This is a genomic window from Pseudomonas sp. McL0111 (assembly GCF_052567255.1).
In genome coordinates, this window is record NZ_CP199585.1 from 2,562,501 (window position 1) to 3,020,038 (window position 457,538).

Annotated in this window: 399 protein-coding genes, 3 tRNA genes, 2 rRNA genes, 1 other RNA gene, 8 pseudogenes and 1 riboswitch (2 of these 414 cut by a window edge); of the genes and pseudogenes, 222 read left to right on the forward strand and 191 right to left on the reverse strand. The window is 58.7% G+C overall.

Features of this window, described 5'->3' with window-relative positions; translation table 11 throughout:
- The 5 genes from ACTWLJ_RS11705 to ACTWLJ_RS11725 form a co-directional block, all read left to right on the forward strand.
- Positions 1-1,710, forward strand: a 23S ribosomal RNA gene (locus tag ACTWLJ_RS11705); it begins 1,184 nt to the left of the window's first position.
- Between the two features lie 150 nt (positions 1,711-1,860).
- Positions 1,861-1,976: ribosomal RNA gene (rrf, locus tag ACTWLJ_RS11710) — 5S ribosomal RNA — on the forward strand.
- A gap of 148 nt (positions 1,977-2,124) precedes the next feature.
- The gene (locus ACTWLJ_RS11715) at positions 2,125-2,784 is read left to right on the forward strand and encodes a paraquat-inducible protein A (RefSeq protein ID WP_401218782.1); all 660 of its coding nucleotides are present in this window, start codon (positions 2,125-2,127) and stop codon (positions 2,782-2,784) included.
- A complete protein-coding gene (locus ACTWLJ_RS11720; protein ID WP_445180922.1) occupies positions 2,771-3,394 on the forward strand; it encodes a paraquat-inducible protein A in 624 nt (207 codons plus the stop codon). The genes ACTWLJ_RS11715 and ACTWLJ_RS11720 overlap by 14 nt, the downstream gene beginning before the upstream one ends.
- Positions 3,387-5,690, forward strand: a complete 2,304-nt coding sequence (locus ACTWLJ_RS11725) for an MlaD family protein (protein WP_445180923.1) — start codon at positions 3,387-3,389, stop codon at positions 5,688-5,690. Before ACTWLJ_RS11720 ends, ACTWLJ_RS11725 begins: the two co-directional genes overlap by 8 nt.
- Before the next feature lie 211 nt (positions 5,691-5,901).
- Here the strand turns inward: ACTWLJ_RS11725 and mksF are convergent, their stop codons facing one another.
- Genes mksF through mksB form a run of 3 tightly spaced genes read right to left on the reverse strand, consistent with a single transcriptional unit; the run spans position 5,902 to position 10,713 of the window.
- Complete coding sequence (mksF, locus tag ACTWLJ_RS11730) at positions 5,902-8,742, reverse strand: Mks condensin complex protein MksF (protein WP_445180924.1); 2,841 nt, start codon at positions 8,740-8,742, stop codon at positions 5,902-5,904.
- On the reverse strand, positions 8,739-9,440 hold the full coding sequence (mksE, locus tag ACTWLJ_RS11735) for an Mks condensin complex protein MksE (RefSeq protein ID WP_401218793.1): 702 nt from the start codon (positions 9,438-9,440) through the stop codon (positions 8,739-8,741). The genes mksF and mksE overlap by 4 nt, the downstream gene beginning before the upstream one ends.
- A complete protein-coding gene (gene mksB, locus ACTWLJ_RS11740) occupies positions 9,430-10,713 on the reverse strand; it encodes an Mks condensin complex protein MksB (protein WP_401218796.1) in 1,284 nt (427 codons plus the stop codon). Before mksB ends, mksE begins: the two co-directional genes overlap by 11 nt.
- Before the next feature lie 244 nt (positions 10,714-10,957).
- Between mksB and ACTWLJ_RS11745 the strand changes: the two genes are divergently transcribed.
- On the forward strand, positions 10,958-11,704 hold the full coding sequence (locus ACTWLJ_RS11745) for an energy transducer TonB (protein ID WP_445181347.1): 747 nt from the start codon (positions 10,958-10,960) through the stop codon (positions 11,702-11,704).
- Entirely contained in the window at positions 11,697-12,149 is a 453-nt protein-coding gene (gene rimI / locus ACTWLJ_RS11750; RefSeq protein ID WP_445180925.1) for a ribosomal protein S18-alanine N-acetyltransferase, read from the forward strand. Before ACTWLJ_RS11745 ends, rimI begins: the two co-directional genes overlap by 8 nt.
- A 101-nt stretch (positions 12,150-12,250) precedes the next feature.
- Here rimI and ACTWLJ_RS11755 read toward each other — a convergent pair whose 3' ends face one another.
- Positions 12,251-12,655: a serine kinase/phosphatase gene (locus ACTWLJ_RS11755; protein ID WP_445180926.1), complete on the reverse strand. Its 405-nt coding sequence runs from the start codon at positions 12,653-12,655 to the stop codon at positions 12,251-12,253.
- Between the two features lie 142 nt (positions 12,656-12,797).
- On the opposite strand from ACTWLJ_RS11755, the gene can reads away from it, so the two are divergent.
- Positions 12,798-13,442 carry a carbonate dehydratase gene (gene can, locus ACTWLJ_RS11760; RefSeq protein ID WP_401218803.1) on the forward strand — a complete coding sequence of 215 codons (645 nt, stop codon included), beginning with the start codon at positions 12,798-12,800 and terminating at the stop codon, positions 13,440-13,442.
- A gap of 18 nt (positions 13,443-13,460) precedes the next feature.
- On the opposite strand, the gene ACTWLJ_RS11765 is transcribed toward can, so the two are convergent.
- The 4 genes from ACTWLJ_RS11765 to ACTWLJ_RS11780 all read right to left on the reverse strand — a co-directional run bounded on the left by ACTWLJ_RS11765 (position 13,461) and on the right by ACTWLJ_RS11780 (position 18,714).
- Positions 13,461-13,979 (reverse strand): SET domain-containing protein-lysine N-methyltransferase, encoded by a 519-nt coding sequence (locus tag ACTWLJ_RS11765; RefSeq protein WP_445180927.1) that lies wholly within the window; start codon positions 13,977-13,979, stop codon positions 13,461-13,463.
- Positions 13,980-14,161: 182 nt separating this feature from the next.
- Positions 14,162-15,349, reverse strand: a complete 1,188-nt coding sequence (locus ACTWLJ_RS11770) for a hypothetical protein (protein WP_445180928.1) — start codon at positions 15,347-15,349, stop codon at positions 14,162-14,164.
- A 118-nt stretch (positions 15,350-15,467) separates the two neighbouring features.
- Positions 15,468-17,168, reverse strand: a complete 1,701-nt coding sequence (gene acpA, locus ACTWLJ_RS11775; RefSeq protein WP_445180929.1) for an acid phosphatase — start codon at positions 17,166-17,168, stop codon at positions 15,468-15,470.
- A gap of 127 nt (positions 17,169-17,295) precedes the next feature.
- A complete protein-coding gene (locus ACTWLJ_RS11780; RefSeq protein WP_445180930.1) occupies positions 17,296-18,714 on the reverse strand; it encodes a short-chain fatty acid transporter in 1,419 nt (472 codons plus the stop codon).
- Between the two features lie 345 nt (positions 18,715-19,059).
- Between ACTWLJ_RS11780 and ACTWLJ_RS11785 the strand changes: the two genes are divergently transcribed.
- Positions 19,060-20,373 (forward strand): MFS transporter, encoded by a 1,314-nt coding sequence (locus ACTWLJ_RS11785; RefSeq protein ID WP_445180931.1) that lies wholly within the window; start codon positions 19,060-19,062, stop codon positions 20,371-20,373.
- 39 nt (positions 20,374-20,412) lie between these two features.
- On the opposite strand, the gene ACTWLJ_RS11790 is transcribed toward ACTWLJ_RS11785, so the two are convergent.
- A complete protein-coding gene (locus ACTWLJ_RS11790) occupies positions 20,413-21,783 on the reverse strand; it encodes a GntT/GntP/DsdX family permease (protein WP_401218818.1) in 1,371 nt (456 codons plus the stop codon).
- Positions 21,784-22,112: 329 nt separating this feature from the next.
- Between ACTWLJ_RS11790 and ACTWLJ_RS11795 the strand changes: the two are divergent.
- The 4 genes and pseudogenes from ACTWLJ_RS11795 to ACTWLJ_RS11810 form a co-directional block, all read left to right on the forward strand.
- A pseudogene (locus ACTWLJ_RS11795) lies at positions 22,113-22,799 on the forward strand (PAS domain-containing protein); the annotation flags it as partial.
- Positions 22,800-22,901: 102 nt separating this feature from the next.
- Positions 22,902-23,339 (forward strand): annotated as a pseudogene (locus ACTWLJ_RS11800) (methyl-accepting chemotaxis protein); the annotation flags it as partial.
- A 181-nt stretch (positions 23,340-23,520) separates the two neighbouring features.
- Positions 23,521-24,120: a flavin reductase family protein gene (locus tag ACTWLJ_RS11805; protein ID WP_445180932.1), complete on the forward strand. Its 600-nt coding sequence runs from the start codon at positions 23,521-23,523 to the stop codon at positions 24,118-24,120.
- Positions 24,121-24,194: 74 nt separating this feature from the next.
- A complete protein-coding gene (locus tag ACTWLJ_RS11810; RefSeq protein WP_445180933.1) occupies positions 24,195-24,827 on the forward strand; it encodes a LysE family translocator in 633 nt (210 codons plus the stop codon).
- An 83-nt stretch (positions 24,828-24,910) separates the two neighbouring features.
- Here the strand turns inward: ACTWLJ_RS11810 and ggt are convergent, their stop codons facing one another.
- Complete coding sequence (gene ggt, locus ACTWLJ_RS11815; protein WP_445180934.1) at positions 24,911-26,743, reverse strand: gamma-glutamyltransferase; 1,833 nt, start codon at positions 26,741-26,743, stop codon at positions 24,911-24,913.
- A 261-nt stretch (positions 26,744-27,004) separates the two neighbouring features.
- Here ggt and ACTWLJ_RS11820 point away from each other — a divergent pair, with 261 nt between their 5' ends.
- The 3 genes from ACTWLJ_RS11820 to ACTWLJ_RS11830 all read left to right on the forward strand — a co-directional run bounded on the left by ACTWLJ_RS11820 (position 27,005) and on the right by ACTWLJ_RS11830 (position 29,153).
- Positions 27,005-28,105: a DUF2817 domain-containing protein gene (locus tag ACTWLJ_RS11820; protein WP_445180935.1), complete on the forward strand. Its 1,101-nt coding sequence runs from the start codon at positions 27,005-27,007 to the stop codon at positions 28,103-28,105.
- A 341-nt stretch (positions 28,106-28,446) separates the two neighbouring features.
- Entirely contained in the window at positions 28,447-28,647 is a 201-nt protein-coding gene (locus ACTWLJ_RS11825; RefSeq protein WP_445180936.1) for a hypothetical protein, read from the forward strand.
- A gap of 2 nt (positions 28,648-28,649) precedes the next feature.
- Entirely contained in the window at positions 28,650-29,153 is a 504-nt protein-coding gene (locus ACTWLJ_RS11830) for a type II toxin-antitoxin system YhaV family toxin (protein WP_445180937.1), read from the forward strand.
- Positions 29,154-29,228: 75 nt separating this feature from the next.
- Here ACTWLJ_RS11830 and ACTWLJ_RS11835 read toward each other — a convergent pair whose 3' ends face one another.
- The 7 genes from ACTWLJ_RS11835 to ACTWLJ_RS11865 form a co-directional block, all read right to left on the reverse strand.
- A complete protein-coding gene (locus ACTWLJ_RS11835; protein ID WP_445180938.1) occupies positions 29,229-29,363 on the reverse strand; it encodes an AlpA family phage regulatory protein in 135 nt (44 codons plus the stop codon).
- A gap of 216 nt (positions 29,364-29,579) precedes the next feature.
- Positions 29,580-29,656: transfer RNA gene (locus tag ACTWLJ_RS11840), tRNA-Met, on the reverse strand.
- A gap of 80 nt (positions 29,657-29,736) precedes the next feature.
- Positions 29,737-31,209: an amidase gene (locus ACTWLJ_RS11845; RefSeq protein WP_445180939.1), complete on the reverse strand. Its 1,473-nt coding sequence runs from the start codon at positions 31,207-31,209 to the stop codon at positions 29,737-29,739.
- Positions 31,210-31,269: 60 nt separating this feature from the next.
- The gene (locus ACTWLJ_RS11850) at positions 31,270-32,316 is read right to left on the reverse strand and encodes an ABC transporter substrate-binding protein (RefSeq protein WP_445180940.1); all 1,047 of its coding nucleotides are present in this window, start codon (positions 32,314-32,316) and stop codon (positions 31,270-31,272) included.
- Positions 32,317-32,343: 27 nt separating this feature from the next.
- The gene (locus ACTWLJ_RS11855; protein WP_445180941.1) at positions 32,344-33,150 is read right to left on the reverse strand and encodes an ABC transporter permease; all 807 of its coding nucleotides are present in this window, start codon (positions 33,148-33,150) and stop codon (positions 32,344-32,346) included.
- Positions 33,150-34,070 (reverse strand): ABC transporter permease, encoded by a 921-nt coding sequence (locus ACTWLJ_RS11860; RefSeq protein WP_445180942.1) that lies wholly within the window; start codon positions 34,068-34,070, stop codon positions 33,150-33,152. Before ACTWLJ_RS11860 ends, ACTWLJ_RS11855 begins: the two co-directional genes overlap by 1 nt.
- A gap of 15 nt (positions 34,071-34,085) precedes the next feature.
- Positions 34,086-35,204, reverse strand: a complete 1,119-nt coding sequence (locus ACTWLJ_RS11865) for an ABC transporter ATP-binding protein (RefSeq protein ID WP_445180943.1) — start codon at positions 35,202-35,204, stop codon at positions 34,086-34,088.
- A gap of 226 nt (positions 35,205-35,430) precedes the next feature.
- Between ACTWLJ_RS11865 and ACTWLJ_RS11870 the strand changes: the two genes are divergently transcribed.
- The gene (locus tag ACTWLJ_RS11870; RefSeq protein WP_401218858.1) at positions 35,431-36,333 is read left to right on the forward strand and encodes a LysR substrate-binding domain-containing protein; all 903 of its coding nucleotides are present in this window, start codon (positions 35,431-35,433) and stop codon (positions 36,331-36,333) included.
- 8 nt (positions 36,334-36,341) lie between these two features.
- On the opposite strand, the gene ACTWLJ_RS11875 is transcribed toward ACTWLJ_RS11870, so the two are convergent.
- Complete coding sequence (locus ACTWLJ_RS11875) at positions 36,342-38,399, reverse strand: methyl-accepting chemotaxis protein (protein WP_445180944.1); 2,058 nt, start codon at positions 38,397-38,399, stop codon at positions 36,342-36,344.
- 354 nt (positions 38,400-38,753) lie between these two features.
- On the opposite strand from ACTWLJ_RS11875, the gene ACTWLJ_RS11880 reads away from it, so the two are divergent.
- A complete protein-coding gene (locus tag ACTWLJ_RS11880; protein ID WP_445180945.1) occupies positions 38,754-39,971 on the forward strand; it encodes an MFS transporter in 1,218 nt (405 codons plus the stop codon).
- Between the two features lie 185 nt (positions 39,972-40,156).
- Here the strand turns inward: ACTWLJ_RS11880 and ychF are convergent, their stop codons facing one another.
- The 8 genes from ychF to ACTWLJ_RS11920 all read right to left on the reverse strand — a co-directional run bounded on the left by ychF (position 40,157) and on the right by ACTWLJ_RS11920 (position 47,079).
- Positions 40,157-41,257, reverse strand: a complete 1,101-nt coding sequence (gene ychF, locus ACTWLJ_RS11885; RefSeq protein ID WP_445180946.1) for a redox-regulated ATPase YchF — start codon at positions 41,255-41,257, stop codon at positions 40,157-40,159.
- 22 nt (positions 41,258-41,279) lie between these two features.
- The gene (pth, locus tag ACTWLJ_RS11890) at positions 41,280-41,864 is read right to left on the reverse strand and encodes an aminoacyl-tRNA hydrolase (RefSeq protein WP_008079560.1); all 585 of its coding nucleotides are present in this window, start codon (positions 41,862-41,864) and stop codon (positions 41,280-41,282) included.
- A 171-nt stretch (positions 41,865-42,035) separates the two neighbouring features.
- Positions 42,036-42,638 carry a 50S ribosomal protein L25/general stress protein Ctc gene (locus ACTWLJ_RS11895; RefSeq protein WP_025109353.1) on the reverse strand — a complete coding sequence of 201 codons (603 nt, stop codon included), beginning with the start codon at positions 42,636-42,638 and terminating at the stop codon, positions 42,036-42,038.
- A gap of 141 nt (positions 42,639-42,779) precedes the next feature.
- A complete protein-coding gene (locus ACTWLJ_RS11900; protein WP_003171603.1) occupies positions 42,780-43,721 on the reverse strand; it encodes a ribose-phosphate pyrophosphokinase in 942 nt (313 codons plus the stop codon).
- A gap of 45 nt (positions 43,722-43,766) precedes the next feature.
- Positions 43,767-43,841, reverse strand: a tRNA-Gln gene (locus tag ACTWLJ_RS11905).
- A 36-nt stretch (positions 43,842-43,877) separates the two neighbouring features.
- Positions 43,878-44,729 (reverse strand): 4-(cytidine 5'-diphospho)-2-C-methyl-D-erythritol kinase, encoded by an 852-nt coding sequence (ispE, locus tag ACTWLJ_RS11910; protein WP_445180947.1) that lies wholly within the window; start codon positions 44,727-44,729, stop codon positions 43,878-43,880.
- Between the two features lie 4 nt (positions 44,730-44,733).
- Positions 44,734-45,351, reverse strand: a complete 618-nt coding sequence (gene lolB, locus ACTWLJ_RS11915; protein ID WP_401218870.1) for a lipoprotein insertase outer membrane protein LolB — start codon at positions 45,349-45,351, stop codon at positions 44,734-44,736.
- Between the two features lie 3 nt (positions 45,352-45,354).
- A complete protein-coding gene (locus ACTWLJ_RS11920; protein ID WP_445180948.1) occupies positions 45,355-47,079 on the reverse strand; it encodes a tetratricopeptide repeat protein in 1,725 nt (574 codons plus the stop codon).
- Between the two features lie 182 nt (positions 47,080-47,261).
- On the opposite strand from ACTWLJ_RS11920, the gene hemA reads away from it, so the two are divergent.
- The 6 genes from hemA to ACTWLJ_RS11950 all read left to right on the forward strand — a co-directional run bounded on the left by hemA (position 47,262) and on the right by ACTWLJ_RS11950 (position 52,621).
- On the forward strand, positions 47,262-48,548 hold the full coding sequence (hemA, locus tag ACTWLJ_RS11925; RefSeq protein ID WP_445180949.1) for a glutamyl-tRNA reductase: 1,287 nt from the start codon (positions 47,262-47,264) through the stop codon (positions 48,546-48,548).
- Complete coding sequence (gene prfA, locus ACTWLJ_RS11930) at positions 48,545-49,627, forward strand: peptide chain release factor 1 (protein ID WP_401218877.1); 1,083 nt, start codon at positions 48,545-48,547, stop codon at positions 49,625-49,627. Before hemA ends, prfA begins: the two co-directional genes overlap by 4 nt.
- The gene (prmC, locus tag ACTWLJ_RS11935; protein ID WP_445180950.1) at positions 49,628-50,458 is read left to right on the forward strand and encodes a peptide chain release factor N(5)-glutamine methyltransferase; all 831 of its coding nucleotides are present in this window, start codon (positions 49,628-49,630) and stop codon (positions 50,456-50,458) included.
- A complete protein-coding gene (locus tag ACTWLJ_RS11940) occupies positions 50,452-51,207 on the forward strand; it encodes a molybdopterin-synthase adenylyltransferase MoeB (protein WP_445180951.1) in 756 nt (251 codons plus the stop codon). The genes prmC and ACTWLJ_RS11940 overlap by 7 nt, the downstream gene beginning before the upstream one ends.
- Positions 51,200-51,991 (forward strand): glutamate racemase, encoded by a 792-nt coding sequence (gene murI, locus ACTWLJ_RS11945; protein ID WP_445180952.1) that lies wholly within the window; start codon positions 51,200-51,202, stop codon positions 51,989-51,991. The genes ACTWLJ_RS11940 and murI overlap by 8 nt, the downstream gene beginning before the upstream one ends.
- 111 nt (positions 51,992-52,102) lie before the next feature.
- Entirely contained in the window at positions 52,103-52,621 is a 519-nt protein-coding gene (locus ACTWLJ_RS11950) for an acyloxyacyl hydrolase (protein WP_401218887.1), read from the forward strand.
- Positions 52,622-52,745: 124 nt separating this feature from the next.
- Here the strand turns inward: ACTWLJ_RS11950 and ACTWLJ_RS11955 are convergent, their stop codons facing one another.
- From ACTWLJ_RS11955 to ACTWLJ_RS12010, 12 genes are all read right to left on the reverse strand, one after another.
- Complete coding sequence (locus tag ACTWLJ_RS11955; protein WP_445180953.1) at positions 52,746-53,051, reverse strand: YkgJ family cysteine cluster protein; 306 nt, start codon at positions 53,049-53,051, stop codon at positions 52,746-52,748.
- 53 nt (positions 53,052-53,104) lie between these two features.
- Positions 53,105-53,596, reverse strand: coding sequence for a DUF2878 domain-containing protein (locus tag ACTWLJ_RS11960; protein WP_445180954.1), 492 nt, complete (start codon positions 53,594-53,596; stop codon positions 53,105-53,107).
- On the reverse strand, positions 53,589-54,854 hold the full coding sequence (locus tag ACTWLJ_RS11965) for a class I SAM-dependent methyltransferase (protein ID WP_445180955.1): 1,266 nt from the start codon (positions 54,852-54,854) through the stop codon (positions 53,589-53,591). Before ACTWLJ_RS11965 ends, ACTWLJ_RS11960 begins: the two co-directional genes overlap by 8 nt.
- Positions 54,841-55,656, reverse strand: a complete 816-nt coding sequence (locus ACTWLJ_RS11970) for a DUF1365 domain-containing protein (RefSeq protein ID WP_445180956.1) — start codon at positions 55,654-55,656, stop codon at positions 54,841-54,843. The genes ACTWLJ_RS11965 and ACTWLJ_RS11970 overlap by 14 nt, the downstream gene beginning before the upstream one ends.
- Positions 55,653-56,900, reverse strand: a complete 1,248-nt coding sequence (locus tag ACTWLJ_RS11975) for an NAD(P)/FAD-dependent oxidoreductase (RefSeq protein WP_445180957.1) — start codon at positions 56,898-56,900, stop codon at positions 55,653-55,655. Before ACTWLJ_RS11975 ends, ACTWLJ_RS11970 begins: the two co-directional genes overlap by 4 nt.
- Entirely contained in the window at positions 56,897-57,682 is a 786-nt protein-coding gene (locus ACTWLJ_RS11980; protein WP_445180958.1) for an SDR family NAD(P)-dependent oxidoreductase, read from the reverse strand. The genes ACTWLJ_RS11975 and ACTWLJ_RS11980 overlap by 4 nt, the downstream gene beginning before the upstream one ends.
- Positions 57,679-58,101: a nuclear transport factor 2 family protein gene (locus ACTWLJ_RS11985; RefSeq protein WP_401218905.1), complete on the reverse strand. Its 423-nt coding sequence runs from the start codon at positions 58,099-58,101 to the stop codon at positions 57,679-57,681. Before ACTWLJ_RS11985 ends, ACTWLJ_RS11980 begins: the two co-directional genes overlap by 4 nt.
- Positions 58,094-59,539, reverse strand: coding sequence for a deoxyribodipyrimidine photo-lyase (phrB, locus tag ACTWLJ_RS11990; protein WP_445180959.1), 1,446 nt, complete (start codon positions 59,537-59,539; stop codon positions 58,094-58,096). The genes ACTWLJ_RS11985 and phrB overlap by 8 nt, the downstream gene beginning before the upstream one ends.
- Positions 59,540-59,559: 20 nt before the next feature.
- Positions 59,560-60,501, reverse strand: a complete 942-nt coding sequence (locus ACTWLJ_RS11995; protein ID WP_445180960.1) for a MerR family transcriptional regulator — start codon at positions 60,499-60,501, stop codon at positions 59,560-59,562.
- Complete coding sequence (locus ACTWLJ_RS12000; protein WP_445180961.1) at positions 60,501-61,463, reverse strand: YbgA family protein; 963 nt, start codon at positions 61,461-61,463, stop codon at positions 60,501-60,503. The genes ACTWLJ_RS11995 and ACTWLJ_RS12000 overlap by 1 nt, the downstream gene beginning before the upstream one ends.
- Positions 61,464-61,682: 219 nt before the next feature.
- Positions 61,683-61,898, reverse strand: coding sequence for a TIGR02450 family Trp-rich protein (locus ACTWLJ_RS12005; RefSeq protein WP_445180962.1), 216 nt, complete (start codon positions 61,896-61,898; stop codon positions 61,683-61,685).
- Positions 61,895-62,881 carry an NAD(P)/FAD-dependent oxidoreductase gene (locus ACTWLJ_RS12010; protein ID WP_401218919.1) on the reverse strand — a complete coding sequence of 329 codons (987 nt, stop codon included), beginning with the start codon at positions 62,879-62,881 and terminating at the stop codon, positions 61,895-61,897. Before ACTWLJ_RS12010 ends, ACTWLJ_RS12005 begins: the two co-directional genes overlap by 4 nt.
- Before the next feature lie 197 nt (positions 62,882-63,078).
- Between ACTWLJ_RS12010 and ACTWLJ_RS12015 the strand changes: the two genes are divergently transcribed.
- Both ACTWLJ_RS12015 and hemH read left to right on the forward strand, forming a co-directional pair.
- Positions 63,079-63,981 (forward strand): TIGR01777 family oxidoreductase, encoded by a 903-nt coding sequence (locus tag ACTWLJ_RS12015; protein WP_445180963.1) that lies wholly within the window; start codon positions 63,079-63,081, stop codon positions 63,979-63,981.
- Between the two features lie 13 nt (positions 63,982-63,994).
- A complete protein-coding gene (gene hemH, locus ACTWLJ_RS12020) occupies positions 63,995-65,020 on the forward strand; it encodes a ferrochelatase (RefSeq protein WP_445180964.1) in 1,026 nt (341 codons plus the stop codon).
- 128 nt (positions 65,021-65,148) lie between these two features.
- Here hemH and ACTWLJ_RS12025 read toward each other — a convergent pair whose 3' ends face one another.
- The gene (locus tag ACTWLJ_RS12025) at positions 65,149-66,423 is read right to left on the reverse strand and encodes a uracil-xanthine permease family protein (RefSeq protein ID WP_401218927.1); all 1,275 of its coding nucleotides are present in this window, start codon (positions 66,421-66,423) and stop codon (positions 65,149-65,151) included.
- 2 nt (positions 66,424-66,425) lie between these two features.
- Positions 66,426-67,064, reverse strand: a complete 639-nt coding sequence (upp, locus tag ACTWLJ_RS12030) for a uracil phosphoribosyltransferase (RefSeq protein WP_401218930.1) — start codon at positions 67,062-67,064, stop codon at positions 66,426-66,428.
- 165 nt (positions 67,065-67,229) lie between these two features.
- On the opposite strand from upp, the gene ACTWLJ_RS12035 reads away from it, so the two are divergent.
- From ACTWLJ_RS12035 to ACTWLJ_RS12045, 3 genes are all read left to right on the forward strand, one after another.
- Positions 67,230-67,787, forward strand: a complete 558-nt coding sequence (locus tag ACTWLJ_RS12035; RefSeq protein WP_016987197.1) for a hypoxanthine-guanine phosphoribosyltransferase — start codon at positions 67,230-67,232, stop codon at positions 67,785-67,787.
- A gap of 177 nt (positions 67,788-67,964) precedes the next feature.
- Positions 67,965-68,450, forward strand: a complete 486-nt coding sequence (locus tag ACTWLJ_RS12040) for a hypothetical protein (RefSeq protein ID WP_445180965.1) — start codon at positions 67,965-67,967, stop codon at positions 68,448-68,450.
- A gap of 63 nt (positions 68,451-68,513) precedes the next feature.
- Positions 68,514-68,801: a PA4642 family protein gene (locus tag ACTWLJ_RS12045; protein WP_445180966.1), complete on the forward strand. Its 288-nt coding sequence runs from the start codon at positions 68,514-68,516 to the stop codon at positions 68,799-68,801.
- 112 nt (positions 68,802-68,913) lie between these two features.
- On the opposite strand, the gene mqo is transcribed toward ACTWLJ_RS12045, so the two are convergent.
- The gene (mqo, locus tag ACTWLJ_RS12050) at positions 68,914-70,422 is read right to left on the reverse strand and encodes a malate dehydrogenase (quinone) (protein WP_401218939.1); all 1,509 of its coding nucleotides are present in this window, start codon (positions 70,420-70,422) and stop codon (positions 68,914-68,916) included.
- A gap of 676 nt (positions 70,423-71,098) precedes the next feature.
- Positions 71,099-71,332, reverse strand: a complete 234-nt coding sequence (locus tag ACTWLJ_RS12055) for a hypothetical protein (protein ID WP_401218940.1) — start codon at positions 71,330-71,332, stop codon at positions 71,099-71,101.
- A 205-nt stretch (positions 71,333-71,537) separates the two neighbouring features.
- On the opposite strand from ACTWLJ_RS12055, the gene ACTWLJ_RS12060 reads away from it, so the two are divergent.
- Positions 71,538-72,122 (forward strand): YajG family lipoprotein, encoded by a 585-nt coding sequence (locus ACTWLJ_RS12060; RefSeq protein WP_401218943.1) that lies wholly within the window; start codon positions 71,538-71,540, stop codon positions 72,120-72,122.
- A gap of 58 nt (positions 72,123-72,180) precedes the next feature.
- Here the strand turns inward: ACTWLJ_RS12060 and ACTWLJ_RS12065 are convergent, their stop codons facing one another.
- Positions 72,181-72,387, reverse strand: a complete 207-nt coding sequence (locus ACTWLJ_RS12065; RefSeq protein ID WP_401218965.1) for a hypothetical protein — start codon at positions 72,385-72,387, stop codon at positions 72,181-72,183.
- A 193-nt stretch (positions 72,388-72,580) separates the two neighbouring features.
- Here ACTWLJ_RS12065 and ACTWLJ_RS12070 point away from each other — a divergent pair, with 193 nt between their 5' ends.
- Complete coding sequence (locus ACTWLJ_RS12070) at positions 72,581-72,859, forward strand: hypothetical protein (protein WP_401218945.1); 279 nt, start codon at positions 72,581-72,583, stop codon at positions 72,857-72,859.
- 64 nt (positions 72,860-72,923) lie between these two features.
- Here ACTWLJ_RS12070 and ACTWLJ_RS12075 read toward each other — a convergent pair whose 3' ends face one another.
- From ACTWLJ_RS12075 to ACTWLJ_RS12085, 3 genes are all read right to left on the reverse strand, one after another.
- On the reverse strand, positions 72,924-73,940 hold the full coding sequence (locus ACTWLJ_RS12075; protein ID WP_445180967.1) for a DNA cytosine methyltransferase: 1,017 nt from the start codon (positions 73,938-73,940) through the stop codon (positions 72,924-72,926).
- A 4-nt stretch (positions 73,941-73,944) separates the two neighbouring features.
- Positions 73,945-75,732 (reverse strand): ATP-dependent nuclease, encoded by a 1,788-nt coding sequence (locus ACTWLJ_RS12080; protein ID WP_445180968.1) that lies wholly within the window; start codon positions 75,730-75,732, stop codon positions 73,945-73,947.
- Positions 75,733-75,936: 204 nt separating this feature from the next.
- On the reverse strand, positions 75,937-77,100 hold the full coding sequence (locus ACTWLJ_RS12085) for a 1-acyl-sn-glycerol-3-phosphate acyltransferase (RefSeq protein WP_401218948.1): 1,164 nt from the start codon (positions 77,098-77,100) through the stop codon (positions 75,937-75,939).
- Positions 77,101-77,242: 142 nt separating this feature from the next.
- Between ACTWLJ_RS12085 and ACTWLJ_RS12090 the strand changes: the two genes are divergently transcribed.
- From ACTWLJ_RS12090 to ACTWLJ_RS12100, 3 genes are read left to right on the forward strand one after another with little or no spacing between them, the layout of a single operon-like run.
- Positions 77,243-77,425 carry a CPXCG motif-containing cysteine-rich protein gene (locus ACTWLJ_RS12090; RefSeq protein ID WP_445180969.1) on the forward strand — a complete coding sequence of 61 codons (183 nt, stop codon included), beginning with the start codon at positions 77,243-77,245 and terminating at the stop codon, positions 77,423-77,425.
- 9 nt (positions 77,426-77,434) lie between these two features.
- On the forward strand, positions 77,435-77,695 hold the full coding sequence (locus tag ACTWLJ_RS12095) for a putative signal transducing protein (protein ID WP_445180970.1): 261 nt from the start codon (positions 77,435-77,437) through the stop codon (positions 77,693-77,695).
- A 35-nt stretch (positions 77,696-77,730) separates the two neighbouring features.
- Positions 77,731-78,354: an SOS response-associated peptidase gene (locus tag ACTWLJ_RS12100; RefSeq protein ID WP_445180971.1), complete on the forward strand. Its 624-nt coding sequence runs from the start codon at positions 77,731-77,733 to the stop codon at positions 78,352-78,354.
- A gap of 112 nt (positions 78,355-78,466) precedes the next feature.
- Here ACTWLJ_RS12100 and ACTWLJ_RS12105 read toward each other — a convergent pair whose 3' ends face one another.
- Positions 78,467-79,309: a methyl-accepting chemotaxis protein gene (locus ACTWLJ_RS12105; protein WP_401218968.1), complete on the reverse strand. Its 843-nt coding sequence runs from the start codon at positions 79,307-79,309 to the stop codon at positions 78,467-78,469.
- A 12-nt stretch (positions 79,310-79,321) separates the two neighbouring features.
- A pseudogene (locus ACTWLJ_RS12110) lies at positions 79,322-80,719 on the reverse strand (HAMP domain-containing protein); the annotation flags it as partial.
- A gap of 152 nt (positions 80,720-80,871) precedes the next feature.
- Here ACTWLJ_RS12110 and ACTWLJ_RS12115 point away from each other — a divergent pair.
- A complete protein-coding gene (locus ACTWLJ_RS12115; RefSeq protein WP_401218959.1) occupies positions 80,872-81,690 on the forward strand; it encodes a M48 family metallopeptidase in 819 nt (272 codons plus the stop codon).
- A gap of 176 nt (positions 81,691-81,866) precedes the next feature.
- Here ACTWLJ_RS12115 and ACTWLJ_RS12120 read toward each other — a convergent pair whose 3' ends face one another.
- From ACTWLJ_RS12120 to ACTWLJ_RS12130, 3 genes are all read right to left on the reverse strand, one after another.
- Positions 81,867-82,451 carry a TMEM165/GDT1 family protein gene (locus ACTWLJ_RS12120; protein ID WP_445180972.1) on the reverse strand — a complete coding sequence of 195 codons (585 nt, stop codon included), beginning with the start codon at positions 82,449-82,451 and terminating at the stop codon, positions 81,867-81,869.
- Positions 82,452-82,538: 87 nt separating this feature from the next.
- A riboswitch (yybP-ykoY riboswitch) is annotated at positions 82,539-82,663 on the reverse strand.
- Positions 82,664-82,702: 39 nt separating this feature from the next.
- Positions 82,703-83,701 carry a methyltransferase gene (locus ACTWLJ_RS12125; RefSeq protein ID WP_445180973.1) on the reverse strand — a complete coding sequence of 333 codons (999 nt, stop codon included), beginning with the start codon at positions 83,699-83,701 and terminating at the stop codon, positions 82,703-82,705.
- A gap of 32 nt (positions 83,702-83,733) precedes the next feature.
- On the reverse strand, positions 83,734-84,699 hold the full coding sequence (locus ACTWLJ_RS12130; RefSeq protein ID WP_445180974.1) for a 2-hydroxyacid dehydrogenase: 966 nt from the start codon (positions 84,697-84,699) through the stop codon (positions 83,734-83,736).
- Between the two features lie 181 nt (positions 84,700-84,880).
- Between ACTWLJ_RS12130 and ACTWLJ_RS12135 the strand changes: the two genes are divergently transcribed.
- Complete coding sequence (locus ACTWLJ_RS12135) at positions 84,881-85,510, forward strand: LysE family translocator (protein ID WP_401220031.1); 630 nt, start codon at positions 84,881-84,883, stop codon at positions 85,508-85,510.
- On the opposite strand, the gene ACTWLJ_RS12140 is transcribed toward ACTWLJ_RS12135, so the two are convergent.
- Positions 85,494-86,267 (reverse strand): AraC family transcriptional regulator, encoded by a 774-nt coding sequence (locus ACTWLJ_RS12140; RefSeq protein WP_445180975.1) that lies wholly within the window; start codon positions 86,265-86,267, stop codon positions 85,494-85,496. The two genes, ACTWLJ_RS12135 and ACTWLJ_RS12140, sit on opposite strands and share 17 nt — an antisense overlap.
- A 98-nt stretch (positions 86,268-86,365) precedes the next feature.
- Here ACTWLJ_RS12140 and ACTWLJ_RS12145 point away from each other — a divergent pair, with 98 nt between their 5' ends.
- From ACTWLJ_RS12145 to ACTWLJ_RS12175, 7 genes are all read left to right on the forward strand, one after another.
- Positions 86,366-87,550, forward strand: a complete 1,185-nt coding sequence (locus ACTWLJ_RS12145) for an MFS transporter (RefSeq protein ID WP_445180976.1) — start codon at positions 86,366-86,368, stop codon at positions 87,548-87,550.
- Between the two features lie 146 nt (positions 87,551-87,696).
- The gene (locus ACTWLJ_RS12150; protein WP_445180977.1) at positions 87,697-89,379 is read left to right on the forward strand and encodes a fatty acid--CoA ligase; all 1,683 of its coding nucleotides are present in this window, start codon (positions 87,697-87,699) and stop codon (positions 89,377-89,379) included.
- Positions 89,380-89,716: 337 nt separating this feature from the next.
- Positions 89,717-91,606 (forward strand): DUF1302 domain-containing protein, encoded by a 1,890-nt coding sequence (locus ACTWLJ_RS12155; RefSeq protein ID WP_445180978.1) that lies wholly within the window; start codon positions 89,717-89,719, stop codon positions 91,604-91,606.
- Positions 91,607-91,634: 28 nt separating this feature from the next.
- Positions 91,635-92,999: a DUF1329 domain-containing protein gene (locus ACTWLJ_RS12160; protein ID WP_445180979.1), complete on the forward strand. Its 1,365-nt coding sequence runs from the start codon at positions 91,635-91,637 to the stop codon at positions 92,997-92,999.
- A gap of 171 nt (positions 93,000-93,170) precedes the next feature.
- Positions 93,171-95,903: a LuxR C-terminal-related transcriptional regulator gene (locus tag ACTWLJ_RS12165; RefSeq protein WP_445180980.1), complete on the forward strand. Its 2,733-nt coding sequence runs from the start codon at positions 93,171-93,173 to the stop codon at positions 95,901-95,903.
- 85 nt (positions 95,904-95,988) lie between these two features.
- A complete protein-coding gene (locus tag ACTWLJ_RS12170; RefSeq protein WP_401220051.1) occupies positions 95,989-96,633 on the forward strand; it encodes an MBL fold metallo-hydrolase in 645 nt (214 codons plus the stop codon).
- Between the two features lie 116 nt (positions 96,634-96,749).
- Positions 96,750-97,493: an OmpA family protein gene (locus tag ACTWLJ_RS12175; RefSeq protein WP_445180981.1), complete on the forward strand. Its 744-nt coding sequence runs from the start codon at positions 96,750-96,752 to the stop codon at positions 97,491-97,493.
- 252 nt (positions 97,494-97,745) lie between these two features.
- On the opposite strand, the gene ACTWLJ_RS12180 is transcribed toward ACTWLJ_RS12175, so the two are convergent.
- Positions 97,746-98,180: a YhcB family protein gene (locus ACTWLJ_RS12180; RefSeq protein ID WP_445180982.1), complete on the reverse strand. Its 435-nt coding sequence runs from the start codon at positions 98,178-98,180 to the stop codon at positions 97,746-97,748.
- 144 nt (positions 98,181-98,324) lie between these two features.
- Here ACTWLJ_RS12180 and ACTWLJ_RS12185 point away from each other — a divergent pair, with 144 nt between their 5' ends.
- From ACTWLJ_RS12185 to zapE, 3 genes are all read left to right on the forward strand, one after another.
- Positions 98,325-98,954, forward strand: a complete 630-nt coding sequence (locus ACTWLJ_RS12185; RefSeq protein ID WP_445180983.1) for an alpha/beta hydrolase — start codon at positions 98,325-98,327, stop codon at positions 98,952-98,954.
- Between the two features lie 24 nt (positions 98,955-98,978).
- Positions 98,979-100,334, forward strand: coding sequence for a tryptophan--tRNA ligase (locus ACTWLJ_RS12190; protein WP_445180984.1), 1,356 nt, complete (start codon positions 98,979-98,981; stop codon positions 100,332-100,334).
- A gap of 90 nt (positions 100,335-100,424) precedes the next feature.
- On the forward strand, positions 100,425-101,519 hold the full coding sequence (zapE, locus tag ACTWLJ_RS12195; protein ID WP_401220062.1) for a cell division protein ZapE: 1,095 nt from the start codon (positions 100,425-100,427) through the stop codon (positions 101,517-101,519).
- A 189-nt stretch (positions 101,520-101,708) separates the two neighbouring features.
- On the opposite strand, the gene ACTWLJ_RS12200 is transcribed toward zapE, so the two are convergent.
- Positions 101,709-102,605: a GlxA family transcriptional regulator gene (locus ACTWLJ_RS12200; protein WP_445181348.1), complete on the reverse strand. Its 897-nt coding sequence runs from the start codon at positions 102,603-102,605 to the stop codon at positions 101,709-101,711.
- Positions 102,606-102,855: 250 nt separating this feature from the next.
- Between ACTWLJ_RS12200 and ACTWLJ_RS12205 the strand changes: the two genes are divergently transcribed.
- The gene (locus tag ACTWLJ_RS12205) at positions 102,856-103,992 is read left to right on the forward strand and encodes an acyl-CoA dehydrogenase family protein (protein ID WP_445180985.1); all 1,137 of its coding nucleotides are present in this window, start codon (positions 102,856-102,858) and stop codon (positions 103,990-103,992) included.
- 103 nt (positions 103,993-104,095) lie between these two features.
- Here the strand turns inward: ACTWLJ_RS12205 and ACTWLJ_RS12210 are convergent, their stop codons facing one another.
- The gene (locus tag ACTWLJ_RS12210; protein ID WP_445180986.1) at positions 104,096-105,136 is read right to left on the reverse strand and encodes an NADP(H)-dependent aldo-keto reductase; all 1,041 of its coding nucleotides are present in this window, start codon (positions 105,134-105,136) and stop codon (positions 104,096-104,098) included.
- 245 nt (positions 105,137-105,381) lie between these two features.
- Here ACTWLJ_RS12210 and rplM point away from each other — a divergent pair, with 245 nt between their 5' ends.
- From rplM to ACTWLJ_RS12245, 7 genes are all read left to right on the forward strand, one after another.
- Entirely contained in the window at positions 105,382-105,810 is a 429-nt protein-coding gene (gene rplM / locus ACTWLJ_RS12215) for a 50S ribosomal protein L13 (RefSeq protein ID WP_007917032.1), read from the forward strand.
- Positions 105,811-105,824: 14 nt separating this feature from the next.
- Positions 105,825-106,217 carry a 30S ribosomal protein S9 gene (gene rpsI / locus ACTWLJ_RS12220; RefSeq protein ID WP_008080273.1) on the forward strand — a complete coding sequence of 131 codons (393 nt, stop codon included), beginning with the start codon at positions 105,825-105,827 and terminating at the stop codon, positions 106,215-106,217.
- Between the two features lie 268 nt (positions 106,218-106,485).
- On the forward strand, positions 106,486-107,079 hold the full coding sequence (gene petA, locus ACTWLJ_RS12225) for a ubiquinol-cytochrome c reductase iron-sulfur subunit (protein ID WP_445180987.1): 594 nt from the start codon (positions 106,486-106,488) through the stop codon (positions 107,077-107,079).
- Complete coding sequence (locus ACTWLJ_RS12230; RefSeq protein WP_016985147.1) at positions 107,079-108,290, forward strand: cytochrome b; 1,212 nt, start codon at positions 107,079-107,081, stop codon at positions 108,288-108,290. The genes petA and ACTWLJ_RS12230 overlap by 1 nt, the downstream gene beginning before the upstream one ends.
- Positions 108,290-109,072, forward strand: coding sequence for a cytochrome c1 (locus ACTWLJ_RS12235; protein ID WP_401220195.1), 783 nt, complete (start codon positions 108,290-108,292; stop codon positions 109,070-109,072). Before ACTWLJ_RS12230 ends, ACTWLJ_RS12235 begins: the two co-directional genes overlap by 1 nt.
- A 147-nt stretch (positions 109,073-109,219) precedes the next feature.
- Positions 109,220-109,837 (forward strand): glutathione S-transferase N-terminal domain-containing protein, encoded by a 618-nt coding sequence (locus tag ACTWLJ_RS12240; RefSeq protein ID WP_445180988.1) that lies wholly within the window; start codon positions 109,220-109,222, stop codon positions 109,835-109,837.
- A 16-nt stretch (positions 109,838-109,853) separates the two neighbouring features.
- Positions 109,854-110,267 carry a ClpXP protease specificity-enhancing factor gene (locus tag ACTWLJ_RS12245; protein ID WP_445180989.1) on the forward strand — a complete coding sequence of 138 codons (414 nt, stop codon included), beginning with the start codon at positions 109,854-109,856 and terminating at the stop codon, positions 110,265-110,267.
- Between the two features lie 53 nt (positions 110,268-110,320).
- On the opposite strand, the gene ACTWLJ_RS12250 is transcribed toward ACTWLJ_RS12245, so the two are convergent.
- The 4 genes from ACTWLJ_RS12250 to ACTWLJ_RS12265 all read right to left on the reverse strand — a co-directional run bounded on the left by ACTWLJ_RS12250 (position 110,321) and on the right by ACTWLJ_RS12265 (position 113,767).
- Positions 110,321-110,899: a BON domain-containing protein gene (locus ACTWLJ_RS12250; protein WP_401220191.1), complete on the reverse strand. Its 579-nt coding sequence runs from the start codon at positions 110,897-110,899 to the stop codon at positions 110,321-110,323.
- The gene (locus ACTWLJ_RS12255) at positions 110,896-111,489 is read right to left on the reverse strand and encodes a phosphoheptose isomerase (RefSeq protein ID WP_166221264.1); all 594 of its coding nucleotides are present in this window, start codon (positions 111,487-111,489) and stop codon (positions 110,896-110,898) included. The genes ACTWLJ_RS12250 and ACTWLJ_RS12255 overlap by 4 nt, the downstream gene beginning before the upstream one ends.
- Before the next feature lie 104 nt (positions 111,490-111,593).
- Positions 111,594-111,956, reverse strand: a complete 363-nt coding sequence (locus tag ACTWLJ_RS12260) for a YraN family protein (RefSeq protein WP_401220189.1) — start codon at positions 111,954-111,956, stop codon at positions 111,594-111,596.
- On the reverse strand, positions 111,956-113,767 hold the full coding sequence (locus ACTWLJ_RS12265) for a penicillin-binding protein activator (RefSeq protein ID WP_445180990.1): 1,812 nt from the start codon (positions 113,765-113,767) through the stop codon (positions 111,956-111,958). Before ACTWLJ_RS12265 ends, ACTWLJ_RS12260 begins: the two co-directional genes overlap by 1 nt.
- A 177-nt stretch (positions 113,768-113,944) precedes the next feature.
- On the opposite strand from ACTWLJ_RS12265, the gene rsmI reads away from it, so the two are divergent.
- From rsmI to lpxC, 18 genes are all read left to right on the forward strand, one after another.
- Positions 113,945-114,850: a 16S rRNA (cytidine(1402)-2'-O)-methyltransferase gene (gene rsmI, locus ACTWLJ_RS12270; RefSeq protein ID WP_401220185.1), complete on the forward strand. Its 906-nt coding sequence runs from the start codon at positions 113,945-113,947 to the stop codon at positions 114,848-114,850.
- Between the two features lie 73 nt (positions 114,851-114,923).
- Positions 114,924-115,277, forward strand: an RNA gene (gene rnpB / locus ACTWLJ_RS12275) — RNase P RNA component class A.
- A gap of 402 nt (positions 115,278-115,679) precedes the next feature.
- Entirely contained in the window at positions 115,680-116,135 is a 456-nt protein-coding gene (gene mraZ, locus ACTWLJ_RS12280; RefSeq protein ID WP_053154948.1) for a division/cell wall cluster transcriptional repressor MraZ, read from the forward strand.
- Positions 116,132-117,079: a 16S rRNA (cytosine(1402)-N(4))-methyltransferase RsmH gene (gene rsmH / locus ACTWLJ_RS12285; RefSeq protein WP_401220182.1), complete on the forward strand. Its 948-nt coding sequence runs from the start codon at positions 116,132-116,134 to the stop codon at positions 117,077-117,079. The genes mraZ and rsmH overlap by 4 nt, the downstream gene beginning before the upstream one ends.
- Positions 117,076-117,369, forward strand: coding sequence for a cell division protein FtsL (gene ftsL / locus ACTWLJ_RS12290; protein WP_007956777.1), 294 nt, complete (start codon positions 117,076-117,078; stop codon positions 117,367-117,369). The genes rsmH and ftsL overlap by 4 nt, the downstream gene beginning before the upstream one ends.
- On the forward strand, positions 117,369-119,108 hold the full coding sequence (locus ACTWLJ_RS12295; protein WP_401220198.1) for a peptidoglycan D,D-transpeptidase FtsI family protein: 1,740 nt from the start codon (positions 117,369-117,371) through the stop codon (positions 119,106-119,108). Before ftsL ends, ACTWLJ_RS12295 begins: the two co-directional genes overlap by 1 nt.
- Positions 119,108-120,571 carry a UDP-N-acetylmuramoyl-L-alanyl-D-glutamate--2,6-diaminopimelate ligase gene (locus ACTWLJ_RS12300; protein ID WP_445180991.1) on the forward strand — a complete coding sequence of 488 codons (1,464 nt, stop codon included), beginning with the start codon at positions 119,108-119,110 and terminating at the stop codon, positions 120,569-120,571. The genes ACTWLJ_RS12295 and ACTWLJ_RS12300 overlap by 1 nt, the downstream gene beginning before the upstream one ends.
- Positions 120,564-121,931: a UDP-N-acetylmuramoyl-tripeptide--D-alanyl-D-alanine ligase gene (locus ACTWLJ_RS12305; RefSeq protein ID WP_445180992.1), complete on the forward strand. Its 1,368-nt coding sequence runs from the start codon at positions 120,564-120,566 to the stop codon at positions 121,929-121,931. Before ACTWLJ_RS12300 ends, ACTWLJ_RS12305 begins: the two co-directional genes overlap by 8 nt.
- A complete protein-coding gene (gene mraY / locus ACTWLJ_RS12310) occupies positions 121,931-123,013 on the forward strand; it encodes a phospho-N-acetylmuramoyl-pentapeptide-transferase (protein WP_401220173.1) in 1,083 nt (360 codons plus the stop codon). The genes ACTWLJ_RS12305 and mraY overlap by 1 nt, the downstream gene beginning before the upstream one ends.
- A 5-nt stretch (positions 123,014-123,018) precedes the next feature.
- Entirely contained in the window at positions 123,019-124,365 is a 1,347-nt protein-coding gene (gene murD, locus ACTWLJ_RS12315) for a UDP-N-acetylmuramoyl-L-alanine--D-glutamate ligase (protein ID WP_445180993.1), read from the forward strand.
- Positions 124,362-125,579: a putative lipid II flippase FtsW gene (gene ftsW / locus ACTWLJ_RS12320; protein ID WP_445180994.1), complete on the forward strand. Its 1,218-nt coding sequence runs from the start codon at positions 124,362-124,364 to the stop codon at positions 125,577-125,579. Before murD ends, ftsW begins: the two co-directional genes overlap by 4 nt.
- Entirely contained in the window at positions 125,569-126,639 is a 1,071-nt protein-coding gene (gene murG / locus ACTWLJ_RS12325; RefSeq protein ID WP_445180995.1) for an undecaprenyldiphospho-muramoylpentapeptide beta-N-acetylglucosaminyltransferase, read from the forward strand. The genes ftsW and murG overlap by 11 nt, the downstream gene beginning before the upstream one ends.
- Entirely contained in the window at positions 126,632-128,092 is a 1,461-nt protein-coding gene (murC, locus tag ACTWLJ_RS12330; RefSeq protein WP_445180996.1) for a UDP-N-acetylmuramate--L-alanine ligase, read from the forward strand. Before murG ends, murC begins: the two co-directional genes overlap by 8 nt.
- Positions 128,089-129,048: a D-alanine--D-alanine ligase gene (locus ACTWLJ_RS12335; RefSeq protein ID WP_401221353.1), complete on the forward strand. Its 960-nt coding sequence runs from the start codon at positions 128,089-128,091 to the stop codon at positions 129,046-129,048. The genes murC and ACTWLJ_RS12335 overlap by 4 nt, the downstream gene beginning before the upstream one ends.
- 4 nt (positions 129,049-129,052) lie before the next feature.
- On the forward strand, positions 129,053-129,919 hold the full coding sequence (locus ACTWLJ_RS12340) for a cell division protein FtsQ/DivIB (RefSeq protein WP_401221350.1): 867 nt from the start codon (positions 129,053-129,055) through the stop codon (positions 129,917-129,919).
- Positions 129,920-129,934: 15 nt separating this feature from the next.
- A complete protein-coding gene (gene ftsA, locus ACTWLJ_RS12345) occupies positions 129,935-131,194 on the forward strand; it encodes a cell division protein FtsA (protein ID WP_123463152.1) in 1,260 nt (419 codons plus the stop codon).
- 67 nt (positions 131,195-131,261) lie between these two features.
- Positions 131,262-132,455: a cell division protein FtsZ gene (gene ftsZ, locus ACTWLJ_RS12350; protein ID WP_445180997.1), complete on the forward strand. Its 1,194-nt coding sequence runs from the start codon at positions 131,262-131,264 to the stop codon at positions 132,453-132,455.
- Positions 132,456-132,567: 112 nt separating this feature from the next.
- The gene (gene lpxC, locus ACTWLJ_RS12355) at positions 132,568-133,479 is read left to right on the forward strand and encodes a UDP-3-O-acyl-N-acetylglucosamine deacetylase (RefSeq protein ID WP_093424909.1); all 912 of its coding nucleotides are present in this window, start codon (positions 132,568-132,570) and stop codon (positions 133,477-133,479) included.
- Between the two features lie 200 nt (positions 133,480-133,679).
- Here lpxC and ACTWLJ_RS12360 read toward each other — a convergent pair whose 3' ends face one another.
- The 7 genes from ACTWLJ_RS12360 to ACTWLJ_RS12390 form a co-directional block, all read right to left on the reverse strand.
- Positions 133,680-135,185, reverse strand: coding sequence for a sensor domain-containing diguanylate cyclase (locus ACTWLJ_RS12360; protein WP_401220319.1), 1,506 nt, complete (start codon positions 135,183-135,185; stop codon positions 133,680-133,682).
- A 205-nt stretch (positions 135,186-135,390) separates the two neighbouring features.
- Positions 135,391-136,707 (reverse strand): OprD family porin, encoded by a 1,317-nt coding sequence (locus ACTWLJ_RS12365; RefSeq protein WP_445180998.1) that lies wholly within the window; start codon positions 136,705-136,707, stop codon positions 135,391-135,393.
- A 196-nt stretch (positions 136,708-136,903) separates the two neighbouring features.
- Positions 136,904-137,125: a hypothetical protein gene (locus ACTWLJ_RS12370; protein WP_445180999.1), complete on the reverse strand. Its 222-nt coding sequence runs from the start codon at positions 137,123-137,125 to the stop codon at positions 136,904-136,906.
- A gap of 319 nt (positions 137,126-137,444) precedes the next feature.
- Positions 137,445-138,809 (reverse strand): heavy metal sensor histidine kinase, encoded by a 1,365-nt coding sequence (locus ACTWLJ_RS12375; protein ID WP_445181000.1) that lies wholly within the window; start codon positions 138,807-138,809, stop codon positions 137,445-137,447.
- Complete coding sequence (locus ACTWLJ_RS12380; protein ID WP_401220330.1) at positions 138,799-139,476, reverse strand: heavy metal response regulator transcription factor; 678 nt, start codon at positions 139,474-139,476, stop codon at positions 138,799-138,801. The genes ACTWLJ_RS12375 and ACTWLJ_RS12380 overlap by 11 nt, the downstream gene beginning before the upstream one ends.
- A 9-nt stretch (positions 139,477-139,485) precedes the next feature.
- Positions 139,486-142,587: a multidrug efflux RND transporter permease subunit gene (locus tag ACTWLJ_RS12385; protein ID WP_445181001.1), complete on the reverse strand. Its 3,102-nt coding sequence runs from the start codon at positions 142,585-142,587 to the stop codon at positions 139,486-139,488.
- Positions 142,584-143,744, reverse strand: coding sequence for an efflux RND transporter periplasmic adaptor subunit (locus tag ACTWLJ_RS12390; protein WP_445181002.1), 1,161 nt, complete (start codon positions 143,742-143,744; stop codon positions 142,584-142,586). Before ACTWLJ_RS12390 ends, ACTWLJ_RS12385 begins: the two co-directional genes overlap by 4 nt.
- A gap of 879 nt (positions 143,745-144,623) precedes the next feature.
- Between ACTWLJ_RS12390 and ACTWLJ_RS12395 the strand changes: the two genes are divergently transcribed.
- The 3 genes from ACTWLJ_RS12395 to ACTWLJ_RS12405 all read left to right on the forward strand — a co-directional run bounded on the left by ACTWLJ_RS12395 (position 144,624) and on the right by ACTWLJ_RS12405 (position 145,892).
- Positions 144,624-144,986, forward strand: a complete 363-nt coding sequence (locus ACTWLJ_RS12395) for a DUF6124 family protein (RefSeq protein WP_401220338.1) — start codon at positions 144,624-144,626, stop codon at positions 144,984-144,986.
- 247 nt (positions 144,987-145,233) lie between these two features.
- Entirely contained in the window at positions 145,234-145,539 is a 306-nt protein-coding gene (locus tag ACTWLJ_RS12400) for a type 1 fimbrial protein (protein ID WP_445181003.1), read from the forward strand.
- Positions 145,540-145,652: 113 nt separating this feature from the next.
- Positions 145,653-145,892: a hypothetical protein gene (locus ACTWLJ_RS12405; RefSeq protein ID WP_445181004.1), complete on the forward strand. Its 240-nt coding sequence runs from the start codon at positions 145,653-145,655 to the stop codon at positions 145,890-145,892.
- 186 nt (positions 145,893-146,078) lie between these two features.
- On the opposite strand, the gene ACTWLJ_RS12410 is transcribed toward ACTWLJ_RS12405, so the two are convergent.
- The 5 genes from ACTWLJ_RS12410 to norR form a co-directional block, all read right to left on the reverse strand.
- On the reverse strand, positions 146,079-146,828 hold the full coding sequence (locus tag ACTWLJ_RS12410; protein ID WP_445181005.1) for a YkgJ family cysteine cluster protein: 750 nt from the start codon (positions 146,826-146,828) through the stop codon (positions 146,079-146,081).
- Between the two features lie 83 nt (positions 146,829-146,911).
- Positions 146,912-147,238, reverse strand: a complete 327-nt coding sequence (locus ACTWLJ_RS12415; protein WP_445181006.1) for a hypothetical protein — start codon at positions 147,236-147,238, stop codon at positions 146,912-146,914.
- 123 nt (positions 147,239-147,361) lie between these two features.
- Entirely contained in the window at positions 147,362-147,820 is a 459-nt protein-coding gene (locus tag ACTWLJ_RS12420; protein ID WP_401220351.1) for a GNAT family N-acetyltransferase, read from the reverse strand.
- Positions 147,821-147,847: 27 nt separating this feature from the next.
- Positions 147,848-148,750 carry a chemotaxis protein CheV gene (locus ACTWLJ_RS12425; protein ID WP_401220353.1) on the reverse strand — a complete coding sequence of 301 codons (903 nt, stop codon included), beginning with the start codon at positions 148,748-148,750 and terminating at the stop codon, positions 147,848-147,850.
- Between the two features lie 253 nt (positions 148,751-149,003).
- Positions 149,004-150,563, reverse strand: a complete 1,560-nt coding sequence (gene norR, locus ACTWLJ_RS12430; protein ID WP_445181007.1) for a nitric oxide reductase transcriptional regulator NorR — start codon at positions 150,561-150,563, stop codon at positions 149,004-149,006.
- A gap of 163 nt (positions 150,564-150,726) precedes the next feature.
- Here norR and hmpA point away from each other — a divergent pair, with 163 nt between their 5' ends.
- From hmpA to cyoE, 7 genes are all read left to right on the forward strand, one after another.
- Complete coding sequence (hmpA, locus tag ACTWLJ_RS12435) at positions 150,727-151,908, forward strand: NO-inducible flavohemoprotein (protein ID WP_445181008.1); 1,182 nt, start codon at positions 150,727-150,729, stop codon at positions 151,906-151,908.
- Positions 151,909-152,157: 249 nt separating this feature from the next.
- A complete protein-coding gene (locus tag ACTWLJ_RS12440; protein WP_401220359.1) occupies positions 152,158-152,667 on the forward strand; it encodes a disulfide bond formation protein B in 510 nt (169 codons plus the stop codon).
- Between the two features lie 825 nt (positions 152,668-153,492).
- Positions 153,493-154,434: a ubiquinol oxidase subunit II gene (cyoA, locus tag ACTWLJ_RS12445; RefSeq protein ID WP_445181009.1), complete on the forward strand. Its 942-nt coding sequence runs from the start codon at positions 153,493-153,495 to the stop codon at positions 154,432-154,434.
- Positions 154,435-154,437: 3 nt separating this feature from the next.
- Entirely contained in the window at positions 154,438-156,468 is a 2,031-nt protein-coding gene (cyoB, locus tag ACTWLJ_RS12450; RefSeq protein ID WP_445181010.1) for a cytochrome o ubiquinol oxidase subunit I, read from the forward strand.
- Between the two features lie 3 nt (positions 156,469-156,471).
- Complete coding sequence (gene cyoC / locus ACTWLJ_RS12455; RefSeq protein WP_401216997.1) at positions 156,472-157,095, forward strand: cytochrome o ubiquinol oxidase subunit III; 624 nt, start codon at positions 156,472-156,474, stop codon at positions 157,093-157,095.
- Positions 157,095-157,430, forward strand: coding sequence for a cytochrome o ubiquinol oxidase subunit IV (gene cyoD / locus ACTWLJ_RS12460; RefSeq protein WP_221731491.1), 336 nt, complete (start codon positions 157,095-157,097; stop codon positions 157,428-157,430). Before cyoC ends, cyoD begins: the two co-directional genes overlap by 1 nt.
- A gap of 11 nt (positions 157,431-157,441) precedes the next feature.
- Entirely contained in the window at positions 157,442-158,329 is an 888-nt protein-coding gene (gene cyoE / locus ACTWLJ_RS12465; RefSeq protein ID WP_401216999.1) for a heme o synthase, read from the forward strand.
- Positions 158,330-158,410: 81 nt separating this feature from the next.
- Here the strand turns inward: cyoE and ACTWLJ_RS12470 are convergent, their stop codons facing one another.
- Entirely contained in the window at positions 158,411-159,829 is a 1,419-nt protein-coding gene (locus ACTWLJ_RS12470; RefSeq protein WP_445181011.1) for an aminotransferase-like domain-containing protein, read from the reverse strand.
- Positions 159,830-159,952: 123 nt separating this feature from the next.
- Between ACTWLJ_RS12470 and ACTWLJ_RS12475 the strand changes: the two genes are divergently transcribed.
- The 10 genes from ACTWLJ_RS12475 to ACTWLJ_RS12520 all read left to right on the forward strand — a co-directional run bounded on the left by ACTWLJ_RS12475 (position 159,953) and on the right by ACTWLJ_RS12520 (position 169,211).
- Positions 159,953-161,053 carry a hypothetical protein gene (locus ACTWLJ_RS12475; RefSeq protein WP_445181012.1) on the forward strand — a complete coding sequence of 367 codons (1,101 nt, stop codon included), beginning with the start codon at positions 159,953-159,955 and terminating at the stop codon, positions 161,051-161,053.
- Positions 161,054-161,088: 35 nt separating this feature from the next.
- Positions 161,089-162,357, forward strand: coding sequence for an ATP-grasp domain-containing protein (locus tag ACTWLJ_RS12480; RefSeq protein ID WP_445181013.1), 1,269 nt, complete (start codon positions 161,089-161,091; stop codon positions 162,355-162,357).
- Positions 162,358-162,396: 39 nt separating this feature from the next.
- On the forward strand, positions 162,397-162,894 hold the full coding sequence (locus ACTWLJ_RS12485; protein ID WP_401217014.1) for a RidA family protein: 498 nt from the start codon (positions 162,397-162,399) through the stop codon (positions 162,892-162,894).
- Between the two features lie 80 nt (positions 162,895-162,974).
- Positions 162,975-163,460, forward strand: coding sequence for a cupin domain-containing protein (locus ACTWLJ_RS12490; RefSeq protein WP_445181014.1), 486 nt, complete (start codon positions 162,975-162,977; stop codon positions 163,458-163,460).
- 215 nt (positions 163,461-163,675) lie between these two features.
- Positions 163,676-164,320, forward strand: coding sequence for a glutathione transferase (yfcF, locus tag ACTWLJ_RS12495; RefSeq protein WP_445181015.1), 645 nt, complete (start codon positions 163,676-163,678; stop codon positions 164,318-164,320).
- Positions 164,321-164,344: 24 nt separating this feature from the next.
- A complete protein-coding gene (locus ACTWLJ_RS12500) occupies positions 164,345-165,679 on the forward strand; it encodes a KamA family radical SAM protein (protein ID WP_445181016.1) in 1,335 nt (444 codons plus the stop codon).
- 31 nt (positions 165,680-165,710) lie between these two features.
- A complete protein-coding gene (locus tag ACTWLJ_RS12505; protein WP_445181017.1) occupies positions 165,711-166,583 on the forward strand; it encodes a branched-chain amino acid aminotransferase in 873 nt (290 codons plus the stop codon).
- Positions 166,584-166,604: 21 nt separating this feature from the next.
- Positions 166,605-167,363, forward strand: coding sequence for a TauD/TfdA family dioxygenase (locus ACTWLJ_RS12510; RefSeq protein WP_445181018.1), 759 nt, complete (start codon positions 166,605-166,607; stop codon positions 167,361-167,363).
- 67 nt (positions 167,364-167,430) lie between these two features.
- Positions 167,431-168,387: a diiron oxygenase gene (locus ACTWLJ_RS12515; RefSeq protein WP_445181019.1), complete on the forward strand. Its 957-nt coding sequence runs from the start codon at positions 167,431-167,433 to the stop codon at positions 168,385-168,387.
- Between the two features lie 14 nt (positions 168,388-168,401).
- On the forward strand, positions 168,402-169,211 hold the full coding sequence (locus ACTWLJ_RS12520) for an N-acyl homoserine lactonase family protein (RefSeq protein ID WP_445181020.1): 810 nt from the start codon (positions 168,402-168,404) through the stop codon (positions 169,209-169,211).
- Here the strand turns inward: ACTWLJ_RS12520 and ACTWLJ_RS12525 are convergent.
- From ACTWLJ_RS12525 to ACTWLJ_RS12540, 4 genes are all read right to left on the reverse strand, one after another.
- Positions 169,208-170,638 carry an aminotransferase-like domain-containing protein gene (locus ACTWLJ_RS12525; RefSeq protein ID WP_445181021.1) on the reverse strand — a complete coding sequence of 477 codons (1,431 nt, stop codon included), beginning with the start codon at positions 170,636-170,638 and terminating at the stop codon, positions 169,208-169,210. The two genes, ACTWLJ_RS12520 and ACTWLJ_RS12525, sit on opposite strands and share 4 nt — an antisense overlap.
- Positions 170,639-171,061: 423 nt before the next feature.
- On the reverse strand, positions 171,062-171,766 hold the full coding sequence (locus ACTWLJ_RS12530; protein WP_445181022.1) for a hypothetical protein: 705 nt from the start codon (positions 171,764-171,766) through the stop codon (positions 171,062-171,064).
- 134 nt (positions 171,767-171,900) lie between these two features.
- Entirely contained in the window at positions 171,901-173,421 is a 1,521-nt protein-coding gene (locus ACTWLJ_RS12535; RefSeq protein WP_445181023.1) for an ATP-binding protein, read from the reverse strand.
- Positions 173,418-174,134: a response regulator transcription factor gene (locus ACTWLJ_RS12540; RefSeq protein WP_445181024.1), complete on the reverse strand. Its 717-nt coding sequence runs from the start codon at positions 174,132-174,134 to the stop codon at positions 173,418-173,420. Before ACTWLJ_RS12540 ends, ACTWLJ_RS12535 begins: the two co-directional genes overlap by 4 nt.
- A gap of 150 nt (positions 174,135-174,284) precedes the next feature.
- On the opposite strand from ACTWLJ_RS12540, the gene msrB reads away from it, so the two are divergent.
- The 3 genes from msrB to msrA are packed head-to-tail and all read left to right on the forward strand — an operon-like array spanning position 174,285 to position 177,375.
- Positions 174,285-174,803 carry a peptide-methionine (R)-S-oxide reductase MsrB gene (gene msrB, locus ACTWLJ_RS12545; protein ID WP_445181025.1) on the forward strand — a complete coding sequence of 173 codons (519 nt, stop codon included), beginning with the start codon at positions 174,285-174,287 and terminating at the stop codon, positions 174,801-174,803.
- A 43-nt stretch (positions 174,804-174,846) separates the two neighbouring features.
- Positions 174,847-176,655 carry a cytochrome c biogenesis protein DipZ gene (locus ACTWLJ_RS12550; RefSeq protein WP_445181026.1) on the forward strand — a complete coding sequence of 603 codons (1,809 nt, stop codon included), beginning with the start codon at positions 174,847-174,849 and terminating at the stop codon, positions 176,653-176,655.
- Between the two features lie 15 nt (positions 176,656-176,670).
- Positions 176,671-177,375, forward strand: a complete 705-nt coding sequence (gene msrA, locus ACTWLJ_RS12555; protein ID WP_445181027.1) for a peptide-methionine (S)-S-oxide reductase MsrA — start codon at positions 176,671-176,673, stop codon at positions 177,373-177,375.
- A 22-nt stretch (positions 177,376-177,397) separates the two neighbouring features.
- Here the strand turns inward: msrA and ACTWLJ_RS12560 are convergent, their stop codons facing one another.
- Both ACTWLJ_RS12560 and ACTWLJ_RS12565 read right to left on the reverse strand, forming a co-directional pair.
- Positions 177,398-177,802 (reverse strand): GNAT family N-acetyltransferase, encoded by a 405-nt coding sequence (locus tag ACTWLJ_RS12560; protein WP_445181028.1) that lies wholly within the window; start codon positions 177,800-177,802, stop codon positions 177,398-177,400.
- A 44-nt stretch (positions 177,803-177,846) separates the two neighbouring features.
- Positions 177,847-178,749, reverse strand: coding sequence for a LysR family transcriptional regulator (locus ACTWLJ_RS12565; protein ID WP_445181029.1), 903 nt, complete (start codon positions 178,747-178,749; stop codon positions 177,847-177,849).
- A 102-nt stretch (positions 178,750-178,851) separates the two neighbouring features.
- Here ACTWLJ_RS12565 and ACTWLJ_RS12570 point away from each other — a divergent pair, with 102 nt between their 5' ends.
- Positions 178,852-180,024, forward strand: coding sequence for an aspartate aminotransferase family protein (locus ACTWLJ_RS12570; RefSeq protein ID WP_445181030.1), 1,173 nt, complete (start codon positions 178,852-178,854; stop codon positions 180,022-180,024).
- A gap of 125 nt (positions 180,025-180,149) precedes the next feature.
- Here ACTWLJ_RS12570 and ACTWLJ_RS12575 read toward each other — a convergent pair whose 3' ends face one another.
- The 3 genes from ACTWLJ_RS12575 to ACTWLJ_RS12585 all read right to left on the reverse strand — a co-directional run bounded on the left by ACTWLJ_RS12575 (position 180,150) and on the right by ACTWLJ_RS12585 (position 183,342).
- The gene (locus ACTWLJ_RS12575; RefSeq protein WP_445181349.1) at positions 180,150-182,069 is read right to left on the reverse strand and encodes an alkaline phosphatase D family protein; all 1,920 of its coding nucleotides are present in this window, start codon (positions 182,067-182,069) and stop codon (positions 180,150-180,152) included.
- Positions 182,070-182,141: 72 nt separating this feature from the next.
- Entirely contained in the window at positions 182,142-182,897 is a 756-nt protein-coding gene (locus ACTWLJ_RS12580) for a hypothetical protein (protein WP_445181031.1), read from the reverse strand.
- A gap of 88 nt (positions 182,898-182,985) precedes the next feature.
- Entirely contained in the window at positions 182,986-183,342 is a 357-nt protein-coding gene (locus ACTWLJ_RS12585; protein ID WP_445181032.1) for a hypothetical protein, read from the reverse strand.
- 124 nt (positions 183,343-183,466) lie between these two features.
- Between ACTWLJ_RS12585 and ACTWLJ_RS12590 the strand changes: the two genes are divergently transcribed.
- The 3 genes and pseudogenes from ACTWLJ_RS12590 (at position 183,467) to ACTWLJ_RS12600 (ending at position 184,161) form a co-directional block, all read left to right on the forward strand.
- Positions 183,467-183,610 carry a hypothetical protein gene (locus ACTWLJ_RS12590; protein WP_445181033.1) on the forward strand — a complete coding sequence of 48 codons (144 nt, stop codon included), beginning with the start codon at positions 183,467-183,469 and terminating at the stop codon, positions 183,608-183,610.
- A 92-nt stretch (positions 183,611-183,702) separates the two neighbouring features.
- A pseudogene (locus ACTWLJ_RS12595) lies at positions 183,703-183,771 on the forward strand (PH domain-containing protein); the annotation flags it as partial.
- Positions 183,772-183,900: 129 nt separating this feature from the next.
- On the forward strand, positions 183,901-184,161 hold the full coding sequence (locus ACTWLJ_RS12600; protein ID WP_401217091.1) for a DUF6429 family protein: 261 nt from the start codon (positions 183,901-183,903) through the stop codon (positions 184,159-184,161).
- 23 nt (positions 184,162-184,184) lie between these two features.
- On the opposite strand, the gene ACTWLJ_RS12605 is transcribed toward ACTWLJ_RS12600, so the two are convergent.
- Both ACTWLJ_RS12605 and ACTWLJ_RS12610 read right to left on the reverse strand, forming a co-directional pair.
- Positions 184,185-184,514, reverse strand: a complete 330-nt coding sequence (locus ACTWLJ_RS12605) for a hypothetical protein (RefSeq protein WP_445181034.1) — start codon at positions 184,512-184,514, stop codon at positions 184,185-184,187.
- A gap of 137 nt (positions 184,515-184,651) precedes the next feature.
- Positions 184,652-184,736 (reverse strand) — tRNA-Leu (locus ACTWLJ_RS12610).
- Positions 184,737-184,844: 108 nt separating this feature from the next.
- Here ACTWLJ_RS12610 and queA point away from each other — a divergent pair.
- The 6 genes from queA (at position 184,845) to ACTWLJ_RS12640 (ending at position 190,944) form a co-directional block, all read left to right on the forward strand.
- The gene (queA, locus tag ACTWLJ_RS12615; RefSeq protein WP_445181035.1) at positions 184,845-185,909 is read left to right on the forward strand and encodes a tRNA preQ1(34) S-adenosylmethionine ribosyltransferase-isomerase QueA; all 1,065 of its coding nucleotides are present in this window, start codon (positions 184,845-184,847) and stop codon (positions 185,907-185,909) included.
- Positions 185,910-185,923: 14 nt separating this feature from the next.
- Entirely contained in the window at positions 185,924-187,039 is a 1,116-nt protein-coding gene (gene tgt, locus ACTWLJ_RS12620; RefSeq protein ID WP_445181350.1) for a tRNA guanosine(34) transglycosylase Tgt, read from the forward strand.
- 43 nt (positions 187,040-187,082) lie between these two features.
- Positions 187,083-187,418: a preprotein translocase subunit YajC gene (yajC, locus tag ACTWLJ_RS12625; protein ID WP_053214538.1), complete on the forward strand. Its 336-nt coding sequence runs from the start codon at positions 187,083-187,085 to the stop codon at positions 187,416-187,418.
- Positions 187,419-187,481: 63 nt separating this feature from the next.
- Positions 187,482-189,350: a protein translocase subunit SecD gene (gene secD / locus ACTWLJ_RS12630; protein ID WP_445181036.1), complete on the forward strand. Its 1,869-nt coding sequence runs from the start codon at positions 187,482-187,484 to the stop codon at positions 189,348-189,350.
- A gap of 9 nt (positions 189,351-189,359) precedes the next feature.
- Positions 189,360-190,274: a protein translocase subunit SecF gene (secF, locus tag ACTWLJ_RS12635; RefSeq protein ID WP_445181037.1), complete on the forward strand. Its 915-nt coding sequence runs from the start codon at positions 189,360-189,362 to the stop codon at positions 190,272-190,274.
- A 121-nt stretch (positions 190,275-190,395) separates the two neighbouring features.
- Complete coding sequence (locus ACTWLJ_RS12640; protein ID WP_401220781.1) at positions 190,396-190,944, forward strand: glycine zipper 2TM domain-containing protein; 549 nt, start codon at positions 190,396-190,398, stop codon at positions 190,942-190,944.
- Between the two features lie 241 nt (positions 190,945-191,185).
- Here the strand turns inward: ACTWLJ_RS12640 and suhB are convergent, their stop codons facing one another.
- A complete protein-coding gene (gene suhB, locus ACTWLJ_RS12645; protein ID WP_034156254.1) occupies positions 191,186-192,004 on the reverse strand; it encodes a type III secretion system regulator SuhB in 819 nt (272 codons plus the stop codon).
- A gap of 145 nt (positions 192,005-192,149) precedes the next feature.
- On the opposite strand from suhB, the gene trmJ reads away from it, so the two are divergent.
- The 21 genes from trmJ to ACTWLJ_RS12750 all read left to right on the forward strand — a co-directional run bounded on the left by trmJ (position 192,150) and on the right by ACTWLJ_RS12750 (position 211,085).
- On the forward strand, positions 192,150-192,920 hold the full coding sequence (gene trmJ, locus ACTWLJ_RS12650) for a tRNA (cytosine(32)/uridine(32)-2'-O)-methyltransferase TrmJ (protein WP_401220786.1): 771 nt from the start codon (positions 192,150-192,152) through the stop codon (positions 192,918-192,920).
- 2 nt (positions 192,921-192,922) lie between these two features.
- Positions 192,923-193,699, forward strand: a complete 777-nt coding sequence (gene cysE, locus ACTWLJ_RS12655) for a serine O-acetyltransferase (protein ID WP_445181038.1) — start codon at positions 192,923-192,925, stop codon at positions 193,697-193,699.
- A gap of 250 nt (positions 193,700-193,949) precedes the next feature.
- The gene (gene iscR, locus ACTWLJ_RS12660) at positions 193,950-194,441 is read left to right on the forward strand and encodes a Fe-S cluster assembly transcriptional regulator IscR (RefSeq protein ID WP_003227911.1); all 492 of its coding nucleotides are present in this window, start codon (positions 193,950-193,952) and stop codon (positions 194,439-194,441) included.
- A gap of 50 nt (positions 194,442-194,491) precedes the next feature.
- Positions 194,492-195,706, forward strand: a complete 1,215-nt coding sequence (locus ACTWLJ_RS12665) for an IscS subfamily cysteine desulfurase (RefSeq protein WP_401220794.1) — start codon at positions 194,492-194,494, stop codon at positions 195,704-195,706.
- Between the two features lie 83 nt (positions 195,707-195,789).
- Positions 195,790-196,176 (forward strand): Fe-S cluster assembly scaffold IscU, encoded by a 387-nt coding sequence (iscU, locus tag ACTWLJ_RS12670; protein ID WP_007929523.1) that lies wholly within the window; start codon positions 195,790-195,792, stop codon positions 196,174-196,176.
- A 28-nt stretch (positions 196,177-196,204) separates the two neighbouring features.
- The gene (gene iscA / locus ACTWLJ_RS12675) at positions 196,205-196,528 is read left to right on the forward strand and encodes an iron-sulfur cluster assembly protein IscA (protein WP_028620147.1); all 324 of its coding nucleotides are present in this window, start codon (positions 196,205-196,207) and stop codon (positions 196,526-196,528) included.
- An 8-nt stretch (positions 196,529-196,536) separates the two neighbouring features.
- The gene (gene hscB / locus ACTWLJ_RS12680) at positions 196,537-197,058 is read left to right on the forward strand and encodes a co-chaperone HscB (RefSeq protein WP_445181039.1); all 522 of its coding nucleotides are present in this window, start codon (positions 196,537-196,539) and stop codon (positions 197,056-197,058) included.
- 51 nt (positions 197,059-197,109) lie between these two features.
- On the forward strand, positions 197,110-198,975 hold the full coding sequence (gene hscA / locus ACTWLJ_RS12685; RefSeq protein ID WP_445181040.1) for a Fe-S protein assembly chaperone HscA: 1,866 nt from the start codon (positions 197,110-197,112) through the stop codon (positions 198,973-198,975).
- The gene (gene fdx, locus ACTWLJ_RS12690) at positions 198,975-199,316 is read left to right on the forward strand and encodes an ISC system 2Fe-2S type ferredoxin (protein ID WP_401220800.1); all 342 of its coding nucleotides are present in this window, start codon (positions 198,975-198,977) and stop codon (positions 199,314-199,316) included. The genes hscA and fdx overlap by 1 nt, the downstream gene beginning before the upstream one ends.
- Positions 199,317-199,330: 14 nt before the next feature.
- Positions 199,331-199,531: a Fe-S cluster assembly protein IscX gene (iscX, locus tag ACTWLJ_RS12695; RefSeq protein ID WP_445181041.1), complete on the forward strand. Its 201-nt coding sequence runs from the start codon at positions 199,331-199,333 to the stop codon at positions 199,529-199,531.
- Between the two features lie 88 nt (positions 199,532-199,619).
- Positions 199,620-200,045 (forward strand): nucleoside-diphosphate kinase, encoded by a 426-nt coding sequence (gene ndk / locus ACTWLJ_RS12700; RefSeq protein WP_007916882.1) that lies wholly within the window; start codon positions 199,620-199,622, stop codon positions 200,043-200,045.
- Positions 200,046-200,073: 28 nt separating this feature from the next.
- Positions 200,074-201,222 (forward strand): 23S rRNA (adenine(2503)-C(2))-methyltransferase RlmN, encoded by a 1,149-nt coding sequence (rlmN, locus tag ACTWLJ_RS12705; protein ID WP_445181042.1) that lies wholly within the window; start codon positions 200,074-200,076, stop codon positions 201,220-201,222.
- 12 nt (positions 201,223-201,234) lie between these two features.
- Entirely contained in the window at positions 201,235-201,993 is a 759-nt protein-coding gene (gene pilW, locus ACTWLJ_RS12710; protein WP_445181043.1) for a type IV pilus biogenesis/stability protein PilW, read from the forward strand.
- The gene (locus tag ACTWLJ_RS12715) at positions 201,993-203,015 is read left to right on the forward strand and encodes a RodZ domain-containing protein (protein WP_445181044.1); all 1,023 of its coding nucleotides are present in this window, start codon (positions 201,993-201,995) and stop codon (positions 203,013-203,015) included. The genes pilW and ACTWLJ_RS12715 overlap by 1 nt, the downstream gene beginning before the upstream one ends.
- A gap of 3 nt (positions 203,016-203,018) precedes the next feature.
- Positions 203,019-204,128: a flavodoxin-dependent (E)-4-hydroxy-3-methylbut-2-enyl-diphosphate synthase gene (ispG, locus tag ACTWLJ_RS12720; RefSeq protein ID WP_420650571.1), complete on the forward strand. Its 1,110-nt coding sequence runs from the start codon at positions 203,019-203,021 to the stop codon at positions 204,126-204,128.
- A gap of 37 nt (positions 204,129-204,165) precedes the next feature.
- The gene (gene hisS, locus ACTWLJ_RS12725) at positions 204,166-205,455 is read left to right on the forward strand and encodes a histidine--tRNA ligase (RefSeq protein WP_445181045.1); all 1,290 of its coding nucleotides are present in this window, start codon (positions 204,166-204,168) and stop codon (positions 205,453-205,455) included.
- 40 nt (positions 205,456-205,495) lie between these two features.
- Positions 205,496-206,137, forward strand: coding sequence for a tetratricopeptide repeat protein (locus tag ACTWLJ_RS12730; protein WP_445181046.1), 642 nt, complete (start codon positions 205,496-205,498; stop codon positions 206,135-206,137).
- Positions 206,130-207,281 (forward strand): outer membrane protein assembly factor BamB, encoded by a 1,152-nt coding sequence (gene bamB, locus ACTWLJ_RS12735; RefSeq protein WP_445181047.1) that lies wholly within the window; start codon positions 206,130-206,132, stop codon positions 207,279-207,281. Before ACTWLJ_RS12730 ends, bamB begins: the two co-directional genes overlap by 8 nt.
- A 136-nt stretch (positions 207,282-207,417) precedes the next feature.
- On the forward strand, positions 207,418-208,887 hold the full coding sequence (der, locus tag ACTWLJ_RS12740) for a ribosome biogenesis GTPase Der (protein WP_445181048.1): 1,470 nt from the start codon (positions 207,418-207,420) through the stop codon (positions 208,885-208,887).
- Positions 208,888-209,157: 270 nt separating this feature from the next.
- Positions 209,158-210,306: a pyridoxal phosphate-dependent aminotransferase gene (locus ACTWLJ_RS12745; protein ID WP_445181049.1), complete on the forward strand. Its 1,149-nt coding sequence runs from the start codon at positions 209,158-209,160 to the stop codon at positions 210,304-210,306.
- Positions 210,294-211,085 carry an amidohydrolase gene (locus ACTWLJ_RS12750; RefSeq protein ID WP_445181050.1) on the forward strand — a complete coding sequence of 264 codons (792 nt, stop codon included), beginning with the start codon at positions 210,294-210,296 and terminating at the stop codon, positions 211,083-211,085. Before ACTWLJ_RS12745 ends, ACTWLJ_RS12750 begins: the two co-directional genes overlap by 13 nt.
- Positions 211,086-211,261: 176 nt before the next feature.
- Here ACTWLJ_RS12750 and leuA read toward each other — a convergent pair whose 3' ends face one another.
- From leuA to ACTWLJ_RS12770, 4 genes are all read right to left on the reverse strand, one after another.
- A complete protein-coding gene (gene leuA, locus ACTWLJ_RS12755; RefSeq protein ID WP_445181051.1) occupies positions 211,262-212,941 on the reverse strand; it encodes a 2-isopropylmalate synthase in 1,680 nt (559 codons plus the stop codon).
- A 452-nt stretch (positions 212,942-213,393) separates the two neighbouring features.
- On the reverse strand, positions 213,394-214,215 hold the full coding sequence (locus tag ACTWLJ_RS12760; protein WP_401220736.1) for a peptidoglycan DD-metalloendopeptidase family protein: 822 nt from the start codon (positions 214,213-214,215) through the stop codon (positions 213,394-213,396).
- A gap of 3 nt (positions 214,216-214,218) precedes the next feature.
- Positions 214,219-215,598, reverse strand: coding sequence for an exodeoxyribonuclease VII large subunit (xseA, locus tag ACTWLJ_RS12765; protein ID WP_401220738.1), 1,380 nt, complete (start codon positions 215,596-215,598; stop codon positions 214,219-214,221).
- Positions 215,599-215,731: 133 nt separating this feature from the next.
- Positions 215,732-216,619 carry a LysR family transcriptional regulator gene (locus tag ACTWLJ_RS12770; RefSeq protein ID WP_445181052.1) on the reverse strand — a complete coding sequence of 296 codons (888 nt, stop codon included), beginning with the start codon at positions 216,617-216,619 and terminating at the stop codon, positions 215,732-215,734.
- Between the two features lie 100 nt (positions 216,620-216,719).
- Between ACTWLJ_RS12770 and ACTWLJ_RS12775 the strand changes: the two genes are divergently transcribed.
- The 4 genes from ACTWLJ_RS12775 (at position 216,720) to guaA (ending at position 221,433) form a co-directional block, all read left to right on the forward strand.
- Positions 216,720-217,487 carry a sulfite exporter TauE/SafE family protein gene (locus ACTWLJ_RS12775; protein WP_445181053.1) on the forward strand — a complete coding sequence of 256 codons (768 nt, stop codon included), beginning with the start codon at positions 216,720-216,722 and terminating at the stop codon, positions 217,485-217,487.
- Positions 217,488-217,621: 134 nt separating this feature from the next.
- Complete coding sequence (locus tag ACTWLJ_RS12780; RefSeq protein WP_401220746.1) at positions 217,622-218,170, forward strand: sugar ABC transporter ATPase; 549 nt, start codon at positions 217,622-217,624, stop codon at positions 218,168-218,170.
- A 116-nt stretch (positions 218,171-218,286) separates the two neighbouring features.
- Positions 218,287-219,756 carry an IMP dehydrogenase gene (guaB, locus tag ACTWLJ_RS12785; protein ID WP_445181054.1) on the forward strand — a complete coding sequence of 490 codons (1,470 nt, stop codon included), beginning with the start codon at positions 218,287-218,289 and terminating at the stop codon, positions 219,754-219,756.
- A 99-nt stretch (positions 219,757-219,855) separates the two neighbouring features.
- Positions 219,856-221,433, forward strand: a complete 1,578-nt coding sequence (guaA, locus tag ACTWLJ_RS12790) for a glutamine-hydrolyzing GMP synthase (RefSeq protein WP_445181055.1) — start codon at positions 219,856-219,858, stop codon at positions 221,431-221,433.
- 161 nt (positions 221,434-221,594) lie between these two features.
- Here guaA and ACTWLJ_RS12795 read toward each other — a convergent pair whose 3' ends face one another.
- Both ACTWLJ_RS12795 and ACTWLJ_RS12800 read right to left on the reverse strand, forming a co-directional pair.
- Entirely contained in the window at positions 221,595-223,667 is a 2,073-nt protein-coding gene (locus tag ACTWLJ_RS12795) for a TerD family protein (RefSeq protein ID WP_445181056.1), read from the reverse strand.
- 252 nt (positions 223,668-223,919) lie between these two features.
- Positions 223,920-226,928: a membrane-targeted effector domain-containing toxin gene (locus ACTWLJ_RS12800; protein ID WP_445181057.1), complete on the reverse strand. Its 3,009-nt coding sequence runs from the start codon at positions 226,926-226,928 to the stop codon at positions 223,920-223,922.
- 218 nt (positions 226,929-227,146) lie between these two features.
- Here ACTWLJ_RS12800 and ACTWLJ_RS12805 point away from each other — a divergent pair, with 218 nt between their 5' ends.
- Both ACTWLJ_RS12805 and tadA read left to right on the forward strand, forming a co-directional pair.
- The gene (locus ACTWLJ_RS12805; RefSeq protein ID WP_445181058.1) at positions 227,147-228,523 is read left to right on the forward strand and encodes a multicopper oxidase family protein; all 1,377 of its coding nucleotides are present in this window, start codon (positions 227,147-227,149) and stop codon (positions 228,521-228,523) included.
- The gene (gene tadA / locus ACTWLJ_RS12810; RefSeq protein ID WP_401214910.1) at positions 228,523-229,020 is read left to right on the forward strand and encodes a tRNA adenosine(34) deaminase TadA; all 498 of its coding nucleotides are present in this window, start codon (positions 228,523-228,525) and stop codon (positions 229,018-229,020) included. The genes ACTWLJ_RS12805 and tadA overlap by 1 nt, the downstream gene beginning before the upstream one ends.
- Before the next feature lie 134 nt (positions 229,021-229,154).
- Here the strand turns inward: tadA and cmoB are convergent, their stop codons facing one another.
- The 8 genes from cmoB to ACTWLJ_RS12850 form a co-directional block, all read right to left on the reverse strand.
- Entirely contained in the window at positions 229,155-230,111 is a 957-nt protein-coding gene (gene cmoB / locus ACTWLJ_RS12815) for a tRNA 5-methoxyuridine(34)/uridine 5-oxyacetic acid(34) synthase CmoB (RefSeq protein ID WP_445181059.1), read from the reverse strand.
- Complete coding sequence (cmoA, locus tag ACTWLJ_RS12820; RefSeq protein WP_445181060.1) at positions 230,108-230,851, reverse strand: carboxy-S-adenosyl-L-methionine synthase CmoA; 744 nt, start codon at positions 230,849-230,851, stop codon at positions 230,108-230,110. The genes cmoB and cmoA overlap by 4 nt, the downstream gene beginning before the upstream one ends.
- Positions 230,852-230,958: 107 nt before the next feature.
- Positions 230,959-231,594: a lysoplasmalogenase gene (locus ACTWLJ_RS12825; RefSeq protein WP_445181061.1), complete on the reverse strand. Its 636-nt coding sequence runs from the start codon at positions 231,592-231,594 to the stop codon at positions 230,959-230,961.
- A gap of 2 nt (positions 231,595-231,596) precedes the next feature.
- Positions 231,597-231,989, reverse strand: a complete 393-nt coding sequence (locus tag ACTWLJ_RS12830) for a protease inhibitor I42 family protein (protein WP_401214925.1) — start codon at positions 231,987-231,989, stop codon at positions 231,597-231,599.
- A gap of 218 nt (positions 231,990-232,207) precedes the next feature.
- Positions 232,208-234,625: an endopeptidase La gene (gene lon / locus ACTWLJ_RS12835; RefSeq protein WP_401214927.1), complete on the reverse strand. Its 2,418-nt coding sequence runs from the start codon at positions 234,623-234,625 to the stop codon at positions 232,208-232,210.
- A 675-nt stretch (positions 234,626-235,300) separates the two neighbouring features.
- The gene (locus ACTWLJ_RS12840; RefSeq protein ID WP_445181062.1) at positions 235,301-235,666 is read right to left on the reverse strand and encodes a DUF6124 family protein; all 366 of its coding nucleotides are present in this window, start codon (positions 235,664-235,666) and stop codon (positions 235,301-235,303) included.
- Positions 235,667-236,204: 538 nt separating this feature from the next.
- Entirely contained in the window at positions 236,205-238,616 is a 2,412-nt protein-coding gene (locus ACTWLJ_RS12845; protein ID WP_445181063.1) for a glucose/quinate/shikimate family membrane-bound PQQ-dependent dehydrogenase, read from the reverse strand.
- A gap of 216 nt (positions 238,617-238,832) precedes the next feature.
- Positions 238,833-240,194, reverse strand: a complete 1,362-nt coding sequence (locus ACTWLJ_RS12850) for a carbohydrate porin (RefSeq protein WP_445181064.1) — start codon at positions 240,192-240,194, stop codon at positions 238,833-238,835.
- A 254-nt stretch (positions 240,195-240,448) separates the two neighbouring features.
- Here ACTWLJ_RS12850 and ACTWLJ_RS12855 point away from each other — a divergent pair, with 254 nt between their 5' ends.
- Together ACTWLJ_RS12855 and ACTWLJ_RS12860 are read left to right on the forward strand one after the other, a co-directional pair.
- Positions 240,449-240,679, forward strand: coding sequence for a VF530 family protein (locus tag ACTWLJ_RS12855; RefSeq protein ID WP_016987543.1), 231 nt, complete (start codon positions 240,449-240,451; stop codon positions 240,677-240,679).
- A 1-nt stretch (position 240,680) separates the two neighbouring features.
- Positions 240,681-241,325, forward strand: a complete 645-nt coding sequence (locus ACTWLJ_RS12860) for a Pr6Pr family membrane protein (protein WP_445181065.1) — start codon at positions 240,681-240,683, stop codon at positions 241,323-241,325.
- 184 nt (positions 241,326-241,509) lie between these two features.
- Here the strand turns inward: ACTWLJ_RS12860 and ACTWLJ_RS12865 are convergent, their stop codons facing one another.
- Complete coding sequence (locus tag ACTWLJ_RS12865; protein ID WP_445181066.1) at positions 241,510-242,298, reverse strand: siderophore-interacting protein; 789 nt, start codon at positions 242,296-242,298, stop codon at positions 241,510-241,512.
- Positions 242,295-242,870, reverse strand: a complete 576-nt coding sequence (locus ACTWLJ_RS12870; RefSeq protein WP_445181067.1) for a PadR family transcriptional regulator — start codon at positions 242,868-242,870, stop codon at positions 242,295-242,297. Before ACTWLJ_RS12870 ends, ACTWLJ_RS12865 begins: the two co-directional genes overlap by 4 nt.
- 515 nt (positions 242,871-243,385) lie before the next feature.
- On the opposite strand from ACTWLJ_RS12870, the gene ACTWLJ_RS12875 reads away from it, so the two are divergent.
- From ACTWLJ_RS12875 to ACTWLJ_RS12900, 6 genes are all read left to right on the forward strand, one after another.
- Complete coding sequence (locus tag ACTWLJ_RS12875) at positions 243,386-243,862, forward strand: CS1 type fimbrial major subunit (RefSeq protein ID WP_445181068.1); 477 nt, start codon at positions 243,386-243,388, stop codon at positions 243,860-243,862.
- A gap of 108 nt (positions 243,863-243,970) precedes the next feature.
- Positions 243,971-246,493: a CS1-pili formation C-terminal domain-containing protein gene (locus tag ACTWLJ_RS12880; RefSeq protein WP_445181069.1), complete on the forward strand. Its 2,523-nt coding sequence runs from the start codon at positions 243,971-243,973 to the stop codon at positions 246,491-246,493.
- A gap of 70 nt (positions 246,494-246,563) precedes the next feature.
- Entirely contained in the window at positions 246,564-247,784 is a 1,221-nt protein-coding gene (locus ACTWLJ_RS12885; RefSeq protein ID WP_445181070.1) for a hypothetical protein, read from the forward strand.
- 59 nt (positions 247,785-247,843) lie between these two features.
- Entirely contained in the window at positions 247,844-248,587 is a 744-nt protein-coding gene (locus ACTWLJ_RS12890) for a molecular chaperone (protein WP_445181071.1), read from the forward strand.
- A gap of 32 nt (positions 248,588-248,619) precedes the next feature.
- Positions 248,620-249,114 (forward strand): CS1 type fimbrial major subunit, encoded by a 495-nt coding sequence (locus ACTWLJ_RS12895; RefSeq protein ID WP_445181072.1) that lies wholly within the window; start codon positions 248,620-248,622, stop codon positions 249,112-249,114.
- 92 nt (positions 249,115-249,206) lie between these two features.
- Positions 249,207-250,469 (forward strand): hypothetical protein, encoded by a 1,263-nt coding sequence (locus ACTWLJ_RS12900; protein ID WP_445181073.1) that lies wholly within the window; start codon positions 249,207-249,209, stop codon positions 250,467-250,469.
- Between the two features lie 56 nt (positions 250,470-250,525).
- Here ACTWLJ_RS12900 and ACTWLJ_RS12905 read toward each other — a convergent pair whose 3' ends face one another.
- The 3 genes from ACTWLJ_RS12905 to ACTWLJ_RS12915 all read right to left on the reverse strand — a co-directional run bounded on the left by ACTWLJ_RS12905 (position 250,526) and on the right by ACTWLJ_RS12915 (position 259,091).
- Positions 250,526-255,208, reverse strand: coding sequence for a dermonecrotic toxin domain-containing protein (locus tag ACTWLJ_RS12905; protein WP_445181074.1), 4,683 nt, complete (start codon positions 255,206-255,208; stop codon positions 250,526-250,528).
- Between the two features lie 171 nt (positions 255,209-255,379).
- Complete coding sequence (locus ACTWLJ_RS12910; RefSeq protein ID WP_445181075.1) at positions 255,380-258,493, reverse strand: transglycosylase domain-containing protein; 3,114 nt, start codon at positions 258,491-258,493, stop codon at positions 255,380-255,382.
- 139 nt (positions 258,494-258,632) lie between these two features.
- Positions 258,633-259,091, reverse strand: a complete 459-nt coding sequence (locus tag ACTWLJ_RS12915) for an REP-associated tyrosine transposase (protein WP_445181351.1) — start codon at positions 259,089-259,091, stop codon at positions 258,633-258,635.
- Between the two features lie 624 nt (positions 259,092-259,715).
- Here ACTWLJ_RS12915 and ACTWLJ_RS12920 point away from each other — a divergent pair.
- The 3 genes from ACTWLJ_RS12920 (at position 259,716) to ACTWLJ_RS12930 (ending at position 263,290) form a co-directional block, all read left to right on the forward strand.
- The gene (locus ACTWLJ_RS12920; protein WP_445181076.1) at positions 259,716-261,137 is read left to right on the forward strand and encodes an amino acid permease; all 1,422 of its coding nucleotides are present in this window, start codon (positions 259,716-259,718) and stop codon (positions 261,135-261,137) included.
- Between the two features lie 157 nt (positions 261,138-261,294).
- Positions 261,295-262,800, forward strand: a complete 1,506-nt coding sequence (locus tag ACTWLJ_RS12925) for a glucosyltransferase domain-containing protein (protein WP_445181077.1) — start codon at positions 261,295-261,297, stop codon at positions 262,798-262,800.
- A gap of 127 nt (positions 262,801-262,927) precedes the next feature.
- Positions 262,928-263,290: a GtrA family protein gene (locus ACTWLJ_RS12930; protein ID WP_445181078.1), complete on the forward strand. Its 363-nt coding sequence runs from the start codon at positions 262,928-262,930 to the stop codon at positions 263,288-263,290.
- A 36-nt stretch (positions 263,291-263,326) separates the two neighbouring features.
- On the opposite strand, the gene ACTWLJ_RS12935 is transcribed toward ACTWLJ_RS12930, so the two are convergent.
- The gene (locus tag ACTWLJ_RS12935) at positions 263,327-264,946 is read right to left on the reverse strand and encodes an FMN-binding glutamate synthase family protein (RefSeq protein ID WP_445181079.1); all 1,620 of its coding nucleotides are present in this window, start codon (positions 264,944-264,946) and stop codon (positions 263,327-263,329) included.
- 221 nt (positions 264,947-265,167) lie between these two features.
- Positions 265,168-265,968 (reverse strand): response regulator transcription factor, encoded by an 801-nt coding sequence (locus tag ACTWLJ_RS12940; protein ID WP_445181080.1) that lies wholly within the window; start codon positions 265,966-265,968, stop codon positions 265,168-265,170.
- Between the two features lie 124 nt (positions 265,969-266,092).
- On the opposite strand from ACTWLJ_RS12940, the gene ACTWLJ_RS12945 reads away from it, so the two are divergent.
- The 5 genes from ACTWLJ_RS12945 to ACTWLJ_RS12965 all read left to right on the forward strand — a co-directional run bounded on the left by ACTWLJ_RS12945 (position 266,093) and on the right by ACTWLJ_RS12965 (position 270,093).
- The gene (locus tag ACTWLJ_RS12945) at positions 266,093-266,914 is read left to right on the forward strand and encodes a carbon-nitrogen hydrolase family protein (RefSeq protein ID WP_445181081.1); all 822 of its coding nucleotides are present in this window, start codon (positions 266,093-266,095) and stop codon (positions 266,912-266,914) included.
- Positions 266,915-267,131: 217 nt separating this feature from the next.
- Positions 267,132-268,457, forward strand: coding sequence for an APC family permease (locus tag ACTWLJ_RS12950; RefSeq protein WP_445181082.1), 1,326 nt, complete (start codon positions 267,132-267,134; stop codon positions 268,455-268,457).
- 41 nt (positions 268,458-268,498) lie between these two features.
- Complete coding sequence (locus ACTWLJ_RS12955; RefSeq protein WP_445181083.1) at positions 268,499-268,918, forward strand: NUDIX hydrolase; 420 nt, start codon at positions 268,499-268,501, stop codon at positions 268,916-268,918.
- Positions 268,919-268,943: 25 nt separating this feature from the next.
- Positions 268,944-269,582: a LysE family translocator gene (locus ACTWLJ_RS12960; protein ID WP_445181084.1), complete on the forward strand. Its 639-nt coding sequence runs from the start codon at positions 268,944-268,946 to the stop codon at positions 269,580-269,582.
- 1 nt (position 269,583) lies between these two features.
- Positions 269,584-270,093, forward strand: coding sequence for a GNAT family N-acetyltransferase (locus ACTWLJ_RS12965; protein WP_445181085.1), 510 nt, complete (start codon positions 269,584-269,586; stop codon positions 270,091-270,093).
- 74 nt (positions 270,094-270,167) lie between these two features.
- On the opposite strand, the gene metR is transcribed toward ACTWLJ_RS12965, so the two are convergent.
- Positions 270,168-271,085, reverse strand: coding sequence for a transcriptional regulator MetR (gene metR, locus ACTWLJ_RS12970; RefSeq protein WP_445181086.1), 918 nt, complete (start codon positions 271,083-271,085; stop codon positions 270,168-270,170).
- A gap of 119 nt (positions 271,086-271,204) precedes the next feature.
- The gene (locus ACTWLJ_RS12975) at positions 271,205-276,061 is read right to left on the reverse strand and encodes a dermonecrotic toxin domain-containing protein (protein WP_445181087.1); all 4,857 of its coding nucleotides are present in this window, start codon (positions 276,059-276,061) and stop codon (positions 271,205-271,207) included.
- A gap of 12 nt (positions 276,062-276,073) precedes the next feature.
- Here ACTWLJ_RS12975 and ACTWLJ_RS12980 point away from each other — a divergent pair, with 12 nt between their 5' ends.
- Positions 276,074-276,442: a hypothetical protein gene (locus ACTWLJ_RS12980; protein WP_445181088.1), complete on the forward strand. Its 369-nt coding sequence runs from the start codon at positions 276,074-276,076 to the stop codon at positions 276,440-276,442.
- A gap of 242 nt (positions 276,443-276,684) precedes the next feature.
- A complete protein-coding gene (locus tag ACTWLJ_RS12985) occupies positions 276,685-277,704 on the forward strand; it encodes an alpha/beta fold hydrolase (protein WP_445181089.1) in 1,020 nt (339 codons plus the stop codon).
- Positions 277,705-277,782: 78 nt separating this feature from the next.
- Here ACTWLJ_RS12985 and ACTWLJ_RS12990 read toward each other — a convergent pair whose 3' ends face one another.
- On the reverse strand, positions 277,783-281,355 hold the full coding sequence (locus ACTWLJ_RS12990; RefSeq protein ID WP_445181090.1) for a hypothetical protein: 3,573 nt from the start codon (positions 281,353-281,355) through the stop codon (positions 277,783-277,785).
- A 23-nt stretch (positions 281,356-281,378) separates the two neighbouring features.
- Here ACTWLJ_RS12990 and ACTWLJ_RS12995 point away from each other — a divergent pair, with 23 nt between their 5' ends.
- Positions 281,379-282,047: a DsbA family oxidoreductase gene (locus ACTWLJ_RS12995; RefSeq protein ID WP_445181091.1), complete on the forward strand. Its 669-nt coding sequence runs from the start codon at positions 281,379-281,381 to the stop codon at positions 282,045-282,047.
- 10 nt (positions 282,048-282,057) lie between these two features.
- Here the strand turns inward: ACTWLJ_RS12995 and ACTWLJ_RS13000 are convergent, their stop codons facing one another.
- The 6 genes from ACTWLJ_RS13000 to ACTWLJ_RS13025 form a co-directional block, all read right to left on the reverse strand.
- Positions 282,058-283,449 carry a sigma-54-dependent transcriptional regulator gene (locus tag ACTWLJ_RS13000; RefSeq protein WP_445181092.1) on the reverse strand — a complete coding sequence of 464 codons (1,392 nt, stop codon included), beginning with the start codon at positions 283,447-283,449 and terminating at the stop codon, positions 282,058-282,060.
- Positions 283,439-285,211: an ATP-binding protein gene (locus tag ACTWLJ_RS13005; RefSeq protein WP_445181093.1), complete on the reverse strand. Its 1,773-nt coding sequence runs from the start codon at positions 285,209-285,211 to the stop codon at positions 283,439-283,441. The genes ACTWLJ_RS13000 and ACTWLJ_RS13005 overlap by 11 nt, the downstream gene beginning before the upstream one ends.
- A complete protein-coding gene (locus ACTWLJ_RS13010; RefSeq protein WP_445181094.1) occupies positions 285,208-286,335 on the reverse strand; it encodes a GNAT family N-acetyltransferase in 1,128 nt (375 codons plus the stop codon). Before ACTWLJ_RS13010 ends, ACTWLJ_RS13005 begins: the two co-directional genes overlap by 4 nt.
- A 66-nt stretch (positions 286,336-286,401) precedes the next feature.
- On the reverse strand, positions 286,402-287,280 hold the full coding sequence (locus tag ACTWLJ_RS13015; RefSeq protein ID WP_445181095.1) for an alpha/beta hydrolase: 879 nt from the start codon (positions 287,278-287,280) through the stop codon (positions 286,402-286,404).
- Positions 287,277-288,671 (reverse strand): aspartate aminotransferase family protein, encoded by a 1,395-nt coding sequence (locus ACTWLJ_RS13020; RefSeq protein ID WP_401215023.1) that lies wholly within the window; start codon positions 288,669-288,671, stop codon positions 287,277-287,279. Before ACTWLJ_RS13020 ends, ACTWLJ_RS13015 begins: the two co-directional genes overlap by 4 nt.
- Positions 288,664-289,374 carry an HAD-IB family phosphatase gene (locus ACTWLJ_RS13025; protein ID WP_401215025.1) on the reverse strand — a complete coding sequence of 237 codons (711 nt, stop codon included), beginning with the start codon at positions 289,372-289,374 and terminating at the stop codon, positions 288,664-288,666. Before ACTWLJ_RS13025 ends, ACTWLJ_RS13020 begins: the two co-directional genes overlap by 8 nt.
- Before the next feature lie 230 nt (positions 289,375-289,604).
- On the opposite strand from ACTWLJ_RS13025, the gene ACTWLJ_RS13030 reads away from it, so the two are divergent.
- Complete coding sequence (locus tag ACTWLJ_RS13030; RefSeq protein ID WP_445181096.1) at positions 289,605-290,366, forward strand: MipA/OmpV family protein; 762 nt, start codon at positions 289,605-289,607, stop codon at positions 290,364-290,366.
- 25 nt (positions 290,367-290,391) lie between these two features.
- Here the strand turns inward: ACTWLJ_RS13030 and ACTWLJ_RS13035 are convergent, their stop codons facing one another.
- The 13 genes from ACTWLJ_RS13035 to ACTWLJ_RS13095 all read right to left on the reverse strand — a co-directional run bounded on the left by ACTWLJ_RS13035 (position 290,392) and on the right by ACTWLJ_RS13095 (position 304,006).
- Positions 290,392-290,775 carry a transporter gene (locus tag ACTWLJ_RS13035; RefSeq protein WP_445181097.1) on the reverse strand — a complete coding sequence of 128 codons (384 nt, stop codon included), beginning with the start codon at positions 290,773-290,775 and terminating at the stop codon, positions 290,392-290,394.
- A 31-nt stretch (positions 290,776-290,806) separates the two neighbouring features.
- Complete coding sequence (locus ACTWLJ_RS13040) at positions 290,807-291,181, reverse strand: transporter (protein WP_445181098.1); 375 nt, start codon at positions 291,179-291,181, stop codon at positions 290,807-290,809.
- A 204-nt stretch (positions 291,182-291,385) separates the two neighbouring features.
- Positions 291,386-291,715, reverse strand: coding sequence for a GlpM family protein (locus ACTWLJ_RS13045; RefSeq protein WP_401215081.1), 330 nt, complete (start codon positions 291,713-291,715; stop codon positions 291,386-291,388).
- A gap of 20 nt (positions 291,716-291,735) precedes the next feature.
- Entirely contained in the window at positions 291,736-293,064 is a 1,329-nt protein-coding gene (locus ACTWLJ_RS13050; RefSeq protein ID WP_445181099.1) for a sigma-54-dependent transcriptional regulator, read from the reverse strand.
- A complete protein-coding gene (locus tag ACTWLJ_RS13055; protein WP_445181100.1) occupies positions 293,061-294,962 on the reverse strand; it encodes a sensor histidine kinase in 1,902 nt (633 codons plus the stop codon). Before ACTWLJ_RS13055 ends, ACTWLJ_RS13050 begins: the two co-directional genes overlap by 4 nt.
- A 202-nt stretch (positions 294,963-295,164) precedes the next feature.
- Positions 295,165-295,899 (reverse strand): amino acid ABC transporter ATP-binding protein, encoded by a 735-nt coding sequence (locus tag ACTWLJ_RS13060; RefSeq protein ID WP_049709764.1) that lies wholly within the window; start codon positions 295,897-295,899, stop codon positions 295,165-295,167.
- Positions 295,896-296,567, reverse strand: coding sequence for an amino acid ABC transporter permease (locus ACTWLJ_RS13065; protein ID WP_445181101.1), 672 nt, complete (start codon positions 296,565-296,567; stop codon positions 295,896-295,898). Before ACTWLJ_RS13065 ends, ACTWLJ_RS13060 begins: the two co-directional genes overlap by 4 nt.
- Positions 296,567-297,313, reverse strand: coding sequence for an amino acid ABC transporter permease (locus ACTWLJ_RS13070; protein WP_445181102.1), 747 nt, complete (start codon positions 297,311-297,313; stop codon positions 296,567-296,569). Before ACTWLJ_RS13070 ends, ACTWLJ_RS13065 begins: the two co-directional genes overlap by 1 nt.
- 195 nt (positions 297,314-297,508) lie before the next feature.
- Positions 297,509-298,435 carry a glutamate/aspartate ABC transporter substrate-binding protein gene (locus ACTWLJ_RS13075; RefSeq protein WP_401215042.1) on the reverse strand — a complete coding sequence of 309 codons (927 nt, stop codon included), beginning with the start codon at positions 298,433-298,435 and terminating at the stop codon, positions 297,509-297,511.
- Positions 298,436-298,865: 430 nt separating this feature from the next.
- Positions 298,866-300,404 carry a glycerol-3-phosphate dehydrogenase gene (gene glpD / locus ACTWLJ_RS13080; protein WP_445181103.1) on the reverse strand — a complete coding sequence of 513 codons (1,539 nt, stop codon included), beginning with the start codon at positions 300,402-300,404 and terminating at the stop codon, positions 298,866-298,868.
- Between the two features lie 318 nt (positions 300,405-300,722).
- Positions 300,723-301,478, reverse strand: a complete 756-nt coding sequence (locus ACTWLJ_RS13085) for a DeoR/GlpR family transcriptional regulator (RefSeq protein WP_007916700.1) — start codon at positions 301,476-301,478, stop codon at positions 300,723-300,725.
- A 95-nt stretch (positions 301,479-301,573) separates the two neighbouring features.
- The gene (gene glpK, locus ACTWLJ_RS13090; protein ID WP_401215047.1) at positions 301,574-303,076 is read right to left on the reverse strand and encodes a glycerol kinase GlpK; all 1,503 of its coding nucleotides are present in this window, start codon (positions 303,074-303,076) and stop codon (positions 301,574-301,576) included.
- 78 nt (positions 303,077-303,154) lie between these two features.
- Positions 303,155-304,006: an MIP/aquaporin family protein gene (locus ACTWLJ_RS13095; RefSeq protein ID WP_445181104.1), complete on the reverse strand. Its 852-nt coding sequence runs from the start codon at positions 304,004-304,006 to the stop codon at positions 303,155-303,157.
- 361 nt (positions 304,007-304,367) lie between these two features.
- Between ACTWLJ_RS13095 and ybaK the strand changes: the two genes are divergently transcribed.
- Positions 304,368-304,838 (forward strand): Cys-tRNA(Pro) deacylase, encoded by a 471-nt coding sequence (gene ybaK / locus ACTWLJ_RS13100; protein ID WP_445181105.1) that lies wholly within the window; start codon positions 304,368-304,370, stop codon positions 304,836-304,838.
- A 95-nt stretch (positions 304,839-304,933) separates the two neighbouring features.
- Complete coding sequence (locus ACTWLJ_RS13105) at positions 304,934-305,719, forward strand: PhzF family phenazine biosynthesis protein (RefSeq protein WP_445181106.1); 786 nt, start codon at positions 304,934-304,936, stop codon at positions 305,717-305,719.
- A gap of 116 nt (positions 305,720-305,835) precedes the next feature.
- Here ACTWLJ_RS13105 and ACTWLJ_RS13110 read toward each other — a convergent pair whose 3' ends face one another.
- Complete coding sequence (locus tag ACTWLJ_RS13110; RefSeq protein ID WP_445181107.1) at positions 305,836-306,945, reverse strand: ABC transporter ATP-binding protein; 1,110 nt, start codon at positions 306,943-306,945, stop codon at positions 305,836-305,838.
- Positions 306,942-307,862 carry an ornithine carbamoyltransferase gene (argF, locus tag ACTWLJ_RS13115; protein WP_445181108.1) on the reverse strand — a complete coding sequence of 307 codons (921 nt, stop codon included), beginning with the start codon at positions 307,860-307,862 and terminating at the stop codon, positions 306,942-306,944. The genes ACTWLJ_RS13110 and argF overlap by 4 nt, the downstream gene beginning before the upstream one ends.
- Positions 307,863-308,264: 402 nt before the next feature.
- Between argF and ACTWLJ_RS13120 the strand changes: the two genes are divergently transcribed.
- The 3 genes from ACTWLJ_RS13120 to grxD all read left to right on the forward strand — a co-directional run bounded on the left by ACTWLJ_RS13120 (position 308,265) and on the right by grxD (position 311,237).
- Positions 308,265-308,555 (forward strand): hypothetical protein, encoded by a 291-nt coding sequence (locus tag ACTWLJ_RS13120; RefSeq protein WP_445181109.1) that lies wholly within the window; start codon positions 308,265-308,267, stop codon positions 308,553-308,555.
- A gap of 137 nt (positions 308,556-308,692) precedes the next feature.
- Positions 308,693-310,798, forward strand: a complete 2,106-nt coding sequence (locus ACTWLJ_RS13125) for a molybdopterin oxidoreductase family protein (RefSeq protein WP_445181110.1) — start codon at positions 308,693-308,695, stop codon at positions 310,796-310,798.
- 97 nt (positions 310,799-310,895) lie between these two features.
- Entirely contained in the window at positions 310,896-311,237 is a 342-nt protein-coding gene (gene grxD / locus ACTWLJ_RS13130; protein ID WP_218439709.1) for a Grx4 family monothiol glutaredoxin, read from the forward strand.
- 131 nt (positions 311,238-311,368) lie between these two features.
- Here the strand turns inward: grxD and bfr are convergent, their stop codons facing one another.
- Together bfr and ACTWLJ_RS13140 are read right to left on the reverse strand one after the other, a co-directional pair.
- Positions 311,369-311,845: a bacterioferritin gene (gene bfr / locus ACTWLJ_RS13135; protein WP_401215067.1), complete on the reverse strand. Its 477-nt coding sequence runs from the start codon at positions 311,843-311,845 to the stop codon at positions 311,369-311,371.
- A gap of 201 nt (positions 311,846-312,046) precedes the next feature.
- Positions 312,047-312,265: a bacterioferritin-associated ferredoxin gene (locus ACTWLJ_RS13140; protein ID WP_003227725.1), complete on the reverse strand. Its 219-nt coding sequence runs from the start codon at positions 312,263-312,265 to the stop codon at positions 312,047-312,049.
- 313 nt (positions 312,266-312,578) lie between these two features.
- Here ACTWLJ_RS13140 and ACTWLJ_RS13145 point away from each other — a divergent pair, with 313 nt between their 5' ends.
- On the forward strand, positions 312,579-313,181 hold the full coding sequence (locus tag ACTWLJ_RS13145) for a peroxiredoxin (RefSeq protein ID WP_007963972.1): 603 nt from the start codon (positions 312,579-312,581) through the stop codon (positions 313,179-313,181).
- Positions 313,182-313,258: 77 nt separating this feature from the next.
- Here ACTWLJ_RS13145 and rnt read toward each other — a convergent pair whose 3' ends face one another.
- A complete protein-coding gene (rnt, locus tag ACTWLJ_RS13150) occupies positions 313,259-313,936 on the reverse strand; it encodes a ribonuclease T (RefSeq protein WP_253482063.1) in 678 nt (225 codons plus the stop codon).
- A complete protein-coding gene (pyrC, locus tag ACTWLJ_RS13155; RefSeq protein ID WP_445181111.1) occupies positions 313,933-314,979 on the reverse strand; it encodes a dihydroorotase in 1,047 nt (348 codons plus the stop codon). The genes rnt and pyrC overlap by 4 nt, the downstream gene beginning before the upstream one ends.
- Before the next feature lie 160 nt (positions 314,980-315,139).
- Between pyrC and ACTWLJ_RS13160 the strand changes: the two genes are divergently transcribed.
- Complete coding sequence (locus ACTWLJ_RS13160) at positions 315,140-316,048, forward strand: flagellar protein MotY (protein ID WP_445181112.1); 909 nt, start codon at positions 315,140-315,142, stop codon at positions 316,046-316,048.
- A 129-nt stretch (positions 316,049-316,177) separates the two neighbouring features.
- Positions 316,178-317,395: an argininosuccinate synthase gene (locus tag ACTWLJ_RS13165; protein ID WP_445181113.1), complete on the forward strand. Its 1,218-nt coding sequence runs from the start codon at positions 316,178-316,180 to the stop codon at positions 317,393-317,395.
- Between the two features lie 148 nt (positions 317,396-317,543).
- On the opposite strand, the gene ACTWLJ_RS13170 is transcribed toward ACTWLJ_RS13165, so the two are convergent.
- Positions 317,544-318,170: a hypothetical protein gene (locus ACTWLJ_RS13170; protein ID WP_445181114.1), complete on the reverse strand. Its 627-nt coding sequence runs from the start codon at positions 318,168-318,170 to the stop codon at positions 317,544-317,546.
- 502 nt (positions 318,171-318,672) lie between these two features.
- On the opposite strand from ACTWLJ_RS13170, the gene ACTWLJ_RS13175 reads away from it, so the two are divergent.
- Positions 318,673-319,299, forward strand: a complete 627-nt coding sequence (locus ACTWLJ_RS13175; RefSeq protein WP_401218608.1) for a response regulator — start codon at positions 318,673-318,675, stop codon at positions 319,297-319,299.
- An 89-nt stretch (positions 319,300-319,388) separates the two neighbouring features.
- On the opposite strand, the gene ACTWLJ_RS13180 is transcribed toward ACTWLJ_RS13175, so the two are convergent.
- From ACTWLJ_RS13180 to metG, 8 genes are all read right to left on the reverse strand, one after another.
- Positions 319,389-319,568, reverse strand: a complete 180-nt coding sequence (locus tag ACTWLJ_RS13180; protein WP_401218605.1) for a PA3496 family putative envelope integrity protein — start codon at positions 319,566-319,568, stop codon at positions 319,389-319,391.
- Positions 319,569-319,675: 107 nt separating this feature from the next.
- A complete protein-coding gene (gene nth, locus ACTWLJ_RS13185; RefSeq protein ID WP_445181115.1) occupies positions 319,676-320,314 on the reverse strand; it encodes an endonuclease III in 639 nt (212 codons plus the stop codon).
- Positions 320,311-320,892 (reverse strand): Rnf-Nqr domain containing protein, encoded by a 582-nt coding sequence (locus ACTWLJ_RS13190; protein ID WP_445181116.1) that lies wholly within the window; start codon positions 320,890-320,892, stop codon positions 320,311-320,313. Before ACTWLJ_RS13190 ends, nth begins: the two co-directional genes overlap by 4 nt.
- Entirely contained in the window at positions 320,889-321,494 is a 606-nt protein-coding gene (locus ACTWLJ_RS13195) for an RnfABCDGE type electron transport complex subunit G (protein ID WP_445181117.1), read from the reverse strand. The genes ACTWLJ_RS13190 and ACTWLJ_RS13195 overlap by 4 nt, the downstream gene beginning before the upstream one ends.
- Positions 321,491-322,474, reverse strand: a complete 984-nt coding sequence (locus ACTWLJ_RS13200; protein ID WP_445181118.1) for an RnfABCDGE type electron transport complex subunit D — start codon at positions 322,472-322,474, stop codon at positions 321,491-321,493. Before ACTWLJ_RS13200 ends, ACTWLJ_RS13195 begins: the two co-directional genes overlap by 4 nt.
- Entirely contained in the window at positions 322,461-323,483 is a 1,023-nt protein-coding gene (gene rsxB, locus ACTWLJ_RS13205; RefSeq protein WP_445181119.1) for an electron transport complex subunit RsxB, read from the reverse strand. The genes ACTWLJ_RS13200 and rsxB overlap by 14 nt, the downstream gene beginning before the upstream one ends.
- A complete protein-coding gene (locus ACTWLJ_RS13210; RefSeq protein ID WP_445181120.1) occupies positions 323,480-324,049 on the reverse strand; it encodes an Rnf-Nqr domain containing protein in 570 nt (189 codons plus the stop codon). The genes rsxB and ACTWLJ_RS13210 overlap by 4 nt, the downstream gene beginning before the upstream one ends.
- A 114-nt stretch (positions 324,050-324,163) precedes the next feature.
- On the reverse strand, positions 324,164-326,215 hold the full coding sequence (gene metG / locus ACTWLJ_RS13215) for a methionine--tRNA ligase (protein ID WP_445181121.1): 2,052 nt from the start codon (positions 326,213-326,215) through the stop codon (positions 324,164-324,166).
- Between the two features lie 255 nt (positions 326,216-326,470).
- Between metG and apbC the strand changes: the two genes are divergently transcribed.
- The gene (gene apbC / locus ACTWLJ_RS13220) at positions 326,471-327,565 is read left to right on the forward strand and encodes an iron-sulfur cluster carrier protein ApbC (RefSeq protein WP_445181122.1); all 1,095 of its coding nucleotides are present in this window, start codon (positions 326,471-326,473) and stop codon (positions 327,563-327,565) included.
- 128 nt (positions 327,566-327,693) lie between these two features.
- On the opposite strand, the gene ACTWLJ_RS13225 is transcribed toward apbC, so the two are convergent.
- Positions 327,694-328,452, reverse strand: a complete 759-nt coding sequence (locus ACTWLJ_RS13225) for an SDR family oxidoreductase (protein ID WP_445181123.1) — start codon at positions 328,450-328,452, stop codon at positions 327,694-327,696.
- A gap of 165 nt (positions 328,453-328,617) precedes the next feature.
- Between ACTWLJ_RS13225 and ACTWLJ_RS13230 the strand changes: the two genes are divergently transcribed.
- The 4 genes from ACTWLJ_RS13230 (at position 328,618) to groL (ending at position 332,128) form a co-directional block, all read left to right on the forward strand.
- Positions 328,618-329,349: a HugZ family pyridoxamine 5'-phosphate oxidase gene (locus tag ACTWLJ_RS13230; protein ID WP_445181124.1), complete on the forward strand. Its 732-nt coding sequence runs from the start codon at positions 328,618-328,620 to the stop codon at positions 329,347-329,349.
- A 65-nt stretch (positions 329,350-329,414) separates the two neighbouring features.
- Positions 329,415-329,891: an FxsA family protein gene (locus ACTWLJ_RS13235; protein ID WP_401218577.1), complete on the forward strand. Its 477-nt coding sequence runs from the start codon at positions 329,415-329,417 to the stop codon at positions 329,889-329,891.
- A 247-nt stretch (positions 329,892-330,138) separates the two neighbouring features.
- Positions 330,139-330,432 (forward strand): co-chaperone GroES, encoded by a 294-nt coding sequence (locus tag ACTWLJ_RS13240; RefSeq protein ID WP_003193940.1) that lies wholly within the window; start codon positions 330,139-330,141, stop codon positions 330,430-330,432.
- A gap of 49 nt (positions 330,433-330,481) precedes the next feature.
- Entirely contained in the window at positions 330,482-332,128 is a 1,647-nt protein-coding gene (gene groL / locus ACTWLJ_RS13245) for a chaperonin GroEL (protein WP_445181125.1), read from the forward strand.
- Between the two features lie 171 nt (positions 332,129-332,299).
- On the opposite strand, the gene ACTWLJ_RS13250 is transcribed toward groL, so the two are convergent.
- The gene (locus ACTWLJ_RS13250) at positions 332,300-333,043 is read right to left on the reverse strand and encodes a phosphatase PAP2 family protein (protein ID WP_445181126.1); all 744 of its coding nucleotides are present in this window, start codon (positions 333,041-333,043) and stop codon (positions 332,300-332,302) included.
- A 52-nt stretch (positions 333,044-333,095) separates the two neighbouring features.
- Positions 333,096-335,045, reverse strand: coding sequence for an LTA synthase family protein (locus tag ACTWLJ_RS13255; RefSeq protein ID WP_445181127.1), 1,950 nt, complete (start codon positions 335,043-335,045; stop codon positions 333,096-333,098).
- A gap of 200 nt (positions 335,046-335,245) precedes the next feature.
- Here ACTWLJ_RS13255 and ACTWLJ_RS13260 point away from each other — a divergent pair, with 200 nt between their 5' ends.
- The 5 genes from ACTWLJ_RS13260 (at position 335,246) to ACTWLJ_RS13280 (ending at position 338,961) form a co-directional block, all read left to right on the forward strand.
- Positions 335,246-335,929, forward strand: a complete 684-nt coding sequence (locus ACTWLJ_RS13260; RefSeq protein ID WP_401218566.1) for a response regulator transcription factor — start codon at positions 335,246-335,248, stop codon at positions 335,927-335,929.
- Entirely contained in the window at positions 335,919-337,193 is a 1,275-nt protein-coding gene (locus ACTWLJ_RS13265) for a sensor histidine kinase (RefSeq protein WP_445181128.1), read from the forward strand. Before ACTWLJ_RS13260 ends, ACTWLJ_RS13265 begins: the two co-directional genes overlap by 11 nt.
- 151 nt (positions 337,194-337,344) lie before the next feature.
- Complete coding sequence (locus ACTWLJ_RS13270) at positions 337,345-338,013, forward strand: class I SAM-dependent methyltransferase (protein WP_401218560.1); 669 nt, start codon at positions 337,345-337,347, stop codon at positions 338,011-338,013.
- Positions 338,014-338,017: 4 nt separating this feature from the next.
- On the forward strand, positions 338,018-338,731 hold the full coding sequence (locus ACTWLJ_RS13275; protein ID WP_445181129.1) for a lipopolysaccharide kinase InaA family protein: 714 nt from the start codon (positions 338,018-338,020) through the stop codon (positions 338,729-338,731).
- A 2-nt stretch (positions 338,732-338,733) separates the two neighbouring features.
- Entirely contained in the window at positions 338,734-338,961 is a 228-nt protein-coding gene (locus ACTWLJ_RS13280; RefSeq protein ID WP_401218555.1) for a hypothetical protein, read from the forward strand.
- 173 nt (positions 338,962-339,134) lie between these two features.
- Here ACTWLJ_RS13280 and ACTWLJ_RS13285 read toward each other — a convergent pair whose 3' ends face one another.
- The 5 genes from ACTWLJ_RS13285 to ACTWLJ_RS13305 all read right to left on the reverse strand — a co-directional run bounded on the left by ACTWLJ_RS13285 (position 339,135) and on the right by ACTWLJ_RS13305 (position 347,234).
- Complete coding sequence (locus tag ACTWLJ_RS13285; RefSeq protein WP_445181130.1) at positions 339,135-342,170, reverse strand: multidrug efflux RND transporter permease subunit; 3,036 nt, start codon at positions 342,168-342,170, stop codon at positions 339,135-339,137.
- Positions 342,171-342,183: 13 nt separating this feature from the next.
- Complete coding sequence (locus ACTWLJ_RS13290) at positions 342,184-343,332, reverse strand: efflux RND transporter periplasmic adaptor subunit (RefSeq protein WP_445181131.1); 1,149 nt, start codon at positions 343,330-343,332, stop codon at positions 342,184-342,186.
- Between the two features lie 267 nt (positions 343,333-343,599).
- Positions 343,600-344,700 carry a DUF1513 domain-containing protein gene (locus ACTWLJ_RS13295; RefSeq protein ID WP_445181132.1) on the reverse strand — a complete coding sequence of 367 codons (1,101 nt, stop codon included), beginning with the start codon at positions 344,698-344,700 and terminating at the stop codon, positions 343,600-343,602.
- Between the two features lie 14 nt (positions 344,701-344,714).
- Complete coding sequence (locus ACTWLJ_RS13300) at positions 344,715-345,779, reverse strand: imelysin family protein (protein ID WP_445181133.1); 1,065 nt, start codon at positions 345,777-345,779, stop codon at positions 344,715-344,717.
- A 27-nt stretch (positions 345,780-345,806) separates the two neighbouring features.
- Positions 345,807-347,234, reverse strand: a complete 1,428-nt coding sequence (locus ACTWLJ_RS13305; protein ID WP_445181134.1) for a di-heme oxidoreductase family protein — start codon at positions 347,232-347,234, stop codon at positions 345,807-345,809.
- Positions 347,235-347,351: 117 nt separating this feature from the next.
- Between ACTWLJ_RS13305 and ACTWLJ_RS13310 the strand changes: the two genes are divergently transcribed.
- Positions 347,352-347,531 (forward strand): hypothetical protein, encoded by a 180-nt coding sequence (locus ACTWLJ_RS13310; RefSeq protein ID WP_445181135.1) that lies wholly within the window; start codon positions 347,352-347,354, stop codon positions 347,529-347,531.
- On the opposite strand, the gene ACTWLJ_RS13315 is transcribed toward ACTWLJ_RS13310, so the two are convergent.
- The 5 genes from ACTWLJ_RS13315 to ACTWLJ_RS13335 form a co-directional block, all read right to left on the reverse strand.
- Positions 347,519-348,865, reverse strand: a complete 1,347-nt coding sequence (locus ACTWLJ_RS13315) for an imelysin family protein (RefSeq protein ID WP_445181136.1) — start codon at positions 348,863-348,865, stop codon at positions 347,519-347,521. The genes ACTWLJ_RS13310 and ACTWLJ_RS13315 overlap by 13 nt on opposite strands.
- Positions 348,866-349,166: 301 nt before the next feature.
- Positions 349,167-351,218: a putative bifunctional diguanylate cyclase/phosphodiesterase gene (locus ACTWLJ_RS13320; RefSeq protein ID WP_445181137.1), complete on the reverse strand. Its 2,052-nt coding sequence runs from the start codon at positions 351,216-351,218 to the stop codon at positions 349,167-349,169.
- Between the two features lie 335 nt (positions 351,219-351,553).
- Positions 351,554-352,150, reverse strand: coding sequence for a superoxide dismutase (locus tag ACTWLJ_RS13325; protein ID WP_042560704.1), 597 nt, complete (start codon positions 352,148-352,150; stop codon positions 351,554-351,556).
- Positions 352,151-352,326: 176 nt separating this feature from the next.
- Positions 352,327-352,929, reverse strand: coding sequence for a LysE/ArgO family amino acid transporter (locus ACTWLJ_RS13330; RefSeq protein ID WP_401214238.1), 603 nt, complete (start codon positions 352,927-352,929; stop codon positions 352,327-352,329).
- A gap of 5 nt (positions 352,930-352,934) precedes the next feature.
- Entirely contained in the window at positions 352,935-353,336 is a 402-nt protein-coding gene (locus tag ACTWLJ_RS13335; protein ID WP_445181138.1) for an ACT domain-containing protein, read from the reverse strand.
- Positions 353,337-353,433: 97 nt separating this feature from the next.
- Here ACTWLJ_RS13335 and ACTWLJ_RS13340 point away from each other — a divergent pair, with 97 nt between their 5' ends.
- From ACTWLJ_RS13340 to ACTWLJ_RS13355, 4 genes are all read left to right on the forward strand, one after another.
- Entirely contained in the window at positions 353,434-354,327 is an 894-nt protein-coding gene (locus ACTWLJ_RS13340; RefSeq protein ID WP_445181139.1) for a LysR family transcriptional regulator ArgP, read from the forward strand.
- 54 nt (positions 354,328-354,381) lie between these two features.
- A complete protein-coding gene (locus ACTWLJ_RS13345) occupies positions 354,382-355,374 on the forward strand; it encodes an NAD-dependent epimerase/dehydratase family protein (protein ID WP_445181140.1) in 993 nt (330 codons plus the stop codon).
- 116 nt (positions 355,375-355,490) lie between these two features.
- On the forward strand, positions 355,491-356,348 hold the full coding sequence (locus ACTWLJ_RS13350; protein ID WP_445181141.1) for an ATPase: 858 nt from the start codon (positions 355,491-355,493) through the stop codon (positions 356,346-356,348).
- A 269-nt stretch (positions 356,349-356,617) separates the two neighbouring features.
- The gene (locus ACTWLJ_RS13355; RefSeq protein WP_445181142.1) at positions 356,618-357,466 is read left to right on the forward strand and encodes a cache domain-containing protein; all 849 of its coding nucleotides are present in this window, start codon (positions 356,618-356,620) and stop codon (positions 357,464-357,466) included.
- A gap of 123 nt (positions 357,467-357,589) precedes the next feature.
- Here ACTWLJ_RS13355 and ACTWLJ_RS13360 read toward each other — a convergent pair whose 3' ends face one another.
- Both ACTWLJ_RS13360 and pobA read right to left on the reverse strand, forming a co-directional pair.
- Entirely contained in the window at positions 357,590-359,107 is a 1,518-nt protein-coding gene (locus ACTWLJ_RS13360; RefSeq protein ID WP_445181143.1) for an MDR family MFS transporter, read from the reverse strand.
- Positions 359,108-359,185: 78 nt separating this feature from the next.
- Positions 359,186-360,379 (reverse strand): 4-hydroxybenzoate 3-monooxygenase, encoded by a 1,194-nt coding sequence (pobA, locus tag ACTWLJ_RS13365; RefSeq protein ID WP_445181144.1) that lies wholly within the window; start codon positions 360,377-360,379, stop codon positions 359,186-359,188.
- Positions 360,380-360,557: 178 nt separating this feature from the next.
- Between pobA and ACTWLJ_RS13370 the strand changes: the two genes are divergently transcribed.
- The gene (locus ACTWLJ_RS13370; RefSeq protein WP_401214219.1) at positions 360,558-361,442 is read left to right on the forward strand and encodes a helix-turn-helix domain-containing protein; all 885 of its coding nucleotides are present in this window, start codon (positions 360,558-360,560) and stop codon (positions 361,440-361,442) included.
- A gap of 133 nt (positions 361,443-361,575) precedes the next feature.
- Here ACTWLJ_RS13370 and ACTWLJ_RS13375 read toward each other — a convergent pair whose 3' ends face one another.
- Entirely contained in the window at positions 361,576-361,752 is a 177-nt protein-coding gene (locus ACTWLJ_RS13375; protein WP_008085463.1) for a hypothetical protein, read from the reverse strand.
- Positions 361,753-361,883: 131 nt separating this feature from the next.
- Positions 361,884-362,789, reverse strand: coding sequence for a LysR family transcriptional regulator (locus ACTWLJ_RS13380; RefSeq protein ID WP_445181145.1), 906 nt, complete (start codon positions 362,787-362,789; stop codon positions 361,884-361,886).
- Between the two features lie 118 nt (positions 362,790-362,907).
- Here ACTWLJ_RS13380 and ACTWLJ_RS13385 point away from each other — a divergent pair, with 118 nt between their 5' ends.
- Positions 362,908-363,786 carry an MBL fold metallo-hydrolase gene (locus ACTWLJ_RS13385; RefSeq protein ID WP_445181146.1) on the forward strand — a complete coding sequence of 293 codons (879 nt, stop codon included), beginning with the start codon at positions 362,908-362,910 and terminating at the stop codon, positions 363,784-363,786.
- 75 nt (positions 363,787-363,861) lie between these two features.
- Positions 363,862-364,476 (forward strand): NAD(P)-dependent oxidoreductase, encoded by a 615-nt coding sequence (locus tag ACTWLJ_RS13390; protein WP_445181147.1) that lies wholly within the window; start codon positions 363,862-363,864, stop codon positions 364,474-364,476.
- Between the two features lie 122 nt (positions 364,477-364,598).
- On the opposite strand, the gene ACTWLJ_RS13395 is transcribed toward ACTWLJ_RS13390, so the two are convergent.
- Positions 364,599-365,480: a LysR substrate-binding domain-containing protein gene (locus tag ACTWLJ_RS13395; protein WP_445181148.1), complete on the reverse strand. Its 882-nt coding sequence runs from the start codon at positions 365,478-365,480 to the stop codon at positions 364,599-364,601.
- 159 nt (positions 365,481-365,639) lie between these two features.
- Between ACTWLJ_RS13395 and ACTWLJ_RS13400 the strand changes: the two genes are divergently transcribed.
- From ACTWLJ_RS13400 to ACTWLJ_RS13425, 6 genes are all read left to right on the forward strand, one after another.
- Positions 365,640-367,277 carry a 5-guanidino-2-oxopentanoate decarboxylase gene (locus ACTWLJ_RS13400; RefSeq protein ID WP_445181149.1) on the forward strand — a complete coding sequence of 546 codons (1,638 nt, stop codon included), beginning with the start codon at positions 365,640-365,642 and terminating at the stop codon, positions 367,275-367,277.
- A complete protein-coding gene (locus ACTWLJ_RS13405; protein ID WP_445181150.1) occupies positions 367,274-368,725 on the forward strand; it encodes an aldehyde dehydrogenase family protein in 1,452 nt (483 codons plus the stop codon). The genes ACTWLJ_RS13400 and ACTWLJ_RS13405 overlap by 4 nt, the downstream gene beginning before the upstream one ends.
- A 217-nt stretch (positions 368,726-368,942) precedes the next feature.
- Positions 368,943-370,046, forward strand: a complete 1,104-nt coding sequence (locus ACTWLJ_RS13410; RefSeq protein ID WP_445181151.1) for an ABC transporter substrate-binding protein — start codon at positions 368,943-368,945, stop codon at positions 370,044-370,046.
- Between the two features lie 191 nt (positions 370,047-370,237).
- Positions 370,238-371,146: an ABC transporter permease gene (locus ACTWLJ_RS13415; protein ID WP_401214201.1), complete on the forward strand. Its 909-nt coding sequence runs from the start codon at positions 370,238-370,240 to the stop codon at positions 371,144-371,146.
- Positions 371,143-371,991 carry an ABC transporter permease gene (locus ACTWLJ_RS13420; protein ID WP_445181152.1) on the forward strand — a complete coding sequence of 283 codons (849 nt, stop codon included), beginning with the start codon at positions 371,143-371,145 and terminating at the stop codon, positions 371,989-371,991. Before ACTWLJ_RS13415 ends, ACTWLJ_RS13420 begins: the two co-directional genes overlap by 4 nt.
- Positions 371,992-372,006: 15 nt before the next feature.
- Positions 372,007-373,062: an ABC transporter ATP-binding protein gene (locus ACTWLJ_RS13425; protein ID WP_445181153.1), complete on the forward strand. Its 1,056-nt coding sequence runs from the start codon at positions 372,007-372,009 to the stop codon at positions 373,060-373,062.
- A gap of 149 nt (positions 373,063-373,211) precedes the next feature.
- Here the strand turns inward: ACTWLJ_RS13425 and cmrA (ACTWLJ_RS13430) are convergent.
- The 4 genes and pseudogenes from cmrA (ACTWLJ_RS13430) to ACTWLJ_RS13445 form a co-directional block, all read right to left on the reverse strand.
- Positions 373,212-373,457, reverse strand: a pseudogene (gene cmrA, locus ACTWLJ_RS13430) (AraC family transcriptional regulator CmrA); the annotation flags it as partial.
- A 233-nt stretch (positions 373,458-373,690) separates the two neighbouring features.
- A pseudogene (gene cmrA / locus ACTWLJ_RS13435) lies at positions 373,691-373,936 on the reverse strand (AraC family transcriptional regulator CmrA); the annotation flags it as partial.
- Positions 373,937-374,169: 233 nt separating this feature from the next.
- Positions 374,170-374,415, reverse strand: a pseudogene (gene cmrA / locus ACTWLJ_RS13440) (AraC family transcriptional regulator CmrA); the annotation flags it as partial.
- A 233-nt stretch (positions 374,416-374,648) separates the two neighbouring features.
- Positions 374,649-375,578 (reverse strand): AraC family transcriptional regulator, encoded by a 930-nt coding sequence (locus ACTWLJ_RS13445; protein ID WP_445181154.1) that lies wholly within the window; start codon positions 375,576-375,578, stop codon positions 374,649-374,651.
- Between the two features lie 380 nt (positions 375,579-375,958).
- On the opposite strand from ACTWLJ_RS13445, the gene ACTWLJ_RS13450 reads away from it, so the two are divergent.
- Positions 375,959-376,312 (forward strand): antibiotic biosynthesis monooxygenase family protein, encoded by a 354-nt coding sequence (locus ACTWLJ_RS13450; protein WP_445181155.1) that lies wholly within the window; start codon positions 375,959-375,961, stop codon positions 376,310-376,312.
- A 43-nt stretch (positions 376,313-376,355) separates the two neighbouring features.
- A complete protein-coding gene (locus ACTWLJ_RS13455; protein WP_445181156.1) occupies positions 376,356-376,598 on the forward strand; it encodes a hypothetical protein in 243 nt (80 codons plus the stop codon).
- On the opposite strand, the gene ACTWLJ_RS13460 is transcribed toward ACTWLJ_RS13455, so the two are convergent.
- Positions 376,599-377,228, reverse strand: coding sequence for a flavin reductase family protein (locus ACTWLJ_RS13460; protein ID WP_445181157.1), 630 nt, complete (start codon positions 377,226-377,228; stop codon positions 376,599-376,601). It abuts the gene before it with no gap.
- 242 nt (positions 377,229-377,470) lie between these two features.
- Positions 377,471-377,704: a hypothetical protein gene (locus ACTWLJ_RS13465; RefSeq protein ID WP_445181158.1), complete on the reverse strand. Its 234-nt coding sequence runs from the start codon at positions 377,702-377,704 to the stop codon at positions 377,471-377,473.
- Between the two features lie 341 nt (positions 377,705-378,045).
- Here ACTWLJ_RS13465 and ACTWLJ_RS13470 point away from each other — a divergent pair, with 341 nt between their 5' ends.
- A complete protein-coding gene (locus ACTWLJ_RS13470) occupies positions 378,046-378,801 on the forward strand; it encodes a COG4705 family protein (protein ID WP_445181159.1) in 756 nt (251 codons plus the stop codon).
- A 148-nt stretch (positions 378,802-378,949) separates the two neighbouring features.
- Here the strand turns inward: ACTWLJ_RS13470 and ACTWLJ_RS13475 are convergent, their stop codons facing one another.
- From ACTWLJ_RS13475 to ACTWLJ_RS13500, 6 genes are all read right to left on the reverse strand, one after another.
- Positions 378,950-380,269, reverse strand: a complete 1,320-nt coding sequence (locus ACTWLJ_RS13475) for an MFS transporter (RefSeq protein WP_445181160.1) — start codon at positions 380,267-380,269, stop codon at positions 378,950-378,952.
- Positions 380,270-380,590: 321 nt separating this feature from the next.
- Positions 380,591-381,922: a sigma-54-dependent transcriptional regulator gene (locus ACTWLJ_RS13480; protein ID WP_445181161.1), complete on the reverse strand. Its 1,332-nt coding sequence runs from the start codon at positions 381,920-381,922 to the stop codon at positions 380,591-380,593.
- Complete coding sequence (locus ACTWLJ_RS13485) at positions 381,922-383,682, reverse strand: ATP-binding protein (protein ID WP_445181162.1); 1,761 nt, start codon at positions 383,680-383,682, stop codon at positions 381,922-381,924. Before ACTWLJ_RS13485 ends, ACTWLJ_RS13480 begins: the two co-directional genes overlap by 1 nt.
- 93 nt (positions 383,683-383,775) lie before the next feature.
- Positions 383,776-386,460: an RHS repeat domain-containing protein gene (locus ACTWLJ_RS13490; protein ID WP_445181163.1), complete on the reverse strand. Its 2,685-nt coding sequence runs from the start codon at positions 386,458-386,460 to the stop codon at positions 383,776-383,778.
- Positions 386,457-390,953 (reverse strand): SpvB/TcaC N-terminal domain-containing protein, encoded by a 4,497-nt coding sequence (locus tag ACTWLJ_RS13495; protein ID WP_445181164.1) that lies wholly within the window; start codon positions 390,951-390,953, stop codon positions 386,457-386,459. The genes ACTWLJ_RS13490 and ACTWLJ_RS13495 overlap by 4 nt, the downstream gene beginning before the upstream one ends.
- 203 nt (positions 390,954-391,156) lie before the next feature.
- Complete coding sequence (locus tag ACTWLJ_RS13500) at positions 391,157-392,680, reverse strand: fumarate hydratase (RefSeq protein WP_426206915.1); 1,524 nt, start codon at positions 392,678-392,680, stop codon at positions 391,157-391,159.
- 493 nt (positions 392,681-393,173) lie between these two features.
- On the opposite strand from ACTWLJ_RS13500, the gene ACTWLJ_RS13505 reads away from it, so the two are divergent.
- From ACTWLJ_RS13505 to ACTWLJ_RS13515, 3 genes are read left to right on the forward strand one after another with little or no spacing between them, the layout of a single operon-like run.
- Entirely contained in the window at positions 393,174-394,280 is a 1,107-nt protein-coding gene (locus ACTWLJ_RS13505) for a diguanylate cyclase domain-containing protein (RefSeq protein ID WP_445181165.1), read from the forward strand.
- Positions 394,273-395,208: an iron-sulfur-binding ferredoxin reductase gene (locus tag ACTWLJ_RS13510; protein ID WP_445181166.1), complete on the forward strand. Its 936-nt coding sequence runs from the start codon at positions 394,273-394,275 to the stop codon at positions 395,206-395,208. Before ACTWLJ_RS13505 ends, ACTWLJ_RS13510 begins: the two co-directional genes overlap by 8 nt.
- 27 nt (positions 395,209-395,235) lie before the next feature.
- Positions 395,236-395,985 carry an enoyl-CoA hydratase-related protein gene (locus tag ACTWLJ_RS13515; protein ID WP_445181167.1) on the forward strand — a complete coding sequence of 250 codons (750 nt, stop codon included), beginning with the start codon at positions 395,236-395,238 and terminating at the stop codon, positions 395,983-395,985.
- 205 nt (positions 395,986-396,190) lie between these two features.
- On the opposite strand, the gene pyk is transcribed toward ACTWLJ_RS13515, so the two are convergent.
- Positions 396,191-397,642 carry a pyruvate kinase gene (gene pyk / locus ACTWLJ_RS13520; protein WP_445181168.1) on the reverse strand — a complete coding sequence of 484 codons (1,452 nt, stop codon included), beginning with the start codon at positions 397,640-397,642 and terminating at the stop codon, positions 396,191-396,193.
- Between the two features lie 172 nt (positions 397,643-397,814).
- Here pyk and ACTWLJ_RS13525 point away from each other — a divergent pair, with 172 nt between their 5' ends.
- From ACTWLJ_RS13525 to ACTWLJ_RS13555, 7 genes are all read left to right on the forward strand, one after another.
- Positions 397,815-398,201, forward strand: a complete 387-nt coding sequence (locus ACTWLJ_RS13525; RefSeq protein WP_401214154.1) for a tetratricopeptide repeat protein — start codon at positions 397,815-397,817, stop codon at positions 398,199-398,201.
- Between the two features lie 229 nt (positions 398,202-398,430).
- Positions 398,431-398,790: a PilZ domain-containing protein gene (locus ACTWLJ_RS13530; protein ID WP_445181169.1), complete on the forward strand. Its 360-nt coding sequence runs from the start codon at positions 398,431-398,433 to the stop codon at positions 398,788-398,790.
- Between the two features lie 240 nt (positions 398,791-399,030).
- On the forward strand, positions 399,031-402,534 hold the full coding sequence (locus tag ACTWLJ_RS13535) for a hypothetical protein (protein WP_445181170.1): 3,504 nt from the start codon (positions 399,031-399,033) through the stop codon (positions 402,532-402,534).
- A 145-nt stretch (positions 402,535-402,679) separates the two neighbouring features.
- On the forward strand, positions 402,680-406,294 hold the full coding sequence (locus ACTWLJ_RS13540; protein ID WP_445181171.1) for a Tc toxin subunit A: 3,615 nt from the start codon (positions 402,680-402,682) through the stop codon (positions 406,292-406,294).
- A gap of 18 nt (positions 406,295-406,312) precedes the next feature.
- A complete protein-coding gene (locus tag ACTWLJ_RS13545) occupies positions 406,313-410,407 on the forward strand; it encodes a Tc toxin subunit A-related protein (protein WP_445181172.1) in 4,095 nt (1,364 codons plus the stop codon).
- A complete protein-coding gene (locus tag ACTWLJ_RS13550) occupies positions 410,400-414,155 on the forward strand; it encodes a hypothetical protein (RefSeq protein ID WP_445181173.1) in 3,756 nt (1,251 codons plus the stop codon). The genes ACTWLJ_RS13545 and ACTWLJ_RS13550 overlap by 8 nt, the downstream gene beginning before the upstream one ends.
- Before the next feature lie 173 nt (positions 414,156-414,328).
- Positions 414,329-415,303, forward strand: a complete 975-nt coding sequence (locus ACTWLJ_RS13555) for a hypothetical protein (protein WP_445181174.1) — start codon at positions 414,329-414,331, stop codon at positions 415,301-415,303.
- Positions 415,304-415,356: 53 nt separating this feature from the next.
- On the opposite strand, the gene ACTWLJ_RS13560 is transcribed toward ACTWLJ_RS13555, so the two are convergent.
- Genes ACTWLJ_RS13560 through ACTWLJ_RS13585 form a run of 6 tightly spaced genes read right to left on the reverse strand, consistent with a single transcriptional unit; the run spans position 415,357 to position 422,079 of the window.
- Positions 415,357-416,691, reverse strand: coding sequence for a DUF58 domain-containing protein (locus tag ACTWLJ_RS13560; RefSeq protein ID WP_445181175.1), 1,335 nt, complete (start codon positions 416,689-416,691; stop codon positions 415,357-415,359).
- Positions 416,688-417,689 carry an AAA family ATPase gene (locus ACTWLJ_RS13565; protein WP_445181176.1) on the reverse strand — a complete coding sequence of 334 codons (1,002 nt, stop codon included), beginning with the start codon at positions 417,687-417,689 and terminating at the stop codon, positions 416,688-416,690. The genes ACTWLJ_RS13560 and ACTWLJ_RS13565 overlap by 4 nt, the downstream gene beginning before the upstream one ends.
- Positions 417,686-418,849: a DUF4350 domain-containing protein gene (locus tag ACTWLJ_RS13570; protein ID WP_445181177.1), complete on the reverse strand. Its 1,164-nt coding sequence runs from the start codon at positions 418,847-418,849 to the stop codon at positions 417,686-417,688. Before ACTWLJ_RS13570 ends, ACTWLJ_RS13565 begins: the two co-directional genes overlap by 4 nt.
- Entirely contained in the window at positions 418,846-420,393 is a 1,548-nt protein-coding gene (locus ACTWLJ_RS13575) for a DUF4129 domain-containing protein (protein ID WP_445181178.1), read from the reverse strand. The genes ACTWLJ_RS13570 and ACTWLJ_RS13575 overlap by 4 nt, the downstream gene beginning before the upstream one ends.
- Entirely contained in the window at positions 420,380-421,357 is a 978-nt protein-coding gene (locus ACTWLJ_RS13580) for a stage II sporulation protein M (protein WP_445181179.1), read from the reverse strand. The genes ACTWLJ_RS13575 and ACTWLJ_RS13580 overlap by 14 nt, the downstream gene beginning before the upstream one ends.
- Positions 421,354-422,079 carry an RDD family protein gene (locus tag ACTWLJ_RS13585; RefSeq protein WP_445181180.1) on the reverse strand — a complete coding sequence of 242 codons (726 nt, stop codon included), beginning with the start codon at positions 422,077-422,079 and terminating at the stop codon, positions 421,354-421,356. Before ACTWLJ_RS13585 ends, ACTWLJ_RS13580 begins: the two co-directional genes overlap by 4 nt.
- Positions 422,080-422,276: 197 nt before the next feature.
- On the opposite strand from ACTWLJ_RS13585, the gene sbcB reads away from it, so the two are divergent.
- Positions 422,277-423,707, forward strand: a complete 1,431-nt coding sequence (gene sbcB, locus ACTWLJ_RS13590) for an exodeoxyribonuclease I (protein WP_445181181.1) — start codon at positions 422,277-422,279, stop codon at positions 423,705-423,707.
- 100 nt (positions 423,708-423,807) lie between these two features.
- On the opposite strand, the gene mvaT is transcribed toward sbcB, so the two are convergent.
- Complete coding sequence (gene mvaT, locus ACTWLJ_RS13595) at positions 423,808-424,185, reverse strand: histone-like nucleoid-structuring protein MvaT (RefSeq protein ID WP_401214120.1); 378 nt, start codon at positions 424,183-424,185, stop codon at positions 423,808-423,810.
- Between the two features lie 339 nt (positions 424,186-424,524).
- Here mvaT and purU point away from each other — a divergent pair, with 339 nt between their 5' ends.
- Both purU and ACTWLJ_RS13605 read left to right on the forward strand, forming a co-directional pair.
- On the forward strand, positions 424,525-425,373 hold the full coding sequence (purU, locus tag ACTWLJ_RS13600) for a formyltetrahydrofolate deformylase (protein WP_401214117.1): 849 nt from the start codon (positions 424,525-424,527) through the stop codon (positions 425,371-425,373).
- A gap of 96 nt (positions 425,374-425,469) precedes the next feature.
- Entirely contained in the window at positions 425,470-425,646 is a 177-nt protein-coding gene (locus ACTWLJ_RS13605) for a hypothetical protein (RefSeq protein WP_445181182.1), read from the forward strand.
- 52 nt (positions 425,647-425,698) lie between these two features.
- On the opposite strand, the gene ACTWLJ_RS13610 is transcribed toward ACTWLJ_RS13605, so the two are convergent.
- The 5 genes and pseudogenes from ACTWLJ_RS13610 to ACTWLJ_RS13630 form a co-directional block, all read right to left on the reverse strand.
- On the reverse strand, positions 425,699-426,694 hold the full coding sequence (locus ACTWLJ_RS13610) for a lysylphosphatidylglycerol synthase transmembrane domain-containing protein (protein ID WP_445181183.1): 996 nt from the start codon (positions 426,692-426,694) through the stop codon (positions 425,699-425,701).
- A complete protein-coding gene (locus ACTWLJ_RS13615) occupies positions 426,691-427,467 on the reverse strand; it encodes a DUF2334 domain-containing protein (protein WP_445181184.1) in 777 nt (258 codons plus the stop codon). The genes ACTWLJ_RS13610 and ACTWLJ_RS13615 overlap by 4 nt, the downstream gene beginning before the upstream one ends.
- On the reverse strand, positions 427,460-428,581 hold the full coding sequence (locus ACTWLJ_RS13620) for a glycosyltransferase family 4 protein (protein ID WP_445181185.1): 1,122 nt from the start codon (positions 428,579-428,581) through the stop codon (positions 427,460-427,462). Before ACTWLJ_RS13620 ends, ACTWLJ_RS13615 begins: the two co-directional genes overlap by 8 nt.
- Before the next feature lie 178 nt (positions 428,582-428,759).
- The gene (locus tag ACTWLJ_RS13625) at positions 428,760-429,524 is read right to left on the reverse strand and encodes a methyl-accepting chemotaxis protein (RefSeq protein ID WP_401214249.1); all 765 of its coding nucleotides are present in this window, start codon (positions 429,522-429,524) and stop codon (positions 428,760-428,762) included.
- A gap of 93 nt (positions 429,525-429,617) precedes the next feature.
- Positions 429,618-430,649 (reverse strand): annotated as a pseudogene (locus tag ACTWLJ_RS13630) (HAMP domain-containing protein); the annotation flags it as partial.
- Positions 430,650-430,836: 187 nt separating this feature from the next.
- Here ACTWLJ_RS13630 and ACTWLJ_RS13635 point away from each other — a divergent pair.
- Entirely contained in the window at positions 430,837-432,315 is a 1,479-nt protein-coding gene (locus tag ACTWLJ_RS13635) for a helicase HerA-like domain-containing protein (RefSeq protein ID WP_445181186.1), read from the forward strand.
- Between the two features lie 110 nt (positions 432,316-432,425).
- On the opposite strand, the gene ACTWLJ_RS13640 is transcribed toward ACTWLJ_RS13635, so the two are convergent.
- Positions 432,426-432,881, reverse strand: a complete 456-nt coding sequence (locus ACTWLJ_RS13640) for a DUF721 domain-containing protein (RefSeq protein ID WP_401214101.1) — start codon at positions 432,879-432,881, stop codon at positions 432,426-432,428.
- 307 nt (positions 432,882-433,188) lie between these two features.
- On the opposite strand from ACTWLJ_RS13640, the gene secA reads away from it, so the two are divergent.
- From secA to ACTWLJ_RS13660, 4 genes are all read left to right on the forward strand, one after another.
- Positions 433,189-435,924: a preprotein translocase subunit SecA gene (secA, locus tag ACTWLJ_RS13645; protein WP_445181187.1), complete on the forward strand. Its 2,736-nt coding sequence runs from the start codon at positions 433,189-433,191 to the stop codon at positions 435,922-435,924.
- A 122-nt stretch (positions 435,925-436,046) separates the two neighbouring features.
- A complete protein-coding gene (argJ, locus tag ACTWLJ_RS13650; RefSeq protein ID WP_445181188.1) occupies positions 436,047-437,264 on the forward strand; it encodes a bifunctional glutamate N-acetyltransferase/amino-acid acetyltransferase ArgJ in 1,218 nt (405 codons plus the stop codon).
- A 221-nt stretch (positions 437,265-437,485) separates the two neighbouring features.
- Complete coding sequence (locus ACTWLJ_RS13655) at positions 437,486-438,118, forward strand: glutathione S-transferase family protein (RefSeq protein ID WP_445181189.1); 633 nt, start codon at positions 437,486-437,488, stop codon at positions 438,116-438,118.
- Entirely contained in the window at positions 438,115-439,059 is a 945-nt protein-coding gene (locus ACTWLJ_RS13660) for a Nudix family hydrolase (protein WP_445181190.1), read from the forward strand. The genes ACTWLJ_RS13655 and ACTWLJ_RS13660 overlap by 4 nt, the downstream gene beginning before the upstream one ends.
- Positions 439,060-439,286: 227 nt before the next feature.
- On the opposite strand, the gene ACTWLJ_RS13665 is transcribed toward ACTWLJ_RS13660, so the two are convergent.
- Genes ACTWLJ_RS13665 through ACTWLJ_RS13675 form a run of 3 tightly spaced genes read right to left on the reverse strand, consistent with a single transcriptional unit; the run spans position 439,287 to position 442,874 of the window.
- Entirely contained in the window at positions 439,287-439,871 is a 585-nt protein-coding gene (locus ACTWLJ_RS13665) for a cob(I)yrinic acid a,c-diamide adenosyltransferase (protein ID WP_445181191.1), read from the reverse strand.
- A gap of 3 nt (positions 439,872-439,874) precedes the next feature.
- Positions 439,875-441,911: a sensor histidine kinase gene (locus tag ACTWLJ_RS13670; RefSeq protein WP_445181192.1), complete on the reverse strand. Its 2,037-nt coding sequence runs from the start codon at positions 441,909-441,911 to the stop codon at positions 439,875-439,877.
- Positions 441,912-441,956: 45 nt separating this feature from the next.
- Complete coding sequence (locus tag ACTWLJ_RS13675; RefSeq protein WP_445181193.1) at positions 441,957-442,874, reverse strand: putative 2-dehydropantoate 2-reductase; 918 nt, start codon at positions 442,872-442,874, stop codon at positions 441,957-441,959.
- Positions 442,875-443,014: 140 nt separating this feature from the next.
- Between ACTWLJ_RS13675 and ACTWLJ_RS13680 the strand changes: the two genes are divergently transcribed.
- Together ACTWLJ_RS13680 and ACTWLJ_RS13685 are read left to right on the forward strand one after the other, a co-directional pair.
- Positions 443,015-443,500 carry a YajQ family cyclic di-GMP-binding protein gene (locus ACTWLJ_RS13680; protein WP_007912755.1) on the forward strand — a complete coding sequence of 162 codons (486 nt, stop codon included), beginning with the start codon at positions 443,015-443,017 and terminating at the stop codon, positions 443,498-443,500.
- A 99-nt stretch (positions 443,501-443,599) separates the two neighbouring features.
- On the forward strand, positions 443,600-444,439 hold the full coding sequence (locus tag ACTWLJ_RS13685) for a mechanosensitive ion channel family protein (protein ID WP_445181194.1): 840 nt from the start codon (positions 443,600-443,602) through the stop codon (positions 444,437-444,439).
- A 119-nt stretch (positions 444,440-444,558) separates the two neighbouring features.
- On the opposite strand, the gene ACTWLJ_RS13690 is transcribed toward ACTWLJ_RS13685, so the two are convergent.
- A complete protein-coding gene (locus ACTWLJ_RS13690; RefSeq protein ID WP_445181195.1) occupies positions 444,559-445,923 on the reverse strand; it encodes an OprD family porin in 1,365 nt (454 codons plus the stop codon).
- 893 nt (positions 445,924-446,816) lie between these two features.
- On the opposite strand from ACTWLJ_RS13690, the gene ACTWLJ_RS13695 reads away from it, so the two are divergent.
- Together ACTWLJ_RS13695 and ACTWLJ_RS13700 are read left to right on the forward strand one after the other, a co-directional pair.
- Positions 446,817-447,242, forward strand: a complete 426-nt coding sequence (locus ACTWLJ_RS13695; protein ID WP_445181196.1) for an HIT family protein — start codon at positions 446,817-446,819, stop codon at positions 447,240-447,242.
- Positions 447,243-447,245: 3 nt separating this feature from the next.
- Positions 447,246-447,458 carry a SlyX family protein gene (locus tag ACTWLJ_RS13700; RefSeq protein WP_401214072.1) on the forward strand — a complete coding sequence of 71 codons (213 nt, stop codon included), beginning with the start codon at positions 447,246-447,248 and terminating at the stop codon, positions 447,456-447,458.
- A 76-nt stretch (positions 447,459-447,534) separates the two neighbouring features.
- Here the strand turns inward: ACTWLJ_RS13700 and ACTWLJ_RS13705 are convergent, their stop codons facing one another.
- The gene (locus tag ACTWLJ_RS13705) at positions 447,535-448,137 is read right to left on the reverse strand and encodes a cold shock domain-containing protein membrane protein (RefSeq protein ID WP_445181197.1); all 603 of its coding nucleotides are present in this window, start codon (positions 448,135-448,137) and stop codon (positions 447,535-447,537) included.
- A 314-nt stretch (positions 448,138-448,451) separates the two neighbouring features.
- On the opposite strand from ACTWLJ_RS13705, the gene ACTWLJ_RS13710 reads away from it, so the two are divergent.
- From ACTWLJ_RS13710 to tolA, 12 genes are all read left to right on the forward strand, one after another.
- Positions 448,452-448,922, forward strand: coding sequence for a Dps family protein (locus tag ACTWLJ_RS13710; protein WP_053123088.1), 471 nt, complete (start codon positions 448,452-448,454; stop codon positions 448,920-448,922).
- Positions 448,923-449,113: 191 nt separating this feature from the next.
- Complete coding sequence (locus tag ACTWLJ_RS13715) at positions 449,114-449,449, forward strand: ribbon-helix-helix domain-containing protein (RefSeq protein WP_445181198.1); 336 nt, start codon at positions 449,114-449,116, stop codon at positions 449,447-449,449.
- 133 nt (positions 449,450-449,582) lie between these two features.
- The gene (locus ACTWLJ_RS13720; RefSeq protein WP_401214060.1) at positions 449,583-449,804 is read left to right on the forward strand and encodes an FmdB family zinc ribbon protein; all 222 of its coding nucleotides are present in this window, start codon (positions 449,583-449,585) and stop codon (positions 449,802-449,804) included.
- A 101-nt stretch (positions 449,805-449,905) separates the two neighbouring features.
- Entirely contained in the window at positions 449,906-451,681 is a 1,776-nt protein-coding gene (gene aspS / locus ACTWLJ_RS13725; RefSeq protein WP_445181199.1) for an aspartate--tRNA ligase, read from the forward strand.
- 134 nt (positions 451,682-451,815) lie between these two features.
- On the forward strand, positions 451,816-452,562 hold the full coding sequence (locus tag ACTWLJ_RS13730; RefSeq protein ID WP_445181200.1) for a YebC/PmpR family DNA-binding transcriptional regulator: 747 nt from the start codon (positions 451,816-451,818) through the stop codon (positions 452,560-452,562).
- A 140-nt stretch (positions 452,563-452,702) separates the two neighbouring features.
- Complete coding sequence (gene ruvC, locus ACTWLJ_RS13735; RefSeq protein WP_007951206.1) at positions 452,703-453,230, forward strand: crossover junction endodeoxyribonuclease RuvC; 528 nt, start codon at positions 452,703-452,705, stop codon at positions 453,228-453,230.
- A 112-nt stretch (positions 453,231-453,342) separates the two neighbouring features.
- Positions 453,343-453,951, forward strand: coding sequence for a Holliday junction branch migration protein RuvA (gene ruvA, locus ACTWLJ_RS13740; RefSeq protein ID WP_123467207.1), 609 nt, complete (start codon positions 453,343-453,345; stop codon positions 453,949-453,951).
- The gene (gene ruvB, locus ACTWLJ_RS13745) at positions 453,952-455,013 is read left to right on the forward strand and encodes a Holliday junction branch migration DNA helicase RuvB (protein ID WP_445181201.1); all 1,062 of its coding nucleotides are present in this window, start codon (positions 453,952-453,954) and stop codon (positions 455,011-455,013) included.
- A 128-nt stretch (positions 455,014-455,141) separates the two neighbouring features.
- Positions 455,142-455,609: a tol-pal system-associated acyl-CoA thioesterase gene (gene ybgC, locus ACTWLJ_RS13750; RefSeq protein ID WP_186530005.1), complete on the forward strand. Its 468-nt coding sequence runs from the start codon at positions 455,142-455,144 to the stop codon at positions 455,607-455,609.
- A complete protein-coding gene (gene tolQ / locus ACTWLJ_RS13755) occupies positions 455,599-456,294 on the forward strand; it encodes a protein TolQ (protein ID WP_445181202.1) in 696 nt (231 codons plus the stop codon). Before ybgC ends, tolQ begins: the two co-directional genes overlap by 11 nt.
- 23 nt (positions 456,295-456,317) lie before the next feature.
- On the forward strand, positions 456,318-456,770 hold the full coding sequence (tolR, locus tag ACTWLJ_RS13760; protein WP_161806672.1) for a protein TolR: 453 nt from the start codon (positions 456,318-456,320) through the stop codon (positions 456,768-456,770).
- Positions 456,770-457,538 carry the 5' portion of a cell envelope integrity protein TolA gene (gene tolA, locus ACTWLJ_RS13765; RefSeq protein WP_445181203.1) on the forward strand. Its footprint extends 296 nt past the window's final position, so the window shows 769 of its 1,065 coding nt (coding positions 1-769); its start codon is at positions 456,770-456,772; the stop codon falls past the right edge of the window. The genes tolR and tolA overlap by 1 nt, the downstream gene beginning before the upstream one ends.

The window sequence follows — 457,538 nt, forward strand, 5'->3', positions numbered from 1 at the left end:
GCGTTCTGTAAGCCTGTGAAGGTGAGTTGAGAAGCTTGCTGGAGGTATCAGAAGTGCGAATGCTGACATGAGTAACGACAATGGGTGTGAAAAACACCCACGCCGAAAGACCAAGGTTTCCTGCGCAACGTTAATCGACGCAGGGTTAGTCGGTCCCTAAGGCGAGGCTGAAAAGCGTAGTCGATGGAAAACAGGTTAATATTCCTGTACTTCTGGTTATTGCGATGGAGGGACGGAGAAGGCTAGGCCAGCTTGGCGTTGGTTGTCCAAGTTTAAGGTGGTAGGCTGGAATCTTAGGTAAATCCGGGATTCTAAGGCCGAGAGCTGATGACGAGTCATCTTTTAGATGACGAAGTGGTTGATGCCATGCTTCCAAGAAAAGCTTCTAAGCTTCAGGTAACCAGGAACCGTACCCCAAACCGACACAGGTGGTTGGGTAGAGAATACCAAGGCGCTTGAGAGAACTCGGGTGAAGGAACTAGGCAAAATGGCACCGTAACTTCGGGAGAAGGTGCGCCGGTGAGGGTGAAGGACTTGCTCCGTAAGCTCATGCCGGTCGAAGATACCAGGCCGCTGCGACTGTTTATTAAAAACACAGCACTCTGCAAACACGAAAGTGGACGTATAGGGTGTGACGCCTGCCCGGTGCCGGAAGGTTAATTGATGGGGTTAGCTAACGCGAAGCTCTTGATCGAAGCCCCGGTAAACGGCGGCCGTAACTATAACGGTCCTAAGGTAGCGAAATTCCTTGTCGGGTAAGTTCCGACCTGCACGAATGGCGTAACGATGGCGGCGCTGTCTCCACCCGAGACTCAGTGAAATTGAAATCGCTGTGAAGATGCAGTGTATCCGCGGCTAGACGGAAAGACCCCGTGAACCTTTACTATAGCTTTGCACTGGACTTTGAATTTGCTTGTGTAGGATAGGTGGGAGGCTTTGAAGCGTGGACGCCAGTCTGCGTGGAGCCAACCTTGAAATACCACCCTGGCAACTTTGAGGTTCTAACTCAGGTCCGTTATCCGGATCGAGGACAGTGTATGGTGGGTAGTTTGACTGGGGCGGTCTCCTCCTAAAGAGTAACGGAGGAGTACGAAGGTGCGCTCAGACCGGTCGGAAATCGGTCGTAGAGTATAAAGGCAAAAGCGCGCTTGACTGCGAGACAGACACGTCGAGCAGGTACGAAAGTAGGTCTTAGTGATCCGGTGGTTCTGTATGGAAGGGCCATCGCTCAACGGATAAAAGGTACTCCGGGGATAACAGGCTGATACCGCCCAAGAGTTCATATCGACGGCGGTGTTTGGCACCTCGATGTCGGCTCATCACATCCTGGGGCTGAAGCCGGTCCCAAGGGTATGGCTGTTCGCCATTTAAAGTGGTACGCGAGCTGGGTTTAGAACGTCGTGAGACAGTTCGGTCCCTATCTGCCGTGGACGTTTGAGATTTGAGAGGGGCTGCTCCTAGTACGAGAGGACCGGAGTGGACGAACCTCTGGTGTTCCGGTTGTCACGCCAGTGGCATTGCCGGGTAGCTATGTTCGGGAAAGATAACCGCTGAAAGCATCTAAGCGGGAAACTTGCCTCAAGATGAGATCTCACTGGAACCTTGAGTTCCCTGAAGGGCCGTCGAAGACTACGACGTTGATAGGTTGGGTGTGTAAGCGCTGTGAGGCGTTGAGCTAACCAATACTAATTGCCCGTGAGGCTTGACCATATAACACCCAAGCAATTTGCGTCGAAAGGCCAGATTGCGGTGTGTGAAGACGAAATGAACCGAAAGTTCGATCTTGCAAAACACCGAAAGCTATCACATACCCAATTTGCTGAAGCGAGGCCATCTGGTCCCGAGTCAGTACCCGAATTTCTTGACGACCATAGAGCGTTGGAACCACCTGATCCCATCCCGAACTCAGTAGTGAAACGATGCATCGCCGATGGTAGTGTGGGGTTTCCCCATGTGAGAGTAGGTCATCGTCAAGATTAAATTCCGAAACCCCAATTGCGAAAGCAGTTGGGGTTTTGTTTTGCCTGCGAGAAAGTTTTTACTCGTTAAACCGAACAAATTTGCACAGTTATTTTCGAATCAGAACACTAGAATAGCCCCATCTTTTTCGGAGCCAGAGCCTTTATGTCAGATACGGTTGACGCCCCCGGGCTGTCAGATTTACCGCTGGAAGACTTGGTGGCCTGCCACGAGTGCGACCTGCTGATGCGCAAGCCCGAGCTTGCCCACGGCGAGAAAGCCCTGTGCCCGCGTTGCGGTTACGAGCTGTACGCCCATCGACACAACGTCGTGCAGCGTAGTCTCGCCCTAGTCATCGCCGCGCTGTTGCTCTACGTGCCAGCGAACTTTTTACCCATCATGCAGCTCAATGTACTCGGGCAATCGTCGCAGGACACGGTCTGGACCGGCGTTGTCGGGCTATTCAATACCGACATGCAGGGTGTTTCGATCGTTGTATTCCTCTGCAGCATGGCGATTCCCCTGCTCAAACTGCTGTGCCAATTGTTCGTGTTGCTGACGATCCGTTTTGACATCGGCCGCAGTTACGGCCTGCTGCTCTATCGCATTTACCATCACCTCAAGGACTGGGGAATGCTCGAGGTCTACCTCATGGGCGTACTGGTGGCGATCGTCAAACTGGCAGATATGGCAGCGATCACCGTCGGCCTCGGCCTGGTGTGTTTCATCGGCTTGTTGTTGATTCAGGTCTGGCTGGAAGTGGTGATGTCACCGCATCAGATCTGGCAGGCGTTATCTGGAGAGGATGCTCATGCGGGCGATTGATGCGGGCATTCTGATTTGTACCGAATGCCACGAATTGAACAAGCAAGACGCGGACACCGATGAGCAGACCTGCACTCGATGCGGCGCACTGGTGCATGCCCGGCGCCCGAACAGTCTGGCCCGAACCTGGGCGCTGTTGATCACGGCGGCGATTATCTACATTCCCGCCAATGTGTTGCCCATCATGACCGTCAGCTCGTTGGGGCAGGGTGATCCCAGTACCATCATGTCCGGCGTGATTCAGTTGGTCCAGCACGGCATGATTCCAATCGCAGCCGTGGTGTTCATCGCCAGTATTCTGGTGCCGACCTTCAAGTTGGTCGGCATCGCCTTACTGCTGTTTTCGGTGCAAAGGCGTCAGCCATTGTCGGCCCGGCAGCGAATCTGGATGTACCGCTTCATCGAGTTCATTGGCCGTTGGTCGATGCTCGATATATTTGTGATCGCCATTCTGGTGGCGGTCGTCAACTTCGGTCGCTTAGCCAGTGTCGAAGCCAATCTTGGCGCCGTCGCCTTCGCCAGTGTGGTGATTCTGACGATGCTCGCCGCAGTAACTTTTGATCCCCGACTGATTTGGGATAACACGGAGTCGGACGACGACCATGACTGATTTGCCTGTAGCGAAAACCCGACCGGCCTCAAACTGGTCTGCCATCTGGGTACTGCCGCTGATCGCTCTGATCATTGGCGGCTGGCTCGGCTGGCGTGCCTATAACGAAACCGGCATCGAGATTCAGGTGCGCTTTGAAAGCGGTGAAGGCATTCAGGCCAACAAGACCGAGGTCATGTACAAAGGCATGTCGGTCGGTAAGGTGAAGGCGCTGAAACTCGACGACGAAGGCAACTCCAAAGGAGTGATCGCCACGGTCGAGATGAACAAGGACGTCGAGCAATACCTCAAGACCAGTACTCGCTTCTGGCTGGTCAAACCGAGCGTGACGCTGGCCGGTATCACCGGTCTTGAGACTCTGGTTTCGGGTAACTACGTGGCGATCAGTCCCGGCGAAGGCGAGCCGACGCGCAAGTTTAAGGCGCTCGCCGAAGAGCCGCCGCTGTCGGACTCCAAACCCGGTCTGCACCTGACGATCAAGGCCGATCGCCTCGGTTCGCTCAACCGTGGCAGCCCGGTTTTCTATAAGCAGATCAAAGTCGGCCAAGTCAAAAGCTACCTGCTCTCGGAAGACCAGAGCACCGTCGAGCTCAAGGTTTTCATCGAACCGACCTACGCCAAACTGGTGCGCAAACACACACGTTTCTGGAACGCCAGCGGCATCAGCATCGACGCCAATCTGTCCGGTGTGAAAGTGCGTAGCGAGTCCCTCGCCAGCATCGTTGCCGGTGGTATCGCTTTCGCCACGCCGGAGAATCGTAAGGACAGCCCGCCTACCGATCCAAGCCTGCCATTCCGTCTGTATGAGGATTTTGATGCTGCTGCGGCCGGGATTCGGGTGAAGGTCAAACTCAGCGACTTCGAAGGCCTGCAGGCCGGCCGTACGCCGGTGATGTACAAAGGCATTCAGGTCGGCAACATGAAAGCGCTGAAGATCGACCCGGATCTGTCCAGTGCTACCGCAGAATTGACCCTTGATCCGTTGGCCGAAGATTACCTGGTGGACGGCACGCAGTTCTGGGTGGTCAAACCGTCGATTTCCCTGGCCGGTATCACCGGGCTCGAGGCCTTGGTGAAAGGTAACTACATCGCTGTACGTCCGGGTGATAAAGGCGCAGCTCCGAAACGCGAGTTCGAGGCGCGGCCAAAAGCTCCGCCGCTTGATCTGCGTTCGCCGGGTCTGCACCTGGTGCTGTTCACCGATAGCCTCGGCTCGATCGATGTCGGCAGCCCGATTCTGTACAAGCAGGTCAAGGTCGGTTCGGTGCAGAGCTACCAGTTCTCCAAGACCAAAAAACAATTGGTCATCGGTGTGCACATCGAGAAGGAATACGAAAACCTGGTCAATGCTTCAACCCGCTTCTGGAACGTCAGTGGCATCACGCTGACCGGTGGTTTGACCGGCGGCATTCAGGTGAAGAGCGAGTCGTTGCAGACCCTGATGGCCGGCGGCATCGCCTTCGAAACGCCGCAAGCCAAGGCACCTTTGCAGAAACGCATTCCACGCTTCCGCCTGTTCGCCAGCCATGACGACGCCAATCAAAAGGGCGCGGTGGTGACGATCAAGGTTGATCGTGCCGACGGTTTGCGCAGCGGTACGCCGGTACGCTTCAAGGGCCTGGATGTCGGCAAGATCGAAAGCGTTGATCTGACGGACGACCTGCAATCGGTGCTGCTCACTGCGCGTATCACTGAAGTGCCAGAGAAAATCGCCCGGGTCGGCAGTCAGTTCTGGGTGGTCAAACCGGAATTGGGCCTGATCAAGACGTCGAATCTGGAGACGCTGGTAACCGGGCAGTACCTCGAAGTACAACCGGCGGCGAAGAACCTTGGCCCACAGAAGAACTTTGTGGCCCTGGCCAATCCGCCGGAAGTCAGCAAGCAGGAAGCCGGTTTGAGTCTGGTGCTGAGCGCTGCTCGTCGTGGTTCGCTGAAGCCGGGTACGCCAGTCACTTACCGTGAAATCACCGTGGGTAAAGTCACCGGTTATGAACTGGGCCAGACTGCGGATCGGGTATTGGTGCGTATTCTGATTGAGCCGAAATACGCGCCGCTGGTACGCGGTGGTACCCGGTTCTGGAATACCAGCGGTGTCGGTTTCGATATCGGTTTGTTCAAAGGTGTGACGGTGCGTACCGAGTCGCTGGAGACGGTGATTCAGGGCGGCATTGCCTTCGCTACGCCGGATGGCGAGCGCATGGGCAACCCGGCGCGACCGGAGCAGACCTTTGCGCTGTTCGACAAGTTTGAAGACGAATGGCTGACCTGGGCGCCGAAGATTTCACTCGGTAAGTAGTCTGGGAAACAGGTGGCGTCTGTGAGGACGCCTTCGCGGGCAAGCCCGCTCCCACAGTTTTTGTGTTGAATACAAATTTGTGTACGACATCAATCCTTGTGGGAGCGGGCTTGCCCGCGAAGAGTCCCTGTCATTCAGCACAAAATCCCAAGACATAAAAAAGGCCGCGATCCAAACAGATCGCGGCCTTTTTATTTGCATTTAAAACAGATTAAACCGCATCCAGCTCCGGCTCATCGGCTGCAACATTAACCGTAGTCTTCACCTCATCATGACGACGGATGTACTTCCAGTCCGCCTCGTCGATGTAGATGCCGGCCGGGCCGCTGCCGCCTTCCAGGTCGATGGCGACACTGGCGCAGACCTGCGGCTTCACACTCGCCAGAATCGGCACGAAGCCCAGTTGCAGACTGGTTTCCAGCAGGGCTGCCTGGTTTTTCTCGTCGATGTCCGCTGCCTCGTCGAGGTAGTACGGCAAGCGCACGCGGCCAGCGAGGTCGCGATCCATCAAGTGCAGCAACAAGTACATGTTGGTCAGCGCTTTGATGGTCATCGTGGTGCCGTTGGACGCGGCGCCGTCGATGTCGGTGTGAATCACCGGCTGACCGTTGACCTTGGTGATCTCGAACGCCAGTTCGAACAAGTCCTTGAGACCGAGCTGGTTGTGGTTTGCCGCCACCAGCCGTGCCAGATATTCCTTGGCCTCTTCGTTCTTGTTGTCCTGCTCGGCGCTTTGGCTCAGATCGAATACCGACAGGGTTTCGCCTTCTTCGTACTGACCGGCGCTGTGGATAATCTGATCGATGTGCTTGAGCGCTTCCTTGTTCGGCGCGAGGACGATACGGAAGCTTTGCAGGTTGGACACCTGACGCTTGTTGATCTCGCGGTTGAACAGCGCCAACTGGTGCTCGAGGCTGTCGTAGTCGCTGCGGATGTTGCGCAGGGTACGGGCGATGTCGGTCACTGCTGCGCGACGCGCCTTGCCCAGTGTCAGGGCTTCGTCGGTACGGTGCGCGTAAGCGTTGATCAGCAATGATAGACGGCGCTCCATGTCGTCTTCGCTGTCGAACTTGGCCACGCCTTTGAGGCGCACTTGCGCATACAGCGCTTCGATCTGGCCATCGGCACGCAACAGGCCTTGCCAGCTGTCCTGATAGTCGTTGAGCAACGGCAGCAGGTTGTCCATCGAGTCGTCGACCGGGTCCATGAACGGTGTGCCGAACGGCAGGTCTGCCGGCAGCAACTGACGGCGGCGCAAGGCGTCGTCGAGGGTGCGTTGCTTGGCTTCCATGTCGGCGATCTGCCGGCCGACCAGCTGCAGCTTGGCCGACAGTTGCTGGACGCGTTCGGTGAAGGCGTCGCTGGAACATTTGAGTTCGTCCTGTGCGCCTTCCATCTGCGCCAGTTGCTCGAGTTTGTCGCCTTCTTCGGCGCTCAGCGTCTGGGTGCGACGGAAGTCTTCCAGGGCTTTCTGCGCGTCCAGCACTTGCTGATAGAGCGCTTCGGTTTGGGTCTTGCTCGCGGCGCGGTCGGCAGCAACGGCCTGTTGGGTCTTGAGCTGTTTCAGCTCTTTGTCCAGACGCTCTTTCTGATCGCGCAACGCGGCGCGGTCGGCCAGAGCTTGCAGCGCCGGCGGCTCGATGTGCGAGATGTCGATGGACAGGCCCGGCACTTCGAAACGTTCGCCCTTGAAGCCGTCGAGGATCAGCTCAACCGATTTGACCCATTCGCCACCCTCGTCGAGGGTGATGCCGTGTTCGCCCAGCGGCAGGCTGAACAGGGCGCTGTTGAACAGACGCATCAGGCGCTCGACGTCCGGTTGCGAGAACTCTTCGCGCAGTCGGGCGTAGCTGTTGTTGTCGGCGTGATCGAGTTGCAGCTTGACCGACTTCAGGCGTTTTTCCAGATCGCGCAGACGTTCTTCGAGATCTTCGGCGCTGAACTGACGAGATTGCGCCAAGGCACCGGCCAGTTCGTCGTGCGCGTCCTTGGCGGCCAGCAATTGCTGCTCCAGCACTTTGACGTCATCGACCAGCGCGAAGCGATTCTTCAGTACCGACAGCTCACCGAGCCAGCGCTGAATGCCGGAGATTTCCCGCTCCAGACGCATCAGTTCCTGGGTGCCACCGCGCTGATCGTTTTGCAGGCTGTCCTGCTCGCCACGGTAGTGGTCGGCCTGAACGGTCAGCTCTTCCTTGCGCGCACCGGCGTAGTCCGACCAAGTGCCGAGCAACGAGTCGAGCAGTGGCGACAGACGATGCAATTTGCCGCGCAACGCGTCGCGCTGTCGCACGCCGTTGGCCAAGGCTTCAACCAATGGCCCGGCGGCTACCAGCGAGTTGTAGTCCTGTTCCATGCGGCGTACGTCGCGGAACGCTTCTTCGCACGCTGCGATGTAATCGACGCTGCCGGAACGCAGGCTGTGTTCGAAGGCATCGAGGAACAGTTGCTTGAGCTTGGCGGCAGTGATTTCGCGCATGTGCAGCAAGTTGATGAACAGTGCGCGGAAAGTCTTCAGGCTCTGCTCGCTGGTGGAGCGCAGCGGGATCAGCGTCAGGTCCAGCGGGATCGACGTGTGACCGCCAACCAGCAAACGGCGCAGTTCGTCCGGCTTCAGTTCGTAGGCTTTCAGGCCCTCGCGCTCAAGATTGCTGAACAGTTCTTTCTGACGCAGGCAGGTGTCGTTCTTCTGGTAATGCGCCAGATCGAGTTTGCCGGCGTAGGCAAAGAACTGGTGACCGAAACCGCCGCCCGGGCCGCGACCGACCACGCCGATCACATGCGGGCCGTGGGGCAGGTTCACTTCGACGAGGATGTAACTGGTGTCGGAAGCAAAGTAGAAGCGCCGCGATTGTTCGAGGCTGTACTTGCCGAAACTCATGTCCGACATGCGCGCCAGAATCGGGAATTGCAAGGCGTTGATCGAGGCGGATTTACCGAGGTTGTTCGCGCCGTAAACCGATAGCGGTTCTTCCAGCGGGAACAGGCCGAGGCTGTAACCGGCGGTGTTCAAAAGGGCAAAGCGGCGGATGCCGTAGCGTTCCTGGCTCATGCGTCGGACTCCTGTTCTTCGGCAATGGCGCGGGCCAGTGCGTCTTCTTCGCTTTCCTCGTCAAACTCGGTCAAATCGAGCGGATCGTCGGTTTCGAGGAATTTGGCTTCGGCGGCTTCGTCGATCAGCACTGGAGCCGGCAGCGGCAGAACACTGTGTACGCTGGCTGCCAGATCGCGGTCTTGTTGCACCGACAGGCAGACGTCGAGGAAACGGTGCATCGGTGGCAGGAAGCGATACACGCCATTCTCTTCGCCAGCGAAACCGAGCTGGGTCATGCGGCGCATGATTTTTTCTTCGAGCTCTTCAACGGTCTGCACTTCGGCCTGAATAAACAAGTCGCGGTACTTTTCCAGCAGCGATGGCAACTCTTCACGACCGAGGCTACCGCCGTCGAGCACGGCGATCGGATCGCGGCCCTGATCGGCCAGATGCTCGACGAGGATGAAGGTGAACAGCGCCAGACGCTGCGCCGTCTTGTTCACCGCCGCAGCGGCCAGATCCGGTACGAAGTAGTAGAAACCACGGGTGTCGCAGACCAGTTCAAAGCCCAGTGCCTTGAACAGCGTGCGGTACTGATCCTGGAAATTCGACAGTTGCGCGTACAGCTCCGGGTCGCGGCGGCTGACGTGGTAACCCTTGAACAACTCGCGGAAGATCGGCGCGAGTTGGGACAGTTCGGAGAGATCAAGATGCATTGGGAATGCTCGCAGAATTCTCGCTGGTGGTGTCGTCACCAGCCGAGAGCAGGGCGAAGGAGCGCAGGCTGACCTGGTGCTCGTGAGTGTGGTATTCGCGGCGTTCCAGACGCTCGCGCTTGAAGCGTTTTTCCCGCGACAGGCGCGAGAACCAGTAGAGCAATTCGTCGGTGGCGCCGTCCGGTTCCTGCTCCAGCAGCCAGGTCATCAAGTCGGGCATCGGCAGGGCGTCTTCGCAACGCTCGAGCATTTCGCGCACGGTGCGTGGCGCACGCGGGGCCTCGCCAGCCTTTTGCGTCTTGTGCGCCTTGGGGAAACGCGCCGGTTTCGGCTCGAAACGGGCGAGGGCGTAAACGTAGGCCTCGACCTGACTGGCGCTGCCAAGGAAGGTGCTTTGCGGACGGGTGAATAGCGGCATCGCCGCTTGTGGCACCGCATCGATACCTTTACGGCGAATCGCCGACAGCGCCAGCGCGGCGCCACGGGTCACAGCGTTGTGTCGACGCGCTTCTTCACGCAGCGGCAGCAGCAGTTCGCGGGCATGCCGCAGGGTCAGTTGCGCGCTGGTCTGCATTTCGAGGATGCGCGCGTGGGTGCGCAGCAACATGTCGTCATCGACCAGATGGCCAAGGCGCTGCTGTTCGCTGAGCATTTTCAACAATACGGTTTCGACCTTGCGCACGCCTTGTTCGAAGGCGCCGTCGGCGTTCACCAGATCAATCATCGGCTCGACGTATTCGTCCCAGGTCGCCAACACTTCGGCGTAACGCTGGCGCAGCGGAATCTGCCGGTCGCTGGTTTTCGCCCGTTCAGCGACAGCCACCAGTGCCTGTTCGTCGTTATCGAGTTTTTTCAGCACGTCGCGCACGCGCATGTCGAGCAAGCGCAACTGGCGGGCGAGGTCGTGACCGTCGCGGATGTCGAAAGCGTCCTGGATATAACCGGCCAGACGCTCGAGGTGACGCAGATAGGCTTCGATCTCCAGGCACAGGCCCAGACGGTGCTCGCGACGCAGGTAGGCGAGGAAGTCGTGGATCTGCGCATTCAGCTCGAACCGGTTCGGGCTTTTCGCCACGGGAACCAGAATATCGAGGCGAATCCACACATCGAGCAGGCTGGTGATGTCCTGCGGCGTGCTGTCGAGTTGTTGGGCGGCCAGTTGCGTGCGCAGTTCGTTGAGGCTCAGGGTGCCTTGGTCGAAGTGCTCGCACAGTGGCTCCAGAAGTGCCCAGTGTTCAGCGAGGGCGCGCAAGACGCGCTTGGGTTCGATCATCGGAATGGCCGGCTGGTTGGCGATTAAAAGCCGCGATTGTACTGCATCGAAGCCGATGCGATTCACTCTCGGGACGGGCTGTCGCATTCTTTCGATAAAGAGCGAAGGTCAAGGGCATCGATCAAGGCTATCGATCAACAGCAAGCGATCTTGAGCGAAGGGCGGTAGAATCAGCGCACTTTAGTTATCCACAAGTGGCCGACCTTTGCTTATCGAGTCCCGCCGCCGCGCCTATTTGAACGCCATGCAGGTGGTCAACTGGCTGCCGCGCACCGAATTGCCCTTCGCCGCCCCGTCGCGGCCCGAGCTGCTGGAAATGCTCGAGCCCGAGGAACCGGTGCCGGTCGTGCTCGCGCCACGGGCCGAAGCCCCGGTGCAGGCTGCCCCGCGCCCGGTCGAGCGGCCGAAGATCGAAGTGCCACGGCCATCGCTGGCAAGCTCCCGTACTGGCGCCAAACCGGTGGAGGAGGTCGACAACACGCCAGTCGTCGCCAAACCTGCGCCTGTGCCTCCGCCGCGTTTCGCATTGCAATTGCTGCGCGCCGGTCGCTGCCTGCTGCTGGTGGAGTTACCCACAGGTGAATCCTTCCAGACTCGCGACCCGGCTTATCTATTGCTCAAGGACATGCTGCGCGCCGCCGGTCTGCCGGACGCGCCGCAGATTGTCGGCGAGCCAGTACGCTGGCCGTGGCTGAACCGCGGCACCATGGATCAAGGCCCCGAAGCGGCCCGCGACTTTGTGCAGGGTTTCCTCTCGGTACAAATGGAAACCGCACCGTGCGCCTGCCTGTGGCTGATCGGCCTGCCGGCCGTGCGTTTTGCCGGTGAGGCGGACGCCGAGGCATTCAATCGTGAGTTGCAGATCGAAGGTCTGGGCTCGGCCTGGGCCGTCCCCGGTCTGGAATTGTTAATGGAAGAGCCACAGCGCAAAGCCGCTGTGTGGCAAGCCATGCGTCGGCTGATGGCGCGCTGGAAAGAATCGAATGAGTGACGCTGTATCGTTCCGCCCGATGACCGAGGCGGATCTTGACGCTGTGCTGAAGATTGAATTCGCCGCGTATAGCCATCCGTGGACTCGCGGGATTTTTCTCGACGGGCTGGGTAAATACCAAATCTGGTTGATGTTCGACGGTGAGCAGCAGGTTGGTCACGGGGTGGTGCAGATCATTCTCGATGAGGCGCATCTGCTGAACATCACGGTCAAACCGGAGAATCAGGGGCGTGGGCTGGGGCTGGCGTTGCTGGAGCACCTGATGTCCCGAGCTTATGCGGCGCAAGCGCGGGAGTGTTTCCTCGAAGTACGTGACAGCAATACGGCAGCGTTCCGCTTGTATGAGCGCTATGGTTTCAACGAGATTGGCCGGCGCCGCGATTACTACCCGGCGGTGGGTGGGCGTGAAGATGCGGTGGTCATGGCCTGCACTCTGGTTGACTGATCACATTTCAAAAGCATCGCCAGCAGGCTGGCTCCCACATTGGAATGCGTTCCCTGTGGGAGCCAGCCTGCTGGCGATAGCGATCTGATAGGCAATAAAGATCAGCGTTTACCGTCCAGCGGATCACGCCGCGCCATCTCCGCTTCATCCAGGCCATTGCCCCCGCCGATGTCATCTTCATCGACAATGCTCAAATCCCAATCATCCGGTTTGCCTTCGCCGAGTTCATCGGCATCCCGCGCACCGTCTTCATGAATCAGGGTTTCCGGGCTCATGTCGTCGTCGGTTGGCTCATGGTCAGCAACAGAGGCGCCGGTCATGCCCGCTTCACGTACTCGCTCACGGGGCATCAAATGCTCGCGTTCACGCTGCGGCAATTCATCGCCGATTTTCGCGTCAGGCGTTTCGTCGTCGAAATCCAGCTCATGCACCGAACCCATGCGGTCTTCGTTATCATCGATGGGCTCCGGTTGCACCGCATCGTACGGACGTCGTGAATCAGTCATGGCAATTCCTCATACTGTGGGCCTTACTGAAGTGGACTCACTGGGTGCACGAGAAATTCCAACGAAAACATCTGCCGTTTATTCGTGACCCCGACGGGCGGTCGTCTGTCATACCAGCGCATCTTTCTTGAGGCCTTACACCATGCACGACTTACAAGACCTGATTGATAACAACGAGCGCTGGGCTGACGCGATCACCAAGGAAGATCCGGACTTCTTCGCCAAACTGGCGCGCCAGCAGACGCCTGAGTATTTGTGGATTGGCTGCTCCGACGCACGAGTACCGGCCAACGAGATCGTCGGCATGCTGCCGGGCGATCTGTTCGTTCACCGCAACGTTGCCAACGTGGTGCTGCACACCGACCTTAATTGCCTGTCGGTGATCCAGTACGCGGTCGACGTACTCAAGGTCAAACACATTCTGGTTACCGGTCACTATGGCTGCGGCGGTGTACGCGCATCGATGCAGGACCGCCAGCTCGGTCTGATCGATGGCTGGCTGCGTTCGATCCGCGATCTGTATTACGACAAGCGTGATGAACTGGCGAAACTGCCGACCGAAGAAGAGCGCGTCGATCGCCTGTGTGAGCTGAACGTGATCCAGCAAGTGGCCAACGTCGGCCATACCAGCATCGTGCAGAACGCCTGGCATCGCGGGCAGAGCCTGTCGATCCACGGTTGCATCTATGGCATCAAGGACGGTCGCTGGAAAAGTCTGAACGCGACCATCAGCGGATTCGAGCAACTGCCGCCGCAGTACCGTCTGCGCCCGGTCGGTGCGGTGTAACACTGCTTCCAGGGTAGTTCAGCGCCCGCCGCGCCAGCGGTGCAGAAAGCGCTGGCCTTCGGTGCTGGGTGGTTCATCGTAACCGGTGATCCATCCACGACAGCGCGAAGACCCGCAGCCACAGGCAAATTGCTGCGACAGTTTGTCTTCGGTGGCGGCCAGATCCATGGTCAGCCGTTCACCTTTGTGAATATCCCTCAGTGCCCATAACCACAGCTCGCTCATGTCGAGAAACACGTTCGGGTCGCAGGAGTGCTCGAGCAGTCCGCAAAAACGCGGGTCGTAGATATGAATGCCGGCCAGCAATTGCCGGGTATGGCGACAGCGATACGGCAATAATTGCCCGGAGATGCGGCACATCCGCGTGACACGCAAAAACGCTCGACGGGCCACCACACCCGCCGCCGCGTTGGGGCTTTGCTGAACAATCTCGAAATCGATGCTCGATGGAAAACCCAGGCGCACGGGTAGGCCGGCGAAGGGGTAAATCCCGGGCGCGTCTCGTGCGGGATGAGGTTGAAAGGCGTGCTGGTTCATAACGATCCCTGTCGATCGGGCGTTGCGACTTCCAAAGGCTGACGTCCTGTCAGTCCTGCAACACATGTGTTTGGATCCAATGCTCCCCCATAAGAAATACCAGATCTACTGTCATATCTGACAGGCGATATAGACGCTTTCCTGCGTCAGCAAAGACTGACGCAGGAAAGACATGTCACGAATTACAGATGCGGCGCAGGTACATCAGTGTCGGGCAATGGCGCTTGCAGTTGTTTCAACTGCGCCTTGATCGGCGTAGTGGCGCATTTGGCTGCGGCTTGCTCCGGGGTCAGACTGCGAATCGAGGTGTAGAACAGCTCGCAGGTCTTGACCTTCTGCGTCACTTGCCAGGTCTGGGTGCAGCTATTGAGCAGGGTTTTCGGGTCGGTACCCGGTTTGCTGCCCATCCCGGCCTGCCAGCAGGCGGCACTCAAATCCTGGCCCATTACTTTCAAACCGGCGGCATCAGCCTTGGCCTGTGCATCGTCGCCGGTGTAACTCTTCGGATCGGCGGCGTACCAGATGTAGCTCGGGTGGTTGGAGCCCAGCACCGGCACATTCACGCCAGCGCTCGGCGTGATGGTTGCGAGGCCCAGCACGCCCACGGTCGGGCCGTATTGCTGTTTGATCCAGTTACGTACTGGCGCGCCGAACGCCACCATCGGCAAAGTCGTGCCGCTGCTGGTCTGACTGAACTGTTTGACCAGCGTGGTCTGGTAATCCTTGAAGTAGTCGTAGACGCCTTCCAGGTCGCTGCCGGCATTGGATGGCGCGGCAATCGGCGCGATATCGATGATGGTCTGATAGGCCGGCGTTTGATCGGCGGGGATGCCGTTGTCGGTCAGCAGCGTTGCCCAGCGGTCGGTGGTATTGGAGCGCAGGTAATCCTGGGCCTGGGTCAGCGAGTAATCCGGCGGGAAGTGCAATAACTCGACGCTTTTGCGGTTTTCCAGGGCCATGCCCAGCGGCAGGAACAGATACCAGCTGTACGCCCATTTGCCATCGGCATTGAGCTTGCTGGCGCCGGTATAGGCCAGGTCGCCGGCATCCAGCAGCGCTGTCAGCGGTTTGTCGTAGTCTTTCGGAACGCCGCTGATTTCGGCGTAAATCTGGCCGTTATCGTTTTTCACCAACACTTTGGCATTGGTGTAGCCATCGCGCTGCACGCTTTGGCTCAAGTAGTGCGCGACGGTCTGCTCCAGCGTCCAGTTGCGGAAGCAGATCACGCTGCAATTGTTGGGGTAAGCGAAGAGCCGGGTGACGCGTTCGGTGCTGCCCAGTTTCAGATCGACATCGGCGTGGGCGGCCGCGCTCAGTGTGAGCGCGGCGAGGGTAAGTGCTATCGGGGTAAGTCCTGTGAATTTGAACATGCTCAGATCCTTTTCAGCGTGGGGTCCCGTTGGTCGGGGGCGCCTCATAGTGGATCAGCCGTGTGGCGCAGAGAAGCCGTCAAACACAGTTTTTTCAGCAATGCCGCAGGACTTGTCTTCAGGCAGGAAAATGCAGGGCGTTGGTCAAGTCACCCATCGGCATCTGGCCACGGGCGGTCATCGCGTCATCACGCTGCTTGATGCCATCGAGGGTCTCCAGTCGAAATACTCGGGTAATCAGCCGCAGGATCGAAGCGGTGTCATACACCGTGTGATCCACTGTGCCTTTGCGGGCAAACGGTGACACCACCAGCGCCGGCACGCGCGACCCCGGCCCCCAACGATCTCCCTTGGGCGGCGCGACGTGATCCCACCAGCCGCCGTTCTCATCAACGGTCACAATGACCACCATGTTTTTCCACTGCGGGCTTTCGCGCAGCACTTTCAGAGCGCGGACGATGTGCCGATCCCCGGATGCCACGTCGGCATAACCGGCGTGCATGTTCAGGTTGCCCTGTGGCTTGTAGAAACTCACTGCCGGCAGCTTTCCGGTCTCGGCATCGGCGAAGAACTTGTTGGTGCCCGACTCATCGCCGAGGCCGGCATCACGCAGGCGCTTGTTGCGCTCTTCGAGATGTTCCGGGCCTAGCTGTTTGAAGTAGTTGAACGGCTGGTGGTGATACTGAAAATTGGGGATTTTTGGAATTCCGCCGGAGTCCTTGAACTGATCCAGCGTCGCCTGCCAGGCTCCGGCGTACCAGGCCCAATCGATATTCTTCTTCGAAAGCTTGTCGCCGATGTGCTCGTGAGTCTGCGGCACCATCACGTTTGGCAGATCGGGTTTGGAATACTCCGGGCGCTCAGGGTCGCGAATCCAGGTCGGCCAGTAAGGCGGGGCGAGGGTGTTGACCCCGTAACCATCCGGCGTCAGTGCGCTCGGACCGAATTGCGGTGGTCCGGTCATGGCGCTGGCTGGCGATTGTTCCAGTGGTTTGAGGCGCGGGTCTGCCGGATCATCACTTTGCAGGGCGGCGATCTGGCTTTTGGCGACAGAGTTGCTCACGTCCGGATAAAACGGAGCGGCGGCGCTGATCAGATATTGATGGTTGAGAAACGAGCCGCCGAAGGCACCCTGGAAAAAGTTGTCGCAAAGTACGAACTCTTGGGCCACATCCCAAAGACGCAGGGAATATCGGCTCTGGGCGTAGTGGCCCATGGTCAAGCCACCGGAGTCAGCCCAGGCGACGAAACCATCGTTCTTGCCGCCGTTGATCTGCATCTGGTTCTGGTAGAACACGTGCCACAAGTCGCGAGTAACCAGGCCGAAGGGCAGGTCTTCACCGTTTGGCCCCTTCAGGGCGAATGGAGCGTTGGGCAGGTTCTCCTGAAACTGGGTGGCACTAGGGTAAGTCACGCCATCAAGGGTTTGGGGACCGATCTGCAGTGTGCCGCCCCAGACCTGAGGCAGGGTTTGCAGCAGACTGCCGTCGCGGTCGCGCTGTTGATAATCGGTGGGCTTGAGCGCCGACAAGGGCTTTTCGACACCGGGGAAGTCGCCGAACAGATTATTGAAGCTGCGGTTTTCGGCGTAGATCACCACTACGGTTTTCACCTGATCACGCAGGGCCTTCTCCAGCTCGGCCGGAGATAGCGGGCGCTCAGCCGGATTGCCGGATGGATCGCCCGGATTGCCGCAGGCCGCCAGCGTCGCGCCGGCACCTAGTACCGCGACGCCACCGAGAAAACGTCGGCGACTGGTGTCGGTAGGGGTGTCGGATTCAGGTAAAGATGCGTCAGTACCGTCTGTTTCGTCGTTCATGTCAGTGCCCGTATTGGCTTAATTGTTTCAGTTTGTTTCGGCCGGACGCTAACAAGGGAATATGACGGTTGGGTGACAACCCATCCAAGGCTCCCGATATTCTGATTCGGAAGCCTTTGGACATTTCCTACGGCATCACTGGAGGCGTATACGCCAATGTTGTCCCCAACACCCAAAGCAGAAACAACACCAGCGGCGTGTGCACCAGCAACTGCACGAACGAGAAGCCGATCAGATCCCGCGCTTTCAAACCAAGCACGCCCAGCAGCGGCAACATGTAGAACGGATTGATCAGGTTCGGCAGCGCTTCGGCGGCGTTGTAGATCTGCACCGCCCAGCCGAGGTGGTAGTTGAGGTCGTTGGCGACCTGCATCACATACGGCGCCTCGATGATCCACTTGCCGCCACCGGACGGAATGAAGAAACCGAGAATCGCCGAGTACACACCCATCAGCAGCGCATAGGTGTCGTGTGAAGCGATGCTGACGAAGAACGTCGAGATGTGATGGGCCAGCGTCTGCGCGTCGGCGCCTTTGACCGTGGTCATCAACGCGGCAATCGAACCGTACAACGGGAACTGGATCAGCACGCCAGTGGTGGTCGGCACCGCCCGCGCCACGGCATCGAGAAAGCTGCGCGGGCGCCAGTGCAGCAGCGCACCGAGCATGATGAACAGGAAGTTATAGGTGTTCAGCCCGGAAATTGCGGTGATCGCCGGTTTGGTCGAGAATTCGTGAAACAACCACCCGGCCGCCAGCAGCACCAATACGATAATCAGCAGCGGACTGTGTTCCAGCCATTCGCCGGGGCGGGTGCGCGGTTGCAGTGGCGGCAGGTTGAAGGCCGGGTCGATGCCGCAGGCCTTGGCGTCACGCGCCGAGTTCGGCCCGGGAGCGGTGGCGTAGGCGATGATGATCGAGATCACGATCAGTGCCAGCAGCATCACGCCGGACTGCCAGAGGAAAATCGTCTCGGTGAACGGAATCACCCCGGTGATCGACAGAATCGACGGCGGCAGGCTGGCGGGATTCGCCTGCAACTGCGCAGCAGAGGACGACAAGCCCAGAGCCCACACTGCGCCGAGGCCCAGATAGGCGGCGGCACCGGCGGCACGATAATCCATTTTCAGATCGGTACGGCGGGCGAGGGCACGCACCAGCAAACCGCCGAACACCAGCGACAGGCCCCAGTTCAGCAACGAGGCGACCATCGAGATCAGTGCGACCCAGGCCACGGCCGAGCGGCCGTTTTTTGGAATGCGTGCCAGACGATCAATAAGTTTGACTGCGGGCGGTGAGCTGGCGACCACATAACCGCCGATCACCACGAAGGCCATTTGCATGGTGAACGGGATCAGGCTCCAGAACCCGTCACCAAACGCCATCGCGGCATCGGTCGGTTTGGCGCCCATGGCCAATGTGGCCAGCGTGACAATAATCACTGCCAGCGCGGCGAATACCCAAGAGTCGGGAAACCAGCGTTCGGCAAAACTTGAGCACTTGAGAGCAAAGCGGGCGGAGCGGCTATCTTCGATATCAACGGCCACGGGAGTACCTCTGATTTTTATGTTTATTGTGGTCCTGAGGGCGAACCGCCCATGCCGGCAAGCAGGTTGCTCTTGTAGGAGTGAGCCTGCTCGCGATAGCGTCATTACATTCAAACATTGCGTTGGCTGACACAACGCTATCGCGAGCAGGCTCACTCCTACAGGGGGCTATCTGGCTTGTCGGCAGATGACTAACCCTCTGGACAAGCGCCAACAGTAAATCAACCGCTGCTGTTTTGTGAGCAGGTTTTGCAAAACCGGGACTATGGTCTAACGGGTTGTCCCCAGGCAGATTTGCGTAGACCATGTGCGCCTTGGTTTTTGCCTGTGCCAGAGTTCTTTGCCATGACTGCCCAATCGACTGCCAGACCGGCGCCATTCAGCCGTTCCGACTACAAAACCCTAGGCCTGGCGGCCCTCGGCGGGGCGCTGGAGATCTACGATTTCATCATTTTCGTGTTCTTCGCCCTGACCCTCAGCCAACTGTTTTTCCCGCCGGAAATGCCCGAGTGGCTGCGCTTGCTACAAAGCTTCGGGATCTTTGTCACCGGTTACCTGGCGCGGCCGCTGGGCGGGATTCTGATGGCGCATTTCGCCGATCGCATGGGCCGCAAAAAGGTCTTCAGCCTGAGCATCCTGATGATGGCGCTGCCGTGCCTGCTGATCGGGATCATGCCGACTTATGCACAGATCGGATATTTCGCCCCGCTGTTGCTGCTGGCGTTGCGCATCCTGCAAGGCGCGGCGGTTGGCGGTGAAGTGCCGAGCGCCTGGGTGTTTGTCGCCGAACACGCGCCGACCGGTCATCGCGGGTACGCACTGGGCTTTTTGCAGGCCGGGCTGACATTTGGTTATCTGATCGGCGCATTGACCGCGACCTTCCTCGCCCAAGTATTCAGCCCCGCCGAGATTCTCGATTACGCCTGGCGTTATCCGTTCCTGCTCGGCGGTGTGTTTGGTGTGATCGGTGTCTACCTGCGACGCTGGCTGAGCGAAACCCCGGTGTTCATGGCGATGGAAGCGCAACGCGAGGCGCGGGTCGAACTGCCGCTGCGCACGGTGTTGCGCGAGCATCGTCTGGCGATGCTGCCGGCCATGTTGCTGACCTGCGTGCTGACCTCGGCGGTGGTGGTGTTTGTGGTCATCACCCCGACGATGATGCAGAAAACCTTCGGCATGACCGCCAGCCATACCTTTGGCCTCAGTGCCTTGGGCATTGTGTTCCTCAACATCGGCTGTGTGCTCGCCGGTTTGCTGGTCGACCGGATCGGCGCCTGGCGCACGGTGATGCTCTATAGCCTGCTGCTGCCGCTGGGCATCGGCGTGCTCTACACCTGTCTGATTGCTGGCGGCGACTGGATCGGACTGGCGTATGCGGTGGCAGGGCTTTCTTGCGGTGTTGTCGGCGCGGTGCCGTCGGTGATGGTCGGGTTGTTCCCGGCGCGCATTCGCGTGTCAGGCATTTCCTTCACCTACAACATTGCTTACGCCGCATGGGCAAGTATCACACCGCTGCTGTTGATCGGTCTGATGCCGTGGAGTCCATGGATCTGCGTGATCTTCTGCGCGGTGATGGGTGTGGTAGGGATCTTGAGTGCAGCGTATTTCGGCGCGCGGATGCCCAATGTCGGGCGCCACTCTGTAGCGCCCTGTTCATAACGATTTTCCGATGGCCTCAGTGCAAGTTCGCAGGGGCCATTACGTCAACCAATGCCACCACAACAACGTCCCCACCAGCCCCACCACCGAGACAATGGTTTGCAGGATCGACCAGACCCAGATTGTCTGTTTGAGCTGCAAGCCAAAGTACTCGCGCACCATCCAGAAACCGGCATCGTTCACATGGCAGAAAAACACTGAGCCGGCGCCAATCGCCAATGCCACCAACGAACTTTGCGTCGCCGCGAGTCCCGCCATCATCGGCGCCAGAATCCCCGCCGTCGTGGTAGTGGCGACCGTCGCTGAACCCGTGGCCTGACGCAATGCCACCGCAATCAACCATGCCAACAGCAAGTACGGCATGTGCGCGCCTTCAGCGACTTTGCTGATGGTCTGGCTGACACCGGCATCCAGCAGGGTTTGCTTCAAGCCTCCACCGGCACCGATAGTCAGCAGTAACACGGCAATCGGTGCGAGGCTTTTGCGCAGAGTGCCGCCGACTTGTTCGCGGGGCATGCCGTTGGCCCAGCCGAGGCAGATCACCGCCGCCATCACGGCAATCCCCAATGCGACCAATGGCTCACCGAGAAACTTCAGGGTCAGGGCGACGCTGCTTTCAGGGCTCATCGCGACTTTCGCCAGGGTGCTGCCGAGCATCAGCAATACCGGCAGCAGGATAATCAGAATCGACACACCGAAACTCGGCTGGCGCGGCGCCTTGGGCGGAGCGCTGAACAGCGCGCCGAGTTCTGCCGGTTCATCGACATGCATGCGCTTCGACAGCCAGTTGCCGTAGATCGGCCCGGCGAGAATCACCGCTGGAACCGCGATGCTGAAACCCAGCAACATGGTCAGGCCAAGGTCGGCATGCAAAGCGCTGACGGCAATCAGCGGCCCGGGGTGCGGCGGCATCAAGGCGTGCAATGTGGTCATCCCGGCCAGCGCCGGAATCGCGATCTTCAACAGTGGCTGACCGGAGCGCCGGGCCATGACGAAGATGATCGGCACCATCATCACCAACCCGACTTCAAAGAACAGCGGCAGGCCAATCACCATCGCCACCAGCGCCATGACCCACGGCAGCGACTTGCCTTTGCCTAGCCCGAGCAAAGTCGAGGCAATGCGGTCGGCAGCCCCGGACTCGGCCATCAACGCGCCAAGCATCGAGCCCAGGGCAATGATGATCCCCGCCTCACCAAGAATCGCCCCGGCGCCTTTGCTGAACGCTTTGGCCACGTCTTCAGGCGGCAAGCCTGCACCGACACCGGCAATGAAAGTGCCGATCAGGATCGAGAGAAAAGGCGGAAGTTTGGTGGCGCTGATCAACACGATAATCGTGGCAATCGCCAGCAGGCAGCAGAGGATCAAGCGGGTGTCGTGAACCATCCAGGCAGCGGTCGATAAATCCAAAACGGAACTCCTTATCGGGCGAATACCGTGCAACATGTTGTTGCAATTTGGCTTGAGAATACCTGATATGGCCGACCCAGAGCGCTCGGTTTTGTAACCGCTCTATAGGGCATAGGTAAGACAAACGGCCAATTGAGATTATTTTTGACTGGCCGGTCTCAATCGCTCTTCAGAAAAGTTTTCCAAGGCCGATGGTTAGGCTGCATACCGCTTTCTACCCTGCCTATCGGTGCTTTCCCATGTTCAATAAACGCCTGAAGCAAGAGCTGGCTGCTCTTCGTGAAGAACTCTCCAGCCTCGTGCAAGTCAAGGAAAGCCTGGAAAGCGAGATGCTGGTGCTGACGCTTGAGCCCGATGGCCGGATTCAATCGGTCAATCAGAACTTCCTCAACGAGATGTTCTACAAGAGCCACGACCTGATCGGTCGGGCGATTGAAGACATCGTGCCGACCCACGTGAAGTCCGATGAATTTCATCGCCGCTTCAAGACTGCCATGAGCCGTGGCGAACACTTTGCTGGCGCGGTGCGCCTATTGCGTGGCAATGGTGAGGAGGCGTGGCTGCGTTCGATCGTGCAACCGGTGCGTTCTTCGGACGGGCGGGTCAGGCACATCTCGATCTACGCCAGCGATCTGACCCGCACCATCGAAGCCTCCCGCGAACACGAAAACCTGATCGGCGCGCTGGTGCGTTCGACGGCAGTGATCGAGTTCGACCTCAACGGCAATGTACTGAACGCCAACGAGCGCTTCCTCGGCGGCATGGGTTACAGCCTGGCGCAGATCAAGGGCAAACATCACCGCATGTTCTGCGTACCGGAGGAATACAACAGCGCCGAGTACCAGAACTTCTGGCGTCGTCTGAACAATGGCGAATTCGTCGCGGACCGTTTCAAGCGTGTCGACAGTCATGGTCGTACAGTGTGGCTGGAGGCGTCCTACAACCCGGTAGTCGATGCCAACGACAAACTGTACAAAGTGGTGAAGTTCGCCACGGTGATCACCGATCAGGTCAACCGCGAGCAAGCCGTCGCCGAAGCCGCCAACATTGCTTACAGCACCTCGCAGCAAACCGACAGCACCGCCCAGCGTGGCACCGCAGTGGTGACCGAGGCAGTGAATGTGATGCGCGATCTTTCGCGCCACATGCAAACCGCCGGTGAAGGTATCGAAGCACTGAACGAGCAATCGCTGGTGATCGGCACCATCGTCAAAACCATCAGCGGCATCGCCGAACAGACCAACCTGCTGGCGCTCAACGCGGCCATTGAAGCGGCGCGTGCCGGCGAGCAGGGTCGAGGTTTTGCGGTGGTGGCCGATGAAGTGCGGCAACTGGCATCACGCACCAGTCAGGCGACTGACGAAATCGTCGGCGTGGTCCGACAAAACCAGGAGATGGCGCGCAACGCCGTGGCCCTGATGACCGACGGCAAACTCCAGGCCGAACAAGGGCTGGCGCTGGCGGCGGAGGCGGGCACGGTGATCGTCGAGATTCAGGACGGTGCACAGAAAGTGGTGAATGCGGTCGGCCAGTTCGCCAATCAACTCTCCAACTGATCGGAAACAACCCCGGCCCCCTGTGGGAGCGAGCTTGCTCGCGAAGGTGTCTGTCCATTCAACACTTTCGTCGACTCACACTCCGCTTTCGCGAGCAAGCTCGCTCCCACAGGATTTTCACCAGCCTTCTTGCTGTGGTCTGGCGCTACAATCTGTTCCTTTTACCCCGGAGCAGTCCCCCATGAGCGAATCCCACCGCCGTCCGGTTCCCCTGAACAAAGCCTACCGCCTGCTCAATCACGGACCGACCGTATTGGTCAGCGCCGCCCATGACGGCCAGCGCAACATCATGGCAGCCGCCTGGGCCATGCCTCTGGATTTCGAACCGCCGAAAGTCGCGGTGGTACTCGACAAATCCACCTGGACCCGCCAACTGCTCGAAGCGTCCGGCACCTTTGTGCTCAATGTGCCTTGCGCCAATCAGGCGGACATCGTGCAAACCGTCGGCTCCACTTCGGGTCTGGAAATCACCCAAAACCAAGGCCGGGACAAATTCCAGACCTATGGTTTGCAGACCTTCGCAGGCGAACAAATCGACGCGCCGTTGCTCGAAGGCTGCGTTGCCTGGCTCGAATGCCGGTTGCTGCCGGAACCGCGCAATCATGACCAGTACGACCTGTTCCTCGCCGAAGTCATCGCCGCCCAGGCCGATGAGCGCGTGTTCAGCGATGGCCGTTGGCATTTCGAGGGGCATGATGCTTTGCGCACGTTGCACCACGTTGCGGGCGGACATTTCCTGACGATTGGCGATTCGGTGGACGGCAAAACCCTGCCGGTCTGAAATTCATCTGTTGGAAAACGCTGCGCTGATGCTGCACTGTGTGGAGCATCTTCGAACCAATCAGGCACGCGCCCATGGATCTCTCTGCTTCGAGTTATCTCGCTCCGTTGCTGTCGCTGGCGTTGTTGTGGGCAGTGGCCGTGATCACCCCCGGCCCGAACTTCTTCAACATCGCGCAACTGGCGGTCAGCCGTTCGCGCCGCCACGGCGTGATGGCCGCGCTCGGTGTCGCCAGTGGTACGGTGCTGTGGGGACTGGCTGGCGGGTTGGGCATCCAGTCGCTGTTCAGCGCGGCGCCGACGCTGTATCTGGGTTTCAAGATCGCTGGTGGCTGCTACCTGATCTACCTCGGGCTCAAGCAGTTCAAGCGCAAAGCAGCCATTGCACCGGGTGCGCTGGATGGCCCGGAGCAAACCTTGCTCGGCGCCTATGGTCGGGGCTTTCTGGGCAACATGACCAACCCCAAGTCCGCCCTGTTCGTCGCCACGATCTTCGCCACCGCGATGCCCGCGCACATACCGCCGTTGCTATTGGCGCTGGCGGTAATAACCATGGCGACGTTGTCGTTCAGTTGGTATTGCAGCGTCGCGCTGTTCTTTGCCAGCCGCCGGATTGCAGGCGTTTACGAGCGGTCACGCAAATGGCTGGATCGACTGGCGGGTGGTTGTTATTTGCTGTTTGGGGCGCATTTGGTGGCTAGTCGTTGAGAGTGGTGCGTTAGCCAATCCTGCTCGTATTGCATAAAAAAGGCCTACCGCGAGGTAGGCCTTTTCCATTTTCGTCGTAAGTCTCAATCCCCCAGCGCTTCCCCCTCACGCCGTGGGTCTGCGCCACCGCTCAGTGTGGCTTTCCCTTGCGCATCCTTGACCCGCACGATGGCCTGGGTGCCGCTGGTCATGTCGATTTCGTTCACGGTGTGGCCCTTGTCCTTTAGCGCCTGAATCAGCGTCGGGCTGAATTGGCCTTGTTCCAGTTCGGTCGGGCCGTTGCGGCTGCCGAAGTTGGGCAGGCTGATGGCGCGTTGTGGGTCGAGGTTCCAGTCGAGCAGGCCGATGGTGGTTTTGGCCACATATTCGATGATCTGCGAACCGCCCGGTGAACCGACGGCAGCGAGGAATTCGCCGTTGTTGCGATCAAAGATCAGGGTGGGTGCCATTGATGAGCGAGGGCGTTTGCCGGGTTCGACGCGGTTGGCGACTTTCTGCCCGTTCTCTTCGGCGATGAACGAGAAGTCGGTCATCTGGTTGTTCAGCAGAAAGCCCTGAACCATCAGGTGCGAGCCGAACGCCGCTTCGATGGTGGTGGTCATCGATACAGCTCCGCCCAAGTCATCGACCGCCACCACTTGTGAGGTGGAGATGCGCAGCGGCGAACGATCCGGCGCGTACGCCACTTGAATGCCCGGCGGCGTCCCCGGTTTGGCGCTGCCCATGCTGCGGTCGCCGATCAGGCTGGCGCGGCTGGCGAGATATCCCGGGTCGACGAGGCCTTTGACCGGCACCGCTACGAAATCGGTATCGGCCACGTATTGCGCACGGTCGGCGTAGGCCAGGCGTTCCGCCTCGGCGATCAGGTGTACCGCTTGCGGATCAGGTTCGATGCCGGCCGGTTTATCGGTTTTGAGTGGTTTGAGCGGCGTCAGCGACAGACGCGGATCGCGGGTTTCCAGTGCCTGCAAGGTGCCGAGAATCTGCGCCACGGCGATCCCGCCCGAGGACGGTGGTGGCATGCCACAGACTTGCCAGCGTTTGTAGTCGGTGCACAAAGGTGCGCGTTCTTTCGCCTGGTAGTTCTGCAAATCGCTCAACGACAGGCTGCCGGGATTGGCGTGGCGCTGCACCTTGGCGACGATTTCTTCAGCAATCGGGCCTTTATAGAGTGCGTCCGGGCCTTCTTTGGCGATGCGTTTGAGCACGGCGGCCAATGCCGGGTTTTGCAGGCGGGTGCCAACGGCTTTGACGCTGCCATCGCTGTTGAGGAAGTATGCGGCCATGTCCGGCGAATTGCGGATCACCGGATCGGATGCCAGCAGCGAATGCAGGCGAGGGGAGATCGCAAAACCTTGCTCGGCGAGTTTGATCGCCGGCTCGAACAGCGTGGCCCATGGCAGACGACCGTGTTGTTTGTGCGCCATTTCCAATGCACGCAACACGCCGGGCGTGCCGACCGAGCGGCCACCGATCTGCGCCTGCGGGAACGGCATCGGTTTGCCGTCGGCTTGCAGGAACAGCTTCTCGGTCGCGCCGGCCGGAGCGGTTTCGCGTCCGTCATAGGTGCGCACCTGTTTGCCATCCCACAGCACAATCATCGCGCCGCCGCCGATCCCGGAGGATTGCGGCTCGACCAGAGTCAGCACGGCTTGCATCGCAATCGCCGCATCAATCGCCGAACCGCCCTGACGCAGAATCTCCCGCCCGGCCTCGGTTGCCAACGGGTTGGCAGCGGCGGCCATGTGTCGATTGGCGTGGCTGGCCTGCAGATCGGTGCGGTAACCGGAAGCGGCTTCCGGCGCCAACGGCAATGTCGAAGACGGTGGGGCGTTGCATGCGCTGAGGGTCAGGGCGCTGATGATCAGCGTCAGGGCAGGCAGGCGAAAGCGGCTCAAGGGCAGGGCTGAAAACACGCGGGGCTCTCCGTCCGTGGGGTGAAAGATCTGACGGACTTTATCGGCCGCTCGGTCGCGACGCAAACCGGTGGGCATTTTTGTCTTTCTTTTCAGCGCAGATATTCGCTAGGGTCAGCGTCAAATCCAGTGAACTGAAATATGCCCCTGTGGGAGCGAGCCTGCTCGCGATATGGATAGATCAGTCACATAAGTGTTGACGGTCAATCCGCTATCGCTAGCAGCTAGCTCCCACAGTTAGAAAACCAACTAGAGGCAACCATGCACAGCGAGTTTCCGATTCAGTACAGTTACCGTGATCAACGCGAGCGCTTTCTTGCCGCCGCGACCGCCGCCGGTGCCACGCTCACCTCGTACGCGCATCCGCGTTGCGGCCCTTTTGGCGAGCCGCTGAGCACCGATGTCGCGGTGCTCGGTAATCCGCAGGCCAAGCGGTGGCTGGTGGCGCTCAGCGGCACGCACGGGGTGGAAGGCTATTACGGCTCGGAATGCCAGATCGACTGGCTGAAAGCATTCACACCGGGCTCACTGGCGGCGGACGTCGCGGTGGTGATGGTTCATCTGATCAATCCCTGGGGCACCGCGTGGCTGCGGCGGGTCAACGAAGACAACATCGACCTCAATCGCAATCATCTGGACTTCACCCGAGCGCTGCCGGATAACCGCGCTTACGCCGCATTACATGAAATCTACGCCTGCACAGACTTGAGCGGCCCCGAGCGGGAGCGTGCCGACGCTTTGCTCGATGCGCAAATCGCCGAACACGGCTGGCCGGCGGTGATGTCGATTGTCGAAGGCGGACAACACAGTCATCCGGATGGACTGTTTTACGGTGGGCGGGCGCCGAGCTGGTCGAACCAAACGTTGCATCAGATCATCGATGAGCATCTGGCGGGCGCTGAAACCGTGATGTGTTTTGACTTGCACACCGGGGCAGGCGAGTACGGTCATCCGATGCTGCTGACCATCACCGAATCCGCTTACCCGGCACTGGCGCAGGCACAGTCAATCTACGGCCCATGGCTGTACACCTTGCACACCGGCGCCGAGACCGTGAGCGAAACCGGTATTGCGGCGACGGCCACCGGCTACACCTCGCAAGCATTGCTCAACGCATTGCCGGGCGTGCAATTGATGCCGTTCGTGATCGAGTGCGGAACCTATCCGGGGCCTGATGTGCATCGGTATTTGCGCGATGATCAGTGGCTGCATCTGCACGGCGATCCACTGGATGCGACGGGCTGTGAGATCAAGTTGAATCTGCTGGAGCAGTTCTATCCGGCTGATCCGGACTGGCGGGCGATGGTGGGTCTGCGGACTCGGCAGATTTGGGCGAAGGGGTTGGTGGCGTTGGCGGGATGAGGTGCCAGCTCTGTGGTGAGGGGGAGGTAGCGACACGTCGTGCTTCTCGGTTGAAAGGGAAGGGTGCGTGATGCAGCCGTTATCAACTCGGGTGTCGTCATGTGCCAAAATATTTAACTGTCTCAGAAATGTTACTGTCAATCTTCGCGAGTGGGGTGACTGTTACATTATCAGGCTATGAATATTCGCTTTTGATGGTGTTAAATGCCTTCCTCGTGAACGATAGTGATCTAGAGTGATCATACGAAGGGCACGGACCTGGGTAGCACCGGTTGGCGTTCAACCGACGTTCATGCCGATATCCTGCTGAAATAACAGGAAAATCAAACTGGAGAGAAGTCATGGCTAAAGGCAATGTCGTCTCGTTTACCGAAAGAAAGGCTGAGATTCAAGCGGGTGTCGAGTTCCTTGATCTGCTGGACCGAGATGTAAAGGATAACCCCGAGACCATCCAGCCAATCCCTCGCGGGCTGTTGCAGCGAATTCACACCATTCGCAACCAGGCGGACGAAAATCGTCGTCGCGAGCTCCAAGAAGGCTAAACGTGGCTGAAAGCACTGTGCATTTTGAGAACGGGTGGGCACTTTATGCTCACCCGTTGTTCGTTTCTCGCCTTGAGGAATTGACGGTAGTCGTGGAAAAGCTGATGTCTAGCGACCCTAATGGGTTTCATCATCATCCGCTTTACAAGCTTTTCGATGCGGTATCTACAAATATTCTCATTAATGTACCAGCTGACCCTGCTCATAATTGCTACCGTCAAGGGAATACCCTTGGTCGCGAATACAAGCACTGGTTCAGGGTCAAAAAGCAGGGAATGCTGCCGCGTTACAGGCTTTTCTTCCAATTCAGATCGGAAGCGCCCAAAACCATCATTTATGCATGGCTGAATGATGAAGACTCCATCAGGAAAGATGGTGACAAGCACGACGTCTATGCCGTGTTCACGGCGATGCTGAAGAGTGGAAAGATGCCCAACTCCTATGCCGAGTTAATCGCGGCCTGCGATGATCTTGAATATGGGACACCTACTACCGGCACGGAATAAGAGTGATAGCGCTAAGAGCCCAGCCAGATGCTGGGCTTTTTTATTTTTGGCCTACTCGTCACGTTGTCCAGCCCCTCAACTGCACGGGTCGAGATCGAACATCCATTTTGCGATTACTGACTGACGCCAAGCCACCGAGTTGGGGCCGATCCTGACCTGTTTAGAGAAGGATGTGTGAAGTCTTTCAAAGCACGCGGAACTAGGGCGCAAAAAAAACGCCGCTATCCCATGTTGGGGGTAAGCGGCGTTTTTTATTGATCTGCAATGCTGGTTGCGCGTCTGGAATAGTATCCAGTGGCCGGTATCAGTTGGCGGATCTGGTCGAAAGAGCAGGGTACTGCTGTGCGGTCCATCGGGGACAAATCCCCTCGCTACAATCGAGACATAAAAAAACGGCCTACCTTTCGGTAAGCCGTTTTTAGTACTTGGTGGCTACACAGGGACTTGAACCCCGGACCCCAGCATTATGAATGCTATGCTCTAACCAACTGAGCTATGTAGCCAAGTGGCGCGCATTATTCCCCTGAAATGGAAAAGCGTCAAGCGTAAATTTAAAATATTTCTCTACGCTTTCAACCGTTTATCAATCTTTGCTCAAAAATGCCCCGCCAAGCAGCGGTGAAGGGCAGCGTTCGAACCAGCGGCTGGCCTGTTCATACGCGTGGGCCAGTTGCAGAACGGCGAAGTCGGCCTGGTGTTTGCCGATGATTTGCAGGCCCATCGGCAAGCCATCGCGATTGAACCCGGCCTGCACGCTGGCCACCGGGCAACCGGACAAGGTGCCGGGGATCACCACTTCCATCCAGCGGTGATAGGTGTCCATCGCGACGCCTTCGATAGATGCAGGCCACGGCTGGTTTTTGTCGAACGGGAAGACCTGCGCGCTCGGCAGCAGCAGGAAGTCGAATTTTTCGAACAGTCGCGAAATCGCCCGATACCAGTCGCTGCGCACCACCGAAGCGGCAAATACTTCGCTGGCGGAAAGCTTCAGGCCGTTCTCGACTTCCCAGCAGGCTTCCGGTTTCAGCAGGGCACGTTTCTGCGGATCGGCATACGCCGCGCCCAGCGAGCCGGCGACCATCCAGTGACGCAAGGTACGCCAACTGCTCCACAAACGCTCCGGGGCGAATTCCGGTTGTACCGACTCGATATGGCAACCGAGGCTTTCAAAGTCGGCAAAGGTCTTTTCGCACAACGACAGTACGCCGTTCTCCATCGGCAAGTAGCCATTGAAATCGCCGAGCCAGCCGATGCGTGTGCCCTTGAAGTCGCGTTCCAGCGGTGCGGCAAATGCCTCACCGGATTCGCTGATCGACAGCGGCGCCCGGGCATCGCCACCGGCCTGCACCGACAGCAGTAATGCGGCATCGCGAACGCTGCGGGCCATCGGCCCTTCATAACCGAGTTGATCGAAAAACAGATCGGCGCTGTCATCGAACGGCACCCGACCCTGAGAGGGCCGGAAACCGAAAATATTGTTGAACGCTGCCGGGTTGCGCAGCGAGCCCATCATGTCGCTGCCATCGGCCACCGGCACCAGATGCATGGCCAGTGCAGCAGCGGCACCACCGCTACTGCCGCCTGCGGTTTTGCTCGGGTCGTAGGCGCAACCCGTCGCGCCGAACAGCGGGTTATAGCTCTGCGAACCGAGGCCGAATTCCGGGGTGTTGGTCTTGCCGATGATGATCGCGCCGGCAACCTTGATCCGCTCGACCATGATGCCGTCGCGCTCGGGGATGTAATCCTTGAACAGCGGCGAGCCGAGCGTGGTGCGGATGCCACGGGTCAGCGACAGATCCTTGATCGCATGGGGCAGGCCATGCATCCAGCCATGGTATTCGCCACGCGCCAGTTCGGCGTCGCGCTCGTCGGCCTGGGCCAGCAGGTCTTGCGGCGCCTGCAGGCTGATCAGTGCGTTGACCAGCGGGTTGACGCGTTCGATATGGGCCAGATAAGTCTGCATCACTTCCCGGCAGGACACCTGGCGCAGACGAATGCGCTCGGCGAGTTCGTGGGCCTGCAACAGGACCAGTTCGCTGATGTTGTTAGAGTTCATTGCAAGCGGCCTTCAAGACGGCTGGAGAAACGCCCCGACATCGTGTCGGGGCGGTAGAGATCAACGCATCAGATTGGTCCAGAGACGGTCGGCAAGACGGATCGCACCTTCGCCGCAGGTCTTGCTGAACACCACTTGCGTGCCTTCGGGAATGTGCAACTCGGGTGCGTCTTTCAGACTGGCGTCGAGGAACGGTTCGACGCCTTTGATCGGGCTCTGGTGCTTGAGGAAGTTCTGGGTCATCGCCGAGTTTTCCGGCTGGCTGAGGAACGCGATAAACGCCTTGGCATTTGCCGGATTCTTGCTGCCGGTCGGGATGACCATATTGTCGACCCACGCCAGCACACCTTCTTTCGGGTACAGGTATTTCAGGGTCGGTTTCATTTCCCGGGCGCGCATCGACGAGCCGCCCCAGAACATCGACATGTCGATTTCACCCGAGGCGAGGTTCTCGCGGATCGAGCCGGCCTTGGAGCTGTAGGTTTTGACGAAAGGCTTCTGCGCCTTGAGCAGCGTCAGCACCTGCTGCATCTGTTTCGGGTCTTCGCTGCACAGCGGAATGTTTAGGTACAGGCTGGCCATATCGACCATGTCGCTGACCGAGTCGAACATGTTGATTCGTCCCTGCAACTCGGCTGGCGGCTCGTAAAGCACCTTGTAGCTGTCGGCGGGGCCCTTGTAGCGCGCGGAGTCGAGCACCACGCTGGTGGTGCCCCAGATGAACGGCACGGAGTACGCGCCTTCCGGATCCCAGGTCGGTTTTTTCAGGTTGTCGACGACGCCGGCATAGTAGGGCTCGTTGACCGGGTCGAAGCGCTCCAGCAGCTTTTCCTTGATCAGGATCGGGATGAACTGGTGCGAAGGAATCGCCACGTCATAACCGGCGCCGCCCTGTTTCAGTTTGGCCAGCAGCGTCTCGTTGGAGTCATAGGAATCGACGGTGACTTCGATGCCGGTCTGCTTCTGGAACTTGGCGAGAATCTCCGGTGAAAAGTAGCCGCTCCAGCTCACCACGTTGAGTTTTTCTGCGGCCTGAACCCCGCCGGCCAAGGTCAGCGGCAAAGTCAGGAACAACGAAGTGCCAATGCTTTTTATCCACTTGCTCATGCTATTTCCCCACAGTACGTAGAAGGTTCAGGCGTTCTTTTTGCCCAACAGGTAGGAGAGACTGACGAACAGCACCGAGACGCCCAGGATCAGGGTCGAGACGGCGTTGACGTCGGGCGTCACGCCCATGCGCAATAGACCGAAAATGAAGATCGGCAGGGTGGTGGTGCCGGCCTGGGAAACCATCATCGAGATCACGAAGTTATCCAGCGAGACGATGAAGGCCAGCATCAGTCCGGAGAAAATTCCCGGCATCAGCAGCGGCAGAGTGACCTTGCGAAACGTGCGCCACGCGCCGGCATACAGGTCGGCCGAAGCTTGCTCCAGCGACAGGTCCATGTCGTTCAGGCGAGCCCGAATCGGCAGGTAGGCAAACGGGATGCAGAACACCGTGTGAGCGATGATCAGATTGCCGTAACCCAGCGACAGGCCGATGGTCGAGAACAGCGCGAGTGTGGCCACGCCGACCACGATTTCCGGCAGCACCAGCGGCAGCATGATTGCGCCCATCGACAACTGCATGCCCTTGAACCTGGCCCCGCGTGAGGTGCCCAGTGCAGCAAGGGTGGCAATCGCGGTGGCGATCATGCTCGCGCAAACCGCGATCAACAGACTGTTACCGGCCGCCTGACGCAAGGCCTGATTGGCGAACGCGGCGCGATACCAGTCGAAGCTGAAACCGGTCCACACCGTGGCCGACTGGTTGGCGTTGAACGAGAACACCACCAGCACCACGATCGGCGCGTAGAGGTACAGATAGAACAGGAAACTGAATCCGCCGAAACCGGGGAAGTCCTGCACGCTGAGACCTTTGCGTTTGAATAATCCGATCATCACGCATCTCCCTTGGCGACGCGCTGGCGCTCGGCACGCAGCGCATACACGGTCAGCACCAGCATCACTGCCGCCATCAGCACCAGCGACAGTGCTGCGCCAAACGGCCAGTTACGCGCATCGCTGAATTGCCGGAAAATCAGGTTGCCGAGCATCATTCGCGTGCCACCACCCAACAGTTCAGGGGCAATCATTGCGCCCAGGCACGGCACAAAGGTCAGAATCGCGCCGGCAAGAATTCCCGGTTTGGCAATCGGTAGCACCACTTTGCGCAAGGTGCGCACACGACCGGCGTACAGATCCTGAGCCGCTTCGAGCAGGCGAATATCCATCTTTTCCAGCGTCGCGTAGATCGGCAAAACCACGAAGGGTGCGTAGGTATAAACCAGCCCCAGCAGCACCGCGCCGTCGGTGTACAGCAACTGCAATGGCTCATGAATGACGCCGAGCCCCATCAGGCTGTTGTTGATCACCCCGGTGTTGCGCAGCAGCAAAATCCACGCATAGGTGCGGATCAGCAGGTTGGCCCAGAACGGCACGGTGATCAGAAAGATCAGCAAGCCGCGCCGATGCGCCGGTTGCATCGCCAGCCACACTGCGACCGGGAAACCGATCAATAGCGTGATGATCGTGGTCAGCCCGGCGATGCCAATCGAGCGCAGGGCGATGATCAGGTAGGAGTCGGCAAAGGCCAGGCTGTCGTCCAGTTGGCGCTCGAACAGCAGCGAGGTGTAGGCGTCACTGCTGAAGACTTTGTTGACTCCACCGTAGGGGTTGGCTTCCATCAGCGAATAGCAGATGACGATCAGGATCGGCACGATCAGAAACAGGCCGATGGCGATCAACGCCGGGCTGACCCCGAGGAAGCTCTGAAACGCGCGCCGGCGTTCCAGGGTATTGGTTATCGGTAAGGCGTGCATGGCAACTCCTCGGGCTCAATCGTGCAGTACGCTGGCGCTTCCACGGTCGAACAACAGACCGGCCTGACTGCCGACGGCAAAACGCAGGCTCTGGTCGACGCAGTTGGGCGTACGCACGGTGAGGCGCGAACCGTCGTTGAGGCTGACTTGATATTGCAGGTCGGTGCCGAGGTAGATCTGCGCTTCGATCCGGCACGGCAATGCGCCGTCGCTGCTGGCGGGCACCAGATGCAGGCGCTCGGGGCGTACCGACAACGTCACGCTGGCGCCGACCGGCACGTCGCTGCACGCTTGCGCCGGCAACGGATGCCCGGCCGGACCGGCGAACCACGCCATACCGTCCTCGATCTGCGTGACCGTGGCTTCGATGAAGTTGGTTTCGCCGATGAAGTCCGCGACGAAGCGATTGCGCGGCCGCTCGTAGATATCCTCCGGACGACCGACCTGCTGGATCTCGCCCTCGGACAACACCGCAATGCGGTCGGACATGGTCAGGGCTTCTTCCTGATCATGGGTGACGAAAATAAACGTGATGCCAGTGCGCGCCTGAATGCTTTTCAGCTCTTCGCGCATGGCTTGGCGCAGCTTCAGGTCGAGTGCCGACAGCGGCTCGTCGAGCAATAAAACCTTTGGGTGCGGGGCCAATGCCCGAGCCAGTGCGACACGCTGTTGCTGGCCGCCGGACAGCTGCGCCGGTTTACGGTTGGCGAAGCGTTCCATCTGCACCAGCGCAAGCATTTCACCCACGCGCTCGGCGATCTGCGCCTTTTTCAGGACTTTGCCCATCGGGTGCGATTCGAGGCCGAAGGCCAGGTTTTCGGCGATGGTCATGTGCGGGAACAGTGCGTAATGCTGGAACACCGTGTTGACCGGACGCTGGAACGGCGGGCGGTCGGCGATGTTTTCGCCGTAGAGCAGAATCTCGCCTTCGGTGGGAAACTCGAAGCCGGCGATCATTCGCAGAAGGGTGGTTTTGCCGCAGCCGGAAGGGCCGAGCAGGGTGAAGAATTCGTTGTCGCGGATGTCCAGGTCGATGTTTTTCAACGCCACCGGACCGGTGAGTGGATCACCGTAAACCTTGCGCACCGAGCGGATCGACACCGCCAGCGTTTGCAGCGAATGCAGGGCATTCATGCGTTACCTCCGATTCCCCCATCGCCTGCGATTGCGCTGTCATCAGCGAAGCCGTCGGGCCATGGATATTATTTTTTTGGGCAGGATCGAGATTGCGTTCGGGGTGAAACCAGCTGTTTTTTTATTTTGCTGTGGCTCGATTATCAGCGAGGGGTTGCGTTGGGTGAAACTTCAATTTAAACATGGCAGGTGTTAGTTAATTTAATAGCCAAAGGTGCCAGGAATCATGCCCGACCACCGCTTGCCGCCGCTGAACGCGGTACGTGCGTTTGATGCCGCCGCCCGCCTGGGCAGCTATGTCGAAGCCTCGAAAGCCTTGCACGTGACCCAGCCTGCGATTGGCCGGCATGTGAAGTTGCTGGAGGAGTGGCTGGGCATTCAGTTGTTCGAGCGCACTTCGCGCGGGGTCAACCTGACGCTGGCAGGCGAGAAGTACCACCGCAAGATCGCCGCAGCCTTGCAGTTGATCATCGAGGCCGGCAAAGAAGCGCAGCCTAAAGAGGCCGAGCGCTGGTTGCGGATCATGGTGGTGCCGGGTTTCGCCAAACGCTGGTTGATGCCGCGCATCGAGACCATGCGTCATCTGCGTCCGGGGTTGAAGTTCGCCATTGAGCCAAACTCGACCTTCACCGAGGTGGATGGCAAGAGCACCGATCTGGGCATCGTCTACGGCCTCGACGGGCAATATGCTGACTCCCGTGAAACGCTGATCTGCCCACGGGTATTTCCGATCTGCACCCCGGCGTATCTGGCCAGCGTCGAAACTATTCACAGCCCTGCGGATCTGGTGACGCACAACCTGATCCACGTCGATGACGGTGAATGGTGGAACCTGTGGTTCGCCGCCCATGACCTCGATATTCATCTCAATTCCGACATGCTCTACGTCAATAACGACCACGCGTTGTCAGTCGCGGAAAGCGGGCAGGGCATTGCGCTGGCCAACGAGGTGCTGGTGCGCCAGGAACTCGCCAGCGGCAAACTGGTGCGGGCGGTCGAGGCGCAGGTGCAACTGGAGAGTTACCGGGTGCTGACGCCGTCCGCCGATCTCTCGGCGGACGTGGCGTGGTTTATCCAGTGGCTCAAGGCCGAGCTGGAAGCGGATTTTCCAGAGGCCGTAATCAACTGAGTCGGTAATCAGTTAAGACGGAAGCGCCCGGTGTTGTCGCTCAAGGCCTTGCTGCCCTGGCTCAAAGTATCCGCCGCGAGATTCACCGCGCGTGCGCCTTCAAGCAAACGCACAGCCGCCTGATCGACCTGCTGAATATTGCCGCTGACCTCATCGGCGGTGCAGGCCTGCTCCTCAACGGCGGTGGCGATCTGCGCCAGCGTGTCGGTGACGCTCTGCACGGCGCTGGCGATCTCGCCCAGCCGTTCGCCGAGACCGGTGACCGCTTCGGCATCCGATTGCGCCTGGCCACAAGCAGCTTCCATCAGACTCACCGCCTCGTTGACCGTGTTGCGCAAACTGTCGACCGTGCCGGCAATCTGCGCGGTGGACGATTGCGTGCGTTGCGACAGGCTGCGCACTTCATCCGCCACCACGGCAAAACCGCGTCCCTGTTCACCGGCGCGTGCGGCTTCAATCGCCGCGTTGAGCGCCAGCAGATTAGTTTGCTCGGCAACGCCGCGAATGGTGTCGACCACCAGTTGAATCTGCTGACCTTGTTCGCTGACCCGGCCCAATGCGGCGGCGGTGTCGTTGAGGCGTTGATTGAGTTGTTGAATGCTCGCGGTTGTGCGCTGGCTGTCGCGACTGCTGTCGGCGGCAATGCGCTGAGTGTGCTGGGCGCTGCCGGAAGCCTGTTCGCAACTCTGCGCGACACCTTGAGAGGTGGCGGCCAGTTGCGTGGCGGCAGCGGCGATCTGGCTGATCTGCAACTGCTGCGCCTCAACTTCGCTGAGGGCGCCGCTGGAGTGATCGTTGAGGCTGCGCACGGCGTTGCTCAGTTGCGAGGTTTCGTGATCGACCCCCAGCAGACTGGTGCGCAGTTGCACCACGGCCACATTCAGCGCTGTGCTGATCGCCGCCAGTTCATCGCGGCCCACCACCGGCACTTGCAGGCTCAGATTGCCATCGCGCAGCGCTTCGGCGAGCACGGTAATGCCGCTGGCGCTGCGGCGAATCGAAGCTTGCAGGCAGACGAACAGGTACAGCGCCGCCAGCAGCAAACAGCCAAATATCGCCGCGACGATGATGAACTGGCGAATCGCCGATCCGTGGTAAGCGTCCAGCCGCTGATCCAGCGTTGTCAGCGATTGCTGGCGCAAGGACGCGAGATCACTCAGCAGGGCATCGAGGCTGCGTTCGAAGTCGTCCGGTTTGAGATTGATGCTGCCGCCAAACACGCCGTCATCCAGCACCTTCAGCCCCGCATCCAGATGCTTCAGGCTGTCGTGGTACTGACTGGCCCAGGCTTGCTGATTACTCGGCAAACGCGCTTCGAGCAGATTGGCGGTTTTCACCAGTTGCTCGCGAGCATCGCCGATACGGCTGCGCAGATCGCGCAGCTGCAAGCGGCTTTGCAGGGTGAATTGGCCCGACACTACGGAGGCCTGGCCGACGGCGGCAAGACGGCCGACGCGCTCGATCAGGTCCGGTGCGTGCTGGGTGGAAATCTGCGTCAGCAAGTAGGTTTCCAGCCATGGCGCGAGGGTCAGGCGATTGTCCATGACGATCTGCTCGCGCAACGCTTGCAGGGCGCTCAGTGCATTGGTGAAACGGTCATAACCGTCCGGCCACCAGCCGACGCTGCTGAGGCTTTTCGAGTCGAGGCCATTGAGCGCGGTTTGCAGGGCTTGATAGCGGGCGAGGGTTTCACCTTCGGCGCCTTCCTTTTGCAGCGCATTGCCCAGATCGCTGATGGCTTGGATGACGGCTGGCTGCACTGCGTCGAACGCGGCCATGGCGGCGAGTGTCGCCGGGGTCGGCTGACGGTTGGTTTCGGTGGCGCGCCAACGGGCGGCGCGGTCACGCTGGGCAGCGAGCAGATTGTCCAGCGCATCGAGACTGAGCAATTGACGCACGCCGGCGCGCTCGCCGGAAATCAGGTTGAGCTTGTCGCGATAGTCCTGACCGATCATCAACAGGCTGCCGGCCAAGGGCAGGATAAACAGCAGAAACAACAGCTGGAATTTACGCGCAAAACCAAACCGCCCCAGCAGCTTGATCCCCGGTGACAAGAAAGACTGCATGCCCCATGACTCCTCTGGACACCACGCACCATCGGCGTGCATCGCGGTCGTGCGACCTTGATGTCGTGCCCTGCTAAAAGGCCTCGAAAGTTCACTCTGACCCGCTCTGTAGGCAGGTTCTGTAGCGAAACTTCCCATTGTCGATCCCCTTTGTAAGGAGGCCGCGTTCAAGGGGAGAAGCAAGGCAAGATTCAGACCATGGCGTTGCGCTATCACCTTTTGTGGCGAATCCATGTCCCTACATGGGTTGATTTATCGGTTAGTTAGCTGGCTAAGGGGATGGCGCTGGCGCACCGAAAAATGGCACATTGACGCACCTGCCTGCGTGCACCCATCTGTTGTCCGGAAACTCCCATGGCTATCAGCAACGCTCAGAACGCCGCTGCCTCGGCGCCCGCCACTCCACAAAGCAGCCCGTTGGTGATGCGCATCATCGGCGCGGTGGCGCTGGCGCATTTGATCAACGACCTGATTCAGTCGGTGCTGCCGTCGATCTATCCGATGCTCAAGGCCAACTACGGCTTGAGCTTCACCCAGGTCGGCCTGATCACGCTAACCTTCCAGCTCACCGCTTCGCTGCTGCAACCGTGGGTCGGTTATCACACTGACCGCCATCCGAAACCGTGGCTGTTGCCGGCCGGCTCCATTTGCACGCTGATTGGCATCGTGATGATGTCGATGGTCGGCAGTTTCCCGCTGATCCTGCTGGCGGCGGCGCTGATTGGTATCGGTTCTTCAACCTTTCACCCTGAGGCGTCACGCATTGCGCGGCTGGCCTCGGGCGGACGCTATGGTCTGGCGCAATCGACGTTCCAGGTCGGCGGTAACGCGGGCTCGGCGTTCGGCCCGTTGCTGGCGGCGGCGATCATCATTCCGTTCGGTCAGGGCAATGTGGCGTGGTTCGGTTTGTTCGCAGTGTTTGCGCTGTTCGTGCTGTTCCGCATCAGTCGCTGGTACGCCCATCACTTGAACCTGTTCAAGCTCAAGGCTGGCCAGGCGGCGACTCACGGGTTGTCGAAGGGCAGGGTGACCAGTGCGCTGGTGGTGCTCGGTCTGCTGGTGTTCTCCAAGTATTTCTACATGGCCAGTTTCACCAGCTACTTCACCTTCTACCTGATCGAGAAATTCGACCTGTCGGTCGCCAGTTCGCAACTGCACCTGTTCCTGTTCCTCGGTGCGGTGGCGGCGGGGACGTTCTTCGGTGGACCGATTGGCGACAAGATCGGGCGTAAGGCGGTGATCTGGTTCTCGATCCTCGGGGTCGCGCCGTTCACCTTGATCCTGCCGCACGTTGATCTGTTCTGGACCAGCATTCTCAGCGTGGTGATCGGTTTCATCCTAGCCTCGGCGTTCTCGGCGATTGTGGTGTACGCGCAGGAACTGGTGCCGGGCAATGTCGGGATGATTGCCGGGATCTTCTTCGGTCTGATGTTCGGTTTTGGCGGGATTGGCGCGGCGTTGCTCGGGCATCTGGCGGATGTTCACGGGATTGAGTATGTGTACTTCCTGTGCTCGTTCCTGCCGTTGTTCGGGGTGTTGGCGATCTTCCTGCCACGCACGAAAAAGGCCTGATCCCACACAATTTAAACTGTAGGAGTGAGCCTGCTCGCGATAGCGGAGTGTCAGTTAAGGTTGAATCGACTGACACAACGCTATCGCGAGCAGGCTCACTCCTACAGGGATTGGTGGTGTGGGGAGATTATTTCAGGCACAAAAAAGCCGCGTATTGACGCGGCTTTTTTATTCGGCGGTATTGCTTACACGTTGAAACGGAAGTGCATCACGTCGCCGTCTTTAACGATGTAGTCCTTGCCTTCCAGACGCCATTTACCGGCTTCTTTGGTGCCGGCTTCGCCCTTGTACTGGATGAAGTCGTTGTAGGCGATGACTTCGGCGCGGATGAAGCCTTTCTCGAAGTCGGTGTGGATCACGCCGGCCGCCTGAGGTGCGGTGGCACCGACTTTGACGGTCCAGGCGCGGACTTCTTCGACACCAGCGGTGAAGTAGGTCTGCAGGTGCAGCATTTCGTAGCCGGCGCGGATTACGCGATTCAGGCCAGGCTCTTCCAGGCCCAGGGCCTCGAGGAACATGTCTTTCTCTTCGCCGTCATCAAGCTCGGCGATTTCCGCTTCGATCTTGTTGCAGACCGGAACCACCACAGCGCCTTCTTCTTCGGCGATGGCGCGAACCACGTCCAGGTGCGGGTTGTTCTCGAAACCGTCTTCAGCGACGTTGGCGATGTACATGACCGGTTTGGTGGTCAGCAGGTGGAAGCCCTTGATCACTGCTTTTTCATCAGTGTTCATGTTCTTCATCAGGCTGCGCGCAGGCTTGCCTTCGGTGAAGTGAGCGATCAACTGCTCCAGCAGGCCTTTCTGGACCACTGCGTCCTTGTCACCACCCTTGGCGTTACGCGCGACTTTCTGCAGTTGCTTCTCGCAGCTGTCGAGGTCGGCGAAGATCAGTTCCAGGTCGATGATCTCGATGTCGCGCTTCGGGTCGACGCTGTTGGAAACGTGGATTACGTTCTCGTCTTCGAAGCAGCGCACGACGTGAGCGATCGCGTCGGTTTCGCGGATGTTGGCGAGGAACTTGTTGCCCAGGCCTTCACCTTTCGAGGCGCCGGCAACCAGGCCAGCGATGTCGACGAATTCCATGGTGGTCGGCAGGATGCGTTTCGGATTGACGATGGCCGCCAATGCCTCAAGACGCGGGTCCGGCATCGGCACGATGCCGCTGTTCGGCTCGATGGTGCAGAAGGGGAAGTTCTCGGCCGCGATACCGGATTTGGTCAGGGCGTTGAACAGGGTGGACTTGCCGACGTTAGGCAGGCCGACGATGCCGCAATTGAATCCCATGGTGTTTCCCCTCGGATAAGAGTCAGGCCTTCTGGCTGTGCAGGTTTTTCATCGCACGGTTCCATTCACCGGCGAGGATATCCGGCAGCACGCCGAGGGCAAAGTCGATGCTGGCATCGAGTTTTTCCTGTTCGGCGCGTGGCGCACGACCCAGGACGAAATTTGAAACCATACTGGCGACGCCCGGGTGGCCGATGCCAAGCCGCAGACGGTAGAAAGTATTCTGATTACCCAGTTGCGCAATGATGTCGCGCAACCCGTTGTGACCGCCATGGCCGCCGCCCTGCTTGAGCTTGGCGACGCCCGGAGGCAGATCGAGTTCATCATGTGCCACCAGGATTTCTTCAGGCTTGATGCGGAAGAAACCGGCAAGTGCCGCGACGGCCTGGCCGCTACGGTTCATGTAGGTGGTGGGAATCAGCAGACGAACATCCTGACCCTGATGCGAGTAGCGCCCGGTCAGGCCGAAATATTTGCGATCGGCCACGAGATTCACATTCTGTGCGTGGGCAATGCGCTCAACAAAAAGGGCCCCTGCGTTATGCCGGGTCTGGTCGTATTCGGCGCCTGGATTACCCAGGCCAACGATCAGTTTGATGGCGGTCACGATAGGGGCCCTTCCTTGGAGTGGTGGATAACATCGCCGCGATAAGAAGAAGCGGCGAAAGTGGACGAAAAATGCTCATTTACCATGGATGTAAACTCCGCGTTCTCGCCCGCTTTCTCGCTACGTTCCAGTCCGCGATGTTACTTGCTCACTCCGGCTTCACAGAGTGAATTACTCTGCTGCGCCTTCTTCGGTAGCTTCTGGAGCAACACGTGGAGCGTGGACGTTGGCAACAGCCTTGTCATCGCCGTGTGCCAGAGCAACGAACTCAACGCCTTTAGGAGCTTTGAGGTCCGACAGGTGAATGATCGAACCGATTTCAGCGTTAGCCAGATCGACTTCGATGAACTCAGGCAGATCTTTCGGCAGGCAAGTTACTTCGATTTCAGCAACAACGTGCGAAATCTCGCCGCCTTTCTTCACTGGAGCAGCTTCGTTGATGAAGTGCACAGGAACGATAGCGGTCAGTTTCTGGCCAGCTACAACGCGTACGAAGTCAGCGTGCATCACGTGGCCTTTGGCCGGGTGACGCTGCAGAGCTTTGATGATTACGTTTTGCTTGGTGCCGCCAACGTTCAGCTCGATGATGTGGCTGTAAGCCGCTTCGTTTTCGAGCAGTTTGGCAACTTCTTTGGCCAGCATGCTGATGGATTCAGGGGCTTTTTCGCCACCGTAAACAACAGCTGGAACCAGAGCGGCGAGACGACGCAGGCGGCGGCTCGCACCTTTCCCCAGGTCGGAACGCACTTCAGCATTCAGAGTAAAATCGTTCATTTTGTATCTCCAAAATAGCCATTCCCGAGGGGCGTTTGCGACCAGCGCCTGACTCGGTATGGGCAAAAAAGCCCCGCCCCGACATGAATGCCGGGGCGGGGCGCTTTTCGTCAACGAAACATTTCGAGAAGGGCAGGGCCCTTAACGGAACATCGCGCTGATCGATTCTTCATTGCTGATGCGGCGAACCGCTTCGGCAACAACCGGTGCGATATCCAGTTGACGGATACGCGCACAGGCTTGTGCTGCAGCGGACAGCGGGATGGTGTTAGTCACCACCAGCTCGTCCAGCACGGAATTTTCGATATTCTCGATGGCCCGACCCGACAGCACAGGGTGTGTGCAGTAGGCAAAGACCTTGGCTGCGCCATGCTCTTTCAGGGCCTTGGCCGCGTGGCACAGAGTGCCGGCGGTATCGACCATGTCATCGACCAGAATACAGGTACGCCCTTCGACATCACCGATGATATGCATCACTTCAGAGTGATTGGCTTTCTCACGGCGTTTGTCGATGATCCCGAGATCCACGCCCAGGGATTTGGCAACAGCACGTGCACGCACGACGCCACCAATGTCCGGGGATACGATCATCAGGTTTTCGAAGCGCTGATCTTCAATGTCATCCACCAGAACCGGGGAGCCGTAGATGTTATCTACCGGAATATCGAAGAAACCCTGAATCTGGTCAGCATGCAGATCAACCGTGAGAACACGGTCGATGCCGACTACGGTAAGCATGTCAGCGACGACTTTCGCGCTGATAGCCACACGTGCGGAACGCGGACGGCGATCCTGACGGGCATAACCAAAATAAGGAATAACAGCAGTAATACGAGTAGCCGAGGAGCGGCGGAAGGCATCAGCCATCACTACCAGTTCCATCAGGTTATCGTTAGTCGGAGCGCAAGTCGGCTGAATAATGAAGACATCTTTACCGCGGACGTTTTCATTGATCTCGGCTGTAATTTCGCCGTCGGAGAATTTACCGACAGAAATGTCACCGAGAGGGATATGCAGCTGACGTACGACACGCCGAGCTAGATCGGGGTTAGCGTTCCCCGTAAAGACCATCATCTTGGACACGCGCAGTACCTAGAGGCTGAGGGTAACCTGGATGAGTATAGAAAATGGCAGGGGCGGCTGGATTCGAACCAACGCATGGCAGGATCAAAACCTGCTGCCTTACCGCTTGGCGACGCCCCTGTATCTGTTGCAACGATTACCCAGTAATCGATTCCTTTAGAGCAGACTTTGCAGCTTGCGATGCAACATCGAAACGTTGCTTCCTTTCGCTACAAACCCTGTAAGGGTCTCTGTCAGAAGGGCCGAGACTTTATCAGCTTCAGCTTTGCTTGGGAAGCCCCCAAACACACAACTTCCAGTTCCGGTGAGCTTTGCTTCGGTAAATTTACCTAACAAATCCAATGCGTTACGTACTTCTGGATAACGCCTTGCAACCACCGGCAAGCAGTCATTTCGACTGTTTCCCTCGGGAACGGGGCGCACTTTAATGGGCGGCGTGTTACGTGTCAACAATGGATCGGAAAAAATTTCTGCCGTACTAACAGAGACTTGCGGTACGAGCACCAGATACCACGGTTCTTCCGGCTCCACGGGGGTGAGTTTCTCGCCCACGCCCTCGGCAAATGCCGCATGACCACGGACGAAAACCGGGACGTCGGCACCCAGCGAAAGGCCCAGCGTGGCCAGTCGATCCAGATCCCAGCCCAGCTGCCAGAGATGGTTGAGGCCGAGCAGGGTGGTCGCCGCATTCGAACTGCCGCCACCGATTCCGCCGCCCATGGGCAGAACCTTGTCGATCCAGATGTCGATACCGAATGTGCTGCCGGCCTGTTCCTGAAGTTTTTTTGCGGCGCGCACGATCAGATTGCTGTCGTGCGGCACGCCTTCGAATTCGGTGTGCAGGCAAATCACGCCATCGTCGCGGACGGCGAAAGTGATTTCGTCACCGTAATCGACGAACTGAAAAATCGTCTGCAATTCGTGATAGCCGTCTTCACGGCGCCCAAGAATATGCAGCATCAAGTTGAGTTTGGCGGGTGAAGGCAGCGTCAGACGTGGAGCGGTCATGCGATTACTGCCCCAATTTACGCGGTTGCCAGTTCTTGATCACCAGCGTCACGTCCAGATCGGTGCCGTGCAACTTGATCCGTTCTGGCAGCCAATAGCCGTTTTGTTCGGCATAGCTGAGGTACTCGACCTGCCAGCCATCCTGTTCCAGGTTGGCCAGACGGCTGTCGGCATCGAGCGTCAGACGGCTTTTGCTTTCTGGTGCCGGCAGGCCACGGACCCACCAGGCCAGGTTCGAAACCGGCAATTTCCAGCCCATTTGCTCTTCAAGCAAAGCTTCCGGGGATTGCGATTCGTAGCGACCCTGATTGGCCACTTCCAGCGAAACCTTGCCCGGACGCCCGGTCAGGCGTGCCGCGCCGCGACCCAGCGGGCCCGACAGACGAATGTCGTAATAGTCCTGGCGTTGCAGCCAGAACAAGGTGCCGCTGCCGGAATCTTTCGGTGCGCGGATGCCGATCTTGCCGTCGATCTGCCAGCCATCAAGGCTGGTCAGCTGTTGTTTGTGCGCGGCCCATTGAGCCGGGCTGCCGTGGCCTTCGACCGATTCGCGAGCGCCGAAGCCCGCGCAACCGGCGAGCAGGGCGATGAAACTGAAAACAATTACGTGGCGCAAAAACATGAGTTAAAGAGTCTCTGATCCGGTCAGGCGCTTGATGGTGCTGCGCAGGATGGTGCTGTCAGGCTGATCCTTGAGGAACTTGCCCCAGATTTGTTTGGCTTCGCGTTGATTGCCCTTGATCCACAGCACTTCGCCGAGGTGTGCGGCGACTTCGTGATCAGGGAAACGCTCCAGTGCCTGACGCAGATATTTCTCGGCGTCATCCAGATTGCCCATGCGGAAATTCACCCAGCCGAGGCTGTCGAGTACCGCCGGGTCTTCCGGATTGATCTGGTGCGCCTGTTCGATCAGCGCTTTGGCTTCTGCGTAACGGGTGGTGCGGTCGGACAAGGTGTAGCCGAGCGCGTTGAGCGCCATGGCGTTGTCCGGATCGCGCTTGATGATCAGGCGCAGGTCTTTTTCCATTTGCGCCAGATCATTGCGTTTCTCGGCCTGCATCGCTCGGGTGTAGAGCAGATTCAGATCGTCCGGATATTGCTGCAAAGCGGTTTGCAGGGTTTTCCAGGCTTTGTCGTCCTGCTTGTTGGCGGACAGTGTTTCCGCTTCGATCAGGTACAACTGAATCGCGTAATCCGGCTGCGCATCGCGCTCGGCGGCCAGTTTGGTCTGGGCCTCGGCGGTCTTGCCGTTGTTCATCAGGATGTCGGCCTGACGCAATTGTGCCGGCAGGTAGTCATTGCCGGGGCCGACCTGGGCGTACTCGATCAGCGCGCCTTGCGGGTCGTTGCGTTCTTCGGCGATGCGCCCCAGGTTCAGGTGCGCGGAATCGACGTGGCTCTCCCGGGCGATCAGGTCTTCCAGATAACCCTTGGCCTCGTCCCAGGCCTTGGCTTCCAGGCACACTAGCGCCAGCGAGTAACGCAGTTCGTCGTCTTCCGGGTATTGCTGAACGAGGGTGGAGAACTCGACCTTGGCGTCGTCCATCCGGTCCTGTTCAACCAGCATCCGTGCGTACGTCAGGCGCAGGCGCTTGTCGTCCGGATACTTCTTGATGCTTTTTTGCAGCAGTGGCAGGGCTTCGTCGCCACGTTGCAGCGATTGCAGCAGACGCGCGCGCAGCAGGATCGGGGCGATTTCGCCGTCTTCAGGCGGGTTGTCTTCGAGCAACGCCAGCGCACCTTTCGAGTCGCCGTCCTGTTGCATCAGCAAGGCCTTGCCGAAAATCAGCTGATTGTTCTTTGGATGACGCTGCAACAGGCGGTCAAAACTTTTCATCAGGCCGTTGCGGGTTTCCTGATCGGTGTCGGCAGCCGACAGCGCGAGGAAGTCGAAATGCGTGTCGCCCTTGCCCTGCAGGACTTTCTCCATATAGACCATGGAGTCGTCGTAACGCCCGGCGCGAGCCAGTTGCACGGCGGCGGCGCGTTGCGCTTCGAGATCGTCCGGGGCGTTTTTCGCCCAGATCAACGCGGTGTCCAGAGCCGGCTGGTCGGCGCCAAGGTACTCGGCGATGCGGAACGCACGCTCCGAGACACCCGGGTCCTGGGTATTGATGGCCTGGGTCACGTAGTTATCCAGCGCAATGTCGAAACGATTACGTTGGCCGGCGAGCTCGGCGCTCAACAGGCTGTAAACCGTTTCTTCGCTGAACGAGCTGTAAACCTTGGGCTTTTCAGGCACGGGCGTGGTGTCTTCGACCGGTGGGGTACCGTCCGGCGAAACGGGGGCCAAGGCCTGGCAGCCGCTTAGGAAGACAAAAGCAAGGAGCAACGCGGAAGATCTATTCATATAGGAAGAGGACGACTAACCTGCGGTCGGATCATCATGACACAAGCCTTCGGCCAAACATAACCGAGTCTCGATTGTGTCCTTTATAGGGGCTGACAATTGGGACAATAGTCAGCGGTAGTTGTTCTGAATCTGGCGAAGTAGGACAATTGCCGGCTTCACGTCACTATCAGCGACCTTGAATGGCCTTCCTCGCACTCGGTATCAACCACAAGACTGCTTCAGTAGACGTCCGCGAGCGCGTGGCTTTTACCCCTGAGCAGCTGGTTGAGGCGTTGCAGCAACTCTGCCGGCTCACCGACAGCCGCGAAGCAGCGATCCTCTCCACCTGCAATCGCAGTGAGCTTTATATAGAGCAGGATCACATTTCGGCCGATGCCGTGCTGCGCTGGCTGGCCGAATATCACAAATTGAGCATAGAAGAGCTGCGCGCCAGCGCTTATGTGCATGAAGATGATGCGGCAGTTCGTCACATGATGCGCGTCGCCTCCGGGCTCGACTCGCTGGTGCTGGGCGAACCGCAGATTCTCGGTCAGATGAAATCGGCTTACGCCGTGGCCCGCGAAGCCGGCACCATCGGCCCGTTGCTCGGCCGACTGTTTCAGGCGACGTTCAATGCCGCGAAACAGGTGCGTACCGACACTGCTATCGGTGAAAACCCGGTTTCGGTGGCGTTTGCTGCTGTCAGCCTGGCCAAACAGATTTTCAGCGACCTGCAACGCAGCCAGGCTTTGTTGATCGGCGCTGGCGAGACCATCACGCTGGTCGCCCGTCATCTGCATGAGCTGGGGGTCAAGCGCATCGTCGTTGCCAACCGGACGCTGGAACGCGCCAGTCTGCTCGCTGAGCAGTTCGGTGCCCACGCCGTGTTGCTGTCGGACATCCCGGCAGAACTGGTGCGCAGCGATATCGTCATCAGTTCGACCGCCAGTCAGTTGCCGATTCTTGGCAAAGGCGCGGTCGAGAGCGCGCTGAAGCTGCGTCGGCACAAACCGATTTTCATGGTGGATATCGCCGTTCCCCGGGATATCGAGCCGGAAGTCGGCGAGTTGGACGACGTTTACCTTTACAGCGTCGACGATCTGCACGAAGTGGTCGCGGAAAACCTCAAGAGCCGCCAGGGCGCAGCACAAGCTGCCGAAGAGATGGTTTCCCTCGGTGCCGACGACTTCATGGTGCGCCTGCGTGAACTGGCAGCGGTCGATGTTCTAAAGGCCTATCGTCAACAGAGCGAACGCCTGCGCGACGAAGAGCTGCAAAAGGCCCTGCGTCTGCTGGCCAACGGCGGCAACGCCGAAGATGTGCTCGGGCAACTCGCTCGTGGCCTGACCAATAAACTCCTGCATGCGCCAAGCGTGCAGTTGAAAAAGCTTTCTGCCGAAGGCCGCCTCGATGCGCTGGCCATGGCCCAGGAACTCTTTGCCCTAGAGGGCTCACCGGATAGCTTTTCGGATAAAAAACCGCAATGAAAGCGTCACTGCACAATAAGCTGGACATCCTCCAGGACCGTTTCGAGGAACTGACCGCGTTGCTCGGCGACGGCGAAGTCATTTCCGATCAGACCAAATTTCGCGCCTATTCCAAGGAATACGCCGAACTCGAGCCGGTCGTACAAGCCTATACAAAGCTGCTCAGCGTACAAAGCGACCTTGAAGGCGCGCAGGCACTGCTCAAGGACAACGACCCGGACATGCGTGAAATGGCCGTGGAAGAAGTCCGCGAAACCAAAGAGCTTCTGATCACGCTCGAAGCCGATCTGCAACGCATGCTGCTGCCCAAAGACCCGAACGACGGTCGCAACGTGTTCCTCGAAATCCGCGCCGGTACCGGTGGCGACGAGGCGGCGATTTTCTCCGGCGATCTGTTCCGCATGTACTCGCGCTACGCCGAGCGACGTGGCTGGCGTGTGGAGATCCTTTCGGAAAACGAAGGCGAACACGGTGGCTATAAAGAAGTCATCGCCCGCATTGAAGGCGACAACGTTTACGGCAAGCTGAAATTTGAATCTGGCGCGCACCGCGTACAGCGTGTACCCGCCACCGAGTCTCAGGGCCGCATCCACACCTCGGCCTGCACCGTAGCGGTGTTGCCCGAGCCGGACGAGCGGGAAGCCATCGAGATCAACCCGGCGGATTTGCGCGTCGACACTTACCGTTCCTCCGGGGCCGGTGGTCAGCACGTCAACACCACCGACTCGGCGATCCGCATCACGCACATACCGACCGGCACCGTCGTCGAGTGTCAGGAAGAACGATCCCAGCACAAGAACCGCGCCCGGGCGATGTCCTGGCTGGCGGCCAAGCTCAACGATCAGCAAACCGCCGCCGCCGCGAACGCGATCGCCAGCGAGCGCAAGTTGCTGGTGGGTTCCGGTGACCGCTCCGAGCGCATTCGCACCTACAACTTTGCTCAGGGCCGAGTCACTGACCATCGCGTCAACCTGACCCTGTACTCCCTCGACGATATTCTTGCCGGTGGCGTTGACGCGGTAATCGAGCCTTTGCTGGCCGAATACCAGGCCGACCAGCTCGCAGCGATAGGTGAATAAATGACCATCATTGCCAGCCTGTTGCGCGCCGCCGAACTGCCGGACTCGCCTACTGCGCGTCTGGATGCCGAATTACTGCTGGCCGCCGCGCTGGGCAAGTCGCGCAGCTTTCTGCACACCTGGCCCGAGCGCATCGTGCCGAGCGAATCCGCGCTGCTGTTTTCCGAGTACCTGCAACGCCGCCGTGGCGGTGAGCCGGTGGCCTACATTCTCGGTCAGCAAGGATTCTGGAAGCTCGATCTGGAAGTCGCGCCGCACACGCTGATCCCGCGCCCGGACACCGAATTGCTGGTGGAAGCCGCGCTGGAATTACTGCCGGCGACCCCGGCCAAAGTGCTCGATCTGGGCACCGGCAGCGGGGCGATTGCCCTGGCCCTGGCCAGCGAGCGTGGCGGCTGGAAAGTCACCGCGGTGGATCGTGTGCTGGAAGCCGTGGCCCTGGCCGAGCGCAATCGTCAGCGTCTGCACCTGAACAACGCCACGGTGCTGAGCAGTCATTGGTTCAGCTCGCTGGCAGGCCAGCGCTTTGATTTGATTATCAGCAATCCACCTTACATTGCCGCTGCCGATCCGCATCTGGTCGAAGGCGACGTGCGCTTCGAACCCGCCAGTGCGCTGGTCGCCGGTGTCGACGGGCTCGATGATCTGCGGCTGATCATCGACCAGGCCCCGGAGCATCTGGAGGCCGGTGGCTGGCTGATGCTCGAACACGGCTATGATCAAGCCGAGGCCGTGCGCGATCTGCTGCTGACTCGCGGCTTTGAGGAAGTCCACAGCCGCACCGATCTGGGCGGTCATCAACGGATCAGCCTGGGGCGCCTGCCGTGCTGAATGATCAGGAATTGCTGCGCTACAGCCGGCAGATTCTGCTGCAACACATCGATATCGACGGCCAGTTGCGACTCAAGGACAGCCGGGTATTGATCGTTGGCCTCGGCGGTCTCGGTGCTCCGGTGGCCTTGTATCTGGCGGCGGCGGGCGTTGGTGAGCTGCATCTGGCGGATTTCGACACGGTCGATCTGACCAACCTGCAACGCCAGATCATCCACGACACCGACAGCGTCGGCATGAGCAAGGTCGACTCGGCGCTCAAGCGTCTGAGTGCGATCAACCCCGAGATTCAACTGATCGCCCATCGTCAGGCGCTCGACGAAGATTCCCTCGCGGCCGCCGTGGCAGCGGTGGATCTGGTGCTCGACTGCTCGGACAATTTCTCCACCCGTGAAGCGGTCAACGCCGCTTGCGTGGCCGCACGCAAACCTCTGGTCAGCGGCGCGGCGATTCGTCTTGAAGGACAGCTGTCGGTGTTCGACCCGCGTCGTGCCGACAGCCCTTGCTATCACTGTTTATACGGGCACGGCAGCGAGGCCGAACTCACTTGCAGCGAAACCGGTGTGGTCGGGCCGCTGGTGGGCCTGGTCGGCAGTCTGCAAGCGTTGGAAGCGTTGAAAGTGTTGGTCGGTTTCGGTGAGCCACTGGTGGGTCGTTTGCTGCTGATCGATGCCTTGGGCTCGCGTTTCCGTGAGCTGCGGGTCAAGCGTGACCCGGGTTGCAGCGTCTGTGGTTCGCACCATGCGTGAAGCGCCCATCGGCGTGTTCGACTCCGGTGTCGGCGGCTTGTCGGTATTGGCAGAAATCCAGCGTTTGCTGCCCAATGAGTCGCTGCTGTACGTCGCCGACTGTGGGCATGTTCCCTACGGCGAGAAAACCCCGGAATTCATTCGTCAGCGCTGCAGCGTGATGGCCGGTTTTTTTCGCGAGCAGGGCGCCAAGGCCCTGGTCTTGGCCTGCAACACCGCCACCGTGGCCGGCGTAGCCGATCTGCGGCGGGACTTTCCCGAATGGCCGATTGTCGGCATGGAGCCTGCGGTCAAACCGGCGGCTGCTGCGACCCGCAGCGGTGTGGTCGGTGTGCTTGCCACTACCGGCACTTTGCAGAGCGCCAAGTTCGCCGCTTTGCTCGATCGCTTTGCCACTGATGTGCGAGTGATTACCCAGCCATGCCCCGGTCTGGTCGAGCTGATTGAGAGCGGCGATCTGCACAGCGCCGAGTTGCGTCAGTTGCTGCAAGGCTATGTTGAGCCACTGCTGGCCAGCGGTTGCGACACGATCATTCTTGGCTGCACCCACTATCCTTTTCTCAAGCCGATGCTCAGATCGATGATCCCCGACGACATCAGTCTGATCGATACCGGTGCCGCCGTGGCGCGTCAATTGCAGCGTCTTTTGGCTGAGCGCGATCTGCTCGCTGAAGGCCCGAACCGGCCGGTCAGATTCTGGACCAGTGCCGATCCTCAGTACTTCAAAAATATCCTGCCATTGCTGGGGCAAGCGGCTGGAGATGTGCAAGACTTCGGCTTGTAAAAAAACTGTGAAATAACTTAAAAATCAGCTGAACTTCTGATCAAGCGCCGACTTCTATAGCGTTGAGCACCACCCAAAAACCATACGATCGTTCGGAAAAGGATGTTTCAAGTGAAGCGACTATTCTGCTTGGCCGCGATTGCGGCCGCACTGATGGGGCAAAGTTTTACCGCGCAGGCAGCAGGCGTGGAATTCGCGGTCGGGGCGACCAGCGATTCAACGATGACTTACCGCCTGGGCATGAACTTCGACTGGGACAAGAGCTGGTTGCAAAGCGATGTCGGTCGCCTGACCGGTTACTGGAGCGGCGCCTATACCTACTGGGACGGCGACAAGGGCTCGAGCAACAACAGCCTGTCGTTCTCGCCGGTACTGGTTTACGAGTTTGCCGGGCAATCGGTCAAACCGTACGTCGAAGCAGGGATCGGCGCGGCGGTGTTCTCCAACACCGAGTATGAAGGCAACAAGATTGGCCAGGCTTTCCAGTTCGAAGACCGTATCGGTTTCGGCCTGCGTTTCAATGGCGGGCATGAGGTGGGGATTCGAGCGACGCACTATTCCAATGCCGGTATGTCGAGCAACAACGAAGGTGTAGAAAGCTACTCGCTGCATTACACGATGCCGTTGTAACTACACCGTCCCTGTGGGAGCGGGCTTGCCCGCGATTGCGGTCTGACATTCAACATTGATGTTGACTGACCTGACGCCATCGCGGGCAAGCCCGGCTCCCCCAGGGAACAAAGTGTTTTCAGAATCAGCGATACGCCGTGGTAATCCCACGGCGTTCTTCGATGCACTCCGGTGCGCCCATTTCGAATTCCCGGCAGATCAGCGGGCGTTTTTCGTAGATCGTGCACATCATGCTGTCGCGATCCAGCGCCGCGCACCAGCCGTCGTCCAGACGCAGCATCACTTCACCGCCCCAGTCATCGGTATCGATAAAGCGATCAGGCACGCCGGTGTCGGTGATCAGCATCACTTCGAGCTGACAGCAGCAGGCTGCGCAGGTCGAACAGGTGACCGCAGGTTCGGCGATTTGCTGGAGGGGAATGGTCTTCATGGGCGGCAGTGTAAGGCAGTGGCCGGCAGGTGTGTGAAAGGTCTGACGGACGCTCAGTGGGCCAAGCGTCGAGCCATGCCGTGCAGCAGTGGAAACAGCAGCGCCCAGAGCAGGCCGATGCCGATCAGGGTCGGGATTTCGCCGTAGGGAAATTGCACGCCGGCCAGCCGTCCGCCGCCGTAGTAAGACATCGCGCCGCCGACCGCACCGAGCGCACTGGCCAGCCACCAAGGCCGGGCACTCCATTGCAGACAATGGCGCAGAGTGGTCGCAAGGAGTGCCCAGAGCAACATCAGCCACAGCGGAATCAACGGCGACAGATCTTCAAACGCGAATACGCCCAGCGCGCGCAATGCGCTGTCGACCGCCGTGCCGACAATCACCACGCTGAGAATTAACCGGCCTTCCGCCGCCCAACTGCTGATCCAGCTCAGATGAATCACCAGCACTGCCAGCGCCAGCAGCAACCACAAACTGTTGCCGCCGAGCACACAGGCCAGCCAGCCGATCTGGAACAACAGCGCGTTGGCCAGTCGCTCAAGCATCGAAGCGGCCGAGCAATGGCGCCGGCATCGCCCCGGGTTTGGCCAGCAGCAATTGCGCGGTGCCAATAGTGCGTTCGAGGAAGCCGCCCTCGCAGTAGCACAGGTAAAACTCCCACAGCCGCAGGAAGTAATCGTCGTAACCCAATTCACTCAAGCGACCGTGGGCGCGGCGAAAATTCTCATGCCACAAGCGCAGGGTCTTGGCGTAGTGCAAGCCAAAATCTTCCATGTGCAGCAGGTTCATGTCGGTGTCGCGGCTGACCACTTCGAGCATCTTCTGTACGCAGGGCAGGGCGCCGCCGGGGAAGATGTAACGCTGGATGAAGTCGACGCCACGCTTGGCTTGCTCGTAACGTTGTTCGCGGATGGTGATCGCCTGCAACAGCATCAAGCCATTGCTCTTGAGCAGGTGCGCGCATTGTTTGAAATAGGTCGGCAGAAAGCGGTGGCCGACAGCTTCGATCATCTCGATCGACACCAGTTTGTCGTACTGGCCGGTGAGGTCGCGGTAGTCCTGGAGCAGCAAGGTCACCTGATCCTGCAAGCCGAGTTGTTCGATGCGCTTGGCGGTGAATGCGTACTGCTCTTTCGACAATGTGGTGGTGGTTACATGGCAACCGTAATTCTGCGCCGCGTAAAGCGCCATGCTGCCCCACCCGGTACCGATTTCCAGCAAGTGATCTTCGGGCTTGAGCGCGAGCTTCTGGCAGATCCGCTCCAGTTTGTTCAGTTGCGCCTGTTCCAGGCTGTCTTCGGGGGTGAGGAACTGCGCCGCCGAATACATCATGGTCGGGTCGAGAAACTGTTCGAACAGGTCGTTGCCGAGGTCGTAATGCGCGGCGATGTTCTTCTGCGAGCCTTTGCGCGTATTGCGATTGAGCCAGTGCAGGCCTTGCACCAGCGGCCGGCCGAGGCGCGCCATGCCACCTTCCATGGCATCGAGTACGTCGAGGTTGGCGACAAACACGCGCACCACGGTGGTCAGGTCCGGCGAACTCCAGTAGCCGTGAATAAAGGCTTCGCCAGCACCAATCGAACCATTGCCGGCGATCATTCCCCAGGCGGCAGGGTCCTGCACATGAATCTCACCGTGCAACGTGCTGCCGGGAGTGCCGAACAACATGCGTTCGCCATCCTCGACCACCAGCAGTTGTCCGTGTTTGAGTTGACCCAGCAGGCGCAGCACGCCACGGCGCAGCAGCGATCCGGTCAAACCGTTGGTGCTGAACAGGCTGGCCGTCAGGCTAGAGGATTTCATGGCGGTGCTCCTTGGGAGTCGCAGTGGCGGTTTGCAAGCTGCCATTGGCAGACTGATGAGCGAAGATCGGTGCACGTTTGAGCAGCAGTCGCACGGCTTGCCAATAAATCGCCAGACAGGTTTTTGCGGTCATCCACGGAAAGCGCCGCAGGTAACGGTGCAGACTTTGCCGATCAAGCGCCTCGCGTTGCAGGTTGAGCGTGGCGTCGAACAGTTTGTGTTCGCCCTGCCAGTCGGCCATGTGTACGCCGAGGTTTTGCGCGGCGGGGCTGAAGCTCATGCGGTATTCGAGATCTCGCGGCAGAAACGGTGAAACATGAAACGCCTTGGCCACGGCGAAGTGCTGATGAACATCCTGCAGATCGACCGGTGTCCGCGCCGGCAGCACGTAGTGAAAACGCTCGCGCCACGGCGTGTTGGTGACTTCACAGAGAATCGCCGCCAGTTGCCCATCGGCCTCGTGGCAATAAAAGAAACTCACCGGGTTGAACGCCAGCCCCCAACTGCGCGGCTGGGTCAACAGGCAGATCGAGCCTTGTGGCGCGTGACCGATGGCGGCTTCGACTTGCTGGCGCACCGCATCGATCAGGCGCATGCCATGGCCGGTGAAGTCTTTTAGATAGTCAGTCTCACGAAAAGAAAACGGTGCAAAACGACTGCGACTGGCCAGCGGCGACAGGCCGAACACACTGTCCTGCTCGTCGAGGTCGAGGTACAGCAGACCGATCCGGTAACGGAATTCATGGCGTTTGGGGGCGAAGCGCCGATGACCGATCCAGCCGCTGTAAAGGGCGCTGTTCATAGGGTTTCCCCGAACGCGGCGGCCACGCGCAAGGCACTGACCACGCCGTCTTCATGGAAGCCGCTGGCCCAGTAGGCGCCGCAGTAATGGGTGTGCTGCTGGCCATCGATTTCTGCCCAGCGATTTTGCGCCGCGACCGCCGCGAGGCTGTATTGCGGATGGGCGTAGGTGTATTTGGCGAGCACCTTGAACGGACTGATGCCGGCGCTCTGGTTGAGGCTGACGCAGAACGTGGTGTCGCTCTGAATGCCTTGCAGAATGTTCATGTCGTAAGTGACGGCAGCTTGCGTATGGCCGGCGCCGCCGAGGCGATAATTCCAACTGGCCCAGGCCAGTTTGCGCGACGGCAGCAGGCGGGTGTCGGTGTGCAACACCACTTCGTTATCGGCGTAGGGCAGGGCGCCCAGCACCGAGCGTTCGGCGCTGCTTGGACTGGCCAGCAGGTTTAATGCCTGATCGCTGTGGCAGGCAAAGATCACTTTGTCGAAACGTTCGATGCCTTTCGGGCTGTGGATAACTACGCCGTGCTCATCGCGATCAACCCGGGTTACCGGGCAGTTCAGGCGAATCCTGTCCTGGAATGATGCGGTCAACGGCGCGACGTAGGCGCTGGAACCGCCCTCGATCACCCGCCATTTCGGGCGGTTATTCACCGACAACAAGCCGTGGTTCTTGAAAAACCGCACAAAGAACTGCAACGGAAAATTGAGCATCTCGGCCATCGGCATCGACCAGATCGCCGCGCCCATTGGCACGATGTAATGCAGGATGAAGCGCTCGCCGTAACCGTTGGCTTTGAGGTAATCATCCAGCGTGGTGTCGGTGGCGATTCGTTGCTCGTCGAGGTCGCGCAGCGCTTCCTTATTGAAGCGCAGGATGTCGCGCAACATGCCCCAGAACCCTGGCGAAAACAGGTTGCTGCGCTGGGCGAACAGGCTGTTGAGGTTGTTGCCGTTGTATTCCAGGCCGGTGTCCGGATCATTCACCGAGAAGCTCATCTCGGTTGGTTTGAAGGCCACGCCGAGCTGACCGAGCAAGCGAATGAAGTTCGGATAGGTCCAGTCGTTGAACACGATGAATCCGGTGTCGATGGCATAGGCCTGACCGTCCACCGTGACTTGCACGGTGTGGGTGTGTCCGCCGACCCAATCGCCGGCCTCGAACACGGTGACATCATGGCGGCGATTGAGCAGGTAGGCGCAGGTCAGCCCTGCGATCCCGCTGCCGACGATGGCGATGTTCACGTTGCATCGTCCATGAGTGGCGGCTGCGCACGCACCATGCGTTTGCCAATCGCCAGTTGCAGTCGCGCCGGCAACTTGGACAGCGGCCACAACGCGGCCATGAACAACGCCGGGAAAGCGATCTCCAGCGGGCGCTCGCGCAGTTTTGCAAAAATGTGCCGGGCGGCTTTGTCCGCCGGCCAGCTCAGAGGCATCGGGAAATCATTCTTGGCGGTCAATGGCGTTTCGACGAATCCGGGGCTCACCACCGTCACTTCAATGCCTTCCGGTGCCAGATCGATACGCAAGGACTCAAGCAGATAACGCATGCCGGCCTTCGAGGCGCCATAGGCTTCGGCGCGGGGCAGCGGCAGGTAGGTCACCGAGCTGGCGACGCCGACCAGATGCGGCGCGGTGCCCGCCCGCAGCAGTGGCAGGGCGGCTTCGATGCAGTAGCTGCTGGCAAGCAGATTGGTGCGCACCACGTGTTCGATGATCGACGAATCGAATTGCCGCGCATCGACATATTCACAGGTACCGGCGTTGAGGATCACAGTGTCCAGCGAGCCCCAGTCTGCAGTGATCTGCTCGCCGATTTCGCGCACCGTCTGGCTGTTGGTCAAATCCCCCGCGACCACCAGCACTTGCCCCGGATAGCGTTGCGACAACACTTTCAATGGCGCGACCTGACGTGAACTGACCGCCAGATGCGCGCCGGTTTTCAGAATCTCTTCGGCCAGGGCTGCGCCGATGCCACTGCTGGCACCGGTCAACCAATAACGCCGTGGAGTTGTACGACTCATCCCATTCTCCTTTTCAGCCAGGCAATCACCCGACCCAATACGGGTAAATGTTCATACAGCAGCGCCCCGGCATCGAAGTAGTCCCGGTGGCGATAAACCTTGTCGCGCCAAAGCAGATGCGAACAGCCGCTGACCCGAATCCATTGGCCACCCGCCAGGCGCGGATGGCGGTAAGTCATGACCCAACGCAAGTAACCTTCGCCATCGCTGATCTGGTCGTAACCGTGAAAATCAAACCGCAGTTCGCTGACGTTGGCGTACAACTCGCGCATGTAGCTGTGCAGATGCTTGAGCCCCTGCACTTCGTGCAGCGGGTCAGTGAAGTGAATGTCCTCGCTGTAGAGCGTGCCCAAACGATCCAGGTTGTTTTTGTTCAACTCGGAAAAACGTCGGGCGAAGCTGCGCAGGAATTCACTCATCTGCACCTCCGATAGACGCACGCGAAGGCAGGTTCTTGAAGGCGCTCAAGGCGCGCTCCCGTGAAGCACTCAGGTTGACGATTGGCGGCGGATAGTCGGCGACGCCGAACAGCCCGCCGGCACTGGCCGGGTTGTGCACTTCTTTTTTGTTCAAACCGGCGAGCTCAGGCAGCCAGTGCTTGATGAACAAACCTTCGCTGTCGAACTTTTCCGACTGACTGATCGGGTTGAAAATGCGGAAGTACGGGGCCGAATCGGTGCCGGTGGATGCGCTCCACTGCCAGCCGCCGTTGTTTGCCGCCAGATCGCCGTCGATCAGATGGCGCATGAAGAAACGCTCGCCTTCTCGCCAGTCAATCAATAGGTTCTTGGTCAGGAACATCGCCACCACCATCCGCAGACGGTTGTGCATCCAGCCGGTTTCGAGCAGTTGACGCATGGCCGCATCGATAATCGGTAAACCGGTGCGCGCCTCTTGCCACGCGGCCAGTTCATCCGGAGCATCGCGCCAGGCCAAGGCTTCGGTTTCCGGACGGAAAGCGCGATTACGCGAGACCCGTGGGTAGCCGACCAGAATGTGTTTGTAGAACTCGCGCCACAGTATTTCGTTGATCCAGGTAACTGCGCCGACCTTGCCGCTTTCGAACTCACCCTGATTGCTTTGCAGGGCAGCGTGCAGGCATTGGCGCGGCGAGATCACCCCGGAGGCGAGGTATGCGGAGAGTTGGCTGGTGCCGGGTTTGGCCGGGAAGTCGCGCTCGCTCTTGTAGTAATCGATCTGCGCGTCGGCGAAGGTGTCGAGACGGCGCCGGGCTTCTTTCTCACCGGCGGGCCACAGGACGCGCAGCGATTCGCTCGGGATCGCAAAGCCCTTGACCGCTGCTGGCACAGGATCGCTTTCGATGCCGGTGGCGGCTTGTCTGGAAGGTGCGTTGACCAGCGCGGGCAGTGAGCGATGCAGGCGCTCGTAGCAGACTTTGCGGAACTGACTGAATACCTGAAAGTAGGTGCCGGTCTTGGTCAATACACTGCCGGGCTTGAACAGCAACTGATCCAGATAACTGTAGAAACCGATGCCATCGGCGTGCAGCATTTCGGCCACCGCTGCATCACGACGGCTTTCATGCACGCCGTATTCTTCGTTGACATGAACAGCCTCAATCTTCAGTTCATGGCAGAGTTTGCGCAGCACCTGCGGCGCCTGATCCCAGTGCGTGGCGCTGCGGATCAACAGCGGAATATTCAGCTTGCCGAGGCTTTTGCTCAACTCATCGAGGTTGCGCAGCCAGAAGTCGATTTTGCACGGGGCGTCATCATGTTCCTGCCATTGCTGCGGGCTCAACAGGTACACCGCCACGGTCGGGCCACGTTCAGCGGCAGCCGTGAGGGCGGTGTTGTCATGTAGGCGCAAGTCGCTGCGCAGCCAGATCAATTGCATGGTGGTGTCCGCATTTGTCATCAAATCAGCCCACGCTGAATGAGCGCCTGATGTGCCGACAAAGGATCTTCGGCCAGGTGCAAATCAGCGATCTCGGAAGTTCTTACGGACAACTCGGCGTGGTGGATGCATACCGTTGGTCCGACAATCAGTTTTGTGCAGTTCACGCCACTCAACAGTTTTGGCAACTGCGCAAGGTTCATGGCTTTGCTGGAATACAGCAGTACGCCACGGGCTTGCAGGTGATCGACCGCCAGCGCCAGCTCTCCGGCGGGTAGCGGCCAGTCGAACACTTGCACCGGGCAATCGGCACTGCTGATCAGCCATGCGCAAAGCCACAGGTGCGGCTCCAGTGGCAGGTCGGAATGATTGATCAACAGCAGCGGCGCGGCGCGCAACTGACGATTGTTATGGTAGATGCGTGCACCGAATTTGCTGCGCAACCACGAATAAAAAAACACCCGCTCCATCTGCGCGCCGAACTGGCCCTGCCAGCGCTGCTCCAGTTCAGCCAGTAGCGGCATCAGCAATTGCTCGCACAAGGTGCGTGGCGGATACAGCGACATGGCCTGATTGATGCTGTCGTCGAGGCTGCGTTCATTGAGTTGGGTAACGGCTTGCAGCAAGGTCTGACGCAACAGTTGCCAGTCGTTTTCCACCGACTCGGTGAACGCCTGCGGCGTGTCGAGCAACGGCTTGACCTGACTGACCGCGACGCCACGGTTGATCCAGGTGAGGATCGCGAGAATCCGCTGCACATGTTCGGTCGAGTACAGCCGATGGCCTTTGGGCGTGCGTTGCGGCACTACCAGCCCATAACGACGCTCCCAGGCGCGCAAGGTGATCGCGTTGACGCCGGTCTGCCGGGCGACTTCGCGGATCGGCAGCCAGCCTTCGTCGAGGGCTTTCTTGAAGTCGGCGCCGAGGTCTTCGCTGGCGCTGGTGTCGAGTTCTTCGTTCATCAAATGGCATTTCGCAAGCTGAGGTTTTCCGGATGCGGTTGCAGGTAAACCTGCTGCGCAATGTACGGGTCCGGGTGTAGGCGGAAGTGATGTTTGAGCAGCGTCAGCGGCACCACCAGCGGCACGATGCCGTGGCGGTACTGGCCGATGACGTGCAGCACTTCCTGTTTGTCTTCGGCAGTGATCGCCTGTTTCAGGTAACCGCTGATGTGTTGCAGAACGTTGCTGTGGGTGCGGCGTGTCGCGCATTTTTTCAATGCAGCCATCAGCTCGCTGAAGTAGCGCGGGCCGAGTTCGGCCGGGTCGGTCTGGCCCATGTTGCCGAGCAGATTGCCCAGGGTTTTGTATTGCACCGGGTTGTGGGCCATCAGTAGATATTTGTAGCGGGAGTGGAATTCGGTCAGCGCGCGGCGGCTCAGGCCTTGTTCCAAGACCTTTTTCCAGGCGCTGTAGGCGAACACGCGGGTGATGAAGTTTTCCCGCAGCACCGGGTCGTTGAGGCGTCCGGCTTCTTCTACCGGCAAGTCCGGGTGACGGGCGCAGAACGCCTGAGCATAAATCCCCCGACCGCCGCCGTTCACCGGGGCACCGTTGGCGTGATAGACCTTGACCCGCTCCAGCCCGCACGACGGCGATTGCTGCATGAAGATGTAGCCGCAGATGTCATCGAGTTCGGCAGCCATTTTCTGGCCGTAATCGGCTAACGGCTGGGTGACGTTGATCTCGGGGTGGACGGTGCCGATGGCTTCGGGGCTGTCGGGATTGCCGACCAGACGGATCGGCTCACGGGGAATACCCAGGCCGATTGCCACTTCCGGGCATACCGGGACAAATTCGAAATGTTCAGAAAGTGTGCGGCTGCACAGGCGTGATTCCTTGTGTCCACCGTTGTAGCGCACCTCGGCGCCCATCAGGCAGGCGCTGATGGCGATTTTTGGCGGGGACGCGGATTGGTCTGACATGGAGGCACCTCGAATCTAAACCTGTACAGAAAGATATCTCTGTACAACATTCCCTCAGCATAGATTCAAAGGTGTACAAGTCAAATGGTTTGTATAGGTTTTCGTGCGATGACTACTGCCCCCTGTGGGAGCCAGCCTGCTGGCGATGACGGCGTGTCAGCGCCATCGATGTTGGCGGTACGAATGCAATCGCCAGCAGGCTGGCTCCCACAGGGATTTCTATTTCCAGCCTGATAACCACTGATCGCTGTTTTTGAGGCTCTGCCAGTCGAGTCGTTCACAACGTTTGGTCAACACCGCCTGCAACTCAACCTCCAGCACCGTACCGTCCTCATCCTCGAACAATTCGGTCACCAGAAAATGCTTCTCGCGGTTTTGCGGGTGGGCTGCTGTCCATTTCGACAGCAGCAATTTACGCGGGTTGATGCGGTTCATTGCAGGTGTTCGTGCAGGCGTCGGGCGGCGTCCTGACCACTGAGCCACGCACCTTCGACACGTCCGGACAGGCACCAGTCGCCGCAGGCGTACAAGCCCAGATCAGCATCGGCCAGGCAGCCCCATTCGTGGCCGGTGGCCGGGCGGGCGTAGAGCCAGCGGTGGGCGAGGCTGAAGGTCGGGGCGGGCATGGCGCTGTGTAGCAATTCGGCGAAAGCGCCGTGCAATTGCTCGATCACTTCCTCCTTGGACAGGTCGATGTGTTGCCGGCTCCAGGCACTGGTGGCGTGCAGCACCCACGTGTCGAGGGTGTGATCGCGCCCGGGTTTGCTGCGGTTGCGGGCCAGCCAGTCGAGGGGGCTGTCCTGCACGAAGCAACCTTCGATGGGCGTGTCCAGCGGCGTTTCGAAAGCCAGAGCGACGGCCCAGGTCGGGTCCATTTTCACCCCGGCTGCGGCGCCCGCGAGTTTCGGTGCGGCCGCCAGCAACGCTGTGGCTTGCGGCGCTGGTGTGGCGATCACCACGTGGCTGAAAGGACCATGGGTGAAGCCTTCGGCGTCTTGCAGATGCCAGTGCTCTTCACCGCGAAAGACCTCGGTGATGCGGCAGGCGAAATGCACTTCCAGGCCTTCGAGCAAACCCCGGGTGATGGCGCTCATGCGCGGCGTGCCGACCCAACGGGTCTGCTCGTCCGGCGACAGATTGAGTTGGCCGGCCTGATAGGTGTAGAGCTGTGGCGTCCACTCGGCGACCCAGCCGTTGGTTTGCCAGCGCTGGACCTCAGTGACAAAGCGCCGGTCGCGGGCAGTGAAGTACTGCGCGCCCAGATCCAGCGAACCGGCGTCGCTGCGTTTGCTCGACATGCGTCCGCCGCTGCCGCGACTTTTATCGAACAGTTGGACGGTATGCCCGGTCTCTGTCAGAGCCTGGGCTGCCGAGAGTCCGGCGATGCCGGTGCCGATGATTGCGATAGGTACAGTCATAGGGGCCTCGTTTACCTTTCTGTACAGACTACGCCGTCGTTGAAACCTGTACAATTTTGTTTTTTGGTATAACTTCTAGCGTTCTCGTTCTGACAGCTTGGCCTATGGTTAAACAATAGAGCCTGCTCGATAGAAAAGATCCCTGCTTATAAAAATAGACTAGTGATCCGGGTTAAACGCCACGCGAGGAAGATGTCATGCACATATTGCTGACCGGCGGTACTGGTTTGATCGGGCAACAGCTCTGTCGACATTGGTTGAGCCAGGGGCATCGCCTGACGGTGTGGAGTCGTCGTCCGGAAAAAGTCGCGAAAATCTGCGGCGCGCAAGTGCGTGCCATCGCCCGTCTGGAAGAGTTGGGCGAAGAGCCGCTGGACACCATCATCAACCTTGCCGGTGCACCGATTGCCGACCGGCCGTGGACGCATCGGCGCAAGGCGTTGTTGTGGAGCAGCCGCATCAACCTCACCGAGCAATTGCTGACCTGGCTGGAAAGCCGTCAGCAGAAACCGTCGCTGCTGATTTCCGGTTCGGCGATCGGTTGGTATGGCGATGGCGGCGAGCGTGAGCTGACCGAAGAGTCGCCACCGGGGATCGATGATTTCGCCAGTCAGCTGTGCATCGCCTGGGAAGAAACTGCGATGCGCGCCGAAGCACAGGGTATTCGCGTGGTGCTGGTGCGAACCGGTCTGGTGTTGTCCGCCGAGGGCGGCTTTTTGTCGCGGCTGTTGCTGCCGTTTAAACTGGGGTTGGGCGGGCCTTTGGGCAATGGTCGGCAGTGGATGCCGTGGATTCACATCAACGACCAAATCGCCCTGATTGATTTTCTTCTGCACCGCAATCTGGCGAGCGGTCCTTATAATGCCTGCGCGCCCAAACCGGTGCGTAATCGCGAATTTGCCAAGACGCTGGGCAGCGTGTTGCACCGCCCGGCGTTCATGCCGATGCCGGCGCTTGCCTTGAAGGTCGGGCTCGGCGAGTTGTCATTGTTGTTGCTGGGCGGCCAACGGGCCATGCCGGCACGCTTGCTGGAAGCGGGCTTCACTTTCCAGTTCACAGATTTGCGCGCGGCCCTGGACGATCTCTCCGGCCGCCTTTGAAATAGGACGATGCATGACCGATCACGCCTTGCTTCTGGTCAACCTGGGTTCCCCGGCCTCCACCTCGGTGGCCGATGTACGCAGCTACCTCAATCAATTTCTGATGGACCCGTACGTGATCGACCTGCCATGGCCGGTGCGGCGTCTGCTGGTGTCGCTGATCCTGATCAAGCGCCCGGAACAATCGGCGCATGCCTATGCCTCGATCTGGTGGGACGAGGGTTCGCCGCTGGTGGTGCTCAGTCGTCGTCTGCAACAGCAGGTGACCGCGCAATGGACCCATGGCCCGGTCGAACTGGCGATGCGTTATGGCGAGCCGTCGATTGAAACGAAGCTGCTGCAACTGGCAGCGGCGGGGCACAAGCGCATCACGCTGGCGCCGTTGTATCCACAGTTCGCCGACAGCACCACCACCACGGTGATCGAAGAGGCGAAGCGGGTCATTCGCAGCAAGAATCTCGATGTGCAGTTGTCGATCCTGCAACCGTTCTACGATCAGCCGGAATACCTCGATGCGCTGGTTGAAAGCGCCAAGCCGCATTTGCAGCAGGATTACGATCATCTGTTGCTGAGTTTTCATGGTTTGCCGGAGCGGCATCTGACCAAGCTTGATCCGACGGGGCAGCATTGCTTCAAGAATGAGGATTGCTGCAAGAATGCATCGCCAGCGGTATTGGCCACCTGTTACCGCGCCCAATGTCTGCGCACGGCCGCGCTGTTTGCTCAGCGTATGGGCTTGCCGGACGGCAAGTGGTCGGTGTCGTTTCAGTCGCGGCTAGGGCGGGCTAAGTGGATCGAGCCCTACACCGAAGCTCGGCTGGATGAGCTGGCGAAAAGCGGTGTGAAGAAGATTCTGGTGATGTGTCCGGCGTTTGTCGCCGATTGCATCGAGACGCTGGAAGAGATTGGTGATCGCGGCAAGGAACAGTTCCGCGAAGCTGGGGGCGAGGAGTTGGTGCTGGTGCCGTGCCTGAATGACGACGTGCAATGGGCGAAGGCGTTGGCCACTCTCTGCGAACGAGCACCGCTGGCCCTCTAAAAGCATCGCCAGCAGGCTGGCTCCCACAGGTTTCGAGTTGAACACAAATGTTGTGTCCACTGAAAAACCACTGTGGGAGCCAGCCTGCTGGCGATAGCTATCTTTCTGGAACTGTAAATCTAAAGGCGTTAGAGCAGCGGGTCATCCGCTTTCTTGTTCTTCCAGCCATCGTTGCCCGGCAGAATCAGGTTCAGCGCAATAGCCACCACCGCGCACAGCGCGATGCCTTTCAGGCCAAAGTCGTCCGGACCCGTGCCGGTACCGACCAGCACACCGCCAATCCCGAACACCAACGTCACCGAAACGATCACCAGATTGCGTGCCTCGCCGAGGTCGATCTTGTGACGGATCAGGGTGTTCATCCCCACCGCCGCAATCGAACCGAACAGCAGGCAGAGAATCCCGCCCATCACCGGTACCGGAATGCTTTGCAGCAGCGCGCCGAACTTGCCGATAAACGCCAGGGTGATGGCGAACACCGCCGCCCAGGTCATGATTTTCGGGTTGTAGTTCTTGGTCAGCATCACTGCGCCAGTCACTTCGGCGTAGGTGGTATTTGGCGGGCCGCCGAACATGCCGGCAGCGGTGGTGGCAATGCCGTCACCGAGCAGGGTGCGATGCAGGCCCGGCTTCTTCAGATAGTCACGACCGGTCACGCTGCCCACGGCAATCACGCCGCCGATGTGCTCGATGGCCGGAGCCAGTGCCACCGGAACGATGAACAGGATCGCCTGCCAGTTGAATTCCGGCGCAGTGAAGTGCGGAATCGCGAACCACGGCGCCGCAGCGATCTTGGCGGTATCGACGACACCGAAATAGAACGCCATGGCGAAACCGACCAGCACACCGGAAATGATCGGCACCAGACGGAAGATGCCTTTACCGAACACCGCCACGATCAACGTGGTCAGCAGTGCCGGCATCGAGATCATCATTGCGGTCTGGTAGTGGATCAGTTCCGAACCGTCACCAGCCTTGCCCATCGCCATGTTGGCGGCAATCGGCGCCATGGCCAGACCGATGGAAATGATCACCGGACCAATCACTACCGGTGGCAGCAAACGGTCGATGAAGCCAGTGCCTTTGATCTTCACGGCGAGGCCGAGGAAGGTGTAGACAAAACCGGCCGCCATCACGCCGCCCATGGTCGCCGCGAGGCCGAACTGGCCCTTGGCGAGAATGATCGGGGTGATGAAAGCGAAGCTCGACGCAAGGAACACCGGCACCTGACGCCCGGTGACGATCTGGAACAGAATCGTCCCAAGACCTGCGGTAAACAGTGCCACGTTCGGGTCCAGGCCCGTGATCAGCGGCATCAGCACCAGAGCGCCGAAAGCCACGAACAGCATCTGTGCGCCAGACAGCACCGTGCGCCAGAGCGGATCGTTGAACTCTTGCTGCATGGTCACGCGTCCTTCTGCTTGGTGCCGAAGATCTTGTCACCGGCGTCGCCAAGCCCAGGGATGATGTAGCCGTGTTCGTTCAAACGTTCGTCGATGGACGCGGTGTAGATTTTCACGTCCGGGTGAGCCTTCTCGACAGCGGCGATGCCTTCCGGCGCGGCAACCAGCACCATCGCGCGGATTTCTTTGCAGCCAGCCTTTTTCAGCAGGTCGATGGTTGCAACCATGGAACTGCCGGTGGCGAGCATCGGGTCGATGATCATGGCCAACCGTTCGTCGATTTCCGGAACCAGTTTTTCCAGATAGGTGTGCGCTTGCAGGGTTTCTTCGTTGCGGGCAACACCGACGGCGCTGACCTTGGCACCCGGGATCAGACTGAGCACGCCTTCAAGCATGCCGATGCCGGCGCGCAGGATCGGCACGACGGTGATCTTCTTGCCGGCGATTTTCTCGACCGACACGGTGCCGCACCAACCCTGGATATCGTAGGTTTCCAGCGGTAAATCTTTTGTAGCTTCATAAGTCAGAAGGGCGCCGACTTCCTGAGCGAGCTCGCGGAAATTCTTGGTGCTGATATCTGCGCGGCGCATCAGGCCGAGTTTATGGCGGATCAGCGGATGGCGGATCTCGAGGATGGACATGGGGAAAGGCTCCGGCGGCGGGCAAAAAAACCGGCCTAGATTAATCTATCCGAGGGTGATGTCCTATAGGACATACAGTACGTTAGTCCATAAAGGCTTGATTCGACCTCGCGGGATGCGTACCTTTGCCCGCTTTTCCAATTCCGCTAACCCCTGGAGAGCGCCATGTCCGCTGATCTCGAGCATATCCGTCAAATCATGCGAGAGGCTGACTGCCTGTACACCGAGTCTGAAGTCGAGGCGGCCATCGCCCGCGTCGGTGCGCAAATCAACGAGCAACTGGCTGACAGCAACCCGGTGGTGTTCTGCGTGATGAACGGCGGGCTGATCTTCTCCGGCAAACTGCTGACGCATCTGCAGTTCCCGCTGGAAGCGTCTTACCTGCACGCCACTCGCTATCGCAATGAAACCAGCGGCGGCGACTTGTTCTGGAAAGCCAAGCCGGAAGTTTCGTTCATCGACCGCGACGTGCTGATCATCGACGACATCCTCGACGAAGGTCACACCCTGGGCGCGATCATCGACTTCTGCAAACACGCCGGCGCCCGCAAAGTGCACACTGCCGTGCTGATCGACAAGGATCACGACCGCAAAGCGCGTCCTGATCTGAAAGCCGACTTCGTTGGCCTGCCATGCATCGACCGTTACATCTTCGGTTACGGCATGGACTACAAAGGCTACTGGCGTAACGCCAACGGGATCTTTGCCGTTAAAGGCATGTAAGAAACCAGCATTACCCCTGTGGGAGCTAGCCTGCTAGCGATGGCGTCGTATCAGCCAACATCAATGTTGCTGACAGTTCGTCATCGCTAGCAGGCTAGCTCCCACAGTTGTTTTGTGTGTTCTGATCAACCCGCAATACCCATGCTAGAGTGCTCGGCCCCGCCTCCGGAGCCTGTCATGAGCCTTTTGATCCGCAGCTGCGCAGCCTTGTTGCTGACCCTCAGCATGCCCCTGGCCGCCGCCCCGGCGCCGATGCACAGCCAATTCCTGCCGCCTGACGATCTGACCCTGCGCGACGCCGAACCCGAACAGCAACAACTGCTGCAGGTCACCGATTATTCGGTGGTGGTCGGTGCGCAACGCCAGTCCAATCAGCAGCCGATCCCGGTCACTTCATCGTTGATGATCCGCCTCAAGGGCAAGTCCCTGAACAAGGGCGCGTCGATCACGCAGGTGCTGGTCAACTTTGATGGCGAAAGTAAAAGCCTGAAAAAACCGGTTTACGACGAAAAGAACAAAACCCTGACCCTCTATTACCCACTGGCCCAGTACCGGGTGGTGATCGATTTGCTGCGTAACGACACGGTGTATGTGCAATTCCTCAGCTATGCCAACGGCCATATCTGGGCGGATTTACACACCGGCAGCACTCGCTCGCGTTGAGCCCGGCGCCCGCGCAGGGGTAAACTGCCTGCCCCGTGAAATGTCTGCGAGCTGGAGTCGGCAATGCGTAAAGATAAGAAGCAACTGATTGGTGACGAGATCGGCGATGAGCAGATCAAGCTGTTCCTCGATTTTGAACCGGTCGACGCCACCTCGCCGTCGCTGCACAAACTGATCAAGGCCTACCGTGGCCTGCGGATCGACGATTTCGAGCGGTTCCTGGTGTTCTTCGTCGAAGCTGGTTATGACGTCGACGGCAAGGACGAGCAGGGCCAGACCTTCGTTGATCAGATCCGCGACCAGCGCAATGCGCCGGAGTACATCGCGCTGATCGACAAGACCCGCGCCTGATACCTTCCTGGGTTTACACAAAACCTGTGGTGAGCCAGCAATATTGGTTTCACCCAGGCATAAAAAAACGCCCCGCACTCACTGAGTACGGGGCGTTTTTTATGGCGCGGGATCAAGCGTAGCTTGGGGTCTCGCTGCTTTCTTCAACCAGTTCCAGAGCGATGTTGTTCTGCGTGTTGATCTTGCGATACAGCGCAGCATCGGTTTCCAGAACCTTTTCACGGGCCGGGAAGATTTCTGCCAGTTTGCCAGCCCACTCACCCTTGGTCTGGCTCGGGAAGCACTTCTCGATCAGTTCCAGCATGATCGAAACGGTTACCGAGGCACCTGGCGAAGCACCGAGCAGGGCAGCAAGAGAGCCGTCTTTTGCAGCAACCAGTTCGGTACCGAACTGCAGAATGCCGCCCTTTTTCGGGTCTTTCTTGATGATCTGTACCCGTTGGCCGGCCACTTCCAGGCGCCAGTCTTCGGCTTTCGCCTCGGGGTAGAAGCGACGCAGGGATTCCAGACGCTGCTCCATCGATTGCATCACTTCGCTGACCAGATATTTGGTCAGGTCCATGTTGTTTTTCGCCACTGCCAGCATCGGGCCGATGTTGCCGGCGCGAACCGACATCGGCAGGTCCATGAAGGAGCCGTGCTTGAGGAACTTGGTGGTGAAACCGGCGTATGGCCCGAACAGCAGGGATTTCTTGCCGTCGACGACGCGGGTGTCGAGGTGCGGCACCGACATCGGTGGCGAACCTACTGCAGCCTGGCTGTAAACCTTGGCCTGGTGATGCTTGACCACTTCCGGGTTGTCGCAACGCAGCCACTGGCCGCTGATCGGGAAGCCGCCGAAGCCTTTGCTCTCTTCGATGCCCGAAGCCTGCAACAACGGCAGCGCCGCGCCGCCAGCACCGAGGAAAACGAATTTGGCATCGACTTCACGGGTATTGCCGCTGTTGACGTCCTTGATGCTGACGGTCCAGCCGCTGCCGTTACGCTTGAGGCCGGTCACGCGCTTGCAGTATTTGACCTGAGCATCCGGAGCGCTGGTCAAGTGCTTGAGCAACTGATTGGTCAGGGCGCCGAAGTTGACGTCGGTGCCGTTCATCACGCGAGTGGCAGCGAGCACTTCATCGGCCGGACGCCCCGGCATCATCAGTGGCATCCAGTCGGCCATTTTGGCCTTGTCTTCGGTGTATTCCATGTCGGAGAAAGCGTGATGCTTGCTCAGGACATCGAAGCGATCCTTGAGGAACGACACACCTTTGTCGCCCTGCACGAAGCTCAGGTGCGGCACTGGACTGATGAAGGATTTGCACGAACCGAAGGTGCCTTTTTTGGTCAGGTACGACCAGAACTGCTTGGACACTTCGAACTGGGTGTTGATGTGCACGGCTTTCTTGATGTCGACGCTGCCGTCGGCCGCTTGCGGCGTGTAATTCAGCTCGCACAGGCCGGCGTGGCCGGTACCGGCGTTGTTCCACGGGTTGGAACTCTCCGCAGCACCGGAATCCATCAACTCGACGACTTCCAGCTTGATCGCCGGGTCGAGCTCTTTGAGCAGTACTGCAAGGGTGGCACTCATGATGCCGGCCCCAACCAGAACTACGTCGACTGCTTCGTTATGCGCCATTTAACGCGTCTCCAAAATCTGCAGCACCAAATTGTCGGCATGGCTGCCAGGCGATCCGGGGCAGGTCAGTTGTGCCCCAGCTACCGATGGTCAGGTTCGCCATGTCCGAATCTTCGCAATTTTTTGCAACTTCGACGGATGCATGCGGCCTGGCTTCAAGAGCTCCATGAACTCATTTCAGCACGCGGCTGGCAATTCGACTTATGGTCGAGACATCCGTTTGTGCAACCAAATCCGTAGCGGACAGGCTTCAGGCTCCGGTATTCGAGACGTACCCGGTCCTGTGTCGTTGGGCTGTTTCAGACGCTAATGGTGCATGTTCAGACGCAAAACTATTCATTTGCTCGCCACACTCTTGTGAAGTTGTGAAAACCCGTTTTTTTCACGCTCTTTTGAAGACGTGAACCTCAAAAAGGGCTGTGCAGGCTGGCCAAAGGCCGAGCATGACGACAGCTCTGCAGATTCGCGAAAAGTGGGGATTTGCTCAACGAACAGCAAGCGCGCCAGCTTCACTCGATCTGTGTGGGCGGCTCTCTGTGGGCGATTTGGTTGCCAATGCATGCACATTGACGGTGTTGCGGGGCCCGATCAGGAGACGTCCTTATAATCGGGGGGAGATTGTATCGAAGAAATGCAGGGAGTTGGTCGTGTTTAATGACTTTTATTAGACATCCGGTCAGATGCTCAACATCGCATGGGCCCGTGCGCGCGGCTGTTGCTGGATCACGCGGGCGCTGGCAGGCAGTGGCTGGTGCAACCATTTGAGACGAATTTCTTCGATTTCGACCCAGCCATCACCCATCGGCTGCAGGCTGCATTGCTTGAAAGCCTGGCAGTGGCCGTTGCGGTCGAGCAAGGCAAAGCTGCGGTGCAAAGGGCGCGGAGCGAACAAAGAGATCAGATAACGCATGGCGAGTACCTTGCTTGGGGGACTGTTTTGAAGATTGTCAGCCCCCCGTGACATCAAGGTGTATGGGCAGTGAAGAATGTGTGACAGGAACCGCGTTGCGACGGCTTTGTCTGACATTTCAGTATTCACTGTGCGGCGCTGGTTCCCCGCAGTGGCCCACCGCTATACTGCCGGCCTGTTTGTGCCTGATTCTGGAGAGAAGAGCATGTTGCAACGCCTGTTGTTCGGTTTGATCACTGTGACCAGTTTGACGCTGGTCGGCTGCGCCCACAGCCCGCAACAACTGAGCCCGGAACCGAAGCTGACCACTCAGCTGGCCCCGGTCGGCCATGGTCAGCCTGTGGTGGTACGCGTAGCGGATGGTCGTCCGTCGCCAACCCTCGGCACCCGTGGTGGTCTGTACCCTGAGACCAGCGCGATCACCGTGCAGAAAGAGCAGATCCTGCCGAAGTTGCAGGCTCAGGCCGAAGCCGCCGTGCGTCTGCTGGGTTTCACTCCGACCAACAACGCCGCCAACGCGCCGCAGTTGACCGTGACCCTGACTGAGCTGAAATACCAGTCGCCGAAAGAAGGCATGTACGTGACCGAAGCCACCATCGGCGCGACATTCCGCTCCGACGTGCAGAGCGGCAACCGCCGTTACAGCGGCCGTTACGGCGCCTCGCTGGATCAGCGCTTTGGTATGGCGCCGAACCAGGAAACCAACACCAAACTGGTCAGCGATGTACTGAGCGACGCACTGACCCGTCTGTTCAAGGACCCGACTGTCGGCCAGATCCTCGCCGAGTAAGGTTTTCCGCCTGACGTAAAAAAGCCCGGGACCAGTGATGGTTCCGGGCTTTTTTGTGTCAGGCAGCTTGTGAATAGAAGTCGAGCACGCTCACGCCGGTCAGCAAATCAGTCTCCGGTAAATCCGCATGCTGATGCCCGCCCAGCGCGCAATACACCAGCCAGTGACGATCCTGAACATTGAAGGCCAGGCTGCCGACGAGGTTCTGTTGTTCGTCGCTGGGGGTGATGAGGTAAAGACGGTCCTGGTTCTCGGCGTGAAGCATGTCGCGTTCCATGTGGGTTTCGAGGCGCGCATGGTGGTTGATCTACATGACGAAGCTGTGACACAGGACAGCCATCGGTCGATTGTTGCGTTATTTGTCGCAAAGGCTGGGGCAGGGCAGGCAGGTTTGGGTATTATCCGCGGCGCGGTCGTCGGTCTGGCGTCTGCCACACCGGTTTAGTTTGAGGTTTGTGATGTCGCTGCACTTGATGACGCTGTTTACCACCCATCCGGCCAAATTGATCAACCTGCTGGCGCTGCTGTTGGCCTTTCCGGGCAGTTGGCTGCTGCACGCTACCCGCCGCCGTGAACAACGGGCGATGGCCAGCATCGCCGCGCAACGCCAGGCCCAGCCGAACGCCGAGCCGATCATGGATTGGGCGACCTTGCGCATGAACCGGTTTTTCTACCGCTTCGGCTTCGTCTGCCTGGGCCTGGCCCTGATCGTCTCCTGGATCAGCACCCGCTTTTAAAAAGTGTTGGTACAGATTTTGGAACTGCAATTCAATTGTGGATTCAGGTGCTAGGAACCTCTTGCTACCTAAATACCTGGGAAATGTTTTTCGCCATCAGTGGTGGGACCGCGTTGCCAACTTGTCGCGCCCTCGACTGAAGGGAGCCGAAAAACCTATAGCTATAAGGAAATGTTTGGAGAGCTGCGGCCTCTCTAATACTTATTCCACGCATTTGATCTGGGTGCCCAAATCTTCCATTTGAGTAACTAATGCATTTGGTCGTAAGTCCGGCCGCTGGTTTATTCCAAGATAGCCTTCCATAAACATCACTATGGCCACTGTAATTTTTATGGCAGTTTAGGAGTAGTTCAGAGGGCCAGCCTTCTCTTCCTCCCCCTTCGATAGTGCATGAAATTCTGCGAAGGTTGAGTTCAGATAACTTCATTGAACAATGATCTGGATCTACAGAGTCCGTTTCCCCAGCACTAAGTCTGGGTAACCCGGATATCCAGTCTCGCACGGTAGAATAGGGGTTGAGCCCAGGACCGTGCGTTGGCTCTGGAAGTTTAATTTCTTTATGTTTTGATGCAACTAGCACTAGTCGCGAACGTGTTTGTGGTACACCAAACCACAACGCTTGAACAATCTTTGCATCATAGAAATAACCGAGCCTGCTCAAAAGTGAGGTGAAGTTTATGAAGGTTTCACTGTTTAAACAATTTTTCTGCATTCCTGGTACGTTTTCTACAAAAACGTAATCAGGAAGCCAAGCCTCAACAAAGCGACCGAATTCAAGAAGAAGGTTTCTTCTCGGATCCTCCTTGGATTGATGTCGATTTTGCTTTGAGAATGGCTGGCAGGGGGCGCAACCACTGAAAAGGATTGGCCCTTTGGTATCGCGAAGGATTTTTTCTAGCGCGCTTACTGGTAGGTTTCGAATGTCACCCTCAATGAAATCGGCTTCCGGGAAATTATGGCGGTAAGTTTTGGCTGAGTCAGAGTCGATATCAAGGCCAAGCTTGATATTCATTCCTGAGTCTCTGAAGCCGCAACTAGTGCCGCCACATCCTGAGAAGAAGTCAAAAACATTAATAGGCATGGGGTTACTCAATATGCATCTTTAGCGTTTCAATCACGATCAGAAGATCTGGGTTGTTATTATTCACTGTTGCCAGTCTCCGTATCTGAGTTTCAAGGATTTCGTTGCTTCTGACATTTTCGGTGTCCATAAGACCTTTTTCTAACTTGGTTAGTTTTGCATAGCGGTCTTTAGGCGGAAGATTATTGCATGAATTTGATGCGCTGTCATGCTGCATATTTTCCCAAACAAAAACCTCAGGATTTTTTGCTGGGAGATAATATGTTCTCTCTAATACGTAAGAAAGAAAATCCCTTTCGAGTAAGTGTTTCTTGGACTCGAAATTTTTGTCATTACCCCCGTTGAGCGCAAATTCAAATTCTCTCATTTCAGTAAGCTTATATAGCTCGTCTTCTATTTTTTTATGGTCTGTTTGTGGAATGTCCTTTGGGTGAATGATTTTCTTTTTCGGATGCTGGTCTCCGTCTAAATAAAATATTGAATTTGTATCGCCTGTCTGGAATTGAGCTGTCATGCACTTTCCGAATATAGACTTTGCTCCTCCGGGGTAAACAAGTATGTCGAATTGATTTAGTGCTGCAGGGCCGATGGTGCGCAGACACTTTTTGATAATTTCTGCGGCTAATAAGTCCTCGACAAAAATACGTTTTTTATTTTTTGTATTTAATCCTAAGTGGAAAAAAGCTTCTCTCGGTTTAATATTTTGCTCTGCTACTATTTTTCCAGTAGATGGATCATGTTGTAGCAAGATTATTGCGTTCGAAGGAAGTTCGTCCACGATGAATTTTGAATGTGTTCCTATGAATGCTTGATGTTTGTGTTCTAAGCATTGGCCGAATAAGAACTCCATCAATTTAAGTTGCGCTCCAGGATGAAGCGATACCTCTGGCTCGTCTAATACAATAAGGCTGCCGGGTTCACATTCGCATATTTTGTGCACCAGCATAACAACCGCGAATTCGCCGCTGCCAGCAAAAGCTTCGCTGTAGGACAAGTCTGAGGTTTGTAATATTGCAGTATATGAGCAGCTTTCAAATAAATTGTGTTTGATTAATCTTATTTTGAGATACTTTCGCCCAATTATTTCTGAGATGGCATCGAGTTGCTCTTGAGGCAGTTCTTCGTTGGAGATAATCATTTCTTGGCGCTTCTTAAATGGGCGCAAGGATTGAAGGTTTTCTTCGATTACTCTTTTTAGAAGTTTTGATCTTGAGCGTAAATGCTCTTTTGAGGACTTGCTTCTAAGTGACTCTGTCATTGATCCATGGTAAAAAAGTTTATCAAAGGCACTTATCTCACTTCTGAAATCTAATAGTACCAGTTCCTTGTTTATTCCTGCCCATCTGGTTTGCGTTCTTCCTGGAACTTTTTGGCCGGCTTTTAATGTCGGCATTTTTTCCATGTCATCACTAATTAAAGGGCGCGACGGCTCCCAGTAGTCAGGATTTAACGGTTTTCGAATTCGGACCTGTATTACCTCTACAATCTTTTTTGAGTTTTTATCTATATATCCGAATATGTAGCGAGGTCGCCCTCCAGATTCATCTATAGGATCCACCTCGGTGGAGAACCAATGATCTCCGATGTTCTCGGAATGAGGGCAGCATGCGATAGCTCTCAGGACGGAGCTTTTATTTGAGCCGTTTGCTCCTACAATCGCAGTAATAGGGCTGCTGAAGTCTAGTTTCAAATAAGGCGTTAAATTTTTAAAGTGCGGAAACCGAATATGTCGAATGGATGGTTCAAATTGTCCTGCTAAAAAAGCCTTATTAAGTTTCTCAGTTAGATGCATGCTTGAGTCCGTTTGCATGTTTATTTATTAAAATTAGATTTTGATAGTGTTGCAAATAATTAATGCTAGCCGTCTTGGTTGTGATGGCATATCGCCAAGAGTGGCAGAAATTCAGAGGTCCGCCAATAGGTCGTGTGCGCTAATACTAATGGTCAGGAGCGATAAACGCCCTGAGCAGGGCGTTTAGAGTGTTTAAATGACCGCTTAAAGCGGCAATCCAGCCTTCACCCGATACTGATTACGCACCGGCGTCGCATATTGCAGCACCAGATACGGACGGTGCTCTTGCGGGCAGGCGTCCAGTCGGCTTTGCCATTCCTGCTGCGCCTTGGCCAACTCATCCGCCGGGAACACTTCAGCGGCTTTCGGCACCTGCAATTGCGGGTCGGCATCGGTCCACTGCGCATACGCCAGGTAATGCACCGGGAACAGGCGATAGCCGCCGAGAATCTGCTTGTCCATCTCGACCGCCAATTGCTTGGTGTCTTCGAACAGCTGAGTAATCGGCGCCGCAAAGTTCACATGCACGCGGCCTTTATAGCCGGTGATGCCCTTGGCGATGCTCACGTCATCCTCGCCCGGCGCCTTGGCGTAGGTGCCGGTGGTGGCGCGGATATACAGTTCGCGGGCCTTGGCCTGATCGCACGGGTCGTATTCGTAACTGATCGACACCGGGGTCACGTTCAGCGACTGAATGACTTCGCCGAACGGCTCGTCCTTGCGGCTCATGTGGAACATCTTGAGGATCGCCGACTCGGTACGGTCGTCGCCGTCCTTGGCCCGGCCTTCGGCCTGAGCGATCCAGATCGACGCGCAGTCATTGCGGATCGAGTGGTTGATGTAGGCCGAGAGCAACTGATACGCCGCCATCTTCTCGCGACGCCCGGTGATCGAGCGATGCACGATGAAACTCTTGTTCAGGCGCATCAGGTCGCTGACAAACGGCTTTTGCAGCAGGTTGTCGCCAATCGCGATGCGCGGGGTCGGCAGGCCGGCGTGATACACGGCGTAGTTGACGAAGGCCGGGTCCATCACGATATCGCGGTGGTTGGCGATGAACAGATAAGCGCTGCCGGACTTGAATTGCTCGACACCGGTATAGGTCACGCCGTCGGTGGCGCGCTCGATGGTGTGGTCGACGTAAGACTCGACCTTGTCCTGCAAAGTCGCCACCGATGTCACGTCGGCGAACTCACGACGCAGCCGATGGGCTATAAGTGGTTTGAGCATCCAGCCGAAAGCACCGGCGAAACGCGGGAAGCGGAAGTGGGTGAGGATATCTAGAAACGCCTTGTCGCCGAGCAGTCTTGCCAGTACCACAGGTACTTCGCTGTCGTCGTAAGGTCGGATGGCATCGAATTCGCCCATCATGCTCTCTTGTTAGAAACGGCTAGGGTAAGTAAAGGTTTTGATCGAAAACCAACGGGGCACGGTCTGAAAAGTCAGCCAGACAAAAATAGCCCTGCAAATAGACCGGCGATTATACGCACAAGTCACTTGGGAGACCGCGATGCTGGAGAACGCACAGTATGAATGTCCGTATTGTGGTGAAGAGGTCGAAACCACGGTTGATCTCTCCGGCGGAGATCAGACCTATATCGAGGACTGTCAGGTGTGTTGCCGGCCGATCACATTTGTATTGCAGGTTCATGGGGATGAATGGTTTCTCGACGTCCGTAGTGAAAACGAGTGAGGGGTGCGCATGCAGCGAATCTACGAACCGGAAAACCTGATGGAAGGCGAGTTGCTGCAAGGCATGCTCGCCAGTGAAGGTATCGAGGCGCACCTGGTGGGCCGCGATTTGCTCGGGGGCACGGGCGAACTGCCGATCTTCGGCCTGCTGGGGTTGTCCGTCGATAATGATCAGGCTGCTTACGCCCGCGAGTTGATCACCGCGTACAATGCCGCGCTGCCGCTGCCCGGCGATGAACCGGAGAGCTTCCCCGGTACGCTGGTCTGTTAGGCTGACGTTCGTTTTATCCAGAGTCGTGTTGCCCCATGTGTGGACGTTATGCCCTGTTTCGCTGGAACCGTGACTTCGCGGCCCTGCCAGGTTTTCCCGCCGATCAACTGGCGCAGTGGAACATTTCCCCCAATGATTCGGTGTTGATGCTGCGGGCCGAGCCTGACGGTCAGCGCACGCTGGCCCGCGCCCGTTGGGGGCTGACGCCGCCGTGGCTGACGGATCTGTCGAAAACCCCCGCGCATGCCCGGGCCGAAACCGTCGCCGAACAGCCGATGTTTCGCGAAGCGCTGCGCCTGCGCCGCTGCCTGCTGCCGGCCAACGGTTTCTACGAATGGCGCGGCACCCAGCGCAAGCGCCCGTACTGGCTGACGCCGGGGGAGGGCGCTTCACTGTTTTTTGCGGCGATCTGGGAGGCGTACCCGGTGCAGGAACAGGTGTGGCTGAGCACAGCGGTCATCACTCAACCGGCGTCCAGTCAGCGTCGACCGTTGATTCTGGATGAGGCGGGGCAAGCCGCATGGCTCGATCCCGAGACGCCGCTGCATGTCTTGCAGGGTTTGCTCGCCAGCGAACCTGCGGCGCTACGCGAGCGGGTGCTGGCGAACATGGTCAATGATCCCAAGCTCAACGGGCCGGAGTGTCTGACCCCGGGTTGATGGGTTGTCGGAGTTGGCCCCTTCGCGAGCAGGCTCGCTCCCACAGTTGAAATGCATTCCAAAGTGGGAGCGAGCCTGCTCGCGATAAGGTCCGCAGGACCTTCCCGTTATTTCAGACCTTGAACTGGTTGATCAGCCGCCGCTGCTGCTCAGCCAGTTTGGTCAGATCGGCACTCGCCGAACTCGACTCATCCGCCCCGCCAGCCACTTCATTCGCCACTTGCCCGATGTTGATCACGTTGCGGTTGATGTCATCCGCCACCGCACTCTGTTCCTCGGCGGCACTGGCAATCTGCGTGTTCATGTCGTTGATCACCGACACCGCCTGAGTAATCGTTTCCAGCGCCTCGGCCGCTTTCGCCGCGTGCTGCACGCTTTCGTCGGTGCGGTTCTGGCTGTCTTCCATGACCCGCACCACATCGCGGGTGCCCTGCTGCAGTTGCTGGATCATGGTCTGGATTTCTTCGGTGGCTTTCTGGGTTTTCTGCGCCAGATTGCGTACTTCGTCCGCGACCACCGCAAAACCGCGGCCCTGCTCACCGGCGCGGGCCGCTTCGATGGCCGCGTTGAGCGCCAGCAGATTGGTCTGTTCGGCGATCCCGCGAATCGCGGTGAGGATCGCGTTGATGTTCTCGCTGTCCTTGGCCAGCGTTTGCACCACGTCCACAGCCTTGCCGATTTCCACCGCGAGCACGCCAATCGAATTCGACGTATCGCGCACGATTTGCATGCCTTGGCTGGCTGCCTGATCCGCATGATTGGCCGCTTGTGCAGCCTGAGTCGCGTTGCGCGCCACGTCTTGAGCGGTGGCGGTCATTTCCTGCACCGCTGTGGCCACCTGATCGATCTCGGCCATTTGTTTCTGAATGCCGATGTTGGTGCGAATGGCGATGTCTGCGGTGTGTTCCGAAGAATCGCTGACGCTCTGCACCGACGTCACCACTTGCGTGATCATCGCCTGCAACTTGGCGAGGAAGGTGTTGAAGCCTTTGGCGATCGAGCCCAGTTCATCGCTGCGATCACTGCTCAGGCGGCGGGTCAAATCACCTTCACCCTGAGCGATATCGTCGAGCATCGCGACCATTTGCTTGAGTGGCCGGGCGATGCCGTGGCCAACCAGCCAGATCACCAGCAAGCCGAGACCGGCGATGATCAAACCGACCATGGCCATGCCGAAGGTGTCGGATTTGCGCTGAGCGTCTAGGTCCGCCTGAAGTTTTTGCAGATCGGCCATTACCGCGTTGAGTGGCAATTGCAGCATCAATGTCCATTGCGCATCGGTCTGGCCAATGCCGAATGGCAGGTACAGCTCGATGCGGCCCTTTTCCTTGTTGACGGAGTAGGTGACTTCGCCGCGCTTGAGATTGGCCATGTTGGCAATCTGTTGGGCGTCGAGGATATCGCTGACCTTCTCGCCGAATTTGCTCGGGTCCTTGGTGTAGGCAACGATTCGCCCGTTGCCGCCAATCAGGGCCATTTCCCCGGCACCGCTATAGAGCTTCTGGTTGGCGCCGAGCAACATTTCCTGGATGAAGTTCACCGACAGGTCGGCGCCGACGATGCCCTGGAAGGCGCCGTTGAGCATGATCGGTTCAATAAAGGAGGCGAGCATGACGATCTTGTCGCCGACCTTGTACGGGGCCGGATCGATCACGCAGGATTTTTTGCTCTCTTTCGAACACAGGTAATACTCGCTGGCGCGCACGCCGGTCGAGAGGACTTTCTGATCGTCGACGTCCACCAGTTTGTCGAGACCCAGCGTGCCGTCGTCATTGCGGAACCACCATGGCAGGAAGCGCCCGTTGGCCGCGTCGATGCCGGCGACGCTGGTGCCAATGTAGGCCGCGTCGTTGTGGTCCAGCGCGTTTTTTTCCCAGCCGATGTAGGTGCCGAGAATCTTCGGATTCTTTTCGACGTTCTCTTTGATCAGGCTGATCAGTTGTTCACGGCTGACGGTCAGGCGTGGCTGACCGTCAGCGCCCGGCGTGCCGAGCAGGGCGTTGACCCGCACCAGTCCGCCGGCAATCAACAGCGGTGCTTCAAGTTCGCGCTGGATCTGACTGACCTGGGTTTGCGCCAGTGACGTCAGGCGTTGCTCGATGACTTGCTCGAACTGCGCCTGGGTGCGCTGCTGCACCATGTCTTGAGTGCGGGCGCCGGAAAACAGCGCATACAGCACCAGCGCGGCAACCACGCTGAGCACGATGGCGCCGGCCAGGGCGGCCACGGAAAACTGGATCGACTTGAACTTCATGGGAGCTCCGCACGCAAGAGGACGTCTGCGCTGTTGTATCGGCAGCGGGCATTGCGCCATGAGTGGTGCGCGGGGCAATTGCGCGGGGATGTCGTAAACGGATCGCTGCATGACGCAGTGACGCAGGGCTTGTGCGGGTGTGTGAATTTTTTCCTACAGATGTGGCGGGTGTTTTCTGAAAGTAGCTACTGCACGTCTGTTGTATCTGGCGCCGATACAATTACCCGCCTAGGATACGCGGCATGTTTTCAGGGAGCTTTTGAATGAACAAGACATTGGTTGTAAGTGCACTGAGCGCGGCGCTGTTGCTGGCCGGTTGTCAGTCGGTCAACACCACCAGCGGCGGCGCCGTGGGTGTGGAGCGCAAGCAGTACATGTTCAGCATGCTGTCCTCGCAAGAGGTCGACCAGATGTATGCCCAGTCCTATCAGAAGACTGTCGGCGAAGCTTCCACCAAAGGTGTGCTGGACAAGACCAGCAGTGACGCCAAACGGGTTCAGGCAATTGCTGACCGTTTGATCGCCCAGGCACCGAACTTCCGTCCGGATGCGGCGCAGTGGAAATGGGAGGTCAATCTGATCAAGAGCGACGAACTCAACGCCAACTGCGGTCCTGGCGGCAAGATCATTTTCTACACCGGATTGATCGACAGCCTGAAACTCACCGACGATGAAATCGCCGCCGTCATGGGCCATGAAATCGCCCACGCCCTGCGCGAGCACGGTCGTGAAGCGATGTCCAAGGCCTATGGCATTGAAATGGCCAAGCAGGGCGCGGGTGCGTTGCTCGGTCTGGGGCAGGACAGTCTGGCGCTGGCCGACACCGTGGCCAACTACGGCATGACCTTGCCCAACAGTCGTGCCAACGAAAACGAAGCCGACCTGATCGGCCTTGAACTCGCAGCCCGCGCCGGTTACAACCCGAACGCGGCGATCACCTTGTGGAACAAGATGAGCAAGGCATCGGAAGGCTCACCGCCAGAGTTCATGAGCACTCACCCGGCGTCGGCCAGCCGAATTGCCTCGTTGCAGGCGGCGATTCCGAAGGTCATGCCGCTGTACGAACAAGCCCCTAAATCCTAGGATTCATGAGGGCCCTTTGTGGCGAGGGAGCTTGCTCCCGCTCGGCTGCGCAGCAGTCGTAAACCCAGTCAGTGCGGTCTGACTATTGAACCGCATTGGTCGAATTTGGGGCTGCTTCGCAACCCAGCGGGAGCAAGCTCCCCCGCCACAGATTCTGATCGGATCAGTAAACGGGGTTAAACCCAGCCACTGCTCTGCATCGCCTTGTACACCGCAACCACTGCCAGAATCATGAACGCCGAAGCCGCGAGGCGACGGATCAGGGTCAGTGGCAGTTTGTCTGCGGCAAAGTTACCCGCCAGAACCACTGGTACGTTGGCAATCAACATGCCTGCGGTGGTGCCGATAATCACCAGCCACAGATCCGGGTATTGCGCAGCGAGCATCACTGTCGCGACCTGAGTCTTGTCGCCCATTTCGGCAAGGAAGAATGCAATCAGCGTGGTCAGGAACGGCCCGAACTTGCGCGCGCTACTGGTTTCATCGTCGTCCATTTTGTCCGGGACCAAGGTCCACAGCGCGGTGGCGGTGAAGCTTGCGGCAAGAATCCAGTGCAGCGTCGCATTCGAGAAGAAGCTGCCGAACCAGGCGCCTACCGCACCGGCTGCTGCGTGGTTGGCCAGGGTGGCGGCGACGATGCCGGCGATGATCGGCCACGGTTTGCGGAAGCGGGCGGCGAGAATCAGCGCGAGCAGTTGCGTCTTGTCGCCGATTTCGGCCAAGGCAACGATTGCGGTGGGAACGAGTAACGAGTCCAGCATCAGGATTTCCTAAGGGGCGGGTCGACACGGCTATGACACGTACAGCCTTCCCGCCCCGGGTAAGGTGTTCGTGTCATAGGTCTTGTCAAACCCTGCGATCCGTCTGTTGCGGACGCTTGGGTCGCATACGCCATGATCTGAGGATCAAGTATGTTGACGTATGCCGGACGAGCATGGCGCTCGTGGGAGACTACTCCCCTAGGACGGAGCGGATTCTGCCTAGGCAGAATCCATTCGGCAAGTGCTAATTTTCAGCCGCGCTTGGCCCGGTAAATCCGGAAACCATTGCCTTCAGCCTTGATCGCACACACGCCAAGATGCTCTTCGATCAGCGGTTGGTACTTCAGGAAGCTGTTCGCAACCAAGCGCAGTTCGCCGCCGTTTTTCAGATGTTTTGCCGCTTTTCGCAGCAAGTTCTCGGTAGCGAAATAATCGGTGTGTACGCCGACATGGAACGGCGGGTTGCTCAGGATCGCGCTCAAACCCATCGGCGCGGCATCAATTCCGTCACCGGTCAGCACCTCGGCTTCCAGACCGTTGGCAGCCAATGTCAGACGACTGCTGGCGGCAGCGAAGGCATCGACGTCGAGCAACGTCACCTGGTTGTGCGGATAACGACGTTTGACCGCCGCGCCCAACACGCCGGCACCGCAACCGAAATCCAGCAGATGACCGCTTGGCAGTTTGTCCAGATGCTCCAGCAGCAGGGCGCTGCCGCGATCCAGTCGACCATGGCTGAACACGCCCGGCAGGCTGATGACTTTCAACGGGCCTTCGGCCAATGGCAGCTCGTAAGTTTGCGCCAGGCTTTCCAGCGATTTGGCTTCTGGAGCATTGGCCACGGTGACTTGCCACAGTTGGCAGTGACGCGCGCTGTCGAGCTTGCGCGGCTTGCCGAACGGGTTTAGTTGCTTGGATGCACCCTCGATGCCGCTGCGTTTTTCGCCGACCAGAAACACTTCGCGTCCGGCCAGACGTGCGGCCACGGCGTTGAGGATGTAGTCGGTCAGGTCCTTGGACTTGGGCAGAAACACCACCGCGCTGTCGAACTCGCGCTCCGGGACGTTCACGCCGAAATGGCTGCGGCCCTCGAAACGGGCGTCGAGCGCGGTTTGATCGCCGGCATGCCAGCACCAGCCGAATGAATTGGGCAGGCGTCCCAGCAGATCGTCGGCGGGCAAACCGGCCAACAACAACGAACCCTGGAATAACTCGGGCTGACGAAGCAGTACTTCACTGCGCGGGTCCATGACTGCTCCTTGAAAAAAAGTGCCGCAGTTTATCAACTGACGACCCGCAGCGCCTTAGCGCTGAAGAACGCCTGAGCGTTTTCGCTCAGTTGACCGACGATGCGTTGCCGCGCCTCGCGGCTGCCCCAGGCGTTGTGCGGCGTGACGATCAGACGCGGAATGTCCGCCGCCAACAGCGGATTGCCCTGGGTTGGTGGCTCGACGCTCAATACATCGGTCGCGGCGCCGCCGAGATGACCATTGCGCAGGGCATCGGCCAGAGCCTGTTCGTCGATCAAACCGCCACGGGCAGTGTTGACCACAAATGCCCCGGGCTTCATCGCTGCCAGTTCGCGAGCACCGATGAAGTGGCGGGTGTGTTCGTTGAGCGGGCAGTGCAGGGTCAGGGCGTCGATCTGTGGCAGCAATTCATCCAGCGGCAGACGATCAGCGCGGGCCGGACGTCCGGGAATCTGCCCCAGCAGCACGCGCATGCCGAAGGCTTCGGCCAGTTGCGCGACTGCGCCGCCGAGTTCGCCGTGACCGAGCAGGCCGAGGGTTTTGCCTTGCAGTTCGACAATCGGGTAGTCGAGGAGGCAGAACTGTTTCGCTTGCTGCCAGCGACCTTCGCCGACGGCTTTCTGATAATCGGCCAGGCGTGTAGCGAGGTTCAGCAGCAGCATGATGGTGTGCTGCGCCACCGACGGCGTGCCGTAACCCTGGCAATTGCACACGGTGATGCCGTGAGCGCGGGCGGCAGCGAGATCGACGTTATTGGTGCCGGTGGCGGCGATCAGAATCAGTTTCAGATCCGGGTTGGCGGCCATCGCTGCGGCATCGATCAGGATCTTGTTGCTGATCGCCACCGTTGCACCTTGCAGACGTTCGGCGACTTGCTCGGGCTGTGTCTGGGAAAACAGTTGCAGCTCACTGAAGCAGGCGCGCAAAGGACTGAGGTCGAGGTCGCCCAGATCCAGCGAAGGGTGATCGAGGAATACGGCGCGGCGCGGGTTCGTCATCAACTGTACCTTTTGTGCTTTGAACGGAAGGCGTAATCTGCCGAGCCTACCAGATGAAACAATTGGTTACGCAGAGCACTAAAGTCTCATGCGATGTCCCTGCTGATCACAACCCTGTGGTGAGGGGATTTATCCCCGTTGGGTCGCGAAGCGGCCCTGAAGCTGCCCCAAAGGAGCCCCCATGTACTGGACCGAGTTCTTGACCGTTGCACTGATCCACTTGTTGGCCGTCGCCAGTCCCGGGCCGGACTTTGCCGTGGTGGTGCGCGAAAGCGTGACCCACGGTCGCCGCGCCGGCACCTGGACTGCGCTGGGTGTGGGCACAGCGATCTTTCTGCATGTCGGTTATTCGCTGCTCGGTATCGGCCTGATCGTGTCGCAGTCGATCGTGCTGTTCAACGCCTTGAAATGGGCGGCTGCCGCTTACTTGCTGTACATCGGTTTCAAAGCCCTGCGTGCGCAACCGGCGAAAACCGTCACCGATGATCTGCACAAGGAAGTCGGTGAGCGCACCGCTCGCGGCGCCTTCACTTCAGGCTTCGTGACCAATGGTCTGAACCCGAAAGCCACGCTGTTTTTCCTCTCGCTGTTCACCGTGGTAATCAATCCGCACACGCCGCTGAGCGTGCAGGCCGGTTACGGGATTTACCTGGCCGTGGCGACCGCGCTGTGGTTCTGCCTGGTAGCGATGCTGTTCAGTCAGCAACGCGTACGCGCCGGTTTCGCCCGCATGGGCCACTGGTTCGACCGCACCATGGGCGCCGTACTGATCGCCATCGGCGTGAAACTCGCGTTCACCGAGATGCATTGATTGAGCTGAGCTGGTTCAGGGCGTTGAGATATTCCCGGGGATTCTCCCCAAGCAAACGGCGAAACATCGCGCTGAACGCCCGCGCGCTGCCGTAACCCAGATCCCGCGCCACGCTCTGCACGCTGTCCCCGGCGAGCAGGCGGGGCAGGGCTTCCATCAGGCGCAGTTGCTGGCGCCAGGCATTGAAATTCATCTGCAATTGTTGCTGGAATAGCCGCGCCAAAGTGCGAGAACTGGCGCCGACTTCCTGCGCCCAGTCCTCAAGCGTGTTCGGGTGATCCGGCGTTCTCAGCAGCGCCAGACAGATGCTTTGCAGGCGTCGGTCGCTGGGCAGCGGAATGTGCAGCGGCAGGTTTTCCAGACGTGCCAACTCTTCGAGCATCAAGCGCTGGATCAACGGATTGTCGGCATGCGGCGGGCCTTGCACGGCGCGCAGAATCAGTTCGCGCAGCAACGGCGTGACCGCCAGCACGCAGCACTGTTGCAGATTGGCCGGCGACAGTTCAGGGGCGATGAACAGCGAGCGCATCAGCACATCGCCGGACATGAAAATCTCGTGCTCGACTTCAGGTGGAATCCACACCGCCCGCGATGGCGGAATCACCCACGCACCTTGCGCCGTGACCACGCGCATGACGCCGCTTGCCGCGTAAAGCAATTGTGCTTCGCGGTGCAGGTGCATTGGCTGATGAGCGCCGTCGAGATAATCCCGAGGGTAGGCGCTGACAGGCCCGTGTTCAAAGTGGCTGATTAACATGTCTGGTTCGATGACTTGTTTGGCAGGAATGCGCTTTTTCGCCAACTTAGCATAAGCCCTTCAAAACAACCGATAACAACCACTTGAAGCGTGCCGCGATGAATCAATCCAGAAACGTCATTCGCTACATCAACGCAGCGCATGTGATCGATCACATGTTCATGCTGATTTTCCCCGCCGCGATCCTCGGCATGACCCAGGCATTCGCCCTCGATTATGCAGCCCTGATCGGCCTGTCGCTGGGCGGTTTCATTGCGTTTGGCGCCTGCTCGCTACCGGCCGGCTGGCTGGGCGATCACTGGAGCCGGCGGCAGATGATGCTGGTGTTTTTCTTCGGCATCGGTGCGGCGGCGATCTTCACCGGGTTGAGCAACAGTCCGACGATGCTGGTGATCGGCCTGACCCTGATCGGGATTTTTGCCGCGATCTACCACCCGGTGGGCACGGCGATGTTGGTGGCGTACGCCGAAAACCGTGGCCGCGAAATCGGTATCAACGGTATGTGGGGCAACCTTGGTGTGGCGTTTTCGGCGCTGATCACCGGATTGCTGGTGGCGCAGTTTGGCTGGCGTTCGGCATTTATCCTGCCGGGTGTGGTGGCGATTGTGCTGGGTATCGGCTTTGCCTTGCAGGTGCGTGAAGAGCCGATCCCGAAACGCCCGCACACCGCGCTCAAGGGCGCTGCCGGACAGCGCATTTCGATGGTCATGGTGTTCGGCGTGCTGGCACTGGCCACCGCGACGGGGGGTGTGGTGTTCAACGCGACGACGATGACTTATCCGAAACTGTTTCAGGAGCGTTTGCATGAACTGTTCGCTTCGCCGCAGACGCTGGGTGTGGTGGTCAGTCTGGCCTATGCGTTTGGTGCTGTTGCGCAGTTGAGCATCGGACGCGTGTTGCACCGGGTCAGTCTGAAATGGCCGTTCATTGTGTTGACCCTGTGTCAGGCGCCGCTGTTGTTCGCGCTCGCCTATGCCGACGGCTGGGTGGTGATCGCCCTGGGTGCGGCGTTCATGTTCGTGGTGTTCGGTCAGGTGACGGTGAATGATTCAATGGTCGCCAATTTCGTCGCGCCGCACTGGCAATCGCGGGTCTTCGCCCTGCGTTACTGCTTGTCGTTTGGTGCCAGTGCGACGGCGATTCCGCTGATTTCTTATGTCGAACCGCGCCATGGGTTTGTCGGGCTTTACCTGGTCCTCGCCGGATTCGGCGTGTTGACCTTCCTCGCTGCGCTGGTTTTCCCACGCACACCTTCCGAAGCAGCCGTCGGACAAATGGCCTGATCGGTGACGAATCCTTGCAAATGCTGGCGCAAAGCTAGCATTTGTACGGCTCTGCAAATCATTCCTTTGGCTGATTTGGCTGGCGTATAAGGGTTCTAGAGTACAAATCTCTATGCCAACACCGTGCAGCCAGAAAAGGGATTCATATGTTGCAGACTCGCGTCATTCCCCCGGCCGATGGGGCCTACCAGTATCCATTGCTGATCAAACGGCTGCTGATGTCCGGCGCCCGTTACGAGAAAACTCGCGAGATCGTTTACCGTGACCAGTTGCGCTACAGCTATCCGACCCTGATCGAACGCGTTGCGCGGCTGGCCAACGTACTGACGGCTGCCGGCGTCAAGGCCGGTGACACGGTGGCGGTGATGGACTGGGACAGCCATCGTTATCTGGAATGCATGTTTGCGATTCCAATGATTGGCGCGGTGATTCACACCATCAACGTGCGCCTGTCGCCCGAGCAGATTCTCTACACGATGAACCACGCCGAGGACCGCTTTGTGCTGGTCAACAGTGAGTTCGTCGGGCTGTATCAAGCGATTGCGCCACATCTGACCACGGTCGAGAAAACCCTGCTGCTGACGGATCTGCCGGAGAAAACGGCTGAACTGCCGAATCTGGTCGGCGAGTATGAGCAACTGCTGGCCGCCGCCAGTCCGCAGTACGATTTCCAGGACTTCGACGAAAACTCGGTCGCGACCACGTTCTATACCACCGGCACCACGGGCAACCCGAAAGGTGTGTATTTCACCCATCGGCAACTGGTACTGCACACCATGGGCGTGGCGACGATCATGGGCGCCATCGACAGTGTGCGACTGCTCGGCACCAACGACGTGTACATGCCGATCACGCCGATGTTTCACGTACATGCCTGGGGCCTGCCGTATGTAGCGACGATGCTCGGGCTCAAACAGGTTTACCCGGGACGTTACGACCCGGAGTTCCTGGTCGAGTTGTGGCGCAAGGAAAAGGTCACGTTCTCCCATTGCGTACCGACCATCCTGCAAATGTTGCTGAATGCCAAAGGCGCGCAGAGCACCGATTTCGGCGGCTGGAAAATCGTTATCGGCGGCAGTGCGCTCAATCGCACGCTGTATGAAACGGCCAAGGCGAAGGGCATTCAACTCACCGCGGCGTACGGCATGTCGGAAACCGGTCCGCTGGTGTCCTGCGCGCATCTCAACGATGAGTTGATGGCTGGCAGCGAAGACGAGCGCACCACTTACCGGATCAAGGCCGGGGTGCCGGGGCCGCTGGTGGAAGCGGCGATTGTCGATGGCGACGGCAACTTCCTCCCGGCCGATGGCGAAACCCAGGGTGAGCTGGTGCTACGTGCGCCGTGGCTGACCGAAGGTTATTTCAACGAACCGCAGAAGGGCGCCGAACTGTGGGCTGGCGGCTGGTTGCACACCGGCGACGTAGCGACGCTGGACAGCATGGGCGTGATCGACATTCGCGACCGGATCAAGGATGTGATCAAGACTGGCGGCGAGTGGATCTCCTCGCTGGACCTCGAAGACCTGATCAGTCGTCACGCGGCGGTACGCGAAGTAGCAGTGGTGGGGATCGCCGATCCGCAGTGGGGCGAGCGTCCGTTTGCCTTGCTGGTGATCCGCGAAGGGCACGTGATTGGCGCACGCGAACTCAAGGAGCACCTCAAGCCATTCGTGGAATTGGGGCATCTGAGCAAGTGGGCGATTCCAAGTCAGATCGCCCTTGTTACTGAAATTCCCAAGACCAGTGTCGGCAAGCTCGACAAGAAGCGCATCCGCCTCGACATCACCGAGTGGCAGACCAACAACAGCACCTTCCTCTCGACGCTTTGAGCGTCCGCTGGCGCGCCGAAAACGGCGCGCCAGACCCACCAAGCAAGCGCTTGCCTTGTTAAATCCGAATTTTCAGCCATCCTTGCGGGGCCGACGTGTGTCGGACTGGCGAAAGGACTGTTCCAGAGTGGTCAGCAGCTGCAAATCACACTTTAGAGGGATCAAGCTGTACCCCCTGCTGGCTATAGTCCGCTCAAGGATTTTTAAGAACGGAGCACACGCACTAAACGGGGCGAGCAACTCTGGAGCGAATTCGGGCAGCCCTGGCGCCCGGTCACTCCACAGCGTTTTTAAAAGTACTCACTGCCATAACAATAATGCACATGGAGTAGCGTCGATGACCTCAGTAAACCAGTTCTGGCGCCGGGCGAAATTGCCTCTGGCAGTCAGTCTTGCCTCTACGCTCGCCGGGCCCGCATTCGGCGTCAGTTTCAACGTCGGTGAAATCGAAGGCCAGTTCGACTCTTCGCTCTCCCTGGGCATGAGTATTTCGACCCAGCAGCCGAACAAGGATCTTATTGGGGTCAACAACGGCGGCAAGGGCTTGTCCCAGACCTCCGATGACGGCCACTTGAACTTCAAGAGCGGGCAAGCCTTCTCGAAAATCTTCAAGGGTATCCATGATCTCGAGCTGAAATACGGCGATACCGGGATCTTCGTCCGGGGCAAATACTGGTACGACTTCGCGCTGCAAAACCAGGACCTGGAATACAAGAACGTCAGCAACGATCATCGTGATGTAGCGGCCAGGTCTTCAGGCGGGCAGATCCTCGACGCCTTCGTTTACCACAACTACTCCATTGCCGATGAACCAGGTTCGGTGCGTCTGGGCAAGCAAGTGGTCAACTGGGGTGAAAGTACCTTCATCGGTGGCGGCATCAACTCGATCAACCCGATCGACGTGTCCGCGTTCCGCCGTCCGGGTGCCGAAATCAAGGAAGGCCTGATTCCGGTCAACATGTTCTACGTGTCGCAAAGTATTACCGAGAACCTGTCTGCCGAAGCCTTCTACCAGATCGATTGGCAGAAGACCGTTACCGATAACTGCGGCACCTTCTTCTCTCAGCCAGACATCGTGACCACCGGTTGCGACGACAACCTGCGAGTACTGAACAAGCGTTCGACCATTCCGGGCATCGCGCTCGGCCCGTTGGCAGCTGCCGGCGTGGACGTCAACGAAGAAGGTGTACTGGTCAATCGCTCACCTAACCGCAATGCGCGTGACAGCGGTCAGTGGGGTGTTTCCACCAAGTACATGTTCGATCCGCTGGCCACCGAATTCGGTGCCTATTTCATGAACTACCACAGCCGTGCGCCGATCTTCAGCGCCACCGGTGCGCCACAGTCGATTTATAACGGCGTAGCGGCATTGCCGGGTCCATTCCAGGCGCTGGGGCCATTGGTGGTCGCGGGTAACTCGAAGTACTTCATCGAATACCCTGAAGATATTCGCCTGTACGGTTTGAGCTTCTCTACCACTCTGCCTACCGGCACTGCGTGGAGCGGTGAGGTCAGCTACCGTCCGAACGCGCCGGTACAGCTGAACTCCACCGACATCCTGTTCGCCGGTGTGCGTCCATTGGGCGGTGCGTTGACCAACGCCTCGCTGCTCAATGGCGTTCCAGGCCAGGACCTGCACGGCTACAACCGTAAGGAAATCACCCAGTTCCAGACCACTCTGACGCACTTCTTCGATCAGGTGATGGGCGCCAACCGTCTGACTCTGGTAGGTGAAGTCGGCGTGACTCACGTCGGCGGTCTGGAGAGCAAATCCGACGCCCGTTACGGTCGCGATCCGGTGTTTGGTCCAGGTGAGCTGCCGGCTACCGGCGGCCTCGATACCTGCTCGCAGATACTCAACACCTCCACCATCAACGGTGCCGGACCTGGCGCATCGACCGCCAACAAAAGCACCAACTGCAACAACGACGGGTTCACCACCGCTACTTCGTGGGGCTATCGCGGTCGTGCCATCTGGGACTACAGCGACGTATTTGCCGGTGTGAACCTGAAGCCGAACGTGGCCTGGTCGCATGACGTCAAGGGCTACTCGCCAGGCCCTGGCGGCAACTTCGAAGAAGGTCGCAAGGCCGTCAGCCTCGGGGTTGATGCCGAATACCAGAACACCTACACCGCGAGCCTTAACTACACCAACTTCTTTGGTGGCGACTTCAGCACGGTGGATGATCGCGACTTCGTTGCCCTCAGCGTCGGCGTGAACTTCTAAGCACAGTTTTTTCAGGACGAACACACATATGAAAATAACAAAGAGTCTGTTCCACGTCGGTGTTCTGGGGCTTTCACTGCTGGCGACCAGCGTGATGGCGGCGGTACCTGCTGCTGAAGCCGACAAGTTGGGCAAGAGCCTCACGCCGATGGGCGCTGAAATGGCGGGCAACGCCGACGGGTCGATTCCGGCCTGGAAACCGCTGCCGAAAAATGCCGGCACCGTCGATAGCAAAGGCTTCCTGTCGGACCCGTACGGCAGTGAAAAACCGCTGTTCACCATCACCGCGCAGAACGTCGACCAGTACAAGGACAAGCTTGCTCCGGGCCAATACGCGATGTTCAAACGTTACCCGGAAACCTTCAAGATGCCGGTTTACCCGTCCCATCGCGGTTCTACCGTGCCGGATGACGTATTCGCCGCCATCAAGAAAAACGCCACGACCACCAATCTGGTCGCGGGCGGCAACGGTCTGGAAAACTTCGATACTGCCGTGCCGTTCCCGATCCCGAAAACCGGTCTGGAAGTCATCTGGAACCACATCACCCGCTATCGCGGTGGCAGCGTGACCCGTCTGGTAACCCAGGCGACGCCGCAGACCAACGGCTCGTTCAGCCTGGTGTACTTCCAGGATCAGTTCGTGTTCCGCGACAAGATGAAGGACTACGACCCGAAAAATCCGGGCAACGTGTTGTTCTACTTCAAGCAGAAAGTGACTGCGCCGGCACGTCTGGCAGGTACCGTCCTGCTGGTGCACGAAACCCTCGACCAGGTGAAGGAACCGCGCAAGGCGTGGGTGTATGCAACGGGTCAGCGCCGTGTACGTCAGGCACCACAAGTGTCCTATGACGGTCCGGGTACAGCGGCGGATGGTCTGCGTACCTCCGACAACCTCGACATGTACAACGGTGCTCCGGATCGCTACGACTGGGCGCTTGAAGGCAAGAAAGAGATCTACATTGCCTCCAACAGCTACAAGATCGATTCGCCGACCCTCAAATACGCCGACATCATCAAGGCCGGCCACATCAATCAGGACCTGACTCGTTACGAGCTGCGTCGCGTCTGGCATGTGGTGGCAACCTTGAAACCGGGTCAGCGTCACATCTACGCCAAACGTGACTTCTACATCGACGAAGACACCTGGCAGGCAGCAGTCATCGACCATTACGACGGTCGTGGTCAACTGTGGCGCGTAGCCGAGGCGCATGCCGAGGACTACTACGACAAGCAAGTGCCTTGGTACGCACTGGAAGCCTTGTATGACCTGCAATCGGGTCGTTACCTGGCGCTGGGTATGAAGAACGAAGAGAAGCAGGCCTATGACTTTGGCTTCTCCGCCAGCAAAAGCGAATTCCAGCCGGGCAACCTGGGCCAGGACGGTATCCGCTAAGCTTTGACCCGAGGCCGCATCCTCGAAAAAACGCCCCGACTGGTTCGGGGCGTTTTTTTTGCGTAGCCTTTTTGTAGCCATTTGTAGCAACGACCTTCATAAGCGCTCCGTTTAAGGCTAGGCTGCGGACATCTGCTACGCCGCCAACAGCCATTCCAACAAGAGCCGGCCATGACTGATCTGTCCCCACTTCCGGGTCCTGCAAGCGTTGCCGTCGCGGCACTGGACGGGCGTTTTTTTCGCCCGCCGCTACCTGATGGCTATGTATTGCGACCACGTCTGTGCGAGCGCCTCCAGGCCGGGCTCGGTGGCCGATTATTGCTGGTCAGCGCCCCGGCCGGGTTCGGCAAGAGTTCGCTGGCGGTGGAGTTTTGCCAGAGCCTGCCGGCGCATTGGCAAAGTCTGTGGCTTGGCCTGAGTCCGCGAGATAACGATCCGGGGCGTTTTCTTGAGCGTTTGCTGGAAGGTTTGCAGGATTACTTTCCGCAACTGGGCAGCCGTGCGCTGGGCCTGCTGAAGATGCGTCAGCGGCACCAGCCATTCGCTTTCGAAGAATGGCTCGACGGTCTGCTCGATGAGCTGGCGGTGCATCTGCAACCGGCGGCACCTCTACTGCTGGTACTCGACGACTATCATCTCGCACAAGGCCCGGTACTCGACCGTTGCCTGCAATTTTTCCTCAATCATTTGCCCGATGGCCTGTTGGTCATGGTCACCAGCCGTCAGCGGCCGGACTGGCATCTGGCGCGTTTACGCCTGTCCCGGCAACTGCTCGAACTGCATGAGCAGGATCTGCGCCTGACCCATGACGAAGCCCTGACTCTGCTTGATCGCCACAGCACCTCATTGCGCGGCGAGGCGTTGGAGAATCTTATCCAGCGCAGCGAAGGCTGGGTGGCCGGGCTGCGTTTCTGGCTGCTGGCGGCGTCCGAGGCGGGGAACGACGCGGCGCTGCCGCTGGCATTGAACGGCGGGGAAGGGCTGATCCGCGAATACCTGCTGGAAGAGGTCATCGATTGCCTGCCTGCCGAGGTGCAATCGTTCCTTTACGAGACGGCGCCACAGGAGCGCTTTTGCAGCGAGTTATGCGACGCGGTGCGCGAGTCCCACGACAGTGCCGAGATCCTGCGATTCCTGTTGGCGCATCAGGTGTTTCTGGTGCCGCTGGACGAACACGGACACTGGTATCGCTATCACCATTTGTTTTCCGATCTGCTGCGCAGTCGGCCGATTGCTCAGGCAATGGTGCCGACCGCCACCCTGCATCTGCGTGCCTGCCGCTGGTTCAATGCCCAAGGCTTGCTGGACGAAGCGGTGGAGCAGGCGTTGCGCGCCGGTCACCTCGATGTCGCGGCGAATCTGGTGCAAAACCTTTCCGAGGAACAACTGCTCGCCGAACAGAACGTCGGCATGTTGTTGCGCTGGAAAATGGACTTGCCCGACAGCCTGCTGATCAGCACGCCGCGCTTGATCGTGCTTTACAGCTGGGCGCTGGGGCTGGCCTGTCAGCTGGATGCCGCCGAAGAGTTGGCCAGCCACCTCAGCCGTTTTCTGCCGGCGCCATCGGCCTCCGCGCAAAAGTCGATGCTCGCGCAATGGCTGGCGCTCAGCGGGATCATCGCTCGCGGGCGTGGTCAGCGCGAGCTGACGCAACGCTACTGCAGCGAAGCGCTGGAGAGCCTGCCGCTCAAGCGTTACGGCCAGCGCCTGATGTGCCTGTCGACCTTGTCCAATCTGGCAATTGCCGACGGTGATCTGTGGCGCGCCCGGGGCTTGAATCGTGAATCCCTGGAGCTGGCGCAGCGGGTCGGCAATCCGTTGTTCGAAGCGCTGGCGCATTACGATCGCGCCCGGGTTTTGCAGGCACGCGGCGAGATTCTGCGCTCGCTGGATGAAGTACATCAGGGCCTTGAGCGCCTGCGCGGATTATCCCCGCAGCGCCTGTACGCCGTGCGTGCCCGGCTGACGCTGTACGAAGGTTTTCTGCTGGCCATGCGCTTGCAACCTGTGGCCGCTCGAACGCGTTTACTGGCTGGCCTCAGTGAAGCGCGAGCCTGTCGGGATATCAGCGTGTTGATCGGTCACTGCGTGATTGCCCGACTGGACGGCATCAGCGGCGAGTTCGCCAAGGCTTTCGCCGAACTGGCCGAAGCCGAACGGCTGATGCACATCTGGGACGTACCGCCGATCTACTATCTGGCGATGATCACTCTGGTCAAATGTGAGTTGTGGCTGGCACAGGGACGTACTGATCTGGCCGAGGCCTGGCTGGCGCGTCTGGGTCAGACTTACACCGGTGATCGCGCAGCAGCGCCGCCGGAATTTCATCCGCAATTGCCGCTGCATGTCGAGTTGCAACAGGCGTTGCTGGAGGTGATTCAAGGGCAGCCGATGCTCGCTGAAGGGCGACTGAACGTGCTGCTGGAAAACGGTCAGCAGACGGGGCGGCAATTACTCAGCGTGATGGCACTGACGCAGAAAGTGGCGTTACTGCTGGCGGGCGGTCGCGAACCGGAGGCGCGCAAGACGTTGAGCCAAGCGCTGGAAGCGGCGGCTGGCGGAGTGCTGCAACCATTCGATTGTCTGGTGAAAGAACACGGGGACTGGTTTCGTGGCCAGCTAGCCAATTCGCCGACGCTGGCGGGGCAACAATTGGTCGAACATTTCCCGATTGCTACAGCTCGTCCGCTCATGGAATTTGGCACCACCGAGCAGCTCAGTGGTCGCGAGTTGGCAGTTCTGCGGCTGATTGCTCAAGGCTGCTCGAATCAACAGATCAGCGAGCAACTGTTCATTTCGCTGCACACCGTGAAAACCCATGCCAGCCATATCAATAGCAAACTGGGGGTTGAGCGGCGTACGCAAGCGGTGGCGCGGGCGAAGGAGCTGGGTGTACTGAGTTGATCGAATTACAGCGTTCAGCCAGTGATGGAACTGAAGTGAAAAACGACTGGTATCCTGTCGCATCGACTCGACTTGAGCTTCCACGATGAACATCCCGGCCACCACGCTGATCCGCGAAACCTTCCCCGTCGGCCCGTTGCAGTGCAACTGCACGATCATCGGCGACCCGATCACCAAGAAAGCCATCGTCGTCGATCCGGGCGGCAATCCTGATCTGATCATGGCGCGCCTCGATGCGCATGGCCTGAAAGTGGTCAGCATCATCCACACCCATGCCCATCTCGATCATTTCCTCGCCTCCGGGCAGATGAAAGAAAAGACCGGCGCGACCCTGCATCTGCACAAGGAAGACCAGTTCCTGTGGGACAACCTCGAGATGCAATGCCAGATGTTCGGCGTGCCGTATGTTCCCGTGCCGGCCCCGGATCGCTGGCTCAGCGACGATGAAGAACTGGCCTGCGGCTGCGGCGTGGCACTGCATACGCCGGGACATACGCCAGGTTCCATGAGCTTTTGGTTTTCCGAGGCTAAGCTGTTGATTGCCGGCGACACGTTGTTTCGTCGCGGAGTAGGGCGCACGGATTTGTGGGGCGGCGACCAGGCGACCATCGTGCGATCGATCAAGCAGCGGCTGTACACCCTGGACGAGGACGCGACGGTTGTTACCGGGCATGGTCCGGATACGCGTCTGGGTGATGAAATGCGTGAAAACCCGTTTGTGCGGGCTTAAACATTTTGTCACGAGCTTGCGGCGGAATTTTTATGCATTGTCATGATCCAACGCCCGCATAGGTCTATTGCCAATTGGCCGCTGCACCACAGAATGCAAAAAAGTAGGAGCTCTCCATGTTCACCAAGCGTCGTTTGATTATTGTCGCTACTGCCGTGGCCTTGTTGTCCGGCTGCGCCTCGCCCAACCCGTATGACAATCAAGGGCAGGCCGACGGTGGCTCTCAGGGTATGAGCAAAACCGCCAAATACGGTGGTCTCGGTGCTTTGGCCGGTGCACTGGCCGGTGCCGCGATCGACCACAACAACCGTGGCAAGGGGGCCTTGATTGGCGCTGCGGTTGTCGGTGCTTCGGCCGCCGGTTACGGTTATTACGCCGACAAGCAGGAAGCCAAGCTGCGTGCCAGCATGGCCAATACCGGGGTTGAAGTGCAGCGCCAGGGCGATCAGATCAAGCTGATCATGCCGGGCAATATCACTTTCGCCACCGATTCGGCGAACATCGCGCCAAGCTTCTATCAGCCACTGAACAACCTGGCGAACTCGCTCAAAGAGTTCAACCAGAACCAGATCGTGATCGTCGGCTACACCGACAGCACTGGCAGCCGCCAACACAACATGGATCTGTCGCAACGTCGTGCGCAGAGCGTGGCGACTTACCTGACTTCGCAAGGTGTCAGCGGTGCCAACCTGTCGGCCCGTGGCGCAGGCCCGGATAATCCGATCGCGAGCAACGCCGATGTGAATGGCCGTGCGCAGAACCGTCGGGTTGAAGTCAACCTGCAGCCGATCCCGGGCCAGCAGTATGGTGGTCAGCAGCCACAGCAAATGCAGCCGGGTACGGTTCAGCAGTATCCGTAACCGATAGCCTGAATGAAGAAATGCCCGGTCCTGTGACCGGGCATTTTTGTGTGTGGTCTGTGCCGGCCCCTTCGCGGGCAAGCCCGCTCCCACAGGGTTATTTATTGAACACAAATTCTGTGAACGACATCAATCACTGTGGGAGCCGGGCTTGCCCGCGAAGAGGCCGGCGCAGGCAATGAAGATTGCAGATACAAAAAAGCCCCCGGACAACAGGATTGTCCGGGGGCTTTTTCTTGGCGCGAAGGCTGATTACTTCTTCAGACCATAATGCTCATCGAGCATCCCCGGAGCGTTCGGGGTTTTCGGTGCGTAGTCACGCGGTGGCTCCTGATCGCGCGGAGGCGTCAGGCGTTCGCGTGGTGCCTGTGCCGCATCGGAATGCAGGGAGGCGAGCAAGCGTTGACGGGTCTGCTCGTCCAGGGCCAGACGATTGGCACCCTCGGCGAGATGATCCTGCACTTCCTGATAGCTCTGGGTCAGCTTCTTGACCAGATTGGCAGTGCTGTTGAAGTGGGTGACCACCTCGTTCTGATAACTGTCGAAACGTTCCTGAATATCATCCAGTTGACGCTGCGTGCGGCTTGGCGCGGCATTTGGCGCGACGCGAGCGATCAGGAAACCAATGGCGACACCCACAACCAGGGCAAGAGTCGGTAACAACCAAACTAAGAGCGAGTGTTCCACGAGTCCTTCCTCTATAAACGGCTTTGCTTTACGTTAACGGCTCGAACCTGCGCTGTATACCGCGATTCACTCGCAATAGATTGGCACAGACAATTTGCTAGACGAGTCGACCCGATTCGAGGTCACGGAGTTCCTTCCTTGCTGATGCGTGAAACCCCTGTAGTGATTGATGGCCCAGTCGGCCAAATTGAAGCGCTGTACCTCGATAGCGAGCAGCCACGCGGCATCGCGCTGATCTGCCACCCGAACCCGGTACAGGGCGGCACCATGCTCAACAAAGTCGTTTCGACCTTGCAGCGCACCGCGCGCGACGCCGGCCTGATTACCCTGCGCTTCAACTATCGCGGCGTCGGCGCCAGCGAAGGTACGCATGACATGGGCACTGGCGAAGTCGATGACGCTCAGGCTGCCGCCAAATGGCTGCGGGAAAAGCATCCGGATCTGCCGCTGACGCTGTTCGGGTTTTCCTTCGGCGGATTTGTTGCAGCAAGTCTCGGCGGTCGTCTCGAAGCGCAAGGCGTGCAGCTCAAGCACCTGTTCATGGTTGCGCCAGCGGTAATGCGCCTGGGTGAACAGGATCAGTTGCCGCAGCTCGGTGAACTGACCGTGATCCAGCCGGAAACCGACGAAGTCATCGATCCACAACTGGTTTACGACTGGTCGGAAAAACTCCAGCGCCCCCATGAGCTGTTGAAAGTGGCAGAATGCGGACACTTTTTTCATGGCAAGCTGACCGATCTCAAGGATCTGATCCTGCCGCGTCTCTCGAATTGATTGCAGTCTGACAAGCGATTACCCATGACGAACCGTACCCGTATTCTCACCGGCATCACCACCACCGGCACGCCGCACCTGGGCAACTACGCCGGCGCCATCCGCCCGGCGATCCTGGCCAGTCGCGACAGCAATGCCGATTCGTTTTACTTCCTGGCCGACTACCACGCCCTGATCAAATGCGATGACCCGCTGCGCATTCAGCGCTCGCGTCTGGAAATCGCCGCAACCTGGCTGGCCGGTGGTCTGGATGTCGATCGTGTGACCTTCTATCGCCAGTCCGACATCCCGGAAATCCCCGAGCTGACTTGGCTGCTGACCTGCGTCGCCGCCAAAGGCCTGCTCAACCGCGCCCACGCCTACAAGGCCTCGGTGGACAAGAACGTCGAAACCGGCGAAGACCCGGACGCCGGCATCACCATGGGCTTGTACAGCTATCCGGTGCTGATGGCGGCGGACATTCTGATGTTCAACGCGCACAAGGTGCCGGTCGGTCGTGACCAGATCCAGCACGTTGAAATGGCTCGTGACATCGGTCAGCGCTTCAACCACCTGTTCGGTCAGGGCAAAGAATTCTTCACCATGCCTGAAGCGCTGATCGAAGAGAGCGTGGCCACGCTGCCGGGCCTCGACGGTCGCAAGATGTCGAAGAGCTACGACAACACCATTCCGTTGTTCTCCAGCGCCAAAGAGATGAAGGACGCGATCTCGCGGATCGTCACCGACTCCCGTGCGCCGGGCGAAGCCAAAGACCCGGACAACTCGCACCTGTTCACCCTGTTTCAGGCGTTTGCCACTCCGGCGCAGGCTGAGGAATTCCGCAGCGAACTGCTCGGCGGTCTGGGTTGGGGCGAGGCGAAGAGCCGTCTGTTCCAACTGCTCGACAACGATCTGGGCGAGTCCCGCGAGCGTTATCACCAGTTGATCGAGCGTCCGGCTGATCTCGAAGACATTCTGCAGATCGGCGCCAAGAAGGCTCGCGCCGTGGCCACGCCGTTCCTCAACGAACTGCGTGAAGCGGTCGGCCTGCGTTCTTTCGTCAATCAGGTGCAGGTCGCTGCAACCACCAAGAAGAAAGCTGCGAAAGCCGCACGTTTCGTCAGCTTCCGCGAAGACGATGGCAGCTTCCGTTTCCGTCTGCTGGCGGCCGATGGCGAGCAACTGTTGCTGTCGCGCAACTTTGCCGACGGCAAAGCCGCGGGGCAGGTGACCAAGCAACTGCAGTCGGGTCAGGCACTGGACATCCGCAATCAAGACCTGAGCTTCAGCGTGTGGCTGCAAGGCGAGTGCGTCGGCGATAGCCCGGCCTTCGCTGACAGCGCGGCTCGCGATGCCGCCATCGAGGCGCTACGCGTTGCGCTGACCCCGGTTCAGGACTAAACAACGGCACCGCCCGACCAAGGGCTGATTGCCATTCCTACGGGCCGTCGCTACAGTGACGGCCCGTTTTTGTTGCCTTGCTAACGAATTATGACGCCCCTAGAACGATACCAAGCTGATCTGAAACGCCCGGACTTCTTCCATGACGCCGCGCAGGAAACTGCCGTGCGCCATCTGCAACGCCTGTACGAAGACTTGATCGCGGCCGATCAGAACAAGCCGGGCATGCTGAGCAAGCTGTTTGGCAAAAAGGATCTGACCCCGGTCAAAGGCCTGTATTTCTGGGGCGGCGTGGGTCGCGGCAAGACTTACCTGGTCGACACCTTCTTCGAAGCGCTGCCGTTCAAGGAAAAGACCCGCACCCACTTCCACCGCTTCATGAAGCGTGTGCACGAAGAGATGAAGACCCTCGGCGGCGAGAAAAACCCGCTGACCATCATCGCCAAACGCTTCGCGGCCGAGTCGCGAGTGATCTGCTTCGACGAGTTCTTCGTTTCCGACATTACTGACGCGATGATCCTCGGCACGCTGATGGAAGAGCTGTTCAAGAACGGCGTAAGCCTGGTCGCGACCTCGAACATCGTGCCGGACGGTCTGTACAAGGACGGCCTGCAACGTGCGCGCTTCCTGCCGGCCATTGCGCTGATCAAGCAGCACACCGAAATCGTCAACGTCGACAGCGGCGTCGACTACCGTCTGCGTCACCTTGAGCAAGCGGAACTGTTCCACTATCCGCTCGACGAAGCCGCCCACGAAAGCCTGCGCAAGAGCTTCAAGGCGTTGACGCCGGAATGCACGGCAGCCGTGGAAAACGACGTGCTGATGATCGAGAACCGCGAAATCCGTGCCCTGCGCACCTGTGATGACGTGGCATGGTTCGACTTCCGCGAACTGTGCGACGGCCCGCGCAGCCAGAACGATTACATCGAACTGGGCAAGATCTTCCACGCCGTGTTGCTCAGCGGTGTCGAGCAGATGAGCGTCACCACCGACGACATCGCCCGACGCTTCATCAACATGGTCGACGAGTTCTACGACCGTAACGTCAAGCTGATCATTTCTGCCGAAGTCGAGTTGAAAGACCTGTACACCGGCGGTCGTTTGAATTTCGAATTCCAGCGCACCCTCAGCCGTCTGCTGGAAATGCAATCGCACGAATTCCTGTCTCGGGCGCACAAGCCTTAAACAGATTCGCCGCGATAAAAAAGGGCCTGCAATTGCAGGCCCTTTTTTGTGCGCTTTTTTTGACTAATCACAACCCCTGTGGGAGCGGGCTTGCCCGCGATAGCGTCGTGTCAGGCAACAATTACTTCGCTGACACTCTGCCTTCGCGGGCAAGCCCGCTCCCACAGGGTTTTGTGTTTGCCTCAAAGGTCAGGCGGCCTGCTGAAACTGCTGCCGATACTGGTTCGGCGACAGTTCGGTGTGCTGGCGGAACAATCGCGCAAAGAAGCTCGCATCGTCATAACCGACTTCATAACTGATGGTCTTGATGCTTTTGCGGCTGCCCGAGAGCAAGCCCTTGGCCGTCTCGATACGCAGTCGTTGCAGGTAATGCAGTGGTTTGTCACCGGTAGCGGTCTGGAAGCGGCGCATGAAGTTGCGGATGCTCATGCCATGCTCGCGGGCCACGTCTTCGAAGCGGAACTTGTCGGCGAAATGCTCTTCAAGCCAATGCTGGATTTGCAGGATGATCACGTCCTGGTGCAGCTTCTGCCCGCCGAAACCGATGCGGCCCGGTGCGTAGCTGCGCTGCACTTCGTAGAGAATGTCGCGGGCCACGGCTTGCGCGACGTTGGCCCCGCAGAAGCGCTCGATCAGATAGATATAAAGGTCGCAGGCCGAGGTGGTGCCGCCGGCGCAATACAGGTTGTCGGCATCGGTCAGATGCTTGTCCTGATTGAGATAGACCTTGGGGAAACGCTCGGCGAAGGCGTTGAAGAAACGCCAGTAAGTGGTCGCCTCCTTGCCATTGAGCAGGCCGGCCTCGGCCAGCCAGAACACCCCGGTGGCTTCGCCGCAGAGTACCGCGCCGCGAGCGTGCTGCTCGCGCAGCCATGGCAGGACTTGCGGATAACGGCTGCACAGAGTGTCGAAATCGTCCCAGAAGGCCGGGAGGATGATCACATCGGCGTTTTCCAGACCACCGTCTACCGGGATAACCACGTCACTGAAGCTGTTCACCGGTTTGCCGTCGGGGCTGACCAGGCGCGTTTCGAACGCCGGAGTCAGGCCGTGGCCCAGTTGTTTGCCGTAACGCAGGCTGGCCAGATGGAAGAAATCCTTGGCCTGCATGAGAGTGGATGCGAAAACCCGGTCGATCGCCAGGATGCTGACGCGCCGCAAGGGCGTGGAGACTTGCTTAGACATAATTCAACTTTTGTTTTGTTTTTATAAGGGAAAGTGGTCACCAGACGGCTGGATCGTCTTATTTTTTGTCGGATGTGTCCAGTGTCCCGTATCGCCAGTGGCGCTTAGTCTCTGAAGGGCATATCCCTCCAACAAGAAAGAAAGGTGCCGCATGATTCCCAGAACCTTGTTCAGCTCCGAGCACGAATTGTTTCGCGACAGCGTCAGAACATTCCTCGAAAAAGAGGCCGTGCCGTTTCATGGACAATGGGAAAAGCAGGGCTACATCGACCGCAAACTCTGGAACAAGGCAGGGGAGGCGGGGATGCTCTGCTCGCACCTGCCGGAAGAGTACGGCGGGTTGGGGGCGGACTTTCTTTACAGCACCGTGGTGATCGAGGAGGTCGCACGGCTGGGGCTGACCGGCATCGGTTTCTCGCTGCATTCCGACATCGTCGCGCCGTACATCCTGCATTACGGCAGCGAAGCGCTGAAGCACAAATACCTGCCGAAACTGGTCTCGGGCGAAATGGTCACGGCAATTGCCATGACCGAACCGGGCGCCGGGTCCGACCTGCAAGGGGTCAAGACCACCGCCGTGCTCGACGGTGACGAGTACGTGATCAACGGCTCGAAAACCTTTATCACCAACGGCTTTCTGGCAGACCTGGTCATTGTGGTGGCCAAGACCGATCCGAAGGCCGGCGCCAAGGGCACCAGTCTGTTTCTGGTCGAAGCGAATACCCCGGGCTTCGATAAGGGCAAGCGCCTGGAAAAGGTCGGCATGAAGGCCCAGGACACCTCGGAATTGTTCTTTCAGGACGTCAGGGTGCCTAAGGAAAACCTGTTGGGGCAGGCCGGGATGGGCTTCGCCTACCTGATGCAGGAATTGCCTCAGGAGCGTCTGACCGTGGCGATTGGCGGGCTGGCCTCAGCCGAAGCGGCGTTGCAGTGGACACTCGATTACACCCGGGACCGCAAGGCATTCGGCAAGGCAATTGCCGACTTCCAGAACACTCGCTTCAAACTGGCGGAGATGGCCACCGAGATCCAGATCGGCCGGGTGTTTGTCGACAAGTGCCTGGAACTGCACCTGCAAGGCAAGCTCGATGTGCCGACAGCGGCGATGGCCAAATACTGGGGCACAGACCTGCAATGCAAGGTGCTCGACGAATGCGTGCAGTTGCATGGCGGTTACGGCTTTATGTGGGAATACCCGGTGGCCCGGGCGTGGGCGGATGCGCGGGTGCAGCGGATTTATGCCGGCACCAATGAAATCATGAAAGAGATCATTGCGCGGTCGCTTTGAATTTTGCGGTGACTTGACTGATCCCTTCGCGAGCAAGCTCGCTCCCACAGATACGGTGATTTCCTGTGGGAGCGAGCTTGCTCGCGAAGCTTTTAGCGGCAGATCAAGGTGCAGGGTTCGGATGATCCTTGTGAATCGCCTCGATCCCTTCAAGCACTTCATCGGATAGTTTCAGATCAAAACTGGCGATGTTGCTGTCCAGTTGCTCAAGCGTGGTCGCGCCAATGATGTTGCTGGTGACGAACGGTTGCTGAGTCACGAAAGCCAAGGCCATTTGTGCCGGGTCCAGACCGTGTTCACGGGCCAGCGCGACGTAACGGCTGCATGCTGCTTCCGATTGCGCGTTGAAATAGCGGCTGAAGCGGCTGTAGAGGCTCAGGCGACCTTTCGGCGGGCGTGCGCCCCCTTCGTACTTGCCTGAGAGAAAACCGAACGCCAGCGGCGAATAAGCGAGCAGGCCGCATTGTTCGCGGATGGCGATTTCGGCCAGGCCGACTTCAAAGCTGCGGTTCAGCAGGTTGTACGGGTTCTGGATCGATACCGCGCGCGGCCAGCCACGGGCTTCGGCCAGCGCGAGGAAGCGCATGGTGCCCCACGGCGTTTCGTTGGATAGGCCGATGTGGCGGATCTTGCCGGCGCGCACTTGTTCGTCCAGTGCTTCGAGGGTGTCTTCGAGCGGCGTCAGGTTGGCTTCAATCTTGTGTTTGTAGCCGAGCTGGCCGAAGAAGTTGGTGCTGCGCTCAGGCCAGTGCAACTGATAAAGATCGATGTAATCGGTTTGCAGGCGTTCGAGGCTGGCATCCACCGCGGCGGTGATGTGCTGGCGGTTGTGGCGCAGGTTTTTGTCACGGATGTAGTCGATGGTGTTGCCGGGGCCGGCGATCTTGCTGGCCAGAATCCAGTCGGCGCGATCACCGCGGCTCTTGAAGTAATTGCCGATGTAGCGCTCGGTGGTGGCGTAGGTTTCGGCCTTCGGCGGCACCGGGTACATTTCAGCAGTGTCGATGAAATTGATCCCGGCCTCCTTGGCCCGCTCGATCTGGGCGAAGGCTTCATCCTGGGTGTTTTGCTCGCCCCAGGTCATGGTGCCGAGGCAGATTGCACTCACGTTCAGGTCGGTACGGCCTAGCTGGCGATAGTCCATCGGGTGCTCCTTGGGCAAAACAATCATAAAAGCAGGTTGAAATATTTTTCGCAATCTGCATAATTGCCGACCTCTTTCTGCAGTGGAAGTGATGCGCCGCCGCCGAAGAATCTTGCCGTTGAACGGACGCGCCGACCCGAGCCCCCGAAAGCGTCTGTATCCGGCTGCCTTTGACTTGTCAAAGTACGCACTATTCAGTAAGATCCGCCGTCTAATTTACAGGGCGGCCCCTGAGGCTATAAAGAATGAAAACTTTTACTGCTAAACCAGAAACAGTAAAGCGCGACTGGTTTGTCGTCGACGCTGCTGGTCAGACCCTGGGTCGTCTGGCCACCGAAATCGCGAGCCGTCTGCGTGGCAAGCACAAGCCTGAGTACACTCCTCACGTTGATACCGGCGACTACATCGTCGTAATCAATGCTGAGCAGATTCGTGTTACCGGTGCTAAAACCACTGACAAAATGTACTACTCCCACTCCGGTTTCCCGGGCGGCATCAAGTCGATCAACTTCGAAAAGCTGATCGCTAAAGCCCCTGAGCGCGTGATCGAGACCGCGGTTAAAGGCATGCTGCCTAAAAACCCACTGGGTCGCGACATGTACCGTAAGCTGAAAGTCTATGCGGGCGCTGCACACCCACATACTGCTCAGCAGCCCCAAGAACTGAAGTTTTAACGGAATAGTACATTATGTCGGCGACTCAAAATTACGGCACTGGCCGTCGCAAGACCGCAACCGCACGCGTTTTCCTGCGTCCGGGTACTGGTAACATCTCCATCAACAACCGTTCGCTGGAAAACTTCTTCGGCCGCGAAACTGCCCGCATGGTAGTTCGTCAGCCGCTGGAGCTGACTGAGACTGTCGAGAAGTTCGACATCTACGTCACCGTGATCGGTGGTGGTGTAAGTGGTCAAGCTGGCGCAATCCGCCACGGCATCACTCGCGCTCTGATGGACTACGACGAAACCCTGCGTGGCGCTCTGCGCAAAGCTGGCTTCGTTACTCGCGACGCCCGTGAAGTTGAACGTAAGAAAGTTGGTCTGCGTAAAGCGCGTAAGCGTCCGCAGTACTCGAAGCGTTAATTCCGCTTCCACGTTCAAAAAGAACGCCCGATTCCTCACGGAACCGGGCGTTTTTTTATGCCTGCGATTTATCAACTAATTGCGCTGTGACAACTTGCCACATTCGTAGACCCCCTATACTGCAAGGCTTGAGGGTGATGGCTCCGGGTAATTCCCTTGTCAGAATTGGGGCTTTTCATTACCATTCGGCAAAATTTTTATAAGTAACATTGATTTATTTAGTAGATGCCTGATTTAACAGGCCACAAAGCTGATGGGAGAGGACTGAATGAGCAATGACGGCGTGAATGCAGGCCGGCGTCGCTTCTTGGTAGCAGCCACATCCGTGGTGGGTGCTGCAGGAGCGGTGGGGGCTGCGGTCCCGTTCGTGGGGTCATGGTTTCCCAGTGCCAAGGCGAAAGCCGCTGGTGCACCGGTGAAAGTGAATGTCAGCAAAGTCGAGCCAGGGCAGCAGATGATTGCTGAGTGGCGCGGTCAGCCGGTGTTCATTGTCCGCCGTACTGCGGAAATCCTGGGGAATCTGAAAAAGATCGAGGGCCAGCTCTCTGACCCGGACTCCAAGAACTCGGTACAACCGACTTACGTTGATCCAGAAGTGCGTTCGATCAAGCCAGAAATTCTGCTGCTGATCGGGATTTGCACACACCTGGGTTGCTCTCCGACCTTCCGTCCCGAAGTGGCACCTGCGGATCTGGGCAAAGACTGGGTAGGCGGTTATTTCTGCCCTTGCCACGGTTCCCACTACGATCTGGCTGGCCGCGTCTACAAGTCGCAACCTGCGCCTTTGAACCTGCCAGTACCCCCGCATTCCTATGAGACCGACGACATCATTGTCATTGGCGTCGATACGGAGAAAGCGTGATGAGCAAGTTCATGGATTGGGTTGATGCGCGCTTTCCCGCGACCAAAATGTGGGAAGACCATCTCAGCAAGTATTACGCTCCAAAAAACTTCAACTTCTTCTACTTTTTCGGCTCGCTGGCGCTGCTGGTTCTGGTCAACCAGATCGTCACCGGTGTCTGGCTGACGATGAGCTACACCCCGTCGGCAGAAGAAGCTTTTGCTTCTGTCGAATACATCATGCGCGACGTCGAGTACGGCTCGATCCTGCGTTTGCTGCACTCCACCGGCGCTTCGGCGTTCTTCATCGTGGTCTATCTGCACATGTTCCGTGGCCTGCTCTACGGTTCGTACCAGAAGCCGCGTGAATTGGTGTGGGTCTTCGGCATGCTGATTTACCTGGCGCTGATGGCCGAAGCCTTCATGGGTTATCTGCTGCCATGGGGTCAGATGTCTTACTGGGGTGCCCAGGTGATCATCTCGCTGTTCGGTGCGATTCCGGTCATCGGCAACGACCTGACTCAGTGGATTCGTGGTGACTACCTGATCTCCGGGATCACCCTGAACCGCTTCTTCGCCTTGCACGTTGTGGCGCTGCCGATCGTGATCCTCGGTCTGGTGGTATTGCACATTCTGGCGCTGCACGAAGTCGGTTCGAACAACCCTGATGGCGTCGACATCAAGAAGCACAAAGACGAAAACGGCATACCGCTGGATGGCATCGCCTTCCACCCGTACTACACCGTGAAAGACATTGTCGGTGTCGTGGTGTTCCTGTTCATCTTCTGCTTTATCGTGTTCTTCTTCCCGGAAATGGGCGGCTACTTCCTCGAAAAACCAAACTTCGAGCAAGCCAACCCGTTCAAGACACCAGAGCACATTGCGCCGGTCTGGTACTTCACGCCGTTCTACGCGATTCTGCGGGCGATCCCCGACAAACTCATGGGCGTTATCGCCATGGGTGCGGCGATTGCGGTCCTGTTCGTGCTGCCGTGGCTTGACCGTAGTCCGGTCAAATCGATGCGCTACAAAGGCTGGATGAGCAAAATCTGGCTGGTGGTGTTCTGCATTTCGTTCGTGATCCTCGGCATTCTCGGTGTTCTTGCGCCGACGCCGGAGCGCACGCTGCTGTCGCAGGTCTGCACCTTCCTGTACTTCGCCTACTTCATTCTGATGCCGTTCTACACCAGGCTCGAGAAGACCAAACCGGTTCCGGAAAGGGTGACTGGCTGATGAAAAAGTTATTTTTTGCTCTGATTTTTGCTGCTTTGCCTGTCCTGTCCTTTGCCGCTGAACACGGTGGTCCGGAGCTGGAAAAAGTCGATATCGACGTTTCCGACAAGGCTGCCCTGCAGGATGGTGCGCGTACTTTTGCCAACTATTGCATGGGTTGCCACAGTGCCAAGTTCCAGCGTTATGAGCGGGTTGCCGATGACTTGGGTATTCCGCATGAGTTGATGCTGGAGAAGCTGGTGTTCACCGGCGCCAAGATCGGCGACCACATGACCATCGGCATGCAGCCGGTGGACGCCAAGACCTGGTTCGGCGCAGCGCCGCCGGATCTGACCCTGGTGGCTCGTGTGCGTGGCACCGATTGGCTCTACGGTTACCTGAAATCGTTCTACGAAGATCCTGCGCGCCCTTGGGGTGTGAACAACAAGGTCTTCCCGAACGTCGGCATGCCCAACGTGCTGGTCGGCCTGCAAGGTCGTCAGGTTGTGGGCTGCAAACAGGTACAGATCGTCGAAGACGGCAAGAAGCAATATGATCCGCTGACCGGCACGCCTTTGACCCATGAAGCGTGCGATCAACTGACCATCGTGCCGAAAAGCGGTGCTCTGAACGAAGAGCAGTTCGATGAGAAGGTCAAGAATCTGGTAACCTTCCTGGCTTACTCGGCTAACCCGGTTAAGCTGCAACATCAGCGCATCGGTACTTACGTCTTGCTGTACCTGGCGTTCTTCTTTGTGTTCGCCTACCTGCTCAAGCGTGAATACTGGAAAGACGTGCACTGATAACGCTTCAAGCATTGCTGTTAATCGCGCGCGCCCAAGGGCGCCTCCGATAGCGCAGGGTCTGCTCAGCCAGACCTTGCGGGAGGCGCCCTCTGGGCGCGCGCGTTTTTCCGGTTCCGATCATTTCAACAAGCGAGGAGGATCGCCATGGGCGTGACCAATCGGTTGGCCTGTTACTCCGACCCCGCCGACCACTATTCCCACCGAGTGCGCATCGTGCTTGCAGAGAAGGGTGTCAGCGCCGAAATCATTTATGTGGAAGCTGGTCGCCAGCCGCCTAAACTGATTGAGGTGAACCCTTATGGAAGCCTGCCTACGCTGGTCGATCGTGACCTGGCGTTGTGGGAGTCCACCGTGGTGATGGAATATCTGGATGAGCGTTACCCACACCCGCCATTGATGCCGGTTTATCCGGTGGCGCGGGCCAATAGTCGACTGCTGATACATCGTATTCAGCGTGACTGGTGTGGTCTGGTGGATCTGATTCTTGATCCGAAAAGCAAGGAGGCCGCGCGTGCCGTGGCGCGCAAGGAATTGCGTGAAAGCCTGACGGGCGTGTCGCCGCTGTTTGGCGACAAGCCGTTTTTCCTCAGTGAGGAACAAAGTCTGGTGGATTGCTGCCTATTGCCAATACTCTGGCGTTTGCCGATTCTGGGTATTGAACTGCCGCGGCCAGCCAAGCCGCTGCTTGATTATATGGAGCGTCAGTTTGCGCGTGAGGCATTCAAGGCGAGTCTGTCTGATGTCGAACGCGACATGCGCTAAGGCTTAAGGAGCCGCTATGAACTCCAGTCGACCTTATCTGGTCCGCGCGCTCTACGAGTGGATTGTGGATAACGATTGCACCCCGCACATGCTGGTCAATTCCGAGTACCCGGCGGTGCAGGTGCCGCAGGGTTTTGCCAGCGACGGGCAGATTGTTCTGAACATCTCGCCCAGTGCCGTACGGCATTTGCACATGGACAACGACGTGGTGACCTTTGAAGGTCGTTTCGGTGGTGTCCCGCACAGTCTGTACGTGCCTATCAGCGCTATCCTGGGCATCTACGCCCGGGAGAACGGTCAGGGCATGGTGTTCGATCTCGAGTCGCCTATGGGCGAAGATGAAGAGTTCGAGCCCGATGATGATCTGCCACCACCCGACAGCGAGCCGCCGCGCCCTACAGGCCGGCCAAGTTTGAAAGTGGTGAAATAAAAAAAGGCGATCCGAATGGATCGCCTTTTTTATTGCCGCTGAAAAAGCCTGAATCAGTCGATGTATTCGAATAGCTTCACGATTTTCTGCACGCCGGAAACGCCCTGTACCAGATTGGTTGCCTGTTGGGCTTCCTGTTTGGTCAGCAGGCCCAGCAGGTAGACGATGCCGTTCTCGGTCACAACCTTGATGCGCGAGCCTGGAATGCTGGCGTCGGTAAGCATCTGAGTCTTGATCTTGGTGGTCAGCCACGCGTCGTTCTGACGGGCCAGCAGAGAGGAGGGTTGCAGTATTTGCAGCTCGTTGTGCACCTTCTTCACGCGCTGTACGTTGGCGGCAGCCTGTTCGGCCTTGGCCTTGAGGTCTTCGCGCGGGGTTTGACCGGCCAGCAGCACCACGCCGTTGAAACTGGTGACGACGATGTGCGAGTCGTTGTCCAGGCCCGGATCGGCCTTGGCTACGTTGACGCCGACTTTGGTTTCGATCAACGAATCGTCGATCTTGCTGCCGAAGGTGCGGGTGCCGCGATCATCTTCAATCGGTGCTTCACGGCTGGCGTTCACCACAGAGGTGCAGCCACTGATGCCGAGGCACAGGGTCAAGGCCAGAAGGCCCAGGCGATTTGCGGTCATTCTTCACTCCCGAACAGTTGGCTGTCGATCAGATCGCAGAGGCAATGGATCGCCAGCAAGTGGACTTCTTGAATACGTGCAGTGACATTGGCCGGTACGCGAATCTCGACGTCTTCCGGCAATAGCAGTGATGCCATGCCGCCGCCGTCGCGTCCGGTCAATGCTACGACAATCATTTCGCGATCATGTGCGGCCTGGATCGCTTGAATAATGTTCGCCGAGTTGCCGCTGGTCGAAATCGCCAGCAACACGTCGCCCGGCTGGCCGAGCGCGCGGATCTGTTTGGAGAAGATTTCGTTGTAGCTGTAGTCGTTGGCGATCGAGGTGATCGTCGAGCTGTCGGTGGTCAGGGCGATGGCCGGCAGGCTCGGGCGCTCGCGCTCGAAGCGGTTGAGCAGCTCCGAGGAAAAGTGCTGGGCGTCGCCGGCAGAGCCACCGTTGCCGCACGAAAGCATTTTGCCTTCGTTGAGCAGGGCGTTGACCATGATTTGGCTGGCTTGCTCGATGTGCGGTGCAAGTACGTCCATCGCCTGTTGCTTGGTGTCGATACTGGCCTGGAAAAGCTGGCGAATTCGGGATTGCATGTCCATCTGTGTGACCTTAAGTAGCGCGGCTGTTCGGCACATGAATGTGCAGCCCGCAAAGCAAAGAGCAAAAATTGTCGGTGAAAGTGTCCGGGTCGGGATGCAGGCAATCAACTGTCGAAAGCATTCTGCAACCAGTTCAACTGATTCGGATGGCTGTCGATGGCCACCACGTCGAAGCGGCAGGGGGAATCGGCCCAGCGTGTTTCGCGCTGAAGAAAATACTGCGCGGCGAAAATCAGTTTCTGCCGTTTGCGCTCATCGATACTACCGAGTGCGCCACCCCATTGAGTGTTCTTTCTGTAGCGGACTTCAACGAATACTACTGTATCGCCATCAAGCATGACCAGATCAAGCTCACCGCGTTTGCATAACCAGTTCTGCGCCAGCAGGCGCAGACCCTGATGTTGCAGATGCTCGAGCGCCTGGCGCTCGGCATCTTTACCGCTTTGCGAGCTTGACCTGTCGGGCATCAGCGCGGGGTGTCCGGCAGGCGTTGAACCTGACCGTTGACGAACTGCGCCCATGGCAACTGGCGCACAACGCGTTGGTTCTGGGTCATGCCGAGGCTGCCCGACTGGCCTTCGATGCGGCTGTCCGGCAGAGCCTTGAGTTGACCCAGGCGCGGCGCCAGACGATAGGCATCCACACCCATCGCGTACAGGCGGCCGAGGCTGCCGGCAGCTTGTGGCCACTGTGCAACGACTTGCTGGCGCAGTGGATCATTAGCTTCCAGCAACCACGGAGTTTCGCAGAAGCGTACGCCGTTCATGTCGTTGTACTGATTGACGTCGCCACTGGCGCTGAATACATGCGAGGTCGCGTAAACCGGAACGTCGCCAGCGTACTGGAAGTTCAGGGTCGGCTTGATCTGCTGCGCCTGCTGCGGCGTCGCGGCGAGGAAGATGAACTCGATGTCCTGACGACGCGAAGGCTGCGCGGCTACGTTGGTGCCAGCGGCATTCTGCAGGCTCTTGGCGCGGGCTTCGCTCTGGCGCAGCTGGAACATATCAGCGATTTGCTGGGCCAGTTGCACTGGCTGGTCAACACGTTCGGTAGCAACGATGCTGCCGCCGTTGGCTTGCCAGTCCTGGCTGAACGCGCGCAGGACGCGGTCGCCCCATTCGCCTTTCGGCACCATGATCGCGGCGCGATGCAGGCCATCGGCGCGAGCGCGGCGGGACACTTCACGGGCTTCGTCTTCAGCTGCCAGACCGAACTGGAACAGTTGCGCAGGGCCTTGATCGCCTTCGCTGTAGTTCAGCGCAAGGGTGGTGATCGGCAGTTGCGGGCGAGTGCTCAGCTGTTTGACCAGTGGTTTTTCCAGCGGACCAACCACCAGTTGCACGCCATCGGCCTGAGCCTTGCGGTAAAACTCGTCCATCGAGGTCAGCTTCGAGCTGTCATAGAAAACGATCGCAGGTGGCTTCTGACCAGCCTGTTGCGCTTGATAGTGAGCGGCCATGAATCCTTCGCGCAGTGCTTTGCCGACCGAGGCCAATTGGCCGTCTTGCGGCAGCAGCAGGGCGATTTTGCTCAGGGGCTGGCTGGCCAGTTCCTTGAGTTTGGTCAGCGGCAACGGCAAGTTGATCGCTGCCGGATGCTTTGGATTCTGCGCGCGCCAGGCGTCGATTGCGGCTTGCTGCTGTTCCAGCGTGCCGGCGGTTTTCACCGCTAGCGCCAGACCCATCCAGCCGCCGAGGTCGTCGGAGGTGTTCGGTTGCAGTTGATCGGTTGGCAGCGAGGCGATCAGAGTCCAGATCGCTTCGTGGTTCTTGCTCGCTGCTTCGCCTTTGAGCATTGGCGCGATGAAGATGCGCTCGCGGGCGGCGGCGAGTGTCTGGCCATCGGCTTCAAGAGCGCGGGCGTGGACGATGCCGGTGCGAACCTGCTGATCTTCCGGCATCTCACTCAGGTGTTGCAGGCTTGGATGGCTCAGGGCGGTCAGCGCGGCTTTCGGCTGATTGCGCGTCATCGCCAGTTCTGCGGACAGGGTGCTGGCGAAAATCTGCTGGCCCGGCTTCAGTTGCTCCATCGGCACTTGTTGCAGGATTTGCGCGGACTGTCCGGCATTGCCCTGGCGATAAGCCTGATCCGCTGCGCTCAGGCGCAACAGGGCAGCTTTTTCCGGGGTTTTAGCCTGGGAAGCCTGTTCGAGCAGTTGCTCGATGCTGGCATCCGGAGTCCGTGGAAGTTCGCCAAGGCTGGACGAAGGGGAGCTGGCGCAAGCCGCCAACAAGGCAGCGAGGCAGAGGGCAGTGAACAGCCGCAGGCAAGCGATCATGTAAGTGTTCCTGATACTCGATCAAATTAGCGTGGAATTGTACCCAAGCACTGGCCGGGGCGCGATGTTACTGGCGTGAATCAGTCAATTTAGCTGGTGCAAAGGCAACAGGGCCGCATAACAGTGCGACAAACCGTGTCTGCCACGAATGCATCGCAAGCCTCTCGACACGCTACAATGGCGGCTTTTACCGATCATGAGGTGTGCGCTTTGACTGCTCCAGGTGCTTTGAATTCCGCTGCTGGCTCGCTTTATGTGGTGGCGACGCCCATCGGCAACCTGGACGACATCAGTGCCCGGGCTCTGAAGATCCTCCGTGAAGTGGCGTTGATCGCTGCCGAGGACACTCGTCACTCGCAGCGACTGATGCAGCATTTCGGCATTTCCACGCCGCTGGCCGCCTGTCATGAACACAACGAACGTGATGAAGGTAGCCGTTTTATTACCCGGCTGCTGGCGGGCGACAATGTGGCGCTGATCTCCGATGCCGGCACGCCGCTGATTTCCGATCCCGGTTATCACTTGGTGCGTCAGGCGCGTGCAGCAGGAATCAACGTGGTGCCGGTGCCGGGTGCGTGCGCGTTGATCGCTGCACTGTCGGCGGCAGGCTTGCCGTCCGATCGCTTTATCTTCGAAGGCTTTCTGCCGGCGAAGATGGTTGGGCGCAAGGCGCGTCTGGAAGCCATTAAAGAAGAACCGCGTACGCTGATTTTTTATGAGGCGCCGCATCGTATTCTGGAATGTCTGCAGGATATGGAAGCGGTGTTCGGTGGCGAGCGCCCGGCATTGCTGGCTCGTGAAATCACCAAAACCTTCGAGACGCTCAAGGGCTTGCCGCTGGCTGAGCTGCGCGCGTTCGTTGAATCCGACAGCAATCAGCAGCGCGGCGAGTGTGTGGTGTTGGTCGCGGGCTGGACTGCGCCGGAATCCGAAGATGCGGTCAGCAGTGAAGCCATGCGCATCCTCAATCTGCTGCTCGAAGAGATGCCGCTCAAGCGCGCTGCGGCCCTCGCGGCGCAGATCACTGGTGAGCGCAAAAACGTGCTTTATCAGGTGGCGCTGGATAAACAGAAAGGCGTGTAAGCCGTCGCCCATAACGGTCTTGAGGCTTTTAGCGCTTGTTCTTCGGCCGCTCTGCCGTTAACCTTCGCGGCGGAGAGTCGATCGGACAGTCGCTGCCCTCTATGAAAATTAGGGGGGGGAGGAAAGTCCGGGCTCCATAGGGCGAAGTGCCAGGTAATGCCTGGGAGGCGTGAGCCTACGGAAAGTGCCACAGAAAATAACCGCCTAAGCGCTTCGGCGCCGGTAAGGGTGAAAAGGTGCGGTAAGAGCGCACCGCACAACTGGCAACAGTTCGTGGCTAGGTAAACCCCACTTGGAGCAAGACCAAATAGGGTCCCAAGGCGTGGCCCGCGCTGGGACCGGGTAGGTTGCTAAAGATGTCCAGTGATGGCCATCGTAGACGAATGACTGTTCAAGACAGAACCCGGCTTACAGATCGACTCTCCACCTTTTTCTTTCCCTGCTTGAATCAATTGTGTCGGGGCTGTGTATTATCAGCAGGCCCGGTCTGAAAGTTCGGCAGCGGCAAACGCAGTAATAGCAATTTCCCACCTTGCTTCAATCAACAGCAGAAGCGCTTTTGTAATACCGAAAAAATCTTACTCTTAACAAATTACTTTAACTTCCGAGCGCAGCTTCCAGTGCTGCATCAGGTTATTGGTCGAAAGTATCCGCCAAATTGTCGTTACCCCTCCTTTTAAGCTCCTAAATCTCCGTTCTGTAAGGGTTTTCCTTTAATCCGCGCCTTGACGGTGTGGTGGGCGCATTCCTATAGTGTGCGCAAGTGGCGGAAAGTGGCATGAAGTGGGTTTTTTGAGCTCAAAACGATAAAAATTGGAGAAACGCAGACGTGTTTCGCGGAGCTAACGCTATCAGTCTCGATGCAAAGGGCCGTCTCGCTATGCCGAGCCGGTACCGTGACGAGCTCGATTCGCGCAGTTCCGGCCAGTTGATCGTGACCATTGATGCCGTAGATCCATGTTTGTGTGTTTACCCGCTCGACGAGTGGGAAATCATTGAAACCAAGTTGCGCGCACTTCCTTCGCTCCGCGAAGAGAACCGTCGCCTGCAGCGTTTATTGATTGGTAATGCCGTCGATCTCGAACTCGATGGCAGTGGTCGTTTTCTGGTTCCACCGCGTCTGCGCGAATACGCGAAGCTCGATAAGCGCGCGATGCTGGTAGGCCAACTGAACAAGTTCCAATTGTGGGACGAGGATGCATGGGACGCGGTATCTGCCGCTGACCTTGCTGCTATTCAACAACCGGGCGCTATGCCTGATGAACTGCGTGATTTGATCCTGTGACTATTGATAGCGGCTTTAACCACATCACCGTACTGCTTGACGAAGCCGTCGAGGCTCTCGCCGTACGTCCTGATGGCTGCTATCTGGACGGTACGTTCGGGCGCGGCGGACACAGCCGGCTGATTCTCAGCCAGCTCGGCACGGACGGTCGGCTCATCGGGTTCGACAAAGATCCACAAGCGATTGCCACCGGGCAAACGCTAGCGGCCGAAGACGGCCGCTTTGTCGTTGTGCAGCGCAGCTTTGCCGAGCTGGGCTCGGTAGTCGCCGAACGCGGTCTGGATGGCAAGGTCAGCGGCATTCTGCTGGACCTCGGCGTGTCTTCGCCGCAACTCGACGACGCTGAGCGTGGCTTCAGCTTCCTTAACGACGGCCCGCTGGATATGCGCATGGACCCGTCCCGCGGGATCAGCGCTGCCGAGTTCGTCAACACCGCGCCGGTGGAAGAAATCGCCCGGGTGTTCAAGGAATACGGCGAAGAGCGTTTCTCCGGTCGCATGGCTCGTGCCGTGGCCGAGCGTCGCGATATCACACCTTTCGAACGCACGGCCGATCTGGCCGAAGTGCTCAAGGTCGCCAACCCGGCATGGGAAAAGGGCAAGAACCCGGCCACCCGTGCATTCCAGGGTCTGCGCATTCATGTCAACAACGAACTGGGTGATCTGGAAGCCGGCCTTGAAGCCGCAATGGAATGCCTGGAAATCGGTGGCCGTCTGGTCGTGATCAGCTTCCACTCGCTGGAAGACCGTATCGTCAAACTGTTCATGCGCAAGCTGGTGAAAGGCGAAGCCGACAACCTGCCGCGCAACCTGCCGGTTCGCCACGTTGCGTTCGAACCGAAAATCAAAGTCCATGGCAAAGCGCAGACGGCCTCCGACGCCGAACTCAAAGCCAACCCACGTTCGCGCAGCGCTGTCATGCGTGTGGCGGAGAAGTTGCGGTGAGTAAGCTTTTCGCCAAGCCACTGCCTGGCGGCAGCTTTTTCATGCTGCTGTTGTTTATCGGCGTGCTCGTGTCGGCCATCGGCGTGTCTTACAGCGCGCACTGGAACCGTCAGTTGCTCAACACCCTTTATAACGAACTCAGTGTGCGCGACAAGGCGCAGGCTGAGTGGGGTCGTTTGATTCTTGAGCAAAGCACCTGGACCGCGCACAGCCGGATCGAAGTGCTGGCCACTGAACAACTGAAAATGCACATCCCTGGCGCGGCTGACGTGAAGATGGTGGCGCCATGATGAAACTCGAAGGCGCACTCTTCCCTTGGCGCTTCCGCCTGATGGTGGCGCTGCTTGGTGTGATGGTCGCAGCGATCTGCTGGCGCATCATCGACCTGCAAGTGGTTGACCGTGACTTCCTCAAGGGTCAGGGCGACGCACGCAGCCTGCGACACATCCCGATTCCTGCTCACCGTGGTCTGATCACCGACCGTAACGGCGAGCCTTTGGCCGTGAGTACCCCGGTCACCACGCTGTGGGCCAACGCCAAGGAAATGCAGACGGCCAAAGAGAAGTGGCCGGCACTCGCCGCTGCGCTGGGGCAAGACCCGAAAGCGCTGACCGAACGCCTCGAAGCCCAGGCCAACAAAGAATTCATTTATCTGGTGCGCGGGTTGACTCCCGAGCAGGGCCAGGTCGTGCTCGACCTTAAAGTGCCGGGCGTTTACGGCATCGAAGAATTCCGCCGGTTCTATCCGGCCGGTGAAGTCACCGCGCACATGGTCGGGTTTACCGACATTGATGACCACGGTCGTGAAGGCGTCGAACTCGCCTACGACGAATGGCTCGCCGGGGTGCCGGGCAAACGTCAGGTGATCAAGGATCGGCGCGGACGTCTGATCAAGGACATCCAGGTCACCAAAAACGCCAAGGCCGGCAAGCCCTTGGCGTTGTCGATTGACCTGCGTCTGCAATATCTGGCCAACCGCGAGTTGCGCAACGCGATCATCGAGAACGGCGCCAAGGCCGGCAGTCTGGTGATCATGGACGTGAAGACCGGCGAGATCCTCGCCATGGTCAACCAGCCGACCTACAACCCGAACAACCGTCGCAACCTGCAACCGGCGATGATGCGTAACCGCGCGATGATCGACGTGTTCGAGCCGGGTTCGACCATGAAAGCCATCTCGATGAGCGCCGCGATCGAGTCCGGCCGCTGGAAACCGAGCGACACCGTCGAGGTGTATCCGGGTACCTTGCAGATCGGTAAATACACCATCAAGGACGTATCCAAGTCCGAAGGCCCGGTGCTGGACATGACCGGCATCCTGATCAATTCCAGTAACGTCGGCATGAGTAAGGTCGCGTTCGATATTGGCGGCGAGACCATTTACCGTCTCGCGCAGAAAGTCGGTCTGGGCCAGGACACCGGCCTCGGGTTCCCGGGCGAGCGCGTCGGCAACCTGCCGAACTACCGCGAGTGGCGCAAGGCTGAAACCGCGACCCTGTCTTACGGCTACGGTATTTCCGTCACCGCGATTCAGTTGGTGCATGCGTTCTCGGCGCTGGCCAACAACGGTCGTCTGGCGCCGCTGACCCTGATCAAAACCGACAAGCCGCCGCAGACCACGCAAGTGCTGCCGGAAGCCGTCGCGAAAACCATGCAAGGCATGCTGACCCAGGTGATCGAAGCACCGCGCGGCGTATTCCGTGCGCAGGTGCCGGCGTATCACGTTGCCGGCAAGTCCGGTACCGCACGTAAGACCTCGGTGGGTACCAAGGGCTACGCCGAAAACTCTTACCGTTCGCTGTTCGCCGGTTTCGGCCCGATGAGCGATCCGCGTTACGCCATTGTCGTAGTGATCGATGAGCCGTCCAAGGCCGGCTACTTCGGTGGTCTGGTTTCGGCGCCAGTGTTCAGCCGTGTGATGTCCGGCACGCTGCGCCTGATGAACGTGACTCCGGATAACCTGCCGGCCACCCAGCAGGCTAACGCCACTCCGACTATTCCGCTGAAAGCCAATGGAGGGCGCGGCTGATGTCATTAAGTCTGAACAAGATATTCCCCCACGCCGGCCACGATCTGTTGATCCGTGAATTGGCGCTGGACAGCCGCAACGTACGTGCAGGCGATTTGTTCCTTGCAGTACCGGGCGGCAAATTCGATGGTCGTACGCACATTGCCGATGCGCTGCAACGCGGTGCGGCGGCAGTAGCTTATGAAGTGGAAGGCGCCACCGTGTTGCCGATCACCGAAGTGCCGCTGATCCCGGTCAAAGGTCTGGCGGCGCAGCTGTCGGATATCGCCGGGCGCTTCTATGGCGAGCCGAGCCGTCATCTGAACCTGATCGGTGTGACCGGCACCAACGGCAAAACCAGCGTTACCCAACTGGTTGCGCAGGCGCTGGATCTGCTCGGTCAGCATTGCGGCATTGTCGGCACTCTCGGTTCCGGTTTCTATGGCGCGCTGGAAAGCGGTCTGCACACCACGCCGAACCCGATTGCCATGCAAGCGACCTTGGGCGACCTGAAAAAGGCCGGCGCCAAAGCCGTGGCCATGGAAGTGTCTTCCCACGGTCTGGATCAGGGCCGGGTCAGTGCATTGGCGTTCGACGTGGCAGTGATGACCAACCTGTCCCGTGATCACCTCGATTATCACGGCACCATGGAGGCTTACGCCGAGGCCAAGGCCAAGCTGTTTGCCTGGAATGACTTGAAGTGCCGGGTGGTCAATCTCGACGACGAGTTCGGCCGTCAATTGGCTGCCGACAAGCGCGAATCGCGTTTGATCACCTACAGCCTGCTCGACAGCAGCGCCTACCTGTATTGCCGTGAAGCGCAGTTCGATGACGAAGGCGTGCGTGCCACGCTGGTCACGCCGCAGGGCGAACATCATCTGCGCAGCACCTTGCTCGGCCGTTTCAATCTGAGCAACGTGCTGGCTGCGGTCGGCGCCTTGCTCGGTCTGGATTACGCCCTCGACGAAATTCTCAAAGTGCTGCCGAAGCTCGAAGGTCCGATCGGACGCATGCAGCGTCTCGGCGGCGGTACTCAGCCGTTGGTGGTGGTCGATTACGCCCACACCCCGGATGCCTTGGAAAAAGTTCTGACCGCACTGCGCCCGCACGTCAAAGGCCAGTTGCTGTGCCTGTTCGGCTGCGGCGGTGATCGTGATCGCGGCAAGCGTCCGCTGATGGCGGAAGTGGTCGAGCGTCTGGCTGACCGCGTGCTGGTCACCGATGACAATCCGCGTACCGAAGATCCGGCAGTGATTTTCGACGACATCCGCGCCGGTTTCACGGCTGTGGATAAAGTCACGTTCGTTGCCGGCCGTGGCCAGGCGATTGCGCAACTGATCAGCCAGGCCTCGGCGGATGACGTGATTGTCCTCGCCGGCAAAGGGCACGAGGACTATCAGGAAATCAACGGCGAGCGCCACGCGTTCTCCGATCTGGTCGAAGCCGATCACGCCCTCACCGCGTGGGAGGTGGCGCATGCTTAAGGCATTGAAACTCAGCGAACTGACCAACGTGCTCGATGCACGTTTGATCGCGGGTGACGCGTCCTTTAATGGCGTCAGCATCGACAGCCGTGCGATCCAGCCCGGCCAATTGTTTATTGCCCTGACCGGTCCGCGCTTCGATGGTCATGACTATCTGAACGATGTTGCCGGCAAAGGCGCGGTCGCTGCGCTGGTCGAGCGTGAAGTCGCCGACAGCACACTGCCGCAATTGCTGGTGAAAGATACCCGTCAGGCCCTTGGCCAGTTGGGCGCGTTGAACCGTGCTGCATTTACGAAACCGGTCGCAGCAATCACCGGCTCCAGCGGCAAGACCACGGTCAAGGAAATGCTCGCGAGCATCTTGCGCACGCGCGGTCCGGTACTGGCGACCCGTGGCAACCTGAACAACGACCTCGGCGTGCCGTTGACCCTGATCGAACTGGGCGCGGAACACACTTCCGCCGTGATCGAACTGGGTGCTTCGCGTCTGGGCGAAATCGCCTACACCGTCGGGCTGACCAAGCCGCATGTGGCGATCCTCAACAACGCCGGCACCGCGCACGTCGGTGAATTCGGCGGGCCGGAAAAAATCGTCGAAGCCAAGGGCGAAATCATCGAAGGCCTGGCAGCGGATGGCGTTGCCGTGCTCAACCTCGACGACAAAGCCTTCGGCATCTGGAAGACCCGCGCCGGCAGCCGCAAAGTGCTGACCTTCGCCTTGAGCAATGTTCAGGCGGACTTCTACGCCAGTGACTTGAGCACTGATGCCCGTGGTTGCCCGGCCTTCAATCTGCATACGCCTGAAGGTGTGGAGCGGGTTCAACTGAACCTGCTCGGCACCCATAACGTCGCCAATTCCATGGCTGCCGCCGCTGCTGCACACGCACTGGGCGTGTCGTTGTTCGGTATCGCCACTGGGCTTGGCGCGGTACAACCGGTCAAGGGCCGCACCGTCGCGCAACTGGCGAAGAACGGCATGCGCGTAATTGATGACACTTACAACGCAAACCCCACCTCCATGTGCGCAGCCGTTGATATACTCGCCGGCTTTTCCGGCCGCACCGTCCTGGTGCTCGGAGACATCGGCGAGTTGGGCGAGTGGGCGGAGCAGGGGCACCGCGACGTGGGCGAGTACGCCCGGGGCAAGGTTTCCGCGCTTTACGCTGTCGGGCCAAACATGGTCCACGCCGTGAACGCTTTCGGTGAACAGGCGCATCACTTCGGCACGCAAGCCGAACTGATCCAGGCCCTCGACGCCGAGCAGGACACAAACACCACTATTTTGATCAAGGGTTCGCGCAGTGCAGCGATGGAAAACATCGTTGCGGCTCTGTGCGGGTCCAGTCTGGAGAAACATTAATGCTGCTGCTGCTAGCGGAGTATCTGCAACAGTTCTACAAAGGCTTCGCGGTCTTCCAGTACCTGACCCTGCGCGGGATTCTCGGTGTGCTGACCGCGCTGGTCTTGTCGCTGTGCTATGGCCCGTGGATGATCCGCACCCTGCAGAACCGTCAGATCGGCCAGTCCGTACGTAATGACGGCCCGCAATCGCACCTGTCCAAATCCGGCACGCCGACCATGGGTGGCGCGCTGATCCTGTCGTCCATCGGTGTCAGCACCTTGCTCTGGGCAGACCTGAGCAACCGTTATGTCTGGACCGTGCTGCTGGTGACTTTGCTGTTCGGTGCCATCGGCTGGGTCGACGACTACCGCAAGGTCATCGAGAAGAACTCCCGTGGCTTGCCGAGTCGATGGAAGTATTTCTGGCAATCGGTGTTTGGCCTCGGCGCAGCGATCTTCCTTTATATGACCGCGACCACTCCGGTGGAAACCACGCTGATCCTGCCGATGCTCAAGGACTACAGCATTCCGCTGGGCTTCGGTTTCATCGTGCTGACCTACTTTGTGATCGTCGGTTCGAGCAACGCGGTCAACCTGACTGACGGCCTCGACGGCCTGGCGATCATGCCGACCGTGATGGTTGGTGGTGGCCTGGGTATCTTCTGCTACCTGTCGGGTAACGTGAAATTCGCGGAATACCTGCTGATCCCGTATGTGCCGGGCGCGGGTGAACTGATTGTGTTCTGCGGGGCGCTGATCGGTGCCGGTCTGGGCTTCCTCTGGTTCAACACCTATCCGGCGCAAGTCTTCATGGGTGACGTCGGCGCACTGGCGCTGGGCGCGGCCCTCGGCACCATCGCGGTGATCGTCCGTCAGGAAATCGTCCTGTTCATCATGGGCGGTGTGTTCGTGATGGAAACCCTGTCAGTGGTGATTCAGGTTGCTTCCTTCAAGCTGACCGGTCGCCGTGTGTTCCGCATGGCACCGATACACCACCACTTTGAACTCAAGGGCTGGCCCGAGCCACGCGTGATTGTCCGTTTCTGGATCATCACCGTGATTCTCGTGCTCGTCGGCCTTGCCACCCTGAAGCTGAGGTAGAACGAGTGTCTCTGATCGCTTCTGACCACTTCCGCATCGTTGTCGGCCTCGGCAAGAGCGGCATGTCCCTGGTTCGCTTCCTGGCGAACCGGGGCACGTCGTTTGCCGTGGCTGACACGCGGGAAAATCCACCGGAACTGGCCACGCTCAAGCGTGACTATCCGCACGTGGAAGTGCGTTGTGGCGAGCTGGACGTCGAATTCCTCTGCCGTGCCGACGAGCTCTACGTGAGCCCCGGTCTGGCACTGGCGACCCCGGCCCTGCAAGCCGCCGCTGCCCGTGGCGTGAAACTGTCCGGTGACATCGAGCTGTTCGCGCGTAACGCGCAGGCGCCGATCGTGGCCATCAGCGGTTCCAACGCGAAGAGCACCGTCACCACCCTGGTCGGCGAGATGGCGGCTGCGGCCGGCAAACGTGTGGCAGTGGGCGGCAATCTCGGCACTCCGGCGCTGGATCTGCTGCGCGACGACATCGAGTTGTACGTGATGGAACTGTCGAGTTTCCAACTGGAAACCACTGACCAGCTCAACGCTGAAGTGGCGACCGTGCTCAATATCAGCGAAGACCACATGGATCGTTACAGCGGTCTGCCGGCGTACCACCTGGCCAAACACCGGATCTTCCGTGGTGCGAAGCAGTTCGTGGTCAACCGTCAGGATGCGCTCAGCCGTCCGCTGATCGGCGAGGGCCAGCCATGCTGGACCTTCGGCCTGACCAAACCGGATTTCAAGGCGTTCGGTCTGCGCGAAGAGAATGGCGAGAAATACCTAGCCTTCGAATTCCAGAACCTGATGCCGGTGCGCGAGCTGAAGGTACGTGGCGCCCATAACCAGTCCAACGCCCTTGCGGCGCTGGCGCTCGGCCATGCGGTCGGCCTGCCGTTCGACGCGATGCTCTCGGCGCTGCGCAACTTTGCCGGCCTCGAACACCGCTGCCAGTGGGTGCGTGATCTGGACGGCGTGGCTTACTACAACGATTCCAAAGCCACCAACGTTGGCGCCGCACTGGCTGCCATCGAAGGGCTGGGAGCGGACATCGACGGCAAGGTCATTCTGATTGCCGGCGGCGACGGCAAGGGTGCCGAGTTCAAGGACCTGCGTGATCCGGTGGCGGCCAACTGCCGCGCCGTGGTCCTGATGGGCCGCGACAGCGACAAGATCGGCGACGCCATCGGCGATGCCGTGCCACTGATTCGCGCCACCTCGCTGGCCGATGCCGTCGAGCAATGCCGTGCTGCCGCCCAACCGGGTGATGTGGTGCTGCTGTCTCCGGCCTGCGCCAGTTTCGATATGTTCAAGAATTACGAAGACCGTGGTCACCAGTTCGTCCGCGCCGTGGAGGAATTGGCATGAGCCTGCGCAATATCATCAAACCGTATCCGTCGCCGATCATTACCGGGCGCGGCATCGACCTCGACTTCCCGATGCTCGCCGGTTGCCTGGCACTGCTCGGCCTGGGCCTGGTCATGATCGCCTCGGCATCGACCGAAGTGGCCGCAGCGCAGTCGGGCAGCGCTCTGTATTACATGACTCGCCACCTGATCTACATCGTGCTGGGTCTGGGCGCTTGCGTCGTCACCATGATGATTCCGATTGCCACCTGGCAACGCCTCGGCTGGCTGATGCTGATTGGTGCGTTCGGCTTGCTGATCATGGTGATCGTCCCGGGGATCGGCCGTGAAGTGAACGGTTCGATGCGCTGGATCGGGTTCAGCTTCTTCAACGTTCAGCCGTCCGAGATCGCCAAGGTGTTCGTGGTGATCTACCTCGCTGGTTATCTGGTGCGTCGCCAGAAAGAAGTGCGCGAGAGCTGGATGGGCTTCTTCAAGCCGTTCATCGTGCTGTTGCCAATGGCTGGCCTGTTGCTGATGGAGCCGGACTTCGGTGCCACCGTCGTAATGATGGGCGCGGCCGCGGCGATGCTGTTCCTTGGCGGGGTCGGGCTGTTCCGGTTCTCGCTGATGGTGGTGTTGGCGGTCGGGGCCGTGGTGCTGTTGATCCAGATGCAGCCGTATCGAATGGCGCGTCTGACCAACTTCGCCGACCCGTGGGCCGACCAGTTCGGCGCCGGTTATCAGCTGTCGCAAGCCTTGATCGCCTTCGGTCGTGGCGAATGGTTTGGCGTTGGCCTGGGCAACAGCGTGCAGAAACAGTTCTACCTGCCGGAAGCACACACCGACTTCGTGTTCTCGGTACTGGCTGAAGAACTGGGCGCCGTGGGTTCGCTGCTGACCGTCGCACTGTTCGTCTTCGTGTGTATTCGCGGCATGTACATCGGCTTGTGGGCAGAGAAGGCCAAGCAGTTCTTCGCGGCTTATGTTGCCTACGGTCTGTCGTTCCTGTGGATCGGCCAGTTCCTGATCAACATCGGTGTGAACGTCGGCCTGCTGCCGACCAAGGGTCTGACCCTGCCGTTCCTCAGTTATGGCGGTAGTTCGTTGGTGATCTGCTGCGCCTGCCTTGGCCTGTTGCTGAGGATCGAGTGGGAGAGTCGAACCCACCTGGGCAGTGAGGAGATGGAGTTCCAGGAGAGCGACTTCGCCGAGGAGTCGAATCATGGGCGCTAACGTATTGATCATGGCTGGCGGCACTGGCGGCCACGTGTTCCCGGCGCTGGCCTGTGCCCGCGAGTTTCAGGCGCGCGGTTACACCGTGCACTGGCTCGGCACGCCACGCGGAATCGAAAACGATCTGGTGCCGGCTGCCGGTCTGGAGCTGCATCGCATCAACGCCAGCGGTCTGCGCGGCAAGGGCAAGCTGTCGCTGCTCAAGGCGCCGTTCATGCTGTTGAAATCGGTCTGGCAGGCACGGGCGATCATTCGTCGGTTGCGTCCGGTCTGCGTCGTCGGTTTCGGCGGTTATGTGACCGGCCCTGGTGGCCTGGCCGCGAAACTGTCCGGTGTGCCGGTGATCGTTCACGAGCAGAACGCCGTGGCCGGTACCGCCAATCGGTTGCTGGTGCCGTTCGCCGCCCGGGTGTGTGAAGCATTCCCCGACACCTTTACTGTGTCGGACACCCGCCGTACCACCGGAAACCCGGTGCGCAGCGAGCTGTTCCTCGAAACACCGCGACAGGCTCTGGCCGGTCGCAAGGCGCGTTTGCTGATCCTGGGCGGAAGCCTTGGCGCAGAGCCGTTGAACAAGTTGCTGCCTGAAGCCCTGTCGCAAGTCGCTGCCGATTTGCGTCCGGAAGTGTTCCATCAGGCCGGCAAAAACCACGATGAAGTGACCGCAGAGCGCTATCGCGCAGCTGGCGTCGAGGCGCAAGTGCAGCCTTTCATCAAAGACATGGCCCAAGCCTATGGCTGGGCCGACCTGGTGGTGTGCCGCGCTGGCGCGCTGACCATCAGTGAGCTGGCTGCTGCCGGTCTGCCCTCGATGCTGGTGCCTTTGCCCCACGCCATCGACGATCACCAGACCCGCAACGCCGAATATTTGGCCCGTGAAGGCGCTGCCTTCCTGATGCCGCAAAGAACGACTGGTGCCGCGGATCTTGCCGCGCGCCTGACAGAGGTCTTGATGCAACCGCAACGACTCGAAGAAATGGCCCAAGCGGCCCGCCGTCTGGCGAAACCCGAAGCCACCCGCAGCGTGGTCGATACCTGTCTGGAGGTGGCCCATGGTTGAGAATCAGAAAGCCATGCCACAACCAGAAATGCGCCGCATCCGTCGCATCCACTTCGTCGGTATCGGCGGCGTGGGCATGTGCGGGATCGCCGAAGTGTTGTTGAACCTGGGCTATGAAGTCTCCGGTTCCGACCTCAAGGCGTCGCCGGTTACCGAGCGTCTGGAATCCTTCGGCGCAAAAATCTTTATCGGCCACCGCGCCGAGAACGCCGCGACCGCTGATGTATTGGTAGTCTCGAGCGCCGTCAACACCTCCAACCCGGAAGTTGCCACCGCCCTTGAGCGCCGCATTCCGGTGGTGCCGCGTGCCGAAATGCTCGCCGAACTGATGCGTTATCGCCACGGCATCGCCGTCGCCGGTACGCACGGCAAGACCACCACCACCAGCCTGATCGCTTCGGTGTTCGCTGCCGGTGGCCTGGACCCGACGTTCGTTATCGGTGGCCGTCTGAATGCTGCGGGCACCAATGCCCAGCTCGGCACCAGCCGCTACCTGATCGCCGAAGCCGATGAAAGCGACGCAAGCTTCCTGCACCTGCAACCGCTGGTGGCCGTGGTTACCAACATCGACGCCGACCACATGGCGACCTACGGTGGCGACTTCAATGTATTGAAGAAAACCTTCGTCGAGTTCCTGCACAACCTGCCGTTCTACGGTCTGGCGGTGGTGTGTCTGGACGATCCGGTGGTGCGTGAAATCCTGCCGCTGGTCAAGCGCCCGGCCGTGACCTACGGCTTCAGCGAAGAAGCCGACGTGCGTGCGATCAATGTTCGTCAACAGGGCATGCAGACCTTCTTCACCGTGCTGCGTCCCGATCGTGAGCCACTGGATGTGTCGGTGAACATGCCCGGCAATCACAACGTGCTCAATGCACTGGCAACCATCTGCATCGCCACCGACGAAGGCGTCAGCGATGAAGCCATCGTGCAGGGCCTGTCCGGATTCCAGGGTGTTGGTCGACGCTTCCAGGTCTACGGCGAACTGCCGGTGGATGGCGGCAGCGTGATGCTGGTCGACGACTATGGTCACCACCCGACCGAAGTCGCAGCCGTGATCAAAGCCGTACGAGGTGGCTGGCCGGACCGTCGTCTGGTGATGGTTTACCAGCCGCACCGATATAGCCGCACCCGCGACCTGTACGACGATTTCGTCAATGTACTGGCCGACGCCAACGTGCTGCTGCTGATGGAAGTTTATCCGGCCGGCGAAGAGCCGATCCCGGGTGCCGACAGCCGCAAGTTGTGCAACAGCATTCGCCAGCGCGGCCAGCTCGATCCGATCTACATCGAGCGTGGCGTCGATCTGGCGCCGTTGGTCAAACCGCTGCTGCGGGCCGGCGACATTCTGTTGTGTCAGGGCGCCGGTGATATCGGCGGTCTCGCACCAAAGCTGTTGAAAAGTGAGTTGTTCGCTGGCGCCGTGGCGGCGTCGGTCGAGGGGAAGTTGAAATGACTGCTGCCTACGCCAATCTGTTTTCCACTATCGCGCCGAAAGACTTCGGCCGCGTCGCCGTGCTGTTCGGCGGGATGAGTGCCGAGCGTGAGGTTTCGCTGAAATCCGGTAACGCCGTGCTCGAGGCGCTGCAAAGCGCTGGTGTGGATGCGTTCGGGATCGATGTGGGCAAGGATTTTCTGCAGCGTCTGCTGAGCGAAAAAATTGATCGCGCTTTCATCATTCTCCACGGTCGTGGCGGTGAAGACGGCAGCATGCAAGGCCTGCTCGAATGCGCAGGTATTCCGTTCACCGGTAGCGGCATCCTCGCTTCGGCGCTGGCCATGGACAAGCTGCGCACCAAGCAGGTCTGGCACAGCCTCGGGATTCCGACGCCGCGTCACGCCGTGCTGCGCAACGAAGCCGATTGTATTTCGGCGGTGACGGAACTGGGCCTGCCTTTGATCGTCAAACCGGCCAATGAAGGTTCAAGTATCGGTATGGCCAAAGTGAATTCCGCGTCCGAGCTAGTCGACGCATGGAAAGCGGCCAGTACCTACGATTCGCAAGTGTTGGTCGAGCAATGGATTCAAGGTCCGGAGTTCACCATCGCCACCCTGCGTGACCAGGTGTTGCCTCCAATCGCCCTGGGTACACCGCACACGTTCTACGACTACGACGCCAAGTACGTGGCTAACGATACCCAGTATCGAATCCCGTGCGGGCTCGACGCAGCCAAGGAAAAGGAACTCATGGATCTCACGGCCAAGGCCTGTGAGGCGCTGGGTATCGCCGGTTGGGGCAGGGCAGACGTGATGCAGGACGCCGAAGGGAAGTTCTGGTTCCTGGAAGTGAATACCGCACCGGGCATGACCGATCACAGTCTGGTACCGATGGCAGCGCGTGCTGCCGGTCTGGATTTCCAGCAACTGGTTCTGGCCATTCTGGCCGCCAGTGTTGAAGACGTTCGAGGTTAAGACGATGCAAGGCGCACAGCTCAGACATCAGCCACCCGCACCCGGCCGCAAGCCGGTGCCGCGGGGTGCCAGCCGAATGGTGGCGAAAGAGCCGATGTCCGCGCGCCTGCCGAAAGCCAACTTCGGTTTTCTGAAAAGTCTGTTCTGGCCGGTGCTGCTGGTAGTGCTCGGCTTTGGTACCTACGAAGGCGCACAGCGTTTGCTGCCGTACGCCGACCGGCCGATCACCAAAGTCGCGGTGCAGGGCGACCTGAGTTACATCAGTCAGCAAGCGGTGCAGCAGCGGATCGCTCCGTACACAGCGTCGAGCTTCTTCACCATCGACCTGGCGGCCATGCGTACCGAGCTTGAGCAGATGCCATGGATCGCCCACGCCGAAGTGCGTCGGGTTTGGCCGGATCAAGTTGTGATCCGCCTCGAAGAGCAACTGCCGGTGGCCCGTTGGGGCGACGAGTCTTTGCTGAACAACCAGGGCCAGGCGTTTACGCCCAAGGAACTGGCGAACTACGAACATCTGCCACAGCTGTTCGGCCCACAACGGGCCCAGCAGCAAGTGATGCAGCAATACCAGGTGTTGAGCCAGATGCTCAGGCCGATGGGCTTCTCGATTGCACGTCTGGAATTGCGTGAACGCGGCAGCTGGTTCTTGACCACTGGAGCCGGCAGCTCCGGCCCCGGAATCGAGTTGCTGCTGGGACGCGGCAACCTGGTGGAAAAGATGCGCCGCTTCATCGCTATCTATGACAAGACGCTTAAAGACCAGATTACGAACATTGCGCGCATCGATCTGCGCTACGCCAACGGCCTCGCCGTTGGCTGGCGGGAACCTGTAGCGCCGACGACAGCCCAACCCGCTGTCGCAAAGAATTAAGAAGAGGCAGGACCCATGGCAAACGTGCAAAGCGGCAAAATGATCGTCGGTCTGGATATCGGCACCTCCAAGGTGGTGGCGCTGGTAGGCGAGGTTGCGGACGACGGCACGCTGGAAATCGTCGGGATCGGTACCCATCCGTCCCGCGGCCTGAAGAAAGGCGTGGTGGTGAACATCGAATCCACCGTGCAATCGATTCAGCGTGCGATCGAAGAAGCCCAGCTGATGGCCGGCTGCCGCATTCACTCGGCGTTTGTCGGCGTGGCCGGCAACCATATCCGCAGCCTGAACTCCCACGGCATCGTGGCGATCCGTGATCGCGAAGTCAGCTCGGCTGACCTTGAGCGTGTACTCGACGCGGCCCAGGCCGTGGCGATCCCGGCTGACCAGCGCGTGCTGCACACCCTGCCGCAGGATTACGTGATCGATAACCAGGAAGGCGTTCGCGAACCACTGGGCATGTCCGGCGTACGTCTGGAAGCCAAGGTTCACGTGGTGACCTGCGCCGTCAACGCCGCACAGAACATTGAAAAATGCGTGCGTCGCTGCGGTCTGGAAATCGACGACATCATTCTTGAGCAACTGGCGTCCGCTTACTCGGTTCTGACCGACGACGAGAAAGAGCTGGGCGTGTGCCTGGTCGACATCGGCGGCGGCACCACCGACATCGCAATCTTCACCGAAGGTGCGATCCGTCACACCGCAGTGATCCCGATTGCCGGTGATCAAGTGACCAACGACATCGCCATGGCGTTGCGCACTCCGACCCAGTACGCCGAAGAGATCAAGATCCGTTACGCCTGCGCCCTGGCCAAACTGGCCGGTGCCGGCGAAACCATCAAGGTGCCAAGCGTTGGCGACCGTCCACCGCGTGAGCTGTCGCGTCAGGCCCTGGCCGAAGTGGTCGAGCCGCGCTACGACGAACTGTTCACCCTGATTCAGGCTGAACTGCGTCGCAGCGGTTACGAAGACCTGATCCCGGCCGGCATCGTCCTGACCGGTGGTACGTCGAAGATGGAAGGCGCCACTGAACTGGCCGAAGAAATCTTCCACATGCCGGTACGCCTCGGTGTGCCGCACGGCGTGAAAGGTCTGGATGACGTAGTGCGCAACCCGATTTATTCCACTGGCGTCGGCCTGTTGATGTACGGCCTGCAAAAGCAGTCCGACGGAGTCTCGTTCTCCGGCATCGGCAGCCGCGACAGCTACAGCAACGAAGAGCCACAGGCGCCGTTGCTGGACCGATTGAAGAAGTGGGTTCAAGGCAACTTCTAAAGCTTTACCGCAACACCGCAACAAAAAGCAGTAGGCGAAAAAACTAGAGAATGTAAGGAGAGGGAAAATGTTCGAACTCGTAGACAACATCCCCGCAAGCCCGGTAATTAAAGTTATCGGTGTTGGCGGTGGCGGCGGCAACGCTGTCAATCACATGGTCAAGAGCAACATCGAAGGCGTTGAATTCATCTGCGCCAACACCGATGCTCAAGCACTGAAAAACATCGGTGCGCGGACCATCCTGCAACTAGGCACTGGTGTGACCAAAGGCCTTGGCGCCGGCGCGAACCCGGAAGTCGGCCGTCAGGCTGCTCTGGAAGACCGCGAGCGCATTGCTGAAGTGCTGGCCGGCACCAACATGGTGTTCATCACCACTGGGATGGGCGGTGGTACCGGTACCGGTGCTGCGCCGATCATCGCCGAAGTGGCCAAGGAAATGGGCATTCTGACCGTTGCTGTCGTAACGCGTCCGTTCCCGTTCGAAGGCCGCAAGCGTATGCAGATCGCCGATGAAGGCATCCGCATGCTCTCCGAAAGCGTCGACTCGTTGATCACCATTCCTAACGAGAAGCTGCTGACCATCCTTGGTAAAGACGCCAGCCTGCTGTCGGCTTTCGCCAAGGCCGACGATGTACTGGCCGGTGCCGTTCGCGGTATCTCCGACATCATCAAGCGTCCGGGCATGATCAACGTCGACTTCGCCGACGTACGTACCGTGATGAGCGAAATGGGCATGGCAATGATGGGCACTGGCTGCGCCAGCGGTCCTAACCGTGCACGTGAAGCCACTGAAGCGGCGATCCGCAACCCGCTGCTGGAAGACGTGAACCTGCAAGGTGCACGCGGCATTCTGGTGAACATCACCGCCGGTCCTGACCTGTCTCTGGGTGAGTACTCCGACGTGGGTAGCATCATCGAAGCCTTCGCTTCCGAGCACGCCATGGTCAAGGTCGGCACCGTTATCGATCCGGACATGCGCGACGAACTGCACGTGACCGTGGTTGCTACCGGTCTGGGCGCGAAAATCGAGAAGCCTGTGAAGGTCATCGACAACACCGTTCACACCTCCATGGCTGCACAGGTGCAACAACCGGCACCCGCTCGTCAGGAAGCTGGCGCAGTGAACTACCGTGATCTGGACCGTCCGACCGTCATGCGCAACCAGGCTCAGGCCGGTGCTGCGACTGCCGCGAAGATGAATCCGCAAGATGACCTGGACTACCTGGACATCCCGGCTTTCCTGCGTCGTCAGGCCGATTGATGGAATGTATCAGGGCTATGAAGGTGATTGGTGTTCAGCAAAGGCATGGTCTGCTATTATCGCCAGCCTTTGTTGATACCAGTTCGCAATTTGCGCTGAAGCGGCCCAAGCCATGATTAAACAACGCACACTGAAAAATATTATCCGTGCCACAGGTGTAGGCCTGCACTCCGGGGAGAAGGTCTACCTGACCCTCAAGCCTGCGCCTGTCGACACTGGCATTGTGTTTTGTCGCGCTGACCTCGACCCTGTGGTGCAGATCCCTGCCCGCGCGGAAAACGTCGGTGAAACCACTATGTCGACCACGCTGGTAAACGGCGACGTCAAAGTGGACACGGTAGAGCACTTGCTCTCGGCCATGGCTGGCCTGGGCATCGATAACGCCTACGTCGAGCTCTCCGCGTCCGAAGTCCCGATCATGGATGGCAGCGCTGGACCCTTCGTATTCCTGATTCAATCGGCAGGCCTGGAAGAACAGGACGCCCCCAAGAAATTCATCCGCATCCTGCGTGAAGTGACAGTGGAAGACGGCGACAAGCGCGCCACTTTCGTCCCTTTCGAAGGATTCAAGGTGAGCTTCGAGATCGATTTCGATCACCCGGTTTTCCGGGACCGCACCCAAAGTGCAAGCGTGGATTTTTCCAGCACTTCGTTCGTAAAAGAAGTCAGCCGCGCCCGTACTTTCGGTTTCATGAGTGATATCGAGTACCTGCGCAAGCACAACCTCGCACTCGGCGGCAGCGTTGAAAACGCGATCGTGGTTGATGCCGATGGCGTACTGAACGAAGACGGCCTTCGCTATGAAGACGAATTCGTGAAGCACAAGATCCTCGATGCAATTGGCGATCTGTACCTGCTGGGCAATAGCCTGATTGGTGAGTTCAAGGGCTTCAAGTCCGGCCACGCACTGAACAACCAGCTGCTGCGCAAGTTGATTGAGCAGACAGATGCATGGGAAGTCGTGACGTTCGATGACGCCAGCACCGCACCAATCTCTTACATGCGCCCGGTTGCGGCGGTGTAAGTAAAAAACCTCTCTAGTTTTTTGAAGGCTACCCTCGGGTAGCCTTTTTTTATGCCCGCAGATTTTGTATTGGCTGTGCAGACCTCATCGCTGGCAAGCCAGCTCCCACAGGTTTCTTTGCTGCCCACAGATCAGCAATACACAGTAAACCCTGTGGGAGCTGGCTTGCCAGCGATGAGGCCGGTGGGGTCAGACAAAACTCAGCCAGCCACAACCCGGTTTCGCCCGCTTTCCTTGGCCTGATACAACGCCTTGTCTGCCGCAAACATCAGCTGCTCCAGCGTCATTTCGCTCGCCGAAGTCCATGTGCTGATACCGATACTCACCGTCAGCGGTACATCGGCACCTTTTACAAGTGGCATCTGCTCGACTGCCGCGCGAATATGCTCGGCGATCTGCTGCGCACCGAGGCTGTCGGTTTCGGCAAGGATCACCGAGAACTCTTCGCCGCCATAACGCGCCACCAGATCCGCCGGGCGCCGCACGTTCGCGGTAATCACCTTGGCCAACTCTCGTAACGCCTGATCACCGGCCTGATGCCCATGCCGGTCATTGAACGGCTTGAAGTGATCGGCATCGATCATCATCACTGACAAGGGCTTGCCCGAACGCTGGGCGCGGAACCACTCATGGCGCAGGTATTGGTCGAGCATCCGGCGGTTAGCCACGCCGGTCAGTGCATCGGTGGCAGCCAGTTTCGCCAGTTCGCGCTCGGCCTGCTGGCGCAAACGCAGTTCCCGGGCGAGCAGCCAGGTCAGCCACAGCAAGCCTATGCACAACACGCCTGTGGCGCCGCTGATCAGCATCGCGGTCCGCCGCCAGACAGCGAACACCTCGTCGTTGGACAGCGCCACGATCACGATCAGTGGCAGGTTACCGACCCGTGAGTAGGTATAGAGCCGCTGGCGGTGATCCATGCTCGACGTGCTGCTGAAGCTGCCGTTGCCATCGGTGTCGCGCAGGATGCGCACCACATTCGGGCGGTTGGCGAAGCTCTTGCCGATGGAATCGCTTTGCAGGTATGGCTTCTGCGCCAGTAGCAAACCGTCGTTGTCGATGATGTTCAGCGTGCTGTCGCTGCCGATGTCGAGGCTGTTGAACAGTTCGTCGAAGTAATCGAGCTTCATCGATGCCACGGCAACCCCGATAAATTCGCCGGTCTCCGATGAAATCCGTCGGCTGAAACTGATCCGCCACTGATCGGATTCGTCGCAATCACAACGGGTCTTGAATGGTCGGCTGATGAACATCCCGGCGTCGCGATTGAAGGCGTGGACAAGGAAATAGTCGCGGTCAGCGAAGTTGCCCGGTTTCGGTTCGATGCGCGATGAGTCGGCAACCACCTCGCCGTGTTTATCGAGCAACAGAATATCGCCCTTGAAACGGGCGGTGGTGGAGCGGTCGAACAGCGCCAGATGACGGATCTGCGGGGACACGGTTTGCAGATCATCGCGCTGGGCGGCAGCGATCAGCCCTTGCAGGGTCAGATCGTATAGCTCGACGGTGCGCAACACATCAGCGTCGATCAGTTGCGCAACCGTCGTAGCGCCGCGAGTGGCCGTGTCCTGAGCATTGGCGTGCTCACGAATCAGCAGGAAAGTGACGATGCACAGAATCGCGATGACGGTCAGCGAACTGCCACAGATCAGCAGCAGTTCGGGGCGCCCGGTCTTGCCCGAAACGGGAGGGGTACGGCTCGCGATCATGATTGGCTATCGGTTGGGGAGTCTTATAAGCGTAGTTGCCAAACCATTGGCATGAAAAAAACCAATTGTGGCGAGGGAGCTTGCTCCCGCCGGGTCGCGAAGCGGCCCCATGCTCTTTCCAAAGCAGGGGCCTGCTGCGCAGTCCAGCGGGAGCAAGCTCCCTCGCCACAGGTTCAGTGTCGATTACGACAGAGTAGCGCTGATCTTAGAAGACGTTGATCGGGTAGTCGATGATTACGCGGTATTCATCTGTGTCCGTATCAATCGCGCCATAGCCATTGCCGCCACGGTTGTTCGCCCATTGCAGGCGTACCGCGAGATCCTTGGCCTGGCCGCTCTGTACCACGTACTTCAAATCGATGTCGCGCTCGTGGTGTTTGGCGTTGCGGCCATCGGCGTTGTACCAGTTTGAGTAGCCTTTGCTGTTCGGATCGACCTTGGTCAAATCAAGCGTGCCGCGCGAGTAGGAGACGGACGAGGTCAGCCCCGGCAAGCCCAGGCCAGCAAAGTCGTAGGCGTACTTGAGCTTCCACGAGCGCTCGTTCGGGCCGTTGAAGTCCGAGTATTGCTGCGAGTTGTCGAGGTAGACGCTGTCGCCCTGGCTGATGTAGTCGAACGGCGTATTACCGTTGACCCGCTGATACGCGGCGGTAACGCTGTGACTGCCGACGCCTACGGTGAAATGCAGGCTGTAGGTGTTGTTGTCGATGTCGCCGAGCCGCGCCTGACCAGTGTCCTGCGTGTGATAGAAGTGTAGGCCCGGATTGAGACTGACCAGATCGTTCAGCGCCCAGGTGTAGTCCAGGTCGTAGTAATACTGGTTCCAGATGTCCTTGAGTTCCGAGGCGTACAGGCTGCTGGTCAGCCCTTCGACGCCACTGAAGGCCACACCGGCCCACGTGATGTGCTGGCTTTCGTCGCCGTCGGCCAGCGTGCCATACGAAGTACCGATGCGCTGATGGCCGCTCTGGTTGTAAGGCTTGGTGAAACTCGCCTGACCGCCCTCGATCAACCAGCCATCGAAACTGTGGTTGGTCAGGCTGACACCGCGAAAAGTCTGCGGCAGCATGCGGCTGTCGCCACCGGCAATCACCGGGTTGGTGAGGAACAAGTCGCCGGCCTTCAGTTCGGTGTCGAACGCACGCATTTTCAGCGTGCCACCCGCCGTGGAAAACGAACCCGGCGCTTTGCCGTTGCCATCGCTGATCGGCAGGATACTCGAGCCATCGGTACCGCCACCGCCATCGAGTTTCAACCCGAGCATGGCGTGGGCATCAACGCCGAAACCGACGGTGCCTTCGGTGTAGCCGGATTTGAAGATGCCGAGAAAACCCTGGCCCCACTCGATGTTGTCGTCCGCTTTCTGCATGCGGTTGCGATTCATATAGTAGTTGCGGGCGTTGAGGTTGAGGCTCGAGCCTTCGACGAAGCCCTGTTTCTCTGGCTCGTCGGCGTGGGCTGCGGGGGCGATCGTTGCGGCGATTGCAATGAACAACGGGGTGAAACTGACTGGGTAACGCACTTGCGGTGGAGCTCCTTGGGTCAGCTGACACTTCAATGTTTTGAAGTGCGGGATGTTTCTTATTGTAAAAGACGTAGCAAACGGCTTTCAGACCACAACGAAAAAAGGCCGCTGAAAGTCAGCGGCCTGGAATGACGACGGTTGAACGGGAAGAGCCAAACAACCGCGTCGAGGGAAACGTTGCGCGATACGCGACTCAGCTGTCTTTCTCGGTGGCTTGAATCTCGGACGTTGCGGCCTGCGGGGCTTGTGTGGCGCCTTGGGTCTTGGCCATCACTTCTGTCTGATACTGCTCGAATGCCTGAGCGCGAGCGGCGTTTTGCGCTACGAACGACTGCGATTCTTCCGCCATCGCCATGGGCGACAGGATCAATGAGGACAAAACGAAAGCGCTGGCAATACCCATACTGTTGGACATCTGGAAAACCTTCTTGCTTGGCAAGTGCTGTTTGGTGCGGGCAAAGATAAGGTCGCCGGACGTTGGGAAACAGCGTGATTTTCATAAATGACTGTTACAGCGGGAGCAAAGATCACCCCTTCCTGAAACTGCTGAGGTCTGTGGAAGTATGTTTACTTGTGGCGAGGGGATTTATCCCCGTAGGGCTGCGAAGCAGCTCCAAAAATTCCGGATTCAAAGATCCCTTCAGACCTTGCACACAGGATTTGCGACTGCTGCGCAGCCGAACGGGGATAAATCCCCTCGCCACAATTGGCTCCGTTTATTCCTGAAATCGCAGTCAGACCGGGAGATGGATTCCGAAGGTATTCATCCCGCGATCACTGCGCACAAACACATCACCGCCATGCATCAACGCAATCGCCTTGACGATCGCCAGGCCCAACCCATGGTTGTTCCCGCTGTTACTGCGCGAAGCATCCACACGATAAAAACGCTCGAACAAACGCGGCAGATGTTCGCTGGCAATCGGCGAGCCGGGATTAGCCACGCCGATGCTCACCTGATGTTCTTCGACATCAATCCGCACCTCGATCACCTGACCCGGCTCGGTGTGCTGCACCGCGTTGCTCAACAGATTGATCAACGCCCGCCGCAGATGCGCGATCTCAATCTGCACCTGAGCATCACCACTGACCTGCACCCGAACCTGAGCATCCTCAAGAATGAAATCCAGATATTCGAGAGTGGTCGCCACTTCATCCGCCAACGACGTCGACGTCAGTTTGGTCGCCTTGCTGCCCTGATCGGCGCTGGCTAGAAACAGCATGTCGTTGATGATCGAACGCAGGCGTTCCAGCTCTTCGAGATTGGATTGCAGCACCTCAAAATAATGCTCGGCGGAGCGTCCGCGAGTCAGCGCGACTTGGGTCTGGCCGATCAGATTGGTCAGGGGCGAGCGCAGTTCATGCGCAACATCGGCGTTGAATGATTCCAGCCGCGAATACGCCTGTTCGACCCGCTCCAGCGTCGAGTTGAACGAGTCGACAAACTGCGCAAGCTCCGGCGGTAATGGCGACATGCGCAGGCGTCCGGCGCGCAACGGCGGGGCCAGCCGCTGCGCTTCCTGCGAGAGCTTGATCAACGGCTTGAGGCCGATCCGCGCCACCCAATAACCCAGCGCCGAAGCCATCAATACACCGATGATGGCCAGACCTATTAATGCGATCAGCAAGTTGTGCTGAGTCTCGTGGAAGGTTTCGGTGTCGATGCCAATCATGAAGCGCAGCGGCGGGCGTTGATCCTTGGCCGGCAGTTCGGTCAGCAGCACTTTCAACGGAAAAGCATGCTCGGGCAGCTGCAAGTCACGCATGCCCAACGGGCCTTGGGCGAACGCACGGATCAGCGCATTCGGCTCACCATATTCGTAGCCCGGATCACCGCTGACCACCCAGAAACGAATGCGTTTGTCTTCTTCACCGAGCAGTTTCAGCTTGGCGTTGATCTTCACCCAATGCTCCGGTGTACCGAAGCGATTGAGTGCCGATTCCAGCACGCTGTAACGCGCATCCAGTTCGGCTTCCGGCAACAGCCCCAAACCTTTATCCACTTGCTGATACAGCGCGCCGCCAATCAACAGAAACACCAGCAGCGCCACCAGCGTGAACATCCCGCTCAGGCGCAGGGCAATCGAATTACTGGACACCACGGCTCTCCAGCACGTAACCCATGCCGCGAATGGTGTGCAGCAGTTTCTCGTCGAACGGCCCGTCGAGCTTGGCCCGCAGACGCTTGATCGCCACTTCGACGACATTCGCGTCGCTGTCGAAATTGATATCCCAGACCATCTCGGCGATCGAAGTTTTCGAAAGAATTTCACCCTGCCGTCGCGCCAGCACACTGAGCAGCGAAAACTCTTTCGCCGTCAGGTCCAGTCGCGTACCGGCGCGGGTTGCCTTGCGGCTGATCAAATCTATCCACAGGTCGGCGATGCTGACTTGCACCGGTTCATGGCCGCCGCTGCGTCGGGTCAGCGCTTGCAGGCGCGCCACCAGTTCAAGGAAGGAAAACGGTTTGCCGAGGTAATCGTCGGCACCGTCGCGCAGGCCTTTGATCCGGTCTTCGACCCGCTCGCGAGCGGTGAGCATGATCACCGGGGTTTGCTTGCGCGCACGCAATGCGCGCAGCACGCCGAAGCCGTCCAGGCCTGGCAGCATCACGTCGAGGACGATCACCGCGTAGTCGCTTTCCAGCGCCAGATGCAGGCCCTCGACGCCGTCGCGGGCCAGATCCACGGTGTAACCCTGTTCCGTCAGACCGCGGTGTAGATAATCCGCGGTTTTTTCCTCGTCTTCGATAATCAGAACGCGCATGACCCTGCCTCAGTCTGTGGTCGCCAGCGCCGGCACGGGCGCAGGTTTGGGTCTGTGAAAAAGACGCTCAAGCCACAAGTATATGACCGGAGTGGTAAACAGCGTCAGCATCTGGCTGACCAGCAAACCGCCAACCACCGCGATCCCCAGCGGCTGACGCAGTTCGGCGCCGGTGCCGTAGCCAAGCATCAGCGGCAACGCGCCAAGCAGGGCGGCGAGGGTGGTCATGATGATCGGCCGGAACCGCGTGATGCACGCCTCGAAGATCGCATCCTGCGGCGACAGTCCTCGATGTCGCTGGGCCTCCAGCGCAAAGTCGATCATCAGGATACCGTTCTTCTTGACGATCCCGATCAGCAGCACCAGCCCGATCAACGCCATGATCGAAAAGTCCTGCCCGCAGATCCACAGCATGATCACCGCGCCAAGTCCTGCCGCCGGTAGCGTCGAGATGATGGTCAACGGATGCACGAAGCTCTCGTAGAGCACGCCAAGAATGATGTACACCGCCACCAGCGCCGCGAGAATCAGCCACGGCTGACTGGCCAGCGAACTCTGGAACGCCTGCGCCGCACCCTGGAAATTGCCGCTGATCGCGGTCGGCATGCCGATTTCGGCCTTGGCCTGATTGAGCAGAATCACCGCATCGCCCAGCGCCACGCCGGGCGCGAGGTTGAACGACAAGTTGGCCGCCGGGAACATGCCGTCATGAGCAATCGACAGCGGGCCGATGGTCGGTGCGTCGAATTTCGCCAGCGCCGACAGCGGCACCATTTCCCCGCTCAAAGGTGAGCGCAGGTAGAAATAGTTGAGGCTTTCGGCTTTGCCGCGTTGCTTGGTGTCGAGTTCCAGAATCACGTTGTACTGGTTGACCTGGGTCTGGAATTCGTTGATCTGCCGCTGGCCGAACGCATCGTACAGTGCCTCGTCGACATCACTTGCGGTCAGGCCGAAACGCGCCGCCGCACTGCGGTCGATGCTGATGTGGGTGATGCTGCCGCCCAGTTGCAAGTCGTTGGAAATGTCGCGGAATGCCGGGATGCCACGCAGTTTTTCGGTCAGGCGCTGGGTCCATGTGGCGAGGGTCGCGCCGTCGTTACTCTTGAGCACGTATTGATATTGCGCACGGCTCGGGCCGGAGCTGAGGTTGATGTCCTGGCCGGCACGCAGATACAGAACGATGCCCGGGACTTTCATCAATTTCGGCCGGATACGGTCGATGAATTCGCTGGCCGAGACATCACGGTCACCGCGTTTTTTCAGGGCGATCCAGAAGCGGCCGTTGGCGATGGTCTGGTTGCTGCCGGACACGCCGACAGAATGCGAGAATGCCTGCACCGCCGGATCGGCTGCGACGATTTCGGCCATGGCGAGGTGTTTTTTCACCATGTCGCCGTAGGAAATATCCGCCGCCGCTTCAGTGGTGCCGAGCACGAACCCGGTGTCCTGAATCGGGAAGAAACCCTTGGGGATAAAGATGTAACCAGTAATCGCCAAAGCCAGAGACAAACCGAACACACCGATCATCAGCTTCTGATGGGCGAGGGCGCGGCGCAGACCTTTCTCGTACCAAGCGAGCAAGCGCTCGCTGAACCCCGGTTTGTCGTGGGCGTGATGCACCGGTTTGCGCATGAACAGCGCTGCCAGGGTTGGCGCCAGTGTCAGCGAAACCACTACCGAAATCATGATCGTCGACGTCGCGGTCAGCGCGAATTCCTTGAACAGCCGCCCGACCACGCCGCCCATGAACAGCAACGGAATAAACGCCGCCACCAGCGAGAAACTGATCGAGACCACGGTGAAACCAATCTCGCCGGCACCCTTGATCGCCGCCTCGCGCATGTCGTCGCCGGCCTCCAGATGCCGGTGGATGTTCTCCACCACCACAATCGCATCGTCGACCACAAACCCCACCGCCACGACAATCGCCACCAGCGTCAGGTTGTTCAGGCTGAAACCCATCACATACATCAGCGCGAAACTGGCGATCAGCGAAACACCGAGCACCGCCGAAACAATCAGCGTCGCCGACAACTGGCGCAGGAACAGCGCCATCACCGCCACCACCAGCAGGATCGCGATCAGCAGAGTGATTTCCACTTCATGCAGCGAGGCGCGAATGGTCTGGGTACGGTCGATCAGCACTTTGACCTGTACCGAGGCCGGCAGCATGGCTTCCAGACCGGGCAGTGCAGCTTGAATCCGGTCGACGGTCTCGACAATGTTCGCCCCCGGTTGGCGCGAGATCACCAGGTTCACACCCGGTTGATCGCCGGCCCACGCTTGCACGTAGGCATCTTCCGATCCGTCGACGACTTTGGCGACATCGCGCAGGTGAACCGGGGCGCCGTCCTTGTAGGAAACAATGAGTTGGCTGTAATCCTCGGGGTGGAACAACTGGTCGTTGGTCGACAGCGTGGAAATACTCGATTCGCCGTACAGCGCACCTTTGGCGAGGTTGAGGCTGGTCTGTTGGATCGCCAGGCGAATGTCGGCGAGGGTCAGGCCGATGGCTGCGAGTTTGTCTGCCGAAGCCTGCACACGGATTGCCGGACGCTGCTGACCGGTGATGTTGATTTGGCCTACGCCATCGATCTGACTGATCTGACGCGACAGCAGGGTTTCCACCAGATCGCTGAGTTCGGTACCGGGCATTTGCGTCGAGCTGACACTGAGGATCAGCACCGGGCTGTCAGCCGGGTTGACCTTCTTCCAGGTCGGCAGCGTCGGCATGTCCTTGGGCAGTTTGCCGGCAGCGGTGTTGATCGCTGCTTGTACTTCCTGCGCGGCAGTGTCGATGCTTTTGTCGAGGGTGAACTGCAAGGTCAGCAGGCTTGAGCCCAAGGCACTGCTTGAGGTCATTTGGGTCATGCCGGGGATGGCGCTGAATTGCACCTCAAGCGGCGTGGCCACCGACGAGGCCATTGTGTCGGGGCTGGCGCCGGGTAACTGCGCGGACACCTGAATGGTGGGAAATTCCGCTTCCGGCAGTGGCGCAATCGGCAATCGCGGGAAGGCAATGACGCCGAGCAGCACCAGGGCGAAGGTCAGCAGAATCGTCGCGACCGGGTGATCAATGCACCACGTCGAAAGCCCTTTGTGTTGCTTCATGGCTTGGGCTCCGCTTGCACCACCTGCGCCGGTTCACTCATCACCTGCACGGTCGAACCGGGTTTGAGGCGCGACTGGCCGTCGCTCACCAACTGGTCACCGGCCTTCACGCCTTTGATGATGTCCTGGCCACTGCCCTGATAAACCATCTGCACTTGCACCGCTTCGACCTTGTCGCCGTTGACCCGATAAACGAAGTGCTGATCGAGACCGCGTTGTACGACAGTCGGCGGCACTACCAGCGCATTTTTATCCAGCGCTGTCTGAATTTTTACCGTGACCAGCAGGCCGGGCCAGAGCTTCTGGCTGGCGTTATCGAATTCGGCCTTGGCGCGGATGGTGCCGGTGTTGGCGTTGATCTGGTTGTCGATCAGGGTCAGATGGCCCTCGCCGAGCAGGTTGCCGGTTTCGCCGTCGGTGTCGGCACCGATGTAGGCCTTGACCTGTGCATGTTGCGGGTCGTTGATCAGGCCTTGCAGGGTTGGCAGCATTTGCTGCGGCAGGGAGAACTCGACGGCAATCGGGTCGATCTGGGTGACGGTGAACAGACCCTGGGTGTCGGTCATGCGCAGGAAGTTGCCTTCATCGACTGTACGAATGCCGACGCGGCCGGTGACCGGGGAGCGGATCTGCGTGTAGGAAAGTTGTACTTGCGCGGCATCAATCGAGGCCTGATTGCCTTGGGCGGTGGCCTTGAGTTGGTTGACCAGCGCTTGTTGCTGGTCGTAGGTCTGTTTGGAGACGCCGTCGTCGACGCTGAGCAGTTTGTAGCGTTGGAGGTTGACCAGAGCGACTTGCAGTTGTGCCTGGCTTTCGCCGAGTTGGGCGCGTGCCTGATCGAGGCTGGCGCGGATCGAGCGGTCGTCGATGCTGGCGAGGAGGTCGCCGGCCTTCACTAACTGGCCTTCCTTGACGAGGATTTTGGTGAGGATGCCGTCGATCTGTGGGCGCACGACCACGCTGTGTAATGAGAGGACTGAGCCGATGCCGCTGGTGTAGCGGGGGACGTCTTTTTCGCTGACGGCCACGACGCGCACGGGGATGGCGGTCGGGCTGGCGAGTTTGGCTGGCGCCGGTTTCAGGGCATACCACAGGCCTGCGCCTGCGAGGGCTATGACCAGGGTGGCGAGCAGGGCTTTGTTGTTCTGGATTCGCATGCGATTGGGGCGCCAAGATATGGAGTTTGGGCAGATTGGGTAGTTATAAACCTGTCTTGGGGTCAGGAGGGTGACCGTAAACTGACGGCGCTGTCAGTTTGGGCTTTTGGGCTTTGGGCTTGGGTGTATATCCGTTGCTGCGGTTATGGCTGCTTGGGGTTCCGCCCTTACGGCGGGTCACTTTTTCCAGACGCCGAAAAAGTAACCAAAAAGGCTTTGCCCTGACGTACGGCCCGCTCGCTGGGGCTCGGGGTTCCTTCGCTCCGGGATTCATCCGGGGGGGATCGCCTACGGTTTGCTGCGCTGCACCTCCTCTCGATCTGTTCGACTTCGTCGAACGGCGCTGCGCGCCAGCCCCCGGATGAACCCCTCCACTCAGCCTTCCGACGGGCGCTTTAGATCAAGAGCTACAGGCGAGCTAACGCTCATTCTGTGAGTGGTTAAAAGCGACGCGGTTGGCTTTTGCTCTTCTGTAGGAGTGAGCCTGCTCGCGATGGCGGCCTGACAGCCGACCAAGTTTTTCCTGACTGCACACGAGCGTATTTCAATTTTTTATGTTTAAGCGTGTGGATAAATTGCAGAACCTTCCCACAAGGTTTTCAGGTTGTCCGTCGGACGTGGGCTCTCTAGTCTTTGGCTGTCGCTGCCAATCAGCGATCGGGCGTGAGATCCCCGGAATGCTTGCAACTGGCGCCAACGCCGCGATAATTGGCGCCGACTCAATCTGCTGCCTGCTTTATGGCGGCTGTGTGCGGGCAGACTTCGGTCTGGCCGGTTGCCTGCTCCGGTGGATCTCACCCCGCACATAGTTGCCACCTCTTCGCCGCGTGAGATCCGGCGAACGATGGCTACCTTTACAGCATCAGCAGGAGTTGCACTTTGGATAAGTTAATCCCCGACCCACCCCAAGAAACCCCAATCCCGCAAACCGAAGCCACCCGCGCCGAAGATCTCATCAAAGACCGCGAAGCCATCAAACGCGCTCTCGATTTCTACCTCAGCCCTGAACGCCCAAAAGCCAACAGCCCCAGCACGATGTTCATGCTTGTCCCTGATATCGACACTGAAACGCTGCTCGCCCACGCCTACGAATCGTTGGCTTCCGCCAGTGCCCTTGCCAGTAATTTCGCCAGCGAACTGAGCGGCTTTCAGCGCAGCACCGCGCTGGCTATCCAGCAGATCGTGATGCTCGCCGAACTGGCAGTTAACCGCGCGCTGGATCGGGTTGATCCGCAAACCTGAGACCGCGTCATCGTTCATCGCTGGCAAGCCAGCTCCCACAGATTCCTCATCAATCTGAAGGTGGCGCATAACCTTGTGGGAGCTAGCCTGCTAGCGATGACGGCCTGACAGCCACCACCGATCATCACCTGACGGGCACTCTGGGCCGGTGCAACAACTACGCTCCTAAAGATCCGCCCTCACCAGCGGATACAAGTGGTATAGCCCTGACAATCAGTGGGGCGGATCTCTCCGGGAGTGTCTTGCCATGAACTTGAAAGCCCTGTTGTCGAGTGTGCTCGTCCTGCTGCCTCTCACCGCATTTGCCGCGCCGCAAACCTCTTCCGGCGTGATCCGTTTTACCGGTCAGATAGTCGATAACGGTTGTGAAGTCGGGCGTGTCGGATCGCTGGCTTCAAGTGCTTCGCGTCAGATCGAACTGCAGCCCGGTGTGAAGCTCGATGTGGACACTTATCGCAACGCGTGCAGCCATCAGGAATTGCCGTTTTCCGTGACGTATCAAGCGCTGAAGACCTCGACCGACAAAGGCATCGTTACCATCACCTACCTGTAAGCCGTTCGGCGAACAGTGCAAATCTGCCGATACTGACTCGGCGCGCGCGCAGGTATACTGCGCGCCTTCGCGGCTCACTCACCGGGCCCGACTTTGTGCTTTCCGGAGCTTTTATGACTTCCCCAAACCAACCGCTGGTTGACGACGCCGTGAGCGATGTCCCGGCCGACCTGACCGAAACCGGCGAAACCAAGGCTGCGATCCCGGCCTTCAAGTTCCCGTTCAAACCGGGTGAACTGGCTGGCGCCAAAGACTCGAACCAGCCTTGGTACAAGAACGGCGCCAAGAACGGTCACACCAAAACCCCAGGCATGGCGCCACCGGGTACCCGTCGTTCGATGGGTAAGCGCTGAGTTCTGTCCTGCTTTCGGCCATCGACTGTGATGCAACGGGATTGATGGTGTGCTTACTGGCCCCATCGCGGGCAAGCCACGCTCCCACAGGAATTGCGTCGTACACAATATTTGTGAACACCCGAAAGACCTGTGGGAGCGTGGCTTGCCCGCGATGAGGCCAGAACAGTCACTGCAAAATCCGGATCAAGCCGCCCGCAACGAAATAAACGCATAGGTCTGAGCAGGCTCCGTCACCACCTGCGCCCCGGTCGCCAGCACCTGCCCGGCGACATCTTCACCAGACACATGAAACAACCACTCCCCAGGCTCGGCGCCCAACGGCTGCGCAGCGACCTGATCAATCACCGCAGCAAACGCCTGCATATCCGGCAGATACGCAGCAAACCCGTCGCCCTTGAGCGCCGTAACGCGAATCCCGAGCAAGCCGCAAATCGCATCCTTGATGCTGATGTCATCGCGATCCGCCTGGCGTGAGCGCTGGATCAACTCGATCAGTTCCTGATCCACCAACTCGCCGCCAACGATCAACGCCGAACCTTGCTGCCAGGACTCTGGCGGGCAGTCCTTGGCCTGCGGGTTGAGCTGGATATGCGGGTTGATTTCCGCCGGATAAATGCGGCACACCAATGGTCGGCGCTCGTAGATGCGGCAGAGGTTTTCTTCGTCAAGATTCCGACAGCGACCGACGTTATAGGCGGCGAAGGTGATCGCCACATGCGCCTGCGACTCGCCGCTGCGGACCACCAGGGAGCGGCGCTCGGCGTGTTCGCGTTGTTGCTCCGGCAGGCCCAGGCCATTTGGCAGAAAGGCCTCGACCAGCACGATCACCTGACCACCATCCGCCGCCCACATGCGGGCTTCGCTCAGGGTCAGGGGGACATGGTGGTCGGTGCAGCATTTGCCGCAGCCTACGCAGGAAAACGTCGTATTCATTGCGCGATCAGTCTTCAATCAGGGGGTGGAACGGCGACGTAAAACCGCCATGCAGGCCCTGATCGAAGCAAGTTGTGCGCCATTCACTGGGCTTTGGCGGACGGGCGGATCGAGTCCCACTCGGTGACGAACGCGGTTTTCGACTTTTTGTTGTACAGGCATAGCTCGGTGCCTTGCTGGCCCTTCATGTGTTTTTGCGGGTATTGGCCTTGCAGCAACAGGGCGGTGTAGCCGACCCGGTCGTCGAACTGCGCGGCGTTGCCGACGGGTTTGGCGTTTTTCAGGCCGCTCGCCTTGGTGCAACTGGCGAGTACGGTTTTGTCGTAGGCGGCCCAGGCGTCGGGGCTGGAGGCTTGGGCCTGGGAGGCGAGGGCAGTGAGGCAGAGCAGGCTGAGGGTCAGGGTTTTCATGGTCGGGCATCCTTGATAGTGGCCAAGGTTGGAGTATGCCTGAGGATGAAAGTTGTCCTTCAGGGCGCCATCGCTGGCAAGCCAGCTCCCACAGGTTTTGTGAAGGACGGCGATGGCGGTCTGTCAGTCCGGGACAAACTCCCGGCGAACCCGGTACATCCCGGCACTTTCATACAACCGCTGCGCCCGCAGGTTGTCTTCCAGTACCTTCAGATCGACAAACCCTTCGCGCCGTTGCTGAAACACCTTGAATGCATTCAGCAGCAAGGCCCGGCCCAGTCCGAGCCGTTGCGCCCGTGGATGCACCACCAGATTCTTGATGTAGGCACTGGTCCAGCACTGCGCCACACCGACCACGCCTTCGGCATCGCTGGCAATCAAACACAGCGCCGGGTCGTATTCAGGATCGCTTTCGAAGCGTTGTTGCCAAACGTCCAGTGCCGGCACCCGACCGCCACCTTCCTGGTAGCCAAGCTGCATCAGCTGATGCACGGCTGGCGCCAGTTCAACGCGGTAGGTGCTGAGTTGAATGCCGTCAGGCAAGCAGATAGGCGGCGTATCCTCTCGAAGATCACGCCGCATCAAAAAACAGTACGTCGCACTCAAGGCTTAGTGACCGTGGGCGGCGACGTGTTTGGCCGCTTCGATCAGGCAGTGGGTCAACTCTGGCGAAGAGAACTTGGTCAGCACGCCGTTGGCCCCGGCCAGTCGTGCTTTTTCGCTGTTCATCGCGCTGTCGAGCGAGGTGTGCAGCAGCACATAAAGGTGGGCGAAGTCCGGCGTCTCGCGCAGGGTGCGGGTGAAGGCGTAGCCGTCCATCTCGGACATTTCGATGTCAGAGACGATCAGGTTGATCTGTTGTGCGGTGCCTTGCAGGTCCAGCAGGCAGTCGATGGCTTCCTTTGCGCTGCGTGCGGTGTGGCATTGCAGGCCGAGGTTGCGCAGGGTGTGTACCGATTGCTGCAACGCCACCTGACTGTCATCGACCACCAGAATCCGCGCATTGCCGAGTACATCGGCGTCTTCCATGCTCAGGTCGGTCGGGGCCATTTCGATTTGCGTCGGGGCGATGGCGTGAATGACTTTTTCGATGTCCAGCACCTGCACCAGTGTGCCGTCGACCGAGGTCACGCCGGTGATGTACGAGCGCACACCGCCCGAGCCGAACGGCGGCGGTTTGATGTCGGTGGTCAGGCAGTGGACGATCTTGCTCACCGCTTGTACGTGCAGACCCTGTTTGGAACGGCTGACGTCGGTGACGATCAGGCAACCGCCGTTCGGGTCTTCGAGTGGACGTTCGCCGATGGCGCGACTGAGGTCGATCACCGACAGCGAGGCCCCGCGCAGAGTGGCGATGCCTTTGACGTGCGGGTGCGACTCCGGCAGCTTGGTCAGCGGCGGGCAGGGGATGATTTCACTGACTTTCAGCAGGTTGATCGCCATCAGCTTGCCGCTGCGCAAGGTAAACAGAAGAAGCGAAAGTGAATCTGCGCGGGCTTTGGTGGAAGACATATAAACCTTCTGTGGAAAAAGGTGGTGGGCGAGGGTGGGTATCGCCAGAAACTATTGATGCCGGGTTATCGGCGTCAAAAGGTTGGGCTTTAGGTCAGTTGTCGGGCGATGTTATCTCTGACTGTTGCACCTGTGGCGAGGGGATTTATCCCCGTTGGACTGCGCAGCAGTCCCGTCTTTTGGGGCCGCTGCGCGACCCAACGGGGATAAATCCCCTCACCACAGGTCATCAAGCAAGCTACAGGGTGTGCCTTTAATCTTTCATGCCCAGGCGTTTGGCCATCCGGCCGAGGTTCGCCCGATCCAGCCCCAATTCCCGCGCCGCACTGGCCCAGTTGTCCTGATTGCGCTCCAGCGCCGCCGTGATCAACTGACGCTGATAGGCCTCGGTCGCCGTCCGCAAGTCGCCGCCGATCAGTGGCGCGGCAGCAATCACCGCAGCAGCAGGCTGCAGCGAGTTATCCACAAGCTCATGCCGCAGATCGAGATCCGCCGCGCTCAGGCTGAGGATCTTCGGCCTGACTTTGCAGTTGCCCAAAGCCTTCAGCGCACTACGCCCGATCAGGTGCTCAAGTTCGCGCACGTTACCCGGCCAAGTGTAGGCAAGCAGGGCTTCCTGCGCTTCGCTGTTCAGCCGCAGGCTATTAAGGCCCATGCGCGAACGGTTCTGTTCAAGGAAGAAACCGCTGAGCAGCAGCACGTCGCGCCCGCGATCACGCAGGGCCGGCACCAGCAGCGGGTACACGCTGAGGCGATGATAGAAGTCGGCACGATAGCGGCCACTGCGTACTTCTTCGGCCAGATCTCGGTTGGTCGCGGCGATCAGACGCACATCGACCTGATGTTCCTTGTCCGAACCCAATCGCTGTAACTGGCCACTTTGTAACACGCGCAGCAGTTTGGCCTGCACGGTCAGCGACAACTCGCCGACTTCATCGAGAAACAGTGTGCCGCCATTGGCCAGTTCGAACTTGCCGCGACGGTCGCTGGTGGCGCCGGTGAAAGCGCCGCGCACGTGGCCGAACAGTTCGCTTTCCACCAGCGTGTCCGGCAAGGCTGCGCAGTTGAGGCTGATGATTGGTTTGTCGGCGCGGGGCGATGCCGCGTGGATGGCTTGTGCGACCAGTTCCTTGCCGACCCCGGTTTCGCCAGTGATCAGCACGGTCAGGTCGCTGCCGCCAACCAGATTGATTTCTTCCACCAGCCGTTTGTGCGCCTTGCTCTGGCCGATCATCTCGCGGTTCTGCTGACCGCTGGCCTGACGGTAAACCTCGGCCCGTTGATGCTCGTGTTCGGCGCGATTTGCCAGACGTTCGATGCGCTCGGCGGCGTTGACCGTGGCCGAGGCGAGGCTGGCGAAGGCTTGCAGGGCGTCGAGTTCAATCGGTTCGAAGCGCTCGGGATCCAGGGCATCGAGGGTGACCAGCCCCCAGAGTTTTTCATCGACGAACAGCGGGCAGCCGAGGCAGTCGTGAACTTCCAGATGTTCGTCGAGGCCATCGACCAGCCCGTCATACGGATCGGGCAAATCGCTGTCGGCGGCGAAGCGAGTCGGGCCGGCGCCGGCCAGCAAAATCTCGAAACGCGGGTGTTCGTCGACTTTGAAGCGGCGACCGAGGGTGTCGGTGCTCAAGCCGTCCACCGCCAATGGCACCAGCCATTCACCGTCGAGGCGCAGCAGGGCGGCGGCGTCGCACGGCAGCAAGGCGCGCATGGCTTCGAGCAGGCGTCGGTAGCGCTCGCCTTCCGGCAGTTCGCGGGACAGGTCGGAAACCAGTGGGAGCAGGGCGGTCAGCAGGGATTTGGCAGACATGGTCAGTAGTCAAAAGGACATGATGTAGTCGCTATGACTATACGAGCATCCGGGTCTATTTGACTACTATGATATTAAGTTATTGATTTATATGGATTAAAAAGTTGGCATGGTTACTGATATGTATAAGGCATCTTTTCAAGAAAGCTCAGGAGTCACCCTTATGCTTAGCGTCCAGGATCGTGCCATCGTCAAATCTACCGTGCCCCTGCTGGAAAGCGGCGGTGAGGCGCTGATCACTCACTTCTACCGCATGATGCTCTCCGAATACCCGGAAGTCCGCCCGTTGTTCAACCAGGCTCACCAGGCCAGCGGTGACCAGCCCCGCGCTCTGGCCAACGGCGTGTTGATGTATGCACGGCACATCGATCAGCTCGACCAGTTGGGCGATCTGGTCGCGAAGATCATCAACAAGCACGTCGCGCTGCAAATTCTGCCGGAGCACTACCCGATTGTCGGTGCCTGCCTGTTGCGCGCCATCTCCGAAGTGCTCGGCGACGAAATCGCCACGCCTGAAGTGATGAGCGCCTGGGGTGCGGCTTACGGCCAACTGGCGGATATCCTGATCGGCGCCGAAACCGCGATCTATGACCAGAAAGAACAAGCGGTTGGCGGATGGCGCGGGGCGCGGGAGTTCATCGTCGCGGCCAAGGTCGAGGAGAGCGCGGAGATCATTTCGTTCTACTTCGAAGCTGCCGACAAAGGCCCGATCCTGCAAGCCGAGCCAGGTCAGTACATCGGTATGAAGCTGATCCTCGATGGCGAAGAAATCCGCCGCAACTATTCGCTGTCGGCTCTGGCGAATAAAGGTCAGTACCGCATCAGCGTCAAACGCGAAGCGGGTGGTCGCGCCTCCAACCACTTGCACGACCAACTGCATGTCGGCGCGAGCATTCAACTGTTTCCGCCATCGGGCGAGTTCACCCTGGCGGCCAGCGACAAGCCTTTGGTGCTGATCAGCGGCGGCGTCGGCATCACTCCGACTTTGGCGATGCTCGAAGCGGCGTTGGAGACTGAGCGTCCGGTGCATTTCATCCACTGCGCACGCAATGGCAGCGTCCATGCGTTCCGCGACTGGGTCGATGGTTTGGCCGCGCGTCATCCGCAACTCAAGCGCTTCTATTGCTACGCCGAAGACGATGGCGTGAGCCCGGCGGCGGACAAGGTTGGCCTGCTGAGCGTTGAACAATTGGGCGAGTGGTTGCCGGAGCAGCGTGATCTGGACGCGTACTTCCTTGGGCCGAAAGGTTTCATGGGCGCGATCAAGCGGCATCTGAAAGCACTGGGTGTGCCGGAGAAGCAAAGCCGTTACGAGTTCTTCGGCCCGGCTTCTGCGCTGGAATGATCTGATACCGAGTTGCCCCAATCGCCAGCAGGCTGGCTCCCACAGGATTTGTGTTCGCCGCAGATCCAATGTGGGAGCCAGCCTGCTGGCGATTGGCGTTGGCCCAAATAAATGCCGTGAGGTTAATCGTTACTTAACCGGTTTATCGTTTATTCCCCCGCTACTGCGCGGCGTAATGTCCCGCGTGTAGACTTGCGGGCAACCTTCAGCCGTTCGCCGGCTGGACCATGGATATGAAAGGGATACGCGATGAGCGAGGAAACGATTCGGTTGGGCCGTGAGCGGCGCTTTCTGGTGCTGTTGGGGATCATCTGTCTGGCGCTGATCGGTGGGGCGCTGTACATGCAGATCGTTCTCGGTGAGGCGCCTTGTCCGCTGTGCATCCTGCAGCGTTATGCGTTGCTGCTGATTGCGCTGTTCGCGTTCATTGGTGCGGGCATGCGCACCCGACGCAGCATCACTGTGTTCGAAGTGCTGGTGGTGATCTGCGCGATTGCCGGGGCCGGGGTTGCCGGGCATCACGTCTACACCCAGTTCTACCCGGCAGTCAGCTGTGGCATCGACGTGTTGCAGCCGATTGTCGATGGCCTGCCGCTGGCGAAGATCTTCCCGCTGGGCTTCCAGGTCGATGGCTTCTGCTCGACGCCGTACCCGCCGATCCTCGGCCTGTCGCTGGCGCAATGGGCGTTGGTGGCGTTCGTGCTGGTGGTGATCCTGGTGCCGCTGCTGACTTCGCGTAACCGAAAAAACCTGAGCTGAATCAACTTTTCGGCGTCTGTGCCGATACACAAAACGCCCCGATTTTCGCTTTCGAGAATCGGGGCGTTGTGCATTTCATAGCGATTGTGAAAGTGCCGTGACGAACGGCAATGAAGGGTGTGGCAGGTGTGCGACATGTTGTCACACGCGCCGTGTCGCAGGCACTTCGGCAAGTGCGGATTGGCGTGCTGTTACACAAAAGGATTGGTCTGTTTCAGCGTTTGTATGTTTTTGAACGCAAGTGCCAGAACAGGCACTTTTAACAGCCCTCGGCAAATGGCCAGAGCCCTTGGAATATCGGGGCTTGAGCTGATCCGCTGCTGAGTGAAAGCCGTCAGTGCTGTCTGAACTGAGGCGGGTACACCTACATTTTTTGGCGTTTTTGTTGCGAATCGATTTCGATAACATGGGCCACTTTTGCAAAAATGGCGATGGATTGTTGCTCAAATGGATAAAAATTATTTCGGGATAAGACATGGTGTATAGGGCGCTACCTATCTACAATCGCCCGCACTGAATTCCCGGCACTGTTCAGCCTTTATTAAGGAACTGATCAGGAAGTCGGGTGTCGAGCGGCCGTAAGGCTTTGCGAGCCACCCAGGTGTCGGTGCCTTCCAACTTTCCGCACCAAATGGAATTGGTCTGTAACAAGGCCTTTGACCACGAATTCGAATAAGAACTCACCGCTGTCCCAGGATTTGTCGAGCGTCTGACGCGCGACGGGCGGCCCTTATTCAATCCAAAGAAAATGCCAACCCTTGGCAGGGTGAAGTGTTGGCGATCAAAACCCAACTGCATTGCGCAAGCTGCTTTAGAGGTCGTGAGATGAGTAAAAACAGGTACCCCAGATTACTAGGCCTAGTGCCGCTGCTCGGCACGTTGTTGCTGGGAGGCTGCAACATGACCCTGCTTAATCCCACGGGCCAGGTCGGCCTGGAACAGCGCAACCTGATCATCACCGCCACGCTGCTGATGCTGTTGGTCGTTGTGCCGGTTATCGTCATGACCTTCCTGTTCGCCTGGAAGTACCGTGCGTCCAACACTGACGCCGTCTACACCCCGAAATGGTCGCACTCGACCAAAATCGAAGTGGCGGTCTGGACCATCCCGGTTCTGATCATCATCGCGCTGGGTTACATCACCTACATTTCGACCCACGAACTGGACCCGTATCGTCCGATCCAGTCCGACGTCAAGCCGGTGACCATCGAAGTGGTCGCGCTCGACTGGAAATGGCTGTTCATCTACCCGGAACAAGGCATTGCCACGGTCAACAAGATCGTGTTCCCGGCCAACACGCCAATCAACTTCAAGATCACCTCCGACGCCGTGATGAACTCGTTCTTCATCCCGGGCCTGGGTGGCCAGATCTACGCGATGGCGGGCATGCAGACCAAACTGCACCTGATCGCCGATCGCAACGCTGAAATGGACGGTATCTCCGCCAACTACAGCGGTGCTGGTTTCACCGGCATGAAATTCAAGGCTATCTCAACTTCTCAGGCCGATTTCGACGCTTGGGTAAGTGAAGTCAAAAAGGCACCTAAACAGCTTGATCAAGCTGAATACGAAGCCCTTTCCAAGCCAAGCCAGAACAACCCAGTCGAGCTCTACTCCTCGGTCACGCCTAACCAGTTCCAGATCATCGTCGACAAGTACGAAGGCATGAAACCTGGCAAGCCGCTGAAGCACGAGAAGAAAGAGAAAGAAGTGGCGGCAACGGAAATCGAATCGAGTTCGCATTCAGCTGCCGGGGCAGAGGAGTAAACGATGTTTGGTAAATTAAGTTGGGAAGCGGTCCCGTTCCACGAACCGATCGTGATGATTACCATCGCCATGATCGCGCTCGGTGGTCTGGCGCTGTTCGCTGCAATCACCTACTTCAAGAAGTGGACTTACTTGTGGACCGAGTGGCTGACTTCGGTTGACCACAAGAAAATCGGCGTGATGTACATCATCGTCGCCATGGTCATGCTGCTGCGCGGTTTTGCCGACGCCATCATGATGCGTACCCAGTTGGCCATGGCCACTGAAGGTTCGCCTGGCTACCTGCCACCTGAACACTATGACCAGATCTTCACCGCTCACGGTGTGATCATGATCATCTTCATGGCGATGCCATTCTTCACCGGCCTGATGAACCTTGCAGTGCCGCTGCAGATCGGCGCACGTGACGTTGCGTTCCCGTTCCTGAACTCCCTGAGCTTCTGGCTGCTGGTTTCCGGCGTAGTACTGATCAACCTGTCCCTGGGCGTCGGCGAATTCGCCAAGACCGGCTGGGTTGCCTATCCACCGCTGTCGGGTCTGCAATACAGTCCTGGCGTAGGGATGGACTACTACATCTGGGCGCTACAGTTATCCGGGTTAGGTACGACGCTGACGGGGGTCAACTTCCTCGCCACCGTGCTGAAAATGCGTACCCCTGGCATGAAACTGATGGACATGCCGATCTTCACCTGGACCTGCACCTGGGCAAACGTTCTGATCGTGGCTTCGTTCCCGATCCTGACCGCTACCCTGGCACTGCTGACCCTTGACCGTTACATGGATTTCCACATTTTCACCAATGAACTTGGTGGCAATCCAATGATGTACGTCAACCTGTTCTGGGCGTGGGGCCACCCTGAGGTATACATCCTGATCCTGCCGGCATTCGGCATCTTCTCGGAAGTGATCTCGGCGTTCACCGGCAAGAAACTGTTCGGTCACCACTCGATGATCTACGCCTCGGGCGCGATCTCGGTACTGGGCTTCATGGTTTGGCTGCACCACTTCTTCACCATGGGTTCGGGTGCCAGCGTCAACGCCTTCTTCGGTCTGGCGACGATGCTGATTTCGATCCCGACGGGTGTGAAGCTATTTAACTGGCTGTTCACGATTTACCAGGGTCGTCTGCGTTTCACCAGCCAGGTTCTGTGGACCCTGGGCTTCATGGTGACCTTCGCCATCGGCGGCATGACCGGCGTACTGCTGGCCATCCCGGGTGCTGACTTCGTACTGCACAACAGCCTGTTCGTGATCGCTCACTTCCACAACGTGATCATCGGCGGCGCGGTATTCGGTTACATCGCAGGTTTCGCGTTCTACTTCCCGAAAGCGTTCGGCTTCAAGCTGCACGAAGGCTGGGGTAAAGCAGCGTTCTGGTTCTGGATCTCGGGCTTCTTCGTCGCGTTCATGCCGCTCTATGCACTGGGCTTCATGGGCATGACCCGTCGTCTGAACGCCACCACCAACCCTGAGTGGGTACCGTACCTGTACGTTGCCATGTTCGGTGCGGTGATGATTGCTGCCGGTATCGCCTGCCAACTGATTCAGCTGTACGTCAGTGTGCGTGACCGCAACAAGCCAGAGAACATCTGCGATCACGGTGACCCGTGGAATGCACACACTCTGGAATGGTCGACCTCGTCGCCACCTCCGTTCTACAACTTCGCTGTGCTGCCTAAGGCTGACTGCATCGACCCGTTCACCGAAGCCAAGGAAAACGGTACTGCGTACCAGGCTCCGGCCAAGTACGAGCCGATCCACATGCCAAACAACACCGCTACCGGTGTGGTCATGGGCGCACTGCTGACCGTGTTCGGTTTCGCGATGATCTGGCACATCTGGTGGCTGGCGATCGCAAGTCTGGTCGGCACCGTTGTGTACTTCGTGATCCACGCTGCACGTGACGACCAGGGCTATATGGTTCCGGTTGAAACGATCGAGCGTATCGAAGCCGAGCAGCACAAGCGTCTGGTCGCGGCAGGGAAAATCCCGGCTTCCGCCACCCGTGTTGAAACCTCGTTGGAACAGGCTTAAACCATGTCGAATTTAGTGACCAATGCTGGACACGCCCATGGTGAACATGGGCACGATGACCATCACCACGATTCGGGCGAGATGACCGTATACGGTTTCTGGCTCTACCTGATGACCGACTGCATTCTGTTTGCGTCGATCTTCGCGGTGTACGCGGTACTGGTAAACAACGTAGCGGGTGGCCCGGCGGGCCACGACATCTTCGAACTGCCATACGTGCTGGGCGAAACCGCTCTGCTGTTGTTCAGTTCGATCACCTACGGCTTCGCCATGCTGGCGTTGTTCAAAGGCAAGAAGCAGCAGGTTCTGGGCTGGTTGTTCATGACCTTCCTGCTCGGCGCTGGCTTTATCGCCATGGAGATCAACGAGTTCCACCTGCTGATCTCCGAGGGCTACGGTCCTAGCCGTTCGGGCTTCCTGTCCGCGTTCTTCACCCTGGTCGGTACCCACGGTCTGCACGTTTCGGCGGGTCTGATCTGGATGGGCATCATGATGTACCAGGTCAACAAGCACGGCCTGACCGCAACCAACAAGACTCGTCTGAGCTGCCTGAGCCTGTTCTGGCACTTCCTGGACGTGGTCTGGATCTGCGTATTCACCGTTGTTTACCTGATGGGGACTCTGTAATGGCTAACGCACACTCCCATGACAGCCACGACGACAGCCACGGCAGCGTCAAGTCTTACGCGATCGGTTTCATCCTGTCGGTAATCCTGACTGCAATTCCGTTTGCGCTGGTGATGTACCCGTCGTTGCCGAAGTCGATCACGCTGATGATCGTTCTGGCTTTCGCCGTGATCCAGGTAGTTGTTCACCTCGTGTACTTCCTGCACCTGGATCGTTCGGCTGCGCAACGTAACAACGTGATTGCCTTCGTGTTCGCCGCGATTGTGATCGTGCTGCTGGTTGGCCTGTCGCTGTGGATCATGTTCAGCATCCACACGTACATGATGGCGAAGTGAGGTAGACCCGAATGTCGCTCAAGCACTTTATCCAAATCACCAAACCGGGGATCATTTTCGGTAACGTGCTTTCTGTGGCAGGCGGGTTCTTCCTGGCCTCGAAAGGGCATGTCGATCTGGCCGTGTTTCTGGCAGCCATGATCGGCACGTCCCTGGTCGTCGCCTCCGGTTGCGTGTTCAACAACTGCATCGACCGCGACATCGACATCAAGATGGAACGCACCAAGAACCGCGTGCTGGTTCAGGGCTTGATCTCCCTGAAACTGGCCCTGATCTATGCGACCGTCCTGGGTGTTCTCGGCGTTGCGTTGTTGTACAAGGTGGCCAACCCGTTGGCTGCCCTGTTCGCCGTAATCGGCTTCGTTATCTACGTCGGCTTCTATAGCCTGTACCTCAAGCGCAAGTCGGTTCACGGCACGCTGGTGGGCAGTCTGTCGGGCGCCATGCCACCAGTGATCGGTTACGTGGCCGTAACCAATAGCTTCGACATGGCCGCGCTGACCCTGCTGGTGATGTTCAGCTTGTGGCAGATGCCGCATTCCTACGCCATCGCGATCTTCCGCTTCAACGATTATCTGGCTGCATCGATTCCGGTGTTGCCAGTGAAGCGCGGGATTCAAGTGGCCAAGAAGCACATCCTGCTCTACATCCTGGCGTTCCTCGTGGCGACCTTGATGCTGACCTTCAGCGGTTACGCCGGCATGAGCTACCTCGCAGTGGCCGCGGCCATGGGCATGTACTGGTTGTACATGGCCTGGACCGGCTACAAAGCGGTGGATGACACGGTCTGGGCACGCAAGCTGTTCGTGTTCTCGATCTTCACCATCACTGCGTTGAGCGTCATGATGTCCCTGGACTTCAAGGTGCCAGCCGAACTGCTGCTGACGTACGCGCCGTAAGGTTGCAGGCAACAGTAAAAACCCCGCCATCGTGAGATGCGCGGGGTTTTTTATTGGCTGTTTTTCGAGTTGCCGCAGCGGTTACTGGTTATGTTCATCCAACAACCGGAAAAACCTCTCCCGCACCTGCACGTGATCACTGTGCGCCACGTTGAACCGCAGGTGGTTATTGGCGTCTGCGGCTTTGCTCAGCAGGGTTCCCGGTGCCAGTACCAGATCATTATCCAGACCTCGTCGGGCCAGGCTCTCGGCGTTTTTGCCGGCGGGCAGGCGGGTCCAGATGAACAGGCCTTCGCCCGGCAACGAAGACACCGAACAACCGGCCTCGACCAGCCAGCTCGCTACCCGGCTGTTGGACTCGTACAGACGATCCACGGTGCGCCGCGCATGTTTGGCGTAGCTGCCGTCGTTGAGCATGGTGCAGGTGATTTGCTCGGCCAGTTCCGAGGTGACGCCACCGCAGGCCATCTTTAGCGCAATCATCCGCGCCGCGAGGGCTGGCGAAAGCACTGCGTAGCTGACCCGGCTGTTGGCGGTCAGGGTTTTCGAGAATCCCGAGACGTAGCTGATGTTGTCCAGCCCGCTCGCTGCCAGTCGCGGCGTGCGGCGTTGCTGGATGTCGCAGTACAAGTCGTCTTCGACGATGTGGAAGCCGTAGCGGTGGCTCAACTCCACCAGTCGGTAGACCTGCGCCGGCGAGAACGAGTGACCGGTCGGGTTATGCAAAGTGCTGTTGGTCATGTACAGCACCGGTTTATGGGTAATGACCAACTGTTCGAATGCGTCCAGATCCATGCCATCGCAATCGCGCGGGATGGTGACGACCTTGGCCCCGTGCAGCGCCAGATTGGCGTGCAGGTTGAAGTAGCACGGGTCGTCGAGCACCACGGTGTCACCGGGCTTGATCAACAGCCGCATCAGCAGGTCGATGGCCTGCATGGTGTTGGCGGTGGTGATGATCTGATCGACCGGCACCTCAATGCCGAAGGTTGCCAGTTTCACCCGCAGCGCCTGACGCAGCGGCGGATATCCCCCGGCAACGCCGTATTCGCCCATGCGCAGCGTGGTCGCACGCAAGGTGCCGCGCACGGCTTTCAGCAGTTCTTCGGCGGGCAACCACGAGGATGGCAGAAATCCGCAGCCGGGACGCAGCGCGCCGTTGTCCAGCAATAGGGCGCGGCGCACCACGCTGAGGGTGTCCTGAGGTTGTAGATCCGGGCCTTTGCCACCGGGCATCGAGCTGCTTGCGCGGTGCACGTAATGCCCCGAACCCTGACGCGATACCACCTGACCCTTGGCGCGCAAGCGGTCGAGGGCGTCGACCACCGTCGACTTGCCGACGTTCATCAGCTCCGACAGCTCGCGGATCGGCGGCAGCTTGGCGCCGTGGGGCAGGCCGCCAGTGCTGATGGCCCGGGACAGTTGATCGACGATCTGCTGCACCAGCGGCACACCCGGCTGGAACTCGATCGCGGCGATCACGGCGCGTTGAACCTGCATTTTACTGGTCTCTCCGACAGTAAACTTCGTTGGATTCTATACGAACTTGCTCTGACCGGAACACGTACGCGTCTCTACCATCGCTTTACAGACTTTTCGATTGTGGTGGTAAGGGGTTTTGCAATGAGTATTGAAACAACGGTTGCCGTCGCCAAACCGGTAATCAACGTGCGGTTGTTCGTGATCCGCATGATCACCGCTGTGTCGCTGTTCGCGGTGCTGGGCAAGGCCAACGTCTGGCTCGACACCGCCACCAACAGCATTCTCGCCCTCGGCTACCGGGCCTTGTTGTTACTGCTGCCGCTGACCCTGCTGATTCTCGGTCGCCGCTCACTGAGCGTGACGCTACTGTGCGCCAGCCTCGGGCTGGTGCTGCTGGCACTCACCAGCAATCAAGGAATGGTGATGTTTGCCGCCGCGCTGTTCGCCTATGGCATCGCGATTGCCGGTTACCTGATCAAGAGTGAAGCGGCGCAAACCAAGGAAGGCGCGGCCTACAACCGGGTCGCGATGAACATGGGCAGTCTGGTGGCGGGGTTGATCCTGTTGTCGCCGCTGCTCACGCCGACCATGTTTTTCCTTGGCGCTGCGGCATTCGTGCTGCTGTGCCTGCCGATTGCCCTAGGCGCGACCTTCAGCATCGAACCGAGCGTGGCCCGTCCGACGACTCAGGAAGGCAGTGGCTGGCGCAACAAACTGCCGTGGGTGATCGCCGGGATCATCATGGGCATCAAGCTGTTCGGCGTGTTCTCGATCCTGCCTCAGGCGATCCTGCTCAAGACCGGTGAACTGCCGACCTGGTACGGCCTGATGCTGATCGTCAACAGCGCGGTGGTGGTGTTTGCTCAAGTGCCGGTGATGAACCTGATCGAACGCACCGGACGCTTCAAGGTAGTCACCGTGATCGCGATCATCGTCGGTGGCTTCGCCGTGCTGTCGACACCCTCCGCATTCCATGTCGAGACCTTGCTTGGTGCGCTGATCTGGGTCGCGCTGCTGTCGATCGCCGAGTGCGCGTTCAGCTACCTCGACTACTTCTCGGTCAAGCAAAACAACATGTTCGTCAAAGAGGTCTCGCTGGGCGTCGGCGCGGGTTTGACCGTGCTCGTCATGCGGGTGGTGCCGGCGCCGTATAACGCGCTGTTGCTGGCCTTGCTCGGTGCTGCCGGGATTCTCGCCTGGTACTGGATGGTCCGTCGCTCCAACGCAGCGTTGCACGATTGATTCAGTGGTTTACCTACACGCAGTCAGAGGTAGTTATGAACACGACATCTTGCATGGTGGTGGTCGGTTACAACGGTAACCGGGTCAACGATATTCAGAAGCTGCGCGAGTTGTGCCATCGCCTGTACCACGCGCGGCTGGTGTTGCTGGTCGAGCAGATTCACCCGGACGATCACCGGGTGGCCGATCACGTTTGCACCACGTCATTTGCCGAGCAGGACGTATCCGACTCAGTGCAATTGGTCGCCGATTGCCTGAGTGCCGACCGGTGGAAGTTGCTCGGTGTGCTGCCGTTTTCTGATCGCGGCGTGTTGCTCGGCGCGGCGTTAGCCAAGCATTTCGACCTGCCGGGCATTGCTCCGGCTGAAGCGCGAGCCGGGCTCGACAAGCAGATCTTCCGTCAACTCGAAGCCAGCGCCGATTCAGCTCCGGCGGACTATCGCCCGGTGGTTTCGATGCGCATCGACAGCCTCGCGCAATTGCGTGAACGGGTCATCGCCCTCGGCGGTAAAGCGTTCATCAAACCCGCTTGCGAAGGCGCCAGTAGGGGTTGCCGGGTGATCCATCATCCAGCCGAATGCGAAGACGTCTGGCAGGCGCTCAAGCCCTATCGCGAAGGCGGCATCGTCCTCGAAGAGCTGGTCCAGAATGCCCGCGAGTACAGCTGGGATGACGTCGCGGGCAGCACCTGGATCACCGAGAAAACCACCACCGATGGCGCCTACCGCGCCGAGATCCAGCAAGTGGTGCCCGCGCCGTTGTCCGCCGAAGTGCAGACGCGCCTGATGGCTGCCGGGCAGCACATGGCTGCACTGGTGTCGGCGAATAACGGTGCCTGGCACAACGAAGTGTTCTTGCGCAGCGACGGCCTGAGTTCTGCCGTGGAAACCAACATGCGCCCCGGTGGCATGCACATCTGGGATCTGGCCCGCGAGGCATTCATCAATTTTGATCCATGGGAACGCTGGGTGCGCTGGGCAGTGGAGGGCCGCGTCAGGCCACACGTGCCGGTTGCTCGCGGTCATTGCGGGATTCGCCTGTTGCGCTCGCCTTCCGGCGGCATTCTGCGTTCGGCACCGGACATCAAGGCGCTGGCCGCCGCGCTAGGCATCGAACTGCTGGAGGCGTCCTACGCCAAGCAGATCGGCGACTCGGTGACCGCACTGGTGCAGGACAACACCGCGTTTGTCGGCCACATCGTGTTGTTCAACCGCGATTACCCGCAGCTCAGTGACGACTTGCAGCGACTGGCCGAGGCCATCGAGTCGCGGATCGAAGTCACCGCGCTGGCCTTGGCCGGTTGACGGGAAAATTTTGTAGTAGTGATTCAGAGGGTGAAGTCGATGATTTTAGAAAAGCAGACCTGTGATGAGCGTTTTATCGCGCTGGCCAAGCAGATGGACTATGACATCTATGGTGAAAACACCGCCGGTGGCCATTACGCGCCGCTGATACGCCATCACGATGAACTGTACGTCAGCGGTCTGGTGCCGCGCATGAACGGCAGAATCCATTATCCCGGCCGGGTTGGCCTGGAACTGGACCTGATCGATGCCCAGGCTGCGGCGGCCATCAGCGCAATGCGCGGGCTGGCGTTGATCGTCGATACGATCGGCTCGCTGGACAAGATCAAATCGTTGCTGCGGGTGACGGTGTACGTCAAATCCACCGCCGATTTTGTCGACCTGAGCGAAGTGGCCAACGGTGCGTCCGATGTATTCACTCGTGTGTTGGGCGAAGCGGGTAAACATACCCGTACCACCATCGGTGTTTATCAACTACCGAAAAACGCGGCAATTGAAGTGGACATGATTGCTGCATTGCGACCTTCGGCGTTGTAAGTGCTGCTTATATAACTTTACAGGGAAAGGTTGCTCAACTAGTGTTGGCCAACAAAGTTATTGATAACAGGCAGGATTACATGAGCGGTATCAGGGGTGAATTCTTTTCCTACAAGGACTTTCGGCGAAGTTTGCATCATCGTCCGCTCAGCCCGAAAGTCTGGAGCAGCGCGCAACTGACGGATATACGTCAGTCCCTCGAAAGTGACGATGTGGACATCGTTGCCCTCGCATCAGCCCCCAGCCTGATGGGCTGCGAAGTGACACCCGGGATGGCCATAGCCATGCAATGGCTCAACCCCGGTGTCGGGCTCAAAGGGCATGCCCACGCCTGGTGGCATCTGTTCATCATCCAGTCCGGCCACGGCAGCCTGACCCTCGGCGAGGCCCAGCCTGTAAAGGTCGGGCCCGGCGATGTGCTGCTGGTTCCGGCCTGGACCACCCACGGTTTCAGCAACAGCGAGGGTGATGAACCACTGGCAATGCTCAACCTGAGCAACATGCCGCAAATGGCCTTGCTGGCCAATTTTGCCGACAGCCATGGGCTGATCACCAGCCCGGCCTGACGCTGGGCGTTAACGACAAGGGAGCCGATGGCTCCTTTTTTTATGGTTTTTTTTACTGTTCGTTGAACTAAATCCTGTATCGATACAAACAGACAAATTCTGTATCTGTTCAGCCTCTATGCAACTTACTAGGATCACTTCCAAGGCATTCAAGCAAACCTTCGCACCCGCTTTTAGTGGTGCGCTTGACTGCGCTTAATACACAGGAGTGTTTCATGGAAAGTGCAAAGCTTAAGTTGTATGTCGGGGCGGACTTTGTCAGTGCTTTTGCAATGTCGGCATTTGTCGGGCTCAAGGAAAAACAACTTTCATTCGATATTGTTACCGTCGATTTGAAGGCGCGAGATAACTATCTTGCGGCTTATCGCGATCTTTCCCTGACCTGCAAGATCCCGACGCTGGTCCATGAAGGCTTCGCCTTGTCCGAGTCCTCGGCGATTGCCGAGTACCTCGACGAAATCGCCCCCAGCCATCTGAAACTCCTGCCGCAGGATCTGCGCCAGCGCGCTCGTGCCCGGCAGCTGCAAGCGTGGCTGCGTAGCGACTTGCTGGTGATTCGCAAGGAGCGCCCGGCGGACCTCATTTACTTCGGTCCGCGTGATACGCCGTTGTCCGCCGATGCGCAGAGCGCGGTGCAGCGCTTGTACTTTGTCGCCGCGCAATTGCTGGAGGAGGGCGTCGAGCATCTGTTTGGCGAGTGGAGCATTGCCGACACCGACCTGGCGATCATGCTCAACCGTCTGCTGGCCAATGGTGATCCGATGCCGGCGCAACTGGCCGATTACGTGCGCCGCCAATGGCAGCGCGACAGCGTGCAGGCGTGGCTGGATCAGCCGCGCAGCCTCGCGCCGCAACACTAATCTGGCCAGTCAGGGAGCGCTGTCATGAACGGACTTGCCGAACGCTACAAACCCTACAACTCACGCAGTATTCGCGACACGCCGTATTGGCAAAAACTCACGCCAGCCTTGCAGGAAGCCATGACTGTGGTGGCGCGGGTGATGCCGTTTCGCACCAACGACTACGTGCTGAGCACGCTGATCGACTGGGACAACATCCCGGATGATCCGATTTTCCGCATGACCTTTCCGCACCGCGACATGCTGCTGCCGGACGAGTACGAGGCGCTGAAACGGCTGATCGAGCTGGACGACCCGGCAGCGATCAAGCGTCGGATCGAAGCGATCTGGCTGCGGATGAATCCGCACCCGGCCGGGCAACTGACGCACAACGGCGTCACGCTCGACGGCAAAGTCCTGTCGGGCATTCAGCACAAGTACCGCGAGACCGTGCTGTTTTTCCCCGGTGCCGGGCAGACCTGTCACGCCTACTGCACCTTCTGTTTCCGCTGGGCGCAGTTCATTGGCGAGGAAGAATTGAAGTTCAACGCCAAGGAATCCCAGGAGTTGGTGAGCTACCTGAAACAGCACACTGAAGTTACCGATGTGCTGATCACTGGTGGCGACCCGATGATCATGAACACCCGCTCGCTGGCCGGTTACATCGAGCCGCTGCTGGCGTTGCCGCACCTGAAAAGCATCCGCATCGGCACCAAGTCGGTGGCGTACTGGCCGCAGCGCTTTGTCAGCGACAAGGATGCGCCCGAGTTGCTGGAACTGTTCAGGCACATCATCGCTGCCGGTAAAAACCTGTCGATCATGGGCCACTACAACCACCCGGTGGAGTTGCAGCAGGACATTGCCCGACAAGCCGTGGCGAATATTCGTGCGACCGGCGCGACCCTGCGCATGCAAGCGCCGGTGATTCGCCATATCAACGAAAACCCGGCGGACTGGGCGACGTTGTGGACTGAAGGTGTGCGCCTCGGGGCGGTTCCTTATTACATGTTCGTCGAGCGTGACACCGGGCCGAGCCACTACTTCGCGATGCCGCTGGCCCGCGCTTTCGAGATTTTTCAGGCGGCCTATCGCACGGTCTCCGGGCTGGCGCGCACGGTGCGCGGGCCGTCCATGAGCACCTTCTACGGCAAGGTTCTGATCAACGGCATCGAGACCGTCGCCGGGGAAAAAGTCTTCGTCTTGCAGTTTCTTCAGGCACGCGATCCGCAGTGGGTGTTGCGCACTTTCTATGCACGGTTCGACCCGCAGGCGACCTGGTTCGATGAGTTGCGCCCGGCCTTCGGTGAACAGCGGTTTTTCTTTGAGACCGATGCTCCGGCAACGCCTGAATTGATACCCGTGTTGCTGCAAAGCGCGTAGGCCCCATGAACATCCAAGGAGAGAAAAGAGCATGAGCGCAATTCCGTTCGATCAACGCGACGGCGTGATCTGGCTCGATGGCGAGTTTGTCGAGTGGTCGCAGGCGCGTCTGCATGTGCTCAGTCACGGGCTGCATTACGCCAGCACTGTGTACGAAGGTGAGCGCGTGTATGCAGGAAAGATCTTCAAACTCAGTGAGCACACGCAACGCCTGTATCGCTCGGCGCAACTGATGGACTTCGAGATCCCGTATTCGCCGGCAGAGCTGGAAGACGCCAGTCAACAACTGCTGCAACGCAACGGCGTAGTCGACGGTTATCTGCGACCGGTGGCGTGGCGCGGCAGCGAGATGATTTCTACTTCGGCGCGCTTCAATCGGGTGCATGTGGCGATTGCCTGCTGGCAGTGGCCAAGCTATTTCGACCCGGCGGCGCGCATGGCCGGGATTCGTTTGAAGACTGCGCATTGGCGCCGGCCGCCACCCGAGAGCAGCCCGTTCGAAGCCAAGGCCTCCGGGCATTATCAGATCGCCACGTTGAGCAAGCACGACGCGGAAAACACCGGCTATCACGACGCCTTGATGCTCGACTGGCGTGGGCATGTCGCCGAGGCCACCAGCGCCAATGTGTTCTTTGCCAAGGGGCGGACGCTGCACACGCCGCTGGCCGATTGTTTCCTCAATGGCATCACCCGCCAGACGGTGATCGAACTGGCGCAGGCACTGGATTACCAGGTCATCGAGCGGACGATTTTGCCTACGGAACTTGGCGACTTCGATGAGTGTTTTCTCACCGGCACCGCTGCCGAAATTACCCCGGTGCAAAGCATCGATCAGCAGCGCTTCGAACCGGGCACTGCTTGCCGCGAGTTGATCGCGGCGTACACCTCAACCGTTAACGCCTGAATAAGAAAAAGGACTGCCACCATGTCAGATCAAGGACTCGCTGTGTCTGCACCTTACGTTGCGCTGCGTCATCGCCATGAGGAATTGGCAATGCGCGGCTGGACAGTGCTGACCGCAGAGGAATTTGCCCACGATGTCGAGGGCGTTTTACAGGGCTTCGGGCCGATTATTCCGCAGTTCAACGGGCAAACGGCCTTCGCCATCACCCGCAAACCGGGTTACGAAGACTTGCCGTATTCGCAGAGCATGAACGGCATCGGCCCGCACACCGAAGCGCCGGTCTACGGCCCGCCGCCGCGTTATCTGGCCCTGCATTGTTTGCGGCAGGCGACTTGCGGCGGTGGGCACACCGGACTGGTGGATGGCATTGAGTTTTTGCAGTCACTGCAAAGCAGCGATCCGGAATTGCGCGAATGGCTGCACGACACTCCGGTAGAGTTCGTCGCCACCGCCAAACCCGGTGAGCCGGATCAGCGTCGGGTGATGGAATACATCCTCACGCCGACCGAGGCCGGGGATATTTTCCGCTTCAGCTACAACCAGTTTCACTACGGCGATGTGAACCCGTCGAAGCAGGCGCTGGAGCAATCGCAAGTCGCCGACAGCGATGCACCACTGGCGAGATTTGCCCGGTTGGGCGAGGCGCATTTTATCGAGCACAACACGCCGGTTTTGATCCCTGACGGCTGCATGTTGATCTGGGATAACTGGCGAATGATCCACGCTCGCAGTCGCTACAACGACCCGGGGCGGCACCTCACGCGTTATTGGTTGAGCTGATTTTTCCGACGTCATTTATTCCATTGGCGTACCCCATGGCGGGTACGCGGCTTACAGGTACCGTGTCATGCAAACAGCAATCGAGATCGCCACCGTTGACCATCAACTGGTGGTTCGACTGAATCAGGCCTGGAGCAAACGGGCCACCGTGTGCTCACCGGACCGCGCCAACGTGGTAGAGGCATTCGACCCGACGCGTGCGGATTACCCCGAGCGGCTGGTGCCGTTTTTCAATCACCCAGGTTTTCAGGCGCTCAGTGACCAGCTGAAAAGTGCGGTGCTGACCTGGGGCTGGATCGGCTACAACCTGCGGACTGTCACCGCCGAGGAACATGTGGTGAACCCGGCGTTGAGCGTGATCGCTAATCAGTATCTGGGTGCTGACGACTGGCATTTCCGCGAAGCCATGCAACAGACCTTGATCGACGAGCATTACCACACGCTGATGCACCTGCGTGCCATCGAACGCACCCGCGCCGAGCGCAATATCGAGACCATGCTCGATCTGCCGCCGTCGGTGACCTACCTGCGTTTGGCGGCGCTGCGTGAAGAACTGAGCGAGCCGTGGCAGCGCGATCTGGCAGCAATTACCTTCGCCGTAGTCGCGGAAATCAGCGTCAACGCTTACCTCGATCTGTTGGCCGATGATCAGACCATCCAGCCACAGAACCGCCGCGTCGCCGAACTGCACAACCGCGACGAGTATGCTCACAGCAAAGTGCTGGCCGAGGTGGCCAAGGTCATGTACGCCAACATGCAGCCAGCGCAGCGGGAATTTTTCGCACGCACCTTGTCGCAGGCGCTGAGTGCTTTTGTCGCTCAGGACTACTCGATGTGGGAAGCGATTCTGACTCAGCTCGGTGTAGCGGAAGCGGCGCAGATCATTGACGACACCCGCGAGAGCAATCGCAACGCGACCATCATGCGTGACTACAGCGGTCTGCATCGACTGGCGGAAGACCTGGGGATCAGCGCGCAAATCGATTTCGATTTCCGTCCTACCCTCAAGTCCAGTGCAGCCTGAGCAGGAGAGCGAAAATGACTGTTCCTGTGTACGAAGTATTCGCCATCCGTGTCGGCGCCAATGCCCAGCGCACCGCCAAGGAAAACTTTCTTTACGACGCCTGCTGTGGTGATCCGAATGCCGCGATGCCGCTCGATTACTACTTCTGGGTAATCCGCAACGAGCAGCATGTGGTGGTGGTCGATACTTGCTTCCAACCGGCCACGGCGGATCGGCGCAATCGTCAGATGTATCGCCTGCCAGAAAACTCCCTACGGCAACTGGACATCGATCCGACGCAGGTCAAGCAGTTGATCCTGACTCACTTGCACTGGGATCACGCCGGCAATCTCGGCTTGTTTCCGAATGCCACCGTGCATTTGCAGGAAGCCGAACTGCGCTTCTGCACCGGGCCGAAAATGGCCCATCGCACGGTGAACAAAACCTACGAGGTCGAGGACGTCATGTCGGCGCTGCCGCCGTTGTTCGAAGGGCGTTTGCGTTTGCACACTGGGAGCGCCGAGGTGTTGCCAGGGATCACGCTGCACCAGGTCGGCGGCCACACGCCCGGCAGTCAAGTGGTGCGGGTGTTCACCGAGCGCGGCTGGATTGTGCTGGCTTCGGATGCCGCGCACCTGTGGGCGAACATCCGTCAGCGCAGTCCGTTTCCAATCCTCGATGACCTGGCGCAGACGCTGGAAGCATTCAGCCTGATCGACGCACTGGCGGATGGCGAGGACCATGTGATCCCCGGCCACGACCCGCTGATTGCCGAGCGCTTTGCGCATTGGAACGATGACCCGCACATCATCTGCCTGCACAAGGCGCCACTCCTCCCCGGTTAACCCTGGTTGGCGAGCAACTGCCCGAGAGTTTTCAACGCCTCGTCGATGCGCGGTGAAAACGGCGTGCCGCAGCCAATGCGCACGCAGTGGCCGAAACGCTTGGCGTTGGAAAAAATATCGCCGGGCGTGATCTGGATGCCGACTTTCAGTGCGTCATGAAACAGCGTCATTGCCGACAGCGACCGGGGCAGCTCCACCCACAGCAGGGTGCCGCCCCGGGGTTCGGTGACTCGGGTGCCGGCGGGGAAGTAGCGCAGAATCGCTGTGCTCATTTGCTGGCGCTGCTCGGTCAGGGTTTTGCGCAAGCGGCGCAGATAACGCTCGTACGACGCGGTTTTCATGAACGCGCTGACCGCCAGTTGCGACATCGCTTCGCAGCCTCGGGTCTGCGTGTGTTTAAGCATCTCGACGCGCTCGTGCCAGCGCCCGGCACTGATCCAGCCCAGGCGAATCCCCGGTGCCAGGGTCTTGTTCAGCGAAGCGCAATAAATCAGGTTGTCGTGGCGATCCCAGTGTTTGAGGGTCGATAGCGGCAACTCGGTATCCACCAGATCACCATAGGTGTCGTCTTCGATCAGCACCGTACCGTGTTCGTCGCACAACTCGACCAGTCGCGCCTTGTGCGTGTCGGGCATGATGCTGCCCAGCGGGTTTTGCAGATTGGGAATCACGATCATCGCGCGGATCGGCTCCGGTCCCGACAGCAGTTGTTCGAGTGCCAGCAGGTTCAAACCGCTGTGCGCCGTGGTCGGCACTTCGAGTACGCGCAGATTCAGGCTTTCGAGGATTTGCAGCAGACCGTAAAAGGTCGGCGACTCCACCGCCACGGTGTCGCCGGGTTGGGTGACGGCACGCAACGCGAGGTTGATGGCTTCGGTAGCGCCGTTGGTGATAACAATGCGTTCGGCAGGCAGATTGGCCTTGCTCGCCAACGCGCGTCGGGCGAGCACCTGACGCAGTGCCGGATTGCCACAAGCCGATCCGGGTGTGCCGAGCAGGTGCTGATCGGTGCGCAAGGCCTTGGCCATGTGGTTCTGCAAAATCTTCAGCGGGTAGAGTTCGGGTGCGCAGTAGGCGCTGGAGAAATTGACCTTGATCGAGGCCTGCTGGCTGGCCTTGAGCACTGAGGAAACCTGCTCGTGAATCCCGACATACACGCCGCTGTCCACCTTGGGCGGCGTCATCACTGTCGGCGACTTTTGCGGTTTATCCGGCTGGCGGATGAAGTTGCCGGAACGCGGCCGTGCTTCCAGCACGCCTTGGCCTTCCAGTTCGCGGCAGACCTGCACCGCCGTGGACAGGCTGACCGCGTGTTTTTCCATCATCAGGCGAATCGAGGGGAAACGTTCGCCGGTCTTTAGCGTGCCGCTGCGAATAGCGTCGAGGTAGTGGTTGGCGAGTTGTCGATAGAGTGGCGGGGAGTTCATGGTGACCTCAGCAATCGCACCACTGTCTTGGGCTGGAAAGTGAGTTGACGCTCCCTGCGGGCGGTTCCGTGGTGCTCAAGGGTTAGGGGAAATGTTTTCTGGCACAGACCGGCTTGCCTCGGTGGCCTGTGAATGTTCACGGGACGGGCATTGATTGCCGCAGATGGTGGCACTTTGCAATGGGCGCAGATGAATGGCATTCATTGCAGGGCATTGCGACTGGATGATTATCTGTGGCGAGGGAGCTTGCTCCCGATCGGCTGCGCAGCGGTCGTGAAAAGGCTGAATCGATTGGGCTGCTACGAAACTCAGCGGGAGTAAGCTGCGTCGCCACAATAGAAAGGCATTCGTTCGTTGTGCAAACGAAAAAGCCCCACGCTGACTGGCAGCGTGGGGCTCTTTTTGCTCGGCGTTAAGGCTGAGTTATTGCGCGGCGATGGTGTAGCCATCGAACGCGGTCTGCTGTTGCAGCGCGGTGATGATGTTCTTGCGGTTGACCGCTTGCTCGTTGCCGGCATTGTCGACGAAGGTTTCACCGTCGATTTCGGCTTCTTCACCTTCACCGACAAAACTGAAACCGAGGAACTCCAGCGCTTCACGGTCAACGTTCAGGCGCGAACGCGGTGTGCGCAGCGGCAGGGTCACGCTGTTGCCGTCCTTGCTGATGGTGAACACTTCGACGTCTTTCTTGGCGCGGGCGGCTTTGCTTTTGCCGCCGCTCGGGCTGCTCATCGCCTGATGGGTCTGGTTCAGCACCTTGAGCGCCAGTCCGTAAACGATTTCCTGGAACGCCGGGTCGTCCTTGAAGCTGGACAGGATGCGGCTGATCGGAAATTTGCTGCTCAGGTCTTCAAGGGCGGCAATGTCCGAGGCCTCGGCATCTTTCAGGCGCTTGAGTTCGCCCATCAGCTCGTAAGCCTGGTCGTCATCGAAGCGGTCGTGAGCCTGACGGATCGCGGTACGCAGTTCGCGGATCTGGTCGCTTTCGCGGGTCGACTGGAATGCGTCCAGGACCATCTCGCTGATGTTTTTGGCCTGCGGAAGGTGTTGTGAAAGATTGATGGAGTTTTCGTATTCCGCTTTGGACGACAGGGTGACTACGGATTCAGCGGTGTTGAAATCGGACATTGAAATTTCACTACTTTTTAACTTGAGTTGAGACGAGAAAGCACGAGGTCTTTTTCCGACCCGGTAATTTAGGGGAGCGGGGCGGAGTTGTCACGGAGCAACAGGCCGATGGTCGGGTTTTTTGTCCGGGATGATTATTTGCCCGGTGTATTCAGGTTCATTCCACGCACCATCCATTGCTCGGCGGTCTGTTGCTCCACGGGCAACGAAAAGTGCAGCGTGGCGCCGCGCCCCGGCACATCGAGCAAGCGGATCTCGCGGCCATGCAGTTGCAGGATGCGGTGCACGATGCGCAGCCCCAGGCCACCGTCGCGCCGGGCGCCGCCGATATTGAACGGGCGCAAAAACAGCCCTTCGCGCAATTCGGGCGCAATGCCCGGGCCGGTGTCGCTGACCGTCACCTCGACCAGCGCGCCCTGCGGGACCAGATCGAACTGGATTTCGCCACCCGGCGGAGTATGGCGCAGGGCATTGTCCACCAGATTGGTCAGCACCCGCTCGATCAGCCCGAGGTCAGCGCAGACTGTCGGCAGGTTCGCGGCGAAATTGGCCTTGAGTTCGACCTGTCGCGCTTCGGCGCCGAGTTCGAACTTCTGAAAGATGTCCTGGACCAGATCGGTCAGGGAAAAGCGCTCCAGTATCGGTTGTACAAAACCGTGCTCCAGCCGCACCAGTTCCAGCAGTGATTGTGCCAGCCCGCCGACCTTGCGGCTTTGATCGAGGGCGATGCCCAGATAGCGCCGGCGGTCTTCCGGGCTCAGCGTGGCGTCCTTCAGTGACAGGGTTTCCAGATAACCGTGCAACGAAGCCAGTGGCGTGCGCAGGTCGTGGGAAATGTTCGCGACCAGTTCGCGGCGTTCCTGATCCTGGCGGGTCAGCGAGCGCCACTGCTCGCCGAGACGTTTTTGCATCTGCCGGAAAGCGGCGTCGAGCACGGCGATTTCATCCGGGTCGGCGGACTTGTCCACAGCTGTCGAGGTGACCGACACCGGTTGCGGCGCGCCATCGATGTCGAAGCGGCTGACGGTATCGGTCAACCGCCGCAGTGGCCGGGTGATCAGGTTGAATGCGGTCAGACCGGCAATCAGGCACAGCAGCGCGACCAGACCGATGGACAGCAACGCGGTGTTGAGCGCAGCGCTGGTGGCACCTCGCTCGGCGAAGCGGTCGTGTTCTTCGCTGAGCAGCACCACGTACAGGTAACCGGCCGCTTTGCCATTGACCTGCAAGGGCGCGGCACTGAAGACCTTTCTGCCGTCAATGCTGCGCGGATCGTCGCCGAGGATCGGCAGCGGCTGATTATCGAGCAGACGCCGGATCGGTGCGAGATCGACTTGCTCGCGACGCAAGCGCCCCTGTGGCGCCGCGTTACCGACAATCTTCCCCTCAGTGTCGAGCAGGTACACCTCGACACTCGGGTTGACCAGCATCAACTGACTGAACAACTCGCGCACGGCACCGGGCATCAGGCCATTGCTGTCCATCAGCACGGTGTCGTGGGCGATGTGTTGCGCCAGATCGCGTGACAGGCCTTGCACCACTTCCAGTTCATGCATCTGGCTGGAGCGCACCTGCAACCACGCGGAGGTGCCGCAGCACACCAGCAACAGCACGGCGAATACCAGTGACAGGCGCTGCGTCAGGGTCAGTTTCATGGCTGCTCGGCATCGGAGGCGAATTTATAACCACGGCCCCACACCGTGAGGATGCGCGCGGGCTGGGCCGGGTCGTTTTCGATTTTCGCCCGCAGGCGATTGATGTGGGTGTTGACCGTGTGCTCGTAACCCTCGTGGCTGTAACCCCAGACGGCGTTGAGCAGATCCATGCGTGAGAACACTTTTCCCGGTTGGCGGGCAAAGAAATACAGCAGGTCGAACTCTCGCGGGGTGAGATCAAGCCGCTGGCCATTGAGGGCGACGTCGCGGGTGATCGGGTCGATGCTCAAGCCATCGATGGTCAGACTGCCGGCGTCCATTTTCAGGTTGCGCGCCATCGCGTCCACCCGGCGCAGCAAGGCTTTGACCCGGGCGACCAGTTCGAGCATCGAAAACGGTTTGGCGAGGTAGTCGTCAGCACCCAGTTCGAGGCCCAGGATGCGGTGCAATTCGCTGGAGCGGGCGCTGGTAATGATGATCGGTGTGTAGCGGGCCATGGCCCGGGCGCGGCGGCAAATTTCCAGGCCATCGACCCCCGGCAGCATGAGGTCGAGGACGAGCGCGTCCCAGTTACCTTGCTGTAACAGGCGCATGCCTTCGTCGCCGTCGGCGCTGTGTACCACCTCGAATTGCTCGTCCCGCAGATGCAGGCAAATGAGGTCGGCAATGTGCAGGTCGTCCTCGACTACCAGGACGCGTTTTATCTGTTCCATGAAGCTGAATCCTTTGGCGCGATGAGCGCATTGTGCGGGTTTTCCCCCGGGCGAGTTATCACGAATTCGTTAACTTCCCGTGAGGATTTGGCGATCAAACCAAGCCTAGGCTGTGTTCCATGAAAGGCATCCTGGATTTTGGAGACGGCCATGTTTTCACGGCGACAGATTCTGTTAGCGGGCGGCGGGCTAGGGGTTGCAGCCCTGGTGGCGGGTGTATTGCCAAAATTGTCGGGCAGCGTGGCGCTAGTCAGTGAAGCGCACGCCGACGAAGCCTTTGAAGTTATCCACACGGATAGCGAATGGCATTCGCTGCTGAGCGACGAGCAGTACCAGATTCTGCGTGAAGAGGGCACCGAACGGGCCTATACCAGCCCGCTGAACAATGAACATCGCGCCGGCAAATTTGCCTGCGCCGGGTGCGATCTGGCGCTGTTTTCGTCCGAGACCAAGTTCGACAGCCGCACTGGCTGGCCGAGTTTCTGGGCACCGCTGGAACATGCGGTGGCAACGCGCCAGGACCGCTCCTTCGGCATGTCACGCAACGAGGTTCATTGTCGGCGCTGCGGTGGTCACTTGGGCCATGTATTCGACGATGGCCCGAAACCTACCGGCCTGCGCTACTGCATGAATGGTCTGGCCATGACGTTCAAGCCAGTGGCGGTTTGAATCATGGATCGCAATCAGTCTTCACTTTCTACAGGACGACACTATGTGGCTCTTGGTTCTAGCGTATCTCGGCGGTGTACTGACAATTGTCAGCCCGTGCATCCTGCCGGTTCTGCCTTTTGTCTTCGCTCGCACCGGGCAGCCGTTTATCAAGAGTGGCTTGCCGCTCTTGGCGGGGATGGCGGTGACGTTTGCGCTGGTCGCCTCACTGGCGGCGGTGGGCGGCGGCTGGGTGGTGCAAGTCAATCAGTACGGGCGCTGGCTCGCGTTGCTGTTCGTAGCACTGTTCGGGCTGACGCTGCTGCTGCCGCGCCTTGCCGAGCGACTGACGCGGCCGCTGGTGTCGGCCGGCAGTCGTCTGTCGGAAGCCGCCGGTCAGGACAATCGTCCGCGTCCCGGCGCTTCGTTTCTGATCGGGGTCGCCACCGGGTTGCTATGGGCGCCGTGCGCCGGGCCGATCCTCGGGCTGATTCTGACCGGGGCCGCGCTGCAAGGAGCAAGTATCGCCACCACGCTGTTGTTGCTCGCTTACGCGGCGGGTGCCGCGACTTCGCTGGCCGCCGCGCTGCTGCTGGGCGGTAAAGTCTTCGCGGTGATGAAGCGCTCGATCGGCGCGGGTGAGTGGGTTCGTCGTGCAATGGGCGCGGCGATGCTCGCTGGCGTGGCCGCGATTGCGTTGGGCCTCGATACCGGGATTTTGGCACGTCTTTCGACCGCCTCCACCGGTGGACTGGAGCAAACCCTGGTCGGCAAGCTTTCCGGGAAATCCCCTAACGCCAGCGGCACGATGATGGCGCAGATTCCTCCTGCCGATGACGCGGCGAACGGCAGCATGATGGCCGCTGGTGGCGCGATGAAAATGGCCGCCAAAACCACTGCGACGTTGCCGGTCGAAGGTACGTTGCCGCCGCTGGATGGCGCGGTGCAGTGGCTCAATTCGCCGCCGCTGGATGCACAGGCTTTGAAGGGCAAAGTGGTGTTGGTGGATTTCTGGACCTACTCCTGCATCAACTGCCTGCGCACGCTGCCTTACGTCAAAGCCTGGGCTGAAAAATATCGTGATCAGGGGCTGGTGGTAATCGGCGTGCATGCGCCGGAATTCGCCTTTGAACGAGACGTCGGCAACGTCACCAAAGCGATGAAAGAGCTGGGTATCAACTATCCGGTGGCCATCGATAACGATTACCGGATCTGGCGCGCCTTCAACAACGAATACTGGCCGGCGCACTATTTTGCCGACGCTCAGGGGCGCATTCGTTACCACCATTTCGGCGAAGGGGACTACGCCGAATCGGAACGTGTCATACAACAACTGCTGCGTGAGGCTGGCGCGAAAACAGTCGCCGATGGCCTGATCAATGCTGATGCCAAGGGCGTTCAACTGGCCCCGGACATGAATCAGGTGCTGTCGCCGGAAACCTATGTCGGCTACCAGCGTGCGGAACATTTCGTACCCGAAACCAGCCTGGTGCCTGACAAGGTCGCGGCGTACAAACCGCCAGCCGATCTGCCCCTTAACGACTGGAGTCTCGGCGGGCAATGGACGGTCGGCGCAGAGCGCGCTACTGCCAGCGCGCCGGCCAGCCGCATCGTCTATCGCTTTCATGCTCGCGACCTGCATCTGGTATTGGGCCCGGGTACGGACGGCAAACCGGTTCGCTTCAAAGTGATGATCGATGGCCAGGCGCCCGGCGATGCCCACGGTGTCGATGTTGCCCCTGATGGCAGCGGCAGCGTCACCGAGCAGCGCTTGTATCAACTGGTTCGGCAAACCGACGATGTGAAGGATCGAACCTTCAGCATCGAATTTCTTGACTCGGGCGTGTCGGCCTACGCCTTCACCTTTGGCTGATCGGGAGTGCGCAACATGAAAGCTCAAAAAAACTGGCGTCGTGTGTTGTTGGGGGTCGCGGTGGCTGGCGTGATTGGCCAGTGCTCGGCGTTCTCTTTCGGTGCCGAGGATGCGGTTGCATTGCCCGTGCCCGCCCTCGATGAAACCACTCAGGCGCACAGCGAAACAGCGGTGTTCGCTGGCGGTTGTTTCTGGGGTGTGCAGGGTGTTTTTCAGCACGTCAAAGGCGTACAGAAAGCGCTTTCCGGTTATGCCGGTGGCGCAGCAAAAACCGCTGAGTACGAGCAAGTGAGTGAGGGCGATACCGGGCACGCGGAATCGGTGCAAGTCACCTTCGACCCGACGCAAGTCAGCTACGGCAGCCTGTTGCAGATCTACTTCTCGGTGGCCCATAACCCGACCGAACTCAACCGTCAGGGGCCGGACAGCGGCACGCAATATCGTTCGGCGTTGTTCCCGGTCAATGCTGATCAGCAACGGGTTGCGCAGGCCTATATCACTCAACTGGATGCTGCGCATGCCTTCAACAAACCCATAGTCACTCGCCTGGAAACCTACAACGGCTTTTACCCGGCGGAGGACTATCACCAGGACTTCCTGGCGGAGCACCCGAGCTATCCGTACATCGTGATCAATGACATGCCGAAGGTTGCGCAGTTGAAGCAGATGTTTGCGCAGCGTTATCAGGAGAAACCGGTGTTGGTGAAAGGAGGGAGCTGATTGCCAGCCAGATGATCGTCGGTTACTTGAGTCTTGGTCGCTCCATGGCGATCACCGACGTTTCAAATCCCAGACTGGCGAAAAACGCCTCAGCACCTTCACGCCCGGCGCGCAGCATCCAGGTGATGTCGGGATTGTCGCCCATCAGATGTTCGATCAGCGCTCGGCCGATGCCTTCACGCCGATGCTGATCATCGACCACGACCATCGACAGGTAGCCGTTGGATAGGCCATCGGTTATTCCCCGGGCGAAGCCGATGATCCGTTCGCCTTTCAAGGCAACGGCAGTGCGCTGTGAGTTCTGAATCAACTGGGCAAAATGCTCGGGAGAACCGGTGCGGTGTCCCCAGCCATGTTGTCCGAGGAACAGACGGATTGACTCGACTTCTTCGGGCAATGCATCGCGTACGTTTTGGTTATTGTTCATCTGCGGGTCGAATCCTTTCCGACAATCTTTGAATGTATACGCTCCTAAGCGCCCCATTTCTGCATGGCAAAGTCGACGAATCGACGCAGCTTCGGCAAACGGTAGCGATCCTGCGCATAGAGCAAGTGCAGCGGGCGGCTCGGCGGTTGGTAGTCCGGCATTACGGCGACCAGTTTGCCTTCGCGTAAATCCTGTTCGAGCAAGGCATCCGGCAACATCACGATGCCCATGCCGGCGCGCGCCGCATGATGCAAACCGGCTGAGCTGTTGATCAGCATCGGCCCGCTTACTGCGACCATCACTTCACCGTCCGGCCCGCAAAGACGCCATTCCTTTTCCACTGATTGCCAGTCGTCGCCGGCAGAATAGGCGAATGACAGACAGTCGTGTTGTTGCAGGTCTTCGGGGGTCTGCGGCATTCCACGATTGCTTATGTACTCTGGCGATGCGCACACGGTCAGGGTGTAGTCGATCAGCCTTCGGGCGATCAGGTTGGACTGCTCGAAGTTACCCAAACGAAACGCCACATCCAGGCCGTTTTCCAGCAGATCAGGGCGGCGGTTGGTCAGCACTACATCGAGTTTGAGCTTGGAGTGTTGTTTGGAAAACTCGCTGAGTGCCGGGATCAGGCATTCAACGCCAAAAGTCAGTGGCGCGGTAACGCGCAGGATGCCGCGAGGTTCATCCATGGTTTGCTCGGCGAGACGCTCCGAGTCAGCCACCAGCCCTAACACCTCCAGACAACGCTGGTAGTAAACACTGCCGAACTCGGTCAGCCGCTGGCGCCGGGTGGTGCGTTGCAGCAATTGCACGCCGAGTCGTTGCTCCAGCGCCCGCAAGTGATTTCCTACCATGGTCGTGGACATTTCGCACTGGAGCGCGGCCTTCGTCATGCTGCCGGCTTCCACCACTTTGACGTAGACGCTCATCGACTGAAACAGATCCATTATCAAGCTCAGCTTTTAAATGATTGAAGTTTTTCCGGGTTTATCCAGCTCTGGTGGCTAACCATACTGCAAAAACGCCGACCTTCACTGGAGTTTGAAGTCATGACCGCCGCCCTGATGAATACCTATCAACCGTTAGCCATGAGTTTTATCAAGGGACTGGGCACTCGCCTGTGGGATCAGGCAGGTCGTGAATATCTGGATGCGGTTGCCGGTGTGGCGGTGACCAATGTCGGCCACTCGCATCCGCGAATTGTTGCGGCGATCAGCGAGCAGGCTGGCCTGCTGTTGCACACCTCAAACCTGTACAGCATCGACTGGCAGCAACAACTTGCGCAGAAACTCACACAACTGTCCGGAATGGACCGGGTGTTCTTCAACAACTCTGGTGCAGAAGCCAACGAAACCGCATTGAAACTGGCGCGTCTGTACGGCTGGCGCAAAGGCATCGAACAGCCGCTGGTGGTGGTTATGGCCAACGCGTTTCATGGCCGCACGCTAGGGACTTTGTCCGCCAGCGATGGGCCTGCGGTGCGGCTCGGTTTCAATGATCTGCCGGGCGACTTTGTCAAAGTGCCATTCGGCAACCTCGATGCTCTGGAACGAGTACAGCAGCAACATGGCGAGCGGATCGTCGCGATTCTGGTCGAGCCGATTCAGGGTGAAAGCGGGGTGCAACTGCCACCGCCCGGTTACCTGAAAGCCTTAAGCAAATTGTGTAAGCGCCACTCGTGGCTGTTGATGCTCGACGAAATTCAGACGGGTATCGGGCGCACGGGTCATTGGTTCGCGTTTCAACACGAAGGCATCATCCCGGACGTCATGACTCTGGCAAAAGGGCTCGGCAACGGTGTACCCATTGGCGCTTGCCTGGCGCGGGGCAGGGCGGCGGATTTGTTCACACCCGGCAGCCACGGCAGCACGTTTGGTGGTAATCCACTGGCCTGTCGGGTCGGCTGTACTGTGCTGGATATCATCGAAGATCAAGGCCTGCTGGAAAATGTCCGGGTGCAGGGTGAACGGCTGATCAGTCGTTTGCGTGCAGAGCTGGCGGATAATCCCAACGTGCTGGCGATTCGGGGGCAGGGGTTGATGATCGGCATCGAGTTGAAACAACCGATCCGCGACCTGACGCTAATCGCCGCCCGTGATCACGGACTGCTGATCAACGTGACACGCGGCAACACCATCCGGCTGCTGCCGCCGCTGACGATTGATGAGCGCGAGGTGGAAATGATTGTCAGAGGTGTTGTGCGGGCCATATCTGCGATTTGAAGGCCATTCGATAATCCATGTGGGAGCGAGCCTGCTCGCGATAGCGGTGTGTCAGGCGATAAGATTTTGAATCGTTAACCGCAATCGCGAGCAGGCTCGCTCCCACAATGGGCGGGCAATTGCCGCTAATCCGGATAATCCGCCAGATCCGGCGCCAGCATCCGGGTCTTCGGCGCACCGTTCGAGTTGTGCTGAATGATCTCGCTCGGCTGCCCCTGCTCATTGAAAAACACCTGACCAATCCCCGCCGAATTCCACAGCCGTTCGCCGGCCTCGGCATGTTCGGGCCTATACGGCACGATGCGCATGAGTCGGCGTTTGGTAAACCAGTTGAGTGGCGAGCGCGGCGAGTACAGCCAGCGGTTGAGGCGGTCGAACCATTCCAGCAAGGTTTTCGGGAACTCGTTCTTGATCCCGCTGCTGGTGATCTGCCAGATCCGTGGGCCGGCCTTGCGGTGTCGGATAAGGACTTCGTAGACGAAGGAATAATGCACATCGCCTGACAGCACGACGTAGTTTCCAGGTGTGCGCGTGTGTCGGAAAATGTTCAGGATCACCTGCGCCGCACCGCGATGGGCCATCCAGTTTTCTGCGTCGACCAATAGTGGATAACCGCACCAACTGAAAACCTTCTGTATGGTTTCGATCAGCTTCACGCCGAAGATCGGCGCAGGTGAAACGATGATCGCCGAGGGATGGTCGAGCAGATCCTGCTGCAACTCGCTCAAGGCTTCCCAGTCGAGCAGCCCGGAAGGTTGCTTGAGCGCCATCTCGCTGCGCCAGCGCCGGGTGCGGGTGTCGAGCACTACCAGCGCCGGGCTGGTCGGCAACACGAAATGCCAGCGCTGAAAACGCAGCAGATCATCAATCAGATCGTCCTGCACCGGACTATCGAGGTAACGGTCATTGCCGCTGGCGCTCAGATGCAGGGTTTTCTCCAGCACATCCTTGAACGCATCCGGGTTATTACCCCAGCCCTGACACAGCATGTACGCAATCAACGCGTTGCCGATGATGCGTCTGGAGAACGGATGGCCGTAGGCCGTTTCCTCCCACTGCGCGGAAAGATTCCAGTCATCGGTAATGTCGTGGTCGTCGAAAATCATCAGGCTCGGCAAGTGTGCCAACGCGCGCGCGACATTGCCTAGCCCGGCCTTGAAGTCGTCGATGCGGGTTTGTTCCAGGGCATATCGCTTGAGACGTTCGGGCGTCAGTGTCGGCGCCTGAGGATCGATCAACGACCATGCGACCGGCGACCATACCAACAGATACATCGCCATGACTTCGGCGAACGTCACCAGATGATTGTCGGCACTGCTGCTGGTGAAAATCGGCTTACGTGCTCCGCCGAAAAATCGTTCACGCAACGTCTCATTGCCTTCCAGCGCCGGTAACAAATCCGCACGATGGTAGTAACTGGCGGGGTGTTCGTAGAGCTTTGCGCTGTCGCTGACCACGGCACCTTCGAGGTGTTCATCGAACAGACCGAGGCGCTCGATCAAGGCATGAATCGCCCGCAACATCGGCCCGGCGACGTCGTCGGCGTAAACCTGGTCGCCACTCATCATCAACAGGGCTGGACGTTGTTGCGGGTCAGTTTCCGCCGCCAGCAATTGATCGACACAGAGCAAACCATCCGCCGCCGGGTGATGCGGCTTGCGGCAGGAACCGTGCAACAACTGATCGATTCGCGAACGCAGAACGAAGTTCGGGCATGTGGCATTGTCATAGAGCAGATGCGGCGCCCAATCGGCAATCCGATCCTGTCCATCGATCAGCAGGTCGTAGTCGATAAGCGTGTCGCAGGGCAGGGCAGTTTCAAGGGGGACGTCGATCAGATGAACAAACGCTCGGCTGCCTACGGGAATGACCGTACATTTCGTGGCATCAAGGGGAATGTCTCCTATACCTTGAAGACGCAAAGTCAGCGACAGTTTGCGCGTGCCGACCAACCACAGCACTAGCCGCGTTGGTTCCAGCCGTCGCAACAGCGGGCCGGCCAACACGGGAGGCAGCAGGGTGATGTCATCAGATGTTGGAGATATCAAAGGGCAAAGCTCAAGGCGCACAGACCGGCGATGATAGCGCAGCCGGCGCCTTGAACACTTAAGCGAGGCTTAAGAGTCGGTTTTCTTTAGTTTCAGGTCGAGCAGTCGCCATGCGGCCTTGCCAACATCGTTGCCGTCCACTTGCTGCACTGAACAGTCAAAACGGTAGCTGACATCATCGCCCACCATGTTCCGGGCTGAGGCCGTATTGGTAATGGTGTAAGTCTGATCTTTGAAGCGCTGACTGCTGGCATTTCTGGCGCTTGAGATCACTGTCGACGCGGAAAAGCGCATGGCGCTCTTGATCAAGGGTTCGCAAATCATGGAGGCCATCAACGATTTGTCAGCGTTCGGATTACTGCCGGCCAATCTGCGCAAAGTGGCGAAATCGTGACCCACATTGTCCTTGAAGTCTTTTTCCAATGTCGAGGCAGGCAGACGTTTGCTGAAGTTCGGCAGGAGAGCTGACTCGGGCGGCGAAGGCTCATTCTGCGGTTCGCTGGCGATATAAGCCGGCAGGTTGTCGGAAACAGGAACGGGCGCTTGCACGGCGACGACAGGCTCGGCCTCAGGCAGCAACTCCGCCGTTGGCTTGGCAGGCATGGCTTCCTGTACAACGGGGGCGTCGGGTGACTTGGCCTTGGGTTTATTCTCGCCCGGAAACAACGACAGCGTGATCGACAGCACCACAATGCCGACAACAAAACCGCCCGCCGCGCCGACGATGTTGCTGTAAACAAGATTCCAGCTACCGCGGTTCTTCACCACCCAGCGCCACATGAATCCCCATGCCGCGACCAATGCCAGAAAACGCAGAAACTCCATTCGATCCTTTCCTTAAACTTTCAAAAAACCTGCAACGCAGCACTCGCCGAGTCAGCTGCAAGAATGGCCAGCAAGATAGCAAAACCGACTAAAAGGTGAGAGAAAAGAAAACCAGCGTCGTTACTCCGCTGACAAAACCACAGAGCGCTCCCAACAGTTGTCGCGCGACCGGATGCTCCGGCTGTGGACGGTTGGCGAGCCACATCCAGACGCCGGCGCAGGCGCCAGCACTGGTCATGATGGCGAGTAGGCTAACGCCTATGCTTATGCCTTCGTGCAGTTCAGTGCCGAACAGCGCCGCGTTCAGAACTGCCACGACCCCGATCGCGACCAACCCGGCGCCCGCTCCGGCAAGGTTGGCAAGAAACGGATGCCAATTCCCTCTATTCCTCACTACCCATATCCACATGCCGACCAATGCTGAAATGGCAAACAGGGTTTTCATCGTGCATTTTCCTTGATCCGGCTTGAGCGCAGAGCCACGTTCCAGTCACTCCATCCTGGCTGGACGGCAAGATATCAAAATAGTAGCGTCGCGCCACCGTCTTCAATCCCGTAATGGACTAGACATGCTTACTGTCGCTTCCGCCATGACTCCTGCGTTCGCCGAATGGCAAGAAGACCCGCAAAGCAGTTGGCAGTACTACCTCGCCAACTGCCAACGATTGCAGGAAAAAATGGCGGACATTAATGGACTTGGGGAATTTCAGTAAGTGGGCTGGAAGGAGGTTGTCGGCGCGGATGGATTTCCGATGGAGATTCGGGTGTTGAAGGCTCGGCGTTGATAGTTGGAAATACTGGGCAGATGATCGACTTCAACAACAACGGCTTCTTCAAACTCAAACAGAATGACGAATACGCCGAACGCATGACGGGCGGTGAAGACACTTGGCACCGGCTCGTTGGATAATCGGGCGCGGTGACTGATTCCGGCCGCTGCTGAATTTAATACGCGATAGGCTGGGTAGCTATTACACGTTCGATGATGAGCGGAGCAACGATTATGGAATACGACGATAAATTGATTGAAGACGCGGTGCTTGCCCTGTTGGCAACCTTTAGTTCCGACAACGGCAATACGTGGAAAGGGTACGACTTCGAGATCATGAATCGACTGCATGAACAGGGTCTCATCAGCGATCCGGTGAACAAGAACAAATCGATCTGGTTGACGGAAGAAGGCCTGGAGAAAGGTAGGCAGACTGCAGACCGGTTATTTGGGGACAGCGCGAAAACCGAACATCCCCCCAGCACTGATGTTTGACCCGCCCCGGTTGCCAGGATTCGTTAAAGAATGTCTTTCAGGTAACCCTTGAGCGCGAGGAGCGGCTGATCAAGCTGCTCCAACGACTGCGCCTGACTAAAATCAGCAGACAACTTGTGCAACTCCCGCCCCAGCGGCTTCTCGACGCCGCCCAGCGCATCCATCGCCAACCCCAGGCACGCATTCACTTTGCACTGAATGGTCTCGACATCACCCCGGCGCACCAACAACTCGAAAACGTCCTTCTGATAATCGCCCATGACCATATCGTCCCGCAGAATCGGGCTCAGACCTTCTTCCTCATAAGCCAGCTTGAGGGAGAAAAGGGCGACTGTTTCCAGTGACGTTTCCATGATGTGGTCCTTGGGGTTTTCGTTGGCCAAGAAGCTTAAGGTCAAAAGATTGCAGCCTGCGGTAGCTCTCACATGAAGTGACGGGCTTTTTCACAGGCGAAAAAAAAGGCCTTGCTAAGCAAGACCTTTCTTAATTTTGGTGCCCCGAGGGAGACTCGAACTCCCACTCCTTTCGAAAACGGATTTTGAATCCGCCGCGTCTACCAATTCCGCCATCAGGGCTCAATGGCGGCGAAGTATAGAGAGGTGATTACCGTTGGTCAATCACGTTTCATGGTCAATTTTCGATATTTCCGCTAGACTTTCGGGCCCTGCTAGACGAACCCCATCATGCGCGTTGCTGACTTTACCTTCGAACTCCCTGATTCGCTGATCGCTCGCCACCCTTTGGCCGAGCGTCGCGGTAGTCGCCTGTTGACCCTTGATGGGGTCAGCGGCGCCCTTGCACACCGTCAATTCACTGATTTGCTTGAGCATTTGCGCCCGGGCGATTTGATGGTGTTCAACAATACCCGGGTGATTCCGGCGCGGCTGTTTGGCCAGAAAGAATCCGGCGGCAAGCTGGAAATTCTGATCGAACGCGTGCTCGACAGTCATCGCGTGCTGGCTCATGTGCGCTCCAGCAAGTCGCCGAAGCCGGGTTCGAAGATCCTCATCGACGGTGGTGGCTCGGCTGAAATGCTCGCGCGCCACGATGCGTTGTTCGAGTTGGGCTTCGATGAAGAAGTGCTGCCGCTGCTCGACCGCGTCGGGCACATGCCGCTGCCTCCTTATATAGATCGCCCGGACGAAGGCTCGGATCGCGAACGTTATCAGACCGTGTACGCCGAGAAGCTCGGTGCGGTGGCTGCACCGACGGCGGGGCTGCATTTCGATCAGACGCTGATGGAGGCGATTGCCGCCAAGGGCGTCGAGTCGACTTTCGTGACGCTGCACGTTGGCGCGGGTACGTTCCAGCCGGTGCGTGTTGAAAAGCTCGAAGATCACCACATGCACACCGAGTGGCTGGAAGTCGGCCAGGACGTGGTCGATGCCGTCGCCGCTTGCCGGACGCGTGGCGGTCGGGTGATTGCCGTGGGCACCACCAGCGTGCGTTCGCTGGAAAGTGCTGCGCGTGATGGCGTGCTCAAGCCGTTCAGTGGCGACACCGATATCTTTATCTTTCCGGGCCGACCGTTTCATGTGGTCGATGCGCTGGTGACCAATTTCCATTTGCCTGAATCCACGCTGTTGATGCTGGTTTCGGCGTTCGCCGGTTATCCCGAGACAATGGCCGCCTACAAGGCCGCCGTCGACAACGGATACCGCTTTTTCAGCTACGGTGATGCGATGTTCATCACGCGTAATCCTGCGCCGACTGCCCCTAAAGAATCGGGCCCAGAGGAAACTGTATGAGTCGCACCTGTCGTATGTCGTTCGAGCTGCTTGCCACTGATGGCAAGGCTCGCCGTGGTCGCCTGACCTTCCCGCGTGGCACCGTCGAGACCCCGGCTTTCATGCCAGTGGGCACTTACGGCACGGTCAAGGGCATGTTGCCGCGTGACATCGTCGCCACCGGCGCGGAGATGATTCTGGGCAACACCTTTCACCTGTGGCTGCGTCCTGGCACCGAAGTGATCAAGAAGCACGGCGACCTGCATGACTTCATGCAGTGGAAAGGCCCGATCCTGACCGACTCCGGTGGTTTCCAGGTGTTCAGCCTCGGCGCGATGCGCAAGATCAAGGAAGAGGGCGTGACCTTCGCCTCTCCGGTCGACGGCGCCAAAGTGTTCATGGGCCCGGAAGAGTCGATGCAGGTGCAGCGCGATCTCGGCTCCGACATCGTGATGATCTTCGACGAATGCACGCCATACCCGGCTGATGAAGACGTCGCCCGTGTGTCGATGGAGTTGTCGCTGCGCTGGGCCCAGCGTTCGAAAAATGCCCACGGTGAAAACACTGCGGCATTGTTCGGTATCGTTCAGGGTGGCATGCACCAGGATCTGCGCATGCGCTCGCTGGAAGGTCTGGACAAGATCGGCTTCGACGGTCTGGCCATCGGTGGTCTGTCGGTGGGCGAGCCCAAGCACGAGATGATCAAGGTGCTGGATTATCTGCCGGGCATGATGCCGGCTGACAAACCTCGTTACCTTATGGGCGTTGGCAAACCGGAAGATCTGGTTGAGGGTGTGCGCCGCGGTGTGGACATGTTCGATTGCGTGATGCCAACCCGTAATGCCCGCAATGGGCATCTGTTCATTGATACCGGCGTGCTGAAGATCCGTAACGCGTTCCATCGCCATGATGATTCGCCGCTCGATCCGACCTGCGATTGCTATACCTGCCAGAACTTCTCCCGCGCTTATCTGCATCACCTGGACAAGTGCGGCGAAATGCTGGGAAGCATGCTCAATACCATCCATAACTTGCGCCATTATCAGGTGCTGATGGCTGGTTTGCGCGAGGCTATTCAACAGGGTACATTGGCCGCCTTTGTCGATGCCTTCTACGCCAAACGCGGGCTGCCTGTTCCGCCTTTGGACTGAGTTTTCTGACCCCAAGATTCAACATTTGCAACTGGAGTGCTAAATGAGCTTTTTTATCTCTAACGCCATGGCTGACGCCGCTGCACCAGCTGCCGGCCCAATGGGCGGTGGTTTCGAGTGGATTTTCCTGGTCGGCTTCCTGGTCATCTTCTACCTGATGATCTGGCGTCCACAGGCCAAGCGCGCCAAAGAGCAGAAGAATCTGCTTGGCAGCCTGCAGAAGGGTGACGAAGTGGTTACCACCGGCGGCATCGCCGGCAAGATCACCAAAGTCGCTGATGACTTCGTTGTTCTGGAAGTTTCCGACACCGTGGAAATGAAGTTCCAGAAAGGCGCCATCGCCGCCACGCTGCCAAAAGGCACGCTGAAAGCGATCTAAGTTTCAACTTCTACTCAATCGACGGGGCGCGCAAGGCGCCCCGCGTCATAAGCGGGCGGCGTGATGCTGAACAAATACCCTCTGTGGAAATACATTCTGATCCTGGCGGTGCTGGCGGTCGGTCTGATTTATTCCGCTCCCAATCTATACCCCGATGACCCGGCTATTCAGATCAGCGGCGCCAGCACGGCTTTGCAGGTCAATCAGGCCGATCTGGATCGTGTGAGCACTGCGCTCCATGAATCCGGGATCAACGTCAAGGCAGCCACACTGGCGGCAAACGGCAAGGGCGGTCTGATCCGTCTGACCAAGGCTGAAGATCAGCTGCCGGCCAAAGACGTTGTGCGCAAGGCATTGGGTGATGACTACGTCGTCGCGCTGAACCTGGCACAAACCACCCCGCAATGGCTGCGCAATCTGGGCGCGCACCCGATGAAGCTGGGTCTGGACTTGTCCGGTGGTGTGCACTTCCTGCTGGAAGTGGACATGGACAAAGCCCTCGATGCTCGCCTGAAAGTCTACGAAGGCGACGTCAAGAGCCTGCTGCGTAAAGAGAAGCTGCGCTATCGCAGCCTGCCGCAACTGGGCGGTGCCATTCAACTGGGCTTCAGCGATGAAGATTCCCGTGAACAGGCCCGTGCACTGATCCGCAAAAGCTTCAACGATTTCGACATTGTTCCGGCCGATCTCAACGGTCAACCGGTGCTGCGTCTGGCGATGACCCCGGCCAAGCTGGCGGAAATCCGTGAATACTCCATCAAGCAGAACTTGACCACGGTACGTAACCGCGTCAACGAGCTGGGTGTTGCCGAACCGATCGTCCAGCGTCAGGGCGCCAACCGCATCGTGGTTGAGCTGCCGGGCGTGCAGGACACTGCCGAAGCCAAGCGTATCCTCGGCAAGACGGCCAACCTTGAGTTCCGTCTGGCTGCTGAGCCTGGCGCTTCGAAAGCCACTTCCGAGACTTTCGAGTTCCGTGAAGGCAAGCGTCCTCCTGCACAGATCGAGCGTGGTCTGATCATCACCGGTGACCAGGTTACTGACGCCAAGGCCGGTTTCGGCGAGCACGGCACGCCTGAAGTGAACATCCGTCTGGATGGTCGCGGTGGCGAGCTGATGAGCCGCGCAACCCGCAGCAACGTTGGTCGCAGCATGGCGGTGATCTTCATCGAACAGCGCCCGGTGACTACTTACGTCAAGCAAGTGGTCGACGGTGTCGAGAAAGACGTCGCGGTTCAAACGTTTAAAGAAGAGAAGAAGATCATCAGCCTGGCGACCATTCAGTCGCCGCTGGGTGCGCAATTCCGCATCACTGGCCTGAACGGTCAGGGCGAGTCATCCGAGCTGGCGCTGCTGCTGCGTGCCGGTGGTCTGGCGGCTCCGATGTACTTCGCTGAAGAGCGCACAATCGGTCCGAGCCTGGGTGCTGACAACATCACCAAAGGTATCGATGCATCGCTGTGGGGCATGCTGTTCGTGTCGCTGTTCATTATCGCCATCTACCGCTTCTTCGGCATCATCGCCACCGTCGCTCTGGCAGTGAACATGGTGTTGCTGCTGGCATTGATGTCGCTGTTGGGCGCAACGCTGACCCTGCCGGGTATCGCCGGTATCGTCTTGACCATGGGTATGGCGGTCGACGCCAACGTGCTGATCTTCTCGCGGATTCGTGAAGAGATCGCTGCGGGCATGACCGTGCAGCGTGCAATCAACGAAGGCTTCGGCCGGGCATTCACCGCGATTCTCGACGCCAACCTGACAACACTGTTGGTTGGCGGGATTCTCTTTGCGATGGGCACCGGCCCGGTCAAAGGTTTCGCAGTGACCATGTCCCTCGGGATCTTTACCTCGATGTTCACGGCCATCATGGTGACCCGCGCGATGGTCAACCTGATCTTCGGCGGTCGTGACTTCAAGAAGTTGTGGATTTAAGGGGCTGCCATGTTACGTACAATCAACTTCATGGGCGTTCGCAACTTCGCGTTCGGCGTCACATTGTTCCTTACGGTGCTGGCAATTTTCAGCGTCTTCCACAAAGGCATGAACTGGGGTCTGGACTTCACCGGCGGTACGCTCATCGAGCTGACCTACGAGCGTCCAGCCGACGTCACCAAGGTTCGTCAAGAGCTGGTGACTTCCGGTTACCACGAAGCCATTGTGCAGAGCTTCGGTGCTACCACCGACCTGCTGGTGCGTATGCCAGGTGAGGACCCGCAGCTGGGTCATCAGGTGGCGGAAGCGTTGCAGAAGCTCGGCGGCGACAACCCGGCAACGGTCAAGCGCGTCGAATTCGTTGGTCCGCAGGTCGGTGAAGAACTGCGCGACCAGGGCGGCCTCGGCATGCTGCTGGCGCTCGGCGGTATCCTGATCTACCTGGCTTTCCGCTTTCAGTGGAAGTTCGCGGTCGGCGCCATCGTTTCGCTGATCCACGACGTGATCGTGACCATCGGTATCCTGTCGTTCTTCCAGATCACTTTCGATCTGACGGTATTGGCGGCGGTACTGGCAATCATCGGTTATTCGCTGAACGACACCATCGTGGTATTCGACCGGGTTCGTGAGAACTTCCGTGTCCTGCGCAAGGCTTCGCTGATCGAGAACATCAACATCTCGACCACTCAGACCCTGCTGCGGACCATGGCGACTTCGATCTCCACATTGCTGGCGATCTCGGCGCTGCTGTTCTTCGGTGGTGACAACCTGTTCGGCTTCTCCATCGCGCTGTTCATCGGTGTTCTCGCGGGTACCTACTCGTCGATCTACATCGCGAACGTGGTGCTGATCTGGCTGAACCTGTCCTCCGAGGATCTGATTCCGCCGGCTAACACCGAGAAGGAAATCGACGACCGTCCATAACGGCCATTGATCTTCCGGTTGTCTGCCAAAAAAGGCGCGAGTTGAACTCGCGCCTTTTTTTATGCTCCAAGGCTGGGAGAAGCGCGGGCAATGACCCGCATGTGATGGTCAGGAGGTTCATGTGAACAAGTCGTTGCTGGTTGGTGCGGTACTGGGTGCTGTCGGTGTGACTGCCGGGGGCGCTGTTGCCACCTACAGCCTGGTTAAAAGCGGCCCTGAGTATGCGCAAGTGCTGGCCGTTGAACCGGTCAAAACACAAATCAAGACTCCACGTGAAGTGTGCAAGGACGTTGCAGTAACCCGTCAGGCGCCGGTCAAGGATCAACACCAGATCATGGGTACGGTGCTCGGCGCGGTTGGCGGTGGTCTGCTGGGTAATATGGTTGGCGGCGGTAATGGCAAGAAAATCGCCACCGTGGCTGGTGCAGTCGGTGGTGGTTACGCCGGTAACAAAGTGCAGGAAGGTATGCAGAATCGCGATACCTACACCACTACCCAGACTCGCTGTAACACCGTGAACGACATCAGCGACAAGGTTGTCGGTTACGACGTGCGTTATTCGCTGGATGGCAAGGAAGGCAAGGTGCGTATGGATCGCGATCCGGGCAACCAGATTCCGGTCGACAAGGAAGGCAAGCTGGTACTGTCGCAGGCTCAGCCGGGTCAATAATCGGTTCATGCCTGTAAAAAGAAGCACCTTTCGGGGTGCTTTTTTGTGCCCGCGATTTCAGTTTTTACGCTGTCCCTGTAGGAGTGAGCTTGCTCGCGATGGCGATGTACCAGTCGATATAAATGTTGACTGAGAAACCGCTATCGCGAGCAGGCTCACTCCTACAGGGGGCGGGGGGTGATGTTGAATTGCAAAGATAAAAAAAGCACCCCGAAGGGTGCTTTTTTGTGTCGCTCGAAGCTTAGCGCTTCAGCGAAGCTGGCAGGTGCGGCTGGATCGCCGTCAGAACTGCCTTGAAGCATTTGGTGTTGCCGGCAACGATGTGGCCTTTTTCAAGGAAATCGTGACCGCCGGTGAAATCGCTCACCAGGCCGCCAGCTTCTTGAATCAGCAGTGCGCCTGCAGCCATGTCCCACTCGGACAGGCCCGACTCCCAGAAGGCGTCGAAGCGGCCGGCGGCCACGTAAGCCAGGTCCAGGCTTGCCGAACCGGCGCGGCGGATGCCGGCAGTCTGGCCAACCAGAGCGCGGAACATGCCCAGATAGTTTTCCAGGTTGTCCATCTGATCGTCACGGAACGGGAAGCCGGTACCCAGCAGGGCGCCGTCAAGGCTGGTGCGACCGCTGACGCGCAGACGACGACCGTTCAGTTGAGCGCCGCGACCACGGCTGGCGGTGAATTCTTCCTGGCGAACCGGGTCCAGAACCACTGCGTGTTCCAGGCGGCCACGGTATTTGCAGGCAATGCTGACAGCAAAGTGCGGGATGCCGCGCAGGAAGTTGGTGGTACCGTCGAGTGGGTCGATGATCCACAGGTATTCTTCGCCTTCGATGCCGGTGCCAGCGTGCAGGCCGGTTTCTTCACCGCGGATCGAGTGGTTCGGGTACGCCTTGCGCAGGGCGTCGATGATTTTCTGCTCAGCAGCGCGATCAACCTCGGATACGTAATCCTTGGCGTCTTTTTCGTCGACCTTGATGGTATCCAGGCGCTCGATGGAGCGGAAGATCAGTTCACTGGCGCTGCGGGCGGCGCGCAGCGCGATATTCAGCATGGGCTGCATGGATGTGTCACCTAAGGTTGTTAAAGAAAGCCGGGCATTCTATCAGAACTTTTCTTCAGGTGAAGGTCACTGTTCGCTTTCATAGCTTAACGGTAGGCTGTTCTGTAAGATTTGCTCCCCTTTCCCGTGTCCGAGAACGCCTCCCGTGCTGCAAAATATTCGTGTCGTCCTGGTCAATACCAGCCACCCCGGCAATATCGGTGGGGCCGCGCGCGCCATGAAGAACATGGGTTTGTCGCGGCTGGTGCTGGTCGAACCGCGTCTGTTCCCGCATCACGAAGCCGATGCGCGCGCTTCGGGTGCCGGGGACATCCTTGAAAACGCACAAGTCGTCGCCACTCTGGAAGATGCCTTGGTCGGCTGCAATCTGGTGCTCGGAACCAGTGCTCGCGACCGGCGAATTCCGTGGCCGCTGCTCGATCCCCGCGAATGCGGGACCAAAGTGGTCGAGGAAGCAGGGCAGGATGCACAGATCGCGTTGGTGTTCGGTCGTGAAGATTCCGGCCTGACCAATGAAGAGCTGCAGCGATGTCACTTTCACGTACACATTCCCTCCGACCCTGAATTCAGTTCGCTGAACCTCGGGGCGGCGGTGCAGGTGTTGAGCTATGAAGTGCGTATGGCGTGGCTGGCCTCGCAGGGTCAGCCGACCAAGCTTGAGAAAGAGGAAGTGGCCTCGGTGAAAAGCGCCGAGTTGGCGACCATGGATGAGCTGGAGCGATTCTATGAGCACCTCGAGCAGACCCTGGTGGCCATCGAATTCCTCGATCCGGAAAAGCCACGGCACTTGATGGCGCGCCTGCGCCGGTTGTACGGACGCAGCTCGGTCAGCCGGGCAGAAATGAATATTTTGCGTGGCATCCTCACGGAAACCCAAAAAGCGGCCCGTGGTGAGCTTCTTAATCGGAAGGATTAATGATGTTTGAGCGTTTGCGTGAAGATATCCAAAGCGTATTCCATCGAGACCCGGCGGCGCGTAACGCTTTTGAAGTCCTGACTTGCTACCCCGGGATGCATGCGATCTGGATTCACCGCCTGGCCGGGATGCTCTGGCGCAACGAGCTGAAATGGCTGGCGCGGCTGGTATCGAACTTCGGTCGCTGGTTGACCGGGATCGAGATTCATCCGGGTGCGAAAGTCGGGCGTCGCTTCTTCATCGACCATGGTATGGGCATCGTCATTGGTGAAACCGCTGAGATCGGCGATGACGTCACCATTTATCAGGGTGTGACCCTGGGCGGTACCAGCTGGAATAAAGGCAAGCGTCACCCGACTTTGGGTGATGGCGTGGTAGTGGGGGCGGGCGCCAAGGTGCTTGGCCCGTTCACGGTTGGCGCGGGTGCCAAGGTTGGTTCGAATGCCGTGGTTACCAAGGAAGTACCGCCGGGTGCCACTGTCGTGGGTATTCCCGGGCGAATCATCGTCAAATCCGATGAGGAGCAGGATGCCAAGCGCAAGGCGATGGCCGAGAAGATCGGTTTCGATGCCTATGGTGTCAGCGAAGACATGCCCGACCCGGTGGCGCGAGCCATTGGTCAGCTGCTCGATCACCTGCAGGCGGTCGATGGTCGTCTGGAGGGGATGTGCGGCGCACTGAAGGATCTGGGCAGTAATTACTGTGCGAAAGATCTGCCTGAGCTGCGCGAAGAAGACTTCGCCTGCGTAAAGGGCAAGGACGAAACCAAGGCTCACTGATACCCCTGGTCCCTTGTAGGAGCTGCCGCAGGCTGCGATCTTTTGATTTTGCTCTTTATAAGATCAAGGATTGCAGTCTGCGGCTCCTGCAAAGGCATCCGGCGGTCGATGTGCCATTAAGTCGCAGACCCTGCTATCATTCGCGCGCTCTTTTGCGGGTAAACCCGACTAAAGCACTAGGTCTTATAGTTGACTTAAATGCTCGGGAATTGCATACTCCCGCCCATTCCGAACTCCGTGGTAATTGTCCATGCGACTGACTACAAAAGGCCGATACGCCGTGACCGCCATGCTTGACCTGGCGTTGCACGCGCAGCACGGGCCGGTGTCTCTGGCCGATATCTCCGAGCGCCAAGGCATCTCCCTGTCCTACCTCGAACAGCTTTTCGCCAAGCTGCGCCGCAGCAACCTGGTTTCCAGCGTTCGCGGTCCGGGTGGTGGCTACCAGTTGTCCCGCGACATGCAGGGCATTCAGGTGGCTCAGGTGATCGATGCGGTGAACGAATCGGTCGATGCCACCAAGTGCCAGGGCCAGGGCGATTGCCATTCCGGTGACACCTGCCTGACCCATCACCTGTGGTGCGACCTGAGCCTGCAGATTCACGAATTTCTAAGTGGTATCAGCTTGGCTGATCTTGTGACTCGCCGTGAGGTGCAAGAAGTAGCCCAGCGTCAGGACCAGCGCCGTTGCAACAGCAAGGCGCCACGCCTGGACAAGATTGAAGCGTCCGCCGTCGAATGACAGCCGAAGAGCTACTAGCGGCACGCCAGCCCTGATTTAGGAGATAGTCCATGAAATTGCCGATTTACCTTGATTACTCTGCGACCACCCCGGTTGATCCGCGTGTTGCGCAAAAAATGAGTGAATGCCTGCTGGTCGACGGAAACTTCGGTAACCCGGCGTCCCGTTCCCACGTGTTCGGCTGGAAAGCTGAAGAGTCCGTCGAAAACGCCCGTCGTCAGGTGGCCGATCTGGTCAACGCCGACCCGCGTGAAATCGTCTGGACTTCGGGTGCTACCGAATCCGACAACCTGGCAATCAAGGGTGCGGCACATTTCTATGCCTCCAAGGGCAAGCACCTGATCACCACCAAGATTGAGCACAAGGCTGTCCTCGACACCATGCGCCAACTGGAGCGTGAAGGTTTCGAAGTGACTTACCTCGAGCCTCAGACCGATGGTCTGATCACTCCGGCAATGATCGAAGCTGCACTGCGCGAAGACACCATTCTGGTGTCGGTAATGCACGTGAACAACGAAATCGGCACCGTCAACGACATCGCCGCCATCGGCGAGTTGCTGCGTTCGAAGGGCATCCTGTTCCACGTCGACGCTGCTCAGTCCACTGGCAAGGTCGAGATCGACCTGCAGAAGCTGAAAGTCGACATGATGTCGTTCTCTGCCCACAAGACCTACGGCCCTAAAGGCATCGGCGCACTGTACGTAAGCCGCAAGCCGCGTGTTCGTATCGAAGCGACCATGCATGGTGGCGGTCACGAACGTGGCATGCGTTCCGGCACTCTGGCGACTCACCAGATCGTCGGCATGGGTGAGGCTTTCCGCGTCGCCAAAGAAGACATGGCTGCTGAAAACGTGCGCATCAAAGCCTTGAGCGACCGTTTCTACAAGCAGGTCGAGCATCTGGAAGAGCTTTACGTCAACGGCAGCATGACCGCCCGCGTTCCGCACAACCTGAACCTGAGCTTCAACTACGTTGAAGGCGAGTCGTTGATCATGGCACTCAAGGATCTGGCTGTGTCGTCCGGCTCGGCTTGCACCTCGGCGTCGCTTGAGCCTTCGTACGTACTGCGCGCCCTGGGCCGCAACGACGAACTGGCACACAGCTCGATCCGTTTCACCTTCGGTCGTTTCACCACCGAAGAAGAAATCGACTACGCCGCGCAGAAAGTCTGCGAGGCCGTTACCAAGCTGCGCGCTTTATCGCCGCTGTGGGACATGTACAAAGACGGTGTCGACATTTCGAAAATCGAGTGGGCGGCACACTGATTTCAAGTCGCCGCGAACCGGCCCTGTGACTGAAGGTTGCAGGGCTTAAAGAGCGACTCTCTGATGAGTGAGGATTAAGCATCATGGCTTACAGCGAAAAGGTCATCGACCACTACGAAAACCCGCGCAACGTCGGCAAGATGAACGCGGAAGATCCTGATGTCGGCACCGGCATGGTCGGCGCGCCGGCTTGCGGCGACGTTATGCGCCTGCAAATCAAGGTTAACGAACAAGGCATCATCGAAGACGCCAAGTTCAAGACCTACGGCTGCGGTTCGGCAATCGCTTCCAGCTCCCTCGCCACCGAGTGGATGAAGGGCAAGACCCTGGACGAAGCTGAAACCATCAAGAACACTCAGCTGGCTGAAGAACTGGCCCTGCCGCCGGTGAAAATTCACTGCTCGGTACTCGCTGAAGACGCTATCAAAGCGGCTGTTCGCGACTACAAGCAGAAGAAAGGCTTGATCTAAGCATTGGGCGACGAGTAAGGAGTCAACGATGGCTATCAGCATGACAGAAGCGGCTGCTCGACACGTGCGACGCTCCCTCGACGGGCGCGGCAAAGGTGAAGGGATTCGTCTGGGTGTTCGCACCACAGGCTGTTCCGGCCTTGCCTACGTGCTGGAGTTTGTCGACGAGGTGGTTGCAGAGGATCAGGTGTTCGAGAGTCACGGCGAAAAAGTGATTATCGACCCGAAAAGCCTGTCCTACCTGGACGGCACCGAGCTCGATTTCGTCAAGGAAGGGTTGAACGAAGGCTTCAAGTTCAACAACCCCAACGTACGCGGTGAATGTGGCTGCGGCGAAAGCTTCAACATCTGAGGCTTGTCGTGGGTATTCCTTGTCATTTCGCTTTATTCGAGCTGCAACCGAGCTTTCGTCTGGATCTCGAGCAGTTGGCCACGCGCTATCGTGAGTTGGCGCGCGGTGTTCATCCTGACCGTTTTGCCGACGCTTCCGAGCGTGAGCAGCGGTCAGCGCTCGAGCAGTCCGCACGACTCAATGACGCCTATCAGACGCTCAAGAGTCCGCCCCAGCGCGCACGCTACCTGCTGACCATCAGCGGGCAGGAAGTGCCGATGGAGGTCACGGTCCATGACCCCGAGTTTCTTTTGCAGCAGATGCAATGGCGCGAAGAGCTCGAAGACCTCCAGGACAGTGCAGACCTTGATGGTGTCGCGGTGTTCAAGCGGCGCTTGAAAGTCGCCCAGGAAGAGCTGAACGAAAGCTTCGCAGCCTGTTGGGATGATGCAGCGCAGCGCGAACAGGCCGAACGCCTGATGCGTCGCATGCAGTTCCTCGACAAGCTCACCTACGAAGTGCGCCAGTTAGAAGAGCGCCTCGACGATTAACCCAGTGCCGCTCCGGTCGCACGCCTGATATACAGATAAGTCCTGATCACGATGGCCCTACTGCAGATCGCCGAACCCGGCCAAAGTCCTCAACCGCACCAGCGTCGTCTGGCTGTGGGGATCGACTTGGGTACTACCAATTCGCTGGTCGCTGCGTTGCGCAGTGGTCTTTCCGAACCGCTTGCCGACGCCAACGGTCAGGTCATCCTGCCGTCCGCCGTGCGTTATCACGCCGATCGCGTCGAGGTTGGCGAGTCGGCCAAGCTGGCGGCGTCCTCCGATCCTTTGAACACCGTGCTGTCGGTCAAGCGCTTGATGGGTCGTGGTCTGTCCGACGTCAAGCAATTGGGCGAGCAACTGCCATACCGCTTTGTCGGTGGCGAGTCGCACATGCCGTTCATCGATACCATTCAGGGCCCGAAAAGCCCGGTCGAAGTCTCCGCCGATATCCTTAAAGTGCTGCGTCAGCGTGCTGAAGCGACCTTGGGTGGCGAACTGGTTGGCGCGGTGATCACCGTTCCCGCCTATTTCGACGATGCTCAGCGCCAGGCCACCAAGGATGCGGCGAAGCTAGCCGGTCTGAACGTATTGCGTCTGCTCAACGAGCCGACCGCTGCCGCCGTGGCCTATGGTCTGGATCAGCATGCCGAAGGCCTGGTCGCGATTTATGACCTGGGTGGCGGTACTTTCGATATTTCGATTCTACGTCTGACCGGCGGTGTTTTCGAGGTTCTGGCTACTGGTGGCGACAGCGCGCTGGGTGGCGATGACTTCGATCACGCGATTGCTGGCTGGATTATCGAGAGCGCGGGCCTGTCCGCCGATCTCGATCCGGGCGCACAACGCAATCTGCTGCAAACCGCTTGCGCGGCCAAAGAAGCGCTGACCGATGCCGCGGCTGTTGAAGTCGCCTACGGTGACTGGAAAGCGCAGCTGACTCGCGAAGCCTTCGACGCGCTGATCGAGCCAATGGTCGCCCGCAGCCTGAAAGCCTGCCGCCGCGCGGTTCGTGATTCCGGTATCGAGCTGGATGAAGTGCATGCGGTGGTCATGGTCGGCGGTTCGACTCGTGTGCCGCGTGTTCGCGAAGCGGTAGCCGAAGCCTTTGGTCGTCAGCCGTTGACTGAAATCGATCCGGATCAAGTGGTGGCCATCGGTGCCGCGATCCAGGCCGATACACTCGCTGGCAACAAGCGCGATGGCGGCGAACTGCTGCTGCTCGACGTGATTCCGCTGTCCCTGGGGCTGGAAACCATGGGCGGTCTGATGGAGAAGGTGATTCCGCGCAACACCACCATCCCTGTCGCTCGTGCACAAGATTTCACTACTTATAAAGACGGCCAGTCGGCCATGGCGATCCACGTATTGCAGGGCGAGCGCGAGCTGATCAGCGACTGCCGTTCGTTGGCGCGCTTTGAGCTGCGTGGCATCCCGGCGATGGTCGCGGGTGCAGCGAAGATTCGCGTGACCTTCCAGGTCGATGCCGACGGTCTGCTCAGCGTTTCCGCCCGTGAACTGGGTTCGGGCGTTGAGGCGAGCATTCAGGTCAAACCGTCCTACGGTCTGACTGATGGCGAAATTGCCAAGATGCTCAAGGATTCGTTCCAGCACGCCAATGACGACAAGGTTGCCCGCGTTCTGCGCGAGCAGCAGGTTGATGCGCAGCGCCTGGTTGAAGCTGTGCAGGGTGCTCTGGAGGTTGATGGCGAGCGCTTGCTCGACGCCGAAGAGCGCATGGTCATCGACATGCAGGTGCAGGAACTGATCGAACTGATGAAAGGTACCGATGGTTACGCCATCGAGCAGCAGACCAAGCGTCTGTCGCAAGTGACCGATGCTTTTGCTGCCCGCCGCATGGATCTGACGGTGAAAGCCGCTCTGTCGGGGCGCAATCTGAATGAAATCGAGGATATCTGATGCCGCAGGTCATTTTTCTGCCACACGAGAAGTTCTGCCCGGACGGCATGGTTGTTGACGCCGCGCCCGGGACTTCTATTCTCGAGCTGGCACACGAACACCACATCGAGATGGAAAGCGCCTGCGGCGGCGTCTGCGCCTGTACCACTTGTCACTGCATCATCCGCGAGGGTTTTGACTCGATGGAAGAGGCTGACGAACTGGAAGAAGACTTTCTTGACCGCGCCTGGGGTCTGGAAGCGCAATCGCGTCTGGCCTGTCAGGCTATCGTAGGTGAAGAAGACATCACCGTCGAAATCCCGAAATATTCGCTTAACCATGCGGCTGAAGCGCCGCACTGACTGGTAAGACTGTCATGAGCTACGGTTGGAATGATGTTCAACGCATTGCAGAAGAATTGGCTGAGGCCAAGCCGGGTGTAGACCCGTTTTCTGTCAACTTCGTCGAATTGCAGCAATGGATCAAAGACCTGCCGGACTTCGACAATACCTCTGGTCGTGTAGGCGAGAAGGTGTTGGAAGCAGTTCAGGCTCTCTGGGCCGACGAATTAGACTGATCGTCCCCGCAGGTTAGGCAATACCCAAGAACCCGCGTATAATTCGCGGGTTTAATTTTTCGCAAATTACCGTTTCTGGAGTTACACCATGGCTGTTCAACGTACTTTCTCCATCATCAAGCCTGACGCAGTTGCAAAAAACGTTATCGGCGAGATCACCACTCGTTTCGAAAAAGCTGGCCTGCGCGTTGTAGCTTCGAAACTGAAGCAACTGTCCAAAGCTGAAGCTGAAGGCTTCTACGCTGAGCACAGCGCTCGTGGTTTCTTCGGCGACCTGGTTGCTTTCATGATCTCCGGTCCTGTTGTTGTTCAGGTTCTGGAAGGCGAAAACGCTATCGCTCTGAACCGTGAGCTGATGGGCGCTACCAACCCTAAAGAAGCTGCTGCCGGCACCATCCGTGCTGACTTCGCTGATTCCATCGACGCCAACGCTGTTCACGGTTCGGACTCCGAAGCCGCAGCTGCTCGTGAAATCTCGTACTTCTTCGCAGCTACTGAAGTAACCACTCGCTAAGCATTGGCTTAAGAGTGAAGGTGAATCCATGACTACATCGACTGTTAAAACTAACCTGCTGGGTCTGACTCAGCTGGAAATGGAAAAATTCTTCGACTCAATCGGGGAGAAGCGTTTCCGTGCCGGTCAGGTAATGAAATGGATTCACCATTTTGGTGTCGATGATTTCGACGCCATGACGAACGTCAGCAAGGCCTTGCGCGACAAGCTCAAGGTTATTGCTGAGGTCCGTGGTCCGGAAGTGGTCAGCGAGGACATCTCCACCGACGGCACCCGTAAATGGGTGGTGCGTGTGGCGTCCGGCAGCTGCGTCGAGACCGTTTACATTCCCCAGGGCAAGCGCGGCACTCTGTGCGTTTCGTCCCAGGCAGGCTGTGCCCTGGATTGCAGTTTCTGCTCCACCGGCAAGCAAGGCTTCAATAGCAACCTCACCGCCGCCGAAGTCATCGGTCAGGTGTGGATTGCCAACAAATCCTTTGGCAGCGTCCCGGCAACCGTCGACCGTGCCATCACCAACGTGGTGATGATGGGCATGGGTGAGCCGCTGCTGAACTTCGACAACGTCGTCGCCGCCATGCATCTGATGATGGATGACCTCGGCTACGGGATCTCCAAGCGCCGCGTGACCCTGTCCACGTCGGGTGTGGTGCCGATGATCGATGAGCTGGCCAAGCACATCGACGTATCCCTGGCGTTGTCCCTGCACGCACCGAATGACGCATTGCGTAACCAATTGGTGCCGATCAACAAGAAATATCCGCTTAAGATGCTTCTCGAGTCGTGCCAGCGCTACATGTCCGCCCTTGGCGAGAAACGTGTGCTGACCATCGAGTACACCTTGCTCAAGGACATCAACGATAAAGTTGAGCATGCGGTGGAAATGATCGAGCTGCTGAAGAACATTCCGTGCAAGATCAACCTGATCCCGTTCAACCCGTTCCCGCATTCCGGGTACGAGCGGCCGAGCAACAATGCCATCCGCCGGTTCCAGGATCAGTTGCATCAGGCCGGTTTCAACGTCACTGTCCGTACCACCCGTGGTGAAGACATCGACGCGGCATGTGGTCAATTGGTAGGGCAGGTGCTGGATCGCACCCGTCGCAGCGAACGTTACATCGCCGTGCGTGAGTTGAACGCCGACAGCGATCTGGCACAGAACGCCGCGAACACTAACTAAGAGAGGATCTCTATGTCCCTGCGCTTTGCGCTGCTGTTGCTGTTGGCCAGCCTGTGTGCTGGTTGTGTCCTGTCGGGTGACTACAACCCGATGAAGACCAGCAAGGGCCGCGATGAAGCGCGGGCTGCCTACGTGCAGTTGGGGCTGGGATACCTGCAGCAGGGCATGACCGAACGGGCCAAGGTGCCTTTGAAGAAGGCGCTGGATCTGGACAGTTCGGACCCTGACGCCAACGCAGCTCTGGGGTTGGTGTTTCAGGCCGAGATGGAACCGAAACTGGCTGACGAGCACTTCCGCAAAGCTTTGTCCTCCCGTCCCGGCGATGCCCGCACCCTCAATAATTACGGCAGTTTTCTCTACGAAGAAAAGCGATACAAGGAAGCCTACGAGCGTTTTGAACAGGCGGCCGCCGATACCCTGTATCCTGAGCGTTCTCGCGTGTTCGAGAACCTTGGCATGACAGCGTCGAAGCTCGGCCAGCGTGATCTGGCTCAGCAGCAACTGGAAAAAGCCCTGCGACTGAACCGTCAACAACCGCGTGCTTTGCTGGAAATGGCTGAGTTGTCCTTCGAAGACAGGCATTATGTGCCCGCACGTGACTATTACGACCGTTTCAGCCAGTTGTCCGAACAAAATGCACGTAGTCTGTTGCTCGGCGTTCGGCTGGCAAAAGTGTTTGAAGATCGCGACAAGGCCGCCAGTGCGGGCCTGCAATTAAAACGACTCTATCCCGGTACGCCGGAATATCAGCAATACCTGTCGGAGCAATGATGAAAGCGGCGCATCCCGAAGTTGTAGCAGCGAATCGCGTTAACCCCGGTGAGACCTTGCGCCAGGCCCGCGAAAGCAATGGCTGGTCGCTGGCCGAAGTGGCCCTCAAGCTCAACCTTACCGTGACTTCCCTGAGCAATCTTGAAGCTGGCGCTTTCGACAAGTTGCCGGGGCATACCTTTGCTCGCGGCTATATCCGCGCCTATGCCAAATTGCTCGGCATGGATCAGACCGCTCTGGTTCAGCAGTTCGACCAATCCACTGGCACCGACTCTCAGGGCAGCAACGTGCACGCCTTGGGCCGCATCGAAGAGCCGGTGCGGGTTTCCCACACTATTTTGCGTATCGTCAGCCTGTTGTTGCTGATTGCGGTCATCGGCGGTGGTTTTGTCTGGTGGCAGGATCAGACTTCGCAGCGCACCAAGGACCTGATCGGTCTGACGCCGGAGCACGTTGAAGTCGAAGGCGCCGACGGTACTACCCAGATTCATCCGCTGGACGAGCCGGAAGACCAGGCTGTCGCGGAAGGTCAGGCCGAGGGCGCGACCGCTCTGGCACTGCCACAATCGGAAACCGCTGCTGAAGCGCCGGCCGAGGCGACTGCCACTGCACCAGCCACGCCAGCGCCAAGCACTACGCCTGCTGCTCCGGTACATACTCCGGCGCCAGTCGTTGCCAGCCCGGCGACTTCGGCCCCATCCGTTCCGTCCACGCCAGCACCGACCATTACCGCTCCGGTAGTTCCGGCTGCTCCTGTGCCAGCCGCCGCGCCGGTTGCCGGTGAAGGTCAGGTTCAGGTGCAGTTCGTTGCCGATTGCTGGACTCAAGTTACCGATGGCAGCGGCAAAGTGCTGTTCAGCGGTCTGAAGCGCAAGGGCGACAGCCTGGCCGTCAATGGCAAGCCGCCCTTCGCGGTGCGTCTGGGCTATGCCCGTGGCGCGCAGATCAGCTACAACGGCCAGCCGGTCGATGTCACTCCGTTCACCAGTGGCGAGACTGCTCGCCTGAAGTTGGGTCAATAAGTCATGCACGGCGAATCTCCAATCAAACGTCGCGTCTCGCGCAAGATCTGGGTCGGTAACGTGCCTGTCGGCGGCGATGCGCCTATCGCTGTGCAGAGCATGACCAACAGCGACACCAATGATGTCGCTGCCACCGTTGCGCAGATCAATCGTCTGGAAGCTGCTGGCGTCGACATCGTGCGTATCTCGGTGCCGGACATGGACGCTGCCGAAGCGTTCGGCAAGATCAAGCAATTGGTCAAAGTGCCGCTGGTTGCCGACATTCACTTCGACTACAAGATCGCCTTGCGTGTAGCCGAGCTGGGTGTGGATTGCCTGCGGATCAATCCGGGCAACATTGGTCGTGAAGACCGTGTGCGTGCTGTGGTTGATGCGGCGCGTGATCGCGGGATTCCGATCCGGATCGGCGTCAACGCCGGTTCCCTGGAAAAAGACCTGCAAAAGAAATACGGCGAACCGACCCCGGCTGCACTGGTCGAGTCCGCATTGCGTCACGTTGAACACCTTGAGCGCCTGAATTTCCAGGACTTCAAGGTCAGCGTGAAGGCTTCCGACGTGTTCATGGCCGTCGAAGCCTATCGCTTGCTGGCAAAAGAAATCGTCCAGCCGCTGCACCTTGGCATCACCGAAGCCGGTGGATTGCGTTCGGGCACAGTGAAATCCGCCGTGGGCCTAGGTATGCTGCTCGCCGAAGGGATTGGCGATACTATCCGCATCTCGCTGGCGGCCGATCCGGTCGAGGAAGTGAAGGTCGGTTACGACATTCTCAAGTCTTTGCATCTGCGTTCCCGTGGGATCAACTTCATCGCCTGCCCGAGCTGCTCGCGGCAGAACTTCGATGTGGTCAAGACCATGAACGAGCTGGAAGGGCGCCTTGAAGACCTGCTGGTGCCGCTGGATGTCGCGGTGATCGGTTGTGTGGTCAACGGCCCCGGCGAAGCCAAGGAAGCCCATATCGGCTTGACTGGCGGCACGCCAAACCTGATTTACATCGACGGCAAGCCGGCGCAGAAACTGACGAATGACAATCTGGTGGATGAGCTTGAACGCTTGATCCGCCAGAAAGCGGCCGAGAAGGTCGAAGCTGACGCAGCGGTAATCGCGCGCGGCTGACCCTGACTGCAGAGCCGAACGAATTTAAGGATTTATTGTGAGTAAGTCATTGCAAGCCATTCGTGGCATGAACGACATCCTGCCCGAACAGACCCCGCTGTGGCGTTATTTCGAAGGCACCGTCTCGCGCCTGCTGGATAACTACGGTTACAAGCAGATCCGCATGCCGATCGTTGAGTTCACCGATCTGTTCAAGCGTTCGATCGGCGAAGTCACCGACATCGTCGAAAAAGAGATGTACACCTTCGAAGACCGTAACGGCGACTCCCTGACCCTGCGTCCGGAAGGCACCGCGGCCTGCGTTCGTGCCGTACTTGAACACGGCATCACCGGTGGTGGCCAGGTTCAGAAACTCTGGTACATCGGCCCGATGTTCCGTCACGAGCGTCCGCAAAAAGGTCGTTATCGCCAGTTCCACCAGATCGGTCTGGAAGTGTTCAACCTCGACGGCCCGGATATTGATGCCGAGCTGATCGTGATGACCTGGCGCCTGTGGGGCGAGCTGGGTATCCGTGATGCGGTCAAGCTTGAGCTGAACAGCCTCGGCACCAGCGAGTCCCGTGCCCGTTATCGTGATGCGCTGGTCGAGTACCTCTCGGCGCACCTCGACAAACTGGACGAAGACAGCCAGCGTCGCCTGAAAACCAACCCGTTGCGCGTGCTCGACACCAAAAATGCCGACACGCAGGCTGTGCTGGTTGATGCGCCGAAAATGGCCGACTACCTCGACGACGAGTCTCGCGTGCACTTCGAAGGCCTCAAGGCGCGTCTGGATGCCGTCGGCATTCCTTACGTCCTGAACCCGAAGCTGGTTCGCGGTCTGGATTACTACAGCAAAACCGTTTTCGAATGGGTCACCGACAAACTCGGTGCCCAGGGCACTGTCTGCGCGGGCGGTCGTTACGACGGCCTGGTCGAGCAGATGGGCGGCAAGCCAACCTCGGGCGTCGGTTTCGCCATGGGTATCGAGCGTCTGGTGTTGATGCTCGAAACCCTCGAGCAGATCCCGGAAGAAATCTCCCGTCAGGTCGACGTCTACCTCTGCGCCTTCGGCGAAGAGGCTGAACTGGCCGGTCTGGCTCTGGCTGAACGTGTACGCGATCAACTTCCAAACCTGCGTCTGCAAGTCAATGCCGGCGCCGGCAGCTTCAAGAGCCAATTCAAGAAAGCCGACAAGAGCGGTGCGCTGTACGCACTGATCCTCGGTGACGACGAAATGGCCCAGCAAGTGGTAGGTTTCAAACCCCTGCGTGGCCAGGGCGAACAACAAAGCATTGCCTGGGATGCACTCGCTGCGCACCTGGCCACCTGCGTCGTGCAGGGTTGAAGCTGTCAAACAGCCGAATTAGCGATTAAGGAGTATTGGGGTGTCGAGTACCGAAGACGAACAGTTGGCGGATTTGAAGGACTGGTGGACACGCAACGGCAAACCTCTGGTCACCGGCGGCCTGTTGGCGCTGGTCATCGTGTTCGGCTGGCAGGCTTTTCACAAATATCAGAGCAACCAGTCGCAAGGCGCCTCGGTGCTCTATCAGCAACTGCTGGAAACCACGCTGACCCCGGATGGCAAGCCTGACGCTGCACGCGTTGCGGATCTGGCCGGCAAGCTCAACAGCGAATTCGGCGGCACTGCGTACGCGCAGTACGGCAGCCTGTTCGTGGCCAAAGTTGCGGTCGACAGCGGCAAGCTGGATGACGCGGCGACCGAACTCAACGCCATCGTTGCCAAACCGGCCAACCCGGCGCTGGGCGAAATCGCCCGTCAGCGTCTGGCGCAGGTGCTGGGCGCGCAGAACAAGGCTGATGAAGCCCTGAAACTGCTCGACGGCGACGCTGACAAAGCGTTCCTGGCCACTCGCGAAGAACTCAAAGGCGACCTGCTGGTGCAGTTGGGCCGTACTGACGAAGCGAACACGGCGTATCAAAAAGCCAAGGCGGCACTGTCGGATGAAGCGGCGGTCGGTGGCCTTCAAATCAAGCTCGACGACCTGGCTAAAGGGGATGCGTGACGTGATCCGTTGGAAGCATGCAGCATTGCTGGCTCTGGCCATTCTGGCCGCGGGTTGCAGCAGCAACAGCAAAAAAGAACTGCCACCGGCCGAGCTGGTCGACTTCAAAGAAGAAGTCGTCCTGCACAAGGAGTGGAGTCGTTCGATCGGTGACGGTCAGGGCGAAACCTACAACATGCTGGTTCCGGCGATTGACGGTGACACCATCTACGCGGCCGATGTGACCGGTGTAGTGATGGCCATGGATCGCAGCAACGGCGACGTGAAGTGGAAAAAGGATCTTGAACTGCCTGTTTCCGGCGCCGTTGGCGTTGGTTACGGTCTGGTCACCATCGGTACGCTCAAGGGCGAAATCGTTGCACTCGACGCCGTCAATGGCGAAGAGAAGTGGCGCGCCCGGGTTTCCAGCGAAGTGCTCGCGCCGCCAGCAAACAACGGCGACGTGGTCGTGGTTCAGACTCAGGACGATCGTCTGATCGGTCTGGATGCTTCGACCGGTAACCGTCGTTGGATCTATGACAGCACCCCTGCGGTACTGACCCTGCGCGGCACCAGTGCACCGGTCGTGACCAATCGCCTGGCGATAGCGGGTCTGTCGACCGGTAAAGTGGTCGCTCTCGATATTTCCAACGGCGTGCCGGTTTGGGAACAACGAGTGGCAATTCCACAGGGCCGTTCGGAGCTGGAGCGCGTGGTCGACATCGACGGCGGTCTGCTGCTGTCCGGTGGCACCCTGTACGTTGCCAGTTATCAGGGTCGCGTTGCGGCACTGGATCTGGAAAGCGGTCGTCAACTGTGGCAGCGCGATGCGTCGAGCTACGCCGGTCTCGCCCAAGGTTTCGGCAGCGTTTACGTGAGCCTGTCTTCGGGCACCGTTGAAGGTGTTGACGAGCGTTCGACTACCGCATTGTGGAGCAACGATTCGCTGGCTCGCCGTCAACTGTCGGCTCCGGAAGTGTTCTCCAGTTATGTAGCAGTCGGTGACCTGGAAGGTTACCTGCACCTGTTGAGCCAGGTGGACGGTCGTTTTGTCGGCCGTGAGCGTATCGACAGCGACGGCCTGCGTGCCCGTCCGCTGGTGGTAGGCAACATGATTTATGTGTATGGCAACAGCGGCAAACTGGAAGCCCTGACCATCAAGTAACAACTATGCTTGGGGTTAACCCCCCAGGCGACCCCGGTTTCAAGGGGTTTGCAGTGTCTCGATACACTGCCCCGAGCACCAGCCGCTGCCTCGCAGCGGCTTTTGTATTTTCTGAAATAACGAAGTGGAGAGCCGAATGGTTCCCGTAATCGCCCTGGTGGGCCGACCGAACGTCGGCAAGTCCACCTTGTTCAACCGCCTGACCAGGACTCGCGACGCCATTGTCGGCGACTTGTCCGGTCTGACCCGTGATCGCCAGTACGGTGAGGCCAAGTGGCAAGGGCGTTCCTACATTCTGGTCGACACCGGCGGTATCTCCGGTGACGAGCATGGTATGGACGAAAAAATGGCCGAGCAGTCGCTGCTGGCCATTGAAGAAGCCGATGTCGTTCTGTTCCTGGTAGATGCCAAGGCCGGTTTTACCGCCGCCGACCAGATGATCGCCGAGCATTTGCGCAAACGTAACAAGCGTTCCTACGTGGTTGCCAACAAGGTCGACAACATCGACCCTGAAATGGCCCGCGCCGAATTCGCTCCGTTGGGCATGGGCCACGCGATTCCTATCGCCGGTGCTCACGGCCGTGGCATCACCCAGATGCTGGAAATCGCTCTGGGCGACTTCCCGAGAGATGAAGAAGAGCCGGAAGACGGCGAAGAAGAGATCGTTGCCGAAGGCGAGGAAGCCAAGCGCATTCCTGGCCCTGGCGAAAAAGACGGGATCAAGATCGCCATCATCGGTCGTCCGAACGTTGGCAAGTCGACGCTGGTCAACCGTATGCTCGGTGAAGACCGGGTTATCGTGTACGACCAACCCGGCACCACGCGCGACAGTATCTACATCCCGTTTGAACGGAATGAAGAGAAGTACACGCTGATCGACACCGCCGGTGTGCGCAAGCGCGGCAAGATCCACGAAGAAGTCGAAAAATTCTCCGTGGTCAAAACCCTGCAGGCGATCAAAGACGCCAACGTCGTGATCTTCGTGATGGATGCCCGTGAAGGTGTGGTCGATCACGACCTCAACCTGCTGGGCTTCGCCATTGAGTCGGGTCGTGCGCTGGTGATCGCGATCAACAAGTGGGACGGCATGACCCCAAGCGAGCGCGACTTCGTGAAGGTCGAGCTGCAGCGTCGTCTGTTCTTCGTTGACTACGCTGACATTCACTTCATCTCGGCGCTGCACGGTACTGGCGTGGGCAACCTCTACGCTTCGGTGCAGAACTCGTTCAAGTCCGCGGTCACCCGCTGGCCGACCAACCGTCTGACCCAGATCCTCGAAGACGCCGTTGGCGAGCACGCGCCACCGATGGTCAACAACCGTCGGATCAAGCTGCGTTACGCCCACTTGGGTGGTGCCAACCCGCCGATCATCGTGATCCACGGTAACCAGATCGAGAAAGTGCCGAAGTCGTATGTGCGCTATCTGGAGAACACTTACCGTCGTGTGCTGAAGCTGGTCGGTACGCCGATCCGCATCGAGTTCAAGGGCGGCGAGAACCCGTACGAAGGCAACAAGAACACGCTGACAGACCGCCAGGTCAACAAGAAGCGTCGCTTGATGTCGCACAACAAGAAAGCCAGCAAGAAGCGCCGCGACAAGAAGTAATTCCTTCGCGGTCTTTGTGGCGAGGGAGCTTGCTCCCGCTCGGCTACGCAGTAGTCGTAAAGCAACCAGCGCGTTCTTCCTGAACGAGTACGGATGCCGATTTTGGGATCGCTTCGCGATCCAGCGGGAGCAAGCTCCCTCGCCACAGGTTTTTTGTGGTTGCAAGAATAAGGGTGCCATTTGGCGCCCTTTTTTTATGGGCGCCGGATGGGCTATCCTCGGGCTCTCCCGTGCCGTCGTCAGAGCGGGGAGCAGAGCAGGGAACCCCCGATGATCACCAGTAAGCTGCCGAATGTCGGCATCACTATTTTCACGCAGATGTCTCAGCTCGCGGCGCAGACCGGAGCGATCAACCTGTCCCAGGGCTTCCCTGATTTTGACGGCCCGCAGTCGTTGCGTGACGCGGTGGGTCGGCACATCGCCAGTGGCCATAACCAGTATTCGCCCATGACCGGCCTGCCAGCGCTGCGCGAGCAGATCGCGGCGAAGATCGCCCGCAGCTATGGCGTCAAGGTGAATGCGGACACTGAAGTCACGGTAACGCCCGGCGCGACTCAGGCGATCTTCTGTGCCATTCAAGCGGTTATCCACAATGGCGACGAAGTGATTGTCTTCGACCCGGCCTATGACAGCTACGAGCCCGCGGTAGAGTTGGCCGGTGGTCGTTGCGTGCATGTGCAGCTTGGGCTGAATGACTTCTCCATCGATTTCGACAAGCTCGGCGCGGCACTCAGCCCGCGTACGCGGATGATCATTCTCAACACCCCGCACAACCCGAGCGGTGCGCTGATCAGCCGGGCTGAACTCGACCAATTGGCGGCGTTGATCCGTGATCGCGATATCTACGTGATCAGCGATGAGGTCTACGAACATCTGGTGTTCGACGGCGTGCCGCATGTCAGCGTATTGGCCCATGAAGAGCTGTATCAGCGTGCCTTCGTGGTCAGCTCGTTCGGCAAGACCTACCACGTTACCGGCTGGAAAACCGGTTACGTGGTCGCGCCACCGGCGTTGACCGCCGAACTGCGCAAAGTGCATCAATACGTCAGTTTCTGCGGCGTGACGCCGCTGCAATATGCATTGGCCGATTACATGGCCGAACACCCGGAACACGTCGAAGAGCTGCCGGCGTTCTATCAGGCCAAGCGTGATCTGTTCTGCGATCTGCTGGCACCGTCGCGATTCACTTTCACTCGCGTCACTGGCACTTACTTCCAGTTGGTCGATTATTCGCAAATCCGTCCCGACCTGAACGATGTCGAGATGGCGATGTGGATGACCCGCGAACACGGCGTTGCGAGTATTCCAGTGTCGGTGTTCTACCAGAGTCCACCCGAAGGCCAGCGCCTGGTGCGTCTGTGCTTTGCCAAACGCGAGGAGACGCTGCGTGAAGCGGCGGCAAAACTATGCGTGATTTGAGTGCGTTACCCGATCTCAATCTGGCGCTGATCCAGACCAGTCTGGCCTGGCATGATCGTCAGGCCAACCTTGAGCATTTCGACGTGTTGCTGGAACAGGCGCGCGGCGCGGATCTGATCATCCTCCCGGAAATGTTCACCACCGGTTTCTCGATGGAATCGGAAACCCTCGCCGAACCTGAAAATGGCCCGACCAGCAAATGGCTGCGTGCGCAGGCGGCGAAGCTCAATGCGGTGATCACCGGCAGCGTGATCATTCAGGCCGCCGACGGCAGCCATCGCAATCGCTTGTTGTGGGCGCGGCCGGATGGCGAGGTCTGGCATTACGACAAACGCCATCTGTTTCGCATGGCCGGCGAGCACAATCACTACACCCCCGGCGAACGCCAGGTGCAGTTCGAACTCAAGGGCTGGCGCATCCGTCCGCTGATTTGCTACGACCTGCGCTTCCCAGTGTGGAGTCGTGATGCGCAAGACACGGACTTGCTGCTGTACACCGCCAACTGGCCGGGTGCGCGGCGTTTGCACTGGAACCGCTTGCTGCCGGCGCGGGCCATCGAGAACCTGTGCTATGTGGCGGCGGTGAATCGTGTTGGTACCGATGGCAAAGGCTTCGCTTACACCGGAGACAGTCAGGTGCTGGACTTCCAGGGCGAGACGTTGCTGGCGGCGGGGGAGGCTGATGGGGTGTTCAAGGTTGTGCTGGAGGCCGCGGCGCTGGCGGCGTATCGCGAGCGTTTTCCGGCGAATCTGGATGCGGATACCTTCGAGTTCACTTGATTGACTGGTTGTCTGATCGGGCCTCTTCGCGAGCAAGCTCGCTCCCACATTTGAAATGCGATCCCCTGTGGGAGCGGGCTTGCCTGCGATGAGGCCATCAGCTTCGATACAAAACCAGCAGGCAAAAAAAGGCCCCGAAGTTTTCACTCCGGGGCCTTTTGCATTTCCGCGAATGCTTACGCCGCTTTCGCTTCTGGCTGGCTCAGGGAGCGGTTCAGAGCACTGAACAGCGCCTTGAAGCTGGCGGTGGTGATGTTTTCATCAATGCCCACGCCGTGTACCGCACGCTCTCCGTTCACACGCAGCTCGATGTAGGCCGCCGCTTTGGCGTTGGTGCCCGCGCCGATCGCGTGTTCGTTGTAGTCCATGATCTCCACCGGAATCGGCAGGCCGGCGACCAGTGCTTCCAGCGCACCGTTGCCTTTGCCGCGCCAGTGCAGATTGGTTTCGCCCTGACCCTTGCTCGCCACTTCCACTTCGACGGCGCTGTTGCCGTTTTCTTCCTGCAGGCGATGGCTGACCAACGCGTACGGGGTGTTGGCTTGCAGGTATTCGCTGATCAACAGCGAGTGAATCTGCTTGGCGGTCATTTCCAGGCCCAGACGGTCGGTTTCACGCTGCACCACCTGGCTGAACTCGATCTGCATGCGACGTGGCAGGCTGATGCCGTATTCCTGCTCCAGCAAGTAAGCGATGCCGCCCTTGCCCGACTGGCTGTTGACGCGGATCACTGCTTCGTAGCTGCGGCCAATGTCGGCCGGGTCGATCGGCAGGTATGGCACCTCCCACAGGGTGTCCGGTTTCTGCTGGCTGAAGCCCTTGCGGATTGCGTCCTGGTGCGAGCCGGAGAACGCGGTGTGCACCAGATCGCCAACATACGGGTGACGCGGGTGAACCTGAATTTGGTTGCACTCTTCGACAACTTTGCGCACGCCGTCGATGTCGGAGAAGTCCAGCTCAGGGTTGATGCCCTGGGTGTACATGTTCAATGCCACGGTGACCAGATCGACGTTACCGGTACGCTCGCCGTTGCCGAACAGGCAGCCTTCGACACGGTCAGCGCCGGCCATCAGGCCCAGCTCGGTGGCGGCTACGCCAGTGCCACGGTCGTTGTGGGTGTGCAGACTGATGATCACGCTGTCACGACGATTGATGTTGCGGCCGAACCACTCGATCTGGTCGGCGTAGATGTTTGGCGTCGCGCACTCAACAGTGGCTGGCAGGTTGAGGATCATCTTGTGCTCAGGCGTCGGGTTCCAGACCTCAATCACTGCATCACAGACTTCCTTGGCGAACTCCAGCTCGGTGGCGCTGAAAGTTTCCGGCGAGTATTCGAAGGTCCACTCGGTGTCCGGCTGCTGGGCGGCGTATTTGACGAACAGCTTGGCAGCGTTGACGGCGATGGCCTTGATGCCGTCCTTGTCCTGGTTGAAGACAATGCGACGGAAGGATGGCGACGTGGCGTTGTACAGGTGAACGATGGCTTTCTTCGCCCCGCGCAGGGATTCGAAGGTGCGCTCGATCAAGTCTTCACGACCCTGGGTCAGCACCTGAATGGTGGTGTCGTCCGGGATGTGGCCGTCTTCGATCAGCGTACGCACGAAGTCGAAGTCGGTCTGCGAAGCGGCCGGGAACGAGGCTTCGATTTCTTTAACGCCAACCTGCACCAGGGTTTTCCAGAAGCGTAGCTTCTTCACCGCGTCCATCGGCTCGATCAGCGACTGGTTGCCGTCACGCAGGTCGGAGCTGCACCAGATCGGCGCGGCGTCGATGGTTTTCGACGGCCAGGTGCGATCCGGCAGGTTGATGACGGGAAACGCGCGGTATTTCGAAGACGGGTCTTTGAGCATGCTCATCGGGAAATTCCTTATTGTCTGGGCCGAAAAGAGGCGGCCTGCCGGTGGAACGAATGTTCGGGGAAAAGCTTGGGACGAGGCGCAGCGATTCAGCCCGGCAGTCGTGCGCTGACGAGGCACAGACTGCGGTGCTGGCGAAGCTGAATAAGGGTGTGAGAGGTTTTCATGCCTTCAACCCTAACCGCGAGGGGGGAGGATGGCAAGCAGTCGAAAAAAATTGAGAGGAATACTCGAAAAGCGGTGTTTTGCGAGATTTTATTGTGCGTAATGATCGTGATTGTATTGATGTTTGCGCGGGGTTGGACTGGTGCGCAATTGAGGATGGTGGGGTTTTAGAAGGAGTTGCGGTGACGTTGAGTCAGTCATCGCCAGCAGGCTGGCTCCCACAGCCACACAAATACCCTGTGGGAGCTAGCCTGCTAGCGATGAGGCCGGTGTCATCAGTAAATCAATCAGGGTTGGAACGCACCAATGAAAATCGCCGGATCAACCCGCGCATCGTTCAGGCTGACGTTCCAGTGCATGTGCGGCCCGGTCGCACGTCCAGTCGAACCCACCTTGCCCACCACGCCACCGCGAGCCAGTTGATCGCCAACCTTCACGTCGATCTTCGACATGTGGCAGAACATGCTGATAAAGCCCTGACCATGATCGACAAACACCGTATTGCCATTGAAGAAGTAATTGCCGATCAGAATCACCTTGCCTGCCGCCGGGGTCTTGATCGGCGTGCCGGCCGGCACCGCAAAGTCTAGGCCCGCGTGAGGATTGCGCTCTTCGCCATTGAAGAACCGGCGCACGCCAAACTTGCTCGACAGCGGTCCGTTGACCGGTTTGTCCAGCAGCAGGTTGCTCGGCGTATTCGGGCTGAAGCTGCGGTAAGCCTTGATCTGCTCGGCCAGCTCACCTTCGATGCGCTTGAGGTTCGACTGATCCGGATTCACCTGCTGTTTGTTCTTCAGGGTGATGTGCTGTTCCGGGTATTTCTTGTTGCCGACAGTGAACGGCAGATTGCGTCCACCGCTGCTGATTTGCTGGGCGCCGGGTTTGACCGTCAGCGGCACGCCGACAATCGCCAGCCAGTTGTTCTGTTCCTTGACCACCAATACCGGTTTGCCTTGATACGTGGCTTTCGGCGCTTGTGCAGCCGCGCCCAGATCGACTACTGCCACACCGCCCGGCACCGGTTTGTTCAGCAGCCGGGTGATGTAGCTGTCGGCGTGGGCGTTGAAGGTCAGGCACAGCAGAAACAGTGGAGCCAGAAAACGCGGCATGGATCAGTCCAGTAAAGAGAGGGTGACAGGCGTCAGGTGGTTGTCCTCGACGCGCACTTGCAGTTCGCCTTCGCCGAGCTTGGCTTTCAGGCGCTGGCCGGTATGGGTCTGCGCTGCATTGCGAATCGCGTTGCCACGTTCATCCAGCAAAATGCTGTAACCACGGCCGAGCGTCGCCAGCGGGCTGACCACATGCAGCGTCTGCATTTGACTGTGCAGTTGCAGGCGACGGCTTTTCAGGCCCTCGCGGATGGCACGCGGCAGGCGTTCGGCGAGGCTGTCGAGACGTTGACGCAACAGCGCCAATTGCCTTCCCGGATGTTGCCCGGCGAGACGGGTTTCGAGGCGGATCAGGCGTTCGCGACGGGTATTGAGGCTGCGCTCGAAAGCACGGCGCATGCGCATGTCCAGATCATCCAGGCGCTGCGCTTGCTGACGCAGGCGTTCGCCGGGATGGCGCAGACGGCGGGAAATGCCTTCCAGACGCAGACGATCACGCATCAAGCGATCACGCATGCGCATCACCAGCCGCCGATGCAGGCTTTCAACGCGGCGCACCAGATCACTGGAATCCGGGGCCAGTAATTCGGCAGCGGCGGAAGGCGTCGGGGCGCGGACGTCAGCAACAAAGTCGCTGATCGACACATCGGTTTCATGGCCGACGGCGCTGACAATCGGCGTCACACATGCGTCAACGGCCCGGGCCACAGCCTCTTCGTTGAAGCACCAGAGATCTTCCAGCGAGCCGCCACCACGAGCGAGGATCAACGCGTCAAATCCACGGGCATCCGCCAGCTTCAGGGCGCGGACGATTTGTGCAGTGGCTTCGCGACCTTGCACGGCAGTCGGGATCAGCGTCAGTTGCACCTGCGGCGCACGACGGCGGAACACGCTGATGATGTCGCGAATCACCGCGCCGGTTGGCGAACTGATGATGCCGATGCGTTGCGGATGCGCGGGCAATGGCACTTTGCGTTCGGCGCTGAACAGACCCTCGGCGCTGAGCTTTTCTTTCAGCGCATCGAAAGCCAGGCGTAGCGCGCCGTCACCGGCAGGTTCCACGGTGTCGAGGATCAACTGATAGTCGCCACGACCTTCGAACAGCGAAACCTTGCCGCGCACTTTGACCGCCAGACCGTCCTTTAGCGCCTGACGTACCCGCGCCGCGTTCTGGCGAAACAGTGCGCAACGCACCTGCGCGCCACTGTCCTTGAGCGTGAAATAGATATGGCCGGACGCCGGTCGGGCGAGGTTGGAGATTTCGCCTTCGACCCAGATATTGCTGAACACGTCTTCAAGCAACACCCGCGCGCGGCCGTTGAGCTGGCTGACGGTCAGAACCTCACGGTCCAGGCCAAGTCTTGCAAAGGGATCTTTAATCATGGGGCGCAGTTTAAAGGCATTCGCCTGCGAATCACCACCAATCCCCCTTGTAGGAGTGAGCCTGCTCGCGATTGCTGCTAAACATTCAACATCTTCAGTGGCTGACACAATGTCATCGCGAGCAGGCTCACTCCTACAGGGGATTTGTGAAGGTCTGGATGAAGTTTTGAACCAGCGGGGTGGGGGTTTGGCGGTAGGCGAGGGCGACGGTGCTTTGGCAGTCCGGGTCAGCCAGTGGCAGAAATCGTACGCCGGGCGGGGCGATGTCCTGCATCGACTCCGGTAACAACGCGATGCCGAAACCCGCCTTAATCAATTGTAACTGCGTGGTCTTGCGCGACATGACCCGCGCTGCTTTCGGGAAAAAGCCCTGGCGCATGCACAGCTCGGCGCACAGATAACTCAGGCCACCGCGTTGCGGGTGCGGGATCGAGATGAACGCCTCGTCCTTCAGTTGCGCCAGATCGATGTGATCGGCGTCAGCCAGTCGATGTCCCGCAGGCACCGCCAGTAACAAACGCTCAGTGAACAACGGCACAATCTGAATGCCTTCGCGCTGACGCAATACCGGCAGGCGCAGCAGGCCGATGTCGAGTCGTCCCTCGGCGAGTTCCTCAAGCTGCGCCTCGGAGGACAGTTTGCCGAGGTCCAGCGACACGCCGGTTTGCTGGTCGAGATAGGTGCTGATCTGACGTAACAGATGTCCGCTGATCGACACGGTACTGGAATGACTCAGGCGCAAAGTGCCGAGCTGCCCGTTGCCTACTTCGGTGGCCATGGCGCTGGCCTTGCTCAGTTCATTGAGCAGGTTTCTTGCTCGCGGCAAAAACGCTTCGCCCGCTGCCGTGAGCCGAGGCTGGCGTGCGGTACGTTCGAACAGTGGTGTTTGCAGGCGGGTTTCCATGTCTTTGATCTGTCGGCTCAGCGCCGATTGAGCGATGAACAGGCGCTCGGCCGCCGCGCTGAAGCTCCCGCACTCGGCGATTTCCACGAAGTAACGCAATTGACGGGTTGAAAGCACCAGGTATGCCTTTTCGAGATGGGTTAGCGCCTCTGATGATATTAGTCGCAACCCTTGGCGCTGGCTAAAGTCATCTCAGGCTTATTAAGGAAGCGCGGCGATGAGTGTGTTGGGGTTGTTGGATCAGTGGGCGTGGAGTGCCGGGGATTGGGCGGTGATCGGTCTGGGTATCGCGCTGGCCTACATCGTGTTCGGCATTGCCGGTTTCGGCACGGCGCTGGTGGCGGGGCCGATTCTGATTCTGTTCATGCCGCTGTCGAAAATTGTGCCGTTGCTGGTGCTGCTGGATTTTGTCGCGGCGTTTGGCAATTTGCTGCCATCGCGCAGGGATGTGGCGAAACCCGAATTGTTGCGGCTGCTGCCGTGCATGGCGGTCGGTTGTACGCTGGGGGTGATTTTTCTGCTCAATCTCAAGTCCGATGTGTTGCTGTTGTTGATGGGGCTGTTCATCAGCGCCTATGCGATTTACAGCCTGTCGGTGAAAACCCGGCCAGAGCAATTGTCTGCCGCTTGGGCGTTGCCGATGGGCACGGTGGGCGGGCTGTTCGGGGCGTTGTTCGGCAGTGGCGGCTTTTTATATGCGATCTATCTCAACAGTCGTCTGCCGAAAGAGGCGGCGCGGGCCACGCAAAGCGCGTTGATCAGTTGCAGCACGGTGGTGCGTTTGAGCCTGTTTGCCATCGCCGGGGTGTATGCCGAGCTACCCTTGTTGGTACTGGCGGTATGTCTGTTGCCGGCAATGGCGCTGGGGTTGTGGATCGGGCGGCGGCTGACCCTGCGCTTGTCCCGCGAGGCGTTTGTGCGGCTGGTGACCTGGCTGGTGTTGGCCAGCGGGATTGCGCTGATCGGGCGTTACATCAGCACTTGACCGGATTTCGTCAGGGATTAAGCTGCCGGCCTTTAGGGCCTCTTCGCGAGCAAGCTCGCTCCCACATGGATTGCAATCTCTGTGGGAGCGAGCTTGCTCGCGAAGGCGTCAGAAGTCACACCGCAGGATTTCCCATGAATTCGCAAAGCATCATCGTCCCGAAAATCTCCACCCTGCCGGTCCACGAACCCCGGGCCCGGGCGATCGTGCGCTGGCTGGTGCGCAAGAACATCATCAAGGAAGAACTGACCACTTGCGGGCGAACCGGCAACCGTATGGCCTACGCCATCGCCGACGGCGCCCGTGCGGTGGTGTTGCATCCGGAAGCGTTGCCGTTCGGCGAACCGATCAATGGCCTGGAGATCATCACCAAGCGTTGCATCTACACCCCGGCCAAGGGTTTTCTTGAAGAGGCCGGTTGTGCCGAGTGCCGCAAAGAAGTCGGCGAAGCGCTGTTTGAAAGCCTCGAAGACTGGATGCCCGGGCGTACCGACAACTTCACCTGCCCGGAATGCGGGCATGAAGATGACATCAACGGCTTTCTGTTTTTGCAGCCGTGCGGCTTTTCCAACCTGGGGTTCATCTTCAACAACTGGCTGGAAGCAGGCTTCAAACAGAGCTTTATCGACGAATTTGCCGACTGGCTGGACCTGCCGGTGAGCTGGGTAAAGGTCGAACTCTGAACCGCGCGGACTCCGTATATCAGTCAGGCCAATAATAGGCAGAGTTTTACATTGAACCCGAAGGGGTGTCTGACTATAATGGCGCGCTTCCATTTTCCCGCTCGGGAGCCCCCGCGATGCTGCGTATCAGCCAAGAAGCTTTGACCTTCGACGACATTCTCCTAGTGCCCGGTTATTCCGAGGTGCTTCCTAACGAAGTCAGTCTGAAAACCCGCCTTACCCGTGGCATCGAGCTGAACATTCCTCTGGTTTCTGCCGCCATGGACACCGTGACTGAAGCCCGTCTGGCAATTGCCATGGCTCAGGAAGGTGGCATCGGCATTATCCACAAGAACATGACCATCGAGCAGCAAGCTGCCGAAGTGCGCAAGGTCAAGAAGTTCGAAGCCGGTGTTGTCAAGGATCCGATCACCATCGAAGCCGATGCTACCGTGCGTGATCTGTTCGAACTGACCCGCATGCACAACATTTCCGGCGTTCCGGTGCTGCACGATGGCGACCTGGTCGGCATCGTCACTTCCCGTGACGTACGCTTCGAAAACCGTCTGGACGCCACTGTCCGTGAAGTCATGACGCCGAAAGAGCGTCTGGTCACGATCAAGGAAGGCGCCAGCAAGAACGAAGCCCGTGAACTGCTGCACAAGCACCGCATCGAGCGCGTGCTGATCGTCGACGACAAATTCGCCCTCAAAGGCATGATGACCGTCAACGACATCGAAAAAGCCAAGGCTTACCCGCTGGCCAGCAAGGACGATCAAGGTCGTCTGCGCGTTGGCGCTGCAGTCGGTACCGGTAAAGACACCGGTGACCGCGTTGCCGCTCTGGTCAATGCCGGTGTGGACGTGGTGGTGGTCGACACCGCACACGGTCACTCCAAAGGCGTGATCGACCGCGTTCGCTGGGTCAAACAGAATTTCCCTGATGTGCAGGTGATCGGCGGCAACATCGCCACCGGCGCCGCTGCCAAGGCTCTGGCCGAAGCAGGCGCTGACGCAGTCAAGGTCGGTATCGGCCCTGGCTCGATCTGCACCACGCGCATCGTCGCCGGTGTCGGCGTTCCGCAAATCAGTGCCATCGCCAACGTTGCCGCTGCCCTTGAAGGCACTGGCGTTCCGTTGATCGCCGACGGCGGCATCCGTTTCTCCGGTGACCTGTCCAAGGCCATCGTGGCCGGTGCGTCCTGCGTGATGATGGGCTCGATGTTCGCCGGTACTGAAGAAGCGCCGGGCGAGATCGAACTGTTCCAGGGTCGTTCGTACAAGGCTTATCGCGGCATGGGCTCGCTGGGCGCCATGTCCCAGGCTCAAGGCTCTTCCGACCGTTACTTCCAGGACTCCTCGGCAGGCGCCGAGAAACTCGTTCCGGAAGGCATCGAAGGCCGTGTTCCTTACAAAGGCACCCTGAGCGCGATCATCCATCAACTGATGGGCGGCCTGCGTTCCTCGATGGGCTACACCGGCAGCGCCGACATCGAAGAAATGCGTACCAAGCCTGAGTTCGTGCGGATCACCGGCGCCGGTATGGCCGAATCCCACGTTCACGACGTGCAGATCACCAAGGAAGCGCCAAACTACCGCGTAGGTTGAGGCTTCAAGCAAACTGTTTAGCAACCGGGGCTGTTTTATTCAGCCCCGAGTTGTTTCTGAATCAAGACTGTTTCTGAATTACTTAGACGAGACTGAATCATGGCCCTCGACATTCACGCTCACCGCATCCTGATCCTCGACTTCGGTTCCCAGTACACCCAACTGATCGCCCGCCGCGTGCGTGAGATCGGCGTGTATTGCGAACTGCACCCGTTCGACATGGATGACGAAGCGATTCGCGAATTCGCGCCAAAAGGCGTCATCCTCGCCGGCGGTCCCGAGTCCGTGCACGTCGCCGACAGCCCGCGCTGCCCGCAAGCCGTGTTTGACCTGGGCGTGCCGGTCTTCGGTATCTGCTACGGCATGCAGACCATGGCTGAACAGCTGGGTGGCAAGGTCGAAGGTTCCGAGCTGCGTGAGTTCGGTTACGCCCGTGTTGATGTAGTCGGCAAGAGCCGCCTGCTCGACGGCATCGAAGACCACATCGACGCTGACGGCCTGTTCGGCCTCGACGTATGGATGAGCCACGGTGACAAGGTCACCAAAATGCCGGAAGACTTCCACATCCTGGCCAGCACCCCGAGCTGCCCGATTGCCGGTATGTTCAACGACAATCTCGGCTACTACGGCGTGCAGTTCCACCCGGAAGTGACCCACACCAAGCAAGGCGGCCGCATCCTCTCGCGCTTCATCCTCGACATCTGCGGTTGCGAAGCACTGTGGACACCGTCGAAGATCGCTGAAGACGCGATTGCCAACATCCGCGCCCAGGTCGGCACCGACAACGTTCTGCTCGGCTTGTCCGGCGGCGTTGACTCCTCGGTAGTTGCCGCGCTGCTGCACAAGGCCATCGGCGACCAACTGACTTGCGTCTTCGTCGACAACGGTCTGCTGCGTCTGCACGAAGGCGAGCAAGTGATGGCCATGTTCGCCGAGAACATGGGCGTCAAGGTGATCCGCGCCAACGCCGAAGATCAGTTCCTGAACAACCTGGCTGGCGAAAGCGATCCAGAGAAGAAGCGCAAGATCATCGGTCGTACCTTCATCGACGTATTCGATGCCCAGTCCAACAAACTGGACAACATCAAGTACCTCGCTCAGGGCACCATCTACCCGGACGTGATCGAGTCGGCTGGCGCGAAAAGCGGCAAGGCTCACGTGATTAAGTCGCACCACAACGTGGGCGGCCTGCCGGAAGAGATGAACCTGAAACTGGTCGAGCCACTGCGCGAACTGTTCAAGGACGAAGTCCGTCGTCTGGGTCTGGAACTGGGCCTGCCGTACGACATGGTCTACCGTCACCCGTTCCCGGGCCCGGGCCTGGGCGTGCGCATCCTCGGTGAAGTGAAGAAGGAATACGCCGACCTGCTGCGTCGTGCCGACCACATCTTCATCGAAGAACTGCGCAAAGCCGACTGGTACCACAAAGTCAGCCAGGCCTTCGTGGTGTTCCAGCCAGTGAAATCGGTTGGCGTGGTAGGCGATGGCCGTCGTTACGCCTGGGTCGTAGCCCTGCGTGCCGTAGAAACCATCGACTTCATGACCGCGCGTTGGGCTCACCTGCCTTACGAACTGCTGGAAACTGTTTCCGGCCGCATCATCAATGAAATCGAAGGAATTTCGCGCGTTACTTACGACGTGTCGAGCAAGCCGCCTGCGACGATTGAGTGGGAGTGATCCTGCGTCCGGCACTGATTAGAGTGCAGCGCTAGATTCGCAGGAGCGCAGGAAGGGATTTAGAAAATGCCAGTCAGTTATTCTGACTGGCATTTTTTTTGGGTGGAAAGTTACGAAGCAAAAGCTGCCGTTTCAATGAGCGGAAGAGGCTGGCGTAGTTATTAGAGGAACTGTGATCGAATCACATCCGTATCGAACGGTGTTATCCCTTGATCAGGCGAAAACACAGTGTCTGCCTGCTGCGGCGAAGCCACTCGTTCCCCCCGTGCGCGTACATGTAAATCGAACAGAGTCTCCAGGTCCGGCCGCGGTGTATGCACCAAAGCCCGCAGCATCAACGATATCCCGCTGAGGTTGTTCTGGACGTTGTTCCAGCGCGGGGCTGAAGTCAGCCCCAGATCGGCCCAGATCACGCGTCGCTCCTGCAAGTCCATCACGAATGGTAGACAGATACTTGTGTCGGATGCGATATCAATGCGGTCGAACACGGATCGTGGCTCGAATACTTCACCTGATGCTGCGTCGGCGCGGGCCATCCAGCCAGCGAAGCATTCTGGAAGATCGCAGTACGGCTGCTCGGTGTATGAGTTGATAGACGTGACGACGTAACGGATACCCTTCTTGACGAGGACATCAAGGTCGAGGTCGATGAACTCCGAAGCTCCGTCGGGCGCGTCGACGATGTCGCCGCTGTGGTAGCCGCCGTAACCCTGCAGGTTGTAGTACGCGACCGTTTCCTTGAATACGAAGTTGGCGTCGAAAAATGCGGCAGACAAGTCAATGTCCGTGCGTCCACTACCATTCTTCCACCACAGAAACAGGCGAATGAAACGTGTGTCAGGCATCGGCAACTGACTGCCTCGCACCAGTGTACGTAGCGACTTCGATGCGGCACGCTGCGCCAGTGGCACACGATATTCGCGTAATGCCGGATCGATGAAACAGCGGCCTAACGGCGGCAGTGACGCAAAACGCTTTACGAGAGAGTTCTCACAGATACGGGCCGCACGCGCCAACACTTCGGGTGTAAGAGGTTCGCGTTGATCCTTGATGCCATAGACTTTGGCGAACGCACCTTTCGGTGTGAAGGCCCGCAGGGGCAGGGGGCGCGGGGCACGTAACTGAGCCAGCAATTGCAGCAGGACAGGCGAGGACACTTGTGTTGCAACTGCTTCGAACGCATCAAGGACCGACTCTGGTTCCGTCGCGCGGCGCAGGGTCGCGTCCAACCGTCGTGCGAACTCGCCAGGGCGACTCTCTAGTACGGACGTAAGCTTGGCGATGTCACGCTGGGCAAACAATGTTTCGACACGTGAACCAAATGAGCCCGTCGGTTCGTTGCGACGCGCTGCCGTGATGGCGGCTAGAGCTCGGGGGTACTTATCTGCATAGTCGCCCGGATGCAGTACTTCAGCCAGGCGTTTCCAGCGCTCAGCATGTCGCATCACGTCTTCTATAGCGTTGGGTATGTGGTCGAGCAGGCACAACAGCAGACGGCGTATCGAGCGTTTCATCGCGGTGAAACGTGTCGAAGCTGTCGCCAGTGACACATCACCTCCATTCAGCGCGACCGCCAGTCGTAGCACGTCAGTCGCCGTTTCGACGTTTCGCTCCAGAAATGCGTTCACCCGTGCATCGCTGGCTACACGCAGGATAAGTGCGCCGCCAAGCTGTGCACGGATCTCGCGGAACGGGATGGCCTCAGGCAGCAGACGGAACACATCGCTTTTGTACTCTCGGACAAACCAGGCGACATCGACAGCCTCCTCTTCGGAGAGCGAAGTACGCGATGAAACCAGCGGCTCGAGCAGTGACTCGAATTCAGAGACGCTTCCCGGTTCGATAACACGCGATATGAAGTTGCCTTCAAGCATCGCAGGTCGGGAATGCTCTGTCGGTGGCAACCGCCAAAGCGTGAGGTAGTGAATGACGGCGTTAAGGTATAACTCCGCCTCTGATGCCGTCAGAACTTGCTCTGGAAAGTCAGGATAAAACGGCCGGTAGTGCACGTGAGCGCCAGTCTGCCGCCGAAGCACTCCGATAATGTCGCGCAGCCAGTGCTTGAGTTCTGCCGTCGATAACATGCCGATTCGCTCAATCAGAGGCTCTGATAGTACGCATCGGAACGCAGCGACTTCCCGGACAGCCGACGCGACCTGAGCGAGCGTGGCACCGCCAGTGCCCATCGGGACGTGAACTTTGCTGCGGCGACGCAGGAACAGCTCCTGATTCATGCTTGATTTTCTCCCTTGGTCGCCGTCTTGGACGAGCTGCAGTATCGTTTCTACAGCCGAAATAAAAACGCCTGCAAAAAGCAGGCGGGGGTGTGGAGAGCGAAACCCCTAGGTCATAGGAGGTTTAGAAGGAAGGTGTTCCATAGCCACGGAAGAATTCTACGGGAAGCTTTCCGTGTTTGTCAGGTTATGGCTTATCTCAACGGTAACAAGCTACTTCAGCAGAATACCGCACGTTGGGCTCCCCCGGCATTACAGCGGTTTCGACCAGCCGGCCATGCTCAGTCCCATGTCGTCGAGTCCTTGCAGCAGTGCTTTGATGCTGCCGTAGCGTTTGCCACTCACCGAAGGCCAGTTCGGCCGTTCGATGAAGTAACGGCTTCCATCGTTCTCGATAATGGTTCGCACCAGATCCTTGTTGCGGCTGCGATGAACCAGAAACAGCATCGAGGGTTGTTGCTTCAGCGAGTACATGCCGTATCGAGGCAGCAAGGTTTCGAATTCGGCCATGGTGTGTGCTGTCCAGGGCGTTTCCATTTGCAGGAGCAGATCACCTCTGACCAGCGCGGAACGATCCAGTGCGGTGCGGCCCAAAGGCAGGATTTCCCCCGGATCGACCTTGATGCCAAGGGAGTTGCCTTCGGCGACATCCTCGACACGAATGCCGATGGCTTCTTCCAGTTCGCTGACTCCGGCGACGCCTTCAAAGGTGTTGGAATGGGAGTTGCCCATCAACGCCACCCACTTGTGCGCGCCCCTTGCCGCTTGGTCGGCGCGGATGACCGACCGGGCAAAGTAGTTCATCATTTTTTGCCGTGCGACCTCATCAACAGCACGTGCCTGCCCGGAAATGATGTCCATGCCACTGAGGCGGTAGCTCGCCATGCAGTCGATGGCTTGTATGTGGATGCCCTGTTTTCTTGCTTCTTTGACCAATTCCAGAAAGGTGTAGCGTCCCAACGGATCGGTCATGTTTCCTTGATCGAGCGCGTTGAGATATGTCTCAAGCTCTTGGGGCATGACGCCGGTCTGGAAAAAACTGTCCAGTGCGGCCTGATGGAAATCGGTCAGCAGATGTTCCATGTACAGGGTCTTCACCTGTTTGCCCGCCAGCAATCCCATGTTTTCGATCAACCACTGTTTACTGCCGATGCTCGAATGACTCTCGCCGATGACCAGACCGCGCGCATGTTCGAGAATTTTATCGATGATTTCTTCAGCGCTTGCATCCGCTGCCAGAGCCGGAACGGGAGGGCGGCCGGGCAATTGCAGCGTGGCAAAAAATTTCACCGCGTCGTGGTAGAGGCGTTTTCTGATCAGCTTGAAATCCCGATGAGCGTCGAATTCATTGAGGCTGTCGTAGACATCGCGCAAGGCATCATCGTTGACCCCGGCGGCGCTTTCTTTCAGGTCGGATTTCAGTTGAGCCGGTACATCGTAATCGGACGCGGGCAATGCAACCACGCGTGCCGACACGGCAGGTTTACCACCGCCCTTGAGTCCGCCGCGTGGCATGGTTTCCCATTCGCCATCGATGTTAAGGCGCACGGGAATTGAATGGCTGAAGCTGTCGGGACGTTCGGGGTCGATGACGGCCCAGTTGCCAGCGCCGTTGATGTCCGATTCATAACGCACGTAGTAGGCGGTGTCGTCGAGCATGATGGCGGTGGCCGGGTTCGAGTCCAGCAGGTAGATGCCCTGCAATTTTCCAGGTTCATTAACCGGGGCCAAGCCCTCCAGCAGCTCGTTTGCCTGCCAGTTGTGGGGTATTTCCGGATGCACAACTTCTTCAATTGGGGGCACGGCTTCGATTAATCGTGTGATGACTGGCGGCGATTCCTCACCCTTCATGTTCTGTTCTGGCTGCGTCTGTTCGGCCGTTGGAGCGGGGCTTTTTACCCGGTTGGCCTCTATCACTTCGGCCATCTCGACCGCTTCGGCGGCATCGACTTCGGGACCGATCTCCGGCAGTGTTCCCGGACCCTTGAGGACCAGCAGATTGAACAGCATGTCGATACCGTTGAGTACCGCGCCGATGATCCCGGCCTTGCGCGCTTCGGCAGTTGTGCCATTGACGGCCTGATCAATGTTCAAACCCATGCCGGCAATGCTCGCACCGATCACCGGCAGCGCAATGGGCCAGCCGATCACCGCCATCGGGCCGAACACTTTCACCCCGGCGCTGATGTAGCCAATCCAGAGTTTCTTGCGTAACTCACCGTTGGACGTCAATGACAGCGCAGCCTCCGCGAACATCGCAGCCTTGGTCGATTCGCTCAACCAGGTGAAGGCGTCACCGCTGATCGGTCTATCTTGCTGATTGATCATGGAGTGATCGTAGCGACCCCACGATGCGACCAGGCGATTCATCAGGTCAGTCAGGTTTTCGCTGATCTGTTGTCGGTCAGCCAAGGAAAAATGGGCCAGAAATTCGGTCCGGGCTGGCCCCTTGTTCATTCGCTGCAAAACCCAGAAGTGCATGTCCGTGGCGGTGTCCAGTACCTGAAATGCGTTGTCCTCACCGGGCAGATAAATGATCTGGCGCCCTTCGGGTGTGACAAATCGCAAAACGTTGATTGCCACGTAACCAGCGATGTCCAGCGTGCGGACAATCGACGTGCATGGGTGCGAGGCTTGTAACAGTTTCAGGTTGACCGGCCAGTCGATCGCTCCGATGACGGCGTTGCTGACGAGCTGAAAATCCTCATCGCTCAACTGATGCTTGTCCCGGGCCTGCACGGCTTTGATCAGGAAATTGCACTTGGCAAGGGTGCGGAAATCATCACCACTGCTGTCCCAGAATGTCGTCAGTTGCTCGTTGTACAGCGAGCTGAAATCGCTGCTCCAGAAGTCTTTGAGTACATCGCTGCCATGCAGGCGCACTTCGTTGCTCTCGTCGAACCTGCGGGCGTTGGGACCCACCGTGTAGAAGCCGGCGTATACATCAAGCAGATCGGCGTTGTCCTGGTCGGCAACGCGAAAGCGATGGGTGACAAGTTGTGTCAGGGTCATGCTGGACGTCGGAGTGGCATGCACGTGCTCCCATCCTGTGAAGGCCTTCGAGCTGCTTTGCGAGGCGTCGAAACGATGGAAATAGACCTGATCCGGATCGAGACCGGTTATGCGGTATTTATTCAGCAGATCATTGGCGACCTGCCGAGCTGCATCCTGCAGGCTCGGGCAGGTCTGGATGACAGTAGAAGCGATTGCCTTGAGCGCGGTCTTGTCAGCGTCATTGGGCAGTGGGCGTAGCGAATTCATGCACTCTCAATCCTTGAGAAACGGGCAGGTAGATTGGCCGGTTTTTTCACCAAGGGTGCACTACATAGTTATGGCACGGCGCAGGGTGAAATGCTGTATCACGCGAGCCAGACTGCGGCCATCCGCCGCTCCGCCCTTACTGTTTCGCAATTGCAGGTGTATCGTATTCGCCTTTTGCGGGCCTTGGTCCGCCGCTGAAACGTGAGGTAGTTGAGTTCATGTCCTTTACCCGTCGCCAAATCCTCGGTGGCCTGGCCGGTCTTGTTGTCGTTGGTTTCGGCGCGGGTGGCGCGTCGCGTTACTGGCTGGGCAAGATGGCGGATGCCGAGGCTGGGCATGACTACGAACTGATCGCCGCTCCACTGGACGTCGAGCTGGTGCCGGGGCACAAGACCGAAGCCTGGGCGTTCGGACCGTCAGCGCCTGGCACCGAGTTGCGCGTGCGTCAGGGGGAGTGGCTGCGGGTGCGCTTCATCAACCACTTGCCGGTGGCGACCACCATTCACTGGCACGGCATTCGCCTGCCACTGGAAATGGACGGCGTGCCTTACGTCTCGCAATTGCCGGTGCTGCCGGGTGAATACTTCGATTACAAGTTCCGCGTGCCGGACGCCGGCAGCTACTGGTATCACCCGCACGTCAGCAGCAGCGAAGAACTCGGGCGCGGGCTGGTCGGGCCGTTGATCATCGAAGAGCGCGAGCCTACCGGTTTCAAGTACGAAAAGACCCTGAGCCTGAAGAACTGGCACATCGATGATGAAGGCAATTTCGTCGAATTCAGCATCCCGCGTGAAGCCGCGCGCGGTGGTACGGCGGGGCGTCTGTCGACCATTAATGGCGTGCCTTCGCCGGTCATCGAATTGCCGGCCGGGCAGATCACTCGGGTGCGTTTGCTCAACCTCGACAACACGCTGACCTATCGCATCAATATCCCAGGCGTCGAAGCGCAGATCTACGCGCTGGACGGCAACCCGGTCGAGCCACGGCCGCTGGGCAAGGAATACTGGTTGGGCCCGGGCATGCGCATTTGCCTGGCGATCAAAGCACCGGCGGCGGGTGAAGAATTATCGCTGCGCAACGGCCCGGTGCGTCTGGGCACGCTGCGTTCCGTGACCAATACCGACGCGCCGACAGACTGGCCGAAAGCCCTGCCGGCCAACCCGGTGGCCGAGCCGGATCTGGCGAATGCCGAAAAACTCAACTTCAATTTCGAATGGGTCGGTTCGGTGTCGGTGAATATCGATAACGGTAAACCGCCGAGCCTGTGGCAGATCAACGGCAAGGCCTGGGATATCACCGACAAGACCTGCGCCGACCGGCCGATTGCCAGTTTGAAGTTGGGTCAGAGCTATATTTTCGAACTGAAGAACATGACTCAGTACCAGCATCCGATCCATCTGCACGGCATGAGCTTCAAGGTGATTGCGTCGAATCGGCACAAGATCATTCCGTACTTCACCGACACTTATCTGCTGGGCAAGAACGAGCGTGCGCAAGTGGCGCTGGTGGCGGATAACCCGGGGGTATGGATGTTCCATTGCCATGTGATCGACCACATGGAAACCGGCCTGATGGCCGCCATCGAGGTGAAGTGATGCGCCAGATTCGCCCGGCGGCGATCATCGACCGCAGCCGAGATCAACACTTCATGCGTGAAGCGCTGACCCTTGCAGCACAAGGTGCAGCGCTTGGCGAAGTGCCGGTGGGTGCGGTGCTGGTGCAGGACGGTGAGATCATCGGTCGCGGCTTCAACTGCCCGATCACCGGCAGCGATCCGAGCGCCCATGCGGAGATGGTCGCGATCCGCGCTGCGGCGCAAGCACTGAGCAATTATCGACTACCGGGCAGCACGCTCTATGTGACGCTTGAACCGTGCAGCATGTGCGCCGGGCTGATCGTACATTCGCGAGTTGCTCGGGTTGTTTATGGCGCGTTGGAACCCAAGGCCGGGATTGTGCAGAGTCAGGGGCAGTTTTTTACCCAGGGCTTTTTGAATCACCGGGTGTTGTATGAAGGCGGGGTGTTGGCTGAGGAGTGCGGGGCGGTGTTGACCGAGTTTTTCAGAGCGCGGCGCGCAAAACCAACAATCTAGATAACAACAGCAAACCCTGTGGGAGCTGGCTTGCCAGCGATAGCGATGATTCAGTCGACATCAATGTTTGATGTGCTGACGCTTTCGCTGGCAAGCCAGCTCCCACAGGTTTTTGCAGTGTTTGTGAGATCCGGTTATTTACGAGCGACGATCACCGCACGCATCGGTGCCGGCAGGCCTTCGATGGTTTTGCTGTGATCTTCAGGGTCGAGGAAGTCGCTCAGCGACTGATACTTCATCCACTCGGTGCCGCGCTGTTCTTCGACTGTCGTAGTGCTCACGTCAACGCAGCGCACATCGGTGAATCCGGCTCGGCGCAGCCACAACTCCAGCGCCGGCACTGACGGCAGGAACCACACGTTGCGCATCTGCGCGTAACGATCTTCCGGTACTAAAACCTGTTGCTGATCGCCTTCGATCACCAGCGTTTCCAGCACCAGTTCACCGCCCTTGACCAGGCAATCTTTCAGCGCCAGCAAATGCTCGATTGGCGAGCGGCGATGGTAGAACACGCCCATCGAAAACACCGTGTCGAAGCCTTCGAGATTCGGCGGCAGATCTTCGAACGGGAACGGCAGATGCCAGGCATTCGGCTCGGACAGGTAACGCTGCACAGCTTGGAACTGGCAGAAGAACAGCCAGTTCGGATCAACGCCGATCACGCTGTTAGCACCGGCGCCAAGCATGCGCCACATGTAATAGCCGTTACCGCAACCGACATCAAGGATGCGTTTGCCTTTCAGATCCAGATGCGGCGCAACCCGCGACCACTTCCAGTCCGAGCGCCACTCTGTGTCGACGTGCACGCCGAACAGGTCGAACGGGCCTTTGCGCCACGGCGAAAGGCCCATCAGCGCGGTGCGCATTTGTGCACGGGTTTCATCGTCGCAATCGGTGTCGAGTTTCAGGCCGTTGAGCAAATCGACTTCGCTCGGCTGAATCTTCGGCAACGCGTCGAGCGCACTCTGCCAGCGCTCCAGATCGCCGTGGCCCTTCTCCATTTTCTTGTCGAGCTGGGCTTGCAGGGTGTTGGCCCATTCGGCCAGCGGGGTGCCGGCCAGACGGCGGGCGAGGGGGGACAGATCAATCATGGCAAGGCAATCAACGAGGCAAAGTTAAGACACTGGAACCACGGCACGACTTTCGAGAACCCGGCGGCCAACAGGCGTTCGCGGTGTTCTTCGAGGCTGTCGGGCTTCATGACGTTTTCGATGGCGCTGCGCTTCTGGGCGATTTCCAGTTCGCTGTAGCCGTTGGCGCGCTTGAACGCGACATGCAGATCGGTGAGCAGCTCGTGCTCTTCAGCATCGTTGAAGCGCAGCTTCTCGGACAGAATCAGCGCGCCGCCCGGCAGCAGCGATTGGCGAATACGCGAGAGCAACGCAGTGCGCTGATCCGGGGCGATAAATTGCAGGGTGAAGTTCAGCGCCACCACCGAGGCCGGTTTGAAGTCGAGAGCCAGAATATCGCCTTCGATCACTTCGACCGGCAACAACTCCTGGAACATCGAATCCTGACCATTGAGGTATTCACGGCAGCGTTCGACCATCGCCGCCGAGTTATCCACAGCGATAACGCGGCAACCGTCGGTGCGCACATGACGGCGCAGTGCCTGGGTCACCGCACCGAGTGAGGCACCGAGGTCGTAGAGCACGCTATTCGGCTGAGCGAACTGAGCAGCGAGCACGCCGAGGTTTTCGACAATGGTCGGGTAACCCGGCACCGAGCGCTTGATCATGTCCGGGAACACCCGCACCACGTCTTCGTTAAAGGCGAAGTCAGGCACCTGGGCCAAAGGCTGGGCGAAAATGCGATCGGGTTCTTTGCTCACGACGGTACCGGCGGTGTAGATGGAAAGTCCGGCATTTTAGCCAAAGTGGCGCGGGGATGCTTGGGTTGTCCGACGTGGCGAGGGGATAAATCCCCTCACCACACGGTTCAGGGTTGTTTCTGGGAGAACGCGGAGGCGGTGATGCCCCATTGCCCGAGCCAGTAGCTGAGGATGATGATGTACGGCGCGGCGGAAAACGGCGAAACAAAACGGTTGATACCGATCACGCTGTCGGAGAACACAAACGCCACTGCACCCGCCGCCGCCAGCCATGCCGAACGCTGCGGCACGCCGCTGCCGAGCCGGGCCAGCGCACGCCAGAGCATCGCGCTGATGGCCAAGCCGTAAACAATCACCGGGATCAGCAATGGGCCCAAGCCGTTGGAAATCAGAATCCCCAGCAGTACCGCGCCTACCCCGAGCGCCAGCACCAGAGGCAACACGGCCAGGCGTTTGCAATCGCTGAGGTAAGCCTTGAGGTACGCCAGATGCGCCACAAGAAACGCGCCGAGGCCGAACACGAACAGATCGCCCGGCCACGCCAGTAGCACATCACCGAGTAAGGAGAAAATCAGACCGAGGCTGATCCAGCGGCGATACTCGCTCGGTGGCGCGTCATGCAGCCAGCCGAGCAGGGCCAGCACCGGCAACGGTTTGACCAGCAGGCAGAGCAGCGCTGCGTGTGTGCTCAGGCCGTAAAGAAACGTCACCGCACCCATCAGCGCCAGAATCAGCCAGCCCACGATCAGTTCACCGAAATCGCGCAGTCAAAGGTTTCCGCTGGCGTCACTTCCGGCTCCCATGGCTGCTGCGAAGTCAGGCGCAAGCGACCGGTACCGGGAGCGAACGCCTGGAAGCGCCAGGTGGAAAAACCACCGGCCCCGACCATGCCTGAATCTTTCGGGCTGCTGTAAACCTCGGGGCTGAGCGCGTGCAGCACACCGCCGGCCGAATCCTGAATGGCCCAGCGATAACCCGTGGTCGGGTTGCTTGGCAGCATCACAATGAGGTTTTGCCCAGTGGTCAGCCGCACGGGGCATTCGCTTTGTTTTTCCACGGTCACGTTCTGTTTCGGTTGCGTGGCACAAGCGGCCAGCAAGGAGAGGGCGAGGGGGACAAACAGGCGAGTGGGGGACATAAGGTCAGCGGCTCCGGGCGTTCACGACGAACGGCGAGCATAACTGAAGATGAGACAAAGTGTGACAGTCAGGGAGTCCAGTATTGTCAGCGCTTACGCCATCGCTGGCAGGCCAGCTCCCACATTGGCCGGTGGTGCCCACAAATATTGTGGTCACACCAAAACCCTGTGGGAGCTAGCCTGCTAGCGATTGCGGTACAGCAGGCACTACACAGTTGTCAGAAGAGCACCTTCGCCACATCCGCAAACTTCTTGGCGAAGTGCACGGTAATGCCTTCCTTCAGATAGTCCGGCAGTTCCTCGAAGTTGCCACGGTTCGGCTCCGGCAAAATCAATTCGAAAATCTTCTGCCGCCGCGCTGCAATCACTTTTTCACGCACGCCGCCAATCGGCAGCACATGCCCGGTCAGCGTCAGTTCGCCGGTCATTGCCACGCCTTTTTTCGGCGCTTGATTGCGGGCGAGTGAGAGCAGGGCGCTGGCCATGGTCACGCCCGCGCTCGGGCCGTCTTTCGGGGTAGCGCCTTCCGGGACGTGCAGGTGGACAAAGGCTTCGTCGAAGAATTTGGCGTCGCCGCCAAACTGTTTCAGGTGCGAGCTAACGTAGCTGTAGGCGATCTCTGCCGACTCTTTCATCACATCACCCAGTTGCCCGGTGAGTTTGAAACCGCGATTGAGCGTGTGAATCCGCGTCGCTTCGATCGGCAAAGTCGCGCCGCCCATGCTGGTCCAGGCCAGGCCGGTGATGACGCCGGTGCCGGACAGCACTTGTTCGTTGCGGAATACCGGATGACCGAGCGACGCTTCGAGGTCTTTCGGGCCGATCTTGATCACCGCTTTCGGATCGTCGATCAGCTTCATCACTGCTTTGCGCACCAGTTTACCCATCTGTTTTTCCAACTGGCGCACGCCGGCTTCACGGGCATAGCCGTCGATCAGGGTCTTGAGCGCGCTGTCGCTGATGCTCAGGCTGCCTTTTGACACGCCGGCCTTTTCCAGCAGCTTCGGCCACAGGTGACGCTTGGCGATGGCGACTTTTTCTTCGGTGATGTAGCCCGACAGGCGAATCACTTCCATCCGGTCCAGCAATGGGCCGGGGATCGAATCCAGAGTGTTGGCGGTGCAGACGAACAGGACTTTCGACAGGTCCATCCGCAGATCGAGATAGTGGTCGAGGAATTCGACGTTCTGTTCCGGGTCGAGAGTTTCCAGCAGCGCCGAGGCCGGATCGCCCTGATAGCTCTGACCCATCTTGTCGATCTCGTCGAGCATGATCACCGGGTTCATCACTTCGACGTCTTTCAGCGCCTGCACCAGTTTGCCCGGCTGCGCACCGATGTAGGTGCGGCGGTGGCCCTTGATCTCGGCCTCATCGCGCATACCGCCAAGGCTGAAGCGATAGAACGGCCGGCCGAGGGATTCGGCGATGGATTTACCGACGCTGGTTTTACCCACGCCCGGCGGGCCGACCAGCAACACGATAGAGCCGCTGATCTCGCCTTTATAGGCACCGACGGCGAGGAATTCGAGGATGCGGTCCTTGATGTCGTCGAGACCGGCGTGATGCTTGTCGAGGACTTTGCGCGCGTGTTTCAGGTCGAGTTTGTCGTCGCCGTACACGCCCCATGGCACCGAGGTCGCCCAGTCGAGGTAGTTGCGGGTGACCGCGTACTCCGGCGAGCCGGTTTCGAGGATCGACAGCTTGTTCATTTCCTCTTCGAGGCGTTTCTGCACCTGCGCCGGCAGGACTTTGCCTTCGAGGCGCTGTTCGAACTGTTCGAGGTCGGCGCTGCGGTCGTCCTTGGTCAGACCGAGTTCCTGCTGGATGACTTTGAGTTGTTCCTTGAGGAAGAACTCGCGCTGATGCTCACCGATCTTGCGGTTAACTTCGGCGGAAATCTCTTTTTGCAAACGCGCGACTTCGACTTCCTTGCGCAACATCGGCAGGACTTTTTCCATGCGTTTGAGCATGGGCACGCAGTCGAGCACTTCTTGCAGCTCGGGGCCGGTGGCAGAGGTCAGGGCTGCGGCGAAGTCGGTCAGTGGCGACGGATCGTTGGGGCTGAAGCGGTTGAGGTAGTTTTTCAGCTCTTCGCTGTACAGCGGGTTGAGCGGCAGCAGTTCTTTGATCGCGTTGATCAGCGCCATGCCGTAGGCCTTGACCTCGTCGGTCGGCTCGGTCGGCTGGTGCGGGTATTCGACTTCCACCAGATACGGTGGGCGATGGTGTTTGAGCCAGGTCTTGATACGGACGCGGCTCAGGCCCTGGGCGACGAATTGCAGTTTGCCGTTTTCGCGGCTGGCGTGGTGCACCTTGACCAGCGTGCCGTACTCCGGCAGTGCTTTGGTGTTGAAGTGGCGCGGGTCTTCCTGGGGCGAGTCCATGAAGAACAGGGCCAGGGAGTGGTGTTCGGATTTGCTCACCAGGTCGAGGGTTTCGGCCCACGGTTCTTCATTGACGATGACCGGCAGCACTTGGGCCGGGAAGAACGGGCGGTTGTGGATCGGGATGATGTAGACCTTGTCCGGCAGGTTCTGGCCGGGCAGGGCGAGGCCTTTGCCGGTGGGGTGGTGTTCGATGTGGTCGGTTTCGCTGTAGTCGTCGGGGTTGTCCGGGAATTCTTGCTGGTCGCTCATGGGGCACCTGCGCAATGGGGTATGGGTGTTAGATGGGGCAGGGCTTGGGTGGTTTCAATGGGGGTGGATGTTTCTGGTTGTGTGTTCAGGGTTTTGACAGGGTTTCTTTGGACTTGGCGGCCTCTGGGCCGACCAGTCTCTTGGGGTTTTGGGTGTATATCCGTTGCTGCGGTAACGGCTTCTCGGGGTTCCGCCCTTACGGCGGGTCACTTTTTACAAACGCCTAAAAAGTAACCAAAAACGCTTGCCGCAACGTTCGGCCCGCTCGCTGGGGCTCGGGGTTCCTTCGCTCCGGGATTGTTCCGGGGGGGCATCGCCTACGGTTTGCTGCGCTGCACCTCCTCTCGATGTGTTTGGCTGCGCCAAACGGTCGCTGCGCTCCCACCCCCGGATCAATCCCTCCACTCAGCCTGCCGAAGCGGCCTGTGGGTCAAGATCAAGAGCTGCAGCCGAGCTAACGCTCATCCTGAGAGTGGTGAAGAGCAGTTTTTTGGCTTTTGTTCTTATGTGGGAGTGAGCTTGCTCGCGAAGGCGGCCTGACAGCCGACCATGCTCTGTCAGATGTTCTCAACTTCTGTAGGAGCTGCGGCACGCTGCGATCTTTTGATCTTTGGTGTGGCTAATGAAGATCAAAAGATCGGAGCGTGCCGCAGCTCCTACAGTTTTTGGTGGTCGTCAGTTTTTGGCTGTTACTTCTACGTTATCGAGCACCCGATTCACCGCCAGTTCAGCCAGCATGATGATTTGCTGAATGGCCAGGATGGTGTGGCGTTGCGGAGGGTCTACATATGCGGCGATGTCGCTGGTCATGACGCTGGCCGAGGCCAGGGATTCGCAGGCGTGGGCCAGCAGGGTTTCGTTGTCCATCTGCGGGGCGACGACGAACATGGTGCTCGGTTTGCGCAATGGCAGGTCTTTGTGGCCAGGGCAGAGGTAGTGGTCGAGGGCGCGTTCGGCGGCTTCGTGGAGTTTGTTGGAATCGAGGGATTCGTAGGGGGAGGTGCTGTCCGCTTCGGGCGGATTTGGTGTTGGCTTTATCATGATCTAACTCCGAATGAGAGATGGAGCTGCCACTGATCGCCGCGACGCGATGGGGGGAGGCAGCTGTACACGGGTTCGCGGACCAAGCCATTCGAAAACCCGGCATACCCGAAGGTATCCCGCGCACAGCCACCATCAAATCAAACAACAGCACCAAAGTGCTCGGTTTGGGTCGGCGATTATGCATCAAATCGAATGGACTACATGGGCCGCGACGCCCAGTCGCTGAATTTGCAGCGACCACCAGAGCCTATCCACCCGACTTCCGAGGCACAACCGACGCGACTTGTCGGAAATCTCCGCGCAATCATCAGCATATGTAGGACGAGCACATTTCCCACAGATCAACACTTTTCAACTTGTGGGAGCTAGCCTGCTAGCGATGGGGCCCTTGCAGTAAACACAGATGTTGAATGTCAGGCCGCAATCGCTAGCAGGCTAGCTCCCACAGGTTGTTTTCGGCGGAGTCAAAAATGATGTGCACAAAAAAGGCGATGCCTCTCACGAGACATCGCCTTTCATTTACCGCCGTTGAAGCTTATTCGGACAGTTTGTACGCAATCACGTAGTCACCCATTTTGGTGCCCAGCGAACCGTGACCACCCACAACCAACAGGACGTATTGCTTGCCGTCCTTGCCGGTGTAGGTCATCGGGGTTGCTTGACCGCCTGCTGGCAGACGCGATTTCCACAACTCTTTACCGGAGTTGACGTCGTATGCGCGCAGGTACTGGTCGAGGGTGCCGCTGAGGAAGCCGACGCCGCCGGCAGTTACCATCGAGCCGCCCATGCTAGGCACGCCCAAGGTGAAGCCGATCGGGATTGGCGAGCTGTCGCGGCTGGTGCCGTTTTTGCGTTTCCACACGACTTTGCCAGTGGTCAGGTCGATACCGGCAACGTAGCCCCAGGCCGGAGCCTGGCACGGTACGCCGAGTGGCGACATGAACGGGTGCATGGTCACGGCGTATGGCGCGCCAGTGTTTGGCTGGATGCCAGCCGTTTCGCTTTCGCGTTTGCTGTCGGCCGCCACTTCTGCACGCGGGATCATCTTGGAGACGAACGCCATGTAGTTCGGGCTGGTGAACAGCATCTGGCGAACCGGATCGACCGAAACGCCGCCCCAGTTGAACACGCCGACGTTACCCGGATAGATCAGGCTGCCCTGTTCCGACGGAGGCGTGTATTGGCCTTCGTAGCGCAGTTCCTTGAACTGGATGCGGCACAGCATCTGGTCGAATGGGCTGGCGCCCCACATGGCTTTTTCGGTCAGTTCCGGCGCCAGCAGGTTGAGGTCCGAACGGGCCTGGGTCGGTGCGGTGTGGTCGCCTTTCACGGCGCCTTGCGGTACCGGGATTTCCTTGATCGGGATGATCGGCGTGCCGTCGCGACGGTCGAGGACGTACAGGCTGCCCTGTTTGGTCGGGGCGATCAGCGCAGGTTTCACGCCGTCGGCGGTTTTCATGTCGAGCAGGGTTGGCTGGCTGCCAACGTCCATGTCCCACAGGTCGTGGTGGGTGAACTGGTAGTTCCAGCGCACTTTACCGGTGGCCAGGTCCAGCGCGACGATGCCGGCGCTGTATTTCTCGGCGCCCGGGGTGCGGTCAGCGCCCCACTGGTCTGGGGTCTGGTTGCCCAGTGGCAGGAACACCATGCCGAGTTTTTCGTCGACACTGGCCAGCGACCACATGTTCGCCGAGTTGCGGCTGTAGATTTCGCCCGGGGCCAATGGCTCGGTGGCGTCCGGTTTGTCGCTGTCCCAGTTCCACACCAGGTGACCGTCGCGCACGTCGAAAGCGCGGATCACGCCCGATGGCTCGTTGGTCGATTCGTTGTCGGTGACGTGACCGCCCATGATCACCAGATCACGGGTAATCGCGGCAGGCGAAGTGGAGTAGTAGCCACCGGCGGTGAACGGGCCGATGCCTTGGGTCAGGTCAACCACACCGTTTTTGCCGAAGCCTTCGCAGATCTTGCCGGTGTCGGCATTCAGAGCGATCAGGCGCGCATCGGCGGTTGGCAGGTACAGACGACGCGGGCAAGCCTGAGCGACGGCTTTGCCAGCTTCGGAGATGACCGCGGAGGCGGCGTTCTCAGACTTGGCGTAAGCGGCTTCGTCGTAGTACGACACGCCACGGCAAGTCATGTGGGCGAAGCCCTTGAAGCCGACCGGGCTCTTGATCTGCGGGTCGAAGCGCCACAGTTCTTTGCCGGTGTCCGGGTCCAGCGCCAAAACCTTGCTGTGGGCGGTGCAGGCATAGATCATGCCGTTGGCTTTCAGCGGGGTGTTTTCGTTGGTCAGTTCGACCGGGTCATCGGCAGTCGGCAGGTCGCCGGTCTGGATGCGCCAGGCTTCTTGCAGCTTGCCGACGTTGGCCGGGGTGATTTGCTTCAGCGGGGAATAGCGGTCACCGAATTCGGTGCGGCCATAGGCCTGCCAGTCGCCATCAGGCATCTGCGGCGCGGTGCTGGTCATGTCCGCGGTGTCGCGGCCCAGTTCGCCAAGGATTTCGCCCGGGTGGGTGAACAGGCTGGCCAAAGCGGTAAGGCCGGCCAGAACCACGGCAATGCTCAAACCTGCCGAACCCATCGGCGCTGGGCCGGTGAGCAGCAATGGACGGCGGAACCACGGCAGCAACATCACGATGCCGAGGACGAACCACAAAGCCAGACGTGGCACCAGTTGCCACCAGTCCAGACCGACTTCCCACAGCGCCCAAACGGTGCTGGCGAACAGCACGATGGCATACAGGCCCAGCGCGGCGCGACGGCGCAGCAGTAACAGAATGCCGGTCAGGGCGATGCCGATACCGGCCAGCAGGTAGTACAGCGAGCCGCCGAGCATGCTCAGCTTGACTCCCCCGGCCAGCATGGCCAGGCCCATCAGCAGAAGCAGAATGCCGAGCAGACTCGGTAGCAGACGGCTTCGACTCGAAGCACTTTCGGTGCTCATAGTGTGGTTCTCCGTGACGTTTCAAGTAGTCCCGCGCTGTAATCACTGTAGATGACGATTTGGCGTGGGCATGGTTCAGTTAAAAACTTGTCTAGCTAACGAATTTTCCTGTGGGAGCGAGCTTGCTCGCGAAAGCGGTGGTTCAGACAACAACGATGTTGGCTGTCATGCCTCTTCGCGAGCAAGCTCGCTCCCACATTGGGTCTCAGTGGTTCTTTAGAACGACGACTGGATCTTGATGCCGCCGATCAGCGCGTCATCGACGTTGTTCACGCCACCGGGATGGCGGATGTATTGCAGGTTCGGGCGCACGGTCAGCCAGTTGGTGACGTGCACGCCGTAATAGAGTTCGGCGCTGTATTCAGTGTCTTGCGGCGGCAGGAACGATGGGTCGTCGTAGTCATAGACGGCGTGTGCCTGATTGCTCGCCTCGGCGTTTTTGCGGAAGGCCGGATTGACGTGGACGCGGGCCAGGGCGAAACCGATGTCGTCCTTGGCGCGGGCCGCGAACGGGCCTTTATAGGTGATGCCGGCCTGCACGTAGTTGTCGATGGCGTTGGTTTTCTTGTCGTGCATCGTGCCGTTGGCAAACACGCTCAGGCCACGCGAGTTGTCGCTGGCCATGCTGGTGATCTGCTGCTGCACACCGAGCCACACCCCGTGTTTGCTCGACGCACTGCGATAGGCTTCGCCGCTGAGGGCTGCCGGTTGGCCGTTGCTGTCCTTATAGACGTCGCTGGCCTTGGCGTTGCTGTAGTAGTAACCGGCGCGGTATTCGCCCGGCAAACCGTTGAATTTCGGCGTCCACACCAGCTCTACCGGCAGAATCGCGCCCTGAGTGCCGCTGCCGCTGAGTTTGAAGCCGTTGCCGCGATCCAGATTGGACGGGTTCTGCTCATAGGCGCCGACCTGTGCGTACAGCTCCGGCGTCAGGTGATATTTGACGCGCATGGCCCACTGGCTGACCGGCCAGTTGTACCAGATGCCGCCGACCCAGTTACCGACCTGCGAGCCGCAGAACGCCAGGTTCTGGAAGTCGCACGGGAAGGTGTTGAAGTCTTCGCCTTCGCCGAAACGGCCAACCTTGATGTCGAGTTTCTGGTCGAAGAATTTCTGCTGATACCACATCTGCGTCAGGCGCGTGGTCTGGCCACGACCCCAGACTTCCTGGGCCGAAGTGAAGCCGCCAACACGCGGATCGTTGATCCGGTCGTTGCTGATGTTGTTGCCGCTGCGCTTGGTGATGGTCAATTGAAACTCGGCGTCGTCCCAGCCGAGGATCTTTTGCAGGTCGAGATGGGTGCCGAGCCCGAACTGATCGCTATAGCGTGCCGTGCGGTCGTGGTCGTAACCACCGTGCAGATTGCTACCCATTTCGCCGGTGTAATCGAGCTTGAAGTCGTAGCCTTTTTCCGAGAGTTCTGTGCGCGTGCCGTTCCAGTCACCGAGCATGTACGGTGATTCACTGTCGAACGCGGGAGCCGCTTGAACACAGATGGCGAGGCCGAGGGCGGTGCAGCCGCCGAGGGTGCGCAGCGTTGAGATAGCGCTGTCTCGGGAGAAGGAAAAATCGGGCATGGATAAGTCTTTTTTTGGTGTTTTCGGGGGTGCGATTCGAGCGCTTCAATATGTCGCAGGCAGTGAAGCGATTCAGCAGAAGGGCGGCAGGATAATGATCTGTTACAAAAAGACAAAGGCCTTTTATGAACATGCATCATTTCGGATTCGGTAACAGTCAGCTTCACCTACATTTAACTCAAGCCCTTCCACCCGGTCAGCCCCTCGGCTAAGGTGCGCGGCTTCTGCATTTTCACTTCGCCCAAAGGCCTGGCATGAACGAACAAACTCCCGATCCGCTGCACGGCGTCACCCTCGAACAGATTCTCAACGCACTGGTGACCCATTACGAATGGTCGGGCCTGGCCGAGCGCATTGATATCCGTTGCTTCAAGAGTGATCCAAGCATCAAATCGAGCCTGACGTTTTTGCGCAAGACGCCGTGGGCGCGGGAGAAGGTCGAGCGTTTGTACGTGAAGCTGATGCGCACCAAGCGACCACTCTGAGATGGACGCCGTTGCGCGGCGCCGCTTGATTACGTTGCTCGCCGTGCTGGGCTGGTCGGGGCTGAGCATTCAGCTGTATCTGATTTTCTTCGCCCGATTGAGCGTCGATGCCAGTCTGTTGGGCGGGCTGGTGAGTTTCTTCAGCTATTTCACGGTGCTGACCAATACGCTGGTGGCGACGGTGTTGACCTGTGCAGTGACCACGCGTGAATCCGGCGCGCGCCGCTGGTTTTTGCGGCCATCGGTGAGCGGTGGAATTGCGGTGAGCATTGCTGTAGTCGGGCTGGCGTACAGCATTCTGTTGCGACATCTGTGGCACCCGGAAGGCTGGCAGTTCATCGCCGATGAATTGCTCCACGATGTGATGCCGCTGCTGTTTCTCGGTTATTGGTGGTGCTGTGTGCCGAAGGGTACGTTGCGTCTGTGGCATTTGCCGTTGTGGCTGATTTATCCGCTGGTGTATTTCATCTACGCACTGCTGCGCGGGCACTTGCTGGGCGCGTATGCGTACCCGTTCATTGATGTCGCGCTGCTGGGTTATCCACAGGTGTTTATCAATGCCGGGGGGATATTGGTGGGGTTTGTGCTGATTGGGTTGTTGGTGATCGGAATCGACCGCTGGCGAGGAGCGCACCTGCACCGTTGAGTGAGAACTGTGGCGAGGGGATTTATCCCCGTTGGGCTGCGAAGCAGCCCCAAAACATTCAATGAGTTGTGTCAGGTAATCCGCAGTGGCAGGTTTCAGGGGCGCTTCGCGCCCCAACGGGGATAAATCCCCTCGCCACAGGTAATCACCAACAATAGGTAATCCTGAGCCACAGTGGTTTTTGTCAATCCTCTTCGGGAGTACCCTCAGCCCGCCAGTAGCCAACCGCTTTGACCAACTGCTCATCCAGCCCGTGCTCATCCAGCAGCACCCGGCGGATCTGCCGTGAAACCTTGGTCTCGGTCGCTACCCACGCATACAGGCTGCCCTTGGGCACCTGCAATTGTTTGACGGTGGTCATCAGGTTGTCCTTGCCGCCCTCGCGCAGCACCCAGATCACGTTGATCTGCGCAGCGCTTTCCAGCACTTGCTGTTCGGCGCCGTTTTCCACTTCGATCACCACCAGCGCCTTGCGATTGGCAGCCAGGCCTTCGAGGCGACGGGCGATGGCGGGCAGGGCGGTTTCATCACCGATCAGCAGGTAGCTGTCGAAAATGTCCGGGACGATCATCGAGCCGCGCGGGCCGCCGATGTGCAGGAATTGCCCCGGTTTGGCCTGTTCGGCCCAGGTCGAGGCAGGGCCGTCGCCGTGCAGCACGAAGTCGATGTCCAGTTCCAGTGTGTCGAGGTCATAGCGACGCGGGGTGTAGTCGCGCATTTCCGGCAGCGGTTGCTCGGACTTGCCGGCGCCGAGCACCAGGTTTTCCAGCGCGGCGGTTTGTTCGGCGGTTTGCGGGAACAGCAGCTTGACGTGATCGTCGGTGCCGAGGCTGATGAAACCGGCCAGTTCCGGCCCGCCGAGGGTGATGCGGCGCATGCGTGGGGTCAGGTCGACTACGCGCAGCACTTCAAGTTTGCGACGTTTGATTTCGTGCATCACGCGGTGAATGGTTTGGGTATCGACTGCGGTCATTCGGCTTTCTCCGGGGCAGTTTGAACGGCAGGGCCGTCGACGATGGCTTTCGCGGTGTCGTTGAGCAGGTCACGCACGCGCAGGATTTCTTCGGCGCTCCAGCGCCCGTGGTGCATTTGCAGGGCATGACGCAGGTTATGCACCGCCTCATGAATTTCCGGTGGACGGTCATGGCCGCGCAGTGAGCGCTTGCTGACCTCGATGCGCATGCGCACACCGTCCAGCGCCACGGCTTGTTCGCTCAGCGCAACGCGACCGGCGTCGGTGATGCTGTAGCGTTTTTTACCGCCGTCGGCGTCGCCCGAGATCAAGTCGCTTTCTTCCAGAAAGGTCAGTGTCGGGTAGATCACCCCGGGACTTGGGCTGTAGGCGCCGTCGAACATGCTTTCGATCTGGCGGATCAGGTCGTAACCGTGGCAGGGCTGCTCGGCGATCAACGCCAGCAGCAGCAGTTTCAGGTCGCCCGGGGCAAATACTCGTGGGCCACGGCCACCGCGTTCGCGACCCGGGCGCTTCTCGAAGCCGTCGCGACTGTCGCCGTGTTCGCGGTGGGGGGAATGATGGTCTCTCATTTTTCGTCTTCTCTCGTCGTGTTTAGATACAACTTAAGATATATCTTTGCGGGAGTGCAAGCGCTTCTGACCAGCGGCACGCCCTTCGAATGATCGAATTGAAAGCTGACAAAACCCGCGAATGATCAGAAAAATGAAATATTAAGTGTCGTTTCAAAGGTGCAGATTAGTGCTAACTCTCTAAAGGATAGTGTCAGCCTTTATTCTTGGGGTAGTGTGGTCTGCGTCTGACGGAAGTTGCTGCAAGTTAATGGCTTCTTCAGTCACTTTGCTGGCGCGCTGTAGCCTGGCTCTTACAGTTGCACAGTGACTTTTCAAGTTTTAGCGGTTTTTTCTTTATCATCTAATGGCGTCAGGCTACACGGTCGCAGGACGTTGCCTGCTTACTTTGAAAGTGAATTGGTTGATCATCGTTCGGCGTTGCTAGTTAACGGGGAGTACAAATTGCTCGTGACTGTTTTGCTCGCCAGAACCTTTCAATGAATCAACTAATTTATTAAGACAGGTATTTAATGATGCTCAAGAAACTCGCCTTTGCCGCCCCGCTGACTGTGTTGGCCCTGAGCGCTTCCATGGCGTTTGCTGCTACCGACGCCAAACACTCCATCAGCCTGGTTGCACATGTTCCTGCCGATGACTTTTATGCGGTGCCGGTCGATGCCGACCTGGTCAACAAAGACCAGGACATGAGCTATAACCCGGCGACGGCCTCGATGCGCGAAGTCAACGGTCATTTCGACGTGCTGCACACGGCTGGCAAGGTACACGCTCGTCTCGAAGGTGTTGCGAAACTGATTTCCGGCAACCAGACCATCGATCTTAAAGTCGAGCTTAACGGCAAGACGCTGACCACTGTTTCCCAGGAAGTGGTCGGTAAGGACGAGTCCGATACGCGCTACCGCGCGCCCCTCAAAATCAGTGCGCCAGGTGCTAAACCGACCGCTGGCGACTACACCGGAGTGGTCATGCTGGTCATAGAACCTTCGGTCTGAGTCATCAAGGCGACAGCTGACGCTTACTTGTTCAAGTAACGTAACCGGTCGGTAACTTTTAAGTTGTCCGGCCGGGTTTTTACTTTCCGGTAATCAGAGAATTTGTTCATGTTTTCGATGACGCCCATCGCGGCGGCGCTTGCGCTGCTGTTATGTAGCAGTGCATTTGCGGCGCCTGTTTCTATTGAGAATACGCCTAGAAGTTTGCTGTCTCAGGCTAAAGGTCTGCCGGCTGAGTTCGAAGAGCATTTCTTTGATGTTCCGTTGGCCGTCAGAATAGAACTCGATCAACAACCGCTCGCAGAGGCGATGATCGTACTGTCTCGAGACGATCGAATAACTCTGCTCGATTTCACCGACACCAGTGATAGCCACTTCAGTGCCGGCGAACGTGATACCTGGGCCAGTGTTCTGAAGCCCGGCGTAGCGCTGGGCACCTGCAGCGGCCAATGCCCGGAGCAGATGCTGGCGATTCACTACAACCTCGAAAACTCATTGGTATCGATCGTCACTGAGAATGCCGAACGCGATACCCAAGCCAAACGGTTCCACGATCAACCTGACAGCGGGAGCAGCGGTTTGATGGTGCGCAACCAACTCAATCTCAACGGCGGCCAGGATCAGAACCTGGGCGGCCGTTTCGGTCTGGAAGCCAGTGCAAGCCTGGGCAACTGGAGCCAGACGTTGAACATGCAACTGGCCCGTCTTGGTGGGCCGGATGATCAGCTTTATCACGCGGTACACGAGCTCTATACCCAGCGTGAACTGGAGGGCAGCTTTTTCCGTCTCGGTTATTTCACGCCCGGTTCCGAAGGTCTGACCCGTCAGCCCCGTTCGTTCGGCGTCAGCCCTGATACGGCGGTAGGGGTCATGTATGGCAGCTCGGACAGTCTGGCGATCGACAGTCCCAAACCCAGTGTCTACCCGATCTATGTCACGGCCAATCGTCAGGGCTCTGTGGAGATTTATCGAGAAGGCCTGCTGATCAACACCCAAGCGGTGCCCGCCGGTTTGCAAACCCTGGATACGCGACCATTGCCCGGTGGTATTTACGAGGTCGAAGTACGCTTGATCGAAGACGGCCAAACCACTTCGACCACTCAGGAACTGATCTATAAACCGAGCAACTGGCGCAACCATGATGAGCGTTGGCGTTACAACCTGTTTGCCGGCCGGGAAAGCAAATTGCTTAGTAACTGGGATCAACAAGACACGGGCGATACCACCGCCGGTGCGTCGGTCAACTACCTGTTGCACCCACGAGTGGTACTGGGTCTGTCGGCACGCCAGGTGCGCGACACGCTTCAATTCGGCAGTTCCGTTGATTGGAGTCTGGGCAACAGCACCAGCCTGTTCGCCAACCTGTACCAGACTGAAAATCACGGTACTGGCGCTGATCTGCAAGGTCTTTACAACTATGGTTCCGGTAGCCTTGTGGTGAGCCACAACCGCAGTTGGCTCGATACCCGGAACACTTACGATACGCTGCCCGACGGTACCCGCGTGCGTCAGCGCAACACGTTCACCGGCCAGACGAGCAACTCGTCAATGGCGCTCAACCACCGCTTCAGCCGCAAAAGCTCGCTTAACGCGCGGGTTTCGCACAGCGACGGTAACGTCGAAGGTATTGGTGTGGATCTGGGCTGGACGCAACGCACCGTGGTGTTCGGCAGCGATGCCAATTGGCGTTTGTCACTGTTCGACCGGCCGGGCAGTTACAGCAGTGGCGATGCGCGAAACCGTGGAGTCGACTTGAGTATAAATATGGCTCTGGGCGGGCCGGGGCAGCAGATTTCCGGGAGCATCGGTTCGCGGACTGCCCGTGATGGCAGTCGCGATACCAATGCTTCGCTGGGTTACCGCAAGGATCTGCAGGATCACGTCTTGCAAAGCATCTCGATGACGGCGCTTACCGACACTTATGGCGTGGGGCTTTCGAGTCTGGCGAATTTTCGTACCGATGCGATCAACGGCGACGGGTTTATTCAGCGGTCCTCTTTCAATGGCAACTTCACCGGCGGCGTCAATCTGGACAGCACGGTGGCTGTCGGAGGTCAGCACCTGGTGTTGACCAGTCAGCATCAGGGGCGCGGCGCGGGAATGATTGTCGATGTCGAGTCAGACATCGAAGGTGTCGCCCTGCGTGCCGACGACCTGAGCGGAGGTAGCTCTGCCTTGCGCACGGGACGTAATTTCATTCCGCTCACGGCCTACAAAAACAGTTCGGTGAGCTTCGATTTCGAAGGCAACCACCCCCCGGCAGCTAGCATCGACCCGGTGCGTACCCGCTATCACTTGAACAAGGGCGGCGTCGACTACCGCAAGGTGCGGGTGATGAAAACCATGACCGTGCTGGGACGTCTGCTCGACTCGCAAGGAAGACCGCTCAAGGGACATCACGTGATCAATCACGCCAGCCGCGGTGTGAGCGAGGTCGACGGCTTCTTCTCGATGGAAATGAGCGCGGGTTCGCCGACGTTACAAGTGCGCTATGCCGATCAACTGCTGTGTCAGTTCCGGCTCGATACGAACAAGCATCGCAGTGAAAACAATGTGCTGATGATTGGTGATTTGCGGTGCACGCCAGACACCTTGGCCGATGTCGGCTTCAACACCGAGAAGGCCGGATGATGGGCATCGAACCTGTACGACCTCGAGGATTGTTTCAGTGATAAAAATGTCAGGAATAACGCGCTCAAAGATGAGCGGCTTGGCCATCCTGGGTGCGTTGGTGGTGTTGTTGCCATTATCCGCCGAGGCCGTCATTCAAGAAATCAAAGCGGTGTTCAAACCAGACCCGGCGAACCCTCAATTCAACGAGTTCAAGAATCGTACGCCGCTCAGTGGCTTTTGCCTGGACAACCCTCCCCAATGCCTGGCGGAGAACTTGTTCAGCCTCCGCCTGCCTATTCGCACCGACTCAAATGCGACGATTCAGGGCGGCCACACCAACCCGCGTCAAGGGGCGATGTTTGCTGTGCCGTCGCAGTGGCAATCCATCACGGTTACCCATCCCACCGCTCCACCGCATGAGGTCAGGTTCAGGGTTGCCGGGATGGGGGTTTCATACTTGTTACCTCTGCCGGCACCGGAGTTGACAGGCGGAGCCGGGCACAACCATCTCTGGGAAGGGTCAATCTGGAGTTATGCCGGTCCGCCCTGTGTGGGGTTGAGGGGCGCGGGGAACGACATCGGGTTCAACAGTTTCTGGCGGCATCCTCTCGGGGCCGGCATCTGCGCAAAAAGAGCGATGTTCAACATTCCCCAGCCCTTTCAGTATCAAACGTTCGACATCACCTACGAGCTAGTGACCCCCAACCCTTTGGCAATGGCCTCGGGTCAATACACGGGGCAGCATGTGTTTCGCGTGGGACCAAACCAGGACTTTGATCTGGGTGACGTCATGGTTCCGAATGACGACGTCATCGTTCTGGACTTCCTTCTCGACGTCGAGCATGAACTGAAAGTCGACATCCCTCCCGGTGGCGAAAAAATCACACTGGCTCCAGCCGGTGGCTGGCAAAGCTGGCTGCATGCGGGGCGCAAGCCGGTGCGGCTGTTTCGTGACCAGACCTTCCATATCTCGGCGTCGTCACGATTCAAGATGTACATGGAGTGCGAAGCCTGGGTGAGTTTCGATTGCGTGCTCAAAAACGCAGCTGGCAGGCGCCAGGTTGAGTTGCAGGTCAGCGTCAGCCTGCCAAATGGCTTGAATGATCTGGCCGGGGAGCCCGTCAGGCGTCAGCGACTGCGGACCGGGCAAGCCAGCGCGAAAATTATTCAGCCTGGTTTCTATGTGGATCAAAAACCTGGCGTTCTGCACTTCGAGATTGTGCAGGGGGAAGTGGACTTCATGTTGCAGCCCGGTGTGGGCGGACCTTATGCCGGCAATGTCACGGTGATCTGGGATTCGGAAGTGTGATGGGCTGCGCATCGAGTGTTCGAGCCAGCGTTGAGTTCAATGTCATGAGGTTTAAGGGTATGAAGCATCTGTTGGCACTGTTGGGTTTGATCGGTTTTTCCTGCGGCATACAGGCCGGGCCGCAAATCAATGTCGGAACTGTCTACGACTATATGGAGGCCGACAAGAGCACTTACCTCAAGCGCGTTTTCAATAGCGGCGACAGCACGGCATTCGTCAAGGTCAACATCCTGGAGATCGTTTACGACGCCGACGGTACACCGAGTGAAGTTCCGGTCAAAACCCAGGCTGATGCCAGCGGCCGGGATGGCCTGATCGCCAGCCCGGCGCGATTGATCGTGCCGTCCAGTGGTATGCAGGGTGTACGTTTGTTGCATATGGGCAGTCGCGACACCGAGCGTTATTTTCGTGTGCGCTTCATCCCGGTGGTGCCGGAAAAAGAAGATGAATTCGCCGTGTCCGGAAATGAACGCGAGGAGTACAAAAAGACGCTGTCGGCTGGAGTCAACATCATGACCGGCTTCGGCACGGTATTTTTTGTACGGCCGGGCAATGCGCGTTTCGATAGCGTGATCGACAACAGCCCCGAACATTATCGCTTGCGCAACAACGGCAACACGGTGGTGGTGATCGACGAGTTTCGTAACTGTGCGCTGAAAAACGAGAGCGAATGCGAGCCGACCACCAAGCACCATATTCTGGCGGGCAAGAGCTTTGAGTTCGAGAAAAAGACCGGGCGCGAGTACCGCTTCAATCTGGTTGAAGGCACCAGCAAAAAAGCGCTGCGTGTCGCCAGTAATTAATGGCCGGTCTTTTGAGGCAACAGGTAACTGACATGAACAAGCAATCGGCCATCGCCATGTGGTTAGGCATCACGGCACTGATGAGTTCACTGGCTTTCGGTGCGCGTGAAGAGCACATCTTCCAGGTGTCGGTGGATATTCCGACCCTGGGCTTTTACGTAATACCGGCCGAATCCAACTGGATTCATCTGGAACAGACTTTACCCTGGAACATCAACACTTCCACGCTGGAGGGGCTGCGCAAGAATTTCGACGTCAAACACGACACCAGCGCGATTGAAGCGCGGCTGGATGCGGAGCCCTACCTTTCCAACGGGCGTGACGAGCAGAACATCTATTTGCGCGTCAGCTTCAACGGCACAGAACTGAGCCACGGTTCCCAGCCCCGACAAGTGGTGTCTGTTGCACAGGCTACTGCGGGCGGACGCTTCCCTCTGCAGATAGAGCCGAAAGTACCTGTCGGCGGATACAAACCGGGCAACTATTACGGCAGCGTGCAGTTGGTCTTCAACGCGGCGGCACCCTGAATGCGCATGATGTGCGAGGTGCCTGGTCGCAAGGCCAAGGGATTGATATCGACTCTCCCGAGTTTGAACGGGTTTTCTGGAGGCAGGCAAAAATGAACGTCATACGTTCTTTCGAATCGGGAACTCGTCGATGGTTATGGCAAGCACTGATAGTCGGGTTGATTGCTTGTCCAGCCCGGGCCGAGCAGGTGGAGATCACGGCCTTGTTCAAACCCGACTCGGCGCGACCGCAACTGAACAGGTTCAAGAACACCACGCCTCCCGGTGGTTATTGCGCTAGCTATCCGGATCAGTGCGCAGACAACCAGATGTTCAGTCTGCAAGTGCCCATTCAATTCAATTCAAGTGGGGCGATTCTGGCGAATCATGCCTCTGAGCGTCAGGGCGCCATGTTGAAAGTACCGGCGCAATGGCGTGAGCTGGCCATTCATCATGAAACGACAGGTGAACCAGAGGTCGTCAGGGTTCGAATTGCGGGTATCGGTTCCAGCTATGAGACCGAGGATGTGATGAAACTGGTCGGTGGTACCGACGATTACCGCAGGGCGCACAATCTTCTGTGGGGATCGAGTTGGGTTAACAGCCCCTTACCGTGCCTCTATAGCGGAGTGGGTTGGTACACCAATACCACCTATGGTTTTTTCTGGAAAACACCGTCTGAAGCAGTATGCGCAAAGCAAGCAAAGTTCGATGTGCCCTGGTTGCGTTTACAGCATCTCGATTTTGCCTATGAGTTGGAAACACCCAACCCGTTGAAAATGTCATCGGGGCATTATCTGGGCTCACTGACCTATACCGTCGGACCCAACGGTGATTTCGATTTTGGTGATGTCATGCTGCCTAGCAGTTCGGCATTGACCCTGAGTTTCAATCTCGACGTGCAACACACCCTCAAGGTCGACATTCCTCCCGGTGGCGACAAGGTAAAACTGGTGCCGGCGAGTGGCTGGCCTGCGTGGCTGCAGTCCGGGCGCAAACCGGTGCGATTGTTCCGCGACCAGACGTTCAACATCTCGGCATCGTCGCGTTTCAGAATGAGCCTGGAATGCGAAATCATTCAACTGTTCAACTGCATGATCCGCGACCCGGTTTCCCAGCGTACGGCGGTGGTGCAGGTGAGTGTCAGCTTGCCTGGCGGGCTGACGGATCTGGCGGGGCAGCCGGTCAGTCGCCAGCCATTACGCATAGGTCTGGGGCAGGAACGTCAGGTGTTTCAGCCCGGCTTTTACGTAGACCGGGCACCCGGCGTGCTGCACTTTGAAATGTCGCCTTTTTACGTGAATCAGATCGTCCAGTCGGGGGAGGCCGCTCGCTATATCGGCAACATCACGGTGATCTGGGATTCCGAAGTCTAACGGTCTGTATCGGTAACCTGATGGCGGAACCGAAGCCGCCATCAGGTTGCTTTCGTCTACTGCCTGGCCTGCCTCAACGCTGTACGGGTCAAACGTCTCGAAAGTTCTTTTTCTTCGTCACCGAGGTCCACGAGCAGTCGGTCGAAAGTCGCATCGCTGATGGGCGCATCGGCAAAGACCACTGTCGCCGGTACGGGAAGATCATTCATCAGTTCCTTCAGTCGATCGCGCAGTTCGGTGCGTCGAGCCTCCGGCAATCGCGTTGACTCGAGCCATTCACGCTGGGTGGCGCGCAATGTTTCGAGCATTTCGTACTTGTCCAGCTGGAGCTGTTTGTTCGCTTCAATCTGGATTGGATATGTTTCGCTCAAGTAGGTCTCCCAAAAATTTTGCTCGAGCATTTTGTTGACCAGACCATCACCCTCGCTCAGTGTCAGCACCGTCTCATAGGCCTGATCGATCATGCTGTCACTGACGCCCGATACGGGCCTGTACAACATGCCTTGAGATTGCCATGGCAATTCCAGCCGGTCAGCCAGACCTGTCTGATAGGCCAGATAGACTTCCACATCGTCCGGGTTGCCTTGCCGGCTGGTGACATCGGCCCGGGCAATTTCATTGACCAGGTCCAGTCGCGCGGCGCCTTTGGCCAGGGTCACCAGCTTGATTTGCAACTGTGCCGGATCGGTGGAGTACGAATAGGCCTCGGAGGCGAGCACATTGATGCCCATGCTGTTGAACAATTGTGCCCCTGCATCGGCACAATCCACTGGTGCGATGGCCATGGTGTACAGTTTTTCCCGTAGTTGGGTATCGAGGTAAACGGCATCGAGCATACGGACGACACGTTGCACCAGTTGCCTGCGGGCAGAGCCACCGCGCTGATAGTCAGCAGAGTTTGGTATCTCTATCAGTACGCGTATGAATTCATATGACAGAGGGTCGTCAGTCAGTTCCGACCATTGGCTGACCCGCTCTACTCCCCAGCCGGGTACATCGGTCCAGGACTCCGGGCTGACCAGTCCGAAATTCAGGTTAATTCCGCTGTCGGCGTGGGTGGCTGACTCGGGAGGCAACCCCAGCGAACGGCGTATTTCCTGATACCGCACCAAATTCAGTTCGGACAGCCTGTCGACATCCAGTCGGGTACGCGCGATGACCCAGGCTTGCGGTGAACCGGGCACAACCTCCGGGATCAAGTCGACGGGATTTCCCCGCATGTCCAGGAGAAAGCCGCGTGGCCGGGTTTTGGACAATGTGCCTTCTGGCCATGTCGTCAGCCCGGTGTTTTTCAACGCGACGACTTTCAGTCTCTGCATGCGGCCAATATCGGGCGAGCACGCCAAAGGATTGCCCTCGAGTCTGAGTATTTCCAGATAGGTCAGATTCTTCAAGTCCACGACAGCGGATGCGTCCAGCACGATAGTGTTGTCACTTAACTGCAGCCGTTCCAGTCGGTGCATGGCGGCGACACTTTTAGGCAGGCCGGTCAGTTCGCAGCCTCTGGCACTCAGTTCGCGAAGGTACCGGAAGTCTTTCAACAAGCCATTCGCTTCACTGGAAAACCGGACCTTATCGAGTTTCAGAACCATGATTTTTTCCAGAAACCTGTTCAGTTCCGGTGGGCGTTTTGACCACCAGACCTGCAAGTCCAGTGATGACATCTCCCTGGACAGATCCAGTGCGTAGCTGTCCGGATTCATACGTCCGGTGAGGCCGGTTTTTTTTCGCTCGAAGCAATCGATCAGGCGTTCTGCGATGTGTTGACCGCCACCGTCACGAAACTCGAGGCTGCCGGGTCCCCAGGTGTTCGTGTGCTGAAACTCCCAGCGATTGAGGATCACCCGTAATTCATCGAGGTCGCTCTCACGTTGTTCGATGGCGTTGAGAGGCTGCCCTTTTGCGATCAGGGCCTCGGCAAACGCATCGACCTCGTCATCGCTGAAGTCAGAGTGCAGGTCTTGAATGCGCTGATGCAGGGTTTCTCCGCCGCGACTGGTGCAGGCACCGCGCACCAGAAATGTGTTCTCGTGTCGGGCCACTGCCCGGATGGGCGGGGCTGCAAGAATTTTCCTGCGCTCTCTGGGCGGCGCGGACTTGGCGATAAGCCACTGGCGGAAAAATTCGGCGTCGCCCGGTTTGTAACCCAAGGTGTTTTGACCATGGTGTTCGGTGGCATTGAGAAGGGCTTCAAGAAGGTTGTCAGCCCCATGAACAGGTTGATTCGATTCATCACGAACCTGGTATTTACCTGACTCGTCTCGAATCAACACCCGAACTCGCGGAGCGTCCTCGCGCCCAGCCGCGCAACGAAGATCGCCATCAAAGGCGATCTGACGAATTTCAATTCGCAAATCACCAAAGGTATCACTGTTGATCCGCAAGGTTCCCAGGATCAGCCGTTCTGTGTCGATACTGTTTGATGAGTCGTGGTACAGGCCTTGGGCGGCACGGACCGTTTGAGTTTCGAACTGAAGCTCCCGTGCCTGGCTTTTCAGGCGCAGTGGCAGACGATTGTGTCGCGCGATTTGTTGGTGTTCGGAGGCTGTGGCGCCAGCCATGATTTTTTCCGCGATACTTTCTGGCAGTTCGGGAAAGTCGCTGAACAGCAGCATGATCTCGGCGGATCGGGGTGCGCTTGTCGCGTCATCAAGACCAAGGCGTTGCAGGGTATCGGTCAGCAGCGGCGGGGGAGGACTGTTCTCTAAGTGCATCCGGCGCAGAGCTGCATCCTCGGTACCGCTGATCTGCCGGACTCGCTCCAGTTGGGCATCACTGAAGCCTTTGGTTGTATGGCCCAGGCGTCGCATCAGGGTCGAGCCTTCCCACAGGCGTGGGTTTTCCGTTTCGCAGACCCAGGCACCGTGAGCGTTGTGCCGCAGCATGGGGGCATAGGCGCGGGGGCGCTCCGGATGCAGGATGCGGTGTTGTCCGGTGAGCGGATCTTGTTTTAACTCGAACAACTGGCCATTCAATGGCAGCAGTTGTTTTTCCCGGTGCTGATAAATGCCCAGGCGATCCGGTTTGGCCTCTCCAGGCAATGTGTACGATTGATGGTAGGGCGAGAGGTCAGGATTCCATAACCGCGTTTGACCATTCACCAGTTGAACCGGTTTGAGTCTTTCGAAAAATGGCGAGAGTTTCGCCCGTGCTGCGTTGCCCAGCGTAGAACCTGCGGTGAATGCCGCCAATTGCACGACGCTTTCCAACACACCGAGTACCTGTTCACCAGCCTCCGCCAAACGGTCTTCGGCAAGATCGACAACGCCCTCGACCACTTCTTCAGTCAGTTGCAAAGCGGTGTACACCAACATCAGCTCGCCCAGCCCGGGAACCAGCGGCGTTACCACCAGCAGGGCTATATTGAGCATGTCGGAGAGCAACTTTTCCAGGTTATCCCACCACGACCAACGAGCCATGCGGTCGGCGTACTCGGTGGAAATGGCAATTTCCCGTGCGTCGTTGAGAATCTTGTTCAGCGTCTGTCGATAGAGGTAGCCCCACAGGTCACCGCTGAAGAGCATCTCGCGACTTTCGTGAAAGTTTTCCAGGTGGAACTGCAAGTTGGGGTTGTCCAATGGTGCCTCTCGCCAGTTGGGCAAGCCGGACCCCGGTGTGGTGTGTTGCCATTTGACCTTGCTCAGACGGTCATTCAACCCGGCAAAAAAATGCCCTCGTTGTTGATGGGCAACAAACTGACTGAAGAACTGTTGGTAGCGTGTGGCTGATTGCGTGTCGCGCAGTTGCCGCGTCAGTTCATCCATGAATTCCAGCGACGATGGATATTGTTTGAGCGGATGCTCCGGATCGTGGGGGACGTACACGATCAGGGGAACGGGGACGCCGCTGGAGAAAGTGCCGGCGGCTATCACGATAATGCCGCTCAGGCGTGCATCCATCATGACCAGGTTGTAGTAGCCCACAGGCTGGCCATTCCATTTCAGCTGTGCGCGGTCTTCAAGTATCCCCTGCACCACGTCATAGGCGTCCTGGCTAAGGTCTTTTTTCATCAGAGCCATGTGTGCCGCAACACTGAGTGCGGACTTCTGGCTGAGTACGACCTTGTGGCGCAAGACGTTGCTGACCACCCTGTCAGGCGAAAGCAAAAACTCCTTAAGGTGCTGCGCGTATCGGGCACCGATGTTCAGTTCGCGACACAGGGATTTGTATTGCTCGATGCTGATTTTGTGCTTGAGGTGTTTTATCGCGAAATGGCCGCGGGCGTCGGGCCGGGTAATGAACTCGGAGTCTGTGGTGAAGGTTTCGCCGCTGGAAAAATTGTGCAGCGCGGCATCGAGCAGGGATACGGTTCGGCTCTGTGTGCCAGATGCAAAGTCATGCACCCACCAGGATGTATCGGCCGGGGCGTACAGACGCAGCCAGATTTGCTCTACGTCCTCATCGACATCGAAGCGGTCCTTCAAGGCTTGCTGTAGCAAAGGTTTGGCGAAGGCCTGAAGATCTTGCAGATTAGTCAGGGCTTTATCGACGCCATTCTGAGCATTCCAGGCCAGTTTGATCGTGTTTTTCAGGGGCCGATGCGTATTGGCAGAAGCATTTCGGTACCAGTCAGGCATTGCCAGCGTGATGGTCTTCAATGCCTCGACGCGCCGTACTGATGTTTTCAGCAACCACGCAGGGATCGCCGTTTTGACCCTCTCATAGTGGACGCTTTTACCTGTAGAGGCGGGTGGTGCCTGATCGTCTGCGCGGTTACGCGTCAGGGGGAGAATGGGCATAGCTTGATCGTCCGTGATCAACAGTGGAACGATCAGACTAGCTATCGGTCATGAGCAAAAAAAGCTCAAAGATTGGTTTGAAATACCTGCTGTCCTGGCTCGAACACCCGAAAATCAAAGAGTAAAAAATATATAACTACCACCACATCATGCTCGACTGTTGATCCTCGATCAGCGGCCTGCTGTCGTCACGCCGGGCTGACACATGGTGTGAGTGCCAGGTTGCAGATACGGCGAGAGGATCGGTGCCATGCCCTTGAGCACTTGCACTGGCAGCGCTGAGGTGAATTTGAAGTTTTCCGCCGAGCGCCCGGGGACGAACGCCGTCAGCGTGCCGAAATGGCTGTCGCCGATGTAGAACACGAATGTCGCCGTACGGTTGATCGACTTCGAACTGAGAATCCGCCCGCCGGTCCCGAAGGCTTCGATGCGGTTGTCGCCGGTGCCGGTCTTGCCGCCCATGACCAGCGGAGTGCCGTCAGCCGTCTTGAAACTGCCGGAAACACGTTTCGCGGTGCCGGAGTCCACCACTTGCGAAAGGGCTTCACGCATGGCCGTGGCAACTTCCGAAGGCATCACTCGTTTGCCGACATGCGGGTCGTTGGTCAGTCTGGTTTCGTAGGGCGTACCGGCAGCAAAGTGCAGGCTGTCGATACGCAGGGTTGGCATGCGCACGCCGTCGTTGAGGATGGTGCCGATCAGCTCGGCGAGTGCAGCGGGGCGGTCGCCGGAGCTGCCGATAGCAGTGGCCAGCGACGGCACCAGGTGATCGAACGGATAACCGACTTTCTGCCAGCGCTGGTGAATCTCCAGGAACGCCTCGATCTCCAGCATGGTGCGAATGCGGCTATCGCGGGCGCCCTTGTGTTTGCTCTTGAACAGCCAGCTGTAGACTTCCTGACGCTCGAACTGGCTGGCTTTGACGATCTGGCTGAATGTCGCGTCCGGGTTGTGCAGCAAATAGCCCATCAGCCACAGATCCAGCGGGTGAACCTTGGCGATGAAGCCCTGATCCGGCAAGTCATAGCTGCCCGGGCCGTAGCTGTCATAGAGGCGGATCAGCCGATCATCGGTGAGTTTTTCGGTGAGTTTGGCGCCTTTGAGGTGCGCGCGGACGAAGGTGTTGAAATCTTCCTGACTGGCATCCGGCAACAGATAGCGGTGTACGGCGGCCATGCGGATCGGCGTCGGACGCATGCTGTCGAGGAAGGTTTCCAGACGTGCCTGAGTGTCCTTGTTTTTGTACTTCTTCCAGAACTTGAGCAGGAATGAAGTGCCTTCGCGGTCGGCGAAATTCGCCAGGTATTCCTGGCGCCGTGGGTCGCGGTCGTCCTTGAGTAACTCGGCGCTGCTGTTGGGGCCGGAGTAGGTGGTGTAGCGCACGATGTCGCGCATCAGCCGAATGAACGGCAGGTTGATCGATTCGCGCAGGGCATCGCGCAGCGTCGGAATGCGGCCGTTGTCCTCGTTGCGGAAGTTGTGGAACACGTGCAAGCCGCCACCGGTAAAGAACGCCTCGCCGGGACTGGCCGAGTATTTGCGGTCGAGGGCGGCGCCGAGCATCGGTTGCAGGCTGCGATCCTTGTTCTGGATCAGGTAGTCGACGACCCAGCGGCTGAGACGATCCTGCTCGGGTACATCGACCTTCTTCAGCTCGGGTACAGACATGCCGCCGTACTTGTCATGCAGTTCGGAAATGATTTGCAGGTAAGTGGTGAGTACGCGCATTTTTGCGGTCGAGCCGAGTTCGAGTTTGCTGCCCTCGTTGATGTCGAACGGCTGGTCGGTGCTGTCGGTCTGTACCCGCACCCGCGAGCCGTCCGGGGTCAGCTCAAACAAGGTAAAACTGTAACGCACTTGAGTGGTGCTGGTGGGCGTGAGCAGGCGTTCGCCGAGCAAGCCGATTTGCGCGGCGAAGGCCGGGTCGGCGAGTTTTTTCAGGTACTCCGTGGCCTGGGTTTGCAGTTCGGTTTGCAAGGTGCTGGTGGCCGAGAGGTCAAGGCGATCGAGGTCGTAGAGCGGACGATTGAGCATCGACGCCAACCGACTGCGGGCGGCGCTGATGCCTTTGTTGGTTTCAATCGGCTGGATGGTCGGCTGGGTCTGCCAGTCGCGATAGCTGACCTTGGCGGCGAGCGCGGCGTCGGCCAGCCCGTTGTCGATCACCTCGTTCTGTTTGAGCAGACGCAGGTGGCTGTCGGTGAGGTCGGCGAGTTCTTCGCGACCCTTGTTCAAGTAGTGCGAAGGTCGGCGCTGGGCAATCATCAGCGAGAGCATTTCGCGCAGGGCCAGACCTTTGTCGGCCATGGTCTTCGGGTCGGTGGCGGGGCTGTTCAGCTGTTCGTTGGCCTTGTTGAAATCACTGCCGTACCAGACCCGTAAACCTTCGGCCATGCCGTGCACTTCGCCATGCCCTGGCACGGCGGAGAGCGGCACGCTGTTGAGGTAGTCGCGCACGATGTTTTGCCGTGCAACCAGAGTCTGCGCGCCGGGCTGATAGGCGCGCACGCTGGCAGAAATCATCTGGCGGATCTTCTCCGCGCCGGAGACCGTCAGGCCATCCGGTGAGTGGCGGTATTTCTCAAGTTGAGTCGCCAACGTGCTGCCACCGGCCGATTGTCCCGGCAGGTGCAGAAGTTTTGCCACTTGCGACCACGCGGCCATGCCGAAACGCGGCCAGTCCACCGCCGGGTTGGCGAGCGGTTGTTTGGGATCGAGCAAAAAGCGGTTCTCGATGAACAACAGGCTATTGACCACCGATGGCGGTATGGCGGCGAAACTCGAATAGAGTTGTTGCGGATAGTTGTACTGATAGACCGGCGCGGCGCGGCAGTCGGTGATCGACAGCCCGGCCTGAATTTTTTCCGGGTAGGGCACGAACAGGCCTTTGCCGGTATAGCTCAGCAATGCCGGGGAAAAACGCGTCTGCTCAGTGACCACATAATCGCGCTTGAGCAGACGCGGCAGGAATTCATCGAGAGAGCTGTAGCCCAGACGCAGGTCGAACGGGCCATTGCCCGGATAGCGAATCGCCTCGCTGGGACCTGGCTCCAACTGATATTTGAGCGACGCCGCGTACTGGCTGAGCTCACGGGACTGAAAACGTGAGGTGCGCATCTCCTTGCTCGCCGCCAGCCCGACGACGATCCCGATAATCAGCAACAACAAAAAGAAAGCCTTCCACCCATGCCGGTTACGGCGTGGTTTTTCAGGGACAGGCGCTTCATCCTCACGTTCAGTCGGAACCACGGCTTTACTCGAATCTGTCTGCCACAAAGCGCCCATAGTCGATTGATCCATTCACGCAGATTGATCGGACTTGAGTGAAGCTTAGACGGTGGATGGCGAGGGGGAAAAAATTGTGCGGGGTTTAGGGGGGGGCATTTCTGAAAAAAACTGGAACCACCACAGGGGAGTGTGAACTTCAGAGCCAACAGGCATCCCAGAGTGGATAGTCGCCAATCTTTTGCACCAGTCCTGCACGCAAGGGGTTGGCGACGATGTAGCGGGCGAATGGTTTCAAGTCCTCGCCGTCACGGATGGCCCGGTCGTGGTAGCCGGTTTGCCACAACGGACCGCGTCGACCGGTCTTTCTATTCACCGCTTGTGTGCAACGTGCCTTGATTGAACCTATTACATCACCAAGATTGTCCGCCCGTAACTGCATCAACCAATGAAAGTGGTCGGGCATCACTACCCACGCGATTGACTCTGCCAGACCTTGTTCGTGGGCCTGACGAAGTTGCGAGGCTAATAATCGGCCTGTTTGCCAATCAGAAAATACCGGTTGGCGTTTGTGAACCACTGAGGTGATTAAGTAGGCTCGGCCCGGCTCTGAATATCGGTTTAGACGTAAACGGTGGGAGTTGGGTTGGACTGGCACGTTCGCTTCCTTGCATTCGATAATCATCGTCATAACAAGGCTAGTACCCACTGAAAAACTTCGGTTCTGTAACTGTTGAGTGAATTTTCCGAATTTGCGGAAGTCCTTGTGGCGAGGGGATTTATCCCCGTTGGGCAGCGAAGCGGCCCCGAAACCTGCCAGCAAGTTTCTCCAGGTAAATCGCGTTTTACTGGTTTGCGACTGCTACGCAGCCGAACGGGGATAAATCCCCTCGCCACAGGTTATCTCTTGTGCGAGCGGATGCCGCGCAGGCCCGAGGCAGAGCTGTCAGTGCGGTAATACCACCAACGCAGGGGCATGACGGTGCACCATTGCTGTGCAATACTCCGCGGCCTTTTCGGGGGGAAGTATTCTTGCGGGAATCAGGTAATGCCTCTCCGTAAACCGCGGTTTTACCGCGATTTACCGCTGAATGTTGTGGCTTATAGAGTGAAAAATCCTGTCGGAACGTTTTTATACTGCACGCCCCGCTGATCTCGCAGGAGTTGTCCTGCCAGACGCGTTTGCCCACGAAGCAGGCGCGGTTTCGGGAAGTCGCGGCCTATCGGCCAACGCTTCGACACTCGGTGGTCATATCCAATAACAAGACGAGGTTGTACCCCTATGCCAGTCGGCAATCACCTGCCTCACGGCGAAACCGCTCAGGGCGGTCCGCTCAAACGCGAACTCGGCGAACGGCATATTCGCTTGATGGCGCTCGGTGCCTGTATCGGCGTCGGTCTGTTTCTCGGTTCGGCCAAGGCCATCGAAATGGCCGGCCCGGCGATCATGCTGTCCTACATCATCGGCGGTCTGGCGATCCTGGTGATCATGCGCGCCCTCGGCGAAATGGCAGTGCACAACCCGGTGGCCGGCTCCTTCAGCCGCTACGCTCAAGACTACCTCGGCCCGTTGGCGGGTTTTCTCACCGGCTGGAATTACTGGTTCCTGTGGCTGGTGACCTGCGTCGCGGAAATCACCGCCGTCGCCGTGTACATGGGCATCTGGTTCCCCGATGTACCGCGCTGGATCTGGGCCCTCGCGGCGCTGATCAGCATGGGTTCGATCAACCTGATCGCGGTAAAGGCCTTCGGTGAGTTCGAATTCTGGTTCGCCCTGATCAAGATCGTCACGATCATCGCCATGGTGCTTGGCGGCATCGGCATCATCGCGTTCGGCTTCGGTAATGACGGCGTGGCGCTGGGGATTTCCAACCTGTGGACGCATGGCGGCTTCATGCCGAATGGCGTGCAGGGCGTGTTGATGTCGCTGCAAATGGTGATGTTCGCCTACCTCGGCGTCGAGATGATCGGCCTGACTGCCGGTGAAGCGAAGAACCCGCAGAAGACCATTCCCAACGCGATCGGCTCGGTGTTCTGGCGGATTCTGCTGTTCTATGTCGGCGCGCTGTTCGTGATCCTGTCGATCTACCCGTGGAACGAAATCGGCACTCAGGGCAGTCCGTTCGTGATGACCTTCGAACGTCTGGGGATCAAGACCGCCGCCGGCATCATCAACTTCGTGGTGATCACCGCTGCGCTGTCGTCCTGCAACGGCGGCATCTTCAGCACCGGGCGCATGCTCTACAGCCTGGCGCAGAACGGCCAGGCCCCGGCCGGTTTCGCCAAGACCTCGAACAATGGCGTGCCGCGTCGGGCGCTGCTGCTGTCGATTTTCGTGCTGTTGCTGGGCGTGTTGCTGAACTACATGGTTCCGGAAAAAGTCTTCGTCTGGGTCACCGCGATTGCCACCTTCGGCGCGATCTGGACCTGGGTAATGATCCTGCTGGCGCAACTGAAATTCCGCAAAGGCCTGAGCGCCAGCGAGCGTGCCGGCCTGAAGTACAAGATGTGGCTGTACCCGGTCAGTTCGTATCTGGCGCTGGCGTTTTTGGTGCTGGTAGTCGGCCTGATGGCCTACTTCCCGGACACCCGCGTGGCGCTGTATGTCGGCCCGGCATTTCTGGTGCTGCTGACAGTGTTGTTCTACGTGTTCAAGCTGCAACCGACCAATGTGTCGCAAGGTGCGGTGCGTTCGGCTTCGTAAGATGTAATGCCTGAAACACCAGAAAGCCCCGGTCATTTGGCCGGGGCTTTTTTGTTTTTGAGCCACTTGTCAGAAAGACCACCGCGAATCGATTTCAGGCGCAGTGTCATGTTCCAACGTTCATGAATAGTTGAATCCAGCGCACAGGGGCGCAGGTATGAGGATGAGCGATTTTCTCGTTCGTGAACTCGGCCGTCGGCAGGTCGTGCTGTTCTTCCTGTGCGCCACGATGTTGTACATCCTGCCGTTGATCCTCGCCGACTTCCCTTACATCGACGACAACTGGCGCACGCTCGCCGCCGGTAATGCCTGGGCCGGGCAGGGGCGGCTGTTTGCCGATTGGCTGTATGAAGCCCTGACCTTCACCGGCGCCGCGCCGAACATCTTTCCATTGCCACTGTTGCTGGCCACATTGGCCATGAGCCTGGCACTTACGCGCCTGACCTTTCACTACTTCCCGGAACCGACGCTGAGTTGCTGTCTGGTGCCGTTGCCACTCTGGTACAACCCGTTCCTGCTGCAGAACCTGTCCTATCAATATGACGGCCCGATCATGGCGCTGAGCCTGGTCGCGGTGATCTACGCAATTACCTTCAACGGTTCAACCCGAGCGCAACGATGGCTGGTTCCAGCGTTGCTGCTGGCGCTGGCTATCGGGCTGTATCAGATCAGCCTCAATGTGTTTCTCGGCTTGTGCGCGGTGGAATTGCTCAGGGCGATTCAGTGGCGGACGTCTTGGTCACAGGTCGGTGAATTGCTTGGAGCGAAGTTCGCGCAACTGTTGCTGGGGCTGCTGATTTACTGTGTCACTGCCTATCCGTTCATGGAGTCCGGGCGCGGCGAGATGTTGAACTGGAACGCCGATCCGTTGCTGCAAATCGGCATCAGTCTCGGGCGTGTACTGGAAAAGGTCACGCTGTTGCTGCATGGCGGATATGCGTGGGTATTCGCCGGGTTGGTGTTGTGTGCGCTGGTTGGTGGTGCGCAACTGAGCAAGCAGGTTATCGGGCAGCCTGTGCGGCAAAGGAAAAGCGCAGTTCCGGGCCTGATTTGCCTATTGATAGTGCTACTGCTGGTGCTGCTGGTGCCGGGCATCACTCTGCTGTTTGAAAACTTCAATGAAGGTGCACGCACGTTGATGGGTTTTGGCGTGCTGCTGCTGGCGCTGTTCTATCTCGCGTATCAGGCCTTGGCGTCCGGTCACCGCCGATTGCCATTGCTGTTGATCATTCCGCTGCTGGCGACCCTCTCGCTGTCCTTTGCTTATGGTCGAGTGCTGAGCCTGCAAAAAACCTTTGCCAGCGCCGCGCTGTACAGCCTGAGCCGCGACATCGGCGGCCATCGTGAACTGCGCGAAGCCAAGCGGATTTATCTTTCTATAGGGTATTCCGATCACTGGCTGATCGGCGCTGCCGGCTCATTCAAACGGCTGCCGGTTCTGCCTTATCTGCTCAATATCGACTACTACATGCTCGCGGAAAATCTGCCGGGTGCAGGCATCAGCAACGTGGTTGCCGAGCGAGAGCGGCGTAACGCTACGCACGTCGGCTATCTGGGTTATCCACCGCTGGTGGAGAGCCAGTTTTATCGAATAATTCTGCTCGGCGATTACGCTTTTATCGTGATCAAGGAGCCACCGAAGATCAGATCATTGCACTGGTAAATCCTTTGCTTATACGAATGACCGTTCGTCGAAATCAACCGTTTACCTGTAATTGTTGACAGTAGACCGGGCTTTCGCAATGCCCTAGTTTTGAGGTCCGCTAAGTTGATAAAGGGCAGGGTCCGCGATGAAGGGAATTCCCGCGCTGGCGGTAATCGGAATCGCCGATGGCCTGATTCATTGGCAGATTTTTTTCGTGCTGTGCAGCGCAGTCGGACTCAAGCAGGCAGCCAGTAACTTTGCTGCGTTTTGCGTGGCGGCGACGTTTTCGTTTTATGTGAATGCGTTGTACACCTTCGAGGCTCGAACTTCGGTATCGGCGTATTTGCTGTTCATCTGCCTGATGGGCGGATTGAGTTTTGGCGTGGGCTCGTTCGCCGATGCACATAACTTGCCCGGGCTGGTAACCGTGGCAGTGTTTTCGGCATTGAATCTTTCGTTGGGTTACGGCTTTTTTCGCTTTGTGCTGTTTCGCGAACGCTTGGTTTGAGGCGTCAGCCTGCGGAGCAGACTGACGCGTTCACTTTTATGCAGCCGCCACATCCTGCGGCTCAAAACTATCGGCCCGAGCCATCTGCCACATCCGCGAATAGAACGCGCCGTTTACTTCGCCAGTGAGTAATTCACCCGGTTTCAGGAACACATGCAACTCCGAGAACAGTTTGATCTCGGTCGCCGACATGCGCCGCACCAGATGCTTGGCCGACAGTTGCGATGGGTGTTCAAGACCGGCAGCGGCGAGCATCTCGGCCAGCGCTTTCAACGTGTTGCGGTGGAAGTTGAACACCCGCTGCGCCTTGTCCGGCACCACCAGCGCACGTTGGCGTAAAGCGTCCTGAGTGGCGACGCCAGTCGGGCATTTGTTGGTGTGGCAGCTTTGCGACTGGATGCAGCCGATGGCGAACATGAAGCCGCGTGCCGAGTTGGCCCAGTCGGCGCCGATGGCCAGCACACTGGCGATGTCGAAGGCACTGACGATCTTGCCGCTGGCGCCGAGTTTGATCTTGTCGCGCAGATTCAGGCCGACCAGAGTGTTGTGGACGAACAGCAGGCCTTCGCGCAGTGGTACGCCGATATGGTCGGTGAACTCGACCGGTGCTGCGCCGGTGCCACCTTCCTTGCCGTCGACCACGATGAAGTCTGGGAGGATGCCGGTTTCCAGCATGGCTTTGGCGATGCCCATGAACTCCCACGGATGGCCGAGGCAGAATTTGAAGCCCACCGGTTTGCCGCCGGACAGTTCGCGCAGTTGCTGGATGAACTGCATCATTTCAATCGGCGTGGAAAACGCGCTGTGGCGTGACGGCGAGATGCAGTCTTCGCCCATCATGATGCCGCGAGTCTCGGCGATTTCTTTGGTGACTTTGTGCTTGGGCAGAATCCCGCCGTGGCCGGGTTTGGCGCCCTGGCTCATCTTGATTTCGATCATCCGCACTTGTGGGGTTTGCGCCTGCGCGGCGAAGCGTTCCGGGTCGAAACGGCCGTCGCTGGTGCGGCAACCGAAGTAGCCGCTGCCCAGTTCCCAGGTCAGGTCGCCGCCGTTCTCGCGGTGATACGGGCTGATGCTGCCTTCGCCAGTGTCGTGGGCGAAGTTGCCGAGTTTCGCGCCTTGGTTCAGTGCACGAATGGCGTTGGCGCTGAGCGAACCGAAGCTCATCGCCGAGATATTGAACACCGACGCCGAGTACGGCTGGGTGCACTGCGGGCCACCGACGGTGACGCGGAAACTGTTCGGGTCAGTCAATGGCGCCGGGCGCATCGAGTGACCGATGAATTCGAATCCGGATTGATAGACATCGATCAGCGTGCCGAACGGTTTGTCGGCGCTTTCGTTCTTCGCTCGCGAATACACCAGCGAACGCTGGGCACGGGAGAAGGGCAGGGCGTCGCTGTCGGATTCCAGCAGGTACTGGCGGATTTCCGGGCGGATGCCTTCGACGAGGTAGCGGATGTTGCCGAGGATCGGGTAATTGCGGCGCACCGCGTGCGGGCTCTGCAGCAGATCGAAGATACCCAGCAGGCTCAGGACGCCGGTGACGGCGGTGATCGGCCAGAGCCAGTCGTGTTCAAGAAAGGGCAGGCTGGCGAGGGTGAAAATCACGCAGACGGCAAAGAAGGCGTAGCGGCTCAGGAGTGACAGGCTCATACGGTTTCCCTGGTTCGGACTCGGATGTTTGCAGCGCTGTGGAGCGGGCTTTTGTGGCGAGGGGATTTATCCCCGTTCGGCTGCGAAGCAGTCGCCAAACCATTGAACTCGGTGTATCTGCTGCACCGCAGTTGCCGGTTTCGGGGCGGCTTTGCCACCCAACGGGGATAAATCCCCTCGCCACGGAAATCTGCTCCCGCAGAAAGTGTTTCAGTGCTGTTTCAGGCGTTTTGCGCCTGAAGAAAAATCGAAAACAGCTCTGACTGGGATTTGATCCCCAGCTTGCTGTACATGTGTTTCTTATGGACTTTCACGGTTTCGACAGAGATTTCCAGCTTACGGGCGATTTCTTTACTGGAGCAACCGCTGAGCATCAAACGCCCGACGTCCAGTTCCCGGGCGGTCAGTTGCGCGCCCTTGAGTTGTTGCACCGAAGCCTCCAGTTGTACCCGCCAGTCCGCAGGTGCGGGGGAGACGGCGAGGGCCACGGTTTCGTTGATTTCGTAAGGCAGGCGCTGGCGCAACAGGCCCAGTACCCACGGCTGAATCAGCGACAGCAGGGCAATCTGTTCGACGCTGAAACGCTGTTTGCTGCCCAGCGACAGGCACAGTGTGCGCTCGCCTTCGAGCTGACAATTGAACTGGATTTCGTCGGCGACCACATTCAGACGAAAGTATCGCTGGTAATACTCGGTCAGCTCGAAATGCTCCGGTGCCACCTCCGACAGACGATACAAACCGGTGCGCGACTGCTCGCGGCAGGCGATGTAGAACGGATCGAGCAGGTACAGACCGCGCAGATAATCCTGAAACAACTGGTCGGGGCTGCCGTCCACTCCGGGACATTCGGCGAACACCTGCGGGTGTTGATCGGCACTGAACAGCAGCACCACCCAGCTATCGAACGCTACGTATTGGTCGAGCAGACGCACCAGTTGCGCCCAGAAATTCGGCTTGTCGAGCGCGTCGATCAGCTGCCCGACGGCGCGGTGCCAAGTGATGTCGTCAAACGAAAGTGTCATCAATCTACCCCTATCGGGTTACCCCGGCCGCGTGATTCCCTGGCCGGTCGGATGCGAAGCATACTGGCCCACAGACAGCCGCCGGGCAATCTTTCAGCGTCCGGCACCAGAACAGGGACTCCCCATGAAAGTCGAACTCGCCCAACTGGCGGTCCGTGACAATGGCACGGCGTACAACCTCGAACGCGCACTGGCGGCGATTGCAGCCTGCGCTGCCGACACGCAATTGATCGTGTTTCCGGAAACTCACCTGATGGGCTTCCCGACCGCCGAAACCGTTGCGCAGACCGCCGAACCGCTGGACGGCCCGACTGTCAGCGCGGTGTTGACCGCCGCCCGCGAACGCAACATTGCCGTGGTCATCGGCATGGCCGAGAACGACAACGGCCGGTTCTTCAACACCACGCTGCTGATCACCCCGCAAGGCATCGCCCTGAAATACCGCAAGACGCACCTGTGGGCCTCGGATCGCGGAGTGTTTGAGGCCGGCGACCGCTACGCCACTTGCGAGTGGAACGGGGTGCGGGTCGGTCTGTTGATCTGCTACGACATCGAGTTCCCGGAAAGCGCCCGGGCGCTGGCGCAACTCGGCGCTGAATTGCTGATCGTGACCAACGGCAACATGGACCCGTACGCGCCGACCCACCGCACCGCGATCATGGCCCGGGCTCAGGAAAACCAGGCGTTTGCGCTGATGGTCAATCGGGTCGAGGCGGGTGATGACGGTTTGATGTTTGCTGGCGGCAGTGCGCTGGTTGATCCGTTGGGGACGTTGTTGTTCGAGGCCGGGCGGGAGGAAGGTCAGTTCAGCGTTGAGCTGGATTTCGGCCAACTGGCGGATGCGCGCAAGGATTACCGCTATCTGGATGATCAGCGGTTGAAGTTGCCGGGGGAGGTTGTGCAGCACGCTAATGGATTGCGGGAGCTGCTGATTCCTTCGCGCTGATCCGGATTCTGTTTCGATCGGGCTGACGCCTTCGCGGGCAAGCCCGCTCCCACAGTGTCCGTGGAAAACACCCAAACCCCTGTGGGAACGGGCTTGCCCGCGAAGAGGCCAGTCCAGACAACACACTTGCTTGAACCCTAAAAAAACAAACAACACCCGAAAAATTTGCCGAATCCGGCTCTGCCATAAATCCAATAAAATTCGGAGTAATTCGCTCATGGCTCGTTTGCAACGCACCCTGACACTGGGGTCGGTGACGCTGTTCGGCATCGCCTACATGACGCCGATCATTGTCCTCGGCACCTTCGGCATCCTCGCTCAATCCACTGCCGGCATGGTGCCCGCCGCGTATCTGGCGGCACTGGTGGCGATGTTTTTCACCGCCATGAGTTACGGACGCATGGCCGCCGCTTTCCCGGTCGCCGGTTCGGCCTACAGCTATGTACGCAAGGCGATCAGCCCGAAACTGGGGTTTATCGCCGGTTGGGCGGTGCTGCTCGATTATCTGTTTTTGCCCATGGCGATCTGGCTGATCGGTGCGGCGTATCTCGCCTCGGCCTTCCCGTCGATCCCGCAGTGGATCTGGGTGCTGGCGTTCATCGGCATCACCAGCGCGATCAACATCATCGGCCTGAAACTGGCCAACGGCATCAACGCCTTGCTGATGCTGATTCAGTTTCTGGTGCTGATCGCTTTCGTCGCGCTGTGCGTGCACTACGTCGGCGGTGATGCGAGCACGCCGTTGTGGTCGATCAAACCGTTCTTCAATGGCGACATGCAAATGCCGTTGATCATGAGCGGCGCGGCGATTGCCTGTTACTCGTTCCTTGGTTTCGACGCGGTCAGCACCCTCACCGAAGAAACCCGCGATCCACGTCGCACCATCCCTCGGGCGATCATGCTTATCACGCTGATCGGCGGACTGATTTTCGTCGGTGTGTCGTACTTCGTGCAGATCGCTCATCCGTCGTTCCAGTTCGACAGCGTCGACTCGGCAGCCTATGAAATTGCGCGCAATATTGGCGGCGACTTGTTCGTTTCGATCTTCCTCATCGGGTTGATCGTCGGCCAGTTTGCTTCGGGGCTTTCGGCTCAGGCCAGCGGCTCGCGGTTGTTGTTCGCGATGGGCCGCGACGGCGTGTTGCCGAAATCGTTTTTCGGCACGCTGCATGCGCGCTTCGGCACCCCGGTCAACAGCATCCTGCTCTGCGCCGTAGTGGCATTACTGGCGCTGAAACTCGACGTGACCACCTCAACCTCGTTCATCAACTTCGGCGCGTTTCTGGCGTTCAGTCTGGTGAATCTGTCGGTGATTTTTCACTACTGGATCGGCGGCGATAAAAAAGGCCTGCGTGAGCTGGTGCTGTTTTTGATTTTCCCGTTCATTGGTCTGGTCGCGGATCTGTGGCTGATGGTCAGCCTCGACCATCTAGCGGTGTATCTGGGCCTGAGCTGGCTGGCGATTGGTGTGGTGTATCTGGCGGTACTCACTGGCGGCTTCCGCCGTCAGCCGCCGGAAATGGATTTCCAGGAAGCCACCTGATCTGGGAAACTTGGCGTTTTTCGAGCCAGGGATTTGCTTTCATGTCGTCTACGCCTTTGATCCGAATTGCCGCCGCGCTGCTACTCCGCGCGGACGGCAAGACTCTATTGGTACGCAAACGCGGCACCACGGCGTTCATGCAACCGGGGGGCAAGATCGAAGCGCATGAGTTGCCGGTGCATGCGCTGGCGCGGGAGCTGGAAGAGGAGTTGGGGTTGGAGATTGATTCGGCGCAGGCGACTTTTCTTGGGCAGTTCTCGGCACCTGCCGCCAACGAGCCGGGGTTTATCGTTCAGGCTGAAATCTTCCAGCTGATGATTGATAGTGAAGTCTCACCCGCCGCGGAAATCGAAGAAGTGATCTGGGTTGATCCGGCCACTGATCCTGCGGTGGAGCTGGCGCCATTGACACGCGACCTGATCCTGCCGTTTTATCGCAGTTCGCTGACGGCTATTGCCTGATCAATCACGCCAAGGACGCCTCACCATGATTCCGCTGCAAGACTTGCTGATCTTTGCTGCCGCAGCATTGCTGATGGTGCTGACGCCGGGGCCGAACATGATCTACCTGATCTCGCGTTCGATCTGTCAGGGACGCAAGGCCGGGGTGACGTCGTTGTTGGGGGTGGTGGCCGGGTTCTTCGTGCATATGTTTGCTGCCGCAGCGGGTTTGACGGCAGTGTTTCTCGCCGTGCCCATGGCCTATGAAGTGTTGAAGTGGGCCGGCGCGTTGTACCTGTTGTGGCTGGCCTGGCAGGCAGTCAAACCCGGTGCGCGCTCGCCGTTCGAGGCGCAACAACTGCCACCGGACTCGTCGCGCAAGCTGATCACCATGGGTTTTCTCACCAGTGCGCTGAACCCGAAAATCGCCGTGTTCTATCTCTCGGTTTTTCCGCAGTTCATCACGCCTGAGCATGGCTCGGTGTTCACCCAAAGCATCATTCTTGGCCTGACCCAGATCAGTGTCAGTTTCACCGTCAACCTGCTGATTGCTCTGTTCGCGGCGGGCATCGCTTCGTGGTTCGTCAACAGCCCGCGCTGGCTTGCAGCACAGCGGTATTTCATGGGGTTTGTACTCGGTGGTCTCGCGGTGCGGCTGATGCTTGAGCAGCGGCGAGCAGCCTGAGATGTGGATCGAACGGCTGGACGCCAGTCATGCCCTGGCTTATCGGGAACTGATGCTCGAAGCCTACGACCGCCATCCGCAGGCGTTTACCTCCAGCGTGCGCGAGCGCGCAGTGATGCCATTGAGTTGGTGGGAAGCGCGGCTGACCAGCAAACTCGATGTGGTGCTCGGCGCGTTTGAATCAGGGACAATGGCCGGCATCGTCGGCCTTGCTTTCGAACCGCGTGAAAAGGCCCGACACAAGACAACGTTGTTCGGCATGTACGTCTCGGCGGATTTTCGTCAGCGCGGATTGGGCTTTGAACTGGTACAGGCAGCAATCGCCGAAGCGCAAACGCATCCGGCGCTGAAAGTCATCCAGTTGACAGTCACCGCCGGCAATGACGCCGCGTTCAACCTCTACCAGCGCTGCGGTTTCATCCAGTTCGGTCTGGAGCCGCTGGCGGTGCGGGTCGGTGAGGACTACTTCGACAAAATCCATATGTGGCGCGAGCTCACCCCCAAGGCGTAGGCGTTTTCCGATATGAAGCTTCTGTGGCGAGGGGATTTATCCCCGTTGGGCTGCGCAGCAGCCCCCAGTCCGAATCAACGAACCGCGCTGACCCCATCCAGTGTCGAAAACGAAGTGTCCTTGGCCGTCAGCAAGAAATCGCGCATGTACGGCGCATCCAGCATGTCCGCACGGATTGCCGCGTACAGCGTCGCAAACAAGCCTTTCTCGCCCAGTCTCTTGGCCTTCACGTAACCGCGTGAGCTGTACTCGTGCAGTGCCCAATGCGGCATGCCGCACACGCCACGACCGCTGGCGACCAGTTGCATCATCATCACCGTCAGCTCCGAAGTACGCACTTGTGCCGGTTCGATATCGGCCGGCTCAAGGAAGCGGGTGAAGATGTCCAGACGATCGCGTTCCACCGGGTAGGTGATCAGGGTTTCAGTCAGCAGGTCTTCAGGAACGATGTACGGCTTGGTCGCCAGCGCATGCTGATTGGCTACCGCGAGCATGGCTTCGTAGGTAAACAGCGGCACGTAGGTAATGCCGGCGATTTCCAGCGGATCGGAAGTCACCACCAGGTCCAGATCACCTCGGGCCAGCGCCGGTAGCGGGGCGAAAGAGAAACCCGAGGCCAGATCGAGTTCGACTTCCGGCCACGCGTCGCGGAACTGGTCGATGGTCGGCATCAGCCACTGAAAGCAGCTATGGCATTCGATGGCCATGTGCAGACGCCCGGCGGTACCGCCTGCCAGACGACTGATGTCACGCTCTGCGGCGCGCAGCAGCGGCAGGGTTGCGTCAGCCAGTTGCAGCAGACGCAGGCCAGCGCTGGTGAAGCGCACCGGTTTGGTCTTGCGCACGAACAACTGCATGCCCATGCGCTCCTCCAGCTCCTTGAACTGGTGGGACAGCGCCGATTGGGTCAGGTGCAGGCGGTCGGCCGCATCGACCAGACTTTCGGCCTCGCGCAGGGCGTGCAGGGTTTTCAGGTGACGGATCTCAAGCACTGCTGGCTCCATGAGTAAAATTTGTGATCAGGGCTAAGGTGTTGAGTTTGTCTCATGTTGTCCTGGCTGTCGACAAGCGCGGTTGCAGCGAAGCATGCGAATGCTCCGCTGCTTTTCGATTACAGCGCCGAGAAGAGTTTTATGCCGAACGGCTTGCCTATGTCGCCCCGCCAGATCGCTTCAACCTGCGCTCCGCCAGCCGCTTGGGCATGTTGCCATTGCAGACCGAGATTGCGTTGCTCCGGCAACTTCAAATGGGCTTTGACGAAGTCCTGAAACGGTACTTTGTCCGAGGTGTAGTGAAAGTGCGCATACCACAGTGCGCGCGGCGGGTTCGACATGAGGTCGCGCACCTCGTATTCCTGAAGGAAGTCCTTGCGCCCGTCAGCCCGTTTGCCCAGTGCGCGAATCGGTTCTTCCTTGCGGATATCCACCACTTGCTGTTGTAGCAGATAGTCCAGATAACCTTCGGTCGGGGTCTTGCTACGCATTGATTGATTGATGCGCATCGTGCGGCCCACTCCTTGCAGTTCTCGCGCCTTGTCTTGCAACTGCAAGACTATCGGATCGGTCGGTGACAGGCGCTCGATGGCTTGTGCCCGAATGCTCAACTCCGACGCCTCACTGCTGAGCATGTGCTCCAGATTCACCGGCAGCATGTCTCGCCGTGCGTAATTCGAAACTTTGTCGCTGTAGTCAGCAACACCCGCCAGGCGTCTTCTCGCCTCGTTCAGCAAGGGTTGCACATCGGTTGGCAATGTTGGCGCTGGGGTGGTGGGCTGGATTTGCAGATGGTACTTGCCACTGGAACGCGGTAGCCAGGTCTCCCGAAAACCGTCGATCCCTTCAATGGTGAAGCGCTTTTGCCGGCTGCTCGCATCAATGGTTTCCGTTCCGATGAGCAATTGATTGTCCTCGGTCTCGAACAGTTTCTTGCCACTGACGCCGTCCTTGGGTTTTGTGGCCGACTGGAGCCTGATGGCGAGGCGCGCGTGCTCTTCGACTTTGGCCAGTCCATCGAGAAACGGTGTGATCTGTTCCAGATCCAGATGCTGGGGATAACCGAGCATCCAGGCATTCAACTGGCGACGGAACTCGGCGTAAATTTCCAGGCAGTCTTCGATCACCCGGTTGCGCTGTACCTGACTTGCCTGCACCTGGGGTAAATGGTGCTGCGTCAGCAGGGCGCGGCCCACCTTGACCCTGGCTTGTTTGAGCTGCACATGAAAGTAGACCCATGATAAATCGGCAACGGCGTCGTAACGGGTAATGATTTCCAGAATGTGCGCGGTCTTCAGGTAGTGGTAGTTGACCTCGCCGAGCTTCTCGTTGAGCGTGGCCACGTCTATTGCCATTTGGGCTTTTTGGGCCCGGTTGGTAATGCGTGCGTTCCAGAGATTGGCCTGTTCGACTGTCGCATGCATATGATCGAACTCCTTGATGAAATCTTTGCGTACGCCGGTACGCCGGGCGGCGAGCGTCAGATGGACACGGGTATTACTGAATGGCGTTGCCTCGGACTGCTGAACCAGCGCGTCGATCTGATTCAGGTGATCGAGCAGCCGGTCCCGAGCGATGGCGACACGCTGTACCGATCGATCTACCACAATCCATGCACAACGACTCTGCAGGTCCTCAACCTGAGCGCGTTTTCGGCCGTGACTCAGAGGCAACAGCTCGGCAAGGTTTTGATACTGGCTGGTGGCGGTATCGATGTCATTGATGCAAGCGGAGTCGGCTTCTGTGCGCAAAGGCTTGCGTTGATCAATGCCCAGGCTTTGGAAGTGCTCCAGCAGTCGGTTGGTGCTGCGGGTCTGAGTATCGAGACGCCGAGTGTAGGCATCGGCGGTGTTGGTCAGGGTCAGTTGCCGGCGCAACTGGCGATCCGTCCACCATCGCGGTAACCACTGCCTGACAGGTTCGGGCCACAGCGGGTCCATCCCATCGGCCAGATGCCCGAGTACTGCGCCGCCGCCGATTCCTCCGCCGTCCATCAGGGTGCCGTGCACGGCGTAATGGGTGTTCCAGGTGCCGGTCTCATCGAGGGCGATCGGCATTTTGTAACCCCGCTTCCATGTGCCGAAGAGCCTCCAGCCTCGCGGAGAGTCGCTCAACTGGATACGGTAAACGCGTCCCTGGCGGAGAATGAAGTCACCTTCGGCATGGCGGTAAACATTGCGGTAAATGCCGTGGCTGTCCGCTCGCAGGCCAGCCAGAGAAAGCTCGTACTCGTATTCATAACCCTTGAAGCGATCGAGTGACTGTTGGGCTCGCTTGCGGGAGCTTTTTTGCAGGGTGGCGGCCGTCGTGCCGAGGAGGGTGCGTTGGCGTTGTCGGGTTGCCAGCCGAGCGGCAGCGGGCACGCTGATGGTTCCGGGAAGCACATCCATTGCGGCGTCGATCAGGCAAAGCAGAACGGATTCCACTTCGGCCAGTCCATGACCGAAATCGTCGCGCAAGAACGCTGCAACGGCCAGGTTCGCGCTGTTCCAGGCGTCATAAAGCGCCACCGTCGTCCCGATGAAAGGCAACATGCCAACGGCCATTTTCATGTAGTTGAACAGCGTGCCGGACTTCAGTGCGCAGCGTTCCAGATACAGCGCATCGTTGGAGCGTGAGCTGCTGCGATGGGCCTCCAGCAAACGCCCCATATGCACATTGAGCAAGTGCGTGGCCAGTGATGTGGACGCCGGCCAGGCTTGACCCGTACCAATCAGCGCGTTGAAGTTGCGCAGTTGCGCCTGATTGATACGGCTGACGTGGCTGGCAAAATCCCCGCTCAAGGCCCGCCCGGCCAGATAGTTGACCATGTTGCCGTTTGCGCAGCGTTTGAACAGATCCAGGCGCGCGTCTTCTTGTGTGCTGTACTGACGCAGGAAAACCCCGTCAGTGCTGTCTGGCAGATACAACAAGGTCAGACCGCTGATCTGTTCAACGATGAAGGTCACTCCGGCGAGTGTGCTTGCACCCTGATGAGCTGTGTCTTTACCGCCGACGGTCAGATGCGCCGGCAGTAACGAGATGCGCTTGCCATCGACGGCAAACGCCTCAGGCGTCGATGCATCGATGGCGATCTTGAGCACCTTGTGGCCTTCGTTGTCGATCTGACCTTGCAGTACGGCAAATTCAGCTTGCAGATGGAGCATCAGCTTCCAGGGTTCGGTCAGGCATTCGCGGCGATACGCCTTGTCGAACGCCGAGTCGGAGGGTGCACCGTAAAAGCTCCGGACAATCAGCGTTTCGTACTGTCCCGCGAGGTCCAGCTCCGTCACCAGTCGACGCAAATATACGAGACCGAGACCTGCCTCCACGGCTATGCGGTCATGGTCTTCATGAGCCATGACCTTCACTCGCAGGAATGACAGGCGCCACCATGTCTCCTGATCGATGTTGTCCTGCGCCAGTTCTTCAAGAGCCACGTCGTGACGACCGGGGCTGGCGATCAAGGTGTTTGTCTGAGGCGTACCGGGCGCAGCACCCTCCATCACTGTTTTTCGCCAGGATGTGGAGTCAGGCAGATCAAGCGTCACGGTCACACTTTGCTTGAGTGAGAAGTCCTGACGCAGGCGGCCGTCGATGCATTTTTTACTGAAGGCTTGTCTTGATGGCAAATCCTGTTCGAGCAAGGCATGAGCACGCCGCATGGCAACCAGGTAGCGACTGATCAGCGCTTTGATTTGTGCACGATGTGCATCGTCCAGTTTGTCGAGCCATTGAGGCAGGCTGCCGGCCAAGGCGGCGCTGCGGTCCTGTTCCCGCTGCTGTGCAAAAGCCAGTTCGCGTGCTTGTGGCAAAGGCACGGTCAATCGCGTGAGATGTTGCTCGCACAGTTGTTCCATTGCTGCTGCGCGTTCACTGGCACGGGCGGGAAGCGGGTTGTCCTTGATGATGGTTATGGCTTGTTGTTCACATTGGTAGAGCTGTTCCTCAAGGGTCCAGGAAAAAGGGTCGCCATTCAGAGGTATCAGGTGGAGGGTCAGTTCATGGTCTTTGGGCGAACGTTTGAATACGGTCTGTTCCAGTGCCTGGCGTGAGCTGAAACGTTGTAAACCACCGAAGTGACCATGCCAGTAAAGCAACAGGCTCTCTGTCGAATCCTCCGTCAAACCGCAGGGCCCGGCAATGATCAATATGCCGTCCAGATCCTCGGTCCGGGGGTGTTCCGGCTCTGCCGTAGACAAGCTGACTCTGGCAACCACTCCATCCTCTGGCCGCATCGTATGGTTGGGGGCGTCGAGCAAAGTGATGATCCGCCGATGTTCCTCGGGTGTGAGCTGGTCGAGCGCCAGTTGCAGCTCGGCCTCGGCCCGCAAGCCCGCGATACGGGCCTGTTGCAGCGTTTGATAGTGCGTGCTGTCGGGGGGGCGCAGTGCAAGGATTTTCAGGGGGGCGCGGCTGTCCAGCAGTGCAGTTGCCGCCGTGTGGCTGGCCTGTTCTGCCAGCGTCAGGGCGGCAAACTGTTGCGCCAGTTTTTGTCGTGGCGGGCTGTTCAGGCTGCCAGCCAGTTGCTCACCCAGCAGACGGTCAAGCGCGCTTTGTTCAAGCGCCAGTGCCTGCCGGCGTTGGTTGAGGGGAATATCAGGTTCCAACATGCCAAACAGAGCGGCGTTGCCGGCGTCATATGTGCTGTCGGTGGAAGGGGGCGGCGCTTCGGCGATCATGTTCTGGATATCGATCCATGCAGGTACCGGTGATGTGGGTGATGCCGGTATGAACAGCTGTTCCAGTCCGTGTTTGAGCGGGTCCTGGTCAAGAACATGCTCCATCAGCGTGACCGCTTCCAGTTCGGAAAGTCGGCCGTGTTGCCGACAATGGCCGATCAGCCACTGCTCCAGATCGGCGTGTTGCTTGAACAGCGCCAATGCCTGCGAGTGCGATGGCAGGTACATCACGTAAGTCGCCGGCAAGACACTCTCGATACGGAGTATCAAGGCACCGGGAAGCGAAACAACGCTGTCATTGGTTCGTTTGAGCATCGGTTGTGTGACGTGAACGACGGTTGCCGTGGTGGACGGCTTGATCCTTTCTTGAAGTATCAGCCATTGCGCCTCACTGATTTTTCCGTCGGCGCAGGCGAGCTGACAGCTCGCCTCAAAGTGTTGGCGATACACGTTCAGCGCCTGCTCTTTACGCGACACTGCTGTTCCCTTGGCTCGGATGCTCCATTCGTCATGCTCGCTGGTGGAGGGGCGGTGCGCCGTGAGCTCAAGCCACAGGTGGTGACAGTTACGCAAACGCTCTACCGCCTGCTGGTACAGGTTTTGATTGAGGTTCAGGGGCTGGGGATGGAGCAGACCGAAGTCGGTTGTGGCTGGTATGGCTATGTCGAACATGACGACAAGTCTCTAATGGCTTGAAAGGCCGGGCTGGGCCGGTAGTCGCGCCATTAGAGGCTCGCCGCAAGAGGCAGGTGCGGTACTGGGGTATCGCACGATGAGAGTTTCTTTTCAGACTGTTTCTACTTACCGGTCGTACTTCGCAAGACGCCAAAACAACCGCTCGGCAATCTTCATCAAACTGTCACGCAACTGTGGCAGCGCGCTTGTACAAACTTCATCAGACTCGCGCTCTACTGGGGTTCTGCGTTTCGGTGTTTTTCATGCGTTTATTTGTTCTGTTGGCCGCACTGTTGTTCGGCCTGCCGTCGCTGGCGGCTTCGCGTTGTGATGTCAATGTACCGACCGAACGGGTCGATCTGGCACAGGTGAGCCTGGCCTACCAGAGCATCGGCCGTGCCTCGGACCCGGCGCTGTTGCTGGTGATGGGACTGGGCGGGCAGTTAATCCACTGGCCGGACGAAGTGGTGGTTGCCCTGTGTCAGCAGGGGTTCCGGGTGATTCGTTATGACAATCGCGACGTCGGTCTGTCCACCTGGCGGCAGGCGCCGGCCAGTGCCAACCTGACTTTTGAAGTGCTGCGTTACAAGCTGGGTCTGCCGGTGGCGGCGCCTTATAGCCTGACCGATATGGCCGACGATGCACTGGGATTGATGGACGCGCTGCACATCGAACAATTCCATGTGTTGGGTGCGAGCATGGGCGGCATGATCGCCCAACATCTGGCCGCGATGGCGCCGCAACGGGTGGAAAGCCTGACCCTGATCATGACCAGTTCCGGTGCCGAAGGTTTGCCGGCACCGAGCGCGGCGCTGGTGCAGTTGCTGGCGCGTCGCGGTGCGCCGAATCGTGAGGTGGCGCTGGAACAACAGGCTGACCTGCTGGCGGCGCTGGGCAGTCCGTCGGTTACCGATGATCGTCAGGTGTTGTTGCAGCAGGCAGCGGTTGCGTATGACCGGGCATTCAATCCCGAAGGCGTGAAACGCCAGATCATGGCGATCCTCGCCGAACCGAGCCGTGTGGCCCTGCTCAATCAGTTGCGCGTGCCGACGCTGGTGGTACACGGCACGGCTGATCCGTTGTTGCCGGTGATGCACGGCGTGCATCTGGCGGCGCATATTCGTGGCAGTCAGTTGAAGCTGATTCCGGGGCTGGCGCATCGTTTTCAGGAGGCGTTCAAGGCGCCATTGCTGGCGGCGGTGTTGCCGTACTTGCAGGAGCATCGCGAAGACACGTCGCACTGGGCGCAGATCGAGCCGGTGGCAGCGGGGAATCTGCTTTGATTTTGGTCGTCTTCAGAGTTTTCAGGCAATTGCGCTGCCCCCTTTCAGGGGCAGCAGGGTGTTGAGGGACTTGGGTTTCTAACCGTTGCTTATTTGCCTGACGGTCAAGTTGTGAAGAATGAAGTCATTGCCGATATCACCGGGTTGCAGGTTGTGAATGAGGAAGACTGCGGATTGGTCGGTGGCGGTAAAGGTACCGGACAGAAGAATCCAGTCCGAGAATTTTGGAATTTCCCGGTGGGGCGTATCAAGCATGTAACTGACCTTCAGCGATAACGATGGATTGACGTCATAGCTATTGATCGCGGTGTTGTAGACCCCGCAGCAGAATTCATATTGCGCGCCGATAATCAGGTTGAGTCTCTTGCTGAGGATGATTCCCCAGTTGGCGATTTTGAGCGGTGTCCCTACCCAGAATAGAAGGTGTGGCGGGGTACCGATCATTTTGTAGCTTCGGCCACCTTCACCGACTGTCCAGCCATTGAAGTTGCCGTTGTAGAAATTTGCCAGATCATAGAAGTCCGGTTGAACGGTAACGACCCAAGGGGCAGACACTTGCTTGCCGTCCGCCGTTTGCACCGTCAGGCTGTGTCGACCGTTTCCGATGGAAACGTCCGCTCTCCAGATCCCGTCAACATTGACTTCAACCGTCCTCAGAAATATCTGACCATCGAACAGGCGGACCGAAGAATAGGGCGTTGCGGTTCCCACCATTGACGGCGAGATGTCATCGCAAGTCCCTCCATTGCGTACGCTTCCGGTAATGGCGCCTTGATTGTCGATCAATTGGGTAATCGCTGGGCGGGCGAGCATTTCGGTCTTGATGGTCAGTTCACGCATCGGAAAGAACGTGTCGGCTCCCCCCTTGTCGCTGAAATGGGCTACCGATAAACCGAACACCTGGGTGCCGTCCTTGAACAGCTTCAGTTGCGCGCGGTCGATCACCCCGCTTAGGCCGGTACTGACATGATTGGCCGTGATCACCCCTTCGAACAGGCTGATCACATACTCGCTGCCGTCCTGCTTCTGGCCACTCAGGAAGACACGCATGCGGGTGCTAACGGCGATGAACAGCCACGGGATCAGGGTCCAGTGAGCATCACCGGAAAAGGAGTCGAGGTTGAGCACTTGATGGTCCGGTGCTTCGGCGATGCTCATGCGTGGATAGTTGATCTGCGGATTGGCAATCGGCTGGACGTCATACCTGGCCACTGTGGAGCTTTGATCCTCGATACCTTCCTGGCTCACGGTGTACCCAAAGGACATGAATGTACCGATGTTGGCGGGAATGGCAGTCAGCGGAAGGGTAAACAGCAACGTACCGCTGGCGCTGCCTTGCAGTGTCGGCAGGGCCGGGCTGCCGAGGCCTTCACGTCCCTTGACGAACAGGGTCACGCGATGCGAGTTGTCCATCCCGCTATAGCGGACAGTGACCGTGGCATTTTTTAACGCGTTGATCGGATCGACCTGCATGCCCGCCGATGCTTGCATCAGCTCGGGCTGCGGTAGCTGCAGGGCTTTTGAGCCAATGCGCAGGACCAGTTCGGGCGCGGTCAGCGGCAGCTCCCGAGGGCGCTCGATGTACCAGTCGACACTGATGACGCGATTGAGCAGCGGCTGAATAAGCTCAAGTGCCAGACGGAACTCAATGTTCTTGCCAACATTGCCGGCGCTGATGGGGAGCGCGTCGAGAAAAACCGCGCGATCTTGCGGATCAAGGCTGTTGCCCAGTTTCCACACTTCCAGGTGCACCGTGTCGCCGATCTGCGTATGGGCGGCGGCAAGACAAATGGCGGATGTGCCGAAGGGGATGTCCTTGGGGTCGAGCACACCCATTGAGTTCTTGCCGACTTCGACCACTGCCAGTGTGTCTTGAACACGGCCAATCCGGAAATGGCTGGTGAATGACAATAGCGCTACGTCATGGCCGTTGCCTGTGATGCGGTAGTCGAATGCGATGGAGCCGTTCAGGTAAGTGCCAAAATGCTTCGTTTCAATATCAAACGGCACCACGATACCCACTCCTGGAATATCCATTGAGTGTGTGACGATACGCTCGTAGGTCTGCAGGCGAGTGGTTCCGCCGGCGCTGGTGCTCAGACAGGTAAGCGTCACCGTATCCCCGACAACAATCCCCTCGATGCCGGGGCCGGCATAGACCACGGTGGTTTCCAGTTCAGGGGCAAACACCGCGCCACGGGCTTCGGGTGCGGTAGGGGCTGGCGCACGATATTGTTCGCCGATCAGTCGTGGTGAATAGGGGTACGACGGTGTGCGAACTTCGCTGCCCGATACGATCCGGATGCGTTGATAGCTCAGGGTCAGTGTCGTTGGGGCCAGTCTTCTCACCAGTTCGAAAGGCACTTTGAATATGACGACACCGGCCTTGTAGTCGAGTGGGCCGAAGACTTCGCGATAACCGCTCGCGATGTTCTGAAGAGTCAACTCCACCCGGTCACCAGCGATGGCGTCGCCGCGCCGCACCAATACGTCGACGTCCATGGCAGCGCCGTCGAGGTCATCGAGCGCCAGCACATCATCAATGGTCAGTGGAACGGAAGGCGCTTCCAGATAAGTGGTATCGGGATCAAGCATCCCCATACCGATTTTTGAGGTCAGGCTGGCGTTATGAACCTGATCAATGATTCGGTAACTCACCAGCAGTGGGTCGGCGTGCCCGATCAGCTTGAGAACGGCGGAGGCGACGGTCACCACAATATCCTGGCCGACTTGCCCGGGACTGATGACGTAAGAGACGAGCTGATTGCCAATCGTCAACTCGATCCGATCTCCCCGCGTCATGAGCAGCCAGAACGGAATGATGAAATCGACGCCGGATTCGACCATGTCCTTGTCGATCAGCGCCGGAAAGCGAGGGGCCTCCAGTGGCAGGCGTTCGCGACTGCTCCCGGTGGGGTCGAGGCTGTCGGGAAAGGTCGGTTTGAACCACGTGGTGATTCTGTCGGACGACTCCGGTGCCGAACCGCTCACCCGTTCGATGGTGTACCACATCGAGTGAATACCGGGTCTGTCGATCACAGTCCTGGGCAGGATGCCGACAATGTTCTGGTTGTTATGGTCGGAGGGGACTACCAGCGTCTTGAGCAGCGTGCCGGGCTCCGCCGGATCAGGTGCCTCGCCTGGCTCAAGCCGCTTGCCCAGATACAGACGCACGGTATCGAAAGCGTCCATCAGCAGATACGAGGGAATCAACACATACCACCCAAGGCCGTTGCCCGCCGTTTCATCGGCGCCGACGCCAAACAGCGCTTGAGGATAATCGACCGCGTGCCAGCCCGGAATCAGAATGGGGAACAGTTTCAGCACGCCGTTGGCAGCAAACAGGCCTGACGACTTGACCTCGGCGAACAGGTCTATCCGTTGTTGCGGGCTTTCTGTGCGCAGTGCAGCCAGTCGTTCCGGGGTATAGATAAAAAGGGCAGTCATGGCGCTCTCCGATTTCGGCTGATACGCATGAACCGCTCTGGCCATTGCGCGTGTTGGCCGATTGAGCTGCAAAAAACAGATTTGCGCTACTGTCAAAAATAACAGGTCGGTGGCACTTTTGGACGAACGGTGCGGGTTGCCATATGACAACGGCGGGCTGACACTCGCGACTATACCCGGTGTATCGTGCAAACTTTCCCGCACGATTTCCGCCAGCGAGGTGTGTGATGAGTTCCGCTTTGAAAATCGATTTTGTCAGCGACGTTTCTTGTCCGTGGTGCGCTGTCGGTCTGTATGGCTTGTTGCAAGCGCTGGAGATTCTGCGCAACGAAGTGCAGGCCGAGATTCATTTCCAGCCGTTCGAACTGAACCCGAAAATGGGCCCGGACGGGCAGAACATCACCGAGCACATCGGTGAGAAATACGGATCGACCCCGGAGCAGTCGCAGAAGAACCGCGAAGCGATTCGCGCCCGTGGCGCCGATGTCGGTTTTGCCTTTCGCACAGACGGCAACAGCCGCATCTACAACACTTTCGATGCGCACCGTCTGTTGCACTGGGCCGGGCTGGAGAATTTGCAGTTGCCGCTGAAAGAGGCGCTGTTCAAGGCGTACTTCACCGATGGCGGTAACCCTTCGGATCACGCGCAACTGGTGCAGATTGCTGCAAGTGTCGGCCTGGATCGCCAACGGGCCGAGACTATTCTGGCATCCGACGAGTTTGCCGTTGAAGTGCGCGAAGAAGAGCAGCTCTGGCTGCAACGTGGCGTGAGTTCGGTGCCGACCGTGGTGTTCAACGGTCAGTACGCGGTGACGGGCGGGCAACCGGTGGAAACGTTTGTCGGGGCGATCCGGCAAATCATCAGTGAAGCCAAGGGCGGCACGGTGACTGAGTAGCCGTCCAGGCTCAACGCACGATCTTGTCGACGTGAATGCCGAGCTTCTTCAGGCGATACCAGAAGCTGCGCTCGGAGATCCCCAGTTGCAGCGCAGCGGCGGCCTGCACACCGTTGCTTTGTTGCAGGGCGGCGAGCATGTAGGCCTTTTCGGTTTCTGCCAGCGCCGCGTCGAGATCCGCCGGTACGCCGTTGATTTCGGTCACCGGGCCACCATTGTTCGAGGCTTGCGCGGCGAACAGGTACGCCGGTAGATCCTGTTCCTCGATAACGTTCGCCGAGGCGACGATGGTCGCTCGCTCGACACAGTTTTGCAGCTCGCGAATATTGCCCGGCCATGAGTAGAGCGTCATGGCCTGCAACGCCTGCGGGCTGAAACCGCTGATGCGTTTACCGGCGTCGGCGCCCAGTGTATGGGCGAAGTGCCGGGCCAGCGGGGCGATGTCTTCGACCCGTTCACGCAACGCCGGCAGCGGAATGGGAAACACGTTGAGGCGGTAGTAAAGATCCTCGCGAAACTCCTTGTTGGCCACCGCTTCCAACAGATTCTTGTTGGTGGCAGCGATCACCCGCACATCGACTTTGCGCTCCTTGGTATCGCCCACTGGCTCAATCACCCGCTCTTGCAGGGCGCGGAGGATTTTCGCCTGCAAGGCCAACGGCATTTCGCCGATCTCGTCGAGAAACAGCGTGCCTTTGTCGGCCTGCTGAAAACGCCCGATCCGATCCGCCACGGCGCCAGTGAACGCACCTTTGCGGTGACCGAACATTTCACTTTCCAGCAGCCCTTCGGGGATCGCCGCGCAGTTGACCGCGACAAAGGGTTTGTCGGCGCGATTGCCATGTTTGTGGATGGCGCGGGCGACCATTTCCTTGCCGGTGCCGCTTTCGCCACTGAGCAAAACGGTCGCGGCACTTTCGCGTAATGAATCGACGGCTTGCAGCACGCGGCGGAAACTCGGGCTGTCGCCGATCAGGCTGTCGATCTGCTGATGTTCGTCGAGTTCGGCGCGCAGGCGCTGGTTGTCTTTGAGGATGTCGCGAAACTGCAGGGCCTTGCTGACGGTGATATCCAACTCATCGATATCGAACGGTTTGGCGATGTAATCGAACGCGCCGTTACGCATCGATTGCACGGCGTTTTTCACCGTGCTGTAGGCGGTCATGACAATCACCGGCAACTGCGGATAGCGGTTTTTGACCTCCGCCAGCAGCTGCGGGCCGTCCATGCCGGGCATGCGCCAGTCGCTGATGAGCAGATCGATGTCTTCGCTTTCCAGCACTTTGAGCGCGTGCAAACCGTTGCCGGCAGTGAACACGGTGATGCCGTTCTGGCCCAGGGCCGAAGCCAGCAGGTCACAGAGTTTGGGTTCGTCGTCCACCACCAGAATGTTATGCGTCATCGTCGTTCTCGTCGAAGTCCTCGCCATCCGCCGGAATGTACAGGCTGAACGTGGCACCAGCACCTTTTTCGCTGACACACTCTACGCGCCCGTTATGGCTTTCCATCACCGAAAACACCTTGGCCAGACCCAGGCCAGTGCCTGACGCCTTGGTGGTGACGAACGGGGTGAAAATCCGTTCCAGCATGTCGGCTTCAATGCCCTGGCCAGTGTCCGCCACACTGATAATAGTGTGGCTGGCGTCGCTGGCGATGGTCAGGGTCAGCCGGCCGCCATCGGGCATTGCATCGATGGCATTGACGATCAGGTTCAGCCCGGCCTGTTTCAGTTGTTTGGTATCGGCATACAGCATGGCGCCGGGTGCCTGATCGTCGATGCGCACATCGATGTTGTGGCTGGTCAGTTCCGGTTCGCAGAAGCCTGCCAGTTCATCGATCAGCGCCCGTGCCGAGTGCGAGGCGCGGATCGGCGCACTGGGCTTGGCGAAGTCGAGGAACTCGGTGATCAGGTCGTTAATCCGGCTGACTTCCCTGACCACATATTCCAGATGACGCTTGTCGGTTTCCGGCAGGTCGGCGCGCCGATGCAGCAGTTGTGTGGCGGTCTTGATGATGCCCAGCGGATTACGGATTTCATGGGCCAGGCCCATGGCGACTTCACCCAGTGCGTGCAAACGGTCGCGGCGACGCAGCTGGAATTCCAGATGCTGCAATTCCGCCAGACGCTCGCTCATGTGGTTGAAGGTGCTGCTCAGCTCGGCCAGTTCATCGCCTCCGGTCACGCTCAGACGCTGACGATAATCGCCGGCGATCACCGCTTGCACGCCTCTGGCCAGCCCGCGCAGGGGTTTGGTCAGACGCTCCGAGACCAGCCAGCCGACCGCCAGTGACGCTGCCGAGCTGAGCAGGAAAATCAGAATGAACAGGTTGCTCTGATTGACCAGCCCCACCAGGCTGGTATGGCGCAACAGACCGGTGAAGATCACGCCTTGCAACTCACCATTTTCATTGAGCACCGGCCGGTAGATGCCGCTGTAGCGATTGGTGAATTGTTCAAAAGGCTCTTTGGTTTCACGCAGGGTCTGTTCGATGCCTTTTGGTACCTGCAACGGATGATCTTCGAAGCGTTGGGTGGCGAAGATCTCTGAAAAATTGTCGCCCTTGGCCAGATAAAGTCGCAGGTCCAGTGAGTGCACATCGGCGACGCTGGTGAGGAAGCTGTCGTCGAGATAAGTGCCGATGATCAATTTGTAATCAACACCATCCTGCTCGGTTTCAAAACTGGAAATCACCGTGCCGGTGGCCACGCCGCCGACCTGCAAGGTTTGCAGCACCGCTTTCGGCGCGGTGCTGATCTGGCTGACGATGTTGTCGGCGGCGGTGCTGTACACCACTTTGTTATCGCTGTTGCGCACCAGCGCCACGACATCGATGCCCATGGAATCGGCGACGTCGGCGGTCAGCTTGTTGTGTCGGGCGGACTGGCGATCAGTCGGCGGTCGCGTGTAGCGCAAGAACAGCTGCGCGGCCCGGGCGTTGTCACGCAGGATCTCACTGATTTCGTCCTCGACGATCTTCGACGACTCCTGCAGCCAGATGCGCACGTTGCTGTCGAAGATCTGCGACAGGGTGGTGGCTGCCAGCTCGGCGGCGATCATGGTCGGGATCACGCTCACCAGCCAGAACGCCAGCACCAGTTTGCGTTGCAGGCTCCAGCCGGAAAGGGCGAAAGGTCGGGTCGCGGCGCGTCGGTCGTTGGTCATTGGATTTCGCTTATTGCAGCAGCCATGGCTGGATCGGATCGATCCGGCCGAACGATTTTTTTCACCAGTCGCAGCAGTTGGTCGAACAGCGGATTGCGATGACGGAAAAACACCGTATTACCGACAAACGTGCAACCCAGGCGTAGCTTACTGGCATGGCCGGCTTGCCCGCAGGTGTAGATCGCCAGCTTGTGTTCAATACAGTAGCCGACATTTTCCAGCCAGCTACGAGTGTAAAGATTGTATTCGTGAGTGCGGGCCAGATCGTGGGCGAAAAACTTGTCGACCAGCCGTTGCTCGTCGAGCAACACCAGATTGAACGCCACCAACTCGTCGCCAACCCAATACAGCACGCAGGCTGCACGCTCATCGAGGTGATTGAGCACCTCGCGAAAGTACGCCGCCGGCAGGCATTCAAAAGCCAGATCGCTGCGCGTCAGGGTGGCTTCGTACAATGCCATCATGCGTGGCAACAAATCGTGCACCGAGCGCCGCCATTCGATACGCGGACCCGGTTTGCGCAAGGTTCGACGCAAATCCTTGCGGGTGGATTTGCAGAGGCCGCCCAGGTACGCGTCCACCGAAGCGAAGTTGATCGACAACTCGGCACCGGGCACGCCGGGCATGCTTTGCAAGCCAGCCTGACGGCAGACGTCCAGCCACACCGCATCGCGGTGGCTGACATCTTTGACGGCGAACAGGCCGATCCCGGCCTGTTCGGCATCCTCTCTCGCCAGTTTCAACAACTGCGTCAGCAATGCGGGACGTTGCGCTGCAACGATGTGCGACGCCGTGCCGACATGGCACTGTTCGGCCACCGGCGATCCGAGCGCGTATAGACGAATATCGAACAACCCGGGCAGACGTCGGCTCAGCCATCGGCTGACCCGTTTGCCCGGTCCCTGAAGTGTCGTATCCAGCGAGTAAGCGGTGGTGAACGCCACCGCTGCGGCGATCAGTTGGCCGTCATCGTGCAACGTCAGGTAGCGCCAGTGAAAACCGTCAATACCGGCCCGTTCAACGGCACGGTAGTAATCCCAGTTCTCCAGTTCATCGGCAAAGCAGTTGTTCCACGCGCCGCGATCAATCGCTTCGATGGTTGAAAAGGCTTGGGCGGTGATCACGTCGGTTCCTTATGTCGGCGAGTCGCGTATTTCAGTCCGTGCCGCAAAGTTGCTCGCGGTGACCACTCAAGCCAGTTGGTGATGTTCCTCGTGCAGCGCACTGGAACCCGGTTGCTGTTGCACGATGCCTCGCTGGATGAAATCCGCGCTCAGCTCCACGACACGGCGGTACTGCAAGTCGACGGTGATCATGTGATAGCAGTCGTCGAGCAACACCTTGACCACCGGCCCGCCGAGTTTGCGTTCGACATAATCGGCATTCCAGCGACTGGTGATGTCGTCTTCGATGGAGTGCAGCACCAGCGCAGGCGTGGTGATCGACGGCATGCGTTTTTTCACCACGGCGTTGAGCCGGTGCAGTTCGCGCACGGTGACGCCTTCCATCGTCAGCAAACCGGCCTGACTGCTTTGGCCTTCTTTCATCTGACGTTCGACGATGGCGCGCAGACGCTCATTCTTGATGCCGTAAGGCGGTTTCTCTTCGAAACTGCACAGGTGCACGCCGAACGGAATCTTCATCAGCAACGGTGTGAGAAACGCCAGTTTGTTGATGCTCCAGCCGTCATAGCGCAGGGTGGTCGAATACAGCAGCAAGCCTTCGATCTGTCCCGGGTGTTCGGCAGCCATATACATCGACAGCACCGCGCCCATCGACAAGCCACCGACGTAGACTTTCTGGTGCTTGCGGCGCACACCGACGAAGGTGTTGCGCGCGCTTTCGTACCAGTCACGCCAGCCAGTCGCCTGCAAATCGGCATTGCCGCCGCAGTGTCCCGCCAGAGTCGGCACGTAGACCGTGTGCCCGGCTTTCGCCAGGCCCGCGGCCACCCGACGCAGTTCCGTCGGGGTGCCGGTGAGGCCGTGGATCAACAACACCGCGACCTCGCCACTGCCGAGAACGAAACCGGCGTTGCCTTCGCCCATATCGATCTCAGAGTCGATCATCTTTTCATCGCCCGATGCAGCAGACGATCAAGCAGGGCCAGGCCCAGATCGATTTCCGGATAGCTGATTTCCAGCGACGGCGCGAGGGTGATGACGTTCTTGTAGTAACCGCCCACATCGAGGATCAGGCCCAGACGTTTGCCGTCGATTTCGATGTCGCCCTTCATGCCTTCTTCGACCATGAAGTCGAGGGTGGCCTTGTCCGGGGTGAAACCGTCGTCGGTGCAGATCTCGCAGCGCAGCGCCAGGCCCAGACCGTCGACATCGCCAATGATCGGGTAACGCTTCTTCAGGTCCTGCAGACCGTCGAGGAAGTATTTGCCCTTGGCCATGACCATCGCGCCGTAGTCGACTTCACTGGTCATCTTGAACATTTCCAGACCCACGGCGGTGCCCAACGGGTTGGAGGCGAAAGTGGAGTGGGTCGAACCTGGCGGGAAGATTTTCGGGTTGATCAACTCTTCGCGGGCCCAGATGCCGCCCAGAGGGTTGAGGCCGTTGGTCAGCGCCTTGCCGAAGACAATCACATCGGGTTTGACGTCGAAGTGCTCGATCGACCACAGCTTGCCGGTGCGGTAGAAGCCCATCTGGATTTCATCGACGACCATCAGAATGCCGTGCTGATCCAGCACATGCTTGAGTTCGCTGTAGAAGTTCATCGGCGGAATCACGTAACCGCCGGTGCCCTGGATCGGCTCGACGTAGAACGCTGCGTATTCGCTCTGGCCGACTTTCGGGTCCCAGACGCCGTTGTATTCGGTCTCGAACAGGCGGGCGAATTGCTGCACGCAATGGCTGCCGTATTCTTCCTTGGTCATGCCTTTCGGGCCGCGGAAGTGATACGGGAACGGGATGAATTGCGCACGCTCACCGAAGTGACCGTAGCGGCGGCGATAGCGGTAGCTGGAGGTGATCGACGAGGCGCCGAGGGTACGACCGTGGTAACCGCCCTCGAAGGCGAACATCAGGCTCTTGCCGTTGGTGGCGTTACGCACGACCTTCAGCGAGTCCTCGATGGACTGCGAACCGCCGACGTTGAAATGCACGCGACCGTCGAGGCCGAACTTGTTCTTGGCATCGACCGCGATCATTTCCGACAACTCGATCTTGCCCTTGTGCAGGTACTGGCTGGCAATCTGCGGCAGGGTGTCGATCTGTTGTTTCAGGGCATTGTTCAGACGCGGGTTGGCGTAACCGAAGTTGACCGCCGAGTACCACATTTGCAGGTCGAGGTAGGCCTGGTCTTCGGTGTCCCAGACGTACGAGCCTTCGCAGCGACTGAAGATGCGCGGCGGTTCGATGTAGTGAACGGTGTCGCCGTAGGAGCAATATTTGGCTTCTTTTTCCAGAAGGACCTGGTCTTCGGCTGTCGCAATTCGGATATCAGACATGGTGCAGGGTTTCCTGTGCTTCAGAAGTGGATTCGGTGCTGAAAGTGATCGCGTTGGCTGCCGGTGCCAGAGGCAGTCGGGCCAGCAGTTGCGGCAATTCGGCGAAGCTGTCGAAACGCGCGTAGGGAATGCCGTTGCGTTCGCAATGCTCGGCAAGGCGATCCTTGGCGAAGACGAAGTCGGCGGTGCCGGCCACGCACATGTCGGACTGGCCGTCACCGATCACCAGCACGCGTTTGCTGTTGGGCGTGGACTTGCATTTGCAGTTGCCGGAGGCGGCGCGGCAGGCGTCGCTGGCGTAAGGGAAATCGATGCGCCACTTGTCGTGGTCGATCTGGCGCAGGCGGTTGGCAAGGATCGGCAGGAGCGTGACGTAGTTGCGCGCCAGTATCCTTGCGATGCCTTGCTCGATACCGTCGCTGACCACTTCCAGCGAAGCGCCGAGGCCGATCACATGGTCGACGAAGTCCGGAAAGTCAGGGTCAATGTCGACGCTGTCGAAGAATTCGAGCAATTGCGAAGGCGTGGCCTTGATCAGCGAAAGCTGACGGCTGAGGCATTCACGGGAACCGATCTTGCCCTCCAGCCATTCATTTTCGATCACTTCCCAACTGGGGTCGGCAAAGCGTTCAAGGATGCTGTCGATCACGTCGGTGCGGGTGATGGTGCCGTCGAAATCACACACGATATGCCAGTCAATCATCTGCGGTACCTGCTGGGTCTGTGCAGTTGTCAGGACGCGCTGTTTGCGCTTGGCAAGGGGTAGAGCAGGGACTGTGCCAAATGCTTAAGGCCCAGTAATGGCGGGGTCGATGCAGGCTTTTCGATAAGTGGAGCTACAATTTTTGTAGCTTGCTACAAACAACATGAGTGCTTGCGCCAAGGGCTGTATCCGGGGATTGATGCGCGCAAGTTCAGAAAAGGAATGACCTCATGCAGAGGAAGACACTGGCGTTACTGACCGCACTGACCTGCTTTTCAGGGACCGTGATGGCGGATGGCATTACTGGCGAAGCGGGCGTGGGGCTGAGTTATCAGCCGCACGATCCCACCGGCAGCCGCTACGAAACGCGGCCGATTCCGTATCTCGATCTGGACTGGGGCGATGTCAGCCTCAGCACCGACGACGGCTTGACCTGGAGCGCGCTGAAAACCAACGGTTTCAGCGCCGGGCCGTACATCAATTACCTGCCCGGGCGTACCGCAAACGGTGAGTTGCGCGGGCTGCGCGATGTACCGGACATGGCCGATGTCGGCGGTTTCGTGCAGTACGCCCCGGCCGATTTCTGGCGGGTGTTTGCTTCGGTCGGCCAGGCCGTCGGCGGTGGCAGCGGGCAGGGCGGCGTGCTCGGGCGGGTTGGCGGCGAGATCGGTTATCCATTGGGTGGCGGGGTCATCGGCAGCAGCAACCTGACCGCACATTTCGCCGATGCACAGGCGACGCAGACGTTCTTCGGCGTCAGCGACAGCGAGTCCCAGGCATCCGGGTTCCGCGCGTACAACGCGGGCGGCGGTTTGCAGAACATGACCCTGACCCAGAGCTTCGAGTTCCCCCTCGCCAGGCACTGGTCGCTGGTCACCAGTGCGAGCTGGATTCACCTGACCCGCTCGGCGGCAGACAGCTCCATTGTCAAAGCGGTGGGGGATAGCAATCAGGGCGAAGTGCAGGCCGCCATTGCCTACAAGTTCGACTGATCGATGCAGGAACTGGCGCATAGCGTCAGTTCTCTTCACCCTCGGCAAGCAATGCTACGCCGGCCATGATCACCGCCACGCCAACCCAGTGCAGCAGACTGATCTGCTCGCCGAGCCCCAGCCACGACCCCAGCAGTACACCGACGAACACCAGTGAACTCAGGGGAAACGCCAGCGACAGACTGCTGCGCCGCAGGATCAGCATCCAGACAAAAAACGCCCCGATGTAGCAGGCAATCGCGAACCACACGCCGGGTGTCACCACGATGTCTTGTAGCCATTTAAGAGTGAAGTCCATATTCCCCAACTGATCGCCGCCGACCTTGGTCGCGATCTGCCCGGCACTTTCCAGAACAATCAGTAATGCCCACAGCACCACCGTGCCCACGCGTCCGTGTAACCAGTGCATGGATTGATTCCTGTCGAGAAGCAGTTCCGTGTCACGCATGGCCGACACACACGAGCATGACGCCCGCCGTAATCACCAGCGTTCCCAGCCAGCGTCGCCGGCTGACGGTTTCGCCGAGGACCAGTTTGCCCGCCAGTACCACACCGCAATAGGCCAGCGCTGCCGCCGGGAACAACAGGCTCAACGGCGCGCGCGACAGTGCATCGATCCAGACGAAAAACTCGATTGCATAGGCACCGATTCCGCACCACAACAGAGGCGCATTGAATACCTGCCCCCAGAACGCTTGCAGGCGAAAGTCGCCCTCAAGTTGCGGCAGGCGATCCAGGCCGAGTTTGAAACAGAGTTGGCCGATCACATCCAGAACAATGGACAGGGCCACCAGCACAATCACCGTGAAGGTCATGGAAACAGCCCTCGCCGGAGTTTCGGGCCGTTATCGAGCAGCCGTGCAATCGGCTTTTGAGCGGTCAGACTGTGGTTGAGATCTAAAATGTTCAAGGTCGCTATTCACCCTTGGCAGCCCTTGCCAGACACCGGCCTCATCGATCATGAGGGCCAGCCGGGCAGGGTTTTCAGGGCAAATGCAAGGGACGGGCCAGCGCTGGAGTCAGGCGTGAATCCGCACCCAGACGCTGACCAGCACGGTCGCGGCAATCAACCACGCGACCGTCGCCACTGCCAGTGAAGCCTCCAGCCGCATGCGGTCGACCATCACGTACAAGGTCGCCAGATAAATGAAATACGGAATGATCGACCACATGCCAAACACGATGGTGGTCTTCAGATCATCCACCGAGCGGGTCTTGCCGACGATGAAGTGGGCGATCAGGGCGAAGGTCGGAAACAGCGGCACCAGCCCGGCGATGTAATAGTTTCTGGTTTTCGACAGCGCGGCGAGGATCACCACCACCGCTGCGCCGAGTGCGGCTTTCAGAATCAGGTCCACAGGGTTCTCGCTTAATGGCTCAAGCCGTACTTTTTCACTTTGTCGAACAGCGTGGTCTTGGCCATACCCAGTTCCAGGCTGGCCTGGGTCAGGTTGCCGCCGCTGCGTTGCAAGGCGTCGACGAGCAAGTTGCGCTCGAAGGCTTCCACCGCTTCGGCAAAGGCCAGGCCCTGGCCGCCACTGCTGGCGCCCGACTTCTTGAACGCCGGCAAGCCGAGGGCGAAGCGTTCGGCGACGTTGCGCAGTTCGCGCACGTTGCCCGGCCAGTCGTGGCTCATCAGGCTCGACAGGGTCTGGTTGTCCAGCTCCGGCAACGAGCGGTCAAAGCGCAGGGCCGATTGCTGGGTGAAGTGCTCGAACAGTTGCAGGATGTCTTCGCGACGTTCGCGCAGCGGCGGCAGCTCCAGAGTCACCACGTTGAGGCGGTAGTACAAATCGCTGCGGAATGCTCCCGCTTTGCTCGACTCGTCGAGGTCGGATTTGGTCGCGGCAATCACCCGGCAATCCACCGCCACGCTCTGGTTTGAACCGAGTCGTTCGAGAGTGCGTTCCTGCAACACCCGCAGCAGTTTGATCTGCAACGGCAGCGGCATGCTTTCCACTTCGTCGAGGAACAGCGTGCCGTTGTCGGCGTGTTCGATCTTGCCGATGCGGCGCTTGCCGGCGCCGGTGAAGGCGTTGGCCTCGTGACCGAAGATTTCACTTTCGAAGAGGTTTTCCGGCAGACCGCCGCAGTTCAGCGCGACGAACTGTTTGCTGTGGCGGCGACTGAAGTCATGCAGGCAGCGGGCAACCAGTTCCTTGCCGGTACCGGTTTCGCCTTCGATCAACACGTTGGCCGAAGTGTCGGCGACGTTGGCAATCAGCTCACGCAGATTCTGCATGGCTGGTGAGCGGCCGATGATCCGCCCTTCAAGGGAATCGCGTTCGGCCAGTTGCCTGCGCAGCGACGAGACTTCGCGCGCGAGACTGCGTTGCTCCAGCGCACGGCGCGCAACATCGACCAGACGTTCCGGCGAGAACGGTTTTTCCATGAAATCGTAGGCGCCTTTCTGCATCGCGCCGACCGCCATGGAGATATCGCCGTGGCCGGTGATCAGCACCACCGGCAGGCTGCGATCACGATCCTTGAGCCGGGTCAGCAACTCCAGGCCATCGATGCCCGGCAGGCGAATGTCGCTGATGACGATTCCGGCAAAGTTGTCACCGACCCGCTCCAGTGCTTCTTCGGCACTGCCGACGCCGATGCAGGGAATGTCTTCGAGGGTCAGCGCCTGTTGGCAGCCGAGCAGCACATGGGGATCGTCTTCGACGATCAGCACACTAAGGTCGTGATTCATATTGGCTCGGCAGGTGTAGGGCTTACCAACGGTAAACTGAGGACGAAGGTGGTGCCACCGCTGGCCGGGTGTTCAACACCCAGATGCCCGCCGGTGGCTGCCGCCAGACTGGCGGACAGAGTCAGGCCGAGGCCCAGGCCCTGTTCGCCGGGTTTGGTGGTGAAGAACGGTTCGAACAAATGCTTGCGCGCCTCGACGTCGACGCCGTGGCCGTTGTCGCGCACCCGCAAGCGATATTTGCCGTTGAATTCTTCACCTTCCAGCCATAACTCGGGCAACGGTTGCGCCTGCATGGCATCGAGAGCGTTACCGATCAGGTTGACCAGAATCTGTTCGAGGCGGGTCTGGTCGATCTGCACTTGCACATCGATGAACTGGCGATGCAGTTGCAGTGAGGTGTTTTCCACGCGCGCGCCAAGCAGTTGCAATGCAGCATCCACGGCTTTGCCGAGACTGGCCTGGCCCTGGTTATCACCGCGACGGGCGAACGAGCGCAGGCTGGCGGTGATCCGGCCCATGCGGTCGATCAGGTCATTGATGGTCTTGAGGTTGGTGCTGGCGATGTCTAGCTGGCCGCGCTCAAGGAAGCGCACGGTATTGCCAGACAAGGTGCGCATCGCCGCCAGTGGCTGGTTCAATTCATGGGCGATGCTGGTCGACATCTGGCCGATGGCCGCGAGTTTGCCGGCCTGCACCAGTTCATCCTGGGCGCGGCGCAGGGTTTCTTCGGCCTGCCGGCGTTCGCGGATCTGACTCTTGAGTCGTTCGTTGCTGGCGCGCAGATCGGTGGTGCGTTCGGTAATCCGACGCTCCAGTTGATTGTTGGCTTCCTGCAAGGCTTCGCGGGCGGCGAGGCGGGTGGCGATGACTTTGCGCCGCTCGTTCCAGGCGATCAGCAGGAAGGCCACAAAGGCAAAAGCGACGGCCACCAGAATCCCCTGATTGATCGCTTCGCGGCGCAGGTCCTGTAAGGGCGTGAGCAGAGTGAAGTTCCATGGCGTGTCGCTCAAGGGGCGAGTCTGCGCCAGATAACTGATGCTCTCGTCATCGGAGGCCAGTTCACTGTTGGCCGGGAAGGTGAGTTTCTCCACGCCTTCGGACAGGGTTTCCCGGGCCAGCGGTTGCAGTTCGTTGAGCGGGAACCAGTAGTACTGCAGGCTGCGGGCAAGTTTTTCCTTGGTGTCTTCGCTCAGCGGAACCACGGACTTGAGGCGCCGGGCCGGATCGCTGGAGAGAATGATGATGCCGTTTTCGTCGCTGACAAAGGCTTCCAGACGTGCGCGTTGCCAGCGTTCTTCCATGGCTTCGAGGCGGACTTTGACCACCGCGACGCCGATGATCTTGCCGTGTTCTTCGAGGCCGTGGGCCAGGTAGTAACCGGGTTCGCCGTTGGTGCTGCCGATCCCGTAGAAACGCCCGGGCTCGCCGCGCACGGCTTTCTGAAAGTAGGCACGGAAGGACAGGTCTTCACCCAGATAGCTGTCGACATCGCGCCAGTTGCTGGTGGCCATTACGCGGCCGGTGGTGTCCATCACGTAGATAGCCCGACTGCGGCTGCGCCGGTTCAGGCCTTCGAGATAGGCGTTGACCGTTTGCCGGTGTTCCGGGCTCGGCTCGGCCAGCAACTGCGGCACACTGGTTTCGAGTTCGAGCAGGCTGGGCAGGTAGGTGTATTTGCTGATCTCGCTTTCGACGGCTCGGGCATTCAGTTCAAGCTGACGCTGGCCGTTTTCGCCGAGATTGCGGATACCGAAGTGTTCACTGGTCCAGAAGCCGACATAACCCAATCCGATCATCAGGGCGATGATCAGTGGCGGCAGGAACAAATGACGGATCAGACGGGGCTTCACGGCAAGTGATGGCGGCGCGGCGCGATAGAGATTGGGGTCGCATTTCATCACAGATGCCTTGGGTCAACCACAACACTTGTTTGTGAATCACCGTTGGTGTGGAGGTGGACTTGTGGCGAGGGGATTTATCCCCGTTCGGCTGCGAAGCAGTCGTCAAACCATTGAATGCGGTTCGACGTTGAAATGCTCGGGGCTGCTTCGCAACCCAGCGGGGATAAATCCCCTCGCCACAGAGTTCAGTGTGTAGCTTTTAGTGCTGCAGGATTTTCTCGAGGAAATGCTGCGCACGTTCGGAGCGGGCGCTGATGTCGCCGAAGAACTCTTCTTTCGGGCAGTCTTCGATGATCTTGCCGGCGTCCATGAAGATCACGCGGTCAGCCACTTTACGGGCGAAGCCCATTTCGTGGGTCACGCACATCATGGTCATGCCTTCGTGGGCCAGTTGCACCATCACGTCGAGCACTTCGTTGACCATCTCCGGGTCGAGCGCCGAAGTCGGTTCGTCGAACAGCATGACGATCGGGTCCATCGCCAGCGCACGGGCAATTGCCACACGCTGTTGCTGACCACCGGACAGTTGCCCCGGATGCTTGTGTGCGTGGGCCGACAGACCGACGCGCTCCAGCAGTTGCAGACCTTTCTTGGTCGCCTCTTCCTTGCTGCGACCCAATACCTTGATCTGCGCGATGGTCAGGTTTTCGGTGATGGTCAGGTGCGGAAACAGTTCGAAATGCTGGAACACCATGCCGACGCGCGAACGCAGTTTCGGCAGGTTGGTCTTCGGGTCGGCAATCGAGGTGCCGTCGACGACGATGTCGCCTTTCTGGAACGGCTCCAGCGCGTTGACGCACTTGATCAGCGTCGATTTGCCCGAGCCCGACGGGCCGCAGACCACGATCACTTCGCCTTTTTTGACGTCGGTGCTGCAATCAGTCAGCACCTGGAAGTCGCCATACCACTTGTTGATGTTCTTGATAGAGATCATACGGCAAACCTTTTTTGCAGACGCTTGACCAGCAGCGAGGCGGAAAAGCTGATGATGAAGTAGACGACGCCGGCGAAGATCAGGAACTCATTGGAGCGGCCGATGATGTCGCCATTGGAGCGGGCGGAGTTGAGGAAATCCACCAGGCCCACGGTGTAAACCAGCGAGGTGTCCTGGAACAGGATGATCGACTGTTGCAGCAGCAACGGGGTCATCTTGCGGAACGCCTGGGGCAGGATGATCAGACGCATGGTCTGGCCGTAAGTCATGCCCATCGCTTGCGCGGCGGCCATCTGGCCCTTGGGGATCGACTGCACGCCGGCCCGGACGATTTCGCAGAAGTACGCGGCTTCGAACATCATGAAGGCCACGACGCAGGAGGTGAACGCACCGATCGGCGTATCTTCGCCGGTGATCCAGCGCAATACGAACGGCACCGCCAGGTAGAACCAGGTGATCACCAGCAGCAGCGGGATCGAGCGGAAGTAGTTCACATAGGCGCCGGCCACACGGGACAGCAATTTGCTGGACGACAGACGCATCAGCGCCAGGATCGTACCGATGATGATCCCGCCGACCACGCCCATGACCATCAACTGCAAGGTCATGACCATGCCGTTCCACAGACCCGGGATGGCGGGGATGATGCCGCTGAAATCGAATTCCATTATTTACCCCCCACGGAGATCAGGCCGGGCACTGCGACTTTCTTCTCGACCAGGCGCATCAGCAACATCAGGCTCATGTTCAGGGTGAAGTAGATCAGCGTGGCCAGGGTGAAGGCTTCAAACAGGTTGGCCGAGAATTCGGCGGTCTGTTTGGTTTGCGCCAGCAATTCCATCAGGCCGATCAGGGACGCCACGGAGGAGTTCTTGAAGACGTTGAGGAATTCCGAGGTAAGCGGCGGAATGATGATCCGGTAGGCCTGGGGCAGCAGCACGTTCCAGTAGATCTGCGGCAGCTTGAAGCCCATCGCACGAGCGGCGGATTCCTGGCCGCGCGGCAGCGCCTGGATGCCGGTGCGTACTTGTTCGCAGACACGGGCAGCGGTGAACAGGCCCAGACACACGACAACGCTCAGGTAGGCCGAGGTGGTCGGGTTGAGGTCTTGTTTGTACCAGTCCTGCAGGTTCTGCGGCAGCATGTCCGGAATCAGGAAGTACCAGATGAACAGTTGCACCAGCAGCGGTACGTTGCGAAACAGTTCCACGTAGCAGGTCGCGATGCCCGATACGAGACGGTTTGGCACCGTGCGCATGACCCCCAGAACGGAGCCCAGCAACAAGGCGACGATCCATGCCACGACAGCGATGGCGATGGTCCAGCCCAAACCGGAGATGTACCAGTCGAGATAAGTCTCGCTGCCCACGCCGGTGGACTTGAAGAACACGCCCCAGTCCCAGTTGTAATTCATTAGGGTCTCCCCTCGAAATCGATCGATGTACAAGCACCCGCTTGGGGAAAGTCCTTTCCCACCCGACGTTGAACGTCAGGCACACGCGATCGGCTCGGAAACCGCCAGGTCGAGTGTTCCAAAAGTGAAGCCAGCAGGTAGTAACAGACGCCTGAGGGAGGGTTGGCTCCCTCAGGAGATAAGGTTAGTCAGAATTTAGATCTTTACGTCCGGAGCCGGCTTGTCGCTCGGGTTCTCGATCAGTTTCTTGACCTGTTCGCTCATCTTGAAGTTCAGGTTGAGGTTTTTTGGCGGGATCGGCTGGGTGAACCACTTGTCGTAGATCTTGTTGATCTCGCCAGATTTGTACAGGCCGACAATGGCGTCATCCACGGCTTTCTTGAAGGCCGGGTCGTCTTTGCGAACCATGCAGGCGTAGGCTTCAAAGGACTGTGGAGTACCGGTAATGATCCAGTCATTTGGCTTCTTGGCCTTGGCTTCTTCACCGGCCAGCAGGGCGTCGTCCATCATGAACGCAACGGCGCGGCCGCTTTCCAGCATCTGGAAGGATTCGCCGTGGTCTTTGGCGGAGATGACGTTCATGCCCATTTGCTTGTCGGCGTTCATCGCTTTGATGATGCGCTCGGACGTGGTGCCAGCGGTGGTCACGACGTTTTTGCCTTTCAGGTCGGCGAAGTCTTTGTAGGACGGGTTGCCGTCCTTGTCTTTCTTGACCAGCAGGCGGGTGCCGATTTCGAACATGTTGACGGTGAAATCAACTTGCTGCGCGCGTTCGGCGTTGTTGGTGGTGGAGCCGCACTCGATGTCCACGGTGCCGTTCTGCACCAGCGGGATACGGGTCTGCGAGGTGACCAGGTTGTACTTGGCCTGCAGATCAGGTTTGTTCAGGTCTTTTTTCAGGGCTTCAACGATGGCCAGCTGAATGTCGTGGGAGTAGCCCACTGGTTTGCCCGAAGCGTCCGCGATGTAGGAAAACGGAATGGAGCTGTCGCGGTGGCCCAGGGTGATGGTGCCGGAGTCGTTGATTTTCTTCAGGGTGCCGGTGAGTTCGGCGGCGAAAACTGGAGTGCTGATCAGAGCAGCAGCGATAGCTGCGCCCAAAATATGGGGAACGATGCGCATCAAATTTTCCTCGAATTGTTTTTTTTATGGAGCCAGTTCGTCGGCCCTTTTGTGCTTCGAATGCCTGACGGCTCCTGAAGTGTTGGCACGGCAGGCATTCGTCGAGAGAGTGTAGAGCATGAGTCGTGCCATACCAGTGGCATACATTCAAAGTGTTGATTTGTAAGGAGATTAAGATTTTGTTGCGGTGTTTTTGCGCTTAACTGATCCGGTTTACCGAATTGACCGCTGGGTCGCGTTCGGAAAACCGAATAGTGAAACCTGTAGGAGTGAGCCTGCTCGCGATGGCGGTACATCAGTCACCAATGATTTGTCTGACCTGGCGCTATCGCGAGCAGGCTCACTCCTACAAGGGACAGTCGTGTGGCCGGCAAATGAAAAAGCCCCTGAATCGTCAAATTCAGGGGCTTTCGTTTAGCCAGTGTAAAAGTCAGGCTGCTTCAATCTTGCTGCGGTTCTGCTCGACCTTGCCCAGATACGCGGCCAGTTTTTCCTGCTCTGGTGGGGTAGTGAACAAGCCCAGTTTGCTGCGGCGCCACAAAATGTCGTGCGCCGTGGTGGCCCATTCTTCGCTGCACAGGTAATCGACTTCACGGGTGTAGAGCCCGCCGCCGAGGTGTTCGCCCATGTCATTCAGGGTTTCCACACCTTCGAGCATGCGCCAGGTGCGGCTGCCGTAGGTGGTGGACCAGCGGCGAGCGATCTCGGTCGGCACGAAGTCGAACTTGTCGCGGATCAATGCGCTCAAGGCCTGCGGCGTGGTCATGTCTTCGCCGCCGGGCAGGGTAGCGCTGGCGGTCCAGCTCGGACGCATCTGGGTAAAGTACGGCATCAGTTGCGCCATCGCCGACTCGGCGAGTTTGCGGTAGGTGGTCAGCTTGCCGCCGAACACCGACAGCAGCGGCGCTTCTTCACCGCCGCCAGACAGCGCGAGGGTGTAATCGCGGGTCACGGCGGATGGGTTGTCGGACTCGTCATTGCACAGCGGACGCACGCCCGAGTAGCTGTGCTGGATTTCGTCGCGGCTGATCTGCTTCTTGAAGTGCGCGTTGACCACTTTCAGCAGGTAATCGGTTTCGCCCTCGGTGATTGCCACTTTCGCCGGATCACCGGTGTACTCACGGTCGGTGGTGCCGATCAGGGTGAAGTGGTTCAGGTACGGAATAGTGAAGACGATGCGCTGATCTTCGTTTTGCAGGATATGCGCGTGATCGCCTTCATACAGCTTCGGCACGATGATGTGGCTGCCCTGAATCAGACGGATGCCGTACGGCGATTCCATCTTCAGGTCATCACGAATGAACTTGGCGACCCACGGGCCAGCGGCGTTCACCAGCGCTTTGGCGGTGATCGAAAACAGGCTGCCGTCGGCGCGTTCGAGGTTCAGATGCCACAGGCCTTTGGCGCGACGAGCGCTGACGCAACGGGTCTGAGTGTGAACGTGGGCGCCTTTTTCACGGGCGGCCATGGCGTTGAGCACCACGAGGCGGGCATCATCGACCCAGCAGTCGGAGTATTCGAAGCCTTTCTTGATTTCGCTTTTCAGCGCGCTGTCGGCACCGAACTTCAGACTCCGTGAGCCAGCGAGTTTTTCGCGCTTGCCGAGGTTGTCATAAAGGAACAGGCCGGCACGGATCATCCACGCCGGGCGCAGGTGCGGACGGTGCGGCAGCACAAAGCGCATCGGCTTGACGATGTGCGGCGCCTTGGCCAGCAGCACTTCACGCTCGGCCAGTGCTTCACGCACCAGACGGAATTCGTAATGTTCGAGATAGCGCAGACCACCGTGAATCAGCTTGCTGCTGGCTGACGAGGTGTGGCTGGCGAGGTCATCCTTTTCGCAAAGGAACACCGAGAGGCCGCGACCGGCGGCATCTGCTGCGATCCCCACGCCATTGATCCCGCCACCGATCACGGCGACATCGTAGACCTCGGAGAGAGGGGGCGTAGGCAAGGTAGAAGTGGGCATCGGCTGGCCTCGGGCTCTTTTGATTTTCATATTGGAAATCGAACATGAATGTTCATTTGCGAAAATGGTAGCCCATAAAGACGCGCACAGCCAGTCGCGTTCGATTGAAAAAACTCATCGAAGGGCGGTTAAAGGAAAATTTTCGAACATTACTGAGGCGGGGGATGCTCTTTGTGGCGAGGGGATTTATCCCCGTCGGGTTGCGAAGCAGCCCCAAAAACAGTCATCGGCGTGTACCTGATACACCACGAGTCATGATTTTACGACTGCTGCGCAGCCGAACGGGGATAAATCCCCTCGCCACAGGGGATCTTCCGGTTAAACGACTTCCAGACGAATCTTGTGCTGGCTCAGCAATTGCGCCAGCGCCGGCACCGGCTGCTGATCAGTCACCAGGCAATCAATCAGGCTGATCGGCCCAAGCCTGATCATCGCGTTACGCCCGAACTTGCTCGAGTCCGCCGCCAGAATCACCTGCCGCGCATTGGCGATGATCGCCTGCGACACTCGCACTTCCTGATAATCGAAGTCGAGCAGGCTGCCGTCCTCGTCGATGCCGCTGATACCGACCAGCGCGAAATCGACCTTGAACTGATTGATGAAGTCCACGCTCGCCTGACCGACCACGCCGCCGTCACGACGCACATTGCCGCCAGTCAGCAGGACATCGAAGTCATCCTTGGCGCTGAGCATCGAGGCGACGTGCAGGTTGTTGGTGATGATTTTCAGATGGTTGTGATTGAGCAGGGCGCGGGCAATCGATTCGGTGGTGGTACCGATATTGATGAACAGCGAGGCGTGATCGGGGATCTGGGCGGCGATGGCTTCACCAATGCGTTGCTTTTCATCGCGCATCTGATCGGCGCGCATCGCATAGGCAGTGTTTTCGACGCTGGAATCATAGGCCGCGCCGCCATGGTAGCGACGCAACAGATTGGCTTCCGCGAGCTGATTGATATCGCGGCGGATGGTTTGCGGGGTAACGACGAACAGCGTAGCCATTTCCTCGATGCTCACATAGCCGCGTTCGCGGACCAGCTCGAGGATTTGCTGCTGACGGGGAGGCAGATTCATGGGGCTTCCTTTGGGCTGCCGTGCAAAATTTGCCCATGATGCCGCAGGAATCCGCTCCCTACCAGTTTCCAGCCTTAGTCAGTCCTCAGACTGGCTTATTCAGCGTCCTCACGCGCCCAGTCACGGGTACGGCTGACGGCTTTTTTCCAGCCTTTATAGAGCTTCTCTTTCTCGACTTCATCCAGGCTCGGTTCGAACTCGCGCTCGATCACTGCCTTGCCACGCAGTTCATCCAGGCTGCCCCAGAAACCGCACGCCAGACCGGCCAGGTACGCTGCGCCGAGGGCGGTGGTTTCGCGCATTTGCGGGCGCTCGACCTGGGTGCCGAGGATGTCGGCCTGGAATTGCATCAGGAAGTTGTTGGCCACTGCGCCGCCGTCTACGCGCAGGGCTTTGAGGCGTTCGCCGGAGTCCTGCTGCATGGCGTCGAGCACGTCACGGGTCTGGTAGGCGATCGATTCCAGCGCGGCGCGAATGATGTGATCCACGCGCACGCCGCGAGTCAGGCCGAACAGAGCGCCACGGGCATACGGGTCCCAGTACGGCGCGCCCAGACCGGTAAATGCCGGCACCAGGTACACGCCGTTGCTGTCCTTGACCTTGTTGGCGAAGTATTCGGTGTCATGGGCGTCGTTGATGATTTTCAGCTCATCACGCAACCACTGCACGGTCGAACCGCCGTTGAATACCGCGCCTTCCAATGCGTAAGCCACTTCGCCGCGTGGGCCGCAAGCGATAGTGGTGAGCATGCCGTGTTGGGATTTCACTGCTTTGTCGCCGGTGTTCATCAGCAGGAAGCAGCCAGTGCCGTAGGTGTTTTTTGCCTGGCCCGGCTCAACGCACATCTGGCCGAACAGCGCGGCCTGCTGGTCACCGGCGATACCGCCGATGGCGATGCCGCTCTTGGTGTGGCCATAGATTTCCGAGGAGGCTTTCACTTCAGGGAGCATTTCGCGCGGGATATCGAGGATCTCCAGCATCTTCGCGTCCCACTCCAGCGAGTGGATGTTGAAGAGCATGGTGCGCGAGGCGTTGGTGTAGTCGGTGACGTGCACCTTGCCGCCAGTGAATTTCCAGATCAGCCAGCTATCAACGGTGCCGAACAGCAGTTCGCCGTTGCGCGCACGTTCGCGGCTGCCTTCGACGTTGTCGAGAATCCACTTCAGTTTGGTGCCGGAGAAGTACGGGTCGGTGACCAGGCCGGTGGTGTCGCTGATGTATTGCTCGTGACCGTCGCGCTTGAGCTGCTGGCAGATCTCGGTGCTGCGGCGGCACTGCCAGACGATCGCGTTGTAGACCGGGCGACCGGTGGTCTTGTCCCAGACCACGGTGGTTTCACGCTGGTTGGTGATACCAATGGCGGCAACCTGATCGTGATGCAGACCGGCCTGGGCCAGTGCTTCAACCATCACCGCGCTCTGGGTGGCGAAGATTTCCATCGGATCGTGTTCGACCCAACCGGCTTGCGGGTAATGCTGGGCAAATTCGCGTTGTGCGGTGCAGACCACGTTCGCGTCGCGGTCGAAAATGATCGCGCGGGAGCTGGTCGTACCCTGATCAAGGGCAATGATGTAGTTCTTATTCTGAATGTCGGTCATGTCGATTGCCTTGGACGAAATAAGGGAGAGTGGGCCGTGGCGCGGGCTCGAAGTGGGCAGGAGCCCGCGCCGACTGTTTCAAGAAGTTCTTGGTTTGCCGTCAATGGCCGGTTCTGCATCCTTTGTAGCAGGTGTGGCGCCGGTCAGGTGACGGGCGATAAGCCCGCGATACCCGGCAGCGCCGAGGCAGGCACCGACAATCGGTGCAAAAATCGGAATCAGGAAATACGGAATGTCGCGGCCACCGGTGAAGGAAATTTCACCCCAGCCTGTGAAGAAAGTCATCAGCTTCGGACCGAAGTCACGCGCCGGGTTCATCGCGAAACCGGTCAGCGGGCCCATCGAACTGCCGATCACGGCAATCAGCAAACCGATCAGCAGCGGTGCCATCGGGCCTTTCGGCAAGCCGTTGTTGTCGTCGGTCAGAGCCATGATCACGCCCATCAGAATCGCGGTGATGATCATCTCGACCAAGAAGGCCTGGGCGGTCGACAGCACTGGATTCGGGAACGTCGAGAACACCGAGGCCAACTCAAGGCTGGCAGCCGAGCCACGAACCATGTGGTGAGTTTGTTCGAAATCGAAGAACAGGTTGCTGTACAGCGTGTAAACCAGCAGCGCGCCGCAGAAGGCGCCGGCAATCTGCGAAAGGATATAGAACGGCAGTTTGCGCTTTTCGAAGTCAGCGAAAATGCTCAAGGCGATGCTCACGGCAGGGTTCAGGTGTGCGCCGGAAACCCCGGCGGTCAAGTAGATCGCCATGCTCACGCCGACGCCCCAGATGATGCTGATTTCCCACAGACCGAAGCTGGCGCCCGCGACTTTGAGCGCAGCGACACAGCCAGTGCCGAAAAAGATCAGGAGTGCAGTACCCAGGAACTCAGCCATGCATTGGCTGGATAGCGATGGTTGTTGTAAAGCAGTTGTCATTGAAAACCTCGGTTTTTGTTGTTGTCTGACGCTTTTGCCTTCAGGGCAAGGCGCGATTTTCGCCGGGGCAGAATCCCCATTCTGTTCCCGGTTTACTGCTGGGTGCTGCTGTAAGGATAATTCTTACATTATTCAGATTCGAAAAAATATAGACAAGAAACAAACCTGTCAAAGGTCGAAAGTGAACCATCAGTCACAATAGAACTATCAGTCGCGTGAATGACCTCACTTCAGATGTTTCCCGCGCTGTATTGAAAAACCGGTAAACCCGCGGAATCATGGGCCGTAATAGAGCCTTTTAGGGTCGGATCGCCTAGAATCCGGCGCAGGATTTTCTGCCATTGCCGAGCCTGGAGCTGCCATGACCCCTGCGTTGGACTTGTTGAAAAAAGTTCGTGCCGAACATCGCGTGCACAGTTACGAACATGACCCCAAGGCTGCGTCATACGGTCTGGAGGCCGCGGAAAAACTGGGACTGGCGCCCGCTCAGGTGTTCAAGACGCTGTTGGCAGCGAGCGAGAAGGGCGAATTACTGGTGGCGGTGGTGCCGGTCGTCGGAACGCTTGACCTCAAAGGACTGGCGCACGCCGCTGGCGTAAAGAAAGTCGAAATGGCCGACCCGGCCGCCGCGCAACGGTCCACCGGTTATTTGTTGGGTGGCATCAGCCCGTTGGGGCAGAAGAAGCGTCTGCGTACTTTCATCGATAACTCGGCCCAGGCTTTTGCCACTATTTATGTCAGTGCCGGCCGACGAGGGCTGGAAGTCGAATTGGCTCCCACAGTGTTGGCTGAGCACACTCATGCACAGTTCGCCGACATCGGGCGTGCCTGACCATCTGAGCTGTATGACGAAAATTCAGCGGTTCTGTCACTGGCGGTGATCAAGTCAGCGCTGCATGCTCTGCCGACGAACCAGGGGAGAAGGTTATGCAGCTTGAGTTTCATCAGGTCGACGCGTTCAGTGATCGGCCATTCAGTGGTAACCCGGCGATTGTCTATCGGCTCGACGCCTGGCTGGCCGATGAGTTGATGCAGAAAATCGCCGCCGAACACAATCTGGCGGAAACCGCGTTTCTGGTACGTGAGGGATCGGTCTGGCATATCCGCTGGTTCACCCCGGCCACCGAAGTGCCGCTGTGCGGGCATGCGACGCTGGCCAGCGCTTACGTGCTGTTCGAAATCTACAAAGAAGCCACCGAGCGTCTGGACTTCATCTGCAAGTCCGGCCCGTTGAGTGTCACTCGTGAAGGCGCGCGCTTGTGGCTGGATTTCCCGGCGATGGAGCCTGCGGCAATCGACATGACCCCGGATATCGAACGCGCGCTGGGTGTGCGGGCGGTGGAGATACTGGGGGCCAACAAGTTGTTCGTGGTGCTGGAATCCGAGCAAGCAGTGCTCGACTGCAAGCCGGACATGGTCGCGCTGGCCAAGCTGCCTTGGCCGGGTGTCATCATCACTGCACAGGGCAATCAGCATGATTTTGTCTCACGCTTTTTTGCTCCCGCCATTGGTATCAACGAAGACGCGGTTACTGGTTCGGCGCATTGCAGCCTGATTCCGTACTGGGCGAAACGCTTGGACAAAACCAGCCTGAGCGCTTATCAGCGTTCGCAGCGGGGCGGGGAGTTGTTCTGTCGGCTGGAGGGTGATCGGGTGAAGATTGGCGGGAATGCGACCCTCGTTGCGAGTGGCACACTAGTTCTTGGCTTATAACCCAGAACCAACTGTGGGAGCGAGCTTGCTCGCGAATGCGGTGAATCAGTCGCCATCATCGTTGACTGAGACGCCGCTTTCGCGAGCAAGCTCGCTCCCACAGGTTTTTATGTCGATCAGAGCGCGGCGCTGAATCGGCGTACGCCGTTTTCCACTGGCGGAATATGCGCCGCCGTGCTGCCGGAAGCCTGGAACAACACCAGATGTTCCGCCGCCACCCGAATCCCCACATCCGCACCGATCTGATGGTCTGCATGGCTCGGGAAGATCGACTCAAGTTGCGCACCGGTTGGCAGTTGCAGACGATACAACGTCGATGCGCCCAGGAACGTCTTGCCGACTATCCGCGCCTTCAGCGCACTGTCCGGCGCATACACAATGTCATCCGGACGCAGCAACACATCCACCGCACCGCCAATCGGCCAGGTGTAGGCACGATTGCCACGCAGTTCACCGAGTTCGGTCTGCACCGATTCCGGACTGCCGAGCTGACCGCGAATGAAATAACCCTGACCGATGAAGCTGGCAACAAACGGCGTTGCCGGCTCGTGGTAGAGGTTGTACGGCGTGTCCCACTGCTCCAGTCGACCTTCCTTGAACACGCCAACGTGATCGCTGACGGCGAAGGCTTCTTCCTGGTCGTGGGTCACCAGAATCGCGCTGGTGCCACGGGCCTTGAGGATGTCGCGCACTTCATGGCTGAGCTTGCGCCGCAGTTCGCCATCAAGGTTGGAGAAGGGTTCGTCGAGCAGCAGCAGTTGCGGCTCGGGCGCCAAGGCGCGGGCGAGGGCAACACGTTGTTGCTGACCACCGGACAACTCGTGCGGGAAGCGCTTGCCGAGGCCTTTGAGGTTGACCAGTTCCAGCAGTTCTTCGGTCACGCGATCCTTGTGCGGATGCTTGCGAATACCGAAGGCGATATTGTCCGCAACGCTCAGGTGCGGGAACAGTGCGTAGTCCTGAAACACCATGCCGATCCGGCGTTTTTCCGGAGCGAGGGTGAAACCGGCGCTGGAGATGGTTTCGCCACCGAGCTGGATTTCCCCTTCGTGCACCGGTTCGAAACCGGCGATGGCGCGCAGGGTTGTAGTCTTGCCGCAACCGGAGGAGCCGAGCAGGCAACCGATGTCACCGGCGTTGAGGTGCAGATTGAGGTTCTGCACCACACGTTGATCTTGATAGCCGCAAGCGAGGTTGCGCAGGTTCAGCAGTAATTCATGACTCATGCGTGGTGATATGCCGGTTCGACGAGGAACTCGAGCAGGGCCTTCTGTGCGTGGAGACGGTTTTCTGCCTGATCCCAGGCGACAGAGCGCGGGTCATCAAGCAGGTCGAGGCTGATTTCTTCGCCACGGTGCGCAGGCAGGCAGTGCATGAACAGCACGTCCTCGGCAGCGAGGTCGAGCAGGGCACGGTTGACCTGGAACGGGGCGAACAACTTCAGACGCTTGGCAGTTTCCTCTTCCTGACCCATGGAAGTCCAGACGTCGGTGCTGACCAGATGTGCACCGCGCACGGCGTCCTGCGGATCGCGGACGATGGTCACACGATCACCGGCCTTGGCCACGAACCCGGCGTTTGGCTCGTAGCCTTGCGGGCAGGCGATGCGCAACTGGAAGTCGAACTGGATCGCCGCTTCTATATAACTGTTGCACATATTGTTGCCGTCGCCGATCCAGGCCACGGTCTTGCCCTGAATCGAGCCGCGATGCTCAAGGAATGTCTGCATGTCGGCCAGCAACTGGCACGGGTGCAAATCATCGGACAAGCCGTTGATCAGTGGCACACGCGAGTTGGCAGCGAATTCGGTCAGGGTGCTGTGGGAAAAGGTACGGATCATCACCGCATCGAGCATGCTCGACATGACGATGGCGGCGTCGCCGATCGGCTCGCCACGGCCCAGTTGGGTGTCGCGTGGCGAAAGAAAGATCGCCTGACCGCCGAGCTGGATCATGCCGGCCTCGAAGGAAATCCGGGTACGGGTCGAGGACTTCTCGAAGATCATCCCCAGGACGCGGTTTTTCAGAGGCTCGAACAGTACGCCGCGGTTACGCAGGTCCTTGAGCTCAACGCCTCGACGGATCACGCTGACCAGCTCTTCGGGCGTGCAATCCATCAGGGAGAGAAAGTGCCTTGCGCTCATCATTGACTACCTTTTGCTACAAACCGCAGATGCTCAAAGCCTTGTTTAACGGAACAACGGGCGAGACCTGCGGCGTAAGCCGCACGTGGCGACGAAATAGGGGGAGGCGCGATATTGACACTAAATGTCGCGTTTTTCCAATAGGCTACGGTTTTTGCAAGATTCGGATGGACAGCGGGATGTTGCAGTCGTGTCTTTACAGTCGATTTCCCGGTAACAGCGGGCCCATTTGTACACTGGCGCTGCGGGGCTTGGCAATCCGCCACGCCGGGGATGGCGCGCAGAGCGTCGCTTTCCGACCGGGCAGCCACTGATTCGGCTCGACGGATGACCTGCTGAAACATTTGCTAAAGCAAAGTGCTGAGTTATAAATAACTTTCGAGCGACGCAGGAAGCCTCCGCATGGAATCGAAAGAACAATTGTTAATGGAATTACTGGGTCACACGGCCCGCTCGCTGACCCATCTCACCGCTTCGGTGACTTCGATGTCCTTCGAGTTGCTGCGCAGCGACGATGAAGTGGTCAAGACCGCAGGTCGCCACATGATCGACCGCATGGCGACCATCAGCGCCGGGCTCGATGAGCATTGGCGGCTGATCGGCGAGCTCACGGGCGTGCACGTTGCCCATGAGCAGATCGAAACCATTCAGGAAATCCAGCTGGCAGCGCCGCCGCAGCTCCCGTCAAGCTGAAGCTGAGGGTCTATCGGCTCGCCTGATGGCTGCGGATTCACAAGACGAACGTCGCTGGCGCGCTACCGGGTCTGGCCCCATAGTTTTGTTTCCGCGGGCGACGACATGGCCCGTCCAAAACAAGACAGAGACTGGCCATGACCAAGACTCTCCATCACCGCGCCTGCCACCTGTGTGAAGCCATTTGCGGGCTGACCATCGAGACCACCGAAACCGATGGCGCCGTTGCGATCACCTCGATCAAGGGCGATGCACAGGACACTTTCAGTCGCGGCCACATCTGTCCCAAGGCTGTGGCCCTGCAAGATATCCAGAACGACCCTGATCGCCTGCGTCAACCGATGCGCCGCGTGGGCAGCGAATGGCTGCCCATCGAGTGGGACGAGGCTTTCGCGCTGGTGGCCGAGCGTCTGGCGGCGATCCAGGAGCGTCATGGGCAGAACGCCGTGGCGGTTTATCAGGGCAACCCGAGCGTGCATAACTACGGGCTGATGACCCACAGTAATTACTTTCTCGGCTTGCTGAAAACCCGCAATCGCTATTCCGCGACTTCGGTCGATCAACTGCCGCATCACCTGACCAGCCATTTGATGTACGGCCACGGCCTGCTGCTGCCGATCCCGGACATCGATCACACCGATTTCATGCTAATCCTCGGCGGCAATCCGCTGGCGTCGAACGGCAGCATCATGACCGTGCCGGATGTCGAAAAGCGCCTTAAAGCGATTCAGGCCCGGGGTGGGAAAGTGGTGGTGGTCGATCCTCGGCGCAGCGAGACGGCGGCAATGGCCGATCAGCATCTGTTCGTGCGTCCCGGTGGCGATGCGGCGCTGTTGTTTGGTCTGCTCAATACCTTGTTCAGCGAAGGCCTGACTCGCGACAGCCATTTGCCGGTCAACGGTCTGGACGAGGTGCGAGCGGCGGTGGCGACGTTCACTGCTGAGGCCATGAGCCCTCTGTGCGCAGTGCCGGCCGAGCAGATCCGCCAGTTGGCCCGAGACTTTGCCGCCGCGCCGAGTGCGGTCTGTTATGGACGGATGGGTGTTTCGACCCAGGCCTTCGGCACGCTGTGCCATTGGGTGGTGCAGTTGATCAATCTGGTCACGGGCAATCTGGATCGCGTTGGCGGTGCGCTGTGCACCGAGCCGGCAGTGGATCTGGTGGCGACCACTTCGGGCGGGCATTTCAATCGTTGGCAAAGCCGTGTTTCCGGGCGTCCGGAGTATGCGGGCGAGTTGCCCGTCTCGGCATTGGCCGAAGAGATGCTGACGCCCGGCGAAGGGCAGATTCGTGCGTTGATCACCGTCGCCGGCAACCCCGTACTGTCCACGCCTAACGGGCGGCAACTGGAGCAGGCGCTGGACGGTCTGGAGTTTATGGTCAGCGTCGACCTCTACATCAACGAAACCACGCGCTACGCGGATTTGATTCTGCCGTCGACGTCGGCGCTGGAAAACGATCACTACGACACCACTTTCAACCTGTTCGCTGTGCGCAACGTCACCCGCTTCAATCGGGCAATCCTCGCCAAGCCTGAGGGGGCTCTGCACGATTGGGAGATTTTCGTCGGCCTGGCCAAGGCCTTCGCGTTGAAGACTGATAAAGAACTGAAACCGACCATGCCGCCAGCGAAGATGATCGACATGGGCTTGCGCATGGGCCTGTACGGCGATGCATCGGAGCACAAGCTGTCGCTGGCGACCTTGTTCGATCATCCGCACGGGATTGATCTGGGCGCGCTGAAGCCGAATCTGGCGCCACGCCTGAAAACGGCGGATCAGCAGGTGCAGGCCGCGCCACCGGCGATCCTTGCCGATCTTGCGCGGTTTGCCGCGTTGCAGGCGCCAGCCGTCGATGAGTTGTTGATGATCGGACGTCGGCATGTGCGCAGCAATAACTCGTGGATGCACAACTTTCATCGACTGGTGAAGGGCAAGCCGCGCCATCAATTGCTGATGCACCCGGAGGATCTCGCCAGCCGTGGCCTCAGCGATGGGCAGTTGGTGCGCGTCAGCTCGCGGGTGGGGCAGATCGAAGTCGAAGTGCTTGGCAGTCTGGACATGATGAAAGGCGTGGTCAGCCTGCCGCACGGTTGGGGTCATGCACGGCCGGGGGTGCAGATGACGATTGCCAGCGGTCAGCCTGGCTCCAGTGCCAATGATTTGACCGATGAATGCCAGCTCGACGAGTTGTCAGGCAACGCGGCGTTGAATGGCGTGCCGGTGACCGTGGCAGCGGCTTGAACGAGTCTGTCGGGGAGACCGAGCATGGCGCTCGGGATTCCGTTACAATGCGCCACCGTGCCGACCCATGAGTCGGAAAGTTCAGCCGAGGTGCTCCATGGATATCATCGAAACGATTAAAGAGCAGATTGCTAACAACACCATTCTGCTTTACATGAAAGGCTCGCCGAATGCCCCGCAGTGCGGCTTCTCCGCGAAAGCTTCGCAGGCCGTGATGGCATGTGGTGAAAAGTTTGCTTACGTGGACATCCTGCAGAACCCGGAAATCCGCGCCAACCTGCCAAAGTACGCCAACTGGCCAACCTTCCCGCAACTGTGGGTTGGTGGTGAGCTGGTCGGCGGTAGCGACATCATGACCGAGATGGCTGCAGACGGTTCGTTGCAGACCACCATCAAGGCTGCTGTTGAAGCCGCTGCTGCAAACAAGTCCGAAGCCTGATCGGCTTCTGTGGGAGCGGGCTTGCTCGCTCCCGCAGGGATTTCAGCCAGGTCTGAAATTCGGGTAATAAAAAGCCCCGCACCTCGAAAGAGGGCGGGGCTTTTTAGTGTCTCGAGTTCAGCGCTCGCTAATTACTCGTCTTCGCCCATCTGCGATTGCAGATAGTTCTCAAGACCGACTTTATCGATCAGGCCCAGTTGGGTTTCCAGCCAGTCGATATGTTCTTCTTCGGATTCAAGAATGTCTTCGAGCAGTTCACGGCTGCCGAAGTCGCCAACGGTTTCGCAATGCGCGATGGCGGTTTTCAGATCGGCGTGGCCGGTCTTCTCGATACGCAGATCACACTCCAGCATTTCCTTGGTGTGCTCGCCGATGTGCAGCTTGCCCAGATCCTGCACGTTCGGCAGGCCTTCCAGGAACAGGATGCGCTTGATCAGCTTGTCCGCGTGCTTCATCTCGTCGATGGATTCTTTGTATTCGTGCTTGCCCAGCTTGTTCAGGCCCCAATCTTCGTACATGCGTGCATGCAGGAAGTACTGATTGATCGCGACCAGCTCATTGGCAAGGATCTTGTTGAGATGCTGGATGACTGTAATGTCGCCTTTCATGATCGGAGTCCTGCCCTGTATTAGCTGTATATAAGGCGGAGTTTGAGCTTCGTATTTATAAGTGTCAAACCTAAGTTATTGAATAATATATGAAAATTAATCGGAATAAGAATGTTTGTGTTCCGCGTCTGAACGCTAAGCAATTGATTTTCAGGCATAAAAAAACCGGACATGAAGTCCGGTTCTTTGAAATAGGGGTCATTACGCAGCAGTAAATTCTACAGGGTAGGGGATCGCGGCCTGGGCAGTTTGCAGCTTGGTCAGGGTTTCGCGTACCACTTCCTTCGCCAGGCAGGCACATTTGCCGCATTGGCTAGCTACGCCGGTGGCCTGGCGGACTTCTTTATAGCTGCAGCAACCTTCATAGATCGCTTCGCGGATCTGTCCGTCGGTGACGCCAGTGCAGAGACAAACATACATAAGTGAGAACCGTCGCTGGTTGTGACTCAATTGCGATGGATCTTAATGTTAACGAGAATGATTGTCAAAGTGCTTTCTGTAAGCTTTGTGAAGCAATCGCGAGTGACTGACGAACGGCAGTTAATGGCCAATTGCTAAGTCGCAGAAATCCCGTGAAGTTGGCCGGCTTCGGCAAAAACCGTTGAGGACAGGCGAAAAACGCAGTGTATGATGGTCGGCCCTTGCGAAGGGGGTTCGTGTCACAGGGCTGTCGCCTCAGGGTGGCAGGCTGGCCCGGACCCTGAACTTCAAGTTTCTACACCAGGAGATATCAATGAGCGTACTCGTAGGCAAACAAGCCCCTGACTTCACCGTCCCGGCCGTACTCGGCAATGGCGAGATCGTTGACAGCTTCACCCTGTCCTCGGCCATCAAAGGCAAATACGGCCTGGTGTTCTTCTACCCACTGGACTTCACCTTCGTCTGCCCGTCCGAGCTGATCGCTCTGGACAACCGCATGGCTGACTTCAAGGCGCGTAACGTGGAAGTGGTCGCTGTGTCGATCGACTCGCACTTCACCCACAACGCATGGCGCAACACCCCAGTGAACAATGGCGGCATCGGCCAGGTGAAATACACCATGGCTGCCGACATGAAGCACGAAATCGCCAAGGCTTACGACGTTGAATCCGAAGGCGGCGTGGCTTTCCGTGGCGCGTTCCTGATCGACGACAAAGGCGTTGTCCGCTCGCAGATCATCAACGACCTGCCGCTGGGCCGTAACATGGAAGAGCTGATCCGTCTGGTCGACGCTCTGCAATTCCACGAAGAGCACGGCGAAGTTTGCCCTGCCAACTGGAAAAAAGGCGACAAAGGCATGAACGCTTCGCCAGAAGGCGTTGCTGCATACCTGACCGAGAACGCTGCTGCCCTGTAAGGCGCAACGTCGAGGCACAAAAAAACCGGCTCATGAGCCGGTTTTTTTATGCGCGGGATTTACCCGACGACCATTAATCAGTCGTCGAAGTCTTCCCAGCCACCCATCTGTTTCCAGCGATTGACGATGCCGCAGAACAGCTCGGCAGTCTTCTCGGTGTCGTAACGCGCGGAGTGCGCCTCACGGCCGTCGAAATCGATGTCAGCCGCCTGACAGGCCTTGGCCAGCACGGTCTGGCCGTAAGCCAGGCCAGCCAGCGTTGCGGTGTCGAAACTGGAGAACGGGTGAAACGGGTTGCGCTTCATGTCCAGTCGCGCAACGGCAGCATTGAGGAAGCCCAGGTCGAAGCTGCTGTTGTGGCCGACCAGAATTGCACGCTTGCAGCCGTTGGCTTTCAGCGCCTTGCGAATGCCACGGAAGATGTCGGTCAGCGCCGTTTCTTCACTGACGGCCATGCGCAACGGGTGATCAAGCTTTATCCCGGTGAACTCCAGCGCAGCCGCTTCGATGTTGGCGCCTTCGAAAGGCTCGACGCGGAAGAAGTAAGTGTGATCCGGGTAAACAAAACCCTTTTCATCCATGGCGATGGTGGTCGCAGCAATCTCCAGCAACGCATCGGTGGCCGAGTTGAAGCCACCTGTCTCTACGTCGACAACTACCGGCAGGTAGCCGCGAAAGCGTGCTGCCATCGGGTGACGGGAACCGCCGCCGCCACTTTGACCTTCCAGTTCGTCGTCGAAATGGTCTTCACTCACGCGTGTTCCTCCAGCAGGCGCCAGCGCAGTTTTTCACCGGCGCGCAGCGGGATAACGGTCAGCTCGCCAAATGGCAGGCTGGTCGGGGCGGTCCATTCTTGACGAACCAGGGTGATGCGGTCGGTGTTGGCCGGCAGGCCGTAGAAGCGAGGGCCGTTAAGGCTGGCGAACGCTTCCAGTTTGTCCAGTGCATTGCGTTGTTCGAACGCTTCGGCATACATCTCGATGGCAGCGTACGCGGTGTAGCAGCCGGCGCAGCCGCAGGCGGCTTCCTTGGCGTGCTGGGCGTGCGGTGCCGAGTCGGTGCCGAGGAAGAACTTCGCGCTGCCGCTGGTGGCGGCGTCGAGCAGGGCTTCCTGGTGCGTATTACGCTTGAGGATCGGCAGGCAGTAAAAGTGCGGCCGAATTCCGCCTACCAGCATGTGGTTGCGGTTATAGAGCAGGTGATGCGCGGTGATGGTAGCGCCAACGTTGGCCGAGGCCTCGTTGACGAACTGCACGGCATCGGCGGTGGTGATGTGTTCGAACACCACCTTGAGCGTCGGGAAACGCTCGACCACACGACGCATGTGTTCATCGATGAAGATTTTTTCGCGGTCGAACACGTCGACATCGCCACGAGTAACTTCACCGTGGATCAGCAAAGGCATCCCGACTTCAGCCATGGCTTCGATCGCAGGGAAGATCTTGTCGATGCTGGTGACGCCAGAATCCGAGTTGGTGGTCGCGCCGGCCGGGTACAGCTTGGCGGCGTGTACAAAACCGCTGGCCTTGGCTTCGCGAATTTCTTCGGGCTGGGTGCGGTCGGTGAGGTACAGCACCATCAGTGGCTCAAACTGACTGCCAGCCGGGCGGGCAGCGAGAATCCGCTGGCGATAGCCGTCGGCTTCAGCGGCGTTGCGCACCGGAGGTACCAGGTTGGGCATGATGATTGCGCGACCAAAAGTGCGCGCCACATCGGCAACGGTATTGGTCAACACGGCACCATCGCGAAGATGAATGTGCCAGTCGTCGGGACGCAGCAGGGTCAGGCGGTCGGACATGAGGGGATTCCAGGCGGGTCAAACTGAGGCGAATGCTACCGGAAAAGACTCTTGCAGGCACTCGCTATCAAGTTTTGCCGCAAGCTTCCGATATCCCGTAGGTATGCCGTAAACATAGTGTGAATCGGTCTTTGTGTTTCAGAAGCCAATGGAGCCTCCCGTGCGCCAGCGTTATTTAGCCTTGCTCAGTGTGTTTGCCAGCCTTCCCGCGATGGCGCTCACTTACCAGACTCGTCTGGAGAACATTGAGTGGACGGTCGAAGGGGACAAGTTCGAATGCCGTCTGACACAGCCGATCACTGATTTCGGCTCGGGCCAGTTCGTGCGCAAAGCAGGCGAACAGGCAACATTTCGACTCAATGCCTACAACGCCATGCTCGGAGGCGGTTCGGCGACATTGCTCGCCGCCGCCGCACCATGGCAGCCGGGCCGTGGGGACATCAATCTCGGCACGGTCCGCATCGGCAGCGGCAACGTCCTGTTCAATAGCTCGCAGGCGCAGGCTTCCAGTCTGGTCAGCGGTCTGATTGAAGGGCGCAGCCCTGTGATTCGTCGTGCTTCGGGCGATGGCCGGGTCTCGGAAGTGCGCCTGTTGCCGGTCAAATTCAGCAAGGCCTTCAACGACTATCAGACGTGTGTGGCGAAATTGCTGCCGCAGAATTTCGATCAGATCAAACAGTCGCAAATCGCCTTCCCCGGCGAGGGCATTGATCTGGACGCCGCCGCCAAGGCCAAGCTGCAAGTGATGCTCGAATACATGAAGGCCGATCCGACGGTTAACCATATCGAACTCGATGGCCACTCGGACAACAGCGGCAACCGTCTGACCAACCGCGAATTGTCACGTCGTCGCGCCTTGGCGGTGGTCGATTTCTTCAAGGCCAACGGCATTCAGGAGTCGCAGATTACCGTGCGCTTCCACGGTGAGCGCTACCCATTGGTGCCGAACACCAATGCTGCCAACCGGGCGAAGAATCGTCGAGTCAACGTGCATCTGGCGCGGGTGGCACCAGTGGCTGCTCCGGCACCGCAGGCCAGCACTCCGGCGAGCACGGCTGCAACTTCCTGACTCGCCGGTCATCGTCGCGCTCTCGAAACAATCTGTCGCTTTGTCGTCTTAAGCTGTCGCGCCTCTGTAAATTACCGCGTTTGAGCGGTAGACTCCTCGGCTTTCCGTATTACCCCGTGGAGTGATGGCATGGCGGACGTAAACAAGGTCGTTCTGGCGTATTCCGGCGGCCTGGACACTTCGGTGATCCTCAAGTGGCTGCAAGATACTTATAACTGTGAAGTGGTGACCTTCACCGCTGACCTGGGTCAGGGCGAAGAGGTCGAGCCGGCTCGCGCCAAGGCTCAGGCCATGGGCGTCAAAGAAATCTATATCGACGACCTGCGCGAAGAATTCGTGCGTGACTTCGTGTTCCCGATGTTCCGCGCCAACACCGTTTACGAAGGCGAGTACCTGCTGGGTACTTCGATCGCTCGTCCGCTGATCGCCAAACGCCTGATCGAAATCGCCAACGAAACCGGCGCTGACGCCATTTCCCACGGCGCCACCGGCAAGGGCAACGACCAGGTTCGTTTCGAACTGGGCGCTTACGCTCTGAAGCCTGGTGTGAAAGTGATTGCTCCATGGCGCGAGTGGGACCTGCTGTCCCGCGAGAAGCTGATGGACTACGCCGAGAAGCACGCGATCCCGATCGAGCGTCACGGCAAGAAAAAATCCCCGTACTCGATGGATGCCAACCTGCTGCACATCTCCTATGAAGGCGGCGTGCTGGAAGACACCTGGACCGAGCACGAAGAAGACATGTGGAAGTGGACCGTCTCCCCGGAGAACGCTCCTGACAAGCCGCAGTACCTGGAACTGACCTACCGCAACGGCGACATCGTTGCACTGGACGGCGTTGAAATGACCCCGGCCACCGTGCTGGCGACGCTGAACAAGATCGGTGGTGAACACGGTATCGGCCGTCTCGACATCGTCGAAAACCGTTACGTCGGCATGAAATCCCGTGGTTGCTACGAAACCCCGGGCGGCACCATCATGCTGCGCGCTCACCGCGCCATCGAATCGATCACGCTGGATCGCGAAGTCGCTCACCTCAAAGACGAGTTGATGCCGAAGTACGCCAGCCTGATCTACACCGGTTACTGGTGGAGCCCTGAGCGTCTGATGCTGCAACAGATGATCGATGCGTCCCAGGCCCACGTGAACGGCGTTGTTCGCCTGAAACTGTACAAGGGCAACGTGATTGTGACCGGTCGCAAGTCTGACGAATCGTTGTTCGACGCCAACATCGCGACCTTCGAAGAAGACGGCGGCGCTTACAACCAGGCCGACGCGGCGGGCTTCATCAAGCTCAACGCGCTGCGCATGCGCATTGCTGCCAACAAGGGCCGCAAGCTGTTCTGAGTCCACCAGGCCCGGAATGAAATGGCGGCGTTGTCTTGCGACAACGCCGCCATCTTTGAAAATGTTTCCTGCCTGAGTTCAAGGCTGCGCTCTTCCGGTAAATCCCGCCACTTTTTTGATCGTCCACATCATTTGGCTGATCTGCGCCTCACCCTCCCTTCAGTACCGTAGTTGCTTGCGTGCATACGTTGTAGGCAATAACCAGCGGCACACCACTATTTTTCTTCGTCTGTTTTTGATCACCAAACGTGATGTGCCTGAGTAAAGCGTGAGACACCGGATCTGTAAGAAATATGATCACCTTGTACGATTGCTTGGTAAGTCGAGGGACGCTCTCCTGCAAATGCTCGAATTCGCCCAGGCTATTCATCCGACGCACATCAATCATACGCAGAGTGCCCAGGGGTTTGGGTAACTGAACATTGTGCTCCGTCCAGGGCGTCGAGTCCGCCGGCCGCTGATCTGCGTCAAGAGGCTTTTCGCCAGCGGTCGAATGTATATGGCTCCCCGTATGCAGTGGCTCTTCAAATGTCTTTAAAAAGCTGTCGTCCTTTTCGAAATCCGAAGGTGCATAAAGAGAGCGATAGTTAAAGTTGAGAGTTATAAAAAATAACAGTATCAAGTAAAACGGAAAACTCATAAGGAACCAAATATAAATTTCGCGCTCACTATTATCAAGGAAGGGCAGGGAAATAGCGGCGGAGGACTCGGAGATAAAAGCAAATATTGCGATTACGGTCATTGGGTTGGCGATTTTTTTTCTGATTTTTAGCATGTCTGTTACTCATTTAGTTTTATTTCTCGTTGTTGTGATTAAGGTTTTTTAAGCTTTAAGTGATGTTGTAGGCGTGTTTTTTATATGAAAAAAAACAATTTGGGTAGAAGTATCTTGTTTCAGTCGTTTAGTGTTTTGGTCGGTGTGTTGATGTATTAAGTATTGCATGAGGCTAGGGTTGTTTTGTGTGGGCGAGCGATTGGTCTTTGAGTTTTCAGACGCGATAAATTGATTTTCGTGCTCCCCTTCAAGGCTTCTGCCTGTCAGTCTGATTTCAGGCGTCTGAATTCTGGAAGTAACAGCTGTCAAGGCATAAGTATCTGGAAGTGATATTGAGGTCATTCGCGTAGATGTGCGTGTTCGTTTTTTGTAGGAATAGTCTTCAATTGTTGTAGGGGATGTCTTTCGCTATGAGTGCAATGAATCTCTCTTGTGCAATGTCGTAAATGACTAGGATATTGTGCGTGCTCTAAAAAATCGAACAGCGAAACTGGACTTGCCCATGAATAAAGTGCTGATCGTGGATGATCACCCCGTCATTCGTCTCGCGGTGCGTATGCTGATGGAACGTCATGGCTACGAAGTAATTGCGGAAACGGACAATGGCGTAGATGCATTGCAACTTGCGCGCGAACAAATGCCGGACATTGTCATACTGGATATTGGAATACCGAAACTTGACGGTCTTGAAGTTATCGCCCGACTGACGTCCACTGCGATGCCATTGAAAGTTTTGGTATTGACCTCTCAGGCACCGGGGCATTTTTCCATGCGCTGCATGCAATCAGGTGCGGCGGGATATGTGTGTAAACAGCAAGATCTGACTGAGTTGCTCAGTGCGATCAAGGCGGTCTTGTCCGGTTACAGTTATTTTCCAAATCAGGCCCTGCATACCGTGCGCACCAGTCTGGGGAACGCCAGTGAGGCTGATATGGTCGATCGTCTTTCAGGGAGGGAGATGATGGTTTTACAACAGTTGGCAAGGGGCAAGACCAACAAGGAAATTGCCGATGGGATGTTCCTCAGCAATAAGACGGTCAGTACTTACAAGACTCGGTTGTTGCTGAAACTCAATGCTCGCTCATTGGTGGATTTGATCGAGTTGGCGCAGCGCAATGGGCTCGTCTGACCCGTCCGGTCAGCGATGGGAGCACGGGCAGGCCGATGTCAGCTTTCGCCAGAAAGTAAAAAGCCTCCGTTCAGGGAGGCTTTCAGGTGTCATAGATCAAAATCGTAATCGGCCAACTGCTTTTGCAATCGGCGCTCCTCCAGCATGTTGTCGATGGTGCGGCGTTTGCTCAGGTTGGTCTTGGCCACCTCGACCACCGGTTCGGCGTCGTCAGCCTCTGCAGCAACGAACTCGTCGTCTGCTTCCAATTGTTCTTTGCTGGTGCTCATAAGGTTAACTCCAGGCTAAGACTGCCATTGGCGCTCCTTATATCGATATTCCTGCGGCGGGTAAAAAAGATTTTTTCAATCGGTTGATCACTAAATTCAATAGCCAATCAATCGTCCGAGGTTTTGTGCTTGTACTCGCACAAATCTTCGATTCGGCAACTGCCACAGCGCGGCTTGCGCGCCAGACACACATAGCGTCCGAGCAAAATCAGCCAGTGGTGGGAATCCAGCAGATAATCTTTGGGTACAAACTTCATCAGCTTGGTTTCCACCTCGACCACATTTTTGCCAGGGGCGATGCCGGTGCGGTTACTCACCCGGAAAATGTGCGTATCGACCGCCATGGTCAATTGGCGAAAAGCGGTGTTGAGCACCACGTTTGCCGTCTTGCGACCGACGCCGGGCAGGGCTTCGAGTTCTTCACGCGTCTGTGGGACTTCGCCACCGTGGCGCTCGACCAACAGACGGCAGGTCTCGATCACGTTTTTCGCTTTGCTGTTATAGAGGCCGATGGTCTTGATGTATTCGGACAGACCTTCAACTCCGAGCGCATGGATTGCCGCCGGGGTATTGGCTACCGGGTACAGTTTCGCTGTGGCTTTGTTGACGCCGACATCGGTCGATTGCGCCGAGAGAATCACCGAGATCAACAATTCGAAAGGTGAGGAGTAGGCCAGCTCGGTCTTCGGTTCAGGATTGTCTTCTTGAAGTCTGCGGAAAATTTCCAGACGTTTTGCGGCATTCATGGGTGATGTGATTCCTTGGAGATAGCGTTCGAGCGAGTGCATGCCTGGCGGGCAGCAAGCAGCAGCCCCAGCAGTATGAAGGCGCCGGGCACCAGGGTTGCCAGGTGCAACCCGTCGTTGAACAGAATAATGCCTTGGCATCCTTCGCAGAGGTCGCGGCCCAGCCTGCCTTGGCCGAATAGTTCACGCAGCACGGCAAGCACGCACATCAAACCGGCAAACAGGCTATACAGCTTGAGGCGTGAAACCAGTGGTTGACGGAAAAACCCGTTGTATTCCAGCACCACACATTGCAGGGCGATCAGTGCGGCGTAGAGGCCGTATGCGTGCTGCCATGGCAGAAACCAGCGCTGTGCAAGAGTCTCTGCGCAACTGGTCAATGTGGCGGCGAGCAACACGCTGCTCAGCAAAACAGCGCTGGCGGACATGCGCGAACGTAGCGGGCTGATGCACAAACCATAAATGCCGACGACAACGCTGAATATCAACAGCGTGCCCAGTGCACCCGCCAGTGTGTCAGTGCTGCCAAGCAACAGCACCAGCAACATCGAGTTCGTCAGGTTCGCCGAGCGGTTCATGGTCCAACCCCCAGTAATGCGGCGCGGTGCTCATCGAAATAGCGCAGTGCATCGTGGATCGCGTTGATCGCAGCGCGGGAAGTAATGGTTGCACCGGCTATCTGATCGAATTGCCCCTGATCCTTTTTTAATGCCCAGCCATTATCGGTCGGCTCAGTATTCGATTTGCCGGAGAACGCTGCCAGCCAGCTATTCGGCCAATCTGCGATATGCCCGCCGAGCGCCGGAGTCTCGGTTTGCTTGAGGGTTTTTACCCCGAGCAGTTTGCCGTTGGCATCAATGGCGATCAGCAGTTCGATGGGGCCGGCGTAACCCTGAGTCTGACTGCGCAGCAATACCGCCACCGGTTGCCCGGCGCGGGTTGCACGATAACCGCCGACCAGCGTGCTGTGGCTCAGCGCGATGTCGCTTAACGTCAGCGGTTGCTCCAGCGGTTGGTTGTCATAAGTGTCGGTCGCGAGCATATCGAGCAGTTTGCGACTGTCGATCACGCGCTGCTCGGCAGCGATGTACGGCGCGCTGCTGCGCTGCACCACGTAAGTCACGCCGATACCGACGATGGCCAACAGCAATAGCGTGATCCCCGCCGCTATGCGCTTCATGGCGTCACCCGCGTCTGACGGTTGGCGGCAAAACGTTCCAGCGCCGGCACACAGAGGTTCATCAACAGAACGGCAAACGCGACGCCGTCGGGGTAACCGCCCCAAGTGCGAATCAAGTAAGTCAGCAGTCCCGCACCGACGCCGAACAACAACCGTGCCAGAGGGTTTTTGGCGCCAGAGACCGGCTCGGTAATGATGAAAAACGCGCCGAGCATGGTGGCGCCGCTGAGCAAATGAAACAGCGGCGAGCCATGCGAATCAGAGCCCGAGCCGTTCCAGCACAGCAGGCTGACGACGAACAGGCTGGCGAGCATGCCGACCGGCGCATGCCAGCCGAATACCCGACGTTGCAGTAAAAACAGGCCACCGGCGAGAAACGCCAGATTGACCCATTCCACACCGCGCCCACCGAAACGACCGAATGCCGGGTTACTGGCGAACAGTTCATCCATGGTCAGACTTTTGTTGATGCGCAGACTGTCCAGTGCGGTGGCCTGAACCCAGGCATCCGGCGCCTGACCCAGGTTAAACACCTGTTGCACCGCGCTGAGCAGATCCATGCCATGTGCCGGCCAGTGCGTCATCGGCTGCGGGAACATCACTATCGCCAAGGCGAAACCGAGCATGGCCGGATTGAACGGATTTTTGCCGACCCCCCCGTACAAATGCTTGCCAAACAACAGGCCTGTGGCAATCGCGGTCACCGTCAGCCACCAAGGGCAATAGGGCGGCAGGGCCGCTGCGAGCAGAGTCGCACTGACCACTGCGCTGCCGTCGCTCAGCGTCGACTGCAATGGTTGGCGGCGCAGGCGGGTTACAACAGCCTCGACGATCAGCGCGGTAATTACCGCCAATATCAAGTTGATCAACACGCCCCAACCGTACAGCCAGAACAAAGCGAGCAGCCCCGGCAGCGCGGCCAGCAGCACCAGCTTCATCGCCTGTTGCAGGCGATCATCCGGCGCTTCAAGGCGTGACATGAACTTGTACCTGGCGCTCGGCTTCTTGCAATGCTTGCTCGGCATCGCGCAGCGCCTGTTCCAGTGTTGCGATTTGTTGCGGTGCAGCCTCTGCTGTTTGCGCTTTTTTCAGTTCGGCGCGACGCATCGCCAGTTGGATTTTCGCTCGTTTCAGATCAGCGTCTTTCGCCGGCGGCGGCGTGGGCGTTGCGGGCGTGCTGCTTTCCAGCTTCGCCAGCGCCTGTTCGGCAGCCTCGAATTGCTGTTGCATGACCACCAGTTGCGCCTGTTGCTCATACGTCGGCGGATGGCCGAAGGCTTTCAGCGATTTGTGCAATTGCGCACGGCTCATTGCCACGTCGATCCTGGCTTTCTTCAACGCTGCATCGGTGTTTGCTGTTTTCGCTGCACGTACCCGCTCCAGTGCAGCCTGTACCGGGTCAAGCGTTGCGACTTCCGGCTGCACCGCTCGATTGGCCCGGGCTTCACGTTCGGCTTGTTTCTGCTGTTCTTCGCGTTGCAGGCGCTCGTTACGCCGCTCAAAGCGCACGCGCGCATGATCACGCTTGGCAGCTCTCGCCCTTTGCTCATCAAGACTGAATGCCAGACCACCGACCACTGGCAATGTGCTCAGCGGTAACGGATGCATTTCGATGCAATCCACCGGGCACGGCGCCACGCACAGGTCGCAACCGGTGCATTCGTCGATCAGCACGGTGTGCATCAGTTTCGCCGCACCGACGATGGCATCAATCGGGCAGGCTTGAATGCACTTGGTGCAGCCGATGCACTCGGCTTCACGAATAAAGGCAACCTGCGGCGGCGCCGAGCCACGGCTGATGTCCAGTTCCAGTACCGGCACTTTCAACAGCTCGGCGAGGGCGGCGATGGTTTCATCGCCACCTGGCGGGCACTTGTTGATCAGCTCGCCGTTGGCGATGCCTTCAGCGTACGGTTTGCATCCGGGATGGCCGCACTTGCCGCATTGGGTCTGCGGCAACAAGGCATCGATGCGTTGAATCAGACTCATGTTTTGATCAGTCCACTGAATCCGAGAACAATCACCGCGATCAGTCCGGCGCCGATCAGTTCGATCGGCAGGCCGCGAAAGGGCAGAGGAATATCGTTGGCGGCGGTGCGCTCGCGCAAGTCACAGAACAGGCTCAATACCAGCCAGAAGCCCAGACCTGCGCCGAGGCTCAGCGCTGCCGCATGCAACAAACCTTGATCGTTTTGCGCATTGATCAGCGCCAGCCCCAACACCCCGGCATTGCCGAGTAGTAACGGCCACAGCCCGTCGAACGGCCACGCCGGCAGCCAGCGCGCCAGCAACTTCAACAGCGGCGCGATCAGCAGCACGCTCAGCGGCAGGAACACAAACAGTCGCAGCGCTTCGAGTTGCAGCGGCACCAGTAGCCAGTGCCAGATCACATAGCCAATGACACCAACGATCAGCATCAGGCACACCGTCGCCAGCCCCAGCGCATGCACCTGACGACGACTGCCGGCCAGCAACGGATCGACGCCCAGCGGCCAGTGCAACACGAAGTTGTTGAGCAGGGCGGCACTGATCAGCGTAAGCACAAGTTCGGTCATGGTTCAGCCAGCGAAATGGGCGGGTGCTTCTTAAGGTTAGGCATTATCCGGGCAGATATGAAAAATCCCACAGGCATGCGGGGCACGCCTGTGGGATCGGTTTGTTGCAGAGCCTTACTTGATGCGTTGACCCGGCTTGGCGCCGCTGTCCGGGCTCAGCAGGTAAATTTCTTCACCGCCAGGGCCGGCCGCCATCACCATGCCTTCGGAGATGCCGAACTTCATTTTCCGCGGCTTGAGGTTGGCGATCATCATGGTCAGGCGACCGTCGAGCTTGGACGGGTCCGGGTAAGCGCTCTTGATGCCCGAGAACACGTTGCGTTGCTCGTCACCGATATCGAGGGTCAGGCGCAGCAGCTTGTCGGCGCCTTCAACGGCTTCGGCCTTGATGATCAATGCAACACGCAGATCCACCGCAGCGAAGGCGTCAAAGTCGATTTCCGGCGATAGCGGGTCTTTGGCCAGTTCGCCGTTGCCCGCAGGTTTGGCTTCGCCGGTGTCGGTCTGGCTGGCGGTCAGGTCTTCTTTCGACGCGTCGCTCATGGCTTGTACTTTTACCGGGTCGATGCGGGTCATCAGCGGCTTGAACTCGTTCAACTGATGATTGGCCAACAAAGTGGTGTGATCGTTCCAGGTCAGCGGTGCGACGTTGAGGAACGCTTCGGCATCGGCGGCCAGCAGCGGCAGCACCGGTTTGAGGAAGATCACCAGTTGGCGGAACAGGTTGATTGCGGTGGCGCAGATCGCCTGCACTTCAGCCTGTTTGCCTTCCTGCTTGTTCAGCGACCATGGCGCCTTGTCGGCGATCCACGCGTTGGCGCGGTCGGCCAGGGCCATGGTTTCACGCATGGCACGGGCGAAGTCGCGCGCTTCATAGGCGTCGGCAATGCTCGGCGCAGCAGCGCGGAACGCTTCGGTCAGTTCCGGCGCGGCATTGGTGTCGACCAGCAGGCCGGCGTTGCCCTTTTGAATGAACCCGGCGCAACGGCTGGCGATGTTGACCACTTTGCCGACCAGGTCGGAGTTGACCTTCTGCACGAAGTCTTCGAGGTTCAGATCGAGGTCATCGACGCCACGGCCCAGTTTGGCCGCGTAGTAGTAGCGCAGGTATTCCGGCGACAGGTGATCAAGGTAAGTACGTGCCTTGATGAACGTGCCACGGGATTTCGACATCTTCTGGCCGTTGACGGTCAGGTAGCCGTGCACGTTGATGCCGGTCGGCTTGCGGTAGCCCGCGCCTTCAAGCATCGCCGGCCAGAACAGCGCGTGGAAATTGACGATGTCCTTGCCGATGAAGTGGTACAGCTCGGCGGTGGAGTCTTTGTTCCAGAACGCGTCGAAGTCCAGCTCCGGCGTGCGGTCGCAGAGGTTCTTGAAGCTGGCCATGTAGCCGATTGGCGCATCCAGCCACACGTAGAAGTACTTGCCCGGTTCGTCCGGGATCTCGAAACCGAAGTACGGCGCATCGCGGGAGATGTCCCACTGTTGCAGGCCGGCGTCCAGCCATTCGGCGATCTTGTTGGCCACGGCGTCTTGCAGAGTGCCGCTGCGGGTCCAGGTCTGCAGCATCTGCTGGAAGTCTGGCAGTTTGAAGAAGAAGTGCTGCGAATCCTTGAGTACCGGAGTGGCGCCGGAGATGGCCGACTTCGGGTCTTTCAGATCGGTCGGAGCATAGGTTGCACCGCATTTTTCGCAGTTGTCGCCGTACTGGTCTTCGGTGCCGCATTTCGGGCAGGTGCCCTTGATGAAGCGGTCGGCCAGGAACATTTTCTTTTCCGGGTCGAAATACTGCGTGATCGAGCGTTGGGCAATGTGCCCGGCGTCACGCAGCTTGAGGTAGATCTGGCTCGACAGCTCACGGTTTTCTTCAGCGTGAGTGGAGTGGAAGTTGTCGAAGTCGACCAGGAACTCGGCAAAGTCGGCGCTGTGTTCAGCCTGGACGTTGGCGATCAGTTGTTCCGGGGTGATGCCTTCCTTTTCTGCACGCAGCATGATTGCCGAACCGTGGGCGTCGTCGGCGCAGACATAGATGCACTGATTGCCGCGATGCTTCTGGAAGCGCACCCACATATCGGTCTGGATGTATTCCAGCATATGGCCAAGGTGGATCGAACCATTGGCGTAGGGCAGGGCGCTGGTGACGAGGATCTTGCGTGGCTCGGACATGTGGGGCTTCGCTACTTGATGAAACGGAGGTCGGCCACTATAAAGCGCTGGCGCATATTTTTCACCCCGTGAGCCTGTTTCCGGATGCGGCAGCCACTTAATTTGAGCCCAGGAAACCTTTTGATGTGAATGGGGCCTCACCACGATGGTTTTCCAGCTCAAGTAATGTGTTTGGCTATAAATCTCCTGAACACAAATGAATCTGCGCGGTACGATACCCGTCATCTTTTCCCAGTCTTGTTATCGGAGTTGCCCATGAGCGCCGTCACTCGCGCAGCGGTGGAAGCCGTCCTCAGCCAATACACCGACCCTTATCTGAATCAGGACCCGGTCAGCGCCGGGTGCGTGCGCGATATCCAGATCGACGGCGACCGCGTCAGCGTGAAGCTGGAAATCGGCTACGCAGCCGGTCTGTTCAAGAGCGGCTGGGCGCAATTGCTGCAACTGGCCATCGAAAACCTCGAAGGCGTGGTAATCGCGAAGGTCGAAGTCAACAGCGTGATCGCCGCGCACAAGGCTCAGGCGCAGATTCCGGGGCTGGCCAACGTCAAGAACGTGGTCGCCGTCGCCTCCGGCAAGGGCGGCGTCGGCAAGTCGACCACCGCCGCCAACCTCGCGCTGGCACTGGCCCGTGAAGGCGCCAAGGTCGGGATTCTCGACGCTGATATCTATGGCCCGAGCCAGGGCATCATGTTCGGCATCCCCGAGCGTACCCGCCCTGAGATCAAGGATCAGAAGTGGTTCGTACCGCTCAAGGCCCACGGCGTCGAAGTCATGTCGATGGCGTTCCTGACCGACGACAACACGCCGATGGTCTGGCGCGGTCCGATGGTCTCCGGCGCCTTGCTGCAACTGGTCACGCAAACCGCGTGGGGCGACCTGGATTATCTGGTGATCGACATGCCGCCTGGCACCGGCGATATCCAGCTGACCCTGGCGCAGAAAGTCCCGGTGGCCGGTGCCGTAATCGTCACCACCCCGCAGGATCTGGCACTGCTGGACGCGCGCAAAGGCGTGGAAATGTTCCGCAAGGTCAACATTCCGGTGCTCGGTGTGGTGGAAAACATGGCGGTGCACATCTGCTCGAACTGTGGACATGCCGAGCATCTGTTCGGTGAGGGCGGTGGTGAGAAGCTGGCGACCCAGTACGGCGTCGAGTTGTTGGCTTCGCTGCCGTTGTCGATGCTGATCCGCGAACAGGCCGATGGCGGCAAACCGACGGTCATCGCCGAGCCGGACAGCCAGATAGCGATGGTCTACCAGGAACTGGCTCGCCATGTTGGTGCGCGGATCGTCTTGCAGGAAGCCGCATCGCCGGCGATGCCGAACATCACCATCAGCGACGATTAATGGCCTGACACACAATCAAATGTGGGAGCCAGCCTGCTGGCGATAGCGGATTAACATTCAACAATAGGTTGGATGAACCACCGCAATCGCTAGCAGGCTAGCTCCCACAGTTGTTTTTGCGGTGGGATTTAGATCCGCAACCCGCCATCCATCTCCAGAATCCGACCGGTGTAGTAGTCGTTCTCGAAGATGTATGCCGCCGAATGGGCGATCTCTTCCGGTTTGCCCATGCGCTTGAGCGGAATGCCAGCAGTCATCTTCTCCAGCGCTTCCGGTTTCATGCCCAACGTCATCTCGGTTTCGATGAAGCCCGGCGCAATGCCCGCCACACGAATGCCGTAACGCGCCAGTTCCTTGGCCCAGGTCACGGTTGCCGCTGCGACACCGGCCTTGGCGGCGGAGTAGTTGGTCTGGCCGACGTTGCCGGTACGCGAGATCGACGAGATATTGATGATCGCGCCGCTGTTTTTCAACTCGACCATTTTCGCCGCGACTTCACGGGTGCAGAGGAACACGCCGGTCAGGTTTACGTCGATGACGGCCTGCCACTGAGCCAGGCTCATCTTGGTCATTTCGCCGTCCTTGACCTTCAACAACAGGCCGTCACGCAGGATGCCGGCGTTGTTGATCAGGCCGTGAATCGCGCCGAAATCAGCGGCCACCTGAGCGACCATGTGCTCGACCTGCTCTTCATTGGCGACGTTGCACAGATAGCTTCGCGCCTCGACACCCTTGGCTTTGCAGGCGGCGACGGCGTCGTCGAGTTTTTCCTGATTCAGATCCACCAGCGCCAGCTTCGCGCCTTTACCGGCGAAATACTCGGCCATGGAACGGCCCAAACCCTGGCAACCGCCGGTGATAATGATTACTTTGTCGTTGAGTTGCATTCGCATGCCCCGATAGCAGGTCAGAGTGGTTTCCTTTAGAGGGCCTCTCGATCTGCGCCCGACGTGGCCTGGCTGCACATGAGAACTGCCCCGATGGCGTGACCGGGAACTTATCCCCAGGCGCCTGTCCGTTTTTTCGACGGATTCTATTTAAGGAGTCATAAATTGAGCGTTGAAGCGGCCAAGAATGCCCGAGAATTGCTTCTCAAGGAATACCGTGGGGTGCTGTCGACCCACTCCAAGTCGATGCCCGGTTTCCCGTTTGGCTCCGTGGTTCCTTATTGCCTGGATGAGCATGGCCAGCCGCTGATCCTGATCAGTCGCATTGCCCAGCACACCCATAACCTGCAAAAAGACCCCAAGTGCTCGCTGCTGGTCGGTGAGCGCGAGGCGGATGATGTGCAAGCCGTTGGTCGCCTGACCTATCTGGCCGAGGCGCAAAAGATCGAAGATCCGGCAGCCATCGAAGCCGCTGCGGAGCGCTATTACCGCTACTTCCCCGATTCGCAGAACTACCACAAGGCCCACGACTTCGATTTCTGGGTGCTCAACCCGGTACGTCACCGCTACATCGGCGGTTTCGGCGCGATTCACTGGGTCGATCAACTGACCCTGGCCAACCCGTTCGCCGGCAAGGCCGAAGTCAGCATGGTCGAACACATGAACAGCGACCACGCCAAAGCCATCGCGCATTACGTGGATCTGGCCGGTCTGCCGAAAAGCGTGCCGGCACAAATGGCCGGGATCGACACCGAAGGCATGCACCTGCGCATTGGGCAGGCGCTGTACTGGCTGCCGTTTCAAGCGCCATGTAATACGCCGACACAAGTGCGCGAAGCCTTGGTTTTACTGGCTCACGCCGAGCATTGGCCAAAAAATGCAGTGGCCGACGCTTGAATTCACGAAAGGGCGACGTCATCTAGGGCTTACTGCAAGGCATTTCTTGCGTAGAGGAATCTTTGATGCGCCCTTTTTTGTTGCTCTTTCTGCTGTTTCCGGTGTTGGAGCTGTTCGTATTCGTCAAAGTGGCAGGGGCAATCGGGTTTTTCCCGGCCCTGCTGCTGATCATTCTCGGCTCGATGTTCGGCGTTTTCGTGCTGCGCGTCGCCGGACTGGCTACCGCACTGCGTGCCCGTGAAAGCTTGAACCGCGGCGAACTGCCCGCGCAAACCATGCTGGAAGGTTTGATGCTGGCACTGGCCGGTGGCCTGCTGATCCTGCCGGGTTTCATCAGCGACGTGGTCGGTCTGGTGATGTTGCTGCCGTTCAGCCGTCGTCTGCTGGCGAACAAGATGCGCCAGCGTGCCGAGGAACAGGCCATGCGTCAGCGCGCGTTCGCCGACGACCTGCAACCCCGTGGCGGTCCTGCACCGCGTCAGCCTTTGGGCCGCGAGGGTGATGTGATCGAAGGCGAGTTCGAACACCGCGACCCCAAGTAAAATCTGCATCGACACGGCACCTTCGGGTGCCGTGCTCGTTTATGGGCCTTCGAACGAAAATTTTTCTGCCCTCGCCCTTGTAATAAGCTTATGCGCCCTTATGTATCGGTCACCGAAAGGTTTCCGGCATTTGAGTCGGACAGACTTCCGCGATTCGCTCGACGAGTCGCACCCGGCGCAGGCCGGATTCGTTAAACCCGCCGGGAATACACCGGCCGATGAAAACCACAATTAGGAGAGATCGACAATGAAGCTTCGTCCTCTGCATGACCGCGTCGTAATCCGTCGCAGCGAAGAAGAAAAGAAAACCGCTGGCGGTATCGTCCTGCCAGGTTCGGCTGCTGAAAAAGCCAACCACGGTGTGATCGTCGCTGCAGGCCCGGGCAAGACTCTGGAAAACGGTGACGTACGTGCGTTGGCCGTTAAAGTCGGCGACAAGGTCGTGTTCGGTCCTTACTCCGGCAGCAACACTGTGAAAGTCGACGGCGAAGATCTGCTGGTAATGGCTGAGAACGAGATTCTCGCCGTACTGGAAGACTGATTCCCCGCTCATTTTCCCGTTACTACAAAGTATTTAAGGAATATCGATCATGGCTGCTAAAGAAGTTAAATTCGGCGATTCCGCCCGCAAGAAAATGCTGATTGGCGTAAACGTCCTGGCTGACGCAGTAAAAGCGACCCTGGGCCCGAAAGGCCGTAACGTGATCATCGAGAAGAGCTTCGGCGCTCCGACCATCACCAAGGACGGCGTTTCCGTTGCCAAAGAAATCGAACTCGAAGATCGTTTCGAAAACATGGGCGCGCAGCTGGTCAAAGACGTTGCCTCCCGTGCCAACGATGACGCTGGTGACGGTACTACTACCGCTACCGTTCTGGCTCAGTCTATCGTCAACGAAGGCCTGAAAGCCGTCGCTGCCGGCATGAACCCGATGGACCTGAAGCGCGGCATCGACAAGGCGACCATCGCCATTGTCAAAGAGCTGAAAAACCTGTCCAAGCCATGCGCTGACTTCAAGGCAATCGCTCAGGTAGGCACCATCTCCGCCAACTCCGACAACTCCATCGGCGACATCATTGCCGAAGCCATGGAAAAAGTCGGTAAAGAAGGCGTGATCACCGTTGAAGAAGGCACTGGCCTGGAAAACGAGCTGTCGGTTGTTGAAGGCATGCAGTTCGACCGTGGCTACCTGTCCCCGTACTTCGTCAACAAGCCGGAAACCATGGTTGCCGAGCTGGAAAGCCCGCTGATCCTGCTGGTCGACAAAAAGATCTCGAACATCCGCGAAATGCTGCCAGTGCTGGAAGCCGTTGCCAAAGCCGGCCGTCCACTGCTGATCGTATCGGAAGACGTTGAAGGCGAAGCCCTGGCGACTCTGGTAGTGAACAACATGCGCGGCATCGTCAAGGTTGCAGCCGTCAAGGCTCCAGGCTTCGGCGACCGTCGCAAGGCCATGCTGCAGGACATCGCTGTTCTGACCGGCGGTACCGTTATCTCCGAAGAGATCGGCCTGAGCCTGGAAAGCGCCACCCTGGAAAACCTGGGCAGCGCCAAGCGCGTGACCATCTCCAAGGAAAACACCATCATCGTTGACGGTGCTGGCGTTGAAACCGACATCCAGGCGCGTATCGCTCAGATCCGTGCACAGGTTGCCGAAACTTCGTCCGACTACGACCGTGAAAAACTGCAAGAGCGCCTGGCCAAACTGTCCGGCGGCGTTGCAGTGATCAAGGTTGGCGCTGGTTCCGAAGTTGAAATGAAAGAGAAGAAAGCCCGCGTTGAAGACGCCCTGCACGCAACCCGTGCAGCCGTTGAAGAAGGCGTGGTACCTGGCGGTGGCGTAGCGCTGATCCGTGCTCTGGAAGCTCTTACCGATTTGACTGGCGACAACGCTGATCAGAACGTAGGTATTGCTGTTCTGCGTCGTGCTGTTGAAGCACCACTGCGTCAGATCGCTGCCAACAGCGGTGACGAGCCAAGCGTTGTGGTCAACGAAGTCAAGAACGGCAAAGGTAACTTCGGTTACAACGCTGCAACTGGCGAATACGGCGACATGGTCGAAATGGGCATCCTGGACCCTACCAAGGTGACTCGTTCGGCTCTGCAAGCTGCTTCGTCGATTGCCGGTCTGCTTCTGACTACTGACGTTGCAATTGCCGATGCACCGAAGAAAGACGGTGGCGCTGGTGGTGGCATGCCAGACATGGGCGGCATGGGTGGCATGGGCGGCATGATGTAAGCCAGCCTTACCCCATACGAAAAACCCCGCCTGCGATGAGCAGGCGGGGTTTTTTATTGCCCTCGATTTCATCCTGGTTCAAGACCGAGGTGTAGCTATGCGGGCAAGCCACGCTCCCCCAAAGGTGATGCGCACCCTGTGGGAGCGTGGCTTGCCCGCGATGACGTCAGATCAGGCGCTGACCGGTTGCGCTTTAATTACAGCTTCAGCTCTGGAGGCTGGTCGATACATCACGTAGTAATATGACCCCAGACAAATCAGCCAGCAGAAAATCGCCGTCCACACGTTGTGCGAGAAGAAGTGCGCGCCCTGCATCATCCGGCTGATGGAGAACACCGAACCCAGCGCGAAGGCAAAGATGAACGCCTTGCGTGCCAGGCGCGGACGGCGGTCACGCAGTACGAAGAACAAGGCAAACAAGGTGAATCCGGTGGCGGCATGACCGCCCGGCCAGCAGCGGCCAGGCTTGTTGGTCTCCGGACGATGGCTGAGCAGTTTGCTGTAGGTTTCGTGGCCACCAAACTGTTCAAGGCTCCATGGACACTGCACCGCAGTCACCGCCTTCATCGGCGTCACGAACGAAGTCGCCAGACCCAGTGACAGCACCAGACAACCCAATTCACGCTTGAACGGTTTGAGTCGCTCGATGAAAAACGCCGCGACGAAGCCGATTACCGCAAACACCGAAAAGGCGATCACCACCTGTTTGGCGCGGTCGTGGAGGATATCTTCAAGGAAGTGACTGTGGCGCCCGATGAAGTCGCCCGCGACCGGGTCATAAAACATTCGGGCCAGCACCATGTCCAGATCGGTCAATTCCAGCAATATCAGAATGACCGCAGCAACGGCAGGAACTCCAAGGCAAAGCCAGAAGTTCAGCGGCCGTGGGGCAGGGCGTACAACGTTTGATGACATGACAGATCCTGAACAAAAAAATGCCCCGGAGCATCAGTCCGGGGCAGTTCGGTTATTGTTCGCTGACTTGCGGAGCGCCCTCCTTGGGTGCCTTCCAGCCAAGCAGCTGTTGCGTGAAGCCATAACTGGCCGATTGGTAATAGGTGATGGCGCGGCTGATCAGCGGATCAGCGCTGGTGGCCCGGGATTCACGGCTCTCGGTGAGCGCATCGTCATGCCGGCGCAAGCCTTTGCGCGGGCTGAGAATCGCCAGATCCTTGCCGTCGAACAAGCCCAGATGCTGGTAGTTGCCGACCACCACGCGCGGTGGCAATTGATTCTCTTGCAGCAGGTTGCGACCAAAGAATGTCGAGGTGTAATCCAGATTCAGCAAGCCCAGCAGGGTCGGAGCGAGGTCGATCTGGCTGGCCAGTTGGCCGTCCTCACGCGGCTCGATCAGCTTCGGCGCATACACGAACAGCGGGATCTGATAGTTGCTGATCGGCAAGTCTTCCTTGCCCGCGCTACCGGCAGTGTGGTCGGCGACAAAGATAAAGATCGTGTTGTCGAACCACGGTTTTTTCCGCGCTTGCTCAAGGAACTGACCGATGGCGTAGTCGGTGTATTTCACCGCGCCGTCACGACCGTTGCCGGACTTGATGTCGATCCGGTTGTCCGGATAGGTATAAGGACGGTGGTTGGAGGTGGTCATCAACTGCAACAGAAACGGTTGCTGTTTGGCGTAATCGGCATCCGCCAGTTTCAGGGTCTGGTTGTACAGATCCTCGTCGGCCATGCCCCAGGCGTTCTTGAAGTGGATCTCTGATTCTTCGACGCTACTCTGGTCGACGACGCGATAACCGTTGCCGCTGAAGAACGCGTTCATGTTGTCGAAGTAACCGCGTCCGCCGTAAACGAACACGCTGTCGTAACCCACGGCGCTCAACTGCTGGCCGAGGCTGGCAAAACCGCTTTCACGGCCAATGCGCTTGACGATCGAGCGTCCTGGCGTTGGCGGGATGGCGAGGGTGATCGCTTCCAGACCACGGTCGGTGCGAGTGCCGGTGGCGTAGAAGTTGTTGAAGTACAGGCTCTGTTTGCGCAAGACGTCGAGATTCGGCGTCAGGTTACGCCCATCGCCATTGCTGCCCAGATACTTGGCGCTCAGACTTTCGATGGTCACCAGCACGATGTTCGGTTTGCGCGTTACGCCCGGGTTGTCGATCACTCGGCGAATGTCCTGCGGGTCCTTGCCGATGAAACGGGCGTTGGATTCACCGAGTTCGGCGCGAATCTGCTGTGCGACTTTTTCCGGTGGCAGGCTGCCGTAGAACTGGCCGTAGTCCAGCTCATTGTTACGGAACGCGGCGAAAAACTGATAAGGCCCGTTGCTCGCCAGCTCGTTTTGATAGGCGTTGCCACCCTGAGCACGCGGCGCGTCCTGGCTGAGCAGTTGCAGGCTCAGACCGGCGACGACCAGCAGGCCCAGCGCGTTGAGCAGGCGTGCGCGCAATGGTGGCATCGGCGCGTTCATCGCGGCATTGAAGGGTTTGCGCAGGACCAGGCTCAGCACCACGGCCAGCACCGCGAGAATGCTCAGCAGCATGCCGATCGGATACGACTCCAGCACGTTGTTCAGTACTTCATCGGAATACACCAGATAGTCGACGGCGATGAAGTTGAAGCGCACGCCGAACTCATCCCAGAACAGCCATTCGGCCACCGAAACGAACAGCATGACAAACAGGCTGACAGTCAGCAGACCTTGCAGGAACCAGCGATGACCGCGACGGCGCCACAAGGCCGGCGGGCACAGCAACAGATACAGACCCAGCGGCAGTGCCGCATACGCAAGAAACCCCAGGTCATACAGCAGGCCGATACCGAATACGGAAACGGCAATACCGCCGGCCTCATCCAGATGAGTCAGCAGCAGAATGATTCGGGTCAGGAAAAACACCACCAGCCAGGCGCCGGTAACAAGCAGCAGAAAGCGCATGGGCGCCGTCTTGAAAGAGTCCATTTGTGTACATCCTTATTATCAGGCTCGGAGTGTTGCGCGCTCACTGTAATCAGGTTGTGAACCGATAGTGAAAAACTTGTTAAAAATTTAATTTGGTTGAGAGAGTTGATCTACGTGGCTTTCAGCCCTAGCCCTGAGTCGGCGTTGGTCGTAAGCTGCGCGGGCCACGACGGCTGTTACTGTGTACGGAGGAGATGCCAATGCGAATTCTATTGGTCGAAGACAACCGCGATATCCTGGCCAATCTGGCCGATTACCTGGGCCTCAAGGGCTACACCGTCGATTGCGCCCAGGACGGATTGTCAGGCCTGCATCTGGCTGCCACCGAGCATTACGACCTGATCGTTCTCGACATCATGCTGCCGGGGATCGACGGCTACACCCTGTGCAAACGCCTGCGCGAAGACGCCCGACGCGATACCCCGGTGATCATGCTCACCGCCCGCGATCAACTGGACGACCGCCTGCAAGGCTTCAAGTCCGGTGCCGACGATTATCTGGTCAAGCCATTCGCCCTGTCCGAATTGGCTGCACGGGTCGAAGCAGTGATGCGTCGCACCCAAGGCGGAGGCCGACGTTCGTTGCAGGTCGGTGATCTGAACTATGACCTCGACACCCTTGAAGTGACCCGCGAAGGCAAGTACCTCAAACTCAACCCGGTTGGCCTCAAGCTGCTGGCGGTGTTGATGCAAAAGAGCCCGCACGTCCTGCGTCGGGAAATTCTTGAAGAAGCGCTGTGGGGCGATGACTGCCCGGACAGCGACAGCCTGCGCAGCCACGTTCACCAGTTGCGCCAAGTGATCGACAAGCCGTTCGCCAAGCCGTTACTGCACACCGTGCACGGTGTGGGTTACCGCTTGGCCGAGGGTCGTGATGGAGTTTAAGCAAAGCCTTTCCCAGCGGATCATCATCGCCTTCGCGCTGATGAGCGCGTTGGTGGCCGGGGCCTTCGCCATGGGCATCGTTGCGACGGTGCATCTGGTGGAGGAAAAACTGATCTCGGCGGGGCTTGGCGGTGACTTGCAGCGCTTGCTGCTGATGGACAATGTGTCGGACTGGAGCCATCGCCCGGAACCGGATCAGCTGTTTTATTTCAGTGGCGGGCCGGGCGATTTTGAGTTGCCCAAGGATTTGCGTCATCTCGATGCAGGTTTTCACGAAGTGTTCCGCGAGCAACTGTCGTATCACGCGATGGTCGAAATCGTCGACGGCCGCCGTTATGTACTGCTGCAGGATCAAAGCGATTTCGAAGAACGTGAGCGCGTGCTGTTTGCCGTGGTGCTGGTGGGCTTTGTGCTCAGTCTGGCGCTGGCGGTGTTTCTTGGCTGGGTGCTGGCGCGCAAGGTAATGGCGCCGGTGGTGCGGTTGGCGCGACAAGTGCGTCACCGCGATCAGTTGCTCGGACTGGCGCCACCACTGGCACCGGATTACGCCGCTGACGAAGTCGGCGAGCTGGCGGTGGCATTCGATGCAACGCTCGGTCGCCTGCGTCAGGCGCTGACCCGTGAACGCCTGTTCACCAGTGACGTCAGCCACGAACTGCGCACACCCTTGATGGTGCTGGCCAGTTCCTGCGAGTTGCTGCTGGAAAACCCCGGCCTTGATCCGCGCGGTAGGGCTCAGGTCGAGCGTATTGCCCGGGCCAGTGAAGAGATGCGCGAATTGGTGCAGACCTTCCTGATGCTCGCCCGCGCCCAGCGTGAAGACGCCGGGTCGGCGCCTCAGCAACATCTGGCCCATGTGGCCGAAAACCTGTTGGTTGTATGGCGCGAACCAATCGAATCCAAGGGCCTGAGTTTGACCTTCGAGCCAGGTCAGCCACCGGATACGCGTTTTAATGCGACGCTTTTAAGCGCGGTGATGGGCAATCTGCTGCGTAACGCTTGCCACTACACCGAGACGGGGTTCATTCGCTTGACGCTGAACCCTAATGGTTTTGTCGTCGAGGACTCGGGTGTGGGTATTCCCGAAGAGAAACGTGAGGCGATGTTCCAACCGTTCGTCCGTGGCAGCGAAAAACGTGGTGAAGGACTTGGCCTGGGGTTATCGCTGGTGCAACGCATCTGTGAGAACCAGGGCTGGACGGTCACCTTGAGCACCATGGAGCCCAACGGCTGCCGCTTTGAAGTGGACCTGAGTGTGAGCTGAGTCAAACTAATGCCCCCCGGCTATTGCACGAAATGTGTAAAACCCTGTAATAGTTTGCTGGTTTACCTGACGTTTTTTTCACAAAGGGATGACCTGACGCTGACACGTCGCTCCATAAGGTGGGGCCATCAGTAACTCAGGAGTCCCGATGATGGCTGGCCCGATCAAACTCGATTTTTCCGAGAAATACGACGACGTACATGCGCAGAAATATCTGCACAAGCATCAGAACGGTCTCGGGCGTCGATTGTCCCATTGGCGTGACGAGCAGTTGGCCCGCAAGGCGCTGACGCTGGCCGGTGAACCTGGGTTGGTGCTGGACCTGCCTTGTGGTGCCGGGCGTTTCTGGCCATTGCTGGCAGAGAAGCATAATCGGGTGATCATCGGCGCGGACAATTCCGAGTCGATGATCAAGACCGCAATGCAATCGCAACCCGCTGAAGTAGTGAAACGGGTACAACCCTTGCACACTTCTGCGTTCGACATTGCCTTGCCGGATAACTCTGTCGACAGCATTTTTTGTATGCGCCTGCTCCATCACATCGGTGAAGCCGAGCATCGACGGACGATTCTGCGCGAATTCGAACGGGTCACCCGTGACAGTCTGATCGTTTCACTCTGGGTCGATGGCAATTTCAAAGCCTGGAAACGCCAGCGCGCAGAGAAAAACCGTGACAAGCGCGAGTATCAGAATCGCTTTGTGTTACCAGCCGCTACGGTTGAGAAAGAATTTGAGGAGGCGGGTTTCCGCATCCAGGAACAGTTGGACTTTATTCCGCTCTACGCCATGTGGCGAGTTTACGTATTACGCAAGAGGTAACAGGATGGCAGTGCAGATTGCAGCAGAAACGGAAGTCGCTCCTCAGGACCGCTTTGATTACTACTGGAACCAGCGGGGCGAATGGGTAGAAGAACCCAACGTCCGCCGGGGTGGGGAAAGTGGTGTGCAACGTGTCGTGGCACGCGATGGTCAGCTGCTCTATGCGAAACGCCAGACTGGACATATTTACCGCAGTTGGCTGCACCCGTTCGGACGACCGACGGTATTGCGCGAACTGGATGCACTGAACGGCGTATCCCGGCTCGGTGTGCGGGTGCCGGAAATCGTTTTCTGCGGTGCCTTGCCTGATCCGCAGCACAAGTGGCGTGCACTGTTGGTAACAAAGTCGCTGGACGGTTTTCAGGAATTCGAACACTGGTTAGCGGCTGGCGGACGCGAGCTGCATGGCGAAGCGGTCTATGAGCGAGTGCTCAAGGACATGGCCGAGAATATGGCCCGCATGCACAAAGGCCGCTGGCAGCACAGCTGCATTTACATCAAACACGTGTTCGTGCGAGTCACGGGCGAGGGTGAATCGGCCAAGGCCGAAGTGGCATTGATCGATCTGGAAAAGTGCCGCCAGCGTCTGACCGCTTATCGCGCCGCGTCCCATGACATGAAACAACTACGTCGCCATTCGTCGTTCAACGACACGGACTGGAAAAAACTCGTCTATTTTTATGAGACGGCGTTTGGCAGCGCTATCAAAGGTTTATAGCGATGAAACTCGAAATTGCACGAGGTGTGTTTCTGGTAGGAGCCTTGGCAGTTGCTTCGTTGGCGATGGCTGCCTGGGAGCAGCCACGCATGCAGGTCATTGGCGCATCCAGCGGTGATGCCCATTGTGCTGTGCCACGGGTGGCGAAAGCCTCCGTGGCTACAAAACCCGACCATGATTTGTTGCTGTTCATGTTCGGATTGTCCCAAGGGATGAGGCCGCAAAGTTGAATCGATTGAAGCCCAAATAAAAGGCTCCGCAAATGCGAGGCCTTTTTTTATGCCCGCATTTTGAATCCTGCACGGGCTAATGTGGGAGCGAGCCTGCTCGCGAAAGCGGCATGACAGTCAACGCATCTTTGTCAGGTAGAACGCTTTCGCGAGCAGGCTCGCTCCCACAGGGGTCATGGGTGTTCTTTGGTATCCGGTTTCGCCAGCAGTGTGTAAACGCACGGCAGCACGAACAATGTAAATAACGTCCCGATCGACATCCCCGTGGCAATCACCAGCCCGATATCAAAGCGGCTGACAGCCCCCGCACCAGTCGCCATGATCAACGGCACCATGCCGAACACCATCGCCGCAGTAGTCATCAACACCGGGCGCAGACGTATCGCTGCCGCTTCCTCCACCGCCTCTCGCGGTGTCAGACCCTTGTCTTTGCGCAACTGATTGGCGAACTCGACGATCAGGATGCCGTGCTTGCTGATCAGGCCGATCAGCGTCACCAGCCCGACCTGGGTGTAGATGTTCATGCTCGACCAGCCGAGGAACAGCGGAATCAGCGCTCCGCAGATCGACAGCGGTACCGTCACCAGAATTACCAGCGGATCGCGGAAGCTCTCGAACTGCGCCGCCAGCACCAGGAAGATAATCGCCAGCGCCAGAGCGAACGTCACCCACAGCGCGTTGCCTTCCTGCACAAACTGCCGCGACGCACCGCCGTAGTCGAAGGAAAACCCGGCTGGCGCTTCTTCGCTGGCGATCTGTCGGACGGTATCGATCGCCTCGCCCATGCTCACCAACGGGAACCCGGACAACTTCGCCGCATTCAGTTGCTGGAACTGATTGAGTTGTCGCGGCCGCGCCCGGTCGGTGACAGTGATCAGGGTCGACAGCGGCAACAGCTCGCCCTTGGTGTTTTTCACGTAATAGTTGTTCAGCCAGTCCGGATTGTCGCGATAAGCGCGCTCGACCTGAGCGATGACCTTGTAGCTGCGCCCTTCGATGGTGAAACGATTGATTTCCGCCTCGCCGAGCAGCGTGGCCAGGGTGCCGCCCAGATCCTGCATCGACACGCCCATTTGTGCTGCCTTGGCGCGGTCGATATCGACCACGACCTCAGGTTTGTCGAAGGCCAGGTCAAGGTCGACGAAGGCAAATTTGCCCGACTCGGCCGCACGCTTTTTGATGCGCTCGGCGACTTGCAGCAGCAGCGTGTAGTCGCTGGCGGTGTTGATCACAAACACGAATGGCAAGCCTTCCCCGGTACCCGGCAGGGAGGGCAGGTTGAAGCCGAAAATCTGCAAACCGGCGATCTTCCCCAGCTTGCCTTGAACCTCGGGGAGGATCTGCATCTGCGTGCGGCTGCGCTCGTTCCACGGCTTGAGCAGGAAGCCGCCGATGCCGGTCTGCACACCGTTGTAGCCGTTGATCTGGAACGAAGAGTAGTACTCCGGGAATTCCTTGAAGATTTTGATGAACTCGTCGGTGTAGGTGTTCAGGTAATCGAGGTTGGTCGGCTGCGGCGAGTTGGCCATCATGAAAATGATGCCCTGGTCTTCGTCCGGCGCCAGTTCCGATTTGGTGAACTTGAGCAGCACCGGAATCAGGCACAACACGATCACCGCAAACACCAGCACCACCGGCCGGGTGTTGAGCGTGCCGTGCAGCGTGCTCTGATAGCGGCGCTTGAGGCCATCGAAGATCCGGTCGAGACGATGGGCGAGGCCGCTGGGGTTGGCTTCGTGGCGCAACAGCAGGGCGCACATCATCGGCGACAGGGTCAGGGCGACGACCCCGGAAATCACCACAGCGCCGGCCAGGGTCAACGCGAACTCCTTGAACAGCGCCCCCGTGAGCCCGGTGAGAAAACCAATCGGCGCATACACCGCCGCCAGAGTGATGGTCATCGACACCACCGGCATGGCGATTTCCCGCGCACCTTCCAGGGCTGCATCAAACGGCGTTTTGCCCTCTTCGATGTGCCGGTGAATGTTTTCCACCACGACAATCGCATCGTCCACCACCAGACCGATGGCCAGCACCATCGCCAACAGGGTCAGGAGGTTGATCGAGTAACCCATCATTTGCATGAAAAACATCACGCCGATCATCGACAGCGGAATGGTCACCACCGGGATCACTACCGAACGCAGCGCCCCGAGAAACAGGAACACCACCACGATTACGATCAGCACCGCTTCGAACAGGGTTTTCACCACTTCGTCGATGGAGGCCTGAATGAACAGCGTGGCGTCGTAGGCGATTTCGCTTTTGAGGTTCGGCGGTAGCTGGGCTTCCAGCTCCGGCATGATCTTGCGCACTTCCTTGATCACGTCCAGCGGGTTCGCACCCGGGGTGGCCTTGATGCCGATGTACACCGATGGCGTGCCGCCGAAGGAGCTGATGGTGTCGTAGTTTTCCGCACCCATTTCCACCCGCGCCACATCACTGAGCAGCACGCGGCTGTCGCCACTGACCTTGAGCGGAATCGCGCCGAAGGCTTCGGCGGATTTCAGCTCGGTGTTGGCGTTGATGCTGGTGACCACGTACTCGCCTTTCACTTCGCCGGCAGCGGAGAGGAAGTTGTACTGGCGCACCGCGTTGGTCACGTCACTGGCGCTGAGGCCGAAACCGGCGAGCTTCACCGGGTCGATCCACAGGCGCATGGCGAACACCTGATTGCCGAGAATCTCCGCTTCGGCCATGCCCGGCAGCGTCGCCAGTTTTGGCTGGATCACCCGTGACAGGTAGTCGGTGATCTGCGGGTTGCTCAAGTCCTTGCTGAAGAAGCTGATGTACATCAGCGCCGAAGCGTCCGCTGCCTCTTTGCTCAGCACCGGATCTTCGGCGTCCTGCGGCAGTTTGTTTTTGACTTCGTTGGCCTTGGCCAGCAACTCGGTGAACAAGCGGTCGCTGTTGGAGCCGATGCGTGCGTAGATCGAGATCACCGAGAAGTTCTGGCGACTGACCGAGGTCATGTAGTCGATGCCCTCGGCGCTTGCCAGACTCTGTTGCATCGGTTGGGTGATGTAGCCCTGAATGGTTTCGGCGTTGGCCCCGGGGTAGGCGGTTGTCACCGTGATCAGGGCGTTTTCCATTTGCGGGTACTGGCGCAGCGGCAGCTTGCTCCAGGCCTGGAACCCCAGCAGCACAATCAGCAGGCTGACCACGGTGGCGAGCACCGGGCGGCGGATGAACGGGTCGGTAAAAGCCATGGGAATTCCTTGATCAGTCGGCGCGAGGCGGACTGTTCTGCTCGCCGAGGGTCTTGTCGTCGCTGATGGCGATGTGCGCGCCGTTGTCCAGTTTGATCTGGCCAGCCGTCACCACTTGTTCGCCGCTCTGCACGCCCTTGTTGATCATCACCAGACCGTCGCGGCGCTGACCGGTCTCGATGAAGCGGCGTTCGGCGATCAGCACCGGTTGGCCCTTGTCGTCCTTTTCGACGCTGCCGTCCTCGGCTTTCTTCTGCCCGACCACGTACAACGAATTGCCGTAAAGGGTGTAGGTGATCGCGCTTTCCGGCACGACGATGTGCTTCTGTGGATCAGGCAACAGCACTTCGAGGCTGGCAAACATCCCCGGCAGCAACTTGCCGTTGGGGTTGGCCAGGGTGGCGCGAACCAGAATGTTACGAGTGCTGGCTTCGACCAACGGGTTGATCGCGCTGATCGCTCCGGGGAAGTTCTGCCCCGGGTAGGCCGCGACACTGATCTGCACCGGTTGCCCGAGCGCGAGTTTCGGCACCGATTGCTCAGGCACGTAGAAATCGGCGTAGAGGCTGCTCAAGTCTTGCAGGGTAGCGATCATGGTGCCGCTGGCGAGGTAGTCGCCGATGTCCACCTGACGAATGCCGATGGTGCCGCTGAACGGCGCGACGATGCGTTTTTTTGCCAGCGAGGCGTTGAGCTGATTGACCGTGGCCTTGTTCTTTTGCAGCACTGCAGATAGCCGGTCGTATTCGCCCTTGGAGATGGCACGGCTGTCGACCAGTTGGCTGCCGCGCCCGAAGTCCAGTTGCGCAAGGCCGAGGTCAGCCTTGGCGGTTTCCAGCAGCGCGCTTTCGACGGCGCTGTCGAGTTGCAGCAATGGTTGCCCGGCCTTGACCTTCTGCCCCGATTCGAACTTCAGTTCGGTGACGGTACCGGCAACCTCCAGACTGAGATTGACCCCTTGCAGCGCCTTGAGCGAGCCGACGGTAGGCAAGCGCATCTGCCACGGACGCTCGGTGGCGGTGGCCACGGCGACACTGATCGGCGGTTTCGGCTTGGAGAATCCCTGAATCATGGTGTAGATCGAGAACGCTTTATACCCGGCCAGCACTAGGACGATCAGCAACACAACACCCAACATGATCAGCATGCGGCGACGCAGCATATTTCCAGTTCCTTGGATAAATCAGGTGAGACAGGCGGGCACATTACTCCGAGTCAGGGGTGGATTCCAACTGGCAGTTTTTACGGTTGAGGGGGGAACATAAAACTGTGGCGAGGGGATTTATCCCCGTTCGGCTGCGCAGCAGTCGTAAAAACCGCACACACGGTTCAATAGATAAACCGCGTGTGCCGGTTTTGGGGCGGCTTCGCCACCCAACGGGGATAAATCCCCTCGCCACAGAGTGCGATGCATCGATGCTGTTGGTGTTCAGGCCATCAAGTGCAGATGGTTGTCCCAAAGCCCCGCCGGCAGTTCCAGCGGTTTGGCCAGCAGTTCGTCCTGACGGCAATCGTAGTAACGGCAACGGCCCTGACCCGAGGTCACGACGAAACCGTCCTTCACTGCACCAACGCCAGCACAGTCAGGCAACGGCGCGTCGAGGCGCACTTCGCCGCTGTCCAGATCCCAGATGAAAAAGCGATTACCACGCGGAGCCGTCAGCGCCACCAGACGCAGATCGCTGTGCACCGCGACGCTGGCGGTGTAATGCCCCATCGCCTGCAACTGATGCTCAGGCACCGGGAACGCCACGAAGGGCTGCCCCGGACGCTTGATTGCCAACAGCTCCGACGACTCATGGGACGGGCCCATGAATTGCTGACCGGCAACGATGGTGCCGTCGCTGGCAATCCCCAGATGGCGCACGCTGTTCATCTGCTGGGCGAGGGTTTCCTTGCTCAGCAAAGTACCGTCGCGCTGCATCAGCACCAGACTCGGTTCCATGGCGTTGAGGTTCATGTCGACGCGACTTTCCGCCTCGGTACGAATCCCGCCATTGGCCACCACCAGCGTTTCGCCATCAGGCATCCACGACACTTGATGCGGGCCGAGACCGTGGGTGGAAATCTCGCCGCTGTGCACCAGCCGCTCGCCTTCGAATTTGTACACCCCGAGCAAACCACGACCGGCATCGCTGGTGTCGTTTTCGGTGGCGTACAGGTACTCGCCGTCCTTGTGAATCACCGCGTGCCCGTAGAAATGCCGGTTCGGCTGCGAGGTCACGGTTTGCAGCAACGCACCGTCACGCAGGTCGATCAGGTAACTCTCGGTGCCCGGACGCCGGGCCACGAACAACGCGATCGACAGCGTCGGGTGATTGATGATGTCGTGGCAACGCTGACCGACTTCGGTGGCGAACACCCGAGTGCCGTCCAGCCGATAACCGACGGCGTAGTGCTTGCCGTCAGTGTCGTCGCGCGCCGACAGCAGCAACGGGCTCTGATCCTTGCGTTTGAACAGCGTCCAGCCGCCCAGCGTCACTGCTCCCAGCAGCAAACTACCTAATGTCAGAGCCTGGCGTCGCAGCATGGCACTTGCCCTCATCAGTCACCGTCGTTGGCGTTGAAGCCCAGTTGAATGCCCAGCGCCTTGGCCAGTTCGCCTTCGTGCAGGCGATGGACGACGTTGAGGCTGTCGTAGATATCGTTGAGTTGCTGGCGACCGGCATCGTCTTCGAGCATTTCGCCGAGCGAGCGCTGAGTGCTGTCGAACAGTTTCAGCGACGCGGCGTAAGCGGCATCGATCTTGTCGGCCAACGGCTTCTGCTCGGCTGGCAACAAGTTGCGCAGGCCTTTGTTGTCGACGCCTTCCCAAACGGTTTTGGCCGCGGCCAGGCTCGCCTCCAGTGCCGCCAGCGACGACTGGCTGCGCCATGCATCAGCCTGGAACGGCTGCGGTACGCCTTTGCTCTGGCGGCCCATCGGCGTGCCGAGTTTTTTCTTCAGGGTATCGAGTGCGGTGACCTGCACGCGCAGCAGATCGGCAATCGCTTCGTGGGAATCGGCGTAGCGCTGGTTCGGGAACTTGGTCATCTGCGCAAGCATGCCGTCGGTGTTGTTCCAGCTCTGCAGAATCTCTTCGGCGAGTTGCTTCTGACGTTCGCCGATGGCGATCAGCAGCGGGCAGTATTTGGCTTTCTGCGCATCGTTGGCGACGTCAGGCTTGGCGTCGAACAGGATGTATTCGTAAGCCGACAGACCCTGAACCACCACGCTGGATTTGGCCAATGCTGCGGCATCGATCTGCGGCTGCGCGATTACCAGTTGCTCGACCTGACGGCCGACGAGGTTTTTCTTGTCGGGCCAGAACTGCACCTGCCACGAACGGTTGCCTTCGGCCAACGGACCGATCAGCAATGGTTGCAGCTCGGCCCAGGCTTTCTGTGCGTGTAGGAAGTCGGCGCGAGCGGTTTCCAGGGTTTCCTTGCCCTGGCAGTAGGCGAGGGCGCTGACCGCCAGTTGCTTGTCGGCTTCGACCCAGCGGGTGTAGGTCGGCAGGATCACCGATTTGGCGATGGCTGCCGAAGTAACGGCTTGCGGGTCCTGTGGCGAGCAAGCGCCGAGGGCGAGCGCAGCAAGGCTGGTGAACAACAACTTGGGACGGAACATGTCGGGCTCCCGATTCTTTATCAGTGTTTAAAGTGAGTTCAAAAACGCCAGCAGCGCGGCACGCTGCTCGGCATTGAAAGACAAAACCTGTTGCTGCGCCGCTTGCGCTTCGCCGCCATGCCAAAGCACGGCTTCGAGCAGATTGCGGGCGCGGCCGTCATGCAAGAACTGGGTGTGACCGCTGACCGCCTGGGTCAGGCCGATGCCCCACAACGGCGGCGTGCGCCAGTCGCGGCCGGAGGCCTGAAATTCGCTGCGGTGATCGGCCAGCCCTTCGCCCATGTCGTGCAGCAGCAAATCGCTGTACGGGCGAATCACTTGATTGGCCAGTTCAGGTTCAGCCGCGTTGGCGACCGTGGTGTATTTGGGGGTGTGGCAAGACTGGCAACCGGCCTGGAAAAACAGGTTCTTGCCGGCCAGCACTTGTGCGTCGTTGATGCCACGACGTGCCGGTACGGCGAGGTTGCGGGTATAGAACAGCACCAGACGCAAAATGTTGTCGCTGACTTCCGGCTCGCCGTTCGGACCATTGCCGTTCGGTGCCTGTTTGCAGGCGATCTGCGCATCGGTGCAGTCATCGAACGGTCTCAGGCTGGTGGTGAGGCCCATATCACCAGAAAACGCGTGAACATTTTGTTGATTGAGGTTCGGTTGTCCGGCTTTCCAGCCAAATCTGCCCACCACGGTCTTCTGTAGCTCGTCGTCCCAGACCCGGTTCACGCGTCCGGCGATGCCGTTTTTCTCTTTGGCTTGCGCGGTGGCGTTGTCGAGAATCGCCTGTTCCGGGATCGCTTCAAGCAGGCCGAGGCCGATCATCGGCGGGGCGACTCGCGCAGAGAAACGCGTGTCCGGGTGCATCGGGCCGTAACCGAGTTGGCTGAACTGCAACGATGGTTTGCGCAGTTCGACTTCGGTGCCGTCCTTGAAGCGGACCGGCACGGGCGTGTATTCCACCCGTACCTTGCCTTCCGGGGTCACGCCCGGCACGGCCATGTCCTGAAACTGGCCGCCGTAAACAGGCTCCGGCACCACGCCGACGTGCTCGATGAGCCTGGCGAACTCCGGCGCATCGGGAATCGACAGTCGTACCAGCATCGACACCGCATTCGCTGCATCAGGCGTTGGCGGATGACCGCGACCGTCCTTGATGTGGCAGTTCTGGCAGGCGTTGGTATTGAACAGCGGGCCGAGGCCATCGCGGGCGGTGGTGGTCGATGGGGCGATCACCCACGGGCTGCGGAAGAAGCTGTTGCCGACGCTGAAGTCGACCCGACGTGACGGCGGCAGGTTGGCCGACGGCAGGGAGAACGCATTCTGATCAGTCTTGCGCACGGTCGTCGCACCGCCGGAACGCGCTTCACCGGGCTCGGCCTTGGTAAAACGCGGGGCGTCATCGCAGGCACTCAGGCCCAGGGCCAGAAACAGTGCGGACAAGCGAAGAGGCAGCGAGGGCATCAGACATCCTGCGGACGGGCAAAAATAAAGGCGCAAAGTCTAACAGGGCGAGGGGGTTTGAATAAGAGGAATTATCGTTTGCTTGATATGGAACAGGGCTCACATGCCTGAAGTTCGATGCATAAACCTGTGAGAGCGAGCTTGCTCGCGAAAGCGGTGTTCGTCGCGCTGCAGGTGTTGCGCCAGATGCCGCCTTCGCGAGCAAGCTCGCTCCCACAGGGTTTTATGTTTGGCTGGAATGAAAAAGGCGACCCGGAGGTCGCCTTTTTATCGAACGGTGTTGATCAGAACTCGTGATCAGCGTTGTCCGGGTTCAGGTCGCTGATGCCCAGTTTGCCGGCAGCGGCTTCGATCGAACCGGTCTGCTTGACCAGCGATGCGATAGCGTCGCGCACGATCTGGTTGCCAGCGGTGTTGCCGGCAGCGATCAGTTGGTCGTAGTGCTCACCCTTGTTGGCGTGATCGACCATGACCTGGATCTTGGCTTCGGTAGCAGCCAGATCAGCTTTCAGCGCGGTGTCGGCAGCCGGATCGGCCTTGGCCACCAGCGACGACAGGCTGGCGCCGGTCATTTTGGTGCCGTCGGTGCGGGTGTATTCGCCCAGATACACGTTACGAATGCCTTTGGCGTCGTAGAAGTGCGAGTTGTGCGTGTTGTCGCTGAAGCAATCCTGTTCGTCTTCTGGCGAGTTCGCTTCCAGAGACACCTTCATGCGCTCGCCCGCCAGTTCACCCAGCGACAGGCTGCCCATGCCGAAAAGCATTTTGCGCAGACCGGTTTCGCCTGGCTCGGCTTCCAGCGTGGCGCGGTAGTTGTCAGCCACGTTCGGCTTCCAGTTACCGACCATTTCTTCCAGGTCGCTGACCAGCAGTTGGGTCACGGCTTTCAGGTAGGCACGACGACGGTCGTTGTGACCGCCAGTAGCGCCGGCGCCTTCGAGGTAGTCGGAAGCAGGACGGTTGCCAGCGCCCGGGCCGGTGCCGTTCAGGTCCTGGCCCCAGAGCAGGAATTCGATGGCGTGGTAGCCAGTCGCAACGTTGGCTTCGGAACCGCCCAGCTCGTTCAGGCTGGCGAGTTTTTCCGGGGTGATGTCTTTGACATCGACCTTGTCTTCGCCGACCTGAACTTCAGTGTTGGCAATGATGTTGGCGGTAGCGCCCGGGTTGCCCAGTGCGTGTTCGTAGGATTTGTCGACGTAGTCGATCAGGCCTTCGTCCAGCGGCCAGGCGTTAACCTGACCTTCCCAATCGTCGATGATGGTGTTACCGAAGCGGAACACTTCGCTCTGCAGGTATGGAACGCGAGCGGCAACCCAGGCAGCGCGAGCGGCTTTCAGGGTGTCGGCGTTTGGCTTGGCGAGGAATGCGTCGACTGCGGTTTGCAGGGTTTTCGCGGTGGATTCGGCATCGCTGTAAACGGCGAAGACCATGTCGGCGTAGTGCGCGACCACAGCCTTGGCGGCGGCTTCGTCGACTTTACCGGCAGCGGCAGGAGCAGCCGCAGGTGCGGTGGTGCTGGCGGCTGGAGTCGGCGTGGCCGGAGCGGCAGCCTTGTCTTTGCCTTCGCCGCAACCGGCGAGGGAAATAGCGATGGCCAGCAGACTGGCGGTAGCCAGAGGCATACGAATCATGGCGAACATCCTGCTTCGGTAATTGAATGGACAGGCGCGGGGGTGCGCAAAGCTGCGACATAATGCAAATCTTTCGCATTATGTGTAAAGGGTTGTGGCTGGAAATATTTCTTATTTACGCGGCGCAGGACGTGTAGCCCTGTGGCGAGGGCGCTTGCTCCCGCTGGGTGGCGAAGCCGCCCCTGAACTTGCGACTCGGTTTCGAATGAACGATCGCGTTGTTTTGATTACGACTGCTGCGCAGCCGAGCGGGAGCGAGCTCCCTCGCCACAGGGTGTTGCCCGCTCAGGGCTGCGTTGTTTTAGAGGATCGCCGCGTTGCTGCGCTGGGCCTGTTTCAGGTAGGCGGTCAATTCACGGGCTGGCAGTGGTTTGCTGTAGTGGTAACCCTGACCTTCGTGACAGCCTTCGGAGATGATGTACGACTCCTGCTCGGCGGTTTCCACACCCTCGGCAATCACCTGCATGCCGAGGCTTTTGCCCAACTGGATGATGGCGCGCACGATGGTCGCATCGTCGTCGTCATCCAGCAGATCCTGAACGAAGCTCTTGTCGATCTTGATCTTGTCCAGCGGCAGACTTTTCAGATAACTCAGCGACGAATACCCGGTGCCGAAGTCGTCGATGGCGATCAGTGCCCCAGAACGGCGCAGACTCAGCAGATGCTGGGCGGCGGTGCTGATGTCTTCCATCAGGCCGGTCTCGGTAACTTCCAGCTCAAGGCTGCGCGGCGGCAAACGGTAGATCTGCAACAGGTTGTTGACCACCCGTGGCAGCTCGGCGTGGTGCAACTGCACGGTGGACAGGTTGACCGCCATGCGCAGATCGGCAAAGCCTTGATCGTGCCATTCGCGCAATTGCTTGCACGCCTGATCCAGTACCCATTCGCCGATGGCGATGATCGTGCCGTTCTGTTCTGCCAGTGGAATGAACAGATCCGGCGGCACCAGACCGTGCTCCGGATGTTGCCAGCGAATCAACGCCTCGACGCCGACCACACGGTGATCGCGGTAGCTGATCTGCGGTTGATAGACGAGGTAGAACTGATCGCGCAACAGCGCATCGCGCAGGTCTTTTTCCAGTTCGCGGCGTCGGCGCATCTCGCTGTCGACGCTGGCGATGTAGAACTGATAGCGATTGCGCGAGCGGGTCTTGGCCAGCGTCATGGTCTGTTCGGCCTTCTGCAACAGCTTCTCGGTGCTGTCGCCGTCCTCGGGGAACAGGGTGATGCCGATGGTCGCACGCAGGCGGATCTCCTGATGATCGAGGGCGAACGCCGCTTCCAGATCATCAAGAATGCTTTGCGCCAGTTCCGCCGCTTCGTAAGGCTGTTCGATGTCGGCCTGAACCAGTGCGAACTGGTCGCCGCCAAGACGGGCGAGGGCGCCGAGGCGTCCGCTGTGGGCACGCAGTCGATCCGCCAGGGCCAGCAACAACTGGTCGCCAGTCTGGTAGCTGAATTGCTCGTTGATGCCTTTGAAATCATCCAGCCCCACGCACAACACCGCGACCCGCCGTTGCAGCTTGCCGGCATCGACCAGAATTTTGTCCAGTTGCTGCTGCAATTGCTGCCGGTTCGGCAGGCCGGTCAAAAAGTCGTACTGGGCCATGCGCAGCAGGCTGTTTTCCGCTTCGTGGCGCAGGTGGGTATTGCGTTCGATGGACTCGAGCAATTGGTTGGCGGTGTTGATCCAGATGCCTAACTCGTTTTTCTCATGGCCCTTGAGCTGTGGAATCTTGTGTTCGCTGGGGCGGTCCGGATTGATTTCAGTCAGGTGCTCGATGATTCGCGACAGCGGTTTGGTCAGCAGCCAGTGATAGACCAGATACAGCACCAGCCCCATGGCCAGTGCGCGAAGCACCCCGGAAATGAAGATGATCACCGAGCTGACGATAAAACCTTGCCCGTACGTGGCGGTGTCGAGGGTGATGCTCAGGTCGCCGTAATACTCGCTGTAAGGGCCGCGACCCACCAGTTGCGTGGTGAAGGTGCGTTCCTGTCCAAGAATCAGGTCGGTCAGCCAGCGGCTGCTGGACTGCTGCAAGTCGCGGGACTTTTGCGCGAGCATGGCTTCATTGGGATGGCCGATGGAGGCCTGACGCACGGCGTCATCCTGAAACAGGCCTTCGATCACCTGCATGCCCATCTCCCGGTCGAGGCTGTACACGGCCTGAGTCGAGGGATCGCGGAACATGTCGAGGATGCGTTCGGCGTCGTTGGCAACGGCCTGACGGGTTTTATAGGCGTCAAACACAATCTGCGCGCAGCTCAAGACCACGCCAACGATCAATGCCGACAGGAGCACGACCCGGAGCAACTTCACCGACAAGCTGTTCTTGAGTTCCAGCTTCAAAGGGTTATTCCTTAATCCGTGCGGGTAGCGTCAAGTTGCCATGAGTATTGGCAATCCGGTGTTGGCAGTCAAAGGGACAATCAGGCCCGGGGGAAATTGCCTTCGGGCTTGGCCAATATGCTGCTGACTGGAGTATTTGCCCTATTCGTACTGTTTCGGTAGTTTCTGCCTCCAACTTGAGGGGATCTGAAGAATATTTCCTCTGATTGATGTTAGCCCGCCATGCGAAGGCAGCAAGCCGCCTGAGGCTGCATTTGCTGTGGGATAAATGCGATCCCTAAATCAAAAGCATAAAAAACCCGGCACATGGCCGGGTTTTTTGTCTGGCGCGTAGCTTAAGCGGTGAAGGTTTTGCCTTCGAACTGCTCAGCAACGAACTTCCAGTTGACCAGGTTCCAGAACGCTTCGACATACTTCGGACGAACGTTGCGGTAGTCGATGTAGTAAGCGTGTTCCCAGACGTCGCAGGTCAGCAGCGGGGTGTCGCCGCTGGTCAGCGGATTGCCGGCGCCGATGGTGCTGGCCAGAGCCAGGGAACCGTCAGCCTTTTTCACCAGCCAGCCCCAGCCGGAACCGAAGGTGCCGATCGAGGTTTTGCTGAATTCTTCTTTGAACTTGTCGAACGAACCGAAGGCTGCGTTGATGGCTTCAGCCAGCGCGCCGGTTGGTTGACCGCCGGCGTTTGGCGCCAGGCAGTTCCAGTAGAAGGTGTGGTTCCAGACCTGAGCGGCGTTGTTGAAGATACCGCCCGAGGAAGTCTTGACGATTTCTTCCAGAGTCTTGCCTTCGAACTCGGTGCCTGGCACCAGGTTGTTCAGGTTCACGACATAGGTGTTGTGGTGCTTGTCGTGGTGGAACTCCAGGGTTTCCTTGGAAATGTGCGGCTGCAGGGCATCGTGTGCGTAAGGCAGCGGCGGCAATTCGAAAGCCATGATGATTCTCCTAATCAGGTCAGTTGCGGTGAGCGCAAGGCCGATCACGGGCGGCCAGAAATGCACCGGCGAGTTTTTACTCTTTGCGGCGCAGGGTTCGGATCATAGCACCGGGGGTGCGGCATAACCACGCAACAACTGTGTGGGATAGAGGTTCCAGAGCCTATTGGAATAAATCAGCTGGCGATAATCAATTGTCCGGCCACGGTGAACATCATCACGGCCACCAGCAGATCGAGAATCCGCCATGTGCTCGGCCTTGCCAACCAAGGGGCCAGCCACGCCGCACCCAGCGCCAGGGTGAAAAACCACAGCAGCGAAGCGCTCGCCGCGCCCACCACATAAGCCCCCGGCACCGATTGCTGGGCACCGAGCGAACCGATCAGCAACACGGTATCCAGATAAACGTGCGGATTGAGCAGCGTCACCGCCAGTGCGCTGAGCATCACTGCGCGCAACGAACGCACGGTCTGATTCTCGTTCTGCGCCATGCTCTGCTTCGAAAACGCCCGACGCAGCGCCTGACTGCCGTACCAGATCAAAAACACCGCGCCGCCCCAGCGCGCAACCGCCAGCAGTGTCGGGTTCTGCGCCAGTACGGTGGCGAGACCGAAAACCCCGGCCGCCACCAGCAGTGCATCACAGGCGACGCACAGCGCAGCAACCGGCAAGTGATGTTCGCGACGCAGGCTTTGCGCCAACACAAATGCGTTCTGGGTACCGATCGCCATGATCAGCCCGAAAGCCACCAACAGGCCATTCACATAGCTTTGCCACATGTTGATTACTCCGCGTTGGCTGCCAGATCGCGCAGCACTTGCATGGCGCGCTCGGCGTCGGCCTGGCCGACAAATAAATGGTCGTGGTAGTAACCGGCAATCACGTTGCAACTGATTCCGGCCTTGCCCAGCGCGGTGGCGAATGCGGCTGTCAGACCGACCGCTTCCAACGCTGAATGCACGTTCAAGGTGATCCACGCGGCAACGTAGTCGAAGCTGAAACCAGCCTTTTCGGCGTGGGACCGATCCAGAATCACCGTCAGACCTTCCTGCTCGCGGAAACTTCCGACGATCTCCAGGCCATTCGGCAATTGCCCGTCGCGCAAGGTGCAGAACACGTATTCGCCGGGGTTGAGCTGCGGGCTCATGCTGCGCAGCAGGGTGTTCAGTGAGGTTTCGCCGGCCATTTGGGGTGTTCCTTGATAAAGAGTGCTTGCTGGCTATTCTCCGGTCAGACGCTGTATAAGAAAAACCAATAATGCTGATCGCTCATTAGGAAAACTGATGTTCGACTACAAACTGCTTTCTGCTCTCGCCGCCGTGGTCGAGCAGGCCGGATTCGAACGGGCCGCGCAGGTGCTGGGATTGTCGCAATCGGCGATCTCCCAGCGGATCAAACTGCTGGAGGCGCGAGTCGGCCAACCGGTGCTGGTGCGCGGTACACCGCCAGTGCCGACCGAGATTGGTCGGCGTCTGCTCAACCATGTGCAGCAAGTGCGCCTGCTCGAACGGGATCTGCAATCGCTGGTACCGGCGCTGGACGAAGAAGGGCTGCCGGAACGCCTGCGCATCGCGCTGAATGCCGACAGCCTCGCCACCTGGTGGGCGCAAGCCGTGGGGGATTTCTGCGCCGAGCAACATTTGTTGCTGGACCTGATCGTTGAAGACCAGACCGTCGGCCTCAAACGCATGCGCGCCGGTGAAGTCGCCGCCTGCCTGTGCGCCAGCGAACGGCCGGTCGCCGGGGCGCGTAGCGTGTTGCTCGGGGCGATGCGTTATCGGGCGCTCGCCAGTCCGACCTTCATTGCCCGGCATTTCCCGGACGGCGTAAAAGCCGAACAACTGCCGCGCACCCCGGCGCTGGTGTTTGGCCCGGATGATTTTCTCCAGCATCGCTATCTTGCTTCCCTCGGTGTCGATGGTGGTTTCGAGCACCATTTATGTCCGTCATCCGAAGGTTTTATCCGCCTGATCGAAGCCGGTCTGGGCTGGGGATTGGTGCCGGAACTGCAAGTGCGCGAACAACTGGAGCGTGGCGAATTGCTCGAACTGTTGCCAGATAAACCGATAGATGTGCCGTTGTACTGGCATCATTGGCGCAACGGCGGGCAGTTGTTGGCCCTGCTGACCGAGCAATTGGTACGTTCTTCGGCACAATGGCTGGTGCCGTTGGATTGACGGGCGGCGTCAAGACACACGCATTACGCAAAACGAAAGACATCGGAGCTTTACATGAAAATTCTGATCACCGGCGCAAGCGGCTTCATTGGCGGACGCTTTGCGCGCTTCGCCCTGGAGCAGGGCCTGGATGTGCGGGTCAACGGCCGTCGGGCCGAAGGCGTCGAGCATCTGGTGCGCCGTGGCGCCGAGTTTGTTCAGGGCGATCTGAGCGACCCGGAACTGGTCCGCGAACTCTGTCGCGACGTCGAAGCCGTGGTGCATTGCGCCGGTGCCGTTGGGCTGTGGGGGCGCTATCAGGACTTTCATCAGGGCAACGTGCAAGTCACCGAAAACGTGGTCGAGGCCTGCCTGAAACAACGGGTTCGGCGCCTGGTGCACCTGTCGTCGCCATCGATCTACTTCGATGGCCGCGATCATCTTGGCCTGACCGAAGAGCAAGTGCCCAAACGTTTCAAACATCACTATGCGGCGACCAAGTATCTGGCCGAGCAAAAGGTCTTCGGCGCGCAGGAGTTCGGTCTGGAAACCATTGCCCTGCGCCCGCGTTTCGTTACCGGTGCCGGCGACATGAGCATCTTCCCGCGTCTGCTGAACATGCAGCGTAAAGGCCGGTTGGCGATCATCGGCAACGGCTTGAACAAGGTCGATTTCACCAGCGTGCACAACCTCAACGAAGCGTTGCTGAGCAGTTTGCTGGCGGCCGGATCTGCGTTGGGCAAGGCCTACAACATCAGCAACGGCACACCGGTACCGCTGTGGGATGTGGTCAATTATGTGATGCGCAAAATGGACGTGCCGCAAGTTACGCGGCATCGCTCGTTTGGTCTGGCCTACAGCGTTGCGGCGCTCAACGAGGGTGCGTGCAAACTCTGGCCCGGACGCCCGGAACCGACCCTGTCACGGCTGGGCATGCAGGTGATGAACAAAAATTTCACCCTCGACATCAGTCGCGCCCGGCATTATCTGGACTACGATCCGAAAGTCAGCCTGTGGGCGGCGCTCGATGAATTCTGCGGCTGGTGGAAGGCTCAGGACATTCGCTGATACCACTTGGTCGGCCAACACTGAACCGCGCCGCAGGTCGAGGGTCAATCGCAGCGGTCGCGGGGTTTATACTTCGCCGCATTCAGCCATCACCGCGTTTCACAAAGGTTGCCTCAATGTCCATGCGTAACGATGCCAACGACGATTTCGATGATGTACCGAGCCTGCGTGCCGACACCCTCGACGACGATGACTTCCCGACCACCGCCCGCACCACCGTGCACTCGCGCACGCCGCCAGTGGTCAAGGTCAAGTCGGCGAGTACCGGGCCGTTGTGGGCATTGGTTGGCGCATTGTTCTTTGCCTTTATCGGTCTGGCCTGGTGGAGCTTCCAGCAGATTTCGCTGATGGAGCAACAATTGGTCGCGACTCAGGAAAGCTTCGCGCGGATCAGCGAAGAGGCGGCGGGGCGCTTGCAGGACATTTCCGGCAAGGTCGTCGCGAGCCAGTCGAATGTCAGCAGCGACAGCGAAGCCTTGAAATTGCAGATCAAACAACTGCAAACCCAGCTGCAGGATCAGAGCAAACAACAGCAGGGCGTGGCCGGACAGGCGACGGATCTGGACAAGCGTCTGGCACAGATGACCGCGCAGACCACCGAACAGCAGAACGCCAACACCCAATTGCAGGCGCAGGTCAAAGCCTTGAGTGCTGAACTGGCGAGCGTGAAAAACGCCCCGGCCGATACCAGCAAGGTCGATGCCCAGCTCAAAAGCTTCGACGCACAATTCAAGAGCCTTGGCGCTGACATCACTGCGTTGAAAAAACAGGGTAATCCGAGCGCTGCGGTCGAGCGCCTGGAGCAGGAAATCATCGTCCTCAAAAGCGAGCAGGACAACCGCCCGGCAGCCGCACAGGGTGGTGGTGGGAATACTGCCGAGTTTGATGCATTCCGTGGGCAAATGACCCGTACCATCAACACCCTGCAAGCGCAGATCCAGAACTTGCAGCAACAGCTCAACGCCCGTCCTTAGTACCTAAATTCTGTGCTGGGTGAGCTTCTGTGCAGTGGAGATTTTTGTGGTGAGGGGATTTATCCCCGTTGGGCTGCGAAGCAGCCCCAAACCCTGTCACCGCAATTTTTCAGGCAAACCGGACTCGTCGGTTTGCGACGGCTGCGCCGCCGAACGGGGATAAATCCCCTCACCACAAAAGCGCTGCAACCTCCGGATTCATCTTCAACCGCTGCAAAACCCCAACCCGTCTACGCTCTTGAAACACCAACAAGAACGAGGGATGCGTTATGGGGTTATTGCATAAGGTTGCCTGGCTCGGCGTGATGTTGCTGGCGGGGTTCGGCCAGGCCAACGCGGCTGTCGCGGCAAAGGACGACAGTCAGGCCGCCATCGCCCTGCTGGAAAAAGCGCTGGCCTACTACCACGACAACGGTGACAAGGCGTTTGCCGCGTTCAGTCGTCAGGGCGAATTTGTCGACAAGGATCGCTACGTGTTCGTGGTCGACACTAAAGGGGTGATGCTCGCCAGCGGCGGGCCGTCATCCGCGCTGATCGGGCGTGACGTCAGTGAAGTGCTTGATCCTGACTTGCAGAAAGCCTTCAAGGACGCCTTGAAAGTCCCGGAAGGCAACGGCATTCAGCAGACCGAGTACCGCTGGAAAAACCAGGCCGACGGCAAGGTCGAGCGCAAGCATGTTTACTATCAGCGCATCGGTCAGCGGATTCTGGCGGTCGGTTATTACTTGCCGCGAGCCTCGGCGGAGCAAGCCAAATCGCTGCTCGATAAAGCCGCCACCGATCTGGGCAAAGACGAAAAAGGCACGCTGACAGCGATCAATTCGCTGAAGGGCGGGTATTTGCAGGATGACCTGTATGTGTTCGTGGTCGATCTGGATACCCAGCGCTATGTCGCGCACGGTACCAATCTGCGGCTGATCAACACGGATTTCAGCAAGATCAAGGACCCGGAAGGCAAACCGGTGGGCGAGCCGATTCTGGCGCTGATCGCCAAGCAGGATGAGGGTGAATACGAGTACCGCTGGAAGAACCCGGTGACCGGCAAGATCGAAGACAAGCATGCGTACCTGAAAAAGGTCGGGCACTTCCTGGTTGCGGTCGGCTATTACAGCCCTTGAATGAAACACTTCCCCCTGTGGGAGCGGGCTTGCCCGCGATAGCGGTGGATCAGCCAAGGTTGTATTGACTGACACTACGCCATCGCGGGCAAGCCCGCTCCCACAGGTTCTGGGTTGTTTCGACTATTTGGCCGAGTGCTCACGCCCACGCAGCAGGTTGTTCGGCATGGCAATCGCCGCCGCCAGCCCCAGCAGCGAAATCGCCGCACTGACCATCAGCAGATGCCGGAACGTCACCAGCAATTCAGCGCGCAAGGCATTCTGTGCATCGCCCGGTGCGGCATTCAGACCATCCAGCAGTACGTTGCCGGAGTGTCCTTCGCTGACCAGTGAACTGCTCGCCAGATGCGCGAAACTCGAATCCTGCAACAGCGCCAGCAGCAGCGCCGACATCAACGCCACACCCACTGCGCCGCCCAATGAGCGGAACAGATTGGTGGTGCTGGTGGCGACGCCAATATCGCGTTGCTCCACCGAATTCTGGGTGCCAACCAGCGAGGTCGGGAATTGCATGCCGCCGGCAATCCCGCTGAATAGCATGAACAGACTGCTCACCAGCGTTGCATTCGGCGGGCTGAACGCCATGCCCATAATCGAGATCGGCATCAGGATCGCGCCGCCAAGAATCTGCGGCTTGTAGCGCCCGGTCACCGAGGTGCGCCGCCCGGCGAAATACGCGCCAATCGGCAAGCCCATCGCCAGTGGCAACAGATGCAGAGCGGCTGCGTCCGCCCCGGCGCCGGTCACGCTCTGAAAGCGCAACGGCATCAGCACGATCAACGAGATGGCCTGGAAACTGGTGAAGAAAATCGTGCACCAGCACAGCAGCGCGTTGCGGTTGGTGAACAGGTGCATCGGCAGCAGCGGCTCCCGCGCCCGGCGCTCATGCCAGACAAACACCGCCAGCACCACGACGGCGCAAGCGAACAACCCAAGCACTTCGCCGCTGCGCCACGAGTGACCCTGGCCGACTTGCGTGATGCCAAGCAGCAACGCGGTCAGGCCGATGATCATCAGCAATGTGCCCAAGTAATCGATGATTGGTTTGCGCTGCGGAATCGGCAGCCCCACCAGGTTGCGGCGGGCCACCCAATAGGCGCCGAGGCCCAATGGCAGGTTGATCAGGAACACCCAGCGCCACGACAGGTATTCGGTCATGTAGCCGCCGAGCACCGGGCCGGCGACGCTGGCCACCGCGTACATGCTGCTGAAATAGCCCTGATAGCGCCCACGTTCACGCGGCGGCACGATGTCGCCGATGATCGCCTGACTGACCGAAATCATCCCGCCGGCACCAATGCCCTGAAGGATGCGCGCCAGCACCAGTTGTTCCATGCTCTGGGCCATGCCGCAGAACAGCGATGCCAGAGTGAACAGGCCCATGCCGAACAGCATCAGTTTGCGCCGCCCGTACAAATCACCGAGCTTGCCGTAGATCGGCACCGCCACGGTCATCGCCACCATATACCCGGAAATCACCCAGGCCAGCAGGCTGACATCCTTGAATTGCGCGGAGATGGCCGGCATCGATACAGCGACGATGGTCTGATCCAGCGCCCCCAGAAAGATCGCCATCATCAACGCGACCAGCACGCTGCGAATGGCCGGTTTGGGCGTTTCGGGGTGATTGAGATTGGTCACGGGCAAAACCTGCGGCAGTGTGGGTCCCGCAGGTCGCAAGGCGAGCGGGGATGCTCGCCAGTGTAAGTCGGTAGCAAGCTATTCGATAGCCTCATACGGAAGTCCGACGTAATTTTCTGCAATGGTTTTTCTGCCGGCCTCCGAGCTGACGAAGTAGTCGAGTTCCGATGCACTGATGCGCTGGCTGAAATCATCATGCTCGTCAAAGCGATGCAGCATCGAGGTCATCCACCAGGAGAACCGTTCAGCCTTCCACACCCGGCGCAGGCAGATCTCCGAGTATTTTTCCAGCAGGTCAGTACGGCCTTCGCGGTACACCTTCAGCAGAATATTGAACAGGATACTGACATCACTGGCCGCCAGATTCAGGCCCTTGGCGCCGGTAGGCGGGACGATGTGCGCCGAGTCGCCGACCAGAAACATCCGCCCGTACTGCATTGGCTCGACAACGAAACTGCGCAGCGGCGCGATGCTTTTTTCAATCGACGGACCGGTTACCAGTTTCGCCGCGAGGTCGGTCGGCAGGCGGCTTTTCAGTTCGTCCCAGAAGCGTTGATCGCTCCAGTCATCGAGGTTTTCCTCGACCGGCACTTGCAGGTAATAACGCGTCCGGGTTGCCGAACGCATGCTGCACAGGGCGAAACCACGTGGGTGGCGGGCGTAGACCAGTTCGTCGTGGACGGGTGGGGTATCGGCAAGAATCCCCAGCCAGCCGAACGGATAAACCCGCTCGAAGACTTTCAGGCAGTCCTCGGGAATCGACTGGCGAGCGACGCCGTGGAAGCCGTCGCAACCGGCGATGTAATCGCAATCGACGCGCCAGGTTTCACCGTCCTTTTCGAAGGTGACAAAGGCTTCGTCGCTTTTCATGCCGTGGGGAACGACATTGCTCACCTCATAAAACGACAACCCCCCGGCCTCCCGACGAGCGGCCATCAAGTCACGGGTGACCTCGGTCTGGCCGTAGATCATTACGGTTTTGCCGCCGGTCAGCGCTTGCAGGTCGATGTGTACCTGACGCCCGTCGAGTGCCAGGTCGAAGCCGCCGTGCACCAGACCTTCGGCGTCCATGCGTGCGCCCACACCAGCCTGGCGCAACAGCTCTACCATGCCTTGTTCAAGCACACCGGCACGAATTCGTCCGAGTACATATTCGGGTGTCTGGCGTTCGAGAATGAGGGTGTCGATGCCGGCGTTGTGCAGCAGTTGGCCGAGCAACAAACCGGACGGACCGGCGCCGATGATGGCGACTTTGGTTTTCAGCGTTTTCATTGTTTTTATGACTCGCAAGCTTCACGCGGTGGATGCCGGTGAATGATTTTTATGGATCGAGTGCTTGCATTTTTCCCTTGCGGGTCTGTCAATTGAAGGTGAAAACTGAGCCGATACCTGTACATTCTGCCAATCGGGGCGATTATCGCCCGAAAACCTCGAGGCCTGGATTGAAGTGATGAACAACCCTGACCTGCCTTCGATTCCAGTGTTCAAGCTCTACGGTGAAAGCCTGGACTGGCCGACCCCCGACTTGCTGCACTGCGAAACCATCTCCAAACGCAGCCGCGAACATCAATGGGAAATCAAACCTCACCGCCACGCCGATTTGTGCCAACTGCTCTTCGTCTTCAAAGGTCAGGCAGAGCTTGAAATCGAAGGTCAGCGCACGCAGTTGAACACCCCGGCCATCCAGATCCTGCCGCCGCTGTCGGTGCATGGATTTCGTTTTTCCGAGGACGTCGAAGGATTCGTCGTGACCCTTGCCACACCGTTGATCAACCATCTGCAAGCGCAGCTGGGCGACGCGGTCCACGCCTTGGCGCAAACCGAGAACTACCCGGCGGGCAAGGACGGCGATTACCTCAACAGTCTGTTTTGCGCGTTGCAGGCCGAGTACAACGGCCACGAACCCGCGCGGGAAATGCTCATGCATTCGCTGGTTAGCGTGATCATGGTCTGGGTCAGCCGTCAGGCGATTCAGCGCCATAGCGCCAATCAGCGTCCGCAACGGGCGCGGGAATACCTCAACGGTTTCATTCAACTGGTGGAAGAAACTTACCGACAGCACGTCAAGGTCGAGGATCTGGCGCATCGGCTGGGGATTTCGGTGTCGCACCTCAACGGCACGTGCCGGGAACTGGCGGGACAACCGGCGTTGCAGATCATGCACGAGCGGCAATTGCTGGAAGCCAAGCGCTTGCTGACTTACACCAGCATGACCATTTACGAGATGTCCGACGTGTTGGGGTTTTCCGATCCGACCAACTTCACGCGCCTGTTCAGGCGTCGGGTGGGGATTTCGCCGAAGGCATTTCGCGATCGGCTGAAGGCTGAGCAGTAACCTCAAAACCGCTGCGAAAACCTGTGGGAGCTGGCTTGCCAGCGATAGCGGTGGTTCAGTCACCTTAAATGCTGAATGTCAGACTGCAATCGCTGGCAAGCCAGCTCCCACAGGTTATGTGTCAGCCTCAAGATCAGCGCAACGCGTTGAGCGTGGCGTTGTGCGGGATGCAGCGCTCGAAGTTGCAACTGGCGTATTCGCGGGGCAGTTGTCGCAACTGCTCGACCCGCCAGGCCGCAGTGCCGTACAGCGCCAGGGTGGCGGCGCAGGTGATGAAAATCGCGAAGTACCTTCTTGTTTTGATGTTCATGGCGTTGACCTCTGAACGGATACCCTTGGGTATTACTTTCAGCATAGGTCAGCGGCAGGGACTTGCCAGCGACACGATTCGCGCATTTAGCGCGACATTCAGGTCGGTGATGGTTTGAATGATCTTTGTTTTTAGAGGCCCACATCCCACGCCGGGTTTTCCGGAAACCGCAGCACCAGGAAATCCAGCATGCTGCGCAGCGCCGCCGGCATGTGTTTGCGTGAGGCGTAGACCGCGTAGATGTTCATCTGCCGTGGCTCGGCGTCAGGCAGCAGGCGCAGCAGTTCACCGCTGTGAATGTGCACCCCCGCCTGATAGGTCGGCAGCATCGCCACCCCCGCGCCGGCCAGTGTCGCGCGCAGCAAGGTGCTGGCCTCGTTGGCGCTGATGTTGCCCTGCACCGGCACCGAAACCGGCTCGCCGCCCTCTTCGAAATGCCACAGGCTCTTGCCGAAATACGAGTGGGTCAGGCAGTTGTGCCGGCTCAGTTCCTCGACCCGTTTTGGCGCCGGATGCTCATGCAGATAGGCTGGCGCGGCGCAGACCACCGAGCGGCAGACTGTCAGGCGTCGGGCGATCAGGTTCGGGTCGAGATCGTTGCTGGTGCGAATCGCCAGGTCGATGCGTTCATCCACCAGATTCACCGTGCGGTCGAGCATTTGCAGATCGATGCTGACCCCGGGATAGCGCTTCACATACGCCGCCATCGCATCGGCCAGTTGCGCCTGGCCGAACGAGGTGCTGACGCTGATTCGCAGCAAGCCTCGCGGCGCATCGTGTGGCTCGCTGACCGCGGCTTGCATGTCCCCGGACAATTCCAGCATCTGCCGGCAACGCGGGAGAATTTCGCTGCCAGCGGCGGTCAGGCTCAATTTGCGTGTGGTGCGGTGCATTAAACGTGCGCCGACCCAGTCTTCCAGTTCCGCCAGATAGCGCGAAACCACTGGCCGTGACAGCTCCAGATGATCAGATGCCGCCGACTGGCTGCCCAGATCCACCACTGTCACAAACACCCGCATTGCCTGGAGACGATCCATGATTTGCCCGCTTTCAGAAACAAACTATGTCCAAGCATCGCATTTTTTGTACTGAGTTTGGCAACTAAGCTCTGTCCCATCGCCGAACACGGCAAGCAGACAGACAATGGAGCAACAGATGATCGGTTCCACCATCCTCAAGCGCGTTTTGCTGGCAACCGCCACCTTCGGCTTCGCGGCCCACGCGGCTGCCGCCAACCTGACCCTCGACGTTTACAACCCGGGCACCGAGGCGATTTTCCCGGTGACCTCGGTACTGATCAGCGGCGAGAAAGACGCGATTCTGGTCGACGCGCAATTCGGCAAATCCCAGGCCGAACAGGTGGTGGAAAAAATCCGCGCCAGCGGCAAGCAACTGACCACCATCTACATCAGCCACGGTGACCCGGATTACTACTTCGGCCTCGACACCCTGACCAAAGCCTTCCCCGACGCCAAGGTGCTGGCCTCGCAGCCGACCGTGGATCACATCAAGAAAACCGTCGACGGCAAACTGGCGTTCTGGGGCCCGAAAATGGGCGCCGACGTACCGGCCAAAACCATCGTGCCGGGCGTGCTCAAGGGCGACAGCCTGATGCTCGAAGGCCAGAAGTTGCAGGTGGTCGGGCTTGAGGGCAAGCAGCCGGATCGCAGCTTCGTGTGGATTCCGTCGCTCAAGGCTGTGGTTGGCGGTGTAGTAGTCGCTGAAAACATTCATGTGTGGATGGCTGATACCCAGAGCGCGCAATCCCACGCCGACTGGCTGCAAACCCTGCATTCGATTGAAACCCTGAAACCGAAAACCGTGATCCCCGGTCACTACCTCGGTGACAGCGCTCGCTCGCTGGCCGCTGTGCAGTTCACCGCCGCCTACATTAAGGCTTTCGACGAAGAAACCGCCAAGGCCAAGGATTCTGCTGCACTGATCGCCGCAATGAAAAAACGCTACCCGACACTGGGCGAGGAAAGCTCGCTGGAGCTGAGCGCGAAAGTCGCCAAGGGCGAGATGCAGTGGTAAGCCGCGTTAAGCTCCCTTGCCACAATGCTCAGTGCTACACCTGAACAGACACACTCAAGCCAACTGGAGAACGTCATGAGCAAGATCGCAATCATTGGTGCCACCGGTCGTGCCGGTAGCCAACTGCTGGAAGAGGCGCTGCGTCGCGGCCATAGCGTTACGGCTATCGCCCGTGACACATCGAAGATCGGCGATCGGGCCGGTGTGGTCAGCAAGAATGTCGATGTGCGGGATTCGGCGGCACTGAAGGATGCCGTCGCCGGTCACGATGTGGTGATCAGCGCTGCGCATTTCGCTACGGTTCCGGCCAGTGCCGTGGTCGGGCCGGTGAAGCAGGCCGGGGTCAAGCGGCTACTGATGGTCGGTGGTGCCGGTTCGTTGTTGTTGCCGGACGGCACGCGAGTGATCGACAGCGCTGGCTTCCCTGCTGAATACAAAGCTGAAGCCAGCGCTGGTGCGGCTTTCCTTGATGCCTTGCGTCAGGAGCAGGAACTGGACTGGACGTTTGTGTCGCCATCGGCGGAATTTGTCGAGGGTGCGCGCACGGGTAAATTCCGTATCGGCAAAGATGATTTGCTGGTGAGTGCCGAGGGCCGTAGCTGGATTACTTTTGCCGATTACGCGATTGCGCTGATCGACGAAGTGGAAACGCCGAAGCATTCGCGCCAACGGTTTGCTGTGGGGTACTAACCCGCAACACCGTTCAACTGTAGGAGCGAGCCTGCTCGCGAAAGCGGTATGTCATTCAACATCACTGCTGAATGAGCGACGGTATTCGCGAGCAGGCTCGCTCCCACATTAAAGCTGCAGCGTCAGCGGGTATGCGCCTGCTCGACCAACCAGCCGATCAGCTCCCGCAATCCCGCCGACGGTTCAGGTTTCTGTGGATACACCAGGTAATACGCCAGCCCGGTCTTCACCTTCAGATCGAACGGCATCACCAGCCTGCCAGCGCGCAGGTCATCGCCGATCAACGACCAATCGCCAATCGCCACCCCCGTCCCATGGGACGCCATCGACATCGCCTGATCCAGTGTCTCGAAATGCTGGCCGCTGCTGATGTTTTTCAAACGCAGGTTCGCTGCCTTCAACCACACCGCCCAATCCTGATCGTTGTGCGTCGGATGCAACAGCAGATGTTGTTGCAGATCGGTCGGCACCTTGAGGTCCAGCGAGCCGCTGAGCAGTGATGGTGAGCAAACCGGCGTCAGTTGTTCATCGAACAGATGCAGGGCCGACGGCGAATGTTCCGGCGGTGTGCAATAGACGACGGCCGCATCGAATTGCTCACGCTGAAAATCCACGCCGTGCTGGAGCGAGGCGGTCAGTTTGACCGGCACGTCCGGGCGTTCCTTTTGCCATTGCAACAGACGTGGCAACAACCAGCGCATCACACAACTTGGCGCCTTCAGCACCAAGGTATCGCGCTGCTCGCCGATCTGCTCAACGGCCTCGCCGATCAGTCCGAAAACCTGCTCTACGCGCGGCAGCCATTGATGGCCCTCAGCGGTCAGCTCCAGACCTCGAGCCAGACGAATGAACAGCGGATAGCCCAGATGATCTTCCAGCCCGGCAATCTGCCGGCTGACCGCGCCTTGGGTTATGTGCAACTGCTCGGCGGCCCGGGTGAAGTTGCAGCACTGCGCGGTAATCAGAAACGTATGCAGCGCGGGCAGGGGAGGCAGTCGTTTCATGGAGATCCAAGGTATGACGTGAGGACATGGCTAGTATGACTTTTTATCCATTGTTGCGGCTACTCGCCGCCCGTTCCAATGAGGCCATTCCCTGGGTCTGATGCAGCATAACCATCTGACAGGCCCGGCGTCTCAAATCGAACAAGAAGGGCAAACAACATGGCGACGTGTGGCGAAGTACTGGTCAAGTTACTCGAAGGTTACGGTGTCGAGCAGGTGTTCGGCATTCCCGGTGTGCACACCGTCGAGTTGTATCGCGGGCTGGCCCGGTCGAGCATCAATCACGTCACACCGCGGCACGAGCAGGGCGCCGGTTTCATGGCTGATGGCTATGCCCGCACCAGCGGCAAGCCGGGTGTGTGCTTCATCATTACCGGCCCGGGCATGACCAACATCACCACGGCGATGGGTCAGGCTTACGCCGATTCGATCCCGATGCTGGTGATCTCCAGCGTGCAGTCACGCAGTCAGTTGGGTGGCGGTCGCGGCAAGCTCCACGAACTGCCGAATCAGGGCGCGCTGGTCGCGGGTGTCGCGGCGTTCTCTCATACGCTGATGTCTGCGGCTGAACTGCCAGGTGTGCTGGCTCGCGCATTCGCGTTGTTCCAGGCTGGCCGTCCGCGTCCGGTGCATATCGAGATTCCATTGGACGTGCTGGTCGAAGACGCCGATGCGCTGCTCGCCAGCGTTCCGGTCAATATCGACCGCGCCGGTGCCGCACCGGGTGCTGTGAACCGCATGGCTGAATTGCTGGCCGGCGCCAAGCGTCCGCTGATCCTTGCCGGTGGCGGTGCCATCGATGCCGCTGTCGAGCTGACTGAGCTGGCCGAGTTGCTCGATGCCCCGGTCGCATTGACCATCAATGCCAAAGGCATGCTGCCGTCCAGCCATCCGCTGCTGATTGGTTCGACACAAAGTCTGGTGGCGACCCGTGCACTGGTGGCCGATGCCGACGTGGTATTGGCAATCGGCACCGAACTGGCCGAGACCGACTACGACGTGACCTTCGCGGGCGGCTTCGAGATTCCCGGTGCGCTGCTGCGGATCGATATCGACCCGGATCAGACCGTGCGCAACTACCCGCCGCAAGTGGCGCTGGTGGCCGATTCACGCAACGCCGCGCAAGCGCTGCTCAGTGCGTTGTCGCACCAATCGCTGGCCGAGCGCCGCAACGATTGGGGTCAAGTGCGCGCCGCGCGTCTGCGTGACGATCTGGCCGCGACCTGGGATGCACCGACGCTGGCGCAGACACGGTTCCTCGAAACCGTTCTGCACGAGTTGCCGGACGCGGTGTTCGTCGGCGACTCCACACAGCCGGTGTACACCGGCAACCTCACGTTCAACCCGGAACAGCCGCGTCGCTGGTTTAACTCATCCACCGGTTACGGCACCCTCGGTTATGCGTTGCCGGCAGCGATTGGTGCATGGCTCGGCGGGACTGCCGCAGACGGTGCGCGCCCGCCAGTGGTGTGTCTGATTGGCGATGGTGGTCTGCAATTCACCTTGCCGGAACTGGCCAGCGCGGTTGAAGCGCGAGTGCCGGTGATCGTCCTGTTGTGGAATAACCAGGGCTACGAAGAGATCAAGAAATACATGGTCAACCGCGCCATCGAGCCGGTGGGCGTCGACATCTACACCCCGGATTTCATCGGTGTCGCCAAGGCACTGGGTTGCGCCGCCGAAGCGATCAATTCGGTCGAACAACTGCGTGCAGCCCTGCGTTGCGCGACTGATCGTCAGGGCCCGACCCTGATTGAAATCGACCAGACCCAATGGATGAAGGCGGTGGCCAAATGATCAACTTCCCAACCACGCTCGATGGCTTGTACATCGATGGTCAATGGTCCGCCGGCCACGAACATTTACGGGTGATCAACCCGGCCACCGAAGCACTGCTGACCACGGTCAATGGCGGTGATGAACGTGCAGTCGATCAAGCAGTAACAGCAGCCACCGCAGCGTTCAGCGAATGGTCGAAAACCTCCGGTGCCGAGCGCGGCGCGATCCTGCGCAACATCGCCAATGGCGTGCGTAATGGCCGCGATCACTTGATGAATTTGCAGTCGAGCAACAACGGCAAACCGCAGTTCGAAGGAGCCATCGACGTCGATGACGTGATCGCCACTTTCGAGTATTACGCCGAACTTGCCGAAGGGCTCGATGCGAAGCAGGACAGCAACGTGCCGCTGCCGAGCGATGATTTCAGCGCACGTCTGCGTCGTGAACCGTGCGGTGTGGTCGGGCTGATCGTGCCGTGGAATTTTCCGATGGTTACCACCGCGTGGAAACTCGCGCCGGCCCTCGCTGCCGGTTGCTGTGTGGTGCTCAAACCCTCGGAGGTCACTCCGCTGCCGGAGTTGGAACTGGCGGCAATCATCGCCGAATCCGGTTTGCCCAATGGTGTGTTCAACCTGGTCTGCGGCACCGGTCTGGCAGTCGGCGCGCCACTGTCGGCGGACCCGCGCATTGCCAAGATTTCCTTCACCGGCAGTAACGCGGTCGGCGTGCAGGTGATGCAACGCGCCGCCGAAACCGTGAAAGGCGTGAGCCTGGAACTGGGCGGTAAATCCTCGCTGCTGGTACTCGCCGATGCCGACATCGAACTGGCAGTAGAACTGGCCTGTGGCGGCGGATTCTTCAACGCCGGGCAGATGTGCTCGGCCACCAGCCGGGTGCTGGTTGCCGATGAAGTGGCGGACGAGTTCCTCGCCAAATTGAAGAAGCGCGCCGAAGCGATTCGCGTCGCCGAACCGTTCGATGCGGACGTGGAGATGGGCGCACTGGTCAATCAGGCGCAATACCAGCGCGTGCTCGGTCACATCGACCGCGGCTTGAGTGCCGGCGCCAGGCTGATCTGCGGCGGCAATCGTCCTGCGCATCTGCCGCGCGGCTATTTTTTGCAGCCGACAATCTTCACCGACGTGCCCCTCGACAGTGCGCTGTGGTGTGAAGAGATTTTCGGTCCGGTGATTTGCGTACGCAGTTTTGCCTCCGAAGCCGAGGCGATTGCCTTGGCCAACGACAGTCAGTTCGGTCTGGTGGCGAGTGTGGTCACGCGTAACACCGAGACCGCAGATCGTGTCGCGAATGCCTTGCAGGCGGGGCTGGTGTGGCTTAACGCACCCCAGGTGATTTTCCCGCAGACCGCATGGGGCGGCTACAAACAGAGCAGCATCGGCCGCGAACTGGGGCCGTGGGGCCTGGCGGCGTTTCAGGAAATCAAACACGTGATCCGGGCGCTTTGAAGGCCCGAAAAAGGTCAGCGCATGCCTCGCAATGAGGCATGCGCCAGTGTCATGGCTTCAATGAGTTTTTATCGATAGTCAGGTGTTTTGCACGACCTCAGGATGAACCCGTCAGCAGCGCTACAGCCCTTGTATCCCGGGGCTTGTAGCGAGTCAGGCTGCGCGGATGCAACGGTTGCGACCGGTCTCATACTTAAAACAACAATGGGAGTCCTTCATGGGCGAGCACGATCTGAACAGGCGTCAATTCATCAAGACCGTCGGCGTGGCCTCGGTGGCTGCGGCGGCGTTGAGCATGCCCTTCATCCGGGCCAGTGCCAGCGACACACGTTTTGCCGGCAAGACCCTGCGCCTGTTGACCTGGTCCGACGACACCGGCCTGGCCGCCCTGCGCAACATTGCTGCAACTTTCGAGGCCAAGACCGGCGCCAAAGTGATTGCCGACCGTACCGGCAGCACCTCGGAAATGGTCGCCAAACTCAAGGCCGGTGGTGACCGTCCGCAATACGACATCATCACCCTCGCCGGCGTTGGCGCCGAAGGTCTGGCCGCCGCCGGACTGCTGGAAAAACCCGACCTCAACCGCATTCCCAACCTGGTCGATGTGCCGGAAAAATACCGCACCGGGGCCAATGGTCACGGCATCGGTTACCTGTTGTGGTGCAACAGTCTGGTCTACAGCACCCGTACCCAGAAAGAAGCGCCAACCAGTTACGCCGCGCTGTGGGATGCCGATCTGGCACCGAACATTTTCCTGCCGCCGCCGAACTGGACCGAAGCGATGGACCTGATCATCATCGCCGCGAAACTGGCCGGTGGTGACGAACACAACATCGAACCGGGCTTCAAGAAACTCGCTGAACTGAAGGATCGCGTAGTGACTCTGGGCGAAAACCCGAACCAGATCGCCGAACTGTTCCGTACCGGTTCGCTGGACATGGGCGGCCTGTATGCCCCGGCATTTTTCCCCAAGCAGATCCGCGATCCGAACTACGGCCTCGGCGCCACGTTTGGCATGAAGGAAGGTTTCTACACCGACCTGATGCTCTCGGTGATGCCGAAAAATCGTCCGGGCGACACCGATCTGGCGTACGACTTCATCGACCACTCTCTCGACCCGCTGGTGCAAGGGAAGATGGCCGAAGACATCTACAACGGCCCGGTCAACGCCAAGGCGATCATCTCCGCCGAAGCGCGCAAGAGCCCGTTCATTCTTACGCCGGAGCAGATTGCCGAGAAGGCGATCATGCACGACAACGCCTTCCTGGCCACCGTGCATGACCAATGGATTCGTCGTTATACGGAAATCTTTTCTTCCTGACCGAGAGTCGGACACAACCCTTGCGAGCCCTGCAAAAACCTGTGGGAGCGGGCTTGCCCGCGATGACGGCTTACCTGTTGAAGATGTTTTGACTGATAGCACGCTATCGCGGGCAAGCCCGCTCCCACAGGGGGCAAGGTGATTCGGGAAGTTGTGTTTGTCAGTTGCTTTCCATTGACGAGATCATTGCTATGGAACATCAATCCCTGAGCCAACCGGTCGGCGCACCTGATGTGCGGGCACCGCGTGGCATTTCGCCGACCGCCCGGGCGTGGCTTTTTCTCACGCCGTCGATGCTGTTTCTCGGCGTGCTGATCGCCGCCAGCCTGCTGGTGTTGCGCATGAGCGTTGGCACCAAGGGCGCGGAGTGGACCGGATTCAGCCTTGCCAGTTACGCGCAACTGCTTGAGCCCTATTACCTGAAATCCTTGCTGCTGACTTTGCGTCTGGCACTGATTAGCGCGCTGATCGCCGTGGTCCTGGCAATCCCGGTGGCGTACACCATGTCGCGGCTAACCTCGCCATTCGTGCGACGGATTTTCCTCGCGGCGGTGTTGCTGCCGTTGCTGGTCAATCTGTTGCTGCAAAGTTACGGCTGGCTGGTGATCCTCGGCCCTGGCGGCATGCTCAACCAGACCCTCATGGGGCTTGGGCTGATCAAGCGCCCGATCATGCTGCTGTACAACCAGAACGGCGTGCTTATGGGCTTGGTGCAAACCGCTTTCCCGCTGGCCGTGTTGCCGATTGCCAGCGCCATGCGCGGTGTCGCGCGCAGTTACGAAGAGGCCGCCGCGACCCTTGGCGCCAGTCGTTTTCAGGTGTTCCGCCAAGTGGTGTTGCCGATGAGTCTGCCGGGAATCATCACCGGTGCGACGCTGGTTTTCGCCTATAACGCCAGCAGTTTTGTCGTGCCGTTGTTGCTCGGTGGCCGTCGTGTGCCGATGCTCGCAGTGATGGTTCACGACCAGATTGCGCCGCTGATGAACTGGCCTGCCGCATCCGCCGCCGGGGTGGTGTTGATCATTACCACGCTGGCGATCATGACCCTTTCTGAATACTTCACCGGCCGTCGTCGGCGGGTGCTGGAGGCTTCGCAATGAGTGCCCTGATCAAGAAGCGTCAGTCGCTGTTGCCCGGCGACACCGGCAAGTTCGCCGGGATTTTGTCCGGGTTCATTTTGCTGCTGGCGGTGTTGCCGATCCTGACCATGATCGTGATGTCGTTCAGCGGTGCGTCGAACCTCGACTTCCCGCCGAGCAGCTACAGCCTGCAATGGTACAAAGCCGCCTGGCACACCTTTGCATCGCCGGACGCGAGCGATGTGCTGAGCCTTGGCCAAGCCATGAGCACCAGCCTGCTGGTGGCGTGCCTGACGATGGTTTTTGCCACGCTGATCGCGGTGCCGGCTGCCTATGCCCTGACGCGCTGTGAATTTCGCGGCAAGGCTGTGGCGATGCAACTGATGTCGCTGCCGCTGGTGTTTCCGATGGTGGTGCTGGGGCTGGCGTTGCTGCTGGTGTTCGACAGCCTGCCGTTTCACATGACCACTTCGCGACTGGTGATTGCCCACGTGATTCTGGCGTTGCCGTTTGTGGTGAAAAACTGCACCGCAGCGATGCTGTCCATCGGCACGGAAGTCGAAGAGGCCGCACAAATGCTCGGCGCTTCGCCGCTGCGGGCGATTGTCGATGTGGTGGTGCCGTTGATGAAGTCGGGGATTCTGGCGGGCATGCTGCTGGCGTTCATCGTCTCGTTCAACGAATTCACCGTGACCTATTTCCTCTACACCATCGACGTCATGACCGTGCCGATCTGGATGTACAGCCGCACCGTGTCATCGCTCGACCCCACCGTGTTCTCGTTTGCCGTGCTGATCGTGCTGATCGACTTCGTCCTGATCTGGGCGCTGGAGAAGCTGGTGGGCGAGGGCGGCGTTTCCTTCTGATTTGAGGTGCACTTCATGACTGGTCTGATTCTGGAAAACGTCGAGAAATTCTACGGCTCGGCTTGCGCGGTAAAAGACGTCAACCTGCATTTGCCGGAAGGCAAACTGGTGTGTTTTCTCGGCCCGTCGGGCTGTGGCAAAACCACGTTGCTGCGGATGATCGCCGGGCTCGAAACCCTGACCGGTGGCGAGATCCGCCTCGACGGCGAAGACATTGGCAACACCCCGGCGCACCTGCGCAATTTCGGCATGGTGTTTCAATCGCTGGCGCTGTTTCCGCACATGACCGTGGGCGAGAACATCGCTTATCCGCTGAAACTGCGCGGCGTGAGCAAGGCTGCTCAGCAGGCGCGAGTGGTGGAGTTGCTGGAACTGATCCAGTTGCAGGAAATGATTGATCGTCCGGTGGCAAAACTCTCCGGCGGCCAGCGTCAGCGCGTGGCGATTGCCCGGGCCATCGCCTCGCACCCGAAAATCCTCTTGCTCGACGAACCGCTGTCGGCGCTGGACGCCAAGTTGCGCGAATCGATGCAGGTGGAAATCCGTCAACTGCAACAACGCCTGAACATCACCACGATCATGGTCACCCATGATCAGCGCGAGGCGATGACCATGGCCGACATCGTCGTGGTGCTGGGTGAGCATCGGGTGCAGCAGATCGGTACGCCGATTGAAATCTATCGCCATCCGGCCAATGAGTTTGTCGCTGACTTTATCGGTTCGGGCAACATCTTTCCGGCCACTGCGCTGGGCGATGGCAAGGTCGGTTTGCCGGGCGGCGAGGCGCTGCAAGTGCCGATCTGCAGCAGCGTCGTGGTCGGGCAGAAGGTGAAAATGCTGATTCGTCCGGAAGACCTGCAACTGTCGCCACCTCAGGCCACAGCGGGTAATCGTCTGCTGGGCAAGGTGACGTTTGTGCGCGATATCGGCGCGACTATCGAGACCACGGTCGAGTGTTCCGGGGTGACGTTTACGGCGTTGAGTACACCGTGTCAGCGCTTTGGACTGGAAATCGGGCATCCGGTGTCGGTGACGTTGCCGGCGGAGGCGTGTCGGGTGTTGGCGGCCTGATCCGGACTCGGTGTTGGCTCTGCTGGCCTCATCGCCAGCAGGCTGGCTCCCACAGGTTTTGTGGTGAACAGAAGAATTCTGTACACCACTGAGCACTGTGGGAGCTAGCCTGCTAGCGATGGCGGCGATGAAATCATACAAAGTCCGGATCAGACCGAAAGACGCAACCGCGCCAGATCCCGCAACGGCGGCGCGCCAAACAGTCGGCTGTACTCGCGGCTGAACTGCGAGGGGCTTTCATACCCCACCCGATACCCCGCCGCCGACGCTTCCAGCCCTTCGGCCAGCATCAGTCGTCGCGCCTCTTGCAGGCGTAACTGCTTCTGATATTGCAGCGGACTCATCGCGGTCATCGCCTTGAAGCGGTGATGCAGCGTCGACACGCTGAGGTTCACTTCCTTCAGCGCTTTGGACTGGAAATCGGGCATCCGGTGTCGGTGACGTTGCCGTCGGAGGCGTGTCGGGTGTTGGCGGCCTGATCCGGACTCGGTGTTGGCTCTGCTGGCCTCATCGCCAGCAGGCTGGCTCCCACAGGTTTTGTGGTCAACAGAATAATTCTGTACACCACTGAGCACTGTGGGAGCTAGCCTGCTAGCGATGGCGGCGGTGAAATCATACAAAGTCCGGATCAGACCGACAGACGCAACCGCGCCAGATCCCGCAGCGGCGGCGCACCAAACAGTCGGCTGTACTCGCGGCTGAACTGCGAGGGGCTTTCATACCCCACCCGATACCCCGCCGCCGACGCTTCCAGCCCTTCGGCCAGCATCAGTCGTCGCGCCTCTTGCAGGCGTAACTGCTTCTGATATTGCAGCGGGCTCATCGCGGTCATTGCCTTGAAGCGGTGATGCAGCGTCGAGACGCTGAGGTTCACTTCCTTCAGCGCTTTGGACTGGAAATCGGGCATCCGGTGTCGGTGACGTTGCCGGCGGAGGCGTGTCGGGTGTTGGCGGCCTGATCCTTACTCGGTGTTGGCTCTGCTGGCCTCATCGCCAGCAGGCTGGCTCCCACAGGTTTTGTGGTGAACAGAAGAATTCTGTACACCACTGAGCACTGTGGGAGCCAGCCTGCTGGCGATGGCGGCGGTGAAATCATACAAAGTCCGGATCAGACCGACAGGCGCAACCGCGCCAGATCCCGCAACGGTGGCGCACCAAACAGTCGGCTGTACTCGCGGCTGAACTGCGACGGACTTTCATACCCCACCCGATACCCGGCCGCCGACGCTTCCAGCCCTTCGGCCAGCATCAGCCGTCGCGCCTCTTGCAGGCGTAACTGCTTCTGATATTGCAGCGGACTCATCGCGGTCATTGCCTTGAAGCGGTGATGCAGCGTCGAGACGCTGAGGTTCACTTCCTTCAGCGCTTTGGACTGGAAATCGGGCATCCGGTGTCGGTGACGTTGCCGGCGGAGGCGTGTCGGGTGTTGGCGGCCTGATCCTTACTCGGTGTTGGCTCTGCTGGCCTCATCGCCAGCAGGCTGGCTCCCACAGGTTTTGTGGAGAACAGAAGAATTCTGTACACCACTGAGCACTGTGGGAGCTAGCCTGCTAGCGATGGCGGCGGTGAAATCATACAAAGTCCGGATCAGACCGACAGACGCAACCGCGCCAGATCCCGCAGCGGCGGCGCACCAAACAGTCGGCTGTACTCGCGGCTGAACTGCGACGGGCTTTCATACCCCACCCGATACCCCGCCGCCGACGCTTCCAGTCCTTCGGCCAGCATCAGTCGTCGCGCCTCTTGCAGGCGTAACTGCTTCTGATATTGCAGCGGACTCATCGCGGTCATCGCCTTGAAGCGGTGATGCAGCGTCGACACGCTGAGGTTCACTTCCTTCGCCAGATCATCGATGCGCAACGGCTGCTCGAAGTTGCCGTTTAGCCATTTGATCGCCTGGCTGATGCGATGGCTTTGGCTGTTGGCAATCGCGATTTCATACAACCGATGACCCTGCGGACTGCGCAGCAGGCGGTAGAGAATCTCCCGACGAATCAGCGGCGCGAGCATGGCGATGTCTTTCGGCGCATCAAGCAAACGCGCCAGACGCAACACCGCGTCGAGCATTGCGCTGTCGATCTTTTCGACATACAAGCCGCGTCCGGTCGGGCGCGTCGGTACGCCCATCGGCCCGGCATCGGCAATCAGTGCGGTGATTTCTGCGGGATCGATATCCAGCCGCACCGCGAGGATCGGATCTTCTGGCGAAACATTGACCACGCGTCCGCTCAACGGCATCGAGACCGAGACCACCAGATAATTCAGCGGATCGTAATTGAAGAACTCATCGGCCAGCCGTACCTCTTTGCGACCCTGCGCCATGATGCACAGCGCCGGTTGCGCGAGCACCGGGGCGAAGTCGTGGGATTGCGAGTGGCGCGACATGAACAGCGAACCGACGGCAGTGGCATAACTGCCATCTTCGGCCGTGTTGCGGCGAATGATCGCCGCCAGTTCTGCACGCTGCTTTTCCATGTCGGCGTCAGGCGGGGCTTGAAAACGATCGAATGACGTCATGCACGGCATCCTCGGCAAGGGATGTGGAATGGAGCAAAGCATATGTTTGTGCAAGCGCGAGCGGTAGACACATCCTGCGAAATGCTTGCCTGATTCTGCATCGGGTTATGCATGTCGCCGCCGATCTAGCGGATGCGACCCAGACCTGCAGGAGCTGCCGAAGGCTGCGATCTTTTGATTTTTGTTTATAAGATCAAAAGATCGCAGCCTTCGGCAGCTCCTGCAGGGAACGTGTTGTTTCTGGTGCTGACGTGAGTTTCGCAGGATTGTGCAACGCGACGGCAGGAATCGACTAACGGCAGCCGCCGCCCGGCCCTTAATCTTGGACCCTGTCGCAGCCCGTCCCCCGGCTGCAACGCGACTCCCTGGGAGGGTTGAACATGTCGAAGCAGATTCCCGTCAGTCATATGGCCTTCGTTCGAGCGCGCGCCGGGCGCTCGGCGGAACTCGGTGTACGCCTGAGCGCGTTGATCGAACCATCCCGCGCCGCGCCCGGTTGCCTGAGCTTTGCCTTGCAGCATTCGCAATGTGATTCGGAGTTGTGGCTGGTCTCCGGTTTCTGGAGCAACCAGCAAGCGATGACCGCTTACTTCAACAGTCAGTCGATGCAGATTTTTTCCGAGCTGGTGCAAGACCTGGTGGTCAATAGCCTGGATTTTCACACCTTCAAGGATGTCTCGGCGGCGCAGGCGCTCGGGCAATGTTCGGCGCCGATACACAAACTCGCCGGTTGAGGGTTTAATGGCCAGCTTATTTGACTGAGCCGGGACCTGCGACATGGCACGTAAAGAGTTCGAACACTTCGAAGCGGTTTCCGCTGTAGTCCCCGTCGAGCTGGGTGGCAACAAGGGCTATCACGCCGCAATTGCCGTCAAAGCACTGGTCGATGGCGGTGCGCCACGCTTTCACAAACTGCTCGAAGAGCAGGTTTTCCCCGGCGCGATTGCCGCCGATGACGCCGCCACCCAAGAGCTGGATCGCCTCAAAGGCGTCACTGATGACGCCGAGTTGATCTGGTAATTATTTGCCGGCGCCCGGGCGCCACATCTTGAACAGGGCTTCTGGCCCCAGCTGGAAATAATCCGCCGGCCCGCCGCCGCGCAGAATCGGTTCTGCTGCGGCGGTGTCGTAGATCCCGTCCTTCAACAGCCATTTGGCGATATGCACGGCGACTACTTCGCCGAGAATCAGCCAGCTCGGCACTGTCTCGCCATCTGCCCGTTGCAACTGAATGATCTGCGTGACCTTGCACTCGAAGGACACCGGACTTTCGGCGACTCGCGGCACCGAAATCACCTTCGACGCTACCGTCGTCAGCCCTGCCAGTTGGAACTCGTTGACCTCAGGTGCGACCATCGCGCAGCTCTGGTTCATCTGTTCGGCCAACGGGCGGGTGGCGAGGTTCCAGGCGAACTCGCCGGTCTGTTCGATGTTGTTCAGGCTGTCTTTGCGCCCGACGCTGGAGAATCCGATGATCGGCGGAATGTAGTTGAACGCATTGAAGAAGCTATAGGGCGCCAGATTGAGATGACCTTCGCTGTTCTGCGAAGAAATCCAGCCGATAGGGCGCGGGCCGACGATGGCGTTGAACGGATCGTGGGGCAGACCGTGGCCGTTGGCGGGTTCGTAGAAATGGATGTCATCGGGCATGGCGGGCGTTCCTGGAGGGCGTTCGTGGATGAACAATAGTGCAAGCCAGCCCAGTGAAGATCAAATGTGGGAGCGAGCTTGCTCGCGAATGCGATGTGTCAGGCGACTTAGCAGTGACTGTGATGTACCGCATTCGCGAGCAAGCTCACTCCCACAGGATTTTGTGTGGTGATCATGATTTTGTCATCCCCCAGAAATGACTAAGCCCGGCCGAGGCCGGGCTGTGGAACAACTGCTGAGGATCAGCTGATGGCAGCAGCGGTGCCGGTTTTATCAAAACCATCGGCAGCGATAGCGGCGGCAGTACCGGTTTTATCGAAGCCGTCAGCGGCGTAGGTGCCGGACTGCACGTGTTCAACCGAAGCGCTCGCGCCGGAGATGAATTCGGCGGATTTGGTTTTGTCCGAACCGTCGGCAGCAAAGGTGTTGGCAGCCAGTACGGACAGGGTCAGGGCAAGGATCAGTTGGGTTTTCATCGTTGTTACTCCAGGTTTGTTGGCGATGTGTTTCGCATGGGTTTAATGCTACGCCAACTAAATTGATTAAAAAGCGCAAATTAATGCTAAAAACTATCGATTAACTAGATGTTAAGGGCGACGCATTTAATCGCATTCACGGAGGAGGGCGAACGTCGCGCAGGTAATCGATCAGGTGAGTGCAGGATGCTGGGCCAGCATTAATGGGGGATTAATCGCTGTTTTGGCGTGTGTGACAGATTTTTCATAGATTGCCGACCGGTTTTTCACTCGCGCAGCGCCAGTCTGTCCGCGGCCAGAAAACCAAGAACCGGCCGTCACACACTGGAGCTTTACCTGCAATGAATAAACTGCCTCAAATCACCCTGGCTTTCTGGGTCATGAAAATCTGCGCGACGACCCTCGGGGAGACCGCCGGGGATTTGCTGTCGATGACCCTGAATGTCGGTTACGCCATCAGCTCGCTGATTCTGATCAGCGTGTTCGTGCTGACACTGATCACCCAATTGATGGCGAAAACCTACAAGCCGTTGCTGTACTGGATCGTGATTCTGTCCACCAGCACCGCCGGCACTACCATGTCCGACTTCATGGATCGCACGCTCGGTCTGGGCTATGCCACCGGGTCGATGATCCTGATCGCGATTCTGCTGGCGATCTTCGCGGCCTGGCGCCTGAGCGGTGACTCGCTCAACGTCACCAAGGTGCAGAGCTTTCGCGGCGAGATGTTCTACTGGATGGCGATTCTTTTCTCTAACACCCTGGGCACGGCGCTCGGTGATTACCTGGCCGACGATTCGGGATTGGGCTTTGCCGGTGGCGCGCTGCTGATCGGCTCGACCATTGGTGTGGTGGTGCTGCTCAAATACTTCACGAAAATTTCGTCAGTGGTGCTGTTCTGGGTGGCGTTCGTGCTGACCCGGCCGTTTGGCGCGACCTTGGGTGACTTGATGACCAAATCCCATGAAAAGGGCGGTCTGGATTTCGGCACGATTGGTTCGTCGGCGGTGCTGGCGGGGATTCTGCTGGTGATGATCGCCGGGGCGGCGTATGCGCAGAAGCGTTATGGCAAGCCACAGGTTGCCGGGTTGACCTGAAACCGAGTCGTGGCATTCGCGAGCAAGCTCGCTCCCACAGGGTCAGGCGGTGAACACAGAATTTGTGAACACCGCCAATCACTGTGGGAGCTGGCTTGCCAGCGATGAGGCCATCGCAGCCACCTTTGCAGTGGCTGCGCACACCCGATCAGTCAGTCACGATACGCGAATGTTTCTGGGTGTCTTTCATGGTCACGTACACCAGCAGCGACACCGCGATGCACGCGGTCACGTACCAGTAGTAACCGGTTTCCATGCCGATGCTCTTGAACCACAGCGCGATGTATTCGGCGGTGCCGCCGAAGATCGATACGGTCAGTGCATACGGCAGGCCGACGCCCAGTGCGCGGATTTCGGTCGGGAACAGTTCGGCCTTCACCACGGCGTTGATCGAGGTGTAGCCGCTGACGATGATCAGTGCCGCCATGATCAGGAAGAACGCACCCCACCAGGTCTGGATGGTGTGCAGAGTCATCAGGATCGGCACGGTGAAGATCGTCCCCAGCACGCCGAAGGCGATCAGGATCGGACGACGACCGATCTTGTCCGACAGGCCACCGATGATCGGTTGTAGGCACATGAACAGGAACAGTGTGGCGGCAGAAATGGTGGTGGAGTCGGAGATGCTCATGCCGACGGTGTTCACCAGGTATTTCTGCATGTAAGTGGTGTAGGTGTAGAACGCCAGCGTACCGCCCATGGTCAGGCCGACCACGGTCATCAGTTCCTTTGGATGGCGCATCAAGGTGCGCATGGCGCTTTCCTTGGATTTCTCTTTCTTGGTGAACGACTCGGTCTCTTCCATGCCGCGACGCAGGTACAGCGCAACCACTGCACACAGCGCGCCGATGGCGAACGGAATGCGCCAGCCCCACGCGTACAACTGCTCGGTGGTCAGGGTCTGTTGCAGCACGATCAGCACGCCCAGCGCGATGAGCTGGCCGGAGATCAGGGTCACGTACTGGAAGCTGGAGAAGAAGCCGCGACGTTCCTTGGTCGCCATCTCTGACAGGTAAGTCGCCGAGGTGCCGTATTCGCCGCCGACCGACAGGCCTTGCAGCAGACGGGCGAAGATCAGCAGGATCGGTGCGCCGATGCCGATGGTTTCGTAGTTCGGGCTGAGGGCGATCAGCAGCGAGCCGAAGCACATCAGGTAGACCGAGGCCATCAAGGCTTTCTTGCGACCGACCTTGTCGGCGTAGAGGCCCATCAGCCAGCCACCAATAGGACGCATCAGGAAGCCCACGGCGAAAATCGCGGCGGTGTTCATCAGTTGCGCAGTGGAGGAACCGGCAGGGAAAAAGGACTTGGCGAAGTACAGCGAGAAGGCGGCGTAGACGTACCAGTCGTACCACTCGACCATGTTGCCGACCGAACCGCTGAAGATCGATTTGATTCGGCTTGCGGTGGTTCTTTCTTTGACCGGCACGGCAGCCGACCCAAGAGGCAGGGTGTTGGAGTTATCCATTGAAGGATCCTTCGTTTAATTGTTTTTGTGGAGCGCGTTGAAACGCAGCCTGCCGGGGCTATAGCAGGAGCTGTGCCAACCGGGAGAGGGGCGGTTTAGAGGGGGTTGCGGGAATGGGTGGGCGGAAATCCGCTTAAATCTGACTGGTAATGAGCGGAAAATTGCTCATTCAGAGTGATGGATCATTGTTGCCTGTGCCGGCCTCTTCGCGGGCAAGCCCGCTCCCACAGTGTTCAGTGGTGATCACTAATCTTGTGTTCAACACAAAACCCTGTGGGAGCGGGCTTGCCCGCGATGGGGCCCGATCAAACGCTGCAAAACTCAGCTGCCCGGAACAAACATCTCCCGACTCAACCCATGGCGCTGCATCTTTTCATTGAACGTACGCCGCGGCAGTTGCAGTTCTTCAAGCACCGCTTTCACATCCCCTTTATGCCGGGTCAGGGCGATGCGCAAACATTGCGCTTCGAACGCTTCTTGCTGCGCTGCCAGCGATTGCCCCGGATCAATCCCCGGTGCCGGCTCATCCAGCCCCAGCACCTGACGTTCGGCGACGTTCGCCAGTTCGCGCACGTTGCCCGGCCAGTCATGACTGAGCAGATGACTCAACTGCGCGCCGCTCAATGGCGGAAAACTGCGCCCGAGCCGCTCCGCCGCCTGACGCGCAAAGGTCTCGAACAATTGCGGAATATCTTCACGGCGCTCACGTAATGGCGGCAAGCGCAGCTCGGCGACGTTCAGGCGATACGCGAGGTCTTCACGAAAACGACCGGCCCGGGCTTCGTCGAGCAAGTCGGGTTTGGTCGCCGCGACGATCCGCAGATCAACGCGAATGCTCTGGTTCGAGCCCAACCGCTCAAGCTTCTGCTCCTGCAATACCCGCAGCAGTTTCACTTGCTGAGCCAGTGGCATGCTCTCGATTTCGTCGAGAAACAGCGTGCCGCCATCGGCGTATTCGAGTTTGCCGATGCGCTTGCCGGAAGCGCCGGTGAAGGCTCCGCTTTCGTGACCGAACAGCTCGGCTTCGAACAGTTGCTCGGGGATCGCCGCGCAGTTCAGCGCCACGAACGGCTTGTCCGCACGCGGGCCGAAGTCATGCAGACAACGCGCGACCAGTTCCTTGCCACTGCCGGTTTCACCACGGATCAGCACGTTGACCGGCAACGCCGCCAAGTCCAGCACCTGCCGACGCAAAGTCTGCAAACCACGAGATACACCGAGCAAGGTTGCATCGAGTTTGGCGCGGTTGTCCGCCTGCTCGTGCAGGGCACGGTTTTCCAGAACCAGCCGGCGCTTGTCGAGCGCCCGACGCAAACTGCCGAGCAGGGTTTCCGGGCTGAACGGTTTTTCCAGAAAGTCGTAGGCACCATCGCGCATCGCTTCGACCGCCATCGGCACGTCGCCGTGACCGGTCAGCAGGATCACCGGCAGGTCTGCATCACGACGCTGCACTTCGGCGAGCAATTCCAGGCCACTCAAGCCCGGCATGCGCACATCGCTGATGATCACCCCGGGAAAATGCGCGGGCAGCGCAGCGAGGCATTCCTCGGCGCGACTGAACAACTGCACTTCGAAACCCGACAGGCTCAGCCACTGTTCGACGGCATTGCGGATGCTGCTCTCGTCGTCGACCACGATTACTGAATTGAGCATCAGATGTGTGCCTCCAGATCGATCGGCAGGGTCAGGGTGAATACCGCGCCAGTGTCGGCATTTTCCGCACTCAGGCGTCCGCCGGACTCATGCACGATGGCGAAGGACACTGCCAGCCCCAGGCCTAGTCCGTCGCCCACCGGTTTGGTGGTGAAGAACGGGTCGAATACCTGAGCCAGATGTTCTTCGGCAACGCCGCCGCCATTGTCGCTGACGCTCAGACGCCACAGTTGTTCGTCGGCTTCGAGGCGGATTTCCAGACGTTTGCAGGTTTTGCCCTGCATCGCGTCGAGGGCGTTGCGCAGCAGGTTGATCAGCACTTGTTCGAGACGAATCGCGTCGCCACGCACCCACGCCGGACGAGTCAGGTGCAGCACCAGACTGACCTGCTCGTCACGCAGCCGCGCATCGAGCAATTGCAGCGCCTGATCGACCACGGTTGCCAGGTCCAGTCGCTCACGCAAACCACTTGGACTCTTGCGGGCGAAGGTTTTCAGGTGGCCGGTGAGGGCGGCCATCCGCGTGAGCATGTCGTCCACGGGCTTCAGCGCCTTGTAGGCATCGTCGACGCGGCCATGATCGAGCAGCAGGCGCAAGGTTGCGAGTTGCATGCGCTGCGCGGTCAGTGGCTGATTGATTTCGTGAGCCAGCGCTGCGGACATTTGCCCCAGCGCCGCCAGTTTGGCCGATTGCACCAGACCTTCCTGAGCGGTGCGCAGGTCGCGGGTACGCTCGTCCACCAGTTGTTCGAGTTCTTCGCGGCTGCGTTGGCGCATTTTGGCCAAGCGCCAGCGCTGGTTGAGGAACAGCAGCAAAAACACCAATGCCAGCCACACGCCGGCGGCGGCCAACCCGGCGTTACGCAAGTCTTCGAACGCCACTTGCGGGCGACGCAGCAAATGCAGAGTCCAGCCTTCGGCAGTCAACGGCAGGGATTCCCATAGATAGTCGGCAGTGCCTTGCGGGCCTTCGACGCGGGTCAGGTCGCTGTTTTCATCGAAGCGGCGCAAAGACAGATGAGTCAGCGGAACCAAGGTCTGTTTGTCGTACTGACGCGTGCTTTTGATGTCGGCGTGATCGCTGGCATTCAGTTGCTGCAACAGGCGATAGCGCCAGCCGGGCTGGTTGGCGATGAAGATGATGCCGCGTGCGTCACTCACCAGCAGGGTGTCGCTGCCCTGACTCCACTCGCGCTCCAGTTCGGGGAATTCCAGCTTGACCACCATCGCCCCGAGGAACTCGTCGTTATCGCCCAACACCGCGCGGGAGAGGAAGTAGCCGGGAATTCCGCTGGTTACACCTACCGCGTAGAAACGCCCGGTGCCCTGGGTGCGGGTCTGGCTGAAGTACGGGCGGAAACCATAGTTGTGGCCGACGTAACTGCTCGGCAGTCGCCAGTTGCTGGCAGCCACCGCGAGGCCGGTCCGGTCGAGCAGTTCGAGGGTCGAGGAGCGTGCCGCGCCGTTGATCTTTTCCAGTTTCAGATTCAGCGCGGCCTGTTCCTCGGCATCGACGGTGCCCGTCAGCGCCGAACGCAATTGCGGGTCCAGCGCCAGCACGGCAGGCAGTGCGCGATAGCGGTCGATCAGGGTGTGCAGGGAGGTGGCATACAACGCCAGTTGCTGACTGGCACGGGCAGCGTCTTCCTCCAGCGCCTGACGTTCGGCGTGGCGGATGGCCAAAGTCGCCGCGAGCACGGCTCCGGCGATGATCAGCAGGGTATACAACGACAGACGCAGGGTACGGGAAGTCGGCAGCATGCTGGGCGCAAACAGTCAGGAAGTCGGGCCGAGACCATAGCATGGCCCCGGCCTTAAGCGATAAGAGCAGCAGCGCGTCAGCTCATTCGGAACTCAACTCCCGTGTTGACGGAGCCGCGTTCCACGACCAGCATTCCTTCGATGAAAATAGCTGCTTCCAGGGTCAGCGGAAGACATTGAGCTTCTGCGTGATAACCCTGTGTCGTCAATGGTGCGCATACGCGTAATTTTCTCGAGCATGCCCATGCTTCGCCAGGTGAACCCGGTCAATTCCTCAGCCTCCACAACTTGGTCATGCAACGAATTCAGTGCCGTGTTCGACACGTTATCTTGCAATCGTAGCTCTGCGATCATCTGGTCGACCTTGTCCAGCCATTTTCCAGCCTGCTCTTTGTTTGCCGCCTTGAGCTTGGTGCCTCTCAACTCGTCGACGTAGCCTCCCACCAGCGGCCCCAAGATCATGCCGCCAACGGCTGTAGCAGTGGTCACTCCTAGCGCGGTCAGATTGAACAGTCGATGGACGTCCTGCGTCACATCGGCGGGTGGCACCGTTTCGTCTCCAGCCGGGTCCCACGTCGCAGGTATAGACCAACCGGGATTGAATAACGTGGCATGTAGTGTCAATTGCGCCGCGGCAGTCAAAACGGTTGAAACGACGGCAGCGGAGGCTGGCGATGATGTACTGACGGGAAGCAGCGCCAGCCCTACTCTGGAGTTAACAGCAGTCAGCACCGTTGCCTTGCCCCACTCGCGCCATGTTTGCTCGGGTTTTGGGGGAAGTCGTCCAGGCGGATTGTCTCGGGGATTTTTCACTGGCACATCGGGGGAAGGCGCTACCGTGCTCTCCGTGGACGGCCTGCGTGTGGTGCCGGGAAGTGGCATTTCGATCGTATGATCCGCAGGCTGGGTCATCGCTCCCTGCCAGTCGACAAAATTGATCGGATTGTTGCCGGTCATGCAATACAAATTCAATCCATCCACGACGCCATGCTTGTCCGGTTGCGTCCAGCGCCCCAGCCACGGAGCGTAATATCGTTCGCCATAATAATAAAAACCGCTGCGATCAAGCTCTTTACCGCCATAGCGGATGGTTTTGTAATTGACTTCGACGTCTGCACGCGCTGTGAACAAGGCGGTCGCGCCGAATGGGAAGAATCGCTCGCTGCTGATCAGTTGCGCGGACTGGTCCAGTTCGATAAGGCATGAATTCAGGTGGTCGGTCAGACCGTAGCGCAGTTGTGTGCTGCCAATGTTCGCCGGATCGTTTTCCCAGTACAGGCATCGAACAGTCCCCGCTCCGGTCGTGACCGTGATGGAATGCAGTTCTTCACCATTTTCCTTGCCGGAGATTTCCAGTCCCGGCAAGTAGCGCACTTCCTGAAAGTGTTGGACGTTCGTGCTGTAGCGATCATGGCGTTTGAAGACCCTCTGGCCCTGGCTGTACCTGTAGTGTTCGGCGTCGTCTGAACCGTCGGGACGCGAGACCATCACCACTGACCGCAATTGATCGCGGCTATTCCACAACAGTGGCTGGCCCGGCAGTCTTTCCAGCAGGTTTCCGTGGGGATCGAACAGTCGGTTGAGGTCCGGAGGCGGATCACCGGGTTTGTGCAAAATGCCGCGATTGCTGTGCGGATCGATGAAGATGTGTTGGGTATGGCTGGCGTTCTCGCGCACCTGAGTGATTCTGATCAGGTTGCCGCCGTGATCGTATTCGTAGGTCTGTCGGTATTGACGCAGGTCTCTGGAGTCGCCGGGTTGCGGCCACGAAGGCCCTTGCGGGTGATTGGAGGCGCTGCAGCCGGTGGCGCTGCGCAGTTGGTAGAGCGAGTCGTAGGAGAATGTTCGGGTTCCGTCGTAGCGTTGGTTGGCGAAGAAATCCGGTTTGACGGCGGCATCGACGATTTTGGTGATCATTCCCACAGGATCATAGGTGTACTCGAAGTCCTGAATTGGCGATTCAGTGCCTTTTTGTGTCCACTGCCTGACCAGATGAGCGTTGGCCGGGTTGTACTGCCAATGAACGCTCACGGCGTTGCCATGTTTTTGCAAGACGAGCTGTCCGGCGGCGTTATATTGCGCGTCTAGCAGTATCTCCCACTTTTGAATCCCGCCCTTTAATGCAAGGTGTGTGGTTTTGAGTTGTCCGGCCAGATCGTAGTGCATCTGCTGTCGATGCTGACCTGCATCCGTCTGGTCCAGTATCAGGCCCAGCGGGCTGTAGGTGCGTTGGCTGGTGAAGCTTTTTCCATCGAAAAAGAGACGACTTTCACGAACGGCTTGCCCGGCGAGGTTATAGCTGCCCATTTGCACAGAACCCGAAACGTCAACTTGCCTAAGCTGCCGCCCGCGCAGATTGCAACCAGCATCGGCAGATGCATCCGCATAGATGATTGTTTCATCGTCTGCGGGGCTGAAGGCATTCTTCACGCTCAGCGGGCGTAATTGGCGATCGTAGGTCATGAGCCAGGATGTGTCACGGCCATCCCAGCGCTGCAGCGTCTGGCCGGCCAGCCCTGGCAGGTTCAAGCGCACGCCGGCGTCGACGTTATCGGTTTTCAGTAGCTGTCCCTGCAAGGTGTAGACCGTCACGAGACTGGGACGGGACAGACGCGGATCCCACTGGGCAACGTTGCGGCCGGCCAAATCATGTTCCAGACGACTCACCAGTGTCACTGGCGTGGCTCCGGCACTGCTGCGCCAATAGGCAACCCGGCGCACCGCAAGCCCACGGCTGTCGGTGGCTTCGAGCGAGGGGGTGCGTCGGTGAATGCTCATGGCTGAGGATCCTCTTCGACGGTGTCATTGAAGTCTTCGCTGGTCTGATACCAGGGGTGATACGTTTCGCGGGAAAAATCCTTTTTGGCATTGATCAATTTGATCGGGCGGCCAAGCGCGTCGTAAAACAATTGCTCGAAGTAGCCGTGCTCACGCAGGGCGTGGTCATTGACGTAGTGATGAGTGTCAATAAAAAACGGTCGAAACTGACGCACCGGCAGTCCTTTGTTGTTGTACTCGACCCCCGCAGTAGCGCGCCATCGCGGATCGGCGTGTTTCTCGAGCAATTGACCGTTTTCGATGATCAGAGAACCGTCGGCGGATACCGCATACGCGATACCCGGCTCGACCCGTTGCAGGGTTTGCAGGGCCCGGCCAAAGCCGTCCACATAACTGATGACGATTTGAAACTGTGCGCTGACGGGATCATCGGGATAACGGTCGGCGCTGATAACCATGCTGTGCACTGGCTTGCGCAGGACCCTTTCGATCAGTTCGCGCAACGCCAGCTCTGCGGGTGTCGGAAACTTGAGCTGTGCCAGCCTTTGGCGTGCACGGGCGCGAATATGCAGGCTAGGCAGGACATCACCGTTTGCCAGCCATTCGCGCAGTAACTCGGGCATTTCGTTGACCGTAACCGGCAATTGTCCCATCCAGCTGAACAAGTCCTTGCGCAATATGCTGGCGGCTTTTTGCACCGCTGCCGATGGGTCGGCAATGGCCGCGTCAGGTCGATGATCTATCGGACGAACATACTCATTGAGGGGACGAAAACCTGCGGCGACAGCGTTTTCGGTGCCGAAGAAACTGAATGCAAAAGGCTGTCCGGAAGGTTCGTAGATCGCTTCCTGACAGTTGTCATTGGCATCAATCAGACGTGAGGGTTGCAGTGCGTGGTAATCGTACTCACTGCGAGTCTTGCAGCCATCCGGTAGCTCGACGCTCTTGATCAGCAGCCAGTAATTGTCGTATTCGGCTTTGGTCCAGCCGTGGCTCAAGGTTTCGCGGTATTCACTCACCCTGAAAAAAGCCGACAGGCCCTCGTACTTCGCATAGCTGTGGCGGGCGGACCAGAGATTTGCTTCTTCGTCAGCCGCAGGCGGAGGTTCGAACAGAGGCGCCATCGGCGTGTAGCCGATGTTTGTTAACTCTGTGCGGATGTTGAACGGTGGCGGCAGATTGCTGTAAGCGTCCAGCGCAGTCTTGTCCAGTTGTGCGAGCTCAATCGGTGCAGCCAGTGCTTCAAAGTCGGCGACGCCATCCGGCAACGGGCTGCCATCGATAGAGCTGAGATAGCGCTGCACGGATTGCCCCGTCAAAACCCTGAGCGCATTCCATTGTGGGGTGGCCTGGTGAGCTCTGAGCGACTCCCAGGAAATTTCCTGCGGATTGAGTCCCGTCGGTAACGTGCCTTTGGGCAATACCAGTGCATCGCTGCGATGTTGATATTGCAAGCCCAGCTTGCGGCGTTGCCAGCTCGTATCCAGGTCGATGAACCGCGCGCGGGATTCGTTCAGGTAATAACTTTGCTGCGCCGGGTCATGGGCGTCCCGCCACCACTGTTGTTCATCGGGGTCGGAAAAGGGCGGGGTGTCTGCTTCGGTCTGGCGCCGTGCATAACTGACGGTCACGGAGTGAGTCGGCTGGCCGTATGGATGAGTATTCAGGACGATGTCATGACGGCACAACGGGTCGTTGATAATGCGTTCGTAATGATAAGTGATCGTTTCCAGTAAGCGGGGTAGCAGCACCGCAGCAGGTCCATATTGACTGTCGGGTTGCATGTCGCGAACCAGGTAGCGCGACTCCACCACCAGATATGGCCGTACGTCCTCGCCGGAGTAGGTCTCGACGCGGGTGATCGAACCGACCAGTGCTCGTGCGATCAGGTAGCGAGTGGTTTCATCGGGCGGCGTAACCGGTTCTTCGCATTCATCCGCCAGGTGATAGTGGCTCAATTGCGTCGCTCCCAAGGGCAAAGCCTGGGCATCTCCTTTGAAATAGCTGTCTCTGGACCGATCCATGGAGCGCCCGGTCATGAACCAGGTACAGACGCGTACCGGGGCGGTGAAGCTGACATCTTCGTCGCCCGTGGCGCTTTCGCTGTCGGTTTGTTGCAGATGGCCGAAGCCGCGGAATTCGCGTTCGGCGCCGTCATAGGTGCCTTCGTAATAGTTACAGTGCTGAGAGCTGCAATTACCGGTGATTTCGTCCAGCTGGCGCTGGCGACTGACCACTTGAATCGGAAACGGTAAGTGGCACTGTGGCGGTTCGAGGGGCTTTTCAGCGAGCCATTGCTGCTTTTCATCCAGCCATTCCTGGGCGGAACTGCGGTAGACCACTTGGGAGCTGCTACCCATGTTGTTGTTACTGGCCGTCAGCAGATAAGGCTTGGCGGCAACAAAATCGTAGCGCCAGTGCCGGGCAGTCATGTGCGGCACGGTGAGAATCAGGCTGGCGCAACCCAGTCCCTGCAAATCGGCGAAGCTGACCTGACACAAACGGTCGTAACGCACACCTTGGGGCCAGGGCACGACGACTGGTGTCTGCTCCAGACCATTGCCGCCGCGATTCAGGTAAATCTCGAACGTATCGGACTTCAGGTAGATCAGGGCCGGCGCGCCGGAACCATCCAGATCGGCGATCCGCACGCGGGCGGAGTCGAAGTCGCTGTAGTCGAATGGCAAGGCGCTGATCACTCGCCCTTTACCGAACTTGCCGTGGCCGAGATTTGGCCAGCATTTGATTTCGTTGTGGCAAATACGGTAGAGCCCGCTCGCGTTACCGCCCTGCAGATTGCCAAATATCACCAGCTCGTGGGGCGAGTTGCTGAACAGTGGCAAGCGGTCACCCGACGGTAGATGTGGAACGTCTTCGGCCGTAGCGAAACCTTCGGTTCTTTGATTGGCGTACACACGCACGGCATGGGGCCCGATCATCGCCAGAGAACTGAGTCCGTCCCCTGTCAGGTCACCCAATTGCGAGAGGCCATTGAAAAACTCCAGTGGAAACCGGGCAAACGTCATGAACGGTGCCCAGCTGCGGTCGGCGTTCAAGGCGCGATAACCGCTGATGCCCGGTTGCGCCACGACCCAGTCCAGACGACCGTCACCGGTCAAGTCGAGCAACAATTGATGCGCAGGGTTATTGCGGTTCGCGACGGGGATCTGTTCCAGCGCCTTCCAGGGGGCATAACCGATGTCGTCTTTACCCGACTTGATGCGCAGCGGTTCGCGGTAATACCAGCACTGGTCATAGCGGCAAAGAAAGCCTGGCAAGCCCTCGCCATACAGGTCGACACACAGGTAAAACTGTCCATCCTCGATGCCCGGCATGGTCTCGTCTTCGAACAGGCGAGCGGGAGTTTTATTGATCTCGAAAGATGAGTAGTCAAATTCCACGGGAGGGGTTTGCTCGACCGCGCCATGTGCGTCGTAGGCCTGATAGTGAGCCGCAGTGATCTGGTTGTAATGCCAGGGAAGCGTGGTGTCCGGATATTCCAGCAACAACCGCCGCGTCAGCACCGGCTCATTACCGGTTTCCTGCGGAAAGTAATGGAACATCAAAACCTGCTGACAGAGCCGACGTGTACCGACTTCAAAACCCTGGCCATAGGTTGAAAACGGGTCCAGGCGGATCAGCCACGATGCCAGGGAGTCTCCACCGTAGACGGGTTTCTCCGTCAGCGAGCGGGTACGCTCGCCGTAGTCGAACAGCAGATGAAAATGCCAGTCGAGTTCGCTTGGATTTTCCGTAGTCCAGCCATACAAGTTCTGGCTGGCCGTGAAATTGCCGTAAAACACTGCTCGCAAATAGCGTTGCGCGCGGTAGTCGTAAATGAGGTCCTCGTTCTCGTCGTCAGCCTTGTACTCAAAGCAGATGTGTTCGCCATGAGTATTGAGGCTTTCGTTTAATAACCAGGCGCCAACATGGTGTGGCGTTTCGGGATCTGCCAGACGCGAGGCAGCCGTTTTACCGAACAGCTGCAACGTTCCATCGCCGCCGTGGATCAACCAGAATGTTGGCGGATGAGACTCTTTACTCGCGCGTTCCCAGCGTTCGCGCAATGCAAAGCTGCTTTCGACCCGAGGCCAGTAGCGCACCACTTTGTGCAAGCCAATGTTGACGTCGTTGTAGCTGCTTTCAAAGCGTGACTGAATATTGCCAGCGGCGTCGAGTTCCGGCATCCAGACTTCGCCATCATCGCCGATGATCTCATCATGATCGGTGTAGCGCGGCACACCTTTGTTGGTGCTTCGGCTGATCTGGGCAATGCCGATGTTCCAGCCAATGCCAAAAGGCCCGTTGCCGGCCTGGCTGCTGTAACCGAGTGACAATTGCGGGTCCCAGCCACGTCCGGGTGAAATCGGCAGCGGCAGTTCGAACGAGGCAGCGCCGGTCGGGCCGACGGCCCCCCAACTTTTGCCAATGGTGGAGATTGAAGCGCTTTTGGCAATGGAGGGGGTGATGATGCTGAGGTCTTGATCGGCCATGATTGTATCCACTGCGTACAGCGTTAGCGTGAGGCTCTGACGCTATCAAGACGCAGACAATACGTAACCTGTCAGAACTGACAGGGTGATCAGATCAAATTCCTTGCAGGGCCCGATTTTTTATAACGAGATTGCTGAGGGCACAAACAAAAACGGCCGGTTCACCTTTCGATGAGCCGGCCGCTACAGTCAGATAAAAGCGCCTACTGCACTTCTACCGCCAGGCTTTCGCTGATCTTCTTCTGCCAGATCGCTGGACCGGTGATGTGTACCGACTCACCTTTGCTGTCCACCGCGACGGTAACCGGCATGTCCTTGACCTCGAATTCGTAGATCGCTTCCATGCCCAGTTCGGCGAACGCCAGCACCTTGGACTTCTTGATTGCCTGGGCAACCAGATAAGCGGCGCCGCCGACGGCCATCAGGTACACGGCTTTGTTGTCCTTGATCGCTTCGATGGCGGTAGGGCCGCGCTCGGATTTGCCGATCATGCCCAACAGGCCGGTCTGCTCAAGGATCTGACGGGTGAACTTGTCCATCCGCGTCGCCGTAGTCGGGCCAGCCGGGCCAACCACTTCGTCACCGACCGGATCAACCGGGCCAACGTAGTAGATGAAGCGACCCTTGAGGTCTACCGGCAGGGTTTCACCCTTGTTCAGCATTTCGACCATGCGCTTGTGCGCAGCGTCGCGACCGGTGAGCATCTTGCCGTTGAGCAGGACGGTTTCGCCCGGCTTCCAGCTCTGCACGTCTTCCGGGGTCAGGGTGTCGAGGTTGACGCGGCGAGCCGACGGACCTGCTTCCCAGACGATTTCCGGGTAGGCGTCCAGCGGTGGCGCTTCCAGCGAGGCCGGGCCGGAACCGTCGAGCACGAAGTGTGCGTGACGGGTGGCGGCGCAGTTCGGGATCATGCACACCGGCAGCGAAGCGGCGTGGGTCGGGTAGTCCATGATCTTCACGTCGAGCACGGTGGTCAGGCCACCGAGGCCCTGGGCGCCGATGCCCAACTGGTTGACCTTCTCGAACAGCTCCAGACGCATCTCTTCGATACGGTTGGACGGGCCGCGCTTTTTCAGCTCGTGAATGTCGATGGACTCCATCAACACTTCTTTGGCCATGACCGCGGCTTTCTCGGCGGTGCCGCCGATGCCGATACCCAGCATGCCCGGTGGGCACCAGCCGGCGCCCATGGTCGGAACAGTCTTCAGCACCCAGTCGACGATCGAGTCGGACGGGTTGAGCATGGCCATTTTCGACTTGTTCTCGGAACCGCCGCCCTTGGCTGCCACGTCCACTTCCACGGTGTTACCCGGGACGATGGAGTAGTGGATAACGGCCGGGGTGTTGTCCTTGGTGTTTTTACGAGCGCCCGCCGGGTCGGCGAGGATCGAGGCACGCAGGACGTTTTCCGGCAGGTTGTAAGCCTGACGCACGCCCTGGTTGATCATGTCGTCCAGGCTCATGGTCGCGCCATCCCAGCGCACGTCCATGCCTACGCGTACAAACACGGTGACGATGCCGGTGTCCTGGCAGATCGGGCGGTGACCGGTGGCGCACATGCGCGAGTTGATCAGGATCTGCGCCATCGAGTCACGGGCCGCTGGCGATTCTTCGCGCAGGTAGGCTTCGTGCATCGCCTGGATGAAATCCACGGGGTGGTAGTAGGAAATGAACTGCAGGGCGTCGGCAACGCTCTGAATCAGGTCGTCTTGCTTGATCACGGTCATGAGTCGCGCTCCTCTATAAGACGGGAACATTCAATAAGGTGCTTGCGGCTTGGGTGTATCGGTCGACCGCAAACACCTTTCAAGGCACGCCGGGGCTGCTGGCGCGACGCTAAAAAGGCGCGGCAGTATACCGCGCCTCGGTAGGGCTTACACGCGCCGGCAGTCATTCGTTGGTCGCATGCCGAACACTTGTGACCATGGCCGGCCCCTGTGGCGAGGGGATTTATCCCCGTTCGACTGCGCAGCAGTCGTAAATCCAGTGACTGCGTTTTAACAGCTAGATCGCCGGGGGCCGCTTCGCTGCCCAACGGGGATGAATCCCCTCGCCACAGGGATCTCGTTTTTCGAGAAATTCACTCATTTCAGTCATGCATTTGACGTCAATTTTCGAGCCCGGAAATCGGTGGTCATTTCGCGACTACGCCACTAAAGTGGCAGCCGGTCTGTGGAGTAGGACACTCGGTCAGCCTCTTATCGCACGGTGAGTCAACGATTGACCCATAACGCCATTCAACGTCTTTTGCTCAAGCGCTTTGCCCTTGCTACGGCCACCTACGGATTGGCTTTGCTGCTGCTGTGGCTGGCGTATTTCACCGGACACTACAACGATTCGCTGGTGGGTGTGACCGTCGGCAGCGCGCTGGTGGTGATCTCTCAGGCGACCCTCTTCGCCATATTCTTCTCCGGCTACAACCTGCGTTTTTCCGACCCGAGCCTGACCGAGGCGCAAGTGCTGCTCGGCCTCGGCTGGCAGACGTGGCTGATCGCACATCTGGATGAAGCCCGGGGCGCGTTCCTGGTGTTTTATGTGCTGATCCTGTTGTTCGGCCTGTTTCACCTGTCACGCCGGGCGTTCATTCGTTGCTCGATGCTGGTGTTCTTCAGTTTCTGTGCGATCACTCTGTGGGACGGCTACCACTTCCAGTTACCTGATCCTGCAATGGCTGCGTTGCAGGTGTGCATCCTGTTGATGGTGCTGGGCTGGCTGGTACTTTATGCGCGCTTCGTCCAGACCTCGCGCCAGCGTCAGCGGCAGCGCCGGTTCGCCTTGCAGGCGCATCAGGACACCCTTCGCGGCATGATGCGTCAGCTCGAAGATCTGGTGGCCACCGACGAACTGACCGGGTTGTTCAACCGTCGGCACTTCCTGCGTCTGGCCTCACGTGAGCTGAACTCGATGGACGCCGATGTGATGCATGGCCTGGCGCTGATCGATCTCGATCACTTCAAACGCATCAACGACCTGCACGGCCATGCCGCCGGGGATCAGGTGTTGCAGGCGTTTGCTGCGGTGGCCGGTGCGTGTCTGCGTGACGGCGACGTATTGGCGCGTTACGGTGGTGAAGAATTTGTGGTGCTATTGCCCGACTGCGATGCCGAGCGCCTGACTGCCTGTTGCGAACGGCTGCGGATCGCTTTCACTGACGTCGAACTGGTGGGCCTGAATGTGCGAAATCTCAGTCTGTCGGCAGGCATGACCCTGCTGGAGCTTGGCGACGATCTCGATGACGCCTTGCAGCGTGCCGATCAGGCGCTGTATCGGGCCAAGCGTGACGGGCGCAATCGTTGTGCGGCGGCGTGGGAGAACGTCGATGCCTGAGTTGCGGGTCGGCGACCGTCAGTGGTCGGTGACGGCGGGCAGCAATCTGCTCGACGCCCTCAATCAAAACGGCGTCGCGGTACCTTATAGCTGCCGCGCCGGCAATTGCCATGCCTGTCTGGTGCAATGCACGCAGGGCCTGCCCGCCGATAATCGACCGGATGCTCTGAGCGCCGAACAACGTCAGCAAGGCTGGCGTCTGGCCTGTCAGTGTCAGGTAGTTGAAGACCTTCAGGTTCATACTTTTGATCCGGTCGCGGACGGCCAGCCGGCAGAAGTCGCGGCGCTCGACTGGCTCAGCGCCGGCGTCCTGCGTTTGCGCCTGACCCCGCAGCGGCCGTTGCGCTACAGCGCCGGGCAACATCTGGTGCTTTGGATCAACCACATCGCCAGGCCATATTCGCTGGCGAGCCTGCCGCAAGAAGACCGCTTTCTCGAATTTCACCTCGACTGCCGCCAGCCCGGTGAATTCAGCGATGCCGCGCGCAGATTGCAGATCGGCGACTCGATCCGCCTCGGTGAATTGCGTGGCGGTGCGTTGCATTACGATCCTGACTGGCATGACCGACCGTTATGGCTGCTGGCGGCAGGCACTGGTCTGGGGCCGCTGTTCGGTGTGTTGCGCGAAGCCTTGCGCCAGGATCATCAGGGCGCCATCCGCATCATTCACCTGGCCCATGACGCCGACGGACACTATCTGGCCAAACCCCTTGAAGCACTGGCCGCGCAGCGTGAAAACCTCAGCATCGAACTGTGGACGGCGGCTGAGTTACCCTCGGCTTTGGCGCAACTACGCCTTGTCTCCCGGCAAACCCTGGCCTTAGTCTGCGGTTCAACCACCAGCGTCGATGCCTTTGCCCGGCGTCTGTACCTGGCCGGACTGCCGCGCAACCAACTGCTGGCTGATGTGTTTCTGAGCCGTGGTTGAGCGCTGACTTTCGCTACGAGACACGCCATGACCGAAGCCATTCTGCTGGAACGTGAACGCGGTTTGCTCACCCTGCGCCTCAATCGCCCGGACAAGAAAAACGCCCTGACCCGAGCGATGTACAGTCGTCTCGCCGACGTCTTGAAGCAGGCCGATGCCGACCCGGAAATCAACGCCGTGCTGATCACTGGCAGTGCCGAATGTTTTACGGCCGGCAACGATATCGCCGACTTCATTCAACAACCGCCGAGCGATCTCGACAGCCCGGTATTCCACTTCATGCTTAACCTGCTCGAATGCCGCAAACCGGTGATCGCTGCGGTGGCAGGGGCTGCGGTGGGTATCGGTACGACATTGTTACTGCACTGCGATCTGGTGTACGTCAGCCGCGATGCACGGTTGCGCATGCCGTTCGTCAATCTGGGTTTGTGCCCGGAATTCGGTTCCAGTCTGATCCTGCCGCGCTTGCTCGGGCATGCGAAAGCGACAGAGCTGTTACTGCTCGGCGAGGGTTTCAGTGGTGAGCAGGCTGCGCAGTGGGGCATCGCCACTGAAGCGTTGGGCAGTGGCGAAGCTGCACTGAGCAAGGCACGGGAGATGGCGCTGCGGTTCGAAGGGTTACCGCCGGAAGCGGTGCGTATCAGCAAGCAGCTGATGAAAGTTCCGGATCGCGAGTTGATTCGCCAGGTGATCGAAGAGGAGGGGGCTTTGTTCACCCAACGGCTACGTTCGCCGGAAGCCCTGGCGGCGTTGACCGGGTTTATCAAACGGCATTGAGTCATTCGTTGAATGGGCGAGCGCTATCGCTGGCAAGCCAGCTCCCACAGGGTTATGTGGTGGTCACAGGGTTTGTGCTCGGCGCAAATCCTTGTGGGAGCTGGCTTGCCAGCGAAGAGGTCCAGACAGGCACCCCATCTTCTGGATCAGAATGCAAAAAGCCCCGGCACTCACATGCCGGGGCTTTTGTTTTTCAGCGAGTCACTCAGACCTGCGGATCACCAACGTGCAGGATCTTCATGCCATTGGTGCCACCGGTGGTGTGGTAGCTGTCGCCCTTGGTCAGGATGACCCAGTCGCCTTTCTGCACGACGCCGCGCTTGACCAGCTCGTCGATAGCCTTCTGGCTGACTTCGTGCGGTTCCAGCGAGGCCGGGTCGAACGGTACGGTGTACACGCCACGGAACATCGCTGCGCGCGCCTGAGTCTCGCGGTGCGGCGAGAAGGCGTAGATCGGTACCGAAGAACGGATACGCGACATGATCAGCGGGGTGTAGCCACTTTCGGTCAGCGCGATGATCGCTTTAACGCCCGGGAAGTGGTTGGCGGTGTACATGGTCGCCAGTGCAATGCTCTCGTCGCAGCGAGTGAATTCCTTGCCGATACGGTGGCTGGAAGTCTTGCCGGTCGGGTGCTTTTCAGCGCCGACGCAGATACGCGCCATTGCTTGCACAGCTTCCAGCGGGTACAGGCCTGCGGCGGATTCAGCGGACAGCATCACGGCGTCGGTGTAGTCGAGCACGGCGTTGGCCACGTCGGACACTTCGGCGCGAGTCGGCATCGGGTTCTGGATCATCGACTCCATCATCTGGGTCGCAACGATCACAGCCTTGTTGTGGCGGCGTGCATGCAGAATGATTTTCTTCTGAATGCCCACCAGCTCGGCGTCGCCGATTTCCACACCGAGGTCACCACGGGCAACCATCACCGCGTCGGACGCCTTGATCAGGCCGTCGAGGGTTTCGTCGTCGGCCACGGCTTCGGCACGTTCGATCTTCGCCACCAGCCACGCGGTGCCGCCGGCTTCGTCTCGCAGTTTACGGGCGTATTCCATGTCGGCGGCGTCACGCGGGAAAGATACCGCGAGGTAGTCGACTTCCATTTCCGCAGCGAGCTTGATGTCGGCCTTGTCTTTTTCCGTCAGGGCCGGAGCGGTCAGGCCGCCACCGCGACGGTTGATGCCTTTGTGATCGGACAGCGGGCCGCCGATGGTCACGGTGCAATGCAGTTCAGTGGCAGTGGCGGTATCAACGCGCATGACCACGCGGCCGTCGTCGAGCAGCAGCTCGTCGCCTACGCCGCAGTCCTTGACCAGATCCGGGTAGTCGATGCCGACCACTTGCTGGTTGCCTTCGGTCAACGGATGGCTGGTGGAGAAGGTGAACTTGTCACCGATCTTCAGCTCGATCTTTTTGTTGGCGAATTTGGCGATACGGATTTTCGGGCCTTGCAGGTCACCGAGCAGGGCGACGAAGCGACCGTGCTTGGCAGCGAGGTCACGCACCAGCTTCGCGCGAGCCTTGTGCTCGTCGGGGGTGCCGTGGGAGAAGTTCAGACGGGCGACGTCCAGACCAGCCAGAATCAGCTGTTCGAGAACTTCCGGCGAGTTACTGGCCGGGCCAAGGGTAGCGACGATTTTGGTACGACGGACGGACATGCAAAGACTCCTGAGTTCAAGCGCTAGCAGAGGCTACTATGCTCTTGGGGTGTAGTCATTGTTCGTTTGCACTACTTATTACTTTCTTTATTGAACGCGGCAACTTTGGGACAAACGCGCCTGAAGATTTCCGACGATGGGTCGATACAGAGCTCAAGACAGGAGAACCCTCATGCGATTCGTACCCATTGCCGCCCTTGCCCTCAGCGTCCTCGCCGTCACGGGCTGCACCCGTTGGTCGATGAACCATCATTTGAACAACGCCTACAGCGCCTATGATCGCGGCAATTGCGAGCAGGTGATGCTCGAACTGTCCAAGGTCGAGCGCGCCAGCCGGGCCCGCCCTTACGTGTGGCCGGAAGTGTCGATGATGCGCGGTCAGTGCCTGGAACGGCAGAAAATGTTTGTCGATGCGGCGCAGACTTACCAGTTCATCATCAGCTCCTACCCCAACAGCGAATACGCCTTCCGTGCCCGTGCGCGTCTGGAAACCTTGCAGAGCCTGGGACATTACCCGACTCGCAGCGCCGCAGCCGTGGTGCCACCGGCTCGCTTCTGATGTTAGTTGTCATACAAACGCTGGCCGTGTGTACAAGCTGAGCTATAGTCGAATGACTCGGGTTTAGAGCCTGGCCTCTAAACTTGAGCAACACCTGCGACTGGCAGAAGTCAGGTGACGGCGAGGTCGCGACCGTCACACCGGAAGCGGGGAGAGCGTGCCTGCCACACAGGCCCGTTCCGAAGCAAAGGTGCGGCTCTGTGATGGAGCCTTGCATGGTTGACTGCGCATGTTCACCGACCGCCGAATAGAACGGCATCAGTTGCCGTACTTCCTCAGAGTGTTCAACAGCGTCACTGACAGGCCCATCGGCTTTCTGGGTAACGTGTCGGAGGACGGGCTGATGCTCATCAGCCAATTGCCGATGATGACCGGGGTGGACTTCCACCTGCGCCTGAAAATCCCCCAGGGTGATGGCTGCAATCAGGTGATCGACTTTACCGCCTGCTGCCTGTGGTGCCACGAAGACGCAACCCCACTGCATTACGACGCCGGATTCAGCCTGCAACAGGCACCGCCGGAGTTCGGGCAATTGATAAGAGCGTTGCAGCAGTACTTCAGTTTTCAGCCATTGCCTGCTTCTGTCTGATACCCCGCCAAAGCAAAAGATCACGACCCTTGGTGCAACGCCTGCTCGCGGTAGAGCGACCTCATGCCAACCGCAAGCCCCTTGCACTTAATCGAAAGTGTTGTCGTTTTGGCTATCAGTCGAGGATTTTTAAGACGAAAAGAGTCTTTCTGACTGTCAGTTCTGACAGTGGTCGCTGAATGGGAGTGTACGTATGTTGATCCCATTACCTTAGCTGACCACTGCCCGGGAACCGCTGAAATGAACGACATCGTTGATGATGGGAAAAAAGACGAGACAGCGCCGGGCGCTGATGAAGTCCAGGCACAATCTGCTGCGAGCACCTCTGAAGAGGAAGGGTTACCGCGCAAGCAGAGTGGAGGCGAACAGTTCTCCGAGGTGTTCTGGGCGGATGCCGTTTCCACAACCCTGCATCAGTCACATCCTCGCGTGCCGCAGCTGAGAACCGAGGTGCAATGCCAATACAAGTTTGAAAGTGGCCGGATCTATGTAAGAACTCTGCGTTACTATATGACTACGCGATTTGGCAACTGGAAAAGGGCAAACCTGGATATCGCCCTTCGGTTCGGCGATTACGTTCGTCACAACTCAAAAGACAACCTTGTTCAAGATCAGAATTGGCACGACCACGTAGTACACCTGGAGTCCTCACTGGCGGCTCCTGATTTTGATTCGTATCTGGTTATTCGGGTCGATTATGACGGTACGAACAATGATGTCGAGCCGCATGAAGGGTGGGGAGTGCGCATTCGCCCTGCGCAGACACCCATTATCGAATCGCCGGTGTCCGGTACGGCGGTCACGATGCCGTTTACCGTTTCCGGAAAAAACGGGCTCCTGAACGGGAATATCAGGCTGATTGCTGTAGCTGAAAATTACCCTATTATCGGGTATCCAGCCGTGCAGTCTGATGGACGCTGGAGCGCCTCCGTGACGCTGCCGGGCGGTGCGTTATCTTTTTATGCCTTACAAGTTATCGGCAGTCAAGCTTCCCGCAGATCCAACACTGTCACCGTTCGTTTGGCCCTGCCACCACCAAGCTTCACCGCACCGGCAAACGGATCGTACTTCAAGACTGGCAGCACAGTACTGTTAAAAGGGCGGGGAGCAGCTGGTAAAACCATCGATGTCATGACGCCAGGCGGCGGCATTTTGCATGGCACCACCGTCGTTAAAGTCAATGGGGAATGGGAGGTAACGTTTAATTCGAGCAACTATCCCGACGGCGGCATCGTAAAAATGCATGTCGGCCATCGGGACATGAATGACTGGTCCGCCGAGCGATTATTTACCTTGGTTGCGCGACCGACGATTGCCTTGCCGGCAAGCGACGCGGTAACTGATCCACGAGGGCCGATTTTCGGAGGTAATGCAATTTCGGGGGCCACGGTCGAGGTGCTCAAGGACTTGGAACACTCCTTCAAAATCGGTCAGGGTACGGCGGGAGAAAGTGGCCAATGGATCGTCACCTCGTTTACTCAGGACATACCACCCGGCGTGTTTTCGATTGTCGCGCAGCAACGTGTATCGGGAGTCATTTCTGATGTCAGCGTCGCTCGTTTCTTCAAGGTTCGCCCGCCTGCACTTGCGTCGGTCCGCGTCAATTTCCCAGCCATCACCACCGCTGGATTTTCAGGCTCCGGATATCCCGGCGCCACGGTCGAGGTCACGATCATCAAAGGCCCCGCAGGCGCCACAGTGCCACCTGCGGCGCTCGTCGCAGGTGGCAGCTGGACTACGACTTCACAGAACTTTCCTATCGGTCAATACGACCTGAAGTTTGTCCAGAAGGTCTCCGACAATGCCGGCGGCTGGATTCCTTCGCTCGAGTATCGATTCGACGTTTTAACGAAGTTGCCGCCACCCAGCCAAGTGGCTTACAGCGTCAGCAATTTTACTCCGAGCTTCTCTGGGCAAGGCAATGTTGGCGCGGAGGTGCACATTCTAGAGAGTAACTCCCCGGTCGCACCGCCTGTTCAGGTGACAACCGCAGGCTGGTTGACCACCGCCTCATCTCCTTGGATACCGGGCAGCACGCGGACTGTACGGGTGGTTCAGCGATTGGGGGATGCGGAATCCGAGGCTGTGGAGCTTGTGGTCAACATCGAGGCAGCTCCGGTCCCTTTCAATGTGAAGTATACGGTGCAGAATTACACACCAACCTTCTCGGGGGAGGGGGCGAATGGTGCCATTCTGGAGATCTATTTTGATGAAGGAATTACTCCGGCGGCTCCGGCTACCGAGGTCCGTGATGGCGTATGGTCAAGCAGTGCTTCCAGTTCCTGGGGGCCGGTTTACCGCCGTATTGTATATATCAGGCAGTCACTGAACGATGTCTGGTCGCGGTGGGTAACGATAGCTGTCGATATCCCACCAGAAGCACCGGTCATCAGTCCCATCGAAGGTGATGGCCAGCCAGTGGTTTTCAAAGGTACCTGCCTGGCGAACGCGGCGTTGTCCCTCAGGTTCAGCGACAGCGATACGGAACACAAACCGGACGGCAGAACTGGCAACTGGACGTTCCAGCGATCAACCGATTTTGATCTGGACAAAGTACATACCGCTACGTTGATTCAGACCATTGCCCAGCAAGATTCGCTGCCCGCGCTGCGAGAGTTTTCGGTGTACCCGAATAAACTGATCATCACCGAACCTGCCGAAAATGCAGAGGTTGCTCGTGACATTGTTGTCAGCGGAAATAACGGGCAAAAAGGTGCATTACTGCAACTTTACGACGCACAGTTTCAACAACCACTGGGGGCGGAAAAAGCACTGACTGCTGATGGCGGCTGGGAAGTTGAGCTGGAGAATCTGAAGTTTCAAAAGTACCAGATTAATGCCAGGCAAAAAATTGCTGGCAAGGAATCCCGGCCCAGTGACGAGCGCAATTTTTTCGTGGTGCTGAAGCCTCCGTTGATCGACGTACCGCAACAGGATCAGCCACTGCCAAGGACCTTCACGATCTCCGGGACCGGCATGCCTTTCTGTCAGGTGGCGATATGGAGTCAGGGGGAATCCGCGCCGTTACTCGAAAAAATCCCGGTCAGCATATCGGGTGAGTGGAAGGCCGAGCTAACGATGCCGGTCGGCAGGTATATTTTTAAGGCCAGGCAGTTCTTCCAGACCCACGAGTCGAAGGACAGCCCTTTACGTAGTTTCAAAGTAGTCCCCGCTGCACCGATCATCGAAAGTCCCGGCAAGGGCTCTCATGTTGGTCAGTCATTCGTCGCGTCAGGTTTCGGCGTCTTTGGGGACCTGATAACACTGGCGTTGAATGGCAGCAAACGTGTGGTGCTTGGGAGCACTCCGGTGCTTGAAGATCGCAGCTGGTCACTGACGCTCACACTGGACGCGCCCCCTGGCATCTGCAATCTGGTGGCTATCGCTTCGTGTGACGGCTTCGAATCTTCCGAGTCAGCCGTGCACCCCGTGGTACGGGGCACCTACCTGCCGGTTTTTGATAAGCCCGCGACCGGTCAGTGGGTCCAGTCCCCGATCAGTTTCGCCGGCAACGGGCGGCGGGGCGTTGGCCGGATAACGAGTTGGTACGATCCAGATGTTCATTTGAGCGAAAACATTCCGGTCACCCCTCAAGGGTGGCAGAGCGCGGCTGGGCAACCTCTTCGCGACGGTGGCCACTGGTGCCGCTTCCAGCAGACCATCGTTGACGATGCAGATGGCGCGACTCTCTCCGATTGGATCGAAAGCGGACGTTTTGAAAAGTCTTCAACGCCGCCCGACTGATTTTCTTCGATGAATGAGCACGTCTACTGTCATTTATGACAGTAGACGTGCTCAGCGCGGGTGGCGCACATTCGGTTATGCACCAAGCGTTCAAACGATGAAGTGATCTCGTTTGCGCATGACGATAATACAGGGAGCTCCGGTCATGACTGACTCAGTGATTCGTCCCATTGAACAACTGTTTGCGCGGACTTTCAGCGAAGAGCAACGCGAGACCTATGCTGATTTTTGCGCCTACCTGAAGAACGATGGCTCAATTTTTCCCGTTGTGGAGCGTGGTGTTCAGGGACTGATCAAGGATTACCAGTTGAGCCCGGATGATGCGCGGGCATTTCTGCGCGGAGCCAATAGCCTGGCAATCTATATTCGACGTCAATTCATCGAACACTCTTTGACCAGTGATGCAGTCCATGTCACGCAATCCAAAAGTGGTTTGCTTTCGATGGTGGCCGGGCCGAGTTATGAACTATTGTTCGAGCCGAAATTCGATGCGCTTTGTCCACCAGAGGCACTGGAATCTATTACTTCACCTGTGGCCTATCTGATCGAATTGTTACGTTGGATCGATGACAAAATTTTTCCCGAGGGTGACGATAAAAGCCTGGATTTACATCATCGGCGGAGCGATTTGAAAAGGTTGCTCGTCGATTTCAGTTCAGTACACCAGGTGGTATCCGCTCTAGACATCATTGTTCAAGTACTCGAGACGTTCATCGACGAGAACGCCACAGAGGATGAAGCAGGCAAGAAAACCGATCTGGAGCAGGCGCTGATTACGGCCCATTACCCTAACGGCCTGCCCTACTATCAGCATTGGGTCACACTCGATTTTGTCGCCAGCCAACATGGCCTTTCGGTCGGCAATTTTGTTCATATGGTGGACAACGCCTACCCCTATTTCTTGCGGTCAGATGCCTGGGATGTCGATGCAGCGCGTGCATTTGCCCATGCTTCGCGCCTGGGGCCGTACCAGCGCCAGTTACTGACGGAGGCTCCCGTAGCTGCCGACGACAGTGAGGCACGAATTGCCTATTGTCTGCATAACTTCGGCACGGACGAGATGACATGGCAGAACCTCAATCAGGTGAGCTTTTTCGGTGAGCGAACCCGGATGGAGGCTCGGGCCATTGAGGAGTTGTTGTCGATTCGCAATTCTGCCCCGACGCGCTCAGACAATGTCACGGTCTACCCGGAACAGACCGGAATTAGCGACAGTTCGCGTTCCGGCTCGGTGTTTATCAACGGCGCAGGTGCGGCCTCGATCACCATCAATTACGACGACCATGAATCGGCATTCATGCATCGTTTGTCAGTGTCTCCCGCCATCATTGACCCCTACGAGCGGATGAACCGCAAATTGCGTCTGGATCGATGGCTGGGCCTGCCCAGTGAACAGGTGGATGCGCTACTGGCAGCCGCATTCAATGCAGAGACGCGTGGCGCCACCCCGCAATATAAAAAGTGGATTTCCAGTCACGTGGTGCATGCCCTGGGGCTGTTCCAGTCGTTACGCGAAGGATATGGCTGTTCTGCGGAGGACTTCGCGGCGTTTATAGATCAAATATCGATTTACGGTCGTGGTGAGGTGCTCTCGCAATTTGACCGGACTTTCAATAGCCAAGGTACGTATCGCCAACCGCTGATGCTGGACGGCGGAGAGTTTGCGATATTGCCGGTGCAAGGTGTGAGCGATTTGACCATCAGCCAGTTGTGCAGTGGTCTGGGCATCGACTTGAAAACCTACGTTTACCTGGCAGTCGCCATTGCCCGGGCTCATGGACGCAGTGAAACACTCCAGCGCAACCCGGCCATTATCTCGAGCTTTTATCGGCTGGTGAAATTGCCGCGAATGCTGGGTATGACCCCCGTCGAAGGCGTCCTGATGTTGGCGATTCTGGGTGGTGACAGCTGGCTCAACGGTCTTGCTGGTTTGCCTCAAATCGTTGAGAAAACCGGTAATGGTACGACTCCGGACGCCCTCAATCTTATTTATGCCATGCATTCATGCGCGTCCTGGTGCAAGGACCGACAAATGCCGGTGTTGTGGATGCTGCAGCAGGTTTCGCCGCCGCAAGCACTGGCTGTCGCCACGGAAGAGGAGCGCCGTTTTTTCGATCAGATCCGCAATCTGCTGCCTGCCGCCCTGTTCAACAATGCGAGCCTGGTGATGGCTGGCGTACCTGCGCCAGTTGGACTGGACTGGACGGCATTGCTGGTGAGGCTGATCCATCCTGCCGGACTGGTCATCACCTCACCAATGGCGGAGCCTGAATATCTGGTTTTTGCCAGAGAAGTGCTCAACCAGGCTATCAAAGACGGTCTCGGCGAAAATGACGCGGCTGTCAGAAGCGTCATCGTCGAACGGATGTTGACCGTATTGTTACAGGCTAGAGATGCACAAGTCTCGGTCGTCCGCGAGTGCCTGGCGGTTTACACCGGCCTCGACGCTGAACGCGGTCTACGGGTACTGACGTGGTCGCAGTCTACGGTCGATCAGTTGTTGGTTCTGGTGCTCGAACGTGGTGAACGGGATATGCAGGACGGCGTGCGTGAGTCCGGAAAACCGGATTTCTTGCTGAGCCTGCTGGCGGATGTGCGACGACGCAGTGCGGTAGTGAGCAAACTGGATCTGAGTGCTTTGCTGCTGGATGACTTACTGCAATACGGCCATAAAGCCTGGATGGATCAAGACGACCGGCATCTGCTATCGATGACGACGTTGTACTACCTGACCTCACTGACTCGGGCATTTGAGCTGAGCGAACAGTCTGGCGAGAAACTTCTCGACTACCTGCGTGAGGTCAATGCCTTGCCTCAGCCTTTGACAGGCGATGCATTAAGGCTGGTACAGCAGGCGGCGGCGCTGCGGCTCGCGGAGTTTTTTGACTGGAGCGTGCAGGAAGTGCGCGAGTGTGTCGCCCACATCGATCCGCAATCGCAGATTCTCAAGAGCCTGAGCCAACTGGATCTGCTGATGCGCATTCGCGTGCTGGCGGGGCACAGCGGCATGGACGCTCTGACAATTTTCCTCGTGGGGAATCTGCCCGAGACTGTCGACAAGGAAGCTTATCGAGTTGCGGCCGAGCATGCCGTACTCAGCATTTCGGAAACGCGTGCACCGGTGGTTTCTTTCAACGATGAGTTGTCTGAACCGCTGGTCATCATGACCTGTGTCGAGGACAGGACCGAGGTGATCGCTAATAAACCCGACGAGAAAATAATCTTTACCGTGACCCTCACTGATGCAGATGGCGCCCCGTTGAGCGGGGTTCTTGTGCACTGGAAAACGAGCCTGGGCACGATGCAGAGTCGCGCGACCGAGACTAGTGGACAGGTCAGAGCCGACTACTTGCCCGGCACGGTCATGGGGCAAGAGAGACCATTGTTTTGGGTGCCCCTGATCAACGCTCAACAGGGCCCGCTAATCAATATCACCGATGATGGGGAGTCGCTGTTCTTCCCGGGGCCGTTGATATCACAGGTTCCGCTTGAGCCAGTACCCAAAGGTCATGAAGTAGAGCTATCGGTCGTGGCGCAGGACAAATACAAGAACCTCGGACGCAACCGCCTCGTGCGCTGGACTGTCGCGTCCGACGACGATTCGAAGTCTGCAGTAATCCGCCCAGAACAGAACTTCACCGATTCCAAGGGCTTCAGCCGGGTGCGTTTGTTCAGTCGGACTGGAGGAACGTTCGTCGTCACGGTGATGATCGAAAGCAGTGAACATTCGACGGATTTCGAACCCATCACGTTTTTGTAACGACGACGCGTGTTGCCGATGCGTACGCCCCACAATGGAGACATTGTCATGACTCAAAGCAATCTGGCTGAACTGCTTGAAAAACGCCGCACAGCTCTGGTCGAGTACTGCATCGGGCAGGCTGCCAAAGAAAAATACAAGTTTCTGAAAACCCCGGCGGATCTATTCGAATTGCTGCGAATGGACCCGCTCGACAACTATCCGGTGCAAAGTTCATGGGTGGCCGAAGCGACCAGTTGTGCACAGCAATTCATCCATGCGGCCTATCGTAAACTTGAGCCCGGTTATGAAACCGTCGAATTCGACAAGGCGCATCTGAAACTCTGGGAACAGTACAGCAATTACCCTGACTGGGCTGCCCTCATGATGATCGCTGTCTACCCGGAGAACTACATCAACCCCTTTGTACGGCGACGCAAGACGCGTCTGTTCAAAGACCTCGAGAATAATCTCAATCAAGCGCGCTTGAGTAATGACTCCGTGCAACGTGCGATGCAGAGTTACCTCAAAGAGTTTGAGCAGATCTGCAATCTGGAAGTCATCAGCACCTGTCTGTACGGCGATTCGCCGACTTGCGCGACTTACTATTCTGTTGGTCGCCAGCGCGTGCAGCCTTTCCAGTATTTCTGGCGCGCGGCAGAAATTGAACTGCCCACCAGTGAGGGTGAGATCAATCCTGCGTCATGGGGTGAATGGCAACCGGTCGATATTCCTGTAGGGCCAAAAGTTCTGGATATACGCCCGGTCTTCTGGAGCGGGCGTTTGTGCCTGGTATGGGCCGAGTGGCGCGACCGGGTGGATGGCAAGACAATCGCAGAGTACGTGCCACACAGGCTGTACATCAATCTGGCGTATTTGAATCAGGACGCAGAATGGTCGGCGCCATTAAGTTTGTACAGCAGCGATCAAACCGAGGATACCAGTGCCGGCGCACGGTTGGTCGCGACGACATTAACCGATGACATTCACCCCAAGGGCAGGCTCGGCGTGCTGCTCACCAATGGCAAGACCGGGGGCGATGCTCTTGATGTGCATACAGCCCGTGATGTGCTTTTTCGGCGACTACCCGAAGACGATGGCGGTTGGCTCAAGCATTTGGCTGATCATCGCTTCACCGATGCCTTGATCATCCAGCATCCTTTGACGCCCAAAAACCAGCCGGTGGTTGCCATAAACGCGAGTACGGGAATCTTGGCGCCTTACTACGCGCTGCAAGCGGTATTTTCGGAATCGGGGAACGAGGATTTTCTGTGGGTCAGAGCGCTGTGTCGGCGGAGAACTGAGACCATCACCGACTCTGCTGATTTTGAGTTGACGCTCGCTGACAGCGCGGGGGGCGATGATCCTCCGATTAAGGAAACGCAACCTGTTGCAGGCGGCTGGGCCACAGGGTGGATGAAGGCCAAACGAGCCACGGGAGGATTCACCGTCCCGGCGGTGTTTACCTTCGGAAACACTACACACGGGACCAGGACCTTTGCCGTATCGCTAACTGCTATCTCGCGTTTCGTAACGCCGACGCTGGAAAAAAACACCCTCGACGCAGCGCAATTTATCGCGTTCAGGCAGGACGGTATGCTCGAACGTGTACGGATGAATTCGCTGTTCGGCCCTGAACTGGTACAACGCGCCAACATCTCCGTCGATGCCGTGCTCGATTGGGACACCCAGTTCCTCGTAGAGCCGCCACCTGCCTCCGGCGCGATTTCAGAGCCGCACGGGGCGTTCAATGGCGCTAACAGCCTGTATTTCTGGGAGCTGTTCTTTCATCTGCCGCATCTGGTGGCAGCACGTCTTCGCGCCGAAGATCGATATCTGGAAGCTCAGAACTGGCTGCATTATCTGTTCGACCCACAAGCCAAGGCGAGTACGGACGAGCCGCAGAAACCGCGTTACTGGCGCTGTCGTCCACTGGACGCTGGAGGCAGTCCGGGCCACGAAGCGCAGATGTCGACGGACCCGGACGCAATAGCCTACGCCGCGCCCCGGCACTACCGGATCCTGGTGTTCACCGAGTACGTGAAAAACCTGATCGATTGGGGGGACTGGCATTACCGGCAGCTCACCCGGGATGCTCTGGTGGCAGCGAAGTTGTGTTACGTGCAGGCCGAATTCCTGATGGGTAAGCCGCCCTCGGCGCGTGCGGTCACCCGCTGGAAGGCTGAGACAGTTGCAGATTTATTGGCAAAAAGCTCGACACGGCCGGCACTGGAACTGTTTGAAAGCAGGTTTTTGTGTTCCCTGGCTGGCATCCCTCCGGCCGCTGAAGCTCCGCCACTGATGGGCCTTCTGGCTAACGGGCCTTTCAAGCTGCCGATCAACGAACAACTGCTTGGCCTCTTCAGCTTGCCCGGCCAGCGCCTGAACAATTTGCGCAACAACCTGACGCTCGACGGTAAACCGTTGAACATTCCGCTGTTCAGTCCGCCGACCGATCCCAATCAGTTGTTGCGCGATCTGGCCACTGGCGGTGCGGGTGCGCCAAGACCTTTGGGCGGTCGTCTGGTGGTAGGGGCTTTTCGTTGGCGTGTCACTTATGAATCAGCGTTACGTGCCGTACAAACCCTGCAGGAATATGGCAGTCAGATATTACGCCTGCTTGAGCAGCGCGATCGGGCTGAACAGGAAGAGTTGCAGCAAGACCATTTGAAGGAATTGGGAGATTACGCTCGTATCGTTCAGGAACAGTCGCTTGCGCAACTGCAAGCGAATGTAACGGCTCTGGGGCAGAGCCGTGCCATGGCGCAGGAACGGGCCGATCGTTATCAAGCCTGGTATGAGACAAACGTGACCGATGACGAATATCAGGTCATGGAAAAACTGCAGGCAGCCAAATGGTTGAATGTCGCTACTACGGGGATAAAGGGCGTAGGAGCGGGGCTGGCACAGGCGCCGAATATTTTTGGCATGGCCGCCGGTGGCATGCGCTACGAAGCAATTACCGATGCAGTGGTCTTCGGTTTGCAAATCAGCGCCATGGTCTTGGAGACGGAGGCGGACAAACAAGCGCTCACCGCAAGTTACAGTCAGCGACGCAGAGAGTGGGAGCTGCAACGCGATCAAGCGCGAGCAGAGGTTCGTGCAATCGATGAACAGATTACGGCGCAGGGCTTTGCGCTGGGTGCGGCCAAAGCCAGTCTTGAGCAAACTCTCAGGGCCAACAGCCAGGCTTTGGCCCTTTACAACTACTTGAAAAAGCGTGCCAGCAACGCCGAGTTGTTTGGTTGGCTGCTGGGCCAACTCAAGGCTTTGCACTATCAGGCCCATGACGCAGTGGTCAGTCTGTGCCTCAGCGCCCGTTCTTCGATGAGCGCCGAAACCGGCGATTACGATACGGTCGAAGCCTTGCCCCAGGTCTGGCTCGACAATCGTCATGGCCTGACGGCGGGCGAACACTTGCGCGAGTATTTGCTGCGTATGGATCGCCAGTATCTGCAAAGTCATGAGCGGCGTCTGGAACGGGTCAAAACTGTCTCGCTGCGCCGCTTGTTCGAGGATACGGATGACCCACAGGCGGGTTTCTCCGACTGGTCGCAAGCGCTGGCCGACTTGATAGACAAGGGCTCTCTCGAGTTTCAACTGACGCAATTGATGTTTGACCGCGATCATCCTGGGGAATATTGCCGGCTGATCAATCTGGTAGAGGTTGATCTGCCAGTGTTGGTCGGGGCTTATCAGGATGTACAGGCTACTTTGCTGCAGATCGGCAGCATGACTGCCACGCAGGCAACGGCACGTTCGGTCGAATATCTGCATCAACCCGCAGGCGCGGTGGCCCCTGCCGATGTGCAGTTCAATCTGCGCAGTGGCCAGCAGATCGGCTTGTCGGCGGGGGTGGCCGACAACGGTATGGCCGCCATCAAACCAGACGAGGGGTTGCTCAATCCGTTTGAGAATACCGGGGCTATATCCCGCTGGCAGTTGAACTTTCCATGGCCAAAAAACGAGCCGCAGCAATCGATGCTCAATTCGGTCACAGACATCATTGTGCGCATCCGCTACACGGCCAAGGCCGGTGAGCCGACGTTCACTCTGGCGGTCAAGGATCTGGTTACGCGGGCAATGCCTTCCCGTCAGCAACGCAATGCCAAAGGAGCAGGCCATCATGAATAGTCCGGTCATTCATGCCAATGACAGTCTGGTCCTCAATGGTGATTTCACTCAGGGCACCACTTCCTGGACGAAAGGCGCGAACCCGCGGGAAGTGACCGTCGTAAGTGAGAGCTATGAAGGCACGCCGATCAAGTTGCTTTCCGCCGGCAATCTGGGCTCGATCTGGCAAGAACTCACGATACCGGTGGGCGCCGGCGCCAATGCCCGGTACGAGATTGAGTGCCTGTATGAGACGCGTCACACCGACCCGGCGCTATTGCTTATAACTGATGCAGAGGGGGCACTGCTCAGGGAGATTCAATTGCCCCCGGGCAGCCCTCGCAATCTTGAGGAGGACAAGGCTCGCATCGACAGCGGACAGCCGCTGGTCTTCGAACCCATCAGTTACAGCGCTCCATTCGATCTGCCGCTGCAACGCCAGGACAAGATACGCGTCAGTGTGGTCGCCCCATACAACGCCGACCCCAGTGATTATCAACTGAAAGTCTTGATAACCCGTATTTACCTGACCTTGCATCTGGCCCCGGTGGCGCTGCAGACGGTGAAGCTGGATGAGGAACTTTTGTCGCCCGGCCGAACGGTGCACCTGTGCCTGGGCGTGGATGGCGGGTTTCAGCATCGGCTCGAATTCGTGCCGGAGCCTGACAGTCCCTGGATACACACCAAGGCGGCATTGACCAGCGATGACAACCCGCAAGGCGCTGTCATTTCCACACCTGAATGGGGTGTAAATCAATCGTTGGATTTACCCTGGACTCTCCGATGCCCAATGCTCGGTGATCAGGACCCATATCTGTTCAAGTTCAATCTGGTCAATCAGTACACCGCCGAACCCTACCCGATGCAGGTTTCGCTGGGCCACCACCGTCTGGTATTTCGTGACGTACTGGAGGCGGCGTATTACCCGGTACTGGCATTGGAACAATCGGTGCGCCTGGGAGTAAGAGTTGCGTCCTGGTACACCGGTCAATATCTCGCTGGGCGCACGGTGACATGGACCATCGAGGGGCAAGAGATTCTCAGCACCACGCCGACTGACCCCGAAGGTTGGGCTTACTTTGATTACCTGCCAGCATCCTGGGGCGAGTTCTCCATTAAAGCCTCGGTGGCCAGTCCCTATTATGCCGAAGGTATTGCAACTACCACGCTGAATGTCTCGGTACTGGAAACCGATCCATGGAACGAGCTAATGGCGGTTGTCGAGGGCAACGCGTTGCCATGGACACAAAAGACCGGTTACCCCAATCGTGGCTCAACCTATTCTTTGATGGTGAGAGTACCCGAAGTGCTGCGCCACACCGAACTGGCGATGCGCTGGCAAGGCGACTCCGCAGACCAGTTGGGCGTGCAAGTGCTGCCGAAGCTGAATCAATCGGTGCCTGTCGATGGCCTGGATTTACCGTGGCAATTGATTTGCCAGGATGTGCTCGACGGTCGTTTTGAATTGCAGTTTGTGTGTTCGAAGTTGCTGCTGCCCTCTGGCAAAAAGCCAATGTCACTGGCACGCAATGTGGTGCGCATCGGCGAAGTGCAGGAGGCTAACAAGTTTCCAGTGGTGGACGAGCGCGAAAGCGTTCTGCTACGAGTGCAAGTGCTGCATATGGTTGCCAACGGGGAGGGAGACCCGGTCAACAATGCACAGGTGAACTGGTTGACCCCCGAGGGCGAGATATCGACCCGCAGCGGAGTCGGTGGTTGGGCCAGCGTGCTTTATCAGCCAGTCAACTCCGGCGATCTGGTGGTAACTGCAAGCGTCAGGGCTCACCCCGACGCGGTTACGGTAGAGCGGCCGTTCGCGGTAAAGGCGTTGGCGAGCAGTCCCTGGAAAAATCAGGTGCGCATCCTGTTTGACGGCGTTGAAGTCGATCTGGTCGAGTTGGGGTTATTGTGCAGGCGAGGAACCTCACACACGCTGAGGATTGAACCCGCGGCCGGTAGTTCTTTACTCAATCAGTTGCTGACATTGCAATGGCGCGAAGAGAACCCGGGTATCGGCTTGACCGTGGCCGATATTGGTGTGCCGCAAAAACTGGAAGCCATAGGCCTTGAGTGGGCGTTCACTTCACAGGCCGCGTCGAGCATCAGCAGCCTGTTCAGTTTGACCTTGAGTAGCCCGTTACTCGCATTGCCCCGTGAGTTGTTCGGACGACTGATTTCTGCACAACTGGAAGATGAACTCACTGCGATGCTTGATCAGGTGGCAGGCATGCAGACGAGCCAGACATTTTTTCCCTGTATTGGCGCCCGACACGCATGGCGTTATCTGCCTAATGCCCTGAGCCCTCTGGTGGGTTTGCAGGCAAATCTGATGTGGCTGGGGACACCGCCTGAGGATCTGGGCGTGGGTGTCGAGCCGCCGCTTGATGAAGCGCAAACAGTCAGTGACGGGGGCGTCGGATGGACGCTGGATTTCACCTCAAGCAAGGCTACTGGCGAGTTCCAGATGGGGCTCTATTTACCTGCCTTGGCGATATCCACATCGGCCAATCCGATGCGTCTGGGACACAACAAACTGAGAATCGAGGACTGGCGCGAGTCGGCTACTGATGCCGTTATCTACAAGGATGAGGCGTGGAGCTGGGTGAGGGTGGTGTCGGCGTTCACCGGACAAGCAGCCTCGCAGATTACGGTGCAGTGGAAAACGGCGGCCGACTCGAACTCCGTCGCCACCGATGATCTCGGCTGGTCGGGCTTTGGTCTGGCACCGACAACTGCGGGATCACACATTGTTGTGGCTAATGTAGTCAGCCCTTTCGACGGCTACGAAGAGCAGCACTCTCTGACAGTCAGCGCGTTGTCTCGTGATCCTTGGGAAACAGTGCGGGTGCGTTTTGATGGTCACGACGAGCAGCCTTGGGGTAGTCGCACCTATTTTCCAAGACGTAATGGCACCCATGTCCTTGAGCTGTTGATCGAAGAAGGAAGTCCGTTGTTGCTGCAAGAGCTGACCCTGGGGTTGACCGGTACCGGTCCTGCTGAACTGGGGTTGCGTTTCGAGCCCGCGCTGGGCGTGCCGCATCGGCTAAATCCCTTGGGATTTCGCTATGCCGTGCATTGCAACAATTTGAAAGATGGTGGTTTCGCCTTGCGCCTGGGTGCAGAGCGTCTGGCCCGGTTGTCGCCTGCCAATGCAATGTCATTGGGGGTGGGCGAGCAGGTGCTGAAAATCCTCGCTGGTAGCAGCTTTCAACAGGTTCTGGAGTGGGAGCAGGAACTCGTCGAGCGGGTGACAGTGGTTTCATCCACCACTGGTAAAGGCATCGAGGGGGTACTGGTCACCTGGCGCAATGACGATCTCGGAACGGTGACCAGTCTGACCGACTTCTATGGTGTGGCCACTGTGCGTTTCAAACCTCACACACCTGGTGCTGCGGTGCTGTTGGTATCTGTAGGGGAAGTGCTGTACTCGGAGTCGGTTGCTCTGTCCTTTACATTGCAAAAGCCTCGAAAAATTCAGGCGCTGTCCAGCCCGAAGCCAAATGGACATCTGGGGGAACTGGTATCAGCCGTTGTGACAGTGGTATCAGCCATCACCGGGGAACCCTTGCAAGAAGTTGAGGTGGTATGGGATTACCCAAACGTCGAGTTACTTGCGACGAGCACTGACTCGGAGGGAAATGCCAGAGTTTCGTTCAGGTTGCCCGGTGTCAGCCGAGGACTTCTAGAAGCTGTTGTCCGGGGAGGGTATGGCGGATGGGACATCCGGCATCTTGAGTTTACGTTGATACCGAACGATGCTGGTTCCTGAATGAAAATTAAGTGTACGGAGTACTGATGCTGTAGTAGTTGTCTGGATATTAAGTTTCCTCGTAACGAAGATGCCCGTGAGGGATGGAGTTGGCTGTTGTGCGAAAGTCTTCGTGCACGCCGAGGATTGTTACATTCGTCGTAATGTTTAATATGCTGATGAAGGGGTAACCTATGAATACTAAGTCGAGTTCGAGCTCTGCAACGTGGCTTCAGGAGTTCACGCCATATGTAAATGGCCAGAAAGTGAAGTGGCCTGACTTGGCGTTAAAATTGGGTGAGGGTGAAGTCTGTACCCTGATGCTGGATTATGAATACAGTTGGCTGATTGGTGATCCTGACTCCAAGATATGTTTGATGTTTAAGCCCGGTGAGGAAATACAGGGGATGATTGTTGACCCACCACTGGGTCAATTGGTTGCGATGGAGGAAGGCACAACTTCTTTGAGTTGGAGTATCAGGGCTGACGGGCTACCGAGTGACGACTTTGTACTTGAGTTCAAGATTCCGCTTATTGTTGAACTGCCGACGTCTCCACCAGTATCTGGAGAAGTTTTCAACCTGACGCAAGATCTTGATGTCATGTTCGATGTGTTTCCGATGGCTTTGGGCAAAACGGCTTATCCCTGTCATGGTGCAAGGCACAGATTGACTGTCGTTCCCAAGCCAGCCAGCCGATTGTTAAACAGTAAAATCAAGCTTTTGATGATTGGGGAAGATTTTGGTGTAGAGGTCACTCCTTCTCTGGCCGAAGAGCACGTGCTGAAGGAAGACGGGGTGAGCTGGGAGCTTTATTGCAACTCTACAGAAAATGGAGATTTTTCCTTGCAGGTCGAATTGGTGGAGGCCGGAATAAAGTCGTCGTCATTGATAATGTCACTGGCACATAACCTTGTGACTGCAGTTCGGGAAAGTAAGCAAATCGAGCCGGGAGGTCCTGGTGCGGAACCCTATACGCAGCACCTTATTCGGGCAACCTCCAGTTTCAAGGATATACCTGCGCATGGGGTGAAAGTTAAGGTGCATTTAAATTCTGGCGCGGTAATCGATGAGAGGACAAGGGGTAATGGGGAAGCAGCATGGAATGATTACGGAAATGTCTTCAATCGGATGAGCATCACAAATCCATATGATGGCACTACCGTTTGATACGGTGTTCTGGGAATTAAGGTTTTTTGATGGTGGATGTGTTTGTGCTCGGTTCAAAAGGCCCCTGACTTCTTGATGTTTAAATATGTTGTCACCAAGTCAGGGCCAAGCTCGGTCGGCTCTACATCTACTACCAATAAGCCAAGCTTCCTTAGTCGATCATTGAGTTGGTTTCGGGCGTTGCAGTATCTTATCGTTGCGCAGTAGTCGAGTGCCTCGGGCAATGTTTGCACCGGAGTATTTCTGGTGGCCGTGAGAAACTGTTCCCTCATGCTCGCTATTAGTACCAAGTGTTTCGAACTCAGGCGTTTCACCGCGATGAGTAGTGCTTCGTCGTCTGCCTCTTCCCGTAGGTTGGTGACGATTACGACAAGTGCCCGGCGTTTCTGCTGCATCAGAACCCGATGGATGATTGTCTGGTAATCAGACGATCGCTTAGAGCTGTCCAGATCATAAACAGTGTTAAGTATTACATTTAGCTGAGCAGTTCCTTTAACCGGTGCGAGGTGACGGGGCTGCTCACAGGCAAAGGTACTCAAACCCACCGCGTCGCCTTGGCGTAACGCCACGTAAGTGAGTAAAAGGCAGGCATTCAACGCATGGTCGAAGTGGGACAGTTCATCGTCCTGGCTACGCATGCGCCGGCCACAATCGAGCAGAAAGATGATCTGTTGATCGCGTTCGTCTTCATACTCGCGAGCAATCGGTGTGCGCTGGCGGGCGGTGGCTTTCCAGTCGATCTGGCGCAGGCTGTCGCCTTCTCTGAATTCGCGTAACTGGTGAAACTCCTGGCCTTGCCCACGTCGCTGGCGCTGGCGTACGCCGAGTCGGCTCAGCCAGTTATCCACCGCGAGCAATTCACCGCCGTAGAGCCGGGCGAAATCCGGGTAGACGCGGGTGCTGTCCTGCACCGGCAACAGGCGTTTGCCTGACCACAGACCCAGCGGACTCGGCAGGTTTATTTCGCACTGTTCGAACAGGAAGTGACCGCGCTTGAGCGGACGCAGAAGATAGCTGATCTGGCTGTGTTGACCCGGTTGCAGCTCGACGGTCAATGGCAGGTCTTCAGTGTTCAGGCCGTCCGGGACATGATCGAACAACTCGATTCGCAACGGTTCGGCAAACTCGTGACTGACTTGCAGATGTACTTCACCCCAGCGACCGAGCGCCAGGTTGCCGGGCATTTGCCGGGTTACACGTGGCGAGGGCAAGCGCCTCAGGCGCACGGCGTCGATGATTGCCAGGGCGAGTAGCGCCAGCAGCAAGCCCCAGTTGACCGACAACAGGTTCGACGGGATCTCGACTTGCAACGCTCGCAGCGTGCCCGACACGATGCCGATGGCGAGCAGGGCGGCCAGCCAGATCAGTAGAAGCCGTGACGGTTTCACAGACGCGGCGCCGGGATCTGGTCGAGCAGTTGCTGCAGGACTTGATCCACTTCCAGGCCGTCGATGTCCAGTTCCGGCGAAATGCGCACACGATGGCGCAGTACCGCCAGCGCGCAGCCCTTGATGTCGTCCGGAATCACGAATTCACCACCGCGCAACAACGCCCGGGCACGGGCGCAACGCACCAGCGCGATGGAGGCGCGCGGCCCGGCGCCGAGGGTCAGACCAGGCCAGGTGCGGGTGCTGCGGGCCAACCGCACCGCGTAGTCGAGTACTTGATCATCCAGCGGCAGATCGCTGGCGATGCGTTGCAGGGCTTGCACATCCTTGGCTTGCAGCACGGTGCGCAGCGGCTGCACATCGAGCATGTCGCCACGGGTCGAGCGGCTGACCTGACGCACCATGTCCAGCTCCTGCTCGGCATCGGGGTAATCCATGCGGACCTTGAGCATGAAGCGGTCGAGTTCGGCTTCCGGCAGCGGGTAGGTGCCTTCCTGTTCAATCGGGTTCTGCGTGGCGAGCACCATGAACGGTTGGGCGATGGGCAGGGCCCGGCCTTCGAGGGTGACTTGCCGTTCTTGCATCGCTTCGAGCAATGCCGCCTGGGTCTTGGCCGGTGCGCGGTTGATCTCGTCGGCCAGCAGCAGATTGGTAAACAACGGGCCTTTGCGCAGCTTGAACTGCTCGGTGTGCAAGTCGTACACCGCGTGGCCGGTGACATCGCTGGGCATCAAATCCGGAGTGAATTGGATGCGCGCAAACTCGCCGCCGAAGCAGCGCGCCAGCGCCCGCACCAACAGGGTTTTACCCAGGCCGGGCACGCCCTCAAGCAGCACATGACCACCGGCGATCAGCGCCGTCAGCACATCATCGACCACACGGTCCTGGCCAATCACCGCTTTGTGCAATTCGTTGCGTACCGCTTGCGCGAGTTGGCTGGCGCGCTGGCGCTGCTGTGCGGCATGGCTGGCCGAGCCGGGCTCGATCTGTTCACTCATAGCGAATTCCTCAAGGTTTGCAGATGGGCAACCTGACGGCTGAAAGCAGCATGGGACATGCGTTGTTTCGGCGCGGGGCTCAGGGCCTGGCTGATGGCGCGAGTCGGTTGCCGGGTCAGGCGCGACAGCACCAGCCATTGCTCGGCAACGTTCAATTGGTCGAAGCCGGGATGTCGGCGACGGGCACGGCGCAACACGTCCTGTTGCAGGGCTTGCACCAGGGTTTGCTGGCCGTTGTGGCGCAGGATGAAATCGGCACTGGCACGCAGGTGTTCCTGCAATTGGCGGCGTCCGCTCGGAGCCGGTGCCTGCAATGGTCCCTGGCGCACGCCGACGTGCCAGAGCCACAGACCGATCAACGCGAACAGGGCGACGATGGCCTGCGGGAAGTAGCGCCAGAGCAGGGTCAACAAGCCGTCGTGTTCAGTGTTGAAGATCAGCGTGACGTCGGTGTCGGCGGTCAGATACCAGAGCAGCCAGGCATTGTCGTATTGGTCGATGGTACGGTTTTTCCACAAGTCCGCATCGGTGACCACGGTGATCGAACCGAGGCCATGGGCCAACTGCATCATGTGCGTGGCTTTGCCGCTGTTGGCCCAGGCTTGCACCAGACTCTTCGGATCGTCGAGGTGAAACTCCGTGTCGAAATTGGCGTAGGCGGGCGCGTCTTCATCTTCCAGATACAGCTTGGTCAGATTCGGGTAAGGATCGTCGGCAAGATCCGCTGGCGGGTCCTTGAGATCCTTGCTCAGGGACTGATGCAGTTGCACTCGATCCAGCAACAGGTCATTGCTCTGTTTTGTCTGTTCGTCCCATAGCGCTTCGGCGACGAATACCAGCCGCCCGCCGGCGCGGGTCCAGTTCAAGACTTGATCGACCTGACGCGGAGTCATTCTCGAACGTTCACCGAACAATAAAAGTGTGTGCTGGCGTGGATCAATGTCGGGAAGCACCGCCAGACTTTCGGCATGGCTGATGTTGATACCGCGACCGCGCAGGAACATCTCTGCCGCCAGATAAGGATTGGCTTGCGCCTCAGGCGATGGGCCGTGATTGATCACTTCCTGATAGGGCTGGGCCTTGAGGTACAGATAAATGCTCAAGGCAGCCAGCAGCAGCACGATCAACGCGCCAACCCAGCACACCGTACGCCGGTTCAATGGCGGGCACCGTGGTTGAACAGGGTGCGCCAGCCATCGCAGAGTTCCTGTTGCAGATGTGCCGCCGGGACACGATGCCCGTACGCCATGTTTTGCCAGTGACCGGTCAGGTTACGGCTGTAGGCAAGCAGTTGCGGGCGCTGCAATTGTTCGATGCGGGTCAACACCTGATGTTCGGTGTCGGCGGGTTTCAGTGTCAGGTCGAAGTCGTGCAGCAAATGGCTGAGCAGGCCCCGATAGAGCAGGCCCAGCGCCGCCCGAGGTTGGGTTTGCCAGAGCTGCTCAGCGCTACTGGCGATATCGTCGGGCAGGCTTTCACGGGCGAGGTCCAGACCGAATGCCTGTTGTGGCAGCGGTTGTTTGCTGCGAACAGGCAGTTTCGGGCGGCGACTGACGAACGCTTGCAGCAACTCGCGATAGCGCCAGATCAGCCAGCCGAGCGCTGCCAGTAATGCGCCCCACAGCAGCACTTCAATGACTTTCGCCAGGACATCCAGATGCAGGCCGTCGAGCCAGCCGAGCAGGGTTTTCAGCCACTGCGGCGCTGCGCCCGGTTTTTCGGTTTTGGCTGTATCCGCTGGGTCGTCACCAAAACGATAGCGCGTAACAGTTTGCGGATTTTTGAACGGTGGTCGTTCAAGCAACGCCTTGATGCTGTCGCGAGACGCCTGACTGGTCAGTGGCTGGTGTAACAGGCGTGGAGCATCCGGGGCGCTGGCCGGATCAGCGGCCCAGACCGATTGAACATTCGGCAGCAACAGGCAGACCGCCAGCAACACCGCGACTGCGCTGCTGTTCAGGCGTTGGCGCAAGCGGCGGAACACCAATTCGATGTCCCACGCTTCCAGCGATGTACGCCGGTTCAGATAAAGGCTGAAACCGCAGGCGACGTAGATCGGTTCCCAGACCACCAATATCAGCGCGTAAAAAGCATTGGTCAGGTGCTCCAGCCAGCGCCATTCCTGACCGCTCGCGACGATCAGCGTCTGCCAGTCCCAATCGGTTTCGATCTGCTGTGGCAACAGCATGTAGAACAGCACCAGCAGGCCGATCCACAGCGCGGTTTCCAGATGCACGCCGATGATGGTCAGCCATTGCGCAGCGCCGGCATTGCGTTGCAGCAACACTTGCAAACGGCGTTGACGGGCAGTGCCGCTCAGGCCTTCGAGTTGCACCACCGGTAACAGAAAACTGCGACTGAAACTCAGCCGTCGCCACGTCAGGCTCGCCAGCAATTGCGGCTTGAGTAACCTCGGCCATTCGCGCAAAGCTTCTTTGAGGGTAGGTGTTTCACCGAACAGCGCTTTCGACAGGATGTACAACGGCAGGCGTTCGTAGGCCGGTTTCAGCCACCAGAAAATAAACACCGCCAGTGACGGGCGATCCCACAGCAACAGGCTGAGCAAGGCGAACAGCGGCAGGGTCACGATTGCCCAACTGGTCATCAGCAGACGCCGATGTTGCTGGCTCATGAGCACGCCCAGGTCCATGGCTTCCCAGGTCGTGCGCGGGCGGATCACCACGGTCGCGTCACTCAGGCGCATGACGGCTCCTTCCGGCGAACAGCAGATAACTCGCCACCATGATCCAGAGTGCGGCACCCACCAGATATTTGGTGTGCGGCGTGACCCCGGTTTTCGACGACCAGTAAGCTTCGATAAAAGCCGCAATCAGCAAGAACAACATCACCCCGCACACCAGCAGGACACTTTTGCGTGCTGCCCGTCGCAATGCTTCGCCGCGAGTCAGTCGCCCGGGTGCGATCAACGCCCAGCCCAATTTCAGTCCCGCCGCGCCGGCCAGCGCAATCGCCATCAGCTCGAAAGCGCCGTGGCCGATCACGAACGACCAGAAGGTCTGGCCGAAGCCGATTTCGCTGAGATGCCCGGCCACAGCACCAATGATCAGGCCGTTGTAGAGCAAGAAGAACGCACTGCCCAAGCCGAACAGCAATCCGCTGGCGAAAGTCTGAAAGGCGATGCCGATGTTGTGCATCACGTAGTAACCGAACATCACCCAGTCTTCGCTGGCGGCGCGCTCGGCGGAGCGTCCGAGGTGGCCGGCAGCGGGATCGTACATACCCTGCATTTCGCGTAATTGTTCGGCGGGAATCAGGTTGTAAACCAGCTCCGGGAACAGATACACCAACACCCCGAAACCGATCAGGCTGAGGAAAAACAGCAGGCCGGCCGCCAGCACAAAACGCCATTCGGCGCGTACCAGTCGGGGGAAGTCGGCGAGGATGAAGCCCAGAAAGTTGGCACTGAAACGACTGCGATGGCGATAAAGCTGTTGATGGCCGCGCAAGACTTGTTGTTGCAACGAGTCGATCAGAAAGCTGCTGTAGCCGCGCTCTTCGGCGAGCGCCAGATGTTGGCAGAGTTGGCGATAGGCTTTGGGGAAACCGCCAACCTGTGAAGTTTCCTTGCCGCGCTCAAGACGTTCAAGGGCCAGCGTGAAACGCTCCCATTCGGCCTTGTGGCGAGTCTCGAAAAGGCTTTGCTTCATGTCGGGCCCAACAAGCCGCGAGCGATACCGTTGAGTTCGTTTACCGCTTTCGGTGCGCTGATGTGCAGAGGCTGGGCCAGCAGCGCGGCCAGCTCGTTGACCCGTGCCGGTGACAATTCGCCCTGACGTTCGGCAAAACCGAGCAATGCGCGTTGTTCGCTGAGGGTCAGTGGAACGGGGGAACGACGGGGTTCGGCGTCGGGCAGTTGCGGTCGAGCGAGCGGACGTTCGCTGTAGACGACTAGCGTGCCAGCGGCGATGTCACCGAGACGTTTGAACGTTGGATGTTGCAGACAACTGATGGCGCCGAGGAAGTAGCCGAACGGCAGCATATCGACGAATCGCAGCAGATTACGCAGCAGCGAGGCTGACCAGCCGACCGGCGTGCCGTCATCGTGCACCACCCGCAACCCCATCCATTGCTTGCCCGGCGAGCGCCCCTGATGCAGCACCTCGAACAACACCATGTACCACCAACTGACCACGAACAGCAGCAGTGAACCGAGGCCCGTGCCGAGTTTGCCGAGAAACGCCAGTGCGATAAACAGCACGCCGAGGATGACGCCGCGAATACCCAGGTCGATGGTGAACGCCAGTGAGCGCACCATCAAACCGGCTGGGCGCAGCGGCAAGTCGATGCCTTCCGGCGTCTCGACCTGATGCCGCGTATCCAGTGGCGGGTTCAGCATGGCTTTCCGTGGCGGTGCTGTGTTCTCGAGCATGGGCTACCTGATGTGGCCTGATCGGGATTCGAAGTTCGTCCGATGCTAGCAGCCTCTCGGGGGGAAACGACATAACTATGTATTGCAAGGCGTATGTATTGCACATCATGTTGCGTGCAGTGATTGAATGACAGATCGCTGGCCGCGACAGCGGTCGAACGCCTAGACTTCGTCGATCTTCAGTTCAGGAACCGCCCGTGACTTCAATCTTCTGGTACGACTACGAAACCACCGGCATCAATCCGCGCAACGACCGCCCATTGCAAGTGGCGGGCATCCGCACCGATCACGACCTCAATGAAATCGACGAGCCGGTCAATCTTTACTGCCAGCCGAGCGAAGACATCCTGCCGCATCCCGCTGCGTGCGCGATTACCGGCATCACCCCCGGCCAGCTCGCCGAACGTGGCTTGAGTGAAGCCGATTTCATGACCCGCGTGCATGCGCAACTCGCAGCGCCCGCGACTTGCGGTGCCGGGTACAACAGCTTGCGTTTCGATGACGAAATGACTCGCTACAGTTTGTACCGGAATTTTTTCGACCCTTATGCCCGCGAGTGGCAGGGCGGCAACAGTCGCTGGGACTTGATCGACGTGGTGCGCGCCGCCTATGCCTTGCGCCCGGACGGTCTGAACTGGCCGACCGATGACGAGGGCCGCGTGACCCTCAAACTCGAACGTCTGACGGCCGCCAATGGCATCGATCATGGGCACGCCCACGAAGCGTTGTCGGACGTGCGCGCCACTATTGCCCTGGCGCGGTTGATCCGCGAAAAGCAGCCGAAGCTTTATGACTGGCTGTTTCAACTGCGCAGCAAGCAGAAGGTGATGGATCAGATTCGGCTGTTGCAGCCGATGGTGCACATCTCCGGACGCTTCTCGGCGGCGCGCCACTATGTCGGCGTGGTCCTGCCGCTGGCCTGGCACCCGAAAAACCGCAATGCGCTGATCGTCTGCGATCTGCATCTTGATCCGCAGGGTTTGCTGGACCTGGACGCGCAGGCTCTGCGCGAGCGTCTGTACACCCGTCGAGATGACTTGGCCGAAGGCGAATTGCCGGTACCGCTCAAGCTGATTCACATCAATCGATGCCCGGTGGTGGCACCGTTGTCGGTATTACGCGTCGACGATCAACAGCGACTCGGTCTGGACATGGCGCTCTATCAGGCGCGAGCGCTGCGGCTAAGTGACGCACAACAAGTTTGGAAAGATAAAGTAGCGGCGATTTATGCCACTGAAGATTTCACCCCGAGCGAAGATCCGGAACAACAGTTATACGATGGATTTATCGGTGACCGGGACCGTCGTCTATGTGAGCAAGTCAGAACCGCCGACCCTGCACAATTAGCGCAAGAGCAATGGCCTTTCGATGATGAACGTTTGCCTGAATTATTGTTTCGATATCGCGCTCGCAACTTTCCGCAAACGTTGAATTTCGAAGAGCAAGAACGCTGGAGAGTATTTTGTCAGCAGCGTTTGTCTGACCCCGAGTGGGGGGCACCCAATACTCTCAGTTCTTTTGCCGAGGCCACGGCCCAATGGACGCTTAGTGCCACACCAATGCACAAGCAGGTGCTTGATGAGTGGCAGGATTATGTCGAGGCATTACGCAAACGTCTGGATCTTTGAAATCGAACATGTTGCGCAGTGAATTGCGCGCATAAAAAAACGCCAGCATCAGCTGGCGTTTTTCATGAGTCGCGGATCAGTCTGCGACGGGTGTTGCGGCTTAGCCCAGCAGGGTAGCCCAGCCTTCAACCACGTCACCGCCCCACTTGGCTTTCCACTCTTTCAGAGTTTTGTGGTTGCCACCTTTGGTTTCGATGACTTCGCCGTTGTGCGGGTTTTTGTATTGTTTAACTTTACGAGCGCGCTTGGTGCCGGTTGCTTTTACAGCAGCGCCACGAGTGCCTTTGGTTTTCGATTCCGGGTCCAGCAGAGCGATGATGTCGCGCAGGGACTTGGAGTATTCGCCCATCAGGGTGCGCAGTTTGCCTTCGAATTCCAGCTCGGCTTGCAGTTTGTCGTCTTCCGACAGGTTCTTCAAACGGGCTTGCAGCTCTTTGATAGCTTCTTCGGTGGCGCGATATTCGTTGATCAAGGACATGGGAACAACCTTATGTGTAGGTGTTGAATGGCAGGGGGACAGTGCCGCAATAATAGTCAGGCTGTTTCATCAAGTAAACATTTAACCGGAGTTTTTATTTAAATAAGTTTCGAGATACTGCCGTAAATTGAATATTCAGTTAAATAGTGTGATGCAGTCATCACGAATATTCACAATTACCTGTTGGAAGTGTGCCATTAGGGCGCCATCAGTCTGGCGCTAGCCTGCGTCAAAAAGACGTGAGCCGCGATGGCGCAAGGGTTGTGGTCATCATTACTGCAGTTTTTGCGCACAATCGCTAGAATGGCCGCCTTTGCGAAGTTCTGGAGTTTTCCCCCCATGCGCACCTTTCGGTTGGTGATTTCTTGCCCTGACCGCGTTGGCATCGTTGCCAAAGTCAGTAACTTTCTGGCATCCCACAACGGTTGGATCACCGAAGCGAGCCACCACTCGGACAATCAGAACGGTTGGTTCTTCATGCGTCACGAAATTCGTGCCGACTCTTTGCCGTTCGGCATTGAAGTCCTGCGTGAGAAGTTCGCGCCGATCGCCGAAGAGTTTTCGATGGACTGGCGCATCACCGACACCGAGCAGAAAAAACGCGTGGTGTTGATGGCCAGCCGTGAATCTCACTGCCTGGCGGACCTGTTGCACCGCTGGCACAGCGATGAGCTGGACTGCGAAATCTCCTGCGTGATTTCCAACCACGACGATCTGCGCAGCATGGTCGAGTGGCACGGCATTCCTTATTACCACGTCCCGGTCAATCCGCAGGACAAGGAGCCGGCGTTCGCTGAAGTTTCGCGTCTGGTCAAACAGCACGATGCCGAAGTTGTAGTTCTGGCGCGTTACATGCAGATCCTGCCGCCGTCGTTGTGCCGCGAATACGCTCACAAAGTCATCAACATTCACCACAGCTTCCTGCCGTCGTTCGTCGGTGCCAAGCCGTACCATCAGGCGTCGCTGCGTGGCGTCAAGCTGATCGGCGCGACTTGCCACTACGTGACCGAAGAGCTGGATGCCGGCCCGATCATCGAGCAGGACGTGGTACGCGTCAGCCACAGCGACAGTATCGAAGACATGGTGCGTTTCGGCCGTGACGTCGAGAAGATGGTGCTGGCCCGTGGTCTGCGTTATCACCTGGAAGACCGCGTGCTGGTGCACGGCAACAAAACCGTGGTGTTCTGATCCGCACACGTTTGAAATTCTGCTGTTGAAAAAGCAAGGGCCTGGGCGTTCAATCGTTCCAGGCCCTTTGCCGTTTCAGCCCCGAGGAAAATGCCCGTGACCGATCCACTGGACAAAGCCACTTCCAAAGCACCTGCCACGCTGGGGGAGGGCTGTTTGAGTCGTTATGACCCTGAGGACATGAGCCTGGAGGACGGTACAGAGTTTCCCGGCGCTGCTGATTTGTGGGAGCAGGTCAAACCCGAGTCAGCCGAGGACGCCGAGTCGACTTGAAAGGATCGCAGTTCAATGTAGGAGCTGCCGCAGGCTGCGATCTTTTGATCTTTCACGCCCGCCGGGCACTCATCAACTTCTTCAACAACGGCCGCCCCAGCATCAATAAGAACACCGGCCCACCGACCAGCAGATAGAAGTAATAAGTCACCACCCGCCAGATCAGAATCGCCGCTGCCGCCGTGGACTTCCCGACCATGGGCGCCAGCAGCGCCGCCGAGGTCAGTTCCGCCGCCCCCGCGCCACCCGGCAACAGGCTGAATTGCCCCGCACCCAGCGAAAGCATCTGGATCAAAAAACTCCAGGCCCACTGCAAATCCGCGCCCAGTCCGCGCAACGCCAGATACAGCACGCTGTAGCGCAGCAGCCAATGCACGCAAGTCAGGGCGAATACTTTGATCAAGGTCTGCCACGGTAACTTCAACGTGTCGGTGAACGCCGCCAGAAAGTGCAGCAACTTGCGCGCCCAGCGCCGCCGCGTGCCGGGTTTGACGTTCATCCTCGCCAGCACTCGACCACTCAAGCGAATCAGCGCCCGGTGATAACGCGCGATCAACACGCAACTGAACAACCCACCGAACAACGACACGGCGCTGACGGTCAGCATCCATTCCATCCGATCACTGACATGCTGGAACAACGCGTAAATCAGAATCCCGCTCAAGGCACAGAGAAAGAACAGCAGGTCGCTCAACTGATCCATCGCAAACACCGCGCTGCCTCTGGCCGGTCGCACGCCGCTGCGAGCCAGCAGGGCCATGATGGTCAGCGGGCCGCCGCTGCCACCGGGCGTCGCGCAATAGGCAAATTCCGCCGCCATCACCACGCCAAGACTTTTGATCGGCGTGACACGTTCGCGCTGATCCCCCAGCAGCAACCGCAGGCGCAAGGTGTTGATGCCCCAGCAAAGAAAAATCATTCCGAACATGATCAGCAACCAGTGCAGCGGAAAGCTTTGCAGGCGCGACCAGGTTTCACTGCCGCCGAGCAACACCGGAATCAGCACCGCAGCGAGCAGGCCGATCAACAACAGAATGCCGCGACTCATGCAACACGTCCCAATGGCCGGCGCTGTCGGGTAATCCAGTCAAACTTGGTCATCGGCACGCGTCCTTCAGCGAGCAGGTTTGTAAGGGTGTTCAACCAATAGTCTCGGGAAAACTGATGGCGCATGTCCACCGGGTGCAGACCCAAGCGAATCACCGGTGCCTCGCGCCAAGCGTGTTGGCGTTGCTCGCTAAGCACCTTCGACACGCCACGCCGCCAGGCACTGCGCGCACTCCAGACCAGCCCGGGAGCGTCGATACGAGTGAAATCCGGCAGGTGATAAAGATGCTGCGGGTCGCTGGTATAGCGTAGCGGCAATTCGCGCAACGCTTGGCGCGTGCCGTCGCTCATCAGCCAGGCCGGGGCGACGAAACCCTGCAACGGCCATTGCTGGTGCTGGAACAGTTCGATACCGGCGCGCAGACGGGCAAGGGCCGTTTCACGGGACAACTGATAAAACTCGCCTTCATGGGTGTAGACCCGGCGCATGAACCAGTCGCGTGGCGAAGTTGGGCCAGGGTCTGGATCATCATGAAAAAAACCGTGCAGGGCCAATTCATCGCCTCGGGCGACACGTTGGTCGAGCATCCGGCAAAACTGCGGATGTTTGTCGAGGTCGTTTTTTCGATGGAAGTCCGGTACCACCAGCCAGGTCATGGGCAGATCGCCGAGCGCATCGATGGCTTCGACAAACGGCTGATAGTCAGCCCATGTTTCTGGAGCGACGTCGTGCAACACCAGCAACAGGGCGGGTGGATTCAGGAGTTCAGCCATTGGCCACCAACGCAGTCGAATGGCCGAGCGTCGCGTGATAGTGCCCCAGCAAACTGTCGACCACCGTATCCCAGGCGTAATGCTGTTCGACATGGCGCCGGGCTTGTTGTCCGAGTTGGGTGCAGCCGCGACTGAACAACTCGCGCACGGCATTGGCCATGGCCTGCGGATTATTCGGTGCGCAGAGCAGACCGCAGGAATCGTTGACGATTTCTTCGAAAGCCCCAGCCGCCACCGCGACTACCGGAATCGCACAGGCCATCGCTTCCAGGATCACCAGACCGAAGGTTTCCTGATCGCCGGCATGCAGCAACGCGTCGGCGCTGGCCATCAGTTGCGCGACTTTCTGTGCCGGACAGAATTCGTCGATCACGCTGACATTGTCCGGCACCACAGCGGGCATCGACGAGCCGACCAGCAACAAGTGATAACGCGGGCCAAGTCGTTTCATGCACTTGAGCAGCACCGGCAGGTTTTTCTCCTTGGAGCCGCGCCCGGCGAAGATCAGCAGGCGTGTGTCTTCGGCAATCCCCAAATGCGCGCGCAGGCGATTATCCCGTGCATTCGGGTGAAATGTCTGCAGGTCGACGCCAAGCGGCTGCACGAACACATTGCGCACGCCGAGCCCGCTGAGCTTGTCGGCCATCACTTGGCTCGGCGCCAGCACCCGGTCGAAATTGCCATAGAGCTTGCTGACGTAAGCTTCGACATTCGGCGTGACCCACTGGCCCATGCGATTGCTCGCCAGCAGCGGCAGATCGGAGTGATAGAAACCGATGACTGGCACATCGAGATGGCGCCGGGCATCCAGCGCCGCCCACGCGGTGAGGTACGGATCGCCGACTTCGATGAGGTCGGGCTGCAAATCCTGCAGGACGTTTCGCCAAGGGGCCAGGCGCAGCGGAAAGCGATAGCCTTTGCCGAAGGGCAGGGCAGGGGCGGGAACCGTGTAAACGCCATCGTGTTCACTGAAGTCTGCGCCGGGGATCAACAGGCTGTGGCGAATGCCGGTTTTGAGCCCCAAACGCCGGTGTTTGGCATCCAGATAAGTCCGCACGCCACCGCTGGCCGGGGCGTAGAACATGGTGATGTCGGCGATGTGCACGATGGTCATCCCTCCGCTGCATTGTTCTCCCTTGGTTGACCTTTATCCGCAATGGATGTTCGGTCGGGATTACGCGGTGGATGTTTGTCAGGTTTTTCGGTGCGTTGCGATCCCCAATCGCCAGCAGGCTGGCTCCCACGGTTCGCTTGTGGGAGCCAGCCTGCTGGCGATTGAGGCAGATCAGACGCTAGATGCGGAAACTACCAACCAACTGCTTCAACCGCGAAGCCTGCTGCTCCAGATCCGAACACGCACGCAACGTCGCATGCAGGTTTTCCACACCTTCCTGGTTCAGCGTATTGATCTCGGTGATATCGACGTTGATCGATTCCACCACCGCGGTCTGTTCTTCGGTTGCGGTCGCTACCGACTGGTTCATCCCGTCGATTTCGCCGATACGCTGGGTCACGCTGTTCAGGCGCTCGCCGGCGAGGTTGGCGATTTCCACGCTGTCCTGACTGTGGCGCTGACTCTCGCTCATGGTGCTCACCGATTCGCGGGCGCCGACTTGCAACTCCTCGATCATCTTCTGCACTTGTTGCGCCGATTCCTGAGTGCGGTGCGCCAGGTTACGGACTTCATCGGCCACCACGGCAAACCCGCGTCCGGCTTCACCTGCGCGCGCCGCTTCAATCGCGGCGTTGAGCGCCAACAGGTTGGTCTGCTGGGAAATGCTGGTGATCACTTCCAGAATCTGCCCGATGTTCACGGTTTTGCTGTTCAGCGATTCGATATTGCTGCTCGACGCGCTGAGCATGCTCGACAGTTGATTCATCGCTTTGATGCTGCGATCCACCACTTGCTGGCCGTCTTCGGCGAGGCCACGGGCGTCGCTGGCCTGGTTCGAGGCTTGTGCGGCGTTGCGCGCGATTTCCTGGGCGGCGGCACCCAGTTCGTTGATTGCGGCGGCGACGCTGCTGGTGCGCGAGGCTTGTTGATCGGAGTTGTACATCGACGAGTTCGAGGCCGCGACCACGCGCAGGGCGACTTCGTTGACTTGCCCGGTCGCCGAGGACACTTCGCGGATCGAGCCGTGAATACGCTCGACGAAGCGGTTGAAAGCATTGCCGAGCATGCCGAATTCGTCCTGACTCTGAATAGTCAGACGTTTGGTCAGGTCGCCTTCGCCGTCGGCGATATCTTCCATCGCCCGGGTCATGACGTGCAGTGGCTGGATCAGGATGCGGATCAGCATGCCGAGCAGGGCAATGATGATCGCCACGGCAATCACGGTGGCGATCACTGCCGAGGTGCGGAACTGGCTGAGCATCGCAAAGGCTTTGTCTTTATCCACCGACAGACCGATGTACCAGTTCACCGACGGCAGGCCTTTGATCTGGGTGAAGGTGACAATGCGGGTTTTGCCATCGACCTGGACTTCGCTGAAATCGCTGCTGATGCGCGGGGTGTCTTGCGGATACGCCTCTTTCAGCGACTTCATGATCAGCGATTTGTCCGGGTGCACGAGGATCTTGCCGTCGGCGCTGACCAGGAACACATAACCCATGCCGTCGAAATCACGTGCAGCGAGGGTGTCGGTCAGGGTTTGCAGGCTCAGGTCACCGCCCACCACGCCAACACTCTGGCCAGCCTTTTTCGCAGCGGTGGCCATCGAGATGATCAACTGACCGGTGGCCGCGTCAATGTAGGGTTCTGTCAGGGTCGAGGTGCTGCTGTTTTCGGCACCTTTATACCAAGGGCGGACGCGTGGATCGAAGCCGTCCGGCATTTTCACATCCGGGCGGATGGTGAAGTGACCGGTGGCGTCGCCGAGATAGGTCGCCATGAAGGTCGAGGTCAGGGCTTTCTGTTCCAGTACGGCGGCGACGTTGGATTGTTCCGGGTTGATCGCCAGGTTCTGGGCCAGGTTCTCGATCAGCAGGATTCGTCCGCTGAGCCAAGTCTGGACGTTGCCGGCGGTGACTTCGCCCATTTCATTGAGGTAGTTGTTCAGGTCATCGCGGATCGCATTGCGCTGCAACCAGTCGTTGTAGAGCGTAAACGAGGCGAAGGCGGCAATGACGATGAGAGCGGCGGCAAGCAAAATTTTATGGCTGAAGCGCAGATTTTTGTTCATGGCTTGGGGTTCCGCTAAGGTCTTAATGTCCTGGGCGTGCTTTTATAAAGGCGCGCAATATGGGCAAGGGTGAAAAAAACCGATATTTCCGTCTCTCCTTAGGGAAATGTCCGACACGACTTTTCAGTCGGGTTCTCGCCTTTATCTATCGGCCATAACGGATTAAAGATTAACCATAGGTGACAAAATGCCTGACTCCTCGCAACTCGTTATCGGCGCCGATCTCGCAGGGCAGCCGATTGCTCAGGCCATGCGCCTGGCGAACCGGCACGGGCTGATCGCAGGCGCCACCGGCACCGGCAAAACGGTGACCTTGCAGCGCCTGGCCGAAGCATTCAGCGATGCCGGAGTCGCGGTATTCGCCGCAGACATCAAGGGTGACCTGTGTGGCCTCGGCGCCGCCGGCAACCCGCAAGGCAAGGTCGCCGAGCGCATCGCCGGCATGCCGTGGCTCAACTACAAGCCGCAGGCTTATCCGGTGACCTTGTGGGACATTCACGGTGAGTCCGGTCATCCATTGCGCACAACCTTGAGCGAAATGGGTCCGCTGTTGATCGGCAGTCTGCTGGAACTCACCGACAGCCAGCAGTCGGCGTTGTATGCCGCCTTCAAAGTGGCGGATCGCGAAGGCTTGTTGCTGCTGGACCTGAAAGACCTGAAAGCGCTGCTCAATCATCTCCGCGAGAATCCGCAATTGCTGGGTGAAGACGCCGCGCTGATGACCACCGGTTCCAGTCAGGCGCTGTTGCGCCGCTTGGCGACCCTTGAACAGCAGGGCGCCGAAGCTTTGTTCGGTGAGCCGGCGCTGCAACTGGAAGACATTCTGCAACCGGCCGCCGATGGGCGCGGGCGCATTCATCTGCTGGACGCCAGCCGTCTGGTGCATGAGGCGCCGAAGGTCTATGCGACTTTCCTGTTATGGCTGCTGGCGGAACTGTTCGAACAATTGCCGGAGCGCGGCGATGCCGATAAACCGCTGCTGGCGCTGTTTTTCGATGAGGCGCATTTGCTCTTCGGCGATACGCCCAAGGCGTTGCAGGACCGACTGGAGCAAGTGGTGCGGCTGATTCGTTCCAAAGGTGTCGGGGTGTACTTCGTCACGCAATCACCGGGTGACCTGCCGGACAATGTGCTGGCGCAACTGGGGCTGCGTATCCAGCACGGTTTGCGTGCATTTACCGCCAAGGAACAGAAATCTCTGCGTGCAGTGGCGGATGGCTTTCGGCCGAATCCGGCATTCGACACCTTGTCGGTGCTGACAGAGTTGGGGATCGGCGAGGCGCTGGTCGGCACGCTTGCGGAAAAAGGCACGCCGGAAATGGTCCAGCGCGTGCTGGTGGCGCCGCCGCAATCGCGGATCGGGCCGTTGACGGAAACCGAGCGCACGATGCTGATTGCCGGTTCGCCGTTCCAGGGCCGTTATGACAAGCCGATTGACCGGGAGTCGGCTTATGAAGTGTTGATGGGGCGCAAGGGGTTGGCTCCGGAGGCTGAAGTGCCAGCGCCGGCCGAAGTGCCGAGTCTGGCGGACAAGGCCGGTGAATTCCTTGGCACTGCGGCGGGGCAGGCGCTCAAGTCGGCAATGCGCCAGGCGGCGAATCAGTTGGGCCGACAATTGGTGCGCGGGCTGATGGGCTCCCTGCTCGGTGGCAGCAAACGCCGCTAAACCAAATGTGGGAGCGAGCTTGCTCGCGAAAGCGTTCTGTCAGTCACCCTATTCGCTGGCTGACAAATCGCCTTCGCGAGCAAGCTCGCTCCCACAGTTTTAGAGGGTTTTCAGGTTTTGTCTTTGGCGTGCGCCGCCAGACGTTCCAGCGCCGCTCGCAACCCCGGATCACTGATCCCGTCAGCCGTCGACTGAATCGTCGCTGCCGCAACCGTCGACAGATCCATCGTATGCCCGACAGCCCCGCGCTGAACCGTCGGTGGCTGCACCTTGAACTGAATCCGCGTCAGGCTGGCGAACTCGTCGAACACCTGCAACTGTCGTTGCAGGCGTTTTTGCTGGTAACGCAGGCGCGTTGCCCAGTGGCCGTCAGTAACAATCAGCAGCAGATTACCTTCGCGCCACGACGCCACATGGCAGTGTTCGCGGGCGGCGGGTTGCAGTTGGCTTTCGAGTAAACGCTGTAGATGACCGAGTCGTTGGGCGTGGCCAAGTATGGCCTTGAGCGGCTTGGCTTCGCGAAGCAGAACGGCGGGTGCTCTGGCCGTAAGAGGGCGAAATGCCATGATCGAACACCTGAAGTAACAGAAACGCCATGGTAGCAGAAAGCGCCTAAATCACTCGCCCATTGCTTTTGTCCCTGCTTTACCCATTAAATCAACAACTAACTTCTTCCAGCCACGGCTTGAAGTTGAGCAAAACGCCCCTATTTTAAGTGAGCCCCGTCAACGCGCAGTGCCAGTATCGTGGAACATCGCCACTTTCCTCACCACCGTTTCCGGGTAGAATGCTCGTTCGCATGCGGCCATGAGGGCTGCTCGGGCGACTCACGGGGCCGCCCTCCATCCCTTTAGTGTGGAAGATCCTGCCGATATGTTTGCGCCTTTGTTAAAGAAACTTTTTGGAAGCAAGAACGAGCGTGAAGTAAAACGCATGCTCAAGACGGTGCAGTTCGTCAATGCCTTCGAAGAGCAAATGGTAGCCCTTTCGGACGATCAATTGCGCGCCAAGACGGATGAGTTCAAGGCCCGCATCGCCAAAGGGGAAACCCTCGACAAGCTGTTGCCAGAAGCCTTTGCGGTCGCCCGTGAAGCGGGCAAGCGCGTCATGGGCATGCGCCACTTCGACGTCCAGTTGATCGGCGGCCTGACCCTGCACGAAGGCATGATTGCCGAAATGCGTACCGGTGAAGGCAAGACCCTGGTGGCAACACTGGGCGTTTACCTGAACGCGTTGTCCGGCAAGGGCGTGCACGTTGTAACCGTGAACGACTACCTGGCCCGCCGTGACGCCAACTGGATGCGCCCGCTGTATGAATTCCTCGGCCTGACCGTCGGCGTCGTGACGCCGTTCCAGCCGCCGGAAGAGAAGCGTGCCGCCTACGCTGCCGACATCACCTACGGCACCAACAACGAATTCGGGTTCGACTACCTGCGCGACAACATGGCGTTCAGCATGGAAGAAAAATTCCAGCGCGAACTCAATTTTGCCGTGATCGACGAAGTCGACTCCATCCTCATCGACGAAGCGCGTACCCCGCTGATCATTTCCGGTCAGGCCGAGGACAGCTCCAAGCTGTACATGGAGATCAATAAACTGATCCCGCAGCTGGAACTGCACGTTGAAGAAGTCGAAGGCGAAGTCACCAAGGCTGGCCACTACACCGTTGACGAGAAGACCCGTCAGGTCGAGCTCAACGAAGCCGGTCACCAGTTCATCGAAGACATGCTCACTGGCGTTGGCCTGCTGGCCGAGGGCGAGAGCCTGTACTCGGCGCATAACCTGGGTCTGCTGACCCACGTCTATGCCGGTCTGCGTGCGCACAAGCTGTTCAACCGCAACGTTGAATACATCGTGCAGGACGGTCAGGTCGTACTGGTCGACGAACACACCGGGCGTACCATGCCGGGTCGCCGTTTGTCCGAAGGCCTGCACCAGGCCATCGAAGCCAAGGAACACCTGAACATCCAGGCCGAAAGCCAGACTCTGGCGTCGACCACGTTCCAGAACTACTTCCGTCTGTACACCAAGCTGTCCGGCATGACCGGTACCGCCGACACCGAAGCGTTCGAATTCCACCAGATCTATGGCCTGCAGGTCATGGTCATTCCGCCGAACAAGCCGTTGGCGCGTAAAGACTACAACGACCTGGTGTTCCTCACTGCCGAAGAGAAGTACACGGCAATCGTGGCGGACATCAAGGAAAGCATGGCCGCTGGTCGTCCGGTGCTGGTGGGTACTGCCACCATCGAAACCTCCGAGCACATGTCCGAACTGCTCGTGAAGGAAGGCATCGAACACAAGGTTCTGAACGCCAAGTTCCACGAAAAAGAAGCTGAAATCATTGCGCAGGCCGGTCGTCCGGGTGCACTGACCATCGCCACCAACATGGCCGGTCGTGGTACCGACATCCTGTTGGGCGGTAACTGGGAAGTTGAAGTTGCATCCCTGGAAGACCCGACCCCTGAGCAGATCGCCCAGATCAAGGCCGACTGGCAGAAGCGTCACCAGCAAGTGCTGGAGTCCGGTGGTTTGCAGGTAATCGCTTCCGAGCGTCACGAATCGCGCCGTATCGACAACCAGTTGCGTGGTCGTGCCGGTCGTCAGGGTGACGCCGGTTCCAGCCGTTTCTACCTGTCGCTGGAAGACAGCCTGATGCGCATCTTCGCCTCTGACCGGGTGAAGAACTTCATGAAAGCCTTGGGCATGCAGCCGGGCGAAGCGATCGAGCACCGCATGGTGACCAACGCGATCGAGAAGGCGCAGCGCAAGGTTGAAGGCCGCAACTTCGACATTCGCAAGCAACTGCTCGAGTTCGACGACGTCAACAACGAACAGCGTAAAGTGATCTATCACATGCGTAACACGTTGCTGGCCGCCGACAACATCGGTGAGACCATCGCTGACTTCCGTCAGGACGTGCTCAACGCGACCATCAGCGCGCACATTCCGCCGCAATCGCTGCCTGAGCAGTGGGACGTCGCCGGTCTGGAAGCGTCGTTGCAGAGCGACTTCGGTGTGGCACTGCCGATCCAGCAGTGGCTCGACGAAGACGATCACCTGTACGAAGAAACCCTGCGCGAGAAGCTGATGGTCGAGCTGATGGCGGCGTACAACGAGAAAGAAGATCAGGCCGGTGCCGACGCACTGCGCTCCTTCGAGAAGCAAATCGTTCTGCGCGTGCTGGATGACCTGTGGAAAGACCACCTGTCGACCATGGATCACCTGCGTCACGGTATCCACCTGCGTGGTTATGCGCAGAAGAACCCGAAACAGGAATACAAGCGCGAGTCCTTCACGCTGTTCTCCGAGTTGCTGGATTCGATCAAACGCGATTCGATCCGTGTGTTGTCGCATGTTCAGGTTCGCCGCGAAGATCCGGAAGCAGAAGAACAACGGCTGCGTCAGGAAGCCGAAGCACTGGCCGCCCGCATGCAGTTCGAACACGCCGAGGCCCCAGGCCTGGAGCAGCCGGAAGTGCTGGGTGAAGAGATCGATGTAGCCCTCGCCACCGCCCCGGTTCGCAACGAGCAGAAGCTGGGCCGCAACGAACTGTGCTACTGCGGTTCGGGCAAGAAATTCAAGCATTGCCACGGGCAGATCCAGTAAAACCCGTTTCAATCGCTGAAATACCCGCGCCGCGACCGGCATCAGCCGTCGCGGCGTTTTGCCATTCAAACCACCGCTTCCCTGTCAGGCGGTGCTGACATCATTGAGTAAGGAGCGCATTCATGGCTGTTGGTCTTGGTCCTTTGCCAACGTTGCACCCGGTTGCCGGTTTTGAACTCGGTATCGCCTCGGCCGGCATCAAGCGCCCGGGGCGCAAGGATGTCGTGGTCATGCGCTGTGCCGAAGGTTCGACCGTGGCCGGTGTGTTCACGTTGAACGCTTTTTGCGCCGCGCCAGTGATTCTCGCCAAGCAGCGCGTACAGAATGCTGTGCGTTACCTGCTGACCAACACCGGTAATGCCAACGCCGGCACCGGTGAACCGGGCCTGGTCGCTGCCGAACGTACCACCGCCAAACTGGCCGAGCTGACTGGCGTTGATGCCAGCCTGGTGCTGCCGTATTCCACCGGTGTGATCGGCGAGCCGCTGCCGGTCGAGAAGATCGAAGGCGCATTGCAAGCGGCACTGGATGACCTCTCGGAAAACAACTGGGAAGCTGCCGCCACCGGCATCATGACCACCGACACCCTGCCGAAGGGCGCCAGCCGCCAGTTCCAGCATGATGGCGTGACCGTCACCGTCACCGGTATCAGCAAAGGCGCGGGCATGATCCGTCCGAACATGGCGACCATGCTCGGTTACATCGCTACCGACGCCAAAGTCTCCCGCGACGTCCTGCACAACCTGATGCTCGACGGCGCCAACAAGTCGTTCAACCGCATCACCATCGACGGCGACACCTCGACCAACGACTGCTGCATGCTGATCGCCACTGGCAAGGCTGCACTGCCGGAGATCACCAAGGCTGAAGGCGAACTGTTCGCCAAGCTCAAGCAAGCCGTGTTCGAAGTGTGCATGGACGTGGCGCAGGCCATCGTGCGTGACGGCGAGGGCGCGACCAAGTTCGTCACCGTTGAAGTCAATGGCGGCGGCAATCATCAGGAATGCCTGGACGTCGGTTACACCGTGGCGCACTCGCCGTTGATCAAGACTGCGCTGTTCGCCTCTGATCCGAACTGGGGCCGAATTCTGGCTGCCGTCGGCCGTGCCGGCGTGCCGAACCTGGACGTGAGCAAGATCGACGTGTTCCTTGGTGATGTGTGCATTGCCAGTCGCGGTGCGCGAGCGGAGACCTACACTGAAGCGCAGGGCTCGGCGGTGATGCAGCAGGAAGAAATCACCATCCGTATCGAGTTGGGGCGCGGCGATTGCAGCGAAACCATCTGGACTACCGACCTGTCGCATGAATACGTGAAGATCAACGCCGAATACCGTACCTGATCCAATCCGAGACCGCATCGCGGCGATCGCCAGCAGGCTGGCTCCCACAGGTTCTTCTGCTAAACACACCTTCTGTGTTCAATGAAGATCCTCGTTGGGGCTAGCCTGGAGGTTTCCGCATCACTGAAGATCCACTGTGGGAGCTAGCCTGCTAGCGATTGAGCCGGCACAGACACTGAAAATCTCCCGGTTTTTCCACTGACGAAAAGGCGCCACACACCATGTCCTTGCACCTGATCATCGGCGACAAACTGCTTTCCTCCTGGTCCCTGCGCGCCGCTCTGGCGGTCGAGCTGACCGGTGCACCCTACACCGAAGAACTGATCAAGCTCGGCAAGCCCGATACCCGCGAGCGCTTGCTCGCGCATTCGCCAACCGCCAAGGTCCCGCTGCTGAAAACCGCACGCGGCACCATCGCCGATTCGCTGGCGATTGCCGAATACCTGGCCGAGCAGTTTCCTTCCGAGCAGCTCTGGCCGGCAGACATCGCCGCTCGTGCACAAGCCCGATCCGCCTGCGCGCAGATGCACAGCGGTTTCTTCGCGATGCGTAATCACATGCCGTTCAAGATGAGCCACGACGCGCCGCTGAATCCGGTGCCGCCCGAGGTGAAGGTCGATATCGAACGCATGCTCGCGCTGTGGGCCGAATGCCGTGCCGTTGCTACTGAAACCGGTCCGTATCTGTTCGGTCGTGTGAGCCTCGCCGATGCGTTCTTTGCCCCGATTGCCGTGCGTCTGCGCACCTATCAGGTGAAGCTGCCGGCAGAAGATGAAGCCTATGTTGAAACCATCTACCAATGGCCAGCCTTCAAGGCTTGGCAAAAGGCCGGACTGGAGGAATTGCAGTCGTGAAACGTGTACACGTCGCCGCCGCGGTCATTCGTGACAGCAATGGCAAAATCCTCATCGCCCGCCGTGCCGACACTCAACATCAGGGCGGTCTGTGGGAATTTCCCGGTGGCAAGGTCGAGGCCGACGAGTCGGTCGAAACCGCGCTCGCCCGTGAATTGCAGGAAGAGTTGGGCATCGTCGTCGGCGCTGCCCGGCCGCTGATCAAGGTTCGCCACGATTACCCCGACAAGCAGGTGCTGCTGGATGTCTGGGAAGTCTCGGATTTCAGCGGCGAACCGCACGGTGCCGAAGGGCAGCCATTGGCCTGGGTCACGGCAAAGGAACTGGTGAACTATGAGTTTCCGGCAGCCAATCAGCCGATTGTCGCGGCAGCGCGTTTGCCCGGCGAATACCTGATTACTCCCGAAGATCTGGAAACCCCGGCGCTGCTGCGCGGCATTCAGAAGGCAGTTGCTGGCGGGATCAAGCTGATCCAGCTGCGTGCGCCGAACGGTTACGATCCGAAATACCGCGATCTGGCGGTGGATGCGGCAGGGCTGTGTGCCGGCAAGGCGCAGTTGATGATCAAGGGGCCGTTCGAGTGGTTGGGGGATTTCCCCTCCGCTGGCTGGCACATCACCGCTGCGCAGTTGCGCAAGTACGCGGCCAAGGGTCGCCCTCTGCCGGCTGAGCGTTGGTTGGCGGCGTCATGCCATGATGCTGAAGAGTTGGCTCTGGCCGAGCAGATGGGCGTGGATTTCGTCACTCTTTCGCCGGTGCAGCCGACGCTGACGCATCCGGATGCGCAGCCATTGGGCTGGGAGCAGGCTGCGAGTTTGATCGAGGGCTTCAGCAAGCCAGTGTTCTTGCTTGGCGGAGTGGGCCCGGCAGAGCGGGAAAAAGCCTGGAGCGTTGGTGCTCAGGGTGTGGCGGGGATTCGGGCATTCTGGCCTGAGGCCTGATTTTGCATTGATACAACTGGCCCCTTCGCTGGCAAGCCAGCTCCCACAAGGTTTTGCGTTGTTCACAGGATTTTGTGAGCGACCGAGATCCCTGTGTGAGCTGGCTTTGCCTCTGGCCTTATCGCTGGCAAGCCAGCTCCCACAAGGTTTTGCGGCGTACACAATATTTGTGAGCGACCGAGATCCCTGTGGGAGCTGGCTTGCCAGCGAAGGCGTCCTGTCAGGCGCTACTTATCTGCAGGTTTTGCCGCTGGCTGCCACAAAATCTCGGCAATCCCCTGCCGCCGCGCAATCAATCGCGCCGCGACAAACAACAAGTCCGACAACCGATTGATGTAAGCCAGACCAACCCCGGCCAGCGGTTCCAGTGCGTTCAAATGCTGGCAACGCCGTTCGGCACTTCGCGCCAGACTGCGGCAAACATGCGCCTGCGCAATCAGCATCGAGCCGCCCGGCAAGATGAAGTTCTCCAGTGGCCCCAATTCCTCGTTCCACAAATCAATCGCCGCTTCCAGACGTTCGATTTCCGCTGTGTTCAACGCCTGATATTCCGGCATCGCTAGCTCACCGCCCAGATCGAACAAACGATGCTGACAAGGCGCAAGAACTTCGATCAGTTCGTTCAAGCCCGTAAACGCCTCGCGCTCGGCTATCAATCCGGCCAGCAATACACCGACCTGACTGTTCAGCGTATCGACTTCGCCGATAGCCTCGATCCGTGGGTGATCCTTGGGAACCCGGCGGCCGTCGCCGAGCCCGGTTTCGCCTTTGTCGCCAGTGCGGGTGTAAATCTTCGACAAGCGAAAGCCCATGGTTTACCTCGGTAGTTGACTGGTTTCCAGCGCAATCGGCGCTGGTTGTACAAGCGGCAGGCGCAATGTGAAGCACGTGCCCTGACCGGGAGCTGACTGCACTTCCATCTGCCCCTTGTGATTATTGGTGATGATGAAATACGACACCGACAAGCCCAGCCCCGTGCCCTGACCGATTTCCTTGGTGGTGAAGAACGGCTCGAAGGTGCGTTTGCGCACGTTCTCGCTCATGCCGATGCCGTTGTCTTCGACCTGGATTTCCGCCCATGGTGGATTGAGTTTGGTGCGCAGAATGATCCGCCCCGGCTCGCTGTCGTCTTCGCGCTGGTGGATTGCTTGTGCAGCGTTTTTCAGCAGGTTGAGCAACACTTGTTCCAGCTCGTTGGCGGTGCCCGGAACCGGGCCAAGCGCTGGATCGAACTGGCGCACGATTGCCTGACCTTTGAAGTCGAAACCGATGGCGAGGTCAAAGTCATTGCCGGCAATATCCACCGCTTGATCGATCAGCGCCGGCAAATCGCACGGGGCCATTTGGCGGGTGCTGCGGCGGCTGAAACTGAGCATGTGGGTCACGATTTTTGCCGCCCGCGCGCCGGCCTGCTGGATGCCATCGAGCAACTTTGGCACTTCCCGGCTTTGCAGGTAATGGTTGACCGTATCCAGTTCGATGCCGAGTTGTTCAGCGGTTTCGAGGTTCTTCGGCAAGTCAGAGGACAATCGTCGGCGAATGTTTTGCACGTTGTGCAGGATCGCCCCCAGCGGGTTGTTGATCTCGTGGGCCATGCCCGCAGCGAGGCCGCCCACCGAAAGCATTTTCTCTGACTGCACCATCATTTCTTCCAGCGACAGGCGCTGGGTGATGTCATCGATGCGGATCACCACGCCACGCCCGGCGCCACCCATCAACGGGTAAAAGGTCAGGGCGTAATGCTTGGGATCGTCATCCTTGAACCATGTCACACGCTCGATTTTTGCCACCGTGTGCTGCTCAACGGTCTGCTTGAGTTGCGGCAGGAACGGCTTGAGCGGTTCGAAGGCGAGGAAGATCGGCTGGTTCAGCGCTTCATCCAGCCGTGTGCCGGAAAGCGCGCTGGCCTCCTGATTCCACTGGGTGACATAGAGTTGCTCGTCGAGGGCGATCAGCGCCGAGGGCATCGAGTCGATGATGCTGTTGAGGTAGTTCTGGAACCCGGTGAGCTTCTTCTCGATCTTGCTGCGCACCTGGACTTCCAGCTCCAGTTTGCGGTTGGTATGACGGGTTTCTTCGGCCAGCCCCTGAGCCTGATCGTATGCCGCCTCGGAATCGTCGCGGGCGCGTTTGAGTTGCTGCTCACGGGCTTCGATGCGCGACAGCATGGTGTTGAAGGCTTCGGCAAGACTGCCGATTTCGTCGTGGTTGCCGCGTGAAGCGCGCAGGGCGTAGTTCTCTTCTCGGGTGACCTGGCGCGAGAGTTCTTCGAGCTCATGGATCGGCCGGGTGATCAGGCGTTTGATTTGTCGGGCAATCACCAGCCACAGCAACACACTGAAAATCAGGATGCCGAGGCTCGCGGTCAGCGTACCGGTATAGAACGCCATCGGCAGTTCGCTGCTGGCCACCAGCAACAGGTGACCCGGCGTTGTGCCCGGACGGGGCAGGGTGATCAGTTGATTGCTGCGAAACTCGGTGAGTTGCCAGGCCTCGATACGCCGGTAGTGCTCCGGCAGATTGAGTTTGTCGCCGCGCTGCACTTGGGCCAGACGCTCACCGTTACCGTCATACAGGGCGGCGGCGCGCAGTGGCGAATAGCTGTCGAGCTCCTTGAGCAGGCGTTCGGCGTTCTGCGGTGATTGCAAAGCATCGGCCACCAGACTCGGGTTGGCCACCAGTCGGCCAATGGTCTGCAAGGCCTGCGGGGCCATGCTTTCCTGAGAGATGTAATAGGCGGCGCTGATAAAGGTCAGGTTGGCGACCAGCAACACAGTGGTCAACAGCACCAGCAGGGCGGCCAGCAGTTTCTGGCCGACCGGCAGGTTTTCGAGGCGCTGGCGCAATGGCATCAGGTTTATCGCAGCAAAGGAACAAGTGGCCAGCGTAGCCGCTGCTCAGTCGCTGGGCAATCCGAGGCTGTGCAGACGGCTGATCAGGCGCTGCTGCAGTTGATTGAGATGTGGCAGATTCAGTTGGTGTCGCACGGCAACTTTGCAGGCATGCCCCAATAGATAGCTGATTTCGGTACGACGGTTACTGGCTACATCCTGATACATGGATGAGTAGTTGGCGGCGGTGGCGTGGATCACCCGTTCGACTTCCTGTTGCAGGTTTTGCGCGGCGGCCGGTTGACCGCAACGCTCCAGCAGTTCGGCCAGTTCGGCGCACAGCGTGGCGACTTCGCATTGATGTTGCTGCAAACCGCCGTTGCGGCAGTCGTGCAGCACGGTCAGCGGATTGATCGCGCAATTGAGCGCGAGTTTGCGCCACAACCGAGTGAGGATGTCGGTGCTCCACTCGTGGGGGATTTTCGCTGTGTGCAGATCATCCAGCCAGATCGGCGCCACCGGATGGCCCGCATCGCCGAGCCAGGTGTAACCGTGACCGGCAAACACCACGCGCCAGTCGCCATCGCGAAACGCGCCTTCGGTGCTCGACGCACTGATGCAGCGCGCTTGCGGCACTCTGGCGGCGACGGCGTCCTGACTGCCCAGGCCGTTTTGCAGCAGGATCAATTCGGCATCCGCCGTCAGGCGTGGGGCGAGGCGGGCGACGGCACTTTCGGCATCGTAGGCTTTGCAGGCCACTAATAGACGGCGGATCGGTTCGGGGCTGTCCGGGGTTTCGCCGGGAATCGCGTAAGTGTTCGCGGTGTCATGCTCGATCAGCGTCAGTCCACCGGCTGCTTCATAGCTGCGCAAACGTTCGGCATCGCGCACGATCAACCTGACGGGCAGGCCCGCGCGGGCCAGTCGCGTTGCCCAAAGAGTGCCGAGGCTGCCGGCGCCGAGGATATGCCAGGGGGTGGACATCAGTTTTTTGCTCGATTGGGTGCAGGCATGTGCGGCTCGCCGTGTCGACAGGAAAAGACCCGTTATAATGAGCCCGATTTTAACCGCAAGCCAAGCGCGCTCCATCCTCATCGAGCGCGCCTTTTTATTGGAGAGATTACATGCCGTCGTTCGACGTGGTATCCGAACTGGACAAACACGAACTCACCAACGCGGTCGAGAACGCCGTGAAGGAACTCGATCGTCGTTATGACCTGAAAGGCAAAGGCAGCTTCGAGTTCAAGGAAAAAGACCTGACCGTCAGCCTGACCGCCGAAGCCGGATTCCAGCTGGAAGCGATGATCGAGATCCTCAAGCTGGCCCTGGTCAAACGCAAGATCGACGTGCAGTGCCTTGAAGTGAAGGACGCTTACGCATCGGGCAAGCTGATGAAGCAGGACGCCGTGCTCAAGGAAGGCATCGACAAGGAACTGGCGAAGAAAATCGTCGGCCACATCAAGGACGCCAAGCTCAAGGTGCAGGCTGCCATTCAGGGCGAGCAGGTTCGTGTCACCGGCAAGAAGCGTGATGATCTGCAAGAAGCCATCGCGGCGCTGCGTGCCAAGGAATTCGGCATGCCGCTGCAGTTCAACAACTTCCGCGACTAAGCTTCCTCGTCGGGAACCTGTGGGAGCGAGCAGGCTCGCTCCCACAAGAAACATGTTTAATCTTTGCGTGCCGGGAAGCCGGAAATCAGGAGAAAGTAGATGGATTTGAATGCTGAAGTAGACAACCTGGTCAAGGCATCCCAGGCATGGGTTCCGATGATCATGGAGTACGGCAGTCGCGTGCTGCTGGCAGTGATTACCCTGGCCATCGGCTGGTGGCTGATCAACAAGGTCGCGCAAAAGCTCGGCGGTTTGTTGGCCTTGCGCAATGCTGATCTGGCGCTGCAAGGTTTCATCAGCAGCCTGGCCAACATCATTCTCAAGGTGCTGCTGATTGTCAGCGTGGCCTCGATGATCGGTGTTGAAACCACCTCCTTCGTTGCCGCAATCGGTGCTGCGGGTCTGGCCATCGGTCTGGCATTGCAGGGCAGCCTGGCGAACTTTGCTGGCGGAGTGCTGATTCTGCTGTTCCGTCCGTTCCGCATCGGTGACTGGATTGAAGCTCAAGGTACCGCAGGTACTGTCGACAACATCCAGATCTTCCACACGATCCTGCGCACCGGCGACAACAAGACTGTCATCGTGCCTAACGGCGTGCTGTCCAACGGCATCATCACCAATACCAACCGTCAGCCGACCCGTAAAGTCGTGTTTGATGTGGGTGTGAACTACGAAGCGGACCTGCAAAAGGCCCGTCAGGTGCTGCTGGATCTGGCCAAGGATGATCGCGTGTTGCAAGACCCGGCGCCACAAGCCGTTATTTCGACACTGGGTGACAGTTCGATCACTGTTTCGCTGCGTGTATGGGTGAAGACTGCCGATTACTGGGATGTGATGTTCCTGTTCAATGAACAATCCCGTGATCGTCTGAAGACTGCCGGTATTGATATTCCATTCCCACAGCGTGTGATTCGTGTGGTGCAGGAAACTTCGGCGTAATGATAGGTTGCTAATTAATTGTCTGACTTTTAGGTCAGGCAATTTATATAAGTGACACGCAATAAAAAGGCCCATCCGAAGATGGGCCTTTTTTATGCTTCCAAACTAACCACTGACGATTACAAGATGTTCAGTGGGTATTCGGTGATCAGGCGGAACTCTTTAACGTCGCCTTCGCCTTGGTCAGCGTTAGCAGTGTGCCAAGCCTGACGGATGCGGAAGGACAGATCTTTCGCTGGGCCAGTCTGAACAACGTACTTGGCTTCGAAGTTGGTTTCGTGGTGTTTGCCGTCTTCACCGTACAGCGGTGCGCCAGAATCAGTGCGGTAGTGGCTGTTAGCAGCCAGACCGGTACCGTCGATATCCCAACCTGTAACGTAACGAACCATGAAGCTCAGGCCTGGTACGCCGTACTCGGCCATTTTCAGGTCGTAACGGGCTTGCAGGGATTTCTCGCCAGGACCGTTGAAGTCAGAGTACTGGATGGAGTTGGCGAGGAAGATCGAGTCGCCACCACGGTTGTTCTTGCCCACACCGACGTAGTCGAACGGGGTGTCGCCGTTAACCTTCTGGAAGGCCAGGGTGAAGGTGTGTGCCTTCAGGAACGACAGCGCGGTTGCCAGGGAGAAGGCAGTGTTGCTGATATCACCCGCCAGCTTGTCACCGGTATCGGTGGTGCGGTAGATGTTGAAGTCAGTGTTCAGCGAAGTGTCACCACCGAATGGAGTGGTGAGGTTCACGTTCGCGTAGTACTGGTTCCAGATGTCTTCCAGCTTGGCACCGTACAGCGACGCCGACAGATTGTCGGTGATGCCGTATTTGCCGCCGAAATAGTCGATGGACTTGGCTTCTGTGCCAGCGTAGTTAGCGTACAGGCCGCCGTCTCGGGCGTTTTTGTCCTGGCTGGTCGCCGAGTAGAAGTGACCGGCTTCGAGGTCAAGGTCTTTGACTTCGCTGCTCTGCAGCTGGAAGCCGCTTGCAGTTTGCGGAATGATGCGCGAGCCGCCAACTGCGAACACAGGAGCAGTGCTTGGCTGCTGGTCGCCGATTTTCAGTTCGGTTTTGGAAATGCGGAATTTAACGGCAGCGCCGGCTTTGCCTTGGCTGTCGTCAACATCGTGAGCATAACCGTTAGCTTTCAGAGCATTGCTACGGCTCATGTTGCCCGAACCGGAAGTACCGTCACCGCCGTCAAGTTTCAGGGCCAGGTAACCGAATGCATCGATACCGACGCCTACGGTGCCTTGGGTGTAACCGGAGGTGAAATTGCCCAGGAAGCCTTGAGTCCAGTCTTTCTGGTCGTGGCCGCCGTTCTTGTTATCCCGGTTGAAGTAGTAGTTCTTCAACGTCTCGGTGAGTTTAGCGTCGTCAACAAAGCCTTTGGCTTCAGACTGGTCACTTACAAACGGGGCGGCCGTAGCCAACTGAGTACTGGCTGCTGCTGCAACTGCCAGTGCGATCATGCTCCACTTCATCACGCGCATCGTGATTTGCTCCTTTGGTTTTAGAAGAGTACTGCCGTCCCACCTGTTTTATTATCTGGGCGGCTCTTTCTTTTTGTGTCGGCGCAAACTTATATCACGCCGACAATGTTGGCGATACTTGCGAATCTAACCTTTCACCTTCTTTACGACACTGTCGTAAACGGCTTGGTGGATGTCGCAAATTCACAGTACCAATGCAGCCGGACTGACAACTTTATCGCTGTTTCTGGGCCTTTTTGCATCGGTAAAAAAGAGTCCCTGGCAAAACACTTGAATCTCCATCGGGCAACCCTGCCACTGTTTTTATGGGGCTTAAGGCATCCACTTCCGGTGGTGCGCTTATAGACCATGTGTGTCTGAATGCAACAAGTGTGCTCAAAACGCAGTGCTACCACGTTTATTTTTCTGAACACCTGCCCGCAACCGTAAAATCCTCATAAATACTGGGCTTCAAGCCCTTGTTTATAGAGGCTTGACGCATTCCTTCGCATGGTGTTGCCGCAGTCAGGTTCGCCCCGGACAATCGAAAACGTTACCGGTTCACCCCACCAGTGAGTATTTGGCGGATACCCTGACGCACTCAGCGTAGACGTGCTGTACGGTTTTGGTGCAAAAATTTTACAGGCTGTTCCAGATTCATTCAGTTTTAAGGCCAATTTGTGCGTTTCATGTTGCTTTACGGTCATTTCACCTGGTTCAAAGGCTTGGTGAGTTCCGTCGTGGTGCGCGACAGCAAAAAATGTCCGCCATCAGAGCGCAGGTAATGAGGGCCGGTACGTAGTCGCCGTGAAGCTCGGCGCATTCGCAGGTATGCTGCTGTCCTGTCGCTTGGTGCGTCGTCCATACAGAGGGCCGCCAAGCTGAATTATGTAGATCAGCCGGGAGTGCGCGCAGTGTTTGCTTTAGATTCACGACTTCAACAGGACACTCTGGTCATCGGTGATTTCCCGCTGTGCCGACTGCTGCTGTCCAACGACTGCAACTACCCGTGGTTCATCCTGGTGCCACGCCGCGACGATATCAGCGAGTTGTTTCAGTTGGATGTCGCCGACCAGCAGCAGTTGTGGCAGGAAACCACTGCACTGGCTGAGCTGCTCAAGGATTTGTTCGACGCTGACAAGCTCAACGTCGCGACCTTGGGTAACGTGGTCAGCCAGTTGCACATGCATGTGATTGTGCGCAAGCGCGATGACGCAGCCTGGCCGGCGCCAGTCTGGGGCAAGCATCCGGCCAAGCCGTATAGCACAGAGCAGTTGGCCGCCATCCGCGAGCGGTTGCGCCTTGTGTTGACAGAACACTTCACGTTTCTGGAGGGCTGAGGCATGAGCCAGGAACTGCAAGATCGCGTTACCGATCTGGAAAGCCGTCTGGCATTTCAGGATGACACCATTCAGGCACTGAATGACGTGCTGGTGGAGCAACAGCGCGTGGTCGAGCGTCTGCGGTTGCAGATGACGGCGTTGCTCAGGCGCCAGGAGGAAATGTCGGGGCAGTTCGAATCCTCTGAGGAAGAGGCGCCGCCGCCACACTATTGAGTTTGGCGCGCTTTTGAGCAGGCATGAAAAAACCGCGAACAGCCAGGCTGCTCGCGGTTTTTTTTGGAGCTGAGGATCAGCGGCGCGGCAGGGCGGCGATCACGTCCTCGGCTTGCAGGCCTTTGTCCCGGTTCATCACCGAGAACTCCACGCGCTGGCCTTCGACCAGAACGCGGTGGCCTTCGCCACGGATGGCGCGAAAGTGCACGAAAATATCGTCACCGGAGTCCCGGGAGATAAAACCGAAGCCTTTGGAAGTGTTGAACCACTTCACGGTGCCAGTATCGCGGTTGCTCATGTCATAGCTGGTGGCCGCGGCGGCAGGTGAAGCGTGGTAAAAACTGACGGCCAGGTGCAATGCTACGGCGATCAGAGCAATCACCAGGCTGAACAGCACGGCTGGCTGACCGGCAATGACAGGCATCGGTGCGATCAGGGTCAGGGTTTGCAGGACGACAGTCAGCACCAGAAGTGCGCTGACCAGATTTTGCAGATGTTGGCGAGTGCCTTTGTTCCAGTACGGAATCACTGGAGCAATCACCAGGTTCAACAGGCCGAAAAAGGCCAGGTAGAGTGCATCGGGTTGTTGCAGGTAAGGTACGGCTTCGGATCTCAGGCTAGGTATGAAGGACAGCAGCAAAGCAGCTGCGCCCATTAGCAAGTGGACGATTTTCAACATTTTGATTGACTCACGTTATGAAGGCTCACAAGGAAGAGCTGAAGGCGCACGGTTCGCTTCGGAACAAAAAAGAGGCGTTGGACACGTACCCGGCATCAGCCTATGCGCAACGCCCGGAAAATAGGGCGTGGCGACACACTGCCTATTTAACAGCAAAGCCTGCAGCTACTCAAATCAGCCCGGCCAGCGGCAGCTGCCCGGTCGATTTGTCGCAGTGTGTAACGGCATTCGGGGCTGCGAGGTAGCGGCAGCCTTGCTAGAGTGGACCTGCACTTACTGGATGAATGAATTCAATCACCGTCAAGGGGGTATGCATGGCAATCGATATCGGTATCAGTGAAGAAGACCGCAAGTCCATCGTCGAGGGGCTCTCGCGTCTGCTGTCGGACACCTACGTGCTGTATCTGAAAACCCATAACTTCCACTGGAACGTCACCGGACCGATGTTCCGTACGCTGCATTTGATGTTCGAAGAGCAATACAACGAACTGGCCCTGGCCGTGGACTCGATTGCCGAGCGTATTCGCGCCTTGGGCTTTCCGGCGCCGGGTGCCTACGCCACCTATGCGCGGCTTTCTTCTATTAAAGAAGAAGAGGGCGTGCCGAGTGCCGAAGACATGATCAAGCAACTGGTTGCTGGTCAGGAAGCAGTGACACGCACTGCGCGAGGTATTTTTCCGTTGCTGGACAAGGTCAGTGACGAGCCAACCGCCGACCTGTTGACTCAGCGGATGCAGGTCCATGAAAAAACCGCGTGGATGTTGCGCGCGTTGCTCGAAGGCTGATGAGCCGGGCGCGCGGAAAGCCCTGGAGAAAGGGACGTCCGCGTGCTTCTTCAGTTCTTACTGTTGGCGTCGGCTTATCCTACGCAGATGGGCAAATAGTCATCTGGATATAACTTTGCGTCTGCGCTTTTATAGAGGCAACAGGATGTTGCCTTAATAAAAAGCAGAGATGGCAAAGGAGTGTCAACGTTATGGTAGGTGGAGACAGGCGAAGCGAACATGGCGCTTCGCAACAGGAAATAAAGGTCGACCCGTTTGTCAGTGAGTTCGACATCGAATTGATCCGGCCCTTGTCCAGATCGATCCGCTTGAACGGTTTTGCGACCTGCCTGAGGCTGGAGCAGGTCTATTGGAACATCCTTGGTCGCATGGCCGAGGACTGCGGTTGTTCAGTCAGTACGCTGTTGTCTCACGTGGATCGGGAAGTGCACTTGCGCCATGGCGGGGTGAAAAACTTCAGCGGTCTGGTGCGGGTGGTGTGTGTGATGAATGGCCTCAAGGATGCCCCGGCGCCCATTGCGCTCTGAAAGGGCTCCACTTGAAATGACATTGCGGGCTGTGCAGTCTTACGGCTGCACAGCCCGCATTTAATGGATATAATCTCGCTCTTTCGCCGCAGAGCCCTGCTCGCGGTGGCATTCCGATCGCCGAGACAGCCTCATGCCGATGTACGATTACCAATGTGCTTCCTGTGGTCATCAAATGGAAGCCATTCAAAAGATCAGTGATGCACCGCTGGTCGACTGCCCTGCCTGCCAGGCGCCAGAGCTCAAGAAACAACTGTCCATGCCGGGTTTCCGACTCAGCGGCAGCGGTTGGTACGAAACCGATTTCAAGACCGGCGCGAAGAAGAATCTGGCCGGTGGCGACAAATCTGACTAGGGTTCATGACCTGAGTCCAATGACACACGTGTGATGCCGGATGGCTTGAATACGCCGGGATCTCCACCGAATTTCGAATTACGAGAAGCGAAACCACTACCATGATGCGCAGCCATTATTGCGGCCAATTGAACGAAAGCCTGGAAGGCCAGGAAATTACCCTTTGCGGATGGGTTCACCGTCGCCGCGACCATGGCGGGGTGATTTTCCTCGATATCCGTGATCGTGATGGTCTGGCTCAGGTAGTGTTCGATCCAGACCGCGCTGAAAGCTTCGCCGCCGCTGACCGTGTGCGTAGCGAGTACGTGGTGAAGATCACCGGCAAGGTTCGCCTGCGTCCGGCCGGTGCCACCAACGCCAACATGGCGTCGGGCATGATCGAAGTGCTGGGTTACGAACTGGAAGTGCTGAACGAGTCGGAAACCCCGCCGTTCCCGCTGAACGAGTTCTCCGACGTCGGCGAAGAAACCCGTCTGCGCTATCGCTTCCTGGACCTGCGTCGTCCGGAAATGGCCGAGAAGCTGCGTCTGCGTTCGCGCATGACCACCAGCATCCGTCGCTTCCTCGACGAAAACGGCTTCCTTGACGTTGAAACGCCGATCCTGACCCGCGCCACTCCTGAAGGCGCGCGTGACTATCTGGTGCCTAGCCGCACCCACGCAGGCTCGTTCTTTGCCCTGCCGCAGTCGCCGCAACTGTTCAAACAACTGCTGATGGTTGCCGGTTTCGACCGTTACTACCAGATCGCCAAGTGCTTCCGTGACGAAGACCTGCGCGCTGACCGTCAGCCGGAATTCACCCAGATCGACATCGAGACTTCGTTCCTCGATGAAAAAGAGATCATGGGCCTGACCGAGCAAATGATCCGCAACCTGTTCAAGGAAGTGCTGGATCTGGAATTCGGCGAATTCCCGCACATGACTTTCGAAGAAGCCATGCGCCGTTACGGTTCCGACAAGCCGGACCTGCGTATTCCGCTGGAACTGGTAGACGTTGCCGATCAACTGAAAGAAGTTGATTTCAAGGTGTTCAGCGGCCCGGCCAACGACCCGAAATGCCGTATCGCGGCACTGCGCGTTCCAGGCGGGGCGAGCATGCCGCGCAAGCAGATCGACGACTACACCAAGTTCGTCGGCATCTACGGTGCCAAGGGCCTGGCGTACATCAAGGTCAACGAGCGTGCTGCCGGCGTTGATGGCCTGCAATCGCCAATCGTGAAAAACATCCCGCTGGACAACCTCAATGCGATCCTTGATCGCGTTGGCGCAGTTGACGGCGACATCGTGTTCTTCGGCGCCGACAAGGCGAAAATCGTCAGCGAAGCCCTGGGCGCGCTGCGGATCAAGCTGGGTCACGACCTGAACCTGCTGACCTGCAAGTGGGCACCGATGTGGGTCATCGACTTCCCGATGTTCGAAGAGAACGATGACGGCAGCTTCTCCGCGCTGCACCACCCGTTCACCGCACCGAAGTGCTCGCCGGAAGAGCTCGAAGCCAACCCGGCTGGCGCTCTGTCCCGTGCCTACGACATGGTGCTGAACGGCACCGAGCTGGGTGGCGGTTCGATCCGTATCCACCGCAAGGAAATGCAGCAAGCGGTATTCCGTCTGCTGGGTATCAACGAAGCCGAGCAGGAAGAGAAATTCGGCTTCCTGCTCGATGCACTGAAGTACGGTGCACCGCCGCACGGTGGTCTGGCCTTCGGTCTGGACCGTCTGGTGATGCTGATGACCGGCGCCCAGTCGATCCGTGAAGTGATCGCCTTCCCGAAAACCCAGAGTGCTGCCGACGTGATGACGCAAGCGCCGGGTGTGGTGGACGCCAAGGCCTTGCGCGAATTGCACATTCGTTTGCGCGAAACGCCAAAGGCTGAGTAAGACGGGCCTGAAGGCGCATCTTCGGATGCGCCTTTTTTCTTTCTGTAAAGACTGAAAACCGGTCGAGATTTTTTGTTTGCTGGCCGCTGCGAGAGCAGGGCGGGCAACGTTTCAAAGAGAATTCGGAGCGAGATATGGCGGGTCATTCGAAGTGGGCGAACATCAAGCACCGCAAAGAACGTCAGGATGCCAAGAAAGGCAAAATCTTCACCAAGTGGATTCGTGAACTGACTGTCGCTGCTCGTCAGGGCGGTGGCGATCCGGGCTCCAACCCACGCTTGCGTCTGGCGCTGGACAAGGCCCTAGGCGCGAACATGAGCCGCGACATCATTGATCGTGCGGTTGCCCGTGGCGCAGGCGCTGCCGACACCGACGATATGGTCGAACTGACCTACGAAGGCTACGGCCCGGGCGGCGTGGCGGTGATGGTCGAGTGCATGACCGACAACCGCAACCGCACCGCTGCGGCCGTGCGTCATGCGTTCAGCAAGTGCGGTGGTAATCTGGGTACCGACGGTTCTGTGGCGTATCTGTTCGAACGCAAGGGGCAAATCTCCTTTGCGCCGGGCGTTGATGAAGACGCGCTGATCGAAGCGGCAATGGAAGCCGACGCCGATGACGTGGTCACCCACGAAGACGGCTCGATCGACGTGTTCACCTCGTTCTCCAGCTTCTATGCCGTGCGTAACGCGCTGGAAGCGGCGGGCTTCAAGGGTGATGACGCGGAAATCGTCATGCAGCCGACCACCAGTGCCGAACTGGATCTGGAAGGTGCCGAGAAGGTGCTCAAGCTGATCGACATGCTTGAGGATCTGGATGACGTGCAGAACGTCTATTCCAACGCGGACATTCCGGAAGAAGTGGCTGCTCAGCTCGGTTAAGAGCGGCTACGATTCAATGTGGGAGCTGGCTTGCCAGCGATGGCGTCGGCACATCAGGCAATGGTGGTGCCTGACACTCCGTCATCGCTGGCCAGCCAGCTCCCACATTTGTTTTTGTGTTACTTCGAGCCAGCAGGCCTATGACTTTAATTCTTGGTATTGACCCCGGTTCGCGCATCACCGGTTACGGCATTGTTCGCGATACCGGGCGCGGCGGCTGCATCTACGTGGCTTCGGGTTGTATTCGTACCGGCGCCGGCGAGCTGCATGAGCGCCTGCAAATCGTTTATCGCGGCGTACGCGAGATCATTCAGACTTACGGCCCGGTCACCATGGGCATCGAAAAAGTGTTCATGGCAAAAAACGCCGATTCGGCGCTGAAGCTCGGGCAGGCCCGCGGTGCTGCCATTGTCGCGGGAGCCGAAGAGAGCCTGGAGATTGCCGAGTACACCGCAACCCAGGTCAAGCAGGCCGTGGTCGGTACCGGCGCCGCCAATAAAGAACAAGTGCAGATGATGGTCATGCACATGCTCAAGCTGACCAGCAAACCGCAGATCGATGCTTCCGACGCCCTGGCGATTGCCATTTGTCACGCCCACACCCGTTCCAGCCTGTTGCCGCATGGCTTGGGAACGGCACGCAGTCGTGGCGGGCGCCTGCGTCTCTGATAGCATCAGCATCAATTTTCCGGAAACGGAGTTTCGCGCCTGAGTCGTCGGCCTGAAGCTTTCCTTCCGTCAGTCGCCAGCCCACGCTGGCCAACGCTCAAGGATCTGAAACGTGATTGGACGCTTGCGCGGCACCTTGGCTGAGAAACAGCCGCCGCACCTGATTCTCGATGTAAACGGCCTCGGGTATGAGCTGGAAGTGCCCATGACTACCCTTTATCGTCTGCCGTCGGTCGGTGAACCGCTGACCTTGCACACCCATTTGGTCGTACGCGAAGACGCGCAGTTACTCTATGGCTTCGCCGGCAAGCGTGAGCGAGACTTTTTTCGCGAGTTGATCCGTCTCAATGGTGTCGGGCCGAAATTGGCCTTGGCATTGATGTCGAGCCTGGAAGTCGATGAGCTGATCCGCTGCGTGCAATCCCAGGACACCTCGGCGCTGACCAAGGTGCCGGGTGTCGGCAAGAAGACCGCCGAGCGTCTGCTGGTTGAGCTGAAGGACCGCTTCAAGGCCTGGGAAACCTCGCCGGCAATGTTTGCGCTGGTGCCGAACCAGCCTGACGGCCCGGCTCCGGTCAATACCGCCGAAAACGATGCGGTCAGCGCGCTGATTTCGCTGGGTTACAAACCGCAGGAAGCGAGCAAGGCGATTTCCGCGATCAAGGACAAGAATTTGAGCAGTGAAGACATGATCCGCCGCGCCCTGAAGGGAATGATTTAAGTGATTGAAGCTGATCGTCTGATCACCGCTGCGCACAGCCCGCGTGAGCGTGAAGAAGTCCAGGATCGGGCCATTCGCCCGGTCAGTCTGGCCGAGTACATTGGCCAGCCGACTGTCCGCGAGCAGATGGAACTGTTCATCCAGGCCGCCCGTGGCCGCAACGAATCCCTCGATCACACGCTGATCTTCGGCCCGCCGGGTCTGGGCAAGACCACGCTCGCCAACATCATCGCCCAGGAAATGGGCGTATCGATCAAGAGCACTTCGGGCCCTGTGCTTGAGCGCCCGGGCGATCTGGCTGCACTGTTGACCAATCTTGAGCCGCACGACGTGCTGTTCATCGATGAAATTCATCGTCTGTCGCCCATCGTCGAAGAAGTGTTGTACCCGGCGATGGAAGACTTCCAGCTCGACATCATGATCGGTGAAGGGCCGGCGGCGCGTTCGATCAAGCTTGATCTGCCACCGTTCACCCTGGTCGGGGCAACCACTCGCGCCGGCATGCTGACCAATCCGTTGCGTGACCGATTCGGTATCGTCCAGCGTCTGGAGTTCTACAGCACTGCGGATCTGTCGACGATCGTCAGTCGCTCGGCGAATATTCTTGGTTTGCCGCTGGACCCGGAAGGTGCTTTCGAGATCGCGCGACGTGCCCGTGGTACGCCACGGATCGCCAACCGCTTGTTGCGTCGGGTGCGTGATTTCGCCGAAGTCCGCGCCAAGGGCCACATCACCAAGTCCGTTGCGGACCTGGCGTTGAACCTGCTGGACGTCGACGAACACGGCTTCGATCATCAGGATCGGCGCTTGCTGCTGACCATGATCGAGAAGTTCGATGGCGGCCCGGTAGGTATCGACAGCCTGGCGGCAGCCATCAGTGAAGAGCGCCATACCATTGAAGACGTGCTGGAGCCGTACCTGATTCAGCAGGGCTACATCATGCGCACGCCACGGGGCAGGGTGGTCACGCGGCATGCGTATCTGCATTTCGGTTTAAACATTCCGTCACGAATGGGTGAGATGCCCGTGGTAGACGAGTTCCTCGATGCAGTAGACGATTAGTACACATCGATTTGCGATTTATTCAGCGTTTGTACTGTCACAGGACGGTACTTTTGCGCTAGGGCGCTTAAAGAATGAAAAAACAGTTGTCTGGCCGGATTGGCAACCTGAGGAGTAAGCACTAGAGTATGCGCGCGCAAAACGGGCTTGAGCCGTTCGCACATCGTTGTCGCGTTTATTACGAGGACACCGATGCGGGCGGCATCGTGTATTACGTTAATTACCTCAAGTTTATGGAACGGGCTCGAACCGAGCGGCTCCGCGAGCTGGGCTTTGCCCAGTCGGCGCTGGCAGGTGAGGACCTGTTGTTTGTCGTGCATTCCAGCGAAGCGCGCTACCACGCGCCGGCGCGACTGGACGACGAGCTTCTGGTAAGTGCAGATGTAATCGAATTGAACCGTGCCAGCCTGCGCTTCAAACAGCAGGTCAGGCGGGCAACGGATAATGTGCTGCTCTGTGAAGGGCAGTTTTTGGTGGCCTGTGTGCGCACCGACAGTTTGAAACCCCGGGCCCTTCCCGAAGACTTGCGTGCGGCCTTCGCCGACGCGGTCGGCCCGGGTACACACTCAAAGCAGGAGATAAAGCGTGGAAGCTAACGTCGTCGACCATTCCTCCATGTGGAGCCTGGTCAGCAATGCCAGCATCGTGGTGCAGTTGGTAATGCTGATTCTGGTGGCCGCATCGGTGACCTCATGGATCATGATCTTTCAGCGCAGCAATCTGCTGCGCGCCGGTCGACGCGCCCTGGAGAGCTTCGAAGAGCGCTTCTGGTCGGGTATCGACCTGTCCAAGCTGTACCGTCAGGCGGGCAGCAACCCTGATCCGGATTCGGGTGTGGAGCAGATTTTCCGCGCCGGCTTCAAGGAATTCTCCCGTCTGCGTCAGCAGCCAGGCGTTGATCCTGAAGCGGTCATGGAAGGCGTGGCGCGTGCCATGCGCGTTGCCATCTCCCGCGAAGAAGAGAAGCTCGAGCAGAGCCTGCCATTCCTCGCCACCGTTGGTTCGGTCAGCCCGTATATCGGCCTGTTCGGTACCGTATGGGGCATCATGAACTCCTTCCGTGGTCTGGCCAGCGCTCAACAAGCGACTCTGGCGACCGTGGCTCCGGGTATCGCCGAAGCCCTGATCGCCACCGCGATCGGTCTGTTCGCCGCAATCCCGGCCGTTATCGCCTACAACCGTTTTGCTGCCCGCAGTGAAACCTTGCTGGGCCGCTACTACACCTTCGCCGATGAGTTCCAGGCGATCCTGCACCGCAAAGTGCACACCAGCGAAGAATAAGCAGGTAAATCCCAATGGCTTTAATCGCTCGAGCGCGCAAAAAGCGCAAGCCGGTCGCCGAGATGAACGTGGTGCCATACATCGACGTGATGCTGGTACTGCTGGTCATCTTCATGGTGACTGCGCCGATGCTCAATCAGGGCGTGAAAGTTGATCTGCCCAAGGTTTCCAGCGAAGCCTTGCCGCAGGACAACAACACTCAGGTCCTGACCATTTCGATCAAGGCTGACAAGACCTATTACTGGAACCTTGGCAGCGAAGTCGACACCGAGAAGCAACAGGACAGGGCGATGACCCTGCCACAGATGACCGATGCGGTGACCAAGATCATTCGTGCCGGTACTGAAGGCGGCAAGCGTACGCAAGTGTTCATCCGCGGTGACAAAACCGTCGATTATGGTTCCGTCATGGGCGCCATGGGCGGGCTGCAGAAAGCCGGGGTCGGTAATGTTGGCTTGATTACCGAGGCGCCCTGATGCAGCAACAGCGAGAGCCGTCCGCCTCGGAAAGCTACTTCTGGCCTAGTGTTCTGGCAATTGTCCTGCACGTGCTGGTATTCGGCATGCTGTTCGTCAGTTTCGCCTTCACACCGGAGCTGCCGCCGGCCAAGCCGATTGTCCAGGCGACCCTGTACCAACTGAAATCGAAAAGTCAGGCAACCACCCAGACCAATCAGAAGATTGCGGGTGAGGCGAAGAAATCCGCCGCGCGTCAGACCGAAGTCGAGCAGATGGAACAGAAAAAGGTCGAGCAGGAAGCGGTGAAAGCTGCGGAACAAAAGAAAGAAGAAGCGGCTCAAAAGGCCGAGGAAGCCAAGAAGGCTGATGAGGCGAAGAAAACGGACGAGGCGAAAAAGGCAGATGATGCCAAGAAAGCCGACGACGCGAAGAAAGCCGAAGCCAAAAAGGTCGAAGAGAAACAATTGGCTGATATAGCCAAGAAGAAGGCTGAAGAAGAGGCCAAGGAAGAAGCCAAGAAAGAGGCTGCTGAAGAGGCCAAGAAGAAGATCGTCGAAGACGCGAAGAAGAAAGCCGCCGAAGACGCCAAGAAGAAAGCTGAAGCTGAAGAGGCGAAGAAGAAAATCGCCGAAGACGCGAAGAAGAAAGCTGCTGCCGATGCTGCGAAGAAGAAATCGCAGGATGCGGCGCGTAAATCTACCGAAGACAAAAAGGCTCAGGCCTTGGCAGATTTGCTTTCCGACACGCCGCAGCGCCAGCAGGCCTTGGCTGATGAGCAGGGCGATG

Excerpts from the sequence above, each read along its gene's own strand:
- msrA (WP_445181027.1), top strand. The coding sequence starts at position 176,671 with ATGAAAGCTCAAAAAAACTGGCGTCGTGTGTTGTTGGGGGTCGCGGTG.
- ACTWLJ_RS12805 (WP_445181058.1), top strand. The coding sequence starts at position 227,147 with ATGTCCTTTACCCGTCGCCAAATCCTCGGTGGCCTGGCCGGTCTTGTT.
- murI (WP_445180952.1), top strand. The coding sequence starts at position 51,200 with ATGCGTGAAGCGCCCATCGGCGTGTTCGACTCCGGTGTCGGCGGCTTG.
- ACTWLJ_RS13585 (WP_445181180.1), bottom strand. The coding sequence starts at position 422,079 with ATGCTCGAGAACACAGCACCGCCACGGAAAGCCATGCTGAACCCGCCA.
- ACTWLJ_RS13225 (WP_445181123.1), bottom strand. The coding sequence starts at position 328,452 with ATGCAACTCAACGACAAAGTAATCATTATCACCGGCGGTTGCCAGGGT.
- ACTWLJ_RS13060 (WP_049709764.1), bottom strand. The coding sequence starts at position 295,899 with ATGATCTCTATCAAGAACATCAACAAGTGGTATGGCGACTTCCAGGTG.
- ACTWLJ_RS12955 (WP_445181083.1), top strand. The coding sequence starts at position 268,499 with ATGTCGTCTACGCCTTTGATCCGAATTGCCGCCGCGCTGCTACTCCGC.
- ACTWLJ_RS11755 (WP_445180926.1), bottom strand. The coding sequence starts at position 12,655 with ATGACTGATTCACGACGTCCGTACGATGCGGTGCAACCGGAGCCCATC.
- groL (WP_445181125.1), top strand. The coding sequence starts at position 330,482 with ATGGCTGCTAAAGAAGTTAAATTCGGCGATTCCGCCCGCAAGAAAATG.
- ACTWLJ_RS12535 (WP_445181023.1), bottom strand. The coding sequence starts at position 173,421 with ATGAAACTGACCCTGACGCAGCGCCTGTCACTGGTATTCGCCGTGCTG.
- ACTWLJ_RS13555 (WP_445181174.1), top strand. The coding sequence starts at position 414,329 with ATGAATACTAAGTCGAGTTCGAGCTCTGCAACGTGGCTTCAGGAGTTC.
- argF (WP_445181108.1), bottom strand. The coding sequence starts at position 307,862 with ATGAGCGCAAGGCACTTTCTCTCCCTGATGGATTGCACGCCCGAAGAG.
- ACTWLJ_RS11965 (WP_445180955.1), bottom strand. The coding sequence starts at position 54,854 with ATGAAATCCTCTAGCCTGACGGCCAGCCTGTTCAGCACCAACGGTTTG.
- ACTWLJ_RS13615 (WP_445181184.1), bottom strand. The coding sequence starts at position 427,467 with ATGGCTGAACTCCTGAATCCACCCGCCCTGTTGCTGGTGTTGCACGAC.
- ychF (WP_445180946.1), bottom strand. The coding sequence starts at position 41,257 with ATGGGATTCAATTGCGGCATCGTCGGCCTGCCTAACGTCGGCAAGTCC.
- ACTWLJ_RS13285 (WP_445181130.1), bottom strand. The coding sequence starts at position 342,170 with ATGGCTTTTACCGACCCGTTCATCCGCCGCCCGGTGCTCGCCACCGTG.
- ACTWLJ_RS11820 (WP_445180935.1), top strand. The coding sequence starts at position 27,005 with ATGCACAGCGAGTTTCCGATTCAGTACAGTTACCGTGATCAACGCGAG.
- ACTWLJ_RS12390 (WP_445181002.1), bottom strand. The coding sequence starts at position 143,744 with ATGCGAATCCAGAACAACAAAGCCCTGCTCGCCACCCTGGTCATAGCC.
- ACTWLJ_RS12590 (WP_445181033.1), top strand. The coding sequence starts at position 183,467 with ATGCTTACTGTCGCTTCCGCCATGACTCCTGCGTTCGCCGAATGGCAA.
- ACTWLJ_RS13470 (WP_445181159.1), top strand. The coding sequence starts at position 378,046 with ATGAATAAACTGCCTCAAATCACCCTGGCTTTCTGGGTCATGAAAATC.
- ACTWLJ_RS12845 (WP_445181063.1), bottom strand. The coding sequence starts at position 238,616 with ATGAGCACCGAAAGTGCTTCGAGTCGAAGCCGTCTGCTACCGAGTCTG.
- ACTWLJ_RS12800 (WP_445181057.1), bottom strand. The coding sequence starts at position 226,928 with ATGAATTCGCTACGCCCACTGCCCAATGACGCTGACAAGACCGCGCTC.
- ftsA (WP_123463152.1), top strand. The coding sequence starts at position 129,935 with ATGGCAAACGTGCAAAGCGGCAAAATGATCGTCGGTCTGGATATCGGC.
- ACTWLJ_RS12520 (WP_445181020.1), top strand. The coding sequence starts at position 168,402 with ATGACTGTTCCTGTGTACGAAGTATTCGCCATCCGTGTCGGCGCCAAT.
- ACTWLJ_RS12775 (WP_445181053.1), top strand. The coding sequence starts at position 216,720 with ATGAGTGTGTTGGGGTTGTTGGATCAGTGGGCGTGGAGTGCCGGGGAT.
- rplM (WP_007917032.1), top strand. The coding sequence starts at position 105,382 with ATGAAAACTTTTACTGCTAAACCAGAAACAGTAAAGCGCGACTGGTTT.
- mraY (WP_401220173.1), top strand. The coding sequence starts at position 121,931 with ATGCTGCTGCTGCTAGCGGAGTATCTGCAACAGTTCTACAAAGGCTTC.
- ACTWLJ_RS13475 (WP_445181160.1), bottom strand. The coding sequence starts at position 380,269 with ATGGATAACTCCAACACCCTGCCTCTTGGGTCGGCTGCCGTGCCGGTC.
- ACTWLJ_RS13165 (WP_445181113.1), top strand. The coding sequence starts at position 316,178 with ATGGCGGACGTAAACAAGGTCGTTCTGGCGTATTCCGGCGGCCTGGAC.
- ACTWLJ_RS12175 (WP_445180981.1), top strand. The coding sequence starts at position 96,750 with ATGTTCACCAAGCGTCGTTTGATTATTGTCGCTACTGCCGTGGCCTTG.
- ACTWLJ_RS13355 (WP_445181142.1), top strand. The coding sequence starts at position 356,618 with ATGGGGTTATTGCATAAGGTTGCCTGGCTCGGCGTGATGTTGCTGGCG.
- ACTWLJ_RS13015 (WP_445181095.1), bottom strand. The coding sequence starts at position 287,280 with ATGATCGACTCTGAGATCGATATGGGCGAAGGCAACGCCGGTTTCGTT.
- ACTWLJ_RS12885 (WP_445181070.1), top strand. The coding sequence starts at position 246,564 with ATGAGCGGCTTGGCCATCCTGGGTGCGTTGGTGGTGTTGTTGCCATTA.
- ACTWLJ_RS13550 (WP_445181173.1), top strand. The coding sequence starts at position 410,400 with ATGAATAGTCCGGTCATTCATGCCAATGACAGTCTGGTCCTCAATGGT.
- ACTWLJ_RS13635 (WP_445181186.1), top strand. The coding sequence starts at position 430,837 with ATGCCTGACTCCTCGCAACTCGTTATCGGCGCCGATCTCGCAGGGCAG.
- ACTWLJ_RS12540 (WP_445181024.1), bottom strand. The coding sequence starts at position 174,134 with ATGGAACAGATAAAACGCGTCCTGGTAGTCGAGGACGACCTGCACATT.
- ACTWLJ_RS13140 (WP_003227725.1), bottom strand. The coding sequence starts at position 312,265 with ATGTATGTTTGTCTCTGCACTGGCGTCACCGACGGACAGATCCGCGAA.
- suhB (WP_034156254.1), bottom strand. The coding sequence starts at position 192,004 with ATGCAGCCCATGCTGAATATCGCGCTGCGCGCCGCCCGCAGCGCCAGT.
- purU (WP_401214117.1), top strand. The coding sequence starts at position 424,525 with ATGCGCACCTTTCGGTTGGTGATTTCTTGCCCTGACCGCGTTGGCATC.
- mksF (WP_445180924.1), bottom strand. The coding sequence starts at position 8,742 with ATGAGCCAGGAACGCTACGGCATCCGCCGCTTTGCCCTTTTGAACACC.
- ACTWLJ_RS12745 (WP_445181049.1), top strand. The coding sequence starts at position 209,158 with ATGATCACCAGTAAGCTGCCGAATGTCGGCATCACTATTTTCACGCAG.
- ACTWLJ_RS12895 (WP_445181072.1), top strand. The coding sequence starts at position 248,620 with ATGAACAAGCAATCGGCCATCGCCATGTGGTTAGGCATCACGGCACTG.
- ACTWLJ_RS13490 (WP_445181163.1), bottom strand. The coding sequence starts at position 386,460 with ATGAGCATTCACCGACGCACCCCCTCGCTCGAAGCCACCGACAGCCGT.
- ACTWLJ_RS12855 (WP_016987543.1), top strand. The coding sequence starts at position 240,449 with ATGAACGAACAAACTCCCGATCCGCTGCACGGCGTCACCCTCGAACAG.
- mksB (WP_401218796.1), bottom strand. The coding sequence starts at position 10,713 with ATGATCGAACCCAAGCGCGTCTTGCGCGCCCTCGCTGAACACTGGGCA.
- ACTWLJ_RS12340 (WP_401221350.1), top strand. The coding sequence starts at position 129,053 with ATGCAAGGCGCACAGCTCAGACATCAGCCACCCGCACCCGGCCGCAAG.
- ACTWLJ_RS11845 (WP_445180939.1), bottom strand. The coding sequence starts at position 31,209 with ATGAACTCTAACAACATCAGCGAACTGGTCCTGTTGCAGGCCCACGAA.
- norR (WP_445181007.1), bottom strand. The coding sequence starts at position 150,563 with ATGTCTGCCAAATCCCTGCTGACCGCCCTGCTCCCACTGGTTTCCGAC.
- ACTWLJ_RS13675 (WP_445181193.1), bottom strand. The coding sequence starts at position 442,874 with ATGTCCACCCCCTGGCATATCCTCGGCGCCGGCAGCCTCGGCACTCTT.
- ACTWLJ_RS11715 (WP_401218782.1), top strand. The coding sequence starts at position 2,125 with ATGTCAGATACGGTTGACGCCCCCGGGCTGTCAGATTTACCGCTGGAA.
- ACTWLJ_RS12185 (WP_445180983.1), top strand. The coding sequence starts at position 98,325 with ATGCGTGAAACCCCTGTAGTGATTGATGGCCCAGTCGGCCAAATTGAA.
- zapE (WP_401220062.1), top strand. The coding sequence starts at position 100,425 with ATGACGCCCCTAGAACGATACCAAGCTGATCTGAAACGCCCGGACTTC.
- ACTWLJ_RS12250 (WP_401220191.1), bottom strand. The coding sequence starts at position 110,899 with ATGACCGCAAATCGCCTGGGCCTTCTGGCCTTGACCCTGTGCCTCGGC.
- ACTWLJ_RS12230 (WP_016985147.1), top strand. The coding sequence starts at position 107,079 with ATGAGCAAGTTCATGGATTGGGTTGATGCGCGCTTTCCCGCGACCAAA.
- ACTWLJ_RS13500 (WP_426206915.1), bottom strand. The coding sequence starts at position 392,680 with ATGACCGTGATCAAGCAAGACGACCTGATTCAGAGCGTTGCCGACGCC.
- acpA (WP_445180929.1), bottom strand. The coding sequence starts at position 17,168 with ATGAACGACGAAACAGACGGTACTGACGCATCTTTACCTGAATCCGAC.
- ACTWLJ_RS11880 (WP_445180945.1), top strand. The coding sequence starts at position 38,754 with ATGGCTATCAGCAACGCTCAGAACGCCGCTGCCTCGGCGCCCGCCACT.
- ACTWLJ_RS13250 (WP_445181126.1), bottom strand. The coding sequence starts at position 333,043 with ATGTCATCAAACGTTGTACGCCCTGCCCCACGGCCGCTGAACTTCTGG.
- iscU (WP_007929523.1), top strand. The coding sequence starts at position 195,790 with ATGGCTTACAGCGAAAAGGTCATCGACCACTACGAAAACCCGCGCAAC.
- ACTWLJ_RS13680 (WP_007912755.1), top strand. The coding sequence starts at position 443,015 with ATGCCGTCGTTCGACGTGGTATCCGAACTGGACAAACACGAACTCACC.
- ACTWLJ_RS13510 (WP_445181166.1), top strand. The coding sequence starts at position 394,273 with ATGCCTGAGTTGCGGGTCGGCGACCGTCAGTGGTCGGTGACGGCGGGC.
- ACTWLJ_RS11865 (WP_445180943.1), bottom strand. The coding sequence starts at position 35,204 with ATGAATGCCCTGCATTCGCTGCAAACGCTGGCGGTGTCGATCCGCTCG.
- ACTWLJ_RS12150 (WP_445180977.1), top strand. The coding sequence starts at position 87,697 with ATGTTGCAGACTCGCGTCATTCCCCCGGCCGATGGGGCCTACCAGTAT.
- ACTWLJ_RS13715 (WP_445181198.1), top strand. The coding sequence starts at position 449,114 with ATGGTAGGTGGAGACAGGCGAAGCGAACATGGCGCTTCGCAACAGGAA.
- ACTWLJ_RS12305 (WP_445180992.1), top strand. The coding sequence starts at position 120,564 with ATGCTTAAGGCATTGAAACTCAGCGAACTGACCAACGTGCTCGATGCA.
- ftsZ (WP_445180997.1), top strand. The coding sequence starts at position 131,262 with ATGTTCGAACTCGTAGACAACATCCCCGCAAGCCCGGTAATTAAAGTT.
- ACTWLJ_RS12265 (WP_445180990.1), bottom strand. The coding sequence starts at position 113,767 with ATGATCGCTTGCCTGCGGCTGTTCACTGCCCTCTGCCTCGCTGCCTTG.
- ACTWLJ_RS13685 (WP_445181194.1), top strand. The coding sequence starts at position 443,600 with ATGGATTTGAATGCTGAAGTAGACAACCTGGTCAAGGCATCCCAGGCA.
- rsmI (WP_401220185.1), top strand. The coding sequence starts at position 113,945 with ATGGCGGCTTTTACCGATCATGAGGTGTGCGCTTTGACTGCTCCAGGT.
- ACTWLJ_RS13180 (WP_401218605.1), bottom strand. The coding sequence starts at position 319,568 with ATGAGCACCAGCAAAGAACAATTGGAAGCAGACGACGAGTTCGTTGCT.
- iscX (WP_445181041.1), top strand. The coding sequence starts at position 199,331 with ATGAGCTACGGTTGGAATGATGTTCAACGCATTGCAGAAGAATTGGCT.
- secF (WP_445181037.1), top strand. The coding sequence starts at position 189,360 with ATGTTACGTACAATCAACTTCATGGGCGTTCGCAACTTCGCGTTCGGC.
- ACTWLJ_RS13350 (WP_445181141.1), top strand. The coding sequence starts at position 355,491 with ATGTCCATGCGTAACGATGCCAACGACGATTTCGATGATGTACCGAGC.
- ACTWLJ_RS13345 (WP_445181140.1), top strand. The coding sequence starts at position 354,382 with ATGAAAATTCTGATCACCGGCGCAAGCGGCTTCATTGGCGGACGCTTT.
- ACTWLJ_RS13255 (WP_445181127.1), bottom strand. The coding sequence starts at position 335,045 with ATGGACTCTTTCAAGACGGCGCCCATGCGCTTTCTGCTGCTTGTTACC.
- ACTWLJ_RS12500 (WP_445181016.1), top strand. The coding sequence starts at position 164,345 with ATGAACGGACTTGCCGAACGCTACAAACCCTACAACTCACGCAGTATT.
- ACTWLJ_RS12380 (WP_401220330.1), bottom strand. The coding sequence starts at position 139,476 with ATGCGCGTTCTGATTATCGAAGACGAGGAAAAAACCGCGGATTATCTA.
- ACTWLJ_RS12000 (WP_445180961.1), bottom strand. The coding sequence starts at position 61,463 with ATGTCAGACCAATCCGCGTCCCCGCCAAAAATCGCCATCAGCGCCTGC.
- xseA (WP_401220738.1), bottom strand. The coding sequence starts at position 215,598 with ATGATTAAAGATCCCTTTGCAAGACTTGGCCTGGACCGTGAGGTTCTG.
- hmpA (WP_445181008.1), top strand. The coding sequence starts at position 150,727 with ATGCTTAGCGTCCAGGATCGTGCCATCGTCAAATCTACCGTGCCCCTG.
- bfr (WP_401215067.1), bottom strand. The coding sequence starts at position 311,845 with ATGAAAGGCGACATTACAGTCATCCAGCATCTCAACAAGATCCTTGCC.
- metG (WP_445181121.1), bottom strand. The coding sequence starts at position 326,215 with ATGTCCGAGCCACGCAAGATCCTCGTCACCAGCGCCCTGCCCTACGCC.
- ACTWLJ_RS12245 (WP_445180989.1), top strand. The coding sequence starts at position 109,854 with ATGAACTCCAGTCGACCTTATCTGGTCCGCGCGCTCTACGAGTGGATT.
- ACTWLJ_RS12090 (WP_445180969.1), top strand. The coding sequence starts at position 77,243 with ATGCTGGAGAACGCACAGTATGAATGTCCGTATTGTGGTGAAGAGGTC.
- ACTWLJ_RS13055 (WP_445181100.1), bottom strand. The coding sequence starts at position 294,962 with ATGAAATGCGACCCCAATCTCTATCGCGCCGCGCCGCCATCACTTGCC.
- ACTWLJ_RS13200 (WP_445181118.1), bottom strand. The coding sequence starts at position 322,474 with ATGTCACGCCTTGAAGCGCCGGATGATCGCCTGCAACAGGCGATGAAG.
- ACTWLJ_RS13465 (WP_445181158.1), bottom strand. The coding sequence starts at position 377,704 with ATGAAAACCCAACTGATCCTTGCCCTGACCCTGTCCGTACTGGCTGCC.
- rlmN (WP_445181042.1), top strand. The coding sequence starts at position 200,074 with ATGACTACATCGACTGTTAAAACTAACCTGCTGGGTCTGACTCAGCTG.
- ACTWLJ_RS13580 (WP_445181179.1), bottom strand. The coding sequence starts at position 421,357 with ATGAAGCAAAGCCTTTTCGAGACTCGCCACAAGGCCGAATGGGAGCGT.
- glpD (WP_445181103.1), bottom strand. The coding sequence starts at position 300,404 with ATGCCCACTTCTACCTTGCCTACGCCCCCTCTCTCCGAGGTCTACGAT.
- ACTWLJ_RS13190 (WP_445181116.1), bottom strand. The coding sequence starts at position 320,892 with ATGAACCGCTCGGCGAACCTGACGAACTCGATGTTGCTGGTGCTGTTG.
- ACTWLJ_RS13670 (WP_445181192.1), bottom strand. The coding sequence starts at position 441,911 with ATGCCATTGCGCCAGCGCCTCGAAAACCTGCCGGTCGGCCAGAAACTG.
- ACTWLJ_RS12480 (WP_445181013.1), top strand. The coding sequence starts at position 161,089 with ATGAACACGACATCTTGCATGGTGGTGGTCGGTTACAACGGTAACCGG.
- der (WP_445181048.1), top strand. The coding sequence starts at position 207,418 with ATGGTTCCCGTAATCGCCCTGGTGGGCCGACCGAACGTCGGCAAGTCC.
- cyoD (WP_221731491.1), top strand. The coding sequence starts at position 157,095 with ATGGCTAACGCACACTCCCATGACAGCCACGACGACAGCCACGGCAGC.
- ACTWLJ_RS13305 (WP_445181134.1), bottom strand. The coding sequence starts at position 347,234 with ATGCCCTCGCTGCCTCTTCGCTTGTCCGCACTGTTTCTGGCCCTGGGC.
- ispE (WP_445180947.1), bottom strand. The coding sequence starts at position 44,729 with ATGACCGCTCCACGTCTGACGCTGCCTTCACCCGCCAAACTCAACTTG.
- cyoA (WP_445181009.1), top strand. The coding sequence starts at position 153,493 with ATGAGTAAAAACAGGTACCCCAGATTACTAGGCCTAGTGCCGCTGCTC.
- ftsW (WP_445180994.1), top strand. The coding sequence starts at position 124,362 with ATGAGCCTGCGCAATATCATCAAACCGTATCCGTCGCCGATCATTACC.
- ACTWLJ_RS12865 (WP_445181066.1), bottom strand. The coding sequence starts at position 242,298 with ATGACCGCAGTCGATACCCAAACCATTCACCGCGTGATGCACGAAATC.
- ACTWLJ_RS12300 (WP_445180991.1), top strand. The coding sequence starts at position 119,108 with ATGTCATTAAGTCTGAACAAGATATTCCCCCACGCCGGCCACGATCTG.
- ACTWLJ_RS12120 (WP_445180972.1), bottom strand. The coding sequence starts at position 82,451 with ATGCTGGACTCGTTACTCGTTCCCACCGCAATCGTTGCCTTGGCCGAA.
- ACTWLJ_RS13335 (WP_445181138.1), bottom strand. The coding sequence starts at position 353,336 with ATGGCCGGCGAAACCTCACTGAACACCCTGCTGCGCAGCATGAGCCCG.
- ACTWLJ_RS12665 (WP_401220794.1), top strand. The coding sequence starts at position 194,492 with ATGAAATTGCCGATTTACCTTGATTACTCTGCGACCACCCCGGTTGAT.
- ACTWLJ_RS11860 (WP_445180942.1), bottom strand. The coding sequence starts at position 34,070 with ATGCACGCCTTACCGATAACCAATACCCTGGAACGCCGGCGCGCGTTT.
- can (WP_401218803.1), top strand. The coding sequence starts at position 12,798 with ATGCACGACTTACAAGACCTGATTGATAACAACGAGCGCTGGGCTGAC.
- ACTWLJ_RS13145 (WP_007963972.1), top strand. The coding sequence starts at position 312,579 with ATGAGCGTACTCGTAGGCAAACAAGCCCCTGACTTCACCGTCCCGGCC.
- tadA (WP_401214910.1), top strand. The coding sequence starts at position 228,523 with ATGCGCCAGATTCGCCCGGCGGCGATCATCGACCGCAGCCGAGATCAA.
- ACTWLJ_RS12995 (WP_445181091.1), top strand. The coding sequence starts at position 281,379 with ATGAGTTCCGCTTTGAAAATCGATTTTGTCAGCGACGTTTCTTGTCCG.
- ACTWLJ_RS11745 (WP_445181347.1), top strand. The coding sequence starts at position 10,958 with ATGCAGGTGGTCAACTGGCTGCCGCGCACCGAATTGCCCTTCGCCGCC.
- ACTWLJ_RS13275 (WP_445181129.1), top strand. The coding sequence starts at position 338,018 with ATGGCAGTGCAGATTGCAGCAGAAACGGAAGTCGCTCCTCAGGACCGC.
- ACTWLJ_RS13175 (WP_401218608.1), top strand. The coding sequence starts at position 318,673 with ATGAATAAAGTGCTGATCGTGGATGATCACCCCGTCATTCGTCTCGCG.
- lpxC (WP_093424909.1), top strand. The coding sequence starts at position 132,568 with ATGATTAAACAACGCACACTGAAAAATATTATCCGTGCCACAGGTGTA.
- ACTWLJ_RS12170 (WP_401220051.1), top strand. The coding sequence starts at position 95,989 with ATGAACATCCCGGCCACCACGCTGATCCGCGAAACCTTCCCCGTCGGC.
- rpsI (WP_008080273.1), top strand. The coding sequence starts at position 105,825 with ATGTCGGCGACTCAAAATTACGGCACTGGCCGTCGCAAGACCGCAACC.
- ACTWLJ_RS13380 (WP_445181145.1), bottom strand. The coding sequence starts at position 362,789 with ATGGATCGTCTCCAGGCAATGCGGGTGTTTGTGACAGTGGTGGATCTG.
- yfcF (WP_445181015.1), top strand. The coding sequence starts at position 163,676 with ATGGAAAGTGCAAAGCTTAAGTTGTATGTCGGGGCGGACTTTGTCAGT.
- ACTWLJ_RS12565 (WP_445181029.1), bottom strand. The coding sequence starts at position 178,749 with ATGGATCTGTTTCAGTCGATGAGCGTCTACGTCAAAGTGGTGGAAGCC.
- ACTWLJ_RS12940 (WP_445181080.1), bottom strand. The coding sequence starts at position 265,968 with ATGACACTTTCGTTTGACGACATCACTTGGCACCGCGCCGTCGGGCAG.
- ACTWLJ_RS12235 (WP_401220195.1), top strand. The coding sequence starts at position 108,290 with ATGAAAAAGTTATTTTTTGCTCTGATTTTTGCTGCTTTGCCTGTCCTG.
- ACTWLJ_RS12960 (WP_445181084.1), top strand. The coding sequence starts at position 268,944 with ATGATTCCGCTGCAAGACTTGCTGATCTTTGCTGCCGCAGCATTGCTG.
- ACTWLJ_RS11970 (WP_445180956.1), bottom strand. The coding sequence starts at position 55,656 with ATGAACAGCGCCCTTTACAGCGGCTGGATCGGTCATCGGCGCTTCGCC.
- ACTWLJ_RS13105 (WP_445181106.1), top strand. The coding sequence starts at position 304,934 with ATGCAGCTTGAGTTTCATCAGGTCGACGCGTTCAGTGATCGGCCATTC.
- ACTWLJ_RS12965 (WP_445181085.1), top strand. The coding sequence starts at position 269,584 with ATGTGGATCGAACGGCTGGACGCCAGTCATGCCCTGGCTTATCGGGAA.
- ACTWLJ_RS11955 (WP_445180953.1), bottom strand. The coding sequence starts at position 53,051 with ATGAAGACCATTCCCCTCCAGCAAATCGCCGAACCTGCGGTCACCTGT.
- ACTWLJ_RS11765 (WP_445180927.1), bottom strand. The coding sequence starts at position 13,979 with ATGAACCAGCACGCCTTTCAACCTCATCCCGCACGAGACGCGCCCGGG.
- cyoC (WP_401216997.1), top strand. The coding sequence starts at position 156,472 with ATGTCGAATTTAGTGACCAATGCTGGACACGCCCATGGTGAACATGGG.
- ACTWLJ_RS12040 (WP_445180965.1), top strand. The coding sequence starts at position 67,965 with ATGAGCCTTTTGATCCGCAGCTGCGCAGCCTTGTTGCTGACCCTCAGC.
- ACTWLJ_RS12570 (WP_445181030.1), top strand. The coding sequence starts at position 178,852 with ATGACCGCCGCCCTGATGAATACCTATCAACCGTTAGCCATGAGTTTT.
- bamB (WP_445181047.1), top strand. The coding sequence starts at position 206,130 with ATGCGTGACGTGATCCGTTGGAAGCATGCAGCATTGCTGGCTCTGGCC.
- ACTWLJ_RS12260 (WP_401220189.1), bottom strand. The coding sequence starts at position 111,956 with ATGCCCGACAGGTCAAGCTCGCAAAGCGGTAAAGATGCCGAGCGCCAG.
- ACTWLJ_RS12875 (WP_445181068.1), top strand. The coding sequence starts at position 243,386 with ATGCTCAAGAAACTCGCCTTTGCCGCCCCGCTGACTGTGTTGGCCCTG.
- cyoB (WP_445181010.1), top strand. The coding sequence starts at position 154,438 with ATGTTTGGTAAATTAAGTTGGGAAGCGGTCCCGTTCCACGAACCGATC.
- ACTWLJ_RS12985 (WP_445181089.1), top strand. The coding sequence starts at position 276,685 with ATGCGTTTATTTGTTCTGTTGGCCGCACTGTTGTTCGGCCTGCCGTCG.
- ACTWLJ_RS13515 (WP_445181167.1), top strand. The coding sequence starts at position 395,236 with ATGACCGAAGCCATTCTGCTGGAACGTGAACGCGGTTTGCTCACCCTG.
- ACTWLJ_RS12335 (WP_401221353.1), top strand. The coding sequence starts at position 128,089 with ATGACTGCTGCCTACGCCAATCTGTTTTCCACTATCGCGCCGAAAGAC.
- apbC (WP_445181122.1), top strand. The coding sequence starts at position 326,471 with ATGAGCGCCGTCACTCGCGCAGCGGTGGAAGCCGTCCTCAGCCAATAC.
- ACTWLJ_RS13730 (WP_445181200.1), top strand. The coding sequence starts at position 451,816 with ATGGCGGGTCATTCGAAGTGGGCGAACATCAAGCACCGCAAAGAACGT.
- ACTWLJ_RS12890 (WP_445181071.1), top strand. The coding sequence starts at position 247,844 with ATGAAGCATCTGTTGGCACTGTTGGGTTTGATCGGTTTTTCCTGCGGC.
- ACTWLJ_RS12505 (WP_445181017.1), top strand. The coding sequence starts at position 165,711 with ATGAGCGCAATTCCGTTCGATCAACGCGACGGCGTGATCTGGCTCGAT.
- rsxB (WP_445181119.1), bottom strand. The coding sequence starts at position 323,483 with ATGAGTCTGATTCAACGCATCGATGCCTTGTTGCCGCAGACCCAATGC.
- ACTWLJ_RS13290 (WP_445181131.1), bottom strand. The coding sequence starts at position 343,332 with ATGCTGCGTCGCCGCATGCTGATCATGTTGGGTGTTGTGTTGCTGATC.
- ACTWLJ_RS13020 (WP_401215023.1), bottom strand. The coding sequence starts at position 288,671 with ATGTCTGATATCCGAATTGCGACAGCCGAAGACCAGGTCCTTCTGGAA.
- ACTWLJ_RS12400 (WP_445181003.1), top strand. The coding sequence starts at position 145,234 with ATGAACTTGAAAGCCCTGTTGTCGAGTGTGCTCGTCCTGCTGCCTCTC.
- ACTWLJ_RS13400 (WP_445181149.1), top strand. The coding sequence starts at position 365,640 with ATGGCGACGTGTGGCGAAGTACTGGTCAAGTTACTCGAAGGTTACGGT.
- phrB (WP_445180959.1), bottom strand. The coding sequence starts at position 59,539 with ATGCAATTGATCTGGCTGCGCAGCGACTTGCGCCTACATGACAACACC.
- ACTWLJ_RS12605 (WP_445181034.1), bottom strand. The coding sequence starts at position 184,514 with ATGGAAACGTCACTGGAAACAGTCGCCCTTTTCTCCCTCAAGCTGGCT.
- ACTWLJ_RS13485 (WP_445181162.1), bottom strand. The coding sequence starts at position 383,682 with ATGCTGCCGACTTCCCGTACCCTGCGTCTGTCGTTGTATACCCTGCTG.
- ACTWLJ_RS11875 (WP_445180944.1), bottom strand. The coding sequence starts at position 38,399 with ATGCAGTCTTTCTTGTCACCGGGGATCAAGCTGCTGGGGCGGTTTGGT.
- ACTWLJ_RS12015 (WP_445180963.1), top strand. The coding sequence starts at position 63,079 with ATGCACATATTGCTGACCGGCGGTACTGGTTTGATCGGGCAACAGCTC.
- ACTWLJ_RS12405 (WP_445181004.1), top strand. The coding sequence starts at position 145,653 with ATGACTTCCCCAAACCAACCGCTGGTTGACGACGCCGTGAGCGATGTC.
- ACTWLJ_RS13295 (WP_445181132.1), bottom strand. The coding sequence starts at position 344,700 with ATGCTGCGACGCCAGGCTCTGACATTAGGTAGTTTGCTGCTGGGAGCA.
- ybaK (WP_445181105.1), top strand. The coding sequence starts at position 304,368 with ATGACCCCTGCGTTGGACTTGTTGAAAAAAGTTCGTGCCGAACATCGC.
- ACTWLJ_RS13265 (WP_445181128.1), top strand. The coding sequence starts at position 335,919 with ATGGAGTTTAAGCAAAGCCTTTCCCAGCGGATCATCATCGCCTTCGCG.
- ACTWLJ_RS13495 (WP_445181164.1), bottom strand. The coding sequence starts at position 390,953 with ATGGCCGATCAAGACCTCAGCATCATCACCCCCTCCATTGCCAAAAGC.
- ACTWLJ_RS12860 (WP_445181065.1), top strand. The coding sequence starts at position 240,681 with ATGGACGCCGTTGCGCGGCGCCGCTTGATTACGTTGCTCGCCGTGCTG.
- ACTWLJ_RS11805 (WP_445180932.1), top strand. The coding sequence starts at position 23,521 with ATGAGCGAATCCCACCGCCGTCCGGTTCCCCTGAACAAAGCCTACCGC.
- ACTWLJ_RS12240 (WP_445180988.1), top strand. The coding sequence starts at position 109,220 with ATGGGCGTGACCAATCGGTTGGCCTGTTACTCCGACCCCGCCGACCAC.
- ACTWLJ_RS13040 (WP_445181098.1), bottom strand. The coding sequence starts at position 291,181 with ATGACCTTCACGGTGATTGTGCTGGTGGCCCTGTCCATTGTTCTGGAT.
- mqo (WP_401218939.1), bottom strand. The coding sequence starts at position 70,422 with ATGGCGCATAACGAAGCAGTCGACGTAGTTCTGGTTGGGGCCGGCATC.
- ACTWLJ_RS13270 (WP_401218560.1), top strand. The coding sequence starts at position 337,345 with ATGGCTGGCCCGATCAAACTCGATTTTTCCGAGAAATACGACGACGTA.
- ACTWLJ_RS13665 (WP_445181191.1), bottom strand. The coding sequence starts at position 439,871 with ATGGGCTTTCGCTTGTCGAAGATTTACACCCGCACTGGCGACAAAGGC.
- ACTWLJ_RS12140 (WP_445180975.1), bottom strand. The coding sequence starts at position 86,267 with ATGTTAATCAGCCACTTTGAACACGGGCCTGTCAGCGCCTACCCTCGG.
- ACTWLJ_RS13070 (WP_445181102.1), bottom strand. The coding sequence starts at position 297,313 with ATGAATTACAACTGGGACTGGGGCGTGTTCTTCAAGTCCACCGGCGTG.
- ACTWLJ_RS13330 (WP_401214238.1), bottom strand. The coding sequence starts at position 352,929 with ATGTGGCAAAGCTATGTGAATGGCCTGTTGGTGGCTTTCGGGCTGATC.
- ACTWLJ_RS12155 (WP_445180978.1), top strand. The coding sequence starts at position 89,717 with ATGACCTCAGTAAACCAGTTCTGGCGCCGGGCGAAATTGCCTCTGGCA.
- ACTWLJ_RS13690 (WP_445181195.1), bottom strand. The coding sequence starts at position 445,923 with ATGCGCGTGATGAAGTGGAGCATGATCGCACTGGCAGTTGCAGCAGCA.
- ACTWLJ_RS12425 (WP_401220353.1), bottom strand. The coding sequence starts at position 148,750 with ATGTCTTCCACCAAAGCCCGCGCAGATTCACTTTCGCTTCTTCTGTTT.
- ACTWLJ_RS12080 (WP_445180968.1), bottom strand. The coding sequence starts at position 75,732 with ATGCATCTAACTGAGAAACTTAATAAGGCTTTTTTAGCAGGACAATTT.
- argJ (WP_445181188.1), top strand. The coding sequence starts at position 436,047 with ATGGCTGTTGGTCTTGGTCCTTTGCCAACGTTGCACCCGGTTGCCGGT.
- murG (WP_445180995.1), top strand. The coding sequence starts at position 125,569 with ATGGGCGCTAACGTATTGATCATGGCTGGCGGCACTGGCGGCCACGTG.
- cmoB (WP_445181059.1), bottom strand. The coding sequence starts at position 230,111 with ATGATTGATCTGTCCCCCCTCGCCCGCCGTCTGGCCGGCACCCCGCTG.
- ACTWLJ_RS12415 (WP_445181006.1), bottom strand. The coding sequence starts at position 147,238 with ATGAAAACCCTGACCCTCAGCCTGCTCTGCCTCACTGCCCTCGCCTCC.
- ACTWLJ_RS12880 (WP_445181069.1), top strand. The coding sequence starts at position 243,971 with ATGTTTTCGATGACGCCCATCGCGGCGGCGCTTGCGCTGCTGTTATGT.
- ACTWLJ_RS11995 (WP_445180960.1), bottom strand. The coding sequence starts at position 60,501 with ATGAACGAAGAACTCGACACCAGCGCCAGCGAAGACCTCGGCGCCGAC.
- ACTWLJ_RS13575 (WP_445181178.1), bottom strand. The coding sequence starts at position 420,393 with ATGCGCCTGAGTGACGCGACCGTGGTGATCCGCCCGCGCACGACCTGG.
- ispG (WP_420650571.1), top strand. The coding sequence starts at position 203,019 with ATGCACGGCGAATCTCCAATCAAACGTCGCGTCTCGCGCAAGATCTGG.
- ACTWLJ_RS13625 (WP_401214249.1), bottom strand. The coding sequence starts at position 429,524 with ATGTACAACTCCGATCAACAAGCCTCGCGCACCAGCAGCGTCGCCGCC.
- ACTWLJ_RS13300 (WP_445181133.1), bottom strand. The coding sequence starts at position 345,779 with ATGTTCCGTCCCAAGTTGTTGTTCACCAGCCTTGCTGCGCTCGCCCTC.
- iscA (WP_028620147.1), top strand. The coding sequence starts at position 196,205 with ATGGCTATCAGCATGACAGAAGCGGCTGCTCGACACGTGCGACGCTCC.
- ACTWLJ_RS13525 (WP_401214154.1), top strand. The coding sequence starts at position 397,815 with ATGCGATTCGTACCCATTGCCGCCCTTGCCCTCAGCGTCCTCGCCGTC.
- glpK (WP_401215047.1), bottom strand. The coding sequence starts at position 303,076 with ATGACCGACATTCAGAATAAGAACTACATCATTGCCCTTGATCAGGGT.
- ACTWLJ_RS13425 (WP_445181153.1), top strand. The coding sequence starts at position 372,007 with ATGACTGGTCTGATTCTGGAAAACGTCGAGAAATTCTACGGCTCGGCT.
- ACTWLJ_RS11870 (WP_401218858.1), top strand. The coding sequence starts at position 35,431 with ATGCCCGACCACCGCTTGCCGCCGCTGAACGCGGTACGTGCGTTTGAT.
- grxD (WP_218439709.1), top strand. The coding sequence starts at position 310,896 with ATGGATATCATCGAAACGATTAAAGAGCAGATTGCTAACAACACCATT.
- ACTWLJ_RS11720 (WP_445180922.1), top strand. The coding sequence starts at position 2,771 with ATGCGGGCGATTGATGCGGGCATTCTGATTTGTACCGAATGCCACGAA.
- ACTWLJ_RS13700 (WP_401214072.1), top strand. The coding sequence starts at position 447,246 with ATGAGCCAGGAACTGCAAGATCGCGTTACCGATCTGGAAAGCCGTCTG.
- ACTWLJ_RS13530 (WP_445181169.1), top strand. The coding sequence starts at position 398,431 with ATGTTCACCGACCGCCGAATAGAACGGCATCAGTTGCCGTACTTCCTC.
- ACTWLJ_RS11985 (WP_401218905.1), bottom strand. The coding sequence starts at position 58,101 with ATGAGTGAATTCCTGCGCAGCTTCGCCCGACGTTTTTCCGAGTTGAAC.
- ACTWLJ_RS13455 (WP_445181156.1), top strand. The coding sequence starts at position 376,356 with ATGGCACGTAAAGAGTTCGAACACTTCGAAGCGGTTTCCGCTGTAGTC.
- lon (WP_401214927.1), bottom strand. The coding sequence starts at position 234,625 with ATGAGCGACCAGCAAGAATTCCCGGACAACCCCGACGACTACAGCGAA.
- upp (WP_401218930.1), bottom strand. The coding sequence starts at position 67,064 with ATGTCCATCCTCGAGATCCGCCATCCGCTGATCCGCCATAAACTCGGC.
- ACTWLJ_RS12095 (WP_445180970.1), top strand. The coding sequence starts at position 77,435 with ATGCAGCGAATCTACGAACCGGAAAACCTGATGGAAGGCGAGTTGCTG.
- ACTWLJ_RS13460 (WP_445181157.1), bottom strand. The coding sequence starts at position 377,228 with ATGCCCGATGACATCCATTTCTACGAACCCGCCAACGGCCACGGTCTG.
- ACTWLJ_RS11895 (WP_025109353.1), bottom strand. The coding sequence starts at position 42,638 with ATGAACGATTTTACTCTGAATGCTGAAGTGCGTTCCGACCTGGGGAAA.
- ACTWLJ_RS12470 (WP_445181011.1), bottom strand. The coding sequence starts at position 159,829 with ATGCAGGTTCAACGCGCCGTGATCGCCGCGATCGAGTTCCAGCCGGGT.
- ACTWLJ_RS12910 (WP_445181075.1), bottom strand. The coding sequence starts at position 258,493 with ATGGGCGCTTTGTGGCAGACAGATTCGAGTAAAGCCGTGGTTCCGACT.
- secD (WP_445181036.1), top strand. The coding sequence starts at position 187,482 with ATGCTGAACAAATACCCTCTGTGGAAATACATTCTGATCCTGGCGGTG.
- msrB (WP_445181025.1), top strand. The coding sequence starts at position 174,285 with ATGTTTTCACGGCGACAGATTCTGTTAGCGGGCGGCGGGCTAGGGGTT.
- ACTWLJ_RS12005 (WP_445180962.1), bottom strand. The coding sequence starts at position 61,898 with ATGAACCGCATCAACCCGCGTAAATTGCTGCTGTCGAAATGGACAGCA.
- mvaT (WP_401214120.1), bottom strand. The coding sequence starts at position 424,185 with ATGTCCTTGATCAACGAATATCGCGCCACCGAAGAAGCTATCAAAGAG.
- ACTWLJ_RS12550 (WP_445181026.1), top strand. The coding sequence starts at position 174,847 with ATGTGGCTCTTGGTTCTAGCGTATCTCGGCGGTGTACTGACAATTGTC.
- ACTWLJ_RS13705 (WP_445181197.1), bottom strand. The coding sequence starts at position 448,137 with ATGTTGAAAATCGTCCACTTGCTAATGGGCGCAGCTGCTTTGCTGCTG.
- ACTWLJ_RS11920 (WP_445180948.1), bottom strand. The coding sequence starts at position 47,079 with ATGAATAGATCTTCCGCGTTGCTCCTTGCTTTTGTCTTCCTAAGCGGC.
- ACTWLJ_RS13340 (WP_445181139.1), top strand. The coding sequence starts at position 353,434 with ATGTTCGACTACAAACTGCTTTCTGCTCTCGCCGCCGTGGTCGAGCAG.
- ACTWLJ_RS12475 (WP_445181012.1), top strand. The coding sequence starts at position 159,953 with ATGAGTATTGAAACAACGGTTGCCGTCGCCAAACCGGTAATCAACGTG.
- ACTWLJ_RS12950 (WP_445181082.1), top strand. The coding sequence starts at position 267,132 with ATGGCTCGTTTGCAACGCACCCTGACACTGGGGTCGGTGACGCTGTTC.
- prmC (WP_445180950.1), top strand. The coding sequence starts at position 49,628 with ATGACCATCATTGCCAGCCTGTTGCGCGCCGCCGAACTGCCGGACTCG.
- ACTWLJ_RS13655 (WP_445181189.1), top strand. The coding sequence starts at position 437,486 with ATGTCCTTGCACCTGATCATCGGCGACAAACTGCTTTCCTCCTGGTCC.
- lolB (WP_401218870.1), bottom strand. The coding sequence starts at position 45,351 with ATGTTTTTGCGCCACGTAATTGTTTTCAGTTTCATCGCCCTGCTCGCC.
- ACTWLJ_RS13390 (WP_445181147.1), top strand. The coding sequence starts at position 363,862 with ATGAGCAAGATCGCAATCATTGGTGCCACCGGTCGTGCCGGTAGCCAA.
- ACTWLJ_RS11980 (WP_445180958.1), bottom strand. The coding sequence starts at position 57,682 with ATGAGTCGTACAACTCCACGGCGTTATTGGTTGACCGGTGCCAGCAGT.
- ACTWLJ_RS12925 (WP_445181077.1), top strand. The coding sequence starts at position 261,295 with ATGAGGATGAGCGATTTTCTCGTTCGTGAACTCGGCCGTCGGCAGGTC.
- ACTWLJ_RS13710 (WP_053123088.1), top strand. The coding sequence starts at position 448,452 with ATGGCAATCGATATCGGTATCAGTGAAGAAGACCGCAAGTCCATCGTC.
- nth (WP_445181115.1), bottom strand. The coding sequence starts at position 320,314 with ATGAATGCCGCAAAACGTCTGGAAATTTTCCGCAGACTTCAAGAAGAC.
- ACTWLJ_RS13065 (WP_445181101.1), bottom strand. The coding sequence starts at position 296,567 with ATGGAATTCGATTTCAGCGGCATCATCCCCGCCATCCCGGGTCTGTGG.
- ACTWLJ_RS12065 (WP_401218965.1), bottom strand. The coding sequence starts at position 72,387 with ATGCTTCACGCCGAGAACCAGGACCGTCTTTACCTCATCACCCCCAGC.
- ACTWLJ_RS11850 (WP_445180940.1), bottom strand. The coding sequence starts at position 32,316 with ATGAGCAAGTGGATAAAAAGCATTGGCACTTCGTTGTTCCTGACTTTG.
- ACTWLJ_RS13280 (WP_401218555.1), top strand. The coding sequence starts at position 338,734 with ATGAAACTCGAAATTGCACGAGGTGTGTTTCTGGTAGGAGCCTTGGCA.
- hemA (WP_445180949.1), top strand. The coding sequence starts at position 47,262 with ATGGCCTTCCTCGCACTCGGTATCAACCACAAGACTGCTTCAGTAGAC.
- ACTWLJ_RS11960 (WP_445180954.1), bottom strand. The coding sequence starts at position 53,596 with ATGCTTGAGCGACTGGCCAACGCGCTGTTGTTCCAGATCGGCTGGCTG.
- rimI (WP_445180925.1), top strand. The coding sequence starts at position 11,697 with ATGAGTGACGCTGTATCGTTCCGCCCGATGACCGAGGCGGATCTTGAC.
- ACTWLJ_RS13195 (WP_445181117.1), bottom strand. The coding sequence starts at position 321,494 with ATGAAGCGCATAGCGGCGGGGATCACGCTATTGCTGTTGGCCATCGTC.
- ACTWLJ_RS12165 (WP_445180980.1), top strand. The coding sequence starts at position 93,171 with ATGACTGATCTGTCCCCACTTCCGGGTCCTGCAAGCGTTGCCGTCGCG.
- ACTWLJ_RS12205 (WP_445180985.1), top strand. The coding sequence starts at position 102,856 with ATGATTCCCAGAACCTTGTTCAGCTCCGAGCACGAATTGTTTCGCGAC.
- secA (WP_445181187.1), top strand. The coding sequence starts at position 433,189 with ATGTTTGCGCCTTTGTTAAAGAAACTTTTTGGAAGCAAGAACGAGCGT.
- ACTWLJ_RS12370 (WP_445180999.1), bottom strand. The coding sequence starts at position 137,125 with ATGTCCAACAGTATGGGTATTGCCAGCGCTTTCGTTTTGTCCTCATTG.
- ACTWLJ_RS12135 (WP_401220031.1), top strand. The coding sequence starts at position 84,881 with ATGTACTGGACCGAGTTCTTGACCGTTGCACTGATCCACTTGTTGGCC.
- hemH (WP_445180964.1), top strand. The coding sequence starts at position 63,995 with ATGACCGATCACGCCTTGCTTCTGGTCAACCTGGGTTCCCCGGCCTCC.
- ACTWLJ_RS12070 (WP_401218945.1), top strand. The coding sequence starts at position 72,581 with ATGTCGCTGCACTTGATGACGCTGTTTACCACCCATCCGGCCAAATTG.
- ACTWLJ_RS12145 (WP_445180976.1), top strand. The coding sequence starts at position 86,366 with ATGAATCAATCCAGAAACGTCATTCGCTACATCAACGCAGCGCATGTG.
- ACTWLJ_RS13415 (WP_401214201.1), top strand. The coding sequence starts at position 370,238 with ATGGAACATCAATCCCTGAGCCAACCGGTCGGCGCACCTGATGTGCGG.
- prfA (WP_401218877.1), top strand. The coding sequence starts at position 48,545 with ATGAAAGCGTCACTGCACAATAAGCTGGACATCCTCCAGGACCGTTTC.
- ACTWLJ_RS12760 (WP_401220736.1), bottom strand. The coding sequence starts at position 214,215 with ATGCCGCGTTTTCTGGCTCCACTGTTTCTGCTGTGCCTGACCTTCAAC.
- ACTWLJ_RS12850 (WP_445181064.1), bottom strand. The coding sequence starts at position 240,194 with ATGCCCGATTTTTCCTTCTCCCGAGACAGCGCTATCTCAACGCTGCGC.
- ACTWLJ_RS12360 (WP_401220319.1), bottom strand. The coding sequence starts at position 135,185 with ATGATCGCGAGCCGTACCCCTCCCGTTTCGGGCAAGACCGGGCGCCCC.
- ACTWLJ_RS13480 (WP_445181161.1), bottom strand. The coding sequence starts at position 381,922 with ATGCTCAATTCAGTAATCGTGGTCGACGACGAGAGCAGCATCCGCAAT.
- ACTWLJ_RS12190 (WP_445180984.1), top strand. The coding sequence starts at position 98,979 with ATGACGAACCGTACCCGTATTCTCACCGGCATCACCACCACCGGCACG.
- guaA (WP_445181055.1), top strand. The coding sequence starts at position 219,856 with ATGGCCCTCGACATTCACGCTCACCGCATCCTGATCCTCGACTTCGGT.
- ACTWLJ_RS13120 (WP_445181109.1), top strand. The coding sequence starts at position 308,265 with ATGGAATCGAAAGAACAATTGTTAATGGAATTACTGGGTCACACGGCC.
- cyoE (WP_401216999.1), top strand. The coding sequence starts at position 157,442 with ATGTCGCTCAAGCACTTTATCCAAATCACCAAACCGGGGATCATTTTC.
- murC (WP_445180996.1), top strand. The coding sequence starts at position 126,632 with ATGGTTGAGAATCAGAAAGCCATGCCACAACCAGAAATGCGCCGCATC.
- ACTWLJ_RS13210 (WP_445181120.1), bottom strand. The coding sequence starts at position 324,049 with ATGACCGAACTTGTGCTTACGCTGATCAGTGCCGCCCTGCTCAACAAC.
- ACTWLJ_RS13170 (WP_445181114.1), bottom strand. The coding sequence starts at position 318,170 with ATGCTAAAAATCAGAAAAAAAATCGCCAACCCAATGACCGTAATCGCA.
- mksE (WP_401218793.1), bottom strand. The coding sequence starts at position 9,440 with ATGCATCTTGATCTCTCCGAACTGTCCCAACTCGCGCCGATCTTCCGC.
- ACTWLJ_RS11785 (WP_445180931.1), top strand. The coding sequence starts at position 19,060 with ATGACTGCCCAATCGACTGCCAGACCGGCGCCATTCAGCCGTTCCGAC.
- ybgC (WP_186530005.1), top strand. The coding sequence starts at position 455,142 with ATGCGCGCGCAAAACGGGCTTGAGCCGTTCGCACATCGTTGTCGCGTT.
- ACTWLJ_RS12485 (WP_401217014.1), top strand. The coding sequence starts at position 162,397 with ATGATTTTAGAAAAGCAGACCTGTGATGAGCGTTTTATCGCGCTGGCC.
- iscR (WP_003227911.1), top strand. The coding sequence starts at position 193,950 with ATGCGACTGACTACAAAAGGCCGATACGCCGTGACCGCCATGCTTGAC.
- ACTWLJ_RS12440 (WP_401220359.1), top strand. The coding sequence starts at position 152,158 with ATGAGCGAGGAAACGATTCGGTTGGGCCGTGAGCGGCGCTTTCTGGTG.
- ACTWLJ_RS12075 (WP_445180967.1), bottom strand. The coding sequence starts at position 73,940 with ATGCCTATTAATGTTTTTGACTTCTTCTCAGGATGTGGCGGCACTAGT.
- ACTWLJ_RS13370 (WP_401214219.1), top strand. The coding sequence starts at position 360,558 with ATGAACAACCCTGACCTGCCTTCGATTCCAGTGTTCAAGCTCTACGGT.
- ACTWLJ_RS13410 (WP_445181151.1), top strand. The coding sequence starts at position 368,943 with ATGGGCGAGCACGATCTGAACAGGCGTCAATTCATCAAGACCGTCGGC.
- yajC (WP_053214538.1), top strand. The coding sequence starts at position 187,083 with ATGAGCTTTTTTATCTCTAACGCCATGGCTGACGCCGCTGCACCAGCT.
- ACTWLJ_RS13395 (WP_445181148.1), bottom strand. The coding sequence starts at position 365,480 with ATGAAACGACTGCCTCCCCTGCCCGCGCTGCATACGTTTCTGATTACC.
- ACTWLJ_RS12085 (WP_401218948.1), bottom strand. The coding sequence starts at position 77,100 with ATGGGCGAATTCGATGCCATCCGACCTTACGACGACAGCGAAGTACCT.
- pyk (WP_445181168.1), bottom strand. The coding sequence starts at position 397,642 with ATGTCCGTCCGTCGTACCAAAATCGTCGCTACCCTTGGCCCGGCCAGT.
- ACTWLJ_RS12525 (WP_445181021.1), bottom strand. The coding sequence starts at position 170,638 with ATGAACTCCCCGCCACTCTATCGACAACTCGCCAACCACTACCTCGAC.
- ACTWLJ_RS13125 (WP_445181110.1), top strand. The coding sequence starts at position 308,693 with ATGACCAAGACTCTCCATCACCGCGCCTGCCACCTGTGTGAAGCCATT.
- ACTWLJ_RS12830 (WP_401214925.1), bottom strand. The coding sequence starts at position 231,989 with ATGTCCCCCACTCGCCTGTTTGTCCCCCTCGCCCTCTCCTTGCTGGCC.
- ACTWLJ_RS12125 (WP_445180973.1), bottom strand. The coding sequence starts at position 83,701 with ATGGACCCGCGCAGTGAAGTACTGCTTCGTCAGCCCGAGTTATTCCAG.
- ACTWLJ_RS12515 (WP_445181019.1), top strand. The coding sequence starts at position 167,431 with ATGCAAACAGCAATCGAGATCGCCACCGTTGACCATCAACTGGTGGTT.
- ndk (WP_007916882.1), top strand. The coding sequence starts at position 199,620 with ATGGCTGTTCAACGTACTTTCTCCATCATCAAGCCTGACGCAGTTGCA.
- ACTWLJ_RS13030 (WP_445181096.1), top strand. The coding sequence starts at position 289,605 with ATGCAGAGGAAGACACTGGCGTTACTGACCGCACTGACCTGCTTTTCA.
- ACTWLJ_RS13565 (WP_445181176.1), bottom strand. The coding sequence starts at position 417,689 with ATGAGTGAACAGATCGAGCCCGGCTCGGCCAGCCATGCCGCACAGCAG.
- ACTWLJ_RS12920 (WP_445181076.1), top strand. The coding sequence starts at position 259,716 with ATGCCAGTCGGCAATCACCTGCCTCACGGCGAAACCGCTCAGGGCGGT.
- ACTWLJ_RS12560 (WP_445181028.1), bottom strand. The coding sequence starts at position 177,802 with ATGAACAATAACCAAAACGTACGCGATGCATTGCCCGAAGAAGTCGAG.
- ACTWLJ_RS12130 (WP_445180974.1), bottom strand. The coding sequence starts at position 84,699 with ATGACGAACCCGCGCCGCGCCGTATTCCTCGATCACCCTTCGCTGGAT.
- ACTWLJ_RS13375 (WP_008085463.1), bottom strand. The coding sequence starts at position 361,752 with ATGAACATCAAAACAAGAAGGTACTTCGCGATTTTCATCACCTGCGCC.
- ACTWLJ_RS12010 (WP_401218919.1), bottom strand. The coding sequence starts at position 62,881 with ATGACTGTACCTATCGCAATCATCGGCACCGGCATCGCCGGACTCTCG.
- fdx (WP_401220800.1), top strand. The coding sequence starts at position 198,975 with ATGCCGCAGGTCATTTTTCTGCCACACGAGAAGTTCTGCCCGGACGGC.
- ACTWLJ_RS13545 (WP_445181172.1), top strand. The coding sequence starts at position 406,313 with ATGCGTACGCCCCACAATGGAGACATTGTCATGACTCAAAGCAATCTG.
- ACTWLJ_RS12715 (WP_445181044.1), top strand. The coding sequence starts at position 201,993 with ATGAAAGCGGCGCATCCCGAAGTTGTAGCAGCGAATCGCGTTAACCCC.
- petA (WP_445180987.1), top strand. The coding sequence starts at position 106,486 with ATGAGCAATGACGGCGTGAATGCAGGCCGGCGTCGCTTCTTGGTAGCA.
- ACTWLJ_RS13720 (WP_401214060.1), top strand. The coding sequence starts at position 449,583 with ATGCCGATGTACGATTACCAATGTGCTTCCTGTGGTCATCAAATGGAA.
- ACTWLJ_RS12410 (WP_445181005.1), bottom strand. The coding sequence starts at position 146,828 with ATGAATACGACGTTTTCCTGCGTAGGCTGCGGCAAATGCTGCACCGAC.
- ACTWLJ_RS12900 (WP_445181073.1), top strand. The coding sequence starts at position 249,207 with ATGAACGTCATACGTTCTTTCGAATCGGGAACTCGTCGATGGTTATGG.
- ACTWLJ_RS12935 (WP_445181079.1), bottom strand. The coding sequence starts at position 264,946 with ATGAGCCTGTCACTCCTGAGCCGCTACGCCTTCTTTGCCGTCTGCGTG.
- ruvC (WP_007951206.1), top strand. The coding sequence starts at position 452,703 with ATGACTTTAATTCTTGGTATTGACCCCGGTTCGCGCATCACCGGTTAC.
- ACTWLJ_RS12600 (WP_401217091.1), top strand. The coding sequence starts at position 183,901 with ATGGAATACGACGATAAATTGATTGAAGACGCGGTGCTTGCCCTGTTG.
- ACTWLJ_RS13000 (WP_445181092.1), bottom strand. The coding sequence starts at position 283,449 with ATGACGCATAACATTCTGGTGGTGGACGACGAACCCAAACTCTGTGAC.
- ACTWLJ_RS12160 (WP_445180979.1), top strand. The coding sequence starts at position 91,635 with ATGAAAATAACAAAGAGTCTGTTCCACGTCGGTGTTCTGGGGCTTTCA.
- ACTWLJ_RS12420 (WP_401220351.1), bottom strand. The coding sequence starts at position 147,820 with ATGCGGCGTGATCTTCGAGAGGATACGCCGCCTATCTGCTTGCCTGAC.
- ACTWLJ_RS13110 (WP_445181107.1), bottom strand. The coding sequence starts at position 306,945 with ATGAGTCATGAATTACTGCTGAACCTGCGCAACCTCGCTTGCGGCTAT.
- ACTWLJ_RS12490 (WP_445181014.1), top strand. The coding sequence starts at position 162,975 with ATGAGCGGTATCAGGGGTGAATTCTTTTCCTACAAGGACTTTCGGCGA.
- pyrC (WP_445181111.1), bottom strand. The coding sequence starts at position 314,979 with ATGTCCGACCGCCTGACCCTGCTGCGTCCCGACGACTGGCACATTCAT.
- ACTWLJ_RS11825 (WP_445180936.1), top strand. The coding sequence starts at position 28,447 with ATGGCTAAAGGCAATGTCGTCTCGTTTACCGAAAGAAAGGCTGAGATT.
- ACTWLJ_RS13620 (WP_445181185.1), bottom strand. The coding sequence starts at position 428,581 with ATGACCATCGTGCACATCGCCGACATCACCATGTTCTACGCCCCGGCC.
- cysE (WP_445181038.1), top strand. The coding sequence starts at position 192,923 with ATGTTTGAGCGTTTGCGTGAAGATATCCAAAGCGTATTCCATCGAGAC.
- ACTWLJ_RS12580 (WP_445181031.1), bottom strand. The coding sequence starts at position 182,897 with ATGGAGTTTCTGCGTTTTCTGGCATTGGTCGCGGCATGGGGATTCATG.
- tgt (WP_445181350.1), top strand. The coding sequence starts at position 185,924 with ATGTCGTTCGAGCTGCTTGCCACTGATGGCAAGGCTCGCCGTGGTCGC.
- ACTWLJ_RS11810 (WP_445180933.1), top strand. The coding sequence starts at position 24,195 with ATGGATCTCTCTGCTTCGAGTTATCTCGCTCCGTTGCTGTCGCTGGCG.
- leuA (WP_445181051.1), bottom strand. The coding sequence starts at position 212,941 with ATGAGCATGCTCAAAGACCCGTCTTCGAAATACCGCGCGTTTCCCGTC.
- ACTWLJ_RS12295 (WP_401220198.1), top strand. The coding sequence starts at position 117,369 with ATGAAACTCGAAGGCGCACTCTTCCCTTGGCGCTTCCGCCTGATGGTG.
- ACTWLJ_RS12025 (WP_401218927.1), bottom strand. The coding sequence starts at position 66,423 with ATGCAGCAAGAGTTCAACGATCCGCTCTGGCGCACGGTGCTGTCTGGC.
- ACTWLJ_RS13420 (WP_445181152.1), top strand. The coding sequence starts at position 371,143 with ATGAGTGCCCTGATCAAGAAGCGTCAGTCGCTGTTGCCCGGCGACACC.
- queA (WP_445181035.1), top strand. The coding sequence starts at position 184,845 with ATGCGCGTTGCTGACTTTACCTTCGAACTCCCTGATTCGCTGATCGCT.
- ACTWLJ_RS12060 (WP_401218943.1), top strand. The coding sequence starts at position 71,538 with ATGTTGCAACGCCTGTTGTTCGGTTTGATCACTGTGACCAGTTTGACG.
- ACTWLJ_RS13050 (WP_445181099.1), bottom strand. The coding sequence starts at position 293,064 with ATGAATCACGACCTTAGTGTGCTGATCGTCGAAGACGATCCCCATGTG.
- ACTWLJ_RS13035 (WP_445181097.1), bottom strand. The coding sequence starts at position 290,775 with ATGCACTGGTTACACGGACGCGTGGGCACGGTGGTGCTGTGGGCATTA.
- ACTWLJ_RS12035 (WP_016987197.1), top strand. The coding sequence starts at position 67,230 with ATGTCCGCTGATCTCGAGCATATCCGTCAAATCATGCGAGAGGCTGAC.
- ACTWLJ_RS13085 (WP_007916700.1), bottom strand. The coding sequence starts at position 301,478 with ATGAATCTGCCTCCCCGTCAGCAGCAAATCCTCGAGCTGGTCCGCGAA.
- ACTWLJ_RS13450 (WP_445181155.1), top strand. The coding sequence starts at position 375,959 with ATGTCGAAGCAGATTCCCGTCAGTCATATGGCCTTCGTTCGAGCGCGC.
- ACTWLJ_RS12105 (WP_401218968.1), bottom strand. The coding sequence starts at position 79,309 with ATGATCACGCAAGTGGTGACGTCGGTGCAGAGCGTCAGCGATTCTTCG.
- ACTWLJ_RS12750 (WP_445181050.1), top strand. The coding sequence starts at position 210,294 with ATGCGTGATTTGAGTGCGTTACCCGATCTCAATCTGGCGCTGATCCAG.
- ACTWLJ_RS13075 (WP_401215042.1), bottom strand. The coding sequence starts at position 298,435 with ATGCGCATCGTTCCCCATATTTTGGGCGCAGCTATCGCTGCTGCTCTG.
- ACTWLJ_RS12255 (WP_166221264.1), bottom strand. The coding sequence starts at position 111,489 with ATGGACATGCAATCCCGAATTCGCCAGCTTTTCCAGGCCAGTATCGAC.
- ACTWLJ_RS12210 (WP_445180986.1), bottom strand. The coding sequence starts at position 105,136 with ATGGACTATCGCCAGCTAGGCCGTACCGACCTGAACGTGAGTGCAATC.
- ACTWLJ_RS13540 (WP_445181171.1), top strand. The coding sequence starts at position 402,680 with ATGACTGACTCAGTGATTCGTCCCATTGAACAACTGTTTGCGCGGACT.
- ACTWLJ_RS13025 (WP_401215025.1), bottom strand. The coding sequence starts at position 289,374 with ATGATTGACTGGCATATCGTGTGTGATTTCGACGGCACCATCACCCGC.
- ACTWLJ_RS12795 (WP_445181056.1), bottom strand. The coding sequence starts at position 223,667 with ATGAATCAGGAGCTGTTCCTGCGTCGCCGCAGCAAAGTTCACGTCCCG.
- ACTWLJ_RS12510 (WP_445181018.1), top strand. The coding sequence starts at position 166,605 with ATGTCAGATCAAGGACTCGCTGTGTCTGCACCTTACGTTGCGCTGCGT.
- ACTWLJ_RS12870 (WP_445181067.1), bottom strand. The coding sequence starts at position 242,870 with ATGAGAGACCATCATTCCCCCCACCGCGAACACGGCGACAGTCGCGAC.
- ACTWLJ_RS12530 (WP_445181022.1), bottom strand. The coding sequence starts at position 171,766 with ATGTCCGATTTCAACACCGCTGAATCCGTAGTCACCCTGTCGTCCAAA.
- ACTWLJ_RS12045 (WP_445180966.1), top strand. The coding sequence starts at position 68,514 with ATGCGTAAAGATAAGAAGCAACTGATTGGTGACGAGATCGGCGATGAG.
- ACTWLJ_RS13405 (WP_445181150.1), top strand. The coding sequence starts at position 367,274 with ATGATCAACTTCCCAACCACGCTCGATGGCTTGTACATCGATGGTCAA.
- hscA (WP_445181040.1), top strand. The coding sequence starts at position 197,110 with ATGGCCCTACTGCAGATCGCCGAACCCGGCCAAAGTCCTCAACCGCAC.
- ACTWLJ_RS12055 (WP_401218940.1), bottom strand. The coding sequence starts at position 71,332 with ATGCGTTATCTGATCTCTTTGTTCGCTCCGCGCCCTTTGCACCGCAGC.
- ACTWLJ_RS12945 (WP_445181081.1), top strand. The coding sequence starts at position 266,093 with ATGAAAGTCGAACTCGCCCAACTGGCGGTCCGTGACAATGGCACGGCG.
- ACTWLJ_RS12905 (WP_445181074.1), bottom strand. The coding sequence starts at position 255,208 with ATGCCCATTCTCCCCCTGACGCGTAACCGCGCAGACGATCAGGCACCA.
- ACTWLJ_RS13260 (WP_401218566.1), top strand. The coding sequence starts at position 335,246 with ATGCGAATTCTATTGGTCGAAGACAACCGCGATATCCTGGCCAATCTG.
- ACTWLJ_RS12780 (WP_401220746.1), top strand. The coding sequence starts at position 217,622 with ATGAATTCGCAAAGCATCATCGTCCCGAAAATCTCCACCCTGCCGGTC.
- ACTWLJ_RS12585 (WP_445181032.1), bottom strand. The coding sequence starts at position 183,342 with ATGAAAACCCTGTTTGCCATTTCAGCATTGGTCGGCATGTGGATATGG.
- ACTWLJ_RS13610 (WP_445181183.1), bottom strand. The coding sequence starts at position 426,694 with ATGAGTCGCGGCATTCTGTTGTTGATCGGCCTGCTCGCTGCGGTGCTG.
- guaB (WP_445181054.1), top strand. The coding sequence starts at position 218,287 with ATGCTGCGTATCAGCCAAGAAGCTTTGACCTTCGACGACATTCTCCTA.
- ACTWLJ_RS13445 (WP_445181154.1), bottom strand. The coding sequence starts at position 375,578 with ATGACGTCATTCGATCGTTTTCAAGCCCCGCCTGACGCCGACATGGAA.
- pobA (WP_445181144.1), bottom strand. The coding sequence starts at position 360,379 with ATGAAAACGCTGAAAACCAAAGTCGCCATCATCGGCGCCGGTCCGTCC.
- ACTWLJ_RS13640 (WP_401214101.1), bottom strand. The coding sequence starts at position 432,881 with ATGGCATTTCGCCCTCTTACGGCCAGAGCACCCGCCGTTCTGCTTCGC.
- ACTWLJ_RS11770 (WP_445180928.1), bottom strand. The coding sequence starts at position 15,349 with ATGTTCAAATTCACAGGACTTACCCCGATAGCACTTACCCTCGCCGCG.
- ACTWLJ_RS12100 (WP_445180971.1), top strand. The coding sequence starts at position 77,731 with ATGTGTGGACGTTATGCCCTGTTTCGCTGGAACCGTGACTTCGCGGCC.
- ACTWLJ_RS13235 (WP_401218577.1), top strand. The coding sequence starts at position 329,415 with ATGCGCCCTTTTTTGTTGCTCTTTCTGCTGTTTCCGGTGTTGGAGCTG.
- ACTWLJ_RS13095 (WP_445181104.1), bottom strand. The coding sequence starts at position 304,006 with ATGACAACTGCTTTACAACAACCATCGCTATCCAGCCAATGCATGGCT.
- pilW (WP_445181043.1), top strand. The coding sequence starts at position 201,235 with ATGTCCCTGCGCTTTGCGCTGCTGTTGCTGTTGGCCAGCCTGTGTGCT.
- ACTWLJ_RS12975 (WP_445181087.1), bottom strand. The coding sequence starts at position 276,061 with ATGCTCAAACGAACCAATGACAGCGTTGTTTCGCTTCCCGGTGCCTTG.
- ACTWLJ_RS11855 (WP_445180941.1), bottom strand. The coding sequence starts at position 33,150 with ATGATCGGATTATTCAAACGCAAAGGTCTCAGCGTGCAGGACTTCCCC.
- ACTWLJ_RS13240 (WP_003193940.1), top strand. The coding sequence starts at position 330,139 with ATGAAGCTTCGTCCTCTGCATGACCGCGTCGTAATCCGTCGCAGCGAA.
- ACTWLJ_RS13535 (WP_445181170.1), top strand. The coding sequence starts at position 399,031 with ATGAACGACATCGTTGATGATGGGAAAAAAGACGAGACAGCGCCGGGC.
- aspS (WP_445181199.1), top strand. The coding sequence starts at position 449,906 with ATGATGCGCAGCCATTATTGCGGCCAATTGAACGAAAGCCTGGAAGGC.
- ACTWLJ_RS11725 (WP_445180923.1), top strand. The coding sequence starts at position 3,387 with ATGACTGATTTGCCTGTAGCGAAAACCCGACCGGCCTCAAACTGGTCT.
- ACTWLJ_RS12840 (WP_445181062.1), bottom strand. The coding sequence starts at position 235,666 with ATGATAAAGCCAACACCAAATCCGCCCGAAGCGGACAGCACCTCCCCC.
- ACTWLJ_RS13005 (WP_445181093.1), bottom strand. The coding sequence starts at position 285,211 with ATGACCAACGACCGACGCGCCGCGACCCGACCTTTCGCCCTTTCCGGC.
- ACTWLJ_RS13325 (WP_042560704.1), bottom strand. The coding sequence starts at position 352,150 with ATGGCTTTCGAATTGCCGCCGCTGCCTTACGCACACGATGCCCTGCAG.
- ACTWLJ_RS12385 (WP_445181001.1), bottom strand. The coding sequence starts at position 142,587 with ATGAAGCAACACAAAGGGCTTTCGACGTGGTGCATTGATCACCCGGTC.
- ACTWLJ_RS12930 (WP_445181078.1), top strand. The coding sequence starts at position 262,928 with ATGAAGGGAATTCCCGCGCTGGCGGTAATCGGAATCGCCGATGGCCTG.
- ACTWLJ_RS12115 (WP_401218959.1), top strand. The coding sequence starts at position 80,872 with ATGAACAAGACATTGGTTGTAAGTGCACTGAGCGCGGCGCTGTTGCTG.
- ACTWLJ_RS13310 (WP_445181135.1), top strand. The coding sequence starts at position 347,352 with ATGCATAAACCTGTGAGAGCGAGCTTGCTCGCGAAAGCGGTGTTCGTC.
- ACTWLJ_RS13385 (WP_445181146.1), top strand. The coding sequence starts at position 362,908 with ATGATCGGTTCCACCATCCTCAAGCGCGTTTTGCTGGCAACCGCCACC.
- ACTWLJ_RS13315 (WP_445181136.1), bottom strand. The coding sequence starts at position 348,865 with ATGATTCGTATGCCTCTGGCTACCGCCAGTCTGCTGGCCATCGCTATT.